Source organism: Onishia niordana (assembly GCF_004798965.1).
Taxonomy (GTDB): domain Bacteria; phylum Pseudomonadota; class Gammaproteobacteria; order Pseudomonadales; family Halomonadaceae; genus Onishia; species Onishia niordana.
This window is the reverse complement of record NZ_SDSD01000001.1, coordinates 574,824-968,553: the sequence shown is the minus strand read 5'-3', so window position 1 is coordinate 968,553 and position 393,730 is coordinate 574,824. Positions and strand designations below refer to the sequence as shown.

Here is a 393,730-nt window from a genome sequence, read left to right as displayed (position 1 = left end):
AACAGTGTGGTTCGATGAGGCGAAAGACAGGATTCGACGACAGCTACCGCGAAGCGGTTTAGTTCAACAGGTATTAGACAGCGCGCTCGTTTATTGACTTGAACGAGCGCGCGCGTTCAACATTCTCATGACGCCACATCAACCCATTGATTTTTCGGTGCATTTTCGTTGACGTGGCTATATAACACCAATAAACGAGCTTGCTGTCTTTGCCAGCATGTCCGCATTGGGTCGGCCCGCGACTGGTGGCGAGGTCAAGCCCACGCTAGGCATGGATTGAACCACACTTTCCTCTCCACCTATGGAGAACCATGCCATGAACGCGTCAGCAACTGCAATTCTTGAGCCCTGGAACAAAGGCAAACTGGCTGGTCAGAAAGCACCACTTCGCCTAAAAGATATCTGGGCCATTCGTGTTCGGCTACAGCTCGCTGGGAAGAGACGCGATCTAGCGTTATTTGATCTAGCGATAGATAGCAAGCTACGGGCCAGCGACTTGGTCACTTTACGTGTCCGTGATATTGCTCATGGTAAGCACGTATCACCAAGGGCCATCGTTATGCAGCGGAAAACACAACAGCCAGTGCAATTTGAGATAAGCGAGCAGACAAGCGAGGCTCTAGCAGATTGGATTCAGCATGCCCGGCTTCGAAGCGAGAACTATCTGTTTCCGAACCGCATCAGTAGCTCAGAACACCTGTCGACACGACAGTATGCTCGTATCGTCAAAGCTTGGGTAACCTCCATTGGCCTGGACCCTACAATCTATGGTACGCATACGATGCGCCGTACCAAAGCATCGCTGATATACCGTCGGACGAGAAACTTAAGAGCCGTTCAGCTACTTTTGGGTCATACAAAGCTGGAAAGTACTGTCCGATACCTTGGGATAGAGGTAGATGATGCCTTGGAGATGGCTGAACGAACAGAGGCATAGCAAGAGTAGAGGCGGTCTGATTCGGGCCGCGTCTACCGGCCAGAAGCGGAGGCGCATCGTGGATTGAAATATCAATACTAGAAATTGGGAAAGCCAGAGCGAAGCGGCGATATTGGCCTCCCTCTGGCCGTCTTTGCTAGATACAATCAACCGGTTTTCTAATCACCTTTCTTGTGCTTGTGAGGCTTAAGTGATGGCGTATTCCCAGGGGTGCTTTTGTTATCCCGTTGACGCCTGTCTGGTTTGCCAGTTGATTCAGCAGTTCTTTTTGGGCCTGGTTTAATTCCCATGATTACTCCTTGATAGGCAGTATTTTATGAAACAATAAATAGCTTCCAAACTCTCATGCTAAAGAAAAATTGTGCTAAATTCCAGCAGTGCATTCTCGAATCGGAAGCCGTCTATCAGGATAGACTAAAATGCCGCGCTCGGCCAAAAGCAGCCATTCAAACAATGGCTGCGTTTCTATGCATAGTGGACCTTCATCTATGTAGGTCATCGTCTGATTGCAGTCCCTATTACGAGTTGAGCTTGGACGTATCACTCCAGATATGAATAGCCTTAGCTCCACGCGTGAGTGCGACATAGAGCTGGTGGCGATCGAGGGTGTGGGCATCCATAATTAGGCAAGCATCTGATTCGAGACCTTTCAACAGCAGTGCCGTCCCGATCGCAATTTTTCCGGCAGTGCGCTCTTGGTGCCGACGGGCATCGCGTTCGGATCGCGCAGCCAACAAAGCCTCGGGATGATTATCGGAACATGCCCGTGATAAAGCTCGCTGAGTAGCATCGTAGATCGTCGGCCGAAACATACGTGCGCCATCAATATTTCGTATCGCGGCCAGTAAGCGAGATACAGATTGATAGCAGGGTGATGCCAAGACATTTAGCGCTGCATGATCTACTTCTGTAACTTTGAATCGACCTATCCCGTGTTTATGGATGCGCTCGATACGATCGCGAAAATGCTTGGCGTGTGGGACTTTGGTCATAGTCTGAGCTGCAAGCTCGGCACAAAGGAAGACCGCATTCAGTGGCATTTCTAGATCGAGCTGCTTGAAAAAAAGCATCATTTGTCGAAGCTCAACCGCTTCAACAACGGTTACACCAGGGTTACGTCGTGCGAGTGCATGTCGGCGCTTTTCGTCAGCTTTTGCTTCCTCCGAACTTCGACCAATAATCAGCAAAGTTCCATGTCGTTGGAGGCGTCTGATTACCTCTCTCTCCTTGCGGACTAGCTCTTTAGGGGACGGCACCGGCGCGTATTCGACTCCAGCAGGTGCCTCATCCAGATCAATCGACTCACAGTTCCATAATGCCTCGCGAGCTTGAGCAAGCCAGGAACCGATTTCGGGAGCACCAGCATTGTTCCATCGCCACGGCGTCTCAAGAGCTTTTCCCTCAGGAAATACACTCGGCAGATCGGCCCAGTCCACCCGTCGTCCCGCAAAACCAAAAACAGACTGCATTGGATCACCTAAGACAACGATGGGCAGGAGGTTCGCACACGCCACCACCATTTCATGCTGAACCGTCGAGCAATCCTGGTATTCGTCGACCCAAAGCCGGCTATAGCTCCCTTGTAGGATGGTATCGATGCATCCTCCAGCGATCAGATCGCGAGCCGCAGCCTGGATAGCAGGATAGTCCTGCTTTGGATTAGTGATCGCGAGTCGCTGTGGCTCGATACCGGATCGGTGGGGATAGGCATTGATCAGCCGCAACGCCCAACCATCTAGAGTTTGGAGCTCATAGGCTTGAGACGATATGCCATTCTGAGCTAGCCTCTTGCGTAAAGCGGCCACCCCCGCATTGGTATGGGTCAAAATAAGCACGGGCTTATCATCTTCGTGCCCCTTGAGGCTATCCGCAATCAACTGAGTTTTGCCGTAGCCTGCCGGCGCGCTAATGTGCCCTCGGGTAATCGTGAGCAGATCGAACTCAAGCATAGTCGGCTGCCCAATCGAATAGCTTATTGATTTCCTCCCGCATCCAAGGCTGGCAATCATCCAACGCAGGACCAATAACTGTGTATGCGATTTCTTCCATCACACCAATCCCACGTTTTTTTAGCCAGGATTTATCTTCTTCCATTGAAGCTGAGATACAGGCCTGGACCTCATCTTTCGTTAGACCACCAATCAAGTCATCGGTTAAATGAAAATCGAATTTTTCCTCAGCAGGCATATGATTATTTATCTGCTGCTCGATTGACTGTGATCCATAGAGTTCCATGACACGCCGAACAATCTCGAGGCTCTTGTCAGCTGGAAGACCGCGAAAAACCGCATGTTCCAGTGCGAAGCTTTCCGGCCACTTAGCTAATAAACATCCACCATCGACCAAGGCTTTTTCGCGTTTAACATTGGGTTGGGCATCGTCATCGCGGAGAATTGCCACTCGATAGCCCAACTTGTGAAATGCTTCGGCGCGCGATGGTATATTCCCATATCCGCCGGCATTGACCAGGGCGGTACCATGCGCGGTCAATGACGGATACCCTTGTTCGATTCGGTAAAGATCGAGACCACGCAGCAAACCCACTTCCCCGGCGCCTTCGCATACGATGACCGATTGCGACAAAAAAGCTTCAGGATACATTCGCAATCCCCCCTGCATACTCTCAGGGTCAATCTCGGGCGTCATGATAGCCCCATTGATATTGCGCACACGGAATAATTGCTCGGCTGACAATTCTCGAACGACGACTGGCGAATGCGTTGTCGCGAACACTTGAAATTTCGAAGTGGGATGCTTCGCGCCTAAGGCCTGCAAAAGACGGACGATACGATGAGGTTCTAGCCCAGACTCGAGCTCGTCGATAAGCCCTATATCAGCTCCTTCTCTTGCTTTCTGTTGCAGGCCTGCGATTAGCAGTCTAGACGAACCTAGGCCGAGACGCGTCAAGGGCACGTTAGTCTGATCATGCAACGCAATATTACTGGGCCGAAGGGTCACTTGCGAGGCATCAAGTGTCGCTGTAACTCCGGCGGCCGAGCCGATACCCAAGTCGCCGGCGATGAGACGAACTTGCTCAAGAGTCTTTTCCAGTTGGGCATTAGCCGCACCGCCAAAGATGCTTCGGGCTTCCCGCGAGGCTTCCGCCAACGGCCCATTAAGTTCAAGCGTCTCTTCGGCAAGTTTGAACAGCACCGAGCCTCGACTGAAGGTAAGCTGCGTTGTGCATTCGTCCTGAAGTTGTAATAGCGATAACCGACGTAGTGCGCGCAGCGCTATATCATGGCGTTCGATTTCATCTTCAACGCGGTTACTGTCTAAGGACCACTGACCCTGCATGTTCCAGTCGACCCGCAGCGTAATCGAGAAAGCTGTGTCGAGCCCGCGACCGGGTTCATCTTCAACTTCCCCTGTCGCCTGATTGAAACCTCGGTGATAAGGCCCGTATGTCTCTAGCCTCAGCAGCCGATCGGGTAGATCAACGAGAACTACGGAAATCTCGATGGGGTTATCTGGTCTCAGACCATGAAAATCCGCATCGGTTACACTTCGATGAATATTGCCAGAGAGGCACCATCCAATCGCCTCAAGAATCGACGACTTACCACTATCACCAGCGCCAAGCAGACAATTGAAGCCTGGCTTCGGATGCCATTCGAAAGATGAGACTCCCCGGAAGTTCTTGATTCTGACCTTAGCAACACGCGCCATTCATCCACCTCATCCCCTGATCTCGAAAACACCACTTAGAAAATTATATTGTACGCCATTCAAATTTTTTATTGACTTAATTTTGCATAGACCACCTACTTAAGTGTTCACGAAATGCCCGGTATTTTAACTGCGTCCCATGCACTAACAGCTCGATGTATCGAGCTTCTTCTATTGAATAGACAATAGGCATTGCACAATCACTGGTTCGCAATGTTCGCTACAGGCCGTTTTGAGTCAGCTTCAAGAGACCGCTGTGGGTCGTCAGCTGCCGAAACTTATCCATCAGCATAATCTAAATCTCGGCATCCGGCCAGAAGTGGACGTTCAGTGGATGCTGATATTGCGCCCGCAACACGCGTGTCCTAGTAGTGGAAGTGAAGCCGTAACTGAAAATCGCAAAGTGATAATCCTCCCTAGTACTAGGCACCCACCATCCGGCCGCGTGAAGAACCGCATGCCAGAAGCAGAAGTCCATGCTCCTGCTGAACGATATGTAATCGACATTGTTAAGGTGTTGCGCTACGCTTAATCTTTAATTATAAAGGAAATGGATAAAAGAAGATGGGGAATTACGCTAAAGATTTGTCTAAACGATTCAAGCATGTTGGAAAAGGGCAATCTCGAGGTTACTGCGTCATATGTGGTGAATACGGAAAACTTGTCTTAGACCATGTTCCTCCACAGGGGTCAATTACGGTAACAAAAACGGAACAGCACCTCATAACAGAAGTATCTGGCATGAACTTAGAAAGGAAAATTAAAGGGATACGGTCTCCCAACGGTAGTAAGTTCAGGACTATATGCCAGACTTGCAACGGTGAAAGAATTGGCAGCGGAGACGATGAGGTAAAAAGAGTACATCGAGCCATCTCTGATCAGGTGGTTGCTTACTATGCGGGCCATTCCATTTACCCGTGGGCTAGCGTCAGATTTGATGTTTCAAAATATCTCAGAGCTATGACGGGGCACATCTTATCTGCGACATCCTCCATCGAGTGCCAGAAAGAACAAGTTAGCTCGACTTACTTCGACCCACTAAAATCTTATGTCATGAATGATGATAGAAGAGTATTCGACACTCATGATTTCTATTACTGGTTTTATCCTTATGAACGTCATCTGAGCGCAAAGCTTGTTGGTTTTTTTAATGACGGACTCACATCGAAGCTAAGCTTGCTTTCTTTTCACCCCATAGCCTTTATGATTACTGAAAAAGACAAATCCACTTATCCTGCACAGGCTTCAAAACTTGAAGAAACTTCAAAAAATCTCACACTCAATATATCGGTATCAAACGTTAAATATGCGCCATTTCCTTTCATAGAGCTAGAGGGGAACCAGTTTTACATGCTAACGGATTACCTTTGTACAACTAGCAAGTCTCTGATATAAACCATTCTAAGCATCTATTCCGCGGTGCATGAAATCCGGCCATCTTGAGGTGAATTGGTCATGGTTGAGCCAGACAACGGTCTAGCAGGAGCCAGCAACGGCATAGAGGCTATGCCGTCGCTATCCGGCTAAGACCGGACGTTCAGAATGCGGTCATGTAACACCTCAAACAGTGGCGGTGCTTGCGTCGCACGACTGCTTTGAAGTTTTATCAAGCTCTTCTTCCTTTAGCGATGCCGCGATAAACTGGCGATTAAACTCATTACCAATTTCATACTTAACAATTGCTTGACGCACGGAAAACTCCAGATGTTTTAATACAGGGAAAAACTCTCTATACCACTCAATCATGAGCTGCTTTTCTGTAGCGAAGATATTTTCCCAAACCTGGGTTTCTATCTCAGGAGATATATTTACAACCATTGACTCAACAGAGCTTAACGCCAAATCAATCTGAGAATTTATTGTTTGCAATTTTAGGTATGCCTCATAATCAAAATCAGCCTTTAAGTCATCCAGATCCAAATACAACCCATCAACACTCTTTTTTTTAAAATACCCCCAAACCTCACTTATATCGAGCCTGGCCTTAAAGGGAGTTTCTGGACTACGATCAGATGGAAATTGGACCATAAAGCCTTTAATTTCCTCATCTATAATGTCTCGCCTCTCCTCAATATATGAGGCTTTCTGTGCGAACTGCTGATTTACATATTCAAGAGCCTTAAAAACTTCTGCAGAAAGAAGAGAGCGAGCTTGGCTTTCAGAGGCAGCTCTCATATCTTTAATTTCTTCGTACTGAAGATTTAAATCTCTATTCTGAAGCAGAACCGTAACAATTATCCACATAAAAGCTAAAACGCCAGCAAAGCCAGCAAAGAAATCTCCTATCTCATTTAGAGAAAGTTTCCCAAAATCCTTACTGATCGCGAGAAAAAATGCAACCATTACTACAAAAAGGGTCATGTATGAAGGAATAAGCAACAACTTCTTACTTCCCCTGTTGAACCTTGAAAATTTTGACCATGCACACTTCAAGTAGCTTCTTGTTTTCTTCAGATATTCTTCAAACATTGTCTTGAAACTCCAGGCGAACTACAGGAGAACGATTTTACCTGATAGTGGTTTTAGAGAAAGTTCACTTATTAAATTTCACTAACACTTGCTTTTAAGAATGCTATGCCGCTCGAATGCACAGCCTTTAAGGCACGGAAGTATATAAAATTTCGTAAAGCCTGGGTACATAACATCGATCATCATGCATACCCTCAATGAATGTGCTTGCTGCCTTTTTCATTATGACCGCTGTGGGTCGAAACCGGTCATTGTTCTAGCCATCGTGTGATTTGACGAGACCGGTCTGCCAGTAGTTTTAGGACCAACAGCGCGAACTTCCTCCCCGTCGCCTCGTCCTCCAACAGCGGCATACTGAGCTTCTCGTGGTCGTTGAGGGCATCGAGCACGGCGCCGGTCACCTTCTTGGGTGAAGAGGCCATGCATCACCTGGTCCTCGCTGTGGTTGCGCACCTGGGCCATCACCGCCTCGTCGCGTTCGATGCGGTCGGCGATACCGTTGGTGAAGTGCAGCTTGTCGTCGTCGCTGACCTCGGCGCCGTAGAGGTCGTTGAGCCGGTCGATGATCTCGGCCAGGCGCTGCTTCTCCGGGTCGTGGACTTGCCTGAGCCCACGTCGCTTACCGGGGTAAGGCCGTAGTCGCCCTCGGCCTCCTCCAGGGTGCCGGCCCGCTCAAGCTCGCGCACCACCTTCTGCACAAACACCTTCTCCGGCGCCTGGAGGTTGGCCTTGCAGAATTTCTCCCAGCGCTCGGGCCAGGCCTCACGTACATAGCCGAGCAGGTCCTCGGTGAAAAGCGCCGACGAACAGTCGTAGCCGCTGGCCGTTCCGACCTTCCAGCCCTGGGCCGTCATGGCCTCGATGATGCCCTGCTGGAAGCGGGCTTCCCTGCTGTCGGCCATGGTATCTCCCTGCGAGGTGGTCCTTGGTGTGGTTCTTATGGAACTTAGCCTACTCCCTCCCTCAGCCGTCTGCCAAAGCCTAGGTTCCCGCTGCTGATCGAGGGCATGGTGTCGCCACCGTCAAATACTGTATAAAATGACAGTATCAAAGAGGAGATGCCCGATGACCATCGAGAGCTTGATACCCGCCCATCCGACGCCGCCGTCCATGGCGCTGCCCCACCCGCTGGCACTGACGCGGGCCGGAATCTCCGGCTTCCCGAGCCCGGCCCAAGACTACGAGGGGCGGACCCTGGACCTCAACGAGCGCCTGGTGAAGCGGCCCTCGGCCAGCTTCTTTATGACCGTCACCGGCGACAGCATGGATTCCCTGGGCATTCAAGACGGTGACCTGCTGCTGATCGACCGCTCCATCGAGCCCCGGCCAGGTCACATCCTAGTGGCGCTGGTGGAGGGCGAGATCACCGTGAAGCGCTACCAGCTGAAGGGGCGGCATCCCTATCTCTGCTCGGCCAACCCGGCCTACCCACCGATCCCGCTGGAGGATCTCGACTGCCAGGTGTGGGGCGTGGTGCGTTCGGTCATCCACGAGTACCCGGTGTAGCCATGATTGGCCTGATCGACTGCAACAACTTCTACGTCAGCTGCGAGCGGGTCTTCCAGCCCCGGCTGGAGGGGCTGCCGGTCGGTGTGCTGTCAAACAACGATGGCTGCGTGATCGCCCGCTCCAACGAGCTCAAGGTGCTGGGGGTGGAGATGGGCACCCCAGCCTTCGAGCTCAAGGCGCTGCTGCGGCAGGGACGCATCCGTCTGCTCTCGTCGAACTACGAGCTGTACGGCGACATGTCGGCCCGCGTTCAGTCAGTGCTGGAGGAGTTCTCCACCGGGGTGGAGCCCTACTCGATCGACGAGATGTTCGTGCGCTTCGACGACTTCGGCCAAGACCAACTGCTGACCCACTGCCGGGAGCTCCACCACAAGGTACGCCGCTTCACCGGCATTCCGGTAAGTGTCGGGGTGGCGCCGACGCGAACCCTGGCCAAGCTGGCCAATCGGGCGGCGAAGAAGGTGCCCGCCTACCGCGGGGTGTGCGTGCTGTCAGCGGGCAGCGCCGACACGTCAAGCTTGCTGCAGCGGGTTGAGCTGGGCGATGTCTGGGGCGTGGGCCATCGTCTGGTGGAGCGACTGGCACTGATGGGGATCCACACCGCTTGGGACCTGGCGCAGGCCGATCCCAAAGCGATACGTCGGCGCTTCTCGGTCACCCTGGAGCGCACCGCCCTGGAGCTGAGCGGCATCCCCTGTATCGAGATGAACGACTCCGACGAGCCCCGCCAGCGGATCATGACCTCGCGCTCCTTCGGCAAGCTGACCGACAACCGTAATGAGATCCACGAGGCGCTACGCCAGTTCGGCCAGCGCGGTGCCGAGAAGCTGCGCGCCCAGGACAGCCTGACCAGGGCCGTCTACGTCTTCCTCAAGACCAACCGCCATCGGCCTGACCTGCCACAATACTCGCCCGGTGCCGTGGTGGAGCTGGAGCGGCCCACCGACGACAGTCGTGAGATCCTGCGCGCCGTCAGCCAGGCCTTCGAGGCCATCTACCGGTCGCACTACCGCTTCATGAAGGCCGGGGTGATGCTGATCGATCTGATCGACGCCAACCGTCAGCAGTTGTCGTTGCTGGAGTCGCCCCAGAGTGCCGAGGAGCGGGAGCGCAGCGAGAGACTGATGGCGACCCTGGATGCCCTCAACCAGCGCATGGGGCGCGGCACCGTCAAACTCGGGATGCCCTCTCCCAACGCGGCGTGGCACCTGCGCTGCGCGAATCGCTCACCGCGCTGGAGCACCCGTTGGCCGGAACTGCCCAGTGCCAAGGCCAAGTAGTGGAGCGTCTCAGATCTCGACCTCGGCGCAACTAAACACCTCGCCATAGCGACCGATCAGTCCCCTGGGGCCGAGCATGCTTAGGCTGACCACCGGTGTCGCCGTGCGCGCGAAGCGTGCGGCGATGGCCTGCTGGTGCTGCGCCAGGCTGATCAATCCAATGCGGATAGGCGTGTAGTGCTCACCCAGCTCGATCAACAGAAACTGCGTCCAGCCGGGCGTCAGGCGTACGGTGCGACCGCGCTGGTTCTCCTGAGTGATGGCCTTCACCTGGGTGCGGCAGTCGCCCTCTACCAGGTCGTACCCGGGATTGGAGGACTCCTCGACCATCTCGGGGCGCTGCCCGCGCGACTCCAGGAAGCGCAGGCCGAGGAACTCACCGATGCGGCCGATGATGTTGTCGTTGCCGCCGATTCTCTCCGGCACTTCGCGGCCCAGCGCGAGTATTGCCTTGCGGGCCTGCAGATAGGCCTCGATGGCCCGCTTGATCTCATCGTCACGAGACTGGCTCTGGGGAGGTGTCATGGTAGAACGTTCCTTGTCGTGGGCGCCTATGGCGCGGAAGGCTTGAGAGGCTCAATCAGCGCCGGATCATCCACCACCGGCTTGTTGACCCGGGTGCTCACCAGCCAGTGGATCAGCTGCTCGTGCGGGAGGTGATGGACCAGGTGGCGGATGGTCTCGCGGTCGGTCAGATCGGGATCGAGCCAGGGCTCCAGGCTCTGCTGGTCGAGGGTCAGCGGCATGCGCGGGTGGATCGCCTTGGCGACGCCGCGGCCGGGTTCGGTGAGGATGGCGCAACCGGGTTTGCCGTCCGGGCGATGCGTCCAGATACCGGCGAACCATAACGGATCACCGTCGCGGCGGGTCAAGTAGTGGGGCTTCTTGCGACCGTCAATGGTGAGCCATTCGTACCAGCCGTCTGCCGGCACCAGGCAGCGGTGATGGGAAAAGGCACCGCGGAAGTAGTGCGAGGTAGCGACCTTCTCGACGGTGGCGTTGATCGGCTGTGGGGCCTTGTCATCGGCCCAGTGTGGTCGGTAGCCCCACTACACCGCATCCAGGCTCAGCTGGCCGCTGTCGTCGTGCCGGCGCACCGCGTTAATCCAAGTGCCTGGCGCGACGTTGTAGCAAAGCGAGAGCTCGCCCTCGGCCAGAGGCAGCTTGAGGGAACTTGCCAGGCTGGGGTAATTGCTATAAAGGGCGCAACGGCCGCACATAGTTTTCCATATTCGAGCAAGTTAATTAAAAAGCCGTTGCATTGAACACGGCCACCTAACCGACTTGGCGCTTAACGAATGTCCTAAAGTGCTGGCTCAATAGATATTTTGAAGCTTTAACTCGCCCTTTTGTAATCCTCAATCCTTCGAGGCTCCCATAGTGACGATCTTTTTTATGACGTCGCTGAGCCTTACTACGCTGGCCTCAGGGTCGGTGTTTAGCAAGAGTTTATTAAATAGACGGTGAATATCCACTCGCAAGCACAGCGAGTTATCTAGCCTATTTGACTGAGCTCCTGAGTATGGGCTTATATGCGCAGCTTCCAATACCTCAATGATATCACTATTAGTTATGCAACAACTTCAATAATAGTTATCAATCAGAGAAGTTGCGGCGTCAAGGGAGTGTGACCAGTGAGTTGATGGTGTTCGTCAACACCAACCGCTTCCAGCTCGACCAGCCACAGTACCGCAATAGAGTGGTGGTGCCGCTGACACGACCCACCGACGACTCCCGAGAGATTGCCCAGGCCGCCACTCAAGGCCTGCAGGCGATCTTCCTCGCAGGCTACCGCTACCATAAGGCCGGCGTGATGCTGCTCGATCTCAGCGCTGATGCTCACCGGCAGCTCTCCTTGGACGAGACGCCGCAGAGCGAGGCCGAGCGTTGGCGCAGCCAGCGGTTGATGGCCACTGTCGACAGGCTCAACCGAGAGCTGGGTCGCGATTCCGTTACATTAGGTTTACCGAGGCAGGGCAATGCTTGGGCGCTAAGGTGTGAGCGGAGGACGCCGAGGTACACGACTCGGTGGAGCGATCTGGTCAGGGTGAAATCATGAGGCCCCATTCTCCGTCAAAACACTGATATGTATACCGTATGGAAAAAGGCTGGGATGGATGTATCATGCCACCAGTACACAAGCTGTATTTGAATCGGCAAGTTCAATGGGTCTAAGAGCTCTCGGGGATGCTTGAAGATGGTAGTTTTGGATCGATCGTGGGCTACTCGATGTGTTTCACACACTTTCTCAGTTGGGGATAATCCCCATCATGCAATGCTAGCTGTGCCAGGTTGAAATGTGCCCCAGTATTTCCTGCTGAGTAGCACTTTGCGAATAGATTGTTGAGGTGGTTTATTTCATGCACATATTAGATCTATGCAAGGGTATTTTTTATATGGTTAATTGCACATTATAAGAGCTGGAAAACGAAACGTGCGCCTGAACAACTGCTTGTGCCTGCCCGCGACTGAAGTTCCACCTCCAGACTTGCACAATCTATAGTGCATTTTTATAGGAGATTACAAGTTGTTCTTGAGGATTTTTTCGCGCAGAGTGCAATTCGCCTTTTCCGATAAAGAGAGCTCTCGCTCGATAGCAATAATGTGCGCGGAGAGCTGGGCTTTAGTCCAGCGCATTAAGTAATTTGCTCGCCGCCGTTCCGTATCGGTAGGAGTAGCCACTTTACTATCTAAACAGTGCCCAATAGTATGTCGGCGCCGAACAGGCTGAGCAGCTTCTTCGTATAGCTGGCGACATTCAGGATTTCGCAGGATAGTGGACTCGGAAACACCCACCCCTGTCTCTGACAGTTCGCGAGTCATTCTTGCAATTCGGCCAAGCGATACTGGACTATTAGTTTCCTTTAGCCGGGTGATGGCACGGCGGACGATCTCGACGCTGTTATTTCGGCGCCGCTGATGGCTGCGCTTCAAGCCGGCCAATGCAGCCTCTGAGCGCTTAGTTCGTGGTTCAGGTGTCATCTTTTTTTCCTCCTATAGTCAGTGTGACGGGCTCTTCTGCCGCCTGATCAATTTTCTCAAGCAAATCCATCTCGGCCAGTACATCGTCACAGTTTGACATTGCTTCCTTAGCTTTCCGGTCTTCGGCAGGTAGGTTCTGTGCTTTAGCCATCTCTGCCATCTTCACACAGGCCTGCCGGTAGATGATGACTTGGTCACGCTTGCGCCAGTCGGGCGCATTCCCAGCACAGCCGATACAAGCAAACTTGATCGGACACTGACTGGCCACCGTGCAACGTCCACCGATAACCGGGATCAAAGCCCCCACATTCTCCCGAGCGGCTTCAATCTGTCGTTGGATTTGTGCAGGTGATCGTATGTGAGTGCGGGAAAGATCTACACGACTTTCAAATATATTTCGCTGCAATTCCACCAGCTCTGCCGGCGTTGGTTGAGAATAATACCCCGTCACTCGTACATCTTTCTGCTTCATGAGTAACGCGATCACATCCATAGGCGTGTTCAACGCCCGCATTTCGGTGGCAAAGCCGTGGCGTAGAAGATGAGAGGTGACCTGTACTGCCTCACCGGAGGAAGTTTGCAGCGAGATACCGTGCAACATGATAGAAATCGTCGCATTGATGTCATTATGGCTGAAATGTCTTCCGGCATGCTGCCATAAGTAAGGTGCCGCTTGAAGTTTATGCCGTAGACTTCTGGTAGGAGAGATGATATCTAGGCTCTGCCCCCGCTCTCGCTGGAACTTCCACCAGGCGTGTAGTGCTTGCATGCAGCGTTCGTCAATATAATAAGGCTCTTCTGCTAGGCGTCCCTTGGGAATTGCCCGGAAAGCGATCGTTTCCCGGTCTTTGGCGAGCAGTACTCGTGATAGATGCTCTGGACTCAATCTGATCTGCAGGAACTCATTCATGCGAGCTCCCGTTTTGGTCATGATCTGAATAGCCGCATGCCCAACGAGAGCGGTTAGCTTGAGTGCATCGAGTGGGATAAATAGTATTCCCATGTCATGCAAAATAAGCTCTAGCCAGCGGTAGGTCGACAGGTTCCATGTCGACTTAGGGGGGAGCCGGAACATCCCCTTAGAGTAGCCATTTAGTTTTAGGAAATCAGGGTCGATACTCTGTGATTTTAGAACATTGGCCTGAAGAAGTTCGATGAACCAGTAAGGCTCTATAACATCAACATCGTCACGAGCGTGACTGCCTTCATAGCTAAGGAAGTAGCCTGCCTGATCGCATACCGTCGACCGCATGCGCTGACGCTGATTTTGATGATAATAGTAGTCTTCCGCCATGGGCTCATGCACAGAACGCAGTGCTGCTGCATCCCAGAGTCTAAAATGCTGCTGTGTCTTTCGAGTCCTGCCTGATGCCGATACCGTCTCATCGGTGATCGAGAATGACATCGGCAGGGCTTCCCCATCCCGTTCATGATGAGCAATGGCATCTAGGAAGGCTGAGTACAGTCGCTCGACCTGAATGCATCGACGCTCGGCCACATCACGAAGCAGATAGAATCGATCGTGAACAACGGCGGTAGCTGCCTTACGACGCATCTTTTGATCGGCTCTCACTTCTCTATGGATAGTGGAGCGGTGCCAGAAGTGGTCATCTTTTAGGCCAATAAGTTTCCAAGTTGCTACGGCCTCGCGCTGCTCGGGCGTCAAGCGGAGTAGGTAATCCTCTTGTTTGCGCAGCAAGCGAAAGTAAGTCTGCAGGAATCGGCTGCGTTTGGGTGTGCCCTCTTCCGGCAATATCTCACCATCATGGTATCTTCGATAGAATACTTCGGGGTCCAGAACATCGATATCAGCAAGATCCAACTGTTTTAGATAACGCGACATTTTGGAAAAAAAGTTGATATCGTTACGCCGATTTCCATCGGCGAAAGTCATGACGAAGAATGCCATATCCCGTAATTTTGGTTGCGAAATGGAATGTATCATCCGCAGTTGTGACTCATTGAAATGCCGTCCCATGTCAGGTGATTCCAGAAAGGTCAAAGGTAGGTAGTGGAGTGGCGGTGATACTCTATCGAGAACCATATCTAGAGTGATTTCCTTCCATGCTCGAAGCGGTCTAGCCTGATGCCCTGTTTCTTCTTCCCAGCGCCGGATTTCTTGTTTAATTTTAGGCTCGTTGTTCCCGGAGGTACGCAGAACCTCGCTATAAGATACCGAATGTCCTTCGCGGTGTAGGTGCTCAATGGTCAAGCGTGTGAACCGCGAGAGAACTTCACGTGAGCGACGTGTATTGACAAGGGAATATTGAAAGGTGTTGAAGTCCCGACGCCAGCTCTCATATTCCTCACGATTGGCGACCGAGGCACTCAGAAGTTCATCAGCCAATGCTGCTACGTAATGGCGAGAAAACCTCGATATGTTGGGTACGCTTATTCCTAACATCTTGCTGATATCAATTAGTTTGAAGGGGGTCCCTGCCTCGCGAAGACGATCTAACTCAGTTCTTATTAATTCATTTCGCCGATTCAATGTATGGTTTTCGCCCATGAGCACGGTGGCGCCAGATGTGTCGATAGATTTAAAGTCTGCCTTTCTTGCTGCTTGATGGCCGGTCTCCTTTTCCCAAAGAACAAGCTCTTCATTGATGCTTCGCGGCTCCCCACCAGTTATTCTTTTGACTTTATTTACCGTTATAACTGCATTTTCACGATGTAGGTTTTCGATTGCAAGACGCACAAGGCGACTGAATAGCAATGGCCTACTATCTGACCGTGAGATAAAACGGCGGAAGGTGCGATAATCACGTAGCCAGTTCTCATATTTCTCCTTGTTATCGACCACAGTTTTCAGCAACTCTGCTGCCAGGTCACGAACATAGCGCTGGGTGATTCCACTAACCGCCTTGCGATCGTAGCCGGTAAGAGCCATTACATCTCGGTTCATGAAGGCTTCACCAATCTCGCGTCGACGATCAAGCTCAGCACGTATCGTGAGGTGTCTATGTTCCGGGGTGGTGCGATGCGGCTTGGATGGCGATGTCATGGCTTGAGCATCTCTTCTAACATCCGCTGGCTCTCAGTAACCATCTCGGGCCGAGGAGCCAGATGGGAACGGAGAGCGCGATTATGCTGCTGCTCACGTTCGATGTGAGCATGAATGCGATGAGCCAGCTCCGGCAAATCATGTCGACGCATCGCTTGGTCATAGACAGGCAGCATGTCGCTTTTCCAAGCCATGAGTTCAAATAGGGAGCTACGTAGTGTCTGCAGTTCTTCAGCAGAGCCAGCGCGCTGGTGAATCTCGTTAAGTGCCTGTGTTACAAACCAGTGGCGGACTTGATGACAACGCAGTTGTAGACCCGCGGCATTGAGAGCTGGTCCCCAGTAGTTGCGGCGGAAGTGGTCTGGGCTTAGTGATGTTCCACGTCGTGTCAGAAAAAGCGGAAGGTGACGAAGAGTTTCCACAGGCAGCTCAGCGAGTTCTGAAAGCCCATATCCTTGTATATTTAGCCGAGCACGCTGCTCGTCGACATACTGCCGAAGAATTTTAACCGTTCGGTCGCTAATGAATAGACTTTTTACTCGGCGACCATGGCTTCCTTTGCTGATTGATAATATCTCTCGCATAAAGCCACTATGTACCCAGTCAGAAACGCTGAGTTGACAAGCCTCGTGAATACGGCAACCAGTTTCGAAGAGGATGCGTGAAAGGCAAATTTCCCGGAGTGTCCAACCCCATTTTTCACCTGCCGACATGACCTTGCCCATCAAAGCCGGCTCATCCAGTATCTCGGGCAACCACTGATCCCCTTTAAGCCTGAAGTAATTGTAAGAAAGACGCATTTCCCGAATGCCATCTACGCCACTGTCAGCTGGCATGGGCAATCGACCATGGCAATCTACAAACTCCTGAAGTTTCCGGTGGCGCTCCTCCTCGATGTAACGGCGGGCATCGTCGGCATCCATAGGATTTTCATAGTGATAGCGACCATGTTCATTCAGAACCGTATAGAACGATCTCAGCGCCGCTAAGAGCCGTTCCAGGCGCCGGCCTGTCTGCCAGGTCGGTTCGATCCGACGGGTTTCGAATCCACATCGATCTAGCCCCAACGACACGATGCACTTCATTTCCGAAGTGAGGAAGAAATTCAATAATGTACGCACCTGCTTCGGAGGCCCCAGCAACTGCCAGCCCTGTCGAAGTACGACGGGATGGTCTGCAGACCATGAAGCTAAGGAGACCACTTCCCTTGTGTAAGCTCTTGCCGTAAGAGATGAGTGATAACGAACGGACAGGCAGGCATAGAGTGTTAACTCTGGGTGCGGTAGTCCATCGCGATCCACCACATGAAAGGGATAGTCACCTTCGGTACGTAGGACACGATAAACCGGCATGATCGGTTACCTCCCAAAGCAATGAACACTTTTGGTACCTGCACATGTACGATGCCAGTGCTAAAGCGTCATCAATGAGAAATGGTCTGTTCTGTAGTATAGAGCCAAGCTCGCCAACCGGGCCGCCAAGAAACTGCCCGAATACGCCGGCGTTTGTGTGCTCCACGATGAGAGCGACGAGACACGCCACCTGCTCGAGCGCACCCCCCTGGGCGATGTTTGGGGCGTGGGCCGCCGGCTGGTCGAGCGGCTGGCCCTGCAAGGCATCGAGACCGCCTGGGACCTGCGTAGTACCGACCCTAAAACCATTCGCCGGCGCTTCTCCGTGACACTCGAGCGCACCGCCCGCGAGCTGCAGGGCACGCCCTGCATCGACATGAACGACAGTGACGAGCCCCGCCAGCGCATCATGACCTCGCGCTCCTTCGGTCGGCTGACCGGCGAGATGAGCGAGCTGCAGGAGGCCATTCGCCAGCACGCCCAACGCGGCGCCGAGAAGCTGCGCGAGCAGGCAAGCCACGCCCGCGCCGTGCTGGTGTTCTTGAAGACCAACCGCCACCGGCCCGATCTAGGCCAGTATTCCCCCAGTATCGTCCTCGAATTGCCCGAGCCCACCGACGACAGCCGCCCGATCGTTGCCGCCGCCCAGCAGGCCCTGGCCGAGATCTATCGGCCCGGCTACCGGTTCATGAAGGCCGGCGTGATGCTGCTCGACCTAGTGGATGCCAACCGCGAACAGCTCTCGCTGCTGGACACCCCCGACCGCGCCGCCGATCGCGAGCGCAGCGAACGCCTGATGAGCACCCTGGACGAGCTTAACCAGAAGATGGGCCGCGGCACCGTGCGCCTGGGTGTGCGCCGCCATGACGCCGCCTGGCAGCTGCGCTGTGCGCATCGCACGCCACGCTATATCACGCGCTGGGAGGAACTGATGAGGGTCAGGGCGGACTGAGAACTGCTGGAAAGGGGCAGAGTAGGTGAGCCGCTGACCTGCAGGCGTGTCCCTTGGTCAGCTGCATGCGCCTTGGGAACCGACGATGCAGGGCCTTACCCCATAAGGTAATGAATGGAGCGTTTAGGGCCTTGTCACCGGTCAACAAAACGGCCAAGCCAGGCTATCTGGCTTGGCCGCTGCTATCGCGGTAAGGCGGTGGTTAACCGCTATTTATGACGGGAAAGAGAACTGGGCACCCTCACGGATACCGGCCGATGGCCAGCGTTGGGTGACGGTTTTGCGCTTGGTGTAGAAGCGCACGGCATCCGGGCCGTAGGCGCCCAGATCGCCGAACAGCGAGCGCTTCCAGCCGCCGAAGCTGTGGTAGGAAACCGGCACGGGCAGCGGCACGTTGATGCCGACCATGCCCACCTGAATATGGTCGCTGAAGTAGCGGGCCGCCTCGCCGTCGCGGGTATAGATGCAGGTGCCGTTGCCGTACTCGTGATCATCGATCAGCTGCATGGCTTCTTCCATGGAGCCGGCGCGAACCACCAGCAGCACCGGGCCGAAGATTTCCTCGAGGTAGCAGGTCATGTCCTGGGTCACGCGATCGATCAGGGTGCCGCCGACATAGAAGCCGTTTTCAAAGCCGGGCACCTGAACACCGCGGCCGTCGACGACGATCTCGGCGCCTTGCTTCTCGGCACCTGTGATGTGCCCGCAGACCTTCTCCTGGTGTGCCTTTGTGATGACCGGGCCGAAGTCGTTTTCGGCGTCGTGGAAGGGGCCGACCTTGAGGGTCTTCATTGCCGCCTGCATCTTGGCGATCAGGGCATCGGCGGCGTCGTCACCTACGGCCACGGCGACAGAAAGGGCCATGCAACGCTCGCCGGAGGAGCCGAAGGCGGCGCCGGTCAACGAGTTGACGACGTTTTCCATGTCGGCGTCGGGCATCACGATGGCGTGGTTCTTGGCACCCCCCAGCGCCTGGCAGCGCTTGCCGTTGGCACTGGCGCGGGTATAGATATATTCGGCGATCGGCGTGGAACCGACAAAGCTCACGGCCTTCACGCGGGAGTCATCGAGCAGGGTGTCGACGGCTTCCTTGTCACCGTTGACGACGTTGATCACGCCGGCAGGCAGGCCGGCCTCTATCGCCAGCTCGGCGATGTAGAGCGCTGAAGTCGGGTCACGCTCGGAGGGCTTCAGTACGAATGTGTTGCCGCAGGCGATGGCCATGGGGTACATCCACAGCGGCACCATGGCCGGGAAGTTGAACGGCGTGATGCCGGCGACCACGCCGAGCGGCTGGAACTCGCTCCAGGAATCGATGCCGGGGCCGGTGTTCTTGCTGTGCTCGCCCTTGAGCAGTTCCGGGGCGCCACAGGCGTACTCGACGTTCTCGATGCCGCGGGCGAGCTCGCCTCTGGCATCGTGGACGATCTTGCCGTGTTCCTGGCCGATCAGCCGGCAGATCTCGTCGGCATGCTGCTCCAGCAGCTGCTGGAAGCGGAACATCACCCGCGCCCGCTTGGCGGGTGGGGTGTCGCGCCAGGCCGGGAAGGCGGCCTGGGCGGCGGCGATGGCTTCCTCGACGGTCGCTTGGCTGGCCAGGCTGACCTGGCCGCCCACTTCACCGGTGGAGGGATTGAAGATGTCCTGGGTGCGACCTTCGCGGTCGACGCGGGCGCCGTTGATCAGATGGCCAAGCGTGGTCATATACTTCCTCTCCAATAGGGTCTGTAGCGTGCGTTCTTTCCGCTCTGGGGCAGTCGCCGTGGATAGCGTCAGTCGGGGCGGATGCCTCGGCGGGGCCACGAGGAGGCGCCGTAAACCCGTCCGTGGGGGCTACTTTTGCCATCCATGGCAAAAGACCTCCTCTTTCGCCCCGTCCTCGGCGTCCCCTCATGTGTTACATCGGCGGCCCTGTTTAGTCCAGTTCGCCGATGGCGTCGCCGAGCGCGTTGATGACGTTATCGATCTCTTCACGCTCGACGATGAAGGGCAGGCCGAGTTGGATGGTGTCGCCGCCGTAGCGCACGTAGAAGCCTTTCTCCCAGCACTTCATGGCGATCTCGTAGGGGCGGCGGGCCGGCTCGCCGGGATAGGGCTCGATCTGCAGGGCGCCGGCCAGGCCGTAGTTACGAATATCGCTTACGTAGCGACTGCCCTTGAGAGAATGCAGGGCATCCTCGAAGAGCGGGCTCATCTCGCGGACGCGATCAATCAGGCGCTTATCCTCGAGCACATCCAGCGCGGCCAGGGCCGCGGCACAGGCCACCGGGTGACCAGAGTAAGTATAGCCATGAGGCAGCTCCATCATGTAATCGGGGCCACCCTGTTCCATGAAGGTGTGGTAGATATCGCCCTTGACGATGACCCCGCCCATGGGAACCGCGCCGTTGGTCAGCTGCTTGGCGATGTTCATGATGTCCGGCACCACGCCGAATTCCTCGGCGCCGGTCATCGAGCCCATGCGCCCGAAACCGGTGATCACTTCATCGAAGATCAAGAGAATGTCGTTGGCATCGCAGATCTCGCGCAGCCGCTTCAAATAGCCCACGGGCGGCGGAATCACCCCGGCGGAGCCGGCCATGGGCTCGACGATCACCGCGGCGATGTTGGAGGCGTCGTGCAGGGCGATCAGTTCCAGCAGCTCCTCGGCTCGCTCGGCACCGCGCTCTGGCATGCCGCGGGTGAAGGCGTTTTCCTTGAGCAGGGTGTGGGGCAGGTGGTCGGCATCGATGCCCTGACCGAACATCATGCGATTGGCGCCGATGCCGCCGAGGCTGATGCCGCCGAAGTTGACGCCGTGATAGCCCTTGATGCGGCCGATCAGCTTGGTCTTGGTCGGCTTGCCCTTCTTGCGCCAGTAGGCACGGGCGATCTTCAGCGAGGTATCGGCGCTCTCGGAGCCAGAGCCGGTGAAGAACACATGATCGAGCCCCGGCGGCGTCAGCCCGCGGATGCGGTGTGCCAGCTCGAAGGCCTTGGGGTGGCCGTACTGAAAGGCCGGGGCGTAATCGAGTTGACGCAGTTGCTGAGAAACCGCCTCGGCGATCTCGGGGCGGCCATGGCCGGCGCCGCAGGTCCACAGGCCGGAGAGCCCATCGAAGATGCGCCGCCCGTCGGCGGCGGTGTAGTAGCTGCCCTCGGCGCCGACGATGATCCGCGGGTCGCGCTTGAACTGGCGGTTGCCGGAATAGGGCATCCAGTAGGCATCCAGTTGCTCGGCGCTCAGGCCCGCGGTCTGCTGGTGAGAACGATCTGACATGGCAGCACCCTCGTGGTGGTCATCGTCGTATGGGTGACGGTGGCGTATAACCCCTGTATTGAGGAAGCCTGGTTCAGGTCGGCGATAAGTTAAATTTCGTCTTGTTGAATCTCATGTAACCAAACGCTTAACTTTCCTCGGGGGCGGGCGTAGGCTGCGATGAGGCATCGCGAAGGGAGGAAAGCGTCATGTCACGTCGCAAGGAGGCCCTGACGGGACAGCTCAGCGATACCGACCTGCGCCTGTTGCGGATCTATCGCAAGGTGGTCGAGTGCGGGGGCTTCTCGGCGGCCGAGGTGGAGCTGAACATCAGTCGTGCCGCCATCAGCATGGCGATGAACGACCTGGAGACGCGCCTGGCACTGCGGCTGTGCCAGCGGGGGCGTAGCGGCTTCGCCCTGACCGACGAGGGCGCCGAGGTCTATGAGGCCACGCTGCAGTTGCTGGCGGCGACGGAGGGCTTTCGTACCCGGGTCAACAGCCTGCATGCCTGGCTCAAGGGCGAGCTCAACATCGGTATCACCGATAACCTGGTGACCATGCCACAGATGCATATCACCGATTCGCTCAGCGCGCTCAAGGAGCGTGGCCCCGATGTGCAGATCAACATTCGCATGATTCCGCCCAACGACATCGAGCTTGCCGTGCTGGACGGTCGCCTGCATACCGGTGTGGTGCCTGAGCTCAAGACCCTGCCCGGCCTGCATTACCGCTCGCTCTACGAGGAGGCCTCGCAGCTCTATTGCGCTTCCGGTCATTCGCTATTCGACGTCGAGACCGTGACGGACGCGCAACTGGCGAGCGCGGATGCCGTCATGCCTGCCTATGCCCAGGCCCCGGCGATCAAGACGATGCACGAACCCTTAAGGGCCACCGCCACGGCCACGGACCGCGAGGGCATCGCCTTTTTGATTCTCTCCGGACGCTATATCGGTTACCTGCCGACCCACTATGCCGAGCGCTGGGTTCGCGATGGCCGGATGCGTGCCCTGAATCCACAGAAGTGGCATTACCTGACCCGCTACAGTGCCATTACCCGTAAGGGCGCCCCTCCCAATCTGGTACTGGAAAGCTACCTTGAAGAGCTGAAAAGCCGCATTGCGCCATGATATGGCCCCACACGGCCAGCTAATGTGCGGGTAGAGTCCTGCTAGGCTATATGCCTCGACCGGCAGCACCTATACCATCTTGAGCCTGAATCCGCTGCCTGCCTTGTCGTTGGCAGAGCCCCTCGACCCTGGAGCCCTCATGACCCTACCCGAGACACGACTCAAGCAGGGCCTTTCCCTGGCGGCACGCGCAGGCTATATCGCCAAGGGAATCGTCTATCTGCTGATCGGTGGGCTCGCCTGCCTGGCGGTGGTGGGGCTTGGCGGGGATAACGTGGGATCGAAGGAGGCGATCAACCAGCTGGTCCGCCGGCCTTTCGGCGACGTCATGCTAGGCCTGCTCGGCATCGGCCTGTTCGCCTACGCCTTGTGGCGCCTGTTGCAGGCCCTGCTGGATGCCGAGGGAGTCGGCCTGGGCCTCAAGGGCATCGGTACACGGCTAGGCTTTCTCATCAGCAGCCTTACCCACGGCAGCCTGGGGGTCTACTGCTTCGATCTGCTGCGCAACGTGGCGATGTCATCGGGAGAGGCCGCCGCTCAGGATCGTACCGCCCTGCTGATGAGCCACCGGGGCGGTGTCATCCTGGTCTTCGCCATTGGTCTGGTGTTCCTGGGGGTCGGCCTGCGTCAGCTGTGGCGGGCCATCAACCGCTCCTACCTCAAGAACTGGCACCACCAGGACATGTCGACGACACAACAGCACTTCTTCGAGGGCATCACTCGCTGGGGGCTATCGGCTCGCGGGGTGGTCTTCATGATCATCGGGCTCTTTCTGTGCATCGCTGCATGGCGCACCGACCCGAGTCAGGCCCAGGGGCTTGGCGGTGCACTGAACGTCCTGGCCGCCCAGCCCTTCGGCCCGTGGCTGCTGGGCACGGTGGCCCTCGGCCTCTTTGGCTATGGGCTTTACTGCCTCATTAACGCGGCCTTTCGTGATACCAGTGTCGACTGAAGACTCATGCGACAAGCGCAGAAATACGCGGGGATCAGCGGCGAGGGTGCTTATCTCGATGACACCTTGGGTATGGCACGCAGACGCTCGACCTACGGATAGCCGTATCGTCAGCGTTCCTGAGTCACTTACCATATGCCACGAAGAGGCGGCAGGCTGCTTCTCCGCTCGCACGCTGGTCGGCCTCACCCCTGGCAATGGTGAGGTCCGGTGTCCATAAGTGGCGCTATGATGGGAGATGACGCCTGCGGTCGTGTGATGCCTCGAAGTGCGCCGACAGCGCCGCTTGCTTGGCTGAAAGCGCGCTGCCAAGCGGACCTCACGGCTGCTGACGGCATACACATGGAACAATTCGGGGCCTTGGGTGGTCGACACGGGCCAGGTCCATAGCCCCCAAGACATATATTCGCCAATACAAGGAGTTACTTCATGGATGTCATTCGCATTATACTCGCGATACTGCTGCCCCCGGTGGGTGTTTTTCTGCAAGTCGGCATCGGCCTACACTTCTGGATCAATATCCTGCTGACGATTCTGGGCTATGTGCCGGGCATTGTGCATGCGGTCTGGATCATCGCGCGGCGGTGAGGTGATGGCAGGGGCAATAGCCCCTAAGCGCTCTCGGGCGCTGTGCCGATCTGGGCGCCTACTGGATAGGCGCCCATTTTATGTGTACTGGTTTTATGTACTGAGTTTATGTACTGAGTTTATGTACTGGCTCAGCTCTCTATGTCGCGTACGCGTGTCAGCCCCTCCTGGGCGGAGGAGGCGACCAGCTGACCTTGACGGTCGTATAGGCTGCCACGGGCGAAGCCGCGGGCGCCGCCGGCCCAGGGGCTATCCATTTCGTAGCGCAGCCAGTCATTGACGGTGACGTCCTGGTGGAACCAGAGCGAGTGATCGAGGCTCGCGATCTGCAGCCGTGGGTCACCGAAGGCAATGTCGTGGGAGACAAGCGAGGTGGTCAGCAGGTGGAAGTCCGTGCTGTAGGCCAGCAAGTAGCGGTGCAGGGCGGGATCGCTAGGTAATTCGCCTGCCAGTCGGAACCACAGGCGCTTGCGCGGTGCGCCGTTCTCGCCGGGTGCCTCATCGGCCAAATGCAGGAACTCGATGGGGTGACCGTTGAAGCGCTGAACCTTGGCGCCGTCCTGAATCAGTGTCTCCGGGTCGTCGACGTCAGGCATGGAGAGCTGGTGGTGGAAGCCGTGCTCGTCGCCCTGGAAGGACGCGCTACAGAAGAAGATCGGCTTGCCCTTCTGGATGGCGGTGACGCGGCGGGTGGTGAAGCTGCCGCCGTCACGGACCCGGTCGACCTGGTAGACCACCGGCATACGGGGGTCGCCCGGGCGCAGAAAGTAGCCGTGCTGGGAATGCACGCGACGCTCGGCGGGCACGGTGTGGGTGGCCGCCGAGAGCGCCTGGCCGAGTACCTGGCCGCCGAACAGCTGGGGAAAGCCCAGGTCCTGGCTATGGCCTCGAAAGAGATTTTCCTCGATCATTTCCAGCCCCAGCAGGGCCACCAGATTGTCCAGTGCTTGAGACATGATGTGATCCTCTGACATGGCGCCAAAACGCCATACGCTCGTTTCAATTTCACACAGCATACCCGAGAGGCTCGCCGATGCGCAGCGATGAATTCTACATGCACCGCGCTCTGGATCAGGCGCGGCTTGGTCTTGCGGCGGGTGAGGTGCCGGTGGGGGCGGTCGTCGTCGATGATGCCGGTGAGATCATCGGCGAAGGCTTCAATGCGCCGATAAGCGGCCATGACCCCAGTGCGCATGCCGAAGTGTGCGCACTTCGTGACGCGGCCGCTCGGTGTGCCAACTATCGCCTCGATGGCTGCACGCTCTATATCACTCTCGAGCCTTGCCTGATGTGCACCGGGGCGATCATTCATGCGCGCGTGAAGCGTGTTGTTTACGGCGCTGCCGAGCCCAAGACCGGGATGGTGGAGTCCCGTGCCAATCTTTTTGCTCAGCCCTGGTACAACCATCGCGTTGAGGTGGAAGGCGGTCTGTTGGCTGCACAAGCCAAGCGCTTGCTGAAGGACTTCTTTACCGACCGCCGAGCCTGACTGACGGCGAGCATAGCTAGCCCGGCAGCGGTGCACTGACCACCCGGTTGCGTCCCATTTCCTTGGCCCGATAGAGGGCGTCGTCGGCCACCTGCATCAGGGTGGCGATATTCAATTCTCCCCGCTCAAGCACGGTCAGGCCGATGCTCATGGTCAGTGGAGTGCCATCGTGATGCATGAGCTTGGCATCCTGAAGGGCAGTCATGAGCTCCTCGGCCACCTGTCGGCCGCTGACGCCGTCGTAGCCTGGCAGCAATACCACGAATTCCTCGCCGCCGTAGCGGGCAAACAGGCCGCCGGCTCGGGATGCCACGGCATGCCCCAGCTCGCCCAGGCGCTGCAGACACTCATCGCCTGCCAGGTGCCCCAGGTTGTCGTTGATGCGCTTGAAGTGGTCGAGGTCACAGATCATCACGCACAGCGGGCGGACATCGTAGCGTGACTTGAGATCGTCCATCAGCATCCGCCGGTTGGGCAGGCTGGTCAGCTCGTCGTGGCGGGCCAGCCACTCCACCTCTTTCTGCAAGCGGGTCCGGGCCTCGATTTCCTGGTGCAGTTGGGTATGAGAGCGATGCAGGAGTCGGTGCTGTATGCCCAGGTGGCGGTAGGCGTAGAGGACCAGGAACAGCAGGTAGGCGAGGCCAAGGCCGGTGGTCAGGCTGACGGCCGGCAGTCGCGCGTGGGAGGCCAGCAGTCGTTGTTGTGTGGGCAGGGTTGTCAGCGTCAGTGGATGGCTGCCGATTTCGATCTGGGAGCGTTGAGCCCACTCACGAACGCCCTTGGCGGCGCCCAGGGTGGCCAGGGGGGCCGAGGTCTGGCGCAGCTCGACCCGGGTGCGCTGGGCACCGATCGTATCCTGCAGCGTATCGACTAGGGTCTGCAGGCTTAGCACCATGGCGCTGGCGCCGATGAAATCGCCGCTGGCGACCTGGGTTGGCAGGTAGTAGATGATGCCGTATTGACCCTGTAGCAGCTTGATTACACCGGTAGTGGATTCCTGGTGGTCCTCCAGGGCCCGTTGTTGCGCCGGGCGGCCGGCTGGCTGGCTCTCGGAAAGCCGCACGCCGATGATGCCCCGATTGGCCTCGTTCATGGGATGGACGTGACGAATACGGGTATCCGGCGTGACCAGGGCGATATTCTCGAAATAGCGGTAATCCCGGTACAGCGGCTCGGCCATCAGGGCCCAGGCGGCCGCATCCGGGGGCGCTTCGAGCAGCCGCCAGCCATTGGCGAAGCGCCGGGTAGCCGCCAGCTTGTCGTCTACCTCCCGGGAGAGCTGTTTGGTCAGCCGGTGGTTTTCTGCGTCGAGTAGGCGGTGTAGCCGGCGATCTTCGATCGCCTGCTGGTGCTGCGAGAAGGTCAGAGCCAGGATGCCGAGCGACATGGATTGCCAGAGAGGGCGCGACAGCAGTCGGCGCTCCTCGGCAGGCAGGTTGAAGAGCGACAGGCCATGCGCCATCAGCAGGCAGCCCATGGCCGTCAGTGCGGCGGGGGGCGCGGCATATTCAAGGACCCAGCGGGTCGTCGCGCTCACGCCGAGGTCCAGTTGGGCGAGCCACATCAGCAGCGCCAGGCAGAGCAGCATGGGGCTTCCCAGCGCGGCCCGGCGCCCGGAAAGCTGGGCACCGCCGAGCAGAGTGAGGCACAGGGTGGCGAACAGCGGCGGCCGCCAGTCATCGAGATTCGACCCGGAAGCCAGCCAGTCGGCGAGTGCGTGCCAAGCCTCGGTGCTGATCCAGTATTCGGGCAGCAGATAGCTTGTGAGCCCAAGTGTCAGACAGGTTAGCGTCACTGCCGCGAGGCCACGCGCCAGGCGCGGCACGTGGGCGAGCCAGGCCAGTTTGGCGAGCGTGAGTGCCAGCACGGCGAGCAGGCTGGGCTCCGCGGTCGCGTGGACCTCGGCGAGGCCTGCCATGGCCAGGATGATAAGCGCCAGGCTGCACAACAGCAGGGCACCCGTAGAGAGCAGGCGCTGCTTCATAATATGGGGGGAATCCGGTCGTAGTCCGGTCCGTCGTCGCCGTCTTCGCCTGCTGCGCGCTCGTTGAGCTGGAAGAACTGCTGTTGGCTGCGGTCGACGTAGTTGAGTATCTCGTAGTAGCGGCGGATGTTGCGGACATAGATCACGGGTTCGCCGCCGCGGGCATAGCCGTGACGTACCTTGGAATACCAGGTGCGCTTCTGTAGCAAGGGAAGGGCCTCGCGAACGTCCGGCCAGGCATAGGGGTCGCCGCCGCGCATCTCGGCGATCTTCTGGGCGTCATACAGATGGCCAAGGCCCACATTGTAGGCCGCCAGCGCCATCCACAGCCGGTCGTCGCCGGTCACCTCCTCCTGGAGGCGATCCATCATCTCGCGCAGGTAGCGGGCACCGCCGTCGATGCTCTGGGCCGGGTCGAGACGATTGCTGATGTTCATTTCGGCGGCGGTGGCGTTGGTCAGCATCATCAGTCCCCGCACCCCGGTTGGCGAGGTGGCGCGTGGCTCCCAATGGGACTCTTGATACCCGAGCGCCGCCAGAAGCTTCCAGTCGAAGCCGGTTTCTCTTGCGGCTTTGCGAAACAGGGCGTCGTAGTCGTCGAGCTTATCCTGAATCTGGCGAATGAAGGTGCGGGCACCGACATATTCGAGGTAGTCCTCGTGGCCGAAGTAGCGTTCGACCAGCCGCGCAAGGGTGCCGTCCCGGCGCAGCTGGGCGAAGAAGGCATTGGCCTCGCGTTGCAGACCTAGGCCGTAGCTTGCGGGAAAGGCCCAGACCATGCTCAGGGACTCGCCGAGGGTGACGCCATCATCGACGCCTGGAAAGAACAGACGGTTGAGCGTGAACTGGTGGTTGAAGATGACCGCGGCATCCAGGTCGCCATCCTCGACGCGCTGCAGCAGGTCGGCGACTTCGAGATCGGCGGCTTCTCGCCAGCTCAGTTCCGGGAATTGGTCCTGCAGGCGGCGCAGTACTTCACCGATGCCGGAGTCGCGGATGATGGCAATCTCGAGCCCGACCAGGTCCTGGGCGCTATCCACGGGGGAAAGCCCCCGGCGGTAGACGATCTGAGGCTGCAGCTCGAGGATCGCGGTGCTGTAATTGAGATCGGCGCGGCCAGGCGTCAGGGTCAGCGCCGCGGCGCCGACATCGGCGTTGCCACTGGCGACGGTGTCCAGCACGCCGGCGATGTCGCTCTGGGTCTCCATCGACAGGCTGACGCCCAGTTGCTCGGCGAAGCGGCGTGCCAGTTCGTACTCGAAACCGGTCGGCCCACGGCGGCCTTCGTAGTAGCTGGTCGGGGTGTTGCGACTGACCACTGTCAGGAAGTCTCGGTCACGGACGTCTTCCAGGTGGCGGTTGGGTGCCTGACTCTCGCGGTGGGGTAGCAGGGCCAGGGTCACGGCAACGCTCAGCGACAGGTACCAGCGATGGTAGTGCAGCAGATGTCGGACGGCGGCCTTGAGCATTAGCAAGTTCAGTCGCGATAAGGAAATATTACCTTAACGACCCTTTTGCAGGCTGTCACCTCGCGGATTTCGGTGGCGCGGCCTTTCCAGTATCATAGTGTGCTCGTTGCCGCAGGCCGCGGCCCCATTTCATGCTTTGTTCCCGAGGCTCGAACGACATGCTCGAACTGCGAGGTGCTCCCGCCCTCTCTGACTTCCGTCATGCCAAGCTGATGGCCGCCCTGCGTACCCAGGTACCGGAGGTCGCCTCCCTCACGGCCGACTACGTCCATTTCATCGACCATGACGGCGATCTGTCCGCCGAGGAAACCGCGACCCTCGAGCGTCTGCTGGATTACGGGAGTCAATCCCCGGCCGGCACGTCCGACGGTCATTTCTTTCTGGTGGTGCCGCGCATCGGCACCCAGTCGCCCTGGTCCTCCAAGGCAACCGACATCGTGCGCAACTGTGGGCTGGACAAGATTCAGCGCCTGGAGCGCGGCGTCGCCTATCGGGTGAAGCTCGATGGAACCCTCTCCGAGGAGGCCTTCGAGGCCATCGTCGGCGTGATCCACGACCGTATGACCGAGTCGGTGCTGACCAATTCGACCGATGCGGTCAAGCTGTTCTCTCATCAGTCCCCGGCGCCGCTGGGTCAGGTCGATGTGCTGGCCAAGGGCCGTGCGGCCCTGGTCGAGGCCAACCAGGCCCTCGGCCTGGCGCTCGCCGAGGACGAGATCGACTATCTGCTCGCGTCCTTCGAGGGACTGGGTCGCAACCCGGCCGACGTCGAGCTGATGATGTTTGCCCAGGCCAACTCCGAGCACTGCCGGCACAAGATCTTCAATGCCGACTGGGTGATCGATGGTGAAGCGCGGCCGCGCTCGCTGTTCAAGATGATCAAGAACACCCACGAGTGCTCGCCAACGGATACCCTTTCGGCCTACAGCGACAACGCCGCGGTGATCCGCGGCAGTGAGGCGGGGCGCTTCTTCGCCGCGCCGCTGACCGGCAAGGCGGGCGAGCGGGCCACCTATGCAAGCCATCAGGAACCGATCCAGATCCTGATGAAGGTCGAGACGCATAACCACCCGACCGCCATCGCCCCGCATCCCGGCGCGGCGACTGGCGCCGGTGGTGAGATCCGCGACGAAGGCGCCACCGGTCTCGGTGGCAAGCCCAAGGCCGGTCTGACCGGTTTTTCCGTCTCGAATCTGCGTATCCCTGAGTTCGTGCAGCCCTGGGAAGCCTTCGACTACGGCAAGCCTGGGCGCATTCAGTCGGCGCTCTCGATCATGCTCGAGGGCCCGATCGGTGGTGCTGCCTTCAACAACGAGTTCGGTCGCCCGAATCTCGCCGGCTACTTCCGCACCTATGAGCAGGATGCGCTGGGCGCCGGCGGCATCGAACGCCGCGGCTATCACAAGCCGATCATGCTGGCCGGTGGTTATGGCAACGTGCGTGCCGGCCACGTCGAGAAGGGCGAGATCCCGGTCGGCGCCAAGCTGATCGTGATGGGCGGCCCCGCCATGCTGATCGGCTTGGGCGGCGGTGCGGCCTCTTCCATGGCGTCCGGCAGCTCGAGCGAGGATCTCGACTTCGCCTCGGTGCAGCGCGACAACCCTGAGATCGAACGCCGCTCCCAGGAAGTCATTGATCGCTGCTGGTCGCTGGGTGAGCAAAACCCGATCTGCTTCATTCATGATGTCGGTGCCGGCGGTCTCTCCAACGCGCTCCCCGAACTGGTCAAGGACGGTGGTCGTGGCGGTGTCTTCGAGCTGCGCGCGGTGCCCAACGCCGAGCCGGGCATGAGCCCGCTGGAGATCTGGTGCAACGAGGCTCAGGAGCGCTACGTGCTGGCGGTGCCGCCCGAGCAGCTAGAGACCTTCGAGGCCTTGTGCGAGCGTGAGCGCTGCCCCTTCTCGGTGGTTGGCGAGGCCAGTGAGGCACATCATCTTGAGGTCCGCGACGGCCACTTCGATACCAAGCCGGTCGATCTGCCGATGAGCGTGCTGTTCGGCAAACCGCCCAAGATGCAGCGCGAGTTTCAGCGCGAGACGCGCGAGATGCCGGGCATCATGCTCGACAACCTGGACCTGCGTGAGGCGCTGGACCGGGTGCTGCGCCTGCCGGCGGTGGCCTCCAAGAGCTTTCTGATCACCATCGGCGACCGCTCGATCACCGGGCAAGTGGCCCGTGACCAGATGGTCGGTCCCTGGCAGGTGCCGGTCGCCGATGTCGCCGTGACCACCGCAAGCTTCGACACCCATCAGGGCGAGGCCATGGCGATGGGCGAGCGGCCGCCGGTGGCGTTGATCAACCCCGCTGCCAGCGCGCGCCTGGCGGTGGCCGAGGCGATCACCAATCTGGCCGCCTCGCCGATCGAGAAGCTCTCCGATATCAAGCTGTCCGCGAACTGGATGAGTGCCGCTGACCATACCGGCGAAAACCAGGCGCTGTATGACGCCGTGCACGCCGTGGGCATGGAGCTGTGCCCGGCACTGGGCATCGCCATTCCGGTCGGCAAAGACTCGATGTCCATGCGCACCGCCTGGCAGGACGAGGACGGTGAGGACAAGAGCATTACTGCACCGCTGTCGCTTGCCATCACCGGTTTTGCGCCGGTTACCGATGCGATGCGCACCCTGACCCCGCAGATTAACCTGGAGCAGGACGAGTCCGACCTGATCCTGATCGACCTGGGTGCTGGCCGGAATCGCCTTGGCGGTTCGGCGCTGGCCCAGGTCTATGGCCAGGTGGGTGACGATTGTCCGGACGTCGACGACCCCGAGGATCTGAGGGCTTTCTTCAGTGTCATCCAGGGGCTGAACGCCGATGGCCAGCTGCTGGCCTATCACGACCGCAGTGACGGCGGCCTGATCACCACCCTGCTGGAGATGGCGTTCGCTTCTCACGCAGGCCTCGAGATCAAGCTCGACTGGCTGGTTGATGAGCCGGTTGAAGCGGTGGATGCGCTGTTCAGTGAAGAGCTCGGTGCGGTGATCCAGGTCAACCGCCACGACACTGAAGCGGTGCTTGCCCAGTTTGCGGCCGCCGGTATCGACACCTGCGGTGTCATCGCGCGTCCGCGCTATGACGACCAGGTACGTGTCACCCTGTTCGAGGAGCCGCTGCTCGAGACTACCCGCCAGCTGACCCAGCGTGCCTGGAGCGAGACCAGCTATCGCATGCAGGCGCTGCGCGACAATCCGGAGTGTGCCAAGGACGAGTTCGACAGCTTGCTCGATGCCCGCGACCCGGGCTTGTCGGCGACCCCGAGCTTTGATGTTGATGAAGACGTAAGCGCCCCCTACGTGAACCTGGCTCGCCCGCCGATGGCGATCCTGCGTGAGCAGGGCGTCAACGGCCACGTCGAGATGGCGGCCGCCTTCGATCGCGCCGGCTTCGAGGCGGTGGACGTGCACATGAGCGATATCCTCGCTGGCCGTGTCGGTCTCGATGAGTTCAAGGGGCTGGTCGCCTGTGGCGGCTTCTCCTACGGCGATGTGCTGGGCGCCGGTGGCGGCTGGGCCAAGTCGGTGCTGTTCAACGAGCGTGCCCGCGAGCAGTTCGCGAGCTTCTTCGAGCGTGAGGACAGCTTCTCGCTGGGCGTGTGCAACGGCTGCCAGATGCTCTCCCAGCTCAAGGAACTGATCCCCGGTGCCGAGAACTGGCCGCGCTTCGCTCGCAACGAGTCCGAGCAGTTCGAGGCCAGGGTGTCGATGGTGCAGGTCGAGAAGAGCCCCTCTATCCTGCTCGCCGGCATGGAAGGCTCGCGTCTGCCGATCGCCGTGGCTCACGGCGAGGGCCGGGCCGAGTTCCGCGATGCGGGCCACCTGCGCGCCATGCAGGGTAGCGATCAGATCGCGATGCGCTACGTCGACAACTACGGCCAGGTCACCAGCCGCTATCCGGCCAACCCCAACGGCTCCGCCGCGGGTATTACCGGTCTGACTACCCCGGACGGACGCGTCACCATCATGATGCCGCACCCGGAGCGGGTGGCCCGCGCGGTGACCAACTCCTGGCGCCCGGCCGAGTGGACCCAGGACGGTGCCTGGCTGCGCCTGTTCCGCAACGCCCGCGCTTGGCTTGGCTGAGTGGATACCGGCCCGACCTAGAGGCCAACGTAAGACCAGAAAGCGCCGCCCCGAGGGGGCGGCGCTTTTTTTGTGGGCGGACTGGGCCCAGACGCGGTGAGGCTCAGTCGCGCCGGGTCGGCGAGGCGATGCCGAACAGGGTGCAGTAGACCACCGGCAGCACCACCAGCGTCAGCAGGGTCGCCGCGCCGAGACCGAAGACGATCACGATCGCCATGCTCGAGAAGAAGGCATCCGGGAACAGCGGAATCATCCCCAGCATGGTGGTGATGGCGGCCATTGCCACCGGTCGTACCCGGCTCACCGCGGCCTGCATGACCGCCTGGTAGCGGTCGGCCTGGTGGTGAAGCTGCACATTGATTTCCTCGACCAGCACGATGGCGTTCTTCAGTACCATGCCGATCAGGCTCAGGGTGCCGAGCAGGGCCATGAAGGTGAAGGGGGCACCCAGCAGTACCAGCCCCGCGACAATGCCAATCAGGGTCAGGGGTACGATCGACCAGATCGCCAGCGCCTGGCGCAGGTTGGCGAACAACAGCACGGTGATCACGAACATGCCCAAAAGCCCCAGCGGCAACGATGAGAATAGCGCCTGCTGCGCCTCTCGAGAGGTCTGGTACTCGCCACCCCACTCCAGCCGATAGCCCGGCGGCAGGTCGATGGCTTCGACCTCGGGGCGCAGGCGTGAGAGCACGCTGGCGGCGGTCTCGCCGGACAGTGGCATCGGCTCGGCGTAGACCGCCAGCATCCGTTGCCGGTCGCGCCGCTTGATCAGCGGGTCCCGTTGTTGGGTCGTGAGCGGGCCGAGCACCGTGCCCGCAGACACGTAGCTAGACTGTTCGTCGCTCCAGACGTTGAGGGCATGAAGGTCATCCAGGTCGTGTCGCTCTCGCTCTTCGGCGCGCAGCAGGATGGGGATCAGTTCGCTGCCCTCGCGGTAGACACCGACCTGCTCGCCGTCGTTGTTGATCAGCAGCGCGCGGTGCAGGGCGTCGCGGGTCACGCCGACGCGCCGAGCCTGCTCGTCGAGGAAGGCGGGCTCGATCACGCTGACCCGGTTGCTCCAGGACAGCCGCACGCTGTCGGCCAGTGGCTCGGCCTCGAAGACGCCGCGCACCTGATCGGCGAGACGCCTGAGTACCTCGGGGTCCGAGCCATAGAGCCTGGCCTCCAGGCTGGCCTTGGAGGAGGGACCGACCTGCAAGGGCTTGACCTTGTACTGGACGCTCGGAAAATCGCGGCGCAGCAGGCGGATGACCTCTTCCATGCGTGCCTCCCGGCTGTCGCGGTCGGCGGTCTCGACGATCAGCTGGCCGAAGCTCGCATAGCTGTCCTCCGGAGAATAGGTGAGGGTGAAGCGCTGGGCGCCGCCGCCGATCACGCTGGTCACGTTCTCCACGGCGTCCATGTCGAGCACCGCCTGTTCGAGGCGCGCTACCCGGTCTTCGGTTTCCAGCACGTCGGTGCCCTCGGGCAGCCAGGCATCGACGAAGAAAAGCGGCGTGGTGGCGTCAGGAAAGAAGGCGTTCTTGACCTGGCCGAAGCCCGCCAGGGCGGTGGCAAGTAGCACCACCGCCAGTGCGAGGGTCAGCCAGCGCAGCCGGATGGCACCGGCCAGCAAGCCGCGGAAGGTCACGAACAGCAACCCGCGGTAGGGGTCAGGGCTGTCGCCGTCGCTCGCGGCGGGCGCCTCGCTAAAGAACAGATCGAAGAAGAAGGGCGTCAGGGTCAGGGCGGTGATCCAGCTCAGCAGCAGCGAGTAGCACAGCACCCAGAACAGTGAGCCGACGAACTCGCCGGTGGCGTCCGGCGACAGGCCGATCGGTGCGAAGGCGGTGATGGCGATCACGGTGGCGCCGAGCAGCGGCAGGCGGTTCTGGCTGACCACCTCCAGCGCCGCCTGGCGCTTGGTCTTGCCGCGCTTGAGGCCGATCAGCATGCCTTCCGTGACCACGATGGCATTATCCACCAGCATGCCCAGCGCGATGATCAGGGCCCCCAACGAGATCTTCTGTAGCTGCAGGCCGTGTATCGACATCATCACGAAGGTGCCGAGGATGGTAATCAGCAGTACCAGGCCCATCAGCAGGCCGCTACGCAGGCCCATGAAGATCAGCAGCACCAGGATGACGATGCCGATCGCCGCGGCCAGGTTGATCAAAAAGCCCGAGACGGCCTCATCCACCACCTTGGGTTGCTCGTAGACTGGAGTCAGGGCCATGCCGGTCGGCAGCCGGGCCTCCAGGGTGTCCAGGCGGGCACCGACCGCCTTGCCGACCTCCACCACGTTGACCCCCGACTCGAAGGCGATGCCCAACGACAGCGCGGGCTGGCCGTTGGCGTGGTAGAGCCGGCGCGGGCTGTCGGTGACGGTGCGGCGGACAGTCGCGATGTCGCCGAGCCGGATCAGGCCGTCGCCGGGGCGTCCCACCACCAGCCGCTCGAGGGCCGCCACGCTCTCGAATTCGCCGCCGGGCTGCAATGCCAGCGACCGACCATCGAGCCTCACGCGGCCGGCATCGCCGACCAGGTTCTGGGCGTTGAGCAGGTTCGCCAGCTGGTCGGGTGAGATATTGAGCGCCTGCATGCGCTCCCGGTCCAGGGCCACCTCCACCCGCTCGGCGCGGGTGCCGGCGATAGTGATCTTCTGCACACCGTCGATCAGGGCAAGCTCCCGCTGCAGCAGGTCGGCGTGGTCCTCCAGATCATGCAGGCTATAGCCTTCACCAGTGAGGTTGTAGAGCAGCCCAAAGACGTCGCCGAAGTCGTCGTTGACCACCGAAGCGCCGGCGCCGGGGGGCAGTCGGGATTGGGCATCGTTGATCTTGCGGCGCAGCAGATCCCAGTACTGAGGCATCTCCTGGGCCTGGACCCGGCTCTCGAGCTCGAGTGTGATCTGGGAGAGCCCGGCGCTGTTCACCGAGCTGACTCGCTTGAGGTGAGGGATCTCCTGGATGGCCTTCTCCAGAGGCAGGGTCACCTCCTCCTCGACCTGGCGCGGCGTGGCGCCCGGATAGGAGGTGCTGACCACGGCATTGCGAATGGTGAACTCGGGGAACTCGAGCTGGCCAAGGCCGAAGAAGGAGGTCAGGCCGCCGATGGCGAGCAGCAGGGCAACCATCCAGCTGATCACACGGTGGCGCAGGAAGTAGTCGACCATCTCAGAGCCCCTCTTCCTGAACCCAGGGCCGAACCTGGCGCTCGGCGTCCATGCGCTGGGCGCCGGCGGCGACCAGCCGGTCGCCGGCGGCTAGCGGGCCGCGCACCAAAAGCCCCGCTTCGGTCAGCGTGCCGGTCTCCACGGGCACTGCCTCGACGCGGCCGCGCTCCCCGCCACTGTCACTCGCGTCGCCCTCGGCGTCGGGCACATAGCGCCACACCACCGGCTGGTCGGGGGCGCTGTCGCGGGTCACCACGGCGCCGACCGGGACTCGCCAGTGGTCGCTGGCACCGCCGGTGAGGCGTGCCATGTCCAGTACCACGGTGGCGCTCATGCCTGAGAGCACGGTGAGGTCGTCGGGCTCGGGCAGTGTCAGGGTCACCTCGTAGCTCAGCGAGCCTTGGCTGACGCTGGTGTCGTGCTCCTTGTAGCGGGCCGGATAGCGGGCCTCGTCGGCACCGAAGCGCACCCAGGCTACCGGGCTGGCGCTCTCTTGGCTGGCCTCGGCGGCTTCGCGGCTGATGCGGCGCACTTGCTGCTCGGGGAGCTGGAAGCGGACATCGATGCGGCCTGGCTTGTGCAGGGTGGCGATGGTCTGCTGGGCACTTACCACCTGAAAGTTCTCCACCGGCACGTTGGCGATGACACCCGCGAAGGGCGCGTCGAGCTCGGTCTGGTCGAGCCGGTCGCGGGCCTGCTCAAGGCTGGCCTGGGCGGAGAGGAACTCGGCCCGGGCCTCATCGAAGCGGGCCTGGCTGATAGCGCCGCGCTCCACCGAGTAGCGCATGCGCTCGAAGGTGGCCTTGGCCAGGTTGAAGCTCGACTGCGCGCTGTCGAGATTGCTGCTGGCGTCCTGGTCATCGAGGCGGGCGATCGGTTGGCCCTCGCTCACACGCTCGCCGGGCTTGACCAGCAGCGCCTCGAGTTCGCCGCCGATTCGAAAGGCCAGGTCGGAGCGCTCGGAGGCCTGCACCACTGCGGGGTAGCGCTTGAGCATGCCGCCCTGATCCTCGGTCAGGGTCACGAGCTTGACGGGATGTATCTGCTGTTTGGCGAGGGGGGCAGGCGCCTCGTCGCAGCCGACGAGGGCCAGGCTCAGGGTCAGCAGCAGGGCGAGTCGCCGGGCGATGGAATAGCGGGCAGTGGTCATGAGTCACTCTGAGCAAGGGGCGAGGCAGGAGGCAGGGCGATGGCATCCCATGCCATGGCGAAGGCACTATCGATGGCCTCGGGTGTTGGCGTGAAGGGCCGGCAGCTGTGGCCATGGATCAGGCTGTGAATCGGTCGGAACAGAAAGGCCTCGATCAGCTCGAGGCCCACGGGCTTGATCACTCCCGACCGCTGCCCCTGCTCGAGGGCTTCGAGCAGGGGCATCAGCCGCGCTTCGTTGCGCTCCTGCAGGGCCGGGTGCATGCGCGAGGAATGGGTGAACTGCTCGTGAAAGCGAAACAGCCGCGGTTGCTTCAGGGCCAGGGCGAACAGGGCGCGCCAGACGGTGCCCAGGGATTCGCGCAGGCCGGCCCGGGGGGCGAAGGCGGCCAGCACGGTGTCGATCAGCTGATCGCTTGCATGGAGAAAGGCGGCCTCCAGCAGGGTGTCCTTGTCGCGATAGTAGATATAGACGGTGCCGGGCGAGATGTCGGCCTGACGGGCGATGCGAGCCACCGTGGTGGCGCCGAAGCCATGTTCGGTCACCTGATGGAGAGTCGCCTCGATCAAGGCGGCCTGCTTGTGCTGGTCGCGAGGGCGCATGGCAGAGTCTCAAGGCTGATGGGAGGTCGAAAAATAAATGAATGATCATTTATTTTCAAGCGCCGACGCGGACCGGGCGCCTTTGGTAGAATGCGCCCATGACCCAAACCGCCACGCCTGCCACCGCCCCCGCCCTTGATGCGCCGACGCTGCGTCCCTATCAGCACGAGGCGGTGGCGCGTACCGTTGCGCATTTTCGCAAGAGCGACGACCCCGCCGTGGTGGTGCTGCCTACCGGCAGCGGCAAGTCGCTGGTAATCGCCGAGCTCGCACGCATCGCCCGCGGACGGGTGCTGGTGCTCGCCCATGTGCGTGAGCTGGTCGAGCAGAACCACGCCAAGTACGAGGCCTACGGCCTCTCGGCGGACATCTTCAGTGCCGGCCTCAATCGCAAGGAGGCCGGGCGCCAGGTGGTGTTCGGCTCGGTACAGTCGGTGATCAATGATCTCGATGCGTTCTCGGCGGGAGATTTCACGCTGGTGGTGATCGACGAGTGCCATCGGGTCTCGCTTAGTGAAGATGCCAGCTATCGTCGCGTGATCGGCGCCCTTAATGATGCCAATCCGCGGCTCAAGGTGCTGGGACTGACCGCCACGCCCTATCGCCTGGGGCAGGGCTTTATCTACCACCGCCACCATCATGGCATGGTGCGCGGCGATGAGGACTGCTTCTTCAAGGACTGCGTCTTCGAGCAGCCGCTGCGGCTGATGGTGCGCCAGGGCTATCTGAGCGAACCCAAGCGTATCGATGTGGCGATCGAGGGCTATGATTTCTCGGCGCTGGTGCCGAGCGTCGGGGGCAGCTTCAGCGATCAGGCATTGAATGAGGTGGTCAAGGGTGCCCGGGCCACGCCCGGCATCGTCGCCGATGTGATGGCCCGTGCCGCGGACCGCACCGGGGTGATGCTGTTCTGCTCGACCGTCGCGCATGCCGAGGAAGTGTCCGGCATGCTGCCCGCCGCCGAGACGGCACTGATCACCGGTACGACGGCGTCTGATGAACGCGAGCGGTTGATCGAGGCTTTCAAGGCGCGCGCACTCAAGTATCTGGTCAATGTCTCGGTGCTGACCACCGGCTTCGATGCGCCGCACGTGGATCTGGTCGCGATCCTGCGTCCTACCGAGTCGGTGAGTCTCTATCAGCAGATCATCGGTCGTGGTCTGCGTCTGGCGCCGGGCAAGCAGGATTGCCTTATTCTCGACTACGCCGGCAACCCCTGGGATCTCTATGCCCCGGAAGTCGCCGCGCCGCGCCCGGCCGGCGATACCGAACCGGTGCAGGTGGCATGTCCCGAGTGCGGGCATGCCAATCTGTTCTGGGGGCGCATGGACGGCGAACTGGTCATCGAGCACTTCGGCCGACGCTGTCAGGGGCTGGTCGAACGTGCCCACCCCCGCGCGAATGGCGAAAACGATCGGCAGCGTGGTGCGGCGTCGGGCGCCAATAAGGGAGCAGGCGCGGCGTCGAGCGCCTATCAACAGTGCGACTTCCGCTTTCGTTTCAAGGTCTGTGATCAGTGCGGTGGCGAGAACGACATCGCGGCCCGGGCCTGTGGTCACTGCGGTGAGCGCCTGGTCGACCCGGATGACAAGCTGCGCGAGGCGCTCAAGCTGCGCGATGCACGGGTGCTGCGAGTCAGTGCCATGCAGCTCGAAGCGGCCCGTAACGGTCGGGGCCTTCCGCGGCTCAAGATCAGCTATTACGATGAAGACGGCACATCGCTTGCCGAGTGGTTCGCACTGGAGACCTCGGCACAGCGGTATGCTTTCCATCAGGCCTTCCTCGCCCGCCACCTGAGAGCGCCGGGAACCGATTGGCGGCCGACGAACATTCAGCAAGTACTTGAGGGCGAGGCCCGGCTCAAGGCCCCCGACTTCGTGGTCGGGCGTAAGGTAGGGCGCTTCTGGCAGGTACGCGACAAGCTCTTCGATTATCAGGGGCGTTATCGCAAGGCCGAGGCTGCCGGTCCGGAGGCTTGAGGCCGGCAAGCGGTTCTCGGCGCGGCTTCGCCATCCGTCTCGTCATCCCTTTCGACGCGCATTGTGATGCCCAACGCCACGGCTGGCTTACGTTAGCGGTATGACTCTTGGTAGACTGCGCCACTTTGCCGGTCATGCGGGCCGGTTCATGATGGCAGGAGACACTCCACGGTGTGAGCGAGATAGCCGAGACGTCGCGTGACGACGAGCCAGCTGCTGCCGCCCATCAGGCGGATATCCTCGCGCGGCTGTTTGACCAGCCAATCACCGAGTTGCCGGAGGATCTGTACATTCCTCCCGAGGCGCTCAGGGTCTTTCTCGAGACCTTCGAGGGCCCGCTTGATCTGCTGCTGTATCTGATTCGTCGTCAGAACCTGGATATCCTGTCGATCGACGTGGCGGCCATCACGCGTCAGTACATCGAGTATGTCGAGCTGATGAAGGCCATGCAGATCGAGCTTGCCGGCGAGTATCTGTTGATGGCCGCGATGCTTGCCGAGATCAAGTCGCGCACGCTGCTGCCGCGTCCGCCCAAGGGGGACGACGAAGACGACGAGGGCGACCCGCGGGCCGAACTGATCCGTCGTCTGCAGGAATACGAGCGCTTGAAGGAAGCCGCCGAGTCGCTTGGCGAGCTGCCCCGTGTCGGCCGCGACTGGTTTCCGGCGACCGCCGCACTGCCCGAGCTCGAGACGCGGGTGGTGCACCCGGATGTCGAGCTCGACGAGCTGCTCGGCGCCCTGGCGGGCATCATGAAGCGCGCCGAGCTGACGCAGGATCACAACATCAGCCGCGAGGTGCTGTCGACTCGCGAGCGCATGCTCAGGATCATGGAGGCGCTGCATCATCAGCGCTATACCCCCTTCGAGGCGCTTTTCACCCTGGAAGAGGGCAAGGCCGGGGTCGTGGTGACCTTCATGGCCCTGCTCGAACTCGCCAAGGAGGCGATGATCGAGATCGTGCAGAATGCGCCGCTGTCGCCGATTCACGTTCGCGCGCGGCTCGCCGAGCCCGAGCAGGCCTATCAGCCTGACGAGGGCGAAGAGGGGGCCGAGGCGGACGAGAGCCCCTTCGCCGCCGATGACACCCATGACCGCGATGACCCTATGTCGCTCACCGATGATGAGCAGGAGTAAGCCCGCGACATGAACGAGCGCTACCCTCTCGATCAGATTCTCGAAGCGGCCCTGCTGGCTGCTGGCGAGCCGCTGTCGACGGAGCGCCTGGAGAGTTTGTTCGACGATCATGAGCGGCCGCCACGAGGCGACCTGCGAGAGGCGCTTGGCCGGCTCGGCGAGCGTCTGGAGTCTGGTGCCCTGGAGCTCGTCGAGACGGCATCGGGGTTTCAGTTACGCATTCGTCAGCGCCTGTCGCCCTGGGTCTCGCGGCTGTGGGACGAGCGCCCGCAGCGTTATTCTCGGGCGCTACTGGAAACCCTGGCGCTGATTGCCTATCGTCAGCCGGTAACCCGCGGCGATATCGAGGAAGTGCGCGGGGTCGCGGTATCCACTTCGATCATGCGCACCCTGACCGAGCGGGGCTGGATTCGGGTGGTCGGCCAGCGCGATGTGCCTGGGCGGCCATCGGTGTACGCCACGACCCGCGGTTTTCTCGATGACTTCGGTCTCAAGACCCTTGATGGTCTGCCGCCGATGCACGAGCTGAAGGACTTCGAGGCGCGCTTCAACGCGCTCGAACATGCGGCTGACGGTGGGCAGCATGCGCCGGGTGGTGTGGCCGCAGGCGCTGCGACGCATGATGCCGAGCAAGACGCCGCGGCGGCGAGCACCGACGCGACAGGCAGCGAAGGCACAGACAGTCCAGAGGCAGGCGCTGGCAATTCTGCCGCCGAAGAAGCCGCGTTGCCCGCGCATCAAGACGGGGAGAAAGCCCCTGATTCGGGCGCCGCGGCGTCCGATGATGAACACGCAACGGCCGGGACGGCCGATGCGGACCCACACGCCGGGAAGGCGTCCACGCAGGCCGGTCTTAGCTTCGCTGATCTCGAAGCACGCCTGGCCGACCGCTCTCGCCAAGCGTCGACCGTCGATGAAGACGGCCGCGCGGGAACGGATCACTCAACTGATGAGACACCCTCAGAGTCATGAACACCACAAGCGAAAAACTGCAGAAAGTGCTGGCCCGTGCCGGCTTCGGCTCGCGCCGCGAGATGGAAACCGCGATCAGTGCCGGGCGCGTCAAGGTCAACGGCCAGGTAGCGAGCCTCGGCGATCGTATCGAGTCCCGTGATCGGGTCAGCCTCGATGACCGGCCAGTCAACCTGAAGACCGCCGAGGAGAGTACTCGGCGGGTGATCATGTACAACAAGCCGGAAGGTGAGTTGTGCACCCGCAAGGACCCGGAAGGCCGTCGTACCGTCTTCGAGCGTCTGCCGCGGCTCAAGGGCGAACGCTGGGTGGCCGTCGGCCGTCTGGATATCAATACCAGCGGTCTTCTGCTGTTCACCACCGATGGTGAGCTTGCCAATCGGCTGATGCATCCCTCCACCGAGGTCGAGCGCGAATATGCGGTTCGGGTCATGGGCGACGTGACCCAGGCCCATATCAAGGCCATGGTCGAGGGCGTGATGCTCGACGACGGCCCCGCGCACTTCACCGATGTGCAGGAGTTCGGCGGTGAAGGCATCAACACCTGGTTCCATGTGGTGATCATGGAAGGCCGCAACCGCGAAGTGCGCCGCCTGTGGGAGTCCCAGGAGCTGACAGTCAGTCGCCTCAAGCGCGTGCGTTACGGCAATATCTTCCTCGATAAGCGGGCCAAAGCAGGCGAATGGACCGAGTTGACCCAGGCTGAGGTCGATGACCTCTCGACCCTCGCGGGCCTCGAGTCGCGCAAGGTGCCGGAGCTTACCCCGGATGAGAAGAACCGCTGGAGTCGCGACAAGCGTAAGCGTCGCCCGGTGCAGGGCATGCGCAAGCCGGGACCCTCACGTAAGCGCTGAAAAGCTACGAAAAAGGCTTGCCAAGACAGGGTGATACGAGTAACCTATGCGCCCTGTCGAGCGGGTCGTTAGCTCAGTTGGTAGAGCAGTTGGCTTTTAACCAATTGGTCGTAGGTTCGAATCCTACACGACCCACCATACTCGACGGCCCGGCGGCGGGTCGTTAGCTCAGTTGGTAGAGCAGTTGGCTTTTAACCAATTGGTCGTAGGTTCGAATCCTACACGACCCACCAGATTACGACGAAGCGCCCTGATCTCCTTGAGGTCAGGGCGTTTTGTTGTGCGTGTTTTTCTGTGGGACCCATTCGTGCTGGGTGCGTCAAATGTTTGGCTGCCCGTTCAGCGCAAGCCGAGAAACGACAGGATAGCCAGAACGATCACCACGGCGCCGACGATATAGACGATATTGTGCATATGCTATAGCTCCTCGTTGCTCATTATGGTTGTTGCTCGCCACGTTTTCTTGACGGTTGGGACGTTTCAGTCAGTCTCGCTGACTTCGTGGCCAATGACGCCGCCGATGGCAGCCCCGCCGAGGGTGGCTATCACAAGCGCTGCGCCTTAAGGGCGCTAAATAATGCTTTCACGATGTCAGTGTAGTTGATCTTTCGCCCCCGCCGAGGTGTAGCGGGAGGTAAGGCGTGTCAGCGGCAGGATGCAGTGCTAGAGAAAAATTGGCTGGGCATGTGACGAGGGGAAGTGGGCGGAGCATATCGCTGTCATCGTGACGTCTCTTGATAAGCACGACAACCGCCATAATTAAAGCTAAAATGAGGGCTGGGCAGGTGATGCGGGAGCCGCACCATCAGGCCCTCTGGAGCATCGGCACGTGCAGAGAGCACAGGCGTTGATGCATCTGGTGCCATGCAGGGGGAGCCCCTGCCAGTCACAGTGGTAGACACGATGACGATAATGACTTCCCGAGCCGATGTGCGAGAGCATCTGGCCCGCGCTTACTGCCCGACGCGGATACCCGCCGAGGATGAAGCGCGCATCGACGAAATCAAGCGTTTGCTGCACGAGCGAAATGCCGTGCTGGTAGCGCATTATTACACCGACGACGCCATTCAGCAGCTCGCCGAGGAAACTGGCGGCTGCGTGGCCGATTCGCTTGAAATGGCCCGCTTTGGTGCCCGCCATGAGGCCTCGACGCTGGTCGTTGCCGGCGTGAGGTTCATGGGCGAGACCGCCAAGATCCTGTCTCCTGAAAAACGCGTACTGATGCCGACGCTGGAGGCGACTTGTTCGCTGGACATTGGCTGCCCGGCTGATGAGTTCGCCGCTTTCTGCGATGCCCATCCCGATCGCACTGTGGTGGTCTATGCCAATACTTCGGCGGCGGTGAAGGCGCGCGCCGACTGGGTCGTCACCTCCTCAATCGCCGTCGATGTGATCGAGCACCTGAAGGCCCGCGGGGAGAAGATCCTGTGGGCCCCGGACAAGCACCTGGGTGGCTATATCCAGAAGCAGACCGGCGCCGACATGCTGCTCTGGGACGGTGCCTGTATCGTCCACGAGGAGTTCAAGGCCAAGGGCATCGAGGACCTCAAGTCGCTCTATCCCGAGGCCGCGGTGCTGGTGCACCCGGAATCGCCCTCGGCCGTGGTCGAGCTCGCCGATGTGGCGGGTTCCACCTCCCAGCTGATCAAGGCGGCGAAGGAGCTGCCCAATGACGAGCTGATCGTTGCCACCGACCGTGGCATCTTCTTCAAGATGCAGCAGGCGGTGCCGGACAAGACCCTCTTCGAGGCGCCGACGGCCGGACGGGGAGCGACCTGCAAGAGTTGCGCCCACTGCCCGTGGATGGCCATGAACGCCCTGGATAATCTGGCTGGCGCCCTGCGCGAGCAGAGCGGTGAAATCCAGGTGGATGATGCTCTGCGCGAGAAGGCACTGAAGCCCTTGGAGCGGATGCTCAACTTCCAGAGCTGAACGCCAGAGTTGATCGGGCGCACCGAGACGGATTCATCTGCCGCTGATCGCCTGAGGCCGACACGCTATCTGTGGTTGATCAGGCACCTGTCATTGAGAGAGTTGATACAAGAAGATCGGCCCGCACCGATGCCTCGGTACGGGCCGCTTTCTTGTGTAAGCAAAGGGTATGCGTGCGAAGGGCGGTTGTCTGACGATGGCGATGCCTGAGTCCTTGGCCCTTAGCTCTTGGCCCTTAGCTCTTGGGCCTTAATTCTGAACTCTTAGCCCTTCCACTGAGTAACGGACAAGTAACTGACACGCGCAAGAGGCGCGGCAGCCGAGATCGCCTCGCCCCGAATCAGCTATTGGAAGTCCTTGAGATCCTCACGGTAGGTCTCGAAGGCCTCGCGGCGCTCTTCGATGCGCCCGGTAATGCCGATGTCGGCCTGTCGCTTGGCCACGTCTTCGGCGATATCCAGTTGACGGATGGCCTGGGTGATACTTCCGGTCAGCTGCAGCTGTTCGGCGCGGGCAAGGTGGCTCCAGGCCTCACGATCACTGCGCCCGGCGGCCTCGGCCAGCAGGGTGAATATCTGTGGGTTTTCGGGGTGACGCTCGGCGAGGTCGCGCAGGGTGTCGAAGGCGGCCTTCGTATCCTGCTGCAACAGTGCCTCCGCCTTGATCAAGCGTGCCGGAAGATAGTCCGGCATCAGCCGTAGCAGTCGCTGGCTGCGCGAGAGTGCCTCGCCGTGCTGGCCGGCATCCAGTGCCAGCTCGGCGGCACTGGTCGGGATCAGTGACAGGTCCGGCCACTCATCCGCCAGGGTGTCGAGCGCTGAGAGGGCGCCTGCCAGATCGCCTTGTTGGGCGCGTATCAAGGCGGCCAAGTAGCGCTTGGCCGCCGGAGCAGGGTCATCCTGGGCGAGCAGGCTGGTGGCTTGCGAGGGCGCTCCCTGATGGATGTTCAGCAAGGCGCGGGCGCGCACCATGTCGTATTGAGGGCCCGTGTCGCGCAGCGAGTCGGTTCCCAGTGTCTGGGCTCGGGCCTGGATATCGCTAATGCGCGATTCGGTGAGCGGGTGGGTGAGCAGGAACTCGGGCGGATTGCCGCCTTGCAGAGCTACCTGGCGCTGCATGGCGCGAAACATCTCGACCATCGCCTGAGGGTCATAGCCGGCGTCACGCAGTACCTGAAGGCCCTGACGGTCGGCTTCCTGCTCGTAGCGACGAGAATAGGCCAGCTGGTCCTGGAAGAAAGCCGCCTGGGAGCCCATGGCGGCGGCCATGCCTGCGTCGCCGCCGCCGCCGGCAGCGATCAGCATGCCAGCCAACATTGCGGCCATGGTGGGCAGCTGGGTGGCCTCGGCCCGGGCCTTCTGGCGAGCGTAGTGGCGCAGTGACAGATGGCCCAGTTCGTGGGCCAGCACCGAGGCGAGGGCGGCCTCGTTCTTGGCGAAGGCAAATAGGCCGGCGTTGACCCCGACAACGCCGCCGGGCACGGCGAAGGCATTGAGCATCCGGCTATCGACCAGCGTGACCAGTGGCTGGCTGCCCTGGAAGCCGCTTTCCGGCAGCAGTCTTGCGATCAGGGTATCGACATAGTGCTGACTTATCGGGTCCTGCCAGAGTGGCGCCCGGGCACGAAACTGCCTGAGCCAGGTCCGGCCCAGGCGGTATTCTTCGCTCGAATTGACGCCGCTGGTGGCCGAGCCCAGCTGGGGCAGATCGAACTCCAGCGCCTGGGCCTGAGTCGTGATCACGCTGCCGGCCAGGACCAGCGCGGCGATGGCATGTCGCCAGGCCTTCCAGAGTAATGGCATGATGTTCCTTGTGCATGAGCGCTCGGGCGAGAGCGGGCCTTCTTCTCCGACCGCTACCGATCCGCTAAAGTGCCGTGTACAGAGGGCCGTCGGGCGGCCCCACTTTCATCCCCATTGTTTCGGGAGACGGCATGACCCTGCAACCAGACGACGTACTCGACGCCCGTAACCTGCCCTGCCCGCTGCCGTTGCTCAAGGCCAAGCAGTCACTTTCGCGGCTGGCAGTCGGGCAGGTGCTCGAGGTGATCGCGACCGATGCCGGTTCCTGGCGGGACTTTGAGTCCTTTATTGCCCAGAGTGCCCATGAGATGCCCGCCCGCGAGACCCGTGGCGAGGTATACCATTATTGGCTGCGCAAGGGCGAGGGGGAACGCTCGGCATGACGTTGAAGACACTGTTTTCGGGCTGGATCGAGCGCTACTTCTCGGACGAAGAGGCGGTGATCCTGCTCATGCTGCTGATCGTCGCCACTGCCGCGGTGGTGCTGCTTGGCGGCATGCTGGCGCCCTTCTTCACGGCGCTGGTGATCGCCTTCCTGCTGCAAGGCGCGGTGAACTGGCTGACTCGACGTCGTGTGCCAGGTTTCGTGGCAGTGCTGGCGGTGTTCCTGGGCTTTCTCGGCATTCTGTTGGCCATGGCGCTGGTGGTCATGCCGCTGATCTGGAATCAGCTGGTCAGCCTGGTGCAGGAGATCCCTCGCATGTTCGCCAGTGGCCAGAGTTTCCTCGACGAGATGCAGCTGCGTTATCCCAATCTGGTCACACCGGATCAGATTCAGGGCTGGATTGATGCCGCGGGCCGAGAGCTGACCCAGTTTGGCCAGCGCGCCCTGACGCTGTCACTGGCATCGCTTGGCAACCTGATGGACCTGATCATCTATCTGGTGCTGGTGCCGATTCTTGTGTTCTTCATGTTGAAGGACCGGGAGCGATTGGTGGGGTTCACGCTATGGCTACTGCCGCGCAAGCGTGACCTGATGACCCGCATCTGGCATGAAATGGATGCCCAGATCGCCAACTATGTCCGCGGCAAGTTCATCGAAATCGTGATCGTCGGCAGTAGCGGTTTCCTGATCTTTGCCTATTTCGGCCTGCCGTATTCGGCATTACTGGGCATGCTGGTGGGGCTTTCTGTGCTGATTCCTTTCATTGGCGCGGCGGTCGCTACGCTGCCGGTGGCAGCGGTCGCAGGGTTTCACTTCGGTATCGGCGAACAGTTCCTTTACGTGATCATCGCCTACGGTGTGCTTCAGGCGCTGGACGGCAACGTCCTGGTGCCGATCCTGTTCTCCGAGGCGGTCAATCTGCACCCGGTATCGATCATCCTGGCGGTGCTGTTCTTCGGCGGCATCTGGGGGTTCTGGGGGATCTTCTTCGCGATTCCTCTGGCAACGCTGCTCAAGGCCATGGTCTATGCCTGGCCGCGGGGCATTAAAGAGCACGTCGACAACCCGTTGAGTGACGAATTGCCGAGCCCCTGACGCCACCCCGTTGCTCCCTTGCCTGATGACGGGCACGGGGAGCAAAGGGAGTAAGGGCCAGAGATAATGCGCGTTAACCCGCGTGCAGGGCCTGTGCCGCTTCGAGTACCTCATCGACATGGCCCTTCACCTTCACGCCGCGCCATTCGCGGGCGAGCTTGCCCTCGGTGTCGATCAGGAAGGTGCTGCGCTCTATGCCGAGATGCTCCTTGCCGTAAAGCTTCTTCAGCTTGATGACGTCGAAGAGCCTGCAGACAGTTTCGTCCTTGTCCGAAATCAGTTCGAAGTTGAAGGCCTGCTTGGCCTTGAAGTTTTCCTGAGCCCGGATGCCGTCTCGAGAAATGCCCAGTATCACCGTGTTGGCGGCATCGAAGGCCGCCTTGTGGTCGCGAAAGTCGCCGCCTTCGGTGGTGCAGCCCGGGGTGCTGGCCTTGGGGTAGAAGTAGACTACGACCTGCTTGCCCTTCAGTTCGGACAGCGTAACGGTGGTGTCGCCGGTCGCGGTGGCGGTGAAGTCGGGGACGGGGTTGCCGATGCTGACGCTCATGGGAGTCTCCTGTGAGGTATCTGAAATCATCGTGTCTAACGGCGTGGTGACGCCATCGTAAAGCGCCGAGCCCATTGGAGGCCGGCCCTTGAAATTGTGCAAGAATTACACGTCACCGAGGCGATGCTGTAAAGGCCGTGTTGAAGGCAGCGAGGCCGAGCGGAAAAGTCCTTGCGCTGGGTTCTGTACAGGCTCTAACGGCCTGAGTACCATCTAGCCCTTGGTTTCATATCCCGATTGATTCATTAGCGCCACTATTCTGCGGCGGCTGATGCACAGGCGTTTGTAGAGGAAAGAAAATGATCACAGGCAGTATCGTCGCCCTGGCGACGCCGATGAAGGCGAACGGAGAGATCGATTGGGAAGCCCTGCGCCGCCTGGTGCGCTTCCATCTCGAGCATGGTACCGATGGCATCGTTGCCGCCGGCACCACCGGCGAGCCGACCACCATGTCCTTTGCCGAGCACTTCGATGTGATTCGCACCGTGGTGGAAGAGGTCAATGGCCGCATCCCGGTTATCGCGGGCACCGGTTCCAACAACACCACGGAGGCGGTGGAGCTGACCCGCTACGCCAAGGAAGTCGGTGCCGATTATTGTCTGACGGTGGCGCCTTACTACAACAAGCCCACTCAGGAAGGCCTGTTCCAGCACTTCAAGGCCATTGCCGAGGCCAGTGATCTGCCGGTGATTCTCTACAACGTGCCCGGTCGCACCTGCTCGGACATCTATAACGAAACCGTGCTGCGCCTGGCTGAGGTCGACAACATCATCGGCATCAAGGATGCCACCGGTAACCTGGAGCGTGCCGAGGATCTGATCGAGCGCCTCAAGGGCTCCGGTTTCATGCTCTACTCGGGCGACGATGCCACGGCTTGTGACTTCATGCTGATGGGCGGTCATGGCGATATCTCGGTGACCGCCAATGTGGTGCCGCGTGCCATGCACGAGCTGTGTACAGCCGCTGTTGCCGGTGATAGCGACAAGGCACACCAGATCAATACCCGCTTGATGCCGCTGCATACCCAGCTGGGGATTGAGGCCAATCCGATTCCGGTCAAGTGGGCGCTCAACTACATGGGCTACGCCGATCAAGGTATTCGCCTGCCGTTGACCTGGCTATCCGAGAAGTACCATTCAACGGTCAGCGAGGCGCTGCAGCTGGCTGGCGTCAGCGACGACTGAACGCCCCTCGCTGGCTGACAATTAAGGTGGATGCATGAAAGCTGCCACGAACTGGATGCCGCTGGTAGCGGCTATTGCCCTGGCAATGGCTGGTTGTTCCAGTGGCGGTTACTACGATGACCGCAGTGAGGCCTACACGCAGGCCAAGAGCGCCGAGCCGTTGATGCTGCCGGCCGGTAGCGAGCTCTACGAGGCCCGCGAAGCGATGCCGGTGCCCAAGGCCAACCGGCCCTATCGCAACATCGATGACGAATTTACGGCGCCCAGGCCCCAGCCGACGGTCGCGGTGCGTGACTATGTCGAGCGTCGCAGTATGGACGACGCCCGCTGGCTCGCGGTCAATGACCCGCCGGAGGTCGTCTGGCCACATGTCGTCGAGTTCGGTGAGCGCCAACGCCTGACCGTCACCGAGCGTGACGATCAGGCGCGACGCCTGACAACGCCCGATGGCATGATCGCCGTTCGTGACGGCCTGGGTGACACCAGTCAGGTGCGCTGCGAACGCAATAACCGTGCGCTCGACGGTTGTCTAGACGCACTGGCCAACTACCTTGGCGCCCGTGGTCAGTCCGCCATGGCTTCCAACCTCGCCAGTCGTGAGGGGGCCGGAGCATCGCCGGTGCGTCTCGTCGGTGACGAAGGAGCGCGTGCGCTGCTGATCGAAGCCGACCCCGATCAGGTGTGGGCGGAGCTGAGTCATCTGCTCGAGCGTGACTTCGATCAACCGGAGCAGCAGTTAGTGAGCCAGGATGCCGCCGCGGGTGACTTCCAGGTTGCCTATCTTCCCCTGGCCGAGCGTCATGCGGGCATTATCGGTGGGCTCTTTAGCGACCAGACGCCACGCCCTGCGCGGCTCAAGGTGGTGCCAGCCGCCGAGGGTCAGACGCGTCTGACCGTGGCTGCCGCTGGTGAGCCGGCGCTTGATGATGACGGCGTGCGTGACCTGCTGGGCCGGCTGGCCTCGCTGTTGCGCTGATGCCGCCAGCGGCACGCGCCCTGCACTTTGCGTCGCTGGGCAGCGGCAGTAAGGGTAATGCCACCCTGGTCAGCGACGGCGAGACCCATCTGCTCATCGATTGCGGCTTCGGCCTGCGTGAGACCGAGCGGCGGCTCGCCGGTCTGGGTCTCCACCCCAGGCAACTCGCCGCCGTGCTGGTGACGCACGAGCATGGCGATCATATTGGTGGGGTGGGGGCGCTGGCGCGGCGCCATGCACTGCCGGTCTATCTGACCCCGGGTACCTGGCTATCCGGTCGCCTCAAGCAGGTGCCCCGCCACGAGTGGATTACGCCACAGGCGATGTTTGCCATTGGCGGCCTTGAGATCATGCCGGTGACTGTGCCCCATGACGCCAGGGAACCGGTACAATTTCACGTGAGTGCACATGGTCGGCGGCTAGGTGTCGTGACCGATCTAGGCCATCCCAGCGCCCATGTGGTTCAGGCGTTCGCCGGCTGCGATGCCCTGATCCTTGAGTGCAACCACGACCGGCAACTGCTGGCGGACGGGCCCTATCCGCCGCGTCTCAAGCGTCGTGTCGGCGGCGACTGGGGACACCTGGCCAATCCGCAGGCGGCGACGCTGCTGGCGGGGGTCGGGCTCGACAGGCTGCAGCGCATCGTCTGCTCGCACCTGTCGGAACATAACAACCGCCCCGAGCTCGCCCTGGAGGCCCTGGTGCCGCTGCTCGATGGCGATGAATCACGGCTGGTGGTCGCCGCCCAGGATCAGGGCCTGGATTGGCAGACCCTCCGTTAGCACTCGTTCTGAAGTACCCGTTTCAGCACCTATCCGTTACCTCCCGATTCGGAGACCCCCATGGAAAAGCGTCAAGAGCTCTATGCCGGCAAGGCCAAGTCGGTCTACCACACTGACGACCCGGATCGCTTGATCCTCGAATTCCGCGACGACACCAGCGCCTTCGACGGTGAGCGGATGGAAGCCCTGGCGCGCAAGGGCATGGTCAACAACAAGTTCAATGCCTTCATCATGGGCAAGCTTCAGGAAGCCGGCATCCCGACGCACTTCGACGGCCTGCTTTCGGACACCGAATGTGTGGTCAAGAAGCTCGACATGCTCCCCGTGGAGTGCGTGGTGCGCAACATTGCCGCCGGTAGCCTGTGCAAGCGCCTGGGTGTCGAGGAAGGTCAGGCGCTGACGCCCTCGACCTTCGAGCTGTTTCTGAAGAACGACGCCCAGCATGACCCGATGATCAACGAGTCGCTGGCCGAGACCTTTGGCTGGGCCACACCCGAGCAGCTTAAGGAAATGAAGGCGCTGACCTACAAGGTCAACGACGTCTTGAAGGCATTGTTCGAGGCGGGTGGCATGCTGCTGGTCGACTACAAGCTCGAGTTCGGCGTCTTCAAGGGCCAGATCGTGCTCGGCGACGAGTTCTCGCCGGACGGCTGCCGCCTATGGGATGCCAAGACCCGCGAGAAGCTCGACAAGGATCGCTTCCGTCAGGGCCTGGGTGGCGTGATCGAGGCCTATGAGGAAGTGGGTCGTCGTATCGGTATCAGCTTCGACTGAGGACGGCCAGCGCGCCATGCCGAACGAAGGGCCTTGCGGGGCCCTTCGTCGTTTCTTTCGCCATGCCGGGATGTCATCGTGGCTTGGGCCCGAGGGGCTGTCCATCGGCAGGTCTACGAGGGGCGCTGTGAACCCTTCCCTGGGCGCTACCGATTCCATCCCTGGAATCGAACCCCTCTACGACCTGCCCCTGGCGCCCCTCCCGGTATCCGATGTTTACACCGCCACGATCTCGACGACCTCCAGGCGCGTCTCGCCTGCCTCATTGACCAGGGCGCGAAAGCGCACGTCGACGTCGCGCAGCCTTACCCCGTAGACACGCGTCTCGGCTCCCTTGCGATAGGCGGGGCGCGGGTCCTGAGCCAGCACCTGACGGATCAGGGCGCGCAGGGAGGCGGCATCTTCTCGCTGGGCCAGGGTCGTCTCGGCCTCGGCGGCAAAGTCGACCGCACACTGGGGTGGGGCATCCGGCGCGAAGCCGGCGCTGGCCTCGGGGCGTGCCTCCGCCCAGGGCAGGTAGGGCTTGATGTCGAGCACCGGGGTGCCGTCCAGCAGGTCATGGCTGGCCAGTTCCAGGGCCACGCCGCCTTGCGAGGTATCGATGCCCTTGAGCTCGACGAGCGATAGCCCTAGACGGTTGGGACGATGGGTGCTGCGGCTGGCGAAGACGCCGACCTTGGCGTTGCCGCCAAGTCTTGGTGGGCGTACCAGCGGCGTCCAACGCTCGGGACTATGGTGAAAGACAAAGGTCAGCCAGAGGTAGCTGAAGGCCTCGAGGCCTCGCACCGTCAACGGATCGTCATAGGGTGGCAGCAGCACCAGGCGCCCGCGAGCAGCAGGGGCGAGTCCCGGTTGGCGGGGAATGCCGAACTTGTCCGGGTAGTCGCTCTCGATGCGCCCGATGGGCGTGAGGGCGAAGGCGTCGGCGGTGGAGTCGAGGGGAGCAGTCATGGGCGTCATTATGCCGTGCCTGCCCGGGTAGCGCACGGGGCACCAAGGGGCATCACCAGCAGGATTGGCGGCGGGGCGAGGCTTCGGTAGTCTGGCGGCATATTCAGGGGAGATAGCGCGGTGATTGATCTCGAGCAGCTGGCGCTTGCCCAGCAGACCATCGTTGATGCTGGCGATGTGCTATACCGAGCCGGTCAGGTACCGGCCACCGGCGGCAACTTTTCGCTGCGTCTGGACGGCGCGCATATGGCGGTGACGGCTTCGGGCCGCCACAAGGGGCGACTGACCCCGGCCGATGTCATGGTCACCGATTTTGACGTCACGCCGGTGGGCAGTCCACAGAAGCCCTCCGATGAGGCACGCCTGCACGGTCAGCTCTACCAGGACTACCCCGAGGCCGGGGCGGTGCTGCATACCCATTCCCGGGCGGCCACCGTGTTGTCGCGTCTGATCGAGGGTGACACCCTGAAGTTAGAAGGCTACGAGCTGCAGAAGGCCATCGAGGGGGTGACGCGCCACGATACGCTGCTCGAGGTGCCGATCGTCGATAACAGTCAGGATATCGATGCACTTGCCGAGGTGGTGCGGGGGCGGCTGCAAGGCCTGGATACCCGCGCCTACCTGATCCGTGGCCACGGCCTCTATACGTGGGCTCGTGATATGGCCGGATGCCTACGCCAGGTCGAGGCGCTAGACTTTCTTTTCGACTGTGAACTAATGATGCGCCGCACCCGCTGAGCGGGACGGTCCGTGATGCGGCCCGCTGCGGCCCGTCATCACCTTGCCTGATGGAGCACTGCCATGAGCTTTCTCAACGTCTACCACGATCACGACCCGGAGCAGCCGTTGCTCCAGACCCACGACGGCGAGCGTATCGCGTCTGAGCTGGCGGCTCACGGTATACGCTTCGAGCGCTGGCCCACCAAGGCTGACCTGGCCCCCGATGCCGATCCCAAGGTAGTGCTCAACGCGTATGATGAAGAGGTAGAGCGCCTCAAGGCCGAGGACGGCTTCGCCACCGCCGATGTGATCGGCCTGACCCCGGATCACCCGGATAAGGACGCACTGCGCGCCAAGTTCCTCGATGAGCATCGTCATAGCGAAGACGAGGTGCGCTTCTTCGTGCGTGGTGAAGGCGTCTTCTACCTGCATCTTGAATCGCGCGTCTATGCGGTCGGTTGTTGCCAGGATGATCTGATCTCGGTACCGGCGGGTACACCTCACTGGTTCGATATGGGGCCTGAGCCTCACTTCACGGCTATTCGTCTGTTCACCAATCCCGAGGGTTGGGTAGCCGACTTCACCGGCGAGTCTATCGCCTCGCGCTTCCCGCGCTTCGAAGCCTTGCCGACCGGCCGGGGAGACGCGGCATGATTCGCGCCATCGTCACCGACATCGAGGGTACCACCGGCTCGATCGCCTTCGTCCATGAGGTGCTCTTCCCCTATGCCCGCCGGCATCTCGGTGATTTCCTGCGTCGTCACCACGAGGAGGCTTCGGTCGCGGCCCAGCTCGATGCGACCCGCGAGGCCGCCGGCGAGCCCGCGGCGGGCCTGGAGCGGCTGATCGCGATCCTCGAAGGCTGGATCCAGGAGGATCTCAAGGCCACGCCGCTCAAGGCGCTGCAGGGCATGATCTGGGAGGCGGGCTATAAAGCGGGTGACTTTACCGGTCACGTCTACCCTGATGCCGCCGAGGCGTTGGCGCGCTGGCAGGCCGAGGGGTATGCGCTCTTCGTGTATTCCTCGGGCTCGGTACAGGCTCAGCGGCTATTGTTTGGCCATAGTGATGTGGGGGATCTCACGCCGCTGTTTTCGGGCTACTTCGATACCACTACCGGACCCAAGCGCGAGGTCGAAAGCTATGCACGGATCGCCGCGGCGATTGGCATGGCACCCGGGGAGATCCTCTTCCTCTCGGATGTGGTCGCCGAACTCGATGCGGCCAGTGGGGCAGGGCTTGTCACCTGCCAGCTGGTGCGTGAGCCTGGAATGACGACCGGCGAGCACCCGGTGGCAGAGCGTTTCGACGAGGTGGTGCCGGAGGGAGAAAGTGCTGGCGAACGTGCTGGCGTGGTGAGGCGCGACAATGATCATTCAGGCGCGAGGAACGACAGGTCAGGAGGAACTGATGTCCGCCATTGAGCGCTATTCTGATGGCAATCGTCCTACTGGCAAAGCGACGGATAGCCATCCGCGTGCCGGTAAGGCGCGCATCGTCTATCGCGATGCGATACCGGATGACGGTGCCGACCAGGCAGAGGTCTTCCATCACGCGGTGATGCAGGGGGCTGCCGAACACTATAGTGTCGAACAACGACGCGCCTGGGCATCCGTTCTGCCTCGTGAGGGGAGCGCCTGGTCAGCACGTCAGCTGCTGCATAAGACCATTGTGGCGGCCTGTGATGGTCGCTGTGTCGGGTTTCTGGAAATCGGGCCAAGCGGCGATGGCGCGGGGCATATCGAGACGCTTTATGTCTGGCCATCCCTGGCTCGCCGAGGCATCGGCAGTACCCTGTTGCTGCATGCGCAGCGGGTGTTTCTGGAGCAGGGGCTGTCGCGGATGCGGATTGGGGCAAGCCTGATGCTCGCCCCGCGCCTCCTCCAGCGAGGCTGGCAGCAGGAAGGCGAAGAGTGCGTGGAGCGCGGTGGCGAGAAGCTGCAGAGAATCTGCCTGGTCAAGCGGCTGGACCTGGTCGAAACCTGAGTGGCAGGACGCCTGGGTTTTACCCCCGACTGGTGCCGTCGCGTTGTGCGACCTATCGTCGAACACGGAAATCGGACGTGAGCGTCGAGCCGGGCCGCCGGCCACTGTCAGCGGGTCTGGCTCGACGCTTGATTAGCGCACGGCTTAGCGGGTCTCAGTAACCAAGATGCGCATCGACAGGTCAATGGACTGGACGTCCTTGGTCAGGGCGCCGCTGGAGATGCAGTCGACCCCCGTCTCGGCAATGGCGCGCAGGGTCACATCGCTGACGTTGCCAGAGGCCTCTAGCGTGGCGCGGCCGCTGCCCCGGCGTACGGCCTCGCGCAATTCTTCCAGCGAGAAGTTGTCGAGCATGACCACGTCGGCGGCGGCTGCCAGTGCCAGGTCGAGTTCCTCAAAGGTTTCGACTTCTACTTCGACTGGCAGGTCTTTTGCGATGTCGCGGGCTTCCTTGACGGCCGCTTCGATCCCGCCGCAGGCGGCGATATGATTTTCCTTGATCAGGAAGGCGTCATAGAGACCGACCCGGTGATTGTGGCCACCGCCGCAGGTCACCGCGTACTTCTGGGCGAGGCGCAGGCCGGGCAGGGTCTTGCGGGTGTCCAGCAGGCGCACCCCGGTGTCCTCGATCAGGTCGACATAGGCGCGGGTACGTGTTGCCGTGCCAGAGAGCGTCTGCAAGAGATTCAGCGCAGCGCGCTCGCCGGTCAGCAGGCTGCGTGCCGGGCCCTCGAGCTCAAGCAGGGTGTCGCCGGCGGCCAATCGGTCGCCATCGGCATGCTGCCAGTTGAGCGATACCCGAGGGTCCAGGCGGCGGAACAGCTCATCGACGAAGGCGACGCCACACAGTACGGCGGCCTCGCGAGTGATCACTCGGGCGGTGGCCCACTGACGCTCTGGAATCAGCTGAGCGGTGATGTCGCCTGGGCCGACGTCCTCGGCTAGTAAGCGCGCAGCGCTGGTGCGGATCTCTTCGGCGAGGGCTTCGTGATAATGCATGGCGGCCTGGGCTCCCTGGCGTGGGCAGCACCGGCGCTGGGCAGCGGTGCCTGTAGGATGTATCAATGCGACGATCTTCTATTATAGGGAATCGACGCCTGGCGCGTCACATCGCAGGCGTCCTTGATCCACGACGGTGACAGGCTTCATTGCCCTGCGTCGCTGACGGCTGAGTCCAGGACAATGTAGCGAGACAACTTATGGGGAATATGGCATGAGTATCGAGCAAGGGTGCTGGGCGCAAGCGCGTCAGGTGGCATCACCTAACGTCAATGACCGCCCCGACGGAGAAGTCTCGGCGCTGGTGCTGCATTCGATCAGCCTGCCGCCGGGCGTTTTTTCCGGCGATGCCATCGAGCAACTGTTCACCAATTGTCTCGACCCTTCAGCCCATCCCTACTTCGCGCAGGTTGCCGCACTTCGCGTCTCCGCGCATCTACTGATTCGTCGCGATGGTGAAGCCGTGCAATTCGCGTCCTTTGAGCAGCGCGCCTGGCACGCCGGTCGCTCCTGCTGGTTCGATGGCGCCGCTTGGCGTGGGCAACTCAATGACTTCACGATCGGTATCGAGCTCGAGGGCGATGAGCAGACCGCTTATCGCGACGCTCAGTACTTGACGCTTGCGGGCGTGGTCCGTGACCTTCTGGCGCATTACCCCTCGTTAACGCCCGAGCGCATCACAAGCCACGCCCGTATTGCGCCACTGCGCAAGACAGATCCGGGCCCCGCCTTTGATTGGGCCTATTTTCGTCAGTGTCTGGCGAAACTATCCACACCCCAAAATAGCTGAACGATGCATGCGGGCCCGACACAGTGTGAAAGTCGGTCAATTTGGTTGTAGTTTGGCTACAGAGGCGTGCTTTCGGCTAGGCTTGAGCAGCAGGTGCGCTAGGCCCTTGTGTTGCAATGCAATATTTTTTGGAAATGATTTCCATAATTGCCGGAATTGGCAGGGGCTGGTCTTTGCGGTATCTTCGTGGCCAGATTCCAGGCATTGCGAGTATCGCTGTGTAAGGACACTACATGCCATTATTCTGGAGACGTGATCCATAGAAGGTCACGCCCGCACTGAAGAGCGCCACACGCCCCTCCCTCCTCCCGGGTGAGGGCAGACCGACACAATATCTTCATTCGGAGAGACGTCTATGAGTCTGGAGGCAAGAGAAGATTTCGATCCGACCGAAACCAAGGAATGGATGGAGTCCTTGGCATCGGTCGTTGATCGGGAAGGCGAAGAGCGTGCTCAGTATCTATTGAGTCGTCTGGCTGATCGCCTGCGTCGCGATGGCCGTATTCCGCCGTTCTCTGTCAATACGCCCCACCGGAACACCATTCCGGTGCATCGTGAGGCGAAGATCCCCGGCGACATGTTCATCGAGCGCAAATTGCGCTCGGCGATTCGCTGGAATGCCATGGCGCAGGTGCTGCGGGCCAACAAGAAGCACAAGGGACTCGGGGGGCACATTGCCAGCTTCCAGTCGTGTGCGACGCTGTACGAAGTGGGCTTCAACCACTTCTTCCGCGCCGACGATGGCGAGCACAAAGGTGACCTGATCTATATCCAGGGTCACGTGACACCGGGTATCTATGCGCGTTCCTACATGGAAGGCCGGCTGACCGAAGAGCAGATGGATAGCTTCCGCCAGGAAGCCGAGGGGGGTGGTCTGCCGTCCTATCCTCACCCCTATCTGATGCCGGACTACTGGCAGTTCCCGACCGTCTCCATGGGTCTCGGACCGATCCAGGCGATCTATCAAGCTCACGTCATGAAGTACCTGGACTCTCGTGAACTGACCGATATGCGGGACCGTAAGGTCTGGGCATTCCTCGGCGACGGTGAGTGCGATGAGCCGGAATCACTGGGCGCCCTGCACCTCGCGAGCCGCGAGAACCTCGACAACCTGATCTTCGTGATCAACTGCAACCTGCAGCGTCTCGACGGTCCGGTGCGCGGCAACTCGCGGATCATGGATGAGCTCGAAGGCGTCTTCCGCGGTGCCGGCTGGAACGTCATCAAGGTGGTCTGGGGCGGTCAGTGGGATCCGCTGTTCGAGCGCGACAAGCATGACATGCTGCAAAAGCGCATGGACGAGGCAGTCGACGGCGAGTACCAGAACTACAAGGCCAACGGCGGCGCTTATACCCGCGAGCACTTCTTCGGCAAGTACGAAGAAACGGCCAAGCTGGTTGAGGACTATTCCGACGAAGACATCTTCCGTCTCAACCGGGGTGGTCACGATCCGCAGAAGGTCTACGCGGCCTATCATGAAGCGGTCAACAACGCCGACGGTCGTCCGACCGTGGTGCTTGCACATACCGTCAAGGGCTATGGCATGGGCGGCGGCAGCGGTGAAGCCGACATGGAAGCCCACCAGATCAAGTCCATGGAACACGAGGCGCTGAAGAAATTCCGCGATCGTTTCGGGGTGCCGATCACCGACAAGCAGCTCGAGAACGGCGAAGTTCCGTACTATCGTCCGGACGAAGATAGCCCGGAGATGAAATATCTGTTCCTGCAGCGCGAGAAACTGGGTGGCTTCCTGCCCAAGCGTCGCACGGAACACGAAACTCTCGAGATTCCGGGCCTCGACGACAAGATGTTCGCCTCGCAGACCAAGGGCTCGGGCGATCGCGAAGTGTCGACCACCATGTCGTTCGTGCGTGTGCTCAACGGCTTGGTCAAGCACAAGCAGCTGGGCTCTCGCGTGGTGCCGATCATCCCCGATGAGGCGCGCACCTTCGGTATGGAAGGCATGTTCCGCCAGTTGGGGATCTACGCCTCCGGTGGCCAGAAGTACGATCCGGTCGATGCCGGCCAGATCATGTACTACCGCGAGGACAAGAAAGGGCAGATTCTCGAGGAAGGCATCACCGAGGCCGGCTCCATGGCGGCCTGGATCGCGGCGGCAACCGCCTACGCCAACCACGACATGACGCTGATTCCGTTCTACGTCTACTATTCGATGTTCGGCTATCAGCGTATCGGCGACCTGGTGTGGGCAGCCGGCGACCAGCAGGCGCGTGGCTTCATGATTGGGGGTACCGCCGGTCGAACCACCATCAACGGTGAAGGGCTGCAGCACCAGGATGGTCACAGCCATATCCTGATGTCGACCGTGCCGAACTGCCGCTCTTACGACCCCTGCTATGGCCACGAAGTCGCGGTTATCCTGCAGGACGGCATGAAGCGGATGTATCAGGATCGTGAAAGCTGCTTCTACTACATCACGGTGATGAACGAGAACTACACTCATCCCGAGATGGTGGAAGGCAGTGAAGAAGGCATCGTGCGCGGCATGTATCGTCTGCAGGAAGGCAAGGCCAGTAGCAAGAAGGCGCCACGTGTTCAGCTGATGGGCAGTGGCACCATCCTGCGCGAAGTCGAGGCCGCCGCCGAGATGCTGGCTGACGAGCATGGCGTCGTCGCCGATGTCTGGAGCGTGACCAGCTTCAACGAACTGCGTCGCGAAGCGCTCGACTATGATCGCAACCAGTTCCTCGAGCCGGACGACAAGCGCGAGAAGCCGTGGATCACTCAGCAGCTCGACGGCTGTGAGGGTCCGGTCATCGCCTCGACCGACTACATGAAGCTCTACGCTGACCAGGTTCGTGCCTGGGTGCCCACTGACTTCCATGTCCTGGGTACTGACGGCTATGGTCGCTCCGACACGCGAGAGCAGCTGCGTCGCTTCTTCGAAGTGGACCGCTATTACGTCACCGTGGCCGCGCTGCGAGCGCTGTCCGAACGTGGTGAGATCGACCGCAAGGTCGTTGCTGATGCCATGAAGAAGTATGGCATCGATCCGACAAAGCCGAATCCGTTGGATTCCTGAAGCGCCCGTAAGGGGTTGATAAGGCGGCGGGCGAGTGACAAAGGCACGGCAATCATGCCGCGTCAGCCCGCCCTCCCTGACCCATTTTGCGCCTGCAGCGAGCATGATTAGGAAAGGAGCGCGACCTTGAGTAGCGAAATCATCAAAGTTCCCGATATCGGTGGCAGCACCGATGTCGAAATCATCGAGATCGCGGTGTCGGTAGGCGATGTGATCGCCGCCGAAGACACCATGATTACTCTCGAGTCCGATAAGGCCAGCATGGATGTCCCGGCGCCCAAGGGCGGCAAGGTCGTCAAGCTGCTGGTCAAGGAAGGCGATACCGTCTCCGAAGGCGACGACATTCTCGAACTCGAAGCCGAAGGCGGCGGCGAGGACGAAAAGACAGCCTCCAAGGACGAAGACGAGAAGCCGGCGTCCTCGGCTAGCAAGGACACTGCTGCACCCAAGAGCGATGACAAGCCGGCCAAGAAAGCCTCGGGCGGCAAACGCACTGTCGAGATCAAGGTGCCGGACATCGGTGGCAGCGAGGATGTACCGATCATCGAGCTGGCCGTCGCCGAGGGCGATGAGGTCAACGCAGAAGATGCGCTGATCACGCTTGAGTCCGACAAGGCCTCGATGGACGTGCCGAGCCCGCATAGCGGCAAGCTCGTCTCGCTTGCGGTCAAGGAAGGCGACACCGTCTCCGAAGGCGATCTGATCGGCACCATGGAAATCGCCGGTGAAGAGGGCGAGGATGACGGCGAGTCCGAGTCGGCATCCGAACCGGCTGCCGATGACAGCAGCGACAACGCGGCTGAGCAGAGCGCGGATGACGACTCACAGGATGCCGGTGAAGGCGAACCGCAGCGTAAGGAGATTCGCGTTCCCGATATCGGCGGTAGCGAGGACGTGCCGATCATCGAGGTCGCGGTGGCCGAAGGCGACGAGATCAACGAAGAAGATGCGTTGATCACGCTCGAGTCCGACAAGGCGTCGATGGACGTGCCGAGCCCCTACAAGGGCAAGCTGGTCGAGCTCGCGGTGAAGGAAGGCGATACCGTCTCCGAGGGTGACTTGATCGGCTATGTCGAGGTGGCCGGTGCGAAACCCGCTCCCAAAAAGGCGGCGTCGAAGCAGGAGTCTTCCGCAGCGAAGCAAGAGACGCCAGCGCCCAAGAAGCCGGAATCCTCAGCCTCCAAGGGAGACTCTTCGGCGCCTAAGCAGGATGCCGAGCCCAGCTCACAGCCGAGCGATGGCAAGCGCGTGCATGCCGGTCCCGCGGTGCGCATGCTGGCCCGTGAAATGGGGGTCGATCTGTCGCGGGTCAAGGCGAGCGGTCCCAAGGGCCGGGTGCTGAAGGAAGACGTGCACGGCTACGTCAAGCAGGTGATGGCCCAGTCTCAGGGCAAGGCGGCACCCGCTTCAGCACCAGCCGCCGCCGGCGGCTCCGGCATTCCGCCGATCCCGGATCAGGACTTCAGCCAGTTCGGCGAGATCGAAGAGAAGCCGATGGGTCGCCTGATGAAGATGGGCGCCACCAACCTGCATCGCAGCTGGGTCAACATCCCGCATGTCACCCAGTTCGACGAGGCCGACATCACCGAGCTCGAGGCCTTCCGCAAGTCGATGAAGGCCGAGGCCGAGGCGCAGGGTGCCAAGCTCACGCCGCTGCCGTTCCTGATCAAGGCCTGCGCCGTGGCGCTGCAGAAGTACCCGCAGTTCAACGTCAGCCTGAAGAGCGACGGCGAGACCGTGGTGCACAAGAAATACGTGCACATCGGCATCGCCGTGGATACGCCGGACGGCCTGATGGTGCCGGTGATCCGCAACGCCGACCAGAAGTCGCTGATCGACCTGGCCAAGGAATCGGTAGAACTGGCCAAGAAGGCGCAGACCAAGAAGCTCAAGCGCGATGAGATGACGGGTGGCTGTTTCACCATCTCGAGCCTGGGTTCCATCGGCGGCACCGCCTTCACGCCGATCGTCAACCCGCCGGAGGTCGCCATCCTCGGCGTCTCCAAGGCGTCGATGAAGCCGGTGTGGGACGGCGCGGCCTTCCAGCCGCGGCTGACCATGCCGCTGTCGCTATCCTTCGACCACCGGGCAGTCAACGGGGCCGATGGGGCCCGCTTCACGGCCTTCCTCGGCCAGATGCTGACGGATATCCGTCGCCTGTTGCTGTGATCTGTCCGGCATGACCCGCCGGCCCTTGGGCCGGCCATCGAAACGGCGCCTCTGGGCGCCGTTTTTTTGCTTTTTTGGGCCTTTCGCTGCGGATGTCAGGCCTCGTTTCAAGAGATGGGAACGAGAAAAGAAGCGAAGCAGACCAAAGTTCTATTGGGATATTCCCCCCGAACCGGTGAGGATGATTCCCTTAAGCAGCGTACGGCCTTGGTCGGGCGTCGCTTGTTTCACAAGCGTGGCCCCGGTATTGTCTGCGGTCATCATATTTTTCCGTCATCCTCTCTTACTCAAGTCATTCAAGGAGCCATTCTGATGCGTTTGATCCTGTTGGGCGCCCCCGGGGCCGGCAAGGGCACCCAGGCCCAGTTCATCTGCGAGCGCTTCGGCATTCCGCAGATTTCTACCGGCGACATGTTGCGCGCCGCCGTCAAGGAAGGCAGCGAGCTGGGCGTCAAGGTCAAGGAAATCATGACCACCGGTGGTCTGGTGTCCGACGACATCATCATCGCCCTGGTCAAGGAGCGCATCAGCCAGCCCGACTGCGCCAATGGCTTCCTGTTCGACGGCTTCCCGCGCACCCTGCCGCAGGCGGATGCCATGAAGGACGCCGGCGTCAAGATCGATCATGTGCTTGAGATCGCCGTCGATGACGAGGAAATCGTCAAGCGTCTGGCCGGGCGTCGTGTGCATCAGGGCTCTGGCCGTGTCTATCATGTCGAATACAACCCGCCCAAGGAGATCGGCAAGGACGACGTCACCGGCGAAGCGCTGATCCAGCGCGAGGACGATCAGGAGTCCACCGTGCGCAACCGTCTGTCGGTCTATCACGACCAGACCGCGCCGCTGGTCGACTACTACCAGCAGTGGGCGAAGGAAGACCCCGACACCGCGCCGGTCTATCACCGCGTCGAGGGTGTGGGCAGTGTCGATGACATCACCCGTCAGGTGATCGATGCGCTTGAAGGCTGAACGCCTTTCGCTCCATCCCCCGAGGGCTCGCCATGGCGGGCCCTCGGTGGTTTAGGCGCCGCCACACAGATGCCATTGCCATTCATTTTTGGCATTTGGCGTGTCTGGCCTCTCATCTGGCTTTCCCCGCGCGACTTCCGTCCCTGCGCAGTCCTCTTTTTCGCACCATTCCCCGCACCCTAGGCCGCGGCGTATAATGCGTACCACATCTCCTGACGTCGATACCGCTATGCCGACCCTGCTGGCCCTGGATGCCTCCTCGAGCGCCTGTTCCGCTGCCCTGCTTATTCGCCGCGACGGCCATGACGATCAATTACTGACCCGCTTCATGCTGGCACCCCGCGAACACACGCGGCGGCTGATGCCGATGATCGACGAACTCCTCGATGAGGCTGGCCTGACACTCGCGGACCTGGACGCCCTGGCCTATGGCCAGGGCCCGGGGTCGTTTACCGGCCTGCGCATCGCCGCGGGCGTTGCCCAGGGGTTGGCCTTCGGCCTCGAGGTTCCGCTGATCGGCGTTTCGACCCTCGAGGCGCTGGCGCTGGCGGGGCATCGTCGCCACCATCTCCGCCACGTGTTGCCGGTGATCGATGCCCGTATGGGCGAGCTTTATACCGCCGCCTACCGCTGCCATGACGGCCAGCTGACCCGACTTGCCGAGGAAGGACTGCTATCGCCCGAGCGGTTGAGCCTGCCGGCCGGGCATGAAGAAGCCGACTGGGTCGGCGTGGGCTCTGGCTGGGAGCAGTGGGAATCGCTGCCGGTAACGGTTCAGGCTGGCGTCAGTCAGCATTTGCCCGACATGCAGCCAGCGGCCGAGGACATGGTGCTGCTGGCGGCCGAGAGCCTGGCAGAAGGCGGCGGCGTGGCGCCACACCTCGCTCAGCCGGTCTACCTGCGTGATCAGGTGGCCTGGCAGAAGAGTCGATGAGCGACGCGCAGGACACTGAAGTGGCCCTAGCAGGCCAGGAGAGACAGCCAGGCGACGATGAACCGCCGGTGGTTGTCTGTGGCGAGGGCCTTGAGAGCCTTGCCACCCGTCTTGGCCTGCCGCGGGTGGATGCCCCTGGGCCGCGTCTCACGCTGATGGAAACCGAGGGCCGACTGGTGCTTGGCGGCGATGAGCGGCGCTATGGCAAGCCGTTGGCCGCTGATTTCGTGGCCGGCAAGGCGGCTCATCGCCGTCGCTTCGGCGGAGGGCGTGGCCAGCTGATTGCCAAGGCCTGTGGCCTGGGAGCGGGGAAGGGCGGAGCCTCTCCACGCATCGTCGATGCGACCGCAGGACTCGGTCGCGACGCCTTCGTGCTGGCGAGCCTGGGCGCCGAGGTGTTGATGATCGAAAGAGTGCCGGCGATCTATGCGCTGCTCGAGGATGCCCTGGTGCGCGCCCAGCATGACGCTGAGACGGCATCGATTGTAACGCGACTCATGCTGGCGCATGCCGATGCCAGCCGGTGCCTTGCCAAGGCCATTGATGACACTGGCCACTCCCCTCAGGTGATTCATCTGGACCCCATGTTTCCCCACCGCGACAAGTCGGCACTGGTGAAGAAGGAGATGCGGCTCTTCCGTGAGCTTGCCGGCGATGATGAGGATGCGCCGCGGCTGCTTGAAGCGGCTCTGGATGTCGCCAGCCATCGGGTGGTGGTCAAGCGCCCGCGCAAGGCGCCGCCCATTGAAGGCCCAGCGCCGCACCACGTTATCGAGGGCAAGACCAGCCGCTATGACCTGTACGTGCATCGCTCCTTGCGCGATCTCTAGCCTCGGCTTTGCCGGCTAGCTGGCGTCTGCCGCTCCCCCCGTCTTTTCAGTAGGCACCGCGAGCTGCTGCAGGCGGTGTCGCAAGGCCGGGTCGAAGAGGGTGTTAATCTGCTCGGCGGTCTCTGAAAGCGCTGCGCCGTAGCAGAGCCGCTCTGCTTCGTCCTGCCATATCCAGCCATCTGCCTCCAGGCTCCCGACGAGCCCCGAAAACAGTCGCCGATCGAAGAACTCCGGCGTGTCCAGACCTGACAGCAAGGCCAGCCGCTCGGCCAACAGACCGCTTTGCTCGGCGAGCTGTTCACGGGTCAGGCTGGCGCTTGGCAGGCGTAGCAGGCTTGCAAGCAGCAGATAGCCACGCTCCAGCGAGGGCTGTACCTGGCGGCCCAGCAGGTGCAGCTGTTCGTTGGCGGCAAGCCTGGCTGAGGGGCGCTGCCAGCGAGGGGCGCAAGTGTCGGCTTCATCCGGCTGTGTATCACGGACAAGCAGCCCCTTGTTGGCCAACTGATCAAGCGTGGCGCCGAGTGCGGCGGCCAGATCCTTCGGCGGCGTGATGTATAGCTCACGCACCAGCACCGGCCAGCCCGGTGCCAGCAGGGCATGCAGCTCCTCCAGGTTGAAGCTGGAGTTATTGCGAAAGGCGAAGGCCACCAGCCCTGCCAGGGCAAAATGGTGCAGCGCATTGTTGCGGTACCAGCTCAGCAGGCTCGCTTGTTCCGGGCTCGCCAGCACCAGCTTGCCTAGCGCCTGGTCACGCTGCTGGATGAATCCCAGCGCCTCAGCATGGTTGATCCACTCATCGGCAGTGCCGGCGGGAAGTGTGGCGCTATCTGCCCTCGCCACGTCGACCAGCAGGCTGAGCTGTTGTTCCAGCAGGTCGCGTTCGATGGCTTGGTGTGGGGTGGCCAGCAGCACCAGGGCGACCAGGTTGACGGCATTGAGGGGCACGGCAGCATTGATGCGTCGTGCCAGTTCCTCGCCGAGGCGTGGCACCGCAGACGCCTGCCAATGTTCGTCGCCCGGTTGACGCCATTCCGGGGTCTCGGCATCGAGGAAGGGCGTCAGCAACAGAGGCTTGCCGATGGTCACGCTGACCCGGCCGAAAGGCTGGCGCAGCCGGCCCATCACTCTGAACAGAGCGAGCGGCGACTCGCGTCGCTTGGCCTTGCCGGCAAGCTCCGCCCGATAGCTCTTGCTCTCCATGATGCGTTCATAGCCGATGGCCACTGGTATGAAGGCGAGTTTCCCGGAATGGCCGCGGGTGGTTACGCCTCGGGCATGAGAACGCAACGTCATGGCCAGCATGCCGGGGCGTGGGTCGAGCAGGCGGCCACTGCGCGAGCGTCCGCCTTCGATGAAGTACTCGAGTGGGTGGCCGCGGGACAGCAGTCGGTCCAGATACTCCTGAAATGCCGCTCGATAAAGGGAATTGCCCTTGAAACTGCGGCGCAGGAAGAAGGCGCCGCCGCGACGTAGCAGCGGTCCGATAACGGGCATGTCGAGGTTGCGGCCGGCGGCGATATGCGGCGGCATCAGTCCCTCATGGAAGAGCACGTAGGACAGCAGCAGGTAGTCGATATGGCTGCGGTGACAGGGCACATAGACCAGGGTGTGATCGCCGGCCAGGGCCTTGACTTCGTCGATGCCGTGAACATCGACACCGTCGTAGAGCCGCGTCCATAGGCGCTCGAGCAGCCCATCGAGCAGTCTCAGCACGGGGTAGGACATATTGGAGGCGATCTCGCGGCCATACCGCCGGGCGCGCCTCTCGACGCGCTCCGCTGCCAGGCCCTCGGCAGTGGCGGTCTCGTCGATGGCGTGTTGTACCGTCGGGCTTGCCACCACGCCGTCGATCAGGGTGCGCCGGTGAGAGAGATCCGGGCCCAGCACCCGAGTGCGCTGGCGCCTGAAGTGGACTCTCAAAAGCCTGGCCACCTTGCGGTTGGTGAGGGCGTCGGGCCGGGTATCCTGCAGCCCGCGTAACGACAGCGGCGCGCCGATGTGCACCTCAACGTTGCGGCCATGCACCAGTACCGCCAGGGCGCGCTTGAGGCGTCCCGTCAGTGCCCAGTCATCGGCTGTAAGCATCGACCAGAAGCCGAAGCGCTTGCCCGGCGCGCGTCCCCAGAAGACACTGACCGGCAGGAGCTCAAGGTCTTTTTCGGGGTGAGCCTCTAGCCACTCCAGATAGCCAATGAATGGGGCCGCGCTCTTGCGGCGCCGTCCCGGCAGAGCGACCCAGTGTTGCAGGGGCGGTCGCTGGTCAGGGAATGGCAGGTCGGGGGCAGGCAGTCCATGCCGCGCACACAGGGTCTCGAGCAGCAAGCGATCCGATAGTGCCGGATGTGGCAGTACATAGACTGTCCTCGCCGTCGAAGACAGCCCAAGCGAGGCGGGTTCGGGTTCCATCAGGCGGACATCGACCCAGGCCTTGATCAGCCCTCGTAGCAGGGCGCGAATCGGGCGGCGATGAAGACGGGATAGGGCAGAGGTCCAGGGCATTCCCTTACCTTATGGAATATTAGGGGTCTTAGTATAGCGCCCGTAACAGGGGCCTGTATGGGACTGGGATAACCGCAAGGGAGACAACCCTCCCGCTCCGGGGGGAAAGGCAACCTGGGCAAGCGAGTGGTGCAGGCTGGTGTCATGCTTGTGACGCTTGGGTGGCTCGCATGAACGGAAACTCATCAAAGGGCGCGATGCAGCGCCCGACCACAGGATGCTGGCATGCAAGGGAACTGGCGCGACGGTAATCGCTTTACGCTGCTGGCCGAAGCGGAGCAATTTCTGCCCGAAATGTTCAGGACCCTCGAGGAGGCGCGCGAGTCGGTGATCCTCGAGCTTTACCTGATGGAGTCAGGGCGGCTGTCCGATTCCCTGATCGAGGCGTTGGGAGCGGCCGCGACGCGCGGGGTAACGGTACTGATGTTGCTCGATGACTACGGGGCCATGGGGCTTGAGGCGAGCGATAGGCGGCGGCTCGAGGAAAGCGGTGTGGCACTGCGATTCTTTAACCCGCTGGCCTGGCGGTCACTTGCTCACAATCTGACCCGGGATCATCGCAAGCTTTTGGTTATCGATGGAAAGCTGGCCTTCACCGGCGGCTTTGGTGCGGTAGATGCCTTCCTCGGCGCCTGGTACGAAGTGGCCGTCCGCATCGAGGGACCGGTGGTCGCCGATTGGGTGCGACTGTTTTCAAGGCTTTGGGATTCCTCGTTGAGTCGTGGGGAGGGCGATGCGGCGTTGGTCCGTCGGCTGCGCGTCGCGCCGGTGGTACATCAAGATGCTCAGGGAATGCTCGGGCGCGTGGTCTGGGGGCAGGGCTATCGTTATCAGGCCATTCGCCGCTCGCTGCTTGCACAACTCGCGTCAGCGCAAGATCGGGTATGGATCTGCACGCCCTATTTCGTACCGACCCTGAGTTTGCGCAACCGTCTCGTGAAAGCGGCCCGGCGGGGTGTCGATGTGCGTCTGCTCTTGCCGGGAACGAATCATGATCACCCCGGTGTGCGCTATGCCGGCCAGCGTTTCTATGGTCGGATGCTACGCGCCGGTGTGCGCATCTTCGAGTTCCAGCCGAGTTTCATCCACGCCAAGTTCTCGCTGGCCGATGACTGGAGCGCGATCGGCTCCTGCAACTTCGACCACTGGAACCTGCAATGGAACCTGGAGGCTAATCAGGAGGTGCGCGACCCGCGCTTCGCTAAAGACGTGCAGTCGCTCTTCGAGCGCAACTTCCTGGCAAGCCAGGAAGTCGATGCGACACGCTGGGCGCGTCGGCCAAGGCTGCAACGGCTGCGCGAATGGTTGTGGGGCTGCATGGATGCGCTGCTTACCCGGCTGCGCTGAGCGGCGACATACTTGAGTTAGCGTCGGCCTCCCTTGCCCGCCTTGCCACTCTTTCCGGCCGGTTTCTTCTTGCGAGGGGTCGGTTTGGAGGTTTCTGGCGGTACCCGATAGTTGAGGTAGAGATCCAGTACCAACTCGGGCAGCTGGCGCACCAGCGATTCGAGGCGTGCCTCGTCGCCGGCAAGCTCCGCCATGTCGGGTTCGTCGTCGAACAGCCCCGACAGTGCCATGAAGGGCAGCAGCAGGGTCGCTGCGCTCTCTTCGTCGCCCTCGAACCAGGCGGTCTCGTCGAGGAATACCGCTTCCATGAAGGCCGCACACCAGTCGCCGACCGGGGTCTCTGCCGGGGCGATGCCGCCAAGCTCCAGGTCGAAGGGCAGTTCCGGTAGCCCGCCCTGCTCCATGGTCGAGATGGCATTGGCTTTCAGGGCTTCGAGAAGTCCCAGGATCTCGTCGCGCTCGGCGTTATCCTGGAATGCCGGCTCGCCGTGAAAGAGCTCGCCGACCCAGCTCGAGGCAGGTGTCTCGCGGGGGGCGACGGCCAGGGCCACCAGGAAACCGTGGGCGCCAATCACATCCAGGGCATCGGCATCGACGCGGTCGGACTCAAGGAAGTCATCGAGGCGGTCGAGTGCCTCGTCGTCGATCAGGGGCGTGGGAACGGGGGTCTCGGACATCGGGGATCTCGTCGTCGGTCTCACCAGGGAGAATAAGAGGCACTTTACGCACCTGCCATGGCGCGCCATTCTAGCATCCCATGACCACCCAATCTCACCCTGTTCCTGTCTTGCCCACACCGAGCCCTTCGGCGCTTGAGTCATTGGACGCTGAGGCGCTGACGGCGTGCCTTCATCGGCGGGTCGAAGCAGCCTTGCTACTGTGCCGTGAGGTTCATCCTGGCCTGCCTCGTCCGAAGGTGTGGCTCGACCTGCGGGGAAAGAGCGCCGGCCAGGCCCATTTTAGTCGCGGGGGGCTGCGTTTTAATAAACAGCTTTTCGACGAGAACCGTCAGGCGTTTCTCGTCGAGGTGGTGCCCCATGAAATGGCCCACTGGCTGGTCTGGCACCTCGAGGAGGGGCCGCGGTTGCGTCCCCATGGCCGCGAATGGCAGACCGTCATGCGGCAGTTGTTCGGGCTTGTGCCCAGCACCACACATCGCTTCGATGTGGCCCGGGCGAGCCCTTCGCCCTACCGCTATGCCTGTGGCTGTCAGGAGCACTTCTTCAGCATGCGGCGGCATCGACGGGCATTGCGTGGCCAGGCGTATCGTTGTCGACAATGTGCCCAGACCTTGGTCTATATCGCCACTCAGACATCCGAGGGATGTTGATAAGCTATTGTTATGCAATAGAATTGAGTGTCTACCAATGTCTAAAAGGCGCAGCCGCGAGCACAGGTATATGCTGGAATGGTTTTCCGGGTCGGCGGCAAGAGGTAACCGCGGCCGGCGACACTTTATTTCTGGCACTCTTCTGGACGAGGTTCCTTCATGAGCGAACAGCCACATGTCCATCCGGTGCGCGATGATATCGCCGCCAACGCTTGGGCCGACAATGCCAAATACCTGGCCATGTATCAGCAGTCGGTAGACGATCCAGAAGGGTTCTGGATCGACCAGGCCCAGCGACTCGATTGGGTTAAATCGCCGACCCGAGCCAAGAATGTCTCCTTCGCCCGGGACAACGTGGATATCCGCTGGTTCGAGGACGGCACCCTTAACGTCAGCACCAATTGCCTCGACCGCCACCTTGAGACCCGCGGCGATCAGCCGGCGATCATCTGGGAAGGTGACGACCCGAGCGATTCCAAGACCCTGACCTATCGCGAGCTGCATGCCCGTACCTGTCAGCTGGCCAATGCCATGAAGGAAATGGGCGTGAAGAAGGGCGATGTCGTCACCCTTTACATGCCGATGATCCCCGAAGCCGCGATGGCCATGCTGGCCTGCGCCCGGCTGGGGGCCATTCACTCGGTGGTATTCGGCGGCTTCTCGCCGGATGCCCTGGCCCAGCGCGTCATCGACGCTAAGTCGAAGCTCGTGATCACCGCCGACGAGTCCGTGCGTGGTGGTAAGCAGGTGCCGCTCAAGGACAACGTCGATGCGGCCCTGACGCGCGATGGCGCCGAGGTCGCCGAGTCGGTGCTGGTCGTCAAGCGTACCGGCGGCGATATCGACTGGAAGGAAGGCCGTGATGTCTGGTTCCACGAGCGCGTCGATGGCCAGTCGACCGACTGCCCCGCAGAAGAGATGAACGCCGAAGATCCGCTGTTCATTCTCTACACGTCCGGCTCTACCGGTACCCCCAAGGGCCTCAAGCATACCACTGGCGGCTATCTGACCTTTGCCGCCATGACCCACCAGTATGTCTTCGATTACCAGGACGGTGAGGTCTACTGGTGCACCGCCGACGTCGGCTGGGTCACCGGCCATAGCTACATCGTCTATGGACCGCTGGCCAATGGCGCCACGACCCTGATGTTCGAGGGGGTGCCGAGTTACCCCACTCATGGTCGGATGGGCGAAATCGTCGACAAGCACAACGTCAGCATTCTCTATACCGCTCCCACCGCGGTACGTGCCTTGATGGCACATGGCGACGACGTGATGGCCTCCAGCAAGCGCGACAGCCTGCGCCTGCTCGGTTCGGTGGGTGAACCGATCAATCCCGAGGCCTGGGAATGGTTCTATCGGGTGATCGGCAACTCCAACTGTCCGATCGTCGACACCTGGTGGCAGACCGAGACCGGCGGCATCATGATTTCACCGCTGCCCGGGGCCACGGACCTCAAGCCGGGCTCGGCCACGCTGCCTTTCTTCGGCGTGCAGCCGGCGCTTGTCGACAACGAAGGCCATCTGCTGGCCGGCGCTACCGAAGGCAATCTTGTGATCCTCGATTCCTGGCCGGGCCAGGCGCGTTCGATCTGGGGCAACCACGAGCGCTTCGTGCAGACTTACTTCTCGACCTACGACAACATGTACTTCACCGGTGATGGCTGTCGTCGCGACGAGGACGGCTATTACTGGATCACTGGCCGTGTCGACGACGTGCTCAACGTCTCCGGGCACCGCATGGGTACCGCCGAGATCGAGTCCTCGCTGGTGGCTCACGATGCGGTCGCCGAAGCCGCAGTGGTGGGCTTCCCCCACGACATCAAGGGCCAGGGCATCTACATCTATGTGACCCTGAACGATGGCATCGATCCCAGCGATGATCTCAAGAAGGAACTGACCAAGTGGGTGCGCAAGGACATCGGGCCGATCGCCTCGCCAGACGTGATCCAGTGGGCGCCGGGTCTGCCCAAGACACGTTCAGGCAAGATCATGCGCCGCATTCTGCGCAAGATCGCCGCCAATGAGACCGACGGTCTGGGGGATACATCAACGCTTGCTGATCCATCGGTCGTCGATGAGCTTATCGCCAACCGTGCCAGCGACTGAGCGCATTCGGTTAACGAAGTAGCAAGGAATACATAAGCAGGGAGAGGGCGCTGCCCCGTTGTCGGGGTCTGGCAGGTGTGATGTCTGCTGGCCCCGAAGGTACCAGGGGGTACGCTAGCCTGGCGCTCCTCTCCATCTTGTACCGGCCATTGCGGCCGGTTTTTTGTGCTATGACAAGTAAGTGTCGACAATTTCCCGGTATGCTTGGGAATAACCGCTACCATGGGGTAACATGCCGTAAAACAACGGCGAACTCACTTGCGTCTACCGGCACGTCGGTCGCTGACAAGAGGATCCGGAGGAATCTCAATGGCCTTTGCCCAGAAATTCATCGTCGCCGACGACCATCCGCTGTTCCGCGCTGCTCTCACTCAGGCGTTGAGGCAGCTGGCGCCTCAGGCCGAGATCGTGGAAGCCGATACCATGGAAGCCACCACCGAGGTGGTGACCCGCCACCCGGACGCCGACCTGATCCTTTTAGACCTGCACATGCCGGGAGCCCATGGCTTCTCCGGACTGATCCAGCTGCGCGGTCAGAATCCCGATGTCCCGGTGGCCGTGGTATCCGGCAGTGATGAGCCTTACGTGGTGCGCCGCGCCATCGATTACGGCGCCTCGGGCTTCATTCCCAAGTCGTCGTCGCTGTCGCTGATCGCCGAGGCGGTCGGTGAGATTCTCGACGGGGAAGTGTGGTTGCCTGCCGAGCTTGCCGACGTGCTAGGGGAGGCCAATGAAGAAGAATCACGCTTCGCCGAGGCTATTGCCTCTTTGACGCCTCAGCAGTTCCGTGTACTGAACATGCTCACCGAAGGCCTGCTCAACAAGCAGATCGCCTACGAATTGAGTGTTTCGGAGGCGACCATCAAGGCACACGTAACGGCGATCCTACGCAAGCTAGGCGTGCATTCCCGTACCCAGGCGGTAATCGCTGCCCAGAAGCTCGAAGTCGAGCCGCCCAAGGTCGAGTCCTGACCCTCCTCTGAGAGGCCCATGCTGTGCGCAGTGGGTCTTTCAGGCATGCGACATGCAGTCGTCGATACATCACTGCATCGTTCCCAGAAGCCCGCCATCCGATGGCGGGCTTTTTTGGTGGTCAATGCTGAGCTTGTAGTGGCGTCGTACTGGATCGCCGATCAACTCTGATGACGCTGGCTTGCCCGGTTGGCCTGCAGGGTGCGAGTCAGCAGCGCGCGCAGGGCGGCGGGGCGTACGGGCTTGAGCAGCAGCTGGTAGCCGGCACGCTTGACCTCTTCGGCGACCTCCTCGGTGCGGTCGGCGGTGATCACGATGCCGGGTACCGGTCCCTCGCTGCGCTCGGCCAAGGCGTCCAGCGCCATCAGACCGGTGACTTCATTATCCAGGTGGTAGTCGGCGAGTATGGCGTCCGGGTCACTCTCCAGATGACGCAGGATCGACTTGGCCCCACCAATCGAGGTGGCAGTGAACACTTCGCATCCCCAGCCGGTCAGCATGGCCTTCATCCCCTCAAGAATCAGCGACTCATTGTCGATGCAAACGACCCGAGTACCGGCAAGCTTGTTGCCGGCGCGACGCGGCGTCACCTCGGCTTCCTGGGGGCTCTCCTGCTGGGCGGCCACCGTCGGCACGGAAACCGAGAACACGGTACCGACCCCTTCTCGGGAACGCACCTTGATCGGATGATCCAGCACCCGGCTCATGCGGTCCGCAATCGATAGTCCGAGACCCAGTCCCTTCTCGCTCTCCTTGTGCCGTGAGGTCTGATCGAGGCGGCGGAACTCTTGGAAGATCTCGGCCTGCTTGGCCTCGGGAATCCCGGGGCCGGTATCCCAGACCTCGATGGTCAGTCCTCCCTCGCGGCGACGACAGCCCAGCAGGACTCGTCCCTGCTGGGTGTAGCGGAGAGCATTGGAGAGAAAGTTCTGCACGATGCGCCGAAGCATCTGGGCATCGCTGTCCACCCACTGATGGGTGGTTACCACTACCAGATCGAGGCCACGCTCCTCGGCCATTACCTCGAACTCGGCGCGCAGCGGGCGGAAGATCTCGCTCAGCGCGAAGTGGCTGCGGCGCGGGGTCAGAGCGCCGGCATCGAGTTTCGAAATATCCAGCAGGGTGCTGAGGAGCTCCTCGGCGGCCTGCAGCGAGTTGTCGATATGGCCGATGGTGCGGGAGAGATCCTCGGCGTCATCCTGCTGGGCCAGTGCCGAGGTGAACAGGCGCGCGGCGTTCAGGGGCTGCAGCAGGTCATGGCTCGCCGCCGCCAGGAAGCGGGTCTTGGAGGCGTTGGCATCCTCGGCAACCTGCTTGGCCTGGCGCAGCGCCTGTTCGGCCTCGGCGCGTACCCGGTTCTCCTGACGCAGGGCGGCGTTGGCCTCCGAGAGCGCCAGAGTGCGTTCCCGGACGCGTTCCTCGAGATTCTCGTTGGTTTCCTTGAGCGCGATCTCGGCCAACCGGCGTTCGGTGATGTCCTGGTAGAGCGCGAAGAAGCCGAGAATGGTGCCACTATCGCCGAAGTGTGGCGTGTAGGTGACCAGCAGATAGCGGGTGCCGCCCTCGTCGTCTCGCTGGGAGATCTCGAAGCTGACTCGCTCGCCGGACAGCGCTCGCCGCATCCAGGGAAGACCTTCATCGGACACCTGCCGGGGCATCACTTCCTGGAAGCGTTTGCCGATCACCGCGTTGCGATCGATGCCGAAGACCTGCTCGTAGGCGCGGTTGGTGAAAAGGTAGCGGTATTCCTTGTCGAAGTAGGCAATCAGCGCCGGGACGTTGTCGGTGTAGATGCGGATGTTGTTCTCCGAGCGGATCAGCGCCTCCTCGGTCCGTTTCTGACGGGTGATGTCCTGATAGGTATAAACGAATCCACCTCCCGGCATGGGCGTACCCTGCACCTCGAGTACGGTGCTGTCCTGGCGATAGCGGACGTAGCGGTGAGGTTGGCCCTCGCGGATATTGTTGACCAGCAGCTCGACATGCTCCTCGGGGTCGCCCGGTCCGTACTCGCCATTATGGGCGTTGTAGCGCAGCACCTTGTCGAAGGGGGCGCCGACCCGGATTAGGTGGTCAGGGAAGCGGAACAGTTCCAGATAGCGCTGGTTCCATACCACCAGGCGCAGGTTCTGGTCGACCACGCTGATGCCCTGGTTGATGTTCTCGATGGTGGCCTGCAGCAGGGCGCGGTTGAATTCGAGGACCTGTGAGGCTTCATCGACGATCGAGATGACATCCGAGATACCGATGCCGCGGCCCTGCAGTGCCGAGTTGACGACGATACGCGCCGAGGAGGCACCCAGTACCGAGGCCAGGAAGCGTTCGGTGAACTGAATGATGTCGATGGAGGCACGCTGTGAGTCGTCGAGCTTCTTGCCGCTGCGTCTTGCATAGTCATCGAAGGCGCGCTGCACCTGATCGGCGCTCAGGAAACGCTCACACAGTACCCGTAGATCGCCCACCGTGGTCGCCCCCGTCCAGGGGCGGTTGACCGGCGTCTGGCGGGTTTCCACGCTATCGACGAACAGCGAGGCCTGGATACGCTCGACCACACGCTGAGGGGTCATCTGCGAGACGAAGATATAGCCGAACAGGTTGAGGCCCAGCGACAGCATGACCCCATGGGTGAAGTTATCGCCGACGTTGAGGCCGAACAGGTCGGTGGGTGACAGCCAGCCGATGCCCAGGGGGCCACCGGCGAGCCAGGCACCGGGGATCACGCCGGCCTGAATCAGCGCTGGCGTCAGCAGGGTGTAGGCCCACACGGCGAAGCCCAGGTTCATGCCGACGATCACGCCCAGACGATTGCCGCGCTTCCAGTACAGGCCGCCGAGCAGGGCCGGGGCAAACTGGGCGGCGGCGGCAAACGACAGCATGCCGGTGGAGGCCAGAGTGCTGAACTCGGCGGTCAGCTGATAGAAGCCGTAGGCCAGTCCCAGGATGATGACGATGGTCACACGGCGGGCCCGCAGCACCAGGCGGCCATAGTCGCGTGCCTTGGTATCGAACCAGCGCAGGCGGAACAGTAGTGGAATGACGATCTCGTTGGAGATCATGATCGAGATCGCCACGGTCGCGACGATCACCATGCCGGTGGCGGCCGAGAAGCCACCGATGAAGGTCAGCAGCGTCAGCGGCACGTTGTCGGCGGCCATGGGAATGGCCAGCACATAGGTGTCGGGCTCGGTGCCGGTGCCCGCGAAGAGGGTCAGGCCGGCGGCGGCCAGCGGCAGCACGAAGAAGCCGATGGCGACCAGGTAGAGCGGGAACAGCCAGCGAGCCCGCCGGGCATCGTCGCGATGCGTGTTCTCGACCACGGCGACATGGAACTGGCGCGGCAGGCAGAAGACCGCCAGCATCGCGAGTAAGGTCTGTGCCCAGAAGCTGTTGCCGAAATCCTGCTCGGTGAGCTGGCGCTGGAGTTCGAGCTGCGTATTGGCGCGCCCCATCAGGTCTCCGAGGCCGTCGAAAAGCCCCCAGGTGACATAGGCGCCAAGAATCAGGAAGGCGGCCAGCTTGACCAGCGACTCGAAGGCGATGGCCTGGATAAGCCCCTCGTGGTGCTCGGTGGCATCGGTATGGCGGGTACCGAAGAGAATCGCAAACAATGCCATCACCGCTGCCACATAGAAGGCCGTGTCGGCGAATAGCGGCGCGCGGGTCATGTCGGTGCTATGGGTGAGTACCTGGAAGCCTGCCGCCACCGCCTTAAGCTGCAGCGCGATGTAGGGCAGGGTACCGATCAGTGCGACCAGACTGGCGAAAGCGGCCAATGACTGGGTCTTGCCGTAGCGGGAGGCGATGAAGTCGGCGATCGAGGTGACGTTCTGGTGCTTGGCGACACGGATCATCTTGGAGAGCACCGGCCAGAACAGCAGGAAGGTGAGGATCGGGCCGACGAAGATGCTGGCGAAGGACCAGCCAGACGTGGCGGCCTCGCCTACCGCGCCATAGAAGGTCCAGGAGGTACAGTAGATGGCAAGTGCCAGGCTGTAGATCACCGGACGTCGCTGGCTTGGCCCATGTTGTTTGGCGCGTCGGTCGCCGCGCCAGGCGATGGCGAAAAGGACGACGATATACAGAAGCGATATGGCAACCAGTAGCCAGCCTTGAAACATGCCTGCTCTCCCTCGGATGTCGGCCCATTCTAGGGCAATGGTGCCCTGTAAGGCAGCCGGTTCTGGGCATCGAATCGGTCAGGCAAGCGAGGTGGCCAGCTCAGAGCCTGAGAGGCTACTTCGCAAGGCTTATGTAGCGGCTATGAAGCGTGCTTGGAAGAGGGCTTGGAAGGGGGCTTGGAATAGGGCGTTGCATGCAGGCCCGCGGGACCTGCATGCGAGGATAGGTGGCCAGTCCATGGAAAAGTCCATGGGCAAGCACATGGAAACGTCCATGGCACGTGGCTGTGCATGTCGACACCGTCGGCGTCAGGGGGTGTTGCATACCGCCTTGAGCGTGGGGTTGTCGGCATCCAGGCGCTCGAGTTCGGTAAGTTGCGGCTCGCCGTCGGTCTTATCAATCGGCAGCTGCTCGCGGGTGGTGCAGTTCATCAGATAGGGGCGGGTGGTCACCCGGTCTATCGCCTGCTTTTCGAAACGATAGCGGATGAACTCCACGAGTTGCTGGTCATCCACCTGACGGCTGATCAGGTTCTCCTGATCGATGACCTCGAAGGAGAGGGTCATCGGGAAGAGAAAGGTCCATGGCCGCCAGAACACGTCGCCTCTTTCACTACTGACCACCTGAGCCGAGGGCGGCAATTGCTGCTGTTTGTGCTCGAACCAGGTGTATTCGGCATGAATCTGGTAGGCCAGCATGCCGAGCCCACCGAAGGCCGGAACGATCCAGCGTGGCAGCCGCTTGCCACTCAGCGTGCGCAGCAACAGGGCGATGCCCGCCGCACCGAGGCCTGCAAAGACTGCCGCGATCAGGTGCCACATCATATTCGGGTTTCCTTAAAGCAATCGGGCTTCCTGCTGGAAGCCCGATTGGGTGATGCCGTGGCGCCGGTTGGCGCTGTCAGGCGTGCATTATGACTTAGTGATCCACCGCCATGCCAGCACCCTTCGGATAGCGAACGCTTTCCACCAGGTCCTGAATTTCCTGCGGCGGCTCTTTGGTGACGCTCGAGACGCTGAAGGCGACGGCGAAGTTGATCATCGCACCCACGGCACCGAAGGACAGCGGCGAGATGCCCAGGATCCAGTTATCCGGGGTGTTGGCCAGCGTGTTGGTGCCCGGAATGAAGAACCAGCCCAGGTAGGTGAAGATGTACAGCAGGGTGGCAACCAGGCCGGAAAGCATGCCGGCGACGGCGCCCACGTTGTTCATCCGCTTGGAGAAGATACCCATCATCAGCACCGGGAACAGCGAGGCGCCGGCGATGCCGAAGGCGAGTGCTACCGTCTGGGCGGCGAAGCCCGGCGGATTGAGGCCCAGGTAGGTGGCCAGCAGGATGGCACCAGCCATCGAGATGCGGGCTGCCAGCATTTCGCCCTTCTCGGTGATTCTTGGGTTGATCATGGTCTTGATCAGGTCGTGGCTGACCGCCGAGGAGATGGCGAGTAGCAGACCCGCTGCGGTAGACAGAGCGGCGGCGATACCCCCCGCGGCGATCAGACCGATGACCCAACTCGGCAGATTGGCGATTTCGGGGTTGGCGAGCACCAGGATGTCGTTGTTGACGTTAAGTTCACTGCCTTCCCAGCCGCGCTGCTCGGCGGTATCGGCGAATGCCTCGCTGCTGTCGTTATAGACCTGGATGCGGCCATCGTCGTTCTTGTCGGTGTAGGTGATCAGACCGGTTTCTTCCCAGGTCCGGACCCACTCGGGACGATCTTCATAGAGGATCGGGTTGGTGGCCGCTTCATCATAGTTCTCGACCTGGCCTGCCATATCCGGATAGACGGTGGTCATCAGGTTAAGGCGTGCCATGGAGCCCACTGCGGGGGCGGTCAGGTAGAGCAGAGCGATGAATACCAGTGCCCAACCAGCGGACCAGCGAGCATCGGCGACCTTAGGGACGGTGAAGAAGCGGATGATGACGTGAGGCAGGCCGGCGGTACCGACCATCAGCGACATGGTGAACAGCACCATGTTCAGCTTGTTGTCGACGTCGGCGGTGTAGTCGCGAAAGCCCAGCGCATTGATCACGTCATCCAGTTTGGCAAGCAGCGGCACGCCGGATTCGGTGTGAGTGCTGAAAAGGCCCAGTCCCGGGATGGGATTGCCGGTCAGTTCCAGAGAGATGAACACGGCCGGGATGGTGTAGGCGATGATCAGCACGATGTACTGGGCGACCTGGGTGTAGGTGATGCCCTTCATGCCGCCAAAAACCGCATACAGGAAGACGATGAAGGCGGCGATCCAGATGCCCCAGGTGTTGCTGACTTCGAGGAAGCGCGAGAAGGCGACACCGGCACCGGTCATCTGGCCGATGACGTAGGTGATCGAGGCCACGATCAGGCAGATGACCGCTACCAGGCGCGCGGTGTTGCTGTAGAAACGGTCACCGATGAAGTCTGGCACCGTGAACTTGCCGAACTTGCGCAGGTAAGGCGCCAGCAGCATTGCCAGAATGACGTAGCCGCCGGTCCAGCCCATCAGGAAGGTGGAGTTGGCATAACCGCCGGAGGCCAGCAGGCCTGCCATGGAGATGAACGAGGCCGCCGACATCCAGTCTGCGGCCGTTGCCATGCCGTTGGTGATCGGATGTACACCGCCGCCGGCAACATAGAAGTCCTTGGTGGAACCCGCTCGGGCCCAGATCGCGATCCCGATATACAGGGCGAAGGAAGCGCCCACGAATAACAGGTTAATGGCAAATTGACTCATGCGCTTACTCCCCGAGGTCGAACTTTTTGTCGAGGCGATTCATCTTCCATGCGTAGAAGAAGATGATGCCGATAAAGGTGAGGATCGAGCCTTGCTGAGCAAACCAGAAGCCCAGGTCGGTCCCGCCCACGGGGATGCCCGCCAACAGCGGGCGCAGCAAGATGGCGCAACCATAAGACACCAGTGCCCAGACGATCAGGCAGCCGGTGATCAGACGTACGTTGGCCGACCAGTAAGCAGCAGCATTGGATTTGTCATCTGCCATAGTCATGCTCTCCGGATATTCCAGAATTGAGTTATTGCACCGATTTCAAGCGCGATGTTTCAGCAAAATCACGTATGACACATCACCCGATGACGCCTTGCCAGCCTGAGCTGGATTCGCGTCGTTTGAGTGTTGTGTTGCCATCATGCGCCTCATCATCGACTCTCGTTCCGTGCCTCTATTAGATGCGGGTTTGTTGTTTCGTTGTCTTCGATGGAATGCGGATTAAGGTTAATGCATTCGTCAGCACTGATACTGGTCAATAACCCTGGAAAAATAATCCCAGACTTTGGTATCAAGCCACACTGCCATTGCGAAAGGTTTTTCTAAAGTTGTTTTTATTCAATGATTTATTTTGGTTTGTGGTTTTTTTAAGTCAGCTTTTACTGACGAGGTTAGGACGATGGTATAGCACGGTTTTGATTCACATCATTAAAAGAGAAAAGGTTGTACGATGGTCTAGGTGTCGGTCCACGAGACGCTGTTGCTATGCTGCAAGAGAGTCACATGATGTTTGTCGGATTCATTCAGGCCGAGTATCACTGTCGTCACCTGCAAAGACACCGACAGTTTTCTTGATGTGAATAATACGAAGGTCGCGTCATGCGCGCCGATGTAGTGTGCAGCCATCCGCGGCGACCTAGCCGCCGCAATACGAGGTCATCGCCATGGTCGATGTCGATCTCTCTCAACCTCCCTTCTCGCTTCTCGATGACGAGGGGCGTGATCTGGTGAGGCGAGGCGTGGATCTTGCCTACTACGATAGTGACGAGGTGTTACTCGACGCGGGTCAGCCCGGCGAATACGTCTATCTGATCCACAAGGGCGAGGTGGCCGAGCTTGATACCTCAGAGCCATCCGCGACGGCGCGCATTGGCCACTACACGGCAGGAGATTTATTCGGCGCCATCAGTATCCTCAACGGCAAGAGCCGCTATCGCTTCAAGGCCGAGCAGGAGTGTCTTTGCTACCTGATGCCGCGCGACCTCTTCGAGCGGCTTTGCAAACGCTATCCCGCCTTCTCTGAATTCTTTCGCCAGCGCCTGTCTGACAAGACGCGGCTGATGACCGAGCGGCGAGCCGAAGGCGGCGTCAGCATGGCCGGCTTCATGCTGGCACGCATCGCCGAGTGCATGCGCCCGCCACTGCTTGTCGAGGCCGATACCAGCATCGCCGTGGCCGTTCGCACACTCAATGACAGCCGTGCCGACAGCCTGCTGGTCTGTCAGGCGACGCAGCTGGGCATGGTCACCAAGACCGATCTGCTCAATGCGCTGGTCATTGATGGACGGGACCAGCAAGACCCGGTGATCGAGATCGCCCATTTTTCTCTGGTCAGTGCCAAGCCCGATCAGTATCTGTTTGAGGCATTGGTCAATATGACCCGCCACGAGGTCGCGCGGGTGGTAGTGCTAGAAGGCAGTCGGGCCGTGGGTGTCGTCGAACTCACTGACGTGCTCAGCTACTTTTCGAGTCGCAGCTACGTGGTCAGCCTGCAGGTCGAACAGGCGGATAATCTCGATGAGCTGGCGGCAGCAAGCGCACGCACCCCCGAGCTGGTCAAGGCGCTGATGATGCAGGGCGTCAAGCTGCGTTTTGCCATGGATCTACTGGCAGCACTGAATGGCCGCATCATGAATAAGGCCTGGGACTTTAAGATTGATGCCTCGAAGCAGCACCAGAGCTGTCTGATGGTGATGGGCAGCGAAGGGCGTGGCGAGCAGATTCTCAAAACGGACCAGGATAATGGCCTCATCCTTGCCGATGATGCCGACTGGCCCGACTGCAACGAACAGATGGGCGATTTCACGGAGACACTGGTAGCACTTGGCTATCCGCGTTGCCCGGGCAATATCATGGTTTCCAACCCGGAGTGGGTCGGGCGGGTCAAGGATTGGCGAAACCGTATTACTCGCTGGATCGACCGACGCGACGGCGAGAGCCTGATGAAACTGGCGATCATCCTCGATGCCCATGCGGTAGGTGGCAATACTGCCTTGCTCGACGAGGTGCGTGATGCGTTGTTCAAGGCCTGTGCCGGCAATGAGCTACTGCTGACCTACTTTGCCCGGGCGGCGCTACAGTTTTCCACTCCGCTGAGCCTATTCGGTTCCTTGAAGAAGCCCGAGCACGGTATCGACATCAAGAAGGGCGGCATCTTTCCCATCGTGCATGGGGTGCGCACCATGGCTCTGGAGCGAGGTATTCGCTCCACCTCGACCCTTGAGAGGCTGGATGCCCTGGTAGCCGATGGTCGGCTCGAAGCGAGATTTGCCGAGGACCTGGGCGAAGCCCTATCGCTTTTCACTGAGCTGCGCCTGAAGCAGCAGCTCGAGCATCTGGATGGTATCAATGCCGAACGCGATCCGAATCGTGTGGTCGTGCAGCAGCTTTCGTCGCTTGAGCGCGACCTGCTCCGCGAGGCGCTACATATCGTCAAGGACTTCAAGCAGCGCCTGACTCAGCGCTTTCACCTCGAATACTGATGGCAGGAGGCAGGATGTTAAAAGCGTGGCGTCGAGTGACCGACCGCCGTCGTCAGGCAGATGGCGACTACGGTTGGCTGTTCAATCCCTATACCGGCGATGAGATGGTGGCCATCGATTGTGAGACCACCGGTCTCGATACGCGTCGCGATGAGCTGGTGTCGATCGCGGCGGTCAAGCTGCGCGGTGATCGCGTGCTGACCAGCGAATCGTTGGACATTCACCTGTCACGCCCGGCACGCCTGACGGGCGACTCGATACGCATTCATGGCCTTAGGGGAATTGATCTTGAAGGCGGGGCAAGCGTCGAGGATGCGCTCACTCAGTTTCTGGATTTTGTTGGCAACCGGCCGCTGGTGGGCTGGTGTGTGGCTTTCGATGTCGCCATGCTTAATCGTCAGCTGCGCCCCCGCTTCGGCTTCGACCTGCCCAATGCCACCGTCGATATCGCCCAGCGTTATGCGCGGACGCTGCGGCGCGCCACTCCGGAGTTGGAGCCCAGCCTGCGTTTCGAAACCATGGCCGAGGCCCTGGGTGTTCCGGTAATGGGCCGTCACACTGCCCTTGGTGACGCCGTGACCACGGCCCTGATGTACGTGCGCTTGAACAAGGCCGGCCGCGTGACGGCGTGATATTGGGGCGTGCTCGACGACTCCCCGGCAGCCTAGCCGTCTGGTCTGACATCGCGGCCCTCACATCCGCCGCATAGCGGCCGTTAGGTTGGCTTTTTCACGCCCGGTCGCGGCCCCGGGGTGCCAGTGGTAAGATGACGCCTCATTTCCGTCCACTTTTGCTGCGATCATGACCGATACTGCCGTGACTACCCCCTCTTACGTCTCTGATGCCTCTGCTTCCAATGCGGCAGCCGATGCTGCGGCAGCCGACGCTGCGGCAGCCGCCAACGACAAGCGCGCCTTCAATAAACTGCAGAAGCGCCTGCGGCGTCAGGTCGGCAACGCCATCATCGATTACGGCATGATCGAAGAAGGCGACAAGGTCATGGTCTGCCTGTCCGGCGGCAAGGACTCCTACACCATGCTGGAAATCCTGCGCAGCCTGCAGCGCAATGCGCCAGTGAATTTCTCCTTGGTGGCGGTCAATCTCGATCAGAAGCAGCCGGGCTTCCCCGAGCATGTGCTTCCGGAATACCTGGACAAGCTGGGCGTCGATTACCATATCCTTGAGCGTGACACCTATTCGGTGGTCAAGGAGAAGACCCCGGAGGGCAAGACCACCTGTGCGCTTTGCTCGCGCCTGCGGCGTGGCTCGCTGTATGGCTTCGCCGAGGAGATCGGCGCGACCAAGGTGGCACTTGGCCATCATCGCGAAGATATTCTCGAGACGCTGTTCTTGAACATGTTCTTCGGTGGCAGCCTCAAGTCGATGCCGCCCAAGCTGCTGTCAGACGACGCCAAGAACATCGTGATTCGTCCGCTGGCCTATTGCCGTGAGGCGGACATTGAAGAATTTTCCCAGCGCATGGAATTTCCGATCATCCCCTGCAACCTGTGTGGCTCGCAGCCCAACATGCAGCGCCAGGTGGTCAAGGAGATGCTGTCCGAGTGGGAGGGGAAACATCCCGGGCGGCTGGAGAGCATGTTCAAGGCGGTGACGAATGTGGCGCCCTCGCAGCTTGCCGATCGCGAACTCTTCGACTTCAAGGGGCTGGAAGCCGAGCAAACGAAGCGCCGCGAGAATCGCATCGATGCCTTTGACCTTGGTCGCGAGGCCTAACTGACGCCACGGCGATGCGCCTTAGAGTATCCACACAAAAAAACGCCAAGCCCAGGGGCTTGGCGTTTTTTTGTGTGCGTCGTTGTGTCGGGCGCTCGGCGACGGCTAGTCGTTTATTGAGCAACCGTCGTTGGTAAGTTCGCAGAGAGTATCCAGGTCGAGGATGTTGACCTCGCGGCCAGACACGGCCACCAGATTCTGCTGCTGAAAGCGTCCCAGAATGCGGCTGACCGTTTCCACAGCGAGTCCCAGGTAATTGCCGATATCGGCGCGAGACATCGATAGCCGGAAGCTGTATGCCGAGTAGCCACGGCGGCGGAAGCGCGACGACAAGTTAACCAGAAAGCTTGCCAGCCGCTCATCGGCGGTCTTGCGGGAGAGCAGGCGCAGCATGCGCCGGTCATCGCGTAACTCCTTGCTGAGACTGCGATAGATCTGGGCGCGCAGCTCAGGAAGATGCTCCGAGAGGTCATCCAGACGATCGAAGGGGATCTCGCAGACAGTGGTCGTCTCGAGCGCCACGACCGTGCCGGGGTAGTATTCCTCGTCGATGCCGTCCAGTCCCACCAGTTCACTGGGGAGATAGAAGTTGGTCAGTTGCTCATCACCGCTGCCAGCACTGCTGAGTTGCTTGAGGCTACCGGAACGAACCGCAAAGACGCTTGAGAACGGTGTTTCCTGGCGCACCAGGGTCTCGCCCTTCTTGAGCGGTGCGCGACGGCGAATGATAGCGTCGAAGCGATCCATGTCCTCTACTTCAAGCGCCAGTGGCAGGCAAAGCGAGCTGAGGCTACAGGTCTGGCAGCGCGTTTCAGTGAGACGAGCTCGTTGAGCGAGCGCATTCGAGGGCATGTCCTTCTCCTTGACGTCTTGCCTGCATATTCTAGTCCATCGCCCGCCACATTATGGAAGAGGCCGCCGGCGAGGCAAAGTATCCTTTTCGCCAAGACCACAAATGTCGATGCGGCGAGCGGGATGGGAGGAGGACGCGCGTGGCTTTGTCTTGATACTCAGTCTTGAGACTCAAAGAATGCGCGAATAGCGCTGCCCGCTCTGGTTAGGCAGTCGAGCATCGAAGGCCATCGCCAGGTGGCGGATCAGCAGGCGTCCGCGGGGTGTCACGCTAAGCTTGTTGCCGTGCTTCTCGATCAGGCCGTCCTCGATGCTGGGCGCCAGGCGGGCCAGGGCGTCACTAAGCCAGGACTCGGCATTGATGTCGAATTCGCGACCCAGCGACGTGAAATCGAGCGCCATATCACACATCAGCCGCTCGATGGCACGGCGGCGCAGGCGGTCGTCGAGGCTTAGCCGTACCCCTTTAAGGGTGGCGAGCCTGCCTGCATCCAGCGCACTTTCGTAATCGGCGAGCGCGGTGGGGTTCTGTGCATAGCAGTCATCCACGCGGCTGATGGCCGATACGCCCAGGCCCACCAGGTCACTGTCACCATGCGTCGAGTAGCCCTGGAAATTTCGGGTCATGGTGCCCAGGCGCTGGGCGCGTGCCAGGCTATCGTCGGGCAGCGCGAAATGATCCATGCCGATATGCACGTAGCCCGCATCTTCCAGCATCTCGATGCTTGTCTGCAGCATGGCCAGTTTGGCGTCGGGCCCCGGCAGATCGGCCTCGCTGATGCGCCGTTGCGGTGCGAAGCGGCTGGGCATATGCGCATAGTTGAACACCGATAGCCGCGCCGGGCCCATCTCGATGACTTGCGCGAGGGTGGCAGCGAAGCTCGCTGGCGTCTGGTGCGGCAACCCATAGATCAGGTCGAGGTTCAGGGAATGGAATCCCAGCCGGCGAGCTTCCTCGATCAGGCTCTCGGTCAGCACCCGTGGCTGGACGCGGTTAATGGCTTGTTGCACTGTCGGGTCGAGATCCTGCACGCCGAGGCTCAGGCGATTGAACCCTAGCGCTTGAAGGTGGCGCAGGGTCAGCACGTCAGCCTCTCGGGGGTCGATCTCGATGGCGTAGTCGCGTTCGGGGGCGCTGCTGAGACCGAAGCGCGCATCCAGACGGTCAATCAGATCCCCCATCTGGGCCAGTGTCAGGAAGGTCGGTGTGCCGCCGCCCCAGTGCAGCTGGGTGACCTCTCGGGAGGTGTCCAGATGACGGCTGGTCAGCAGCATCTCGCGATCGAGTCGGGTCAGGTAGGGCTCGGCGAGCTGGGTGTTCTTGGTGGCGATCTTGTTGCAAGCGCAGTAGAAGCAGATGCGTCGGCAGAAAGGCACGTGCACGTAAAGCGACAACGGGCGGGCCGCGGCGTTGCTACGTGCAAGCGCGGCTTCGAAATCTGCTGCACCAAAGCCCTCATGAAACGCGGGTGCCGTCGGGTAAGAGGTGTAACGCGGCCCGTTGACATCATAGCGCTTGAGCAGCGCCGGGTCCCAGGCATGAGAAGACGAGGGGGCGGACGCGGGGCTGGACATCACTGGACACTCCACTGAATGAGACTGTTGCCAGTCTAGTAGCGGTGGACCAATGGCCCCTTGCGCCAGGTCAAGTTCCGTGGGAATGGCCGCCTGTGGCAGCGTGTTCGGTACTTGGCAGCCAGGTGCCGGCCAGTTGCCATAGCGCGAAGGCGATGATCAGCGTCGCGGCCAGGGTGCGCGTTGCCGGATGGCGGATCAGATTGCCGAGCGAGCGAGCGGCGAAGCCGGTGACCAGCAGGGCGGGCAGGGTGCCGAGTCCGAAGGCCGCCATCAGAGCGGCGCCCTCGAGGGGATCCGCAGTGGCCAGGCTCCAGGCCAGCATGGAGTAGACCAGCCCACAGGGCAGCCAGCCCCAGACTGCCCCCAGGGCGACGGCTTGGGGCACCCTCACCACCGGCATCAGGCGCCGGCCAATCGGCTCCAGATGGCGCCATAGGCGCCGCCCCAGCGCCTCGACCCTGAGCAGTCCTTTCCACCAGTTGGCGATATACAGCGCCATCAGAATCAACATCACGGCGGCCAGTGTCTCGAGTGCCAGGCGGACACCGCCGGCGAGACCGCCGATCAGCGTGCCGAGCCCGGCCACCAGGGCGCCGGCAGTCATGTAGCTTACGATACGGCCCAGGTTATAACCGAGCAACAGGCCCGTGAGCCGTGCCGGATGTCGCATGCTGGGTGGCACGGCGAAGCTCAGGGCACTCATGATACCGCCGCACATGCCGATGCAGTGGGCGCCGCCGAGCAGGCCGAAGACGAAGGCCGCCGCCAACGGTGGCAGATCAAGGTCGGTCGGGCTCATCGCGCTCCATCCTCTCGGTCGTTGCTTCCTTCATCGTCGTGCTCATCCGGCTGGGTTGTCCGCTTGGCATTGCCCTGGGCTCGACGCTGGCGTGCGGATGGTGAGAGGTCGTTCTCGTCATCGTCGAACAGGATGCGGTGTGCCGGTCCTTCGAGATCATCGAACTGATCATTCTTGACGGCCCAGAAGAAGGCCCAGACCGCCAGTGACAGCAGGATCAGGGACAGGGGGATCAGCAGGTAGAGAATGCTCATACGGGCTCTGTCTGAGGGTGAGCGGATGGCGTGGCGTTGGCCAGCACGCTTTTACGGTCGCGCCCCAGGCGCAGGGCGTTACCGACGACTACCAGCGAGCTTGCCGACATGCCGATGGCGGCCAGCCAGGGCGGTACCAGGCCGCAGGCGGCCAGCGGTAGTGCGGTCAGGTTGTAGCACAGTGCCCAGCCGAGATTCTGGCGAATGATACGCCGCGTGTCGCGACTGACCTCGATCGCCTCGACGATACGTGACAGGTGCGGGCTTAAGAGCACGGCATCGGCACGGGTACGGGCCAGGTCGGTGGCGCCGTTCATGGCGATGGATACCTCGGCGCCGGCCAGCACCGGCACGTCGTTGATGCCGTCACCGACCATGACCACGCTCTCGCCGCGCGCCTGAAGGGCCTCGACATGGGCGAGTTTTTCCTCGGGGCTGGCGCCGGCATGCCAGTCGTCGATCCCGAGCCGGTGGGCGAGGTCGGCAACGGCGGTTTCGTGGTCGCCTGAAAGCAGCTCGACCGTTAGCCCCAGCTGCTTGAGGGCCTGCACGGTGGCCAGTGCATCGTCGCGCACGGTGTCGTTCAGCGCGAACCAGGCCTTTGGCTGCCCATGGCAAGCCAGCAGTAGCCAGCGCCCGGGCCCCGGCGGCGATGGCGTATCGGGGAAGGCCGCGAAGTCAGGCTTGCCAAGCCGCCAGCGTTCTCCTTCCACTTGGCCCTCGAGTCCTTGCCCGGGGCGATTGACCAGCGTGTCGGCACGGGTGGCGTTATCTCGATAGGGCGCAAATGCACGGGCGATGGGGTGTTCTGAGTGTGCCTCCAGCGCCGCGGCGATGGCACGTGCCCGCTCGGGAGTGAGCTTCCCCAGAGGACGCGTTTCATCGAGCGTCATGTGGCCGGTGGTCAGAGTGCCGGTCTTGTCGAAGACGACGCGACCGGCCTGGGCGAGCCCTTCGAGGGCGTGGCCGCGGGTGATCAGGAAGCCACGACGGCTCAGTCGTCCATGGCCCGCCGTCAGCGCCGTGGGGGTGGCCAATGCCAACGCGCAGGGGCAGGTGACCACCAGCACGGACAGTGTCACCCATAGTGCCCGGGACGGGTCGATGAAGGTCCAGGCAATGGCGACCCCCAGGCTAACCACCAGCAGGCGCAGCACGAACATGTGCGCCCAGCGGCTGGCAAGCTCGGCGATGCGTGGCCGCTTGGCGAAGGCACGGTCGGTCAGGTCGATAATCGCCGCGGCGCGGGCGTCGTGCCCAGCATGGGTGATACGCACCACCAGCGGGCTGTCGACGTTGTGGCTACCGCCGGTGACGGTGTCGCCGCTGCGGCGGGTCACCGGCTGGGATTCGCCGGTCAGCATCGATTCATCCAGGCTCGAGGTGCCGTCCTCGATCACGCCGTCGGCAGGTACGCCGTGACCGGGACGGACCAGTACCCGGTCGCCGGCCACCAGACGATTGGCGGGCAGCACGCGTTCGGCGCCGTCGGCCTCGAGGCGCACTGCCGAGGCGGGCAGTACCCCGCTCAGGGCGTTGCCACTGTGGCCGCTGCGACGTCGGGCGCGCATCTCGATATAGCGCCCAAAGAGCAGAAAGAAGGTGAACATGGCGACCGAATCGAAGTAGACCTCGCCGTACCCGGCGATTACCGCATAGCCACTGGCCAGATAGGCGCCGCCGATCGCCAGCGAGACCGGTACGTCCATGCCCAGGGTGCGACTACGCAGATCACGCAGGGCGCCGCGGAAGAAGGGCGCCGCCGAGAACAGCACCACAGGCGTTGCCAGCGCGAAGGACAGCCAGTGAAAGAGCGCCAGGAAGTCCGTGGACAGCTCGCCCGGGTCGCTTACGTAAATCGGCACCGAAAACATCATGACCTGCATCATCGCCACCGCGGCCACGATCAGCCGGCGTACGCTCATGCGCTCTTCCTGCTTGAGGCGTTGCTGAGCCTGGTCGGGCTCGTAGGGTTGCGCCGGGTAGCCGATCGCGGTGAGCTCGGCGAGGAGTCTTGAGAGCGCGGTGCGCTGCGGGTCCCAGCTGACGCTCAGGCGGTGATGGGTCAGGTTAACGGCGCTGGCGGTGACGCCATCCAGTGCATTCAGGCGGTGCTCGATCAGCCAGGCGCAGGCCGCACAGGTGATGCCGTCGACGGCGAGCGTCGCGGTCAGGCTATCGCCATCGGCGTGAACGAATTCACTCTGCAGTGCCGGGTCATCGAAGACCTGCCAGGTCTCGGCGCGGGCGGATAAGCTGCGGGTATCGTTCGACGGCGGTTCGGGGAGCTCGGTGCGAAAGTGATAGTAGCTCGAGAGCCCTCCCTCGACGATGGCATGGGCCACGGCCTCGCAACCCGGGCAGCACAGCGGATGTACCTGATCATCCAGTACCAACCGCCAGGGCGCACCGGCAGGCACTGGGTTACCACAGTGATAGCAGCCGGTATCGACGCCTGCCGGTGACGTCGCCTCGACACTCATGGGGTCGCGGGCAATATTGAAATAACGCGCGTTGCGATCATGGTCATTTAGCCCTCGTCGGGCACCTGAGCCTTCATCTGGAAGGCCTTATCGCTTGGGAAAGTGGCTTCACCCTGCAGGCGCCATTCTGGCGACTCAATATCGGGTGCCAGCTGCAGGTACCAGCGGTACTCAAGCTGTCTGGGCGCCTGGCCGACATAGTGCCCATCGCGGACATGCTCGAGGATCAACTGCTGATCACGATCATCGCGAGTGGGGAAGATCAGGGTCATCAGGAGACGCTTAGGCCGGGCCTCGCCACTAAGCTCAACGTTCACATCCCCGGTTAAATCATCAACACGCACCGCGGCGGCCATGTCCATCGCGGTGGCGCGGCGATCCTGGGCGATGACCTGATTGATGGCGAGGCCTGACTTGTAATAGTTGTCTTCGACCATGCCGTCGTAGCTGGTGATTGAAAGCACCAGGAAGGTGGTGCCGGCAATGACCGAGGAGGCGAGCACGCCAAGGATCATCCAGGGCCAGAACTCCTTGTACCAGGGCTGGGGCGATTGTGACGTCACGGTCATCTCCTGATCTGTCCGATGAAGCGGGTTTCGCGTGCCTGGCGGATATCCTCGTCGCTGGCCTCGAGGATGACCTGCAATTCGTGGCTGGGCCGGCTGATGACGTCGGTGTCGACGGCGGCCTGCAGCGTGACCAGGCGGCTTTCGCCCGCGCCGATGGTAACCGCTTCGTTGCCGATCAGTTCAATACCCGGCAAGCCCTGCATGCTGATGCGATAGGTATGCGTGCGATCATCCAGGTTGCGAATGGTCAGGGTATAGGCATTACTGATCAGCCCATCCTGGGTCATCTGGTAAAGCTGATTACGGTCGCGCTCGATATCGAACTCGAGGGTAGGGCGGTCGTTCACCGCCCAGGCGAATAGCCCGATCATCACGACCAGGGCGGCCAGGTAGCCGATCAGGCGTGGACGCAGGATATGGGTCCTGCCGCCTTCCAGGGCATGCTCGGTGGTATAGCGGATCAGGCCACGGGGATAGCCCATCTTGTCCATTACGCTGTCGCAGGCATCGATGCAGGCCGCGCAGCTGATGCATTCGTATTGCAGTCCATCACGAATATCGATGCCGGTGGGGCAGACCTGTACGCATAGATCGCAGTCGATACAATCACCGTGACCGGCGGCTCGCGCCTCTTCATGTCTAAGGCGTTTCTTGCGTGGCCCCCGCGGCTCGCCGCGGGCGGAATCGTAGGAGACGATCAGGGTATCCTGATCGAACATCACCGACTGAAAACGCGCATAGGGGCACATGTAGATGCATACCTGCTCACGCAGCCAGCCGGCATTCAAGTAGGTGAAGACGGTGAAGAAGCCGATCCAGAACAGTGACCAGCCACCAACCTCAATGCGTGCCAGGTCGGCGACCAGCCCTTGAATAGGCGTAAAATAGCCGACAAAAGTGAGCCCGGTTGCCAGCGCGATGGCGAGCCACATCAGGTGCTTGGCTCCTTTGCGCCAGGCCTTGTCGAGGCTCATAGGCTGCTGGTCGAGCTTGATGCGGCGGTTGCGGCGCCCCTCGGTGACTTTTTCGACCCAGATGTAGAGCCAGGTCCAAACGCTCTGTGGGCAGGTATAGCCGCACCATACACGGCCAGCGAAGACGGTGATGAAGAAGAGCCCGAAGGCGCAGATGATCAAGAGCCAGGAGAGGAGCATGAACTCCTGCGGGTAGAAGGTGCCTCCGAAGATGTGGAACTGGCGGGCGGGCAGGTCGAAGAGAATCAGCGGTTGGCCGTTCCAGGAGAGCCAGGGCAGCCCGAAGAACAGGCCCATCAGCACCCAATTGGAGACGCGTCTCAGACGCTGGAAGACGCCCTTGATCTCGCGCACGTAGATATGACGGCGGCTGGCGTACATATCGGTCGACGTAGCGTTCGCGGGGTCGTGATGACCGACGCCAGCGTCTGTCGTTACATCTTGAGTGGGAATCCTGTCGGACATGGCATCACCGCATCGGCTCGGGGCGCTTGGATACCCGGCGTATGCCGGGCACATGGCCATTGTAGCGGTCGGGAACCTTAAGGAGGCCGGGTGCGACGGCGAGACGCACCCGGCGGTCGAGAGGGGTTAGTTCGAGAGGCTGTAGACGTAGGCCGCGACCAGGTGCACCTTGTCTTCACCGATGTAGGGCGTCTGAGCCGGCATGTGGCCGTTGCGTCCGTTGCGCAAGGTCTGCAGGACGGCCTCGAGAAGCGGTTGGCCAGGTTGACGATAGAGCCAGATGTCATCGGTCAGGTTGGGGGCGCCGAGTGCCTGGTTGCCCTTGCCTTCTGGTCCATGGCAGGCGACACAGGAGGCAGCGAAGATCGGCTGACCCTTGGCGGCAGCATCGGCGTCATGCTCGGCACCGGACAACGCCAGCACGTAGTTGGCCACATTGTTGATGTTGGTCTCGCCCAACTGCTGCCAAGCAGGCATCAGGCCATTGCGCCCATTGTTCAGGGTGGTCTTGATGGCTTCGGGCGTACCGCCGTATAACCAGGCGTCGTCGGTCAGATTGGGGAAGCCGTAGCCCCCTTGGGCATTGGAGCCGTGACATACCGCGCAGTTATTGAGGTAGATGCGCTCGCCGACCTGCATCGCTTCGGCATTCTGGGCAAGCTCCGGTACGGGGATGTCATTGTACTCGGCAAAGATCGGCGCGTAGCGCTCCTCGGCGCGAGCTACTTCCTTGTCCCACTGGTTTTCCTGGGTCCAGCCAAGCAGGCCAGCATAGTTGCCAAGTCCCGGATAAAGGGCCAGGTAGCCGAGCGAGAAGATAATCGTGCCGACGAACAGCATGAACCACCAGCGCGGCAGCGGGTTGTCGTACTCTTCTATGCCATCGGCCTGGTGGCCAGTGGTGTCTACGTTGCCTTCGGCATCTGGGACCTTGTCGGTCTTGCGGTTGGCGAACAGGATCCACCAGCAGAAGGCAATGGTGCCCAGCGTGATGACGATGATCCAGCCACTCCAGAAGCCTGAAAGGGAATCGCCCCATAGGTTATTCATGTGTTCTTGTCTCCCCTGTCCTGTCGGGAATCCACCTCGTCGGGCGAGGTATAGTCGTCACGCTGCGTGTCTTCCTGCTCGTCGGCAAAGGGCAGGTGGGCCGCCTCGTCGAAGTCCCGGCGGCGACGCTTCGAATAGGCCCATACCACGATGCCGATAAAGGCGATCAGGATCAGCAAGGTGGTGATGCCGCGAAAGGTGCCCATGTCCATGATTAACGCGCACCCTTGAGTACGGTTCCAAGCTGCTGCAGGTAGGCCACCAGCGCGGTGATTTCCTGCTCGCCGCGAACCTCGCTACCGGCGCCTTCGATCTGCTCGTCGGTGTAGGGCACGCCCATGCTCTGCAGCGCTCGCATCTTGGTTTCGGTCGCCTCGCCATCGAGGGTGTTGTCGAACAGCCAGGGGTACGCGGGCATCTTGGACTCCGGCACGACATCCCGCGGGTCATAAAGGTGTGCCCGGTGCCAGTCGTCTGAATAGCGACCACCGACCCTTGCCAGGTCAGGCCCGGTGCGCTTGGACCCCCACAGGAAGGGATGGTTATAGACGAACTCACCGGCCACGCTGTAGTGACCGTAGCGCTCGGTCTCGGCGCGGAAGGGCCGGATCATCTGCGAGTGGCAGCCAACGCAGCCTTCGCGGATATAGATATCGCGGCCCTCGAGCTCCAGCGGCGTCAGCGGCTCGAGGCCTGCCACCGGCTGGGTGGTTTCCTTCTGGAAGAACAGCGGTACGATTTCCGCCAGGCCACCGAAACTGATCACCACCAGAATCAGCACGGCAAGCAGACCCACGTTCTTTTCGACTATCTCGTGTCTCATCGGTGCAGGTTCCCTGTGTTCAGGCGGTCTGAGGAAGCGGCTGGGACTCGGTGTTGCTGCGCTTGACCGTCATGTAGACGTTCAAGGCCATGAGCAGCATGCCGACGACCCAGAACAGGCCGCCGATCCAGCGCACTACATAACCCGGGTGGCTGGCCTCGAGGGCTTCAACGAAGGTGTACATCAGTGTGCCGTCGGCGTTGACCGCTCGCCACATCAGGCCCTGCAGAATGCCGTTGACCCACATGGCAGCGATATAGAGCACCGTGCCAATGGTCGAGAGCCAGAAGTGCACGGCAATCAGCTTGTTAGAGTGCATCTGCGTTTCGCCGTAAAGACGCGGAATCAGGTGATACATGGAGCCGATGGTGATCATGGCCACCCAACCCAGGGCGCCAGCGTGCACGTGGCCGATCGTCCAGTCAGTGTAGTGCGATAGGGCATTGACGGTCTTGATGGCCATCATCGGTCCCTCGAAGGTGGACATGCCGTAGAACGACAGCGCCACCACCAGGAACCGCAGGGTCGGATCGGTCCGCAACTTATGCCAGGCCCCGGACAGCGTCATCATGCCGTTGATCATGCCGCCCCAGGAGGGTGCCAGCAGGATGATCGACATGATCATGCCCAGCGACTGTGCCCAGTCGGGCAGGGCGGTGTAGTGCAGGTGGTGAGCACCCGCCCACATGTAGGTGGTGATCAGCGCCCAGAAGTGAACGATCGACAGGCGATAGGAGTAGATCGGGCGCTCAGCCTGCTTGGGCACGAAGTAGTACATCATGCCGAGGAAGCCTGCCGTCAGGAAAAAGCCCACCGCATTGTGGCCCCACCACCACTGAACCATGGCGTCTACTGCCCCGGGATAGATCGAGTAGGACTTGAGAGCCCCGACCGGGATGGCAGCGTTATTGACGACGTGCAGGACGGCCACGGTCAGGATGAAAGCGGCATAGAACCAGTTCGCCACGTAGATATGCGAGGTCTTGCGCTGCTTGATGGTCCCCAGGAAGACGATGGCATAGCTGATCCAGACGACCGCGATCAGGATGTTGATCGGCCATTCGAGCTCGGCATACTCCTTCGACGTGGTGTAGCCCAGCGGCAGCGTGATGACAGCCGAAACTATCACCGCCTGCCAGCCCCAGAACGTAAAGGCGGCAAGCTTGTCGGAGATGAGGCGAACCTGACAGGTGCGCTGCACCACGTAGTACGAGGTAGCCATCAAGGCTGAACCGCCAAAGGCGAAGATGACGGCATTGGTATGCAAGGGGCGCAGACGGCCGAAGCTCGTCCAGGGCAATCCTAGGTTGAGTTCTGGCCAGACCAGTTGCGCGGCAATGATCACACCCAGGCTCATGCCTATGATGCCCCATACCACCGTCATGATCGCGAACTGCCGAACCACCTTGTAGTTGTAGGTCGGATGCTCAAATGCTGTGTTCATGTCAGGTTCCCATCGAACGCGGTGTTGGGGGAGACGTCCAAGCGGCAGTTTGCCCGATGTACGCCTCCACCATAATGATGCAGATCAAGAGTCTGGGTGCGATTCTAGCCCAGCACTCATGGTTACTGCACCACAGGATCATGCGGTTAGTTATCAGTAGGAGGGTAAGTGGCATATCCCATTGATGCCAACGAGTCGCTACAAACGCCATCTGATATCGGTCGTTTGCTCGCCGCAGGACAGACGGGGCGCTGGTGGGTCGAAGGCAGAGGGCCGCTCGAGGTTAGTGGTCAGGCCCGCCATGGACGACTGCTTTTGGCGCATGGCGCGGGCGCCGGTCAGGACTCGGCGTTCCTTGTCTCGCTGCGCCAGTCGCTGGTTGAGGCGGGGGTGCAGGTCATGGCGATCGAGTTCGGTTACATGCAGCAGATGCGCCGCGAAGGGCGTCGGCGACCACCGCCCAAGGTCGAGCGCCTGGTGGAAGAAATGGCCGATTGGTGCGACATCGTGTCACAGGAGGGGCTGCCCATGCCCTGGCTCGGTGGCAAGTCGATGGGCGGGCGCGTGGCGAGCCTGTTGGCGGCCAAGCGTGGCGAACACGCGTTGGGCGAACGAGAAGACAAGGCGCAGAGTCGCCAGGGCATTGCGGGCCTGGTGCTGTGCGGGTATCCCTTCCATCCCCCGGGCAAGCCTGAGCGCACCCGGCTGGATCATTGGCCTGCCCTCACCTGCCCGACGCTGGTAGTACAGGGCACTCGTGACCCCTTTGGTCGTCGTCCGGAAGTGGAAGGATATGCGCTCCCTGCCTGCGCCGACGTGCATTTTCTTGAGTCGGGAGATCACGACTGGCTGCCAACTCGGCGCAGTGGGTTGCGTCAGGAGGATTTGATACGTGAGGCGGCGGATAAAATTGCCGCGCATATGGCCTATTTTCCGTCGACGCCATCGGAGATGCCGCCGAGTGGTGCAGACCAGGAGCTCTGAGACTTGCGATAAGCCAATGCATCGATAAGGCAGTAGTGGGGGAGCTGGAGAGGGAGAGGAGAAAGTTCTGGAGCAAGTTCTGGATCAAGTTTTGAAGTAGAGCTCTGAAGAGAGTTTTGAGGAGAGTTTTGAGAAGAGTTTTGAAGAGCCCGCGGGAGGTGTGACCAGACCTTGGGGAACGCCACCCACCGCGCATGGCGTGGCTTGCAGCCACTTCGGACTCTTCGATGGCGCCAAGTTGATGAAAGCCCTGTAAAATTAGTGCTGGCCTCAGATGAATTAATTACGCGCCGGGCGTTGACTTTGATCCAATGGCCTGTAGAATGCAGCGCCACGTCCCCAAGGGTGGTTAGCTCAGTTGGAAGAGCACCAGCCTTACAAGCTGGGGGTCACTGGTTCGAGCCCAGTACCACCCACCATCTCGTCGAGATGCCCTGGAGACGTTAAAGAAAAAGTGGACTGGTAGTTCAGTTGGTTAGAATGCCGGCCTGTCACGCCGGAGGTCGCGGGTTCGAGTCCCGTCCAGTCCGCCACTTTTCTTGATCAATGAGCAGTACCCATGCAAGTGCAGTACCAAGGCAAGTGTTGTTTCGATGACCTGAGCAGGATCGCATTAGCGAAATTGCTTAATATGGACTGGTAGTTCAGTTGGTTAGAATGCCGGCCTGTCACGCCGGAGGTCGCGGGTTCGAGTCCCGTCCGGTCCGCCATTTCGATACCCGATATTAACCCCGAGCCTAGTCGCTTGGGGTTTTGTCGTTTTCGCCCCACCTTTTTCAGACCTTGCGTCGAAACCTCCCCCGCACCATTCTCAAGCCCTGCTTGGCAGACGCTCGACCTTGGCCGTCTTGCGACCTTGGCCCGACTGTCATACGGTTGTTTGAATTTCAGCCGTGCCACTGTGCGAGGACTCGCCGTGACGACCTACCCGCATCTTTTCCAGCCGCTCAAGCTGGGCACCATCACCCTGCCCAACCGTGTACTGATGGGCTCAATGCACACCAACTTGGAGGAGGCGCCTGATGGCTTCGCCCGGCTGGCGGCTTTCTACCGTGAGCGTGCCCGCGCCGGGGTGGGGCTGATCGTCACCGGCGGGATTGCTCCTAACCCTGAAGGTGCGGTATTTCAGGGCGCTGCCAAGTTGACCGAGGCGCATGAAGCGCTCCTTCACCGTCCTGTGACCGAGGCGGTGCACGAGGAGGGCGGTCGTATCTGTCTGCAAATCCTGCATGCGGGACGCTACGCCTATTCGCCCGAGCTGGTGGCGCCTTCGTCGATTCGTGCGCCGATCAATGGCTTCAGCCCCAGGGCGCTCGAGCATGATGAGGTCGAGCAGCAGATCGAGGACTATGTGCGTTGTGCGCGCCTGGCGGCTGATGCGGGCTACGATGGGGTCGAGGTGATGGGCTCCGAGGGCTACCTGATCAACCAGTTCCTGTGCCGGCGCACCAATCAGCGTACGGATGACTGGGGCGGCGATTTCGATGCCCGCATGCGCTTTGCGGTGGAAATCGTAAAGCGCATCCGTGCTGCGCTGGGCCAGGACTTCCTGATCATCTTCCGGCTCTCGATGCTCGATCTCGTCGAGGAGGGCAGTAGCTGGCAGGAGGTGGTCAAGCTCGGTCACGCGCTCGAAGCCGCCGGCGTGGATCTCATCAATACCGGAATCGGTTGGCACGAGGCGCGGGTGCCGACCATCGTCACCAGCGTACCCAGGGCCGCCTTTACCGAGGTGACGCGGCGCATGAAAGCCGAACTGTCGGTGCCCTTGATTACCACCAATCGCATCAACATGCCGGCAGTCGCCGAGCGAGTGCTGGCCGAGGGGCATGCCGACCTGGTGTCAATGGCGAGGCCTTTCCTTGCGGACCCTGACTGGGTCGCCAAGGCCCATGCAGGGCGCAGCGACGAGATCAATACCTGTATCGCCTGTAATCAGGCCTGTCTCGACCATACCTTCCAGGGCAAGTTAACTTCCTGTCTGGTCAATCCGCTAGCCTGCCACGAGACCGAGTTATCGATCACGCCAGCCGACACACCGCAGGATATCGCCGTGGTCGGCGCTGGTCCGGCTGGCCTGGCGGCGGCGGTCACTGCCGCTCGCCGGGGGCATCGAGTGGTGCTCTTCGAGAGTGCCGGTGAGATAGGGGGGCAGTTCAATCATGCGCGGCGAATTCCCGGCAAGGAGGAGTTCGATGAGACGCTGCGTTACTTCAGGGTGATGCTCGACAAATACGGCGTCGAGGTCCGCCTCAATACGCAGGCGAGCCTTGAAACGCTTGCCGGGTTCTCGGCCGTGGTGCTGGCCAGCGGTGTGCGACCGCGCCAGCTCGATTTGCCTGGTAGCGAGCATCCCAGTGTGCTGAGTTATCCCGAGGCGATCCAGCACCCCGAGCGGGTCGGGACGCGTGTGGCGATCATCGGTGCCGGTGGCATCGGTTTCGATGTGGCGGAGCTGCTGACGCATCCCCTGGAGAGTGATACCTCGCAGGATGATGCGTCGGGACAGGGGCAGGCATTGGACGCCTGGTGTCGCGAGTGGGGGGTGGATCTCAATGCTCGTGATGGGGTTGGGCTCGCCACCCCCGAGCGCCCGCAGGCGGCCCGACATGTCACACTTCTGCAGCGCAAGACCAGCAAGCCCGGCAAGGGGCTCGGGACCACGTCTGGCTGGGTGCATCGCGCCTCGCTGCGTCACCGTGGCGTCGAGACCCTGGTCGGCTGCGAGTACCTGGCCATCGATGATAGTGGGCTGCATCTGAAGGTGGCAGATGAGCCTCGCTTGCTCGAGGTCGACAGCATCGTGATCTGTGCCGGCCAGGAGCCGGTGCGTGAGCTTTTAGCGCCGCTTGAGGCCGCCGGCGTCGCGGTGCACCTGATTGGTGGTGCTGACAAGGCGGCGGAGCTCGATGCCAAACGGGCCATTGATCAGGGAACCCGGCTAGCGGCACGTCTCTAGCGTCCCATGATGCGCGTGTAATGCTCGGCAGGTTCGGTCTCTCTTCCAGTGGTAGACTGGTGTCGGCGTGTCATCCACGCCGATTGCCAGGGCATTGCGATGTACCCCTTCGCAATGCGCCATCGTGAACCCTGTGTGTAAGGACACCTCAGATGGAATCCGACTGCACTCCGCGCTATCTGGCCAGTGACAATACCTCCGGGATCTGTCCAGAGGCCATGGAATACCTGCTCGAAGCCAATCGAAGCGATGATCTCGCTTATGGTAACGACAGCTGGACCGAGCGGGCGGCCGATAGCTTCCGCGAACTCTTCGATTACGACTGTGACGCCTTCTTCGTTTTCAATGGAACCGCCGCCAATTCGTTGACGCTGGCGGCCATGGGGCGCAGCTACCACAGCGTGATCTGTCACGAACTCGCCCATATCGAGACCGATGAATGCGGCGGACCGGAATTCTTCTCCAACGGTGCCAAGCTACTGACGTCGCCGGGCGAGAACGGCAAGTTGACGCCCGAGGGCATCGAGGCACTGGTCACCAAGCGCAGCGATATCCACTACCCCAAACCTCGGGTGATCTCGCTGACCCAGGCCACCGAGGTGGGCACCCTCTACAGCCTCGATGAGCTGCGGGCGATTCGTGCCATGGCCGACAAGCATGACCTGCGCCTGCATATGGATGGCGCGCGTTTCGCCAATGCCTGTGCGGCGCTCAATGTATCGCCCGCCGAGTTGACCTGGCAGGTGGGGGTCGATGCGCTGTGCTTCTCGGGTACCAAGAACGGCATGGCGATGGGCGAGGCGATCCTGTTCTTCAACCGGGATCTGTCCGAGGACTTTGCCTATCGTTGCAAGCAGGCCGGCCAGCTGGCCTCCAAGATGCGCTTTATTGCGGCACCCTGGCTCGGACTTCTGGAAAGTGGCGCCTGGCGAACGAATGCGGAGCACGCGAACGCTATGGCCCGCTATCTGGCCGATGGCTTGTTAGGGCTTCCGGGGGTCCATGCCATGTTCCCGACTCAGGCCAACAGCGTCTTCGTTAGCTTGCCGCCGGCCGCCATCGCTCATCTCAAGGCGCGTGGCTGGACCTTCTACACCTTTATCGGAGCGGGCGGTGCGCGCTTCGTGTGTTCCTGGAATACCAGCACCGAGCTGCTCGATGCGCTGCTCGGCGATATCCGTGAGGCGCTGAGCCACGCCTGAGCCGCATTTCCTACCCACCTGGTCATCTCTGTGTCGGCCGCCATGGCTCGGCGGCCGGTGTTTTTTCGCCTAGCGTTCAAAATCTCATCGATTTTCAACGAACCTTGGTCCCGCTTCTGCGCTCTTATGAGTCAGTAGTGTCAGATGATCGTTGCGTTGAAGTGAGCAGTAAGTCCCTGGCAACCGAATCTGTCTACGCTGATAGGTGTGCCCTCCTCGAACTGACAGTTCCCGTCATCGTCGAGGAATCGTGCTTAAGGAGGCTTCGATGAGCATCTTCGATCATGTCCAGAATCGCTACGAACGCGTTCAGCAGGAAGAACTCAGTCTTAAAGAGTACCTGGAGCTTTGTCGTAGCGATCCAACTGCCTACGCCTCGGCCTCCGAGCGCATGCTGGTGGCGATCGGGGAGCCCGAGGTGATTGATACTGCCAAGGATTCCCGGCTGTCCCGTATCTTTTCCAACAAGGTGATTCGCCGCTACCCGGCGTTTTCTGAATTCTATGGCATGGAAGAGGCCATCGAGCAGATCGTCGCCTACTTTCGGCATGCTGCTCAGGGCCTTGAGGAGCGCAAGCAGATCCTCTATCTGCTGGGCCCGGTCGGGGGCGGCAAGTCGTCCTTGGCCGAGCGCCTCAAGCTCTTGATGGAGCGTGTTCCTTTCTACGCCATCAAGGGCTCGCCGGTATTCGAGTCACCGCTTGGGCTTTTCTCGCCGGAAGAAGATGGCGAGCTTCTCGAGACCGAATATGGAATTCCCAAACGCTGCCTGAAGAGTGTGATGTCGCCCTGGGCCGCCAAGCGTCTCAAGGAGTACGGCGGCGATATTTCACAGTTCCGGGTGGTGCGCCTCTACCCGTCACGGCTTAATCAGATCGGTATCTCCAAGACCGAGCCCGGCGATGAAAACAATCAGGATATTTCCTCGCTGGTGGGTAAGGTCGATATTCGCCAGCTCGAGCTCTACTCCCAGGACGACCCGGACGCCTACAGTTTTTCAGGGGGGCTGTGTAAGGCCAATCAAGGCCTGATGGAGTTCGTCGAGATGTTCAAGGCACCGATCAAGGTGCTGCATCCGTTGCTGACGGCGACCCAGGAGGGTAACTACAACCCTACCGAGGGGATGGGCGCCATTCCCTTTGAGGGCGTCGTGCTGGCGCACTCCAACGAAAGTGAATGGCAGACCTTTCGCAACAACCGCAACAATGAGGCCTTCCTCGACCGTGTCTACATGGTCAAGGTGCCTTACTGCCTGCGGGTGACCGAAGAGGTCAAGATCTATCAGAAGCTGATGGAGCACTCGTCGCTTTCCAAGGCACCCTGTGCACCGGATACGCTGCGCATGCTGGCCCAATTCACGGTGCTTTCACGGCTCAAGGAGCCCGAAAACTCGAGCATCTACTCGAAGATGCGGGTTTATGACGGCCGCAACCTCAAGGACACCGACCCCAAGGCCAAGTCGATTCAGGAATATCGGGATAGTGCCGGTGTTGATGAAGGCATGACCGGGCTGTCGACTCGCTTCGCCTTCAAGATTCTATCCAAGGTATTTAACTTCGACACCCATGAGATCGCCGCCAACCCGGTGCATCTGCTTTATGTACTGGAGCAGCGCCTTGAGCAGGAGCAGTTACCCAAAGAAGTCTTCGAGCGCTACCTGCGCTTCATCAAGGAGTTCCTGGCGCCGCGTTACGTCGACTTTATCGGCAAGGAGATTCAGACCGCTTACCTGGAGTCCTACTCCGAGTATGGCCAGAACATCTTCGATCGCTACGTAACTTATGCGGATTTCTGGATTCAGGATCAGGAATATCGTGACCCGGAGACCGGTGAGCTCTTCAATCGCCAGTCACTCAACGAGGAACTCGAGAAGATCGAGAAACCGGCGGGTATCTCCAATCCCAAGGATTTCCGTCACGAGGTGGTCAATTTCGTGCTGCGGGCTCGGGCCCAGAATAACGGCATGAACCCCGGTTGGGGGTCTTACGAAAAGCTGCGGGGCGTGATCGAGAAGAAGATGTTTGCCAACACCGAGGAATTGCTACCGGTGATCTCCTTCAACGCCAAGGCCTCCCAGTCGGACCAGAAGAAGCACGAGGACTTCGTCGCGCGGATGGTCGATCGTGGCTACACCGAGAAACAGGTGCGCCTGCTGTCGGAATGGTACCTGCGGGTTCGTAAGTCCCAGTAACGCGTCATCGTCACTCGCGTCCTGAGACGGGTGTGATAGCGCCGTGGAGCGCATCGCCGGGCCGGGGATTGGCCCGGCCAGCGGCGCGAAGCGCCGGGAGGGCAGCATGAGTTATTTCATCGACCGACGGGCCAACGCCAAGCACAAGAGTGCGGTCAATCGGCAGCGATTTCTCGATCGCTACCGCACGCACATCAAGCGCTCGGTCGAGGAAGCCGTCAATCGGCGTTCGATCACCGATATGCAGCATGGGGAAAAGGTATCGATCCCGACGCGGGATATCTCCGAGCCGGTTTTTCAGCACGGACAGGGTGGACACCGCTCCATCGTCAGTCCTGGCAACCGGGAGTTCGATGAAGGAGATCGCCTCCGTCGCCCCAGTGGTGGCGGCGGAGGCGATGGCAGCGGCGAAGGTGGGGCGTCTAACCAGGGGGAGGGCATGGACGAGTTTGCCTTCAGCCTGACCCGCGATGAGTTTCTCGATTTTGTCTTCGATGGCCTCGAACTACCCCATCTCGAACGCAAGCAATTGATGGATCTGGAGGAAGTGAAGCCGGTGCGGGCCGGCATTTCCCGCGAAGGCGTGCCATCGAGGATCAATATCGTACGCTCGATGCGTGAGGCGCAGGCCAGGCGCATCGCCATGCGTGCGCCAATTCGTCGGGCCCTGCGCGAGGCGATGGAGGCCCTGGAGGAAGAAGAGTGCAAGGATCCTGTGCTACGCAATCCGTCGCGCATCCAGGAGCTCAAGGACGAGATCGAACGGCTCGAGAAGCGACTAGAGTCGGTCCCCTTTATCGACACCTATGATCTTCGCTACAACAACCTGGTCAACCAGCCCACGCCATCCAACAAGGCGGTGATGTTCTGCGTGATGGATGTCTCGGGGTCGATGACGCAATCCCACAAGGATATCGCCAAGCGTTTCTTCCTGCTGCTTTATCTGTTTCTCGAGCGCAACTACGAGAAGGTCGAGCTGGTGTTCGTGCGCCACCATACTGCCGCCAAGGAGGTCGACGAGGAAGAGTTCTTCTACTCACGGGAAACCGGCGGCACCATCGTCTCCAGCGCCCTGACCATGGTAGATGACATCATTCATGACCGTTATCCGCCCGCTGACTGGAATCTCTATGTCGCGCAGGCCTCCGACGGCGACAACTGGGACGACGACTCCACCACCTGCCGTGAAATCCTTTCCAAGTCATTGATGCGACAGCTCGCCTATTTCACCTACGTCGAGATTACGCCCCATGCCCATCAAGCGTTGTGGGAAGAGTATGAGGCCGTCGAGGCGGATTTTCCCTCACGTTTCGCCATGCGACAGATCGTCGAGCCGGGGGATATCTATCCAGTGTTTCGCGAGCTGTTTCGCAAAGTCGAGGCCTGAGTGGCTCCAGGAGGCAGCATGAGCAAGACCCGAAAGACGCCCATTGCCACCGGCTCGGATTGGAATTTTGAGGTGATCGCCGAGTTCGAACGCGAGATTGCAAGGCTAGCCGACGAATATCGCCTCGATACTTATCCCAACCAGATCGAGGTGATCACGTCCGAGCAGATGATGGACGCCTACGCCAGCGTCGGCATGCCGGTGGGTTACCACCATTGGTCGTTCGGCAAGCAGTTCCTGTCGGTCGAGCAGGCCTATCGTCGCGGCCAGATGGGGCTTGCCTATGAGCTGGTCATCAACTCGGATCCCTGCATCGCCTATCTGATGGAAGAGAATACGCTGATGATGCAGGTGTTGGTCATGGCCCATGCCTGTTACGGCCATAACTCCTTCTTCAAAGGCAACTACCTGTTTCGCACCTGGACCGATGCCAGTTCGATCATCGACTATCTGGTATTTGCGCGTAAATACGTGGCCGAGTGCGAGGAGCGCTACGGCGTGGCGGCGGTGGAGCAATTGCTGGATGCGTGCCATGCGCTGCAGAACTATGGCGTTGATCGTTATAAACGCCCTTCGCCGATTTCCGCGGAGGAAGAGGCGTTGCGGCAGGCCGAGCGCGAAGAATACCTTCAAACTCAGGTCAACATGCTGTGGCGTACCATCCCGCTTGCCGGTCAGGGCCTGGACGAGGACGCGCAGGATGACAGTGACGATCCACTGGGCTTGCACCGGGCGGGTCGCTATCCACCTGAGCCTCAGGAGAATCTGCTCTATTTTATCGAGAAGAATGCTCCCCTGCTGGCGCCCTGGCAGCGGGAGATCGTACGTATCGTGCGCAAGCTGGCGCAGTACTTCTATCCGCAGCGCCAGACGCAGGTGATGAACGAAGGCTGGGCCACCTTCTGGCACTACACCCTCATGCACCGGATGTTCGATGAAGGTCTGGTCGATGAAGGGCTGATTCTCGAATTTCTGCAGTCGCACACCGCCGTGGTGCATCAGCAGCCATTCGATAGCCCCTACTACAATGGCATCAACCCTTATGCTTTGGGGTTTGCGATGTTTACCGACCTTCGCCGCATCTGCGAAACGCCGACCGACGAGGATCGCGAATGGTTTCCCGACATTGCCGGTAGCGATTGGCTCGAGACGCTTCACTTCGCGATGCGCAACTTCAAGGACGAGTCGTTCATCCAGCAGTTTCTGTCACCCAAGGTGATACGTGATCTCAAGCTGTTCAATGTGATCGACGACGACCAGGACGAGATGCTGACGGTGGCCGCGATCCATGACGAGCGGGGCTATCGACGCGTGCGTGAGGCGCTGTCGGTACAGTACGCGCTTTCGGTACGTGAGCCGAATATCCAGGTGTATGCCGCCGATATTCGTGGTGATCGCTCGCTGACCCTTCGCCATGTTCAGGACCGCCGTCGTCCACTGGAAAAAAGCGTTTATCCGGTCATGCGCTATCTGCACCAGCTTTGGGGGTTCACGGTGCGTCTTGAATCGATCGAAGGTGACGAGGTGGCGAGACGCTATCAGTGGCCGTTGCCCAATGAAGGAGCGCCTGACTAAGGGCAAGGGTGGTTACCGGCGAGTCATTCGCGAAAGGCGGACCTATCAGCGACGTCATTGGGCTTGATTCAGCTACTTAACGAAAAGACCCGCCAGCCGGCGGGTCTTCTAGTTTGGCTCGGGCAACAGAGTGTCCCCAAGCCGTTAAAGCAAGACCGCTTGCGTTACGCGGCGGTCCAGGACTGACACCAGCCGGCCGGTTCCACGCTGTTCTGCGGGAACAGCTGACAGCCTTGAGTCTCAGTATTGTAGAACATGCAGTTGGCACATGTTTCGCCCTCGGCATAGGCCGGATGGTCGCTGGCATCGCTCGCCTTCGCGACATAGTTCAGGGCCTTGGCTTGTGGGTTTTCCGGATCCAGGCGCGGCAGATCCTGCGCCAGGGCCTGGCGTGACAGAATACCGGCGCCCAGAGGTAGTGCGGCAAGGCCTAGCAGGCTGTTACGCATGAAGTCGCGGCGACTCTGATTAGCCATGGTATCTCCTCGGTGTTGATATTGTTGGGGCCTCAGATGCCCTGCCAGGGGCGAGACCCGTATCACGGTATTGTAGGGCGGCTCGGGCCGCCTCTGTCTTTGGCGAGGATACTAAGCCTCGCGGCGATTCCGTCTGACTAACGCTCTCGATACTACGACCAGTAGCGCTTCACGGAGTTCGACGTCCCTAGTTTAGTGCATGACGGTGAAAGTAGGGAATCAATGGCGCGACACGGGGCAATTGGTCGCAGTCTGCGCGATGTCTATGCTCGCAGCGGTGCGCTGGTATACTCCGCCACTCGGCCCACCAGGGGCCAGGCGGCGGCCGGCTGAATGAACCGGCTTGGCGTCGAGCATGCTGAAACCGCAGCCGGGGGCGTGAATGGGGAAATTGTTGTCGATGGCGCGCGCTGGACTGGGGCGTCTGCTCATTGCAGGTGTGTTCGTGGCTGTGGCCACCGGGCTCTGGTATAGCCAGGAAGCCGATTTTCGCAATAGCCTGAGTTGGGAAGGGGTGACGACCTGGGAGTCACCGACTCCGCTTAACCTGCATCGTGTGCTGCGCAACGATGGATACCTGGTGGGCTGGTCTGACTTGAGGGTCAACCCGCTTTGGGTGAGCTACTTGTTGAATGACGCGGGAGCATCGCAAATCGGTGATCGTCCCGGTTTCTCGCGTGACTGGCGCACCCTTTGGCCGGTGAGTACCGACAGTTACAGGGGCAGTGGTTATGATCGCGGCCACCTGGCGCCCAACTATGCCATTGCGAATGTTCATGGTCGCGAGGCTCAGCGGCAGACTTTCCTGATGAGCAATATGTCGCCCCAGCGCCCCAATCTGAATCGCCAACTTTGGCAGCGGTTGGAGGAGGCGGTGATGGACCACTTTGTGCCTCGCTTTGGCACTCTGCAGGTGATTACCGGGCCTATCTACCCCGCAGACTTTCTGGAGGGTGTCTTTCATCGGGTGGGTTTTACGCAAGTGCCTGAGGCGTTCTACAAGATTCTGGTCGTGCCGTCCGAAACGCCTCGGGTGATCGCCTTCATCATGCCTCAGCAAGTCAGCGGTAACGAGCCGCTGGACCGCTTCCTGGTTAGTGTCGACAAGATAGAGGCACGCACCGGCCTGGATTTTTTCCCGCAGCTGACGCCGGGAGCGGCGGGGCGGCTTGAAGGTAGCGTCGATACGCACGGCTGGGACCTACAAGCCGTGGCGCGACGGCCCGGGCGCTTTCAGTAGCTGCACGCGTATTCAGTAATGACAGCTGACTTAGGGAGGCGACAAGGCAAGAGCAGAGCACGTTACGTCGATGGTGTCCGGGGAAGCCCCGAATATTCAGAAAGCAAGGAAAGTAGTGCGTGAAGCGTTGGCCTCTGGCCATTCTTCCAGCCATACAGTCTTCAGACGGGCAGGGAGATTACCGTGACGGTTTATCAGAAAGCTGTGACGGTTTATCACAAAGGTGAGGTCATGTCGTGCGGGGAAGGTACATGATGCGAATTGGTGCCCGGGAGAGGACTTGAACCTCCACGTCCATACAGACACTAGCACCTGAAGCTAGCGCGTCTACCAATTCCGCCACCCGGGCGCATCATGCTGGCTGGTGTTCGCGTGCCGGGCCATCGAGGCAGTCAAGAAATGACGGTTTCGATGGTGCCCAGGAGAGGACTTGAACCTCCACGTCCATACGGACACTAGCACCTGAAGCTAGCGCGTCTACCAATTCCGCCACCTGGGCGAACACAAGCCATACTGTGCCGTTGACGAATCAACGGGTCCTGCGGGAGTACTGCGATTGGAATCTTCATTCCGTGATGATCAGGCTTTCGGATCATCGTTGGTGCCCGGGAGAGGACTTGAACCTCCACGTCCATACGGACACTAGCACCTGAAGCTAGCGCGTCTACCAATTCCGCCACCCGGGCAAGTGGGCGGTATAATACCGATTTCATAAGACAATGCAAGAGTCGGGCCGGGTCATGCGCGAGATTTTTCTGCTGTCGGCCATAACGGGTCGACGCTTCGCATGCTTGAGGCCCGGTCACGGTTATGGTTGGGTCAGGCCCGCTGCAACGCTATACTGGCGCGATGTTAATGAACACACGAATTCTTGCCTCACGCCCGTGGTGCATCGTTTTTCCCTTATTAAGGACGCCTTGCGTATGACTCAGTGGACGCTCAGCGACGATCCCCACGCGGAACGTGAAGCCCACAAGTATGACAATCCGGTACCCAGCCGAGAATATTTGCTCCGCCGCCTCGAAGAAGCAGGCAAGCCGATCACGCATGAGAGCATGAGCCGGATGCTGGGCCTCGAAGAAGAAGACCAGCAGGAGGCTGTGCGCCGCCGCCTGGCGGCAATGGAGCGCGACGGGCAGGTGCTGCGCAACCGTCGTGGTGCCTATGCGTTGATCGACAAGCTCGATTTGATCAAGGGCAAGGTGCTTGGGCACCGTGATGGCTTCGGCTTCATTCTCCGCGACGACGGCAAAAAGCCGGATCTGGTATTGCCGCCACGCCAAATGCGCCGTGTTTTCCACGGTGACCATGTACTGGTGCGTGTCAGTGGGCGCGACCGTCGCGGCCGTGACGAAGCCACCATTGCTGAAGTCATCGCCCGCAACACCCAGACAGTGGTAGGCATCTATCGTCAGAACAATGACGAGTTTGCGGTGCTGATTCCCGAGAATAGCCGCATCACCCAGGAAGTGCTGATCCCTCATAGTGCCAGCGGTGGCGCTCAGGACGGCCAGGTGGTCTCGGCGCGTATCGTTCAGCAGCCCGAGACACGCAAGCAGCCGGTGGGCGAAGTCAGCGAGGTGCTCGGCGAGCGCATGGACCCAGGCATGGAAATCGGCATTGCCATCCGCAGCTATAACATCCCGGATGAGTTCCCGCCGGCGGTGGACGAGCAGATCGGCTCCATGTCCGCTGAGGTTGTCGAGGACGATAAGGCGAACCGTATCGATCTGCGTCACCTGCCGTTGGTGACCATCGACGATGAGAGCGCCAAGGACTTCGATGATGCCATCTGCGCCTACCAGACCAAGTCGGGTAGCTGGAAGCTGATTGTTGCCATCGCCGACGTCTCGCATTATGTGCGTCCTGGCAGCCCACTGGATGAGGAAGCACTGGTCCGCGGTAACTCGGTGTATTTCCCCGGTCAGGTCGTGCCAATGCTGCCCGAGCTGCTCTCCAATGGCCTTTGTTCGCTGAACCCGTCGGTCGATCGACTGGCCCTGGTCTGTGAGATGAATATCTCCAAGACCGGCGCGATCAGCCGCTATCGTTTCTATGAGGCGGTCTTTCAGTCTCATGCGCGTTTGACCTATAACAAGGTCGGCAAGATGCTGCAGGAACCGGAGAGCGCTGAAGGCAAGGCGCTGCGCGAGGAGTATTCCTCGCTGGTACCGGCAGTCGAGCAGCTACACGATCTCTACAAGTTGCTGCGTACCGCGCGCAGCGAACGTGGCGCCATCGACTTCGAAACCACCGAGACGGCGATTAACTTCAACGAAGATCGCAAGATCGATGCCATCGTGCCGCGCACCCGCAACGACGCTCACAAGATCGTCGAAGAGTGCATGCTGGCCGCCAACGTGGCCACCGCGCGCTTCCTCGACAAGCACGACCTGCCGGCGTTGTATCGCATTCACCAGCCGCCGACGCCTGAGCGCCTGGATCGCCTGCGGCTGTTCCTCAACGAGCTGGGGCTTTCCCTGGGCGGTGGCGACGAGCCAACGCCGCAGGACTATCAGGCCCTGAGAGAGGTCATCAAGGACCGTCCTGATGCCGACATCATCCAGACGGTGATGCTGCGCTCGATGAATCAGGCGGTCTATTCGCCACAGAACGAAGGGCACTTTGGCCTGGCTTACCCGGCCTACGCTCACTTCACTTCGCCGATCCGTCGCTATCCGGATCTGTTGGTGCATCGCGCTATTCGCTCGGTGATTCGCGGGCCACGCCAGACGACGACCGTACTGCGTGCTGAAGGCGCGCCCGTAGAGCCGCCGAATCGCTGGGCGCCTTACTCCTTCGAGCAGATGGTTCACTTCGGTGAGCATTGCTCGATGACCGAACGTCGTGCCGACGATGCGACGCGGGACGTGGAAGACTGGCTCAAGTGCGAGTTCATGTCCGACAAGGTCGGCGATGTCTTCGAGGGCACTATCGCCTCGGTGACTCAGTTCGGTATCTTCGTGCGCCTCGACGATGTCTACGTCGAGGGTCTGGTACACGTGACCTCGCTGCCCTCTGATTATTACCACTATGAGGCCGAGAAGCATCGGCTCAAGGGCGAGCGCTCTGGCGTCAGCTACCGGTTGGGCGACGGCGTTACCGTGCAGGTGGCGCGGGTCGATCTCGACGACCGCAAGATCGACTTCGATCTGGTCGACGATAAGCCACGTCAAAAGCGGGCGCCGCGCCGCAAGCCGGGCACCGAGCAGGCCAGCAGCGACAAGCCGCAAGGTGACAAGCCGGTGCAAGGCGACAAGCCCAAGAGTGAGAAACCCAAGTCGGGCCGACGTCGCGGGCCGCGCAAGCCGCGCGGTGGCGGTAAGCGATAATGCCGGTCGCCCATGTCAGGCGGTGAGATCAGCCGCCTGACATGGGGTTGCTTTGAACAATCAGGAATAGCCGATAATGAAACGACGCCCCGGCCAGCGAGGGCCCAATGCGCCCGCTGGCCTCGATGCGGTATATGGCGTGCACGCAGTACGTGCCCTGTTGGCGAGGGGAGAAGCCCCGCGTGAGCTCTGGGTGCAGGACGGCAATGCCGGCGCGCGCCTCGCCGAGTTGCTCGACGAAGCTCGTCGCCTGGGTACCCGCGTCCAGTTCCAGCCCCGCGAATCCCTTGATGCGCTGGCTCAGGGGGCGGCGCATCAGGGCGTCGTGGCGTTTTGTCCGCCGCTGTCGGCCGAAGGCGAGGACTCCCTCTGGCTAAGGCTCAATGGCTGGACCAAGGACACGCCGCCCTTATTGCTGATCCTCGATGGGGTCACCGACGTACATAACTTCGGTGCCTGCCTGCGCAGCGCCGATGCGGCGGGCGTTGATGGCGTCATCGTGCCCAAGGACAAGGCCGCACCGCTCAATGCCACTGTGCGCAAGGTCGCCTGTGGTGCAGCCGAGAGCGTGCCGGTCTATCAGGTCACCAATCTGGCGCGCGCCATGGGCAAACTGAAGGAACACGGGGTGTGGATCACCGGCACCGCCGGAGAGGCCGATGCCAGTGTTTTTGATGGCGACTTCAACGGTCCCTGCGCGCTGGTGATGGGCGCTGAAGGCAAGGGGATGCGACGGCTGACGCGGGAAGCCTGCGACACCCTGGTCAAACTGCCGATGGTGGGCAGCGTGTCGAGCCTGAACGTCTCGGTGGCGACCGGTATCTGCTTGTTCGAAGCGCTACGGCAGCGTCAGCTTGCAAGCTAGCCGACCGGTCACTACAATTGTCCGGCTTGGTCGGACTGCGGCCAGACAACACACCCGTTAAATCACTCCTTGCTTCCCCAGGCGCGGCGAAGGCTTAACTTCGTGACTGCCCTATGGAAGCTGTCAAACCGAAAGGAGACACTATGCGTCATTACGAAATCGTGTTCATGGTCCACCCGGACCAGAGCGAACAGGTTCCGGCGATGGTCGAACGTTACACCAGCCTCGTTACCGAGAGCGGCGGCAGCGTTCATCGTCTGGAAGATTGGGGTCGTCGTCACCTGGCGTATCCGATCAACAAGATCCACAAGGCTCACTACGTGCTGATGAACGTCGAGTGCAGCGGCGAGACCCTCGAAGAAATCGAGAATGTCTTCCGCTTCAACGATGCGATCATCCGTAGCCTGGTCGTGCGTTGCAACGAAGCCATCACCGAAGCTTCACCGATGATGAAGCCGGCGGAAGAAAAGCGTCCGCGCCGCGAAGACAAGCCGCGCGAACGTACCGAAACCGCTGAAGAAGCTAACTGATACGCACCGCCAGGAGGATTTTTACATGGCACGCTTTTTCCGTCGCCGTAAGTTTTGCCGTTTTACCGCCGAAGGCGTGAAGCAGATCGACTACAAGGATCTGGACACCCTTAAGGCCTACGTCACCGAGACTGGCAAGATCGTTCCGAGCCGCATCACGGGTACCCGTGCACGCTACCAGCGTCAGCTGTCCAGCGCGATCAAGCGCGCACGCTACCTGGCTCTGCTGCCGTACTCCGATAGCCACCAGTAAGCCGTTAGCGTGATGCTGTCGATTGCCCGCTGGATGATGCGGGGGCTGCCCTACGCTGCCGGTGGGGCCGCGCTATCCGGGCTGGTGCCGTGGCTGTTCTGGATGAGTGCCGCCATTGCTGGCCTGGTGACGCTTCGCCAGGGCATGGCATCGGCCCTGCCGGTGATCATCGCGGCAGGCTTGCCTGCCGGCTGGTGGTGGGTTCAGGGGGATGTGATTCCCTTGGCAACCCTGCTGCTGGTGACCCTGATGGCGGTGGTGCTCAGAGAGCGTCTGAGTTGGCCTGAAGCACTGATTGGTGGGTCCCTGGCCGGGGCCGCCATGATCCAGCTGGGGGTCTTCCTGCCGCCGGGCGGCACCGAAGCATTGCTTGATCAGCTCAGTCAGAGTTCGCCGGAAGTCCAGCAAATGCTGGATGAGTTGACCCGTCAGGGCATCTCCACCGAGGCTCTCGCGACGCTGGTCATCGGCGGTGTCAGCGGCATCATTGTCTTGCTGCTCGCCGTCGCCTGTCTGGCCATGGCGCGCGGCTGGCAGGCGGGGCTCTATAACCCGGGCGGTTTTCGCGAGGAATTTCATGCCTTGCGACTGACCCCGCGGGAGCTAGTGACGCTAGTGGTGCTGGGTATCATCGGTTCGCTGCTGGCGTTACCGGGGCTGGCGATTCTCGCCTGGGTACCCCTGCTGATCGCGGGCATTGCGCTAATTCACGGAATTATTGGTCTCAAGGGGATGAAGGGGCTCTGGTTGGTAGTCTTCTATGCACTGTTGATTACCACTTGGCCCACGATTCTGATTGTGCTGCTGTTGGCTCTTATCGATACGTTTGCGGATTTCCGCACGCGTCTGGCCCGCAGCGTCTGACAAGAGGTTCACGAGATGGAAGTCATTCTGCTCGACAACATTGGCAAGCTGGGCGGCCTGGGTGACAAGGTCACCGTCAAGCCCGGTTACGGCCGTAACTATCTGATGCCTTACGGCCTGGCCGTTCCGGCAAGTAAAGAAAACCTGGAAGCCTTCCAAGCCCAGCGTGCTGAGCTTGAAGCGCAGGCCGCCGAGCGCAAGGCGGAAGCCGAAGCTCGCGCCGAGCAGCTGGCCGAGATCGAACTCTCGCTGGTCGCCAAATCTGGCGAAGATGGCAAGCTGTTCGGTTCTATCGGTCCTCGCGATCTGGCCGAAGCCATCGCCCAGGCCGGTATCGACATCGCCAAGAGCGAAGTTCGTATGCCGGAAGGTCCGCTGCGTCGGACTGGCGAATACGATATCGATCTGCAGCTGCATGCCGATGTGGCATCCAGCGTGCGCGTCGTCATCGTCGCCGAGTAAGTCGTCACCTCGCATCCTTGATGCGTGCATGATGTAAGAAGCACACGGGGGATTCCTCCGTGTGCTTTTTTTTGCCTGTACTTTCTGCGTTTCTGCCTTTTCCTTCCTCTTTCCTGCTGCTTGTCCGGTGGTCACCGATAGCCAAGCATCTTGCTCCTGGCGATGGGTGGCGCGAGCGTGATGGCGGCTTTGAACCCGGCGTCAGAATTTGTTACCCGGCGAACAAGTTCCACGATCTTGGTTAGACATTGGTCGGAATAGAGCCAATTTCCTTTTGCGGGGCCGCTCTTAAACGATTAAGTTCTGTTCTGCACGATCTCTTTCCTCTCGTGGAAGAGATCATCCAGGGGCTATCTGAAGGCATCAGCGACGTTCGTTCGCGCCTTTCATCTTAATCGATAAAGACGATTGGGCCCTGACGACATACACAACAAGCATAAAAGGACTCGCCATCATGAATGCAGCCATGTTGAGAACTCCGCTCGTCGCCGCCGTTGCCGTTGCCAGTTTTACGATGAGCGGCCTCGCTAGCGCCCAGCAGAGTGATCTTGAGCAGCGGTTGGCCGATCTCGAAGCCCGTGTTGCCGCCGCTGAGGCGCGTGCTGATGCAGCCGAGGCGCGTGCTTCATCGGTCGAGGAGACCGTTGAGGCCAGCGAGACGCGTCTGGATGAAGTCGCTCGCCAGGCCAGCGGTGAAGAGGGCTTCTCCTTCAATGCTTACGCGCGCTCGGGCCTTCTGATCGGTGAAGACGGCAAGAGCATCTCGGGCAGCCCCTATATCACACCCGCTGGTGGTCTGGGCGGCGCAGTAGGACGTCTAGGTAACGAGCCCGACACTTATGCCGAGGCGATCCTCAATTATCGTCAGACCTACAGTAATGGTACCAAGGCGCTGTATCGCACCATGATCGCCGATGGCGTCAGCACCAGTAACGACTGGACCGCCGATGAGTCCAACCTCAACGTGCGTCAGGTCTATGTGGAACTCAGCGACCTGCCGAGCTTCACCGGGGCCTTCGAGAACGCCTCGATCTGGGCCGGTAAGCGCTTCGATCGTGACAACTTCGACATCCATTGGCTGGACTCGGATTTCATCTTTCTCGCCGGTACCGGCGGCGGTATCTATGACGTCCAGCTCGCTGACAGTTGGAAGGCCAACTTCTCGCTCTATGGCCGCAGTTACACGGACTTCGATGTCGTATCCGAGGTTGATCCCAATGATAACGACACCGACAGCTTCATCTACACGGTCAACAACTACTTCGGTAATGTGCAGTGGATGATCAACGGCCTGAGCGCGGCCGACAATGATACCCGCGATCTCGGCAATGGCTCCACCGCCGCCGACAGCGGTATTCACACCATGCTGGCCTACCACGGCGACAGCTTCTTCGGTCTTGGCGAGGGCAACTTCAAGGCGGCGCTGCTGCACGGCCAGGGCTTGGGCGCCGAGGTCAAGGGGCTGGGCTCCGACGGCGATTTGACCGAGGATGCAACCGCGACCCGCATCGGCCTCTATGGCACCACCTACCTGGCGCCCAAATGGCGCATCGCGCCCTCCGTGTTCGCGGAAACCAGTCAAGACCGGTACGACGAGGGTGACGACTATCAGTGGGCCGGGCTTAATGTGCGTCTCGCCAATGAGCTGACCGAGAACTTCGAGATGCAGTACGAGGCCAGCTATCAGTACATGGATCTTGACCAAGGGGCATCAGGCAATGCCGCCGACGGTAATTACACCAAGTACACCATCGCGCCGACCTTTAAGCCTCAGGTGGGTGGTTTCTGGCAGCGTCCCGAAATTCGCGTGTTTACCTCCTACACCGACTGGGACGACGAACTGAACGACTATGCGAGCGACGATGCCTTCGGCGAGGACGGCTTCACCGGTGGCCAGTGGAGCTTTGGCGTGCAAACAGAAGTCTGGTTCTAATTTAAAAGTCAACCATACTGCATAGAACGGTGGGCCGGTCGTGTCGCGACGGCCGCTCTCGCCGCCAGCTTGGTGTTTCGATCCTTCCCCGTGTGCCTCTTGGCACGCGGGGATTTTCGTTGATCAAGAGCAAGCTCAGGAATGGGGTGCGCCGCAGGGATGGGGTAGAATGGCCGCCGCTTACCGAATCACCGAAGGTGCCCGACCCCATGAACGAACCCGTCGAGCTCGATCAGCAAACTGCCGCGCTGAAGGTACCGCCCCATTCCCTTGAGGCGGAGCAGTCCGTGCTGGGTGGTCTGATGCTGGATAACTCGGCCTGGGACGCGGTCTCAGAGCAGCTGGTATCAGGCGACTTTTACCGCTATGAGCACCGGCTGATCTTCAATGCCATGGGGGGGCTGGCCGAAGGGTCGCATCCCCTCGACGTGGTGACACTGTCGGAGGCGCTTGAGAACCGCGATCAGCTCGATACTGTCGGCGGCCTTGCCTATCTGGCCGAGCTTGCCCGCAATACACCGTCGGCGAGCAACATCCGCGCCTATGCCGATATCGTTCGTGAGCGTGCGACCCTTCGCAAGCTGATCCAGGCAGCTAGCCAGGTGGCCGAGAGTGCCTTTGCTCCTCAGGGACGGCCATCAGACGAGTTGGTCAACGAGGCCGAACGACTGGTCTTTCAGATCAGCGAGGATCGCCCCAAGAGCGGTGGTCCTATCGGCATGAGCGATCTGCTGGCCAAGGCGGTGGATCGTATCGACGAGATGTTCAACATGGAAGGCGAGATGACCGGGCTATCGACCGGCTTTCGCGATCTCGATGACATGACCTCGGGACTGCAGCCGTCGGATCTGGTGATCATTGCTGGGCGCCCCTCAATGGGCAAGACCACCTTTGCCATGAATCTGGTCGAACATGCTGTAATCTCGAGCGACAAGCCGGTGATGGTGTTTTCCATGGAGATGCCCGCCGAGGCGCTGATGTTGCGCATGCTGTCCTCGCTTGGCCGTATCGACCAGACCCGGGTGCGTACCGGCCAACTCGAGGATGAAGATTGGCCACGGCTCACCTCGGCGGTCAATCTGCTGAAAGACAAGCAGCTGTTCATCGATGACACCGCGGCGCTATCGCCCAACGAGATGCGCTCGCGTATCCGACGCGTGGTGCGTGAACACGGCAATCTCGGTCTGGTGATGATCGATTACCTTCAGCTGATGCAGATTCCCGGTTTCTCAGAGAACCGTACCGGCGAGATCTCAGAAATCTCGCGCTCGCTAAAGGGGCTCGCCAAAGAATTCGGCTGCCCGGTGGTATCGCTTTCGCAGCTGAACCGCTCCCTGGAGCAGCGCCCCAACAAGCGGCCGGTGATGTCGGATCTTCGCGAGTCAGGGGCCATCGAGCAGGATGCCGACGTGATCGCCTTCGTCTACCGTGACGAGGTCTATAATCCGGATAACCCGGACAACCAGGGGCTGGCCGAGTTGATTATCGGCAAGCAGCGTAACGGGCCGATTGGCACGGTGCACATGGCCTTCATCGGTAAGTACACCCGTTTCGAGGACCTGGCACCGGACAGCTACGGACAGCACTTCGGTGAATAGACGCTACGGTCTTGGCGCCGGTCTCAAGGTTGAGACTCTACTGGGCCGCCGTATAATGCCCGGCTTGGTCTCATGGGTCAGTATCATGAACGAGTCTTATGAACCAGTTGAATGAACAAGTCAGATGAATCAGTGAGGGCAGCGAGGATAGCTTATGGCAGGCGGATTTCAACGCGGTAACCGCAAGCGGGCCCCCAAGCTCGAGGGGCGCGGCGAGCTTCAGGAAGTCGAGCGCGAAGGCCCCTTCAAGGAGTGGCTGGGCATGCCCGACCTGTATCGTTATCGGCTGGTGGTCGATGGCGAGACATTCAGTTACCAGACCGAGGACTCAGAGATTCCGGTCGCGGTCGGCGACAAGGTGGTGTTTCGTTACAAGCAAACTAAGGCCGGCAACTGGGTGGATCGTAACTCCCTTGGCAAGGCCATCGACCCCGCCGATTATCAGTGATGACGAACCGTGCTGTCTGAGTGGAACCCGGCGAAAACGTCAAGGTCATAAAAGGGTGTCGGCATGTCATATTGCCGTCATGGGGCGCAGCCAAGCTGTGCCCCAGTCATATCCGGCCGCGATGTAAGCCACTCCAGAAGGGAGGGTGGATGGAAACCGGCCATCAGCATGATCCCAGGGAGGACAGCATGGAACTTAACGACTTCAAGGCGTTTGCCAAACGACACGATAACTTCGAAATTCGCGTCATCGGTCACGCTGGCAGCCGCTTCTATCAGGTCGAGATGGAAGACATCGAGGGCAATCGTCATCTGCTGAGCCAGCGCGGCAAGCCGATGCTCTTTCGCGCGCTCGATGATATCTATCTCGAACTCAAGCGGTGCGGCATTCATCGCGCCTATCTGGTTCAGTATGTGGCCCACGACGAAGTGATCGGCCGCGATGCTCATTATCATGATGCACTGAGCTCACGCATCCCACTCGCCTTCTAATAAGTGTCGTCACGCTTATGCGGTCACTGCCGCATGGCCTTTTTTTCAGACCTTGTTCCAATTAAATTTTCTTGCGCTACTGCCTGAATGCCTCTTGCGCTATCCCCCCACTAGGCATTTTGGTCCGTCGCCGATATTCTCGACTTGCCACCATCAGCCCCTGTAGCGGGCAATCCATCCTTCCCGGTGGCGGGTTAATCGCTTCCCTCTTGCACTTCTCTGGCCCATATCGGGTCCTGCTTTTCATCAGGTTTTCTCGTGCCGGTGCCGCCTTGCTTGCCACCAGTCGCCAAGCCTTACCCGGTGTCGGGCGAACAGCGCATAGCCGCGATCGAAACACCACGAAAGTCCCGGCAGCATGGTCACTGCGACCATGCGGCGATAGCCAAGCACGGCATACAGCGCCCGACTGGCATCCATGCCCACGAACCAGGTGCCTTTCGCATCGGCTAGATGCAGGCGGCCCATCATGGTCTCGAACGAACGTCCCCAGGCCGCGGCGTCGAAATCATCTGCTTGGATATCGATCAGTCTGACGCGCTCGCGACGCGGATGCCGGTGAAGCCAAGCGACTTCACGCTGGCAGAAGGGGCAATGACCGTCGTGAAAGAGGGTGACAGGCGATACGGCATGGCGGGGAGTGGAGTCGGGTCGAGACATCAATAAGCATCCTGTGAGTCGGCGTGGTCTGAGGCATCACGGTGTTCAGACCCCTTGTCGGAGTGGCGATAGCCTGCCAGATGACGCCCTTGTCCATAGGCAGGGGTGGTCTCCAGTCGCGCCAGGAAGGCCTCGGCCTGTTGATGAAGAGCCTCGCGTTTTTCATCTTTCATGCGGTCAAGCGAGCCATAGATCAGCTTCATGCGCGGATTGTCCCCGAGCGCCTCGCGGTGCTCCTCGAGAAAGTGCCAGTAGAGGCTGTTAAACGGACAGGCATGAGTCCCGGTGACCTTCTTGGGGTCATAGCGGCATTGCCGGCAGTGATCGCCCATGCGATCGATATATTTACCCGACGCACAGTAGGGTTTGGATCCCATCAGGCCACCGTCGGCATGCAGCACCATGCCGAGGGTGTTGGGCAGTTCGACCCATTCGCAGGCATCGGCATACACCGCCAGGTACCAGTCACACAGGGCCTCCGGCTTGACGCCGCATAGCAGGGCGAAGTTACCGGTCACCATCAGCCGCTGAATGTGATGGGCGTAGGCGTGATCGCGAGTCATCTCGATGGCGCGCTTGAGGCAGCGCATCTCGGTGTCGGCGCTCCAGAAAAAAGCCGGCAGATCGCGGGTGGCGCCCAGTGCGTTGCCGCGCTTGTAGTTGGGCATTCGAGTCCAGTAAAGCCCGCGGACATACTCTCGCCAGCCAAGGATCTGGCGGATGAAGCCTTCTACTGAGTTGAGGGGCGCGCGACCCGCCTGATACTCGCCCTCGGCGGCCTCGCAGACCTCAATGGGCGACAGAAGGCCCAGGTTAAGCGCCGCCGATAGCCGGGAGTGAAAGAGAAACGGCGATTGATCACTCAGGGCATCCTGGTAGCGGCCGAAGTCGGGCAGGCAGGCGTTGAGGAAATGCGTGAGTTCGGCAAGCGCCTGTGTTCGGGTGACCGGCCAGTGAAACGCCTCGAGTGAGCCGAAGTGTTCTCCAAAGCGAGACGCCACCAGCGCCAGTACCGCCTGGGTGGTAGCGTCTTGCTCGTGGGTAGGCGGCTTGGGGAATGCAAGGTGGTCGGGCAGCGGTTCGCGATTGTCATGATCGAAGTTCCACTGACCGCCGGCCGGCTGACCGTCTTCCATCAAGAGCCCGGTGCGCTTGCGGAGATAGCGGTAGAAGTGCTCGAGTCGAAAGCTCTTGCGGCCTCGGGCCCAGGCGTCGAAGTCCGCCGGTGTCGTGAAGAAGCGATCATCCTCGACTAGCCGCCAGGGCAGGGCAGTCTCTTCGCCAGGGGGTGCTTCCTCACCTTGCGCTTCTTCAGTCCTCGGCGCTTGTTGCGCTGCTTCCCTACGGGCTTGAATGGCCGCGTAGAGCCGCCACTCCCCGGGACGCGCCACACGGATTTCATCGCAGCCATAGTGCCTGGCCAGGCGCTCGGCTTCTTCGAGCAATTGCTGACAGTTGTCATCATCATCGAGATGGCTGTAATGCACCCGTACGCCTGATGACTCGAGCTCAGCGGCGAAGTGGCGCATGGCGGCGAACATCATGGCGATCTTCTGCGGATGATGAGGCACGTAGCGGCCTTCCTCGATGACCTCGCATAGCGCCACCACCGCCCCCTCCGGAAGGTCTCTAAGGCTCGCAAGCGATGGGCTTAGCTGGTCGCCCAGCACCAGGATCAGCGGCTTCGACATATATTGACCTGAAGTTATACAAATATGAGTGGTAGTATAACTGCATTCTTCTCGATAGCATCCCTTTGATAAGCTGTCGATCCATCAGTCGGTCACGTCACAAGGATTTCTCGATGCCCCCCGCTACGCCTCGCGCTTCTGCCGTTTCCCTCGACCAGCCTGGTGAGGGTCGCCTCGCACATGCCAGTGCCGACCATCCGCCGGTGCCGCGCAAGAAAGTGGGCGTGGTGCTGGCCAATCTGGGCACGCCTGATGCCACCGATTACTGGTCCATGCGTCGCTATCTGTCGGAGTTTCTGTCCGATCAGCGCGTCGTCGATTACTCCCGTTGGCTATGGCAACCGCTCTTGCAGGGCATCATTCTGACACGACGTCCGTTTATCTCTGGCAAGGCCTATCAAAGCATCTGGAACACCGAGCGCAATGAGAGTCCGCTGCTGACGATCACTCGCGAGCAGGCCGAAAAGGTCGCCGAGCGACTCGACGCGGCCTTCGGCGATCAGGTTGTGGTCGATTTCTGCATGCGCTACGGCAATCCCTCCACCTCAAGCGTGATCCGCAAGTTGCATAAGCAAGGCTGCGAGCGGTTGCTGTTCTTTCCGCTCTATCCCCAATACGGTTCACCCACCACGGCGACGGCCAATGATGAAGTCTTTCGCACACTGATGACGCTGAAGTGGCAGCCGGCGCTGCGTACCGTACCCGCCTACTTCGATCGTCCGGACTATATCGCGGTGCTGGGAGGGTCGATCCAGGCCGCTTATCAGCGTGCCGAGGCCGATCAAGGTGGCCGGCCCGAGGTCTTGGTGGCGTCCTATCATGGGGTCCCCGAGCGTTACCTGCTCGACGGCGATCCCTACCACTGCCAGTGTCATAAGACCACGCGGCTGGTAAAGGAGTACCTGGATATGGCGGATGACGAGATCGTCACGGCCTTTCAATCCAAGTTCGGACCCGAGAAGTGGGTGGGGCCGGCGACCGTTGATAAGGTCGAAGAGCTGGCTCGTGCGGGCAAGAAGCACATTGCGGTGATCTCACCGGCCTTCGCCTCCGACTGCGTCGAGACCCTTGAAGAAGTGCAGCAGGAGATTCGCGAGGCCTTTCTTGCCGCCGGTGGCGAGACCTTTACCTATGTGCCGTGCCTAAACGCCGACGAGGCGCATATCGATGTGCTAACAGCGATTACCAAGCAGGAGCTCAGCGGCTGGCTCTAGTGGCGGCGAAAGAGTGGCGGGGAAAGCAACGTGCTCACCACCCCCTCAATGACGAAGGCCCCGGACGAGAATGTCCGGAGCCTTTCGTGTCTTTCTTTCGTGTCTTTCTTTTTGTGCCGGGGCGCTCAGCCATGGCCCTTGTCGGGGTGAGGTACTGGCTTCTCGCCGACTTCCTCACGGTATAGCTCCACCGGCTTGCCGCGGGTCTTCTCGACATGCGTGAGTTTCAGGTGCAGGCCGGTCTTGGCGAGCAGGTGGGCGGAGACGGGGGCGGTGATGAAGAGGAAGAGGGTAATCAGCATTTCCTGCACGACCGGCTGACCCGCGGTGACACCGAAGTAGAGCATTGAGGCGCTCAGGATGCAGCCGATTCCCAATGTGGTGGCCTTGGTCGGCCCATGCAGGCGCATGTAGAAGTCTCTGAGGTGTGCCATCCCCAGCGAGCCGATGAAGGCAAAGGCACCCCCAGCGATCAGCAGCAACGAGATGACGCCTTCAAGCATCACATACCAGTTCATGATGATCTCCTTGCTTATTCGATGATGTCGCCACGCAGCAAGTACTTGCATACCGCCACGGTGCTGATGAAACCGAGCATGGCAATGAGCAGCGCCGCCTCGAAGTACGTCTTGCTGTTTAACCACAGCCCCATCATGACGATCAGGGCAATGGAATTGACGTACATGGTGTCCAGCGCCAGCAAGCGGTCGGGCATCGAAGGGCCGACGATCATGCGATAGACGTTCAGGGCAAGGGCCATCAGGATCAGTGCCTGGCTGATCCAAAGCGCAGTATCTAGCATTCGTAGATCTCCTTGAGCGGCTGCTCGTAGCGCTCGCGAATCTCATCGATCAGCGCTTGTTCATCGGCGACATCCAGGGCATGGATCAGCAGGGTACGGCCATCCATACGCAGGTTGGCCGATACCGTCCCAGGCGTCAGGGTAATGGTGTTGGCCAGCAAGGTGATGGTGAACCGCTCCTGCAGCATCAGGGGATACTCAACGAATGTCGGGCGCATGCGCCGCCAAGGGTTGAGGATCAGCCAGGACACTTGAATGTTCGCGCGGATGATGTCGCCCAGCAGACGCAGTGCGTAGCGCAGCAGTAGTCCGGGCTTTTTGACATTGGGTTGAACGTCCCAGAAACGTCGGCTGAGCAATGGGATAGCGATGGCCAGCAGGCTGCCTAGCAGCAGGTGAGCAAAGGAGACACTACTGACCAACATCAGCCAGACGACCAATAACAGGAGCGACAGTAGGGGCGTGGGAAGCCAGGAGCGGGGCGTGATCATGCATCACCTCCGTTGGCATGCTCTGGCAGCAGAGAGCGGATATGCGACGTGGGTGAGCTGAGCTGGTCGGCGGTGGCCTGGGTATAGTCGCTGACAGGGCCGGCCAACAGGACCAGCAGCGGCGAGGCGCCAAGCAACCAGATGACACCGAAGAGCTGACGCTTACCCAGCGCCAGCTCGCTGGGCTCGCCCTCGTGGCTACGCCAGAACAAGGTAGAGCCCGCACGGGATAAGGCGATCAAGGCACATAGCCCGACGAGCAGCAACAGGGACCATAGCCAAGGCTGCTGTGATGGTGTTGCGGCAGCCATCAGTAAGGCCTTGCCGATGCCGCCGGATAGCGGCGGCAGGCCGGCCACGGCGGCAGCACCAACCAGGAACAAGAGGGCCAGCAGTCCACCATTGCGCAGCGGACGACCCTTGACCAGGCGGGTCCCGGCCTTGCCGCGCTGCAGCCCGATCAGCTCGGCGAGCAGGAAGAGGCCGCCGGTGACCAGAGTGGTGTGGATCAAATAGTAGAGCAGGGCGCCGGTGGCCTCGGGTGTCCGCATGCCGATGCCCGCCAGCAAGGTGCCGACCGAGACCAGTACCAGGTAGGCCACCAGCAAACGCAAGTCTCTGGCGGCCAGCACAGCCGGGGCCGAGACCGCCAGAGTGCCTAACCCTAGCCACCATACCCACGGCTGCTCAAGCGCCGTCAAAGGGCCTGCCAGGTCGCCGAAGATCAGGTAATAGACCCTGAGAATCGCGTAGATGCCGACCTTGGTCATGATCGCAAACAGTGCGGCCACTGGTGCCGGTGCGGAGGAATAGGCCCGTGGCAACCAGAAATACAGCGGCAGGATGGCGGCCTTGAGACCGAATACCACCAGCAGCAGCAGGGCGCCAGCGCTGACCAGCCCGGCACGCTCGCTTTCGAGCTCGGCTAGGCGTACGGCCATGTGCGTCATGTTAAGGGTGCCCGTGGCGCCATAGAGCACGCCAACCGCGATCAGAAACAATGCCGAGCCGGCCAGGTTGAGCACGACATAATGCAGGCCTGCCTGAATACGTGCCTTGCCGCCGCCATGCATCAACAGGGCGTAAGACGCCAGAAGCAGCACCTCGAAGAAGACGAAGAGGTTAAACAAATCGCCGGTCAGGAAGGCGCCATTGATGCCCATCAGCTGGAACTGGAAGAGCCCGTGGAAATTGCTGCCCTGTTCATCGTCACCGGCACTGGCGAAGACCACGCAGCCTAATGCGAGTACGGCCGTCAGCAGGACCATCAATGCCGACAGGCGATCTAGCACCATGACGATGCCGAAGGGGGGCTGCCAGCCACCCAGTGCGTAGTAGTCGACCTCACCACCGCTTGCCTTGCCAAGCAGGGCGATAGCGATGAGCATCAGCAAGGCGGTGCTGCCGACGCCCAGGGCGCGCTTGATGCGGGTGCTGCCGTGACGGCTGATCAGCAGCAGGATACCGCTGATCAGGGGGATCACAATGGGCAGTACGATCAGATGTTGCAGCATCAGCGGCGCTCCTCTCGCGGCTCATCGGTCTGACGGCCATCGACATGGTCATTGCCCATGTCGCCGCGGGCACGCATGGCCAGGATGACCGCGAAGGCCGTCATGGCGAAGCCGATCACGATGGCGGTGAGCACCAGCGCCTGGGGCAGTGGGTCAGCGTAGTCACCGGGACCATCAACGATGACGGCGCCATTGGTGGTCAGTCCGCCCATCGAGAACAGGAACAGGTTGACCGCATACGACAACAGCGTCAGGCCGACCACGACCGGAAAGCTGCGCCCGCGCAGGGTTAGGAAGAGGCCACAGGCGGTCAGAATGCCAGTGGTGATGGCATACAGGCTTTCCATCAGCGTTTCTCCTTGCTGGTGGCGGTCTGGGTATCCTTGGAGGGGCGATGAGGGGTGGTTACCTTGCCAAGGTTGGCAAGGATCATCAGGGTCGCACCGACCACTGCCAGATAGACGCCTAGGTCGAAGAGCATGGCGGTGGCCAGCTCGAATTCGCCGACCAGTGGTAGCTTGAAATGGCCAAAAGCAGAGGTCAGGAAGGGCCGGCCGAACAGCCAGCTACCCAGCCCGGTCAGTGTCGCAACGGCGACGCCGCCGATGGCCACCGGCTGGTAGGGAAAGTCCAGTCGACTCTGTGTCCATTCCACGCCGCGGGCCATGTAGACCAAGATCAGTGCCACAGCGGTTACCAGGCCCGCGATGAAGCCGCCGCCGGGCTGATTGTGGCCGCGCAGGAAGATGAATACCGATACCAGCAACGCCAGCGGCAACAGCCATTGAGAAATGCTGGTCAGGATCATCGGGTAGCGATCCGGTGACCAGACTCGGCCTTCACCGTCACTGTGCGGCATGAACAGCCGCAACCGGTTGAGCAGCTTGAAGATCGCCAAACCGGCGATCGCCAGAACCGTGATCTCGCCCAGCGTATCGAAACCACGGAAGTCAACCAGAATGACATTGACCACGTTATGGCCGCCACCGCCAGGCACACTATTGGCGAGGAAGAAACTCGAGATGCTTTCGGTTTCGCGGGTCAGTACCGCATAGTTAAGGCTCGCCACTACCATACCCAAGGAGCTCGCCAGGGCGATATCACGGATGGTGCGGTGAGCGGAGGATTCTCGAGGCGTCTTCTGGGGGAGAAAGAACAGCGCCAGCATTAGCAGAATCATGGTCACTACTTCGACCGAGAGCTGGGTCAGCGCTAAGTCTGGCGCCGAGAAGCGCGCGAAAGTCAGTGAGACCAAAAGCCCCACCACCGACAGCATCAATAGCGAGATCAGGCGATAACGGTGGGTTACCACGGTGCCGACGGCGCCGAAGATCAGCAGTGCCGCGCCGACGATCAACATGCCGTCGAGTTCACCCTCGGCTCGGCTGCCGGCTAGGTGTGGCAGGTCAAACAGCCCCAAGGTGGCAAGCAGCAGTGCCGCACTGAGCAGCAGACTCATGTAGCGCTGCAGCGAGCCATTTTCCATCCGAGTGGTCAGAGCCTGGCTGCGAACCACCAGGCGTTGGATGCTGCCCTCGAAGATTTGTCGTGCATCGGTGATGCCGAACTGGCGCACGAACCGGCGAATTGAGGGGTGAATACCGTAGAGCATGATACCGGCTGCCAGGGCGATCGCACTCATTGCCAGCGGCAGGTTGAAGCCGTGCCAGATGGCCAGGTGGAAGTCGAGAGACTCGCCCAGCACCGCCTGTGTGGCAAGATCAAGCAAACCGGTCGCCATTGCTGCAGGTAATAGCCCAACGACAACGCAAAGTATCACCAGAAGCACCACTGGCGCGCGCATGAGCCAGGGTGGCTCATGGGGAAACTTGGGCGGCGCGGTCTTGGCTGGCTTGAAGAAGACGGCATGCACCATGCGAAGCGAGTAGGCCACCGAGAGGACGCCGCCGAGGGTCGCCAGCAGCGGCAATAGCCAGCCGAGTCCGCCGAGCAGACTGGCATCCACCGTCTCGGTGAAGAACATCTCCTTGGAGAGGAAGCCGTTGAGCAGCGGCACCCCGGCCATCGAGGCGGCTGCCAAGGTCATCAGCAGGGCGGTCACCGGCATGGCCCGTCGCAGACCGCCCAGCTTGCTGATATCCCGTGTGCCGGTCTCGTGATCGATGATCCCGGCGCTCATGAACAGCGCTCCCTTGAAGGTCGCGTGGTTGAGGATGTGAAAGAGTGCCGCGAGGATCGCCATGGGGCTGCCGATACCCAATAGCGCGGTGATCAGTCCCAAGTGGCTAACGGTCGAGAAGGCCAGGATACCCTTGAGGTCGGTCTTGAGGAGCGCGAACCAGGCGCCGTATAGCATAGTGGCCATCCCGACAAGCGTCACGACCACTGACCATAGTTCACTGCCGGCGATGGCAGGGTGCAGGCGTGCCATCAAGAAGATGCCGGCCTTGACCATGGTCGCCGAGTGCAGATAGGCGGAGACCGGCGTGGGGGCTGCCATGGCGTGGGGTAGCCAGAACTGGAAGGGAAACTGCGCCGACTTGGTGAAGGCACCCAACAGCACCAGACCCAGCATCATGGGGTAGCGCGGATCAGCAAGGATGACATCGGCACTGCTAAGCACCACGTTCATGTCGAAGCTGCCGACCATGTCGCCGAGCAGTAGTAGCCCCGCCAGTAGTGCGAGACCGCCGGCGCCGGTCACGGTCAGTGCCATTCGCGCGCCCTTGCGTGCATCACTCTGGTGTGACCAGAAGCCGATCAGCAGGAAGGACGAGAGACTGGTCATTTCCCAGAACAGCCACAGCAGCAGCAGGTTGTCGGCCATCACGATACCGACCATGGACGTCATGAACAGGATCAGATAGGCGTGGAAGCGCCCAAAAGGTTCTTCCGGAGAAAGATAGTAGTGTGCGTATAGCAGGATCAGTAGTCCGATCCCGAGAATCAGTATGTTGAACAGTACCGATAGGCCATCCAGCCGGAAGGCCAGGTCGAGGCCCAGGGCGGGGATCCATTCGACGGCGAAGCGCAACGTTTCTCCGGCCGCAAGATCCGGTACTTGGCTTAAGGTCAGCAAGAGGGCCAGCGCGGGTAGTAGTGCGGTGGTCAGAGAGCAGAAGCGTCGTCCGCGCCGCTCGGTGAGCACGGGCACCAGTACCCCTAGCAGGGGTAGCAAGACTATCCACAGCAATGTCATCGATTGGTCTTCCTGCATGGGTCTGGAGTTTGAGAACACGAGGCGTATCGTCGAGACGGAATCATGGCCGGTCTCGATGCGAGCTGCCTGCCTTTCCATGGCGTAAACGCTTGCTACTTTACCTCAAAGCAAGCCCGCTCGCTGCCACCTTGCCTTTTAAGATGTTATCTCTATAGACTGGCTTCGGTAACAAAACTGGGCGGCATAATTCGTAATCTTGACCGGCGAGGAGGGCTAAATGCAAACAGCCGTGCTGGGAGGATTCGTGGCGGCCGCCATGGTCCCGCTGCTCCATCGCTGGTTTGGTTCTCGGACGCCTTTGGTCATGGCCCTGTTGCCTGCCTCCCTGGCGGTCTGGCTTATCAGTCAGTGGCCAGTGATCGCGTCCGGCGATGTCCTGCTCCTTGAACAGGCCTGGGTGCCGGGACTCGATATCACCCTGACCTTTATGATCGACGGCCTCGCCTGGCTGTTCGCGATGCTCATTACAGTGATTGGCGCCCTGGTGCTGGTCTACTCGAGGGAGTATCTTCACGGCCACCGTGATCTGCCTCGCTTCCTGGTGGTGATCACCGCCTTCATGATGTCGATGCTTGGCTTGGTGCTTGCCGACAACCTGGTCACGCTCTTCGTGTTCTGGGAACTCACCAGCATCACCTCTTACCTTTTGATCGGCTTTAACCACACAGACAGCGCCGCGCGTAAAGCCGCACTTCAGGGACTGCTCGTCACCGTTGGTGGCGGTTTGGCGCTGCTTGCCGGCTTCGTTTTGTTGGCCTTGGCCGGCGACAGTTGGTCGCTGCACGAGCTCGTCCAGCGCGGCGATGTCTTGCGCGGCCACGACCTCTATACGCCTCTGCTGATCTGCGTGCTGCTGGGCGCCTTCACCAAGTCGGCACAGTTTCCCTTCCATTTCTGGCTGCCTAACGCCATGGCAGCCCCCACACCGGTCTCCGCCTATCTGCACTCGGCGACCATGGTTAAGGCCGGGGTCTACCTGCTTGCCCGGTTGCACCCGGCCCTTGGGGGCACGGATGGCTGGGTTATCACTCTCTCCTTGGTCGGGGCTGTGACCATGGTCACTGGCGCCTTCCTGGCGATGCAGCACACCAACGTGAAGAAGCTGCTGGCCTACTCCACGGTGATGGGGCTTGGCACCTTGACCATGTTGCTCGGTATCGGCACCGAGAAAGCCCTGGTGGCCTTCGCCGTCTTCTTGTTGGCGCACTCGCTCTACAAGGGGGCGCTGTTCATGGTGGCCGGTATTCTTGATCACGAGACTGGCACCAAGGACGTCACGGCGATGGGCGGGCTGCGTCATCTCATGCCGGCGACCGCCATCGTTGCCGGGGTCGCCGGGCTGTCGTTGGCGGGCCTGCCGCCCCTGTTGGGCTTTGTGGGCAAGGAGCTGATGCTGACATCGGTGCTTGAGGCGCCTTTTTGGCGCCTACTGATTCTACTGCTGGCCTTCACGGCAGCTTTCCTGACCCTGGCGGTGGCGGCGATCATTGTGCTGCGGCCCTTCTTCGGCCAGCGGCAAGATACGCCCCAGCCCCCTCATGACCCCTCTCGTGTCATGTTGGCAGGCCCCGGGCTGCTGGCCGCACTGTCGCTGCTGTTTGGTCTGGTGCCGGGGCTGCTTGATCCAGTAGTGGGCGCTGTCGTTACAGGCATGGGGGCGCCTGAGGCCAAGGTTCACCTAGCGCTGTGGCATGGCTTTAACCTGCCGCTCGCGTTGTCGTTTGCCAGCCTAGTGCTGGGGCTTACGATCTACCGCTTATGGGACCGGCTGCGCGCTGGGCTAACCCGCCTCGCGCCTCTGATACGCTGCGGGCCCGAAGCCGGCTACGACGCGTTGATGGCGGGGCTGGTGATCCTGGCGGACGGGCAGACCCGCTTCCTGCAGAACGGCTATATCCGCAACTATCTGGTGATGACCCTACTGGTGCTAGTGGGGCTCGTCGGGCATGCGCTGTTCTTTCGGCACGGCCTGGCCCCCGATGTGACGCTGTCGGTCTACTTTCACGAGGCGGTAACGGCTGGGCTGATGATCGCCGGTGCTGTGGCGGCCTGCGTGATGCGCTCGCGCCTGGCAGCGGTAGCCGCACTTGGCGTCATGGGGTTCTCCATCGCCCTGACCTTCGTGCTCTTCAGCGCGCCGGACCTGGCCATTACCCAGCTGCTGGTCGAGACGCTGACAGTGATTCTGCTGGTACTGGTGCTATTTCGCCTGCCGCGCTTCGCCACCCTGTCCACGCCGACCGAGCGTCTGCGTGATCTGGTGGTGGCGAGCCTCACCGGGGGGCTGATCACGCTGCTGATGCTCGCGGTGCTCTCCGGCGAGCGACTGCCACGGATTTCGGACTACATGGTTGCCAACAGCCAGCCCTTGGGGCATGGCCACAATATCGTCAACGTCATTCTGGTGGATTTCCGGGCGCTGGATACGCTGGGAGAGATGTTCGTTCTGGCCCTGGCCGCCATCGGGGTCTTTGCGATGCTGCGCTTCCATGCCGCGCTGGGCGAAGGCGTTGACCGTGACGGACGACGCAATCTTGCGCCGACGGAGGACGACCATGGGTAGATCGGGCACCCTGATCCTCAATGCGGCGGCACGCCTGCTGCTGCCGCTGCAGCTGCTGTTTTCGGTGTTCCTGCTGCTGCGGGGACACGACGAGCCGGGTGGTGGCTTCATCGCCGGGCTGGTGGCATCGGGCGCCTTCGCGCTCTACCTGTTTTCCCAGGGACGGCATGCGCTGGGAGAGATGCTGAAGGTGTCGCCCCGGGACCTGATCGGCATGGGGCTCCTGCTCGGCGTGATCTCGACGCTGCCGGGCTGGTGGGCCGGTGAACCCTTCTTCACCGCCCAGTGGTGGACGATTCCGGTCATCGATTTCAAAGCCTCGACGCCCCTGATCTTCGATATTGGCGTCTATCTGGTGGTGGTGGGGTCGGTACTGACCGCCATTACCGCTCTGGTCGATACCGATCAGGCCGAACATGACCCGACCGACCACGACCAGACCCATTAGGACGGTTAAGGAGATCCCATGGAGCCCTTGATGGCCATCACCATCGGCATCCTGTTTGCCGCTGCCATTTATATGATGCTGCGACGTTCGATCGTCAAACTGGTGATCGGACTGATTCTGCTCTCGAATGCCGCCAATCTCTTGATCTTCGCTACGGCGGGGATGGTGCGGGGTGCCCCGCCCCTGGTGCCGAAGGGAATGACCGCCCCCGAGACGGCGGTGGCTGACCCCTTGCCTCAGGCGCTGGTGCTTACGGCGATTGTCATCGCCTTCGGGGTGCTATCCTTCGCCGTGGTACTGGTGCGCCGTGCCTGGGAAATCGTGGGTGCCGATGATCTGGATCAGATGAAGGATACGGACACATGATGCCTCAGGTCGCATTGCCGATTCTCATTCCGCTGTTCGCGGGAGCCGTGTCACTGGTGTTCTGGCGTTCCCGGGGTATGCAGCGATTCATCGCGGTGGCCGGAACGGCCGGCCTGCTGGCCACCAGCCTGTGGCTGCTGGTCACGGTGCGGGGCGACGGCATCCAGGTCATGCATATGGGCGGCTGGGCGGCCCCCTTCGGTATCAGCCTGGTGGCCGACCTGCTGGGCGCCATCATGGTCGTGCTCACCGGCATCATCGGTTTCGCGGTGGCGCTCTTTTCGCTGGCAACGGTCGGCCGCGGTCACGAGGCCTATGGCTACTTTCCTCTGTTGCATCTGCTGCTGGCCGGCGTGGCCGGCGCCTTTCTCACCGGTGACATCTTCAACCTCTATGTCTGGTTTGAAGTGATGCTGGTGGCGTCCTTTGCGTTGCTGATCCTCGGTAGCGAGAAGGCGCAGATGGAAGGGGCGATCAAGTACGTCACGCTTAACCTGGTGTCCTCTGTGATCTTCCTGGTCGCGGTGGGGCTGCTCTACGGCATGGTGGGCACGCTCAACATGGCCGACATTGCCCGCCGGCTCGCGACCCTCGAAGACGACGGCATGGCCGATGTCCTGGCGATGATGTTCATGGTGGCCTTTGGCATCAAGGCCGCCGCCTTTCCCCTGTTTTTCTGGCTGCCGGCCTCCTACCATACCCCGCCGGTGGCCGTCTCGGCGCTGTTTGCTGCCCTGCTGACCAAGGTCGGGGTCTATGCGTTGTTTCGGGTTTTCACGCTGATCTTCCACCACAGCCCGGGCTATACCCACGAGATCCTGCTATGGGGCGCCGGCCTGACCATGCTGTCTGGCGTGCTGGGGGCGGCGGCGCAGTTCGAGTTCCGGCGCATCCTGTCGTTCCATATCGTCAGCCAGATCGGGTACATGCTTCTCGGGCTGGCCCTGTTCACGCCACTGGCCCTCATCGGTGGGGTCTTCTACATCGTCCATCACATCATCGTGAAGACGACGCTCTTTCTGATCAGTGGCATTGTTCACCGGGTTAGCGGAAGCTATCAGCTCGCGGCGCTCGGTGGTTTCTATCGCAGCCATCCGTGGCTGGCCGTGCTGTTCCTGATTCCGGCGCTGTCGCTTGCCGGTATGCCGCCCCTGTCCGGTTTCTTTGCCAAGTTCATCGTTATACGGGCCGGTATCGAAGCCGAGGCCTATGGCGTTACCTTTATCGCGCTGCTCGTGGGGTTACTCACGCTGTACTCGATGATCAAGATCTGGGCCGAGGTGTTCTGGAAGGCATCGCCCGATGAAGAGGACGATGGCGTCCCTAAGGCGGTCGGCCAGCGGGAGATGTGGCTCATGGCCACGCCGGTGGTGGGGCTGGCGCTCTGTACACTGTTCATCGGCCTCAACGCCGAGCCTCTCTATAATCTGGCCGAGGCTTCTGCAGGGCAGCTGTTGGCGCCCGAGCGCTATATTCAGGCCGTGCTCGGCACGAACGGGGAGGAAATGCCATGACCGGAGCCGCCTGGAACCTGCTGCTCGGCCTAGCCTGGGTGGTGCTTACCGGCGACTTCAGCGGGGGCAGCCTGCTGGCCGGGCTGATCTTCGGCTATCTGGCACTGGCGCTGATCCAGCCTCAGGTGCCGGCGCTGGCTGGCTATGCTCAGCGGCTGCCGCGCCTGATCCGCTTCGTCGGGTTTTTCCTCAAGGAGCTGGTGGTTGCCAATCTCAAGGTTGCCTACGACATCGTGACACCACCCTGGTACATGACCCCAGGAGTGATCGCTATGCCCCTGAAGGCCAGGACCGAGTTCGAGATCGCCTTCGTCGCCAACCTGATCTCGCTGACACCGGGAACCCTGAGCCTGGACGTGTCCGATGATCGACGCGTGCTCTATATCCATGCCATGTTCCTGGACGATGAGCCGGCACTTAGGCGCAGCCTGGCCGAGCTAGAGCGCCGCGCCCTGGCCCTGTTTCACTAGCGACGTGAGGAGAGTCCCTTGTCGAGCATCATCCTTGTGAGTCTTGCCATGATGGCACTGGCGCTTTGCCTGGCCTTTGCGCGCCTCTATCGCGGCCCCAGCCTACCGGATCGGGTGGTGGCACTGGAGCTCTTCTCGGCAATCCTGGTCGGCATGATTGGCCTGATCGCCATCGCTACCGATGTTCCGAGCCTCCTCGATGTGGCCATCGTCATGGCGCTGATGGCCTTCATGGCCACCATAGGTTTCGCCCGTTTCCTTGAGCGAGGGGGGCCGCGGGATGATTGAGCTGCTTAAGAACATTCTGATCCTGGCCGGGTCCGTTTTCATGCTGGTGGCCGCCCTCGGGGTACTGCGTCTGCCCGACCTGCTGACCCGCATGCACGCCACCACCAAGGCCGCGACCCTGGGCGCCTCGCTGATCATGCTGGCGGTGGCACTGCATTTCGCCGTCGAGGCCGTGGTGGCCAGGGCCTTCGGGGTCATACTCTTCCTCCTGCTGACCGCGCCGGTGGCGGCCCATGTGATTGGGCGGGCGGGATACTTCGTCGGTACGCGCCTGTGGAGCGGTACGGTCAAGGATGAGCTCAGGCCCAATTATGACTCGGTCACCCATCGGCTCAGCAGCCATCGGGAGACCGATGCCAATGCCGCTCCTGCACCCGGCGAGTCCGATGAAGCCGGCTGAGGCGACCTCTCATTAGATCCTGCCCTCATAATGGCCGCCCTCGGGCGGCCTTCTTCGTGATGCCTTCCTGATGGGCGATTATCATGTACAATACATGTACTTAATAATATTTTTGTCCAATTCTTCAGGCCGGCCGTCGGGCAAGGCCAAGGTGGTGGCATGCGACGCAAGGCCGAGCTTCCCGTCAAGACCTGTCGTCAGTGCGAGCGTCCTTTTCGCTGGCGGCGAAAGTGGGCTCACTGCTGGGATGAGGTGCAGCATTGCAGTGAGCGATGTCGCCGTGAGGCGCGCAGCGCCAGGCGGTCGTCATGAACCCCGAACTGGTATGGCTGCGCGATGACCTGAGACTGAGCGATAATCCGCTCTTCCAGTTTGCCTCGCCGCCGGCCTCCTTGATGTGCGTTTATGTCCTCGATGAGCGCTGGATCTCTCCCCTGGCCCCGGGGCTATCGGCGCGACGCATCGGCCCAGCCCGGCTGGGCTTCCTGTGGCAGAGCCTGATCGCCCTGCGCGGTGAACTTCTGAAGCGGGGCGGTGATCTGCTGGTGCGGATGGGGGACCCGTCGGCGGTCATTGCCGAACTTGCCACTGCATTGAGCGTCGTGCGCATTCATGTGCGAGACGCCGCCGGTTATGATGAAAAAGCCGACCTTTCAAGACTCTGCGAGCGCTTGCCCGCGGGCTGCGATCTACGGCGGTGCGAAGGCGGTACCTTGTTCGAGCGCCCTGCGCTCCCTTTTGCTCTGGAGGACCTGCCGGGCAGTTTTTCGGCCTTTCGTCGCCGCATGGAAAGCGCCAACGGTGTGCCGGCTGCTCAGCCGGCCCCAGTCACCTTGCCTCTGTGGCCCGAGGATGCGCCCCGCGGCCTGCCACCCCTCAAGGATCTCTGCCCCGACGCGGCCGCCTGGCGTGCCGACCCTCGCGGTGAATTTCGCTTCCAGGGCGGAGAAGAAGCCGGCCAGATGCGACTCGAATCCTATCTTTGGCACACCGGTGCGATTGCGCGCTACAAGCAGACCCGTAATGGCCTGCTGGGCGCCGAGTTTTCGACACGGCTGTCGCCCTGGCTAGCCCTTGGATGTCTGTCAGCACGACAGATTCATGATCAGGTTCGGGCATGGGAAAGTGACCATGGGGCCTGTGAGTCGAGCGGCTGGGTCATCTTCGAACTCATGTGGCGTGAATATTTTTACTGGGCCGCGCGCCAGGCCAAAGCGGGACTTTATGGCCCCCGGGAGCTTCCCGAGCCACCTGCAGCGTTCCACGACTGGTGTCATGGCGAGACCGGTGTGCCCTTTATCGATGCCGGCATGCGTGAACTCTCGTCCACTGGCTGGCAGTCCAACCGGGTGCGCCAGAATGTGGCAAGTTTCTTGGTTCATGACCTGGGCGTGGATTGGCGGCTAGGCGCTGCCTGGTTCGAGCATTGTCTGATTGATTTCGATGTTGCCAGCAACTGGGGAAACTGGGGGTATGTGGCGGGTGCCGGCCGTGAGGCGAGCCGCGGCCATTATTTCAATGTGCTCTGGCAGGCCCGCCGCTACGACCCGGCCGGCGACTACGTCAGCCACTGGCTACCAGAACTTGTGGGCCTGGCGGAAGGCGATGCGCGCCATCAGCCCTGGCGTGCCGCCCCGCAGGCCTTCTCTGCGCCGGTGGTTTCACCTGCCGCCTGGGACGATGAGCAGATACCGTTGCGAGATGCCAGTAGCGATTCCTTCAAGGAGACGTGATGCCTGTTCTTTTACGTAATGATGTTCGTCATCTCCCCGTCATGCTTGGCCTCTCCGGCCTATTGCCATTCGTGGCGGCGTCTCTCGCCGCGTGGTGGGCACCACTCAGCTGGCAGGCCTCGGCAGTCACCGCCTTTCTTTATTACAGCGCGGTGATACTGTCCTTTCTCGGTGGCATCCATTGGGGGCTTGCCATGGGGCGTGACGCGCCGGCGACCCCCGCCTTTCGTGTCCGCGTGTTGTTAAGCATGGCGCCTAGTCTGATCGCCTGGCCGGCCCTCTTGTGGGGAGGCGTGCCGGGCGCCATGTCGCTGATGCTTGGCTTTATGGCGGTGCGCGGTTATGAAGCAAGTGCTGCAGGAGGCGCTGTACTGCCTGACTGGTATCGACGCTTGCGTAACGTGCTGACCGCGGTGGTGGTGGCCTGCCATCTGGCGGTGATTCTCAGGCTTTGGCTTGGCTTGCAATGACAAAAACGCTAGGCCATGTCTGAAAAGTGTCTGCGCTCGGCTATACGACGTTAAAAATCAGCTCAAAATACTCATTTACGGCCTGTAAACTCCGCTTTTTCGCTGATTTTTGTCTTGTCTATCCTTCGCTCGTCGACTTTTCGCACAAAGCCTAAGGCTGGTGGTGCAGGTTGATCTGCGCGATGATGCCCGCTTTACCCCGTGATGATGGAGTATCGCCCCGCCATGCGCAGGATCCTCGTATGCTCGTTGCTGCTGAGCAGCCTGGTTGGCTGTCAGAGCAGTCAGTCGACTGATGCTCTGGCTCAAGACCAGACACCGCTAAAGGCCCAAGCCCCGGCGCAAGCGCCGTCTCAGTCTGACGATCAAGCGGCCAAGACCGCTGAGACTGGTCAGAATAAGCGCGATGCACAGGCTGAGTCGCCAGCATCCTTTGACGCCTGGCTCGCTGATTTCAGGCGTGAAGCGCGCTCCAGAGGGATCGCCGAGTCGACCCTTGATCGAGCCCTTGGCGATATTCGCTACCGGCCCAAGATCCTCGAGTACGACCGTGCCCAACCCGAGTTCGTGCGTCCCATCTGGCAGTATCTGGATACGGCCGTGTCTTCGACCCGCGTGAGCAACGGTCGCGAGCGTCTGGACGAGCACCGTGCCACGGCCGAGCGCATGACCAGAGGCTACGGTGTGCCCGCCGAGGTGGTAGTGGCGATCTGGGGAGTGGAGAGCAACTACGGCAGCAACTTTGGCAGCTTTTCTACGCTGGATTCCCTGGCGACGCTGGCCTTCGATGGTCGTCGTCGCGACTTCGCTCATGACGAACTGATTGCGGCACTGAAAATCATCGAGGGCGGTGATATCGCTCCTGAGCGCATGATCGGCAGCTGGGCCGGTGCCATGGGGCACACGCAGTTCCTGCCATCAAGCTATCTTGCCTATGCCAAGGACGGCGACGGTGATGGCCGACGCGATATCTGGGGTAGCATCCCCGATGTCATGGCTTCTACTGCCAACTACTTGGCCCGGGCCGGCTGGCAGGCCGGCGAGCCCTGGGGCATCGAAGTGCGGCTGCCGGCCGATTTCGACTACTCCCAAACCGAACTGGCCACCCGGCGGTCAAGCGAGGCTTGGGCCCGTCAGGGCGTGCGCGCCATGGGCTCGGAAACGCTGCCAACACTCAACAATGCATCGATTCTCGCGCCAGCTGGCGCTCGAGGTCCCGCCTTTCTGGTCGGTGGCAACTATCGCGCCATCCTGCGTTATAACAATGCCACCAGCTATGCGTTGGCGGTGGGTACGCTTTCGCGTCGTATCGCGGAAGAGCCGGGCATACGTGCCGACTGGCCGCGACAAGAGACGCCGCTTTCCAGAGCGCAGGTGCGTGAGCTGCAGCGCGCCCTCAATGCTCGTGGCTTCGCGACCGGCACGCCAGACGGCATCATGGGGCCCAATACCCGCGCTGGGCTGCGGGCCTATCAGGCGTCCCTGGGGCTGACACCGGATGGTTTCGCGACAGTGTCGCTGCTTGAACGTCTGCAGGAATAAGGCCGTTCAACCCAGCCGTGCGAGCAGGGCGACGACCGCCGTCTCGACCCGCAAGATTCGGCTGCCCAGGTGAATGCCTTGGCAGCCGGCTGCCAGTAGCGCCTCGACCTCATAGGGAATAAAACCGCCCTCGGGTCCCACTACCAGGGTGGCGGGTGCCGTGAGTCCGCGGGGACAGGCCGCTTCCATGCCGGGATGAGCCAGTAGTCCTTGACGCCCACTGAGCTGGGCTGGCAGGCGATCTTCGACGAAGGGTTTGAAGCGGGTTTCCAACTCCACTTCGGGCATCACGGTGTCGCGGGCTTGCTCCAGGCCCAGCACCAGATGCTGGTGAATCTTCTCGTCGGACAGTTCGGGGGATTGCCAGTAGCTCTTCTCCACCCGTCGGGTGTGCAGCAGGGTGATGCGCTTCACCCCCAGGGCCGTGACGTGCTCAAGTGTCCGGGCCAGCATTCGCGGGCGCGGCAAGGCCAGCACCAGTTCGATGTCCAGCGCCGGTGGCGGCGCCTGGTCGAGGGCATCGAGTGCGAAGTGAGCGCCATCTTCATTCAGCGTGACCAGCCGGCCGCGACCGATGGCGCCGCCGCGCAGACCCAGTGTCAGCTCATCGCCTGGGCGGGCACGATGTACCTCGGTCAGGTGGCGCAAGCGTCTTGGGTCGCGCACCCAGGCGTGGTGGTCGTCGGTCAGGTCGGCGGGATCAAGCAAAATCAGGTTCATGGGGCCTCGGCGCCGCACAAGCGGATGACAGATAGATGACGATGGTGGCTAGAACGTCGGACGCGGTGCACAATACCAGCAAAGTCGAGAACAGGAGCACCGCCCGTGCGCGTGATTCGCAAGTATGCCAACCGCAGGCTCTATGATACCGAGCAGAGCCGCTATGTAACGCTGGAAGACCTGCGCAACCTGATTATTGAGGAGGTGCCCTTTCGCGTCGAAGACGCCAAGTCCGGAGAGGATCTGACGCGTACCATTCTGTTGTCGATCATCATCGAGCAGGAGCAAGCGGGCGGCGACTCCGAGGTGTTCTCCAACGATCTGCTGGCCCAATTCATACGTGTCTACGACATGGCACAGCCGCTGCCACTGGCTCGCTACCTGGAGCAGGGCACCCACCTGATGCTTGAACAGCAGCAACGTATGCAGGATCAGTGGAAGGAGGCCATGCGCCATACGCCGATGGAAATGATGCGCGAGATGGCCGAGGAAAACATGCGCTTCTGGCAGAAGACCTTTAATCAGCAGCCCAAGGACACTGGCAAGGACGGCGAATCCGAAAGCGACACCAGCAGCGACAAGGACTGAGCCCCGATACGGGCGGTGGCTTTTCTGGCATAATGCCCCGCTAAATTCGTATTATCCTCAGACAACAGTCGAGCAAGGTTGAAGATGAAGGTTCTGATCATCGGCGGCGGCGGCCGCGAACATGCCCTGGCCTGGAAGGTCGCTCAGTCTTCTCACGTTGAAACGGTTTACGTGGCACCCGGCAATGCTGGCAGCCTCATCGAGCCCAAGGTCTCCAATGTCGATATTGCGGTAACCGACCTTGAGGGGCTTGAAACCTTCGCCCGTGATCACGGCATCGAACTGACCATCGTCGGCCCCGAGGCCCCGCTGGTCGCGGGCGTTGTCGATCGTTTTCAGGCCGCGGGCCTGGCTATCTTCGGCCCGACCCAGGCTGCCGCCCAGCTTGAAGGATCCAAGTCCTTTACCAAGGACTTCCTTGCTCGCCATGACATTCCCAGTGCGGATTATCAGACCTTCACCGCCGTTGAACCGGCACTTGACTACCTCGCCAAAAAGGGCGCCCCGATCGTCATCAAGGCCGATGGCCTGGCCTCCGGCAAGGGGGTGATCGTTGCCATGACCAAGGTCGAGGCCGAGGCGGCGATCCGTGACATGCTCGAGGCCAATGCCTTCGGTGATGCCGGGGCACGGGTGGTGATCGAGGAGTACCTCGAGGGTGAGGAAGCGAGCTTCATCGTGATGGTGGACGGCGAGCATGTGTTACCGATGGCGACCAGCCAGGATCACAAGCGCGCAGGTGATGGCGATACAGGCCCCAATACCGGTGGCATGGGGGCCTATTCGCCGGCCCCGGTCGTCACCGAGGCGGTCTATCAGCGCATCATGGACGAAGTGATTCTGCCTACGGTCAAGGGCATGGCAGAAGAGGGCCATCCCTATACCGGCTTTCTCTACGCGGGCCTGATGATCGACAAGACCGGCGCCCCCAAGGTGATCGAATACAACTGCCGCTTTGGTGACCCGGAAACGCAGCCGATCATGATGCGACTCGAATCCGACCTGGCAGCTCTATGCTTGGCGGGCACCCGCGGCGAACTCGATCGCGCGACCATTCAGTGGGATCCCCGTAACGCGGTAGGCGTGGTGCTGGCGGCCGGTGGCTATCCAGGCAGCTATCGCAAGGGCGATGTAATCGATGGCATCGAAGCCGCCGAGGATACGGGCTGTCGGGTGTTCCATGCTGGTACGGCTCTGGACGACCAAGGTCGTGTCGCGACCAGTGGCGGACGCGTGCTATGTGTAACGGCCTTGGGAGATACAGTGGCCATTGCTCAGGCGCTCGCCTACGAAGGCGTTTCCGCCATCGACTGGACGGACATGAGTTATCGCCACGATATCGCCTTCCGCGCCATCGCAAGGGAGCGTTGATCGCCTAAGCGTATCGCCACACGGCCGCGTTCGAAGCAAACACCATCCCGCGCTGGGGGCTAACTCCGAGCCTCGGCGCGAGGTAGTGCCACGACAGGGAGTTGATATGTCACGAGTCCGCTTGGCGTTTCCGGAAGACGCCATCCTGCACCGCCACTCCTTGTCGGTACGCATCACCGATATGAATTATGGGCGCCACCTGGGCCACGATGCCCTAGTGTCGCTGCTGCACGAGGCCAGAACCCAGATGCTGCTGTCCCGGGGGCTCCGGGAATGGGATCTTGGCGGCTATCCCAGTGTCGTTGCCGATCTTGCCATCCAGTATCAGGGCGAAGCCGCCTGGCCGGACATGCTGGTCGTCGAAACGGCGATTCCCCCCGTCGAAGGCAAATCACTTTGCGTTTATCACCGTGTACTGCGTGAGCACGACCAGCGCCCCGTAGCGACTGCCAGGCTCAACCTGGTGTTGATTGACGCTACTGTCGGAAAGTCGGTCGCGGTCCCCGAGTCTGTGCAAGCTGCGCTTTCATCCGCTTCGTCCTATCATCCTGAGAGTGGCGCCTGATGTCCCGGGAATATCCAATCATCGCCGTGACCGGCTCCAGCGGAGCGGGAACCACCACGGTGCGCCGAACTTTCGAGCGCATGTTCACCCGTGAGGATGTCCATGCCGCGACCGTTGATGGCGACGCCTTTCACCGCTACACCAAGGATGAGCTGGCGCGAATCTTCCGTGAGGAGCCCGAGCGCACCGACGAGCTGTCTCATTTCGCGGTAGAGGCTAACCTGCTTGATCGTCTGGAGACGCTGTTCCAGGAATATGGCGATCAAGGGGCGGGTACCTTTCGTCACTATATCCATGCCGAAGACAAGCGGATGATCGAGCAGGGTCATCAGGTCGGGACCTTTACCGATTGGCAGTCGCTACCCAGTGGCACTGATCTGCTGTTCTATGAAGGGCTTCACGGTGGCCTGGTCACGCCTGATCATGACATCGCGCGCCATGTGGATTTATTGGTGGGCGTGGCGCCCACCATGAACCTCGAGTGGATCCAGAAGATCGATCGCGATACCAAACTGCGCGGTTATTCTCAGGAAGCGGTGATCGACACCATTCTTGGACGCATGCATGACTATGTGCGCTATATACAGCCACAGTTCTCGCGCACGCACATCAATTTCCAGCGGGTGCCCACGGTGGATACCTCCAACCCCTTCGAGGTTCAGGATATTCCCACCGATGCCGAATCTTTCGTAGTGATTCGCTTTCGTGATCCGTCCACGGTGGACTTCCCGTACCTGCTGGCGATGATTCAGGATGCCTTCATGAGCCGCCCTCACACCCTGGTGGTGCCCGGGGCACGCATGCCATTGGCCATGGAGTTGATTCTGGGCCCCTTGGTTCGCCACTTGTTGGCCCAGCGACGTTTTCGTTAAGCCATTCAGTCGCGCGAACCGCTTGGGCCGGACGACTCGCATTCATCGACCATCATTCAAAGGAGAGGCGCCATGGATTGCCTGTTCTGCAAGATCATCAACCGCGAAATCCCCGCCGATATCGTCTATGAAGACGATGATGTGCTGGCCTTCAACGATGTCAATCCTCAGGCGCCGACCCATCAACTGGTGATCCCCAAGCGCCATATTTCGACCCTCAACGATATCGCAGAAGATGACCTGGCGCTGATCGGTCGGCTGCAGTACACCGCGGCGACGCTTGCCAAGCAGGCAGGTTTTGCCGACGAGGGCTATCGGGTGGTGATGAACTGCAATCAGCGTGGCGGTCAGACGGTTTATCATATCCACATGCACCTGATGGGCGGCCGTGACTTCACCTGGCCGGCCGGGTAATCGGCCCCCTAGCGCGCCTGGCAACGCCCGCAGTCGACCCCTTCACGCCCGTCACGCTACCTGCCCGAGGTCTCGAGTCGTATGTGCGGCTTGCCTCGTGTACTGGCAAGATCGTCAGAACTTTTGGTCGTAGCGTGGCTCGGATAGACTAGTGACGATACTCACGGGGGCTTACATGAACCGCCAATATTCTCGCAATGACCACCTGATTCAGCAGTTCGATACGATTCTGCGCACCCTGGTGCCGCATGCCGCCCAGCCTTCCCGGCCCAGCCCAGCCGCCGGTGTGGATGACGGCGACATTGATGAGGCCGAGCGCTCCCATGCCGTTGGGTTGATGCGCATCAACCACACCGGAGAAGTTTGCGCCCAGGCGCTCTATCAGGGGCAGGGGCTGACCGCCAAGCTGGCTGATATCCGCAGTCAGATGGAGCAGGCCGCTCAGGAGGAAATCGATCACCTGGCCTGGTGCGATGCCCGTCTCGAAGAGCTCGATGGCCGCACCAGCCTGCTCAACCCGCTCTTCTATGGGGCCTCTTTCGGCCTCGGTGCGGTGGCAGGCGCGGTGGGTGACCAGGTCAGCCTGGGGTTCGTGGCGGCCACCGAAGAGCAGGTCGGCGAACACCTGGAAGAGCACCTGGAGGCCTTGCCGCCGGGGGATCGTCGCTCCAGGGCGGTGCTCGAGAAGATGCGCGAAGACGAGGCTCACCACGAGCGCTGGGCTCTGGAGGCCGGTGGTGCGCAGTTTCCCGCGCCCATCAAGGCCGGCATGCGCCTGGTCTCCAAGCTGATGACCACCAGCGTCTATCGGGTCTGAGCGTCATGACCTTAGGTGACGCCTCGGCGTGATGTCATGTCAGTGAGGCGACACCGTGACCTGAAGCGAAAACGCCCCGCCGGATGACCCGGCGGGGCGTTTTCATTGATGGACCATGAGACGCCAGGGCGTTGCTCAGTCCATGTTGCGAGAATAGAAGATCTCGAGCATCTCCTTGCGTAGCCGGCTTTCGATGTCGCGGGCTTCCTCGAAGGTCAGGTCACGGCGCGAGGTGCCAAACAGGTAGTTGTCGAGATCGAAGTCCTTCAGCAACATCTTGGTATGGAACATGTTTTCCTGATAGACGTTGACGTCGACCATCTGGTAGGCGTTCTTGGTGTCCTCGGCCAGGTAGTCCTGAATCGAAGTGATGTCGTGGTCGATGAACAGTTTCTTGCCGTCGACATCGCGGGTGAAGCCACGCACCCGGTAGTCCGTGGTGACGATGTCGGAATCAAAACTGTGGATCAGGTAGTTCAGCGCCTTGAGCGGGCTGATCATGCCGCAGGTCGACACGTCGATGTCCAGGCGGAAGGTGCTGATGCCGTTGTCCGGATGCGATTCCGGATAGCTGTGTACCGTGACATGGCTCTTGTCCAGATGGCCGACCACGGTCTCCGGCAGCGGTCCCGGACCAGGGGCTCTCTGTTCCGGCGCAGGCTCCTCGAGTTCGTGCTCGGCGATCAGGATGGTCACGCTGGCACCGTGGGGCTCATAGTCCTGACGCGAGATATTGAGAACGTGGGCGCCGATGATGTTGGTGACATCCTTGAGGATCTGCGTCAGCCGTTCAGCGTTATAGAGCTCATCGATGTAATCGATGTAGGCCCGACGCTGATCTTCGGTCTTGGCATAGCAGATGTCGTAGATGTTGAAGCTCAACGAACTGGTCAGGTTGTTGAAGCCGTGGAGTCGGAGATTGTCGCTCACGTCCGAGCCTCCCTCAGGTGCATGAGTACGTGGTATGCCTAGCGGACTGGGCCGGGGCTGCATGAAAGGCGCGTATTATGCACACCCCGGGGCACGGGCGCACCTGCTCCGGGGTGTTTTCCATCCAAATCAGCCTTCGACGATGGTGACGGAGTGTGTCACTTCGACGCCGCCGTTGGCGAGCATGATGGAGGCGCTGCAGTATTTCTCCGCCGATAGGGCCACCGCGCGCTCGACCTGCTTCTCCTTGAGCCCCTGGCCGGTCACCGTGAAATGCACATGAATCTTGGTGAAAACACTGGGCACGCTGTCGGCGCGCTCGGCCTCGACGCTGGCCACGCAGTCACTGACCGGGGCACGAGACTTCTCGAGAATCTGCAGCACGTCGAAAGACGTGCAGGCGCCAAGTCCCATCAGCATCATCTCCATGGGGCGGGGGCCGGTGTCGCGGCCGCCGTGGTCGGGGGGACCATCGATCACCACGCTGTGGCCGCTGCCCGATTCGGCGACGAACTGACGCCCGTCGGTCCACTTGACGCTGGCTTTCATGAGGCAAATTCTCCGTCTGAAATCAAAAAAGAGAGGACGAGTGCGGCACCATCAGTATGCGTCGGGGCGCTTGGGCCACGGTAGCGCGAGGTGCTGATGCGCACTGGCAAGTCGCTCACTCTGCCATGGCTCGCAGCCGGGTATCCAGTTTGGCAAGGCGCTCGGGTGTGCCGACATCGACCCAGGGGCCGTGATGATGGTGGCCGGAGACGCGTCCGGCGATCATGGCGCTGCGCAGTAATGGTGCCAGGGCAAAGGCGCCAGGAGGCTCGTTTGCGACGAGTGCCGGGTCGATCATGCTCAGGCCGGCAAAGGTCAGGCGCGGTTCACCGTCTGGATGGACGCGCCCAGCGGTATCCAGGTGAAAGTCGCCCGCGGGGTGATGATCGGGATTGTCGACCAGCCACAGGTGGGCAAGGTCGTCTCCAAGCGTTGGCAGTTCGGCCAGATCCGGGGCGCACCAGACGTCGCCATTGATCAGCAGGAAGGGCGTATCGCCAAGCATGGGCAGCGCCTTTTGAATGCCACCGCCGGTTTCCAGAGGACGGTCCTCGCGACTCCACTCAATGCTGACCCCATAAGCCGCACCGTCGCCGAGGGCTTCGATGATCTGGTCGGCGCGATAGCTTATGTTGATCACCACCTCGACGATACCGGCGGCCGCCAGGCGCTCCAGATGGTGAACGATGAGTGGCTTGCCGGCGACCGGCAGCAGCGGTTTGGGGCAGGTGTCGGTCAGCGGGCGCATGCGCTTGCCAAGGCCCGCGGCCAGGATCATCGCCTTCATGCCGTCGGCTCCTGGGGCATTGCCTCATCGGTCGAGCTGTCGATATCTCGTGCCGCCAGGGCAGCGTCGAGCGCTGGCGTAAAGGTGACATGAAGCCACTCGCGGAAGTCAGAAAACGCGGGCCAGGGCGCGAGGCTGTCGTCCAGGTGCGCGAGGAAGTGAGGCAGGCGTGCCAGGTAGCCTGCCTTGTCGTCGCGCAGTGTCAGACGACAGAAGATGCCCAGTACCTTGAGGCTGCGCTGGATAGCCATGGCATCGCACCAGAAGTGGAAACGTTCGGCCTCGATACCCGGATCGAGACGACCATCGGCGATGGCGCGCTCGCGGAAGGCTTCCTGCCAATACCGGAGAGTCGCGGCGTCAAAGCGCCGGTAGCGCCCTCGGGTCAGCGAGATAAAGTCGTAGGTCAGCGGGCCGGCCACGGCATCCTGGAAGTCGATCAACACCAGCGCGCCGTTGTCGAGCATCAGGTTCATGGCATCGAAGTCGCGATGGACGACAAAGCGCGGCTGCTCGAGCGCACTTTCGATAAGCGTTGTGGCAAGCGCCGACCACCCCGGCGGCGGGGCGATGCCCAGCAGGCGCTCGAGGCACCAGTCAGGAAACAGGTCGAGCTCGCGAGCGAGCAGGGCCGCATCATAAATCGGCAGGGCATGACGGGGGGCCTTGGCTTGTAGCTCATGGATCAGCGCGATAGCCCGCTCGAAACCGTCGGAGGTGGTCTCACGAGACGTGAAACTCTGCTGCAGCGGTGTGTCGCCCAAATCGTCGAGTGCCAAAAAACCGGCCTCAAGGTCGGCATGATGGACGCGCGGCACGGGTAGGCCGGCGGCGTGCCAGTCCGTGGCGATGGCAAGGAAAGGGCGGCTGTCTTCCTGAGCAGGCGGGGCATCCATCAATATACGGGTGGCGCCGTCGGGAAGCGTCAGGCGATAGTAGCGGCGAAAGCTCGCATCGCCGGCGGCCAAGTCCAGCCTGAACTCGTCTGGCGATAGGTCGTATTGTCTGGCCGCCCAGGTGGAGAGGGAGCCAAGGCGCTCGGGGTCTGCCGAAGTCATGGGCGCTCCTGTGGTAATGCATGTCTCGGCGTTCTGGTTGACGCTCTGCCGGGCGCATCGCATGCTGCAAGTCGTGCTCGTGCGTTGCCGGCTCATCAGTCGTCAGAAGAGGCTCCGGCCGAGCGGTGGCAGACAGCCGGGATTCGGCCTGTATAATACCGATTTCCCCCGTCAAGGACAGAGAGGAAAATGGGTAAACGACTCTACTGGACTGCCTTGGCCGGCCTGACCGCCGTCGCGGGTGGTGATGCGCTGGCGGCGCCACCAGCGCCCCTGCCGGCGGAACAGCTCGACTGGCAGCCCTGGGGCGATGATGCACCGTCAGATGCGCTATGCCGTGGCCGCTATGTGATGCCGGCCTATCGTCTGCCCGCAGGCGACACCGCCGATGATATCCGTTCTTCCTCGGATCGTGCCCGCTATGACGAAGATGGCACCGTTCGCCTGGCCGGCGAAGTGCTGTTGCGTCGTGGAAACAGCCAGGTCGAGGCGCCGCAAGTGAGCCTAGGGCCTGCGCGCGAGCGGGCCAAGGTGGCGGGCCCCATGGCCCTGCGTGATCAAGGGTTGCTGGTGCGTGGCGATGCCGCCGAGGTGTCGCTGAACAGTGATGCTGCCTCGGTCGATGGCGCTCACTATGTGGCTCACGAGTCGCGTCTGCGCGGCGACGCGCAGCGCCTGGCCCGTCTTGAAGATGGTCGCTATCGGCTCAGTGATGCCAGCTTCACCACTTGTGCTCCAGGTAGCCAGGCATGGCGTCTGGTGGGCAGCGACATTCTACTGGATCGCGGGGCAGGCTTCGGTACCGCCACTCATGCTCGTCTTGAGGTGCAGGACGTACCGGTCTTCTACTGGCCTTGGGTACGCTTCCCGATCGATGATCGGCGCCAATCAGGCTTCCTGTGGCCGGTGATCAGCGCCTCGGGTGATGGCCTCGACTACGCTCAGCCCTACTATTTCAACCTGGCGCCGAATTACGACGCGACCCTTACCCCGCGGATCATCAGTGATCGTGGCTTCCTGCTGGGTGGCGAGTTCCGCTATCTGCAAGATGACTTCGCCGGCAGAGTCGAGGGCGCCTATCTTTCCGACGATCAGGGCAAGAACTCATCCAATCCCAATGATCCGCCTGATGCCTTTCGCGGAGAAGATCGCTGGTATCTGGACTATCGCCATCAAGGGCGGCTGAGTCCCCGGCTTGATTACCAGTTGGCCTATGGCGCCGCCAGCGATGGGCGCTACTTCGATGATTTCGGGCGTGACTTTGGCGAATCCGATACGGCCTATCTGCCGCGCCTGGCGCTATTCGATTACAGTGGCAAGACATGGCAGCTAGAGGCCCGCGCACAGGGGTTTCAGCGACTCGATTTTCCGTTGGCCGAGCGCGACAAGCCCTTCTACCGATTGCCGAGTCTGACCGCCAACGCGCGCTGGGATCAGAATAGCGGCTTCTACCAACAGTGGCGCTCCAATGCGACCTACTTCTGGCGTGACGTCGCCGAGCAAGAGGTACCGATCAACGAAGCCGCCACCGGTAGCCGCATTCATCTGGCACCGGCGGTGGGCTGGCGCGGAGATGCCAGCTGGGGGTTCTTCGAACCTAAGGTCGAGCTTCTGCAGACCGCCTATGATCTCGACTATGGCGCCCTTGAGACCCAGCGAGACACCACGCTTTCACGCACCGTGCCGGTCAGCTCGCTGGATGGTGGCCTGGTGTTCGAGCGCGAAATCTCGGCCTTTGGTGATGGTTTCCGCCAGACCCTGGAGCCGCGTCTCAACTACGCCTATGTGCCCGCCGAGGATCAGCAGGAGTTTCCCGATTTCGACACCAACGAGCGTGCTTTCTCCTGGGGGCAGCTGTGGTCGCCGTATCGCTTCTCGGGAGCAGACCGGGTCGGGGATCTAAACCGTCTCTCGGCCGGGGTCAGCACACGCTTTCTTGAGGACGACAGCGGTCGCGAGCGACTCGATATTGGCATCGGTCAGGGCTTTTATTTCGAGGATCGCAACATCGACATGAATGGCGACCCGGATACACTGCCGGATCGTGATACCAATAATGCCGCCTGGTATCGCGCCACTCGGGATCGCACGCCCTTGGTCACGAAGATCGACTGGCAGATCAGCGATTACTGGAGCACGCGCTATTCTTGGCTCTATGATACCGAGCGGGAAGTGACCGAGCGCAACGGCATTGATCTTGCCTATCGGGACCCCCGTGGCCATGTGCTGAACCTCGGCTATCGCTGGGAGCTTCAGGGATTCGATCCCTCCGCCGACGATCCCGAAGACCGGCTCGGCTACAACCGCGAGGAATTCGACGTGTCCTTCGCCCTGCGCGCCAGCGCTCGCGTCGACCTGATAGGCCGCTACCTGTATGACAACACCAATAGTCGGTCTCTGGAACGTTTGGCGGGTGTGCAGTGGAACGACTGCTGCTATGGTCTGCAGCTGGTATGGCGTGACTGGGTCGAGGACAACGACACGGCCAATACGACGGCCGACGATTACTCCGATCGTGGCATCTTCCTGCGCTTTGTCTTCAAGGGCCTCGGCGGCGTAGGCCAGGAAGCAGACAGTTACTTCGAGCAGGCCATTCCCGGCTATCGCTCCACCGCCTTTTGAGCGCTGCGGCGCTAAGGCATCGACACATGAAACGAGTCAAAGAGGTATTTATGCGCAGTCGATTGATCGCCCCGCTGGCCATGGCGCTGATGGTGGCCCTGCCACTGGCCTCGGCTTCACAGCCGGCAACGGCCCAGCAGGTAAAGCCGCTGGATCACATTGTGGCGGTGGTCAACGAGGGCGCGATCATGCATAGCGAACTCGAGAACCGGGTCGCCCGAGCACGCGACCAGCTGGAAAAGCGTGGCGTCACGCCACCCAGCGGCGCGGCTCTGGAACAGCAGGTGCTGGATCGCATGATCGTTGAAGAGGTGCAACTGCAAATGGCCAACGACGCGAACCTCAGCGTCGATGATACCGAGCTCAACCGCACGGTGCGCGGCATCGCTGAGAGCAATGGCATGAGCCTCGAGCAGTTTGCCGATACCCTCGAGGCCGATGGGTTGTCGCTCGCCGCCGTGCGTGAGGACGTGCGTCGCGAGCTTTTGATGCGTCAGCTCCAGCAGCGCCGGGTGGCCAGCCGAGTCACCGTCAGTGAGCGTGAAGTGGATCGTTACCTGGAGCAGCAGAGCGCCAATGATGACGTGCGCTACCGCCTGTCACACATCATGGTGGCGCTGCCGCAGTCGCCGTCCCAGGCGCAGATCGACGAGGCCCGTGGTGAGATCGAACGCCTGCGTCGCCGTCTCGATGAGGGGGCCGATTTCGCCAGCCTGGCCGCCGCCGAGTCCGATGGTGGTCAGGCCCTTAGTGGCGGCGATCTGGGTTGGCGTTCGTCTGCCGAGCTGCCGAGTATCTTCACCCAGGCGGTGCCGTCACTGGAGGAGGGCGAGGTCTCTGATCCGATCAGAAGCCCCAGCGGCTTCCACCTGGTCAAGGTCACCGACCGCGAAGGCGGCCAGGGGCGCAACCTGACGCAACGCGACCAGGTGCGCCAGACACTCTTCCAGCGCAAGGCCAACGATGAGATGGAGGTCTGGTTGCAGGAAATTCGCGCCGGCGCCTATATCGATAACCGCTTGAGCGGTGCCAGCGGATCATGAATCCGCCGGTACTGGCGCTGACGACCGGTGAGCCCGCCGGCATCGGCCCGGAACTGGCATTGATGCTGGCCGCCGAGGGCATGTCGGGTGATACATCGGATATGGCCCCGGCGTTCATCGGCGTGGCGGTGGGCGATCCGGCGATGCTTGAAGCGCGCGCCGCACAGCTCGAGCTGGACGTGACAGTATCGGTGCTGGAGCCTGGCGAGGCGCCGTCAGTGCCACGCCGTGGTGTATTGCCGGTATGGCCGGTGGCCCTCAAAGCGCCTTGCCATGCCGGCAAGCTTGATCCCGCCAACGGCGCCTATGTGCTCGAGACCCTGGACCTGGCCATTGCAGCTTGTCGTGAGGGCAAGGCTCAGGGCATGGTCACCGCACCCTTGCACAAGGGGGCGATCATCGACGGCGGCCTGGTCGGCTTCACCGGCCATACCGAATATCTGCGCGATGCCTGCGGGGTCGAAGAGGTGGTCATGATGCTTGCCACCGACCAGGCGCTGCATGGTCAGCTCGACGGTCCGGCACGTTGCCCGTTGCGGGTGGCCTTGGCCACCACGCATCTGCCCCTGCGTGGCGTGGCCGATGCCATCACCGCCGAAGGGCTGAGTCGTGTGTTGCACATCATCGATGCCGACCTGAAGCGTTACTTCGGGGTCGCCGCGCCGCGCCTCAAGGTGTGCGGGCTCAATCCCCATGCCGGCGAGGACGGTCACCTGGGGCGCGAAGAACTCGAGATCATCACCCCGACCCTCGAGCGCCTGGTGACCGAGGGGCTCGATGTACGCGGTCCCTATCCCGCCGATACCCTCTTCACCCCACGGCATCTCGATGACGCCGATGCGGTGTTGGCCATGTATCATGATCAGGGGCTCGCCGTGCTCAAGTACGCAGGGTTCGGGCGTGCGGCCAATATCACCCTGGGTCTGCCGCTGGTGCGCACCTCGGTGGACCATGGTACGGCTCTCGATCTTGCCGGTCGTGGTATCGCCGACACGGGCAGCCTGCGCGTCGCCATGAACCTGGCGGCGGAGATGGCCACAAGCGCCACCCTGTCTTGATCGGCCCTGTATCTCTGCAAGCGTGGCTAGCCGGCACCGTCCATTGCTGCTGAGTCCGGCCTCGATAAGCCCCACATTCTGTCTGAATCAAAGGATCATCCATCGCATGTCTTCACGCCCACCCATGCATCGGGCCCGCAAGCGCTTCGGCCAGAACTTCCTGCAAGACTCGGGGGTCATCTCGCGTATCGTGCGGTCTATTGACCCACGAGAAGGCGAGCGGCTGGTCGAAATCGGCCCCGGCCAAGGCGCGCTGACCGAGCCGCTGATCGATGCGGCCGGCGGCGCCCTCGAGGTGATCGAGCTTGATCGCGACCTGATTCCCGGCCTGCGCGTGCAGTTCTTTCAGTATCCCGATTTCGTGATTCACGAGGGGGATGCCCTGACCTTCGACTTTGCCGCCTTACGCGGCGATGGCCCGGCGCTGCGGGTGGTCGGCAACCTGCCCTACAACATCTCCACGCCGTTGATCGTGCACCTGCTCGAGACGCCGGGCGCGATTGCCGACATGCACTTCATGCTGCAGAAGGAAGTGGTCGAGCGCCTCGCCGCCGCACCCGGCGACACCCACTGGGGGCGCCTTTCGGTGTTGGCGCAGTACCACTGTCGGGTCGAGTCGCTGTTCGTGGTCCCACCTGAGGCCTTCGTGCCGCAGCCCAAGGTAGAATCGGCCATCGTGCGGATGGTGCCGCATGACACCTTGCCACACCCGGCAAAAGAGCCGGCGCTGTTGTTCGACGTGGTCCGCGAGGCCTTCGGGCAGCGGCGCAAGACCCTGCGCAACAATCTCAAGGGGCGCGTATCCGCCGAGGCGCTGGAGGGGCTGGGGATTGATCCGACCCGGCGGCCCCAGACGCTGTCCGTCGAGGAATTTGTGCGCATCGCCGATCATCTGGCAGAGGAGGTTGCATGAGCGACACCAATCGCGAAGCGCTGATCGCGGCGCTCTTTGTCGACGTCGAGCCTGCCTACCGTGCCGATGAGTCCGATGAGGCCGAGTCCCGCTACGTGTTCAGCTACACCGTCACCGTGCATAACCGTTCATCGCATAGCGTGCAGTTGCTGGCGCGTCACTGGAAGATTACCCAGAGCAGCGGCAAGGTGCAGGAAGTGAGAGGCAAGGGCGTGGTGGGCAAGCAGCCGATGATCGGTCCAGGCCAGACCTTTAGCTATACCAGCCGAGCAGTGCTGGATGGCCCAGTGGGCGTAATGGAAGGCGATTACACCTGTGTCGATGCTGCCACGCAGCAGCATCTCGAAGTCCCCATTGCTCCCTTCCGCTTGGCAAGCCCTCACCAGGTGCATTGACCCTTCGCGGTGGGCCTGCAACTCTGGCGCCGTGGTAGGTCATCACTGCCATGCCAACCCATAATGCTGCACAGGATCGTGACGGCATATCGTTAAAGCCTTTGTCACCAGGAGATGCCATGACCACTTATGCGATCGGTGACCTGCAGGGGTGCCACCGGGAGTTTGTGGCGCTGCTCGAGCGCCTCGACTTCGCCCCCAGTCGCGACACGCTATGGCTGGCAGGGGATCTGGTCAATCGTGGGCCGGGGTCGCTTGACTGCCTGCGCGAGGTGGTCGCACTCGGTGACTCGGTACAGGTGGTGCTGGGTAATCATGATTTGCACCTGCTGGCAGTGGCCCGGGGCAACGGTACCACTAAGCGCTCCGATACCCTGGCAACGATTCTCGAGGCGCCGGATCGCGAGGCGCTGCTCGACTGGCTGCAACAGCAGCCGTTGATGGTGCGAGCATCGGAGCTTGAGCCAGGCGAGCAGCACGATACCGTGATGTGTCATGCCGGTCTGCTGCCACAGTGGTCGGTGGCCAAGGCTTCCGCATTGGCAGGTGAAGTCGAGGCGAGACTCGCCGACGACAACGGCGATTTTCTCTCGCGCATGTACGGCAATCACCCGAGCCACTGGCAGGATGATCTCGATGGCATGGACCGCGCTCGATTCATCGTCAATGCCTTCACGCGCATGCGCTTCGTCGACCCGGACGGCCAACTGGAGTTCGCCGCCAAGGAAGGGCTCGACTCGGAACCCAAGGGCTTCGCCCCCTGGTTCAGCTATTCCCGCGAGGACGATCCGCATATCCTTTTCGGTCATTGGGCGGCGCTTGAGGGCGGCACGCCTGGTAGCCGAGTACGCGCCGAGGCACTGGACACGGGGTGTGTGTGGGGCGGAAGCCTGACCGCACTGGATCTTTCGACCGGCAAGCGCATCAGTCAGCCGAGTCTGAAAGGGGTCTGATCGGCTCCCCCCCACTGATTCCCCGCTTGCCGTTACACCCTCTTATTTTTCGTGGAGCTACCATGAGCACGACGCCCTTCGAGCATCTGGACATCCCCACTCTTAAAGCCTGGCTGGACGAAGGCGAGCCGCTGACGCTGGTCGATATTCGAGACCCGGTGAGCTTCGCCCGCGGGCATATCCCGGCGAGTCGCCACCTGGACAACGCAAGCGTCGGTGCGCTGCTCGACGAGACACCCAAGGATTCGCCGCTGGTGGTCGTCTGTTACCACGGCCATTCCAGTCAGCAGGCCGCTGCCTGGCTCGGCGGGCAGGGGTATACACGGGTCTATAGCCTGGATGGCGGCTTCACCGACTGGGCGGCCAAGCACCCCACGCGCGTTGCCTCGGCACCGGCATGAGCGGTGACCGTTTCCTTGAGGGGCTCGAGGTCTATTGTGTGGGCGGTGCCGTCCGTGATGCGCGCCTGGGTTGGCCAGTCGTCGATCGCGACTGGGTGGTAGTCGGAGCCAGTGTCGATGAGATGATGCGACGCGGCTTCACCCCGGTAGGGCGCGATTTCCCGGTCTTTCTGCATCCTGTGACCCATGAGGAATACGCCCTGGCGCGTACCGAGCGCAAGCGCGGTCATGGCTATACGGGCTTCGAGGTGCATGCGAGCCCCGAGGTTAGCCTCGAAGATGACCTGGTGCGCCGCGATCTGACCATCAATGCCATGGCAGAAGACACCGATGGCACCCTGACAGATCCGTATCATGGCCTTCATGACCTCGACGCCAAGCGGCTTCGGCATGTCTCGCCAGCCTTCGTCGAGGATCCGTTGCGGGTATTGCGCACCGCACGTTTCCTGGCTCGCTACCGAGGACTCGGTTTCACCATCGCCGAGGAGACGCTTTCCCTGATGCAATGGCTTGCCGATAGTGGCGAGCTTTCGCATCTGGTCGCCGAGCGGGTCTGGACCGAGACCGAGAAGGCGCTCGGCGAGCCCTGTCCCGAGGCGTATTTCAGCGCCCTCGATGCGTGCGGGGCGCTTGCTGTGCTGATGCCGGAGCTGATCGCCGACCGCGACGCCTTTGCCTCGGCACTGGCGCGGTTGCACCACTTGCCGGCGACACAGGGCGACATCGCTGACGATGATGACGGCGGTGCGCGGCGACGCTTTCGCTGGGCACGGCTGGTCGAGCACCTCGACGATGACAGTCGAGATGCGCTCGCCGAACGCCTGAAACTGCCCAAGGCTTTTGCCGACCTGGCACGGCAAGCCGCTCGTACCCGGGCTCTGCGTAGTGATCATCAGGCAGCGCCGCTCACGGCCGAGCAGGCGCTCGCCTGGTTCAGCGCTATCGACGCCTGGCGGCGCGAAGAGCGTCTGGCGCCGCAACTGGCATTATTGGCGCTTGAGGCGCCTGATCTTGCCCGGGCACTGGATGATGCCTACCTCGCCGCGCGCACGATTGAGCCTCGAGGACTGCTTGAGGAAGGCTTCAAGGGGAAGGCATTGGGCGAAGAGCTCGACCGGCGCCGCCAGGCCGCGATCGCCGAGGTGCTGTCGGACGCTGGGTGAGCATAGGCCACAACGACAAGAAAACTGCGCTAGGCAGTTTTCAGGTGTGGCTTAATCGGCGCGAGAGATCCACTGTTGCTGCCAGGAGAAATCCACTGGCCACAGGCGCTGGTCGCCGGCATCGAAGCGTTGCCATAGGCAGTCATAGCGCTCGCCACTGACCGGGTGCGTCGCCGCGGGCAAGAGTTCCGCCAGCGGCTTCAGGACGAAGGCATGTTGGGTGATTTCGTCACGTGGCAGTTCGATGCCGTCGTGCTCGCCGGTGAGCGCGCCCACCGTCAAGAGGTCGATATCGAGGGTGCGAGGACTGAATTTGGCACTGTCTTTCACTCGGCCGTTGGCAAATTCGAGGCGTTTGCACCAGGCCTGTAATTCGCCGACTGAGGCGTCGCTGTAAAAGGCCGCCACCAGGTTGTAGAAGTTGCGCCCGTCCTCGAAGCCTACCGGTTCACTCTCGAAGACCCTGGACACGGCAAGCTCACCGAAAGCGGCATGAAGCGCGTCGAGGCAGAGGCGAACATGCTTGTCGCGTTCGATGTTGCTGCCGATGCTGACGGTCACCTGGTTCATGGGCGTTCGCCTCGCGTGATGCGTACACCAACGGCCCGGGCGCTGGCCACGGCGCCGGGCTTGCGTACCGTGAGGGCAAGCCAGGCGATACCGAATTCCTCGCGTAGGGTGGCGGCCAGGCGTTCGGCAAAGGTTTCCACCAGCGCGAAGTCATGCTCGTCTGCGTAAGCGGCAATGCGCTCGCTGATGGCCGCGTAGTCCAGGGTCTTGTCGATATCGTCATCGGTCGCGGCGGGGCGGATATCGGTGGCCAGTTCCAGGTCGAGGACCAGACGCTGGCGTATGTCACGCTCCCAGTCGTAGACGCCGATCACGGTGTCTACCTCAAGCGCCTCGATCAACACGCAATCCATCAATGCATCCCCCACCAGTCGGTCTTTAAGAATTGCCGGGCTCGATTGTACGTGAGTCAGCGGGCAGAATCATGGCTGGCCGCTGCGATGCTCGGGAGGATCCTAATGCCGCCAAGTTATCTGGCTCTCGTCATGGGGTCGCTGCTGGTGCTGGGTTATCTCAGTGGTAGCGCTCTGGGCGCTCTGCTCGTATGTCGGTGTGCCGGGGTGCGCGATCCTCGGCTGGCGGGGTCCTGCAATCCGGGGTTTTCCAATGTGCTGCGCCTCTATGGCACGCGGCTGGCACTGGTAACCCTTGCACTGGATGCTGCCAAGGGCATGCCGGTACTGCTGGTCGCTCAGGCGCAGGGGTTGCCGCCATGGGCCCAGGGGCTGGTGGGGCTTGCGGTGCTGCTGGGCCACAGCTACCCGCCTTGGCACCACTTTCGCGGCGGCAAGGCGGTGGCCAGTGCCTTCGGGCTATTGCTGGTACTGGCCCCCGGTGTGGCATTGGTCAGTGCCGCTTGCTGGGTCCTGCTCGCCTGGCGGGTACGTACGGCGTCGGTGGCGTCGCTTGCCAGCGCGACGCTCGCACCACTGGCAAGTCTGTGGCTTTCGCCCGACTATGCAGGCGTGATCATCATCTTCGCGATACTGGTGGTGGTGCGTCACGTATGGAATATCCGTCGCCTGGGCCGCGGCGGCGAGCAGGCGCTATCGACGGATAGCGCCCGTGACGAGGAGTTAGGGCGCGATAGGTAGTGAGGAAGCAATCAGTGCCCCGCAGGCGTTAACTGATCCAGCGGCCAGCGTGGTACGGCGCGCATGGCGCTGTCGTTGCGCTCACCGGCCAGCAGGCGTTGCGCGCCGACATAGGCGATCATGGCACCGTTGTCGGTGCAGAAGCGCCCACGAGGATAGAACGCCTTGGCGCCACGCTTGTCGGTTTCCACCGCCAGGCGTTCACGTAGTCTTGCGTTGGCACTGACGCCGCCTGCGACGACCAGGCGCTTAAGGCCGGTGACATCCAGCGCTCGCCGGCACTTGATCACCAAGGTATCGACCACGGCTTCCTCGAAGGCGCGGGCGACGTCGGCGCGTGCCTGGTCATCGAGTTGGCCGGCCTCCTTGAGGTGGCGGATGGCGGTCAGGGTATGGGTTTTCAGCCCCGAGAAGCTGAAATCGAGACCCGGCCGACCGGTCATCGGACGCGGGAAGCGAAAGCGTGTCGGATCGCCCTGTTCGGCCAGGCGTGCCACATTGGGGCCGCCCGGGTACTCAAGGCCCAGCATCTTGGCGGCCTTGTCGAAGGCCTCGCCAGCGGCATCGTCCACCGATTCCCCGAGCAACTGATAGTCGCCAAGCCCACGAACCTCGACCAGCTGCGTGTGGCCGCCCGATACCAGCAGGGCCACGAAGGGAAAGGCGGGCGGTTCGTCCTCGAGCATCGGGGCCAGCAGGTGCCCCTCCATGTGGTGGACACCCAGCACCGGGATGTTCAGCGCGCGTGACAGGCCATGGGCGGTGGAGGCGCCCACCATCAGGGCGCCGACCAGGCCCGGGCCTGCGGTATAGGCGATGCCGTCGAGATCGCGTCGCGTCAAACCACCACTGTCGAGCACTTCCTCAATGAGCGGCAGCAGCTTGCGCGTGTGGTCGCGGGAGGCGAGCTCCGGCACCACGCCACCATAATCGGCATGCATGGCGATCTGGCTGTAAAGGGCATCGGCAATTAGTCCCCGCTCGGTGTCGAAGAGGGCAACGCCGGTCTCGTCACAGGACGTCTCGATCCCTAGTACGCGCATGATAAAGCCCCAAGCTTATGATAACTGGCTAACAGTAAACCGATTATTATACGTGTTTTGGGTGTCGTCGGGCACCGGCTTGATGCCAAGGTTTGCAAAGTTGGCAGGCCACGACTAGAATATTGTCCGCTGTATGACTGGGTCGTGCGCCCGGGTTCCACTCGCTGTCCGCTTTTTCCTGATGATTGCCGACGTCGCTTCAAAGCGGCCTGGACGTTATGTTTCAAGCGATGCGAAATACTCGAGGCGTGCGTTCAAACCGAACTCATGATTCCAAGGTAGGTGAGTGCTTAATGCCTTCTGTCAAAGTACGTGATAACGAGCCGTTCGACGTCGCGCTGCGTCGCTTCAAGCGTTCCTGCGAAAAAGCCGGTGTTCTGTCCGAAGTGCGTCGTCGCGAGCACTACGAGAAGCCGACCGCCGAGCGCAAGCGCAAGGCTGCTGCCGCTGTCAAGCGTCACGCCAAGAAGCTCCAGCGTGAGAAGAAGCGTTTCGAGCGGCTGTATTAATCCGTACTAAGGGCGGCCATGCCGTCCTAGAGGGATGCCAAGCGGCCGCCATACGGTGGCCGTTTGTTTTTTAGTGGCCGCGGCGGAGTGTTCCGCTGCGGCCACAGTTCGCCGTTTTTCAGGATGCCTCGTGATGGCCATGGGCCAGATCCCACAACGCTTTATCGATGACCTGCTCGCCCGTGTGGATGTGGTCGAGGTCGTCGGCGAACGGGTGACGCTCAAGAAAAACGGTCGTAATCATGCAGGGCTATGTCCCTTCCATCAGGAAAAATCACCCTCGTTCACCGTGAGTCAGGACAAGCAGTTCTATCACTGCTTCGGCTGCGGGGCGCACGGCAATGCGCTGCGCTTCCTGATGGAGCACGACAATCTGCGTTTTCCCGAGGCCGTAGAGCAATTGGCGGCTCGGCAGGGAATCGAGGTGCCTCGAGAGGGCGCCGACGATCCTCATGCCAAGGCCCGGGAGCAAAAACGCAAGGAAGGCGTCAATCTTCTGGAGCTGGCGGCACGTTTTTTCCGCGAGCGATTGAAGATGCCTGAGGCGCAAGAGGCCAGGCGCTATCTGGAGCGTCGCGACCTGTCACCCGAGGTGCAGGACGAGTTCGCTATCGGCTATGCCCCTGATGACTGGGAGGCGCTCAAGCGCCATCTTTCCAGTCAGGGCGTGTCGGAGGCGGTGCAGATCGAGTATGGCCTCTTGGTACATCGCGAAGATAGCGGTCGCACCTATGACCGGTTTCGCGATCGGGTCGTCTTTCCGATCCGTGACTTCAAGGGGCGCACCATCGCCTTCGGTGGTCGAGTGTTGGGTGATGCCAAGCCCAAGTACCTGAATTCGCCGGAAAGCCCGGTCTTTCACAAGGGGCGTGAGCTCTACGGCCTTTATGAGGCGCGTCAGGCGAATCGTCACCTCGAGCGGGTGGTGATCGTCGAGGGCTACATGGACGTGGTGGCGCTTGCGCAATTTGGCATCCGCAATGCGGTGGCCACCCTTGGTACCTCGACCAGCGAGGAGCATCTGACCCGGCTATTTCGCCTGGTTGGCGAGGTGGTGTTCTGCTTCGATGGTGATCAGGCCGGACGCCAGGCGGCCAGTCGCGCACTGGCCAATGTCCTGCCGCTGATGATCGATGGTCGTCAGGCGCGATTCCTGTTCCTGCCCGAGGGCGAGGACCCGGACAGTCTGGTGCGCCGGGAAGGTCCTGAGGCTTTCCAGAACCGTGTGACCTGCGCAAGCCCGTTATCAGAGTTTCTCTTTGAGCAGGCTGGGCGCGGGCGCGATCTCTCGAGTGTCGAGGATCGCGAGCGCTATGCCAGCCAGGTGCTCAAGGCCATCGAGCAGTTGCCGGAAGGGGTGTTGAAGTCGCTGATGCTAAGCGAGCTCGCTTCGCGGACGGGGGTCGATCAGGCGCGTTTTACGGCGTTGTTGACCGCCAAGGCGCCAGCCGAGCCGCTTGGCCAGGACGTCGACAGTGGAATGTCCCAGGAGGCCTGGCGGGCACCCGATGAGCAAGGCGCTCAAGGCAGCGCGCCACAGGCCGCAACGCGAAGCGGCGCCATGAGCTTGATTGCTCGCGCGCTTCAGTTGTTGGTTCATGAGCCAACCCTGGTGGACCGTCTGCCTGATGACCTCGATTGGTGCCCCGAGCAAGATGCCGATGGTGCGCTGTTCAAGGATCTGGTCAAGCTCTTGCGAGCGGGGCGTTATCGCAGCATTCAGGTACTGTTGGCGCACTTTCATGGCACGCCAGAGGGGGAGCGCCTGGCCGGTCTGGCGCGACGTGAGCTGCTGATGCCACCGGCGGCGCGCGCCACTGAACTGGATGGCCTGGTGGAGCACTTTCGGCGTGCTCAGTCTCGCCAGACGCCGCAAAGCGAGTACGCGGCCTTGTTGGACAAGGAAAAAGGCGGGCAGAGGCTGACGCGGGAAGAGCGGCAGCGTTTGATGGAGCTGCTTGTGTCGCTTGGTCGCTGACGGGCGTCGATACGATTTCGTGGCGGGGTTGAAATGTGGCGCATCAGCACCATCTAAGGATGTATCGCGATGCTCCTACCCCGAGCACAACCAAACAACCTAACACACCTGAACGGCACCGCAAACGCAATACTGGCGGGATAGCCCATCTTACCGCTATACTGATCGGCTTTATGGTTTTTCATGCCTGATCGTTCGGGTGCTTCATTCTTCTTCGTCGAGATAGGGTTTCTATGGCTGGAAATGCGCAGCAGCAGTCGCGTCTGAAGGAGTTGATCGCGCGCGGCAAGGAACAGGGTTACCTGACCTATGCCGAGGTCAACGACCACCTTCCTGAGGATATCGCCGACCCGGATCAAGTGGAAGATATCATCGGCATGATCAACGACATGGGGATTAATGTCGTTGAAGAAGCACCCGATGAAGACACCTTGATGATGGCGGATCACTCCACCGATGAGCACGCGGCCGAAGAGGCCGTGGCGGCATTGGCGGCAGTGGAGAGCGATGTCGGTCGCACGACTGACCCGGTGCGCATGTACATGCGCGAGATGGGTACCGTCGAACTGCTGACCCGTGAAGGCGAGATCAAGATCGCCAAGCGTATCGAAGAAGGTACGCGTGAAGTGATGTCGGCGCTTGCGTACCTGCCCGGTGCGGTCGAGTCGATCCTCGAGGTATATGACGGCACACAGGACGAAGAGGCGCCTGGTCGCCTGTCCGACCTGTTTTCTGGTTTCATCGACCCCGATGAGGGCATTCCCGGTGTCGCCGAAGCCGAAGTTGTCGAGGAGCCGGTGAGCGAGTCCGATGGCGAAGGCGTCGAGGACGACGAGGACGCCGAGGAGGAAGAGACCACCAGCGGCCCCGATCCTGAGGAAGCCAAGGCGCGTTTCGAGCAGATTCGCGAGCAGAACGCCATCGTGCAAGCCGCGATCGAAACGCATGGCCGTGGCTCCAAAAAGGCGAATGACGAGCAGGCGCGTCTCGCCGAGTTGTTCTCGCCGATCAAGCTGGTGCCCAAGCACTTCGAGCGTTTGGTGGGTCAGGTAAGGATCAGCGTCGAGCAGGTTCGCCATCAGGAAAAAGCGATCCTGCAGATCTTCGTCAAGAAAGGCAAAGTGCCGCGCAAGACGTTCATCAAGTCGTTCCCGGGCAATGAGTCGCGCAGCGAGTGGCTGGATGAATTCTTCGCAGCCAATGGCCGCTTCAAGGATCGTCTTGAGCCGTTCCGCGGCGATGTGGCCCGCGCTCAGCGCAAGATCGCCTTCGAAGAAGACATGGTCCAGCTCCAGGTGCCTGAGCTGAAAGAGGTCAATCGTCGGCTATCGATCGGTGAAGCCAAGGCGCGCCGGGCCAAGAAGGAGATGGTCGAGGCCAACCTGCGTCTGGTGATTTCGATCGCCAAGAAGTATACCAACCGCGGCTTGCAGTTCTTGGATCTGATCCAGGAAGGTAATATTGGTCTGATGAAGGCGGTCGACAAGTTCGAATACCGTCGCGGCTACAAGTTCTCGACCTACGCTACCTGGTGGATTCGTCAGGCGATTACCCGCTCGATCGCCGACCAGGCACGTACCATCCGTATTCCGGTGCACATGATCGAGACCATCAACAAGCTGAACCGCGTGTCGCGGCAGATGCTGCAGGAGATGGGTCGCGAGCCGACGCCTGAGGAGCTTGGTGAGCGTCTTGAGATGCCCGAGGACAAGGTCCGCAAGGTGCTCAAGATCGCCAAGGAACCGATCTCCATGGAGACGCCGATCGGTGACGATGACGATTCACATCTGGGTGATTTCATCGAAGACGGCACCATGCTGCTGCCTATCGATCTCGCCACTGGCGAGGGCCTGATCGAGGCGACGCGCAATGTGCTTGGCGGGCTGACGGCGCGCGAGGCCAAGGTGCTGCGCATGCGCTTCGGCATCGACATGAATACCGACCATACCCTCGAGGAAGTCGGTAAACAGTTCGACGTTACCCGCGAGCGTATTCGTCAAATCGAGGCCAAGGCGTTGCGCAAGTTGCGCCATCCGTCACGTTCCGAATCGCTGCGCTCCTTCCTCGACGAGTAAGGTTCGGGGTAGCCGCGGTCAATGCGGCTAACGCCATAGCAGTATGAAAACGCCCGCAAGCATGGCTTGCGGGCGTTTTTGCGTCTGGCTTTCGGTCGTGGTGATGCTGGCGGCGTTCCTAGCGGGTCGTCAGGCGACGCCGTGCCAGCAGCGTGAGTTCGATGACCGCGAACAACAGCAGTGCATAGCCGAGCAGTTCGGTGGTCTCCTCAGCGGCATTCTTGAAGTCCCGCACATAGGCGTCGCCGAGAATTGCCATCCACATCTCGCCGCGGCCATAGAGCCGCGAGAAGACATAGGTGACCAGAAAGCCAGCCGCGAAAAGCCCGAAAGAGAAGCTGTTGGCGTAGCGTTCGAACTCGGCGAGAAAGGTGTGTCGGGCGCGGATCACGGCATAAAGGCTGGGCAGTACGATCAGGGTAACGATGACCTGCCAGGCGCCATCGAAGACGTAGGCGTCGAGCAGGGCGTCTTGTTCGCGAACCAATGAAGCGCCGAGGAAGGCCATCATCAGCAGACTGATAGTCGGCAATTGGCGGAGTCCGAAGCGAACGTAAGCCAGCAGGATGACGCAGATCGCAAGTAGGGTCGACTGAGTGAGTTCAGTGAAGCCGACTTCGGAAAGCCGAGTGTCAGGCAGGTGGATGGCCTCCAGGTAAACGCCCTGCACCAGAGCGGCGGTTAGCAGGATGTAGCACAGTGCGCGAAGGCAGGTGGAGCGAAAGCTAATGGTCTCTGGAGACATGCGAGCAGCCAATCCTTTGGGGCGTGTGTTGGTGATGCAATAATTAGTTGACTCGCTATTTTATCGCAATTGTCGTCGAAGTGACCACCTGCACGGCTAGTTGCCAGATACCCGTTGAGCCTCTTCGACCAGCCAGTCGTGTACCGCCTTGACGCGTCGGTCATCCAGGGCGCCCGGCGCATGGACGATACCGTAGCGTTTGCCGGTTGCGACGCGTTGCGAGAACGGTGCGATCAGCGTGCCAGTCTTTAGCTCATTGGTAATCAGGGTCTGGCGGGCGATGGCCACGCCCATGCCGGCACTCGCCGCATCCATGGTCAGTTGGTTGCGGTTGAACGTATAGCCTCGCTGAACGCCCACGTGGGGGGCGTCGATCTCGTGCAGGAAGTGCTCCCATTCAGCATAGTCGCTGCTGCCGCGCCAGGCGGTGACATCATGCAGTAGGGGGTACCAGGCCAGGTCCTCCGGACGGCGTAGCGGGGGTTTGCCGCGCAGCAGACTTGGCGCGCAGACCGGGAAGATCACTTCGTCCATCAGTGGTGTGATGGCGAGCCCCGGGTAGTGGCCATCGTTGAGGTCCAGGGCGAGATCGAAGTCGCCCTCGCGCAGCGAGATGCTGCTGTCTTCGGCGACGACCTGCAGTTCGATGTCGGGGAAGCGGGCCTGTAGTCGGGGTAGGCGAGGCATCAGCCACTTGGCAAGAAAGGAGGGCACCGAGCGCAACCTGAGGATGCCGCTCATCACCCCGCTGCGCAGTCGCCTGACTTCGAGGCCCACGGCCTGGTAGGCGTCATCGACGACCAGGGCCAATCGACGCCCCTCGTCGGTGAGCTCTAGGCGTCGTGGCAGACGCCTGAACAGCTTGAAGCCGAGCCGCTCCTCGAGCTGCTTGATCTGCTGGCTGACCGCGCCGGTGGTAACGTGCAGCTCTTCGGCAGCGCGAGTGAAGGACAGATGGCGAGCGCTGACCGCGAAGACCTTCAACCAGGCATGGGTCTGCGAATTGAGGGATCGGCTCATGATTTAGTTTTTCTAAAGTTGAAGCGAGTATTTCTGGATTGTATCGCGCCTCCTTCCGAACCACTATAGGTTCATCTGGCCTGATTGGGGTGCCACCTTTAGCCAAATTGATGTCAATGGCTCCCCAGGCATCCAAGCCATGCTTCCTTTAATGAGGTGAACCATGTCCATCAGCGTCTTCGACCTGTTCAAAATCGGTATCGGTCCGTCGAGTTCCCACACGGTGGGGCCGATGCAGGCCGCTCATGATTTCGTCGAGGAGCTGCGCTCGCTTGATCTGCTCGAGCGAGTGGCGCGTGTCGAAGTGTGCCTGTATGGCTCGCTGTCAGCTACCGGTATTGGTCACGGCACCGACCGGGCAGTGATCATGGGGCTGATGGGGGAGCTGCCGAGCACCATTGATACCAACACCATCAATCCTTGCATCGAGGAGCTGGTGGAATCTCGTACTCTGTTGCTCGACAACCGCCTGGCGATCCCCTTCCTGTGGTCGCGCGACATGCAGCTGTTAGACGAATGCCTGCCGCATCACCCCAACGCGATGCGCCTGATTGCCCACGGTCATAGCGATGAGCTGTACCGCAATACCTACTATTCAGTGGGTGGCGGTTTCGTGATCGACGAGGCTCAGGCCCAGGGCGGCGCCCTGGATACCGATACCACGCCGCTGCCTTACGATTTTAATAGTGCTGGTGAGCTGTTGGCGCTTTGTCGCATGCATGACATGCGCATCTCAGAGTTGATGCTCGAGAACGAGAAGGCGTGGCGCAGTGAGCGGGAGATCCGCGACGGCCTGTGGACGATCTGGCAGGCCATGCGCGACTGCGTCGAGACCGGCTTCACCAACGAAGGTGTGTTGCCCGGTGGATTGAACGTCAAGCGTCGTGCCGCCTCGCTGCATCGTCGTCTGGTGGCGATGGAAGGCAGTCATAGCCTGATTACCTCTACCTTCTCGGCAATGGACTGGGTCAACGTCTTTGCCCTGGCAGTCAACGAGGAGAATGCCGCCGGTGGGCGCATGGTCACCGCGCCCACCAACGGTGCGGCGGGCATCATTCCGGCGGTGCTGCACTATTACATGAAGTTCCAGCCCGACGCCTGTGAGCGCGACGTGGTCGACTTCCTGCTGGCCGCCGGTGCGGTGGGCATCTTGTGCAAGAAGAACGCCTCGATTTCTGGCGCCGAAGTGGGCTGTCAGGGCGAGGTTGGCTCGGCCTGCGCGATGGCCGCCGCCGGACTCGCCGAGATCATGGGGGGCAGCATCGGCCAGGTAGAGAATGCCGCCGAGATCGGCCTTGAGCATAACCTGGGTCTGACCTGCGACCCGGTCGGTGGGCTGGTGCAGGTGCCGTGCATCGAGCGCAATGCCATCGCCTCGGTCAAGGCTATCAATGCTGCCCAGATGGCGCTTCGTGGTGACGGCGAGCACTTCATCTCGCTGGACAAGGCGATCCGCACCATGCGCGACACCGGTCGCGACATGCAGGACAAGTACAAGGAAACCTCGCGCGGCGGTCTTGCCGTTAATGCCATCGAATGCTGATTCTGGCGGGCCTGGCTCGTCATTGATCAACCCCTTGGGCGCCCGCTGGGCGCCCTTTTTTATGCGCCCGTTAGTGTCGCTACATCGCCGACCCGGCGCTGTCAGCGCCGCGCCGGCAACACCTCGTGAATATGGGCGACCAGGTAGTCGACGAACTGGCGAACCTTGGGTGAGAGGTGGCGGTGTCGGGGATACACCGCCCAGACAGCGGTGTCGCGGTGACGAAAGTGGTCGAGTACCGAGACCAGCTCGCCGCTGGCGAGATGCGCCTCGACGTAGTAGTCCGGCAGCTGTGCGATGCCCAGTCCCTTGAGAGTCGCATCCAGCAGGGCGGGGCCCGAATTGGCCTGCCAGCGACCGCCGACGCGAACCTCTCGGCGCATCCCATCGACCTCGAACAGCCATTGATCCCGGGAGCCGAGCAGGCAGGTGTGAGTGGCAAGTTCGGTCAGCGAATGTGGGCGGGGGACCTGAGCGAAGTAGTCCCGCGAGCCGACCACGTACTCGCGGCGCTCACACAGGCGCCTTGCGATCAGCGTCGAGTCCTTGAGCACTCCCATGCGAATCGCCACGTCATAGCCCTCGTCGATCAGCTCGACGCGGCGATTGGTGAAGTGCATATCCACCTCGAGCTGTGGGTGCTGGCGCTGAAAATCATTGACCAGCGGGGCGATGAAACGCTCACCAAAGGTGGTCGAAGATGTCAGCTTGAGCACGCCCTTGGGTCGCGCATGGAAGTCATGAACGGCGGCTTCGGCCTCCTGGAAACCATCGAACAGATGGCGGCAATGCTCATAGTAGAGAGTGCCGGCATCGGTCAGGTGTAGTTGTCGCGTGGTACGGTAGAGCAGTGTGGCCCCGAGCTGATTCTCGAGCTGGCCTACCAGCCGGCTGACGTGTGACGTCGAGACCTTGAGCGTGCGTGCCGCGGCAGAGAAGCTGCCCAGGCGAACCACTTCGACGAAGGCTTCGATACGATCCCAGCGTTGCATGTGGTGAAGGATGCTCCCTGATCTTTGCTGAGTGACAACAATTTTGTGTGTCCCACCCAGTTTATCGCGACAGGCGCTGTCGCCTAGACTGGTTTCACTACAGCCGGCAACGTTTTTCTCCTGACCGGCTGATATATGTTCCTACATCCTACTGTCTGGAGTCGCCATGAAATCTCGTGCCGCTATTGCACTGGAAGCCGGCAAGCCGCTGGAACTCACAGAAATCGACGTCGAGCCTCCCAAGGCCGGTGAAGTGCTGGTTCGCATGGTCGCCACCAGCGTCTGCCATACCGATGCCTATACGCTGTCCGGCTCCGATCCGGAAGGCCTCTTTCCCTCGGTGCTGGGTCACGAAGGTGCCGGTATCGTTGAGGAAGTCGGCGAGGGCGTGACGGGGCTTGTGCCCGGCGACCACGTCATCCCGCTCTATACGGCCGAGTGCGGTCAGTGCAAATTCTGCCTTTCTGGCAAGACCAATCTGTGCAGCTCGGTGCGTGCCACTCAAGGCAAGGGCCTGATGCCGGATGGCACCTCGCGCTTCTCACTGGACGGTAAGCCCCTGCATCATTACATGGGCTGCTCGACGTTCTCCGAGTACACCGTGGTGCCTGAGGTATCGCTTGCCAAGGTGTCCAAGGAAGCCCCGCTGGACAAGATTTGCCTGCTCGGCTGTGGTGTGACCACGGGTATCGGTGCTGTCATGAATACGGCCAAGGTCGAGCCGGGCTCCACCATCGCCGTGTTCGGTCTCGGTGCCATCGGCCTTGCCGTCATCCATGGCGCGCAAATGGCTAAGGCCAGCCGCATCATCGCCATCGACATCAACCCGGAGAAGTTCGAATTGGCGCGCGAGTTCGGTGCCACCGAGTTCGTCAATCCGAATGACTACAGCGATTCGATCCAGCAGGTCATCGTCGATCTGACCGATGGCGGCGTCGACTACTCCTTCGAGTGCATCGGCAATGTCAATGTCATGCGTTCGGCGCTGGAGTGCTGCCACAAGGGGTGGGGCGAGTCGATCATCATCGGCGTCGCCGGTGCCGGTGAGGAAATCTCCACGCGGCCCTTCCAGCTGGTGACCGGGCGCGTCTGGAAAGGCTCCGCCTTCGGTGGCGTCAAGGGTCGCAGCGAGCTGCCGGGTTATGTCGATCGCTACATGAAGGGTGAGCTCAAGATTGACGAGTTCATCACCCAAGACATGCCGTTCGAGAAGATCAACGAAGCCTTCGAATTGCTGCATGCGGGCAAGAGCATTCGCACCGTACTGCATTTCTGAGCGAAGGAGACGCACCGATGAGCATGTCCGAATCCCTGGAACTGGTATCTGCCACCAAGAGCTTCGGCGGCTGGCTCAAGCGCTACAAGCATCACGCGCGGGCGCTGGACTGCGAGATGGTCTTTTCCATCTATCTGCCGCCTCAAGCCGAGACCGAGCGGGTGCCGTTGATGTGGTGGCTGTCGGGGCTGACCTGCACCGACGAGAACTTCATGCAGAAGGCCGGTGCTCAGCGGCTCGCCGCCGAGCTTGGCATCGCCATCGTCTGTCCGGATACCAGCCCGCGAGGGCTGGATCTGCCCGGCGAGCATGACAGCTACGATTTCGGCAGTGGAGCCGGCTTCTACGTGAATGCCACCCAGGAACCCTGGGCCAAGCACTACCGCATGTACGACTACGTGGCCGAGGAGCTACCTTCGGTCGTACGCCAGCACTTCCCGGTCAACGGTCGCGAGTCGATCAGCGGGCACTCCATGGGCGGTCATGGTGCCTTGGTACTGGCGCTGCGTCGTCCTGGGCAGTACGCGGCGGTTTCAGCATTCGCGCCGGTCGTGAATCCGGTGGCAAGCCCCTGGGGGCAGAAAGCGTTTACCCATTACCTGGGTGAAGACACGCGTAACTGGACTCAATATGACGCCTGTGAGCTGGTGGCCAAGGGCGCCTCGCGCCAGCCGTTGTTCATCGATCAGGGCGAGGCCGACAACTTCCTTGACGAGCAGCTGATGCCAGAACGGCTGGAGGCGGCGTGTGAAAAACGCGATCATCCGCTGACACTGCGCCGGCATGCCGGCTATGACCACAGTTACTACTTCATTGCCACCTTTATTGAGGATCACCTGCGTTATCACGCCGAGCAGCTGTACAAGAAACGCTGAGTGGACTCGATCTTACTTGCCCCGTTTCTCTTCCTTTCGGGCTAGGGGCGCGTCAGGGCTCTTCTCCTTCGGGCGAAGGGCCCTTTTCGCTTTCTGGCCCATGGCGTGTGCACCGATTATTTCAGTTCACCGAAACGGTGCATTCGATAGCTAAATTTGGCATGTCAAAAAGCGACACACAGATTACATTTAGGCTATCTCTTGCCTGATGGCGACATTCATAGCGGGGTTGTCTTGCTCACGTGTCGCGATCTGGACATCGATAACGCCACCGTGATTGACCAGGCGATGGCGCTACTGCGTGTTGCTTACACAACAACCATAAAGACGTGAGGGTCGACGTGATCCTTGCCGATATACCGTGCTGGAGTCCTGACCATGACTACTGCTTCCCAAGGGCCTCGCCAGTCATCTGCCTTGCCCTCTTCTCAGTCCAAGCCCTCTGCGGCCAAATCGCCGCAGACCTTTGGCTTCCTGCTGCTCGATAACTTCACCCTGATGTCGTTGTCCTCGGTCATTGAGCCGCTGCGCATGGCGAACCAGTTGGCGGGACGAGAGCTCTATCGCTGGTACACCATTAGTCACGACGGCTGCCTAGTGACCGCCAGTGACGGCCTACGTGTCACGCCGGATGCCGGTTTCCAGACGCCGCTGAACCTGGATACCGTGATCGTCTGCGGTGGCGTCGCTCCGCAACGGTCTGTCCAGCGCGAGCACACCTACTGGTTGCAGACCCAGGCCCGTCAATCCCGTCGGATCGGCTCGGTTTGTACCGGCAGTTGGGCGCTTGCCAAGGCGGGGCTACTTGACGGCTATGAGACCAGCACTCACTGGGAGTCCATGGCCGCCATGCAGGAATCCTATCCGCGGGTCGCTCTGAGCTCTCGATTGTTTTCCATCGATCGCGACCGGGTTACCGCCTCTGGCGGCACCGCGCCGCTTGACATGATGTTGCATCTGATCGCTCTGGATCATGGCCGCGAGCTCTCGGCCAGTATCTCTGAGATGTTCATCTACGACCGGGTGCGCGGCGACCAGGACCTGCAGCGGGTACCGCTCAAACACGTGCTGGGCACTACGCAGCCCAAGCTTCTGGAGATCGTGGCGCTGATGGAAGCCAACCATGAAGAACCTATCTCCCTTGATGAGCTGGCAAACTACGTGGACGTCTCGCGTCGCCAACTCGAGCGACTGTTCCAGAAATACCTGCACTGCTCGCCGTCACGCTATTACCTCAAGCTGCGCTTGACTCGGGCTCGGCAGCTGCTCAAGCAGACCGCGATGTCGATCATCGAGGTGGCCTCGGCCTGTGGTTTCGTTTCAACGCCGCATTTTTCCAAGTGCTATCGGGAGTATTTCGGCATGCCGCCACGGGACGAGCGGCAGGGAATCGGCAGTCGGCAGGCGCGTCAGGTTTTTGCCGCGGGCCCCGAAGGGGCTTTTACATCGCTGCAGAGCGAGGGGGTGTCACTCGAGCCCGTTTCCAGTGCCGTGCTGGCGCTGACCCAGGCGCAGGGAGAGCCGACCTATGCAAGCGTGCCGCTCTAGAGCAGAAGTTGGCGCTAATGGGGTCGTCACGCCCAGGTCATGCCCCTAGCGGGCTGGTTGCTCCCATCAATGCCGTGCCCTGAGGGCGCGGCATTTGCTTGTTGGCTTGTTATACTGCGGGCCCGATGAGCGTCCCGAGGCCGACATGAGCGATTGGCAAGGCAAATTACTGCGCACTGTGTTGTGGGCGGCGGGGGGCTTCGTTGCCGCTTCACTGCTGCTGGTGTTGCTGTTCCGGGTGGTGCCGGTGTTCGGCTCGATGGTGATGGTCGAGCGCAAGCTCGAGTCCTGGGTCGGTGGCGAACCGATCAACATCGACCAGCAATGGCGGCCCTGGGCGGAGCTTTCCGGGCATGCCAAGATCGCAGTGATCGCCGCCGAGGATCAGCGATTCCCCGAGCATCATGGCTTTGATCTCGAACAGATTCGTCGCGCCATCGAATCAAGCCGCAATGGCGAGGGCCTGCGTGGGGCCAGTACCATCAGTCAGCAGACCGCCAAGAACCTCTTTCTGTGGACTGGACGCAACTGGCTGCGCAAGGGGCTCGAGGCCTGGTTTACCTTGCTCATCGAAGCGCTTTGGCCAAAGGAGCGCATCCTCGAGGTCTATCTGAATATCGTCGAGTGGGATAGAGGTGTCTTCGGCCTGGAAGCCGCTGCTCAGCATTACTTCGGAGTCAGCGCCGCTCGACTTAATGTCAATCAGGCCAGCCGCCTGGCAGCGATCCTGCCCAATCCTCGGGGATGGAGCGCTTCACGCCCTGGCCCCTATATCGAGGAACGCAGTCGCTGGATTCGCCAGCAAATGAATAACTTGGGCGGAGTTTCCTACCTCGAACGCCTGTAATACCTACCTCGAACGCTTGTAATAGTCGGATGCTAATATCGCGATCGCGACAGCTCTGACGTTTTTGGAAAACTCCCGGTCGCTTCCAAGCGACGAGCGGGGCAGTCCCGGGGCTATGCTGCCGGCAAGTCATCTTCTTGCTTGGAGTACCCTTCATGACCTCTTCCGACCTGCATCAGGACGCCATCGTTATCGATGGTCTCGTCATCGCCAAATGGAACCGTGAGCTGTTCGAGGACATGCGCAAGGGTGGTCTGACCGCGGCCAACTGCACCGTCTCCGTCTGGGAAGGTTTTCAGGCAACCGTCGACAACATCGTCAAGACCAATGCCCTGATGGCCGATAGCTCGGATCTGGTGCTGCCGGTACGGACCACCGCCGACATTGCACGGGCCAAGGAAGAGGGCAAGACCGGCATCATCTACGGTTTCCAGAACGCCCATGCCTTCGAAGACCAGCTCGGTTATATCGAGATCTTCAAGAAGCTTGGCGTGGGCATCGTGCAGATGTGCTACAACACCCAGAACCTGGTGGGTACCGGCTGCTACGAGCGTGACGGCGGCCTGTCCGGCTTTGGCCGTGAGGTCGTCGCCGAGATGAACCGTGTGGGCATCATGTGCGATCTCTCCCACGTTGGCGAGAATACCTCTCGTGAGGTCATCGAGGCCTCCGAGAAGCCGGTCTGCTACTCGCACTGCCTGCCGTCTGGGCTCAAGGAACACCCGCGCAACAAGTCCGACGCCGAACTCAAGTTCATCGCCGACAACGGCGGCTTCGTCGGCGTGACCATGTTCACTCCCTTCCTGCGTGCCGGCGTCGACGCCACCGTTGACGACTATGTCGAAGCCATCGAGTACGTCATGAACATCGTCGGTGAAGATGCCATCGGTATCGGTACCGACTTCACCCAGGGCCACGGTCATGACTTCTTTGAGTGGCTGACCCATGACAAGGGCTATGCGCGTCGCCTGACCCGCTTCGGCGATATCATCAATCCCGAGGGTATCCGCACCATCGGCGAGTTCCCGAACCTCACCGACGCGCTGCTCCGTCGCGGCATGAGCGAGCGCCAGGTGCGCAAGATCATGGGCGAGAACTGGGTCCGCACCCTTAAGGACGTGTGGGGCGCCTGAACGGCGCCGCTATCCGATAGATTCGAGACCAACAACAACGTAAGCGAGACACCCCGTGACCAAGATGGCCCCCGAACTGCCCATAGAGGTAGATGCCGACACCGGTATCTGGACGACTGACGCCCTGCCCATGCTGTATGTGCCGCGTCACTTTTTCATCAACAACCACATGGCCGTGGAAGAAGCGCTGGGCGCCGAGAAGTACGCCGAGATTCTTTACAAAGCCGGCTACAAGAGTGCCTGGCACTGGTGCGAGAAGGAAGCCGAGTGCCACGGCCTCGAGGGTGTGGACGTCTTCGAACACTACATGAAGCGTCTCTCGCAGCGCGGCTGGGGACTGTTCATCACCGAGGCCATCGATCTCGACGCCGGTACCTGTCGTGTACGCCTTGAGCACAGCGCCTTCGTCTATCAGATGGGCAAGGTCGACCGGAAGATCGAGTACATGTTTACCGGTTGGTTCGCCGGTGCCATGGACCAGATCCTTTCCGCGCGTGGCAGCGAGTTGCGCACCGTCGCCGAACAGACGCAGAGCGGAGCCGAAGAAGGCTGCGACGTCGGATTTTTCGTTACCCGTCCGCTCGACACCCCACAGGGCTGAGGAAGCATAACCATGGCATTCGACGCGATCTTCCAGCCGATCAAAATCGGCAATCTGACCATTCGTAACCGCGTGGTCAGCACCGCACACGCTGAAGTGCATGCCACCGACGGCGGCATGACCACCGACCGGTACGTGAAGTACTACGAGGAAAAGGCCAAGGGCGGCTGCGGCCTGTGCATCTGCGGTGGTTCTTCAGTGGTCTCCATCGACAGTCCCCAGGGCTGGTGGAGCTCGGTGAACCTGGCTACCGACCGGATCATTCCGCACTTCCAGAATCTGGCGGACGCGGTGCACAAGCACGGCGGCAAGATCATGATCCAGATCACCCACATGGGACGTCGCTCACGCTGGGACGGCTTCGACTGGTCGACCCTGCTGTCGCCCTCGGGTATTCGCGAGCCGGTTCACCGCTCGACCTGCAAGACCATCGAAGAAGAGGATATCTGGCGCATTATCGGTGACTTCGCTCAGGCCGCGCGTCGTGCGAAGGAAGGTGGCCTGGATGGCGTCGAGCTGTCCGCCGTGCACCAGCACCTGATCGACCAGTTCTGGAGCCCGCGCGTCAACAAGCGGACCGACGAGTGGGGCGGCAGCTTCGAGAACCGCATGCGTTTCGGCATGGAGGTGCTCAAGGCGGTACGCGCCGAGGTCGGCGACGACTTCTGCGTCGGCCTGCGCATCTGCGGCGACGAGTTCCATCCGGACGGCCTGTCCCACGATGACATGAAGCAGATCGCCGCCTATTACGATGAAACCGGCATGGTCGATTTCTTCGGTGTGGTCGGCTCGGGCTGCGACACCCATGACACCCTGGCCAACGTCATTCCCAACATGGCCTATCCGCCGGAGCCCTTCCTGCACCTGGCAGCGGGCGTCAAGGAAGTGGTCAAGGCGCCGGTCATCCACGCCCAGAACATCAAGGATCCCAATCAGGCCCAGCGTATCCTCGAGGGGGGGTATGTGGACCTCGTGGGCATGACGCGCGCGCACATTGCTGACCCGCACCTGATCACCAAGATCAAGATGGATCAGGTCGACCAGATCAAGCAGTGCGTGGGCGCCAACTACTGCATCGACCGTCAGTATCAGGGACTCGACGTGCTGTGCATCCAGAACGCCGCCACGTCGCGCGAGTACATGGGGCTGCCGCACATCATCGAGCAGACCGAAGGCAAGAAGCGCAAGGTCGTGGTGGTCGGCGGTGGTCCTGGTGGCATGGAAGCGGCGCGCGTCGCCGCCGAGCGAGGTCATGAGGTCACGCTGTTCGAGGCTGCAGATCAGCTAGGGGGGCAGATCACCACCGCCTCCAAGGCACCGCAGCGTGATCAGATTGCCGGCATCACCCGCTGGTTCCAGCTCGAACTGGATCGCCTCAAGGTTGACCAGCGCATGGGCACGCGTGCCGATGAGGCAACCATTCTTGATCTGCGTCCGGACATCGTGGTGCTAGCCACCGGTGGTCATCCTTACCTCGAGCAGTATCCAGAGTGGGGCTACTCTGAGAATCAGGATGAAAGCTTGGTCGTGAGCACCTGGGACATTCTCAATGGCAAGGTAGAGCCGGGCAAGAACGTGCTGATCTATGATGCGCTGTGCGAGTTCTCCGGGATGTCCGCGGCGGACTACTTGGCCGACAAGGGGGCCAAGGTCGAGATCGTCACCGATGACATCAAGCCAGGCGCGGCGGTGGGGGGGACCACCTTCCCGACCTACTACCGGAGTCTTTATCAGAAGGAGGTGATCATGACCTCCGACCTGATGCTGCACAAGGTCTATCGCGAGGGCGATTCACTGGTCGCGGTACTCGAGAACGAGTATACCGGGACTCAGGAAGAGCGCGTGGTCGATCAAGTGGTCGTCGAGAACGGCGTGCGTCCCGATGAGGCGCTTTACTACGCGCTCAAGGATAAGTCCCGCAACAAGGGACAGGTGGACCTGGAGGCCCTCTACGCCATCCAGCCGCAGCCATGCTTGAGCGAGGAAGGTGAAGAGCCGCTGCTGTTCCGTCTCGGTGACTGCACCGCGCCGCGCAACACCCATGCGGCTATCTACGACGCCCTGCGTCTCTGCAAGGACTTCTAAGCGCCCATTGGCGTAGCACTTGAAGCCCTCAGCGGCCCGGTCAGTGATGGCCGGGCCGCCCAACAATTCCAATATTGCGAGGTGAGCCGAGATGCTCGATACCCTCCTGCCGATCCTGATCGCTGGTGCACTGGCGCTGGCGGTGGTCGGTGCCTGGCGGCGTGTCCGCCTGTGGCGCCAAGGTCGTCCCGCCCCCGTTTCCCTGCTCAAGGGGCTAGCCGCCATCCCGCGTCGCTACCTGGTGGATCTCCACCATGTGGTCGCCCGCGACAAGATGATATCCAATACGCACGTGGCCACCGCCGGCGGATTCGTCGCGGCGGCCGTGCTGATGGTCCTGGTGCACGGCCTGGGCTTGGCCGAAGGCATCCTCGGCTGGGTGCTGCTTGCCGCTAGTGCCACCATGTTTGCCGGCAGCTGCTTCGTGGCTCGCCGCCGTCGCAACCCGCCGGCTCGCCTTTCCAAGGGCCCGTGGATGCGGCTGCCCAAAAGCCTGATGGCCTTCTCGCTGAGCACCTTCGCCATTACCCTGCCCGCCGTCGGTCTGTTGCCTGAAGATTTCGGCAGCTGGATCCTGGCGCTGGTGCTCTCCGCCGTGTTGGTCTGGGGCCTGGGCGAGATGTTCTTCGGCATGACCTGGGGCGGGCCCATGAAGCACGCCTTTGCCGGTGCCCTTCATCTGGCCTTCCATCGCCGTCCTGACCGTTTCTCCACTAAAGAGGGAGGCGAAGGGCGCTCGACGGGTCTCAAGGCGCTGAACCTGGACGACCACGAGGCGCCGCTGGGCGTGGAAACGCCCAGTGACTTTACCTGGAATCAACTGCTCGGGTTCGATGCCTGCGTGCAGTGTGGTCGCTGCGAGGCGGTATGCCCCGCCTTCGCCGCCGGCCAGCCGCTCAATCCCAAGAAGCTGATCCAGGACATGGTCGTCGGTATGGCCGGCGGCAGTGATGCCGAGTATGCCGGCAGCCCTTATCCCGGCAAGCCGGTAGGGGAGCATGAAGGCAGTGCCGATGGGCCCATCGTGGCTCGCCAGGGCAAGGCACTGGTAGACGCCGATACCCTGTGGTCGTGCACCACCTGTCGCGCCTGCGTCGAGGAGTGCCCGATGATGATCGAGCATGTCGATGCCATCGTCGACATGCGCCGTTTCATGACCCTTGAGCACGGCAATACCCCCAATAAAGGGGCAGAGGTCCTCGACAACCTGATCGCGACCGACAACCCCGGCGGCTTCGACCCCGGCGCCCGCATGCACTGGGCCGCTGACCTAGCGCTGCCATTGATGGCCGATCGTGGTGAAGCCGAGGTGCTGTTGTGGTTGGGTGATGGCGCCTATGACATGCGTAACCAGCGTACGCTGCGTTCACTGGTCAAGGTATTGCGTGCCGCTGATGTCGACTTTGCCGTGCTCGGTGACGAGGAGCGCGACAGCGGCGACGTGGCGCGGCGCCTGGGCGATGAGGCCACCTTCCAGAGCCTGGCCAAACGCAATATCGCCACCCTGTCGAAGTATCGTTTCAAGCGTATCGTTACCTGTGACCCGCACAGCTTCCATGTGCTCGGCAACGAGTATGGCGAGCTGGGTGGCGAGTACGAGGTGCGTCACCACTCGACCTTCATCGCCGAACTCTATGATGCCGGCAAGCTGGCCTTCGCTCCCTGGAAGGGCGGTCGGGTGACCTACCACGATCCCTGCTATCTCGGTCGCTATAACGGCGAGTTCGAGGCACCGCGCAATGTGCTCAAGGCGCTGGGTATCGAGGTCGCCGAGATGGAGCGCTCCGGCTTCCGCTCGCGCTGCTGCGGTGGCGGCGGCGGGGCTGCCATCACCGACGTTCCGGGCAAGCAACGTATTCCCGACATGCGTATGGGCGACGTTGGCGAGACGGGTGCCGATATGGTGGCGGTGGGTTGCCCGCAGTGTACCGCCATGCTTGAGGGCGTGGTCGACTCTACCGCCGAGGTGCGCGACATCGCGGAACTCGTTGCCAATGCACTGGTAGAGGCACCGGCGAGCGCCGGCGACCGTTCCCAGGCACAAGGGCCTCAGGCCGTGGAGGTGTCGTGATGAGTGAGATTTTACGTCGAGATCCGCGTAAGGAATGGATTGCCCGCAACCGACTGCATCCCAAGCACCTGGAGGTGCTGGCGGAACTCGGTCGAGGGGCGGCCAGCGAATGGATGGGGCCGCAGGGCCTGGTCCGCAAGAATCCGCATGCCGTGGGCTTCATGGGGCCCCATGGCATCAGGCGCATTGACCGCAGTGGCGTTCAGCAGGGTCAAGGCGCTGGCGGTGCACGGGCCTCGGCTGCCGTCAGTAAGCCCCGCGTCGAGATCGACGAGCCGGCGTTCCTGGTGACGGTGGTGCCGGACATGGGGGGTGGTCGCCTGTCTGGCCACGATCGCGACCTGCTGGGGTTGGCCCGTCAGCTCGCCGATGCCGATCCCGATGCTCGGGGCGCCGTGGCGGTAGTGACCTTCGGGGCAGCCCCGGAAGATGTGGACGAGGCCGGCGCCGACCGAGTGATCGCACTCGAGGCGGTCGAGGGCTTCGCGCCGGAACGTCGTCTGGTATTGCTCGAGGCCGTCGAGCGTGAATTTGCGCCGCGTCACTGGCTGTTGCCGGATTCAGGTCTCGGTGGTGGTGATCTGGGTCGTCGGATGGCGGCGCGGTTGGGAGAGCGCCCTGTCACTGGCCTTTGGCAAGTGATCGAGGACCCGGAGGCGCCGCTTGGCTGGCAGTGCACCGCACGAGGTGCCGCGGGCAGCAAGGATATTCTGCGCCCAATGCCGCGCTTGGTGATGGCTCTGGCCGAATGCGCCGAGCCGATCAGCGAGACGCGTCACGCGGCGACGCCGCTGATGCTTGAAGCCGGCCTGCCTGAAGTCTCTGAGCCGGCCTTGCCGGGCGGCGTCGATGCGCCCTGGATCGAGGATCTTGGCCAAGTGCCCGTCGATCCTGCCGGCGTTGCGCTGTCTGAAGCCGAGTTCATTCTCTCCGCCGGCAACGGCGTGCGTGATTGGGACGGTTTCCATGAAGCCGCCAAGGTATTGGGGGCAACGGAAGGCGCTTCTCGCGTGGCGGTCGACGATGGCTACATGCCCCGCGATCGTCAGGTGGGGGCCACCGGTACCTGGGTGACCGCCCGCGTCTACGTGGCAGTGGGTATCAGTGGCGCCATCCAGCATTTGCAGGGCATCCAGCCTTGCGAAAAGGTCATTTCCATTAACATGGATGCCGGCTGTGACATGGTCAAGCGGGCCGACCTGGCGGTGATCGGCGATGCCGCCGCGGTTCTCTCGGCATTGGTCGCTCGGGTTCAATCCGCGCGCGGGCAGGAAGGGGCGACCGAATCCTCAGACGCGTCCGCCACTACTGATAAGGAGGCCCGCAATGCCGCCTGATATCCAAGCACCCAAACGGCGTGCTTCGACGACCCCGGTTCTGGATGTCGTCGCCTTGGTCTCTGTCGGTCGCCATCCGGTGACCGGCCGGGGGCGGCGTGCCGATCTCGATGCTCGTGGTGTGGAGCTGGCTCTCTCGCTTCCCGAGGCGCAGACACGCCTGGTGCATGCCGGCCGCTACGATGCGGACAGCGAGCAGGCCCTGCGCGGCTATCTGGGCATGGGGTTCAAGGATCTGACGCTACTCGAGCAGCCCGCTGGCAGCGATGTCAGCGTGGCCCTCGGCGAAGCGCTGGAGGACTGGGGACCGCAGCTGGTGATTGCCGGTGAACGTGCCGAGCAGGGCGAAGGGTCGGGCATGCTGGCGTATCTGCTGGCTGAACGCCTGGGGTGGCCTCTGGTGCAAGGGCTGGCCGCCATCGAGGAGGTGAGTCAGGGGGTGGCGACGGTACTGCAGGCACTGCCGCGCGGCCAGCGCCGACGGCTCAAGGTCCGTCTGCCAGCTATCGTGACCGTTGACAGTGCCGCTCCCGCGGCACGCCAGAGTGCCTTTGGCCCGGCGCGCCGCGGTGAATGCCAGTCGTTGACGGTAGATGCCTGCAAGGATGAGGCACTCTCCAGCTGGACGATGCAGCCGGCCCGTAAACGGCCCAAGCGTCTCAAGATCGTCAAGGCTGCCTCAGCCCGGGATCGTTTCAAGGCCGCGGCGGCCAAGGCCGAAGGCGGTGGTGGTCAGGTTCTTTCGGATGTCACGCCCGACGAGGGTGCCGAAGCCATCTACAAACTGCTCAAGGATGAGGGAGTGCTGCGCTAGAGCAGGCGTTGCGCCATTGCTGCCAGCAGTTGGGCGCTAGATGATAGCGATCGGCGGGCGGTAGTGGTGTTGCCGGTGCACGCAGCATCGACCAGCTGTACTCCCCTTGTTTCATGGCTCCCTCAGTAAAAAGCCCCGGCCTTGTGCCGGGGCTTTTTCGTTTTCGGTGCTATGCTCAGGGCGCGATTCTCTGGCTCGCATCGGTGAAGCCCATCAGCGAGATGTCCAGGTCCCTGCGGTTGCCGCGAGGGTCGACGAAGCTCACGGTCGCGCTGCTACCGGCGCGTAGTGCCTGAAACATCGACGGCTCGAGCGGCAGGTCGGCGCGGCATCCTTGCTGCTGACAGACCTGATAGGGGAATTGGGCGGGCTGTCCGCTTCCTGCGCTCAGCTGCAGTCCCGGGGCCAGGCGCACGCCCAGCGGCAGCAGGATAGTGATTGCAGGGCTACCCTCGAGTTGTGGCGGGTAGGCGACTACCACTCGCATCAAGGGCTGGTTACTCTCGGCATTGCTGACCACCTGGTTCATGGTGCAGTTCCCCTGGCGGGCCTCGCTGGGGCAGACGACCTCCCAGTCACTGAATTGCTCGGTGGTGATATCGGTACGGGCTTGATCCGATGGGCCCTGCTGGGCCAGTGCGTTGGGGGCAAAAGCCAGCAGCGACAGCAGACCTGTCATGCAAAGGTGGCGGGTAAGAGGGGCTAACATTGGGAGATACCTCCTTGATTCAGGTGGTCGTGAACGTTCGTGGTCATCATGTATCGGTTGCCGGCGAGCCTAGTGACTCCCTGAGCCTATGTCGGAATAGAGATATCTACCATGCCCCGTCGACCCCGTAGAGGTCGAGCCCCACTCGTTGATCGAGGCGATCGCGTAGTGGAGCGGTGGGGCCGTTTGCGGCGTATTCCTTTACGAAGCAAGAGAGTGGGGGGTGACAGAGTGCGATGCTTCCCTAAGGCTCTTTGTCGAGCTTAGGTAAGGCTCTTGGTCGCGCTTATCCTTCAGAATCTGCTGTTGCTATCAAGGGGATGTTATCAATTCCCCTGCAGGCGTCAGCCTATACTCGGGTGTGATCGGCGCGGGCGACTGTCGTGAAAACGACCTTTGGCTATGGCATTGCCACTGTGGCGAAGGCGATGTCTTGAATAGGCATGACAATGACTCGTTGGGAACATTCCGGCGGGCTGAAGACGCTAAGGTCGAGTAGCGGCGGTGTCGCCGCATTAGCCAACAACAACGTTGAAGGAAGCCAGCCATGAGTGCAGCCAACCGCGGAGTCGTCTATAAGGGCCCGGGTGAAGTCGCCGTCGAATCCATCGCCTACCCGGAACTCGCCCTCGGCAATCGCAAGTGCGAGCACGGCGTGATCCTCAAGGTCGTCACTACCAACATCTGCGGCAGCGACCAGCATATGGTGCGTGGCCGCACCACCGCCGAGCCGGGTCTCGTCCTGGGTCACGAAATCACCGGCATCGTGGTCGAGTGTGGCCGCGACGTGGAATTCCTTGCCCCGGGCGATCTGGTCTCGGTGCCCTTCAATATCGCCTGCGGCCGCTGCCGTAACTGCAAGTCGGGCGATACCGGCATCTGCCTGAACGTCAATCCGGCACGTCCAGGCGCGGCCTACGGCTACGTCGACATGGGCGGCTGGGTCGGCGGCCAGACCGAATATGTCATGGTCCCGTACGCCGACTTCAACCTGCTGAAGTTCCCGGATGCCGACCAGGCAATGGACAAGATCAAGGATCTGACCCTGCTGTCCGATATCTTCCCGACTGGTTTCCACGGTTGCGTGACCGCGGGCGTCGGTCCGGGCTCCACCGTCTATATCGCCGGTGCTGGCCCCGTCGGTCTTGCCGCAGCCGTGTCTGCCCAGCTGCTGGGTGCGGCCTGTGTCATCGTCGGTGACATGATCGAAGATCGCCTTGCTCAGGCGCGCAGCTTCGGTTGTGAGACCATCGACCTGACCCAGGACGGCGACATGGCCGACAAGATCGAGGTCATCCTCGGTGAGCGCGAAGTCGACGCCTTCGTCGACTGTGTCGGCTTTGAGGCCCATGCCTGTGGTTGCAACCACGGCAAGGAAGCCCCGGCCACCGTGCTGAACTCTGCCATGTCGCTGACGCGCGCCGGCGGCCAGATCGGTATTCCGGGCCTGTACGTCACCGAGGATCCGGGTGCCGAGGATGAGGCGGCCAAGCAAGGCTCGTTGAGCATGCGCTTCGGCCTCGGCTGGGCCAAGTCGCATAGCTTCCACACCGGCCAGTGCCCGGTGATGAAGTATCATCGCCCGCTGATGCAGGCGATCCTGTTCGGCAAGGTCAACATCGCGGATGCGATCAATGTCCAGATGATCAACTTGGACGAGGCGCCCAAAGGCTACGCCGACTTCGATGGCGGCGCGGCGAAGAAATTCGTCATCGATCCGCACGGCAGCGTTCCTGCCTGAATGCGCTCGCTAGCGAGATCAACGACGGCGTCCCTCGGGGCGCCGTTTTTTTGTGGGTCCTGCCTGATGGGTGGCTGTATCGCCACTTCATAAAGAGGTAAAGGCGCTACAGCTAACCAGGTGGCGTCGTTGAGGATGGTCGTGTTCTGTCTGTTGCGGAGTGGGTGCTTCAGATATTTTGCAACGAGCACGATGATTGCTATCTGACGCTGCAATGCAAAGGCCCCGCTAGATGCGGGGCCTTTGGGGTCGTGCGGTCACTCACTGGAGAGCGGGGTGAGGCTCAGCTCTTGGCCAACTTGAGGCGTGACTCGCTATGTCCCAGGTTTTCGCGCATGCGCTCGCTATACCAGTCGACGAAGTCGATGACACCGAACTCAAAGGTCTCCGAGTAGGGGCCCGGCTGGTAGCTCTTGGAGTTGATGCCGCGCTGGTTTTCTTCGGCGAGGTTGCGGTCTTGGGCGTTGGTCGCGTCCCACACCTTGCGCATCTGCTCTGGCTCGTAGTCGACCCCTTCAACGGCTTCCTTGTGTACCAGCCATTTGGTGGTCACCACGGTCTTTTGCGGGCCCAGTGGCAGGACGCGGAAGACGACGGCGTGATCACCCATGAAGTGGTTCCAGGAGTTGGGCAGGTGCAGGATGCGCAGCGATCCCAGGTCGGCGCTCTCAAGATTGCCCATCAGCTTCTTGCTGGCCCGCTTACCGTCCATGGTCATCGATTCCACACCATTAAGCAGCGGCGTGCGGGTCAAGCGGTTACGACGACCGAGACGTGTAAGCTTGTAAGGCACGCCCTGGGCTTCCCAGTCGGCCTGCTTACGAGCGACCAGCTCCTTGTAGGCCGGGGTGGCGCGGGGGTCGTCGGTGTCGTCGAACTCTTGCAGAGAGTTGAGCAGCTCCGGGTGCGCACCGTTGCAGTGGTAGCACTCGCGGTTGTTCTCGAGTACGAGCTTCCAGTTGCACTCTTCGATCAGGCTGGACTCCGCGGCGACCTTGAGGTTCTCCATGTCATAGGGCGCGAGGTAGTGATCCAGGCTCTCGACGAACTCGTCGATAGCGGGAGCTTCCTCGGCCAGGCTGATGAAGATGTAACCGCCGCCAGTGCGAACGTGAACCGGCTTCAGGCCATGGGAGGAAAGGTCAAAGTCCTTACCCATGTCGCTGCCTGCGAATAGCAGACGGCCATCCAGTTCGTAGGTCCACTGGTGGTAAGGGCAGACCAGCTTGGCGACCTTACCCTTGTCGGTGACGCACAGGCGCGAGCCGCGGTGACGGCAGACGTTATGAAAGGCGTGTACTTCACCGTTGTTGCCGCGCACGATCACGATCGGGTTGTCGCCGACATCAAGGGTCATGTAGTTACCCTTGCTCGGGATCTCGCAGGTCATGCCCGCGAATAGCCATTCCTTTTCGAAGATCTCCTGCATGTCGAGGGCGAACAGTCGCTCGTCATTGTAAAAGGGCTGGGGCAGCGAGTGTTGCGGCTGGCGATTGGCCAGCATCTCGGTGGTGGCCTCGCGTGCCGGGGCCAAGGGATCATCCAGCAGGTGGAGGGAAGAAATGGAATCCATGGGGCGTTTCCTCATCAAGCAGGGTCAACGTATTGGTCGACCGGACAGGCGCGGTTGGAGTTATGAGGTGTAAGACGTGAGGCTGGGCCTGTAGGGCCCGCGCCATGGCGCAGAGTTTGGGGCGGGTTGCCGGTTGGCAGTTGTCTGCCGGCGACATCTTATGGTTTCCAGGCGACGAGGCCAGGGGGTGTCGGTGAAGGTACTGGATATGATGAGCATGTGTGTGTCGTAGACAGACAAGTGAGTAGGCTTGTCGGTGGCGCAAAATTCTATCCAGGCCTCACCGGCCAAGACCCCAGTCGCGGCACTCCCTCATTGCAGCCGCCGGCACGCTCAAGCGAGAAACCACCATGATGTCAGAATTCCTCAACCCGGTAACCACGCAGACCTGGACCAACGGTCGTCACCAGGTGCGTTGCGTCAAGGTGATTCAAGAAACCTCGGATACGCGTACTTTCTGTTTCATGGCCGAGCAGCCGGTGATGTTCTTCTTCAAGCCGGGTCAGTTCGTGACACTGGAGCTGGAGATTGCCGGCGAGCAGATTATGCGCTCCTACACCATCTCCAGTTCGCCATCGGTGCCCTACAGTTTTTCGATCACCGTCAAGCGCATTCCTGGGGGCAAGGTTTCCAACTGGCTGCATGACAACTTGAAGTCCGGCGATAACCTGGCCGTGCACGGGCCGGTCGGTCAATTCAACTGCATGGATTTCCCAAGCGACAAGGTGTTGATGCTCTCTGGTGGTGTGGGCATTACACCACTGATGTCGATGATGCGTTGGTATTTCGATACCAATGCGGCCGTGGACGTGGAGTTCGTGCACAGCGCCCGCACTCCTGCGGATATCATCTATCATCGTGAACTGGCACACATCTTTTCTCGTATCCCCGAGTTCAAACTGCATATTGTCACCGAGCGCAGTGACGAGCTGGGCGAAGCCTGGTCGGGCTTCCGGGGCTACTTTAATCAGGCGATGATGGAACTGATGGTGCCGGACTTCATGGAGCGGGAAATTTTCTGCTGTGGCCCGACGCCCTACATGAATGCGGTGAAGGCGCTTCTGCGCAACAATGGCTTCGACATGAGCCATTACCATGAGGAGTCTTTCGGCGCCACACCGCTTGATGTGCAAGAAGATGTCATCGAGAACGCCGAGCAAGCCGAGGCTCAGGCCGAAGAATTGGACTCCGCCGACCTGCTCAGCGTCGAGTTCAGTGCGACCGGCAAGAGCGTGCGTATCCAGCCCGGCGAGACGGTTCACGCTGCGGCCGCCAAGCTTGGGCTGCATATCCCCAAGGCCTGCGGTATGGGCATCTGTGGCACCTGCCGGGTATCGCTCAGCTCTGGCGACGTCGAAATGGATCACAACGGCGGCATCACCGAAGAAGATGTGGCCGATGGCTATATCCTGTCGTGCTGCAGCAAGCCCACCGGCAATGTGGTGGTCGATTACTGAGCAGGCCTACAAGCCGCTATTGGTCTAGTCATGACGAGGCGGTAGCGTGTAAGGCATCGCGAATGTCGCTTAAGCCTCCCGATCTGAATGGCGGGAGGCGTGCATGCGACAGGAGTTATTCGTTCGATCAGTGGTCGGGTAGTACAAGATCGTTGAGCCGCATTAATAAGGTAGCGTCCTAGCGCCTCGAGCCGGCAGCCTCAGCCAGACAGCTGTGGTTGCTGCTCGGGGCGCGTTACGTTTTCGGGCGGTGACGCGAGCATGCACCTGCAGCACGCAAAGGTCTGCTCCGGGTTTTGCGTTCTAGGTCGAGCTGCCGGACACTGAATGCTACGCCATCGATAGTGAAGAGTGCCGGACCCATGAGTCAGCCCCACGAAGGAGAGCCGCTGTCGGTCGGCTTCGTCCTGTTACGTCGATTCACTATTCTGCCCTTTGCAGCCTTCGTCGATTGCCTGCGCCTTGCCGCGGACGAGGGCGACCGTAGCCGTCAGCTGCGTTGCCACTGGGTGTTCATGACCAGCGCCGGGCAAGACGCCATCTCCAGCTGTGGGGCTGCGGTTACGCCCTGTACAGCCTTCCGTGCCCCTTCAGATTTTGACTACATTGTGGTCATCGGCGGGGTTCAGGACGAGCATGATTATGTCGACGAGACCGCGATCACCTACTTACGCCGCGTGGCCGACGCGGGTGTGCCGCTGGTGGGGGTCTGCACCGGTGTCTTCGCACTGATTCAGGCCGGGCTGATGGATGGCCGTCGCTGCTGCGTCAGTTGGTATCACCATGGCGACCTTGCACGGCGTTTTCCTGCGATAGAGCCGGTGGCAGACCGCCTGTTCATCGATGATGGTGACCTGCTCACGTGTGCGGGAGGGGTTGCCTCCGCCGATTTGGCCGCACACCTGGTTGAGCGCCATCTGGGCAAGGCCTGGGCCATGAAGAGCCTGCATATCATGCTCATCGACGAGGCTCGTCGCGGTGAGCATCCCCAACCACAGCCGGTGGTCTTCGATAAGGTAGAGGATCGGCTGGTACGCCGTGCCATCGCCATCCTCGAGCAGCACCTGGGCGAGCCTCTCAGTGTGGATGCCCTGGCTGAGCGGCTCGGTACCTCGCGACGCAATCTGGAACGGCGCTTTCGCGAGGCGTTGGGGGTGGGGCCCCGCAAGTTCGCTCGGGATCTGCGCCTGCGCTATGGCCTGTGGTTGCTACACTATACGGCGAAGAGTATTACCGAAATTGGCGACCGCTGTGGGTTTGCCGACACTGCCCATTTCTCTCGGCATTTCCGTGATGCCTTCGGCGCTACACCGTCGGCCATACGCAAGTTGGCGGGGGAGGGCAATGGCGATACGGTCGATCCCTTCTTCCTGCATATCGCGGCTCGGCCGACTCATGACTAGAGTTGGATGGGCTGAGTGCCAGGGCGGGTGCTTGAGCGCCGGCTTTGGCCGATGATCAGCAAAAGATACAAAACAGGCGTAAAAATTTAATCGTTTATAAACAGTCGTTTATCATGTTGTGTCGCGAACATTACGTGAAAGATGTCGCAAACGTTCAATCTTTTGGCATGCGGATTGGCTTTCAATGACATCCAGAGTGAGAACGCGGCGTCCAGGGCGTGACGGTCACCCAAAAGGCTGTCTGTCGCGACGATGTTGGCGTCGTTTCCAGAATGTCGCGCGTTCTCCTTTTTTATAACGTTGTGGAGCTAATCCCCAGGGTGACGAGATGAACGCGAATAACCTTACAACGACTGATCCCCAGATCGCCGCCGCCATCGCCGATGAAGTGCTGCGCCAGGAAGCGCATATTGAGTTGATCGCTTCGGAGAACTACGCGAGCCAGCAGGTCATGGAAGCCCAAGGAAGCCAGCTGACCAACAAGTACGCCGAAGGCTATCCTGGCAAGCGCTACTATGGGGGCTGCGAGCACGTCGACGTGGTCGAGCGCTTGGCCATTGAGCGCGCCTGCGCACTGTTCAGCGCCAACTATGCCAACGTCCAGCCCCATTCCGGGGCCCAGGCCAATGCCGCCGCCTTCATGGCGCTGGTGTCGCCGGGTGACACCGTGCTGGGCATGAGCCTGGCTCACGGTGGCCACCTGACCCACGGGGCTGCCCCGAACTTCTCCGGCAAGAACTACAATGCGGTCCAGTATGGGCTGAATCCGGCCACTGGCGAGATCGACTACGACGAAGTCGAGCGTCTCGCCCATGAGCATCAGCCCAAACTGATTATCGCGGGTTTCTCGGCTTACTCTCGGGTCGTCAACTGGCGTCGCTTCCGCGACATCGCCGACGCCGTGGGCGCCTGGCTATTGGTCGATATGGCCCATGTCGCTGGCCTGGTGGCCGCTGGACACTACCCGAGCCCGCTGCCCCATGCTCACGTGGTGACGACCACTACCCACAAGACGCTGCGCGGTCCGCGTGGTGGTCTTATCCTTTCCGCCAGTGGTGATGAGTCGCTCTACAAGAAGCTCAACGGTGCGGTTTTCCCGGGGCAGCAGGGCGGCCCGCTGATGCACGTCATCGCCGCCAAGGCGGTCGCCTTCCGTGAAGCCATGAGCCAAGATTTCGTGCGCTACCAGGCCCAGGTCATCGACAACGCCCGGGCCATGGCTAACGTCTTCCTCGAGCGAGGCTTCGACGTGGTCTCCGGAGGCACCGACGATCACCTGTTCCTGGTCTCGCTGATCAAGCAGGGTGTAACGGGCAAGGACGCGGATGCCGCTCTGGGCCGCGCCTTCATTACGGTTAACAAGAATGCCGTGCCCAATGACCCCCAGAGCCCTTTCGTGACCTCGGGCCTGCGCATTGGTACCCCGGCGGTGACAACCCGAGGATTCGACCAGGCTGACTGCAAAGCCCTGGCTGGTTGGATCTGTGATCTGCTCGACGCTCTGGCCGAAGGTGGCAATACTACGGAGGCCGAGTCCGACGTTCGGGCCAAGGTCGCCGAGCTGTGCGCCCGCCATCCGGTCTACGGCAACGTCGCCGAGGCTGCCGAGACGTCCTACGCGTGAGCCCGATCCCCGCCGGTAGGCCGGTGGGGTCCTTTGAGGAGAAAATTCCATGCAACGATATTCAGGCTTCGGGCTGGTCAAGCACGCGCTGAGCCACCACGAGAACTGGCAGCGGCAGTGGCGTAATCCCACGCCCAAGAAAGAGTACGACGTGATCATCGTCGGCGGCGGCGGCCATGGCCTGGCCACTGCTTACTACTTGGCCAAGGAACATGGCATCACCAACGTCGCGGTGATCGAGAAAGGTTGGCTGGGGGGTGGTAACACGGCCCGTAACACCACCATCGTGCGTTCCAACTACCTGTGGGACGAGTCGGCGGCGCTCTACGAGCACGCCATGAAACTGTGGGAGGGGCTCTCCCAGGACATCAACTATAATGTGATGTTCTCTCAGCGCGGCGTGCTGAACGTGGGACATACGCTTCAGGACATGCGCGATATTCAGCGCCGGGTCAACGCCAACCGCCTCAATGGCATCGACGGCGAAGTGCTCGACGCCAAGGGCGTGCAGGACCTGGTGCCGATCATGGATTGCTCCAAGAATGCCCGCTATCCGGTGATGGGTGCCTCCTGGCAGCCACGCGCCGGTGTAGCCCGCCATGATGCCGTGGCCTGGGGTTATGCGCGCGCCGCAGACGCGTTGGGCGTGGATCTGCTGCAGAACACCGAGGTCACCGGCTTTAAGATCCGTGATGGCCAGATCCATGGCGTCCACACCAATCGCGGCGACATCGGTTCCAAGACCGTAGGCTGCGTTACCGCCGGTAACTCCGGGGTGATGGCGAAGATGGCCGGCATTAAGATGCCGCTGGAGTCTCACCCGCTGCAGGCGCTGGTCTCCGAGCCCATCAAGCCGATTCTCGACACTGTGGTGATGTCAAATCACGTGCACGGCTATATCAGCCAGTCCGACAAGGGTGACCTGGTCATCGGCGCCGGTATCGATGGCTACAACGGCTATGGCCAGCGCGGCAGCTACCCGACCGTCGAGCACACCCTGCAGGCGATCGTCGAGATGTTCCCGATCTTCTCGCGGGTGCGCATGAACCGCCAGTGGGGCGGTATCGTCGACACCTGCCCGGACGCTTGCCCGATCATTTCCAAGACCAAGGTCAAGGGTCTGTACTTCAACTGCGGCTGGGGCACCGGGGGCTTCAAGGCCACTCCGGGTTCGGGGAACGTGTTCGCGGCGAGTCTTGCCAAGGGCGAGATGCACCCGATCGCCGCACCTTTCTCCATCGACCGTTTCAACACTGGCGCGTTGATCGACGAGCACGGCGCCGCCGGCGTCGCCCACTGATCCACCGCAGAGGAGACCTGCCATGTTTTATATACTTTGTCCCTACTGCGGTGAACACCGCGAGGAAGAGGAATTCCATCCGAAGGGCCAGGCACACATCGCCCGCCCTGCGGATCCGGAAAATACCAGTGACGATGAATGGGGCGATTACCTGTTCTTCCGTGACAACCCACGCGGTGTTCACCACGAGTTGTGGGTGCATGCGGTGGGATGCCGCAAGTTCTTCAACATTACGCGTCACACCGTTAGTTACGAGATCCTTGAGGTCTACAAGATGGGTGAGCAGCCGTCGATCACGGCAGAGAGCCTGGCAAGCGCCGAGAAGTCGCAGGGCGTGCAGGTGGGCGATGGCGGTCAGCAGACGGTAGGCGCGAGCGATAGCGCGGCGAAAGACTCCAGGGGGACCAAGGTATGACAAGCAACGCACAACAGCCCAACCGCTTGTCGCAAGGCGGGCGAATCGACCGTTCCCGCAAGCTGAGCTTTACCTTCAACGGCACGCGCTATCAGGGCCATCCGGGCGATACGCTTGCCTCGGCGCTGCTTGCCAACGGTGTCGATATCGTCAACCGTAGCTTCAAGTACTCGCGTCCCCGCGGCATCGTTGCTGCCGGCGCCGCGGAGCCCAATGGCATCGTCCAGCTGGGCAGCACCGAAGCGGGTCAGGTACCCAACGTGCGTGCCACTCAGCAGGCGCTCTACGAAGGCCTGACGGCGCGTAGCACCAACGGTTGGCCCAACGTTCAGCGCGACCTGATGGGCCTGATCGGCAAGCTGGGCGGCCAGTTCATGCCGCCGGGCTTCTACTACAAGACCTTCATGGCGCCAGCCTCCATGTGGCTGACCTATGAGAAGTACATCCGCAAAGCCGCGGGTCTGGGGCGCAGTCCCAACGAAAACGACCCAGACATCTACGATCACCGTCACCAGCACTGTGACGTGCTGGTGGTGGGGGCGGGCCCGGCGGGCCTGTCGGCGGCGCTGGCAGCCGGTCGCGCTGGCGCGCGGGTGATGCTGGTCGACGAGCAGGAAGAAATGGGCGGATCGCTGCTTTCGTCTCGCGAAAACATCGACGATGCGCCGGCAACGTCCTGGGTCGAGAAGACGCTCGAGGAGCTGTCCGAGCTCGAGCACGTGACCCTGCTGCCGCGCACCACTGCTAACGGTTATCACGATCATAACTTCGTGACATTGCATGAGCGCTGCACCGAGCATCTGAGTGACCTGGCGCCGAGCGCCAACGGCCGCCGTCAGGTGCGTGCTCGCCTGCACCGGGTTCGTGCTGGCCAGGTGGTACTGGCAAGCGGTGCTCACGAGCGTCCGCTGGTCTATGGCGGCAACGATGTGCCGGGCAACATGGTGGCCAGTGCCATCTCGACCTATGTCCGTCGTTATGGCGTGGCGCCGGGCAAGCGCCTGGTACTCTCCACCAGTAACGATCATGGCTACCGGGCGGCGCTGGACTGGCTCGAGGCCGGCCGCGAAGTGGCCGCCATCGCCGATGCCCGCCAGAACCCGGATGGTGAGCTGGTCGAGCAGGCGCGTTCCAAGGGTATTCGTATCATTGCGGGTAGCGCCGTGATCGAAGCGCGTGGCGAAAAGCGTGTCTCCGCTGCCAAGGTGGCGAAGATCGACATCGCTGGCTTCAAGGTTGCAGGTCCGGTTGAAGAGCTTGCGTGTGACACCATCGCCAGTTCCGGCGGCTTCAGCCCGGTCGTGCACCTGGCGTCGCACACTGGCAGCCGTCCGACCTGGAACGACGATATCCTGGGCTTCGTACCTTCCCCGGTAAAAGGCATGACGCCCGCCGGCGGCGCGCATGGTGTCTATGCCCTCGACAAGGTGCTCGAAGACGGTGTAGCCGCCGGTAGCGCCGCTGGCGAGGCGTGTGGGTTCTCAGCTGCCAGCGTCAGCCAGCCTAACGTCAAGAATCTGCGCGAAGGCGCTGCCGTGGCGCTCTATCAGGTGCCGCACCTGAAGGCGACCCTGCGCGGGCCCAAGCAATTCGTCGACATGCAGAACGATGTCTCCTCGGCGGCGATCGAAGTCGCTACCCGCGAGGGCTTCGAGTCCATCGAGCATGTCAAGCGCTATACTGCACTTGGCTTCGGGACCGATCAGGGCAAGCTTGGCAACATCAATGGCATGGCCATCGCCGCCCGCTGCCTGGGCCGCACGATTCCTGAAGTCGGCACCACGGTGTTCCGTCCCAACTACACGCCGGTGAGCTTCGGTGCGATCGTCGGTCGTCACTGTGGCGAGCTGTTCGACCCCGAGCGCTATACCGCCATGCACCAGTGGCATGTCGAGAATGGCGCCGAGTTCGAGGACGTGGGCCAGTGGAAGCGCCCCTGGTATTTCCCGCGCAAGGTCAACGGCAAGACCGAGACCATGCACGAGGCGGTCTCGCGTGAGTGCAGCGCGGTGCGCGAGAAGGTCGGCATCCTCGATGCCTCGACACTCGGCAAGATCGACATCCAGGGCCCGGATGCGCGTGAGTTCCTGGGTCGCGTCTACACCAACAAGTGGGCCAAGCTGGCCCCCGGTCGCGTCCGCTATGGCCTGATGTGCAAGGACGACGGCATGGTGTTCGATGACGGCACCACCAGTTGCTTGGCCGAAAACCACTTCTTGATGACCACCAGCACCGGCGGCGCCGCCACCGTGATGGAATGGCTCGAGATCTGGCACCAGACCGAATGGCCGGAGCTGGACGTCTACTTCAACTCCGTGACCGATCACTGGGCGACCATGACCGTCACCGGGCCCGAAGCGCGCAAGCTGATGTCCGAGCTCACCGACATCGACCTGGACAAGGACAGCTTCAAGTTCATGGACTGGCGTGAAGGCAACGTGGCCGGTGTGCCGGCGCGGGTCTTCCGTATCTCCTTCACCGGAGAGCTGGCCTACGAGATCAACGTCCAGGCCAACTATGCCATGCACGTCTGGAAGAAGCTGTTCGCCCACGGTGACAAGTATGGCCTGACGCCCTACGGCACCGAGACCATGCACGTGCTGCGTGCCGAGAAGGGCTTCATCATCGCCGGTCAGGACACCGACGGCTCGGTGACCCCGGAAGATCTGGGCATGCACTGGGCGATCGGCTACGACAAGCCGAACTCCTGGATCGGCAAGCGGGCACTCACGCGCCCTGATACCAAGCGCACCGATCGTAAGCAGATGGTGGGCCTTAAGCCTAAGGATCCGTCGGTGGTGCTGGAAGAAGGCGCCCAGATCGTGTTTGACCCCAAGCACGCGATTCCGATGCCGATGAAGGGTCACGTGACCTCCAGCTACTACAGCCCGACCCTGCAGTCAGGCTTCGCCCTGGCCGTGGTCAAGGGCGGCCACCAGATGATGGGCGATACCGTCTATCTGCCCATGGCCGACGGCCAGGTCCACGAGGCCGAAATCGTCAGCCCCATCTTCCTCGATCCCAAGGGAGAGCGTCAGAATGTCTAACGCACAACAGTTCGATACTCGCCCGCAAGGCGAGATTCCCGTCGAGTCGCCGCTTGCCTATAGCATGCAGCGCTCGGGGGCCCCGAAGGCCAAGGCCGGCACAAAGGTGACGATGCGTGAGCGCCCCTTTCTGGGTCAGCTGACCCTGCGTGGCGGTGCCATCGTTCTCGATGAGGCACTTCGCGAAGTGGTCGGCCTTGGGCTTCCAGGCGAGCCGCTGGGCCTGGTTCAAGACCAAGCCGGTGAACGCTCGATTCAGTGGATATCGCCGGACGAGTGGCTTTTGATCGTGCCGGGCGGCGAAGAGTTCGACATCGAACGTCGTCTGCGTGAAGCGCTGGGCGATGCTCATTTCGCTATCAGCAACGTCGGTGGTGGCCAGACCGTGCTGGAGCTCGAAGGTGAGGCAGCCAGTGAGGTGTTGAAGAAGTCGGTGGCCTATGATGTCCACCCGCGCCACTTCTCGGTGGGCAAGGGCGTGACCACGGTGTTCGCGAAAGCGACGGTGATCCTGCGCCGTCCCAGCGAAGAACGCTGGGAGCTGGTGGTACGTCGCAGCTTTGCTGACTATACCTATCGCTGGCTGCTGGATGCAGGCGAAGAGTTCGATATCGCCGTCGAGAACTGAGTCGACCCTTTTTCTTCACGTGCGTTTTCAGGCCGGGGCTTTTTGCCCCGGCCTGCTTCGTCAGGAGGCCCCTCAATGAGCCGTAATGCCGATACCTGGATTCTTACCGCCCAGTGCCCCAGCCGGCTGGGCACGGTGGACGTGGTTACCCGCTTCCTCAAGGAGAACCGCTGCTATATTACCGAGCAGCAGTCCTTCGATGACCGCCACACCGAACGATTCTTTATCCGCACCGAGTTTTACCCGCAGGATCCGGCGTTTGACGCCGAGTCCTTCCAGGCTGCCTTCGCCGCCCGGGCTGAAGCGTTCGAGATGGCCTTCGAACTGACCGCTCCGGGTACGCGGATGCCGGTAGTGATCATGGTTTCCAAGGCCGACCACTGTCTGAATGACCTGCTGTATCGCTATCGTATCGGCCAGTTGCCTATTGATATCCGGGCCGTGGTCTCGAACCATCCGGATCTCAAGCCCCTGGCCGACTGGCATGACCTGCCGTATTACCACTTCCCGATCACCGCCGACACCAAGGCCGAACAGGAGGCCAAGGTGTGGCAGGTGGTGCAGGACACAGGTGCCGAGTTGGTGGTGCTGGCCCGCTACATGCAGGTGCTCTCGAGCGAGATGTGCGAAAAACTCTCTGGACGAGCGATCAACATCCATCATTCTCTGCTGCCGGGCTTCAAGGGCGCCAAGCCTTACCATCAGGCCTACGAGAAGGGCGTAAAGCTGGTCGGGGCCACTGCTCACTATATTAACGACGATCTCGACGAGGGGCCGATCATCACGCAGGGGGTGGAATCGGTGAGCCATGCCGACTACTCAGAAGATCTGGTTGCCAAGGGTCGCGACGTCGAGTGCATCACATTGGCTCGGGCGGTGGTCTACCATGTGGAGCGTCGGGTCTTCCTGAACAAGCGACGTACGGTGGTGTTTACCCGCTAGTTCTTCGATGAGAGCGATCGCTAACGGGCCAAGTGGCCCGTTAGCGGTTCACGGTCGCCAAGGCCGCCTTGGTCCGAGGATGTCGCAAGGGCCCGCTGGCCATGAGTCACCAGTTGAAGGGCCGACTGGCGCCAGCGGCTGAGGTCGATGTGGGCACCGACTTGTTGCATAGCGCGGCAGGGATTTGCGTGTGTTGCGCGAGACACGCCTGTCTGGAGGCTGTAGCGGTTAGGGCTGTAGCGGACAGCACTCACCAAGGCTCAGGCCGGCGGTTAGGTTTGACGCATTTCTTTCAGCCTGCTGGCGAGCCCCGGGCTCAGCGCTTCCACGGCGGGACGCGCGAAGAAGAACCCTTGTTGCAGAACGATACCCTGATCGCGAAGCCAGAGCGCTTCCTCTTCCCGCTCGATACCTTCCGCCAACAGTTGGATATCGAGTTCTTCGGCCAGACCGATGACGGCTCTTAGCAGTGACTGACGACGACGGTCTTGATCGCAGTCTCTCACCAGGTCCCGGTCAATCTTTAGGGTATCGGGCCGCAGGTCGGTCAGAAGGTCCAGGTTGGCATAGCCGTTGCCAAAGTCATCCAGCGCGGTAGTGAAGCCCATTGCCCGGTAGCTATCGATGATATTACGCAGGTGCTGGCGATCCTTGACCAGCTCGGTTTCGGTGATCTCGAAATTGATGCGTGCGGTAGGCCAGCCGACCCGGCTGCAGGCCTCTAATGTTGCCTGAATGCAGGCCTGTGGTTCGTAGACGGCATTGGGCATGAAATTGATGGACAGGGTCTCGCGCATGTCCAAATGGCTGGCAAGTTCGATGGCCTTGACCCGGCAGGCCTGATCGAAACGATACATAAGCTCGCCCGTGACCTGGCCGATCACGCTTCCCGCGGACTCTCCCTGAAGTCCGCGAACCAGTGCTTCATAGGAGTGGATACTCCCCGCATCAAGATCAACGATGGGCTGAAAGGCCATCGTGAAGTCAAAGGGGAGTGGTCCCTCGCAGCGGTTACAGGAATGGTCATTTCTTGCACATCGCGCCATGTTGTCATCCATTTCGGCATTGATCGATTTTTACACTCTAGATACCCATGCAGTATCCGTCATGAGATCGACAAGCCTTCCCGCGAAATAGCTTATTTCTCTTGGCTACTGCCGAGTAAGTATCGGCACATCTCGGCTTATCTTTAACGTTTGTTCGGTTTTTCCGAGCCGCTCGTAGCCGTCACGTCTTATCGCTTTCTTGCCCTTGGGGGCGCTAGAAGGGCAGTTCATCTCTCCTTGGCTCCCACAAGCTAGTTGCGACTCGTCGCTACTCATCATTTCCTTTCGTCCTTTGGTCGTAAATAAAGTCAGGGCCATGCCTCTAGCGTTAACCGGAAAATATTTCCAGAACCCTGTACTGGCAATGCCTGGAGCGATGGTAAGACCAATTTTGTGGCCGGCGAGCGTTGATGGGATGCTTTGGGAGGGCATGGCGTGTCTGGTGTTTTTCGCTAGCTTATAAACGTGAATGAACGACGGCGGGGTCAGTGCTTATGTGATGAGCCTGCCGGTCGGCGCTCTCGTCTGCGGACGGGATCACGGTAACCAGAACAACAATAGCCTCATCTCGCCCGCTCGAGGTGAGTGGCCATCCTAGGAGTTAATGCCATGCAAGATGATAAGCATCCTTCCCGACTGATCAGCGACGTCGCTTCATCGACAGAAACCCTCTCCAAGGCACCGGCTAGCCGCCGTAGCTTCCTGAAAACGGCCGCCCTCGGGTCCGCCGCAGCGGTCGCAGCCCCTTGGATCGGTAATGCTCAGGCACAGGAAGGCATTCGTATCCGCATGCAGTCCTCCTGGCCGCCTGGAACACCGGGCTATCGTATTTTCGAGAAATGGGCCCAGGGTGTCGCCGAGGCGACCAGTGGAGAAGTCAGTATTGAACCGTTTCCGGCGGGTGCTGTAGCCGGGGCCTTCGAAGTCGCCGATGCGGTGCGAAACGGCGTGCTGGATGGCCAGAACTGGTTCACCGTCTACTGGCCGGGCAAGATGCCTGCTGGCGTTTTCCTGACGGCCTATCCGATGGGGCTGTCGATGCCCCATCAGTGGGACATCATGTTCGGTGCCTATGGCGGCTTCGGCCTCGCCAAGGATCTCTACCGCAAGCAGGGCCAGGAGATGCTTGGCTATGTGCATCACGACATGAACCTGATCCACTCCAAGAAGCCGCTACGTAGCTTCGATGACTTCAAGGGGATCAAGCTACGCATGCCAGGTGGCATCGTCGCCGAGACCTTCGCCGCCGCCGGAGCCCGTACCACACTGCTACCGGGCTCCGAGGTATATCCGGCGCTTGAGAAGGGCACCATTGATGCCGCCGACTATACCGGTGCGGCCAACAACTTTGAGCTTGGCTTCTGGCAGGTCGCTGATTACATCATCATGGGGCCGCCCTCTACGCCCTGCCTGCACCAGGCCGTCGACCTGATGGATATCTCGGTTAACCGCCGCGTCTACGAGCGTATGTCCAGCCAGACCCAGGATCTCATGCACGACCTGGTGGCCGCCTACTCCCGCGAGCACTATGCGGCGATTCAGAAGGCCAACGCCGAGGCTTGGCCTAAGTTCGAGGAGAAGGGTGTCGAGGTCATCCATCTCACCGAAAATGACGCCGACCGCTTCCGTGAGATCGCCGTGCCGCTGTGGTTCAAGTGGGCCAACAAGGATAAGGACGCGGCCCGTCTGTTCAAGGCGCACCTGGACACCATGATGGACCCGGCGGTGGCGCTGATTACCCCGGAAGATATCAAGGACTACGAGCTCAATCTGTAAGCCTTACCCGTCATGCCCCGCCGGGCGATGTGATCTGTGGATCGCAACGCCCGGCGCGGTGGTGTGATCGCGCCCCGCCCCTTATTCCCTAGACTTGATGTTCCGTTGCCATTGCTGGGAGCTGATGGCATCGCCAAGGAGCACGCATGAATCTTGAGATCAATTTTGTCCTGCCGCACTGGCTCTACTGGTCGGCGCTGGTGTTGCTGCCGCTGGTGGTGATGTTCTTCGTCGATCGCAGCTTTCGACGGGGTGGTGCCATCGACGGTGGCGATACCGCCGAAGTGCCGGCCGGGGAGGTGGTCGACATTGGTTATCAGCCGCCTGGCAACCTTTTCACCCGCATCGTCGATCGCATTTCCGGGTTTTCCGGCCGCTACGTCGCCTACTGGGCGTTGATTGCTCCCTTTGCCTTCGCTTACGAAGTGCTGTTGCGCTACGCCTTCAACTCGCCGACCAACTGGGTTCATGAGTCGATGACGCTGATGTTCGGCATGCAGTATCTGGTCGCCGGGGCCTTCGCGCTCCGCGAGGGGGGGCATGTTCGCGTCGATATCCTCTATCAGCGAGCCAAACCGGCGAACAAGGCAGCCCTGGATCTGACGACCTCGGTGTTCTTCTTCATCTTCACCATCGCGCTGATGATGACCGGCTGGAAGTTCTTCTCGCAATCGATGAGTGATGCCTTCTTTTTCGGCTCGAGCTATACCAATGAGACCTCTTTCACCGAGTGGGCCATCCAGTTCTATCCGGTGAAGTTCATGCTTTTCTTTGGTGGCCTGCTGCTTCTGCTGCAGGGCTTTGGTCAGATGGTTCGGGACTTTCAGGCCTTCCGTTACCACTGGCCTGTGCATGAGGGAAGCCGGACCTTTGCACGCGTGCTGCTTATCATCGCCGTCTTTCTGGGGGCGTGGACCCTTTTCGAAATGGTCAACATCGCGGTGACTGATTACGAGAGTCTTCCGTTTAGTCTCGAGAACAGCCTCGGTTCGGTTGGCATCGGTGGCCTGACGCTGGTGATGTTCGGTGCCCTGATGGTCGTGCTGGTGGCTGGTCTACCGCTTGCCTTCGTGACCGGGGGCCTGGGGGTGGTATTTCTCTACATGGTCGGTGATCAGGCGATGCTGAACCTGATGCCGTCCCGTATCTTCCCGATGATGACCAACTACCAACTGTCGGCCATTCCGTTGTTCATCTTCATGGCGTCGGTCCTCGAGAAGGCCGGCATCATCGAGGAGCTATTCGACGTCGTATACAAGTGGATGGGAGGTCTCAAGGCAGGCTTGGCCATTGCGACCGTCATTGCGTCCACGCTGCTGGCCGCCATGGTCGGTGTGATCGGTGCCGCAGTGGTGACCATGGGGCTTATTGCTCTACCCGCGATGCTCAAGCGCAACTATGACCCACAGATCGCCATTGGCTCGATCATGGCCGGCGGTACCCTGGGCATTCTGATTCCGCCCTCCATATTGGCGATCATCTATGGCGTTATCGCCCAGCAGTCGGTCGGTGAGCTTTACCTGGGCTCGCTGATCCCCGGCCTGATACTGGCTTTTATGTACGGTTTCTACTGCTGGCTGCGTGGTACTCTGAATGTCAAGATGGCCCCACCCATGCCGGTCGAAGACCGGGTCGACATGAAGGAAAAGCTGCGTCTGCTGCGTAACATGCTGGCGCCAATCATCCTGGTGATCCTGGTGCTCGGTATCATCTTTACCGGTATTGCCACACCCGTGGAGGCGGCCGGCATCGGTACCTTCGGTGCCTTGATCGTGGCTGCCATGCACCGTCGCCTGACCTGGCCCAACCTGCATGCTGCCTGCATGACCACCCTGGTGGCCTCGGCCATGGTGATGTGGATTATCTTTGGCGCCAGTATCTTCGTGGGCTTCTATATCCTGCAGGGCGGTCAACAGTTCGTGCAGGATCTGATATCAGGTGCGGGCCTCGGGCCTTATGCCGTGCTGGCGCTGATGATGGTGCTGCTGGTGGCGCTGGGCATGTTCCTCGACTGGGTCGGCATTCTACTTTTGGCCGTGCCGATTTTCGTGCCTCTGATTCAGGGGCTGAGTTTCAATGGCGTCTTCGGCCTGCCTGGCGTGGACCCGGCGGATGTCTCGCTGTGGTTCGGCGTGATCTACCTGGTCAATATGCAGATGTCCTTTCTGAGCCCACCATTCGGCTATGCGCTGTTCTACATCAAGGGCGTCTGCCCGCCGCACATCACCATGGCTCAGATATTCAAGTCTTCCTTCCCGTTCCTGGGTATTCAGGCCGTGGGCCTATTGCTGGTCATTCTGTTCCCATCGCTTGTGACCTGGCTACCAAACTTGGCTTATGGGTAAGCCTTGCACGAGTCACTACCGTCATGCAGGTGCTTGGCGGCTCCCAGCCTGAAGTGGCCGAGCTTTGTGCTCGGCCACTTCGTTACAAATCACTACACAACACAGTTGAACGGCACGGGATATCTGTCGTCCCATGGATGTGACATAAATCGTTTTTACACTGGAGGTACTTTCTAGATGCAACGCCTGACTGCCCTGCTAACGGCTGCGCTACTGAGCGCCGGTATGCTCTCTGCTCCCGCCATCGCGCAAGAAGACGCCTCTTCCGATGCGGCACAAGCCCAAGCGGCCGCACCGGCCACTGACTTCTCGGATGAGACGCTTAAGCAGTTCGCCGAGGCCTCCAAAGAAATCGCCAGCGTGTCTCGTGATTACACCGAACGCCTGCAAAATGCCGAAGACGAAGCCGCCAAGCAGGAAGTTCGCATGGAAGCTAACGAGGACATGGTCAGCATCGTCGAAGACAGTGGCCTCGAGGTCAGCACCTTCAATGCCATTGGGCAGGCCATTCAGCAGGATCCGGAACTGATGAAGCGGGTCCAGGGCATGGTCGAGCCGCAGGCCGAGTGATGCCAGTAACCGGCTTTTCCTGAGTCGGACGTATTATGCAAAAGGCCACCTACGGGTGGCCTTTTGCATGTCTGGGTGTTTTGACGCGGTGAAGCTCTTTACAGGCTCTGTCGAGCATTAGAGACTGGAGCCAATAGACACTTGGGCCGAGGCGGTGATCATGGACGTGGAACTGTTGGATATTCGTCAGCATATTGCTGGCAATGCGCCCTTTGACACGTTGAGCGACGATCTGCTCGATGAGGTAGCCGAATCGATCGAAGTTGGCTATTTCCGCGCCGATACCATGATCTGTGAGGACGGCCAGGCCGTCGAGAACCTGCACTATATCCGCAGCGGTGCCGTGGAAGTCTATCGACGCAATGGTGAGCTCTCCAACCGCTTTGGCGAAGGCGATATCTTCGGTTACTCCGACCTGCTCAGAAATCAGCGTGTGCGTTTCCCGGTCAAGTCGATCGAGGATACGCTGGTCTATTTCATTCCCGCCTCACTTTTCCAACGCCTTTGCAACGAGGATGAACATTTCGCGGACTTCGTCGAAGTGGGGCGCCCGCGGCTCGAGACGACGGTCGATCATCAGCACTACGACAACACCATGATGACGACACGGGTCCGCAAGCTGATCTCGCGTTTGCCAGTGATGATCGAAGCCGACTCGACCATCCAGTCAGCTGCCGCCAAGATGTGCGAGCAGAATGTGTCCTCGGTGCTGGTGTTGCAATTGGAGACGGAAGCCTCATCGCATACCTTCGTGCTGGGCGATGGCAAACAGTGGCGTACAGTGGGCATCCTGACCGATCAGGACCTACGAACCCGAGTGCTGGCCGCGGGGCGTGATGCTGACTTGCCGGTCGCCGAAGTGGTGACGCAGAACCTGATCGCTATCCAGTCCGATGAGTCAGTCCATGAGGCGATGTTGTGCATGTTACGCAACAACATCCACCATCTGCCCGTGCTGCATCGACGGCGGCCTGTTGGGGTGCTGCATCTCTCCGACATCATCCGCTACGAGACCAACAGCAGTCTGTATCTGGTCGGTAATATTTACCACCAGACCAGCCTTAAGGGCCTGGCGCGACTGAGCGATGATGTGCAGCGCAGCTTTGTGGGCCTGGTTAAGGATGGTGCGAATTCGCAGATGATCGGCAGTGCCCTGTCGACCATAGGGCGCTGTTTCAGCCGGCGCCTGATCGAGTTGGCAGAAGAGGAGCTGGGGCCACCGCCAGTACCCTACTGTTTCATGGTGATGGGCTCGATGGCCCGCAACGAGCAGGCCATCGTCACCGATCAAGACAATGCCCTGGTGCTCGATGACAGCTTCGACCCAGAGCAACATGATGCTTACTTCCTGGCCCTGGCGCAGCGGATCAGCGATGGGCTGGATGCCTGCGGGTATACCTACTGCAAGGGCGATATCATGGCCACCAACCCGCGCTGGCGGCAGCCGCTGCAGGTCTGGAAGCAGTATTTCAGCGACTGGATCAATGACCCCAACCCCGAGCGCCTGCTACACAGCTCGATCTTCTTCGATCTGGATCATGTGTATGGCGAAGAGGGCTTTGTCGAGCAGTTACAGGACTTGGTCGCCGATAGGGCGTCGAAGAGCCCGCTTTTCCTGGCTGCCATGGCGCGCAATGCCGTGAACCGCACGCCGCCACTGGGCTTCTTCCGTACCTTCGTGATGGAGAAGGACGGCAAGCAGAACAACTCGATCAACCTGAAGCGCCGCGGCACGGCGCCGTTGATCGACTTGATCCGGGTGCATGCGCTGGCTTGTGGGTCTCGAGCTCAGAATTCTTTCGATCGCCTCGATGATATCGCCAAGACCCAACTGCTGGTCGGGCGTTCCAGCGAGCGGATACGCTATGCGCTTGAGTTCATCTCCATGGTGCGTATTCGTCATCAGGCGATCGATATCGACGAAGAGCGCGAGCCAGACAACAACATTGAACCGGAGAACGTTTCCGACTCCGAGCGGCATAATCTCAAGGATGCCTTCCAGGTGTTGAGCAACGCCCAGAAGTTCCTGAAGTTCCGCTACCCCCTGCCCTAGGGGCCCTCAACTGCTGCGAAGAGTCATGTATAAGCTTCCATTTCGTAAACACAAGGTCAGCCCGAATGCCTGGCCGGAATATCTGGCGGCTCAGGCTGACAGGGTCCGTGATCCTGCATTGAAGCGTTTCTTCGCCGCCTATGATCTCGATCCGAATACGCCGATCGGTGAGGTGCCGCTGGTGGCGCTGGATATGGAAACCACGGGTCTTGATGAGCGGCGTCATGCCATCGTCAGCATCGGCCTGGTGCCCTTTACCCAGCAGCGTATCCATCTTCCCCAGCGGCGCTATTGGATAGTGAAGCCACCGCGTCCACTGAACAGGCAGTCGGTCACCTTTCACCGCATTACGCACTCCGAAATCGCCAATGCACCGGATCTTGACGAGATCCTCGATGAGTTACTCGAGGCGCTGGCCGGTCGTCTGGTGGTGGTGCACTATCGTCACATCGAACGCCCGTTTCTGAATGCGGCGGTGAAGGCGCGTCGTGGGGAAGGTGTTCTCTTCCCGGTGATCGATACCATGTCGCTTGAGGCACGTCTGCATCGCCAGTCGCTCTGGGCCCGCTTCAAGCGCTGGATCGGTCGACCGCCGGCGTCTATTCGTCTCCACGACAGCCGCTTGCGCTATGGCCTGCCTCCCTACCAGGGTCACCATGCGGTGGTCGATTCCCTGGCCACTGCCGAGCTATTTCAGGCGCAACTGGCGACGCATTTTGATCCCAAGACCCCGTTGCACCGTCTTTGGCACTAAAGCAGTCTGTTTTGTCCTCGCTGGAAAGCCATCGCCTTCACTCCTAGTCATCGACCTTATCCCTAGAGTTAGCCGAAAGCGCCTACAAACGACCACGGGCGGCCCAATGGGCCGCCCGTGGCGTTTTAACGTGGCGTCATCAGGCTCTTGGCCTGGTGACGTTTCTTCAGTTGCTTCGAGGTTCGGACATCAAGCCCTTGACGATCCCGTAGCAGCCCACCAGCAGCACGAGAGTGAAGGGCAAGCCGGTGGTCAGGGCAGCTGTTTGCAGGGCTGCCAGGCCGCCACCGAGTAACAGGGCGATGGCGAGAGCACCTTCGATCAGCGCCCAGAAGATGCGCTGCGGCTTGGGCGCGTCGACCTTGCCGCCGGCGGTGATGGAATCGATCACCAGTGAGCCGGAGTCGGAGGAGGTGACGAAGAACACGATCACCAGCACGATACCGATGAAGGAGGTGATCTGCGTCAGCGGCAGGTATTCAAGCATGTTGAACAACTGCAGCTCCAGGGCAGCATCCTGCACCGTGGTGATGCCTTGGTTGACCACCTGATCGATGGCGGTGGTGCCGAAAGCGGTCATCCACACGACCGAGGCCAGTGACGGTACCAGCAGCACGGAGATCAGGAATTCCCGCACGGTGCGGCCGCGGCTGACGCGAGCAATGAACATGCCGACGAACGGCGACCAGGCAATCCACCAAGCCCAGTAAAAGGCGGTCCAGCCCTGACTGAAGTTAGCGTCTTCACGTCCGAAGGGCATCGACAGCGCTGGCAGGTGCTGCACATAGCCCAGCAGATTATCGAACACGCCAATGGCGATCATGACCGTCGGGCCGACAGCGATCACGAACACTAGCAGCATCAAGGCCAGCAGCATGTTGAGCTGTGAGAGGCGCTGAACGCCCTTGTCCACACCCAGCATGATCGAGCCCAGGGCGACGACGGTGATGCCCATGATCAGCAGGATCAGCGTGGTGTTGTTATCGGGGACGTCGAACAGATAGTGCAGACCCGCGGACGCCTGGGTGGCGCCGAGTCCCAGCGAGGTGGTCAGGCCGAACAGGGTGGCGAAGACCGCCAGAATGTCGATCACATGACCCGGCCAGCCCCAGATGCGCTCACCCAGAATCGGGTAGAAGATCGAGCGCATGGTCAACGGCAGACCCTTGTTATAGGCGAAGATCGCCAGCGAAAGGCCCACGATCGCATAGGCGCCCCAGGGGTGAAGGCCCCAGTGGAAGATGGTCGCTGCCATGGAGAGGTCGATAGCGCCGGCCTGGTCACCCGCGGCGGCGCCCAGCGGTGCCCAGTCGGTCCTGACGCCATTCTCCATCGTGGTACCGCTCATGGCGGTCCCGAAGTGCGTCAGCGGCTCCGACACACCATAGAACATCAGTCCGATGCCCATGCCGGCGGCGAACAGCATCGCGAACCACCCCAGGTAGCCGAAGTCGGGCGTAGCGTCAGCCCCCCCGATACGTACCTTGGCCAGTGGGGTGAAGATCAACCCGATCGCCAGCACCACGAAGACGTTGGCCCCCAGAATGAAGACCCAGCTCAGTTTTGTGGTCAGGAAGCTGAAGACACTGTTGTAGATCGGTTCCATCTGGTCCTGGAGGGCCAATGTTGCGATCACGAATAACAGAATCACCAGCGAGGAGAAGAGGAAGACCTTGCCGTGCAGGTCCACGTTGATCCCCAGGGGGGAAGCGGTGATGTTGTCCTGGCCGATCACGTAATCCGTATCGATCAGGTTAGCCGGGCCCTCGGGCGCCGGAATTCCCTCGGAGCCGGTGTTATCCGGCGCCTTGGGTTTGCCGTCATTGGGTTGCTTAGCCACTAGACGTCTCCCTTGAAGTTATCGATTGTTGTGTATAGACGTGGGGTACTACTCGCTGGCCCCTGGGCGAACCAGGAATACCGATGCCTTGGTATGTGTCGCCACCTTACCGCCGTGAGAGGGCATGATGACATCTGCATGCTTTGGGGGGTGAGTCGGCATGACCACGAGATCGGCGCCAACCTTATCGATGGCCTCGATGAGGTCGTTGTCGAGATCAGCGATAGGATCAGGGCTTACGATGGTATGGGTGCTGACAGGCTGTCCGTGGACCTTGGCACGCTCCTGGGCGAAGGCTTCGAGCTTCTGGGTGAACTCTTCTGGCGTGCGCGCAACGGAGCCTGGCGTGGCGGCAGTGATACCGACGTAACAGACTTCCGCGTCGTAGTGCTTCGCCTGGTCAGCGACGATCTTCAGCGACGGTTCAATAACATCGAGGTGGGCGAGGTCCACCGGAACCATTATCTTCTTGAACATCTTCGTGCCTCCTGCGGGTTGTAAGTGGTTGTAGTTCCTTGATGTTGCCTTAGTTTAGCGTTGGTGCCTCACAGTCTGAGCATTTGCCCGTCGAATTTCCAGTTCCGCTTCAACGCTCGATTCTCTGCTGGCCTTACCAGATAGAAGCCGACGCTGCGGGCCCCTAATCAGGTACATCTAAGCGTTTCTAGACATTCGGCGTGCAGGTACCCGGTCAAGCAGGTAACTCGCGTCCAGGCCGAGACGCTTTTTTATAGCCTGCAGAGCTATTCTGCATGATGGTGCTACTTCATCTTGGCATTAGCCGACGTGTTATATGGTCCAAAACGACCACAGGCGGCCCAATGGGCCGCCTGTGGCGTTTTGCGCAAAGCATCATCCAATCATCAAGCCGGATGCTGCTCTTTTGAACCCTTGGGCTCGGAGAGCAGTCCTTTGATGATGGCGTAGCAAGCCACCAGCAGTACCACCGTGAAGGGTAGGCCCGTGGTGATGACCGCTGTCTGGAGGGCTGCCAGGCCGCCGCCCAGTAGCAGAGCGATGGCGATAGCCCCCTCGATGATGGCCCAGAACATGCGCTGCGGCTTTGGCGCATCGATCTTGCCGCCAGCGGTAATGGAGTCGATCACCAGCGAACCGGAGTCCGAAGACGTGACGAAGAACACCATCACCAGCACGATGCCGACGAAGGATGTGATGGCCGTCAGTGGCAGCTGGCCCAGCATCGTAAACAACTGAAGCTCAAGGGCCGCGTCCTTGACGCCTTGGAAGTTGTCGGTAATCACCTGATCAATGGCGGTGCCACCGAAAGCGGTCATCCAAAGCACCGAGACCAGTGAGGGCACCAGCAGAACGGCGATCAGGAACTCGCGCACGCTGCGCCCACGGCTGACGCGGGCGATAAACATGCCGACGAACGGGGACCAGGAAATCCACCAAGCCCAGTAGAAGGCGGTCCAGCCCTGGCTGAAGTTGGCATCTTCACGCCCGAAGGGCATCGACAGCGCCGGCAGGTGCGACAGGTAGGAACCCAAGTTATCGAAGAAGCCGGTCGCGATCGCAAGGGTTGGGCCGACGGCAATCACGAACGCCAGCAGCAGGAAGGCCAGCACCATGTTGAGCTGGGAAAGACGCTGTACACCCTTGTCGACGCCCACAAGCACAGACATCAGTGCCACGGCGGTGATACCTACGATCAGCAGGACCATGGTGACGTCGTTGTTGGGGATGTCGAACAGATAGGCAAGGCCGGCAGATGCCTGCGAGGCACCCAGGCCGAGCGACGTCGCCAGGCCAAAGAGGGTCGCGAACACGGCCAGAATGTCGATCAAATGCCCCGGCCAGCCCCAGATCCGCTCACCCAGGATCGGGTAGAAGATTGAGCGCATGGTCAGTGGCAGGCCCTTGTTGAAGGAGAACAGCGCCAATGCCAGTGCCACGACCGCATAGATGCCCCAGGGATGCAGGCCCCAGTGGAAGATAGTGGTGGCCATGGACAGTGATATCGCTGCCTCAGTGTCGCCGGCAGCGGCACCCAGTGGCGCCCAGTCGGTCCTGACCCCGTTTTCCATCGTGGTGCCGCTCATGGCGGTACCGAAGTGAGTCAGCGGCTCGGAAACACCGTAGAACATCAGGCCGATGCCCATGCCGGCGGCGAACAGCATCGCGAACCAGCCCATGTAGCTGAAATCGGGGGTGGCGTGGGCACCACCAATCCTGATTTTGCCCATGGGCGTGAAAATCAGCGCGATAGCGAGTATCACGAAGATATTGGCTGCCAGCAGGAAGAACCAGGACATGTTACCGGTCAGGAACGCGAAGACCGCATCGAAGACCGGTTCTACCTGATCCTGTAGCGCCAGCGTGATGAACACGAAGAACAGAATCAACAGTGCGGAGATGCTGAATACCTTGCCATGTAGGTCGACATCAAGGCCGAACCGGCGGGTCGTCAGATTATCCTGACCGATCACGTAATCGGTATCGATCAGGTTCGCTGGGCCTTCTGGCTTGGGTACGCCGTCAGAGACAGGAGTGTCCTTGTCACTGTTGGCGTTGGGGGAGTTTTTTTCCACGGGGAAATCTCCGATTGGTTAAATGAAAGGGGCATCAATGGCCAGAATGATGGCGGCATCCATGTCGGCGACAGGGGCCTGAGAGGTGAGGACCTTAGTGCTCACTTCCTGCCCATGCAGCCGTCCCTGTTCATTGGCAAAGTCCTCGAATGCTGTCGCATACTCCTTCGGGGTCTTGGCCAATGCGCCAGGTGTGGTTACGCGGATATTAAACGTCTCAGCCTGAAGCCACCCGGTCATACCTTTCGCCAGGTGCAGGTGAGGCTTGGGGCGTTCTGCATATGCCAGATCCACAGTAACCACCACTCTTTTGAAGATCGTCGAGACTCCTTGAGGGGTTTGTTAGCGAGTGTACCTCTAGGTTACGACCTGTTTGCCTGAGTGGCGTCGCTAGTCTGCGGATTTGCCCAGTGAATTGCTAGCCTGGTTCTAAACGGTAAGCGTTAACGACCTTGACGAGGTGATACGGCCGAATGGGTCGGTCATCGAGTAAAGGTGTGATAGCGGGCGATAGATGGGTAGTGCCTGCCAACGACACGACTGACCCGTGGCGCGAGAGTTGGCTAGGCTAGGCTAGGCTAGACTAGAGGTAAGAGTGAAAGGCGTCGATCTGGCCAGGCTCGACAAATCGCCAAGCTCGATGATGCCGAAAGACATGTGTCGAGAGAGGCATTGCGAATTGTCTGATGAGTTAGCCGAGAGCGACCCCTACGTAGCTACTCGCTCCATGCGCGTCGAGGACGCCATTGTCGGCGCCCATGCCCGGTGCCAACATAACGAAAAGAGCCGTGACCCCCGATCGCGTCCATCAGAATAATGAGCCCGCCATGACCGTTCAGACCGTGAATCCCAAGCGCCGCTTTCGCGGCACGCCCCGCGGCCGCGAGCTCGATGCCGACTGCCAGAGTGAGCTTCGCGAGCTACTCGGCAACGAGCGCGAGCATTCCGAGCTTCGCCGCCGTGACTTGTTACTCGAGCACCTGCATCGCATTCAGGATGCCCAGGGCTACCTGGGACTGCCCATGCTGCGGGCGCTCGCCGACTACATGAATCTCCCGATGGCAGAGGTCTACGAGACCGCTACCTTCTATGCCCACTTCGATGTCATCCACGACGATCAGACGCCGCCGCCGGCAGTGACAGTACGGGTCTGCGACTCGCTGTCCTGCCAGCTGGCTGGCGCCGATGCCCTCAAGCAGGCCCTGACGGACGGTGTCGATCCACAAGAGGTACGCGTGCTGCGCGCGCCCTGTATGGGTCGCTGCGAGATGGCGCCGGTGGTCGAGGTCGGCCATCGCCACGTCAACTACGCGACCCAGGAAGCCGTTGAAGCGGTGATTGATACGGGGCACTTCCACCCCGAGACCATCGACTGGCAGCGGCTTGAGGACTATCGCTGTGAAGGCGGCTTTGAGCTGCTCGAACAGTGCCAGGCCGGCGCGGTGACGGTCGATTCGCTAATGGAAGAGCTCGAGCGCGCCAATCTGCGTGGGCTCGGTGGTGCGGGCTTCCCGACCTTCAAGAAGTGGTACTTCGTGCGCCAGGAAGCGGGACCGCGCTACTGCGCGATCAACGCCGACGAGGGCGAGCCCGGCACCTTCAAGGACCGCTACTACCTGGAACATGCCCCGCATCGCTTCCTCGAGGGGGCCCTGGTCAGCGCCTGGGCGGTGGAGGCCGAGGCGCTCTACATCTACCTGCGCGATGAATACCCGGGCCTGCACAAGGTGCTGCACGAGGCGATCGCCGAACTCGAGGCCGCCGGCCTGGTCACGCCGGGCTATGTGGTGATGCGCCGCGGTGCTGGCGCCTACATCTGTGGCGAGGAGTCGGCGATGATCGAGTCGCTGGAGGGCAAGCCGGGTAAACCGCGCCACCGCCCACCCTTCGTCGCTCAGCGGGGCCTCTTCGACCGCCCGACGCTGGTCAACAACGTCGAGACCGTCTACTGGATTCCGCTGATTCACCAGCGCGGCGCCGACTGGTTTGCCGGCCATGGCCGCCATGGTCGCACGGGGCTGCGCAGCTTCTCGGTGTCCGGTCGGGTCAAGAAGCCCGGTGTGCATCTGGCGCCGGCGGGCATCACGCTCGCCGAACTGATCGAGGAGTACTGCGGCGGCATGCAGGACGGGCATCAGCTCGCCGGCTACCTGCCCGGTGGCGCTTCCGGCGGTATCCTGCCGGCCAGCAAGGCCGATATCCCGCTGGATTTCGACACCCTGCAGGCCGAAGGCTGTTTTATCGGCTCCGCGGCGGTAATGGTGATCTCGAACCAGGACAATCTGCGGGCGGTGGCCACCAACCTGCTGGCCTTCTTCGCCGACGAGTCCTGTGGTCAGTGCACTCCCTGCCGGGTAGGCACCGAGAAGATGCTGACGCTGCTCGAGCGCCAGACCTGGGACGCCGAGGCCTTGACGCGGCTCTCCACGGTGATGGTAGACGCTTCCATCTGCGGGCTTGGCCAGGCGGCACCCAATCCGGTACTTGGCTTGCTCAAGGACTTCCGCGACGACCTCGCCGCACAGAACCTGATCGTTAAAGGGTAGGGAGATAGACCATGACGAACGAGACCTTCACCCTGACGCTCGATGGCCACGAGGTTGACGGCTACGCTGGCGAGAGCATCTGGCAAGTCGCCAAGCGCGCTGGCGAGACGATTCCGCACCTCTGCTTCAAGGATTCCGCCGGCTATCGGGCAGACGGCAACTGCCGTGCCTGCATGGTCGAGATCGAGGGCGAGCGGGCGCTGGCCGCCAGCTGCCTGCGCCAGGCCCGTCCTGGCATGGTGATCCACAGTGCCGGCTCCGAGCGTGCCCGCGTCGCTCGTGAGGGCGTGTTGGAGCTGCTTGTCGTCGATCAGCCAGACCGCGACGACAGTCCTGACCGCTCGAGTCACTTCTGGGACATGGCCGATGCCCTGGCCGTCGATGCCACCGCGGTGCGCGAGTGGATGCCGCGGCGCGAGGAGCGCGAGGCGCCCACCGTGCATCACATAGAGCCCCGCGAAGGCTCGCTGACCCACGACGCCACCCACAGCGCGATGAACGTCAATCTCGATGCCTGCATCGAGTGTAACCTCTGCGTGCGCGCCTGCCGCGAGGTACAGGTCAATGACGTCATCGGCCTGGCGAACCGCGGCTCGGCTTCGAAGATCGTCTTCGATTTCGACGACCCCATGGGCGATAGCACCTGCGTTGCCTGTGGCGAGTGCGTCCAGGCGTGCCCGACCGGTGCGCTGATGCCGGCTACCCTGGTCGACGAGACCGGACGCGGCGACTCTGAGGCCGCGGACAGCAAGGTCGATTCGGTCTGTCCTTATTGCGGGGTCGGTTGCCAGCTCACGTATCACATCAAGGACGAGGAAATCCTCTTCGTCGAGGGCCGCGACGGGCCTTCCAACCAGAACCGGCTGTGCGTCAAGGGCCGCTTCGGCTTCGATTATCCGCGTCATCCCTCGCGGCTGACGCGCCCGCTGATCCGCAAGCCAGGCATCGCTAAGGGCGTCGATCCCACTTTCGACCCGGCCGACCCGACCACGCACTTCCGCGAGGCCAGCTGGGATGAAGCGCTAGACCTCGCCGCCGGCGGCCTCAAGGATCTCAAGTCCGCCCATGGCCCGGATTCCCTGGCCGGCTTCGGCAGCGCCAAATGCTCCAACGAAGAAGCCTGGCTGTTCCAGAAGCTGGTGCGCACAGGCTTCGGCTCCAACCACGTCGACCACTGCACGCGCCTGTGTCACGCAAGCTCCGTGGCAGCGCTGATGGAATGCATCGGCTCCGGTGCGGTGACGGCTTCCTTTATGCAGGCCAGCGAGGCCGATGTGGTGATCCTCACCGGCTGTAACCCGGCGGTGAACCATCCGGTGGCGGCGACCTTCTTCAAGCAGGCCGCCAAGCGTGGCACCAAGATCATCATCCTCGATCCCAAGGGACAGGCGATGAGTGCCTATGCTCACCAGGCCCTGCGCTTCACCCCGGGCAGCGACGTCTCGCTGTTCAACGCCATGCTCAACGTGGTCGTTACCGAGGAGTTGTACGACGAGACGTATATCCGCGAGCACACCGAAGGCTTCGAGGCGCTCAAGGAACATGTCCGTGACCTGACGCCTGAGGCCATGGCGGAGAGCTGCGGCGTGCCTGCCGAGGAGATCCGCGCGGTGGCCCGGGAATACGCCAATGCCGAGCGGGCGATGATCTTCTGGGGCATGGGCATTTCCCAGCACGTGCATGGCACCGACAACGCGCGTTGCCTGATCTCGCTGGCGCTGGCCTGCGGTCAGACCGGACGCCCGGGTACCGGCCTGCATCCGCTGCGCGGCCAGAACAACGTTCAGGGTGCGTCGGACGCGGGTATGATCCCGATGGTGCTGCCCGATTATCAGCCGGTGGGTGACGCCCAGGTGCGTTCCGCCTTCGAGGAGCTGTGGAACACCGAGCTTGAAGAAAAGCCGGGGCTGACCGTCGTCGAGATCATGGATGCCATCAAAGAGGGCACCATCAAGGGCATGTACATCCAGGGCGAGAACCCGGCGATGTCCGACCCGGATCTGGATCATGCCCGAGCGGCGCTGGCCAAGCTCGAGCATCTGGTGGTGCAGGATTTGTTTGTCACCGAGACCGCCCAGTTCGCCGACGTGATCCTGCCGGCATCGGCCTGGCCGGAGAAGGACGGCAGCGTGACCAACACCAATCGTCAGGTGCAGCTGGGGCGTCAGGCTCTCCCGCTGCCCGGCGATGCCAAGGCCGACTGGTGGATCATCCAGGAAATCGCCAAGCGCTTTGGTTTGCCCTGGGACTATACGCATCCTCGCGAGGTCTTCGCCGAGATGGAACAGGGCATGCCATCGCTGGATCACATTAGCTGGGAGCGGCTCGAGCGCGAGGGCTCGGTGACCTATCCCTGTTCGGCGGATGATGCGCCGGGAGACGATGTGGTGTTCTCCGAGGTCTTCCCGACCGCTTCGGGCAAGGCGAAGTTCTCGCCGACCCTGCCGCTGCCGCCGGATGAGCCGATCGATCGTGACTACCCGACGGTGCTGACCACCGGCCGTCAGCTCGAGCACTGGCATACCGGCTCGATGACCCGTCGGGCGCGGGTGCTCGACGACCTGGAACCGGAAGCGGTGGCCAGTGTCGCCCCGGGCGAACTGCGCCGGCTGGGGCTGTCGCCAGGCGAGTGGCTGTCCATCACCACCCGGCGTGGCGAAATCTCCCTGCGCGTCAGGGTCGATCCGCAGATGGCCGAGGGCATGGTGTTCGTGCCGTTCTGCTATGCCGAGGCGGCCGCCAACATCTTGACCAACCCGGCACTTGATCCCTTCGGCAAGATTCCGGAGTTCAAGTATGCCGCCTGTCGATTAATGCCGGCCGAGGAGCCCGTCGCGGCGACGTGAGTCGATATATCGCCCAGGCTACGCCTTGACGCAACAGGCAAGAGGAGGAGATCACCATGATGATCGTCGAACTGATTGATGGAGACGATTTTCGCAGCAGGCTGGTGGACCTTGGGGTCGCGATTCCGGATGGCGCCTGCCCCGAGACCTGCGCACGGATGGCGCGGCGCAAGTACCTGGAGGTTGGCGTGCCGGGTCTCGAGGAGGTGGTCACCGAGCTGATGTCGAAGACCGATGTGATGCTGCCTTCGGTGCGCCGTGCCATCGAGGCACATCTGCTGCCCATGCTGTCACTGCCCCGCTCGTCCTGAGCGGGCAGTGGCGGTGCCTGCGAGAGCCTTGTGATAAGAAGCACGTGTGAGTAGAGGCTCGTGTGAGCAGAACCCTAGGCGCTTGCCTGGCAGGCGCCTAGGGGACGCGCTGGTCGCCAGCGCCCCAGATGGTTAGCGCTTGTGGCCCATGCTGGCCCCAAGCGCTCCAGGCACGCGGTTAAACCGCGGCGGCACCTCCGTCGCTGCGGGGATCGTGGGCGCCTTCCAACAATCCGTCCGGATGACGCACGATGGCGCCAGCGTGGCCCATGGTGTCGCTGAACCCCTCATCGAGTAGCGTGATCTCGTGGCCGGCGTTTTCAAGGGCCTCCATCAGTGGGGCCGGGAAGCGATTCTCGAGCTTGAGCCCGGTGCTTGCCTCACCCCAGGTGCGGCCCAGCAGCCAGCGAGGGGCGCTGATCGCTTGCTGTAGGTCCATGCCAAAGTGGGCATAGCGGCTATAGATCGCCGCCTGTGTCTGTGGCTGGCCTTCCCCTCCCATGGTACCGAACCCCATCACCCGGCCGTCGTCGAAGCGGGCAAGCGACGGGTTCAGGGTATGAAACGGCTGGCGATAGGGTTCCAGGGTCTGCAAGGCCGTCGGGTCCAGGGAAAAGCCAATGCCGCGGTTCTGCCACATGACGCCACTCTGTGGCAGCACCACAGCGCTGCCAAATTCCCAATAGACGCTCTGAATGAAACTGACCATCCGCCCCTTTCCATCGGCGGCGGCCATCCAGATGGTGTCGCCCTCGGCGGAGTCATGGGGCCAGGGCAGGGCCCAGCGCGAATCGATCTGTGCGGCCTCCCGCTCGAGTGCTTCATGCGTGAGCCAGCCCTGCGGATCGCTTGGCAGCCGGCCGGGATCGGTCACGGTGGCATCGCGGGCCATGAAGGCACGTTTGGTGGCTTCCACCAGACCGTGCAGATGCGCAACGCCTTCTCCCTCCGTTACGCCCAGCCGCTCGAAGACACCCAATGTCATCAAGGTGGCAAGCCCCTGGGTGGGCGGCGGCAGATTAAAGACACGCGCGTCTTTGAGGCGCACCTCCAGAGGGGTGACGGCCCGGGGGTGATAGCGGGTGAAATCCTCACGTCGCAGTGGGCTTCCCAGTGCCTCTAGATCCGCGGCCATGCTCGCCGCAAGCTCACCCCGGTAAGCATCGTCGAGCCCGGCGTGGGTCAGATGCTCGAGGGTATCGGCCAGGCGGGACTGACGCAGCCGCGAGCCGACGGTTGGCGCCTGGCCAGCGTTCAGGTAGGTCTCGGCGAAGCCCGGTGCGGCGTTGAGTGCCGACAGGTGCTTGGCGCTAAGTGCCGCCTGGCTGTCGGTCACCGCCACGCCGTTGCGGCCATGGCCGATGGCTGCTTCGAGCAAGCGAGACAGCGGCAGAGCAGGGCCCCAGGCGGCGGCCTGGTCGAGGGCCAGTTGCCAACCGCCGAGCGTGCCGGCCATGGTCAGTGCCGCGAGCGGCCCCCGTGAGGGGATGCCGTTCTGCGCGTCGAAGCCTTGCTCGGCATAGAACGAGCGGCTGGCCAGCCCGGCCGCCGGGCCGCTGGCATCGATGGCCAGCGGCGGCTTGCCGGACTCATGGATCAGCCAGAAGCCGTCGCCGCCGATGCCATTCATGTGCGGGTAGGCCACTGCGATGGTCGAGGCCATGGCGACCATCGCCTCGATGGCATTGCCGCCCTCGGCCAGAATGTCACGACCGGCCTGGGCCGCCAGGTGGTGGGGAGCGACGGTCATGCCGCCATAAGCACGGGTGGTGTGTTGCATGGGACGCCTCAGGAGAACAGGTCGATGTACATGCGCACCGCGGTGGCGAGCAGGAAGAGGGCAAACAGCCGCTTGAGCAGGGCCGGCTCGATGGCGTGAGCGAGCCGCACCCCTAGCGGAGCACAGAGCATGGTCATCGGCACGATGGCAGCGAAGCCCAGCAGGTTGACGAAGCCGATCGAACCCGGCAGCCGGTCGGGCATGCCAAGCCCCGTGATCATGAAGCTCAGGGTGCCGGGAATGCTGATCACCAGGCCAAGGGCCGCCCCTGTGCCCACTGCAATGCGGATCGGGATGTTCAGCGCGCTCAGGGTCGGCACGCTCAGGGTGCCGCCGCCGATGCCCATCAGCGAGGAGATGCTACCGATCACCGCGCCGATCAGGCCGCTGCCCAGCCGACCCGGCAGGCCCTCGCGAATGATGCGGGTGTGGCGGCGCATCATGTTGGCGGCAACCAGCAGGGCAATGGTCGCGAAGATCCCGCTGAGCGCTGCCCCGCTCAGGTAACCGCTGGCGATACCGCCAAGCCCCACACCGATCACCACGCCCGGGACCAGTCGCTTGATGACGCTGGCGTCCAGGCCGCCTTTCCTGTGGTGTGCCCTGGCCGACATGATCGAGGTCGGGATGATGGTGGCAAGTGAGGTGCCCACGGCCAGGTGCATGCGCACCGCCTCGTCGACGCCGAGCAGGGTGAAGAGCTGGAAGAGTACCGGCACGATGACGATGCCGCCCCCCACCCCGAGCAGCCCGGCCATGACCCCGGCGATGGCGCCGGTGGCAAGCAGGGCCGCGATCAGCCCAAGAATCCCGGTCAGGGATGAAGAATCCAGCAGTTCCATTGAGAGTGCTTCCTTGGTGAATCATGAGTCGCGGTTGATGAGGTCGCATATCGATACGACAAGCCTTGCGATATCGAGGCTATCCTCACGCGCTTGGGTTCGCCGCATGGCGATGTCTGAAATAAGAATACCAGAGCAATGGCAATGACTTGCATCCCGACATAAGGCATATCCCGCACATGGATGGCAAAGGTTACGCCTTAATGTGCCAGCATCGATGCGGGATCGAGGGGCTGCACGCGGCGGAGGTCTAAACGCCTGATGACGCGGTCAGCGATTGAGGGGGACCAGACGAAAGAGTCCGCCATTGGGCTGGTCATTGAGTAGGTAAATCAGCCCATCGGGGCCCTGGCGGACATCGCGGATGCGCCCGATCTCGCCTTCTAGCAGGACCTCGGCGCGGGAGACGTCACCGTTGTCGATCGTCAGTCGTGTCAGCGTTTCACTGCGCAGGCCCCCGGCCAGGAGATCTCCTTGCCAGTCTGGAAAGCGGGCGCTGTCGATCCAGGCGAGTCCCGACGGAGCATAGCGTCCCTCGAACACATAGGCGGGATCCCGCATGCCCGGGGCATGATCGCGACCGATCGGCTGGTTGGTCACGTAGTCGCGGCCAAGGGTTACCTTCGGCCAGCCATAGTTGACCCCCGCCTCGAGGCGATTGATCTCGTCTCCGGTGCGTGGGCCGTGCTCGCTCGACCAGACGGTCCCGTCGTGGGTGACCGTCATCCCCTGGATATTGCGATTGCCCAGGGTATAGAGCGCCTCGGCCATATCCGGGTCGTCGACGAAGGGGTTGTCGCTGGGCGCTTCACCGGTCGCCGTCAGGCGTAGCACGCTGCCGGCGTGATCGGCGCCGTCCTGTGCTCGGTCGCTGTCACCGCGGTCGCCGATGCTCAGCAGTAAGGTGTCATCGGGGAGCCAGGCCAGCCGCCCACTATAGTGGTGGTTGAGCACGGAGAAGCGATTTTGCTCGAAGATAGGTTCCACATTGTTGAGACGCGGACCATCCGGTGCATTCAGGTCGAGCCTGGCTCTGGCAATCGCGGTACCACTGCCCTCGGGGCCGGCCTTGGCGTAGCTGAAATAGAGCCAGTCATGCTCGCCGTCACTCTTGTCGCCAAAGCCCGGATGCAGGGCCAGATCGAGAAGGCCGCCCTGATTGCGGGCAACGACCCGGGGTACGCCGTCGATAGGCGTGATGCTTCCGTCGTGTTCGATCAGCACCAGCCGCCCCGGGCGCTCGCTGACCAATACACGCTCATCGGGCAGGAACGTCATCGACCAGGGCCTCTCCAGCCCCTCGGCCAGACGCTCGAGGCGGAACGCATGCGGAGTGCCGGGCAGTCGTTCGGCGATCGTTGTTGCCCCATGGACCAGTGGCGAGGACATCAGGGCCGTTGCCAGGATCGCTGCAGATAGCAGTGTCGGTAGTGGCAGCATCGTGAGTCGCCATGATGTTGAAAGGATGGTCGGTCTTTGCATGGGCATAGCTCCCTTCCTCGGTATGAGCCTTTTCACCCTAGCAGGCCTCTCTGCTATTGGCTCGACGGCCTATGCTTCATAGGCGCCGAATAGAGGAAGTGCAACGTTGAACCTGGCGCTCATGAGGTAATTTGAACGACCAAATAAAATAGATGATAATCTCCGGCCTTGAATTCGATAACGCTGTGAAATAATAAAGGATCACGCCCATGATGATGCATTCGCGACGCACCTGGCTGGCGGCCGGACTGGCGCTTGGACTTGCCGGTCCCGCTCAGGCCGATGTTAGCTTGACCCGTGGCGCCACCTCGATTCCTGACGGGGAGGCCACCGCCGACGAAGACCTGACCATCGCCAACGAGCATCTGGCCTTTGCCCTGGCGGTAGAGTCTCGGCCGCCCTGGGGCGTGCCCCGCGGTACCCTGGTGGATCTGGCGGCGGTCAAGGACGGTGAGCTGGATCTGGATCGCGTCGCCTTCGCTGACTTCATTCCCAACAACTGGTCGGCCTGGCCGAACAGCGAGAAGGAGGTCATGGTCCTCGAGGACAGCCCTGAGCGTGCCGTGGTGCAGGTGCGCCGTAACTGGGGCGATGCCTGGGTGATCACCACCTACACCCTCGAGGCCGGCAGCGACCGCATCGATCTCGAGACTGAGCTCGAGAACGCCGGTGACGAGGCCCTGACGGCGATCCGCTCAGGTTTCACCCTGTGGCCGGACACCGGCTTCCTGTTCGGCGTGCCGGGCCTTGGCGATGCCAAGGAAACCGTCGCCGATCAGGCACTGACCGATCGCATGGTCGCCTATGACCGGGATTGGGTGATCGCGCTACATGCGCCGTACTTCGACCGCGTCAACTACGAAGGCCAGGACATGTATCTTGAGCATGATCTGGCGCCGGGCGATAGCCGGACCTTTAAAGGCGCGCTGCAGGTGGTGCCGACGGGTGATCTGGCGCCGGTGGTGGCCAACGAGATCGAACGCAAGGATCAAGAGGACGGTAGGATCAGTGGCACCCTGAGCAATGACGACGGCGAGGCCCCGCAGGATGGCCTGGTGATGGTCGAGAAGCAGGGCCACCCTTATGCCTGGACCCTGGCTGAGGACGGCCGATTCGCGATGGACCTGCCGGCGGGCGACTATCAGGTCTATGCCACTGGGCTTGGCCATGCCAACAGCGAGCCCCGCGATATCAGCGTGACCGCTGACGGCGAACAGACGCTGACCTTCGAGGGCCTCAAGGGCCCGGGCAAGCTGTCGTTGGATATCGTCGAGGCCGGCAGCGGTGTGGCAAGGGATGCGCGTTTCACCATCGTCGAGGGTCAGCAGCCGCCGGTAGAGTTCCTCGGCAAGCAGACCTTCTTCACCTCGCTCGACCCGGCTGGCAGCGCCGAGTTGTCGCTGGCGCCGGGCGACTACCGCCTGGCCGTGAACGCCGGCGCGGGCTTCACCGCCGAGGGCGAGACCCTCGACGTGAGCCTTGATTCCGGTGAGCAGGTGTCGCGTACCATCGAGATCGACCGCCTGGCCGAGCCCAATGATCGTGGCTGGTACGGCGCCGACCTGCACCACCACGCCAATATCCTCGAGGGCACCACGCCTCCGGAAATCGTGGTCAGCGCGCAGCTTGCCACAGACCTGGATCTGACCTTCGTCAGCGACCATGACTCCACGGCCAATCATCAGCGCTTCCAGGCGCTCTCCGAGAGCCGTGGCGTGCCCTTCATTCCGTCGATCGAGATCTCGCCGTCCTGGGGTCACATGAATCCTTTCCCCATCGCCCTGGGCGGTGAGCTGAGGGTCGATCCGGGCACCGACGAGATTCAGGCCATCATCCAGGATGCCCGCCGGCTGGGCGCCGAAGTGATTCCGATGAACCACCCGTACAACGATTACGGCTACCTGAGCAATCTGGCCAATGACAAGGTGCCGGGTGGTTTCACCCCGAACTTTGATCTGCTTGAGCTCAACGCCGAGGTCGATAACGCCAAGACCCTCGAGAGCGCCCATGCACTGTGGGATGACGGCACGGCGATCTACTTCACCGCCGGCACCGACACCCACGACGCCTGGAACGATCTGACCGGCCGTATTCGCATGATGGCGCGGGTTCCCGGCGAGCTGTCCCCGCGGGCTTTTGCTCGCGCCCTCAAGGACGGACACGGCTATGCGACCCAGGGCCCGCTGCTGTATCCGCAGAATGCGCTGTTCGGCGACACCCTGCGCCTGGCCGGCGACGAGTCTGCCACCTGGCATGTCGATGTCGCGGCGGTCGATGGTCTGGCCGAGGCGCGCCTGATTGGCCGCGGTGGTGAGGTCATCGCCACCCGTGAACTCGACGGCAAGGAGGCCAGCCTGGCTTTCCCGCTGGATGCCGAGATCGACGGCTGGATTGCCCTGGAAGTCGAGGACGCCGATGGCGACCTGGCCTGGAGCAACCCGGTGTGGGTCAAGCGTCAGGACAGCACGGCTTATCTGTCGGCCGCCGGTGAATAATCGCCAGCGCCTGACGTAAAAGCCGGAGCATCTGCTAAGCAAGAGGCCGCGCCCAGGCGCGGCCTCTTGCTGTCTGGCTGTGGCGTTTCGGGATCGCCACCCGCCAGCGCTCAGGCCGGCATCAGCACCTTGGAATAGAGCGCGTCGCCTTGGATATCCTTGAGCGTGACGGTCAGCGCCTCGCTCTCCGGGTCAAGATCCACCTGACCGAAGAACTGAAAGCCTTCGCTGGGAGACATGTTGGCGCGCCCTTGCGGCGGGGCCTTCACGAACTCGAGCCGGGGCCCGAAGGTGTTGTCCAGCTCCCCCGGGCCATAGGTGCCGGCGTGGATCGGGCCGCTGACGAACTCCCAGAACGGCGTGAACTCCTTGAACACGGCGCGCTCCGGCGAGTAGTGGTGTGCGGCGGTGTAGTGCACATCGGCGGTCAGCCACACCAGGTTGTCGATGCCTTCATCACGCACGAACTTGAGCAGCGCGGCGATGTCCTGTTCGCGTCCCAGTGCCGGGCCGTCGCCATTGGCGGCGTTCTCGAAGTTGTCGCCGTCGCGCACCAGTAGGCCGATGGGCATGTCGGCGGCGATGACCTTCCAGGTGGCGGTGCTGGCCTTGAGGGACTGCTTGAGCCAGGTGAGCTGGTCATGGCCGAGGAAGTCGCTCTGCGGCCCCGACGTCGACTGACGGTTGGCAGAGTTGGGACCCCGGAAGCTGCGCATGTCGAGCATGAACATCTCGAGCCCCGGCCCAAAACCGAACTTGCGATAGATGCGCTCCGGCGCCGCGAGGGAGGTGCGCAGCGGCATGTACTCGAGGAACGCCTGACGGGCATTGGCCGACAGCACATCGACGTTTTTCTCGGTGTAGCGTGCATCCTCGAGTATCTCGCCTGGATACCAGTTGTTGGTGGTCTCGTGGTCATCCCACTGAGCGAACATTGGCACCTCGGCATTGAAACGGCGCAGATGGTCGTCCATCAGGTTATAGGCATACTGACCGCGGTATTCATCGAGGGTCTCGGCGACCTTGGCCTTGGCGGGGGTAACGATATTGCGCCAGGTACTGCCGTCATGCTGGGTGACGCGCTCTTCCAGCGGGCCATCGGCATAGATGGTGTCCCCCGAATGGAGGAAGAAATCCGGCTGCACCCGGCGCATGGTGTCGTAAAGCACCAGGCCGCCGAAGTCCGGGTTGATGCCCCAGCCCTGACCCACGGTATCGCCGGACCAGACGAAACGCAGCGCCCTAGGCTTCTGCGCACTGGGTGGCAGCACCAGGCGCCCATCCAGCGGCTCGCTGATGGCACGGTGGTCATCAAGATCGGCAAAGCGCACGCGATAGAAGACTTCACCGCGCTGACTGGCGCGGCGGCCAAGCCCTGTCAGATCGAGGCGGGCCGTCAGGTCATCGGTGGGCAGGGCCGTCGGACCACGCATAGTGAGGGCATCGCGCATTTCCGGATTGTCGGCCAGCTCGATCATCATGCGGGACGGGCGGTCGGCCTGGCTCCACAGCATGGCGCGGTCGGCGGTGACATCGCCGCTCATCACGCCGGCGGGCATGCTGGGGCGGCGGCCTTCGGCCATCACGATGGCCGGTGCGCCCAGCAGGCCGCTGGCGGCCAGCAAACCAGCCCCCGCGCCATAGAGACCTCGAGACAGCAGCTGTCGACGGTCGAGGTTCAGCGTTGATGAATCACTCGCTTCACTGACAGGCAATGCGCTGGCCTTGCCATTAGATCGATGGGTGCTTGAGTACGGTGTGCGGCGAATCAAGTCGGAGAGATGCTTGGACATGGTCGGGTTCCTGAGTCGTTGATCGGCGACGGTGCAGAGCTTCAGTCACTGTCCAGGGTGACCGTGACCAAACCATGTCCCTTTATTGAAGCGTTCATGAAGTATGACTGCCCTCCACGTCTTAACCCGCTAGACGAAGAGCGCAGACACCTTTCGGCTGTGGCCTAGAGGATAAAGGCCAACAACAGTGGCAGGTAGATAAAGGCGAGTAGTGTCGAACAGAACACCAGGCTCGCCACATAGCTGGGTTCACGCCCGGAGCGCTGAGCAAACAAATAGTTGAAGACCGCGACCGGCATGCTCATCTGGACCACCAGAATGCTCTGGGCCAGTGGCGGCAGGTCGAGCACATGGCCGATACCGTAGGCCAGCAGCGCCGCCAGCGGGATACGAATCAGGCTGAAGGTGAGGCCCCCGGTGAGGCTGCTGACGCGGATGTTGGCAAGCGACACCCCCAGAGTGATCAGCATCAGCGGAATGGTGAAGCCCGAGATCAGCTCCAGCGTATTGTCGAGCCACAGGGGGAGATCGGTATCGGTGAGCAGCAGGGTCAGCGCGATGGCAATCGCATACAAGGCGGGGGTGCGGGCCAGGGTACGCACCGGCCGTCCGCTGCGGCTCGACATGGCGATGCCGAAGGTGAACTGCACCAGCGACACCGTGACCATCACGGCAATCGCGAAGGCGAAGGCCGACTGGCCGAAGGCATACAGCACCACCGGCAGGCCCATATTGCCGGTGTTGGGATACATCATGGGCGACAGCAGCACCTGCCAGGGCTTGCCGAGCAGCGGGGCCGCGAGGAAGGTTGCCAGGGCCATGGCGGCAATCACCAGCAACGTCCCCAGCATCGTCAGGCTAAAGCTCTGGGCATCGATCTCGGCGCCTGACAGCGAGGCCAGGATCAGCGCCGGGGTACCGATGTTGAAGACCAGCTTGGTGACGAAGGGGACCGGGAAGTCGTTGCCCAGCCGCACCCACATAAAACCAAGCCCGGCACCGATCAGTACGGGCGCCATCACGGCGAAGAGTTGGGCAAACATCGGCAGTCCTTGTCGGTGGTGGCGTCAGTCGGCGCATTGTCATGATGTTATCCACGACCATCCAGCTTTCATTTCTCGTGCATGCTCTCTCGTGACCGCCATGGCATTATGGCGCGGCGTGGAAGAGATGAACGAATGGATGCGTGGCAGGCTTGAATCAATCGTCCTGGTCGTTATCGCATCGCTATGCTGGCATCGTCACGCCAGGCGTAATCGAGGCTCCTGTAGGCCCTTAACGCCGGGCAGTGACGCGGCGAGATCAAACGCGAAGAGTGCGCCGTCGTGGACCTGTGGGTCTGCGAGGCCTTCGTGCGCCGTCGTCACATAGAGGGTGGTCAAGTCGGCACCGCCGAAGACCGGGCACGACGGCTGGCGAGCCACAAGGGCGACGTGAGCGACTTCCTCGCCCTTTGGGTTGAGCCTCGCCACGCGGCCGGCGCCCCATAGAGCGAGCCACATGTAGCCATCGGTATCGATGATAGCGCCATCCGGGCCACCACCCGACTGGCGCATATCGGCCCAGGGTTCGGGCTCGATGAACGCGCCATCTTCGCCGCGCTGGGGAAAGCCCTGTGGGTCGAGCGCCCAGCGCATCACCCAGCCGGTCGCGGTATCACTAAAGTAGGCGTGTTTGCCATCTGGCGAAAAGCACAACGCATTGGGGATGGTGAGCCCCTGACGAAGGCAGGTGAGCTCGCCTCGGTGCAGACGATAGAGGCTGCCGGCGCCGGGCTCAGCACTAAGCCCCATGGTCGACAGCCACAAACTGCCGTGGGTATCGACCCTCGCATCATTGCTGCGGGTGACGGGGTTGTCGGCCTCGAAGGGCAGAAAAGGGCGCGTCTCGCCGCTCTGCGGATCGAAACGCGACAGCTGGTTTTCCGCCACCAGCAGGTAGTCGCTGTCTTGAGTCAGCGCCGCGTAAGACGTACGCCGGCCGAGGCGTGTGATGCGATGGTCATGACCGTCGGCCCCTGCTCGATGCAGTTCGCCGGCCAGAATATTCAACCAGCGCAGTTCGCCGCGCCGAGCGTCCCACCCTGGTCCTTCGCCAAGCTCACAGCCGCTATCGACGCGGACCTTGGCATGACCGAGATAGGGAGATGACGGCGTCGAGGCTGTGGTCATCTAGTGCTCCTTATTCATCTGCGAGATCATCTGCGAGAGGCGCAAGGCTGGCGTCAGTCGGCTGCCTGCCAGGCCGCGACCAGTGCCCTTGCCCGTTCACCGACTTCGCCGGCGTCAAGTCCCTGTGTGTACAGCGATGTGCCAAGCCCTGCGCCATGAACGCCCGCGGCACGCCACTCGGCGAAGTTGTCGCTGCCGATGCCGCCGACGGCATAGAGTTCGGTACCCTCGGGCAGCACGGTCTGCATCGCTTTCATGTTGGCGATGCCCACCTGAGTGGCGGGGAAGAGCTTGAGACCCGATGCACCGGCCTCAAGCGCCGCGAAGGCCTCAGTGGGCGTGACGATACCGGGCATCGAGACCATGTCGAGCCGACGGCTCTCGCGAATCACCTCGACGTTGCAGTTGGGCGAGACAATCAGCCGACCACCGGCCGCATGTACGTCGCGCACCTGGGCAGGTGTCAGCACGGTGCCCGCGCCGACGAGAATCCGGCCATTGTGATGATCGGCGCAATGCTTGGCCAGTTTCTCGACGCTCGCGAGCGGTTCCGGCGAGTTGAGCGGAATCTCGATACGGGTGATGCCCGTGGCGATGATCGCCTCGGCTATATCGATGATCTCGGCGGGTGTGACGCCGCGCAGGATGGCAACCAGGGGCAGGCTCATGTTTTCTCCTGAAGTTAGGGGAGGCGCCGAGGGCGCCTCGTTCATGCTTGGGATTCATGACGCAGTCGTCTAGGAGGTGCTATCGCTCTCGTCCCGCTGGTGGATATGGCCGAGTCCGGACAGGATCATGTCCGCGTTGGCTTCGATAGCCACCGCAAATCCCAGATGCTCCAGGGCCAGCCGGTAGCGCTGGCATAGCGATTCGGCACCGATCAGCACTACCTGACTGCCGGTCGCCAGGTGGGCCGTGGCGCCTGACAGTTCGAGGCCCAGCACCAGACCAGACAGGCGCGCGCCAAGCCATGCACCGCGGGCCGTGCCGCTGGGCAGCCTTGAATCGAGCAGGTCGCGGGCACGAATGCCGAATAGCTCGGCACTCAGACGACCGGGGTCCGAAAGGGCGGTATCGATGCCCTCGAGGTAGGCCGCTTGCTGCGCCTCGTCGTCGAGGCTTCCGGCCAGGTCTTCGCTGTTAAGCGAGTGCCTTAGCACCGAGTCCCGGCTCAGCAGCTTGAAAAGCTCGCCGCTCATAAAGGTGGTGAAACCGCTGATGCGACCGCCTTTCAGGCGGGCCCACTTGGCGTGGGTGCCCGGCAGGCAGACAGCGCCGTCGAATCCGGGGCGCCGAGCCACCAGCCCGGCGAGCTGGGTCTCCTCGCCACGCATCACATCGAAGCCCTGCGGCGTCGGTGCCGTATCCGGCTGCTGACACAGCCCGGGCACGATCTGCACCTGCAAGCGCGGGTCCTTGGTGGGCACAGGGGTCAAGCGAGTGCCGAGCTCAGCGAGGACATCGCTATCATCGGCCAGCGGCAGATAGGCCGCCTCTACCCAGCCCTGACGGGCCCCCGCCATGCCGCAGATCAGCACCTCGATGCCGTTGTCCTCTGCCGGCAGCCAGTCGCCGATCACATCGCGCAGCGCGTCTTCGAACTCATCCGGGGTGAGGCCCAGCATGCCGCGTGGGCTGCTGGTCTCGGCGATGACCTGATCCTCGTCATTCAGCGCCCAGGCACGCAGGTTGCTGGAGCCCCAGTCGACGGCGATCCAGCTCAGACGCTCGGCGAGGGGGGCGGCATGCTCAGCGGACATTGTGATGTCTCCATTCCTGGGCGCCTTGTGGAAAGGCGCCTGCATCAGCGGGAAGTGCTTCAGGGCGAGTTGTTTACGACGCCTTTACCACTCGGCGACCGAGCCGTCTTCGTGCTGCCACACCGGGTTGCGCCAGCGATGACCAACCTTGGCACGTTCTTCGACAAAGGCCTCGTCGATCTCCACACCTAAGCCCGGACCCTGCGGGATGGCGCAGAAGCCGTCCTTGATCTCGAGGGCCGACTTGTCGGTGAGGTAGTCGAGCACGTCGTTGTCCTTGTTGTAGTGGATGCCCATGCTCTGTTCCTGGATAAAGGCGTTGTGACAGACGGCATCCAGTTGCAGCGAGGCGGCGAGCGTCAGCGGCCCCAGCGGGCAGTGCGGCGCCAGCGCTACGTCATAGGCGGAGGCCAGGGTGGCGATCTTGTGCCCCTCGCTGATACCGCCGCAGTGGGAAATATCCGGCTGGATGATGTCGACCATGCCATCGGCCAAGAGGTCGCGGAACTGGAAGCGAGTGTGCAGGCGCTCGCCGGTGGCGATCGGCGTGGCGATGCCCTCGGCGATGTGCTTGAGGGCCGGCAGGTGTTCGGGGGCGACCGGTTCCTCGATGAACATCGGGTGGAACTGCTCGAGCTCGCGCATCAGCGCCTTGGCCATCGGCCGATGCACGCGGCCATGGAAGTCGATGCCGATGCCGACATCCGGCCCCACGGCCTCACGGGCCTCGGCAACCCGGGCCACGGCGTCGTCGATCTTCTTATGGGAATCGACGATCTGCATTTCCGGCGTGCCGTTCATCTTGAAGGCGGTAAAGCCTTGATCGACCAGGGCACGGGCGCCGGTGCCGACATCGCTTGGGCGGTCGCCGCCGGTCCAGGCGTACATGCGCATCTTGTCGCGCACCGGGCCGCCCAGCAGCTGGTGCACGGGCACGCCCAGGTCGCGGCCTTTGAGATCCCAGAGCGCCTGGTCGATGCCGGCGATGGCCGACATCAAAATCGGGCCGCCGCGATAGAAGCCGGCGCGATACATGACGTTCCACAGGTGCTCGATGTGGCGCGGGTCCTGGCCGACCAGATAGTCGGAGAGCTCATGCACGGCGGCCTCGACGGTGGCTGCCCGCCCCTCGACCACCGGCTCGCCCCAGCCGTAGCAGCCCTCGTCGGTCTCGATCTTCAGAAACAGCCAGCGCGGCGGCACCTGCCAGGTCTTGAGTCGGGTGATTTTCATGGGATGCATCCTTTTTATGTCGGGCAATGGGCAAAAGAGAGCGGTGCGAGGTCGTCATCCGCCGGTGGGCGTCGTCCTGGTGGTCAGAGGGGCTACCTGGCTTAGCCGTCGACCGTCGTCATTGACACCAAGATCGGCAGCGGTGCGGGCGAGCACCTGCTCGGTGGCCTCGCGGGCGTCATCGGGTTTTCGCAGCCGGATCGCTTCCAGCACGCGGCGGTGGCGCGCCAGGCTGTCATCCAGCGAGTCCGTATGATGGTGGGAATGCTGAATCAGCGTGACGATCGAGGGCCGCAGTAATAACCCCATCTGGCGCCAGACCAGGTTATGGCTGGCGCGGTAGATGGCGTCATGGAAGGCGACGTCATGCTCGGTGTGCTCCTCTCGGCGTGCAGGGTCGGCCGCACTCGCCGACATGCCGTCGAAAGCGGCTTCGATACGCGCCAGGTCCTGAGCGGTGGCCGATAGCGCCGCGAGCTCGCTGACGAAGGGCTCGGCGGAAAGCCTGAAGGCGAAAACTTCACGCACCAGCTGGGGGTGCGGTGACGCAAGCCCCGTCATCCATTCGCTCATCTGCGGGTCGAGCAGGTGCCAGTCGCCGATATCGCGGACCACGGTGCCGCGGCCGGCGGTGCGCTCGATCAGCCCGCAGCCGCTAAGCGCGGCCAAGGCATTACGAATCCGATTACGGCTCGCCGCAAAGTGCTGGCATAAATCCAGCTCCCGGGGGAAAACATCTCCGCTGGCCCACTGACCGGACAGAATGGCATGTGCCAGCACGCGGGCAAGCGCGCTGGCGCCGCCGGTCGTGAGCGGTTGTGGCAGCTGTGAGAGCTGAGAGGGCGTTGCGTGAGACGACAGGGCTGTCACGGCGATCTCCAAAATATCTGACTTAACTATATAAATGTCTGACATTTAGCGCAACTGCTGGGCGGAGGACCTCGGCTAGACATTCGTCGAGTAAGAACAGGAGGCGGGGCTGTCATGTGAGTCAGATGGCGCTTGAAAGCGCGCCCAACGGTCAGACACGACACGGCCCGGTCGATGACCGGGCCGTGAAATAGAACAGCTGAAGTTAAGAGCAGCTGACGTTATTGGCAACTAGTCAGTGTCGGTTTTGTGCCGACAATGGTCAGATTTACTGGTTCTGATCGACCGACTGCTGAGCTTCGTCACCGGCTGATTCAAGCGCGTTACCGGCACGCGTCAGGGCGTCGGCGGTGGCTTCCTTGGTGGTTTCCCAGGCGCTGCTGGCACCCTGCTTGGTGTTGCTCCAGGCCTTGCTCGTGGCGTCCTTGGTTTCGGCCCACCAGGTCTCGGTGTACTCAGGCTGCTGGCCGACCTCGTCCTGTGTCATGTCGAGGTGTACGACATAAGAGACCTGATCGAGGCTATCACCGTTGTGCGTCTCGACGGTGAAGTTGCCCGTGTCGATCACATAGGCCTTTTCAGCAAGGCCAAACTGGTTGTCGGTTTCGACGACCAGGGCACGTACCTGCATGTCGTCGTCAAGCAGGATGTCGTCCACTTCACCGATGTTCTGATCGGGGGAGGCCTTCAGGACGACATCGGCATCATTGAGTTCGTCGGCAGAATAGAGGCCTTGCGGCGCGGCGAGAGCAGAGCCCGCGACGCTCATGCCGCCGATGAGCAGTGCGCCGACCATCGCGCCCTTGAGATTAGTGCCTAGCGGTTTCCGTGCTGTCATGAACGAGTACTCCAGATTGAGAATTCGTCTTCCATGGCTAAAGTTATCGCCATGCCCCTTTATGTTGAGGGCGCTGGGAAATTTTCAAGGGGGGCAAGGTTTGACCGAAAGGTCTCATCGCCGCCCAAGTCCCCACATGAAGTAGGCACCACCCAGCAGCGAGGCCACCAGGCCAGCGGGAATTTCCTGTGGGAACATCAGTTGGCGGCCTAGCCAGTCCGCCAGCACCATCAGCAGTGCCCCGGTTAGCGCTGCGCCGGCAAGGTGCGCCCTGGCGCGGGTAAAGCCCATGAGCCGTGCCATATGGGGCGCCAGCAGGCCGATGAACGAGAGCGGCCCCACCACCAGCGTGGCAGTGGCGGTGAGCAGGGCAATCAGGAGTAACAGCACCAGCCGTGACCGATGCACGCCGATTCCCAGGGCGGAAGCGGTAGCGCCACCCAGTGGCAGGATATCCAGCCAACGGGTAAAGGGGGCCGCGGCAAGCGTCAGGAGCAGGCTGGCGCCGGCGACGATCAGGGCACTGCCAAGATCGACATAGTAGGTAGAACCGGATAGCCAGGCGATGACCTGTTGGCCGCGAGGGTCGCCACCGGCCAGCACCACCGACTTGACCGCGTCGAACAGCGCGGTAATGGCCACTCCCGTGAGCAGCAACCGCTCGGGCTGGAAACCGCTCTTGCGGTTGATCGCGACCAGGATGGCCAGCGAGGCCAGGGCGCCGGCGGTGCCAATGGCGACCAGTGTCAGGTTATCCGGTGCGGGCAACAGGAAGATGGCGCCGATCAAGGCGATGGCGCTGCCGCCGCTGATGCCGAGGACCTCGGGACTGGCCATGGGGTTGGCCGTGAGGCGTTGGATCAGGGTGCCGGCGATGGCCAGCATCAGGCCACAGCTGGCGGCAGCCAGCAGGCGCGGCAGACGCCACTGCAGCAGGTCGCCATTGCCAATTGAGGCCCACTGCCAGCCATCGGCGCCCTGACCTGACAGTAACGCGATGCAGGCCAGCGCGATCAGCGCCGCACTGAGCAGCATGACCAGCCGACGCGGAGCAGGATGGCGATGACCTATCGTGCGGGCCTCACGGGGGGGCGCGTTGCCACCCAGGCGCAGGCGCGGAATCAGCCACAGCAGAAGCGGCGCGCCCAGCGCGGCGGTAATGGCGCCGGTGGGAATCATGGTGGGCAGAAATCCAGAGACGCGTTGCAGCAACAGGTCGGTGACGGCCAGCAGTAGCGCGCCCAGCAGCGTCGACCAGACGAGTCGGGGACCGAGCCGGCGGGCACCGGCCAGGCGCACGATGTTGGGCGCCGCCAGGCCGATGAAGCCAATGATGCCGACCACACTGACAATGCAACCGGTGATGAAGACCGCCAGGCCCAGCCCCGCCAGGCGCAAGTGCTTGAGGGAGACGCCAAGGCTGCGGGCGCCGGCCTCGTCCAGTTCCAGCAGCGAAAGCGGCCGCAACAGCCAAGCGGCGAGCATGGCACCCAGTGCCAGGCGCGGGGCGAGAAAGGCAGCGTCATGCCAGCCGTTCTGAGCAAGCGACCCCGCGCCCCAGATCAAGAGCCCCTTGAGCGCCTCCTGATGGAAGAGCAGCAGCACCATACCCAGTGCGCCGAGATAGAGATTGACCACCAATCCGCCGAGCACCACCACCACCGGCGACAGACCACGCCGCCAGGCGAGCAGGAAGACCAACCCCATGGCCAGGCCGCCGCCGGCAAGGGCCACCCATTCACGACCCAGCGCCAGCAACCCTGGCGCCATCAGACTCGCGGCCATCAACGCCAGGTTGGCGCCGCTGGCAACCCCCAGTGTGGTGGGGGCTGCCAGCGGGTTGCGCAAGACCTGCTGCATCAGAACCCCGGCCAATGCCAGGCCACCACCGGCCAGGAGTGACATGGCCAGGCGCGGCCACCAGGCAGCGTGCAGCACCAGGCCTGCAGCCGTGGCGTCGGGTAGGCGCCATAGCGCCATCAGGCCCTGAGCCAGCCCTAGGGTGGCCTCCAGGTGTGCGACCACCAAGGCGGTCACGACAAGCCCGAGTAGCAGGCAGCCGTGACCCGGTGTCAGCGTCAGACGCGGCAAACGGGAGCGGAAGAAGGCGTCAGCGGCCATCGGTATTCTCCATAGCGGTCACCAGTAAATCGGCGAAACGCCGGGCAGAAGGCAGAGCGCCGAAACTCCATACCGGCTCGAGCACCAAGGGGGCGCCGTGACGATCCACCAGCGCCTGCCAGAGGCTACTGTCAGTGAGCGCCTCGCGTACGCCGGCCGGATAAGGCTTGATGACCACTAGCTGGGCATCGATGCCGATCAGCGTCTCGAGAGGCACCAGCGAGAAGCCCCAGGCGTTGGTATTCCCGCTCCAGGCATTGGTCAGTCCCAGGCGTTCGAGTACCGCCTGATAGAGGCCATTGTCACCGAAGACCCGCACGTGTCGGGCATCCATGAGCTGAATGATGAGCAGCGGCCGGGTATCGCCACCCAGCCGTTGCTTGAGTGTTTCCAGGTGCGTCTCGGTGTTGTCGATCAGCCGTGTGGCAGCCTGGGGGCGCTCGATCAGTGATGCCACCGAGCGTGTCAGTGTGCGCATTTCGCTCCAGGTGTCGTGCCCGGCACTGAAGAGCGCCAGGCTGTCCACCGGCGCGATACGTTCGAGGCGAGGGGCGAGGTTGGCAAACATCGGCGAAATCAGGATGCGATCAGGATCGATACTCGCCAGCAGCTCGAGGTTGGGCTGGGTGCGCAGTCCAAGATCGATGATCGAGTCAGGCAATGCGGGCTTTCTGACCCAGGCGCGATAGGCATCGACCTGAGCGGTCGCCACGGGCGGATGCCCCAGGGCAACGAGCGTCTCGGCGAGGGTCCAGTCGAGCGTGGCCACACGGGCTGGGGCCGCCACGGCGGCGGTGGCGCAGAGCAGGGCCAGTGGCCCGATAAGCCCGGCAAGCAGGCGGCGATGCAACATGGGGCTTCCTGCGGCTAGTGAGCGATGGCGACGCGATGCTTGCCGCTGGGGTGCGGCATGACATGCATGGGGATACCGTAGATATCTCTGAGCGTGTCCCCGTTCATGATGGCGTCAGGTGTGCCTTCAGCCAGCAGGCGTCCCCCATGCATGGCCACCAGTCGGTCGCAGTAGCGGGCGGCCAGGTTGATGTCATGGAGCACGATGACGACACCGAGTTCGAGTTCCTGGCTTAGCCGGCCAATCAGCTCCAGCACCTCGATCTGATGCGCCACATCCAGCGCCGCCAGTGGTTCATCAAGCAGCAGGTAGCGGCTGCCCTGGGCCAGCAGCATGGCCAACCAGACTCGTTGCCGTTCGCCGCCGGAGAGGGTGTCGATCAGGCGGTCGGCGAACGGCTGGGTATGGGTGAGCGACAAGGCGCGATCGATGGCGAGGTCGTCCTCGCGACCGTGTCGGCCCAGCAGGCCGCGCCATGGATAACGACCGAAGCCCACGAGTTCACGCCCGGTGAGATTCTCGGCGGTGGGCGGGTGCTGAGGCAGGTATGCCACCCGGCGGGCAAAGGCGCGGTTCGGCCACTTCCGCAGCGGCGCCCCATCGAGGCGAATCTCGCCCCGGCTGGGTGACTGTTGGCGGGCCAGCAACTTGAGCAAGGTGGACTTGCCGGAGCCATTGTGACCGATCAGACCCACGACTTCGCCGGCGGTCAGCGTGAGGTCGGTAGGGTGCAAAAGGGGCGTGCCATTGACGTCGAAGGTGGCTGCGTTGACATCGAACATGGCGGGTTCCGGAGTGAGTGGCATAAGGAGATGATAAAGCAAATCATTTAAGTTCGTAATGACTGAGAGCGTAATGACTGAGAGCGTAATGACTGAGAGCGTAATGCTCCTGCCGCCCCCCTTCTCGAGGTATCGACAGGCACATAGCCGTCAGGTCGCGGGCACGAGCAATAGCAAGAGCAGGGCAGCGACCAGGAACAGCATCGATCCCAGCAGGATCAGGCCAGCCCACTGTGACAGCGGCAGGCCGAAGTGTTCCACCAGCACCGGCAGCGCCACCAACAGGCCGTTCTGGCCGAGCCCGAGCAGGGCCGTGCACGCACTGATCCGCCACAGGGGAGTGAAGCGCATCGGTCGATCAGTAGCTCATTGACCAGTTCATGGTGTAGGTACGGCCACGTCCCTGGTAGTCGTAGAGGTATTCCGGCCCATAGTAGGGGGAATAGAACATCGCGGCGCGCTGACCCCAGACGGTGGAATACTCCTCGTTCAGCAGGTTGGCGACGCCGAGGCTGAGCTCACCGACCGGCAGGGCCTGGCTGACGTTCAGGTCCAGGGTGGTGAAGCCGTCGATCTGGCGGTCGTTGTCGTCTTCCAGATCGAAGGCGTGGTTGGCCTGCAGGCGCGCCGAGCGCTCCCCGCGGGGATCCTTCCAGCCGAGGAAGGCGGTGGCGGAGGACAGCGAAGCGTAGCGGGCGTCGCGTTTCTCCCATTCGCCGTCATCGTTTTCCTGTTCGGAACGCACCAGGTGCAGGGTGGTGCCGGCCTTGAGGCCGCTGTCGAAGTAGCGGGTCACGGCACCTTCAAAGCCGTAGTCGCGCTTCTTCTCATCAACGACGCTTACGCTCAGGTCGTCGGCGTTCTCCACGGCTTTGTCGGACCAGGCGTAATAGAGTGCCGCCTGAGTCATCCAAGCGCCGCTGTTATAGCGCCAGCCGAGTTCGACCTGGTCGGTCTTGATGGCGGACAGCGGGTTCTGGTCGACGCTGACCTGGGCGCTCTTGCCGTAGTACTTGGCCGGGTCGGGTAGCTCGAACCCTTGGCTGTACTGCAGCCAGTTCTGGTGGCCATTGCCGAAGTCATAGAGGGCGCCAGCATTGAACAGGGTGGCGTCATAATCGTTCTCGCCGCCGGGAATGCCCTTGAAGTCCTCGACCTCGACGTCCATGTGTTGCCGGCGTACGCCGGCGGAGAGCTGCAACCCCTCGGTGGCCTGCCATTCTCCCTGGGCGAAGGCCGAGATGCCGTCGACCTGGTAGCCGGGGTAGCGCGGCTCCAGGCTTTCCTCTTCCTGGACCAGGCCGCCGCTGGCATCCGAGACGGACTTGTCGAAGATCATCTGGTTGGCATCGAAGGACTCGCGGTCCAGGTCCAGGCCGTAGGTCAGCGACAGGGTGTCGGTGAGGTCGGCATCGAATAGTGCCTTGATACCCGAGAGGTCGGTGTTCTGCTGGGAGGCGCGGAACTCCGAGCCACCGGTGACCGGATAGGGGAAGGCCTGGAAGCTGGCTTCCTCCTCGCGGTGAAAGGCCTGCAGATAGAAATCCTGGCCGAGCAGGTCGGCGTGGTGATACTGCAGGTTGACCATCTTGCGGTCGGTGGCCGGGTCGCGGTCGGAGGCGTAGCCGTCGCGGATCTCGGCGTCGTTCAGGTCGGGGGTTGAGGCATCCAGGTTCGGGAAGTAGACCCCGCGTTCTCCCTCGTAACCGGACCGGTACAGCTGAGCGCCGAGCTGCAACGTCTGCTGCTCGGTTAGCTGGATATCCAGGTTGCCCATGACGTCGATGCTGCGGTTGTCCTGCAGGTCGGTTTGGGCGATGTCGGGGAAGATCTCATCGCCATTGGCGTCGAAATGGCGACCGTTGTCCTGGTAGGCCACGGCGAGACGTCCCTTGACGAACTCGCTGCCGCCGCTCACTGACTGGGCCAGGCGGTAGTCCAGGTCGTCACCATCGCTTAAGCCGGTGGTCAGCCCGACCTCACTGGAGAGCTTTGGGCCGTCTCCCGCTTCGGGCCGCTTGGTGATGATGTTGATGAGGCCGCCGGTGGCCCCGCCGCCATAGAGGCTGGTGGCGCCGGAAAGCACCTCGACACGTTCGATGTTGAAGGGGTCGATGGCGTCAAACTGGCGGGAGAGGCCGCGTGAGCTGTTCAGCGAAACACCATCGATGAGCACCTGAACACTGCGGCCCCGCATGTTCTGGCCGTAGTTGGTGCGCCCCTGGGGCGCCAGGTCCAGGGCCGGAACGAGCTTGCCCAGCGCGGTCTTCAGGTCGGCGCCGGTGCGGATCTGCTCGTGCAACTGCTCGCGATCAATGACCCAGACCGCGCCGGGAATCTGACTGATCTCGTTGGGGGTTCGGGAGCCGACCACGACCATGGTGTCCTGGTCGTCCGACACCGGGGGTTCCTGGCCGAGTACCGGGCCAGCGAGGGTGCCGGCCAGCACCGAGAAGCTGATGGTGAGATAGCGTGTGTGCATGAGTTCCCTCGGTGAATGACGCGTTATTGGTGGTTGTCGGCGAACGATTATAGTGAATGCTGTTAATAATGATAAGTATTGTTATTTGTATTTATCGTAATGTATCGGCAGACCTCGGGCCTGCCCCGGCTAACCTCCAGGGCGTGGATGTAGATGTTATGCAGCCGGGGTGAGGCGAGGCCGGGTCAGAAATCGTAGCTGACGGTAGCTTTTACGCTGCGCTCGGCGCCGAAGTAGCAGTACTGCAGCGAGTTACAGGACGCCACATACGCCTTGTCGAGCAGGTTATTGACGTTGAGTCGCCCGCTGACGCCGTTCATGCCGAGTTGACCGAAGTCATAGCGCAAAGCGGCATCGACCAGGGTGTAGTCCGGCACCTGTTCGCTGTTGGCGCGGTCAGCCTGAATGTCGGCGTGGTAGCGCACGCCAAGACCGGCACCGAGACCCGCCAGGGCGCCGTCCTGAAAGGCGTAGGAGCCCCAGGCGGAGGCCAGGTGGCGAGGTGAGTAGATCGCACTATTGCCTTCCTCACCGCTGACGTCGCTCTTGGCGTAGGTGGCATCGGTGAAGCTATAGCTGGCTTGGAGACGCAGGTTCGCGGTCAGCTGGGTTCGGGCTTCAAGCTCAATGCCCTGGGACTCGATCTCGCCGATGGCGCGATAGGGGTCGGTGGGCTGCTCCTTGGTGGCAACGTTTTCTTGCTCGATGTGGTAAAGCGCCAGGCTGTAGCGATCCTGAGTGCCGTTCGGCTGAAATTTCAGCCCGGTCTCGATCTGCTCGCCCTCCATCGGTTCGAGCAGGTCGCCGTTGACGTCCACGAAACTGGTTGGCGTGAAGGCGGTGGAGTAGCTGACATAGGGCGCCATGCCGTTGTCGAACAGGTAGAGAGCGCCGGCGCGACCGCTGAACTGGGTCGCGTTTAGCTCGCTTGAGCTACCGGTGCCTTCATTGGTGTTCTTGATATCGACCCAGTCGTAGCGTCCGCCGAGGGAAAGTCGCCACCTACCCAGTGCCAGTTGGTCCTGGGCATAGACCCCGGTCTGGTGGATATCGTGTTGCTCTTCGCTGGCCGCATACATCGCCGTGGGCTCGGCGCCGTACTCGGGATCGAAGGCATCGATGTTCGGGAAGGCGCCTGAAGGCCAACTGACCTCGTTCTCGCGGCGCTGATAGTCGGCGCCGAACAGCAGGGTATGATGCACGCTAGCGGTGCTCAGTTGTGCCTCGAGCTGGTTGTCGACGGTCCAGGCCTGCATGGACTCTTCACCGCCTGAGTAATAGCGGTTGAGCTCGGTATCGTTCGCCCAGCCATAGCCATAGACCTGATTGAGGGTCACGTCGGTGTCGAGATAGAGCAGCTTCTGACGCGCCGTCCAGGCGTCGTTGAAGCGGTGTTCCAGGTCATAGCCGACCAGGCGCTGAGTGCGCTCGAATGTGTCGTAGTCCGCTTCTCCATCGAAGAAGGTGTTATCGATGTTGCGGCCATTACGGCGCTCGACGGCGCCTTCATAAGGAACGCCGGAGTGGTAGCCGCCCTCCGGGTCCTTCTGTAAATAGGCATGTAGCGTCAGGCTGGTGTCATCCGTCATGTCCCAGCTCAGTTGGGGGGCGATGGCGTAGCGCTCTTCCTCGACCGGCCCGAACTGGGTATCGGCGTGCTCAACCAGGCCGGTCAGGCGAAAGGCGACGCGGCGTTCATCATCCACGGGGCCGGTCACGTCGAAGGCCGCACTGCGCTGGGCGTTGTTGCCGATGCCGAGGCGCACCTGGCCCGATGGCTCGAACTCGGGACGCTTGCTGGTCAGCGAGACCAGGCCGCCCGGGGAAGCGCGGCCATAGAGCACCGAGGCCGGCCCCTTGACCACTTCGATGCTCTCGAGGAAATAAGGGTCAATGACCAGCGAGCTGTAGGAGTTGGCATCCCCCATCAGCTTCAGGCCGTCGAGGAAGGTGTTGCTCAGGCTGCCATCCGAGAAGCCGCGCAGCACGATGTAGTCATAGCGGTTGGAGGCCCCCACCTGGTTGGCATAGACCCCCGGGGTGTAGCCGAGGGCCCGCTGCACCGACTCCGCGCCTTTCTCTTCCCACTCTTCACGTTCCACCACTGAGGTCGCCTGGGGTGTTTCATTAAAAGGCGTGGCGGTCTTGGTGGCCGCACTGGTAACGGTGAGGGTGTCGAGTGTGCTGGTGTTACCTGGCGAGGCCGCGTCTTGCGCCCAGGCAGGAGACAGCACGGCGGCGCTGGCTAGCGCAACGGCAAGAGGCAAGGGGTGTCGAGCAGTCATGGGCATTTCCTCGGAATCAAAGGCCAACTCTCTTTCTGTAATGAGAATTATTCCATTTAAGAGCCCGGCGGATGTATGCGAAATGCCAGCACTGCTTTGCCCAGTGCCAGAACACCTGTGAAAAGTGCCAGGAGGCCTGTGCACAGCGCCCAAGCGGTGAACCTGCGTTACCAAGGCTTGTCTCAGCCGGCTTTCCTCAGGTGGCTTTTCTCAGATGACTCTTCTCAAATGACTCTTCGCAAGTGGCTTGGGCGAGGTCAGGCGTCGTGACGAAATGCGCGAGGATTCATGCCGAAGTGGCGACGGAAGGCGGTCGTGAAGTTGCTGGCGTGGCCATAGCCAACCGCATGGGCTGTCTGCTGGACGTCCAGGCCCTGCTCGAGTAATCGAGCGGCCTTCTCCAGGCGTCTCCTGCGCAGGTAGGTGAACACCGACTGGCCATGGGCAGCGGCGAACTTGGCGCGCAGGCTGCTTTGACTCATGGCGGCCAAACGTGCCAGCTCGACCAGCCGGTGAGGGGCTTCAGGGTGGGCATCGAGGGCCTGACGAACCCGCGCCAGGCGCTGCTGTTCGCCGTTCGACAGCGCGGGCGTCGCGGCGCTCGGCGTGGCGCCACGCGCAGGGGCCTCATCCCCGTTCGGCAGCATGCGGACCAGCAGCTGCAACATCAGGGCCTCAAGCAGCAAGCGTTGTTGGCCGGATTCGTTAGCCCCGGCCAGCGCCTCCTCCAGGGCACTGATCAGGTGTGATGGCAGCGCTCGCCGACGCAGCGTGGGCGGCCCCTCTTCCAACACTGCAAGCGTTGGATGCTGGTGAGTCAGCGCGTTCAGGGCATCAGGCCGGAAGGCCAGGTTGAGGGTGCGTAGTCGCTGGCCGGCGGCCTGCCAGGCCTCCAGTGCCTGGTGATCATCGAAGCGCGAGCACAGGGCCTGGCCCGGCAACAGCCATAGGGCCTGGTTGCCCAGGCGCAGGCGGACTTGCCCTTCCAGGATCACGGTGATGAACAGCGGTGCGCTGGCGAGCGACGTGGAGGCGTAGGTCTTTAGCACCGTAAGGTCCGAGCGTGTCAGGAAGATGCCGTGGCGCAGTTCCAGTTCATCGATGCGGCCGCTCAGGATCGGCGTCTGGGCGGCGCGCGCGCCCGCGTTCAGGGTCGGGAAGCGGTAGGCGATGCCATGGCGGGCGCCGAGGCGTTCGAGGTCGCCGGCCGATAGCCGCCGGGAGGATGTGGTGCTGACGGAGACGGTCATTGTCTAGCCCGCCGCCCTGTTCGACAGCGGGCAGTTGCCGCAGTAACCCAGTTCGGGCAGCCGGTAGCGCAGGCAGCAAAGCCGGCGCACGCGTTTGGTGGCAGAAGCGTCGGCTTCGCCTTGGCATTCAGGCTGGAAGTAGCGCACCGGCTGATAAAGCGGGTTGCGCCGCCCACCGGGGAGGGTGCGCGCGGCAAGCAGCCGATGGCCTTCCTCGGCGGCCCCCGGATGCGCCATGGGGTGCGTTGCCAGCGCGCCGAGAAAGTGCTCGAAGGTGTTGCCGACATTGCTCCAGAAGACCTTGGCCGAGGCCCCGGAGCGGGTCGCCAGGTCGCTGATCAGCGGGGTCAGATGATCATCGATCAGGGTCGAGAAGCGCGTCAAGCCGTCAAGCGACGTCAGCGGGCGCCCGGCGTGGGCGAGCTGTAGGCGTTCGGTGCGGCCCGCGGGAGCGAGATGCACGCCGATCTCGTCAAGTCCCACCGGCAGATCGCGCTCGAGCAGCAGATTGGCGGCCAGGTAGGGGGCCAGCAGCGCACCGAAATGCCATTTGGACCATAGCGAGATCAGGGCGCGCCGGTCGCCTTGACCGTGAGGGTAGCCATAGCCTGCCCCAAAGCGTATGAGCTCGGCCTCGAATCGCGCGGGTGCCAGAAGGTCAGCTAGCGACACCGCCGGCGCTTTGACCGGCCCGACCCGCGGGGGCGAAAGGCCATCCAGCGGACCGGTGTAGAGGGCCTTGAGCAGCGGGTGCATGGCGATTCTCTCATGATAGCGGCCAGTAATCTGGCCATACTATGATGAATGAAAATCGTTATCAAATAATAGAAAGTATCAGGCGATGTGGGTGGCTCGCCAGACGCGGCTGGGCTGGGCGCCGTCGCGCTCGTAGTCGGCACAGGTATCGTGGCGGATCAGTTCACTCTCAAGGCAGCTCACCGCCAGTCGTCCCTCATGCTCTCCGGCCTGCCAGTGGACCGGCAGCGTCAGGCGCGGGCCGTCGTTCTGCTCGAAGACCTCTTCGACCTGAACCTGGGCGTGGAGACCGCGGGCGGCGAGCCACTCGAGTGCGGCGACCTGGGCGCATTGCTCGACCGGCGTCAGTCGCGAGTCGCCGCGGTAGCAGGGCAGGTAGGGGCGATCGTCCTGCTCGGCCTCGAGCAGCCCCGGCACGTCGTCTGGGTTGAGACGGCCGTACTTGCGCAGTGCGGGCAATACCAGGGCGCTGGTGGCCAGCCGGCAGCCGCCCAGGTGGGTGCTTTCCCAGACCTCGAAGGGCAGGTCATCGCGTGTCACGGCCTCGGCGAGGGCGCGATAGCTTTGATAGCCAAACTTGGCGCAGCACTTGTCCTTCTTGCCGTGGGTGCAGCACAGGATCATCGGCAGGGCGACGTACTTGCCTCCCCAGGCCGCCAGCGAGTCACCGCGGGAGAAGGCGGAAAGAAAGGCTTCCAGCTCGTCCCGCGCGACCCGGTATTCGCGTCGCTCCGGCATCAGGAAGACGCGATGGCGCTCGGCGTCCTCGCCCCGGCGGTGAATCAGGTTGACCCGGCGACCCGCCTCGGCCATGGCCTCGAGCTGCGTGGCCACGGTATCGGGCATGTCGCTGGCGCGACGCAGGCTACGCTGCCACTTGGGCCGGGGCCAGCTGATCAGCAGGTTGCGCTCCGCGTGGGCGGCGCTGCCCACCAGCGGATCGCCAATTGCCAGGCTGTCTTGCGCACAGAAGCGGCGAGCCGGGCGTGTGTCGGCGGCCGTCTGACGATGGTCGGGAGTCGCGGTCATGGCAGCTGTCCTTCCAGGGTGTGCCGCGGCGCCTTGGCCGCGTTGAGCCGTGGCACACAGACCGGTTGCCCGCTGTGCGGGTCGCGGATCACGTGGGCGTCGAGGTCGAACACCGCCTTCAGGTTGGCGGCGGTGAACACCTCGGCCGGCGTGCCGGAGCGTTCGATACGGCCGTCGCGCATCATGATCAGTTGATCCGCATAGGCCGCCGCCAGGTTCAGGTCATGCAGCACCAGCAGCAGGGTGCGACCGTGCTCGTGGGCCAGCCGCGAAAGTAGATCCAGCAGGTCCACCTGCACCTTGAGGTCCAGAAAGGTCGTGGGCTCGTCGAGCAGAATCAGGTCCGTTTCCTGCGCCAGCACCATGGCGATCCAGCAACGCTGTCGCTGGCCGCCTGAGAGCGCATCGACGCTGCGCTCGGCGAAGTCGGTGACATCGGCATAGGCCATCGCCTCGCGGATGGCGCGGGCATCCTGCTCGGCATCCTGTCGCCACAGTCGCTGGTGAGGAAAGCGCCCCATCCCGACCAGTTGCCGGACCGTCAGTCCCTCCGGGGCGGCAGGGCCCTGGGGCAGAATGCCCAGGCGCTGTGCCACCTGCCGCGTATTGCGGTGGTGAATATCCTCGCCATCGAGACAGACGCGCCCGGCACTGGGCGTATGGGTGCGCGCCAGCGTCTTCAAGAGCGTCGATTTGCCGCTGCCGTTCGGGCCGAGCAACACCGTCAGCTTGCCTTCGGCCACTGCTAGGTCGACACCGTCCAGCACGCGGCGGGTGTCATACCCGGCGTGCAGGCCTTCGCCTGTCAGGCGAGACGGCTTGGCGGGTGTTGAGGACATGGGAAGACTCGGTGGCGTGATGTCGACCCAAAACCGTAATACAAAAAATTCTCATTTTCAAGTCAAGAGGCCCGCCAGACGGGCGGTTCAACGTCTGCTAGGCAGGCGAAGACCAACGAATCGTACGATGAGCATGGACAGGTCATTAGTCAACCTATATGGTAATTATTCTCATTCGCATGCATTGCATGGTCGAATGAGCCTGACGATGGCAGGCAGCGGTTCGCCATCGACGCGATACGCATAACCCGGATAACGACGTCACCAAGAGCGGCGTCACCAAGAACAATGTCACCAAAAACAACGTCGCGAAGTGATGAGAAGTGATGAGAAGTGACTAGCGAGGGACACGCGGATTCACCGGGCAGCAACGACCAGCGGCGGCGGTGCCAAGTCTCCAGGCAGGACAGGGGCTTGCTCCAACTGCACGCTCGTCTACCCGGCAGGTGAATCTTTACAGGACGCATTTTCGCGGAGGCACCATGAGCGACGCTCGTCCCTCTCGTCTACCCGACGAGATCAGCCGACATGCATCCATGCATGCATTGCTGAACTGCATCATCAAGGAAGTGGCAATACCTAACGACACCCTGTCCTATCGCTTTCCCATCCGGCGCGAAGGCCTGCCTGAACCGCGACATGGCATACCGCTTCTGATCGAGTGGTCGGCATCGCTTGCGCTGTTCGTACTGGTGGACCGCCGCTCGGTCATCGGCAGCCATTTCTACCTTTCCGACGTCTATCTCTTAGAGGCTGGAGCCGCGGGGTGGCATGCTCCCTCATTGGCCGAGTTGATCGCTGCGCTGCTGGCACACTGCCAGTGGCATGACGGCCGACTCAATCAGGCGCTGTGTGATCAGGTCGTGCAGAGCCAGGACGTCATGACCACGATCGTTGCCCATGCCGCCGAACAGCCCCGGCTGCATCCGCTGACGGATTATCGTTGCAGTGAGCAGGGCCTATGGTTCGGCCACCCGAATCACCCCACCCCCAAGGCCCGGCACTGGCCGTCTCACCTGCTGCAGGACAGGCCCGCCTACGCGCCGGAATTCTGTGCCACCACGGCGCTGCATCAGTTTTCCTTTCCTGCGGCAGGATTGAGTGTTCAGGCCAATCGCTTGCACGCGCCGGACGTGTTGGCTCAGGTGGCAGACCAGCGTCATGCCGAAGACGGCGATCGTGTCGTGCTCAGCATGCACCCAGTTCAGGCAGACCTTTTTCGCAAGGATGTCCGGGTAGCGGAGCAGATCAAGGACGGCATCATCGGCGATCTCGGGCCGAGCGGATGGCACGCCGCGCCGACCGCATCGATGCGCACCTGGTACATCGACGGTCACCCCTGGGTCCTCAAGGGGTCGCTGAATGTGCGCATCACCAATTGCGTGCGCAAGAATGCCTGGTACGAGCTGGAAAGCACGCTGGTCATCGATCGCATCATGTATCGGCTCACCCAGCAGCAGGATGCCGCGCTTCAGGCGCTGTGCGTGGCGCAGGAGCCGGCCACGGTGCACTGGACGCCGGTTGCGGGCGATGAGGCCGATCAGCGCTGGTTCCGCGAGCAGACCGGCATGATCCTGCGCGAGAACTTCTGTCAGCGCTTCACGCCGCAGCGCTGCCTGCTTAGCGCCACGTTGTTCGCCCGCGATGCCCAGTTGGTACCGATGGTGTTGTCCTACATCGATGCCTCGGGTTCTGAAGAGGCACAGCATGCACTGCCCGCGGAACGCCAGGTTCGGGAGTGGTTCCAGGCCTACCTGAAGACGCTGGTGGCCCCGGTCATGGGACTGTTCTTTCGACACGGCATCGTCATGGAGCCCCACCTGCAAAATTGCGTACTGATCCATGAGGCGGGCATGCCTCGGCAGATGCTGCTGCGCGACTTCGAGGGGATCAAACTGACAAAGGACAAGGGCGTTGACTGGCTCGCGGGTGAATCGCTGCCTCCCCGTGTCAGGGAGTCGATGACCTATAGCCGTGAGCAGGGCTGGAACCGCATCGCCTATTGCCTGCTGGTCAATCATCTTGCCGAGGCGATCCTGGCGCTGAGCTGGCAGCGTCCGGCCCTCGGCGACGCGTTATGGCAAGACACCCTGGACGAGCTCAGCTGGGTGCGACAGACGCTGGGTGTCGAGGCACCCGAGCTGGATGCGCTGCTGGCGGGGGGCGAGCTGCCCTGCAAGACCAACTTCACGCTGCGGCTGATGGCAAAGGCGGATCGCGAGGCTCAGTACGTGGCCTTGCCCAACCCGTGGCATGCCACCCAGGGCACGAGCCGGGAGGTGGCCTATGGCTGAGCCGCTCGCGATTCCCGACCGCATACACAATGCCATCACGGCTCATCGGCAGGCGTGCGATGAGCCCATGGCGGCCTTCTTCTATGACTTGCCGGCGCTTGCCGCCCAGGGCCGAGCCTTGAAAGCGGCCTTGCCACCCGGCGTCGAGCTCTACTATGCGATCAAGGCCAACAGCGAGGCGTCCATCATCGACACGCTGGCACCGATCGTCGACGGGCTGGAGTTGTCGTCCGGTGGCGAGATCGAGCGGGCCTGCGCCTGTTCGACACCGCGTCCCTGGGTGCTATCCGGTCCGGGCAAGCTGGATACCGACATGCAAGAGGCCATGATGCGCGGCGTCGAGGCCTTCCATGTCGAAAGCCTCGGTGAGGTGGAGCGCTTGCAGGCGGTCGCGGCCTCACTGGATAGCCACCAGCCCGTGCTGCTGCGCATCAATCCCGCCTTGCCTGAGGAGTTCTCCAGCCGTCTGCGCATGGCCGGCACCGCCACGCCGTTCGGCATTGACGAGGCGCAGCTCGAGGATGCGGTGCAAGCCGTGGACGCCGCCCCGAACCTGAGGCTGGTGGGCTTTCATGTTCACGCCATGTCGCATCAGGCCTGCGAGCGGCGACACCTGCGGCTGCTGGCCACCTATCTCAAGCGTTGGCCCCGCTGGCGTGCGCTGGCGCGTGATCCCGAACGGGTCACCCAGCTCAACGTCGGGGGCGGCATCGGCGTCAACTATCGCCGGCCGTCCGAGCAGTTCGACTGGCCCTTTCTGTGCCAGACCCTGGGGCGGCAACTGGCGGCGATGCCTGAGCCACCGCGGGTGCGCTTCGAGATCGGCCGCTTCCTGTCCGCCTTCTGTGGCTACTACGCGATCGAGGTGCTGGATACCAAGATCAGCCATGGCGAGGGCTTTCTGGTCTGTCGTGGCGGCACTCACCAGTTTCGCCTGCCCGCGGCCCAGGGACATGATCATCCGGTCATTCACCTGCCGCGCGATTCCCAGCGGGCCGGTGAGGGCGAGCGCCGGTCATGGACCGTGGTCGGTCAGCTGTGTACCCCCAAGGACGTGCTGAGTCGTAAGCAGGAGCTGTCCGGCGTGGCGGTCGGCGATCTGCTGGTGCTGCCGTTGGCCGGCGCCTATGGCTACAACATCTCGCATGCGGACTTTCTTTGTCACCCGCGTCCCGAGCAGGTCTTTGTCAGCGACTCTAGTGATGCTCTCGACGCTCCCGATGGTCTCGACTTGCGCGATTCCCCCAAGCGCAGTGAACGCGAGTCGAAACGCCAGCGACCCGCCGAGACAGTGAGGTGAACCATTGCGTGCGCCGATCCCTTTTCCCGGTATTGAAGGTATTTCCATGTCATCCCATGAACGAGTCAGGCCGCTGGTCGCGGCCGGCGACGATAACGCCGATGCGTCGTCGCCCCTCGCTACGCCCTTTGCTCATGCCTCGGACTGGCGTCATCACACCCGTATCGAGCAACGTGTGGTCGGCCAGCTGTTGCAGACCCTGCTCTACGAGGACGTGTTGCCCTATGAGACCGTCGCCGCGCCGGAGGCGGACGCCAGCGGCACTACGATATTTTCCCTGACGCTTGGCGAGCGTCGCTATCGGGTCAGCGGCTGGCAATGTCACAGCTTCCGGCTGATCCGCCTCGCGCATGCTTCTCTGATAGTCGAGGACAAGGAGGATATGCAGGCGTCGGTGAGCCTTGAGCAGTTCCTTGAAGACCTGGAGGTAGCGCTTGGTGATGGGGCGATCCAGCCCGGCTTCGTCAATGAGCTCACCCAGACCCTGATCAAGGACGTGCAATCATCGGCCTGGCCGCTGTCGCTTGACGAGGCCCCCCAGACGCTGGGCGCCGATGCCCTGGAGCAGTACTTCACCGACGCGCATAGCTATCACCCCTGCTACAAGTCACGGCTCGGTTTTTCCCTGCGCGACAACCAGCGCTACGGGCCGGAATTCGCCCAGCCGTTGAGGGTCGCCTGGCTGGCGGTGCCGGCGCACCTGGCGCATCGTGGCGCCGTCGGCGGCGAGGCGCTCGCCGAGCGGCTGGCCGACGAGGCCGGTCCGCGCGTGTTGGCGAGCCTTGATGACTACCTCGCCCGGCGCCAGCTGGCGCGTGACGAGGTGGTGTTGATGCCGGTGCACCCCTGGCAATGGGAGAACGCGCTGGTGGCAGCGCTCTATCCCGAGATTGCCAGCGGCGAGATCGCCTGGCTCGGCGAGGGCGAGACGCTCTTCACCGCGCAACAGTCGATTCGCACCCTGGCCCCACAGGACACGCGTAAGCCCTACCTCAAGCTGGCGATGAGCATCACCAATACCTCGAGCACGCGAATCCTCGCGCGTCATACGGTCGCCAATGGGCCGATCATCACCGAATGGCTGCAGCAGCTGATTGCGACCGACGAGGCGGCTAGGGCCGCGGGCTTCGTGATCCTTGGCGAGGTGGCCGGCGTGGCGCTGGACGAGCGCGCCTTTCCGGACAGGCGTTATCACGCGGTGTACGGCAAAATCGGCTCCATCTGGCGTCAGAACATCGGCGCCTTCCTCGACGACGGCGAGCGGGCCGTGCCTTTCAACGGGCTGAGCCAGTTCACTCGCGACGCCGAGGGGCTGCCCGCCAGCCCCTTTATCGAGCCCTGGGTCGAGCGCTACGGCCTGGAAGCATGGACCCGGCAGCTGGTGCATGTCGCCACCTGGCCGATCATCCACCTGCTATTCGCCGAAGGCGTGGGGATGGAGTCTCATGGCCAGAACATCGTGGTCATTCATCGCGACGGCTGGCCGCTGCGGGTGGCGTTGAAGGATCTGCACGACGGTGTGCGCTTCAGTCCCGCGCACCTGGCCCGCCCGGAGCTGGCGCCGGCCCTGGAGCCCATACCCGAGCGCCATGCCGCCCTCAATCGCAACTCCTTCATCGTGACCGATGACCCGGAGGCGGTTCGCGACTACTCCTGCGACGCCTTCTTTTTCATCGCCCTGGCGGAAATGGCGATCTTCCTGCAGCGACATTTCGGACTGGACGAGTCCCGCTTCTGGGCCATGGCGGCGGACGAGATCAAGGCCTACCAGCGCGCCCATCCACAGCACGAGAGGCGTTATCGCTGTTTCGATGTTTTCACCCCCCGCTGGGAAGTGGAAGCCCTGACCCGGCGTCGCCTCTTTGGTGACGATGATCCCCAGGTCGAATATGTTCCCAATCCGTTGGCGGCCTTCGCGCCGGACGAGGAGGCCGCATGCTGAGGACCAACCGACTCAAGCGGGCGCTGGCCGAGGGGCGAGACGTCCACGGCATCATGGCCTCGATGCCGACCGCCGCCTCCATCGAACTGATCGCCGAGGCGGGCTTCGATTTCGTGGTGATCGACACCGAACACGTGCTGATCAACCCGGAAACCGTCGAGCACATGATCCGTACCGCCGAGGGCTATCAGCTGACGCCCCTGGTACGCGTGGCGGATGCCGACCCCAAGACCCTGTTGCGCCTTCTCGACGGCGGCGCTCAGGGCATCGTGCTGCCTAACGTGGAAGACGCCGCGACCCTCGAGCGCGCCGTGGCCGCCAGCAAGTACGCCCCGCAAGGTGAGCGCAGCCTCAATGCCGGTCGGCCCGGCGCCTTCGGCAAGGCCTCGCTCGCCGAGTACGTCGTCGAGGCCAACCGGGAGATCATGGTGGTTGCCATGATCGAAAGCCGCCGTGGCGTTGCCAACATCGAGGCGATCTGCGCGGTGCCGGGCCTCGACATGGTGCTGGAAGGGGCGGCGGATCTGTCCCAGTCGTTGGGGGTGACTTGGCAGCCCGAACATCCGAATGTCATCCAGGCGCTGGAGCGGGTTCAGCGTGTGGCGAGCGAGCAGAAGGTTCCCTATTGCGCCTTCCTGCGTCACGCGGTGGCCAAGACCCGCTGGCAGGCACGTGGCGTTGGCGCCTTCATGCTCGGCGACGAGCGAGGCATCGCTTTTCGCGCCCTGCAGCGTGCGCTCGGCGATGCTACGGCGCCGGTAAAGAGCGATGCTATGGCGGCGGTGGAGAGCGACGCTAAGGCACCCCTGGAAAGCGAGGGCTCCCGCTCATGAGTTCACCGCTTGAGAAGGCGTCCACTGCGTCTCGATCCCATACCACTCACTCCGATACGTCTGCCGAGACGTCTGTTTCAGTTACCCCGATGGAGCGCACGACCATGAAATCTCCTGATGCCAAGCGCCATGCCCAGGCGCAGATCATGCAGTCGCTGGTGGATGGCCTGCTGGTCGAGGGGCTGCTGGATGACCTCGGTGCGACCTGGCTGGCCGAAGACGAGGCCGACGACCGGCTCGCCCGCTTGGCGGCGTTTAGGCCCTATCTCGGTGATAGTGAGACGTGCTTCTGGCAACTGCCACAGGATCAGCATCACGACATCGTCATGCTGCTTTGCCCCGGTATCGCTCAGGAGTGGCAGAAAGTGCCTCACACCCCGGTGATCGTGCTGCATCACGAGAGTGGGGAGTGGACGTCTCTCGACCCCGTCGCCTTCATGCGATATGTCTTCGGCGCCGTCACCCGAGGCGACCAGCCGGCCCTGAATCAGGGACAGCGGGTATTCCTCCAGGCCCTTGCCGATAGCCTCTGGCAGGCGGAGAGCTCCATGGATCATCGGGTAGAGACTCACGATCTTCCCTCACGCGATACGGCTAGCCACTTCGCGATCATGGAGCAGTGGGCATCGCTGCTCGACCGGCCTTTTCATCCCACGGCGAAGGCCAAACAGGGCCTCGATGAGTCGGAATATCGCGCCTACATGGCCGAGTTCAATGCCCCCGTTACCTTGCGCTGGGTGGCGATGGCCCGCGACCGGGTGATGACCGGGGCCGGCGTCGATGAGGCCTGTCCCGCACCGGTCCAATGGCTTGTCAGTGAGGAGGAGCGTCGCGCGCTCGACGAGGAGATGGCCACGCGCGGCCTGGCCCACACTCACATTGCCATTCCCGTGCATCCTTGGCAGCACGACCACGCGCTTCCCCAGTGGCTGGATACGGCCTTCGCATCGGGTGACTGTGTCTCGCTGGATGCGGCCACGACGCCCTGGCTTGCGACCTCTTCGCTGCGCTCGCTGGCGCCGACCACGGCGAGCCCGCACTTTCTGAAGCTGCCCATGGCCATCCATTCGCTCGGCGCCTCGCGCTACCTGCCGGCGGTCAAGATGTTCAATGGCGATCTCAGTGCCCGCCTGCTGCACCAGGCCAGGCAGAAGGACACCCGGCTCGCCGAGGGGCTCTACCTGTGCGACGAGGCCAAGTGGTGGGCCTATATGCCGGAGGATGCGACCCTGTTCGACGAGGCCCCCCGGCATCTGTCTGCCATGGTACGCACCTATCCCCGTACGCTGCTGGACGACCCGAGTGTGCGGCTGGTGCCCATGGCCACGCTGGGCACACCGCTGCCGGGGGACGAGCATCATGTGTTCGACGACTGGCTTGCGCAGCGTGGCCTGGCGGCGAATGCGTGCTCGGTGCAGGCATTGTTCGGTGAGCTCTGCGAGGTGTTCTTCGACATCAACCTGCGCATGTTCCGGCTCGGCATGCTGGCGGAAGTGCATGGCCAGAATGCGGTGCTGGTGTTCAGGAAGGGGCGCTGTCAGGGGCTACTGTTGCGCGACCACGACTCGCTGCGCATCTGCGTCGCACACCTCGAGCGCCACGGCATGCAGGACCCCGGCTACTGCATCAAGCCCGGCCACGCCAATACCCTGTATCACGATAGCCTCGAGGACCTGCTGTTCTGGCTACAGACGCTGGCCATCCAGGTCAATTTGCGCGCGATCATCGACAGCCTGGCGGATCACTACGCCTTGTCGCGCCATGCGCTGTGGCAGGAGATGGCGACGCGCCTCGAGGCCTGTATCGATGCGCTTCCCTTCGATGCGCGCGATCGCGGCATGCTCAAGATGGCGCTTTTCGAGCGGGAGCAGTGGCCCTACAAGCGGCTCATCGCGCCGATCATCGAGCGTGCCGGTGGGCCTGGCAGCATGCCCTTCGGCACCAGCGAGACCTGCAACCCCTTCGTCAGGGTCAGGCAGTCGGCCGACGTCGCTCCAGATGAGGCGCTTGCCGATGGTGAATGCGAGAGGCTGTCTGAAGGGCTATCCGCCGAAGCGTTGTCCTAGGGACTGACCGTGGACTGAGGTAATCCGCGCCCATGGCCCCAGACCTACACCGCCCGACACCTCGTCGGGCGGTGTTCTTTTGTGGGGAAATTGTGGGGGAATGTCAGCCCGGCGGCGCCCTCAGCGGAACCACTCGGGGAAGTCGGCGGCCAAGGCACGGCGCTTCTCTTCCTCCTGGGCCTGCTTGGCCTCGGCGGCCTCGGCCAGGGCGTCGGCGCGATGCGGCGGAATGACGAAGAGGCCGTCGTCGTCGCCGAGTACTAGGTCGCCCGGATTGATCGCGGTGCCGTCGATGGCGACCGGGGTGTTGATCTCGCCTTCGAGTTCCAGCGCCCGGGTGGTCAGGGGGCTGGTGCTTCGCGCGAAGGTGGGCAGGGGCAGGCGGGACAGGGCGTCATGGTCGGTGATGGCGCCGTTAGTGACCACGCCCGCGAGCTCCTTGCGCAGCGCCGCATAGGCGCGAAACTCGCCCCAGCAGGCCCGGTGGTGGTCGCCGGACACATCGATCACCAGCACATCGCCGGGGCAGGCCATCTTCAGCGCCTCTTTGATGATGCTGCCGTCCAGGTGGGGAATCCTGACCGTCAGGGCCGTGCCGAGCAGCCGTACTGGGCGCTTCAGCGGCGACAGTGACGCGATGGCGCCGAAGTCGGTGACATGTCCCAGAGTAGAGGTGGCCAGGGCTTGATAGCGCTGGCGTTGTTGCGCTGTGACGGTTTCCTTTCGGGGCACGATATGGAACATAGGTTCTCCAACAAGCGCCTAGTGACGCTGGTAGCGGGTGCGATGCAGCAGATAGACGAAGAAGGGCGCGCCCACCCCTGAGACGAAGATGCCGGCGGGCAGGTCCTTGGGCAGGAAGGCCACCCGGCCGAGCAGGTCGGCGTATAGCACGATCAACGCCCCGACGAGGGCGGCGATGGGCACCAGCCGGATAAAGCTTCGCCCGACCAGGCGGGCGGCGATATGGGGCGCGATCAGGCCCACGAAGCTGAGCCCGCCGGCGAAGGCCACCGCCGCGCCGGCTAGCGCCACGCTGCAGGCCATCAGCAACAGCCGGCTTCGCAGGACGTTGACGCCGAGCCCCTGGGCCACCTGGTCGCCGAGCGCCATGGCATCCATGTGCCGTGCCTGGGTCAGACACAGCGGCACGGCGACCAGCAGCCAGGGCAGCATGCCGAGTACGTCCTGCCATTGGGCGGCGTAGAGGCTGCCGGTCAGCCACACATAGGCGACCATGGCGGCGGCATCGTCGCTGATCACGATCAGCAGGGTGGTCACCGCGCCCATCGCCGCGGAGAGCCCGATGCCGACCAGCACCATGCGCGTGGGTGTGATGCCGTGCCGCCAGGCCAGCAGGAACACCAGCAGGGCCGAGAGCAGCGCGCCCATCAGTGCCGCGGCCGGCAACCAATGGATACTCAGGCCGGTGCCGAAAAGCGCCAGAAATACCACTGCGGCCATGGCCGCACCGCTGGTGATGCCGATCACGTCCGGTGAGGCCAGCGGGTTGCGCACGATGCCCTGAAGAATGGCGCCGGCCACGGCCAGAGCCGCGCCCACCAGCACCGCCAGCAGGATTCGCGGCAGGCGCAGTTCCCAGACGATGAAGGCGATGTCGCTATCCTGCGGCGCGACCAGCGCCTTGGTGACGTCTCCGAACGAGGTCGGGAAGCTGCCAAGCGTGAGCGACAAACCGATGCTTGCCAGCAACAGCAGAGCGAGCAAGGTACTGATGATCACATAGCGGGTCATGAACCCGGCGGCGCTGGCGCGGCCGGTCTGTCTCAGGGAAGAGGGCGGAGAAGAGGGCTGGGAATGCATCAGGGTCATGCCGGCTTCCTGCGTGCCAGGTAGATGAAGAAGGGCGTGCCGATCAGGGCCGTCATCACGCCCACTGGCACATCCTGCGGCGCCATCAGGAAGCGTGAGGCCACATCGGCCAGCAGCAACAGGCTTGCCCCCAGCAGGGCACAGGCCGGCAGCAGCCAGCGGTGGTCGACGCCGAACAGGCCCCGCGCCATGTGCGGCACGATCAGCCCCACGAAACCGATCATGCCGGCAAGCGCCACCGAACTGCCGGCGAGCAGGATCACCGCGAGGCCGAGCAGCAGCTTGATGGTGCCGGCGCGCATGCCCAGGCCCTTGACCATGTCATCGCCGAGCATCAGGGCATTGGCGTGTCGCACGAGTAGCGCACACAGCGCCAGGGCGATGGCAAAGAACGGCAGCAGCGGCACCACCAGCGACAGCTCGCGCCCGGACACGGAGCCGGCCAGCCAGTAGAGCACGCTCTCGAAGCTCTGCTGGTCGATGATCAACAGGCCCTGGCTGAACGAAACAAACATGGCGGTGATGGCCACGCCGGCAAGCACCACCCGCAGCGGCGAGAGCTCCCCCTGTTGACCGCGACTCAGCACCACCACTAGGCCCGCGGCCACCAGGGCCCCCAGCAGTGCCGCCCAGATGTATTCGCCCGGGGTATGCAGGGGCAGCAGCGAGACCGCGATCACCACGAAGAACATGGCCCCGGCGTTGATGCCCAGAAGGCTCGGCGAGGCCAGCGGGTTGCGGGTCATGGTCTGCATCAGGGCACCGGCAATGGCCAGGCTCGCGCCGACCAGCGCGGCGATCACCGCCCGCGGCAGCCTCTCCCTCAGGATGATGATGTGTGCGACCTGGGAAGGGTCGTAATGCAGTAGTGCCTGCACGAAGGTCAGTGGGGCGATGTCGGTGTTACCCAGCATCATGCTTGCCGCGAAGGCCGCCGCGACCACCGCGAGGCCCAGCAGCAGCCCCGCGCTGCGTGAAAAACGATGGCTCAGCATGCGGCGTGCGCCTCGGTCGGGGAAAGGTCAACCGCATCAGAGTTGCCGGTGCATGCCCGGGCGGGATTCGTCTGTGCTGATGTCGGCGTAGCGGGGTTTGCCAAGGTGTCTCCGGGGCTCGGCTCAAGCCCATAGTGGGCGTAGAGGTCATCCAGCATGGCATTGGCGGCCAGAATGCCGCCGCCCATGATCCAGTCGACCGGGTCCACCTCGTAGACCCGGCCGCGCTGCACGGCGTCGAGTCGCTGCCAGAGGGGATGCGAGCGCCAGTGCCGGTAGTTCTCGGCAATGGCGGGGTCGTCCGGCTCCAGGAGCACGAAGATCACGTCGGCATTCATGACCGGGATGTTTTCCTCGCTGGTCAGCTTCATGCCCCAGCCCTGGTCCTGCACCGAGGCGGGCTGCTCGAAGCCCAGCTCATCCAGAATGGAGCCGGCGAATCCGGTGGAGTAGATACGCACATGGTCGCTCTTGAAGCGGACCACGGCGGCCTTTTGCGGCCAGGCATCACCCAGCGCCGCGGCGATTTGCCGGCGAAAGTCCGTTACTCGCGCGTCCCAGTCCTCAAGCAGTTCACGCGCCTTGGGCTCTCGGCCGGTGGCCTTGGCCATCAGCTCTAGGCTTGCCTTGAAGTCGAAGACGCTCTCGGTGGCGACGGTCGGTGCGATCTTCTTAAGCAGCGGCCGGACCCGCTCATGGCGAAAGCGCGTAGCCACGATCAGATCCGGGTCCAGCCAGGCAATCTTCTCCAGGTTGGGCTGGGTCTCCAGGCCGACGTGCTCCACGCCTGAGAGTGCATCACGCAGGTAGCGATACATGGGCTTCTCGAGCCAGGAATCGACAACACCGATCGGCGTGATCCCCAGCGCCACTGCACTGTCGGTGGCGCCCTGATAAAGGGTGACAACGCGTTGCGCAGAGTCGGGAACCTGAGTGTCGCCGAACGCATTGGTCAGGCTGCGCCCGTCGCCGGCAGCGCTGTCGCTGATGGCCAGCACCGTGGCAACGGCCAGTAGCGCCGCAAGCCAGTGGCGTCGGGTCCGGGCGCGAGTCTTCATTGCGGTCTCCTGGAGGATGCGGTCTGTAGCGGGGGCGCCGGCTCTGTAGCGGTTGATGCCGTATCCCGCGAGGCGTGACCGAGGCGCCAGGCCAGCGGCAGACAGAGCACGGCGATCGCCGCCAGAGCGAGGAAGGCATGATGGAGCGCGGCGGCGCTCGCCTCGCCATAGGAAAGTCCCTGTTCCAGCGCGGCCTTGACCGCCATGTCGTAGTAGAGCGAGAGCGCAACGATTCCCAGCGAGGAGACAAGGCGCCTGGCCATGTTGTTCATGGCCGAGGCCTGGGCGACATGGTGCTCGGGCAGCTCCTTGATACCCACCGTGGTGGAGGGCAGGTAGGCGCAGCCCAGGCCGAGGCCTCGCAGACCCATCCAGGCCGCGATCATCCATACCGGAGTGGCCTCGGTCAGGGTGGCGAGTCCTGTGAGGCTGGCCATGGTGATCACGAGCCCGATGCCGATGCACCACTGTGGCGGGTAGCGGTCGATCAGGCGTCCCGCCATCGGCGAGCAGCAGGCGGCAGCAACTGCCGTGGCCAGGAATACCAGGCCGGTTTCCAGCGGGCCGAAGCCGAGCGCATTCTGCATCCACAGCGGCACCAGCAGGATGCAGCCGAACAGGATGATCGCCTGCAGGCAGGCCAGAGCGACGCTGAGCCGATACCCGCGATGGGCAAACAGGCCTAGATCGAGCAGGGGCGCGACGGTGCCTCGCTCGACGCGTACGAAGGCCGCCAGCGCCAGGAGACCGATGGTGAGTGGCAGCAGGGACCCGGCGTGGAGCAGATCCGTGGGCGTTTCCACTCGGCTGAGCGAGAACAGCACGGCGCCCATCCCGAGGGTGATCAGTACAAAGCCGGGCAGATCGAAGCGGCGTTGGTGGTTGGCGGGTTCCGCGACGAGATAGCGATAGCCGCACGCGAGCCCCAACACCGCGAACGGCATGTTCATCAGGAATAGCGCCCGCCAGTGGCTGATCTCGAGCAACAGGCCGCCGACGCTTGGGCCGATGGCCGGGGCAATCATCACCGCGAAGCCCCAGATGCCGCTGGCACGGCCTCGCTGGTCGCTTGGATAGGCAGAGAAGATAAGCGACAGGGACAGCGGAATCATCAGGCCTGCCGCTACACCCTGTAGCCCACGTGCGACGATGATGATGGCCAGGCTCGGGGCCAGGGCACCGAGCGCGGAGCCCGCCAGAAACCCCCACAGGCCCAGCAGATAGATGCGCTTGCGACCGACGCGATCGGCCAGATAGCCGGTCAGGGGCATGGTCATGCCCATGGCGATCATGAACAGCGTCACCACCCAGCTCACCTGGGTAGCGCGAGCATCGAAGGTCGCCATCAGCTCGGCCACGGCAAGGTTCAGGGCGCTGTTATTGAGGCTAACGGTAAAGGTCCCCAGCAGCACACTGAACAGCACCTTCCCGCCATGCGCTGACGCATTCGGCATGGTCATTCACGTCGTGGAACGTCGTTGAAAACAGGGGCGTCTGGCGGGCAGAACGCCACTGCGTGAGATATAGAAGAAGAAGAAATGATGTCACGGTGCAAAAATAAATGCAAAGCGTTATCAAATGAGAATCTGGTGTAAGAAAGGGCGTCGACGTAATACGTCACTGGCCGACAGGCCATAGCAAAGCGGCGCCTCAGGGGCGCCGCTTTGTTGCTAGACCATGTGTCCTGTCGTTAGATCGTGTGGCCGTCTTGCCTTAGAAATCAACCTGGTAGCCCAGCGTCAGCGTACGGCCACGACCCTTGAAGTAGTAATCGTCGCTGATGCGGGCGGCTTGGGAATAGTAGGTGAAGTAGTCCTCGTCGGTGACGTTCTCTACACCCAGGCTGGCGCGTCCCACCGGCAGTCGATAGGCCAGGGAGGCATCGATCAGGCCGTAGCCGTCGAACTCGAGCTCCGGGTCATCGACGCTGCGGTCGAAGAGGTGGCTATATTGCAGGTGTGAGGAGAGCTTGCCGCTCCAGGCGGCGCTCCAGCCGAGTTTCAGGGTGTCCGGAGCGATGTTGATACCGGTCAGCTCGGTATCGACGCTGCCATCGCCATCCTGATCGGATTCGCCTTCGGCGTGAGTGTAGGAGAGCCGCAGCTGGTGGGCATCGTTCAAGCGCGCCTCGCCGGTGATCTCATAGCCCTGAATCTCGGTTTTCTCGCGGTTGCCGACCCAGGTGCCGTTCTCCTCGGTGAGGCGCTCGCCATAGTCGGAGTTGGACTCGTAGTAGCTCAGCTCGAGGCCGTAGCGCTCCCAGTCGAAGCGGGCGCCGATCTCGCGGTTATCGGTGACGATGGGCTGTAGCGTCAGCAGGCTGTCGACATCCTGGCCGCTGGTGTCGATGCCGCGCAGCACCCGGCCGACGTCCGGCATGCCGAAGCCTTCCGAGTAGTTGGCATAGAGCTGGGCCCAATCGGTCGCCTGATAGACCAGGCCGGCATTGAACAGCGTCTCCTCGAAATCCGGGCTGCCGCCGTCGACGCTGACATTGTCCTGGGTGACGTTGCTGCGATCGATGGTCTGGTAGCTATCGACGTCCAGGGTGGCCAGTTCGTGGCGCACGCCGCCTTGCACGGTCAGGCGATCGGTGAGATGAAGATCGCCCTGCAGGAAGGCCGCGTAGTTGCGGAACTGGCTCTCGGGGACATAGGTGCGACCGGTATCGACCAGCACCTGGCTGGTCTCGTCCTGCAGCACGTCGACGCCGGTGGTGATGTCGAGATAGTCGTTGAACAGGCCGCGACGGTTCAGGGTGATCTGAGCGCCGACCTTGTCGGACTCGTTGCGGGTCTGGTCGTACCGGGTGTTGCCGGCCTCATCTTGATACGGGAAGTAGGGGGTAGTGCCGAACTGGGCGCGGAAGCGTTGGGTATAGAGCTGGGCATCCAGCTCGTTGCCCAGCCAGTCGCTGTTCGAGTAGGACAACCGGGCGGTGGTGACCTTGTTGTAACCCGGCTCGCCATCCGGGTCGCCCTTGCGCGCGGTGGTGGCGACCCCGTTGTCACGGTCTCCCGTGACCGGCACGTAGTCGCCTTCTCCCTCGAGCTCGAAGCGATTGATGGATAGCTCGATGTTCTGGGCATCGTCGATCCAGTAGCCGAGCTTGCCGAAGACATCATAGCTCTCGGAGTTCTGGATCTCACCCGGATAGGCGGTGCCGACGGGCTCATCGTTGCCGTCGTAGAAGACGCCACGCTTCTGCTGGGTCACACCGGCCAGGAAATCCCAGTCGCCCTGCTGGCCACTGACCTGGTAGTCCAGCTTGTGGCCCAGGCCATCGGAACTGACGTCATCATCGCTGGTGAGGCTGACGCCGACATGCTGATTCAGCTCACCAGGCTCGGCGCGCTTGGTGACATAGTTGATGATCCCGCCGGTGGCCCCCAAGCCGTGCTCGGCGCTGGCGCCGTGAATCACCTCGATGCGCTCGACCATGGAGAGATCGATGGTATAGCTGTCACGACTGCTGTCGCGGAGCGGGTTGGACTGCGGCACGCCATCGATCATGAACAGCGGCGAGCGGCCGCGGAAGGTCTCGCCGGCGTTGGAGAGCTTCTGGCGGCTGGGCGAGTAGGAAGGAATCAGGTTGCTGAGCACCTGCCCCGGGTCCTGGGTGATCGCCAGCTGCTGCTCGATCTGCTCGCGGGTGATGATGGTGACCTTCTGCGGGGACTCGCCGGCCCGGCTCTTGTTTCGCGTGGCGGTGACGACGACGGGCTCAAGCGCATCATTGGCTTGTTGGCCGTTGGTAGACGTTTGACCGAATGCCATGTTCGGCATTGCAGCGCAGATGACCAATGGCAGGATGGCGCGGGCGAAGGGCGGTCGGGGGTGTGGCATAGCGAAAGACATGTCGAAAACAGTTCCTTGATTGATCCTGGGTTGGCCTCTAGTGAGCCTCGTGCTGTGTGTCCACAGTCTTTACACGAACAATAATCTTTCTTATTTGCATTATCAATCATAATTGTCATGCCGCGATCTTTCTGGGCCGGGCCTAAACTGCTAAGCGCCAACGCGCCAACGCGCCAACGCATCACAGCGTTAGCGGCAATCTGGGGAGGGCAAACAGTGCAAAAGAGGGGATAAGGTCGAGGGAGGGCGAGCAAGACCACGTAAGGTAAGCGGCTCAGCGATCAATCAGCGTCGCATCCAGGCTCATCGGCACTTCTTCGCCGATCTGCTCGTAACCGAGCAGCAACAAGACGGTGCGCAGGGTAGGATTGGCCATCAGCTCGCGGCCATCCACTGCCACCCGCTCGGCGGTGGCGACACGAATGCGGGATTCGCTCTCGCGAGTGAAGCGCAGGGCCAGCGGTTCTTCGCGGTCCACACCCTCGGCATCCACTGTGAAAAGCAGCGTGTCGGTGAAGGACTCGCCTACCGCCAAGGCGTTGAGGCGCGCCGGCGGTAGCTTGGTGACCAGCGTGGCTAGCGGCGTTTCTGTCACGCCCTTGAGCCATATCGGCATGCTGCCCAGGCGGTCCAGCACATCGGTCTGGTTCAAGCGTAGCGGCAGGCGCAGGGTGCCATCCTCACTGATGTTGCCCGCAAGCGCGCGCACCCGGTGCTGGTGCGGCACCGGCCCGCTGGGCGTAATTTCGACCACCGTGGCCTCAACCGTCGAGCGCTCCGGTTCCAGTTGCCAGGCCGCCTGGGCGGGCAAGCTTAACAGCGTGAAGAAGGCGAGGCTGGCCGCAAAGGCGATCCAGCGTCCGGATTGTGCAGCTCGTGTGAACACTGGCAGAGTCTCCCGGCAGGCGTGTTAGCGTGGAGGTATTGAGCATAATCCACTACGGAGGACACCGCGATGACCCACGCCAGTATCCTGCAACAAGGCACCATTCATTGCTTTCCCGCCGGCCTGCGCGATGCCAAAGGCGAGCTGGTCAATGCCGAAGTCTCGGCGGTGGTCTATGACGGCGAGCGGCTGATGCTGGCAAGCGACAAGCCGATCCCCGGAGAAGAACGCTCGGCCTGCTTCGCCCTGCCGATGAGCGATGCCGGGCCCGATGACAGCAAGCTTACCTACTACACACAGCCACTGATCAAGCAGGCCGTGAAGTATGAAGACTTCGCCCTGAGCGCCGATGGCCGCCATGTGCTGGCCACCACCGGCTTTGATCGCCTGGATGCCGACAGTCACGCCCTCAACGACTACAACCACCTGCTGATCTGGCCGCTTGGCAAGCCCGACCAGGTACGGGTGGTCGATCCCGACCCTCGCGACGGCGTAGAGGGCTCGCTGGAGCTGCGCGGCAAGCTCAACGGCGCGATCGGCTTTCCGTACTACAAGATCGAAGGGCTGGCCGCTATCCCCGGCGTTCTTGGCGACGGCCTGCTGCTGTTTGGCGTGCGCGAGCAGGGCCAAGCCCACGATGACTTCGAATACGTCAGCCGGGTGGTCGGTGCCCACTACCAGATCACCGAAAACGGCAACCTCGAGTTCCTCGACGAGATGCGTGAGTTCTACGCCTTCGACCCGGACAGCTTCGATGGCGTGCGCTTCGAGTGCGGCCTCTCGAGCCTCGAGTACGACCCCTACCACGCCAGGCTCTACCTGCTGACCAGCTTCGAGAACGAAGTGGATGGCGTAGAGCACATCGGCGGCTATCTGTGGCAAATGAGCCTCGAGGACTTCCGTGCCGGGCGCGAGCCGGAGCTTGTGACCACACCCCAAGGCCTACCGCTTGAGTTCGAGCACAAGGCCGAAGGCCTGGCCGTGCTGGATCACGACCGCCTGTTTGTCGCCTATGACAACGATCGCAACCTGGAGTTGGGCAGCGTCGATGAGCGCGACGAGCGCCATGCCTGCGAAGCGCCCTACACCATCCTCACAATGAGCTAATGTAGCGCGAATCCCGCTGGCCTCGTCCGGCGGGATTCGCTATCATACGCCCGCGCTGATAAGGGCCCATAGCTCAGTTGGTTAGAGCAGGGGACTCATAATCCCTTGGTCGTCAGTTCGAGTCTGACTGGGCCCACCAACATCAAGCCGCGACGTTTGGTTGTATTCCCCTCCCCGCTGTTCCTCGTTGTACTTATCCACACCCTGTTCGTCTGGCGCTTTCTTCAAGGGCATGTGGATAAATTGATTCCTCACGCATTCCATCGAAGTGCCTATCGCTGCTTTAGCGCGCTCAGCTGAAGCTTATAGTTAGTCGTTCTAGCCGTTATTCATTCGATCCATGTAGCTGACAATCATCACCAATAGTCCTTATATGGCGATTCTGTGCTTGAAGATAAACCGTTGTGGTTTATCATTCGCAATGAAAACGGAATTTAAGGCCGCTTTTTGGCGTGAAAATAAACCAGCTGTTGCACAAGATCCCGTATGGTGCCGTGGTGACGACCGCCTGGTTGGCATCACACGGCGTCACCTCAGATCAGGCGCGTAAGCTGGCCGGCAGTGGCTGGCTTAAGCGCGTGGGGCACGGCGCCTACTGCCAAGCGGGGGAGCCGCTCACCTGGGAGAGCGCTGTTTTCGCCCTGCAAGCGAGCGACGACACGGGCTTACCACCGCTTTGGCCGGGTGGCCAGACGGCCCTGGCACTACAGGGCTTTGCCCACTATCTGCCCATGGGGAAGAGCACGACGCACCTGTATGGCAAGGAAGCCGTTCGGCTGCCCCGGTGGTTGAGTGATGCCGAGTGGGCAGAGCGGATGGTGCTCCACTCTGAAAAGGGCCTTCCAGCGCAGCTTCCCGGCAGCTTCACGGTCTATACGCCGGAGGGCAGGGCCTTCAGCTTGCAGGTATCGACCCCCGAGCGGGCGGTCCTGGAGTGGATCGCCGTGACGCCGAATGTGCTGCTGTTCGGCAGCGAGATAGTGGATACCTTCGGCGGACTCAATACGCTGCGTCCGCGCCGGCTGCAGGCATTGCTGGAGGGATGCCGTTCGGTGAGAACCAAGCGGGCTTTCCTGGTACTGGCTCGCCACGCCGGGCATGCCTGGTACGGTCGTCTGGAACCACGCCGACTGGACCTCGGCAAAGGCAAGCGGCAGCTCTGCCAGGGCGGAAAGCTGGACCGGGAATATCACGTGACGGTGCCGGAGACGTTCCTGCATGCCGATTGAAGCTCGCTACCACGAACAAGTCAGGCTGCTGGTCTCGCTGCTGCCATTCCTCAATGACGAGCCGTGTCTCGCACTGAAGGGGGGCACGGCCATCAATCTCTTCGTGCAGCCATTACCTCGCCTATCGGTCGATATCGACCTGGCCTACTTGCCGCTGGAGCCCCGTGACGAGGCCCTGCGACGCTGCCGCGAGGCGCTGCAGCGTCTGGCAGAGGGCTTCAGTGCCAGAATGCCAGGCGTGCAGGCCGAGCTTCAGGATAATCGCCGAGACGAGCTGAGGATCCTGGTGCGCCGAGGGAATAGCCAGGTGAAAGTGGAGGTATCGCCGGTACTGCGTGGCACCCTTCACCCGCCACAGGAGCGCGATGTCGTTGAAGCCGTGGAAGACGATTATGGCTTTGCGGCGGTGCAGGTGGTGTCACTACCGGACGTGTATGGCGGCAAGATCTGCGCCGCGCTGGATCGCCAACATCCCAGGGACCTCTTCGATGTGAAGCTGCTTCTGGACCAGGGGGGCCTGGATCGAAACGTATTCGAAGGCTTCCTGGTCTATCTGCTGGGGCACCCCAGGCCCTTGAACGAAGTGATCAACCCGCGGATGAAAGCGTTGGACGACGTCTACCGACAGGAGTTTGTCGGGATGGCCAGGGCCGATATTCCGTTGCAGAAGTTGGAAGACGTACGTCATGAACTCCTGACGCGGCTGGGCCAGCTGATGACGGATGAAGACGCTCGCTTCCTGCTTTCCTTCAAGCAGGGAGCGCCTGACTGGGCGCTACTTCCGCTGCCGGGCGTCGAACGGCTGCCTGCCGTGCGCTGGAAGCTCGCCAATATTCATCAGATGTACCCAGACAAGCACCATCAGTCACTGGAGCGGTTGGAGCAGGCCTTGGGCGAGCTTCGCCAATGATGCGATGTGCCCTGGCGGTTTAACGGCCTAAGTCGACTTCTCCTTATATCTCTGAGGCGATAGGCTGTTACACATAATTACGCCAGGCGCAGGAGGTGACATGGTGGGTAGCAGGGAAGCTCAGTTCAAGCAGGACACCACCGAGGCCAGGACGCTCCACCGCTGGCAGGCCGGAGCAAACTACGGCTACGCCCATGAGGGGGAGGAGGCCAGCGAGCTGGATCTGACCTACTACCACCTTACCAAGCGCGAGGAGAAGCTCTTGCGCCTGGAAGAGGCCGAGGGTGACTACGGCCTTACCCCGGTCAGCGAGGTGGGCTCAGGCAAGCCCCGCGATCCCGAGAAGCAACGCCTCGCCGAGATCATCAACCGCTACAACGACCTCTACGGCGCCGAGATCAGCGACGATGACAAGCTGCACTTCGCCAGTGGCATTGCCGACCGCATCGAGCGTGACGCAGCAGTGATGACCCAGGTGCGCAATTACAGCGAAGACCAGGTGATGCACGGCCTATTTCCGAAAAAGGTTACCGACGCCGTGCTTGATGCCCTCAGCGGCCACGAGAAGCTCAGCGTGCAGCTGCTGGAGGATGAGGATGCTGGTAGACAATTTGCGTTGCTCATCCTGAAGCTACTAGCAGGAAAGACCGGGGGACGTGTGCGGTCAAGTACGTAATTTTTCACCTCTGTATTAATGAGTGTCTGACACCGATTGTTCGGGTTATCTAATTACCATAGTGGCTGATGCTTTAATCGGAATTAAAAATACAGCGTAGGAGGGGGTATGGCAGAGATTAATTTTCTTCAAGGTTCTAGAAATGCTTTAAACAAAAGTGAGGACAATGAAAAGCAGTTAGAGTATGTGAGGCAAAAAATAAGTGATTTTTTTAATATTAAGAATATAAACTTTCTTTTTGGTTCAGGGGTTAGCTCCGGAGCGATCCCAACAATGAAGGAAATGTTGCACTCAGTAGTGGATAAGCTAGAGGAAGGCGAGAGGAACGACCTTATAGAGATTATGCAGGAAATCATAGGACAGAAAGGTAATGATTTGGAGGAAATATTAGGAGTTCTTTATTCTCAGAGAGCTTACCTACAGGGTACCGGAAGAATAGATGGCAGCGCTGATGAGCTTGTTGAATTAATAGAGGATACGATATTTAAAGAAATAAATGTAGATCTTGGTTCAGAGTCATCCGAAGATACCCTCTCATCATATAAGAAGTTTTATCAGAAAGTAGCGAGAAGGCACAAGGATTATCCTAGAGTCAATATTTTTACAACTAATAACGATCTTTTTAACGAGACTTCCCTAGATAGTCTTAATATTGACTACAATAATGGTTTCGGAGGCGGGCTAAGGAAATTTTTTAATCCTGCAAGGTTTGATTATACTTACTCAAAAAAACTAGAGACAGAGTACGATAAGTATGAGCCTGTAAGTAGCATGGTGTATCTATACAAGCTGCATGGATCTATAAGTTGGAAAGAGACAAGTGACTCCAATTCATATTTCAATATTGAGGAAGTGGATGTACAGGGTAAAGAGCCTTCTTCAGGTGATAATGTTTTAGTATATCCAACGCCATTAAAGCAAAACAAGAGTTTGGGAGCCCCATACTCTGACTTAATAAGGGAGCTCCAGAGAAAGCTGCTCTTAAAGAATAGCGTGTTGTTCGTGGTTGGTTATAGTTTTAGTGATGAACATATAAACAACGCTATCTATCAAGCTTTGAGTGCAAACTCTTCATTGAGTATTGTTCTTTTTGGTAACTATATGGACAAGCCTATTTGCGGAGTTGATGATAATAGAGTTTATTCGTTATTCGGTGAGATAGAGGAAGGCGTGAGTGGCAAGAAAATTAAGATACATTATTTTGAATACTTGGTCGAAAACGTGATTCCAGATTTGGACGTATCAACAGAAACTAGCCTCCTCGAAGACTTCGTGAATGGTTTGCAGGAAGCTGGCTTCGGGAGGCGTAGTTAATGACAGAGGTAATAGGTAAGATAGTTTTGGTTGGTTATGATAAATTCCGTGTTCTTGTGCATTCAACGATTAAGGGTGGTTCAGTAAATCTGGAAGGTACTGTATACTACTTTGGTAATATAGGTGGCTACCTTAAAACAAAAAATGCTGTGGGTGAAAAAGTTGTTTGTGAAATATCTGCTATTTTCGATAGCGATCAATACAATGATAAGAAAGCATTTGATGTAGACGGTAAAAGAGAGTTGGTTCTAAAGCCAATTGGAACAATATCAAGGGATGGTGGATTTTCTTTAGGGGTTGGTGTCTTTCCAAGTATATACACCGATGTCGAGATTGTTACTCACATAGACATGGAGTCGGTCCTTGGCTTATGCAAGGAAAAAGAGGAAAGTAAGAAAAGAGTTCATGAGTATTTTTATCTAGGTGAAAGCAAAAATTTAATCAACTATCCAATATATATAAGTATAAATAATTTTTTTAATATTCACTCGGCGGTGTTAGGGAATAGCGGTAGCGGTAAGTCAAATACTGTTTCACATATTTTGCAAGACATTCTAAAAAAGGAGAGCAATGCTGCGGTAGGCTCACGAGTAATTGTTTTTGATGTCAATGGGGAGTATGGCAACGCTTTTCCTGAGTGGGCAGTTAATAAAGATATAAGTGTGAAGTGTTTTAAGCCAGTCTCGGGAGAGGAAAGTGAGCCTGGTTGCGTTCCTTTTGGAATGCCGCATTTCTTAATGACTCTAGATGAATGGTGCTCTTTTTTATTAGCTACTGATGCCACTCAGAGGCCTTTCTGGGATAAAGTCTTACAAGAATGCTATCGCTTTTACAAAATGGGAGACGCTAACGATAATTATTCTCCCCTAATGGCGAACTATTTAAAAGCAAAAATATTTGAAATAGTGAATAGCATAACTAGCCAGGCAGAATCGGATACAGTAAATATTACCGCTGCCTCTAGTGTTCTTTCAAAGATTCGGGAGGTCGTTAGAGGAAATTCGGTAATCTATTCGGTGTGTCAGTTGCATGGAGTAGAACAGGTATTAACGGATCTTATTAATTCTTGCGGTATCGATTACGGTAGTAACAAAGGTAGAGTTAAAGATTGTCTTGAAAGCTTGGTGAACCAGATAAATCAGGAGGATTATTTGTATGTGATTAACACAAGATTTAAGGAGGGCGAGTTTTTTGACTCTAGTTTTTTGAGGATAGCTGCAGAGTTGGTTTTATTGGAAGAAGATGCGCGAGGCAATCGTCGAGTAAGAGAATATACCGCAACAATGCTGACGAGGCTAGACTATTTTTTACAAAATCCAGATTGTAGGTTTATGAGGGAACCTCTAAAAGGAGATAAGTCAATAGAAGGATATATGAATTACTTTTGGTCTGGAGATGAAGGTCAGAGCAAGAGCCAAGTGGTCATAATAGATGTTAGTGAACTTGGCCCGGATACACTAGAGGTTCTCACGTCTGTCGTAACAAGATTGATGTTTTCAGAAAGGAAAAAGCTTAAGAACGAAGAGAGAAGATCAAAGCCAATTCATTTGGTGCTGGATGAAGCACATAGATATATAAAGAAAAATGCAGGCTATTATTTGCGGGAAAATATTTTTGAAAAGGTTGCAAGGGAGGGTAGAAAATACTCTTTTTATCTCTTGGTTTCTTCACAAAGGCCATCTGAGTTGTCTGAGACAGTGTTGTCCCAGTGTGGAAATTTTCTAGTGCACAGGATACAGAATGAGATTGATATGCGCTTTGTTTGTTCAGTTCTACCATTTTTTTCGGAAGATCTGACCAGCAAAGTTAAGCAAGCAATGCCTGGTGATGCTTTAATTTTTGGTAACTGTGTTCCATTGCCTCTTTATTTGAAAGTGCATAGAGCTTATCCAGAGCCAGATAGTGAAAATTGTCATATCCCGACTGAATGGTTTGGGGAAAAAAATTATCATTATTTGGATAAAGATGTTGATGGATTGATTTAGTGATAGGATAGAAGCTACCACATGGTGTCAGTTAGAGGTGGTAGGAAGGGTGACGTTTCATGTTGATTGATCTCGCCAGATAATAATAAACACGAGATGGATTCGCCATGACTATACAGTGATGAAGTGACCCCCTCCATAGCTGCGATATAGCCTGTCCGGCTATGGAGGAGGCACTTCATAAACCACAAGCCCAGTGCCATGCTCGTTCAGATGAAGCGTCCCGGTCAAGGCTTCATCATCTCCATTCAGCTCGACGAATACGTTATCTTTGTTTGTGCCGTACGCCCGGCCAGCCCAGAGTCTTCTAACGTCATGCTGAATTCCTACCTAAAACCATTTTGACCGTATGGCAGGTTAATACTGAGCACACAGGTACACCATCGGTACACATACCAGCTTCGTGTGCTATCCTCAATTTTCGCTAAGCTACTGATTCCAAAGAACTGTACCTTTCGCTAGATTTCGGTTGCTTTTCCTTGCCTTTCAGTAGCTTATTTTTTTAAAAGCCAGCTCTTGATCACTGGTTCTTAGATCTAGTTATTACTTGGCCTATTAATAACTAGCTACTTAATCCGCTTTTACCTCTCCGTTATCCTCCTGTACTCAACAACTATCCAGCTCGTTCCTTAGTACTTCTTGGTCGGAATTCGAATGCTTTGGCTAGATGATTGGCAGACATTTTCGCCTCGCGCGTGGTCACCTGGATTTCACTGAGGAACTCTCTGGCGCAGGTCAGGACGGCGAAACGTTCCTGCGCTTGGCTCAGCTGATTGAGAAGGCTGTTTCGCCGTTCTCATGCGCCAATAACCACTGCTTGCGGCCGATGCCGCCGGCGTAGCCGGTGAGGCGCCCGTTGCTGCCGATCACCCGGTGGCAGGGCACCACAATGGCCAGTGGGTTTCGGCCTATGGCCGCGCCCACTGCACGCTGACCGCTCTTACAATCAAGTTGCTCGGCGATTTCGGCGTAGCTGCGCGTCTCGCCATAGGGAATGCCGGCCAGCGCCTGCCAGACCCGGCGCTGGAAGTCGGTGCCTTTCGGCGCCAGCGGCAGCTCGAAGATCCGGCGGCTGCCCGCGAAGTACTCGGTAAGCTGGGCGCAGGCCTGCTCGGTGTGGGCGTTGGGCCGGGCCGGTTCATCTTCTTCCATGATGAAGGCGATCTTGGTCAGCCCGGCGTCGGAGGCGCTCAGGCGAATCAAGCCAAGCGCCTCGGCTTCCGGTGGGCGGAAATAGTCCAGGGCGTCATCGTGCATTGTCTCGGCTCCTCGTGGCTTCGGGGTCGTACGACCATAGCTGCAGGGTCAGGTAGCTGCGCCAGGGTGCCCCTCGGGCCGGGTCGGCGCCCGCCAGGCGGGGCAGGGCGCGGCGCACGCCGGCGTCGCCGTCCAGCCAGATATCAGGGGCGCTGGTGCCGCGAAGCGCCGCGTAATGGGCCGTCCAGGGCCCGATGCCCTTGAGCGATGTCCAGGCCAGCGGGTCTTCGTCGGCCTTGCCCTCGGCGAACCAGCTGGCGAAACGCTTGAGGGTCGCCTTGCGGGCGCCGGGCATGCGTAGTTCGTTAAGTTCGCTTTCGGCGACGGCGTTAGGCGTCGGGAAGTGCCGGCCTAGAGAGCCGGCCGGCTCGCCTAGGGCCTCGACTAGCCGGGTGACCAGGCCCCGGGCGGCATCGATCGAGACCTGCTGGCCGAGAATGGCGCGTACTCCAGCCTCGAAGGGCGACCAGATGCCGGGCAGCCTGAGTCCCTCGATAAGCGCGAGATCGGGAAAGGCGTTGGCCAGGTGAGCCTCGATGGTTCCAGTGTCGGCGTCCAGGTCCAACACCCGACGAATATGCCTCACCACTGGCGATAGCGCGCGCAGGTCGTCGAGCTCGAGCCGGACCCGGAAGGCGTGGCGCTGTGGTACGTGTTCGGCGGTGAAGCTGCCCTTCGCCATGGCCTTCTCATTGCCCCAGCGGATATGCCGGCCATAGTGGTCGTCGCCGACCCACTCCAAACCGGGAATCGCGCGGCCGGCATGGAAGTCGCGCATCGCCGGCCAGGCATAGGGCGGGCGGTAGGCCAGCCACAGCGTCAGCGCTTCGCTGCACTGGCCGGCGTTGTCACTGCCCTTGGCCGTGCGGCGTAGCGTCCGCGGCGCCAGGCCGATGCGGGTCACGAAAGCGTCGTTGAAGCGTCGCAGGCTGCGAAAGCCGCTGGCGTAGGCGATGTCGGTAATCGGCAGCGCGGTCTGGTGCAGCAACTGCTTGGCAAACAGGCATTGGCGGTACTGGGCGTAAGCCTTGGGCGAGACGCCGAATCCGTCTTGGAAAAGCCGCCGCAGGTGACGTTCGCCGACACCGAGGCGCTCGCAAAGATCACCCAGCGAGCCATCGCGTAGGGCGCCGTCATCGATCAGCCGCAGGGCGCGTTCCAGCGTGGTACGGGTGCCGCGCCAGGCGGGGGAGTCCGGTGCGCTGTCCGGCCGGCAGCGCAGGCAGGGCCTGAAACCCGCCTCGGCAGCGGTCAGGGGGCCGTCGAAGTAGCGCACGTTGGCTTCTTGGGGCAGCCTGGCGGGGCAGATCGGCCGGCAGTAGATGCCGGTGGTGGTCACCCCGACCACGAAGCGGCCGTCGAAGCGGGCATCACGCGCTAGGCGGGCCTGACGGCATTCGGCGGAATCCAGCATGTCGGTGCTCCTGTGTCCGACGTGTCACCGTCAGTGTAACGCGCAGGAGTCACGAGACTCGCCGGAATCGGACGTCTATGCCGCAAAGGTGGCCGACCTGGTGGCCATGCATAACCGCATTCATGCAGGAGCCGATTAGGACGATGCTGCTGGCCTTAATCGCGCCCTGCTTGAATCCGTGCCGGATGGTAGAGCGGAGGTGAGTGTAACTGAGGGAATAAGCGGCAACGAAAAGGGGCCGCTAAAGGCGGCCCCGAGGTATCGCGATGAAACGATGGAATTATTCGGCGGTAACAACCTTCATGACCAGGTTGCCATCCATCTTGATCGGGCCGTCTTCCTTGGCGCCTAGGGTGTATTCGAAGCCGCCGGTTTTCATGCCGCCTTCTTCGCTGTGCACCATCAGCATCAGGTGATCGCCGGCCGTGACCTCTTCGGTAAGTATTGCGGTGACGTCCATGTTTTCGCCTTCCTTGAGCGGCGCATAGCCGACCACCGGGCCCGGCTTCATGTCTTCACCCGTACGGTGTACGACCAGCCAACCGTTCTGTTCAGCCGTGACTTTCTCTGCCGTCACGGTACCGCCCGATACGGACTGATCATCGGCCCAGACCTGCGGGTGCATGTCTGAATGGTCGGCCGCCTGTGCGAAACCGGCGCCGGCGAGTAGAGAAATGGATACACATGCACTTGCCATTAGCTTGTTCATCATCTTTCTCTCCTTGATATTTGGGCACATCCCACAAAAGCCCAGGGGCTTGAGTGGGTGTGCTGATAGATACGTAAGGAGGTTGCGCCGGGTTTCAGGTCAGGTGAAAAAAATTACAGCCGCTGAGCCCCGGCCTGGCCGGTGGGGTAGAGATAGCCATGAATGGCGGGGCCGGTGGGCTGGCCGGTAGGGGAGCCGCCGCTGGGTTCGATGCTGATGCCGAAGGTCGCGCGCTTCAGAAGCGCTGGGTCGTAGTCGCTAAGGGCGTCGGCATCCAGGCTCAGGTCGTCGTTCAGCACGCCGACCGAGCGCGGGTTGGGCCCGAGCGAGTCGTCCTTGATCCACAGCTGGTAGGACTTGTTCGCGAGCGGCTCGGCGGAGACCGGCAATACATTTAACTGCTTATTGGAAAGGTCGACGGATAGCATGAAGGCCGGCTGGCGATCATCTTCCTGGAACACGGCGACGAAGGAGGGCTCGCCGGGAGCACTGCCCATGGGGGCGATCAGAATCACGGCAAGCAGCAGCGCGGCGGCGCTTGCGAGCCCGGTACCCCATTGCCAACGCACCAACCGCTTCCGCAGGTTCACCACCTGCGCACTCGTGGGTTGGCGCGCGTCGCCTTGCGGACTCTGATCGGTCCTGTCAGCCGTGCCGGTCGTGTCGGTTACGCTCGTCTCTCGTTGTTCGGGGGCCGCTTGTGATGAGCGGGCCTCGGCTTCGATCGCGTCGATGCGCTGCACGATTCTCTCGCGAAGGCCAGGGCCCGGCGCCACCGCTGCCACCTCATTACCTAGGGGGGCGAGGCGTGATTCCCAGGCAAGAATCAGCGCGTCCAGCTCGGGTTCCAGGTGGCGTCGCATGGCGACCTCGGCGCGCGCATCGGCGTCCAGGGTGCCTAGCGCGTACTCGGCGGCCAGCATGTCCAAGTCGTCATGTTCGGTCATGATGCAAGGCACCCCTTCAGCTGCTTCAGTGCTCGATGCAGCCATGTCTTGACGGTATTTACCGGCTGGTCGAAATGTGTGGCCAGGTCGGCCCGCGACCACCCTTCCAGATAGGCGAGCCTGACCATGTCCTGTCGTCCTTCCTCGAGGGTGTCGAGGCAGCGATACAGGCGCTGCGCATCCTGCTCCTGATGGAGCTCATCCTGAGCGGATGGGCCCTCGGCAGGTACCGATGCCAGAGCCTCTTCGGCATCACCTGCCGCCTTGGGTTGGCGACGTAGCTCGTCGATGGCGAGGTGGCGGGCGATAGTCACCATCCAGGTGATGGGCGAGGCACGCTCGGCATCGAAGAGGGCGGCCTTTTGCCAGATCCGCACGTAGGCTTCCTGCAGCACGTCATCGGCGTTGCCTCGGTCACCCAAGATACGTAGCACGGCGCCATAAAGTTTCGCCGATGTGGCGTCGTAGAGGCGTGAAAAGGCCTGGCGGTCCTTTTGTGCCACACGATGCAGCAGATCATGGATGTGCTGAATGCCGGCAGATGAGGCAGGTGGCGGCGTTGCGGTATCGGGGAGCGATGAAGGCCGTGAGGCATCTGGCATAAAGGGGTCTCTTGAGGAGGGCCAAAGAGTCATTCAACGGCTAATCGAGACTGACGGTATCCTGGCAAGAGTGCTGCTTCCCCCGTATGCCGGTCAAGGTGTTGAGCCCATTCATGTGGTGGGTCGGCAAGCCTGGGTTTGTAAGCCGGGGCCGGTCAGCCGGCGGCCACGGCTGGCACTGGTTTCTGGCCGGTCAGGGTGGTGCCGATGGAGGCAGCAATGACCATGCTGATGGCAAGCCACTGGATCAGCGTCAGCGACTGGCCGAGGAAAACCAGACCGGAGAGGGCGGCAACGGCGGGTTCCAGGCTCATCAGGGTGCCGAAGGTGTGGGTCGCAAGCTTGGGCATGGCGATCATTTCCAGGGTGTAGGGCAGGGCGGTGGAAAGTACCGCCACGCCCAGTGCCAGGGGCAGAATCGCAGGCGAGAACATCGCCGTGCCCACCTCGGCGAGCCCAATCGGGAAGAAGATCAGCGCGGCGATGGTGATGCCGAGTGCGGCGGTCTGGGTGCCGTGATCGGTGCCGGCCTTCTGACCGAAGAGGATATACAGCGCCCAGCAGACGCCGGCGCCCAGGGCGTAGGCAGCGCCCACCGGGTCGACGTCCAGCCCGCTCTCGCCGCCGAGCAGCAACAGGAAAATCAGCCCACTGATCGCCATGGCCACCCAGCAAAGGTCCAGCCAGCGCCGGGAGTTGAGCAGTGCCACGGCCAGCGGACCGGTAAACTCCAGCGCCACGGCGATACCTAGCGGAATGCGGTTCAGTGCCTGATAGAAGAGCAGGTTCATCAGCCCGAGTGCTGCGCCATAGATGGCGATGGTGCCCCAGCCGCGGGCATGGATGCGCCGGCGCCAGGGGCGCAGCACGGCGAGCAAGGTGATAGAGGCGATCAGCAGGCGCATGGCGGTGGTGCCGGTCGGGCCGATTGCCGGAAACAGCGAGGTGGCAAGCGAAGCGCCGCTCTGAATCGAGGTCATGGCCACGATCAAAATCGCGACTGGCCATAGCCGGGCCTGCATCGATGCGCTCATGCTACGCTCTCCTTTTCATAGCGATTGGTTGTCCGTGAACGCAATGACGCGCGTTAGTGCCACGGGATGAAGTCAAATAGATCTGGATCAACAGGTCTCAGTGCCGGGAAGTGTAGTGATGAGCAGTATATTGCACAATGGGTCGGGCGAAAAAACATCGCGTCCGGACGTGCTGGTGCACGTGGCCGCCAATGTGCGCCGCCTGCGTCAGGCTGCCGGCCTAAGCCAACAGGCGCTTGCCGAGGCGGCAGGCGTCAGCCGGCGAATGCTGGTGAGTGTCGAGCGAGGCGACGTCAACGTTAGCCTGACCACGCTGGATCGGCTGGCCGAGGCACTGGGAGTGATCTTCCACGTGTTGGTGCAACCGCCGGAGACCGAGGATTCCGCCTATATCGATGAGATCGCCTGGGCGGGGCGTTCGGCGGAAAGCTACGGTCGCCTGCTGGCCAGCAAGGCGACCCGGGAAGTCGAGCTGTGGCGCTGGCAGCTGGCGCCGGGCGAGTGCTACTCCTCCGAACCGGACGCCGCGGGCTGGCACGAGATGATCGTGGTGGTCGAGGGAACCCTGACGCTGCGTGTCGGCGAAGAGACGCGCACCCTCGCCGAGGGCGAATTTCATGTCTTCCCGAGTGATCAGCCCTACGCCTATTGCAACGAGAGTGACGCTACGCTGCGTTTCATTCGCAACGTGCTGCACTGAAGGCAGGCTCGCAAGGGCCCCACAGCGCCGGAGGGAAGAGCACCAGAAGGAAGAGCGCAGGAGGGAAGAGAACCGGAGTGCAGAGAGCCGCCGCGGGGTGCGGCGGCTCGTGGGCGCGATGCCGGCAGCATCACCCCCGAAAGGGTTACACCAGCTCGCGGGATTCCCGGCGGGCGTCGCGACGGTCGCGCAGCACGGCGCGACAGATCAGCACCAGCACGCCGAGAGTCAGGGCGGGCCAGATCAGCACGTAGAAGGCGTAAAGCGTGGTCATAAACGATCTCCTTTAGGTGGGGCACCGGCCTGCCGGCGCCCGCATGGATATGGCCTATCGAAGTAACAGGCTCAGCGGGTGGCGCCGGCCAGGTCGCCATGGGATGCGTCCTCGTCGGCCGGAATGGCCGCCTGGTCGTAGTCGCCCACGCGCTGGCCGATGGTGTCGAAGTCGAAGCGCTGGCTACTCATCAGGCTCATCACCACGCACACCAGGGTGCTGGTGCCGTAGGCGGTCAGCGAGGCCAGCAGCACGGTGTAGTCACGCAGGAAGTCGGTCGCGAACACCAGCAAGGCCAGCATGGCCAGCACCCCGGCGATCAGCCCGGCGGCACGGCCCAGGAAGCCGAACACCATCAGCGCAATGATGATGCCACCGCCGATGCTGGCCAGGCCCTCGAAGGCCAGGGCGGTCAGCCCGCTCATGGGCAGCCACTCGAAGCGCGCCACACAGAAGGTGATCATGGCGATGAGCACCGAGGTAGTGAAGGCGGCGTTGGTCACCCGGTTCCAGAAGCAGCTGGCGATCACCGGGAAGACGATCGCCCCCCACAGGGCGCCGACGAAGACCAGCATCACCAGGATGTCCAGCGAGAAGCTGGCGAAGACGATGCCCACCGCGGTGGCGATGATCATGGTCAGGCGACCGACCAGCAGCATGCGCTTGGGGTCGGCCTTGCCGCGGGCGATGTTCTTGCCATAGACGTCGGCCATCATGATCGCGGACAGCGCCGAGAGATCGGAGTCGGCGGTAGAGGAGAGCGAGCCGATCACCAGCACGAAGAACAGCGCGATGAACACCGGCGGCAGGTAGCCCGAGACCATCTGCGGAATCAGGTTGTTCATGTCGCCGTCGAGCGGCTGGATGCCAAGCGTCAGGGCCATCAGGCCGATCATGCCAAGGCCAATGACGATGGCGCCGTAGCCTATGGTGGCGGTGATGAAGGTCGGCTTGATGTGCTCCTCGTTGACCGCGAACAGGCGCTGGGAGATGGTCTGGTTGCCGATGGCGTAGGCCAGCACGGCGACGAAGAAGGGCGCGCCCTGGTTGAGGATGGCATCCATCGAGAAGAAGTCGGCCTGCTCGGCCGTCAGGTTGTCGAGGCCAGCCACCAGCTCGCTGGGTCCACCCATGGCGAAGAACACGGCGGGGATGATCACCACGGCGATGGCCATCAGCGCCACCAGCTGGGCGAAGTCGGTCATCACCGAGGCGCGAAAGCCCGACCATAGGGTGTAGAGCAGCACGCCCACGCCGGCGATGATCACCCCGGCCTGGAAGGAGAGCGGCGAGAGCACCGAGACCAGCGCGCCGGCGGCGGTGAAGTTGACCATCAGGCTGATCACGCTGCCGAGCACGTTGGAGAGCGCGAGGATCAGCTGGCTGGAGCTGCCGTGACGGGCGTGGATCAGCTCGCCCAGGGTATGGGCGTTGGGAGCGAGCTTGCGAAAGCGCCGGCCGAACGGGTAGATGAACAGGATCATCAGCGCCCCCCACAGCCCGTAGTGGATGGGCCCGGAGACGCCATAGGTGTAGCCGGAGGTGGCCGCGGCGTAGAAGGAGGCGGCCCAGATCCAGGTGGCGGTCATGCTGGCCGCGCCGATGCCGAAGCCGATGCGGTGGTTGGAGACCATGTAGGCGTCGGCGTCTTCCTTCTTCTTGCGGATGCCAAGGGTGAGCAGGTAGGTACCGCCGTAGAAGGCGAACATCAACAGCAGCACGGTGCTGGTCGAGAACTGGTGTAGAGACAGGCTGTTCAAGGGCATTCCTCGGTTGATGGAAGCGCAGTCACTCGTCAGCCGGTCGTACTGTCTTCTACGCAAGGCAGAGACGAACGGCGGCCCGCAGAGGCTGCGTCGTTGGATCGTTTCAGGATCGCGATGGGGCGGCGGCGATGCGGCGTCAGCGAGATGACGCAGGCGCATGAGGTCCCGGGCTATCGGCCCAGAGGGAGCCGATCAGGAATCGCCGATCAGGCGCTTCCCGGCAGGCAGGATGGTGGCGGGCGACGTGGCATGCAGTGCCCTTGAGAAAATGTGGGGGTCGACATGGGTTCCCTCTTGTTCGCTGACCTCGGCGGCCAAGAATGCTGTGGCCGAGTGCGTCACCGATGAAGCGAGATTGATGCGATGGGCCGATGGCCTGTCGGAAAGCCGCAGGTAGGCGGATACCCGACGAAGGTCCATACCTTAATCATTTGGATTGACTATGTCCAATCAGCTTCCAGTTTGAGGACAACGGTCGGGACTCTCTGCGAACGTGTCGAGTCGCCCGCATTGGCCGCGTTGGCCGGGACGCGATGTCGTCTTTCATCGAGTGGCTCGGCGGCGATTCCCGGGGAGCTTCCAGCGGGATTCCATGAGCGCGGCACCTGCATTACTATACATTTGAATAACAGTGGCTGCACGCCAGTCCCTGCCTGTCCCGTACATGAACCGAGGGAAGTGACATGACCCATGCGCCCCCGATCCTGGGTGTCTATCTGAGTGACGATTTCGACCTGGAGGTCAGCTATGGCGACGCCCTGCGCGCGGGGGCCGATAACGTCGTTCTGCGCCACCCCCACGAGATCGACAACCCCGAAGAGGTCCGCTTCGCGATCTGCTGGATGCCCGGCGAGACGGCCTTCGCGGCCTATCCGAATCTCGAGCTTGCCATGTCGATCGCTGCCGGCGTCGAGGCCCTGATGGCTCATCCGGGGCTTGATGGTGATGTCCAGATCGCCCGGGTGCGGGACCCGCATCAGGCCGACCTGATGGCCGGCTTCGCGGCCCACGAGGTGCTCCACCGTGAACGCGAGTTCACGACGCTTGAACGCAACGCCGCCAGGGCCCACTGGGCGCCGCTGCCGATGCGCGCACCGGCCGCCGCGACGGTCGCGGTGCTCGGCCATGGCACCATGGGGCGCGCCGTGGTGCAGGCGCTGACGGCGCTCGGGTTTTCGGTGCGCGTGGCCTGTCGCCGTCCGCCAGAGGCGCCGCTGGATGGCGTGACCTATCTGACCGGCGAGCACGCCGTAATGGAGGCGGCGCAGGGCGCCGATTATCTGATCAATGTGCTGCCGCTGACGGCATCTACCCAGAACGTGCTCGACAAGACCCTGTTCGCGGCCCTCGCCCAGGGCGCCTGGCTGGTGCAGATCGGCCGCGGTGAGCACCTGGTCGAGGACGACCTGATCGCGGCGCTGGATCGGGGCCAGCTGGCAGGGGCGAGCCTGGATGTCTTCCGGCAAGAGCCGCTGCCCGCCGAGCATCCCTTCTGGCAGGATGAGCGGCTGCGCCTCACGCCGCATATCGCCAGCGATTCCCTGCCCGAGGTGGTCGCGAGCCAGGTGCTCGACACCGCTCGCGCCCTGCGCGACGGCGAGCCGCTGGCCCTGGCCGTCGAGCGGTCCCTGGGCTATTGACGCTCCAGCGTTGACACGTCCCGCCATGTCCCCATCTGCCACGGAGTTTCCGATGAGTCTCGATCAACCCCATCGCCCCGCCATCAGCGACGCCGAGCGCGAGACCCGCATTGCGCTGGCGGCCTGCTATCGCCTGGCCGCCCATTACCGCATGACGGATCTGATCTACACCCATATCACCGCCCGGGTGCCGGGGGAGGACGGCCATTTCCTGATCAACCCCTATGGCCGGCGCTGGGAGGAGATCACCGCCTCCTCGCTGGTGAAGATCGATGTCGACGGCCGAAAGGTCGATGACAGCCCGGAGGGCGTGAATCCGGCCGGCTTCACCATCCATTCCGCCATCCACCGCGCCAGCCATGAGGCGGCCTGGGTGATGCACACCCACACCCGCGCCGGGGTGGCGGTGTCGTCGCTGGAGCAGGGGCTGCAGACGCGGCTCAACCAGATCGCGCTGCAGTTCCACGAGCGGGTGTCCTACCACGACTACGAAGGCATCGCCTTGGACCTCGCCGAGCGGGAGCGCATCGTGGCGAGCCTCGGCGACAACCCCGCCCTGGTGCTGCGCAACCATGGCCTCTTGACCACCGGCGCTTCGGCCGCCGAGATGTTCAACAACATGTTCTATCTCGAGCGCGCCTGCGAGCTGCAGGTGGCGGCCCAGTCCACGGGCCAGCCGCTGCGGCTGGTGTCGGAGGAGACCGCGCGGCATGTGGCGCGCCAGTATGATCAGGCGATCCACGAGGACGGTGATCTCGAACTGGAATGGTCGGCGCATCTGCGCACCCTTGAGGCGCTGGATCCCGGCTACAAGAGCTAGTCAGGGGCAGGTTGCGGGGAGGGTGGCGACCCCGCGGGGAGAAGGCTCCGCCTTGTGTTGCGTATAGAGCGAATTGGGCGAGTCTGGCGAGCGGTGAGGAGGGGAAGCCGGCCGGGGTCGCTCTATTGCTATACGATTGTGCAATATGGCAAGGCCGCCTGCGCCCGGCGCCGGGCGGCTTCCGTCACCGGGGGCTGGCCGGTGCCCCTAGCCTCGCGTCGCCTGCCCGCGATCACACGGGCCAGGCCCGTCCTTTTCACCCACTGCAGGATACCCATGAGTCGTAAGCCATTTCAGCGCTGGTCCCTTGACGAGCGGCGCTGCGCCCTGCTGGAGGCGACGCTCGACAGTGTCGCCGAAGACGGGCTGAGCGGTGCCAGCGCGCGGCGCATCGCCGAACATGCCGGGGTCACGGCGGGTCTCATTCGCCATTACTTCGGCTCCAAGGACGCGATGGTACGCGCGGCCTATGGCTACCTGATCGGGCAGATGACCGCCGAGGCGGCCCAATCTGCCGAAGAGGGTGGCGAGGCCCCCGAGCAGCACCTGGCACGCTTCATCGTCGCCAACGTGACGGCGCCCAACCTTTCGTCACGCAAGGTGGCGCTGTGGGCCACCTTCATCGGCCGTGTTCGGACCGAGCCCGACTATGCCGAGATACATCGTGAAAGCTATCGCGAATTCCTGAACCTGCTGGAGACGCTGATTCACCCGCTGCTGCTGGCCTTCGAGCGTCCGGCGGATCCCGTCACCTGTCAGCGCTATGCCATCGCGCTTAACGCGCTGATCGATGGTCTGTGGCTGGAAGGCGGGCTCGGGCACGGCCTCTACGACACGGTGCTGCTGCCGGAGATTGCACTGAGTGCAGCAGAGGGCATCCTCGCGTTGCCCGCCGACACCCTGCGCCGGCCGCTCGCCGGCGACGGTTAGCCGCTTCATTTCGCAGCATGATGCCAAAGCCCCCCGCCATGGTCTCTGCCATGGCGGGGCTTTCGTTCCAGAACGGTTGCTGGACGCGGGGGAAGGGCTCAGTCGCGCTCGGTGGCCGTGTCACCGGCCTGGCAGGCGGCGGCGGTGAACAGCACGTCGGTGGAGGAGTTCAGTGCCGTCTCTGTCGAGTCCTGCACCACGCTGATCACAAAGCCGATCGCCACCGCTTGCATGGCCACGTCGGTTGTAATGCCGAACAGGTTGGCGGCCATGGGAATGATCAGCAGTGAGCCGCCGGCCACGCCCGAAACGCCGCAGGCGGCCAGCGCTGACACGATGCATAGCAGCAGGGCAGTGGCGAAGTCGACGTTGATCCCCAGGGTATGAGCGGCGGCCAGGGTGATCACGGTGATGGTGATCGCTGCACCGGACATGTTGATGGTGGCGCCCAGCGGGATCGAGATCGAATAGGTGTCGGCGTGAAGGTCGAGTCGCTTGCAAAGCTCCAGGTTGACCGGAATGTTGGCCGCCGAGCTACGCGTAAAGAAGGCGGTGATGGCGCTGCCGCGCAGGCAGGCGAAGACCAGTGGATAGGGGTTGCGGCGCGTCTTCAGGAACACGATCAACGGATTGGTGACAAGCGCCACGAACAGCATGCAGCCGACGATCACCAGCAGCAGCTGGCCGTAGTCGAGCAGCGCACCGAGGCCTGCGCTGGCAAGCGTGCCGGCCACTAGGCCGAAGATGCCCAGCGGCGCCAGGCGGATCACCCAGCGAATGATCTGCGATACGGCATCGGCAAGGTCAGCAAGCAAGGCGCGGGTGGTATCGTTTGCCTGGCGCAGCGTCAGGCCAAGGCCGGTTGACCAGACCAAGATGGCGATGAAGTTGGCCTCCATCAGCGCGTTGACGGGGTTGTCGACGGCGCTCAACAGCAGATTCTTGAGGATTTCATCGACCCCGCCGGGCGGGTTGCCGGTGGCCTGGGGGGCATCCAGCGTCAGGGTGGTCGGGAAAGCGAAGCTCGCCACCACGGCGACCAGGGCGGCTGCCACCGTGCCGATCAGATAAAGCACCAGCACGCCGCGTATATGGGTCTGCTGGCCGCGCTGATGGCTGGCGATGGCCGCTGTGACCAATACGAAGACCAGGATCGGTGCCACGGCCTTGAGGGCAGAGATGAAGATTTGCCCCAGCAGTGACGCTGATTGGGCGAGGTCGGGTGAGGCGATAGCCAGCAGGGTGCCGCAGACGATGCCGATGGCAATTTGAGCGATCAGCCCTATCCGCTGCAGGGGGCGGAAGAGGGTGTTAAGGGTTGCGATCATGACGCGTCTCTTGGGGTGTTCGGGATCGTGGGTTGCACGCAGAAGCCAGGAGAGCGCGGCGCGATGGTCTCCACCAGCCAGTCGCGCCGGGCAAAACGGGCGCGGCATTCTACCATTCCCGTTGCCGTCGCGTCGGCGATCATCCCTATGGCCCGCTTGAGAGCGACGTCCTGGTTGCCGTCAGGCCTGCCTAGGCGCTGGACGAACGGTCGCTCGGCAACCAGCCACCTTCGCGGATCGCCGGGCAGCCGCTGACGTCAAGGTTGCAGAGATAGAGCCAGGCCGGCCCGAAGGCGGTGGTGTGTATCATGCGGTCATAGGTACCGGTGGCGGGGGCCCGTACGCGGTAATCTTCCAGTCGGTCGAGATTGGTCAGGCAACGGCTATCGACCCGAAAGACCTCGACGCTGATGCCGCGGGAGGGCTCTAGCCGAGCGCCGGGGTAAGGGCCCAGATCGTAGAGGGTGGCCGTGGTGAGGGTGTCTTCGCCGACAAACTCAGCATTGTTCAGCCAATGGTGATTGCGAAGGCCACGTTTTAGTGTGCCGTAGACGGCAACCAGTGGCGTGCGTTGAATGGCGATAGCGGGGGAGTGCATGGCTCACCTGCGGTTCAAGGGTACATGGCAAGGGTGGCGATCTGGAGAAAGAGGGAAACACGCTTTCCGGCTAAGCCTAGCGTAAGTCAGGGTGTCTCAAGCGGTGGTGTTGGCCGGCTGAGCGAGTGTCGCTGCTTTACTAGGATGCTTCATCGGTCAGGTGGCTTGCCAGCGAGACAATGTGCTCGTCATGGTGGCCGAGTTGTTCGAGCGAGGCGGCCAGATTGAGCAAATAGTCCCGGTTGGGTCCGCTGGCGCCACGTGCTTCTGCAATCTGGCGGGCGATCGCATCATGGGGCGCATCACCGAGAAAGGCGGCATTGTCTTCGGTGGCGAGATACACGAGGCCCTCTGCGGACTCGCTGGCCTTGTGGTCCTGGCTCGCTTGAGACGCATCGCCATTGGCATCATCAAAATGCAGCTCGGTGACGACTCGCAGGTAGCCGTTCTTCTCGCGCACATCCAGCGGGCCGAGGGTTTCCGGCGTGATGCGGTAGGCCATGCCGTGGCAGATCGCACCTGGCTCGCGAACGAGAGTCGCCACCCTGCCGGGGGACTCGGGAGTGCCGCGATGGTCGTGGGAGCCTTGCCAGAAGCGGCGCACCCAGCCATAGATATGTGCCGGACGGCGCTCGAGATACGGGAAGTCGGCCTTCCAGATCAGCGAGCCATAGCCGAATAGCCAGATCTCCTGGTGGCCGTCGAAATGGGTCATCTGCTGGTTTTGGTGGGTCGTGTCGATCGTCATGGGCATCCTGGGTCGCGTCAGGCAGACATGTCGATTTTGACATTTGCCGTGGGGTGGCCCGCAATCGCAAACTCAACGCTTCTTTCCAGGGCCGGTGGCTCGATGTCTGTCACGGTGCCAGCGTCAGACAGCATGGGTTGAGTCAGTCCTTGTCGAGGGTGCTTTCAGGGGATTTTTGCAGGACGCTTTTCGGCAGGCTTGTCTCGTCGGAGGTTGCTCGCCAGGCGTCAGGAAGGGGCGCTGGAAATGAGGTGCCCAAACGCAACAAGGCCCGCCGAAGCGGGCCTTGTTCCTCAAACCTTGCGGTTCGAGAGGCGTTTCTAATCTCGACGGTTAGTCAGAGTTTAGAGTGCCTTGATGTTTGACGCCTGCAGGCCTTTCTTGCCCTGGGTGACGTCAAAGGAAACTTCCTGGCCGTCTTGCAGAGACTTAAAGCCTTCTGCTTGAATCTCGGAGAAGTGTGCGAACAGGTCGTCGCCACCGTCTGCCGGAGAAATGAAGCCGAAGCCTTTAGTGTCGTTGAACCACTTAACTGTGCCAGTTGCCATTTTCAATATCCTTACGCGCAGAGCGCTCTTACAGTTGCCGGGTGATACCCGAGTAATAGTGGGTAAAACAAAGGAGATATACACCAGGGCTACCGAAGGACTTCGATTACAACTGACTATATTCAACTTGCTAACCAACTGAAGCGCATCTTTCCACGTTGAGCCTGAGAGGTCAACACTATTTTACGTTGGACGATGAAAGTCTGCATATTGATCGCGGCCTACATCCCTGAAGATCGGCTAGAGCGCCACGTGTTCTCTTTCTGTCCGCCTGCGCCTGATGGTCGGCTATCGGTGTGTACCTTGCCATGCATCAAAGCGCAAGCAAGGCAGGGCCATTATGATGGGCCTTCTGAGTAAGAACGTGCCGGTCGTCTCGCCCCCTCGCCGCTGCTCAAGCGGTGCTATCCGCGCTCTACCACCCCGTTACAAGGAGTCACCCGCATGAGTCTGTTCGAACGCTATCTGTCACTTTGGGTCGCACTGGGGATCCTGGCCGGGGTGTCGCTTGGGTCGCTGATGCCGGGGGCGTTCCAGCAGCTCGCTGATCTTCAGGTAGCCCACGTCAACCTCGTCGTCGCGGTGCTGATCTGGGTGATGGTCTATCCGATGATGATCAAGATCGACATCGCCTCGCTCAGAAACGTGGGCAAGCGGCCAAAGGGGCTTGTCCTGACGCTGACGATCAACTGGCTGATCAAGCCATTCACGATGATGGCGCTGGGGGTGTTGTTCTTTCGCTACCTGTTTGCGCCACTGGTCGACCCTCAGTCGGCCAGCGAATACATCGCCGGGATGATCCTGCTCGGTGTGGCGCCCTGCACGGCGATGGTCTTCATCTGGAGCCAGCTGACCGAGGGCGATCCTAACTACACCCTGGTACAGGTATCGCTTAACGACCTGATCATGATCTTCGCCTTTGCCCCCATCGCGGCGCTGCTGCTCGGCGTCACCGACATCCAGGTGCCCTGGCAGACCCTGTTGTTGTCGGTGGTGTTGTACATCGTGCTGCCGCTGCTCGCCGGCATCCTCACCCGGCGCTGGCTCGAACCCCGGGGTGGGGAGGCGCGTATCGCCGCCTTCACCGGCCGACTCAAGCCCTGGGTGATCCTCGGCCTGCTGGGCACGGTGGTGCTGCTGTTCGGCTTCCAGGCCGAGACGATCCTCGACAACCCGGCAGTGATCGGCCTGATCGCCGTGCCATTGCTGATACAGACCTATGGCATCTTCGCGCTGGCGTATGTCGGTGCGCGTTGGCTCAAGTTGCCTCGCGACGTTGCGGCTCCTGCCTGCATGATCAGCACCTCGAACTTCTTCGAGCTCGCCGTGGCGGTGGCCATTTCACTGTTCGGGCTGCATTCCGGGGCCGCTCTGGCCACGGTGGTGGGAGTCCTGGTCGAGGTGCCGGTGATGCTGTCGCTGGTGTGGTTCATCAACCGCAGACGTCACATGTTTGCCGCTAGCTCGTGATGTACGGCGCCGCATGCCTCAGGCGCTGCGGGGGCCCAGCAGGATGATCGCGGCGCCGGCCAGACACAGGCTGGCGCCTATCAGATCCCAACGATCCGGCGCGCGTTGCTCGACAAGCCACAGCCAGGTAAGCGAGGTGGCGATATAGACACCGCCGTAGGCGGCATAGGCGCGTCCGGCATAGTCGGCATCGGTGAGGCTCAGAAGCCAGGCAAACAACGCCAGGCTGGCAACTCCCGGCAGCAGCCAGCCGAGCGGCTTGTCGAGGCGCCACCAGGACCAGAAGGCAAAGCAGCCGGCGATCTCGGCCAAGGCGGCGGCGACATAGAGCAGCGGTGTGGGCATGCAGGGGCTCCCGTGAGAGGTCACGCCATCAACAATGGGCTTGCCAGCCTATCACTGCGGACCGGCGGATGCCGTCGCCTCGCGCGGCAATGCCAGGGCCAGCAGGGCGCTCGCCATCACCAGTGCCGCCGAGACCCACAGGCAGGCGGCGAGGCCCTGCGTCTGATAGAGCCAGCCCGAGAGCAGCGTGCCGGCCAGGCGTCCCATGGCGTTAGCCATGTAATAGAAGCCGACATCCATCGACACGCCCTCGGCGCGGGCATAGCGCACGATCAGGTAGCTGTGCCAGCTCGAGTTGACGGCGAATACCGCGCCGAAGGCCAGTAACCCCGCGATCAGCCAGCCGGCCCCCGTGTCGCTGCCAGCGCCAAGCGGCAACAGCGCCAGGGCCGCCGGGAGCATGGCCAACGCCAGGGCCCAGCCGGCGGTGATGGCGGCCGGACTGCCGTGGAAGCGCCGGGTGATGGCCGGCGCCTGGGTCTGCACGCCGCCATAGCCAATCACCCACACGGCCATCAGGATGCCCACGCTCCAGAAGTTCCAGCCATGTACGTCATAGAGGAACACCGGCAGGGCGACCACGAACCAGACATCCCTTGAAGCGAACAGCATAAGGCGCGCCGCCGCGAGCACGTTGACCGCTCTTGACGTCGACAGGACCTCGCGAAACTTGGGCTTGGCCTTCTGGCGCCCGAGATCCGCCCGCAAGCGCCACAACGAGAGCGCCAGTACCACCACCAGGAGCCCCCACAGCGCCAGTATCGCGCCGCGAAAACCGATCAGCGACAGCAGCAGTCCGCCGAGGAAGAAGCCGGCGCCCTTGAGGGCGTTCTTGGAGCCGGTGAGCAGTGCCACCCAGCGATACAGGGCGCTCTGAGTCGCGGTATCGCCGCCATTGGCGTCCTTGGGCAGCAGCACCTTGACCGCGCTCTTGGCGCTCATCTTGTTGAGATCCTTGGCGACCCCGGAAAGCGCCTGAGCGGCCATCACCCAGGCCACGCTGAGTGCAGTGCTTGGCACCAGCAGCATGGCGAGTGCCACCAGTTGCAGGCCAAGCCCCAGGTTCATGGTGCGGTTGAGCCCCAGGCGTGCCCCCAGCCAGCCGCCGACCAGATTGGTGACCACGCCGAAGGCCTCGTAGAACAGGAACAGCAGCGCGACTTCAAGCGGCGAGTAGCCCAGCTGGTGGAAGTGCAGCACCACCAGCATGCGTAGGGCGCCATCGGTCAGGGTGAAGGCCCAGTAGTTGCCGGTGACCAGCAGGTACTGGCGGACCTCGAAAGGCAACGACTGCAGCCGTGCGATGAGCGTCATGCTGCCTCCTCAGGCGCGACCGACTTTCAGGGCCAGCTCGACGGTGCGGTTGGCGTAGCCCCATTCGTTGTCGTACCAGGCGTAGAGCTTGAGCTGCGTGTCATTGATTATCAGCGTCGAGGGTGCATCGACAATCGCACTGCGCGGGTCGGTCCGGTAGTCGATGGAGACCAGCGGTCGTGACTCGTAGCCCAGGATGCCGGCGAGTTCGCCGTCGGCGGCAGTCTTGAGGGCAGCGTTGACCTCCTCGATGCTGGTCTCGCGCTCGAGCTCGAAGACCATGTCGGTGAGCGAGGCGTTGGCCAATGGTACGCGTACTGCGTGGCCGTTGAGCTTGCCGGTAAGCTCGGGAAAGATCGCCGTGATCGCCTTGGCCGAGCCGGTGGTGGTGGGAATCAGGCTCATGTTCGAGGCCCGCGAGCGGCGCAGATCAGGCTTTTCCGGCGAACTTGGCGTATCGAGGATCACCTGGGTATTGGTGATGTCATGCACCGTGGTCATCGAGCCGTGGCGGATGCCGAAGGTCTCATGGATGACCTTGACCAGCGGTGCCAGGCAGTTGGTGGTGCAGCTCGCTGCGGTGACGATGCGGTGTATCGCCGGATCGAAGGCCTGATCGTTGACCCCCATCACCACATTGAGCACGCCTTCCTCTTTGACTGGCGCCGAGACCACCACGCGGCCCACCCCCTGAGACAGGTAGGCCTCGAGGGTGTCGCGGGTCTTCATGACCCCCGAGGCCTCGATCACCACATCGCAGCCCGACCAATCGGTCTTCTCGATGGTGGTATGGGCGAAAAAGGGCACGCGCACGCCATCGATGATGATGGCGTCGTCCTCGGCATGAATGCCGCCTCCCGGTGACCAGCGCCCATGCACCGAGTCGAATTCGAGTAGGTGAGCGAAGGTGCCCGCATCGCCGCCCGGGTCGTTGACGGCGACGATCTCAAGCGACGATGCCTGATGCTCAAGTGCTTTAGCGCGCTCTGCCCACAGGCAGCGCAGGGCGAGGCGACCAATACGGCCGAGGCCGTTGATGCCGAGGCGAAGGGTCATGTGGGGCTCCTTTCGATCTGTCGGGGCTATGTAGGGTGGCTATGAATTGGTCGTCGAGGCGCGGCTCAGCAGCAGGCCGCCTGGCGGGTGGGGCGGTTACCCATGGTGGCAAGGCACCTCTGCAGGGGTGCAAGCTCGGCCTCGGCGCCCTCGGCTGAGGCCGCGATCAGACGCTCGGCCCAGGCGGGCAGGTCGGGGGCTAACCGGTAATGGACCCACTGGCCGCGGCGGCGATCCTTGAGCAGGCCGCACGCCCGAAGCTGCGCCAGGTGACGCGAGACCTTGGGCTGTGAGGCCGTAGGCTGGCTGACCTTGAGGGCATGAAGCATCTCGCAGACACATAGCTCGCCCTCGACGTGGATCAGCAGCGTCAGCAGCAGGCGGGTCTCGTCGGCGAGGCATTTATGAAGCCGGGTCGGGGTCACGGCATGTCTCCCTGTCGTCATGTCAGCCATCCATATGGTACTGCGTATATATGCTAATGCGTATATGTGTCAGCGCAATGACAGATGGCGATACCCCGCCGAATCGGCGAGGCAGTGGTGTGCTCAGGTGCCGGCATGCTTCCGACACCTGGATGAAAGGCCTAGTAGAGCTTGCTGGTGCGTCGTGCAGCCTCGACGGCCGGCGCATGAAAGGTATCGGCGCTGGCATCGACCCAGTAGTGGGCGAAAACCTCATGCTGGGGCGGGCCGTTGAGCAGCGCTCCCGGTGGCAGGTAGTTGAAGAGCTGGTCGAAGGAGCGGATCTCATGGCCGGATACCCGACGCAGGATGTGTTCGGGGCCGAGCTCGTCGGGTGAGTTCAGGCCGGCCGCGGCCAGCATCTCGGCCAGCGCCTTCATGGTGTTGTCGTGGAAGTGATGAACCCGTTCGCTCTTGTCGGCCACGTCCAGGTGGGCGCTGCGCCGCGGATCCTGGGTCGCCACGCCGCTGGGGCAGCGATCGGTATGGCAGGCACGAGCCTGAATGCACCCCAGGGCGAACATGTAGCCGCGAGCGGCGTTGCACCAGTCGGCGCCCAACGCAATGGTGCGGGCGATGTCGAAGGCCGAGATCAGCTTGCCGGCGGCACCGATCTTGATCGACTCGCGCAGGTTGGCACCCACCAGGGTGTTGTGCACCAGCAGCAAGGCCTCGGTGAGCGGCATGCCCAGTCGGTTGATGAACTCGAGCGGTGCCGCGCCGGTGCCGCCTTCGCCGCCGTCGACGACGATGAAGTCGGGATGCTCGCCGGTAGCAAGCATGGCCTTGACCAGCCCGAACCATTCCCAGGGATGGCCAATGGCAAGCTTTATGCCCACCGGTTTGCCGCCGGACAGTTCTCGCAGGCGCACGATGAAGGCGATCAGCTCGCGAGGCGTGCTGAAGGCGGAGTGAGCGGCGGGGGAGACCACGTCTTCGCCTGGCGGCACGCCGCGGGTCGAGGCGATCTCGTCGGTCACCTTGGCGCCAGGCAGGATGCCGCCATGGCCGGGTTTGGCACCCTGACTGAGCTTGATCTCGATCATCTTGACCTGATCCAGCGTGGCGCCCTCGATGAAGCGTTCATCGCTGAAGTCTCCCGCCTCGGTACGACAGCCGAAATAGCCCGAGCCGATTTCCCAGACAAGGTCGCCGCCCTGGCGGTGGTAAGGCGAAATCGCCCCTTCGCCGGTGTCGTGGTAGAAGCCGCCGCGCGCGGCACCGCGGTTCAGTGCCTCGATGGCGTTGCCTGACAATGAACCGAAGCTCATCGCCGAGATATTGAAGACGCTGGCCGCATAGGGCTTCGGGCGACCGGCGCCGATCGTCACGCGAAAGTCATGGCCACGATGCGGGGCCGGTGCCATCGACGGATTGACCCATTCATAGCCAGGCGCATACATGTCATGCAGCGAGCCGAAGGGTTTCTTGTCCATGGTGTTCTTGGCGCGCTGGTAGACCGCGCCGCGCTGTTCCCGCGAGAAGGGTCGAGGTTCGGTATCGGCCTGGATAAAGTACTGGCGAATTTCCGGGCCGATGGCCTCAAGCCCGTAGCGCAGATGCGCAAGGATCGGGTAGTTGCGGCTCACCGTACGCTTTCGCTGGCGCAGGTCATGGGTGCCCAATGCCGCCAGGGCGGCAAAGCCCAGCGCGACGAAACCCCAGGCAAGGTGTTGGGCCATCAGCGCAAGGCTCGCGATCAGGCCGATGATACTCGCGCCGTAGGCGATGTAGCGAGACTCGCTGCGCAGGGTACGAAGCCAATCGGTCAGGCGAGCGGGTAAGGGGGGCATACGATAGGCTCCTGCCGGTCATCGTTAAGAAGAGGTTGCCAATATTCGACGTGGCAGCCGTGGCGCTGTCAATGACGGGGTGTTGGCGGGCGTACCGGTTTAGCGGGGCCAGGTGTTGGCCTAGCGCGAGCGCCAGTCGCGCGATCTTGGAAGAGTGGACCTGGAAGATTAACCCTGGAGGCTAAGCTTGGTGAGTGAGCCTAGAGGTTACGCTAGAGGTTGAGAAAGGGCAGCAGGCTCAGACCGAGCATCAGGCCCAACGCGATCAGCGTGACCAGTACTGCCATGGGGTGCTGGCGCAGCTGGTCCCACATGCCTGGTGCCTCGCCACGATCGCGGGCCTCGGCGTGCTCACGTTGCATCCGCTCGTGTAGTTCCTGTTGGTAGGCATCAATCAGGCCTCGAGCCTCGTCGAGGCGCGACTCGTCGACCAGCCACAGTGCGGGCACGGCGAGCCTCCAGCGGCCTGCCTCGGTCTCATACACTTCGATATCATGCTCGGCGAGCAGCTCGCGTACCTCCTGGGCTTCTTCATCGGGCACGTCTCGCAGGTGGAAAAGCAGGGTGGCCATTAACTGTCCCTTCCTCGGTAATCGGTGTTCCGACTGATCATCGTTCGCTCACCGGTATCGATGGCCTCGTTCAATGTCACCTTGGGCAGGCAGTTCAGATACTCGGAGTTGTTGAGCCATTGCTGATCCGGGTAATAGGCGAACAGGTATTGATGACCTTCGAGGCTGTCGATCAGCGGCTTGGCCACCTCGCTCGGCACCGCCGGGCACCCCCAGCTTCGGCCCAGGCGGCCGTTGGCGGCAATGAAGTCCTCACTCACGTAATCGGCGCCATGCATGACGATGGCTCGCTCATAGGCCAGATCATTGATGCCGGGCTCCAGGCCCTCCAGGCGCAGCGAGTAGCCGTTGATGCCGGTATAGCTCTGCTGGGTGCGAAAAAGCCCGAGGCTCGACTGGTGGCTATCCGGGGTGTTGGAGAAGGTGCGCGCATATTCCTGGCCTGTGCCCTGGCCGTGGGAGACCAGTTCCTTGAACAGCAGCTGCTCATGCGTGAGATCGAAGACCCAAAGACGCTCTTCATTGGCCGAGCGCGAGAAGTCGATGACCGCCAGCCGTTCGGCACCGGGATCGGCACAGTTGACTGCCCGGGCAGCAAGCTCCAGCACCTTGGGCGAGGCCTCGGGGGCCAGCTGCTCAAGGGTCTTGGGGAGAGGCTGCGCCAGGGCCGGCGCCGCCATGGCCAGAAAAGCGAGGCCCATAACGAGGGAGCGCAGTGGAGAGGGAATTAACGCATGACGTCCATTACGCTTGCGAGGCGGACACGTCGGCATGGCAAGAAGGCTCCTTCCACAGGCGATAACGCTGGTGGCTGATGAATCCTTGAATGGGCAGCAAAGGCTCGGTGACGGCGCCTCCACGAAGGTAGCGGTTATTATGACGATAGGGGAGGCGCTCGCCAAACGCTGAGCACGTCAGGCCGCGAGTCGGGCGTCTTGGCTTGTGATCGCAGAAGGCGTTACTGCCGGATTTTTCAGCCGCACAGCCCGCCGCTGCGGGCGTTTGGCCTTCCTTTAGAATGTCTATGGAGGGGGAGACAGGAGGCTTCTTGCGCTGGATCAAAAGGGGGTAATAATTTGTTTGACGCGCCCGGGGTGCGCATGCATAGTTCGATCAGTTAGTCGGCAAGATGCAGTTCGTCAGTAGTACCAGAAATCGTTGTAAGCGCTTCGGTAGGCTGGTGAATATCGTAATTGTTTTGCCCACTCAACTTCGGGTAATTCCCGGTACATCATCAGCTATTCGAGGATATCGATCATGGCAACTGGCACAGTCAAGTGGTTCAACGACACCAAGGGCTACGGCTTCATCTCTCCGGAAGACAACGGCGACGACCTGTTCGCGCACTTCTCCGAGATTCAGGCTGACGGCTTCAAGACCCTGCAGGACGGCCAGAAGGTTTCCTTCGAGGTCACTCAGGGCAAGAAAGGCCTTCAGGCCTCCAACATCAAGGTTATCGACTGAATCGTCGATCCCCTGATGCGCTACTTGCTGGTACGCTAGCATCTAGCCTTCACAAGGCCCGCCATCGGCGGGCCTTGTGCGTTATGACCTAAAGCCACGGCCTTCAGTGGCGGCATCGCCCGCTTTTCTTTCCTACCTTGGTCTCTTGTCCTGTTTTCTCGCCTGTCTCCCGCGCCCTTCTGTTTCATCCTACTCGCTCATCTACCCTGCTTGCCTTGGGCGTAAATCGGGCTATCGAGCCCTTTTCAACGTTATGGTCGTTAGCCCTCGCCGTTGGCTCTTCCTGCCCTGCGTCAAAGGGTTGAGGTTGTCCTGTCGTGCTATATGTTTCGCGACCGCTCACGTCGCTGCGAATTTGCTTTTCAGGAATAACGAAATTTCTACAAATAACTTTTCGCTATATTCGCGACACGTCACAATAGACCACTTTTTGGTTCTCATGATGGGTGGTTGATGTCTCTGGATGCCTGGTTGGCCGTTGCCGTGGTGGTTGCCGTCTTTCCGATGATGGCGCTGACCCGGATCGGTACCGACATGATTCTTCTGGGCGCTGTCGTGGTGTTGATGACCCTTGGCGTCATCGGTCCCGATCAGGCGTTGGCGGGGTTTTCTAGCAGTGGCCTGTTCACGGTGGCCTTCATGTATGTGCTGGTGGCCAGCATCCGCGAGACAGGCGGCATTGATCTGATCATCCGTTACGGTTTGGGTCAGCCGCGCAGCGAAGTCGCTGCCCAGTGGCGGCTGTTGGTGCCGGTGGCGACGATGAGCGGTTTTCTCAACAATACGCCGGTGGTCGCGACCTACATTCCGGCGGTGCTGGGCTGGAGTCGACGCATCCGTCAGCCGGCGTCGCGTTTTCTGATGCCGCTGAGCTTCGCGTCGATCCTCGGCGGAACGGTATCGCTACTCGGCACCAGTACCAACCTGGTGGTCAACGGCTTGCTGGTCGACCGTTACCCTGAGCTGAACCTGGGGCTTTTTGATATTGCCTGGGTGGGGGTGCCGATGGCACTGATCGGGGTGCTCTACCTGGCGCTGGTCGGGCGGCATTTGCTGCCGAAGGGCAAGGGCACCGCGCAGGCCTTCGAGAACCCGCGGGAGTTCACCATCGAGATGGAAGTCGATCCCGATGGGCCGCTGGTCGACAAGAGCGTCGAACAGGCCGGGCTGCGCCACCTGGAAGACCTGTTTCTGGTCGAGATCGAGCGTGGCGGCAATGTGGTCAGCGTGGTGGGACCGGGGGAAATCCTCAAGGGTAATGACCGCCTGGTCTTCGCCGGCACCTCGGCGGGCGCGGTGGAACTTCAGCAGATCCGCGGTCTGATGCCATCCCATCAGGGCGAGCTTAGCCTCGAGAAGAATTACAAGGAGCGCCGGCTGGTCGAAGTCGTCGTGTCCGATCAGTGCCAATTCGTGGGTCAGCGTATCCGTGAGGGCCATTTTCGTACCCTTTATGGGGCGGCCGTGCTGGCGGTATGTCGTAGCGGCGAGCGGGTCGCCGGCAACCTGGGGCAGATTCGTCTGCAACCCGCCGATGTCCTGCTGCTTGAGGCGCGCCCACCGTTCATCGAGCGCCACCGCCAGTCCCGTGATTTCCTGCTGATCAGTCAGGTCAACGGACAGGCGCGACCGGTTCACGAGAAGTCATGGCTTGCCTGGAGCATCCTCGGGGGCGTGGTGATGCTGGCCACCTTTGGGGTAATGAGCATGCTCAATGCCGCCATGTTGGGCGCGACCTTGGCCGTGATCACCGGCTGCTGCTCGGTGAATGCCGCCAAGCGTGGCATGGACACCCAGGTGCTTTTGACCATTGCCGCTTCCTTTGGCCTCGGGGCGGCACTCGAGAGCTCGGGTGCCGCCGCGGCGATAGCTCATTCTGCCCTGGAGATGATGAATGCCGGCCCCTGGCTGCTACTGGCGGGCGTCTATGTGCTGGTGGCCTTGCTGACCGCACTGGTCACCAATAACGCCGCGGCAGTGATCACGTTTCCGATCGTCACAGCGGCGGCCGAGAACCTGGGCGTGAGCCCCATGCCGTATGTGATTGCGGTGATGTTTGCCGCCTCGGCAAGCTTCATTACCCCGATTGGTTACCAGACCAACTTGATGGTTTATGGCCCCGGCGGGTATCGCTTCCGCGACTACCTACGGGTGGGTGGGCCGCTCAATGTGATTACCGCCGTGGTGGCATTGGGGCTGATTCCGCAGATCTGGTCCTTCTAGAAAGGCCGATATCTCACCCATCGTAGGGTGAGGATTTGCAGGTGCCTACGGTATTGCGGGGGTCGCCGTAGTAACGCGGCTGGGGTAGGGTAACGGCAACATTTTTCCTGCTAGGAGCCGCCTTGATGAGCACTTCCGACGAGCTTGTGATTGAACCCGCTGGTGGTCGTCCGGCCAATGCCAGTCTTATCCTGCTGCATGGTCTGGGCGCCGATGGTAATGACCTGGCTCCTATCGTGCCGGCTTTTTCGCTGCCCCGTAGCGTCGCGCTGCGTACCGTGTTGCCCCATGCGCCTCGTATGCCTGTCACCGTGAATGGCGGCATGCAGATGCCAGCCTGGTACGACATTCTCGAGATGAACCTGGGCCGTCGAGTCGACGAGGCGCAGCTGCGGGTATCCGCCAAGCGCGTGCATGAACTGATCGATGCCGAGATCGCCAAGGGTATCGACAGCCGCCACATCATCCTGGCCGGTTTTTCCCAGGGCGGCGCTGTGGCCTATGAAACCGCGCTCACCTACCCCAAGCGCCTCGGCGGCCTGCTGGCCATGTCGACCTACTTCGCTACCGCAGACTCCATCGTGCCAAGCGATGCCAACCGTGATCTACCAATTGAAGTACATCACGGTAACTTCGACCCGGTGGTACCGGAGTCTCTGGGTCGCGAAGGCGCCGAGCGTGCCGAGGCCATGGGCCATCCGCTGAGTTATCGCAGCTATCCAATGCAGCATGCGATTTGCCCGCAGCAGATCGCCCAGATTGGGACCTGGCTGGGGGAGCGCTTGAGTCAGGGTGCAGATGAAACGGAAAAGAGCTGAAGGATTCGCCATGACGTCCGATTCTCGCCTGTCCAGCCCGGCGGTGGCGCGCAATCGAGAGCCGATTCTCGAGGTGCTCGAACCGATGCTGCGCGATGTTCTCAAGGCGAACAGTGCCGAGCGCCTGCAGGTGCTGGAGCTCGCGAGTGGCAGCGGCGAGCATGCGCTGAGCTTCTCCCGCGCCCTGCCCTGGGTGGATTGGCAGCCGAGCGACCCGAGCCCGGAGGCGCTGGCATCGATTCGCGACTGGCGGGCCGCAGAGGGCCCTGAGAATCTTTTCGAGCCGCTGAGGCTTGACGTACAGCGCAGGCCTTGGCCGCTGGCACGTTTCGATGCCCTGGTCGCTATCAACCTGATTCACATCTCGCCTTGGGCGGTGACTGAAGCGCTGATGAGCGAGGCGGCGATGCGTCTGTCCTCGGGGGGCAGGCTCTTTCTCTATGGTCCCTTTAAGCGCGGTGGAAAGCATACCGCCGCAAGCAATGCGTCTTTCGATGGCTCGCTTCGCCAGCGCGACCCGCAATGGGGCATCCGCGATCTTGAAGCAGTATCGGCCTGTGCCGAGTCTGAGGGACTGGTGCTTGAGCGCGTGGTCGCTATGCCGGCCAATAACCTTAGCGTGATCTTTAAGCAGCCCGGCGAATGCCGCCCAGCCAGTTGAGTCGTTGGGGGTTATGGTCTTTGGCCTTTCCCATTCTGCTGTCAGAGCGGCTTCCTGCTCATGTGCAGCTCGTGTGTAAGCCAGAACTGACTTGAACTCTCGGTCGAGTGCCCAGACTATTCAGTGAGTACGATACCCTCAGGAGACAGATATGCCCGATTTATCAGAAGACTTCCGCCTGCCGGTCGGTTGCCCCAACTGCGCAAGCCACCGCATGCGGGTATCTCAGGTGCACAATCCTGACGACAAGGTGTTCTGTGCTTCCTGCAATACGCCGGTGTGCCTCTACCACGAAGCGCAAGAGATTATTCGCAAGGGCGCCGGCAGCGAGAGCGAAGCACTGCTCGAGGAAGCCGCCAACCGCCAGCACTGAGGCGGACGCTCGCCGCGCTAGACAAGGCGGCGAGCAAGACGCGCCATGCAAGACGCCCGCCTGATGGCGGGCGTCTTCGTTTGTAGAGAGACCTGGCTGGTTACAGCAGTTCTTCCCCCGCGAGAGCCAGCCGCGAGCGCTCGACGCTTCGCAGCGTGATATGGCCGGCATGGGGCCAATCGCGGAAGTTCTGCACGACTGTTGCCATGCCACAGGTATTGGCGGTGAGGTAGGGCGTATCGATCTGCCCGACGTTGCCCAGGCAGACGATCTTGGTGTTACGACCGGCGCGGGTGATCAGGGATTTTAGCTGCTTGGGTGTGAAGTTCTGGGCCTCGTCGATGATCAGCAGGGTGTCGTTGAGGGTGCGCCCGCGCATGAATCCCGGCGAGCGGATCTGGACCCGGGAGCCGATCAGCGAGCGGGTGGCATCATTGTCCCAGCTCGACGAGCCGTCCTTTTCGTCGCGTAGCAGGTTATCCATGTTGTCATGGAAGGCGCCCATCCACGGTGACATCTTCTCTTCCTCGGTGCCGGGCAAGAAGCCGATGTCCTCGCCCATGGGGATCGGCGCTCGCGTGAAGACGATGCGCTCGAAGCCCTTCATGTCCAGCGTCTGCTCGAGCGCGGCGGCAAGCGTCATGAAGGTCTTGCCGGTGCCGGCGTTGCCGGCGATGGTCACCAGGTCGATATCTGGGTCCATCAGCAGGTTGAGGGTAAAGTTCTGGCGGCTGTCGTGGGCGTGTACGCCCCACACGCCGGCGTGATGGCGGTAATTGGTGAGGAGCTGAAGCCTTGCGCTGTTCGGTCCCAGTTCGCGGATGATGGCTTCGAAATTGGCGTCGTTCTCGTTGTCCGAGACCAACATGCCGACATGCCAGTCGGCGGGCATCTCGCCGCTCAGCTGGTAGTAGGTATGGTGGTCAGCACGCTCGACCTTGACCTCGACATCAAGCTCTTCCCAGAGGCCGGTCCCGTGCTCGCCGGCGTCAGGATAGACCCGCGCACCCTCGATCATGGCATCGAGATCGGAGAAGGCACGGTCGTTGAGGTAGTCTTCCACCGGCACCTTGAGGGCAGCGGCCTTGACCCGCAGGTTGATGTCCTTGGTGACAAGGATGACCGAGGCGTCCGGGCGTTCCTCGCGCAGTCGGCAGGTCTCGGCAAGGATTCGGTTGTCGGGGCTTTCTTCCAGGTTGTCGAGCGATTTCAGGTCGTTGTAGCAGAGAAAGCGCAGGCGGCCGGTGACACCAATGGAGCCAGGAATCGGGATGCCGGCCTGGATCTCGTCGAAGCCGACGCGGCTTGTGATATCGGAGAGGGTGCGACTGACTTGGCGGGCGGTTCGGGCGATCTCGCGAATGCCGTTTTTGTGCTTGTCGAGCTCTTCCAGCACGGTCATCGGGATGACCACATCATGCTCTTCGAACTGGTAGAGGGCGGCAGGGTCATGAATCAGGACGTTGGTGTCCAACACATAAAGCCGGGTGGCTTTCTTCTCGATTCGTACCATCGGCAGGAACACTCCTTGGTTAACCGCAGTTCCGACACTGGCAGCGAGCCCTTACAGGGACATGACAATCTCTCGCTGGTCCAGCCAGTGCCGCCTTCCTTGCCTAACGCTCTTGTGACTGGCGCCTCCCGTTTTAGATGATTTTCCTTATGCCCTTAGCATGAGTGTTGTGTGCCCAGTGCGGCAACTTTACGGCTTTCACGCTGAGGCGACGCAACAAGGTTTAGCCTGATGTCCGGTGTTTCGGCGCCTTCGAGCACTTTCTTCACTGCATTACCGTTTAACGTAACCCACGTCTTTCATCTCGGCTACTGTTTCGCCATACCGGCGGCAGCTTCATGCGACAGGTCAGTCAGTGGCGATTAGAACCTGACCGTTTTCAAGGCGCAGCGGCCAGCAGCGTAGCCGCACCGTCTCGTCTTCCAAGCATTGGCCGTCGCTGAGACGAAAATGCTGCTTGTAGATGGGCGATGCCACCACCGGTTCCCCCTGAATGTCGCCGACGATGCCACGGGCGATGACGTTGGCGTCTGAGAAGGGATCGTGATGGTCCACGGCATAGAGCTCGGTTGCTTGGCTGGCATCTCCCGTCGTCATCGGGCCAGCAGGCCGCGGCGTGTTCGGGCCGCATGGAATATAGAACAGGGCCACCTGAGCCGGGCCCTTGGGCGTCTCGATCCAGGCGGCGACGCCGGAGTAAGCGACCAGGTCGGCCGTGGCGCACAGGGGTTGCCAGGTTGGGGGTGTGGCTTTTGCAGTTGCGCTGGTCATGGGAGAGTTCCTTGTTCGTTCGGGGAGCGTGATCGGCGATCAATTCGTCGTTGGTGGAACGATACGCCGGTTTGGTCACTCGGGATTGAGCCGTCGACGGGGCCCGGGGTGCCGGACCATCGAGGAGGCGCTGTGAACCCATCCCTGGGCGCTACTTTTGCCTTCCCTGGCCAAAGACCTCCTCTTCGGCCCGTCCCCGGCGCCCCTCGTTGGCCCGCTGGCCACAGGGTCGCCAATGGCGGCGAAACGGCCGGTCAGGCGGGCCTGAGCTGGCCGCGCTCCTCGGTCACGATGATGTCCGGGTCGGGGCGGGCATCGTTGACGAAGCTGCGGAAGCGCTTGAGCTTCTCCGGGTCCTTGAGCGCGCCGGCCCACTCACATTCGTAATTGCTGATCACGGTCTGCATCTGGGCCTCGAGCTCCTCGTTGATGCCCAGGCTGTCCTCGAGCACCACCTTCTTCAAGTAATCCAGGCCGCCTTCCAGGCTCTCGCGCCATACCGAGGTCCGCTGCAGGCGATCGGCGGTGCGCACATAAAACATCAGCAGGCGATCGATGGTGCTGATCAGGGCGTCGTCGTCGAGGTCGGTCGCGAACAGCTCACCATGACGCGGGCGCATGCCGCCGTTGCCGCAGACATAGAGGTTCCAGCCATTCTCGGTGGCGATCACCCCAATGTCCTTGCTCTGGGCCTCGGCGCACTCGCGGGTGCAGCCGGAGACGGCGAACTTGATCTTGTGGGGCGAGCGCAGGCCCTTGTAGCGGTTCTCCAGCCGGATCGCCATGCCGACGCTGTCCTGGACGCCATAGCGGCACCAGGTGCTGCCGACGCAGGACTTCACGGTGCGCAGCGACTTGCCGTAGGCGTGACCGGTCTCGAAGCCGGCATCGATCAACTCGCCCCAGATGTCCGGCAGGTCCTCGAGATGGGCGCCGAACAGGTCGACTCGCTGGCCGCCGGTGATCTTGGTGTAGAGGCCGTACTTCTCGCCGACCTCCCCCAGCACGCGCAGCTTGCTCGGGGTGATCTCACCGCCGGGAATGCGCGGCACCACCGAGTAGGTGCCGTTCTTCTGCATGTTGGCCATGAAGGTGTCGTTGGTATCCTGCAGCGGGATATGCGCGGCATCGGTGATCGGCTCGTTGAAGCAGGAGGCGAGAATCGAGGCCACCGCGGGCTTGCAGATATCACAGCCAAGCTTCGGGGCTGATGAAGAGCCCAGGCCCTGGGTTTGTGGAGAGCCGTGCTTCTCGATCAACTCGCTGAAGGTCTTGATGCCCTCGACGCGCACCAGCGAATAGAGCTCCTGGCGGGTGTGGGCGAAGTGTTCGCAGATCGAGTGGTCGACCTCCACGCCGCGGGCCTCGAGTTCATGGTCGACCACGCTCTTGAGCAAGGCCGCGCAGCCGCCGCAGCCGGTGCTGGCCTTGGTCGCGGCCTTGACCGCGCCCAGGTCGATGGCGCCGGCGTCGATCGTCTCGCAGATCGCGCCCTTGGTGACGTTGTGACAGGAGCAGATGGTCGCGCCCTCGGGCAGGGCGTCGGCACCCAGAGTCGGCGCGCCCTCGCTGGAGGGCAGGATCAGTGCGGCCGGGTCCTCGGGCAACTCCAGGCCATTGCTGTAGTACTGCATCAGGGTGTCGTAGGTGGCGTTGTCGCCCACCAGCATGGCGCCGAGCAGCTTCTTGCCGTCGCTGGAAACCACCAGCTTGCGATACTCCTGCTTGATCTCGTCGAGGTAGCGGAACATCCGCGCGCCGGGGTTCTGGTTGCCGTGGGCATCGCCGATGGCACCCACGTCGACGCCGAGCAGCTTGAGCTTGGTGCTCATGTCGGCGCCTTCGAAGGTCAGCTCGCCACCCAGCAGGGTGTCGGCGGCGGCCTTGGCCATCTGGTAGCCGGGGGCGACCAGGCCGAAGATGCTGTTCTGCCACAGCGCCACCTCGCCGATGGCGAGGATCGCAGGGTCACTGGTCAGGCAGCGCTCATCGATCGCCACCCCACCGCGCTCGCCCATCTCCAGGGCGGCGTCCCGGGCCAGCTCGTCGCGGGGCCGGATGCCTGCCGAGAACACGACCAGGTCGGTCTCCAGTATCTTGTCGTCCTGGAAGACCATGCGGTGGAAGCTGGCCGTGCCGTCCTCGATATGCCGGGTGGCGCGGCCGGTGAGCACCTGGACGCCCAGCGCTTCGATCTTCTCGCGCAGCAACTCGCCGCCCTCGGTGTCGACCTGCATCGGCATCAGCCGAGGGGCGAACTCGACCACGGCGGTGTCGAGATCGAGGCCGCGCAGGGCGTTGGCCGCCTCCAGACCCAGCAGGCCGCCGCCGACCACCACGCCGGTGGTGGCCGTCTTTGCCGCGGCGCGGATGGCGTCTAAATCATCCAGGGTGCGGTAGACCAGGCAGTTCTCGCGATCGTTGCCGGGGATCGGCGGCACGAAGGGGTAAGAGCCGGTGGCCAGCACCAGCCGGTCGTAGGCATAGCGTCCCTGATCGGTCACTACCTCGCCCTGGTCGCGGTCGAGGGCGGTCACCGCCTCATGCAGGCGCAGCTCAATCCCGTTCTGCGCGTAGAAATCCGCATCGCACATGGCCAGCGACTGGGCGTCGCCATCGGCGAAGTACTCGGAGAGGTGGACGCGGTCGTAGGCGCGATGACGTTCCTCGCCGAATACCGTGACGCGGTACTGCTCGGTGGCGCCACGTTCGATGAGCTGCTCGACCAGATGGTGGCCGACCATGCCGTTACCGATGATGATCAGGTCTTGGGGAGTTGGCGTCGTCATGCGGCGGCCTCCTGAGTGGCGGTAGGGGAAGAAGCGGAATCGAGCAGGCGGTTGGCGTCGCTTGCCCCGAACAGCAGGGCCTGGCGGCAGCCGCAGAGATCCTGTCCGTTAAGTGATTGCTCGAAGTACCAGGGGCCGGCGGCGGTATCGCCGTAGAGCACGGCCCCCTCGATGCGGTTGTCGCGCAGCAGCAGGCGTCGATAGTCGCCGTGCTGCGGGTCGTGGTAGGTCAGCACCTCATGATCGTCGTCGGGCTCGATGGGGCCGAAGGCATACAGCGCGATGCCGCTGATCTTGAGCTTGGTGGCGGTGGGCCGTTCGACGTAGCCGGACGCCGCCTGAGCCTTGGCGGTGCGGCTCAAGTGATCGGCCAGCACCTCGACCTGGCGCCAGATCGGTTCGACCAGGCCGTAGGTGGTGCCATTGAACTGGCAGCATTCGCCGAGGGCATGAATGCGGGGATCCGAGGTGGTGAGAAACTCGTCGACGACGATGGCGCGCTTCACCTCGAGCCCCGCCGCCTCGCCAAGCTCGGCATTGGGCGTGATGCCGGCGGCGATCACCACGCAATCGGCGGCGAGCCGGCGACCGTCCTCGAGGTGCACGGCGCAGACTCGCCCCCGGGCGTCGTCCTCCAGGGCGGCCAGGCGAGCGCCGGTCAGGATGGCAAGGCCGCGCTCGGTGAGCTCCGCCTCCAGCAGCCCGGCCGCGGTGGCATCGAGCTGGCGGTTCATCAGCCGGTCCGAGCGCTGCAACACGCTGATGGTCATGTCGCGGCCGGTCGTGTCGGAGTCGCCTGCTTCCTCGAGCTTCGCCTGTTTGCGCAACCCCTCGGCGGCCTCGAGGCCGAGCAGCCCACCGCCGATGACCACCGCCTGTCCTCCGCGTCGTGCCGCCCGGGTCAACGCCGCGACGTCCTTAAGGTCACGAAAGCCGTGGACACCGTCCAGATCGATACCTTCGACAGTCGGCATCGCCGGGCGTGAGCCGGTGGCCAGCACCAGGCGGTCGTAGCAGATCTGCCGGCCCGCGGCAGTGACGAGGCGTCGCTGACGGCGGTCGATCTCGGCGATCCGCTCGCCCAGCAGCAGCTCGATGCCCTGATCGGCATACCAGTCGGCGTCGTGCAGGGTCAGGGCCTCGCGGTCCATCTCCCCGGCCAGCCAGGGCGATAGCAGGATGCGGTTGTAGGCCGGCGTGGCTTCCTCGCCGATCATGGTGATGCGGCGGGGGCGGTCGGGGCGTTTTATCAGCGCCTCGAGCAGGCGGTGGCCGGCCATGCCGTTGCCGATGATCACCAGGTGCTCGGCGGTGGGTGTCGGGTGAGGGGTCATGGTGCCTCTCCTCCAGCGGTCATTGCTTTCATGCGCTCTCGTCTGCCGACCAGCGGTGGGCGGGGGACGATGCACAAAAAAAGACGCCCGGTCAGGTGCCGCCACGCATAGCGGCAGTACCTGGCCGGACGTCTTCGTCCGTGGCTCAGCGGCGACCGCCATTGGTCGTCACTGGCCTGTTTGGGGTGCCCCAGGCGAAAGGGGCAATGCTGTCAGGATGTCTGCAAGGAATCGGCCAATGGCGCGATTTCGTCTTTTTTATTCTTTATAAACAGTGCTTTGTGAGTGATTCGTGTCGGCGGAAGTAGGCGCCGGCATCCGCTCCCGTGCTCGTCACTGGTGCGTTGTGGCGTCGAAATGCACAGGGCTGTAGCACTCATCGAGGGTGGCACGATCCAGGCGACGGCCGCTGGCACGCATCTGCTGATCCATCTGCTCGGCGAACAGGGCGGCGGTTTCGACGTCCGGGCGCAGCATGTCGGGCCCGTAGAGCTGCTGGTTGATCGGTGCCTCGTCCAGCGGCAGGTAGTCGAGATGGCTGATCGAGCGATCCAGATAGGGCGGCAGGGCCAGCCAGTCGTAGGCCCGACGGCGGTGTGTGGGATCCGCCGAGAGCCAGTGACTGGCTTCACGCAGGGCACGGATCAGCCGTGCCAGGGTGGCCGGATAGCGGTGGGCCCAGGAGCGGGTCACGCCGAGCACCTTCTCGGGCGGCGTGGGCCATAGCTGGGCGCCGGTGGCGACGATTCGCCCGGCCTCTCGCGACTCGGCCAGCGACCCCCAGGGCTCGCCCACGCAGAAGCCATCGATGCGGCCGGCCTCGAGCGCTTCTACCATCTGCGGCGGCGGCAAGACGCTGAGGTCCACGTCCCGGTCCGGGTCGAGGCCACCAAGGCTCAGCCAATGGCGCAGCTCGTAGTGTTGGCAGGAGTGCGGATAGACCATGGCCAGGCTCAGGCGGTGGCCCGGGTGCTTGCCGAGATAGCCGGCGAGCGAGCGCGCACTGAGGGCCGGGTTCTCGTGATAGCCGGCGCCGCTGATGCTTGAGAGCTCATGGGACAGGGCGATGGTATTGCCGTGTCGACCCAGGACGATCGGTGCCAGGGTGTCGCAGGGCGCGCGCCCGAGCCCGAGGCTCATGGCCAGTGGCAGCGGGGCCAGCATCTGGGCGCCGTCCAGCAGGCCGGCGGCGACCCGGTCGCGCAGCGTCGACCAGGCATTCTGGCGCGACAGCGTGACATCGAGACCCTGCTCGGCGAAGAAGCCCTGCTCTCGGGCGACGACCAGCAGGGCACAGTCGATCAGGGGCACGAAGCCGAGCGTCAGTCGGTCGAGTTCGGCATCTTTCAATGCAGTCATGGGCCCTTCTCCAGGGGTTCGAGAATGTCGATGACGCTCTTGGCGACCTCGAAGATACGCTGGCTACGATCCATGGCGATCTTGCGCAGCATGCAGTAGGCCTCCTCTTCTCCACAGTTCTGGTGCTGCATCAAGAGGCCCTTGGCGCGTTCGATGCGCTTGCGCTCGGCAAGCTTGTTACGCGTCTTGTCGAGTTCGCTGCGCATCGATTGGAAGGCATCGAAGCGGGCGATGGCGACGTCGATGATGGCGCGGACACGGCCGGGTACCAGGCCATCGACCACATAGGCGCTGACCCCGGACTTGAGTGCCGCCTGCATGGTGTCGGAGTCATGCTGGTCGGCGAAGAACACCACCGGGCGCGGGTTCTCCCGGTTGAGCAGCGCCATGCTGTCGAGTGTGTCGCGGTCGGGGGACTCCATGTCGATGATCACCACGTCGGGCTCGTGGCGGGCGACCATCTCGTTGAGGCTGGTGGGGGTCTGCAGCCGGCAGATCACCCGGTGGCCCTCGTTGGTGAGGGCCTCCTCGACCATGGCGGCGCGCACGACCTCGTCGTCGACCAGCAGGATATTCAGCGGTGGGGGCATGGTGGTGGCTCGCGATCTTCGATGGACGTAATGCGGATGCTGCGACTTACGCAAGAAATATACCGTCAAGCAAGAAATGTACCGTCTTGTCGCATGCCGGCGGCCGTTGCTCTCTCGTGGGGCCGCTGCCGGACGCTCGACGCCGCTTGCGCCCCAAGCGCCGCCGCGCGCATCACGAGGCCCTCAGAGGGGCCGTCGGCGAGTCTTGTTGGTGCGCTTTCGCCGTCCGTTGCATCCCGATGGTGCGTCCGGGGGCGCAGCAGCGGGGCGAGCCGACGGCTGCGGGTTGGGCCCTCTATGTCGCTCATGTCCCCGTCGAGATGTGCAGGGGGCGGGGGCTGGCGCCATCAGCGAGTGGTCCCGACGGCGGGTGGTCTGCATGAGCTGGCACGCGGCTTGCTTGATCCTAAGCATTAGGCGCCAACGGCGGCGCCTTCACCAGACAACGGCGTCCGGCTCCCTGTCCTTGCGGCAGAGGAGCCGGGCGCCTTTTTGTTGGGCGGCCCGTCGGGCGAGTGCGTGCTACCAGAGGCGGCATGCTCGCCGGGCCACCGAGAGAGGGGGAGCCTGATGCACCAGGTGCGAACGACCTGCCCATACTGTGGCGTCGGCTGCGGCGTCGTGGCCGATGTCGAAGATGCGACCTTGACCACCGTGAGTGGCGATCAGGACCATCCGGCCAACTACGGGCGGCTGTGTGTCAAGGGCTCGGCACTGCACGAGACCCTGGGCGAAGGGGGACGACTGACGCGGCCGCGGGTCGATGGCGTCGAGGTCGACTGGACGACGGCGCTGGATACCGTGGCGCAGCGCCTCGCCGACACCCGTCGCGAGCATGGCAGCCACGCCCTGGCGGCCTATCTGTCCGGGCAGTTGCTCACCGAGGACTATTACGTCGCCAACAAGCTGTTCAAGGGGTTCCTCGGCACCCCGCACCTGGATACCAACTCGCGGCTATGCATGGCCTCGGCGGTGGCCGGCTACAAGCGCGCCTTCGGTGCCGACGCCGTGCCCTGCAGCTATGAAGACCTGGAGGAAGCCGAGCTGGTGGTACTGGTGGGCTCGAACCTGGCCTGGAATCATCCGGTGCTCTATCAGCGGCTGCGTACCGCCAAGACGCGCAATCCGCTGATGCGCGTGGTGGTGATCGACCCAAGGGTCACCGACAGCTGCGAGGTCGCCGATCTCTACCTCGGCCTGGCGCCGGGCAGCGATGCTCGCCTCTTCAACGGCCTGCTGGCCTTCATGGCCGAGCGCAAGCGGCTCGACCGGGTCTATCTCGCGGGCCATGTCGATGGCGTCGACGAGGCGCTGGCCGCCGCCGCTGAGGACGACTGTTCGCTGGAGGCGATCGCCGCCGACTGCGATCTCGATCCCGAGGCGCTGCAGACCTTCTACTACTGGTTCGCCAGTCAGCTGCACGTGGTCACTCTCTATTCCCAGGGCATCAACCAGTCGAGCAGCGGCACCGACAAGTGCAACGCGATCATCAACTGCCACCTGGCCGGGGGCAAGCTGGGCCTGCCGGGTGCCGGTCCCTTCTCGATCACCGGCCAGCCCAACGCCATGGGCGGGCGCGAGGTAGGGGGGCTCGCCAATCAGCTGGCCGCCCACATGGACTACGACACGCCGGGTGCCCTCGATCGCGTCAGGCGGTTCTGGTCCACCGAGACCCTGACGCCGACGCTGCCCGAGGCCCCTGGCCACAAGGCCTTCGCCCTCTTCGAGGCCATCGAGCGGGGCGAGGTGCAGGCGCTGTGGGTGATGGCCACCAACCCGGCGGTCAGCCTGCCGGAGGCCAACCGGATCCGGGCGGCGCTGGCCAAGTGCCCGCTGGTCATCGTCTCGGAGTGCATGGCCAACACCGACCTGCTCGCCTACGCCGACATCGTGTTGCCGGCGTCCTCCTGGGCCGAGAAGGATGGCACCGTCACCAACTCCGAGCGGCGCATCTCGCGTCAGCGCGGCATGCTGGCGCCCCCAGGCGAGGCCCGTCATGACTGGTGGATCATCGGCCAGGTCGCGGCGAGGCTTGGTTATGGCGAGGCCTTCGCCTATCGCCACCCCGGCGAGATCTTCGACGAGCACGCCAGGCTCTCCGGCTTCGAGAATGGCCGCGATGCAAAGGCGGGGTTTCGTCTCTTCGACATCTCGGGGCTAGCCGGCCTGGACCGCGAGGGCTATGACGCCCTGGCGCCGATTCAGTGGCCGGTCAACGCCGCGGCGCCTCGCGGCACCGCCCGGCTGTTCGAGGATGGCCGCTTCGCCACCCCGAGCGGACGTGCCCGGCTGTTGCCGGTACGGCCGCGGGGCCCGCGCCAGGCGCTCAGCGAGGCGCGCCCGCTGCGCCTAAATACCGGGCGGGTGCGTGACCAGTGGCACACCATGAGCCGCACGGGGCGCGCGCCGCGGCTGATGAACCATCGCGCCGAGCCCTTCATCAAGGTGCATCCCGATGATGCGCTGGCGGCGGGGGTCGGGGACGCCCAGCTGGCGCGCCTCAAGGGAGCCAATGGCGATTACCTGGGACGGGTGCGCGTCGCCAAGGGCCAGCGGCCGGGAGAGGTGTTCGTGCCGATGCACTGGACCGACCGCTTCAGCAAGCGGGCCCGCATGGGTGGGCTTCTCGAGGCCCATCTCGATCCGCTGTCCGGTCAGCCGGAATCCAAGCACGGCGCCGTGGCACTGACGCCGCTGGCCCCCGCCTGGGAGGCCACCCTGCTGGTCGCCGACGACCTGGCGACGACGTCTGCCTGGTGTGAGGCCGCTCGCTACTGGGCACGGATTCCGCTGGACCACGCCGAGCGCTGGCAGCTGGCCGGGGGGAAAGCGGGCGAGGCGCCGGGCGATTGGCTTTCGCGTCTTCGCGACTGGTTGCCGGTGGCGCCGACCCTCTGGTGTGACGATCCTGCCAGGGGACGCCTGCGGGCCGCCGGCGTGGCCGATGGCCGCCTGTGCTGGTGGCTGATGGTCGGGCCGCCGGCGGAACTGCCGGGGCTTGGCTGGCTGGATGCCTGCTTCGCCGCGGCGGCCAAGGGGCTTCCCCTGGAGGAGACGGCGCGGCGGCGGCTGCTGGCCGGTTGCGATGCCGGCGAGGCCGACAGCGGCCCGCTAGTCTGCAGCTGTCATCAGGTCGGCCAGCAGGCGATTGTCACGGCGATTCATGGCGGCGATACCAGCGTCGAGGCGCTGGGGGCCCGACTTGCCTGCGGCACCCAGTGCGGTAGCTGCATCCCCGAACTCAAATCCCTGATCGAAGAGGAGGCCTGCCATGCGCGCGCCGACCAGAAGCTGGAAAAGCAAACCGTCTGAGGCGCTGAGCCTGCTCGCCCGCCTCGGTCTGGACCTGTCACGCCGGCTGTGGGGCGGCCTCGCCGACGTCGGCGCATTCGGTTCGCCGTCCTCGGTAGTCACCGGTCGATGTCGCGCCGGCAGGGTGTATCTGGTCGGCGCGGGCAGCGGCGATGTTGAACTCTTGACCCTCAAGGCGGCCCGCCTGTTGCAGGCGGCCGATGCGGTGGTCTACGACCGCCTGGTCGGCGACGAGATCCTGGCCCTGATTCCCGCCGGACGCGAGCGCTACTACGTCGGCAAGGCGCGGGGGCAACACAGCGTGCCCCAGGCCGAGATTGGCGCCCTGCTGGTGCGCCTGGCGCAGGAAGGCAAGTCGGTGGTGCGCCTGAAGGGCGGTGATCCCGGGGTGTTCGGGCGCATGGGCGAGGAACTCGCCGCGCTCGGCGCGGCCAGGGTTTCCGCCGAGATCGTGCCCGGCATCACCGCCGCCTCGGCGGCCTGTGCGTCCATGGGTATCCCGCTCACCGATCGTGGCCATGCCCAGCAGCTGCGCTTTATCACCGCCCAGCTGTGTCGCGAGGGCGGGGAACCCGACTGGGCCTCACTTGCTCGCCGTGACGAGACCCTGGTGTTCTACATGGGCCTATCGAAGGTCGAGGCGATCTGTGCCGGGCTGCGCGGCGCCGGGCTACCCGACGACTGGCCAATCATGCTGGTCGCCAACGCCAGCCTGGCCGAGCAGGCGGCGCTGACCGGCACCCTGGCCGATATGGCGGGCAAGCTCACCGCCGAGCCGCTGCCGTCGCCGTGCCTGATCGTGGTGGGCAGCGTGGTCGGCATGGTCGAGCATTCCCCGGCGGCCATGGCATCGATGCCGGCACAAGGGGCCCTGACCTGAGCCACATCGTTCACTCGGCGTCAGGTTATCCACTAGCTGCTCGCCATGAAACTCAGTCGCTCGCCAGCGAGAATGCCAGCCCTCATGGCCAGCATTTATGGGCCGATGTTGAGCATCGGCCTCGGGGGGAGTAAAGCCAGTTATCAGCCGAGTTGGTCGAGCACGGTATCGGCGCTGCTCTGGTCCACGCCCTTGGCGTCGACACCGAGGTATTCGACCACACCATCATTGGCAATCAGCGCGAAGCGCTTGCTACGGGTGCCCATGCCGCCGGCACTGACATCCATGTCCAGGCCCAGGGCCTTGGCGAACTCGGCATTGCCGTCGGCCAGCATGGTGATCTGCTGGGCGTTCTGATCCTTCTGCCAGGCATCCATCACGAAGGCATCGTTGACCGCCATGCAGGCGAGGGTATCCACCCCCTTGGCGAGGATGTCGTCGGCCTTGATCACAAAGCCGGGCATGTGAGTGTTGGAGCAGCCCGGCGTGAAGGCGCCTGGCACGGCGAACAGCACGACCTTCTTGCCGGCAAAGAGTTCGCCCAGGTTGATGTCTTCCGGGCCATCGGCGCCGTTGGTCTTGATGGTGAGGTCGGGAATCTTGTCGCCTACGGAAATACTCATGTGGCGCTTCCTTTCTTGAGAAATAGCACGGCAGGCAGAAGGCCAAGCCATGACCTTCTACTCTAGCAAGGTGCCCCAGAGCGTGAAACCGGCCAGATGTTGCTGACCCAGGCCAAGAGTCGCCGCGAACGGTTTTGATGGCGGCTTATCCCTGCCCTCGCTACGGTTAAGAAGCATGCGAGCCCTATGCTCAGTTTGCTTGCTGCGCGTTTTTGCCACGAGGCACTCAAATGACCCAGTATCCCCTGTTGAGCGGCATCCTGTTGCTACTGGTCGCCAGCCAACCGGCGTGTGCGGATACTCATTGCGAGCCGATTGCCCTGTCCGGTGGGGAGTCGTCGCTCAGCATCGATGGCGAGGTCACGCTTGAAGATGTGCGTTGTTATAGCCTCACGGCAGGATTGGATAAACGGGTTTCTATTGAAGTTCTCAGTGGCCACAACCTCGTCTTCTCTATCCAGGGGCAGGACGAGGTGTCGGATAGCACCTACGAGGTGCCTCGTCGACAGACTTTCACCATCGTGGTCGGTCAGCTGATCGCCGACTTCGACGCCCAGCCCTATCGCCTGACGATCCGCCTTCAACCTTGATTTACCATTTCCCGTCGCGACGATGCTTTACGAGGGCCGCGACATCGCCGGGTCCGGTACGACAGCAGCCGCCGATCACTGCGGCGCCGGCGGACGACATCGTGAGAAACTAGCGGCGTTGGCGCCCGCCTAGCGGTAACCCTCGGCCTGCAGCCTAAACAGCTGCGCGTAGCGGCCATCGATGGCCAGCAACTGCTCATGATCGCCGCGCTCGATGATCCGGCCGCGGTCGATGACCAGGATCTGGTCGGCGGCGCGTACGGTCGAGAAGCGGTGCGAGATCAGGATGGTCATCTTGTCGCGACGGTGTTCGCGGAAGCGGGCATAGACCCTCGCTTCGGCGGCGGCGTCCATGGCTGCCGTGGGTTCGTCTAGCACCAGGATGTCGGCGTCCTCACGCATGTAGGCCCGTGACAGGGCCACCTTCTGCCACTGACCGCCGGAAAGCTCCTGGCCACCCTTGAACCAGCGCCCCAGCTGGGTTGAATAGCCTTCCGGCAGCTGGGCGATGAAATCATCGGCAAGCCCATGCTCGGCGGCATAGCGCCAGCGGTCTTCGTCGGAGAAGGCATCGACGTTGCCGACACCAAGGTTCTCGCCCACCTGCAACTGATAGCGCACGAAATCCTGGAAGATCACCCCGATGCGTCGGCGCAGTGCCTGCACCTCCCAGGCCTCGAGTGGGCTACCATCGAGCAGGATACGGCCCTCACTTGGCGGATAGAGGCGGGTCAGCAACTTGATCAGGGTGGTCTTGCCCGAGCCGTTCTCGCCGACCAGCGCCAGGCTCTGGCCCGGACGTAGGTGCAGCGTGATGTCGGCAAGCACCGGTGTCTCGGCGCCGGGGTAGGTGAAGCCGACCCGCTCGAAGCGGATGCCGTCGCCCGGGACCTCGCCCTGCGTCAGGCTACCCGTTTCGCTTTCGATCGGTTGTTCCAGGTATTCATAGAGATTCGAGAGGTAGAGGTTGTCCTCGTACATGCCGCTGACCGCCGTGAGGCTCGCCGAGAGGGCCGCCTGCCCCTGCTTGAAGACCATCAGGTACATGGTCATCTGGCCAAGCGTCAGCCGCCCGACCACGGTATCGAGCACCACCCAGGCATAGGCGCCGTAGAAGGTCAGGGTGCCCAGCAGGCCGAGCACGAAGCCCCAGCCATCGCGGCGCAGGGTCAGCCGCCGATCTTCGGCGTAGAGGGTGTTGAAGATATCCCGGTAGCGCTTGAGGAATAGTGGCTCGAGGCCGAACAGCTTGACTTCCTTGATGCTGTCTTCACGGGCCAGCACCGTCTCCAGATACATCTGCATGCGGGTCTGCGGTGAGCGCCAGCGAAACAGCCGAAAGGCATCGCCGGAGAACTTGGCCTCGGAGAGAAATACCGGCAGGGCACCGACCACCAAGATGGCAATTGCCCAGGGCGAGAACTGCACCAGCAGCACCGCGAAGCTCGCCAGTGAGATGCCGTTCTGCAGCAGCCCGAAGGTCTTGTTGACCAGCGCCAACGGCCGGGTGGACGCCTCGCGACGGGCGCGCGTCAGCTTGTCGTAGAATTCCGAGTCCTCGAACTGGGCAAGCGACAGGTTGCCGGCCTTTTCGAGGATCATCACATTGACCTTCTGGCCGAGCAGCGCCCGCAACAGCGATTGCTGAGCCGATAACCCGCGCCGGGCCAGATCGATCAGGGCGATGATCAACCCCTCTAGAGCCACGTACTTGAGCACGGGAAGGGCAATATCGACTAGCGACGGGTCAGTGGCCGCCTGGTAGCGGTCCATGGCGGCCACCACTGAGTCGACGATCAGCTGGCCGACATAGGCCGCCACCGCCGGCAGCACGCCGGCCACCAGCGTGCAGAGCATGAGCCCGAGTGTCAGGCCCCTGGATGTCTCCCATACCAGTGCCAAAGCGCGGCGGCTATAGCGAAATATGCCGATGAAGCTTGAGAAGCGGGCGGGTGTGGGGGCAGGCGGTGGTGACAAGATGAGCATCCTTGGCGGTCATCGCCCGAGTGTATCAGGCGGCAACGGCCGGGGCTGGCGACGTTTCGGTGCCATCTATTGCTGACTGGCTTGCTTACGGGGTGATCGAGACGTGGCAATCGCCTTCTGTCCGAGCTCGGGGACGCCGTCCCTGTCGGTGACAAGGACGGCAGACAGATAGCGTGGCCGCTTAGTCGTCGTTGAGGGTGGCATCCAAGGTAAGCAGCGCCGCTTGCCAGGAAGCGGCGTCGGCGGCGGCATTGTAGGCCAGCGGGAGGTCGTGCTGGGCGGCGAACGCATCGGCCTCGGTATTCGTGAAGCCATGCTGGGCCCGTGGGTAGTTGGTCACCTCGACGTCGGCGCCCTGAGCCTTGAGGGCGCTGGCCATCGTCACCAAGTCGTCGTGGGCGACGAAACCGTCCTCGGCGCCGTTATGGATGCGCACGCTGCCCTCGAAGGCCTGGGGCATGTTCACCGCCACCGTCGGCACCCCATGAAAGCTGATGGCGGCCTCGAGCGGCATGCCGGATAGCGCCATGTTCATCACCACGCTGCCGCCGAAGCAGTAGCCGATCGCCGCCATGCCGCCATCGGCCACCGCCGGGTGGGCGTCAAGCTTGGTCATCGCGGCCTCGAGCCTGGCCCGTGCCGCAGGCCAGTCCTGCATCACCCGGCTGGAATATTCCTTAGCCTCGGCGGGATGTCCGGCCTGCTTGCCATCGCCGTACATGTCCACCGCTAGGGCAACGAAGCCCAGCGCTGCCAGTTGATTGGCCCGGGCGCGGGCATAACGATCCAGCCCCCACCATTCGTGCACCACAAGGACCGCGGGTTGCGGACCGTCGATGTTGGCATTGCGGGCCAGATACCCTGAATAGGTGTTGCCGCCGGTGGTGTACTCGAAGACCTCGCCGACCACGCGTGGCCCTGACTGGATATCGATCGTCTCGTTGGTCGCCGAGGGCTCCGTCTGTGCCTGGACGCTGCCCGCTCCCGCCAGTAGGGCTGTGGCCAGGCATACCAGGGTGAAGAGTTGTCGCATCAGGGATCTCCTTGCCTGTGATTGTTGTCGTACGCGGCATCGATCGCCTTCGCTCATCCATGCTTCCTTAATATAGCCAGTAGGGCGCTTGGGCGGAACCCGTACGGCGACACCAAGGGCACGCGCTGGGCCATCAACGCCGCAGAGGGGCGCCCTCGAGCATGACGAGGACCGCATCCTCTGAGGGCCGGTCATGTCTGGCCGCATCAAACCAATGGTGAGATGCGCCTGGGTTCCTCATCGAGCAGCGCGGCCAGCCGGATGAGGCCTTCGTCGAGTTGAGCGCGCTCGGCAGGCGGTGTCACACAGATGCGAACCGCCTGCGGTGCCGGTTGGCTGCCCACGCAGAAGGGATCGGCGCCAATCACGGTCACCCCGCGCTCGGCGGCGCGAGCCACGACATCCACCGCGCGCCAGGGCTCCGGCAGCGTCAACCAGGCATGAAAGCCGCACGGATGGGCGCTGATCTGGTGGCCGTTGAGGCGCTCGGCAAGCAGTCGCTGGCGCGCGGCTACCTCCTGCCATTGCCAATCGATCAGCGTCTTGGCATCGGCGCTTGCCAGCCATTCGATAGCGGCGCTGGCCATTAGCTCAGGGACGGCCCAGTACTGAGCGCGCAGCGAAGCGGTAAGGCGGGCCATGAGGTTGGCAGGCGCGCGTAGAGCGCCAAGGCGCAGGCCACCGGCGAGCAGTTTGGAGACACTGAAGATATACAGCGAGCGCTCCGGTGCCAGCCGATAGAAGGGCGTGCCGCGCCTCTCGGCGGTCACGAACTGTACGCCTTCTTCCAGCAACAGCAGGTCGTGACGTCTGGCGACCTCGACAATCGCCTCCCGCCGCGTCTGTCCCATATGGATACCCGTGGGATTGTTGTGCTCGGGCATCAGATAGAGCAGGCGAATCTTCTGCTGCAGGCAGAGGCGCTCCAGCGCCTCGGGCATGATGCCCTCGGCATCCATCGGCACCGCCACGTGCTTGAGACCCAGCTGCCGGCTAGCGGCGATCATGCCAGGGTAGGTCAGGGCCGCCGAGGCGACTGCCTCGCCGGGCTGCACCAGGGCCTGCAGGGCCAAGTAGTCGGCATGCTGACCGCCACTGGTCAGGATCAGCTCATCGGCGGGCATGGGCATCCCTTGGCCCGTCAGCCAGCCTGCCAGGGCTTCCCGACTCGCCTGGCTGCCCTGCTCCGGGTGGTAAGCCAGGGCAGCATCAATGGCACCAGGGCGATGGGTCAGGCCGTCCAGCACCCGGGAAAGCTGCTGCGCCCGCATGGGATGAGGGATCGGCACGCTCAATGATAGATCGACACTGCCAACGGCGGCGTGGGACAGATGATGAAAAGCGGGAGCATCCGACGCCAGGCTGCGCACCCGAGTCCCGCTGCCGACCTTGGCTTCGACCAGGCCACGGCGCTCGGCCTCGCGATAGGCGCGGGTGATGGTGCCAACGGTCACCTTGAGGGCATCGGCCAGCAGGCGTTGCGGTGGCAAGCGCTCGCCGGGGGCGAGGGTGCCAGCGGCGATGTCGGTGGCCAGACGGTCGACCAGCGCCTGATAGCGCGGGGTCGCGGCGTTGTCGAGATCGGGTAGCCAGTGACAGCGGGCGCGAGCCTTGGTCTGAATATCCATGCAGCGATGCTTCCTCGAGAAGACGACATGGTGAATGGGGTGGGCCACTGAGGACGATGACCAGTGAACAGGGCCGTGTTTTCGACCGACAGCCTCCTCAATCAGCGAATGTCGGGGTGACAAAGCATTGCTTGATTGGAGCGTGTGGCGGCGCATACTCAATTGTGTACGCAATTGGTGCCAATGTCAGGCAGTTTTGTCTAATTGTACCCCTACAATTACGTCGGCCTGCAGATCATTCCCCCTCTTCAGGAGTCCAAGATGTCCCTCCCGCTGCCCGAGTTGCTTGCCCTGATTGGGCCAATGATGCTCTTTTCGATCAGCATGTCGGCCACGCCTGGTCCCAACAACATGATGCTGACGGCGTCCGGGGCCAACTACGGGTTTCTGCGTACCCTGCCGCATATGCTCGGCATCTCGATTGGGGTGATGGTGCTGATGGCAGCCGTGGCGCTGGGACTGGGCGCCCTGTTCGAACAATGGCCGCCGCTGCAGCAGGGGCTCAAGGTGGCGGGTAGTGTTTATCTCTTGTGGCTAGCCTACAAGATCGCGACGTCACCCCCGCCGGATCAGCGTGGCCCCGCTGAAGACGCGCGCCCACTGACCTTCTGGCAGGCGGCTGCCTTCCAGTTCGCGAATCCCAAGGCCTGGGTGATGGCGATATCGGGGATCGCCTCCTTTACGCTATCTGGCGATGCCTTCCTGGCCTCGGCAGTGGCAGTGATTCTGGTGATGGGGATGACCAACCTGCCCTCGATTGCCCTTTGGGCGGGCTTTGGTGTGGCGGTAGGCAGGCTGATGAAGACGCGTCGCCACTGGCGGGTCTTCAACGCCGTGATGGGGTTATTGACCGCCGCCTGCGTGCTGATGATCCTGAGCTGATACAGGCGACTCGTTGAGTGATCGATGCAGCCGCAAGATGTGTGGCAACCCGCTAGCTCTCGATGGGTGGGGTGGGACGCACCAGGATCTCGTTGACGTCGACATTGGGTGGCTGATTGATGGCGTAAATCACCGCGTTGGCGATGTCCTTGTCTTCCAGAGCGTGGGCGGGGGGCTCATCGAAGAAGGGCGTATCGACCATGCCGGGCTCGATCAGGGTCACCCGGATGCCGCTGCCACGCAGTTCTTCACGCAGATTATAGCCGATACCGGTGACGGCCCACTTGGTCGCGCTATACATGGAGCCGGGAATGGTGGCGCGCCCGGCCGCGGACCCGGTCAGCAGCACATGACCGCGGGTTTTCGTTAGCGCCGGTAGGCAGGCCTGCAGGGTCAGGCCGACACCGTAGACGTTGGTCAGTATCATGTCTTTCCAGGCTTCGTGGTCGGCAGCCTGGAAGCCGCCCGGTGAGCCGCCGCGGCCGGCATTGGCGAAGACTATGTCGATGCGTCCGAAGCGCTCCATGGCTTCCTCGACCATGGCCTGCTGATCCTCCATCGAGGTCACGTCACAGCTCACGGCCAGCACATTCTCTGGTCCAAGCTCCTGAGCCAGCGCCTCGAGTTTGTCGCGTGAGCGGGCTGCAAGCACCAGGCGGAACCCATCCCTTGAAGCAGCCCGGGCAGTGGACGCGCCGATGCCACTGGAAGCGCCGGTAATCATCAGAACACGATCATTCATGCGTATTCCCTCTAATCAAGCCACGGATACCTCAGCATGAGCGAAGTTGGGTCAAGCGCGCAATGGTTTTGCAGCGCATAGAAACGCCACTGCCGCCCAGAAAGGCGGCAGTGGCGTTGGCTTGAAGGGGCTTGGCAGAGGGACGCTATTAGCGCAGAGACATCGCTGCCGAAGGCTCGGCACCGGCGGCCTCTCGATAGGCGGCATTTTCCTCGGCCTCGACCTCGGGGGAAAAACGCACCACCAGGGCGCATAGCGAGGCGATGATCACTGCGATGCCCAGGTAGAACAGGCCTTCTTGATAGGTTAGCGCTTCGGAGCGGAACAGGAAGCCGGCCGCTACGGCCCCGGCATTGCCGCCCGCGCCGACGATGCCGGCCACCGCGCCCAGCGCCTTCTTGTTGATGAAGGGCACGACGCCGAAGGTGGCGCCTTCGGCCATCTGCACGAAGAGGCTGAACACCAGCATGATGCCGATGGCCAGTGCCAGTACCTGCATCTGCGAGAAGAACAGCAGCGCGACACCCTCACAGAGCATGGCAATGAACAGCCAGCGAACCCGCCCCTTGAGCCCTGAGTTACGGGCGAAAAGATCGGAGAAGATGCCGCCCAGGGTGCGCGCGAAGAGGTTCATCAGCCCAAACAGGCCGGCGATCAGGCCGGCGGAGGCCAGGGTCAGCTCGAAGTTGTCGAAGTAGTAGATGGCGGCGATATTGTTGATGGTCAACTCGACGCCGAAGCAAGCGGCATAGACCACGAACAGGGCCCAGACGCGGATGTCCTTGGCGGCGGTGGCGAAGCTCGCCCCCATGCCATGCTCACCGTCTGCCTCGGGCAGTTCGCCGCGGGCGCGCAGGTCACTGAAGTTGCCGTTGGGCGCGTCCTGGGTGAAGAAGTAGTAGGCGATACCGGTGAGGAACAGCACGATGCCCGGGACCACCATGGCCAGGCGCCAGCCGAGGGCCTCGTTGACGCCGAGCATCAGGATGCCGGAGAAGATCAGTGGCATCAGGATCTGCGTGGTGCCGCCGCCCAGGTTGCCCCAACCGGCCGAGGTGGCGTTGGCGGTGCCCACCACGTTGGGGGCGAACATCACCGAGGTGTGGTACTGAGTGATCACGAAGGAAGCGCCGATGGCGCCGATGGCCAGGCGGGCCAGGAAGAAGGACTCGAAGCTGTCGGCGAAGCCGATGCACATCACCGGCAGTGAGCCCAGGCACAAGAGCCAGGTATAGGCGCGGCGTGGGCCGATCTTGTCACACAGCACGCCGATGGCCAGGCGCACAATCACGGTGATGGCCACCGAGGCGATGATGGTGTTGCCGATCTGGGTCTTGGTCAGGCCCAGGTCGTCACGCACCACCGCCATCAGGGGGGCGATACCGAACCAGCCGAAGAAGCAGATGTGGAAGGCGAACCAGGAAAAATGGAAGGCTCGCATCTGCGGCGTCTTCCAGTTAAACAGGCGAATCTTGTTGGCTTTGTTGCGGATTTCCATAGGGAGTACCTCGCCGAATGACGTTCGAACACACGATCTAGGGCCTTCGCCGTTGAAGGTTGAGTCCGACGCACTCGTACCCCTATGGAGTCTGGTCTACGCCTGATACTGACTGCTCAATAATATGCAATAAAACTGCCTGATTTAGTTTTTATCTATTTTATCAAGTATTTGTGTTCTTATGGGGGCGCTAAGCGTCTTTGTGATGAGCCTCTATGGTGCGTTCTGCACCGACAGGTGGCAGGGATGCGCGGAAAATATCGATAAGACAGTGCCTGCTCAAGGTGCCTGAGGGATGGGGCCTGAGTGGGGCTGTAAAGTGCTGCGGCGAGCGAGGTGGCAGAAAGGCGTGGGTCAGGTGTCGAATGCTGGCGGGTGGGGCGATGCACCGCTTGGTGCGGATGAGAGGTGCAGACGAGAAAAGCCCCGCCCGCAGTGTTACTGCGTACGGGGCTTTTTCTCGCTATTAGCTAAAACTTGCGATCTAGCCAGGCCCTAAGCGGCGAGGCTTAGCTGTCGTCGGAGCCCCGGGTAGCGTCTGTCTGGGCGACGGTAGTGGTGGTGCTGTTATCGCTTTCCAAGCGGGCTAGAAGCGGTTCAGTCTCACTTTGGAAGGCGGCCAGGGCATTGCCGGAAAGGCTTTGATTTTCCGGTAGATCAACACGCATGGCGTCTACCCGGTTGCCATTGACGATCACTTCATAATGCAAGTGGGCGCCAGTGCTGCGACCGGTGTTGCCGGAGAGTGCGATGCGCTCGCCCATCTCGATCTGGTCGCCTTCGCTCACCAGTCGCTTGGACAGGTGCAAGTAACGGGTCTTGTAGCCGTTGTTATGGCGTACCACCAGGTAATTGCCTGCCAGTCGATGATAGGCGGATTTAACCACGCGACCATCGGCAGGCGAGCGAACCGCTGAGCCCGTGGGCATGGCAAAGTCAGTGCCGTAGTGGGGACTGATACGCCCGGTGATCGGATGCTTGCGGCGCAGGTTAAACGATGAGCTTTTCCGGTAGTGACCCTTGAAGGGGTAACGGTTGAAGGCCGGATCGAGGCTATGACCGTCTGGGGTGTAGAAACGGTTATTGGCACTGTTGCGCAGCACCGTCATATCCATGCGCGCTCCCTCGTAACGTACCGCGAGAATCCGCGAGTCGAGACTCTTGCCATCAATGATGTCGGACTCGACCAGTACCTGGAAGTTGTCGCCGCGCCGCGTGTCGCGGCGGAAGTCGAGTTTTTTGGCCAACAGGTTAGTCAGCTCGGCGACTTCGCCTGAGTTGAGGCCGGTGGCCTGAGCCGAGCGTCCGAAGCTACCGCTGACGGTGCCGGAGAACAGGCGCTGAGTCGCCTCGCCAGCCTTCTCGATGTCGGCGATCTCGAAGGCCTGCTGGCTGGTATCGTCGCGCTCGATCAGATAGCCGCTGCGCGCATTTTTCATGATGCGCAGGGCCAGAAGCTCGTTGTTCTTATCAACCTGATAGTCGAAATTCTGACCCACGCGCCAGCGGGTAAGGACATTCTTGTCAGGCAGGGCGTCAAGCAGCTGCATGACTTCGCTATAGCCTAGCCCGAACGTGCGCTCGGCAAGCACGGCGAAGGTGTCGCCTGGCTGAACGGTATAGGTTTCCCACTGAGGCACGAAGTTCTGGTGAGCGACGATCTCGCCCTCAAGCGACGGATCATCATCGACAAGCCACAAGGGATCGGCGGAGAAATCATCATACGAGGTGCCGTCTTCAGTGCTCTGATCGACATTGATGTCTGCCAGATGGCTGGCCAGCTGCAAGACATCAGGGTCAAGTGTTGGCGGCTCACCAGCGACGAGGCCCGCGGTGTCGTCAACGGAGTCGACGCCGACATCACCAATAGCGTCACTGGCGGTTCGCTCACTGATTCGGCGAGCACGCTCATTTGACGTGTCACTTGCTGCAGCGGCATGCGCCTGGGACAGGAAGTCGATGTTGACTATTTCCTGAGCCTTCAGGCTGCCAAGAGGGATATAGCCTTGGCTATCGCTGCGTGGCGATGAGTGTTCACGCTTAGGAGTTGTCGACGTCGTCTGGACAACTTCGGAGGTGTCCGAGCTACCGATGGGCAGGTCGACCACGGTGTATTCGGTATTATCGGTCCCGTCTTCCGAGGCCGACACGCTAGAGTAAAGCTGCTGCGCGCCCAGCACGGTGACCATCGTGGCGATGGGTAACAAAAGAAACTTGTGCGTGCGCGGTAGCGAATGAAGGATTCGCAACATAGTCGGTAAAGGCCAGTAAGGATCAAATGGATATAAAAAGGCATGAGAACCTTACCCCATGACGTATGACCTGCCTAGTCTGTACATGTGTACAGTGAGTGTAAGCTCACCATCTTTCGCCCAGGGCCTGGGAAGTGTCGTCACAAACCGAGAGAAAAGCCAGAAAATTACCCTTGATTTGCTTGTAAGACCTCAATATTCACTGGCATTCCTCTGGCTGGCATCGTGCGCGAGATCAAACAGTCAGTGAACCGTCACGGTAATCGCGCAGTGCCTGTTGAAGTTCTGCCTCTGTGTTCATCACGAAAGGACCGTAGTGGGCGATCGGCTCACGATGCGGCGTACCGGCCAGCAGTAGGGCCTGAGCCCTGCCCTGGCTGAACAACGAAAACTGGTCGCCCTCTGTCAGGCGCACCAGTTCCCCGGCGGCCACGTGCTCGCCGGCAATCTCCAGTGCGCCGTCGAAGACATAGGCCAGCAGGGTAGGGGCGCTGCTCATGAGAGCAAAAGAAGCGCCTTTATCAAGGCTCAGGTGCGCCACTGCTCCCTTGCCAGCCAGTGCATCCAGTGGACCATCGATGGCATCACCGCTACTCGCCTGCCAATGTCCACCCAGCGCCGTCAGGCGTGCGCCTGCTTGCGTGAGTTGTGGCATCTCGTCGGCTTTCACGTCGCGATAGGTCGCCGGGCTCATTTTATCGCGGGCCGCCAGGCTCAACCACAGTTGGAAAGCATGTAGGCCATGGTGATCGGTAAGCGGCATTTCTGAGTGGATGATGCCGCGTCCGGTATGCATCCACTGCGCATCACCCGCCTCTATGGTACTTGAGTGCCCGAGATGATCTTCATGGGTCAGGCCGCCATTGATCACGTACGTCAGGGTCTGAATGCCGCGGTGTGGGTGAGGCGGAAAGCCGCCGATATAGTCGTCGGGGCGATCCGATCCCAGCTCGTCGAGCATCAGGAAGGGATCGAGGCCACCGCCGAAATCATGCAGGCGCTTGATTTTGACGCCGTCGCCATCCTGGCTTGGCTGCGCGGCCAGGCGACGTTCGATGTGGCGTTCGTTGTGATGTGTGTCGAGGGGTGCACGCATGAGTCATCCTCCGCCTGGGGTCTGGTATCCATGGCGCGGATTGTTGATCATGAACCTGGCGCAACGATAGCGCATAGTTTTGCTTAAATGGTTCGAGGAAATCGAAATGTCTCGAGTGACGCTTTCGCAGTGGCAGATGCTGGCGGCGGTTGTCGATCATGGCGGCTTCGCGCGTGCGGCCCAGGTCGTGCACAAGAGTCCGTCGACGCTCAATCATGCGGTGCACAAGCTTGAAGAGCAGTTGGGCGTCAAGGTCCTCGAGCCAGTGGGGCGCAATGTGCGACTCACCGAACCCGGCGAAATGCTGCTGCGCAGGGCCCGTCAGCTGATCGAGAGCGCCGAGGCGCTAGAGGAAGTGGCTGACAGTCTTGCCGAGGGACTGGAAGCCGAGGTGGTGCTGGCCATCGATCAGATATTCCCGCCGGACGTGTTGGCCTTGGCACTTGAGCGCTTCTCGCAAGCCTTCCCTCATGTCCGGATACAGCTACATGAGACGGTACTCAACGGCGGAGTCGAAATGCTCTATGACGGCCGAGCTGATCTGGTGGCCTCGGGGCTCGCGGCGCAAGGCTTTCTCGGCGAACCGCTGGCGACAGTGACCTTCCTGGCCGTCGCCCATCCCGATCACGCCTTGCATCGGCTAGGCCGTCCACTGGACCTGCGTGACCTGGAACAGCACCGGCAACTGGTGGTGCGTGACTCAGCGCAGCGCGAGGCCATGGATGCCGGCTGGTTGAAGGCCGAGCAGCGCTGGACCGTCAGTCATCTGGCCACCTCGGTGGATATGCTCAAGCGTGGCCTGGGGTTTGCCTGGGTGCCAAAGACGCTGATTGAGCCTGCGCTGTCCCGCGGTGAGCTCCTGCCCCTGCCGCTATTGGTTGGCGGTGTCCGCGAGGTGCCATTCCAGTTGATCCATCGTGATCGCGACCGAGCGGGGCCAGCAACCCGCGCCATGGCGGCAGCGTTGATGCAGTCGGTGAGCGAGTGGGAGGCCACTTCTTCAGAATGATTCGATCTCATCGAATGAAACGCCGGAAAATACGCGCTTGAGCGCCTGTAGAGTTGGCGTATTCTGCGGGGAATACGTTAGTAGCGCGTTTTGAGGAGGGCATATGGGCCTGTTGATCGATGGTAATTGGCACGATCAGTGGTACGACACCAAGAAACATGGAGGGGAATTTGTTCGTGAGTCGGCACAGCTTCGCGACTGGGTGACCGCCGATGGCAGCGAAGGACCTGATGGTCAGCCGGGGAGGCGCGCCGAAGCCGATCGATATCACCTCTATGTCTCGTTGGCCTGCCCCTGGGCGCACCGGGCCCTGATCATGCGCCACCTTAAGGGGCTCGATGACCTGATCGGTACCTCGCATGTCAGTCCGCTGATGCTGGATCAGGGCTGGAGCTACAACGAAGAAGAGGGCTCGAGCGGTGACCCCATTAATGGTGTGAGCTATCACCGCGAGCTATACACCCTCACCGACCCGCACTACACCGGCCGCGTGACGGTGCCCGCGCTGTGGGACAAGTCCGCTGGCAACATCGTCAGTAACGAATCCGCCGACTTGCTGCGCATGTTCAACGATGCCTTTGACGGCATAACCGGCAATCGTCTGGATTTCTATCCCGCCGATCTGCGCGAGACCATCGATGCGGTCAACGCCGATGTCTACGACCACATCAATAACGGTGTCTACAAGTCAGGCTTCGCCACCGAGCAGGCCGTCTACGAGAAGCATGTCACTGCACTCTTCGAGGCGCTCGATAGCATGGAAGCCCGGCTCAGCGAGCAGCGCTACCTGGCCGGCGAGTGGTTCACCGAGGCGGACATTCGCTTGTTTACCACGCTGATTCGCTTCGATGCCGTCTACCACGGTCACTTCAAGTGCAATATCCGCCGCATCGAGGATTACCCGAATCTGTCGAACTATGTCCGCGAGCTGTATCAGTGGCCTGGCATCAAGGAGACGGTGAACATGGATCACATCAAGCGCCACTACTACTACAGCCACGACACCATCAATCCGGCGCGTATCGTGCCCAAGGGGCCCGCGCTCGACCTTGAGCGTCCCCACGACCGCGAGCGTCTTTCCGGGCGGGGCATCAGGGAAAAGGCGTGATGCCTGGGGGGCGGCTATCCCGGGGACAAGCCTTCGCGAAGGCGCTGTGAACCCCTCCCTGGGCGCTATCTTCTTCATCCCTGAAGAATGACCTTTGCTCAGGCCTGTCCCCGGTGCCGCTCGAGTCCATGTGGCGATAGGCCACTATCATTTGGCGAGTGGATAAACGGGTATTCAGGCGCGGGTATTCTTGGCCAGCCAGCGGTCCAGGGCGTTGGCGAATTCCCGGCGGTCGACGTCCGAATAGCCCTTGGGGCCGCCGGTGTGCTCGCCGCTTGAGCGCATCGTTTCCATAAAGTCCCTCATTTGTACCCGAGCGCGGATATTGCTGTGATCCAGTGCTTCGCCGCGGTTGGTCATCACGGCGGCGCCCTTTTCGATGGCTTCCTGAGCCAGCGGCAGGTCGGCGGTCACCAGCAGGTCGCCGGGCGTCAAGCGACGAACGATCTCGTCGTCGGCGACATCGAAGCCGCTCGCGACTGCCAGCGGCTTGACCCAGGGAGAGGGCGGAAGCGGCACCTGATGGTTGGCAACGAACCAGGTCGGCGTTTGGGTACGCTCCGCGGCGCGCACGATGATTTCGCGTGCGACACGCGGACAGGCGTCAGCATCGACCCACAGGCTAGGCATTAACGGCTCCCGAAAAAGGTTGGAATGGCGAGGGCTACAATGGTAGCATGCGCTCTCCTCGCATGTGTTGACCCCCACCATCATGACGAATTGCACCCGCCCACGTTGGGTAGGGATGGCAAGCTTTCGCAAGACGCCAGGCGCGATGATCCGCGACCAAGCGCTGTGACCGGGCTCGCCAAGTGTTCGCCCGGGGCAGACCCAAGGTCTCGCCCAGTGCGTCTGGATTTGTAGATGGAGCGCCCACTGCCAGTCGGCAAGGTGCCAAGGTCGCCACAGCGGTTCGCCGAGAGTTTCTGGCAAGCCAAATCGCTTGTTTGATGCTCGTTTGATCCGGGTCCTGCCCGCTCACGACGTGAACCGAATGCCAGGTGCGACCGGCGTCCCAGACTCCGCCCCGAGCCAGCCCCACGACGGGTGGCTCGCATTCGACCCGACAGGCCCTTTGTGGATCCTGTGTTATTGCGTGTTCCGGGTCGGGGACGCCAACAATTTCTGTTGCCGGTACTGACCGGCCTACCAAGGTGTGATTGATGACCTCGACTTCTGTCGCCTCGCCGAGCTTCGGCGAAATGGCACTGCTGCCTGCCGTGCTGACTGCCCTCGATACTCTGGGCTACGAAACTCCCTCTCCGATCCAGGCGCAGACCATTCCTGCCCTGCTCGAAGGCCGTGACATGATCGGCCAGGCCCAGACGGGTACCGGCAAGACCGCAGCCTTCGCGCTGCCGATTCTTTCGCGCATCGACCTTGCTCGCCGTGAGCCGCAGGTGCTGGTGATGGCCCCGACCCGCGAACTGGCTCAGCAGGTCGCCGTGTCTTTCACCAAGTACGGTCAGAATCTGCAGGGTCTGCAGGTCGCCACCCTTTGTGGTGGACAGGAATATCGTGAGCAGCTCAGTGCGCTGAAGCGTGGCGCACAAGTCGTGGTCGGCACTCCGGGCCGTATCATCGATCACCTGGATCGTGGCAGCCTGAAGCTTGATGGCCTGTCTGCGCTGGTACTCGACGAAGCCGACGAAATGCTGCGCATGGGCTTCATCGATGACGTCAAGCGTGTCGTCGCCGATACCCCGAAAAATGCGCAGCGCGTATTTTTCTCCGCGACCCTGCCGGCCGAAATCGAGCGCATCGTCAATCGCTACCTGGTCGATCCGGTCAAGGTCGCCATCGAATCCGCCAAGGGCACGGCCGACAGCATCGACCAGCGCCTGGTGCGTGCCGAAGGCGGCGCCAAGCTCGAGGCGCTGTCGCGTATTCTCGAGGTCGAGCCGGTCGATGGCGCCATCGTCTTCGTGCGCACTCGTGCCGCCTGCACCACCCTGGTCGAGCAGCTGACCGCGCGTGGCGTCAACGCCGCTGGCCTGTCCGGTGACCTGGACCAGAGCCTTCGCGAGCGCACCATCACGCGCCTCAAGCGTGGCAAGGTCGATGTGCTGATCGCGACAGACGTGGCCGCTCGCGGCCTCGACGTCCCGCGCATCACTCACGTCATCAACTATGACCTGCCGCAGGATTCGGAAGCCTACACACACCGTATCGGCCGTACCGGTCGTGCCGGTCGTAGCGGCGTGGCGATCACCTTCGCCGGCTTCCGCGAGACCCGCAAGGTTCGCTGGATCGAGCAGGCGACTGGCCAACACATGAGCGACATGGCGCTGCCTGATGAAGCGGCGATCCGTGCTCATCGCGACGAAAAATTCTATCAGCGCGTGATCGGCACCCTGACCGCCGGCAGCGACGAGCAGCGTGCACTGATCGAACGCATGGTCGCTGAAGGTCATGACCCGGTCGAGCTGGCCTGTGCCTTCGCCGCCATGGCCCGCGCCGATGAAGCACCGATCGGTCGTATGCAGGCGCCGAAAGAGAGCAAAGAGCGCAGCGGCCGTGACGGCGGCAAGCCGAAGCGTCGCGAGAACAGTGCGCCGCGTGAAGGCATGACCCGCTACCGCATCGCCGTTGGCCACAAGGATGGCGTCAAGCCGGGCCAGCTGGTTGGTGCGCTGGCCAATGAAGGCGGTATCGAAGGCGCGCGTATCGGTCGCATCGATATTCGCAATGCCTTCTCGGTGGTCGAGTTGCCGAGCAACCTGCCTGCCAGCATCCTGACCAAGATGGCCCGCGCCAAGGTCGGCGGTCGTCCGCTTGAGATCAGCGAAGACAGCGGCGGCTCGCCGGAGCGTGCACCGCGCCGTCGCAATAGCGAAGACGCGCCGATTCGCCGTCGCTCGCAGGCCTGATCACAGGCGCATCCAGGGCGTGAGGCCAACGGAGTCTCTCGTACCAAAGGGTGATGGCACAGCGACAGCCGTTAGCGGATAGTCGAAGGTGCCAAGGCAGCAATCACGCAGGCCGGGGATTCCCCGGCCTGCGTTTTTTTATAGGCAGTTTTTAGACAGTTTCAGAGACAGTTTCATGGACAGGCCCCGGGTGGGGTATCGAGTAGGAGGTCAAGGATGTGGCAAGGACTGTCATGGCGACTGCGCGGCTATCTGATCACCGGGCTGGGCGTGTTGCTGCTGTCGCCGGATGCGCTCTTCGTCAAGGATACCGAGGTCGATGTCGCCACCTTCATGTTCTGGCGGGCCTTACTGCTCGGGACGGTGTTGATCCTGGTGGCCGTGGCGCGCTATGGACGCGAGCTGCCAGCGGCGGTGCGCGCCTGCGGGCCGGCGGCGTTGTGGTGCCCGTTGGCCTTCGCCGCCGGTGCCTGGAGTTTTGTGATTGCCAACCGGCTGACCGCGGCCGGCAATGTGCTGGTGATCCAGAATCTGGCACCGCTCATCGCCGGCCTGATCGGCCTGCTGATCTACGGCCAGCGGCTGCGTCGCCAGACCTGGGTGATCATCCTTTTGTGCGTCGCCGGGGCCAGCCTGATGGCGGCCGGTGAGATGGGCAAAGGCAACCCGCTGGGGCTGATCGTGGCGCTGGGCCTGCCGTTTGCGCTGGCCATCAACACCAGCGTGGCCAGCGCCCAGAAGGGCGTGGATACCACCGTGATCCTGCCGCTGGGCTGTGTGGTGATCTTGCTGCCGGCACTGCTGCTGGGCGGGGCCACCCTGCCGCCAGCCGCTGATCTCCAGCGGCTGGCGCTGCTGAGCCTGGTCTTCCTGCCGGGCGCCTACTTCTGCATCCAGACCGGCCCGCGCTACCTTCCAGGGGCCGAGGTCAGTCTGATGATGCTGCTCGAGACCCTGGTCGGAACCCTGCTGGTCTGGTGGTGGATCGGTGAGGCCCCGACGCCGCTGGCCTTCGTCGGTGGCGCGCTGATCATCGCCTCGCTGCTGGGCGGTGGGCTGCTAGACCTGATTCGTCAGCGACGCAAGGCCGCCGCCGGTGCGCCCGACCCGCAAACCGTGCTGGTGGATGACGGCCGCGTAGAGGAGGGGGACACCGAGGCGTCAAAGAAGGGCCGCTGAACGCTCTATCGATACCAGCAGTCGCAACGATGTCATTCAGGCGGGCTGTCCATGCCCAGTGGAAGTAAAGGGGTTGTCCGTGTCTGCCGGTGTGGCGCCGCCGGTTGCGCGACAAGCTCACGCAGGCGGGTCATCAGTGCCGCAGCACCCGGTGATAGGCGCCGGTCCCGCAGGCTCACCAAACCGTAGGGCTGTACGCTAAGCGGTTCTTCGAAGGGCAGCTGGCGAAAGCGCTGGGGTGCGCACAGGAGATCCGCGGCCTCGCGCGTGGTAACGGTCAGGGTGTCGGACTTGTCGACCAGCGCCAGGGCGACCATCAGGTCGGCGGTATCGACGATCTGTTGGGGAGGAGTGACCCCGTGGTACAGGAACAGTCCGTCGACGCGCTGTCGCATCAGCGCCCCGGGAGGTTGCATGGCCCAGGGATATTGCGCCATTTCCTGAAGCGTTGGCGCCGGGTGTCCCGTGAGGGGGTGGCCCTCGCGACACACGAAGCACAGCGCTTCCTCGCCGATTTCCTCGAACACGAAGCGTTCTGAGGGGAAGCCGGCGGGGACGCGGGTAATCGCGAAGTCCAGCTCGCCCTCGAGCAGCCGGTGTGCCAGCTCTTTGCTGACGCCCACATCGACGCTGATCTTGAGGCCGGGCAGATCGCGATGCACGCGTTCGATGGCGCTGGTGAGCAGTGTCACGGCGGGTGCCATCACGGTGCCGACTGCCACCATGCCCGCGTTGCCGGCCTTGAGAGCATTCAGTTCCTCGCCGGCGTGATGAAGTTCCGACAGGATATCCTGCGCATGGCGAATCAGGGATTCCCCATACCAGTTGGGCGTAACGCCGCGGGCATGTCGATCGAACAGCGTCAGGCCGAGCTGTGTTTCAAGATCACCGAGCAACTTGGAGGCCGCCGGCTGACTCATGCCCAGACACTCGGCACTTCGATGCAGATTGCGGTGTTCGTTGAGAGCGATGAGTAGCTGCAGATGCCGGAACTTTAGTCGAGCCCGAAGGAACCAGTCCGGTGGCAGAGCCTCGGGCGGATGCGTGGCCTTCATGGTGCGATAACGCTTTGTGTATCGAACTTCATGGCGAACATTATTGGTCCTTGTCGGTAGGTCTTGCCTAGGGTGGCGATGGAGAGCGCCTCCTGCGCTTTCCTGCGGCGATCGAGCACCGTTCTACCGCAACGTGCCGATCCTGATAAAGAGGACTTTTTGCTATGTTCGATGCGACACGATACCGGGCCATCGTCGGGGCCACCGGCCTGCTCATGATCGGCCATGGCATCGCCATGGCCGACGCTTCATCTCATGAAAGAGGAGAGAAAATGCTGGATCATCAGCATAAAAGGGGCGTCGTGGCCTCGCCGTTCGGCGAGTTACCCGACGGTCGTGAGGTCACCCTTTACCGTCTCGCCAACGAGCGCGGCCTGTCAGTCGAGGTCATGAACTACGGCGGCATCATCGTCTCGCTGAGCGCCCCGGACCGAGAGGGGAATGTCGAGGATATCGTGCTTGGCTTCGATACGCTTGACGGCTACCTGTCCGAGGGCTATCGGCAGGCGAACCCCTACTTCGGTGCCCTGATCGGCCGCTATGGCAACCGTATCGACGGCGGGCGCTTCACCCTGAACGGCATGTCCCATCAGCTGGCCACTAACGACGGCGACAACCATCTGCACGGCGGCCAGCGAGGCTTCGATCGCAGGCTGTGGGAGGCCGAGCCGTTCAGCAGCGAGGATGGCGAGGGCGTCACTCTGCGCTATATCAGCGAGGACGGCGAGGAGGGCTACCCCGGCAGGCTCGCGGCGACCGTCACCTATACCCTGACCGACGACGCCTTGGAAGTGCGCTATCGCGCCGAGACCGATGAGGCAACGCCGGTCAACCTGACCCAGCATAGCTACTTCAATCTCGCCGGCGAGGGCAGCCCTAGCATCCTCGATCACGTGCTGACGATTCACGGCGATGCCTTCACGCCGGTCGACGAGACGCTGATTCCCACCGGCGAGATCCGCGATGTGGCAGGCACGCCCTTCGACTTCCGCGAGCCGACCCCTATCGGTGCGCGTATCGGCGACGACAATCGCCAGCTCGAACGCGGCGGCGGCTATGACCACAACGTCGTGCTCGCCATGGACAGCGCACCGCTTGAGGCGCCGCGGCCTGCGGCCCGAGTCGTCGATCCCGGCAGCGGGCGCGTGCTAGAGATCGCTACCACCGAGCCCGGCCTGCAGTTCTATTCGGGAAACTTCCTCGATGGCAGCCTGACCGGAAAAGGCGGCGCCCCCTACGGAAAGCGCTCGGGATTCGCCCTGGAGACCCAGCATTTTCCGGACTCGCCCAATCAGCCAGCTTTCCCCTCGACGATCCTCAAGCCCGGCGAGACCTATCAATCGCGCACGGTGTATCGCTTCTCGACCGCTACACCTGGTGCCTGAGCATCATAGATAGCCGCTTGAAGCCGCCCAACGGGGCGGCTTCTTGCTGTGGGCATTGCCGTTTCCCTCTGCCGATTTGCCACTTTAGTCCCGCGGCGCCGAGAGCGTGTTGAGGGCTGATCCCACAGCCTGTGTGGGGCGCCGCTCTTGTCATATCAAAAAATATATCAGATGTAGCGATTATGGGTATTAGATGGTTATGCCTTGAGCTGGCTAGGGTTAGGGGTGTTATCGGACCCATTCAGTTGCTTCGTCGTGATAGCTAACCCACAACGACAATAATCTCCCCCATGAGGGGCTCAAGGAGAGTCAGCATGACACTCACATCGCATTTCGCTCGTCTGGCGCTCGGTGGCGCCATCGCTCTCGCCTCGCTGGGCAGTGCCCAGGCTCAGGACGACACTACACTGGGCTTCATCGTCAAGAAGCCTGAGCAGGCCTGGTTCATCAATGAGCAGAAGGCCGCAACCGCCCTCGGCGAGGAACAGGGCTTCGAGGTGGTGCGCCTGGCCGGCGAAGATGGCCAGCAGGTGCTCAGCGCAATCGACAACCTCCATTCCCAAGGGGCTCAGGGCTTCGTGATCTGTCCGCCCGACGTGCGGCTGGGCCCGGCGATCATGAACCGCGCCGAGCAGTATGGCATGAAGGTGGTCACCGTTGATGACCGCTTTGTCGGCTCTGACGGCGAGCCCATGGAAGGCGTGCCGCATCTGGGGATGTCCGGCTACAAGATCGGCCAGCAGGTCGGTAACGCCATTGCCGATGAGATGGACGCTCGCGGCTGGGATCCTGAAGAAGTTGCCGCACTGCGCATCACCAACTACGAGCTGCCGACCGCCAAGGAACGCACCGATGGTGCGACCGACGCGCTGCTCGAGTCAGGCTTCCCCGAAGACAACATCTTCGATGCGCCCCAGCAGAACAGTGATACCGCCAGCGCCTTTTCGGCCGCCTCGCCGGTGTTTGCCAAGCGTGGCGACTATGAGCACTGGGTCATCTTCGCCCTCAATGAGGAAAGTGTGCTGGGCGGTGTGCGCGCCAGCGAGCAGTACGGGCTCGACGCCGAAGACGTGATCGGTGTGGGCATCAACGGTTCTGGGGCGGCCTTCGCCGAGTTCTCCCGCGAGAAGCCCACCGGTTTCCACGGCACCGTAGCGGTCAGCTCCACCATGCATGGTCGCAAGAGTGCAGAGAACCTCTATGAGTGGATCACAGAGGGCGACAAGCCACAGGCCAACACCGTGACCGGTGGCACCCTGATGACGCGTGATAACTGGGAGTCCGTGCGCGAAGACCTCGGCCTTTGATCCTGCCTGCCCGGTCCCTGGTGGGCCGGGTTTTCCGTCCGCTGTGGAGTCTGCCCCTATGTCAGAACCCTATCTGCGTTTCGACGGCATCAGCGTCGAGTTCCCCGGGGTGCGTGCGCTGGACCAGATGAGTTTTTCGGCTCATGCCGGCCGGGTACATGCCTTGATGGGCGAGAACGGTGCCGGCAAGTCGACCCTGCTCAAGGTGCTCAGCGGCGTCAATCGCGTCACCGAAGGTGCCCTGTGGCTTAATGGCGAGCGTCATGTCTTCGCCAATGCCCGCGAGGCCCTGGCCCGGGGCATTGCCATCATCTATCAGGAACTGACGCTGTCGCCGAACCTGTCGGTGGCCGAGAACCTGCTGCTCGGACAATTGCCGGCACGAGCTGGTTTCGTTGATCGTCGCCGCATGCGCGAGGAGGCCCTGCGCATCCTGCGGGACCTCGGCGAGGATGCCATCCATCCCGCTACCAAGGTGCGCGATCTATCGATCGGTCAGCAGCAGATGATCGAGATCGGCCGCGCGCTATTGCGCGACGCCAAGGTGATCGCCTTCGACGAACCGACCAGCAGTCTCTCGGTCCAGGAAATCCGCCAACTCAAGCGTATCGTCAATCGTCTGCGTGACGAGGGACGCGTGGTGCTTTATGTCACGCACCGCATGGAAGAAGTGTTCGAGATGTGTGATGCGGTCACCGTGTTCCGTGACGGCAAGCACATCCGCACCCATGAAAGCCTCGACTCGCTCGATCACGACACCCTGGTCAGTGAAATGGTGGGGCGCGATATCGAGGACGTCTACGGGTACCGTTCCCGGGAGCTCGGCGACGAGCTGATGGCCATCGATGGCATTGATGGCAAGGGGCTCAATGCACCGGTCAGCTTCGATGTCAGGCGAGGTGAGGTGTTTGGTCTGTTTGGCCTGGTCGGCGCCGGGCGCAGTGAGCTGATGCGACTGGTCTGTGGTGTCGAACGCCCACGTGCCGGTGAAGTGCGTTTTGGCGGTGAGCCGCGTTACTTTCGCTCGCCCACCGAGGCGATTCGTGCCGGTATCGCCATGTGTCCGGAGGACCGTAAGTCTCAGGGCATCTTTCCCATCGCAAGTGTCACCGACAATCTCAATATCAGCTGTCGGCGCTTCTTCAAGCGTTGGGGGATCTTTCGCCAGCCGTCACTCGAGCTTGCCAATACCCGCGAGTATATCCAGCGTCTGAGCATCAAGACACCGGGCCCAAGGACCCGTATCAGCACCCTGTCCGGCGGTAATCAGCAGAAGGTGATCCTGGCGCGCTGGCTGTCCGAAGAGATCGAACTCTTCGTCATGGACGAGCCGACCCGTGGCATCGACGTCGGCGCCCGGCGTGACATCTATAACCTGCTCTACGATCTGGCCGATCAGGGCAAGAGCGTGGTGGTGATCTCCAGTGACCTGGCCGAGGTCAGCTCGATCTGTGACCGCATCGGCGTCATGCGTGATGGCGCCCTGGTCGACATCGTGGCGCGCGACGAGGCGACACCGGAGCGCTTGCTGGGCCTGGCGCTGCCTGCCTGAACCACCTCTCCGCGTCTGATATCACCTCAATTGTGAGAGACAATCCTATGACGATACAAAAGACTGTGCAGGGCGAGGACAATGCTTCGGCCCAGCCGCAGGGCCGCCAGGGGCTGACCAAGCCGCTGCGGACCCTTCTCGATACTTCGGGGCTGATCGCCATCTTCGCCGTGCTGTTCGTGGCACTGTCGGTCTTCATCCCCGACTTCTTCACCGGTCGCAACATGATCGGGCTACTGCTATCGGTGACCCTGATCGGCACCATCGCTACCACCATGATGATGGTGCTGGCCCTCGGTGAGGTCGACCTGTCGGTCGCCTCCATCGTGGCCTTTGCCGGGGTGGTCGCCGCGGTGGCCACCTCCGCCTCGGGTAGCGTCTTCATCGGCGTGCTCGGCGGGGTGGTGGCCGGCGGCGCCGTGGGGGCCTTCAACGGCTTCGTGGTGGCGCGCTTCGGCATCAACTCCCTGATTGCCACCCTGGCCGCCATGGAGTTCGTGCGTGGCCTGGCCTACATCACCTCCGGTGGCGATGCGGTGATGATCACCGTGCCGGCCTTCTTCGATCTGGGCAGTGCCTCCTTCCTGGGCCTCACTCTGCCGGTGTGGACCATGATCGCCTGCTTCGTGATCTTCGGCATCCTGCTCAACATGACGGCCTTCGGGCGCAACGTGCTTGCCACTGGCGGCAACGCCGAAGCCGCGGCCTTGGCCGGGGTTAACGTGCGCCGCTTGAAGATCATCGTCTTCGGCCTGCAGGGCGTGGTTGCCGGCATCGCCGGGGTGCTTTTGACCTCGCGCATGGGCCTTGGGGATCCCAATACCGCACTCGGCCTGGAACTCGCCGTGATCTCCGCCTGTGTGCTGGGTGGCGTGGCGCTGTCCGGGGGCATCGCCTCGATCACTGGTGTGCTGGTCGGGGTATTGATCATGGGCTGTGTGCAGAATGCCATGGGCCTGCTCAACGTGCCGACCTTCTATCAGTACCTGGTGCGTGGCGCCATCCTGCTGTTGGCGGTGATGTTTGACCGCTGGAAGCAGACCCGGCGACAGCGGTCCTGACGCGTCTTGTCCCCGCCCCGGCGAAGGCGGCGGGGACGGACGTGGCGCCCCTTTATGGTAAGGAGACGGTGATGCTCAATGCCTCGACACTGGAATGTGTATGGTCGGCGCGTACTCGACTGGGTGAAGGCCCGCTCTGGTGTCCCGAGAGGGGCCGTGCGGGGCAGTTGTTGTTCGTCGATATCCTGGGTGCCCGGCTGTTGGCCTTCGACCCAGAAAGCGGCGCGACGCATGACTGGCCGCTGGATGAGGCCTGCTGCTGGTTGGCGCCCCGTGACGACGGCGACGGCTTTATTGCCGGCCTGCGTTCTCGCCTGGTGCATCTGCGCCTCGAAGCGAACGGGCCGCGTATCGTTGCCGCCTGGCCCACGCCGGAAGACGAGCCCACGGGCAATCGCTTCAATGATGCCAAAATCGATCGTGACGGGCGGCTGTGGTTCGGCTCCATGGACGACGCCGCCGTCGATGCCAGCGGTTCGCTTTACTGCCTGACGGGGCAGCAACTGAAGCGCCACGATGATGGCTATTGCGTCGCCAATGGACCGGCGATTGCGCCGGACGGTCGCACCCTCTATCACAGCGACACCCCGCGTCGCGTGATTTACGCCTTCGATCTTGCCGCCGATGGTTCACTGTCGAATAAGCGTGAGCATATCCGTCTCAGCGAGACTCAGGGCTTTCCCGACGGCATGACCTGTGACGCCGAGGGCGGGCTTTGGGTGGCGCACTGGGAGGGCGGGCGAGTGAGCCGCTTCGCCCCCGATGGCCGTCTCGACGAGACATTGCCGCTGCCCGCCTCGCGGGTTACCTCCTGTGCCTTCGGTGGCCCCAACCTGGATGAGCTCTATATCACCACCGCGGCAGAGGAGCGAGATGCCGAGGGTCTGGCCGGCGGTTTGTTTCGGGTCCGGCCCGGTGTCAGGGGCCTGTCGGCGACGCCCTTCCGGGTGAAGGGCTGCCGCAACGAGAAACTGCAGCAAGAGGTCACTCAGGCGCGTCCCTGACACGCAGGCCGAAGTGCCATGCAGCGCGTCTTTTCGCTCGCAACGCACCAACACGTGATGCAAAAAAGAGGCGGCCCATGTGGGCCGCCTCGTCGCTCCGGTGGAATGGCAAACGCTGTCTCAGCGTCGCCTGGCCATATAGGCATGCCACTGGCGAATGCCGTAGGTCCAGGGCGGCAGCCGGTCAGAGCGGTCGACGCGGTTGACCAGTGCGCCAAGCGATGGCGTGGCGATGGTCACGGTGTCGCCGAGGTGATGGGTGAAGCCTTGCCCTTGTCCATCGCGGTCCTGAATCGGCGAGAACATGGTGCCCAGGAACAGCATCACCCCGTCGGGGTACTGATGATGATCGCCGATGGTCTGGGCGATCAGGTCCAACGGGTCGCGGCTGATCTCGGCCATGTCGCTTCCGTCATCCAGCACAAAGCCATCATCCTCGCCTTCGATGCGCAGCGACACCCGGGCCTTACGCACCGTGTCCAGGGTGAAGCGCTCATCGAACAGGCGGATGAAGGGACCAAGCGCACAGGAGGCGTTGTTATCCTTGGCCTTGCCCAGCAGCAGGGCGCTGCGGCCCTCGACGTCGCGAAGATTGACATCGTTACCAAGCGTTGCGCCTCTGGCACGACCGGCGGCGTCGACCGCCATCACGATCTCAGGCTCTGGGTTGTTCCACTTCGAGCCCGGATGCAGACCGACGCCTTGCCCGTAGCCCACCGCGGATAGCGGCTGCGCCTTGGTGAAGACCTCGGCGTCCGGGCCGATGCCCACTTCCATGTACTGCGACCAGGCCCCGCGGGCCTGCAGTTCCGCCTTGAGCGACATGGCCGCTTCGGAGCCAGGCTTGATCTGCGACAGGTCGTCGCCGATCAGCGCCTGGAGTTCACTGCGAAGCTCGCTGGCACGGCCCGGGTCGCCCCCGGCCTGCTCCTCGATCACCCGCTCAAGCAGGCTGACCGCGAAGGTCACGCCGCAGGCCTTGATCGCCTGAACATCACAGGGCGCGAGCAAGTATGGCGCCATAGGTGAGACCTGACGCGAGTTCTCAAGCAGCGCCTCGACCGGGCCTAAGGACTCACCCTCGACCCTTGCCACGAACTCGACCGCATCGTCGCGGTCGAGCAGGTCGGCCATGCAGGCACAACTGGCCGTGATATCGAGCACCTCACCGTTGCGTACCACCACCAGGGCAGGGCCCTGGTGGGGCGTATCGCGCCAGACCCGACCGACCAGCAGCGCCTGGTCGGCATCATCGGGCAATGCTATCGCGGTAGGAGTGGTCATGGGCGTCTCCTCAGGCCTCACGCTTGCCATCGACCAGGCGGCTGACGCCTTCCGGGTTACCGTCACGCAACGCTTCGGGCAACAGGCCCTGGGGCAGGTTCTGGTAGCAGACCGGGCGCAGGAAGCGATGGATCGCCGCACTGCCGACCGAGGTGGTGCGCGAGTCAGAGGTGGCAGGATAAGGCCCACCATGGACCATGGCGTGGCACACCTCGACGCCGGTCGGCCAGCCGTTGGCCATCACGCGCCCGGCGCGACGCTCGAGGATCGGCAACAGGCCGCGGGCGGCGTCCAGGTCGCCATCGTCCATCTGCAGGGTCGCGGTCAGCTGGCCTTCCAGATGCTCGGCCACGCGGGCCACTTCGGCCTGGTCGGCGCATTCGATCACCAGCGAGGTGGCCCCGAAGACCTCGGCCTGCAGGGCTTCGTCGCTTAGGAAATCGGCCGCCTTGGCGACGAACAGCCCGACCTGGCAGGTGTTGGGGCCGTCGCCAGCCGGACCACGCGCCACTTCGCGGGCATGGCGGCTTTGCGTCAGGCCCTCGACACCCTGGGTGTAGGCTTCATGGATGCCCGGGGTCAGCATGGTATGGGCCTGGGCGCCCTTGACCGCCTCGCCGGCGGCGTCGAGGAACGCCTCCAGACCCTCACCCTGCTGGGCGATCACCAGCCCCGGGTTGGTGCAGAACTGGCCGGCGCCCATGTTCAGCGAGCCGACGAAGGCGTCGCCCAGTTCCTTGGCGCGGCTCTTCAAGGCCTCGGGCAGCAGGAACACCGGGTTGATCGAGCTCATCTCGGCATAGACCGGGATCGGCTCGGGACGCTCCTGGGCGGCTTGCATCAGTGCGGTGCCGCCGCTGCGCGAGCCCGTGAAGCCCACGGCCTTGATGCGCGCATCGCGGACCAGGCCCTGACCCACTTCACGGCCGGAGCCGTAGATCAGCGAGAACACGCCTTCGGGCAGGTTGCACTTGGCGACGGCGCGTTGCACGGCGCGGCCGACCAGCTCGCTGGTGCCAGGATGCGCGGAGTGCGCCTTGACGACCACCGGGCAGCCAGCGGCCAGGGCCGAGGCGGTATCACCACCGGCCACCGAGAACGCCAGCGGGAAGTTGGAGGCACCGAAGACGGCGACCGGGCCCAGGCCGATATGGCGCTGACGCAGGTCGACACGCGGCATCGGTTCGCGCTCGGGCAGCGCCGGGTCGATGCGCACATCGAGCCATTCGCCGGCACGCACCACCGAGGCGAACAGGCGCAGCTGACCGCAGGTACGGCCGCGCTCGCCCTGCAGGCGAGCCTGCGGCAGGCCGGATTCGGCCACGCCACGCTCGATCAGCGCATCACCGATGGCCTCGATCTCATCGGCGATGGTCTCGAGGAAGCGCGCCCGCGCCTCGAGGCCGGTCTCGCGATACGTGCCGAAGGCTGCCCAGGCCAGTTCACAGGCCTGGTCGACCTCGGCCTTGCCGCCGGCCGCATAGGCCGGCGACAGGGTCTCGCCGGTGGCGGGATTGATGGCGTTGATTGCCGCGCCATTGGCGGCCACGGCGCTCTGGCCGATCAGTTGTTTGCCTTCCAGTGTCATGGAGCCTCCTGGGTTTACAGGGAATGAATGGGGGATGCGGTGTCTTCGGTCGCGAACGTCAGCGGGTTGCGCAGCGTTCGACCGAAGGCCGGCAGGGCGATCTCGAAGCGATCGCCGTCACGGGTCTCAACGCCATCGGCGAAGCTCAACGTCGCGGTGCCAAAGAAGTGCACATGAACGTCGCCGGGGCGCCGGAAACCGGCGTACTTGAAGTGGTGATGCTCGAGGTTGGCCAGGCTGTGCGCCATGTTGGCTTCACCGGTGAGGAAGGGTTTTTCCCATAAGGTCTCGCCGTCGCGCACGATGCGGCTGGTGCCTTCCAGGTGGTCGGGCAGCTCGCCGATCAACAGTTCCGGGCCGAAGCTGCAGTGGCGCAGTTTGGAGTGGGCCAGCCACAGGTAGTTGAAACGCTCGGTGACATGGTCGGAAAACTCATTGCCGATGGCGTAGCCGACGCGCCAGGGGCGACCGTCATCACCGTTGACGTAGAGGCCTGCAAGCTCCGGCTCTTCGCCAGCATCTTCGGCGAAGGCCGGTACGGGCAGTGCCGCTTCCGGGGCCACCACGCAGTCGCCATCGCCCTTGTAGAACCACTCCGGCTGGGCGCCTGTGTCACCAGCGCTGGGCTTGCCGCCCTCCACGCCGAGCTTGAACATGCGCATCGAGTCGGTCAGCTGGGACTCGTCGGCTTGTGCCTTGGCGTGCATCGCCGAGCGGGTGTCGGCGCTGCCCAGATGGGTCAGGCCGGTGCCGGTGACCAGGCAATGCGCCGGGTCGGCGTGGGTCAGCGGCGGCAGCAGGCGCGCCTCGTCGATCAGCTGCTGATAGTCGAGCCGTGTTTCGGTCAGCGTTGCCTCGATCACCTCAGTCAGCGGCTGGCTGTTGGCGATGGCACGCCGAGCCAGGGTGTAGGTGTCGGCCTCAAGCAGGCGGACCGTATGCTCGTTTTCGACCATGGCGGCGCGGGGCTCGCCCTGGTGCAGACATTGGATGATTCGCATTGCAGGTTTCCTCGACGTCCAGGAGAAGAAAGGAGTATCAGGCGCCGGTCGAGCATCAAGTACCCCCATCATAGCGCCGGATCTCGGTTTATGTACAACATTAAAGGTTGTATGTTGATTCTATGTTTGCCCTTGAAGGCGCTAGGGTGTCCTCGCCGGCACGTCCGAAATCAGGAAAGCCCTGGCTGTCCCAATGGATCGGCTTGACGTAGGTGTGGCGGTTGGGGTCCCACAGCGGATCGCCCTGGATATCGGTGTAGGTCCGGGCGTGGTAGACGAACAGATCGGTCTGGCCGTCCTCGCCGACCACGAAGCCGCTGTGACCGGGACCGAAGATCTCGTGCTCGGGGTCGCTGACCAGTAGGGGCGTCGATGACTTCGACCAGCTCGCCGCGTCCAGCGGGTCGCTGTCGGCATCTGCCCATAGCAGTCCTACGCAGTAGTTCTCGTCGGTGGCACTGGCCGAGTAGGTGAGGAATAGACGGCCGTGGCGTTCGAGTACCGCTGGCCCTTCATTGACCAGGAAGCCCCGCTTCTCCCAGTCGTACTCGGGCACGCTGAGCAGTGTCGGCGGTCCGTCGAGGCGGTCGGGAGCGGCGAGCTTGGCGATATAGAGATTCGAATTGCCCTCTATCGCCGGGTCTTTCTGTGCCCAGACGTAGTAGTCGAGCCCCCGGTGATGGAAGGTCGTGGCGTCCAGGCAGAAGCTGTCCAGTGGCGTTTCTACCTGACGCGGCTCGCTCCAGGTGCCGCTAAGCGGGTTTGTTGCCGAGCAGGTGATGGCGTACATGCGGTGTTGAAAGAGGCCGTCGACGATCTCGCGAGACGGGGCCGCGGCGAAATAGATCACCCAGACACCGCCGACGCGGTGTAGTTCGGGGGCCCAGATCAGCTCGCCTAGCGGCCCCGTGTCGGGCTTGGTCCACACCGTGGTGGCCGGCGCCGTGGCAAGGCCCACGATGGTGGTCGCAGTGCGAATTTCCAGGCGGTCGTAATCTGGCACCGAGGCAATGAAGTAATAGCGCCCGGCGTGCTCAAGGATCCAGGGGTCGGCGCGCTGTTGGATAAGCGGTTCTGGGTTCAGTGACATGCGGAACTCCATGGCGAAAACAGAGGCAATAAATAAGCGATCATCTGGACGAACCGAGACCGAAGGAGGTGTCGGTGGATGTCTGGTCATTCGTCTGGCCAGCGCCGATATGCGCCATCGATTCGTAGTAGGCGTCGGTGATCCGGTAGCGGAACATGAAGGCGCCCATGAGGGTGTGGAAGACCCCGGGAATGACCGACAGCATTAGGGCAATGCCGGTCAGCGTGAAGTCGCTCTGATCGACGTTGGGTTCGTAGTGGAAATAGGTCAGCAGTATGCCGACCAGAAAGCCCGCCACACCCATGCCGGCCTTCTGGAAGAAGGAGATGCCGCCAAAGGCCAGGCCCGAAACGCGACGTCCGGTCTTGGCCTGGCCGTAGTCCACGGACTCGGCGATGGCTGACCAGAATACCGGCGCGTGCAGGTCCACGACGAAGGAGATCAGGAAGTAGAGCACGAAGGCGAGTACCACTTCGCCGGGATCCACCAGCACGAACATCAACACACTGAGCACACCCACCACGATCTGACTCCAGCGAAATAGCTGCACCTTGCAGTAGCGCTTGGTGATCCAGGTGGAGGCGACCATGGCCAGAATGGCGGCACCGACGCCGACGGTCAGGAAGGCCGAGAGCATGGTCGGGCCGGCTCCCAGGTAGTACTTGGCATAGTAGGCCGCGACGGAGCTGCGCATCACATAGCCCATGGTCCCGGTGAAGCAGGCACCGCACAGCAGTAGCCATTGATCGTTCTTGAACAGCAGCGCGAACTGCTGCTTGAGGGGCTTTTCATCGATATGGTGCTGAACGCGCTCGGTGGTGGTGCGATAACAGAACAGCAGCAGCAGGGTCGCCATACCCCCCATCAGGCCCATGGCAACCTGATACCCCAGTTCGAGTTGGCCCTCACCGAAGGACTCGGCAAGCTTGGGGACGATGATGGTGACCAGGAAAGCGGCGATCTTGGCGAAGAACAGCCGATAGCCATTGGCGGACAGCTTGTCTTTGGGGTCGTCGGACAGCACGCCGATCAGCGAGATATAGGGAATGGTCACTGCCGTGAATAGCAGGGTGACGAGCAGGTAAGTCGAATAGGCCCAGACCAGCTTGGCGTTATAGCTCCAGTCCGGCGTGGTAAACAACAACAGCACCGAGACACCGAAGGGCACGGCAAAGATCAGGAAATAAGGCCGGTAGCGCCCTCTGGTAGTGTTGATTCGATCGGTGATCATGCCCATCAGCGGGTCGGTCACCGCATCCACCAGCCGGGCGACCAGGAACAGGATCCCCATGTGGGAAGGCTTCAGGCCGAAGATGTCGGTATAGAAGTAGGAGATGATCAGAAACATCGAGGAGATGACCACGTTAATGGCCATGTCCCCACTACCGAAGCCGACCTTCTCCAGATATGTCAGTCGTTGTGTCGCCATGATGTTGTCCTTGTCATCAATGGTGAGCACGCCAAGGGCGCGTCGTTGGACTCAGGCGACCCTTCCGGGTCGCCCGGTTTATTCGCTATTGCCAGCGTTTAGCCCACCAGCCACATGGCCAGGTTGGGCCAGAACAGCAGCGCGAACAGCACGCACAGTTGCAGGGCAATGAAGGGCAGCACTGCGATGAAGATGTCCTTGAGGCTGACCTCGGGAGGCGCCACACCCTTAAGGTAGAAGGCGGCCGGTCCGAAGGGGGGTGACAGGAAGGAAACCTGCATGTTGACCGCGAACAGGATGCCGAACCAGATCGGGCTGTAGCCCAGCTCCACCACGATCGGCACGAAGATCGGCAGGGTCAGCATGGCAACGCCGATCCAGTCGAGGAACATGCCCAGTACCAGCAGGATCGCCATCATCACCAGAATGATCACGATGGGCGCCACATCGAGCCCCATGATCATGCCCGAGATGAAGCGGTTGCCGCCCATCAGGTTATAGACCCCGACCAGCGCCGCGGCGCCGATGCCGATCCAGATGATCATGCCGCAGGTGGTCATGGTCTGGCCGAGACTCGAGTGCAGCGTCTTCACGGAAAACTCGCCGCGCAGCAGGATCGCCAGCAGTACGCCGAACACGCCCATCGCCGCCGCTTCGGTCACCGAGGCGACACCGCCGTAGATCGAACCCAGCACCATGAAGGCGATCAGCCCGGGTACGATGATGGCCTTGAGGGCCTGCCAGCGGTTGGAGAAACCGTCTTCGCGGTCGGCATCGGTCATCGGCGGCCCCATGTTGGGATCGCGCAGGCAGCGCACCATTACATAGGCGATGTAGGACCCCATCAGGATGACTGCGGGGGTAATGGCGGCGGTGAACAGGTCGGCGATCGACACGCTGGCGATCAGGCCATAGATGATCAGCACGATCGAGGGCGGCATCATGGTGCCCAGTGCCCCGCCCGCACAGACCACACCGATCGACAGGCGCTTGTCATAACCCAGGCGCAGCATCTGCGGCAGGGCCAGGATGCCCAGCAGCACGATCTCGCCGCCGATGATCCCGGACAGCGCGGCCAGGAAGAAGGCCACCACGATGGTCTGCACGGCGACCCCGCCGGGCAGGCGGCCGGCGAACACCCGCATGGCGTTGAACAGGTCCTTGGCGATGCCCGAGCGGTCGAGCAGCGAGGCCATCAACACGAACATCGGCACCGCCACCAGGGAGTACTCGGTGACAAAGCCAAACACGCGGCTGGTGACCAGCGGCACGGCGCTTCCGCCAAACCAGCCGAAGGTGAAGGCGAGCGCTACCAGGCCGGTGATGAAGGCCAGCGGCAGGCCGGTCACCAGCAGGGCGAATATCGCCCCGACCAGCAGGATCGTCGCGTCAGCGATCTCCATTATTGGGCTCCCTTATCGTCGGGCGTGGCAGTGGCGGGTTTGCCACGGAAAGACTGAGTCATGTGGATGAAGGACTGAACGCACATGATGATCAGGGCCAGCATGATCATGCCCTTCACCAGCGCCGGAAAAGGCGGATTCCAGGAGGTGCCGGAGCGCTCAAGCGACCATTCGCCGAAGGGGTTGTGCGAGGCATCCCAGAACATCAGGAAGGCGGCGTAACTCATGGCCAGGCAGAACAGGAAGGTGACCAGGTCGTTGAAGCGATCGAGCCAGCGCTTTAACCGCGGTCCGGCGGCATCGTAGAGCACCCGTACACGGATGTGCTGATTACCGGCCAGGGCGGCGGGGCCGCCGAGGGCGAAACTGACTGCCACCAGCATGACCACGCTTTCGTGAACCCAGGACGTGGGCGAGTTGAAGCCATAGCGCATGATGACCTCAAAGACGCTGATACCCATGGCGATGAACACCAGCCAGGCAGCACCTCTGGCACACCACACCACGCCGCGATCGAAGGTACTGCGTACCGGGTTCGGCGCCTGGTCTTCGGCGGTTGCGGGGACGCGGTCGTCCTCGTCGCTCATGAGGGGATCCTCGTCGTGAAACGTTTGAGACATGACTCCTCCTGGCGACGCCCGGGCGCCGCCATGGTGAGAAGAGTGATCAGCGAGACCCGAGTGGCCGGGTCTCGTCAGTGATACGAGTCGCTCATCGAACTGGCTCGTTGAACTGGCTCGTCGGGTCGGCTGGTTGGATTAGAGCAGTCCGCGAGCGGTCAGGAAGGCGGTGGCCGAGTCGTAGATCTTCTGCGTCATCTCGTTCTTGTCGGCCCATTCTTTCCATTCCTGCTGCGCCGCCTGGCGGAACTTCTTGCGCTCGTCCGCGGGCAGGTCGAACGGGTGCACATCCGGGTTGTCCTTGAGCGCTTGCAGGGTCTCGAGATCCTGCGCCTTGAGACGGGCGATCAGGTCATAGGCCATGCCATCGAAAGCGGTCTCGAGGGTGGTCTTCAGCTCGGTGGGCAGGTCATCCCAGATATCCTTGTTCAGTGATACCGCGATCATCGGCATGGAGTGGAAGCCCGGGTACAGCGGGTAGGGGGCGAAGTCGTGGATGCCCATGGCGTCGTTGTTGGACAGCACCGTGGAGTCGGCGGCATCGATCACGCCCTTCTCAAGGCCGGTATAGACCTCGGAGCCCGGCAGGTTGACCGGCGTGGCACCGATGCGCTCGAAGATGTTGTAGACCATGCCCTGCGGGGCGCGGATCTTGAGTCCCTGAAAGTCATCGATGGACTCGATCGGCACGGTCGAGGGAATCGATTCCAGCGGGAAGGTTGCCGCACTGATCAGGTGAGTGCCGTACGGGTTCGCCAGCTCGTTGTAGAGCTCTTCGCCACCGCCGTACTTCATGAACTCCAGGAAGTCATAGGGATCGCTCCAGGCGCCTACCAGATTGCCGAGCATGCCAAACGCCGGGTTCTGGCCGGAGAAGTAGCTGGGGTCGGTCATGTGGCCCTGGATGATGCCAGAGGACACCGCCTGCAGGGTTTCGGTGGGGCCAACCACAGAGTTGATCGGCATGACCTCGATGCTCACCCGGCCATCGGTCATGGTCTCGATCTTGTTGGCCCATTCCTCCTTGATCTTGAAGCTGGGTTCGCCGGAGGTTTCCGAGGCCTGCATCTTCCATTCGTATTCGGCCGCTTGCGCCGTGGACAGACCGATAAGCAGTGCTGTGCCGGTGAGTACCAGACTCGGCTTGAGGTAGGACATGTGAACGCTCCCATTGGAGATGTTGTTTTGTCGCGGGCCTTAAATGTTGTACATACGCCACATTTGTTCAACATATACTTTCGTATGTGTCGACTATGCGGCAAAGTGGCGCTACCGTCATGGCAGGCCTTGCCATACTTCGGGGCATCGCATTCAAGGCGAAAGACAGGCCGCGACACGCTAGAGGAGACTTCCATGACCGACGACAAGCGTCGACTACGCAGCGCCGAATGGTTCGGCACCGCCGACAAGAACGGCTTTATGTACCGTAGTTGGATGAAAAATCAGGGCATTCCCGATCATGAATTCCAGGGCAAGCCGATTATCGGCATCTGCAACACCTGGTCGGAGTTGACGCCTTGCAATGCCCACTTCCGCAAGATCGCCGAACACGTCAAGAAGGGTATTCTCGAGGCCGGCGGCTACCCGGTGGAGTTCCCGGTGTTCTCCAACGGCGAGTCCAACCTGCGTCCCACCGCGATGTTCACCCGTAACCTGGCGAGCATGGATGTCGAGGAAGCGATTCGCGGCAACCCGATGGACGCGGTGGTGCTGCTGGTGGGCTGCGACAAGACCACTCCGGCGCTGCTGATGGGCGCGGCGAGCTGCGATATTCCGACCATCGTGGTCACCGGCGGGCCGATGCTCAACGGCAAGCACGAAGGCAAGGACATCGGCTCGGGGACCGTGGTCTGGCAGCTCTCCGAACAGGTCAAGGCCGGCAAGATCTCGATTCATGACTTCATGGCCGCCGAGGCCGGCATGTCACGCTCGGCGGGTACCTGCAACACCATGGGCACCGCCTCGACCATGGCCTGCATGGCCGAGTCGCTGGGCACCTCCTTGCCGCACAATGCTGCCATTCCGGCGGTCGACTCGCGCCGCTATGTGCTCGCCCATCTGTCCGGCAACCGCATCGTCGAAATGGTCGACGAAGACCTCAAGCTATCGAAGGTGCTGACCAAGGGAGCCTTCGAGAATGCCATTCGCACCAACGCCGCGATCGGCGGCTCGACCAATGCGGTGATCCATCTGAAAGCGATCGCCGGGCGCATGGGCGTCGATCTGCCACTCGACGACTGGACCCGCGTCGGACGCGGTACGCCGACCATCGTCGATCTGCAGCCCTCCGGGCGCTTCTTGATGGAAGAATTCTACTACGCTGGCGGCTTGCCCGCGGTGCTCAAGCGCCTCGGCGAGAATGATCGCCTGCCGCACAAGGATGCCCTGACCGTCAACGGCAAGACCCTGTGGGAGAACGTTCAGGACGCGCCGCTCTACAACGACGAGGTGATTCGCCCGCTGGACAATCCTCTACGCGATGACGGCGGCATGTGCGTGCTGCGTGGCAACCTGGCCCCGGCCGGATCGGTGCTCAAGCCCTCGGCGGCGAGCCCCGAACTGATGCAGCATCGTGGCCGGGCGGTGGTCTTCGAGGACTTCGACGACTACAAGGCGCGTATCAACGACCCGGACCTGGAGGTCGACGCCGACAGCGTACTGGTGATGAAGCACTGTGGACCGCGCGGTTATCACGGCATGGCCGAGGTAGGGAACATGGGGCTGCCGGCCAAGCTGCTGGAGCAGGGGGTCACCGACATGGTGCGCATCTCGGACGCGCGCATGAGCGGCACGGCCTACGGCACCGTGGTGCTGCACGTGGCGCCAGAAGCCGCCGCCGGCGGGCCGCTTGCCGCTGTACAAAATGGCGACTGGATCGCGCTAGACGCCTATGCCGGCAAGCTGAACCTCGAGGTCGACGACGAGGAGCTCGAGCGGCGTCTCGCCGCCCATGATCCCACCGCAAGCTCCAGAAAAATCGCCAGCACGGGCGGCTATCGCCAGCTCTATATCGAACATGTGCTGCAGGCCGACGAAGGCTGCGACTTCGACTTCCTGGTCGGGTGTCGCGGTGCCGAGGTGCCGCGCCACTCGCACTGAGGTGACGGGACGCGGCATCCTCGTGGGGGCGGGTGGTTTTCAGGAGGTGACGGCGCGGGCGTTGTGTTCCGGGGTCTTCCTGGACCTCACCACCCGGTACCCCACGGCACCGGCGATGACCAGCATGCCGCCACAGCCGACGGCGAGGGCATAAGCGCCGGTGACCGCGGATTCGGGGATGCCGAATTGCCCTGCGAACGAGGCCAGCGTATCGGCGTACTGGTGCCACAGGAAGGTGCCCACGGCGACACCCGACAGCATGGTGAATGCGGCCACCCAGCGGGAGCCGGCTGTCCATGCAGTGGGCTCGTGCTCTTCATCGCTATGCAGGAAGGCCCGGTAGTCGTGCTCGGCCTGGCTGACCTGGGTCAGCATTGATGCCACGGCGATGGCGATCAGTGCCATCAGGGTACTGAGCAGCACGGGGTGCAGGTAGGTCGGCAGCGAGATCCACTCGGCCTGGACCATCAGCGACAGGATGAGGTTGCCGACGAAGCCCACGGTCAGCCCCCATCCGGCGCCGGCGGCGGTGATCCGGCGGCTCCAGATGCTCATCAGTGCCACCGGGCCCCAGGAGGAGGCGAACAGGGTTGCCGCGAACCACACCACGGCCATCACGGCCGGCGGCTGGAACAGCGCCAGGATCAGGGCGATCAGGCCAGCGCCCAGCACCGCGATCCGGCTGGTGCGCATCGCCGAGGCATCGCTGCGGCTGGCCGGCATGATGTCGTTGGAGATGCTGAAGCCGATGATCGACAGGAAGGTCGAGCAGGAGGACAGGCCGGCGGCGAAGACGCCGGTGAGGATCACCACGCCCAGCCAGGCCGGCAGGATATTGAGGGCGGCCCACACCATGGCGCGTTCGCCATCCAGGGTCGGGTCGTAGAGGTTGATGGCCGCGCCGGTCATCATCATCAGGGCGTAGAAGACCGCCAGTGACACCGCGGTGAGCATGGCCGAGCGCATGACCACGTGCTCATTGCGCGCCATCAGGTAGCGGCTGGACTGCCAGGGGCTTGCCGCCAGCACGGCGGCCCAAACAAGGCCCAGGGTCAGACCCCAGGTCAGCGCCTCGCTCGGCGATGAGAAGGTCGCGTCGTCGCCCTCGATGACGCCGTGCCATAGCGCGATGCCTGGCTTGTCGCTCTGGGTCAGAAGCCCCTCAATCACGCCATGCCAGCCGCCCAGGTCATGGATGATGTAGATCGAACCGCCCAGTGCCGCGACGGAGAAGATCACGAACATGATGGTGTCGGTCAGCATCACCCCCGGCGAGCCGGAGTAGAGGATGAAGCCGGTATAGGTCAGCCACACGAGCACCAGGCCGACCCAGTAGGGCATGCCGGTGAGCTCCTCGAACATGATGCCGGCGCCCTGCATCACGCCCAGCAGATAGGCGCCCAGGCCCAGCACCGTGGTCAGGCCGGCGATCCGCTGCACGCGCTTGGAGGCGAAGCGCTTACCGAAGAACTCGGGCACCGTCAGGGTGCCGCTACGCCGCAGATAGCGCCCGAAGGCCAGGGCGCCGAGCAGACACCCTGAGGTGCTGAAGGCGGCGAAGATCAGCATCACGAAGGGATAGCCCTGGTAGGCGAAGCCGGTCTCGCCGAGAAAGGCGCTGGTGCTCAGATAACTGGCGACCAGGGTGCCGAGGATGAGAAAGGTCGGAGCATTGCGCCCGGCGACCAGGTAGTCGTCGAGGTGCTTGACCCGTCGTCCGGCCAGGTGGCCGATAACGAAATAGCCGATCAGGCTCAGCAGGATGGCGGTGGTATAGACCATGGCAGAAACCGTGTTGAATTGTTGGGTTGCCTATGGTGCAGGCAGGACACCCGCTTACCGTTCTTGGTGCGTCATGCTGAAGAATGTATGCGACATCGCACCAGATTCGTTCGCCAGTGACAGCAGTGCTAGGCCGGGTAAAAACTTGCTGGAAGAGCGACGGCGAATCTCTCTTCGGAGAAGGCCACCCTGTCCGGGTAGGCCTTCTTCGGTTAGTCGTCCATGTCCAACATATGGATTGTATGTTTAACTTTTACTCGGCTGTAACGACGCCATCATCACAATAGAGGTGCAGACATGGCCCAAGAGTCACGCCGGCTCTCCCCTGACCAGCTGCGTTCGCGCGACTGGTTCGATAACCCCGAGCATCCCGGCACTACGGCGCTTTGCATCGAGCGCTATCTGAATTACGGCATGACGCTCGATGAGTTGACCTCGGGCAGACCGATCATCGGCATCGCTCAGTCCGGGTCGGACCTGACGCCCTGCAACCGCCACCACATCGAGCTGGTCAAGCGGGTCAAGGATGGCATCCGTGCCGCCGGTGGCGTGCCCTTCGAGTTCCCGCTGCATCCCATCCACGAGAACGTGCGCCGACCCACGGCGGCGCTGGATCGCAATCTGGCCTATCTGGGTCTGGTCGAGGTGCTGCACGGTTATCCGCTGGATGGTGTGGTGCTGACCACGGGCTGTGACAAGACCACGCCGGCCTGTCTGATGGCGGCCGCCACGGTCAATATCCCGGCTATCGTGCTGTCCGGCGGCCCCATGCTCAACGGCTGGCGCGGCGCCGAGCGCGTCGGCTCCGGAACCATCATCTGGGAGCTGAGAAAGCGGCTCGCGGCGGGGGATATTGACTATCCCGAGTTTCTGTCGCGGGCCAGCGACTCGGCGCCCTCGGTGGGCCACTGCAACACCATGGGCACCGCCTCGACCATGAACTCCATGGCCGAGGCGCTGGGCATGAGCCTGCCCGGCTCGGCGATGATTCCCGGGCCCTACAAGGAGCGCGCGATGATCGCCTATGGGACCGGCGAACGCGCGGTCGAAATGGTGTGGGAAGACCTGCGCCCGCTCGATATCCTGACCCGCGAGGCGTTCGAGAATGCCATCGTGACCTGCTCGGCGCTGGGCGGTTCGTCGAATGCGCCGGTGCACATCAACGCCATTGCACGACATGCCGGCATCGAGCTCGACAACGACGACTGGCAGCGGCTCGGCCATGCGGTGCCGTTGCTGGCCAATGTGATGCCGGCGGGGGCCTATCTGGGCGAGGAGTTCCATCGTGCCGGCGGCGTGCCGGCGGTGGTGTCAGAACTGCTCGCACACGGGCTGGTGCATGGCGAGGCGCTGACCGCCAACGGGTGCACCCTGGCCGACAATGTGGCCGGGCGCGAGACTCAGGACGCCGAGGTCATACGTCGCTTCGATAACCCCTTGGTCACGCATGCCGGCTTCCTCAATCTCAAGGGCAACTTGTTCGACTCGGCGTTGATGAAGACCAGCGTGATCTCCGCAGACTTCCGGCGCCGTTTCCTGGACGACCCCGCCGACCCCGAAGCGTTCGAGGGCCGAGTGGTGGTCTTCGATGGCTCGGAGGATTATCACGCGCGCATCGATGACCCGGCACTAAAGATCGATGCCACCACCATTCTGGTGATGCGCGGCGCCGGGCCCGTAGGCCATCCGGGCGGTGCCGAGGTGGTCAACATGCAGCCCCCCGAGGCATTGATTCGTCAGGGTATCGAGTCGTTGCCGTGTCTGGGGGATGGCCGCCAATCGGGCACCTCGGGCTCGCCGTCGATCCTCAACGCCTCGCCGGAAGCGGCCACCGGTGGGCCCCTTGCGCTGCTCGAGAGTGGTGACCGCCTGCGGGTGGATCTGGGCCGCTGCGAGGTGCAGCTTTTGATCGATGATGACGAGTTGGCGAGGCGCCAAGCACGGCTCGACGCCGCCGGTGGCTATCCCTACCCGGCGCATCAGACCCCCTGGCAGGAGATCCAGCGCTCGATGGTCGACCCGCTGGGTCGCGGCATGATTCTTAAGGGTGCAACCGAGTATCGCGACGTGGCGCGCCGCAGCCCGCCGCGGGATAACCATTGAGCCGCATGGCAGCAGGCGCTGGAGTTGCTCTGGTCCTGTCGGGCCTGCCTTGACCGGTTTCGCCCCATCGCGACGGCCTGGATCAAGAGGGTCACGGGCCCGTGATTGGCGGTGCGTACTGTTGTGAGGGCAGGTCGCGACGCTAGACTGCCGTCCGAGTGTTTTACTAGCAGGAGTGTGTCATGTCCCATTTTCGCTTGGGGATCGTCGGGGTTGGCAAGATCGTGCGCGATCAGCACCTGGCGGCCATCGAGGCCACGCCGGGCATCGAGCTTGTCGCCGTAGCCGACCCCTTCGCCGAGCTGCCAGGCATCGCCGGTTACCCGGATCTCGCGGCCATGCTCGAGGCGGAGCCAGACCTGGATGCCATCGCGATCTGTACGCCGACGCACCTACGCCATGAACTGGCCCGCCTGGCGCTTGTGCACGGCAAGGCGGTGCTGCTCGAGAAGCCCCCGGGGGCGACGCTTGCCGAGACCGAGGATCTCAAGGCACTGGCCGCTGAGAATGGCAGCGTGCTGTTCGCCGCCTGGCATTCGCGCTTTGCGCCAGGCATCCGTCGCGCCGCTGATTGGCTCAAGGACAGAACGGTGACCGCTGTCACCATCGACTGGCATGAAGACGTGCGGGTGTGGCACCCAGGGCAGGACTGGATCTGGGCGGCCGGTGGCATGGGCGTCTTTGACCCGGGGATCAATGCGCTGTCGATTATCACGCAGCTTATGCCCGCTCCGTTCTTCCTCAAGCACGCCGATCTTGAAGTGCCGGAAAACTGCCAGACGCCGATTGCCGCCAAGCTTTCCTTTAGCACCGCCGACGGCGTCGCGGTGGATGCCGATTTCGACTTCCGGCATGAGGATCCGCCGCGCTGGGACATGCGCATCGAGACCGATACCGGTGTGTTGAAGCTTGAAGGCGGTGGCGCGCGCTTGATTCTCGATGGCGACGTCGTGATCGATGAGCCGGAGCGAGAGTATCAGGGCGTCTACGCGCACTTCTGTGAGCTACTCAAGGCAGGGGAAAGCGATGTCGATATTGCCCCGCTGCGCCACCTGGCCGATGCGGCACTGCTTGGGCACCGGCGCACGGTAGAGGCGTTTATCGAATAGCGGGATTACTGGCTTGGCCGCCTGTGTGGCGGTTGAGCCGTGGCTTTCGTTCAAATGTCGGTCACTCAGGTGTCCGGCGTCAGGTTCATGCTGCTGCCCAATACCGATTCGCCGGGTTTGATACCCAAGGCGTTGGCCGTACCGGCCAGTACCGCTTGAGCGGCGCGGAAGGCTTCGTGTGGGCGGCGCGTGCGGATGGCCTCCATCATCTTGCGGTGGCACTCGAGGCTCGCTTCGGGATCGGTGGTGCTGACGTTGGACATCTTGACCAGCAAGTAGATGGAGGGGCGCAGAATGTGGGAAAGCTGTGCCCAGACGATATTGTGAGTGGCCTTGTAGATGGCGACATGGAAGGCCACGTCGTAATCGCTGTGCAAGCGCCTTTCTTCCGGGCCGGCATCATCGCGCATGTTCTGGCCCATGCCTTCGAAAGCTTCCTCTATCGCGACCAGATCGCGCGCCGTGGCCCGTTGGGCGGCCATCATGGCGACATACGGCTCAACATCCAGTCGAAATGACAGGATCTCGCGCTGGATCTCCGGGTTTGGCGCGGCATAGCGCGTCATCCAGCCGGTGACGGTCGGGTCGAGGATATTCCACTCGGAATATTCGCGAACCTTGGAGCCATGGCCTGAAATGCGCTCGATGATGCCAACATCGACCAACTGCCGCAGATCGCTTCGCACCGCCGAGCGATTGATGCCGAACTGTTCACAGAGATCGACTTCCTTGGGCACGTAGTCGCCGGCCTGATAGCGGCCAGAGAAAATCTCCTCGGCCAGATGTTCGGCGACGCTGACGCGCTGACTGGGCTTTTGCTGCTTATCCTTCACGTTGGCTCTATCCGGCAAAATGTAAATTCAAGTTGTCATATGTTGAACATATGAGCAAGCCGGCTATCACTAGCCGGTCTCGGTAGACGCTGTCGCCAGCACGACGAAACTATTGATCAGGGCATTGGCCTCGGGGGTTTCCTGAATGCCATCGCGAAGGGCAGCCACATTCTGGCCGGCCTCGGCGAGGCCCTCGCATTGATGCTCAAGATAGGCCCGTAACACCGGCGCGGTGAATTCCGGATGGAACTGCACACTCCATTGGCGGGGCCCGAGCCGCAGTGCCTGGTAAGGGTCGTGGGCGTTGTATGCCAGTACCTCCGCTCCCGAAGGTGGCGTGAGCACGGATTGAGCATGGGTCAGATGCGCCGGGAATCGGTCGGGCAGGGTGCCCAGCAGGGTGTCTGCTCGGCCGGCCTTAGTGAGCGCGACCTCTAAGGTGCCGGTTTCTCGGCCGCTCGGGTGATAGCCGCTGGTTCCGCCCAGCGCCTCGGCCACTAACTGATGACCGTAGCAGACGCCGAGTAAGGCCAGATTGCGCTCGCAGGCCTCGCGAAGCCAGGGCTTGAGCGCCTCGCTCCAGGGCTCGGCGTCGCTGACCATGGCATGAGAGCCGGTGATCAGTACGCCATCGAGTGCGTCATGGGCGGGTGGCGGCATACCGCCCCGTGCATCCCAAACCTCGAGCGTATGGTTGGGCAGGCGGGCCTGGAACAGCGCCTCGAAATTGCCATAGTCGGCGGTGATATCGGGGAAACTGTCCCCTGTCTTGATCAGCAGCAGTCGTGGCATGCGTCCTTCCCTGCAGTGGACTCGTGGGCGGAGGCTCAGGCCGGGTGGAGCGCCTTGCCCAGCGCCTGCATGAACTGGTCGCAGGCAGCGAGCTGCTCGTGTTCCACGTATTCGTCGGGCTGGTGCGCCTGGCCGATGCTGCCCGGCCCGCAGATCACGGTAGGCAGCCCCACGCCCTGAAACTGGCCGGCCTCGGTGGTATAGGCCACCGCCTCGTTGGGTCTGTCGCCGAGTAACGTCTTGCACAGCGCCACTGCCTCGGCGTTATCGCGATCGGCGAGTGCCGGCACCGTTTGGGTAATATGCTCGGTGACGATGCCGGTGCCCGGCGAGCGTGCCTGCATCTCGGCCTCGATTTCCCGGGCGTAATCCTCGAAGCGTGAATAGAGCGTCTCGAAGCTGTCGCTTGGCAGGTGGCGAATCTCCCAGTCGAAGTGACACTCGCGGGCCTTGATGTTGATCGCCGTGCCGCCCTGAATGCGCCCCACATGAAGGCTCGAGTGCGCCACGTTGAAGGCCGCGTCGAGGCGTCCCTCGGCTTTCAGCTCTTCCATGATGTCCTCGATGCGGGTAACCAACCGGGCGGCGACGTGGATCGCCGAGACGCCCTGATAGACCTGGCTCGAATGGGCGGCCTGGCCGGTCACCGTGGTGCGCAGGTTGGTGATGCCCTTGTGGGCCACCACCGGCGCCATCAGCGTCGGTTCGCCGACGATTACCGCCGCCGGGCGCGGCTCATCAGCCATCAGCCGCTCGATCAGGCTCGGTGCGCCCAGGCAACCGACTTCCTCATCGTAAGACAATGCCAGATAGATCGGCCGCTCGAGGCTCTCTTCGACCCACTGCGGCACTTGGGCCAGCGCGCAGGCGATGAAGCCCTTCATGTCGCAGGTGCCGCGGCCATAGAGGCGACCATCGTCGCCGTCGCGCAGCGTGAATGGATCAGTCGACCAGGGTTGGCCATCTACCGGCACCACATCGGTGTGCCCGGACAGCACCACCCCGCCCTCGACAGCTGGTCCAATGCGCGCCAACAGATTGGCCTTGCTGCCATCATCGTTTTCGATGCGCTGGTAGGGCACGCCATGATCATCGAGGTAGCCTTCGATGAAGCGGATCAGTTCCAGGTTGGAGTCGCGCGAGACGGTGGCAAAGCCCACCAGCGTCTCGAGCAGGGCGATGGCGGTCATGATCTGACTCCTAAACGGTGAATGGCGCTAGCCTATCATGGGGCTGCATAATGGGGAGACGATCGCACCATTAGAGCGTTCTTAATTTTGGACGCTAAACGTTGAACACAGAAATTGCGATCTTTTACTTTTGTATCCTACTATTAACGACTTGGGTGTACTCCATTTGTTCTTAGAAGGATAATAAGATGTCGAATAAATTCATCGGGCTAAAGAAAAATCTTTCCAAGTCCGCGCTGGGGTTGGGGCTGGCCCTTAGCGTCGTGGCCACTGACGTGGCTGCCGCAGAATATAACTGGCGCTTCAGCAACCTTTACAGTCGGGGCACTGCGTTTGGCGAGCTGTACGAGAATCTTGGTGAGAACATCGAGGAGCTATCGGACGGCCGCATTAATGTACAGGTTCTCTACTCCGGCGAAGGTGTCGGTACCACTGGCCTGCTGGGCGCCGTAAAATCCGGGCTTATCACCATGGGTGCTCCCTTCCAGTCGATGCACGCCGGTGAGCTGCCGGCCGGGGTCGTCGAGATCGGCCTGCCGGGCGGCACCGCCGATACCGACGAGCTTTACAGCCTGTTCCACGAGAAGGGCTGGGGCGACGTGCTGGAAGAGGCCTATGGTTCCCAGGGACTGGTATGGCTCGAGCCCTACATCCAACCGCCGGTCTACATTCTGACCAAGGAACCGATCGAGTCGGTGGAAGACTTTGAGGGGCTGAAGATTCGTGCGCCCGGTGCCTACGGCAAGTTCCTGCGTAACCTGGGTGCTTCTCCGGTTTCCATGGCCTGGAGCGAGATTTACACCAGCCTTGCTACCGGCGTCATCGATGGCTCTATCGGCAGCAACATGATCGACCACCGCGACGGTAACCATGTTGAAGTCGCCAAGTACATGTACCCGCTGCCGCTGGCCGGCGCGCAGGTTCTGCCGATCGTGGTGAATCGCAGTGCCTGGAACAAGCTACCCGATGAGCTGAAAGAAGCCGTGCGCGAGGCCACCGAGATTCATGCTGAGCAGCAGCTGACCAAGTCTCAAGAGTGGGAAAGCGAGGCCATAGAAGAAATGAAGGCCAATGGCATGCAGTGGAGCCCGGAGCCGAGCGAAGCCGACAAGGAAGCATGGGCTGAAGCTGGCGCGACGCTGCGCGAAGAGTATGCCGAACAGGGCAAATACAGCAAGCAGCTGATCGAAATCCTGAATGAGACCGGTTACTGATAATGCAACGGGCATTTCGCCTACTGCATTAGCGCTCTTGAAAGCGGGCGGCGTGTTGTGACTTCCCCCGCTTTTCATGGCCATGATCGGACTTTCGGCCGATGAAAATGCATCAAGGCATTTTCTTGTTGAGCCGGCACTGGGATTGAGGTGTCGGCTCAATCATTCTCAGAAACGAGAAGGCCTACAAGAGGCGGAAAGTACGCGGTGCTTTCCGCCTTTTCATGATTTCAGGAGATCCCTTATGTTCCATACGTTTCTGAGGGGGCTCTGCCACAGTATTGATTTCATTGTCATGCTGACGGGCAAAGCAGCTTCCTACCTGATGCCGCTATTGGCCGGCATCGTCGCCTTTGAAGTATTCGCCCGCTACGTGCTCGGTAGTCCCACTATCTGGGCCTACGACACGTCACTGTTTCTGTTCGGCTACATTACGGCCCTGGGTGGCGCTTATGCCCAGCAGAAGCGGGCACACATCAACGTCGACATTCTCTATTTGAAGGTCTCACCCAAGGCCAAGAGTGTCTTCAACATCATTGGTTTCGCCCTCGGTATCTTCTTCCTGATCATTATCGTGAAGGTGAGTACCGGCAAGCTGTTTGAGGCCCTGGAATACGATTACCGCCGCGAGAGTGAATGGGCGCCGCCCATGTATCACTTCTGGATAATGATGATCATTGCCTGCGGGCTTTTTATTGCCCAACTGGCGCGGGACACATTGAACGATGTGTATTATCTGGCGACGGGTACCCCGCTGCTGAAACAAAAAGAGGGGACTCATCATGGGGATTGAACTGCTGACTGGGGTGCTGCTGCTGTGCATCCTGATCTTCTTCGCCCTGGGCGCCCCTGTAGGCCTCGCGCTGGGCGGCATTGCCATGGCGATTGGCTACACGACCTGGGGCGAGGGCATCTTTAATGTCATTCCCACCACCCTGGAATCGACCTTCTTCAGCTTCATCCTCCTGGCTATCCCTCTGTATATCTACATGGGGCAGTTGCTGACCAAGTCAGGCATCGGCGATGCCATGTTCAACGCCAGTCAGCTGCTGCTCGGGCGCGTGCGTGGTTCTTTGGCCATCAGCGTTATCGGGGTGTGCTCGATGATTGGTGCCATGGTCGGCATCATCGGCGCCGGCATCATGACCTCCGGCAGTATCGCCCTGCGTCCGATGCTGAATCGTGGCTATAACAGGCGACTGGCGCTTGGCGTCATCATGGCAGGCGGTGGCCTGGGTATCCTGATTCCGCCCAGCATTCCCATGATCATGTTCGCGGCAGCGACCCAGAACTCGGTCGGGCGCATGTTCCTTGGCGCCATGATGCCGGCGTTGCTGACGATCGTGCTCTTGATCACCTATGTGGTTGTCAGCTGCTGGCTCAATCCGTCACGTGCACCCCGGGACACGGATAATAACGATGAGCCTGCCCCCACACCCAAGCAGAAGTTTCTCATCCTGCGCGATGGCCTTTCTGCGCTACTGCTGATCTTCGTTGTGCTGGGCAGCATCATCACGGGCATTGCCACCCCGACCGAGTCCGGCGCCATCGGGGTTGTCGGGGCCATTCTACTGGCGATCCTGTTCAAGCGTTTCAGGCCCGCCATGCTGCAGTCTGCTGGCTTTCAGACCGCTACGCTGGTCAGTGTGGCCATGTGGATCATCTTCGGTGCTTCGGTATTCAGCAACTTCCATTTGCTGATGGGGGTACAGAGCATGGTGGCCGATCTCGCCGCTAGCCTGGACCTGCCGCCCATCATGATCATCATCATGTTCCAGCTGATCATGTTGCTGCTGGGCTTCATCATTGATGAGTTCATCATCGTACTGATGTGCGCGCCCCTGTTTACGCCGATTGCCGTTTCACTGGGCTATGACCCCATCTGGTTCGGTGTACTGATGATCCTCAACATCCTGATTGCCGTGCAGACGCCGCCCTATGGCTTCGCCCTGTTTTACCTGAAGGGGATTGCACCGTCGGATGTCGGAATGGGAGAGATATACCGATCAGTCACGCCATTTATAGCGGTGAACCTGGTCGTGCTGATCCTGTGCATGATTTTCCCGGAGATCGTGCTTTGGCTGCCCAACAAAGTCATGAGTTGAGGTGAATCCATGTTCAATCACATCCTGATCCCCGTCGATCTCGTTCATCAAGAGCAGCTCGCTAGGTTGCGGGAGTCCGCCCGCTTGTTGATTGATGGCGCGGGCAGCATCACCCTGCTCTATGTGGACCCGATTACAGTTCACAAAGAAGCGCTAATGATTCAGTTGGGGGAAAGCCAGTACGCTGAACATCAACAGGAGGCGCAGGCCCAACTGCAGACTCTCTCCGAGTCGCTGCAGGTGGAGAACGTCACCATGAATATCGTCACCCGAGAAGGCAGCGCTCATGATCAGATTCTCGAATACGCCTCGGAGATTGGTGCCGATGCCATCCTGATGATGGCCAGCCGGCCTGGATTTACCGACTACTTCATCGGCTCGACAGCCGAGCGGGTGGTGCGCCATGCCGGTTGCTCGGTCTTTGTGATTCGCTAAGTCGTTAAGTTAGTAGGCAAGTGCAGTAGGCAAGCGGCCGTCAGATGTGTCTGACGGCCGCTTTTTTTGTGCTTGAACAATCGATACGCCTTGGCGATGGGATTAACCGCCGGGGTAGGGGCGCTCTTTGGTGTGGCGGCTTGAAGGAAGCGGCGCTAGAGGTAGACGTCATTCCCTGCCGCTAGGCCCTTGCGGCGTTGTCCATCATGGCAAAGTAACGAACGCCAGCGCGAGGGCGTGATGCCGAAGGCACGGCCGAAGGCGCGGGTCATGTGGCTTTGGTCAGCAAAGCCTGCCGAGAGCGCGGCCTCGCTCAGGCTGACGCCAGCGGCAATGCGCTGCCTGACAAGATCCAGCCGGCGTAGCGTGAGATAGCGATAGGGGCTGGTGCCAAACAACGCGCGAAAGTCGCGGGAGAGTGTCCAACGTTCCTGACCCGTTACCCGCTCAAGGTCGTCCAGCGATACGCCTTCATGATGGTGCGCATCGAGATAGGCCCGAGCCAGATTGGCCGCACGCATGTCGGGTGCCGTTCTCGGGTGAGCGAGCCGAGTATCGCTATTGGCTTCTAGTACTCTGGCCAATTCCGCGATGCCGGCTGCCTCTTCGAGCGCGTCCAAGGGCGCCTCGATGGATGTCAGCAGGAAGCGTACGGCGCGCTGCAAGGACGGGGCTGTAGACAGGCCACCGGTGATATGAGGAAGCGTTCTGCCACCTAGCGCGTCTTGGATGAGGGCTGGAGTGACGTAGAGCATCCGGTAGTGAAAGCCACGGGCGTCACCGGCATGGCCATCGTGGGCCTCGTCCGGGTGAATCACCATCACGGTACCGGGCAGGCTGTGCCGATAGTCGCGGCGATAATGAAAGCTCTGCACGCCGCTTAGCGTGATGCCAATGGCGAAGGTATCGTGGCGGTGCGTTGTGTAGGCATGGCCCTGAAAGCGTGCCTCCAGGCGCTCGATTCGCGTTGGCGGCGCCACAAAGCACCAATCGGCATTCATCTCGCTCATGGTGACTCCACTCAGAGCAACGGCACGAGAACATAATCGACGAGCATCATGACGGCGACAACGACAAGCAGCAGCGCCATGACCCGGTTGCAGGCACGCAAGTATCGCGGCTGATGAATTCGCTTGCCAACGACTTTGCCTGCCAAGAAGTAGAGCGTAGGCGCACCGCCGCCTCCGAGCGCAATCAGCGCCGAACAACTGATTAATGCGATACCGGTAATGTCTCGGCCGGGGAACATGACCGTCGTTATCGGTATGACGACAAGTGAGTTCTTGGGATTCAGCAACTGCATGAAAAGCCCGTTACTGAAGCTCAATCGGTTTGGGGCTGCTTGGCTATTGTCGTCAGCGGCTGCTGGTTTCGACGTAAACACCTTGTATGCCAAGTAGAGAATATAGGCACTACCCGCCAGCGCGACATAGGGAATCAGGTCTTGCACGACCAAAAGCTGGCCCGCAAAGCCGATCAAGGCGAACCAGCAGAAAATCGCCAACGCCACGCCGACGAAGAAGCCGTAGGTGTCGCGCAGTGGTGAGGAAAGCCCCGCGTTCAAACCCATCAGGTTCACAGGGCCAGGCGTGTACATCACGGTGAACGCGTACAAGACGATTTCCATCTCTCTGCCTCATCGATAGCCGGTTGTTAGTTGATTTCATAGGCTAGCGAGCGTCGAGGGAGTGGTCTTGAACGATCCTGCAGCGCCTTGGCCTGGTACTCGGTAGTGTCAGGCCAGTCGTGAGAACAAGGGCATTAACAGCGCGAAGAGCTCAGCCTGAGAGGATATGCCGCACTTGGCGTAGAGCTGGCGGCGGAAGACCTTTACCGTTTGGAGGCTGATCTCCAAGTGGAGACTGATGGATAGCGATGAGTGGCCACGCAGTATCAGTAGCGCCACTTCGGCCTGGCGTGGGCTAAGGCCGATGTCATGGTCCTGCTTCAGGGCTTCACGCAGCCGTTCTTCCAGTGGGGCGGGGGCTGCATCAGCGAGACTCTCGGGTTGATAGTCACGCCAGTGCATTTCCAGCAATGCGCTAAGGGCCATCTCGTTCTCGTGAAGGGCCTGGACCTCGTGCTTGCCAAAAGCTGTCCCGCTGGAGCGGTCTCTACCGAAACAGGCGGTCAGCGTAATACTCTCGGAAATGCTGGCAAAAACTGCCACCTCGTCGAGCAGCGTGGTCTGCTTGTAATAGTTGTTATAGTAATGCGTGCGCCGGAAATGATCCGGTGCCACGTCCACCAGCCGCCGTATTCCCCGCACCTTGCCCTTGAGGTGCTCGCGGTAGAAAGGGTCCAACAGGTAGGCTCCACCGAGATACTGGCTATCCATCGGTAGATAGACAACGGGGTCGGTGTACTCCCGATAGAGCACCGCCGGCCGGTGCTCGCCGTGGTAGGCAATGATGATCAGGTTGTCGAATGCCGCCAGGCCTTCCACCAGTCGGGCAAAACGTCGGGGTAGCTCTGGCGTGGCCAAGGCCTTGATGGTCTTGCCCAACGCCTCGTCATAGTCGCTGTGTGTCACCAATCCCTCATGTCCAAGACCACATACCACGCTGGGGTTATATACGCTCCGAAGGCCGGATCATACGGTTCTAGGTCGTGTTGCTAGCAACGCGTCGCAGTCTAGCCGGGCGATTCCAATGCCGGTGGCTGCGTGGCTGTGCCGCTCAGAATATGAGACCAGGCACCGCCATCCATTTTGTTGCACTGGCCGGGCATTTGCTCGGCGCCGATGTCAACGTGTCCTGGAGACGAAGCATGAACGACAACAATATCAAACTTGAAAGAACCCTATCGCTGAAGGCCGTGGTGCTGTTTGGCCTTGCGTACATGACGCCACTGATCGTGCTGGGGACCTTCGGTGTCATCGCCAGCGTCAGCCATGGCGCCGTACCCACAGCGTATCTCATCACCACCGTGGCGATGCTGTTTACCGCCTATAGCTACGGCATCATGGCGCGGACCTATCCGGTATCGGGCTCTGCCTATACCTATGCACGCCGGGCCATCGACTCACGCGTCGGCTTCCTGGTGGGCTGGAGCGTGCTGCTGGACTACTTCTTCTTGCCGATGGTGATCTGGCTGATCGGCGCCGCCTACCTGAACGCGCGCTTCCCCGAGGTGCCTAGCTGGGCGTTCTTGCTGGGCTTTATCGGCATCACCACCTTCCTGAATATCTATGGCATCAAGATGGCATCGAAGGTGAACTCGCTGCTGATGGTGTTCCAGATCTTGGTCATCGGCTTCTTCGTGCTGCTGTCTGTTCGTCATGTGTTCTCGACCGGCGGCACCGATGCCCTGTTCAGCCTGGCACCGTTCATCGGCGAGGATTCCGGCTTTACCACCATTGCCGCCGCTTCAGCCGTAGCAGCTTACTCCTTCCTGGGCTTTGACGCCGTTACCACGCTGACCGAAGAGACCATCGAGCCCAAGCGCAACATTCCCCGGGCGATTATGCTCACCGCCCTGATCGGGGGTGGTATCTACGTGCTGGTGGGCTACACCACCCAGCTCGCGCATCCCGGCAGCGATTTCGCCGAACCTGATTCAGCCGCCTTCGAGATCGCCAGGATGATTGGCGCAGACCTGTTCGGGGCCATCTTCCTGGCCGGAATGGTGCTGGCGCAGTTCACCTCGGGCTTGGCGGCACAGGCCAGTGCATCACGCCTGCTGTACGCCATGGGGCGCGACGCCGTGCTGCCGCGCAAGCTGTTTGGTGCCCTGCATCCGCGGTTTCATACACCTGTCTTCAGCATCGTACTGACCGGCGGCATCGGTGTTATCGCCCTGTTCATGGACGTGCTGTCAGCCGCCTCGTTCATTAACTTTGGCGCCTTCATTGCCTTCACCATGGTCAACCTCTCGGTGATCTTCCTTGTGAGCAAGGATGCGGATGCCAAGCGTCGCTACGGCGTCTTTAAGGGCGTTGTCGTGCCGCTGATCGGTGCCATGGTCAACCTGTGGCTGATGAGCAAGCTGGATATCAACGCGGTGTTCCTGGGCCTGATCTGGCTACTGATCGGTGTGTCTCAGTTGGCCTACCTGACCCGTTTCTTCCGCCGTGAACCGCCGGAAGTGGCCTTCGATGAATCCGATTCCGAGTCTGAGTCTGAGCCGGCGACTGCCTCGGCTGAAGCGCATCGCTAATGGAGGCTGACATGCCCAGATACTTGCCCATTCTGGTCGTTCAGGAAGCCTCACGACAGCCAGGCACGGATGCCGAGCTGCGCGACTTCGAGGCGGAACTTGCCGACTACCTGAGCGACTTCGGTGCTGAGTTTGATCAGCCACGCATGGTGGTGTACCCGGAGTTCTACCTATGCGCTGCCAGTGGCACGCCTGAACAGCGCAGAGCACAGTTGGAGGCGGCCGCCGAACCGATCGATGGCCTTCGCCATCAGCACTTGTCGCGCATCGCCCGGAATCTGAGCATCTGGCTGTTGCCGGGCACCGTCTGCGAGCGAGGCGACGACGGCCATTTGTACAACACCGCACCGGTGTATTCGCCTGAGGGCGAACGAGTAGCCGCCTATCGCAAGTGCTTCCCCTGGCGGCCCTATGAGCCGTTTCAGCCGGGCAATAGCTTTGAGGTGTTTGATGTTCCCGGGATCGGCCGGATAGGCCTGGCCATTTGCTATGACATCTGGTTTCCGGAAGTGGTGCGGCAATTAGCCTGGTTGGGGGCGGACGTGATCATCAATCAGGTCGCTACCTCGACCAGTGACCGCGCCCAGGAACTGGTATTGGTGCAGGCTAACGCCATCTTCAACCAGGTGTTTATGGTCAGCGTCAATTCGGCCACGCCCTCGGGCGAAGGGCAGAGCCTGATTGTGGATCCCGAAGGCCATGTGCGCTCGCAAATGCCCGGCGCCACCTCGGGAATCCTCACCGATGTGCTCAACCTGGATGAGGTGGAACGCGTGCGGACCTTCGGCACCGCAGGCTTTAATCGCATGTGGTCCCAGTGCCGGAATGAGGACCCGGTGTTGGAATTACCGATGTATGAAGGCCGTATTGATCCCCGCAAATGGAATCGAGAGCGATAAACTGTCCAGACGTTAGTCTTCACAGAAAAGTGCGGCTCAACACCGCACTTTTTTTGGTTCTGAATTTGGGTAGGTACCGGTTTTGGCGTATATCAGGTAAATAGTCCTGTTGGGGAGCGCTCACTTCGCCCTAAAGGCCTTATTCATCAGTGTTACTACAAAATACCACTCTCGCTCGACGATTAAGTTGCCAGGCCAAGCCCGCTTTTCAGCTCATTGCCGTTTTGCATCCATCGCCACGAATGAATACGCTAGCCATTCAGGGCCGCCAAGACGGTTAAACTGAATACTGAGTATGCAGGATGCAGAGACTACCGCATGAATGGCAGGACGCCATTGCAGCATGCTCAGGTAGGGGCGGTAGCGTGAATATCGCCACACTTCATCCCGTTGCCCCCATGCTGGCGCACCCCTGGAAGCGAATGGAATAGCACATTCCGTAGCATTCGCTTTTCTCGGTGTGTCGACAGTCTCGTTTTAGGCGCATGGTTGCCTTCTCACGACCCATCAGCTTTGGGCTGCTTTGCATGTCCATGTGTTGGTGCCCGAGCGTATGGGTTTCTATACAGTATTATTGGATCTGGCAAAACGCGCAGGCACGCGAATTCTGCATAGGTAGCCAAGCTATTTTTAGAAGTCTTTTTTATCAATGGGTTAGGCTGGGGGCGGCGCGCTCGTTTATTGACTTGAACGCGCCAGGTCGTTCAAGTCAATAAACGAGCTTTCTGTATAATCACTGTTAGGCAGTACGGCAAATAGTCCGCGATGAGACGATTTTTAATGAGAAGGCAAGTTAAATGGGAACTTCGATAGAGCTATGCCTTGGAGACATTTCGCTTTCATATTCTAAAAATCATATAGGTATAGATTATGGTTTTCTATTTCAGGATGGCGACTTAAAGCGGGGAAAGTCTAAAACAATAAATTACGAATATTACGAGGAAAACCCAGACGAAAAGTATGAGCTTGATGAAGCTGAAGAGGTCTTTTCTAGAACTCTATCCCGGGTATTGACTCGTCTAAATTTACTAGGGTTTACACTTGAGGCTGCACGCGCTGAGTACCAAGCGGTGGTTGCAGAAGCAGAGGAAATTTCTAGGGAGATTGATGTAGACGGATCGAAACAAGAATTTCTCACGTTCGAAGAATTCTGCAGTTTGGCATGTCGCTATCCGCTCCGAGAATTGAAAAACGACTATATCGAGTACGATACGCCGGACCGAGACAAGGTTTCCAGGGGACGTTTTGCCACTGATATCGACTTATTTTATCGAATTCCTGGGTACGGAGATTCTGATCTGTATTGGTCCGAAGCAAGTTATCTTTCTGCGAGTGTTTGTATCCTAAGCGCGGAATCAATGCTTCAAGTCTTTGCGCAGCATGAGGAAAATGCAGAGATTGAGGTTTCATGGGCGTTTGGCCCCATTGTCCATGCCGGCTGGGTTCATCGCGATGCCTTCTTAGCCGGAGCGCGGCAAAGGCAAAAAGTTCTGATCGCAACCGAGGGTACATCGGACGCCCGCATCATCCGACGGGCACTTGATGTACTACGTCCGGACGTGGCCGATTTTTTCAATTTTGTGGATGTTGAGGAGCGCCACCCTTTCTGGGGAACCGGGAACCTCGTGAAATTTGCAGAAGGACTTTTACGAATCGAGGTGCTCAATCAGGTCTTATTCGTTTTCGATAACGACGCAGAGGGTGTTGACGCTTTCCGTAAGCTAGAAAAGCTGAACCCTCCTGCCAATATGAGAGCGATGCTTCTTCCTGACATTGAGGAATTTCTGGAGTTTAAAACTCTCGGGCCTGAAGGTGTGAACATTTCGGATATCAATGGACGAGCCGCCGCGATTGAGTGCTATCTTGACCTCCGTCTAGATCAGTATCCTCCTGCGCAGGTCACATGGAGTAATCTCAAAAAAGATATTGACGCATGGCATGGGGTTTTGGATTTTAAAGAATCCTATTCAAAGCATTTCTATGATCAGTCCGACTACGATCTGCAAAATGGCGAATACGACGCGTCTAAGCTATCGAAATTAATAGATTCGCTTATTTTACAGGCTGGATTGGTAGTCCCGGTTGTATGAGGAAGTTTCATTTAGTTTACGTATCGGCGCGTCTCAAGGAGTTGCCTAACAAGGCGCTGCTCTCGGACAAATTTGCCGCTACGTTCAAAATTTGCCGCAGAGCGCGGCGTTAGGCAATAGGGTTGAAGACATTGGGAACACTCGAGCATTATGACGTAATAATTCGCCAGGTGGATTGCCTAGTTGAATACCTGAAGTCGATACAGGTGGAGGCTGAACTAAGCTCCCATTTGGAAAGTGACTATTTGGCTGCTCACGAGTTCTATGAGGGCTATAAGAAATCACCTTATGGCAATTCTTATCCAAACGGCCGGATCGCTCTTGGCGGATTACACGAGCTATACAAATGGATATGGTCTGTAAAAAATTCAAATGAATTCGATAAGTTAAAACCTCACCTTGGTCTCTTAGTGCAGGCTGCGCCTCGGTTCAATTCCGCTGTGCCGATGCTGAATCCTGTTACCGGCAAGCAGGATGACAAGACTAACAAATTCATTGAGGCAATTGTTGGCTTCTTTGCTATTGCACATGGGAAGGATGTAGATCTTGATGACCCGGTAAGTTCGTCTGCTGGAGAAAACCCAGACGCAATTTTTACCTTTCAGGGAAAGAGGGTATCTGTAGCCTGCAAGACTCTACGAAGTAGTAAGCCAGCGACGATTCTTCAAAACATAGAGTCTGGCGCCAAGCAGATTTCTCGGTGCGAGTGTGATCATGGCTATATTTTGCTCAACGGAATGAATATTCTTGAGCATGATAAGGTTCAGGATCAGATATTTACTACAGTGGCGGAGCCATTTGGGATATTGAAGTCGGGTCTCGAAAAAATCTACGAAACCGTTTTAGTCGACTGCAAAAGTGAGCTTGATGAAATATTCAGGTTACATCCTAAGGTAAGCCCTCTTGTCATTACTGCAATTCATTCGGTCACTCGGCTGCATAGTTCTATCGGCGTTTTATCTACCTCTTTAAAGGGAACTACAGTCACGAACTTCAGAGGTGAAGACGTATATGAGGAGCAGGAAATCAAATTGCCCCATGCATTTAATGAATTTATTCATAATCGTGAGCCAGGTGCCTAACAAACGGCTGCACGGCGACCTATTTTCCGCCGCTTCGCGGCTCCAAACCGGCGCGTGAGCCGGGCGTTAGCTTTAAAGAGTAAACATGAAAGAACGAGACTTTCACTCAATATTAGAGCAAAAATTCGCAGCCTTTTTGCAGGAGCGCGGGTACCCTGATGGCTCTTTGATTTATGAGCCGCGCCTAAAAGGACCTGAAGGCAAGCTGTATATACCCGATTTTATGATCGTTGACCCAGATCGAAACGAGCGGCTTGCCATAGTCGAGGTGAAGGGGCGAATAACTGATCGTATTCGAGGCGTACAGGAACAGTTGGAGCAATATAAAAAAGCAGTCGGCGACCCAACTTTACCTGCATTCTTGGTGACTCCAAATGACGATCCTGAATCTAAATATCCTTTTGAGCTTCATATTTTCAACAGCGAGAATCAGCTTGAAAAAGTGGATTTTAGACTGTTTCCTGCTTTTTCAGCATTGTCATCAAATCAAATTGCCGAGAGAAAGCAAGATTTAAAACAAAAGAAAGAAAAGGTCTCTAACTCCTTCCAGCTAATTTCGCATGCAACTGCATTTGCTCTAGTGACGTTGCTAGTAGCTGATTTTGTTTGCTCGCTAAATGGAATCAAGTTGTTAACCGCAGAGCGTTTGACTTTACTTGGTGGCGCGGTGGCGCTGGTAGTCATACCTTTTGCACAAAAATTTAAGGGATTGGGCATTGAGTGGGAGCGTGCTCAAAACAAAAAAGATGGCTAACAAGGCCATGGCAAAACATACGCTGCGCTGCGGTTTTGCCACCGGTGATGGCGAAAATTAGCATCACTCTGTGATGGAGGTTTATGGATAGCACGACGGATGAATTGACGCCAGAAGAATACAAAAAGGCTTTTGCCGGCAAAGAACCTCAGGCGCTGGAACAAGCCCTCGATATTCGAAAATTCGAGATAGAACTTTACTGGAAAAGGGCTACCTATTTCTGGACCTTTATTGGCGCGAGCTTGGCTGGCTTTATCGCCATACAGGCGTCGGATTTTGCCAATAAACGAGACTTGGCAATCATCTTAGCGAGCTTGGGTTTGGTGTTTTCTTTCGCTTGGTTTTGCGCAAATCGCGGTAGCAAGTTCTGGCAAGAAAACTGGGAGAAGCACGTAGATCAGCTTGAAGACAAGGTAACCGGCCCTCTATACAAAATCATTCTTGCGAGAAATAAACCCGCATCGGTCCGGGAAAAGTGTGTCGACGTTATCACCGGTCCAGGTAGGATTTCGGTATCGAAGATCAATCAGCTCATAAGCTTGTATGTCTGTTTGCTTTGGGTTCTGCTACTTGGTTACTCGCTACCTGAGTTTGCTATCGACAAGTCTGTTAACTGGTTTTACATGGTCATCATAGGTCTCAGCATCTGCACGTGCTTGTCGTTTCTGTGGCTCGGTAGGTCCTATGGTGGAGGGTATTTCCATACGGCACAACGAAGGAAATCCCGAGTAAGGCCAGCTAACCAGTCACGTAAGACGGACGCGTGAGACGCGCCGCTTCGTTCAGCGTTAGGCAGCCGAGTCGCCGGTTTTTGGGGAAGTCCAGCAATCTTTACGGGCAGAAAAGTGGAAAAAGATATAAAGCTATTTAATAAAGCGAAGGAATTGTTGTCCTCTATCAGGGATGAAGAGCTTTCAATCAAGCTAGACTGCCTTCAGCTAGAAGAGGGTAGGAAACAAACGCTTATTGAAATCCTGATAGGGAAAGTAGATATAGATTTTTATAATAAATTAGATATTTTTTTATATGCGATCAAGAATCTATTTAGAGACGAGTTTGAATCGCTGGGCGCAGGTAAGCATTTGTATTCAAGCTGTGAGTTATACGAATTCGATCCTTCTAAAAATGGACAAAATCTTATAAAGCATGGGATTTCTTTTGGGGAGGTTGTTAGTTACTCAAGTAAATTTGGTGCCCTTATGGTTCCCTGTCCCGACAAAAACGATTTGGAGCGGGTTGTGATATTTTCGGATCTTGCTAATTTGTCGGATGAGCACCACCTAACATTACCGTTGAATCCTAACGTACAAAGTAATTGCTATATCATTTCCATTGTTCATATTAGGGAAATGAAGTTTAGATTTATTTCATCGAGAGTGATGAGTAAAATTAAGTATAGGAAAACGTTGAACAATGCTCTTAAAGATATATATCCCGAAGATCCGGAAAAGAAAAGAGAATTCATAGATAGATGCATCGTGATTCTCAATGAGAACTTGTTGGAAAGCCATGCCTAACAAGGCGCTGCTACGGAAAATTTACTCGCTGGCGCTCCCAAATTTCCGCAGAGCGCGGCGTTAAATGGGGAAACATGGATTTCGCAAAACTTCTTGATTTGGCCAAAATTGACTTTACTAACTGCATTATTGAAATAGATAGTGGAGCCAGGCTTTCGCACAATTTTGAAATTAATCCTTCAGAGTTTCTTTCTTTCTCTAAAACTGATTTAAAGGATGGCTCTAGAAGAGGGTTGGTTAATGCCCTATCTAATGCAAAAAGGGCCATTGATTGCCAGATAGACAAGATATTTATGTCGTTTGGATATAACCCAAAGAACTTCCCTAAACATCTTGTTAATTTTGTTGAGCTCTTCTCAGACCCAAAAGATGGAAAGGATGTGCCAATAAAGCTCAGAATAATAAATTCATTTGGTATGGCTCCGAGTGGTTTGGTTTCCCAGGTGAGAAATTTGAGAAACAAACTAGAGCATAACTTTTCAGCTCCAGAACGTTCTGAGGTTAAACAATCTATTGAAGTTGCTGAGCTATTTATTGCTGCAACTGATAGAAAGTTAATGGACTTCTGGGGATTTCAAATGACAGATATGAAGCACAAAAAGCAAGCAGCAGAAGGTAAGCTTTCTGGGGTATATGTTACTGATGGGATGTCTTGCCCATCCTTAGATGTCAGGTACATAAACCCTTTTACGGATGAAGATATAAAGTTGACAGTTAACCCGGATGATCCTGTTCATCCGCTACTGATGAGACTGTGCGTTTCCCACGACCAGTTCTCGGAGTTCCAAGACTCTTTAGTTGTACTTATAAAGTTCTGCAATCAGAAGGTGCCTCCAGATAAGGTATGTGCAATCCCCATTTAACAAGTGCGTCCAGGTGACGCCTTCGGAGCACCTGATGCAAGCGTTATGCATCTTCCCAGAAAAGGAGTAATTAGCTAGATGGAAATTGGAAAAATTGAAATTCTTCTTGATAAAAGATGGGAATTGAAAGACCTCTCCGTTATGACAAGGGAATATGTTCAGCTTTATAGCTTTTTCTATGTAGTGAGCCGTGTCGCAGAGGGACAATATGTTGATTTGGATTTCTCAACTTACCCATGGGGCGGCGGGTACAGCGTAATTAATTTCTTCCAGAAATCGTATGGGCTGACACATAAGGATCATCGCCTACAGGTTTCTAAAATACAGTATGCTTCTCCTGGCTTCATTGAGCTTTCGGGTGTAATCGGTGTAGCTGCTGATGTAGCTACCCTGGTAACTACTATGTGTGGGTCGGCACTAGCAATAAACAAAACATACGATTCTATTGTCGGTAGCTATCATAAAAGAAAGCTAGGCAGCATTAAAATCCAAGAAGCTGAATCAAAGCTAACTAAAGACGACATAGAGTTCATCGGGAAGTCAGTCAAACTTTTATCGAGAGATTTCAAATTAAATCCTAAACAGATTGAAGCTTTCAAAAAAATATCTAGCCAAAACGAGCTTGTCCAATTGAAAATGCTACTAGCTCTGTATCGGAGAGCTGAGCCAATTGTAGAGCAGCAAGAATCAGGCAAGGCCAAACTATAATGCATAACAAACACGTCAAAGGCGACGCTCGTACCTCGCGCGCTTTACGTGGGCGTTGGTTTTCTCTGCTCTTTAAGTATGACCCTCTCACTGCGACTTCGTCTGCATCATAATGCCGCCGCTTAATGCACTATTAGTATGATCAAGGAGAGTCGTTCGTGGAACAAGATGTTAAGATAAATAAATACGTGATTAAGTTCTGTTTTGCTTATGCGTTAGGGTTGATTGCTGTCTCGTTAATGCTCTATTTGCTGGATATAGATGCAAATTCTGGTGTATCTGTTGCCGTATTGATTGGTGGGGCCGTGTATGCGGCAGGAAAGTTTGTAGAAAACAATAAACGAATACCGAGTAAGCAGGAGAAGTCAAAGCTAGTCTGGCTGTCCTTGTTTTCCTGCTGGGGTTTATCTATCGCTTCTTCAGTAATAATTGTCTTGGCAATAGCCGGTTTTGATGGTCTTTTATACATATATGCAATTGTTAAGAGCATGAATTTTTTGGTTATCCCTGGGCTGTTCCTATTTGTTTCGCTGCTCTATTTTTTAATCTTGTCATGGTGCTATGGTGGCTTTGCTAAAAGGCAGCTTAAGAATCTTCAGAAAAAAGGGAAGGTTTGAAAATCATTAAGATTATTCGTGTCTGCGACCTCCAGCGGGTAGGCGCCAAGGATTTATTTTTATTTTTGTGAGCTCATTTTCCGAGTAGAGTTGACAATAAAAGTCTATGTTAATGTTCAGAAGTCAAGGGGGCTGGCAGTGTGCATAGTTACTGGCTCAATATTAAAGTACGATAGTGATGATTATCATGTCCATGCAAGGGTGTTATAGCGAATGAGTCTATCTGTTTATCAACTGAAATCCCGCTTTCAGGATCTTTTGCGCCCGCTCGTCACCCGTTTGTATCAGAATGGCGTCACCGCCAATCAGATAACCGTCATTGCAGGTGTGGGGTCTATATTACTTGGCACCCTCTTATGTCTGTTGCCGCATCCCGGGCTATTTTCACTTATCCCGCTTTGGATGTTCATAAGAATGGCACTCAACGCCATCGACGGCATGTTGGCACGTGAGTTTTCACAGCAATCTCGTCTTGGCGCCTACCTGAATGAACTGGCCGATATCGTTTCAGATGCGGTTCTCTATCTGCCTTTTGCTTTGCTAGCCGGGGTTGAAGCTGCACTGATCATCGCTTTGACACTCCTGGCTATTATGAGCGAGTACACTGGTGTACTCGGTGTGATGGTGGGAGCGGAACGTCGCTATGATGGCCCCATGGGCAAGAGTGATCGCGCATTGGTTTTTGGCACGCTGGGGCTGTTTGTCGCCCTGGGTTGGTTGCCTGCCTTCTGGTTGAACCTGATTTTTGCTGCGGTCATCCTCTTGCTATGCTGGACGATCTTCAATCGGGTGAAGTTCGGCTTGAAGCAGAGCGAGTCAAAAAATTAATTTTCCCAAAGTAAGGCAGTAACGTGCTTACTTGGTCATTGGGGTCTTCCATCTAGGGCCATGCGCCTCTGCCCAGCAACTTGCTGGCGTACCTGCCAGTGATTGGCCCCACGATTATCTGCGGGCGCTGTGCGTGGTTGTTTTTCGTGCCTGTACCAGGAGTTTGTCATTATCCATGAATACGCTGACCGGTTGGGTCGCCGAGTTGACCGCCAAATGCATTACGTTAGCCGCCAGGCTCATAACAGGTACTCGAGCGCTTTGGTTGGGGTGCAACCCGAATCACAACCAAAGGCTCTATTTTGCCAACCACCGCAGTCACGTTGATTTTGTACTGCTATGGGCTTCACTACCGGCTTTGCTCCGTAAAAGAACCCGCCCGGTTGCAGGTGCTGAGTACTGGCAGAACACTGCGCTAAAGCGCTTTATCAGCCAACGGGTGTTCAATGCCGTGCTGGTCCCAAGAGGGGGCCGGGGTAAGGGCAATCCTCTAGCACCGGTACAGCAGGCATTGGCAGATGGCGACTCGCTGATATTTTTCCCGGAAGGCACGCGTAACCTGAGTGAGTCACCGCTGTTGCCTTTCAAAAGTGGTATCTATCATCTGGCTCATGCCCACCCTGATTTAGAGCTGATACCTGTCTGGATTACTAACCTGAATCGCGTCATGCCCAAGGGGCGCTACCTGCCCTTGCCGCTGCTATCTACGTTGCATTTTGGCGCACCGATCAAACTCCAGGATGAGGAAACCAAGATGGAGTTCCTTGAACGACTACGTTTGGCACTGCTTGATATGTCACGGGAGGATGTATGAGCCAGACAATGTGGTTGTTTGCCGGTATCGGCTTGCTTTTGGTGTTGGCGACTCTGATAGGTAGGCTGCTTGCCTGGCGTAAGGGCCGCAATGCTGTCATCGACAACCTCAACGCCAGGATCAATGCATGGTGGGTGATGGTTCTTACCATCGGCATCGCCTTCATGTTTGGTCTATATGGCGTGATTCTGCTGTTCTTCCTGGTGTCTTTTTATGCATTGAGAGAGTTTCTGACCCTGACGCCAACGCGGGATGGTGATTACCTGGCCCTGGTGGCTGCCTTCTATTTTGCGTTGCCGGCCCAGTATCTGCTGATAGGCCTACAGTGGTACGGCATGTTCAGTATCTTGATCCCCGTATACGTGTTTCTTTTGATGCCGATTCTGTCTTCTTTCGGCGGCGATACCACCCATTACCTGGAGCGCACCGCCAAGGTTCAATGGGGACTGATGATCGCCGTTTACTGTGTCTCAACCGTTCCGGCATTGATGACGCTGAAGGTAGAGGGCTTTGAAGGGCATAACCTGATGCTTATCGCCTGGCTTATCCTCGTGGTGCAGCTATCTGATGTGCTGCAGTATTGCTGCGGCAAGCTATTCGGCAAACGCAAGGTGGCACCCAAGCTGTCGCCATCCAAAACCATTGAAGGCTTGCTGGGTGGTGTGCTGCTAGCGACGATGGTAGGCGCTGGCCTGTACTGGATAACGCCTTTCTCACCTTGGCAGGCGGCACTGATCGCTTTGCTCGTTAATTTGTTGGGCTTCGCCGGTGGCCTGGTGATGTCGACGATCAAGCGTGATCGAGGGGTCAAGGATTGGGGCCATATGATTGAAGGCCACGGCGGCATGCTCGACCGTATCGACTCTGTCTGTTTTGCAGCCCCTGTGTTCTTCCACGTGGTGCGTTACTGGTGGGCATGACCGCTTGTCCACTCGAGGCTTTGCACCGCCACCGGAAAGCGGGGCACCCACTTCAACGCCTAACGCTATTGAAGGGGCTCGGACCGCCGGTGCTGTTGCAATTCGAGTTTTCATCCCCCCCAAGCAATAAGTCGGGTACTGGCTTAGTACTTGAGTGAGCACCTGAATGACTACTTGAATGAGTATCTGAATGAGTGCCTGAGCTCACTCCCGCTCACTCTTGGTGGAGCGCAGCAGCACGCGGTCCATGCCGCGGGTGCTCAGTAGTCGCCTCAGCACCGCGAACAGGTGCGTAGGCACCGTTACCGCGTAGCGGGGTCGCGGGCGTGGGCTTTCCAGCGCGTGGATCAGCTTTTTCACCACGGCCTCGGGGCCGAGGGTAAAGGCGCCGCCACTGTCGCTGCCGGCTAGCCGTGCTTCTACCTTCTGGTAGGTGTCGGCATGGGCGCTCGCGGCGGTATCTATATGTGCCTGGAAGGCGCGGTAGGCGTTCTCGCGAAACCGGCTGGTGATGGGGCCGGGCTCAATCAGGCTGATATATATACCGCTACCCTTGAGCTCCATGCGCAGGGTATCGGTGAGGCCTTCGAGGGCGAACTTGGAACATACGTAGGCGCCGCGATAGGGCAGAGCGGCAATGCCGAGTACCGAGCTGTTCTGGACGATGCGGCCGTGTCCCTGGGCGCGCATCATCGGAAGTACCAGGGTAGTGAGCTCGTGGGTGCCGAGCAGGTTGGTCTCGAGCTGTTCGCGCAGCGCATTACGGCTCAGGTCTTCCACGGCGCCGGGCTGGCCGTAGGCGCCGTTGTTGAACAGCGCCGTCAGTCGCCCGCCGGTGCGCTCTTTTATTGCTTCCACTGCGGCCTGAATCGAGTCGCTGCTATTTAGATCCAGCGGAAGGGCCTCAAGGCCTTCCTCTTCCAGCCGCTTAACGTCGGCCTCGGCCCGTGCGGTGGCGAACACCCGCCAGCCGCGCTTTGATAGGGCATGCGCTGCGGCCTGGCCGATGCCGCTCGAGCACCCGGTGATCAGTATGCTCTTTGCCGCCGTGTCTGGGGCCTGTGTCATCCGTTCCTCCTGGTTGCTTATTCCGGTATGTGATTGCTCACTATTGGCCATGCTCAGTCTCCCACCAGCGTCAGGCGACTAGCGCCGTTGCCGAGCGGGGTGACCTGGATCTGCACCGGGATGCGTTCGTGCATTTCCTGAATATGCGAGATCACGCCGACCCGCCGGCCCTGGGCCTGCAGGCCGTCCAGCGCCTCCATGGCCAGCGCCAGAGACTGCGGGTCGAGGCTGCCGAAACCTTCATCGATAAATAGCGATTCGATGGCGAGCTCGCCGGAGGCCATGGAGGCGAGCCCGAGGGCGAGTGCCAGCGAGACCAGGAAGGTCTCTCCGCCGGAGAGCGAATGCACCGAGCGCTGCTCATCGGCCATGTCGTGGTCCTCGACCAAAAGGCCGAGCGGGCTGCCACCCCGGCGTAGCCGGTAGCGGGGGGCGAGGTTGCTGAGGTGGGCGTTGGCGTGATCAAGCAGCAGCTCGAGGTTGTAGGCCTGAGCGATGCGCCGGAAGGCCTTGCCGTCGGCGGAGCCGATCAGGGCGCTGATGCGCCCCCAGCGCTGCTGCTCGGCGCGGGCGGCGTCTAGCTCTGCCTGGGCTTCCTGCTGGCGTGTGCGGCGGCGGTCGTCGTCGCGCAGGGCGTGCACGGCATCGTCGCGGCTTTGCTGGGCGGCGGCCAGCTTGGGTGCGAGTTCGGCTTGCGCCTCGGCAAGTTGGGCCTTGCGGCGCTGAATCTCTTCCTCCGTGCGCTCGCTCAAGAGGGCGTCGCTCTCGCGTTCCTTCCTCTCATTCTCACCACCTTCATTCTCACCACCTTCATTCTCACCACCCTCATCTCCACCACCCGCTGTGGCGTCATGCGGCAGCAATTCCTCTTCGCTTGCCAACCCTTGCCCCTGGCGGTGCTCAAGCAGGGCCTGGCGGCGCTCGCTCAAGCTGGCATCACTGCGCTGGCGGGCGTGATCGGCCTCGCGAATCGCGTCATCCTCGCCCTGGGCATCATCATCTGGCTGTGCCAGCAAACGGGCGAGGGTGTCGTCATCCAGCTCTGGGTTGGCCTGGCGCCATTCGTTTAGCTCCCGCTCCAAGGGCTCGCGTTCCTCGTGAAGCCGCTGAATCTGAGTGACTTCGTGGCTCTCCTGCTGTTTAAGCTCACCGAGTTTGCGCTGTGCCTCATGGCGTGTTGAAAGCGCCGAGTCCCTGGCATGGCTGGCGGTTGTCTCTTTGCTTTCCAGTTGCTGTTGCCAGGCATCGGCGGAGGCGTGATCGCCAAGCAGGGCCTTGAGTTGGCGGTCGGCCTCATCACGCGCTTCTCTGAGCGGCGGAATCTGCTCGGCAAGGCTCGTCAGCTCCTTCTCGGCGTCATTGCGTTGCGTTTCCAGCTGGGCGAGTGCCAGTTCGTCATTGCGCAGTGCCTCTTGCAGGGGGGCAAGCTCGGCCTCGGCGCGGGCCAGGGCATCCAGTGCCCGTTCATGGTGCTGTCGGGCGCTGTCGTTTTGTTGGCGCTGCCTAATGAGCCAGTCATCGCGCTCGGCGGCATCGATGGCGTTGAGCTCATCACTCAATGGCTGCTCGGCAAGGGCCTTCTGAGCCTTGGCCAGGCGCTGCTCGGCGGCGTGAAGGTCGCGTCGCTGCTGTTCAAGCGAGCTTTCAAGCGCACGGTATTGCCCCAGCAGTTCATCGCGGGCCTGTTGGGCCTTGTCATAGGCGCTCCGCGCCTCGGCGAGTTGGCGCTCCTCGTCGTCCTGTTGGGCCTTGAGCTGCGCGGCCTCGGGCGTGGCCGGCGGCTGGTGGCGCCAGGGGTGGTCGTGACCGCCGCACACCGGGCAGGGTTCATCCTCTTGAAGCTGCTCGCGTAGCTTGATCACGCTCTCGCTGCGCACGGCGCGATTGCGCTCGATAAAGGCTTGCACGCTTGAGTAGTGCTGGTGTCGCTCGTCGAGTCGCTGACGGGCGGCCTTGCCCTGTTCCATGAGCTTGGCCTTGCGCGTCTCGTCGTCATCCAGGCACTTGGCGAGGGCCTGCTGCTGCTCATGGGCCTGGGTATTTTCCTGCCAGCGGCTGGCAAGCTCGCCCAGTGCCAGTTGACGACGCGCGGCCTGGTCATGGGCCTGCTGCGACGCATGGCGGGCGGCACTCAGTTCGCTGTGCGCGCCCATCAGGTTTTTCAGCGTGGCTTGCCAGTCGTCACGGCGGCGCTGGTGCTCCTGCTGCTGGCTCTCGGCCTGGCGGCGCGCCTCATTGAGCTGGCTCACCTGGTGCTTACGTTGCTGGTGGCGTGATTCGCGATCCGCGAGCTGTTGCGCCAGGTTGTCGCGGCGCTGCGCCTGTTCACGGGCCTGACGGAGATGTGGCTCGGCCTCGCGACGGGCCTGGCTGGCATTCAGCAGCGCCTGCTCGGCTTTTTCGCTCTCTTGAGTAGCGGCCTGCTCGGTGGCTTCGGCGTCTTGCCGCGCTTTCTGGGTGCGGGTGTGAGTCTCCTCGAGACGCCTGATCTCACCAGGCAGCTCGGCCTGGCGGGCGAGGCGGTGACGCTTGGGGGCAATCAGGCGGCGCCACGCCTGGTCGCGGCGAGCGGGGGCGAGGGCCTGCCAGCGGGCCTCGGCGTTCTCCTGCTGGGTCAGGCCCTGGCGATAGGCATCGTTAAGGCGCGCATCGTCATCCTGCCAGCGTTTCTGGGCCTTGAGCGACTCCTCCTGGGTTTGCAGGTGAGTGAGCGCTTGTTGGGTGGTCTTGGCGGCGTGCTCGAGCTCGGCGCGGGCTTCGGCGTCAGCGGGCTGGTCATCGGCCAGATGGGCATTCAGTCTGGCGACCGCCTGATGGGCGGTCTTGGCCCGCTGGTAGGCGGCGATAGAAAGCTGTGAGTACTCGGCGGTATCGGTGAGTTTCTCGAGCAGGTCGCTTCTGGCATTGTCGTCGGCCTTGAGGAAGGCGGCGAACTCGCTCTGGGCGAGCATCACCGCACGGGTGAACTGGTCGAAATTAAGCCCCAGCACGGTCGGAAGCTGGCGGTCGAATTCGCGTTTCTGTGCGGTCAGCAGGCGATCGGCGTCCAGGTCAGTAAGCGATTGCTCCGCGCCCTGCAGGCGGCCATCGGGCTTGCCACGAGCGCGGCGCACCGCCCAGCGCGCGCAGTAGCGGCGACCATCGCGGCCCAGGAAGTCGACCTCAGCATGGCCCTGGCTGGCCCCACGACGCAGCAGGGTACGCGGGTCGAAGCTGGTCACATCGGTGTCGCCGCTGTCCGGCACCCGGGCCTGGTCCTGTCGGGCGCCACGCAGCCGCGGTGTGTTGCCATAAAGCGCCAGACACAGGGCGTCGAGCAGGGTGCTCTTGCCCGCCCCGGTGGGGCCGGTAATGGCGAAGAGGCCGGCATCGCGCAGTGGCGCAGCGGTGAAGTCGAGTTCCTGGCTGCCGGAAAGCGAGGCGAGATTTTCGAGGCGGATGGCGAGAATCTTCATGCGTCGGCCTCCGCGTCCATCACATCCTGCATCAGCAGCGCGAAGTCGCGTTTTACCTGGTCATCGGCGGGCTCGCCGTATTCTTCTTCCCAGGCGCGGGCGAACAGCGCCTGGGGGCCGAGGCTACCCAGCGTCACCCGGCGCGAGCCGGGCGCCTCGCCGCGGGCCTTGGGGTAGCGAGTGTGGATGCGCAGCAGGCGCAAGGCGCGGCCTTCCAGCGCTGCATCGATGCGGCCACGCAGGTCGGGCTGCGGGCCATCCAGGTCGACGCGAACTTCGAGCCAGGGCCAGCGTTCGGCGGGTAACTCGGGGTCGTCCTCGAGGGCATCGAGCTCGGTAAGCACGCTGTCGAGATCGGCCGGGCCCAGGCGAATCAGCGCCACGCTGCGCGGGATGGGCAGCGTTTCGGTGCCGGCGAGGGCATCGCCCTCGAGCGTCACCTCGACCACCTGATGAGGATAGTCGACCTCGCTGAAGTCCAGCGGGATGGGGCTGCCGCTGTAGCGAATGCGCGGCTCGCCGACCTGCTGCGGGCGATGCAGGTGCCCAAGCGCCACGTAGGCGATGTCCTCGGGGAAGAGGCTCGCCGAAAGCGACTCTTCACCGCCGATCACGATCGGCCGCTCGCTGCCCTCGGAGACGGCGGCGCCGCGCAGGTGGGCATGGCTCATGGCGACCAAGGCCTGATCCGGCTGGCGCTTGTCGCGGGCGGCGGTGATCAGCTGTTCATGGACGGCGCTGATGCCCGCCACATAGTCATTGCGGCCATTGGCGCCCTTTCGATCATTGGCACCACTGCTCTCACTGTCCTTGGCCGTCAGGCCCGTGCGGCCGGTCACTTCAGCCGGGCGCAGGAAGGGCAGGGCCAGGCACCAGGCGCGGGTTGCGCCTTCGGCATCGGTGAGGGGCACGAGCAGACGCTCGGCATCGAGCTCGCCGCCGTCTCGCCAGTGAACACGGCCAAGGGCATGGGTGTTGAGGCGGCGCATCAGCGGGGCGGGCAACTCGACCCGGTTGCCGCTGTCATGGTTGCCGGCGATCAACACGATATCCAGAGCCGGCAGGCGTTGGTGAGCCTCGACGATGAAATCGTAAAGGAGCTCCTGTGCCTTGAGTGATGGGTTGACCACATCGAACAGGTCGCCGGCGACCAGCAGGGCGTCAGCCTGGCGGGCGATCAGGGTCTCGAGCAGCCAGGCGAGAAAGGCCTGATGCTCGACGTGGCGCTCCTGGCCGTGAAAGGTCTGGCCGAGGTGCCAGTCCGAGGTGTGAATCAGCTTCAAGGCGGGCTCCGCGGCGTCCATGAATGGCAGGCCACTATCATACTGCCGATGGGCCCTGCGCTGCAGGGGGCTTGCCGCTTTCACGGTCAGACGAGCGTGGATTCAGCGTCTAGGGGCTTAACGCATTCGCGTTTCGTGGGGCTTGCAAAGGCGTGCCATGTGAACTTGACTAAAGGTTAGTTGCCATGGGTCCAGACTCTGCTAACTAAACTCGCTGTCGGCATGTGAGCAACGTCCTCCGGGTCCACACCTGCTTCTTGATCTGGTGCCCTACAGTTTAAAGCATGGGGTTTATTGGCCGGACAGCCCATCACCCGCGCACAACAACCACACAACACGCGAACAGAAGTAAGGATTCAGCCTATGATCACTAATCCGCTGACCAGCAAGCGCCCCGACAACCTTGGCATCCATGATGGCCATCTTGCCGACTGCGATGACCGGCATAGTAGCGTCTCCAGCGAGGCCGAGGATGCGACGCATCATGTCGACCCCATTCAGCTTGGTGATCGCACCGTGGCTCAGTTGATGAGGCGGTTGCAGACAGCGATTGCCGGCTGCGAACAGGCCGAGGTGGTCACAGCGACCGACACCTATCTGCACGCGGAGTGCCATTCACCGCTGGGCTTCATCGACGATCTGGAATTCTTCTGGTCCGAAGAGGACGGGGTCTGCCATGTGCGCAGTGCCTCGCGTCTCGGTTTGACCGATCTGGGCAAGAACCGTGCTCGGGTCGAGAAGATCCGCATGCTGCTTGAGGGGTGGGGGTTCTGCGATTGAGGCGGAGCCCTTGATCGATACGCGTTCTTGGATCGATGCCATCAGTATTAGATGCCATCAGTATTAAAAGGACAGACAACGTTACGACCACCAACGTGACGACCACAGGTCGGGTTAAGACGACAGACGATTCACCGGTGATGAGCTGGCCATTGGCGTCCGGGCTGCACGGCTGGGACATGACGCCAAGCGAGGCGGTTGCGTTGCAGAAGCGCCTCGCGGTTCAGGTGGCGCGTGTCGATCGGATCGGTGAGGTGTCCTGTATCGCCGGTGTGGATATCGGTTTCGAAGACGGCGGCGCGATCACTCGCGCCGCCGTTGTCGTGTTGGCCTGGCCCGGACTTTGCGTGCTAGAGGAAGTCGTGCATCGCGAGCCCACCCGCTTTCCCTATGTGCCCGGCTTGCTGGCCTTCCGTGAGCTGCCGGCGGCACTTGCGGCTTTCTCGCGTCTTTCGCGACGTCCCGATCTGGTGATGGTCGATGGTCAGGGCATTGCCCACCCGCGACGGCTCGGCATAGCCAGCCACTTGGGGTTATGGCTAGAGCTGCCCACCATCGGCATCGCCAAGACGCGGCTGTGTGGCCGTCACGATGAGGTGCCCGCCCGTCGTGGCGACTGGACGCCACTTGTCGATGGCGAGGACGTTATTGGTGGCGTGTTGCGCTCTCGCGTCGGCATCAAGCCGGTCTTCGTGTCGCCGGGCCATCGTTTGTCGCTTGCCACGGCGATCGATTGGACAGTGGCCTGCCTTGGCCGCACCAAGCTGCCTGAGCCGACACGGCTTGCCGATCGCCTGGCCTCGCGGCGAGATCGGAGGCGGGCCGGCGGCTGAGTTGTTATGTCATGGCCAGGTTAAGCCTGCTGCGTTGTCTGAATCATCGTGCATCACCCACCCTGTACCACCCTGAGGGTGGGTGGATCGGCTACACTGTCGTTTCTTCTTATTTTCCTGCTCCGAGCTGCCGATGACCTCCGCTTCTTCCTCTACTCCTATCGTGATTGGCCAGCATGCTCTGGCCAATCGTGCCCTTGCCGAGCAAGCCCTTGCGGCATCCCGTGCCTGGACCGAAACCTTTGTGGTGGGACACAACCTGTGCCCCTTCGCCGGTCGCGAGGTAGAGCGCGACACGGTCCGCTACGTGGCGGTGTCCGCTCATGACTGGAACGAGACCCTGGGCGCGCTGCTGGCTGAGTGCCAGCGACTGGACGAGGACGCTAGCCTTGCGACCACGCTGCTGGTGTTAAGCGACGGGGTGAACGACTTCGATGACTATCTGGATTTGCTGGGGGTCGCCGAGGCGCTTTTCGAGGAACAGGGTTACGAGGGCGTCTATCAGCTAGCGAGCTTTCATCCGGACTACTGCTTCGATGGCGTCGAGGAAGACGATCCGGCCAATTACACCAATCGCTCGCCCTGGCCGATGCTGCATCTGCTGCGCGAGGAGGCCATTGCCGAGGCGTTGGCTCACTACCCCGATCCGGAGGCCATTCCCGAGCGCAACGCTGCCGCGATGACGGCCTTGGGTAGTGACGCCTTGGCGAGCCAGTTGGCCGAGTTGACGAAGGCCGGTGAGCCACACACGTGAAAGATGGCACTTGATTACCTCTGCCACCGTCGCCATTGATAGGGGTAGACGCAGGATTTTCCGGGCCTTCATTCAGAAGGCCTGACTTCACAGGAGGTGACATGACGCAGATCACCCGTGCGGGTACTCCCGTCGACGTCGACGGCGACTTGCCCCAGAGCGGTCAGACGGCTCCGGCTTTTACCCTGACGAACCAGGCGCTGGATGACGTGACCCTTGCCGACTATGCCGGCAAGCGCAAAGTGCTGAACATCATCCCAAGCGTCGATACGCCGACCTGCGCTACCTCGACGCGCAAGTTCAACGAATACGCATCGAAGCTTGATAACACCGTGGTGATGGTGGTCTCGGCCGACCTGCCCTTTGCCGCCAGACGATTCTGTGGCGCCGAAGGGCTGGATGACGTCGAGACGCTGTCGACCTTTCGTCACCCCGATTTTCACCGTGCCTACGGTGTCGCGCTCTCGAGTGGTCCCATGGCCGGCCTGACGGCCAGGGCGGTAGTGGTGCTCGATGAGCAGGATCAGGTGATCTACAGTCAGCTGGTCGGTGAGCTTAAGGATGAACCCGATTATCAGGCGGCCATGGACGCGCTGGGGTAATCACTAAGGCAAGCCAATACCTGGGTGTCAGGCATGTCCCTAAGAGGGGGCTCCCCCTGGGGCATGCCGAATACACCGATGCATGAATCAGTACCCTCATCAGCCGTGAGCATCTTTACGAGCAGCACTCTCTCTTTAAGGAGGCAGTATGAGCATCAAGAAGACAGGTTCCGCAGAATGGCAAGGTAGCCTGAAAGAAGGCAAGGGCACGGTCTCGACCGAAAGTGGCGCGCTTTCGTCCACCCCCTACGGCTTCAAGCAGCGCTTCGAGGGCGAGGCGGGTACCAACCCCGAAGAGCTGATCGGTGCCGCCCACTCCAGCTGTTTTTCCATGGCGTTTTCGATGATGCTTGGTGAGGCCGGTCTCGAGCCCGAGAGTATCAAGACCGAGGCGACCGTGAGTCTGGATCAGGATGACAGCGGCTTCACTATTTCCGCCGTGCACCTGTCCTGTGTGGCGAAGATTCCTGGCGCCGATCAGGCAACGTTCGATGATGCTGCCAACAAGGCCAAGGACGGTTGCCCGGTCTCCAAGCTGTTCAATGCCAATATCACGCTGGATGCGCGCCTGGAAGGCTAACGTCCACCTCCCGCGCTGATTTGGCCTGTTTGTTCGGAAAGCCCAGCACAGAAGGCTGCGGCAGGCACCGTGTAGCAGACACGAATAGTCGCGAGTGGTGCGGACAGTGAACAAGCAGTTGCAAGATGGTTGGCACAAGACGGCCATCCCGGTTAACCGGGGTGGCCGTTGTCGTTAGGGGGTGGCCAGGCAATGCGGGGTGGCGCCGGTAAACGCTCAGGAGGCGGCCTTGACCAAGGCGCGGATCAGGCGCTGCTGGGGGCGGTTGAAGATCAACCATTCAGGATGCCATTGCACGCCGATGAGAAAGTCATGCTTACGGGATTCTATCCCCTGCACCAGTCCGTCTCGGTCGCGGGCGACAATCGCAATGCCATCGCCTGCATCCTGAACCGCCTGGTGATGCAGGCTGTTGATGCGGCACCAGCTGACCCCGAGGATGCGGTGCAGCAGACTGTCGGCGACGATGTCGACGGTCTTGCGCGGTAGCACGGTGCGCCGGCGCTTTAGCCCTTCATAGGTGGTGTAGATGTCGGCGTCCAGGGTGCCGCCCAGGTAGACATTGATCAGCTGAGCGCCACGACAGATACCGAGCACTGGGCAGTGGGTAGGAATGAAGCGCTCAAGCAGGTCAAGCTCGAGGGCGTCACGATCGGGGTCGACGCGTACATCAAGCTGCACTTCACCGCCATACAGCTTGGCTTCGATATCATCGCCGCCGCCGATGATGAGACCGTCCAGCGTCTCTGGCACAGGGCGCGAGGGTGACAGCCGCAGGGGGCGTCCTCCATGGCGCCATACCGCCAGCCAGTCAAAAAACCAGGCAAGACGGCTCTTACGGTCAGAGGTGGTAATGCCGATCAGAGGTCGGGTCATTCGTCCTTCATCCAATGCTTCAGCCGCTCAAGCCAGCGTGTCATGGGCGAGCGGGAATGATAATTGAGGTATTCATTGGCACGCTCGGCAAGCCGCTTGGTATCGGCGGCAAGGCGTTCTACGGCTAGCCAGCGGTCCCATTCCACCACCGAGCCCCACTCCGTTGCCGATAGGTGGGCATTGGGCAGGCGATAGTGAAAGGTCGGTCGTGGCTTGACCAGTTCGTTCTTGAACAGGGCATGGGGATGGTCCGGGCGCAGCCAGGCGAAAAGCGGCAACATGTCGAGCTCGCGGTTGCGCGTCGGGTTGTCATGCAGGTAGTCGTTAATCAGGGTGTCGAGGTCCGGTGCATAATCCGGGTCGAGTATCTTCAGGGCGTACGCCTTGGGAAAGGGGTTGGCGTGCGGCAGCACTTCCCGTGTGATGTCGATGTTAATCTGATCTCGCAGCCATGGTGCCAGCAATAGATAGGCCCGCAGGTGGGCAAGCAGACTGTCGACATCAGTACCGGGTGCCTCGGGGTTGAGATGCAACCCGAAGCCATAGAGCAGGCTGTCGTCCGTGCCCTTGGCGCCATGGCGGCGCAATGCCCCGAATAAGGCATCGAGCTCGCCGAGCTCATTCCAGGGGACGGGGGGGCAGACGATCTCGGTAGGCACCAGTCCGGCCACGACATCGCCCAATAGCTCACGGGAGCGGGTGTGAAGCTGGACGTGCCATTGATGACGCTGGCGCGCCCATTCATCGTCGCTACTCGGTAGTGCGGAGGTTACCTTGTCATCTGGGTGCACTATCTTGGCGTCGAGCTCGATGGTGAACGCTCCCCAGCGAGTGCTTTCGACTCGCCAGCGATGGGGGTTGAGCGAGATGACTTGGCCACCAAACTGCTCTGCCACCAGATTCGCCGCTGCCGCAGGCGAGACGCAAGCAAACTCTATCTCGACGCCGACACGGCGGAGACTGCCTTCCCAGTTAGTGGTAACAGGGGGCGATTGCGGATCCATGCGGCACTCCCGTAGGCCTGAATTGGCTGGTCTAGCCTACCATATCTCGACCGGCTGCCGGCCAGTCGGCGACCGCGCGTGAGCGGATGATGACGGGGTGCCTCGGCGCAATCATTCCTTTACCCTTATGCTCCGGGCGTTCCTGCCCTGCCGGTTAGTCACTGGCGTCTTTTCACTGTCAGCTACGTCAGGAGTCTTCATGTCCTCGCTTGCATCGCGCTCTGCGCTTGCCAGTCAACGGTTGACCTGGGGGCTGGTCGTCCTTTTGACGATGCTGCTGTTGCCCTCCATGGCCAACGCTCAGGCGGGGCTCGGGCTTACGGGGCTTGCCGGCGAATCGTCCTCAAGTGAGCCGGACCCCAAGGCGGTCGTCGAATCATTGGATACCGTGATTGCGACGCTGGATAACGCGGAAAAGAGGGGCGCGTTGCTCGAAGAGCTGAAGGCACTGCGCGCGAGTACCGCTCAGGTCGAAGGAGGCGACGTCGAGGCGGGGCCTCAGGGACTGCTGGGTGCCTTGGCGGATACCTTCACCGAGCTTGGCGACCAGGCAGAAGGAGGGCAGTCGCCGTTAGCGCTATGGCAGCAGCGACTGGTTCAGGCGTGGCAGGATGTGGGCGAGCTGGCGAGCAGTGCCGGTAATACCGAGCTGTTTCGCTTGGCGATTGAGGCCTCGGTGATGCTGTCGGTTTGGGTCGGGTCACTGTTGTTACTGATGGCTTTGGCACGGTCACTGGTGCGACGCTTCGGCTTGCCGCTGGAGCTGCCGCGTGACCCCAAGGCGTGGCTGCTGGGCGTGCATTTTCTGCGGCGTTTGCTGCCTTGGGTGGTCGCCTTTGCCACGATGCTGGCGATATCGCAGTTCATGACCCCCAACGCGGCCGTGAGTCTTGCGCTGGTCACGGCCTATGTGGCGCTCTGTGGACGTCTGCTGTCATCGCTCTGCGAGATTGTCTTCTCGGCCTTCACTCGCGGTCATCGCTACATCGCTGTCCGCTATCTGCGGACCCGCGCGCTGAAGCGGCTGTTCCTTATTGGAGCGTTGCTGGCACTGGGTGATGCGTTGGATTCCGGACGCTTGATTGCCCAGCTGGGCAGCGACCTGGCCGGCTTCCTGTCGATCGTCACCAACTTGCTGGCGGCATTGATCAGTGGGGGCTTCATCCTGCGCTTCAAGCAACCGATCAAGCACTTGATTCGCAACCGCCCGTATTCCCAGCGCAAGGCACACAGCACTACCAATGATGTGGTTCGCGTGCTGGGTGGTCTCTGGCATGTACCGGCTCTGTTGTCGGTAGGGGTGTCACTGATAGCGCTGTTGGTCACTGTCGGTGATGCTGGCGGGACGCTGCCTCGAGCGATCGGAACGGCGGCGTTGCTGATCTTTACGCTGGTGGTGACGGGGCTGCTACGCCGTTATGGCTTGGCCCTAGAGGGGCGCAAGCGGGTGTCGCAGTATCGTCGGCGCCTGGAGCGTGTCGGCTACGCCTTGGCGCACATGCTGTGCTGGGCCTCCTTTGCCGAGCTTTCGATGCGGATATGGGGCAGTTCGCTGCTTGGCGTCGGTCAGGATGCAGCCGGGGCGCGGATCGGCCAGGCACTGCTGAGCATCGGTATCACGCTGCTGGTGGCCTGGCTTGCCTGGATATTTGCCGATACGGCGATCCAGCGAGCGTTGTCGCGTTCGTCGCGTTCCCGTGGGCGCCGGGGCAATAGTTCCCGGGCGCAGACGATCACGCCCCTGATCCGTAATGTGATCTTCGCCACCATCGTGGTGATTGCCTCGATCGTGGCGCTGGCCAACCTGGGCGTGAATGTCACGCCGCTGCTGGCCGGTGCCGGTGTCATTGGTCTAGCGATCGGCTTCGGTGCCCAGACGCTGGTACAGGACCTGATCACGGGTATCTTCATCCTTATCGAAGATTCTCTGGCGGTTGATGATTTCGTCAAGCTTGGCGGTCATCTGGGTACCGTCGAAGGACTGACCCTGCGCACAGTCCGCCTGCGTGATATCGATGGCATCGTGCACACCATCACCTTCAGCCAGATCCAGTCGATTCACAATATGTCGCGCCAGTACGGTATCGCCTTGATGCGCCTGCGTATTCCCCATGCGATGAAGGTCGACGACGGCATTACCCTGGTGCGCGAGATCGTTAATGAAATGCGCCAAGATCCTGTGATGCGCCACAACATCTGGTCGCCACTTGAGATGCAGGGCATCGAGAGCTTCGAGGAGGGGGCGGCCGTGTTGAGGATGCACATGCGTACTGCGCCTGCCATGCAGTGGGACGTGGCGCGTGCCGTTAACCTGCGCTTCAAGCAGCGCCTGGAAGAAGATGGTCTGGAGGTCGCCATGCCGCGCTTGAGCGTACAGATGGCAGGCCAGAGCGGCGAGACGCTGGATGGTGAGGCGCCGGAGCAGGATGGGGCGGATGCGGCTTCTGGACGGGATGTACTGGGCCGCTCGGCTGGAGAGGCCGGACGTGTCGTGCCGCCTGGAGGTCAACGCCACAAGGGCTCGCCGGGCGAAGGCTAGGTCATGCCGCTAATGGCTTACTCGCCTCTTAAGCATAGGCAGTCAGCTTAGCCAAAGATGGCATAGCGCTGCCCCGATGGCCGCGGCGCCCAGCAGCAACGCGGCAAAGAGCCAGGGCGCACGCCATCGCCGCCAGCGGTTATGCAGTGAGACGGCGCGTTCGACGCGGGCGATCAATAGATCGTGACGAGCGCCCGTGTTGTCGGGGGGCAGCGAAAAGTCGTTGGCGGTGCTGTCTTGCCAGAAAGGGCCGTGGGTCAGGCCGAGTCGTGCCCGCAGCAGCCCGATGTCGCGCACGGTGCCGAGCAGGGCATCGTATTCCTCGCGACGGTCGGCATTGCCCAGCACCACGCGGGCATCGGCCTTGAGGGCGCTATGATCGCAGGCCTCGATGGCACGCTGTATGTCGTGGTCGCTGGCGTCGCCTTGCAGTTCCAGTCGCTGATAAAGATCCCGCATGCTCAACTGGCTCGCATCAGATAGTCATAGGCGTTCTTGACCCGCTGGAAGCGCTGTGAAGCGGCGGCCATGCGTGCCTCCCCTTCGGCGAAGAAACGGTCGGGATGATGTGTCTGGGCCAGGCGGCGATAGGCCTTGCGAATTTCGCCGCGACTGGCCCCAGGGGGTAGGCCGAGCACTGCGAGGGCGCGATGGGCGCGTGCATCGTTGGTCGGTGGGCGCTCTCTGTGTCGGTTCTGGCCAGCGCTTCCACGCTCCTGGTGCCAACGTTCCTGCCTGGCCTGCTCGCGACGGCGCTCCTCCCGGGCGCGTTCTTGCCTGGCCTTTTCCTGTTGAGTTTTCTCGTGGCGCGCTCTTTCCTGGCGCTGTCGATCACGCTCGCGGGCTTGCTGTTCGCGACGCTCGCGCTCCCGGCGTATCTCCTCTTTCTGGCGCGCTTGCGCCTCCTGTGCGCGGCGACGTGCGGCCTGTTCTTGCTGCCGAGCCTCTTGCTGCTGGCGTTCATGCTCTCGGGCAAGCCAATAGTCGCGGCGGCTGGGGTCGTCGGGCACTGCATAGGGCTTGCCGGCTTGCTCGGCATAGAGGGTGGCGAAGGAGGAGGGAATCACGCCCAGTAGATCAGCAAGAAACCGCAGCACGTGATGCTGGGTAATGCTTGGCTCGCCGCTTGTGATCGATAAGGCAATGGCTTGGCGCATAAAAGGATACGCCTGCTCGCCCCCACGGTCCTTCTGCATCACTTCGGCGGCCAGCTGGATGGCATCGAAATCCTGGCGGTCGGCCAGGGCGAAGATCGGCTCGATCTCATGCCCATGTCGACATTCTCTGGCCAGCTCCGTCAGGCGCTTGCGCTGCGCTGCATCGAGAGGGCCGCTACAGGCCATTACCCAGGCAAGTAGCATCAACCCAGCCGTGTCGGCTTGACTACGACTGGTTAGCAGGAGGGTCTCGAAAGGGTTGAAGCGACCGCTGGGCATTCCCTGGCTCCGAAGTGACTCACGGGGCAATGATGGTGGTTGCGTGTTGTTTGGGGTGGCATCTGCAGCCATGAGCTGTCGACAGCCGGTAGACGTATGCCTGTCCAGAAAGACATATCCAGTAGGTATCGGCGTCAGGCGCGTTTGCTTTAATCGATGCGGCGGTCCTTTCTCATCATGCTATGTCGTGGGGCGATTTCCTATCCATGACATGGCATCAGGAGCGCACCAGCGACGGCTTGCCGATATTCTCGGGGCCTAAGGAGTCGGGGAGCAGGGTCTCCATATCATCGCTCTTTACCGCATGCCGGGGCAGGTCAGCATGGCGAGTATGGTGCATCGTGGTGTTTCATCGCTCGCTTGGCGTTACACCTTGGTACTTGCCACCCCAGCCAGGGCCGGGGCGGCAAGCAGCGCGTACGTCACGGCATCAGCCGGCCGCCAGGGCGATGAAGAAGCCCGCAATGGTGGCCGACATCAAGTTGGAGAGAGTCCCCGCCAGCACGGCTTTAACACCGAAGCGGGCGATTTCGTGACGGCGCCCGGGGGCGAGGCTGCCGAGTCCACCAAGCAGAATGGCGATCGAGGACAGGTTGGCGAAACCGCAAAGGGCGAAGGACAGGATGGCCACGGTATGCGATGACATCGCGGCACCGGTCGCGGCGACCATCTTCTCGCCCTCGATGTAGGGCGCCAGGTTGATGTAGGCGACGAACTCGTTGACCACCAGTTTCTGGCCGATGAAGGAGCCGGCCAGGGTCGCCTCGTTCCAGGGTATGCCCAGCAGGAAAGCCAGCGGCGAGAACAACCAGCCCAGCAGCTGCTCCAGGCTCAGCGATTCCAGGCCAAACCAGCCGCCGACCCCACCGAGGATGCCGTTGACCAACGCGATCAGGCCGATGAAGGCCAGCAGCATGGCCCCCACGTTGGCGGCCAGGCGCATGCCGGAGCTGGCGCCGGTGGCGGCGGCGTCCAGCACGTTGGCCGGCTTGTCTTCATCCTCGATGTGCTGAATGGAGGCAGCGTCATCATCCTTTGGCGTTTCGGTTTCCGGCATCAACAGTTTCGCGAACAGCAGACCGCCCGGCGCGGCCATGAAGGAGGCCGCAACAAGATATTCCATGGGAATGCCCAGTGCCGCATAGCCGGCGAGCACCGAGCCTGCCACTGACGCCAGGCCGCCGCACATGACCGCAAACAGCTGCGAGGAGGTCATGTTGTTGATGAAGGGGCGTATCACCAGCGGTGCTTCGGTCTGGCCAACGAAGATGTTGGCGGTGGCCGACAGTGACTCGGTACGCGAGGTGCCCAGCACCTTCTGCAAGGCGCCGCCGAGTAGGCGGATGATCCACTGCATGATGCCCAGGTAGTAGAGCACGGCGATCAGCGACGAGAAGAAGATGATGACCGGCAGCACCTTGATGGCAAAGATGAACCCCACACCAGAGGGATCAGCGAGCCCGCCGAACAGGATCTTGAGGACGGTCTGGCCAAACGGCACATACAGCACGAAGGCACCGATACCGGCCTGGATGGCGAAGGCGCCACCCACGGTACGCAGGCGGATGGCGCGTCGGTTGGTGGAAAATACGAGGGCGATCAGGATGAGCGTCGCCATCCCCACCAGGCTCATGAGTATGGTCATGGGAAGTCCTTCATGGCAGCGAATGCGGCCCGTGCCGTTGCTTGTTTACGGCTACCGGTACGGGCCAGGGGATTATAGGAAGTTGTACTTGAGCGTGTAGATAATGGCGTTCTGGTAGTCTTCTGGGCTGCCCAGTTTGTTATCCGAATAACGGTACTGAACGCCGGCAGTCACGCTCGAAAGTGGGTGCCACCATAATGAAACCGCTCCGTTGGTGCCAACGCTTTCCGCCTTGCCGCCGACATAGTTCTGGTCGAGATAGTCGTCGTCGCGGTTGAAGGTCTGTTCATGCCAGTTGGTGAGACTGAATCGCTGGCCCAAGGCCTCGAAGCCATAGCCCAGTACCCAGCCTGCCATGTAGCCATTCATGCCGGTATAGCCGTCACTCTGAACACGTGCCGCGCCGAGGAAGGGCTTGAACCACAAGCCGTTATCGAAGGTGTGGATATAGCCGACACCGAGGACCTGATCCTGCTCGCGACCGTTGTAGCCATAGTCGCGAAAATCGTAGACGTGGGCGTAAATCGTGAAGGGCGACTCGCCCAGATAGATATGAGAGGTCAGTTTCCCGGCGGTGCGCAGGTTGTCCTTGCCACCGCTCTTCTCATCGAACTGGTCGTTGCCTGGGTTCTCCAGGTCGAAGAACCCGTAGACCTCGCCCCAGCTGAAGCCTGCACCACCCTCGAGCTCCAGATAGGTGAAGTCACTCTTGGCGGCGTTGGTTGACGTGCGGGTCTCAGTACCCTCTGACCAGTCGAGGTAGTTGACCGACACATTGGCGAAGGACCAGCTCGGGTCCATATCGGCCGCCTGCAGCGGCGCACTGGAAAATACCAGTAGGGCGCTCGCGCCGAGCAGGGGGAAGGCACTGCGCAAAGAAAGGGCGGACATAAAGGGATTGCCTTGATATGACTTTTTTGTGAGAGCGTCAGGGCACTCATGGGAGGAGCAGGTATCTGCTGGCGGGCATAGTACCAAAGGAGATTGAGTGCCTAATAATTTTTCGTACAAACGCTAGTTTGCTCATTCTCTTGTTCCCCCTGAGGATCGCGATGTCAGGGGCGTGCCTGGCTGTTGCTTGCGGCAAAACGTAGCCGGCTAGACACCGTGTTACACGCTTGGCACCCTTTTAGCGGCGGCCATTAAGCTTTCATCGCCTGCTCGATGTCATTCAGCGCCCCACGCTTGGCCTTATCAGCCTGTCGGGCCGCCTCACCTGTGCGCTTCCTGCGACACCCTGCGACAAATCGTCACTGTCGCGGGGATGTCATATCTCCGAGGATACGCGGTCAAAGTAGCCAGACCTTTGTAGTAGCCAAGTGCTTGCTCAAAAGGTCTGGCTGCGGTGCGTGTTAGCAACCTGCTTTATCGGATGCTGCTTGCGGTCATCATGGATGGCTTAGCAAGGAGTAGATGTGAGCGTTTGCTGCGTGCATACACTAGCCGGCTAATTTTGTATCCCTATGCGATTAGCCTGATTTCGTGCCCTGACGAGGTCGTAGGATGATAAGAAAGAAGTACTTACGTGTGCTGAGTCCGCTCGTGCTCGTGTCGCTTGCCCTGTTGCTGACAGGCTGTGATTCGGCACTGATGGATCCCAAGGGGCAGGTCGGGGAAGAGCAGCGAACCCTGATTCTGACCGCGTTCGGCTTGATGCAGATCGTTGTCATTCCGGTAATCGTGATGACTATCGCGTTTGCCTGGCGCTATCGTCGCAGCAACAAGAATGCGACCTATAGCCCCGATTGGCATCACTCCAACAAGGTCGAGGCCGTGGTGTGGTTTGTGCCCTGCGTGATCATTGCCTTCCTGGCCGTGTTGACCTGGTATACCTCGCACAGCCTGGACCCCCACAAGCCTCTCGATGTTGAGGAAGGTGGTCAGGAGCCAATGGTCATCGAGGCGGTATCGCTTGATTGGAAATGGCTGTTCATCTACCCGGAGCAGGGTATTGCAACAGTCAACGAAATAGCTTTCCCCGAAGATACACCGGTGCGCTTCCGAGTGACGTCTGGCTCGGTGATGAACTCTTTCTTCATTCCGCGTCTGGGCAGTCAGATCTATGCCATGGCGGGTATGGATAACGACGTGCATCTGATCGCCGATGAGCAAGGGGTCTATCCTGGTCGTTCCACCAACTACAGCGGTGCCGGCTTCTCGGATATGACGTTCGATGCGCATGTCGGATCCCAGCAGGATTTCGAGGCCTGGGTATCCGAGGTTCGTGAATCGTCTGAATCACTGACCTTCCCCGAGGAGTACTACGACCTCGCAGCGCCCTCCGAGGATGCCGAGATCCAGTATTTCTCCGAGGTATCCCCGTCTCTCTACGAGAGCATCATCAAGAGCTTCCAAGCCGGCGGTGACCACGAAGCGCGTGTGTCCGAATTCGCCGACAGTTACGCCGAGGGCTTCGGTCACGGTTCGGCCCACAGTGACGACGAATCGGCCGAGTCTCACGGCAAGCCCATGAGCGCGGAGGCAGCGGAGTAAATTATGTTCGGAAAACTCAGTCTCGAGGCGATCCCGACCGATCCCATTGTCTTGACGACCATTGTGGCCATCGTCCTGGGGGGGGGGGCGCTGACGGCCGCCATCACCTACTTCAAGAAGTGGGGCTACTTGTGGACGGAGTGGATCACCTCCGTCGACCACAAGAAGCTCGGCATCATGTACTTCATCGTCGCCCTGGTGATGCTGCTGCGCGGCTTCGCGGACGCCATCATGATGCGCTCCCAGCTGGCCATGGCATCCGCAGGGGCTGAGGGCTTCCTGCCGCCCTCGCACTACGACCAGATCTTCACCGCCCACGGCGTGATCATGATCTTCTTCGTGGCCATGCCCATGGTCATCGGCCTGATGAACCTGGTGGTGCCGCTGCAGATCGGTGCGCGTGACGTGGCCTTCCCGTTCCTCAACAACCTGAGCTTCTGGTTGTTCGCGGCGGGCGTGGTTCTTGTCAACGTGTCACTCTTTGTCGGTGAATTCGCCAAAACCGGCTGGCTGGCCTATGCGCCACTATCGGGACTCGATTACAGTCCCGGGGTTGGGGTGGATTACTGGATATGGGCGTTGCAGATATCGGGTATAGGCACGACCATGACGGGGATCAACTTCTTCGTCACCATCCTCAAGATGCGCACCAAGGGCATGACGATGTTCCGCATGCCGATCTTCACCTGGACCTCGCTGTGCGCGAACGTCCTGATCATCGCCTCCTTCCCGATCCTCACCGCGACCATCGCGCTGCTGACCCTGGATCGGTACCTGGGCATGAACTTCTTCACCACCGATCTCGGTGGCAACATGATGATGTACGTCAACCTCATCTGGGCCTGGGGCCATCCTGAGGTGTACATCCTGATCCTGCCGGCCTTCGGGGTCTTCTCCGAGGTCATCGCGACCTTCGCCAAGAAGCGCCTGTTCGGCTACAACACCATGGTCTGGGCCACGGTGGCGATCACCATCCTGTCGTTCGTGGTCTGGCTGCACCACTTCTTCACCATGGGCGCCGGGGCCGACGTCAATGCCTTCTTCGGCATCATGACGATGATCATCGCCATCCCCACCGGGGTGAAGATCTTCAACTGGCTGTTCACCATGTACCGCGGTCGCCTCGAGTTCACCTCGCCGGTGCTGTGGACCCTGGGCTTCATCATCACCTTCACCCTGGGGGGCATGACCGGCGTGATGCTGTCGGTGCCGGCGGCGAACTTCGTGCTGCACAACAGCCTGTTCGTTATCGCCCACTTCCACAACGTCATTATCGGCGGCGTGGTATTCGGCATGCTGGCGGGCCTGACCTACTGGTTCCCGAAGGCCTTCGGCTTCACCCTGAATGAAAAATGGGGCAAGCGTTCCTTCTGGTGCTGGTTCATCGGTTTCTACGTGGCCTTCACGCCGCTCTACGTGCTGGCCTTCTTCGGTGCCGTGCGTCGCATGCAGTCCTACAGCAACCCCGAGTGGCAGCCGCTGATGATCGTGGCCTGGGTGGGTGCGCTGATCATTGCGGCCGGCATTGCCTGCACCTTGATCCAGTTCTACGTCAGCATCCGTGATCGCAAGCAGAACCAGGACGTCACCGGCGATCCCTGGGACGGCCGCACCCTCGAGTGGGCGACCTCCTCGCCGGCGCCGTTCTACAACTTCGCGCACCTGCCTGAAGTACACGGTGTGGATGGGTTCTGGGAGGCCAAGAAGGCCAATGGTGGCGTGCCGCCGATTTCCGAGCCGCCCTACCAGGATATCCACATGCCGAAGAATACTTGGGAAGGTCCGATTATCGCGCTCTTCGCCACCATCTTTGGTTTTGCTCTCGTGTGGCACATCTGGTGGCTGGCAATCGTCGGTGGCATCGGTATGTTTGCAACCTTCATGGCGCGGATCTTCAACGATGACGTCGACTACTACGTCCCTGCGGCGGAAGTGGAGCGCATCGAGCGCGAGCATCGTCAGCGCTTGAAGCAGAAGGGTGATCTCGCGCACTCAACTCGGCTGGAGACGCAGAGCTAATCATGGCAACCGATACTCTTAGCAACCAAGGTCATGCCCACGGGCATGACCACGATCACCACGACGATCATCACGATACCGCGGGCACCAAGATCTTCGGTTTCTGGGTCTACCTGATGAGCGACCTGGTGATCTTCGGGTCCCTGTTCGCCACCTACGCCGTGCTTCTGAGAGGCACGGCCGGTGGACCGACACCGGGTGAGATCTTTGATCTTCCGCTGATTTTGATCAGTACCTTCCTGCTGCTGATCAGTAGTTTCACCTATGGCATGGCCGTGCTAGCAATGAATGCTGGGCGGGTGGTTCAGGTGCAAAAGTGGTTGATCATCACCTTCCTGCTCGGGGCTGGTTTCATCGGCCTGGAGCTCTACGAGTTCCAACACCTGATCCATGAAGGCTTCGGGCCGGATCGCAGTGGCTTCCTGTCGGCCTTCTTCACCCTGGTCGGTACCCACGGCCTGCACGTGACCTTCGGCCTGATCTGGATCCTGGTCATGCTGATCCAGCTCAAGAAGCAAGGCCTGACCGAGGTGACGCGCCCGCGGATCATGTGCCTGAGCCTGTTCTGGCACTTCCTGGACATCGTCTGGATCTGCGTCTTCTCCTTCGTCTACCTGATGGGAGTCCTGTGATATGAGCGACTCACACGCGTCTCACGACCACAGCCATGGCAGCGTCAAGTCCTATGTGATCGGCCTGATCCTGTCCATCGTCCTGACCATCATTCCCTTCGGGGCGGTGATGGCTGGTTCCTTCGACACCGCGGTCACGCTGCTGATCATCGTGACCACCGCGGTGGCCCAAGTGCTGGTGCAGCTGGTGCTGTTCATGCATATGAATACCAAGGCCGATGAGGGCTGGAACTTCATGTCCTTCGTCTTCACCGTGGCGATTCTGGTCCTGGTCATCGGAGGTTCCCTGTGGATCATGAAAAACCTGCATCTCAACATGATGATCGGCTGACGCAGACGCCCTCCATGCTCAAGGACTACCTGACCCTCACCAAGCCGGGCATCATCGGCGGTAACTTGATCTCCGTTCTGGGCGGCTACTTCCTGGCCGCCCAGGGCGAGTTCGATCTGCCGCTGTTCCTGTCGGCTCTGGTGGGGTTGGCGCTGGTGATCGCCTCCGGGTGCGCCTTCAACAACGTCATCGATCAGGATATCGATGCGGTGATGCAGCGTACCCAGAATCGCCCGCTGGTGCAGGGGCGGGTGACCCCCAGCGCCACGCTGTGGTTCGCCACGGCGCTGGGGCTGGCCGGTTTCGGCCTGCTGGCCCTGGGCACCAATGCCCTGACGGTGGGCCTGGCGGCCTTCGGCTTCGTCATCTACGTCGGCGTCTACAGCCTGTGGATGAAGCGCCATTCGGAGTACGGCACCCTGGTCGGCAGCCTGTCCGGGGCCGTGCCGCCGGTGGTGGGCTATTGCGCCGTCAGCGGGACCTTCGATACCGGTGCCCTGACGCTGCTGACCATCTTCTGCCTGTGGCAGATGCCGCACTCCTATGCGATCGCCATCTTCCGCCTGGAAGATTACCGTGCTGCATCTATTCCGGTACTGCCGGTGGTGCGGGGCGTCCATCGTGCCAAGCATCACATCCTCGGCTGGATCCTTGCGTTCATTCCGGCGACGCTTGCCCTGAGCATTGCGGGCTATGCAGGTCCTGGTTACTTCATGGTTGCCCTGGGTATGGGAGGCTATTGGTTGTACCTGGCGTGCAAGGGCTATCGGGCTCAGGATGAAGTCCGCTGGGCCAAGAGCGTGTTTGGTTTTTCCATCCTCACCATCACGGCTCTGAGCCTGATGATGTCGGTGGATGCCGCCCTGCCTCAATCGCCGCTGCTCTGGACCTCGCTGCGCTGATCCCTTCATGGGTTCTCGCCATGCTGAACCCAAAGCGTTGAGACGGCAGTGAAAACTGTCGTCGACGCTTCCCCCCTGCGCATGTCTATACTGTGAATGTCGCACGTTTCATGCGTGTACCTGAGGTCGGTTTACGCTGATCTTGCCTGCAGATAGAGGGAGGTGTCTGGATGCTGACGCATGTTTGGGGCCTGATGGCCCATCCGCAACGTGAATGGAAGCAGATCAAGGGAGAGCGCGAGACGCTCACGCACCTTTACGAGCATCACGTGCTGTTGCTGGCTGCT

General features: G+C 61.4%; 337 protein-coding genes, 9 tRNA genes and 1 pseudogene (1 of these 347 running past the window's edge). 187 read left to right on the top strand and 160 right to left on the bottom strand.

Annotated features, from left to right (window positions below; translation table 11 throughout):
- Nucleotides 1–316: 316 nt before the first annotated feature.
- Nucleotides 317–937, top strand: coding sequence for a tyrosine-type recombinase/integrase (locus ETC27_RS04200; protein WP_136253686.1), 621 nt, complete (start codon nt 317–319; stop codon nt 935–937).
- 518 nt (nt 938–1,455) lie between these two features.
- On the opposite strand, the gene ETC27_RS04195 is transcribed toward ETC27_RS04200, so the two are convergent.
- Together ETC27_RS04195 and ETC27_RS04190 are read right to left on the bottom strand one after the other, a co-directional pair.
- Entirely contained in the window at nt 1,456–2,886 is a 1,431-nt protein-coding gene (locus tag ETC27_RS04195) for a UvrD-helicase domain-containing protein (protein WP_168709014.1), read from the bottom strand.
- Complete coding sequence (locus ETC27_RS04190; RefSeq protein ID WP_136253684.1) at nt 2,879–4,606, bottom strand: ATP-dependent nuclease; 1,728 nt, start codon at nt 4,604–4,606, stop codon at nt 2,879–2,881. The genes ETC27_RS04195 and ETC27_RS04190 overlap by 8 nt, the downstream gene beginning before the upstream one ends.
- Nucleotides 4,607–5,170: 564 nt before the next feature.
- Here ETC27_RS04190 and ETC27_RS04185 point away from each other — a divergent pair.
- Nucleotides 5,171–6,001 carry a metal-binding protein gene (locus tag ETC27_RS04185; protein WP_136253683.1) on the top strand — a complete coding sequence of 277 codons (831 nt, stop codon included), beginning with the start codon at nt 5,171–5,173 and terminating at the stop codon, nt 5,999–6,001.
- A 165-nt stretch (nt 6,002–6,166) separates the two neighbouring features.
- Here ETC27_RS04185 and ETC27_RS04180 read toward each other — a convergent pair whose 3' ends face one another.
- The 3 genes from ETC27_RS04180 to ETC27_RS17510 all read right to left on the bottom strand — a co-directional run bounded on the left by ETC27_RS04180 (nt 6,167) and on the right by ETC27_RS17510 (nt 7,977).
- A complete protein-coding gene (locus ETC27_RS04180; protein WP_136253682.1) occupies nt 6,167–7,075 on the bottom strand; it encodes a hypothetical protein in 909 nt (302 codons plus the stop codon).
- A gap of 248 nt (nt 7,076–7,323) precedes the next feature.
- A complete protein-coding gene (locus ETC27_RS17515) occupies nt 7,324–7,497 on the bottom strand; it encodes a hypothetical protein (protein ID WP_240724787.1) in 174 nt (57 codons plus the stop codon).
- Between the two features lie 39 nt (nt 7,498–7,536).
- Entirely contained in the window at nt 7,537–7,977 is a 441-nt protein-coding gene (locus ETC27_RS17510; protein WP_240724786.1) for a hypothetical protein, read from the bottom strand.
- A 163-nt stretch (nt 7,978–8,140) separates the two neighbouring features.
- On the opposite strand from ETC27_RS17510, the gene ETC27_RS04170 reads away from it, so the two are divergent.
- The gene (locus tag ETC27_RS04170; protein ID WP_136253681.1) at nt 8,141–8,581 is read left to right on the top strand and encodes a LexA family protein; all 441 of its coding nucleotides are present in this window, start codon (nt 8,141–8,143) and stop codon (nt 8,579–8,581) included.
- 2 nt (nt 8,582–8,583) lie between these two features.
- Nucleotides 8,584–9,864: a Y-family DNA polymerase gene (locus tag ETC27_RS04165; protein WP_136253680.1), complete on the top strand. Its 1,281-nt coding sequence runs from the start codon at nt 8,584–8,586 to the stop codon at nt 9,862–9,864.
- A 9-nt stretch (nt 9,865–9,873) separates the two neighbouring features.
- On the opposite strand, the gene ETC27_RS04160 is transcribed toward ETC27_RS04165, so the two are convergent.
- From ETC27_RS04160 to ETC27_RS17750, 3 genes and pseudogenes are all read right to left on the bottom strand, one after another.
- Entirely contained in the window at nt 9,874–10,389 is a 516-nt protein-coding gene (locus tag ETC27_RS04160) for a hypothetical protein (protein WP_136253679.1), read from the bottom strand.
- Between the two features lie 26 nt (nt 10,390–10,415).
- Nucleotides 10,416–10,901, bottom strand: a pseudogene (locus tag ETC27_RS04155) (SOS response-associated peptidase); the annotation flags it as partial.
- Between the two features lie 321 nt (nt 10,902–11,222).
- Nucleotides 11,223–11,438 (bottom strand): HNH endonuclease, encoded by a 216-nt coding sequence (locus ETC27_RS17750; protein ID WP_136253768.1) that lies wholly within the window; start codon nt 11,436–11,438, stop codon nt 11,223–11,225.
- Nucleotides 11,439–11,473: 35 nt separating this feature from the next.
- On the opposite strand from ETC27_RS17750, the gene ETC27_RS04145 reads away from it, so the two are divergent.
- Nucleotides 11,474–11,923 (top strand): DUF4113 domain-containing protein, encoded by a 450-nt coding sequence (locus ETC27_RS04145; protein ID WP_276605685.1) that lies wholly within the window; start codon nt 11,474–11,476, stop codon nt 11,921–11,923.
- A 461-nt stretch (nt 11,924–12,384) separates the two neighbouring features.
- Here ETC27_RS04145 and ETC27_RS04140 read toward each other — a convergent pair whose 3' ends face one another.
- The 3 genes from ETC27_RS04140 to ETC27_RS04130 are packed head-to-tail and all read right to left on the bottom strand — an operon-like array spanning nt 12,385 to nt 17,202.
- Nucleotides 12,385–12,846 carry a hypothetical protein gene (locus ETC27_RS04140; protein ID WP_136253678.1) on the bottom strand — a complete coding sequence of 154 codons (462 nt, stop codon included), beginning with the start codon at nt 12,844–12,846 and terminating at the stop codon, nt 12,385–12,387.
- On the bottom strand, nt 12,836–15,850 hold the full coding sequence (locus ETC27_RS04135) for a site-specific integrase (protein WP_136253677.1): 3,015 nt from the start codon (nt 15,848–15,850) through the stop codon (nt 12,836–12,838). The genes ETC27_RS04140 and ETC27_RS04135 overlap by 11 nt, the downstream gene beginning before the upstream one ends.
- Entirely contained in the window at nt 15,847–17,202 is a 1,356-nt protein-coding gene (locus ETC27_RS04130) for a tyrosine-type recombinase/integrase (protein WP_136253676.1), read from the bottom strand. Before ETC27_RS04130 ends, ETC27_RS04135 begins: the two co-directional genes overlap by 4 nt.
- A 157-nt stretch (nt 17,203–17,359) precedes the next feature.
- Here ETC27_RS04130 and ETC27_RS04125 point away from each other — a divergent pair, with 157 nt between their 5' ends.
- Nucleotides 17,360–18,154, top strand: a complete 795-nt coding sequence (locus ETC27_RS04125) for a DinB/UmuC family translesion DNA polymerase (RefSeq protein ID WP_240724784.1) — start codon at nt 17,360–17,362, stop codon at nt 18,152–18,154.
- Between the two features lie 213 nt (nt 18,155–18,367).
- Here ETC27_RS04125 and ETC27_RS04120 read toward each other — a convergent pair whose 3' ends face one another.
- Together ETC27_RS04120 and aptA are read right to left on the bottom strand one after the other, a co-directional pair.
- Nucleotides 18,368–19,858, bottom strand: a complete 1,491-nt coding sequence (locus tag ETC27_RS04120) for a CoA-acylating methylmalonate-semialdehyde dehydrogenase (RefSeq protein ID WP_136253674.1) — start codon at nt 19,856–19,858, stop codon at nt 18,368–18,370.
- 211 nt (nt 19,859–20,069) lie between these two features.
- Nucleotides 20,070–21,413 carry an omega-aminotransferase AptA gene (gene aptA / locus ETC27_RS04115; protein ID WP_136253673.1) on the bottom strand — a complete coding sequence of 448 codons (1,344 nt, stop codon included), beginning with the start codon at nt 21,411–21,413 and terminating at the stop codon, nt 20,070–20,072.
- Nucleotides 21,414–21,601: 188 nt separating this feature from the next.
- Between aptA and ETC27_RS04110 the strand changes: the two genes are divergently transcribed.
- From ETC27_RS04110 to ETC27_RS04100, 3 genes are all read left to right on the top strand, one after another.
- Nucleotides 21,602–22,522: a LysR family transcriptional regulator gene (locus ETC27_RS04110; RefSeq protein ID WP_136253672.1), complete on the top strand. Its 921-nt coding sequence runs from the start codon at nt 21,602–21,604 to the stop codon at nt 22,520–22,522.
- 139 nt (nt 22,523–22,661) lie between these two features.
- Nucleotides 22,662–23,474 carry a DUF1206 domain-containing protein gene (locus ETC27_RS04105; protein ID WP_136253671.1) on the top strand — a complete coding sequence of 271 codons (813 nt, stop codon included), beginning with the start codon at nt 22,662–22,664 and terminating at the stop codon, nt 23,472–23,474.
- Between the two features lie 429 nt (nt 23,475–23,903).
- The gene (locus ETC27_RS04100) at nt 23,904–24,062 is read left to right on the top strand and encodes a YqaE/Pmp3 family membrane protein (RefSeq protein ID WP_136253670.1); all 159 of its coding nucleotides are present in this window, start codon (nt 23,904–23,906) and stop codon (nt 24,060–24,062) included.
- A gap of 131 nt (nt 24,063–24,193) precedes the next feature.
- Here ETC27_RS04100 and ETC27_RS04095 read toward each other — a convergent pair whose 3' ends face one another.
- Nucleotides 24,194–25,018, bottom strand: a complete 825-nt coding sequence (locus tag ETC27_RS04095) for an acyl-CoA thioesterase (protein WP_136253669.1) — start codon at nt 25,016–25,018, stop codon at nt 24,194–24,196.
- A 77-nt stretch (nt 25,019–25,095) separates the two neighbouring features.
- Between ETC27_RS04095 and tadA the strand changes: the two genes are divergently transcribed.
- Nucleotides 25,096–25,551 (top strand): tRNA adenosine(34) deaminase TadA, encoded by a 456-nt coding sequence (tadA, locus tag ETC27_RS04090; RefSeq protein WP_136253668.1) that lies wholly within the window; start codon nt 25,096–25,098, stop codon nt 25,549–25,551.
- Nucleotides 25,552–25,567: 16 nt separating this feature from the next.
- Here the strand turns inward: tadA and ETC27_RS04085 are convergent, their stop codons facing one another.
- The gene (locus tag ETC27_RS04085) at nt 25,568–27,535 is read right to left on the bottom strand and encodes a GGDEF domain-containing protein (protein WP_136253667.1); all 1,968 of its coding nucleotides are present in this window, start codon (nt 27,533–27,535) and stop codon (nt 25,568–25,570) included.
- Nucleotides 27,532–29,004, bottom strand: coding sequence for a membrane-bound lytic murein transglycosylase MltF (mltF, locus tag ETC27_RS04080; protein WP_136253666.1), 1,473 nt, complete (start codon nt 29,002–29,004; stop codon nt 27,532–27,534). Before mltF ends, ETC27_RS04085 begins: the two co-directional genes overlap by 4 nt.
- A 158-nt stretch (nt 29,005–29,162) precedes the next feature.
- Between mltF and purL the strand changes: the two genes are divergently transcribed.
- Nucleotides 29,163–33,083, top strand: coding sequence for a phosphoribosylformylglycinamidine synthase (gene purL / locus ETC27_RS04075; RefSeq protein WP_136253665.1), 3,921 nt, complete (start codon nt 29,163–29,165; stop codon nt 33,081–33,083).
- 103 nt (nt 33,084–33,186) lie between these two features.
- Here purL and ETC27_RS04070 read toward each other — a convergent pair whose 3' ends face one another.
- From ETC27_RS04070 to ETC27_RS04060, 3 genes are read right to left on the bottom strand one after another with little or no spacing between them, the layout of a single operon-like run.
- On the bottom strand, nt 33,187–36,243 hold the full coding sequence (locus ETC27_RS04070; RefSeq protein ID WP_136253664.1) for an efflux RND transporter permease subunit: 3,057 nt from the start codon (nt 36,241–36,243) through the stop codon (nt 33,187–33,189).
- A gap of 1 nt (nt 36,244) precedes the next feature.
- A complete protein-coding gene (locus ETC27_RS04065) occupies nt 36,245–37,393 on the bottom strand; it encodes an efflux RND transporter periplasmic adaptor subunit (protein ID WP_136253663.1) in 1,149 nt (382 codons plus the stop codon).
- Entirely contained in the window at nt 37,390–37,995 is a 606-nt protein-coding gene (locus ETC27_RS04060; protein WP_136253662.1) for a TetR/AcrR family transcriptional regulator, read from the bottom strand. The genes ETC27_RS04065 and ETC27_RS04060 overlap by 4 nt, the downstream gene beginning before the upstream one ends.
- Nucleotides 37,996–38,093: 98 nt before the next feature.
- Between ETC27_RS04060 and ETC27_RS04055 the strand changes: the two genes are divergently transcribed.
- The 7 genes from ETC27_RS04055 to nadA all read left to right on the top strand — a co-directional run bounded on the left by ETC27_RS04055 (nt 38,094) and on the right by nadA (nt 44,868).
- Nucleotides 38,094–39,974, top strand: a complete 1,881-nt coding sequence (locus ETC27_RS04055) for a DEAD/DEAH box helicase (RefSeq protein WP_136253661.1) — start codon at nt 38,094–38,096, stop codon at nt 39,972–39,974.
- Between the two features lie 173 nt (nt 39,975–40,147).
- Nucleotides 40,148–41,110 carry a segregation and condensation protein A gene (locus tag ETC27_RS04050; protein WP_136253660.1) on the top strand — a complete coding sequence of 321 codons (963 nt, stop codon included), beginning with the start codon at nt 40,148–40,150 and terminating at the stop codon, nt 41,108–41,110.
- 9 nt (nt 41,111–41,119) lie between these two features.
- Nucleotides 41,120–42,082 (top strand): SMC-Scp complex subunit ScpB, encoded by a 963-nt coding sequence (gene scpB, locus ETC27_RS04045; RefSeq protein WP_136253659.1) that lies wholly within the window; start codon nt 41,120–41,122, stop codon nt 42,080–42,082.
- On the top strand, nt 42,079–42,936 hold the full coding sequence (gene rluB, locus ETC27_RS04040) for a 23S rRNA pseudouridine(2605) synthase RluB (RefSeq protein WP_136253658.1): 858 nt from the start codon (nt 42,079–42,081) through the stop codon (nt 42,934–42,936). The genes scpB and rluB overlap by 4 nt, the downstream gene beginning before the upstream one ends.
- Nucleotides 42,937–42,998: 62 nt before the next feature.
- Nucleotides 42,999–43,074 (top strand) — tRNA-Lys (locus ETC27_RS04035).
- Nucleotides 43,075–43,093: 19 nt separating this feature from the next.
- A tRNA-Lys gene (locus ETC27_RS04030) sits at nt 43,094–43,169 on the top strand.
- Nucleotides 43,170–43,839: 670 nt separating this feature from the next.
- Nucleotides 43,840–44,868 carry a quinolinate synthase NadA gene (nadA, locus tag ETC27_RS04025; RefSeq protein WP_136253657.1) on the top strand — a complete coding sequence of 343 codons (1,029 nt, stop codon included), beginning with the start codon at nt 43,840–43,842 and terminating at the stop codon, nt 44,866–44,868.
- Nucleotides 44,869–45,212: 344 nt separating this feature from the next.
- Here nadA and ETC27_RS04020 read toward each other — a convergent pair whose 3' ends face one another.
- Complete coding sequence (locus ETC27_RS04020; protein ID WP_136253656.1) at nt 45,213–46,670, bottom strand: M48 family metalloprotease; 1,458 nt, start codon at nt 46,668–46,670, stop codon at nt 45,213–45,215.
- 131 nt (nt 46,671–46,801) lie between these two features.
- On the opposite strand from ETC27_RS04020, the gene ETC27_RS04015 reads away from it, so the two are divergent.
- Together ETC27_RS04015 and ETC27_RS04010 are read left to right on the top strand one after the other, a co-directional pair.
- Nucleotides 46,802–47,053 carry a sulfurtransferase TusA family protein gene (locus ETC27_RS04015; protein ID WP_136253655.1) on the top strand — a complete coding sequence of 84 codons (252 nt, stop codon included), beginning with the start codon at nt 46,802–46,804 and terminating at the stop codon, nt 47,051–47,053.
- Nucleotides 47,050–48,150, top strand: a complete 1,101-nt coding sequence (locus ETC27_RS04010) for an AI-2E family transporter (RefSeq protein ID WP_136253654.1) — start codon at nt 47,050–47,052, stop codon at nt 48,148–48,150. The genes ETC27_RS04015 and ETC27_RS04010 overlap by 4 nt, the downstream gene beginning before the upstream one ends.
- A 73-nt stretch (nt 48,151–48,223) precedes the next feature.
- Here ETC27_RS04010 and ETC27_RS04005 read toward each other — a convergent pair whose 3' ends face one another.
- Complete coding sequence (locus ETC27_RS04005; protein WP_136253653.1) at nt 48,224–48,697, bottom strand: peroxiredoxin; 474 nt, start codon at nt 48,695–48,697, stop codon at nt 48,224–48,226.
- Between the two features lie 299 nt (nt 48,698–48,996).
- On the opposite strand from ETC27_RS04005, the gene dapA reads away from it, so the two are divergent.
- Genes dapA through purC form a run of 4 tightly spaced genes read left to right on the top strand, consistent with a single transcriptional unit; the run spans nt 48,997 to nt 52,413 of the window.
- Entirely contained in the window at nt 48,997–49,881 is an 885-nt protein-coding gene (dapA, locus tag ETC27_RS04000) for a 4-hydroxy-tetrahydrodipicolinate synthase (RefSeq protein ID WP_136253652.1), read from the top strand.
- A 34-nt stretch (nt 49,882–49,915) separates the two neighbouring features.
- Nucleotides 49,916–50,857, top strand: a complete 942-nt coding sequence (locus tag ETC27_RS03995) for a hypothetical protein (protein ID WP_136253651.1) — start codon at nt 49,916–49,918, stop codon at nt 50,855–50,857.
- Nucleotides 50,857–51,639: an MBL fold metallo-hydrolase gene (locus ETC27_RS03990; RefSeq protein WP_136253650.1), complete on the top strand. Its 783-nt coding sequence runs from the start codon at nt 50,857–50,859 to the stop codon at nt 51,637–51,639. Before ETC27_RS03995 ends, ETC27_RS03990 begins: the two co-directional genes overlap by 1 nt.
- A gap of 60 nt (nt 51,640–51,699) precedes the next feature.
- Entirely contained in the window at nt 51,700–52,413 is a 714-nt protein-coding gene (gene purC, locus ETC27_RS03985) for a phosphoribosylaminoimidazolesuccinocarboxamide synthase (protein ID WP_136253649.1), read from the top strand.
- Nucleotides 52,414–52,629: 216 nt separating this feature from the next.
- Here purC and tsaA read toward each other — a convergent pair whose 3' ends face one another.
- Complete coding sequence (gene tsaA, locus ETC27_RS03980; protein ID WP_240724783.1) at nt 52,630–53,373, bottom strand: tRNA (N6-threonylcarbamoyladenosine(37)-N6)-methyltransferase TrmO; 744 nt, start codon at nt 53,371–53,373, stop codon at nt 52,630–52,632.
- A 111-nt stretch (nt 53,374–53,484) separates the two neighbouring features.
- Between tsaA and ETC27_RS03975 the strand changes: the two genes are divergently transcribed.
- The 4 genes from ETC27_RS03975 (at nt 53,485) to ETC27_RS03960 (ending at nt 56,070) form a co-directional block, all read left to right on the top strand.
- A complete protein-coding gene (locus ETC27_RS03975; RefSeq protein WP_136253648.1) occupies nt 53,485–54,102 on the top strand; it encodes a methylthioribulose 1-phosphate dehydratase in 618 nt (205 codons plus the stop codon).
- 63 nt (nt 54,103–54,165) lie between these two features.
- A complete protein-coding gene (locus ETC27_RS03970) occupies nt 54,166–54,738 on the top strand; it encodes a 1,2-dihydroxy-3-keto-5-methylthiopentene dioxygenase (protein ID WP_136253647.1) in 573 nt (190 codons plus the stop codon).
- Nucleotides 54,735–55,508: an acireductone synthase gene (gene mtnC / locus ETC27_RS03965; RefSeq protein ID WP_136253646.1), complete on the top strand. Its 774-nt coding sequence runs from the start codon at nt 54,735–54,737 to the stop codon at nt 55,506–55,508. The genes ETC27_RS03970 and mtnC overlap by 4 nt, the downstream gene beginning before the upstream one ends.
- The gene (locus tag ETC27_RS03960; RefSeq protein WP_136253645.1) at nt 55,495–56,070 is read left to right on the top strand and encodes a GNAT family N-acetyltransferase; all 576 of its coding nucleotides are present in this window, start codon (nt 55,495–55,497) and stop codon (nt 56,068–56,070) included. Before mtnC ends, ETC27_RS03960 begins: the two co-directional genes overlap by 14 nt.
- 144 nt (nt 56,071–56,214) lie before the next feature.
- Here the strand turns inward: ETC27_RS03960 and nadC are convergent, their stop codons facing one another.
- A complete protein-coding gene (gene nadC, locus ETC27_RS03955) occupies nt 56,215–57,069 on the bottom strand; it encodes a carboxylating nicotinate-nucleotide diphosphorylase (protein WP_136253644.1) in 855 nt (284 codons plus the stop codon).
- A 214-nt stretch (nt 57,070–57,283) separates the two neighbouring features.
- Here nadC and ampD point away from each other — a divergent pair, with 214 nt between their 5' ends.
- The 6 genes from ampD (at nt 57,284) to ETC27_RS03925 (ending at nt 65,804) form a co-directional block, all read left to right on the top strand.
- Entirely contained in the window at nt 57,284–57,859 is a 576-nt protein-coding gene (gene ampD / locus ETC27_RS03950; RefSeq protein ID WP_136253643.1) for a 1,6-anhydro-N-acetylmuramyl-L-alanine amidase AmpD, read from the top strand.
- A gap of 355 nt (nt 57,860–58,214) precedes the next feature.
- A complete protein-coding gene (gene aceE, locus ETC27_RS03945; RefSeq protein ID WP_136253642.1) occupies nt 58,215–60,902 on the top strand; it encodes a pyruvate dehydrogenase (acetyl-transferring), homodimeric type in 2,688 nt (895 codons plus the stop codon).
- 126 nt (nt 60,903–61,028) lie between these two features.
- Nucleotides 61,029–63,071, top strand: a complete 2,043-nt coding sequence (gene aceF / locus ETC27_RS03940; RefSeq protein ID WP_136253641.1) for a pyruvate dehydrogenase complex dihydrolipoyllysine-residue acetyltransferase — start codon at nt 61,029–61,031, stop codon at nt 63,069–63,071.
- Nucleotides 63,072–63,383: 312 nt separating this feature from the next.
- Nucleotides 63,384–64,040 carry an adenylate kinase gene (adk, locus tag ETC27_RS03935; protein WP_136253640.1) on the top strand — a complete coding sequence of 219 codons (657 nt, stop codon included), beginning with the start codon at nt 63,384–63,386 and terminating at the stop codon, nt 64,038–64,040.
- Nucleotides 64,041–64,269: 229 nt separating this feature from the next.
- A complete protein-coding gene (tsaB, locus tag ETC27_RS03930) occupies nt 64,270–64,974 on the top strand; it encodes a tRNA (adenosine(37)-N6)-threonylcarbamoyltransferase complex dimerization subunit type 1 TsaB (RefSeq protein WP_136253765.1) in 705 nt (234 codons plus the stop codon).
- Complete coding sequence (locus ETC27_RS03925; RefSeq protein ID WP_136253639.1) at nt 64,971–65,804, top strand: class I SAM-dependent methyltransferase; 834 nt, start codon at nt 64,971–64,973, stop codon at nt 65,802–65,804. The genes tsaB and ETC27_RS03925 overlap by 4 nt, the downstream gene beginning before the upstream one ends.
- Nucleotides 65,805–65,819: 15 nt before the next feature.
- Here the strand turns inward: ETC27_RS03925 and plsB are convergent, their stop codons facing one another.
- Nucleotides 65,820–68,303, bottom strand: a complete 2,484-nt coding sequence (gene plsB / locus ETC27_RS03920) for a glycerol-3-phosphate 1-O-acyltransferase PlsB (protein WP_136253638.1) — start codon at nt 68,301–68,303, stop codon at nt 65,820–65,822.
- Between the two features lie 225 nt (nt 68,304–68,528).
- On the opposite strand from plsB, the gene ETC27_RS03915 reads away from it, so the two are divergent.
- The gene (locus ETC27_RS03915) at nt 68,529–69,650 is read left to right on the top strand and encodes a phospholipase D-like domain-containing protein (RefSeq protein ID WP_136253637.1); all 1,122 of its coding nucleotides are present in this window, start codon (nt 68,529–68,531) and stop codon (nt 69,648–69,650) included.
- Between the two features lie 17 nt (nt 69,651–69,667).
- Here ETC27_RS03915 and ETC27_RS03910 read toward each other — a convergent pair whose 3' ends face one another.
- A complete protein-coding gene (locus tag ETC27_RS03910) occupies nt 69,668–70,327 on the bottom strand; it encodes a YecA/YgfB family protein (RefSeq protein WP_136253636.1) in 660 nt (219 codons plus the stop codon).
- 80 nt (nt 70,328–70,407) lie between these two features.
- Here ETC27_RS03910 and ETC27_RS03905 point away from each other — a divergent pair, with 80 nt between their 5' ends.
- The 3 genes from ETC27_RS03905 to ETC27_RS03895 all read left to right on the top strand — a co-directional run bounded on the left by ETC27_RS03905 (nt 70,408) and on the right by ETC27_RS03895 (nt 74,061).
- The gene (locus tag ETC27_RS03905; protein ID WP_136253635.1) at nt 70,408–70,980 is read left to right on the top strand and encodes a SprT family zinc-dependent metalloprotease; all 573 of its coding nucleotides are present in this window, start codon (nt 70,408–70,410) and stop codon (nt 70,978–70,980) included.
- 159 nt (nt 70,981–71,139) lie between these two features.
- Complete coding sequence (gene acs / locus ETC27_RS03900; RefSeq protein ID WP_136253634.1) at nt 71,140–73,089, top strand: acetate--CoA ligase; 1,950 nt, start codon at nt 71,140–71,142, stop codon at nt 73,087–73,089.
- A 309-nt stretch (nt 73,090–73,398) separates the two neighbouring features.
- Nucleotides 73,399–74,061 (top strand): response regulator, encoded by a 663-nt coding sequence (locus ETC27_RS03895; protein WP_136253633.1) that lies wholly within the window; start codon nt 73,399–73,401, stop codon nt 74,059–74,061.
- 161 nt (nt 74,062–74,222) lie between these two features.
- On the opposite strand, the gene ETC27_RS03890 is transcribed toward ETC27_RS03895, so the two are convergent.
- The 4 genes from ETC27_RS03890 to ETC27_RS03875 all read right to left on the bottom strand — a co-directional run bounded on the left by ETC27_RS03890 (nt 74,223) and on the right by ETC27_RS03875 (nt 81,160).
- On the bottom strand, nt 74,223–78,179 hold the full coding sequence (locus ETC27_RS03890) for a hybrid sensor histidine kinase/response regulator (RefSeq protein ID WP_136253632.1): 3,957 nt from the start codon (nt 78,177–78,179) through the stop codon (nt 74,223–74,225).
- Between the two features lie 309 nt (nt 78,180–78,488).
- Entirely contained in the window at nt 78,489–79,004 is a 516-nt protein-coding gene (locus ETC27_RS03885) for a hypothetical protein (RefSeq protein WP_136253631.1), read from the bottom strand.
- A 94-nt stretch (nt 79,005–79,098) separates the two neighbouring features.
- Complete coding sequence (locus tag ETC27_RS03880; RefSeq protein WP_136253630.1) at nt 79,099–80,895, bottom strand: sodium:solute symporter family protein; 1,797 nt, start codon at nt 80,893–80,895, stop codon at nt 79,099–79,101.
- A gap of 4 nt (nt 80,896–80,899) precedes the next feature.
- Nucleotides 80,900–81,160, bottom strand: a complete 261-nt coding sequence (locus ETC27_RS03875) for a DUF4212 domain-containing protein (protein ID WP_136253629.1) — start codon at nt 81,158–81,160, stop codon at nt 80,900–80,902.
- A gap of 668 nt (nt 81,161–81,828) precedes the next feature.
- On the opposite strand from ETC27_RS03875, the gene ETC27_RS03870 reads away from it, so the two are divergent.
- The 3 genes from ETC27_RS03870 to ttcA all read left to right on the top strand — a co-directional run bounded on the left by ETC27_RS03870 (nt 81,829) and on the right by ttcA (nt 85,380).
- A complete protein-coding gene (locus ETC27_RS03870; protein ID WP_136253628.1) occupies nt 81,829–83,646 on the top strand; it encodes a putative nucleotidyltransferase substrate binding domain-containing protein in 1,818 nt (605 codons plus the stop codon).
- A 14-nt stretch (nt 83,647–83,660) separates the two neighbouring features.
- Nucleotides 83,661–84,278, top strand: coding sequence for a 3'-5' exonuclease (locus tag ETC27_RS03865; RefSeq protein WP_136253627.1), 618 nt, complete (start codon nt 83,661–83,663; stop codon nt 84,276–84,278).
- A gap of 169 nt (nt 84,279–84,447) precedes the next feature.
- Entirely contained in the window at nt 84,448–85,380 is a 933-nt protein-coding gene (ttcA, locus tag ETC27_RS03860) for a tRNA 2-thiocytidine(32) synthetase TtcA (protein WP_136253626.1), read from the top strand.
- A 105-nt stretch (nt 85,381–85,485) separates the two neighbouring features.
- On the opposite strand, the gene fnr is transcribed toward ttcA, so the two are convergent.
- The 11 genes from fnr to ccoN all read right to left on the bottom strand — a co-directional run bounded on the left by fnr (nt 85,486) and on the right by ccoN (nt 96,671).
- Nucleotides 85,486–86,232, bottom strand: a complete 747-nt coding sequence (gene fnr, locus ETC27_RS03855; protein WP_136253625.1) for a fumarate/nitrate reduction transcriptional regulator Fnr — start codon at nt 86,230–86,232, stop codon at nt 85,486–85,488.
- A 171-nt stretch (nt 86,233–86,403) separates the two neighbouring features.
- Nucleotides 86,404–87,807, bottom strand: coding sequence for an oxygen-independent coproporphyrinogen III oxidase (gene hemN, locus ETC27_RS03850; RefSeq protein ID WP_136253624.1), 1,404 nt, complete (start codon nt 87,805–87,807; stop codon nt 86,404–86,406).
- Nucleotides 87,808–87,877: 70 nt separating this feature from the next.
- Complete coding sequence (locus ETC27_RS03845) at nt 87,878–88,609, bottom strand: sulfite exporter TauE/SafE family protein (protein WP_136253623.1); 732 nt, start codon at nt 88,607–88,609, stop codon at nt 87,878–87,880.
- Nucleotides 88,606–88,863, bottom strand: coding sequence for a cbb3-type cytochrome oxidase assembly protein CcoS (gene ccoS, locus ETC27_RS03840; protein ID WP_136253622.1), 258 nt, complete (start codon nt 88,861–88,863; stop codon nt 88,606–88,608). The genes ETC27_RS03845 and ccoS overlap by 4 nt, the downstream gene beginning before the upstream one ends.
- On the bottom strand, nt 88,860–91,346 hold the full coding sequence (locus ETC27_RS03835; RefSeq protein WP_136253621.1) for a heavy metal translocating P-type ATPase: 2,487 nt from the start codon (nt 91,344–91,346) through the stop codon (nt 88,860–88,862). The genes ccoS and ETC27_RS03835 overlap by 4 nt, the downstream gene beginning before the upstream one ends.
- A 47-nt stretch (nt 91,347–91,393) precedes the next feature.
- Entirely contained in the window at nt 91,394–91,915 is a 522-nt protein-coding gene (locus tag ETC27_RS03830) for a FixH family protein (protein WP_136253620.1), read from the bottom strand.
- Nucleotides 91,912–93,354, bottom strand: a complete 1,443-nt coding sequence (gene ccoG, locus ETC27_RS03825; RefSeq protein WP_240724782.1) for a cytochrome c oxidase accessory protein CcoG — start codon at nt 93,352–93,354, stop codon at nt 91,912–91,914. The genes ETC27_RS03830 and ccoG overlap by 4 nt, the downstream gene beginning before the upstream one ends.
- 126 nt (nt 93,355–93,480) lie before the next feature.
- A complete protein-coding gene (gene ccoP, locus ETC27_RS03820; protein WP_136253619.1) occupies nt 93,481–94,404 on the bottom strand; it encodes a cytochrome-c oxidase, cbb3-type subunit III in 924 nt (307 codons plus the stop codon).
- The gene (locus ETC27_RS03815; protein ID WP_136253618.1) at nt 94,401–94,616 is read right to left on the bottom strand and encodes a cbb3-type cytochrome oxidase subunit 3; all 216 of its coding nucleotides are present in this window, start codon (nt 94,614–94,616) and stop codon (nt 94,401–94,403) included. The genes ccoP and ETC27_RS03815 overlap by 4 nt, the downstream gene beginning before the upstream one ends.
- A gap of 2 nt (nt 94,617–94,618) precedes the next feature.
- The gene (gene ccoO / locus ETC27_RS03810; RefSeq protein ID WP_136253617.1) at nt 94,619–95,227 is read right to left on the bottom strand and encodes a cytochrome-c oxidase, cbb3-type subunit II; all 609 of its coding nucleotides are present in this window, start codon (nt 95,225–95,227) and stop codon (nt 94,619–94,621) included.
- 19 nt (nt 95,228–95,246) lie between these two features.
- On the bottom strand, nt 95,247–96,671 hold the full coding sequence (ccoN, locus tag ETC27_RS03805; RefSeq protein WP_136253616.1) for a cytochrome-c oxidase, cbb3-type subunit I: 1,425 nt from the start codon (nt 96,669–96,671) through the stop codon (nt 95,247–95,249).
- A gap of 168 nt (nt 96,672–96,839) precedes the next feature.
- Here ccoN and ETC27_RS03800 point away from each other — a divergent pair, with 168 nt between their 5' ends.
- The 9 genes from ETC27_RS03800 to ETC27_RS03760 all read left to right on the top strand — a co-directional run bounded on the left by ETC27_RS03800 (nt 96,840) and on the right by ETC27_RS03760 (nt 106,969).
- Nucleotides 96,840–97,655 (top strand): alpha/beta family hydrolase, encoded by an 816-nt coding sequence (locus ETC27_RS03800; protein WP_306462158.1) that lies wholly within the window; start codon nt 96,840–96,842, stop codon nt 97,653–97,655.
- A gap of 343 nt (nt 97,656–97,998) precedes the next feature.
- A tRNA-Val gene (locus ETC27_RS03795) sits at nt 97,999–98,074 on the top strand.
- Between the two features lie 37 nt (nt 98,075–98,111).
- A tRNA-Asp gene (locus tag ETC27_RS03790) sits at nt 98,112–98,188 on the top strand.
- Nucleotides 98,189–98,288: 100 nt separating this feature from the next.
- A tRNA-Asp gene (locus ETC27_RS03785) sits at nt 98,289–98,365 on the top strand.
- A gap of 206 nt (nt 98,366–98,571) precedes the next feature.
- Entirely contained in the window at nt 98,572–100,614 is a 2,043-nt protein-coding gene (locus ETC27_RS03780) for an oxidoreductase (protein WP_136253615.1), read from the top strand.
- Nucleotides 100,615–100,766: 152 nt separating this feature from the next.
- Nucleotides 100,767–101,816 carry a threonine aldolase family protein gene (locus ETC27_RS03775; RefSeq protein WP_136253614.1) on the top strand — a complete coding sequence of 350 codons (1,050 nt, stop codon included), beginning with the start codon at nt 100,767–100,769 and terminating at the stop codon, nt 101,814–101,816.
- A 268-nt stretch (nt 101,817–102,084) separates the two neighbouring features.
- Nucleotides 102,085–104,007, top strand: coding sequence for a PrkA family serine protein kinase (locus ETC27_RS03770; protein WP_136253613.1), 1,923 nt, complete (start codon nt 102,085–102,087; stop codon nt 104,005–104,007).
- Between the two features lie 106 nt (nt 104,008–104,113).
- Nucleotides 104,114–105,394 carry a YeaH/YhbH family protein gene (locus ETC27_RS03765; protein WP_136253612.1) on the top strand — a complete coding sequence of 427 codons (1,281 nt, stop codon included), beginning with the start codon at nt 104,114–104,116 and terminating at the stop codon, nt 105,392–105,394.
- Between the two features lie 18 nt (nt 105,395–105,412).
- Nucleotides 105,413–106,969 carry a SpoVR family protein gene (locus ETC27_RS03760; RefSeq protein ID WP_136253611.1) on the top strand — a complete coding sequence of 519 codons (1,557 nt, stop codon included), beginning with the start codon at nt 105,413–105,415 and terminating at the stop codon, nt 106,967–106,969.
- Between the two features lie 164 nt (nt 106,970–107,133).
- Here ETC27_RS03760 and ETC27_RS03755 read toward each other — a convergent pair whose 3' ends face one another.
- Nucleotides 107,134–107,445 carry a high-potential iron-sulfur protein gene (locus tag ETC27_RS03755; protein ID WP_136253610.1) on the bottom strand — a complete coding sequence of 104 codons (312 nt, stop codon included), beginning with the start codon at nt 107,443–107,445 and terminating at the stop codon, nt 107,134–107,136.
- 400 nt (nt 107,446–107,845) lie between these two features.
- Between ETC27_RS03755 and ETC27_RS03750 the strand changes: the two genes are divergently transcribed.
- Nucleotides 107,846–108,685, top strand: coding sequence for a DNA/RNA non-specific endonuclease (locus ETC27_RS03750; RefSeq protein WP_240724781.1), 840 nt, complete (start codon nt 107,846–107,848; stop codon nt 108,683–108,685).
- A gap of 262 nt (nt 108,686–108,947) precedes the next feature.
- On the opposite strand, the gene ETC27_RS03745 is transcribed toward ETC27_RS03750, so the two are convergent.
- The 3 genes from ETC27_RS03745 to ETC27_RS03735 form a co-directional block, all read right to left on the bottom strand.
- Nucleotides 108,948–109,034: transfer RNA gene (locus tag ETC27_RS03745), tRNA-Leu, on the bottom strand.
- Between the two features lie 63 nt (nt 109,035–109,097).
- Nucleotides 109,098–109,184 (bottom strand) — tRNA-Leu (locus ETC27_RS03740).
- A gap of 100 nt (nt 109,185–109,284) precedes the next feature.
- Nucleotides 109,285–109,371, bottom strand: a tRNA-Leu gene (locus ETC27_RS03735).
- A 237-nt stretch (nt 109,372–109,608) separates the two neighbouring features.
- Here ETC27_RS03735 and rnr point away from each other — a divergent pair.
- The 10 genes from rnr to ETC27_RS03685 all read left to right on the top strand — a co-directional run bounded on the left by rnr (nt 109,609) and on the right by ETC27_RS03685 (nt 119,461).
- Nucleotides 109,609–112,017 carry a ribonuclease R gene (rnr, locus tag ETC27_RS03730; protein WP_136253608.1) on the top strand — a complete coding sequence of 803 codons (2,409 nt, stop codon included), beginning with the start codon at nt 109,609–109,611 and terminating at the stop codon, nt 112,015–112,017.
- Nucleotides 112,018–112,093: 76 nt separating this feature from the next.
- Entirely contained in the window at nt 112,094–112,882 is a 789-nt protein-coding gene (gene rlmB, locus ETC27_RS03725; RefSeq protein ID WP_136253607.1) for a 23S rRNA (guanosine(2251)-2'-O)-methyltransferase RlmB, read from the top strand.
- 143 nt (nt 112,883–113,025) lie between these two features.
- Nucleotides 113,026–113,412, top strand: a complete 387-nt coding sequence (gene rpsF / locus ETC27_RS03720; RefSeq protein ID WP_136253606.1) for a 30S ribosomal protein S6 — start codon at nt 113,026–113,028, stop codon at nt 113,410–113,412.
- 25 nt (nt 113,413–113,437) lie between these two features.
- A complete protein-coding gene (gene rpsR, locus ETC27_RS03715; protein WP_136253605.1) occupies nt 113,438–113,665 on the top strand; it encodes a 30S ribosomal protein S18 in 228 nt (75 codons plus the stop codon).
- Between the two features lie 12 nt (nt 113,666–113,677).
- Entirely contained in the window at nt 113,678–114,529 is an 852-nt protein-coding gene (locus tag ETC27_RS03710) for a hypothetical protein (RefSeq protein WP_136253762.1), read from the top strand.
- A gap of 15 nt (nt 114,530–114,544) precedes the next feature.
- Nucleotides 114,545–114,991 (top strand): 50S ribosomal protein L9, encoded by a 447-nt coding sequence (gene rplI / locus ETC27_RS03705; protein ID WP_136253604.1) that lies wholly within the window; start codon nt 114,545–114,547, stop codon nt 114,989–114,991.
- A gap of 466 nt (nt 114,992–115,457) precedes the next feature.
- Nucleotides 115,458–116,924 carry a carbohydrate porin gene (locus ETC27_RS03700; protein ID WP_240724780.1) on the top strand — a complete coding sequence of 489 codons (1,467 nt, stop codon included), beginning with the start codon at nt 115,458–115,460 and terminating at the stop codon, nt 116,922–116,924.
- A 209-nt stretch (nt 116,925–117,133) separates the two neighbouring features.
- A complete protein-coding gene (gene dnaB, locus ETC27_RS03695; protein ID WP_136253602.1) occupies nt 117,134–118,522 on the top strand; it encodes a replicative DNA helicase in 1,389 nt (462 codons plus the stop codon).
- A 154-nt stretch (nt 118,523–118,676) separates the two neighbouring features.
- Entirely contained in the window at nt 118,677–118,970 is a 294-nt protein-coding gene (locus ETC27_RS03690) for a hypothetical protein (RefSeq protein ID WP_136253601.1), read from the top strand.
- 188 nt (nt 118,971–119,158) lie between these two features.
- Entirely contained in the window at nt 119,159–119,461 is a 303-nt protein-coding gene (locus tag ETC27_RS03685) for a DUF6482 family protein (RefSeq protein ID WP_136253600.1), read from the top strand.
- Between the two features lie 246 nt (nt 119,462–119,707).
- Here the strand turns inward: ETC27_RS03685 and ETC27_RS03680 are convergent, their stop codons facing one another.
- Together ETC27_RS03680 and ETC27_RS03675 are read right to left on the bottom strand one after the other, a co-directional pair.
- Complete coding sequence (locus ETC27_RS03680) at nt 119,708–120,121, bottom strand: thiol-disulfide oxidoreductase DCC family protein (protein ID WP_136253599.1); 414 nt, start codon at nt 120,119–120,121, stop codon at nt 119,708–119,710.
- Nucleotides 120,121–121,812, bottom strand: coding sequence for a cryptochrome/photolyase family protein (locus ETC27_RS03675; protein ID WP_136253598.1), 1,692 nt, complete (start codon nt 121,810–121,812; stop codon nt 120,121–120,123). Before ETC27_RS03675 ends, ETC27_RS03680 begins: the two co-directional genes overlap by 1 nt.
- Before the next feature lie 113 nt (nt 121,813–121,925).
- On the opposite strand from ETC27_RS03675, the gene hemH reads away from it, so the two are divergent.
- A complete protein-coding gene (hemH, locus tag ETC27_RS03670; protein WP_136253597.1) occupies nt 121,926–123,026 on the top strand; it encodes a ferrochelatase in 1,101 nt (366 codons plus the stop codon).
- 125 nt (nt 123,027–123,151) lie between these two features.
- Here hemH and ETC27_RS03665 read toward each other — a convergent pair whose 3' ends face one another.
- Genes ETC27_RS03665 through ETC27_RS03640 form a run of 6 tightly spaced genes read right to left on the bottom strand, consistent with a single transcriptional unit; the run spans nt 123,152 to nt 128,993 of the window.
- Nucleotides 123,152–123,544, bottom strand: coding sequence for a Na+/H+ antiporter subunit G (locus ETC27_RS03665; protein ID WP_136253596.1), 393 nt, complete (start codon nt 123,542–123,544; stop codon nt 123,152–123,154).
- A gap of 14 nt (nt 123,545–123,558) precedes the next feature.
- On the bottom strand, nt 123,559–123,828 hold the full coding sequence (locus tag ETC27_RS03660) for a K+/H+ antiporter subunit F (protein ID WP_136253595.1): 270 nt from the start codon (nt 123,826–123,828) through the stop codon (nt 123,559–123,561).
- The gene (locus ETC27_RS03655; protein ID WP_136253594.1) at nt 123,822–124,319 is read right to left on the bottom strand and encodes a Na+/H+ antiporter subunit E; all 498 of its coding nucleotides are present in this window, start codon (nt 124,317–124,319) and stop codon (nt 123,822–123,824) included. Before ETC27_RS03655 ends, ETC27_RS03660 begins: the two co-directional genes overlap by 7 nt.
- The gene (locus ETC27_RS03650) at nt 124,316–125,833 is read right to left on the bottom strand and encodes a monovalent cation/H+ antiporter subunit D (protein WP_136253593.1); all 1,518 of its coding nucleotides are present in this window, start codon (nt 125,831–125,833) and stop codon (nt 124,316–124,318) included. Before ETC27_RS03650 ends, ETC27_RS03655 begins: the two co-directional genes overlap by 4 nt.
- Nucleotides 125,833–126,180 carry a Na+/H+ antiporter subunit C gene (locus ETC27_RS03645; RefSeq protein ID WP_136253592.1) on the bottom strand — a complete coding sequence of 116 codons (348 nt, stop codon included), beginning with the start codon at nt 126,178–126,180 and terminating at the stop codon, nt 125,833–125,835. Before ETC27_RS03645 ends, ETC27_RS03650 begins: the two co-directional genes overlap by 1 nt.
- Nucleotides 126,180–128,993, bottom strand: a complete 2,814-nt coding sequence (locus ETC27_RS03640; RefSeq protein WP_136253591.1) for a monovalent cation/H+ antiporter subunit A — start codon at nt 128,991–128,993, stop codon at nt 126,180–126,182. The genes ETC27_RS03645 and ETC27_RS03640 overlap by 1 nt, the downstream gene beginning before the upstream one ends.
- 238 nt (nt 128,994–129,231) lie before the next feature.
- Here ETC27_RS03640 and ETC27_RS03635 point away from each other — a divergent pair, with 238 nt between their 5' ends.
- The 11 genes from ETC27_RS03635 (at nt 129,232) to ETC27_RS03585 (ending at nt 138,808) form a co-directional block, all read left to right on the top strand.
- Nucleotides 129,232–131,577: a putative monovalent cation/H+ antiporter subunit A gene (locus tag ETC27_RS03635; protein WP_136253590.1), complete on the top strand. Its 2,346-nt coding sequence runs from the start codon at nt 129,232–129,234 to the stop codon at nt 131,575–131,577.
- Complete coding sequence (locus ETC27_RS03630; RefSeq protein ID WP_136253589.1) at nt 131,570–132,025, top strand: Na+/H+ antiporter subunit B; 456 nt, start codon at nt 131,570–131,572, stop codon at nt 132,023–132,025. Before ETC27_RS03635 ends, ETC27_RS03630 begins: the two co-directional genes overlap by 8 nt.
- Nucleotides 132,026–132,043: 18 nt before the next feature.
- On the top strand, nt 132,044–132,391 hold the full coding sequence (locus ETC27_RS03625) for a Na+/H+ antiporter subunit C (RefSeq protein WP_136253588.1): 348 nt from the start codon (nt 132,044–132,046) through the stop codon (nt 132,389–132,391).
- Nucleotides 132,388–133,905, top strand: coding sequence for a Na+/H+ antiporter subunit D (locus ETC27_RS03620; protein ID WP_136253587.1), 1,518 nt, complete (start codon nt 132,388–132,390; stop codon nt 133,903–133,905). Before ETC27_RS03625 ends, ETC27_RS03620 begins: the two co-directional genes overlap by 4 nt.
- Nucleotides 133,902–134,375: a Na+/H+ antiporter subunit E gene (locus ETC27_RS03615; RefSeq protein WP_136253586.1), complete on the top strand. Its 474-nt coding sequence runs from the start codon at nt 133,902–133,904 to the stop codon at nt 134,373–134,375. The genes ETC27_RS03620 and ETC27_RS03615 overlap by 4 nt, the downstream gene beginning before the upstream one ends.
- 18 nt (nt 134,376–134,393) lie before the next feature.
- Nucleotides 134,394–134,663, top strand: a complete 270-nt coding sequence (locus ETC27_RS03610; RefSeq protein WP_136253585.1) for an MrpF/PhaF family protein — start codon at nt 134,394–134,396, stop codon at nt 134,661–134,663.
- A complete protein-coding gene (gene mnhG, locus ETC27_RS03605; protein ID WP_136253584.1) occupies nt 134,656–135,063 on the top strand; it encodes a monovalent cation/H(+) antiporter subunit G in 408 nt (135 codons plus the stop codon). Before ETC27_RS03610 ends, mnhG begins: the two co-directional genes overlap by 8 nt.
- Before the next feature lie 159 nt (nt 135,064–135,222).
- Nucleotides 135,223–135,375, top strand: coding sequence for a DUF2256 domain-containing protein (locus ETC27_RS03600; protein WP_136253583.1), 153 nt, complete (start codon nt 135,223–135,225; stop codon nt 135,373–135,375).
- Nucleotides 135,372–136,796 (top strand): DASH family cryptochrome, encoded by a 1,425-nt coding sequence (locus ETC27_RS03595; RefSeq protein ID WP_136253582.1) that lies wholly within the window; start codon nt 135,372–135,374, stop codon nt 136,794–136,796. Before ETC27_RS03600 ends, ETC27_RS03595 begins: the two co-directional genes overlap by 4 nt.
- Nucleotides 136,796–137,266 (top strand): DUF3429 domain-containing protein, encoded by a 471-nt coding sequence (locus tag ETC27_RS03590; RefSeq protein WP_136253581.1) that lies wholly within the window; start codon nt 136,796–136,798, stop codon nt 137,264–137,266. The genes ETC27_RS03595 and ETC27_RS03590 overlap by 1 nt, the downstream gene beginning before the upstream one ends.
- A 225-nt stretch (nt 137,267–137,491) precedes the next feature.
- A complete protein-coding gene (locus ETC27_RS03585) occupies nt 137,492–138,808 on the top strand; it encodes a lytic murein transglycosylase (protein WP_136253580.1) in 1,317 nt (438 codons plus the stop codon).
- Between the two features lie 6 nt (nt 138,809–138,814).
- On the opposite strand, the gene ETC27_RS03580 is transcribed toward ETC27_RS03585, so the two are convergent.
- Entirely contained in the window at nt 138,815–139,528 is a 714-nt protein-coding gene (locus tag ETC27_RS03580) for a 16S rRNA (uracil(1498)-N(3))-methyltransferase (RefSeq protein ID WP_136253579.1), read from the bottom strand.
- Nucleotides 139,529–139,633: 105 nt separating this feature from the next.
- On the opposite strand from ETC27_RS03580, the gene phaR reads away from it, so the two are divergent.
- The 6 genes from phaR to coq7 all read left to right on the top strand — a co-directional run bounded on the left by phaR (nt 139,634) and on the right by coq7 (nt 144,155).
- Complete coding sequence (gene phaR, locus ETC27_RS03575; RefSeq protein WP_136253578.1) at nt 139,634–140,116, top strand: polyhydroxyalkanoate synthesis repressor PhaR; 483 nt, start codon at nt 139,634–139,636, stop codon at nt 140,114–140,116.
- A gap of 84 nt (nt 140,117–140,200) precedes the next feature.
- Nucleotides 140,201–141,487: a phosphoribosylamine--glycine ligase gene (purD, locus tag ETC27_RS03570; RefSeq protein ID WP_136253577.1), complete on the top strand. Its 1,287-nt coding sequence runs from the start codon at nt 140,201–140,203 to the stop codon at nt 141,485–141,487.
- Between the two features lie 106 nt (nt 141,488–141,593).
- The gene (locus ETC27_RS03565; protein WP_136253576.1) at nt 141,594–142,052 is read left to right on the top strand and encodes an acyl-CoA thioesterase; all 459 of its coding nucleotides are present in this window, start codon (nt 141,594–141,596) and stop codon (nt 142,050–142,052) included.
- The gene (locus tag ETC27_RS03560; protein ID WP_136253575.1) at nt 142,052–142,924 is read left to right on the top strand and encodes a phosphoribulokinase; all 873 of its coding nucleotides are present in this window, start codon (nt 142,052–142,054) and stop codon (nt 142,922–142,924) included. The genes ETC27_RS03565 and ETC27_RS03560 overlap by 1 nt, the downstream gene beginning before the upstream one ends.
- Before the next feature lie 72 nt (nt 142,925–142,996).
- Nucleotides 142,997–143,338, top strand: coding sequence for a histidine triad nucleotide-binding protein (locus tag ETC27_RS03555; RefSeq protein ID WP_136253574.1), 342 nt, complete (start codon nt 142,997–142,999; stop codon nt 143,336–143,338).
- A gap of 175 nt (nt 143,339–143,513) precedes the next feature.
- A complete protein-coding gene (gene coq7, locus ETC27_RS03550; RefSeq protein WP_136253573.1) occupies nt 143,514–144,155 on the top strand; it encodes a 2-polyprenyl-3-methyl-6-methoxy-1,4-benzoquinone monooxygenase in 642 nt (213 codons plus the stop codon).
- Between the two features lie 135 nt (nt 144,156–144,290).
- Here coq7 and speD read toward each other — a convergent pair whose 3' ends face one another.
- The 4 genes from speD to ETC27_RS03530 form a co-directional block, all read right to left on the bottom strand.
- Complete coding sequence (speD, locus tag ETC27_RS03545; protein WP_136253572.1) at nt 144,291–145,085, bottom strand: adenosylmethionine decarboxylase; 795 nt, start codon at nt 145,083–145,085, stop codon at nt 144,291–144,293.
- Nucleotides 145,086–145,214: 129 nt separating this feature from the next.
- Nucleotides 145,215–145,634, bottom strand: coding sequence for an OsmC family protein (locus tag ETC27_RS03540; protein WP_136253571.1), 420 nt, complete (start codon nt 145,632–145,634; stop codon nt 145,215–145,217).
- 115 nt (nt 145,635–145,749) lie between these two features.
- On the bottom strand, nt 145,750–146,421 hold the full coding sequence (gene murU / locus ETC27_RS03535; RefSeq protein ID WP_136253570.1) for an N-acetylmuramate alpha-1-phosphate uridylyltransferase MurU: 672 nt from the start codon (nt 146,419–146,421) through the stop codon (nt 145,750–145,752).
- A complete protein-coding gene (locus ETC27_RS03530) occupies nt 146,418–147,479 on the bottom strand; it encodes an aminoglycoside phosphotransferase family protein (RefSeq protein ID WP_136253569.1) in 1,062 nt (353 codons plus the stop codon). The genes murU and ETC27_RS03530 overlap by 4 nt, the downstream gene beginning before the upstream one ends.
- A 189-nt stretch (nt 147,480–147,668) precedes the next feature.
- On the opposite strand from ETC27_RS03530, the gene ETC27_RS03525 reads away from it, so the two are divergent.
- The 8 genes from ETC27_RS03525 (at nt 147,669) to ETC27_RS03490 (ending at nt 156,027) form a co-directional block, all read left to right on the top strand.
- Complete coding sequence (locus tag ETC27_RS03525) at nt 147,669–150,101, top strand: LPS-assembly protein LptD (RefSeq protein ID WP_136253568.1); 2,433 nt, start codon at nt 147,669–147,671, stop codon at nt 150,099–150,101.
- A 26-nt stretch (nt 150,102–150,127) separates the two neighbouring features.
- Nucleotides 150,128–151,144: a peptidylprolyl isomerase gene (locus tag ETC27_RS03520; RefSeq protein ID WP_240724779.1), complete on the top strand. Its 1,017-nt coding sequence runs from the start codon at nt 150,128–150,130 to the stop codon at nt 151,142–151,144.
- Nucleotides 151,141–152,202 carry a 4-hydroxythreonine-4-phosphate dehydrogenase PdxA gene (pdxA, locus tag ETC27_RS03515; RefSeq protein ID WP_136253567.1) on the top strand — a complete coding sequence of 354 codons (1,062 nt, stop codon included), beginning with the start codon at nt 151,141–151,143 and terminating at the stop codon, nt 152,200–152,202. The genes ETC27_RS03520 and pdxA overlap by 4 nt, the downstream gene beginning before the upstream one ends.
- A 106-nt stretch (nt 152,203–152,308) precedes the next feature.
- Entirely contained in the window at nt 152,309–153,115 is an 807-nt protein-coding gene (gene rsmA, locus ETC27_RS03510; RefSeq protein ID WP_136253566.1) for a 16S rRNA (adenine(1518)-N(6)/adenine(1519)-N(6))-dimethyltransferase RsmA, read from the top strand.
- On the top strand, nt 153,112–153,510 hold the full coding sequence (apaG, locus tag ETC27_RS03505) for a Co2+/Mg2+ efflux facilitator ApaG/CorD (protein ID WP_205742673.1): 399 nt from the start codon (nt 153,112–153,114) through the stop codon (nt 153,508–153,510). Before rsmA ends, apaG begins: the two co-directional genes overlap by 4 nt.
- Before the next feature lie 119 nt (nt 153,511–153,629).
- The gene (locus ETC27_RS03500) at nt 153,630–154,463 is read left to right on the top strand and encodes a symmetrical bis(5'-nucleosyl)-tetraphosphatase (protein WP_136253565.1); all 834 of its coding nucleotides are present in this window, start codon (nt 153,630–153,632) and stop codon (nt 154,461–154,463) included.
- Between the two features lie 62 nt (nt 154,464–154,525).
- Nucleotides 154,526–154,864, top strand: coding sequence for a thiosulfate sulfurtransferase GlpE (gene glpE, locus ETC27_RS03495; RefSeq protein ID WP_136253564.1), 339 nt, complete (start codon nt 154,526–154,528; stop codon nt 154,862–154,864).
- Nucleotides 154,861–156,027 carry a tRNA nucleotidyltransferase/poly(A) polymerase-related protein gene (locus tag ETC27_RS03490; RefSeq protein WP_136253563.1) on the top strand — a complete coding sequence of 389 codons (1,167 nt, stop codon included), beginning with the start codon at nt 154,861–154,863 and terminating at the stop codon, nt 156,025–156,027. Before glpE ends, ETC27_RS03490 begins: the two co-directional genes overlap by 4 nt.
- A gap of 51 nt (nt 156,028–156,078) precedes the next feature.
- On the opposite strand, the gene folK is transcribed toward ETC27_RS03490, so the two are convergent.
- The gene (folK, locus tag ETC27_RS03485; RefSeq protein WP_136253562.1) at nt 156,079–156,597 is read right to left on the bottom strand and encodes a 2-amino-4-hydroxy-6-hydroxymethyldihydropteridine diphosphokinase; all 519 of its coding nucleotides are present in this window, start codon (nt 156,595–156,597) and stop codon (nt 156,079–156,081) included.
- On the bottom strand, nt 156,594–156,950 hold the full coding sequence (gene folB, locus ETC27_RS03480) for a dihydroneopterin aldolase (protein WP_136253561.1): 357 nt from the start codon (nt 156,948–156,950) through the stop codon (nt 156,594–156,596). The genes folK and folB overlap by 4 nt, the downstream gene beginning before the upstream one ends.
- A 105-nt stretch (nt 156,951–157,055) precedes the next feature.
- Between folB and plsY the strand changes: the two genes are divergently transcribed.
- Nucleotides 157,056–157,691, top strand: a complete 636-nt coding sequence (gene plsY / locus ETC27_RS03475; RefSeq protein WP_205742672.1) for a glycerol-3-phosphate 1-O-acyltransferase PlsY — start codon at nt 157,056–157,058, stop codon at nt 157,689–157,691.
- 11 nt (nt 157,692–157,702) lie between these two features.
- On the opposite strand, the gene tsaD is transcribed toward plsY, so the two are convergent.
- Nucleotides 157,703–158,734: a tRNA (adenosine(37)-N6)-threonylcarbamoyltransferase complex transferase subunit TsaD gene (gene tsaD, locus ETC27_RS03470; protein WP_136253560.1), complete on the bottom strand. Its 1,032-nt coding sequence runs from the start codon at nt 158,732–158,734 to the stop codon at nt 157,703–157,705.
- 293 nt (nt 158,735–159,027) lie between these two features.
- On the opposite strand from tsaD, the gene rpsU reads away from it, so the two are divergent.
- From rpsU to rpoD, 3 genes are all read left to right on the top strand, one after another.
- Nucleotides 159,028–159,243, top strand: coding sequence for a 30S ribosomal protein S21 (gene rpsU, locus ETC27_RS03465; protein ID WP_136253559.1), 216 nt, complete (start codon nt 159,028–159,030; stop codon nt 159,241–159,243).
- Nucleotides 159,244–159,376: 133 nt separating this feature from the next.
- Nucleotides 159,377–161,221 (top strand): DNA primase, encoded by a 1,845-nt coding sequence (gene dnaG, locus ETC27_RS03460; protein ID WP_240724778.1) that lies wholly within the window; start codon nt 159,377–159,379, stop codon nt 161,219–161,221.
- Nucleotides 161,222–161,454: 233 nt separating this feature from the next.
- Complete coding sequence (gene rpoD / locus ETC27_RS03455) at nt 161,455–163,296, top strand: RNA polymerase sigma factor RpoD (protein WP_136253558.1); 1,842 nt, start codon at nt 161,455–161,457, stop codon at nt 163,294–163,296.
- A 118-nt stretch (nt 163,297–163,414) separates the two neighbouring features.
- Here rpoD and ETC27_RS03450 read toward each other — a convergent pair whose 3' ends face one another.
- Both ETC27_RS03450 and ETC27_RS03445 read right to left on the bottom strand, forming a co-directional pair.
- On the bottom strand, nt 163,415–164,041 hold the full coding sequence (locus tag ETC27_RS03450; RefSeq protein ID WP_136253557.1) for a hypothetical protein: 627 nt from the start codon (nt 164,039–164,041) through the stop codon (nt 163,415–163,417).
- 96 nt (nt 164,042–164,137) lie between these two features.
- Nucleotides 164,138–165,061, bottom strand: coding sequence for a LysR substrate-binding domain-containing protein (locus tag ETC27_RS03445; RefSeq protein WP_136253556.1), 924 nt, complete (start codon nt 165,059–165,061; stop codon nt 164,138–164,140).
- A gap of 163 nt (nt 165,062–165,224) precedes the next feature.
- Between ETC27_RS03445 and ETC27_RS03440 the strand changes: the two genes are divergently transcribed.
- Nucleotides 165,225–166,604 carry an L-serine ammonia-lyase gene (locus ETC27_RS03440; RefSeq protein ID WP_136253555.1) on the top strand — a complete coding sequence of 460 codons (1,380 nt, stop codon included), beginning with the start codon at nt 165,225–165,227 and terminating at the stop codon, nt 166,602–166,604.
- Nucleotides 166,605–166,705: 101 nt separating this feature from the next.
- Here ETC27_RS03440 and ETC27_RS03435 read toward each other — a convergent pair whose 3' ends face one another.
- Nucleotides 166,706–167,596, bottom strand: coding sequence for a LysR substrate-binding domain-containing protein (locus tag ETC27_RS03435; RefSeq protein WP_136253554.1), 891 nt, complete (start codon nt 167,594–167,596; stop codon nt 166,706–166,708).
- A gap of 166 nt (nt 167,597–167,762) precedes the next feature.
- Here ETC27_RS03435 and ETC27_RS03430 point away from each other — a divergent pair, with 166 nt between their 5' ends.
- From ETC27_RS03430 to etfB, 10 genes are all read left to right on the top strand, one after another.
- A complete protein-coding gene (locus ETC27_RS03430; protein ID WP_136253553.1) occupies nt 167,763–168,872 on the top strand; it encodes an S-(hydroxymethyl)glutathione dehydrogenase/class III alcohol dehydrogenase in 1,110 nt (369 codons plus the stop codon).
- 17 nt (nt 168,873–168,889) lie between these two features.
- A complete protein-coding gene (gene fghA, locus ETC27_RS03425) occupies nt 168,890–169,747 on the top strand; it encodes an S-formylglutathione hydrolase (RefSeq protein ID WP_136253552.1) in 858 nt (285 codons plus the stop codon).
- A gap of 378 nt (nt 169,748–170,125) precedes the next feature.
- Nucleotides 170,126–171,295, top strand: a complete 1,170-nt coding sequence (gbdR, locus tag ETC27_RS03420) for a choline metabolism transcriptional regulator GbdR (protein ID WP_136253551.1) — start codon at nt 170,126–170,128, stop codon at nt 171,293–171,295.
- 145 nt (nt 171,296–171,440) lie between these two features.
- Complete coding sequence (gene mtgA / locus ETC27_RS03415) at nt 171,441–172,142, top strand: monofunctional biosynthetic peptidoglycan transglycosylase (protein ID WP_136253550.1); 702 nt, start codon at nt 171,441–171,443, stop codon at nt 172,140–172,142.
- A gap of 155 nt (nt 172,143–172,297) precedes the next feature.
- Nucleotides 172,298–173,275 (top strand): dipeptidase, encoded by a 978-nt coding sequence (locus tag ETC27_RS03410; RefSeq protein ID WP_136253549.1) that lies wholly within the window; start codon nt 172,298–172,300, stop codon nt 173,273–173,275.
- Between the two features lie 55 nt (nt 173,276–173,330).
- A complete protein-coding gene (locus tag ETC27_RS03405) occupies nt 173,331–173,876 on the top strand; it encodes a DUF5943 domain-containing protein (RefSeq protein WP_136253548.1) in 546 nt (181 codons plus the stop codon).
- 12 nt (nt 173,877–173,888) lie between these two features.
- Complete coding sequence (gene dgcA / locus ETC27_RS03400; protein ID WP_136253547.1) at nt 173,889–175,961, top strand: dimethylglycine demethylation protein DgcA; 2,073 nt, start codon at nt 173,889–173,891, stop codon at nt 175,959–175,961.
- Between the two features lie 91 nt (nt 175,962–176,052).
- Nucleotides 176,053–178,032, top strand: coding sequence for a (Fe-S)-binding protein (locus ETC27_RS03395; RefSeq protein WP_136253546.1), 1,980 nt, complete (start codon nt 176,053–176,055; stop codon nt 178,030–178,032).
- Nucleotides 178,032–179,369: an electron transfer flavoprotein subunit alpha gene (gene etfA, locus ETC27_RS03390; RefSeq protein ID WP_136253545.1), complete on the top strand. Its 1,338-nt coding sequence runs from the start codon at nt 178,032–178,034 to the stop codon at nt 179,367–179,369. Before ETC27_RS03395 ends, etfA begins: the two co-directional genes overlap by 1 nt.
- Nucleotides 179,359–180,183, top strand: a complete 825-nt coding sequence (gene etfB / locus ETC27_RS03385; RefSeq protein WP_136253544.1) for an electron transfer flavoprotein subunit beta — start codon at nt 179,359–179,361, stop codon at nt 180,181–180,183. Before etfA ends, etfB begins: the two co-directional genes overlap by 11 nt.
- Before the next feature lie 175 nt (nt 180,184–180,358).
- Here the strand turns inward: etfB and ETC27_RS03380 are convergent, their stop codons facing one another.
- Nucleotides 180,359–180,892, bottom strand: a complete 534-nt coding sequence (locus ETC27_RS03380) for an invasion associated locus B family protein (protein ID WP_136253543.1) — start codon at nt 180,890–180,892, stop codon at nt 180,359–180,361.
- Nucleotides 180,893–181,439: 547 nt separating this feature from the next.
- Between ETC27_RS03380 and fdhA the strand changes: the two genes are divergently transcribed.
- Nucleotides 181,440–182,633, top strand: a complete 1,194-nt coding sequence (gene fdhA, locus ETC27_RS03375) for a formaldehyde dehydrogenase, glutathione-independent (protein WP_136253542.1) — start codon at nt 181,440–181,442, stop codon at nt 182,631–182,633.
- Nucleotides 182,634–182,916: 283 nt separating this feature from the next.
- On the opposite strand, the gene gbca is transcribed toward fdhA, so the two are convergent.
- A complete protein-coding gene (gene gbca, locus ETC27_RS03370) occupies nt 182,917–184,206 on the bottom strand; it encodes a glycine betaine monooxygenase oxygenase subunit (RefSeq protein ID WP_136253541.1) in 1,290 nt (429 codons plus the stop codon).
- Between the two features lie 350 nt (nt 184,207–184,556).
- Here gbca and gbcB point away from each other — a divergent pair, with 350 nt between their 5' ends.
- From gbcB to purU, 8 genes are all read left to right on the top strand, one after another.
- Entirely contained in the window at nt 184,557–185,663 is a 1,107-nt protein-coding gene (gene gbcB, locus ETC27_RS03365) for a glycine betaine monooxygenase reductase subunit (protein WP_136253540.1), read from the top strand.
- A 362-nt stretch (nt 185,664–186,025) separates the two neighbouring features.
- Complete coding sequence (locus ETC27_RS03360) at nt 186,026–187,066, top strand: GlxA family transcriptional regulator (RefSeq protein WP_136253539.1); 1,041 nt, start codon at nt 186,026–186,028, stop codon at nt 187,064–187,066.
- A 328-nt stretch (nt 187,067–187,394) separates the two neighbouring features.
- Entirely contained in the window at nt 187,395–188,690 is a 1,296-nt protein-coding gene (gene glyA, locus ETC27_RS03355) for a serine hydroxymethyltransferase (RefSeq protein ID WP_136253538.1), read from the top strand.
- A gap of 49 nt (nt 188,691–188,739) precedes the next feature.
- A complete protein-coding gene (locus tag ETC27_RS03350) occupies nt 188,740–189,990 on the top strand; it encodes a sarcosine oxidase subunit beta family protein (RefSeq protein WP_136253537.1) in 1,251 nt (416 codons plus the stop codon).
- A 22-nt stretch (nt 189,991–190,012) separates the two neighbouring features.
- Entirely contained in the window at nt 190,013–190,405 is a 393-nt protein-coding gene (locus ETC27_RS03345) for a sarcosine oxidase subunit delta (protein WP_136253536.1), read from the top strand.
- Nucleotides 190,402–193,452 (top strand): sarcosine oxidase subunit alpha family protein, encoded by a 3,051-nt coding sequence (locus ETC27_RS03340; RefSeq protein ID WP_136253535.1) that lies wholly within the window; start codon nt 190,402–190,404, stop codon nt 193,450–193,452. Before ETC27_RS03345 ends, ETC27_RS03340 begins: the two co-directional genes overlap by 4 nt.
- Nucleotides 193,445–194,080: a sarcosine oxidase subunit gamma gene (locus ETC27_RS03335; RefSeq protein ID WP_136253534.1), complete on the top strand. Its 636-nt coding sequence runs from the start codon at nt 193,445–193,447 to the stop codon at nt 194,078–194,080. Before ETC27_RS03340 ends, ETC27_RS03335 begins: the two co-directional genes overlap by 8 nt.
- A 75-nt stretch (nt 194,081–194,155) precedes the next feature.
- On the top strand, nt 194,156–195,022 hold the full coding sequence (gene purU, locus ETC27_RS03330) for a formyltetrahydrofolate deformylase (RefSeq protein WP_136253533.1): 867 nt from the start codon (nt 194,156–194,158) through the stop codon (nt 195,020–195,022).
- A gap of 272 nt (nt 195,023–195,294) precedes the next feature.
- Here purU and ETC27_RS03325 read toward each other — a convergent pair whose 3' ends face one another.
- On the bottom strand, nt 195,295–196,068 hold the full coding sequence (locus tag ETC27_RS03325) for an EAL domain-containing protein (protein ID WP_136253532.1): 774 nt from the start codon (nt 196,066–196,068) through the stop codon (nt 195,295–195,297).
- 609 nt (nt 196,069–196,677) lie between these two features.
- Here ETC27_RS03325 and dctP point away from each other — a divergent pair.
- The 5 genes from dctP to ETC27_RS03300 all read left to right on the top strand — a co-directional run bounded on the left by dctP (nt 196,678) and on the right by ETC27_RS03300 (nt 203,566).
- Entirely contained in the window at nt 196,678–197,844 is a 1,167-nt protein-coding gene (gene dctP / locus ETC27_RS03320; protein WP_136253531.1) for a TRAP transporter substrate-binding protein DctP, read from the top strand.
- 146 nt (nt 197,845–197,990) lie between these two features.
- The gene (locus ETC27_RS03315; protein ID WP_136253530.1) at nt 197,991–200,189 is read left to right on the top strand and encodes a TRAP transporter large permease subunit; all 2,199 of its coding nucleotides are present in this window, start codon (nt 197,991–197,993) and stop codon (nt 200,187–200,189) included.
- Nucleotides 200,190–200,366: 177 nt separating this feature from the next.
- The gene (locus tag ETC27_RS03310) at nt 200,367–200,759 is read left to right on the top strand and encodes a DUF4168 domain-containing protein (protein WP_136253529.1); all 393 of its coding nucleotides are present in this window, start codon (nt 200,367–200,369) and stop codon (nt 200,757–200,759) included.
- Nucleotides 200,760–200,919: 160 nt separating this feature from the next.
- Nucleotides 200,920–202,812, top strand: a complete 1,893-nt coding sequence (locus ETC27_RS03305) for a DUF294 nucleotidyltransferase-like domain-containing protein (protein WP_136253528.1) — start codon at nt 200,920–200,922, stop codon at nt 202,810–202,812.
- A gap of 25 nt (nt 202,813–202,837) precedes the next feature.
- Complete coding sequence (locus ETC27_RS03300; RefSeq protein ID WP_136253527.1) at nt 202,838–203,566, top strand: 3'-5' exonuclease; 729 nt, start codon at nt 202,838–202,840, stop codon at nt 203,564–203,566.
- Between the two features lie 166 nt (nt 203,567–203,732).
- On the opposite strand, the gene ETC27_RS03295 is transcribed toward ETC27_RS03300, so the two are convergent.
- The 4 genes from ETC27_RS03295 to ETC27_RS03280 form a co-directional block, all read right to left on the bottom strand.
- On the bottom strand, nt 203,733–205,406 hold the full coding sequence (locus ETC27_RS03295; RefSeq protein ID WP_136253526.1) for a BCCT family transporter: 1,674 nt from the start codon (nt 205,404–205,406) through the stop codon (nt 203,733–203,735).
- 48 nt (nt 205,407–205,454) lie between these two features.
- Nucleotides 205,455–205,883 carry a universal stress protein gene (locus ETC27_RS03290; protein ID WP_136253525.1) on the bottom strand — a complete coding sequence of 143 codons (429 nt, stop codon included), beginning with the start codon at nt 205,881–205,883 and terminating at the stop codon, nt 205,455–205,457.
- Between the two features lie 386 nt (nt 205,884–206,269).
- Nucleotides 206,270–207,958: a BCCT family transporter gene (locus ETC27_RS03285; RefSeq protein WP_136253524.1), complete on the bottom strand. Its 1,689-nt coding sequence runs from the start codon at nt 207,956–207,958 to the stop codon at nt 206,270–206,272.
- A gap of 18 nt (nt 207,959–207,976) precedes the next feature.
- Entirely contained in the window at nt 207,977–208,198 is a 222-nt protein-coding gene (locus ETC27_RS03280; protein ID WP_136253523.1) for a hypothetical protein, read from the bottom strand.
- Nucleotides 208,199–208,785: 587 nt separating this feature from the next.
- Between ETC27_RS03280 and ETC27_RS03275 the strand changes: the two genes are divergently transcribed.
- Genes ETC27_RS03275 through ETC27_RS03265 form a run of 3 tightly spaced genes read left to right on the top strand, consistent with a single transcriptional unit; the run spans nt 208,786 to nt 213,661 of the window.
- Entirely contained in the window at nt 208,786–210,504 is a 1,719-nt protein-coding gene (locus tag ETC27_RS03275; protein ID WP_136253522.1) for an NAD(P)H-dependent oxidoreductase subunit E, read from the top strand.
- Nucleotides 210,505–210,515: 11 nt separating this feature from the next.
- Nucleotides 210,516–213,350 (top strand): formate dehydrogenase subunit alpha, encoded by a 2,835-nt coding sequence (gene fdhF, locus ETC27_RS03270; protein WP_136253521.1) that lies wholly within the window; start codon nt 210,516–210,518, stop codon nt 213,348–213,350.
- Between the two features lie 56 nt (nt 213,351–213,406).
- Nucleotides 213,407–213,661 (top strand): hypothetical protein, encoded by a 255-nt coding sequence (locus ETC27_RS03265; RefSeq protein ID WP_136253520.1) that lies wholly within the window; start codon nt 213,407–213,409, stop codon nt 213,659–213,661.
- 178 nt (nt 213,662–213,839) lie between these two features.
- Here ETC27_RS03265 and ETC27_RS03260 read toward each other — a convergent pair whose 3' ends face one another.
- From ETC27_RS03260 to ETC27_RS03250, 3 genes are all read right to left on the bottom strand, one after another.
- Nucleotides 213,840–215,441 carry a gamma-glutamyltransferase family protein gene (locus ETC27_RS03260; protein WP_136253519.1) on the bottom strand — a complete coding sequence of 534 codons (1,602 nt, stop codon included), beginning with the start codon at nt 215,439–215,441 and terminating at the stop codon, nt 213,840–213,842.
- An 8-nt stretch (nt 215,442–215,449) separates the two neighbouring features.
- Nucleotides 215,450–216,283: a sulfite exporter TauE/SafE family protein gene (locus tag ETC27_RS03255; RefSeq protein WP_136253518.1), complete on the bottom strand. Its 834-nt coding sequence runs from the start codon at nt 216,281–216,283 to the stop codon at nt 215,450–215,452.
- A 270-nt stretch (nt 216,284–216,553) separates the two neighbouring features.
- Entirely contained in the window at nt 216,554–217,765 is a 1,212-nt protein-coding gene (locus ETC27_RS03250) for a PQQ-dependent sugar dehydrogenase (RefSeq protein WP_240724777.1), read from the bottom strand.
- Nucleotides 217,766–217,974: 209 nt separating this feature from the next.
- Here ETC27_RS03250 and ETC27_RS03245 point away from each other — a divergent pair, with 209 nt between their 5' ends.
- Nucleotides 217,975–220,260 carry a CehA/McbA family metallohydrolase gene (locus ETC27_RS03245; RefSeq protein WP_240724776.1) on the top strand — a complete coding sequence of 762 codons (2,286 nt, stop codon included), beginning with the start codon at nt 217,975–217,977 and terminating at the stop codon, nt 220,258–220,260.
- A 110-nt stretch (nt 220,261–220,370) separates the two neighbouring features.
- Here the strand turns inward: ETC27_RS03245 and ETC27_RS03240 are convergent, their stop codons facing one another.
- The 18 genes from ETC27_RS03240 to ETC27_RS03155 form a co-directional block, all read right to left on the bottom strand.
- The gene (locus tag ETC27_RS03240; RefSeq protein ID WP_168709013.1) at nt 220,371–222,053 is read right to left on the bottom strand and encodes an alkaline phosphatase D family protein; all 1,683 of its coding nucleotides are present in this window, start codon (nt 222,051–222,053) and stop codon (nt 220,371–220,373) included.
- Between the two features lie 164 nt (nt 222,054–222,217).
- Nucleotides 222,218–223,096 (bottom strand): AEC family transporter, encoded by an 879-nt coding sequence (locus tag ETC27_RS03235; protein ID WP_136253517.1) that lies wholly within the window; start codon nt 223,094–223,096, stop codon nt 222,218–222,220.
- Between the two features lie 198 nt (nt 223,097–223,294).
- A complete protein-coding gene (locus tag ETC27_RS03230) occupies nt 223,295–224,224 on the bottom strand; it encodes an SMP-30/gluconolactonase/LRE family protein (RefSeq protein ID WP_136253516.1) in 930 nt (309 codons plus the stop codon).
- Nucleotides 224,225–224,277: 53 nt separating this feature from the next.
- Nucleotides 224,278–224,892: a 2-dehydro-3-deoxy-6-phosphogalactonate aldolase gene (locus tag ETC27_RS03225; protein ID WP_136253515.1), complete on the bottom strand. Its 615-nt coding sequence runs from the start codon at nt 224,890–224,892 to the stop codon at nt 224,278–224,280.
- A gap of 69 nt (nt 224,893–224,961) precedes the next feature.
- Nucleotides 224,962–225,984, bottom strand: coding sequence for a 2-dehydro-3-deoxygalactonokinase (locus ETC27_RS03220; RefSeq protein WP_136253514.1), 1,023 nt, complete (start codon nt 225,982–225,984; stop codon nt 224,962–224,964).
- A gap of 84 nt (nt 225,985–226,068) precedes the next feature.
- Entirely contained in the window at nt 226,069–227,217 is a 1,149-nt protein-coding gene (gene dgoD, locus ETC27_RS03215; protein WP_136253513.1) for a galactonate dehydratase, read from the bottom strand.
- A gap of 54 nt (nt 227,218–227,271) precedes the next feature.
- The gene (locus ETC27_RS03210) at nt 227,272–228,087 is read right to left on the bottom strand and encodes a FadR/GntR family transcriptional regulator (protein ID WP_306462156.1); all 816 of its coding nucleotides are present in this window, start codon (nt 228,085–228,087) and stop codon (nt 227,272–227,274) included.
- A gap of 268 nt (nt 228,088–228,355) precedes the next feature.
- Nucleotides 228,356–228,925: a PRC-barrel domain-containing protein gene (locus tag ETC27_RS03205; RefSeq protein WP_136253511.1), complete on the bottom strand. Its 570-nt coding sequence runs from the start codon at nt 228,923–228,925 to the stop codon at nt 228,356–228,358.
- A gap of 114 nt (nt 228,926–229,039) precedes the next feature.
- Nucleotides 229,040–231,046 (bottom strand): Fe(3+)-hydroxamate ABC transporter permease FhuB, encoded by a 2,007-nt coding sequence (gene fhuB, locus ETC27_RS03200; RefSeq protein WP_136253510.1) that lies wholly within the window; start codon nt 231,044–231,046, stop codon nt 229,040–229,042.
- Complete coding sequence (locus ETC27_RS03195) at nt 231,036–231,899, bottom strand: ABC transporter substrate-binding protein (protein ID WP_136253509.1); 864 nt, start codon at nt 231,897–231,899, stop codon at nt 231,036–231,038. Before ETC27_RS03195 ends, fhuB begins: the two co-directional genes overlap by 11 nt.
- A gap of 14 nt (nt 231,900–231,913) precedes the next feature.
- Nucleotides 231,914–232,681 carry an ABC transporter ATP-binding protein gene (locus tag ETC27_RS03190; protein ID WP_136253508.1) on the bottom strand — a complete coding sequence of 256 codons (768 nt, stop codon included), beginning with the start codon at nt 232,679–232,681 and terminating at the stop codon, nt 231,914–231,916.
- Nucleotides 232,682–232,831: 150 nt separating this feature from the next.
- Nucleotides 232,832–233,032: a hypothetical protein gene (locus tag ETC27_RS03185; protein ID WP_136253507.1), complete on the bottom strand. Its 201-nt coding sequence runs from the start codon at nt 233,030–233,032 to the stop codon at nt 232,832–232,834.
- Nucleotides 233,033–233,039: 7 nt separating this feature from the next.
- On the bottom strand, nt 233,040–235,163 hold the full coding sequence (locus ETC27_RS03180) for a TonB-dependent receptor (RefSeq protein ID WP_136253506.1): 2,124 nt from the start codon (nt 235,161–235,163) through the stop codon (nt 233,040–233,042).
- Between the two features lie 185 nt (nt 235,164–235,348).
- Nucleotides 235,349–237,448, bottom strand: a complete 2,100-nt coding sequence (locus ETC27_RS03175; protein ID WP_136253505.1) for a TonB-dependent siderophore receptor — start codon at nt 237,446–237,448, stop codon at nt 235,349–235,351.
- Between the two features lie 257 nt (nt 237,449–237,705).
- Nucleotides 237,706–238,698, bottom strand: a complete 993-nt coding sequence (locus ETC27_RS03170) for a helix-turn-helix transcriptional regulator (protein WP_136253504.1) — start codon at nt 238,696–238,698, stop codon at nt 237,706–237,708.
- A gap of 3 nt (nt 238,699–238,701) precedes the next feature.
- Nucleotides 238,702–239,454, bottom strand: a complete 753-nt coding sequence (gene fhuF, locus ETC27_RS03165) for a siderophore-iron reductase FhuF (protein WP_136253503.1) — start codon at nt 239,452–239,454, stop codon at nt 238,702–238,704.
- A 78-nt stretch (nt 239,455–239,532) separates the two neighbouring features.
- Nucleotides 239,533–240,483: a ferredoxin family protein gene (locus tag ETC27_RS03160; protein WP_136253502.1), complete on the bottom strand. Its 951-nt coding sequence runs from the start codon at nt 240,481–240,483 to the stop codon at nt 239,533–239,535.
- Nucleotides 240,480–241,322, bottom strand: coding sequence for an ABC transporter ATP-binding protein (locus tag ETC27_RS03155; protein ID WP_136253501.1), 843 nt, complete (start codon nt 241,320–241,322; stop codon nt 240,480–240,482). The genes ETC27_RS03160 and ETC27_RS03155 overlap by 4 nt, the downstream gene beginning before the upstream one ends.
- 482 nt (nt 241,323–241,804) lie before the next feature.
- On the opposite strand from ETC27_RS03155, the gene ETC27_RS03150 reads away from it, so the two are divergent.
- From ETC27_RS03150 to ETC27_RS03130, 5 genes are all read left to right on the top strand, one after another.
- The gene (locus ETC27_RS03150; RefSeq protein ID WP_136253500.1) at nt 241,805–243,616 is read left to right on the top strand and encodes an IucA/IucC family protein; all 1,812 of its coding nucleotides are present in this window, start codon (nt 241,805–241,807) and stop codon (nt 243,614–243,616) included.
- The gene (locus ETC27_RS03145) at nt 243,609–244,916 is read left to right on the top strand and encodes a type III PLP-dependent enzyme (protein WP_136253499.1); all 1,308 of its coding nucleotides are present in this window, start codon (nt 243,609–243,611) and stop codon (nt 244,914–244,916) included. The genes ETC27_RS03150 and ETC27_RS03145 overlap by 8 nt, the downstream gene beginning before the upstream one ends.
- A gap of 46 nt (nt 244,917–244,962) precedes the next feature.
- Nucleotides 244,963–246,858 carry an IucA/IucC family protein gene (locus ETC27_RS03140; RefSeq protein WP_136253498.1) on the top strand — a complete coding sequence of 632 codons (1,896 nt, stop codon included), beginning with the start codon at nt 244,963–244,965 and terminating at the stop codon, nt 246,856–246,858.
- Complete coding sequence (locus tag ETC27_RS03135; protein WP_136253497.1) at nt 246,852–247,691, top strand: HpcH/HpaI aldolase family protein; 840 nt, start codon at nt 246,852–246,854, stop codon at nt 247,689–247,691. Before ETC27_RS03140 ends, ETC27_RS03135 begins: the two co-directional genes overlap by 7 nt.
- A gap of 104 nt (nt 247,692–247,795) precedes the next feature.
- Entirely contained in the window at nt 247,796–249,757 is a 1,962-nt protein-coding gene (locus tag ETC27_RS03130) for an IucA/IucC family protein (RefSeq protein WP_240724775.1), read from the top strand.
- Between the two features lie 120 nt (nt 249,758–249,877).
- Here ETC27_RS03130 and ETC27_RS03125 read toward each other — a convergent pair whose 3' ends face one another.
- The 7 genes from ETC27_RS03125 to ETC27_RS03095 form a co-directional block, all read right to left on the bottom strand.
- Nucleotides 249,878–250,501, bottom strand: a complete 624-nt coding sequence (locus ETC27_RS03125) for an RraA family protein (RefSeq protein ID WP_136253495.1) — start codon at nt 250,499–250,501, stop codon at nt 249,878–249,880.
- 18 nt (nt 250,502–250,519) lie between these two features.
- Entirely contained in the window at nt 250,520–251,512 is a 993-nt protein-coding gene (locus ETC27_RS03120; protein WP_136253754.1) for a FecCD family ABC transporter permease, read from the bottom strand.
- A 74-nt stretch (nt 251,513–251,586) separates the two neighbouring features.
- Nucleotides 251,587–252,585 carry a FecCD family ABC transporter permease gene (locus tag ETC27_RS03115; protein ID WP_136253494.1) on the bottom strand — a complete coding sequence of 333 codons (999 nt, stop codon included), beginning with the start codon at nt 252,583–252,585 and terminating at the stop codon, nt 251,587–251,589.
- On the bottom strand, nt 252,579–253,643 hold the full coding sequence (locus ETC27_RS03110) for an ABC transporter substrate-binding protein (protein ID WP_136253493.1): 1,065 nt from the start codon (nt 253,641–253,643) through the stop codon (nt 252,579–252,581). The genes ETC27_RS03115 and ETC27_RS03110 overlap by 7 nt, the downstream gene beginning before the upstream one ends.
- Nucleotides 253,640–255,097, bottom strand: a complete 1,458-nt coding sequence (locus tag ETC27_RS03105; protein WP_136253492.1) for a DHA2 family efflux MFS transporter permease subunit — start codon at nt 255,095–255,097, stop codon at nt 253,640–253,642. The genes ETC27_RS03110 and ETC27_RS03105 overlap by 4 nt, the downstream gene beginning before the upstream one ends.
- A gap of 259 nt (nt 255,098–255,356) precedes the next feature.
- Nucleotides 255,357–257,429: a TonB-dependent receptor gene (locus tag ETC27_RS03100; RefSeq protein WP_439331787.1), complete on the bottom strand. Its 2,073-nt coding sequence runs from the start codon at nt 257,427–257,429 to the stop codon at nt 255,357–255,359.
- A gap of 346 nt (nt 257,430–257,775) precedes the next feature.
- Nucleotides 257,776–258,387, bottom strand: a complete 612-nt coding sequence (locus tag ETC27_RS03095) for a hypothetical protein (protein ID WP_240724773.1) — start codon at nt 258,385–258,387, stop codon at nt 257,776–257,778.
- Between the two features lie 69 nt (nt 258,388–258,456).
- On the opposite strand from ETC27_RS03095, the gene ETC27_RS03090 reads away from it, so the two are divergent.
- From ETC27_RS03090 to ETC27_RS03060, 7 genes are all read left to right on the top strand, one after another.
- Nucleotides 258,457–259,494 carry a hypothetical protein gene (locus ETC27_RS03090; protein WP_136253491.1) on the top strand — a complete coding sequence of 346 codons (1,038 nt, stop codon included), beginning with the start codon at nt 258,457–258,459 and terminating at the stop codon, nt 259,492–259,494.
- A gap of 62 nt (nt 259,495–259,556) precedes the next feature.
- Nucleotides 259,557–259,633 (top strand) — tRNA-Ile (locus tag ETC27_RS03085).
- A gap of 313 nt (nt 259,634–259,946) precedes the next feature.
- The gene (locus ETC27_RS03080) at nt 259,947–260,723 is read left to right on the top strand and encodes a type IV toxin-antitoxin system AbiEi family antitoxin domain-containing protein (RefSeq protein WP_136253490.1); all 777 of its coding nucleotides are present in this window, start codon (nt 259,947–259,949) and stop codon (nt 260,721–260,723) included.
- Nucleotides 260,713–261,633 (top strand): nucleotidyl transferase AbiEii/AbiGii toxin family protein, encoded by a 921-nt coding sequence (locus ETC27_RS03075; protein ID WP_136253489.1) that lies wholly within the window; start codon nt 260,713–260,715, stop codon nt 261,631–261,633. Before ETC27_RS03080 ends, ETC27_RS03075 begins: the two co-directional genes overlap by 11 nt.
- 100 nt (nt 261,634–261,733) lie before the next feature.
- Nucleotides 261,734–262,309, top strand: coding sequence for a hypothetical protein (locus tag ETC27_RS03070; RefSeq protein WP_205742671.1), 576 nt, complete (start codon nt 261,734–261,736; stop codon nt 262,307–262,309).
- A gap of 108 nt (nt 262,310–262,417) precedes the next feature.
- Nucleotides 262,418–263,623, top strand: coding sequence for an SIR2 family protein (locus ETC27_RS03065; protein WP_136253488.1), 1,206 nt, complete (start codon nt 262,418–262,420; stop codon nt 263,621–263,623).
- The gene (locus ETC27_RS03060) at nt 263,623–265,608 is read left to right on the top strand and encodes an ATP-binding protein (protein WP_136253487.1); all 1,986 of its coding nucleotides are present in this window, start codon (nt 263,623–263,625) and stop codon (nt 265,606–265,608) included. Before ETC27_RS03065 ends, ETC27_RS03060 begins: the two co-directional genes overlap by 1 nt.
- A 765-nt stretch (nt 265,609–266,373) precedes the next feature.
- On the opposite strand, the gene ETC27_RS03055 is transcribed toward ETC27_RS03060, so the two are convergent.
- The 6 genes from ETC27_RS03055 to rhtA all read right to left on the bottom strand — a co-directional run bounded on the left by ETC27_RS03055 (nt 266,374) and on the right by rhtA (nt 271,571).
- Nucleotides 266,374–266,865: a methylated-DNA--[protein]-cysteine S-methyltransferase gene (locus tag ETC27_RS03055; RefSeq protein WP_136253486.1), complete on the bottom strand. Its 492-nt coding sequence runs from the start codon at nt 266,863–266,865 to the stop codon at nt 266,374–266,376.
- A complete protein-coding gene (locus tag ETC27_RS03050; protein ID WP_136253485.1) occupies nt 266,855–268,279 on the bottom strand; it encodes a DNA-3-methyladenine glycosylase 2 family protein in 1,425 nt (474 codons plus the stop codon). The genes ETC27_RS03055 and ETC27_RS03050 overlap by 11 nt, the downstream gene beginning before the upstream one ends.
- Before the next feature lie 280 nt (nt 268,280–268,559).
- Nucleotides 268,560–268,991, bottom strand: a complete 432-nt coding sequence (locus ETC27_RS03045) for a DUF7282 domain-containing protein (protein WP_205742670.1) — start codon at nt 268,989–268,991, stop codon at nt 268,560–268,562.
- Between the two features lie 110 nt (nt 268,992–269,101).
- A complete protein-coding gene (locus tag ETC27_RS03040) occupies nt 269,102–269,935 on the bottom strand; it encodes an anti-sigma factor (RefSeq protein WP_136253484.1) in 834 nt (277 codons plus the stop codon).
- Nucleotides 269,932–270,537, bottom strand: coding sequence for a sigma-70 family RNA polymerase sigma factor (locus tag ETC27_RS03035; protein ID WP_136253483.1), 606 nt, complete (start codon nt 270,535–270,537; stop codon nt 269,932–269,934). Before ETC27_RS03035 ends, ETC27_RS03040 begins: the two co-directional genes overlap by 4 nt.
- A gap of 155 nt (nt 270,538–270,692) precedes the next feature.
- A complete protein-coding gene (gene rhtA / locus ETC27_RS03030) occupies nt 270,693–271,571 on the bottom strand; it encodes a threonine/homoserine exporter RhtA (protein ID WP_136253482.1) in 879 nt (292 codons plus the stop codon).
- A gap of 118 nt (nt 271,572–271,689) precedes the next feature.
- Between rhtA and ETC27_RS03025 the strand changes: the two genes are divergently transcribed.
- Nucleotides 271,690–272,271 carry a helix-turn-helix domain-containing protein gene (locus ETC27_RS03025; RefSeq protein ID WP_136253481.1) on the top strand — a complete coding sequence of 194 codons (582 nt, stop codon included), beginning with the start codon at nt 271,690–271,692 and terminating at the stop codon, nt 272,269–272,271.
- A gap of 145 nt (nt 272,272–272,416) precedes the next feature.
- On the opposite strand, the gene ETC27_RS17505 is transcribed toward ETC27_RS03025, so the two are convergent.
- From ETC27_RS17505 to ETC27_RS03015, 3 genes are all read right to left on the bottom strand, one after another.
- The gene (locus ETC27_RS17505) at nt 272,417–272,545 is read right to left on the bottom strand and encodes a putative transporter small subunit (RefSeq protein ID WP_240724772.1); all 129 of its coding nucleotides are present in this window, start codon (nt 272,543–272,545) and stop codon (nt 272,417–272,419) included.
- 71 nt (nt 272,546–272,616) lie between these two features.
- The gene (locus ETC27_RS03020) at nt 272,617–274,254 is read right to left on the bottom strand and encodes a sodium:solute symporter family protein (protein WP_439331786.1); all 1,638 of its coding nucleotides are present in this window, start codon (nt 274,252–274,254) and stop codon (nt 272,617–272,619) included.
- Nucleotides 274,255–274,503: 249 nt separating this feature from the next.
- Nucleotides 274,504–274,731 carry a hypothetical protein gene (locus tag ETC27_RS03015; RefSeq protein WP_136253479.1) on the bottom strand — a complete coding sequence of 76 codons (228 nt, stop codon included), beginning with the start codon at nt 274,729–274,731 and terminating at the stop codon, nt 274,504–274,506.
- A 263-nt stretch (nt 274,732–274,994) separates the two neighbouring features.
- Here ETC27_RS03015 and ETC27_RS03010 point away from each other — a divergent pair, with 263 nt between their 5' ends.
- From ETC27_RS03010 to ETC27_RS03000, 3 genes are all read left to right on the top strand, one after another.
- Nucleotides 274,995–275,951, top strand: a complete 957-nt coding sequence (locus ETC27_RS03010) for an NAD(P)-dependent oxidoreductase (protein ID WP_136253478.1) — start codon at nt 274,995–274,997, stop codon at nt 275,949–275,951.
- A 52-nt stretch (nt 275,952–276,003) separates the two neighbouring features.
- Nucleotides 276,004–276,771 carry a class II aldolase/adducin family protein gene (locus ETC27_RS03005; protein WP_205742685.1) on the top strand — a complete coding sequence of 256 codons (768 nt, stop codon included), beginning with the start codon at nt 276,004–276,006 and terminating at the stop codon, nt 276,769–276,771.
- A gap of 276 nt (nt 276,772–277,047) precedes the next feature.
- Nucleotides 277,048–277,701 carry a TetR family transcriptional regulator C-terminal domain-containing protein gene (locus ETC27_RS03000; protein WP_136253477.1) on the top strand — a complete coding sequence of 218 codons (654 nt, stop codon included), beginning with the start codon at nt 277,048–277,050 and terminating at the stop codon, nt 277,699–277,701.
- A gap of 98 nt (nt 277,702–277,799) precedes the next feature.
- On the opposite strand, the gene sstT is transcribed toward ETC27_RS03000, so the two are convergent.
- The 4 genes from sstT to ETC27_RS02980 all read right to left on the bottom strand — a co-directional run bounded on the left by sstT (nt 277,800) and on the right by ETC27_RS02980 (nt 280,923).
- Nucleotides 277,800–279,029 carry a serine/threonine transporter SstT gene (sstT, locus tag ETC27_RS02995; protein WP_136253476.1) on the bottom strand — a complete coding sequence of 410 codons (1,230 nt, stop codon included), beginning with the start codon at nt 279,027–279,029 and terminating at the stop codon, nt 277,800–277,802.
- Between the two features lie 190 nt (nt 279,030–279,219).
- Nucleotides 279,220–279,627, bottom strand: a complete 408-nt coding sequence (locus ETC27_RS02990; RefSeq protein WP_136253475.1) for a gamma-glutamylcyclotransferase family protein — start codon at nt 279,625–279,627, stop codon at nt 279,220–279,222.
- Nucleotides 279,628–279,766: 139 nt separating this feature from the next.
- Nucleotides 279,767–280,375 carry a gamma-glutamylcyclotransferase gene (locus tag ETC27_RS02985; RefSeq protein WP_136253474.1) on the bottom strand — a complete coding sequence of 203 codons (609 nt, stop codon included), beginning with the start codon at nt 280,373–280,375 and terminating at the stop codon, nt 279,767–279,769.
- 344 nt (nt 280,376–280,719) lie between these two features.
- On the bottom strand, nt 280,720–280,923 hold the full coding sequence (locus ETC27_RS02980) for a cold-shock protein (protein ID WP_136253473.1): 204 nt from the start codon (nt 280,921–280,923) through the stop codon (nt 280,720–280,722).
- A 444-nt stretch (nt 280,924–281,367) separates the two neighbouring features.
- On the opposite strand from ETC27_RS02980, the gene arsB reads away from it, so the two are divergent.
- Nucleotides 281,368–282,393 (top strand): ACR3 family arsenite efflux transporter, encoded by a 1,026-nt coding sequence (gene arsB / locus ETC27_RS02975; RefSeq protein WP_136253472.1) that lies wholly within the window; start codon nt 281,368–281,370, stop codon nt 282,391–282,393.
- Nucleotides 282,394–282,411: 18 nt separating this feature from the next.
- Here arsB and ETC27_RS02970 read toward each other — a convergent pair whose 3' ends face one another.
- From ETC27_RS02970 to ETC27_RS02940, 7 genes are all read right to left on the bottom strand, one after another.
- Nucleotides 282,412–282,738 carry a YnfA family protein gene (locus ETC27_RS02970; RefSeq protein ID WP_136253471.1) on the bottom strand — a complete coding sequence of 109 codons (327 nt, stop codon included), beginning with the start codon at nt 282,736–282,738 and terminating at the stop codon, nt 282,412–282,414.
- Nucleotides 282,739–282,789: 51 nt separating this feature from the next.
- On the bottom strand, nt 282,790–284,052 hold the full coding sequence (arsJ, locus tag ETC27_RS02965; RefSeq protein WP_136253470.1) for an organoarsenical effux MFS transporter ArsJ: 1,263 nt from the start codon (nt 284,050–284,052) through the stop codon (nt 282,790–282,792).
- 9 nt (nt 284,053–284,061) lie between these two features.
- Nucleotides 284,062–285,108 (bottom strand): ArsJ-associated glyceraldehyde-3-phosphate dehydrogenase, encoded by a 1,047-nt coding sequence (locus tag ETC27_RS02960; RefSeq protein ID WP_136253469.1) that lies wholly within the window; start codon nt 285,106–285,108, stop codon nt 284,062–284,064.
- Nucleotides 285,109–285,173: 65 nt separating this feature from the next.
- A complete protein-coding gene (locus ETC27_RS02955) occupies nt 285,174–285,554 on the bottom strand; it encodes a metalloregulator ArsR/SmtB family transcription factor (RefSeq protein WP_136253468.1) in 381 nt (126 codons plus the stop codon).
- 140 nt (nt 285,555–285,694) lie between these two features.
- The gene (locus tag ETC27_RS02950) at nt 285,695–287,365 is read right to left on the bottom strand and encodes an FMN-binding glutamate synthase family protein (protein ID WP_136253467.1); all 1,671 of its coding nucleotides are present in this window, start codon (nt 287,363–287,365) and stop codon (nt 285,695–285,697) included.
- A gap of 212 nt (nt 287,366–287,577) precedes the next feature.
- Nucleotides 287,578–287,937 carry a DUF6164 family protein gene (locus ETC27_RS02945; protein WP_136253466.1) on the bottom strand — a complete coding sequence of 120 codons (360 nt, stop codon included), beginning with the start codon at nt 287,935–287,937 and terminating at the stop codon, nt 287,578–287,580.
- Complete coding sequence (locus ETC27_RS02940; protein ID WP_136253465.1) at nt 287,937–288,710, bottom strand: murein L,D-transpeptidase catalytic domain family protein; 774 nt, start codon at nt 288,708–288,710, stop codon at nt 287,937–287,939. The genes ETC27_RS02945 and ETC27_RS02940 overlap by 1 nt, the downstream gene beginning before the upstream one ends.
- Before the next feature lie 484 nt (nt 288,711–289,194).
- Between ETC27_RS02940 and ETC27_RS02935 the strand changes: the two genes are divergently transcribed.
- The 5 genes from ETC27_RS02935 to ETC27_RS02915 all read left to right on the top strand — a co-directional run bounded on the left by ETC27_RS02935 (nt 289,195) and on the right by ETC27_RS02915 (nt 293,476).
- Nucleotides 289,195–289,401: a cold-shock protein gene (locus ETC27_RS02935; RefSeq protein ID WP_136253464.1), complete on the top strand. Its 207-nt coding sequence runs from the start codon at nt 289,195–289,197 to the stop codon at nt 289,399–289,401.
- 453 nt (nt 289,402–289,854) lie between these two features.
- Nucleotides 289,855–291,624: an SLC13 family permease gene (locus tag ETC27_RS02930; RefSeq protein ID WP_136253463.1), complete on the top strand. Its 1,770-nt coding sequence runs from the start codon at nt 289,855–289,857 to the stop codon at nt 291,622–291,624.
- Between the two features lie 125 nt (nt 291,625–291,749).
- A complete protein-coding gene (locus ETC27_RS02925; protein ID WP_136253462.1) occupies nt 291,750–292,442 on the top strand; it encodes an alpha/beta hydrolase in 693 nt (230 codons plus the stop codon).
- A 10-nt stretch (nt 292,443–292,452) separates the two neighbouring features.
- Nucleotides 292,453–293,103: a DUF938 domain-containing protein gene (locus ETC27_RS02920; RefSeq protein WP_136253461.1), complete on the top strand. Its 651-nt coding sequence runs from the start codon at nt 292,453–292,455 to the stop codon at nt 293,101–293,103.
- Nucleotides 293,104–293,254: 151 nt separating this feature from the next.
- On the top strand, nt 293,255–293,476 hold the full coding sequence (locus tag ETC27_RS02915; protein WP_136253460.1) for a hypothetical protein: 222 nt from the start codon (nt 293,255–293,257) through the stop codon (nt 293,474–293,476).
- A 100-nt stretch (nt 293,477–293,576) separates the two neighbouring features.
- Here ETC27_RS02915 and ETC27_RS02910 read toward each other — a convergent pair whose 3' ends face one another.
- The 6 genes from ETC27_RS02910 to ETC27_RS02885 form a co-directional block, all read right to left on the bottom strand.
- Nucleotides 293,577–294,989 (bottom strand): PhoH family protein, encoded by a 1,413-nt coding sequence (locus ETC27_RS02910; RefSeq protein ID WP_136253459.1) that lies wholly within the window; start codon nt 294,987–294,989, stop codon nt 293,577–293,579.
- A 348-nt stretch (nt 294,990–295,337) separates the two neighbouring features.
- Nucleotides 295,338–295,760, bottom strand: coding sequence for a nitrite reductase small subunit NirD (nirD, locus tag ETC27_RS02905; protein ID WP_136253458.1), 423 nt, complete (start codon nt 295,758–295,760; stop codon nt 295,338–295,340).
- Nucleotides 295,761–296,014: 254 nt separating this feature from the next.
- Entirely contained in the window at nt 296,015–298,549 is a 2,535-nt protein-coding gene (gene nirB / locus ETC27_RS02900) for a nitrite reductase large subunit NirB (RefSeq protein ID WP_136253457.1), read from the bottom strand.
- Nucleotides 298,546–299,883: an NAD(P)/FAD-dependent oxidoreductase gene (locus ETC27_RS02895; protein WP_136253456.1), complete on the bottom strand. Its 1,338-nt coding sequence runs from the start codon at nt 299,881–299,883 to the stop codon at nt 298,546–298,548. Before ETC27_RS02895 ends, nirB begins: the two co-directional genes overlap by 4 nt.
- A gap of 333 nt (nt 299,884–300,216) precedes the next feature.
- On the bottom strand, nt 300,217–301,242 hold the full coding sequence (locus tag ETC27_RS02890) for a CmpA/NrtA family ABC transporter substrate-binding protein (RefSeq protein ID WP_136253455.1): 1,026 nt from the start codon (nt 301,240–301,242) through the stop codon (nt 300,217–300,219).
- Nucleotides 301,239–301,832 (bottom strand): ANTAR domain-containing response regulator, encoded by a 594-nt coding sequence (locus ETC27_RS02885; RefSeq protein ID WP_136253454.1) that lies wholly within the window; start codon nt 301,830–301,832, stop codon nt 301,239–301,241. Before ETC27_RS02885 ends, ETC27_RS02890 begins: the two co-directional genes overlap by 4 nt.
- 570 nt (nt 301,833–302,402) lie before the next feature.
- Between ETC27_RS02885 and ETC27_RS02880 the strand changes: the two genes are divergently transcribed.
- Both ETC27_RS02880 and cobA read left to right on the top strand, forming a co-directional pair.
- A complete protein-coding gene (locus ETC27_RS02880; RefSeq protein WP_136253453.1) occupies nt 302,403–305,144 on the top strand; it encodes a nitrate reductase in 2,742 nt (913 codons plus the stop codon).
- Entirely contained in the window at nt 305,104–306,024 is a 921-nt protein-coding gene (gene cobA / locus ETC27_RS02875) for a uroporphyrinogen-III C-methyltransferase (protein WP_136253452.1), read from the top strand. Before ETC27_RS02880 ends, cobA begins: the two co-directional genes overlap by 41 nt.
- 143 nt (nt 306,025–306,167) lie before the next feature.
- Here the strand turns inward: cobA and ETC27_RS02870 are convergent, their stop codons facing one another.
- Nucleotides 306,168–306,647 (bottom strand): peroxiredoxin, encoded by a 480-nt coding sequence (locus tag ETC27_RS02870; protein ID WP_136253451.1) that lies wholly within the window; start codon nt 306,645–306,647, stop codon nt 306,168–306,170.
- 230 nt (nt 306,648–306,877) lie between these two features.
- On the opposite strand from ETC27_RS02870, the gene ETC27_RS02865 reads away from it, so the two are divergent.
- Nucleotides 306,878–307,237: a hypothetical protein gene (locus tag ETC27_RS02865; protein WP_136253450.1), complete on the top strand. Its 360-nt coding sequence runs from the start codon at nt 306,878–306,880 to the stop codon at nt 307,235–307,237.
- A gap of 1 nt (nt 307,238) precedes the next feature.
- Here ETC27_RS02865 and ETC27_RS17745 read toward each other — a convergent pair whose 3' ends face one another.
- The 4 genes from ETC27_RS17745 to ETC27_RS02845 all read right to left on the bottom strand — a co-directional run bounded on the left by ETC27_RS17745 (nt 307,239) and on the right by ETC27_RS02845 (nt 311,884).
- Nucleotides 307,239–307,337 carry a homocysteine S-methyltransferase family protein gene (locus ETC27_RS17745; protein ID WP_136253449.1) on the bottom strand — a complete coding sequence of 33 codons (99 nt, stop codon included), beginning with the start codon at nt 307,335–307,337 and terminating at the stop codon, nt 307,239–307,241.
- A gap of 29 nt (nt 307,338–307,366) precedes the next feature.
- Nucleotides 307,367–309,223 (bottom strand): ABC transporter ATP-binding protein, encoded by a 1,857-nt coding sequence (locus ETC27_RS02855; protein ID WP_136253448.1) that lies wholly within the window; start codon nt 309,221–309,223, stop codon nt 307,367–307,369.
- A gap of 181 nt (nt 309,224–309,404) precedes the next feature.
- Nucleotides 309,405–310,256, bottom strand: a complete 852-nt coding sequence (locus ETC27_RS02850; RefSeq protein ID WP_136253447.1) for a dienelactone hydrolase family protein — start codon at nt 310,254–310,256, stop codon at nt 309,405–309,407.
- A gap of 206 nt (nt 310,257–310,462) precedes the next feature.
- The gene (locus ETC27_RS02845; protein WP_136253446.1) at nt 310,463–311,884 is read right to left on the bottom strand and encodes an aminotransferase-like domain-containing protein; all 1,422 of its coding nucleotides are present in this window, start codon (nt 311,882–311,884) and stop codon (nt 310,463–310,465) included.
- A gap of 261 nt (nt 311,885–312,145) precedes the next feature.
- Between ETC27_RS02845 and ETC27_RS02840 the strand changes: the two genes are divergently transcribed.
- Complete coding sequence (locus tag ETC27_RS02840; protein WP_136253445.1) at nt 312,146–312,766, top strand: LysE family translocator; 621 nt, start codon at nt 312,146–312,148, stop codon at nt 312,764–312,766.
- 52 nt (nt 312,767–312,818) lie between these two features.
- On the opposite strand, the gene ETC27_RS02835 is transcribed toward ETC27_RS02840, so the two are convergent.
- From ETC27_RS02835 to ETC27_RS02820, 4 genes are all read right to left on the bottom strand, one after another.
- Nucleotides 312,819–313,508: an SDR family oxidoreductase gene (locus ETC27_RS02835; RefSeq protein WP_136253444.1), complete on the bottom strand. Its 690-nt coding sequence runs from the start codon at nt 313,506–313,508 to the stop codon at nt 312,819–312,821.
- A gap of 148 nt (nt 313,509–313,656) precedes the next feature.
- Entirely contained in the window at nt 313,657–315,006 is a 1,350-nt protein-coding gene (locus ETC27_RS02830) for an MFS transporter (protein WP_136253443.1), read from the bottom strand.
- A gap of 509 nt (nt 315,007–315,515) precedes the next feature.
- Entirely contained in the window at nt 315,516–317,258 is a 1,743-nt protein-coding gene (locus ETC27_RS02825) for a peptidoglycan DD-metalloendopeptidase family protein (RefSeq protein WP_136253442.1), read from the bottom strand.
- A gap of 235 nt (nt 317,259–317,493) precedes the next feature.
- Nucleotides 317,494–318,354 carry a pirin family protein gene (locus tag ETC27_RS02820; protein WP_136253441.1) on the bottom strand — a complete coding sequence of 287 codons (861 nt, stop codon included), beginning with the start codon at nt 318,352–318,354 and terminating at the stop codon, nt 317,494–317,496.
- A 106-nt stretch (nt 318,355–318,460) separates the two neighbouring features.
- Here ETC27_RS02820 and ETC27_RS02815 point away from each other — a divergent pair, with 106 nt between their 5' ends.
- Nucleotides 318,461–319,363 carry a LysR family transcriptional regulator gene (locus tag ETC27_RS02815; protein WP_136253440.1) on the top strand — a complete coding sequence of 301 codons (903 nt, stop codon included), beginning with the start codon at nt 318,461–318,463 and terminating at the stop codon, nt 319,361–319,363.
- Nucleotides 319,364–319,466: 103 nt separating this feature from the next.
- On the top strand, nt 319,467–320,471 hold the full coding sequence (locus ETC27_RS02810) for a glutathione S-transferase family protein (protein WP_136253439.1): 1,005 nt from the start codon (nt 319,467–319,469) through the stop codon (nt 320,469–320,471).
- A 174-nt stretch (nt 320,472–320,645) separates the two neighbouring features.
- Here ETC27_RS02810 and ETC27_RS02805 read toward each other — a convergent pair whose 3' ends face one another.
- Nucleotides 320,646–321,101: a YaiI/YqxD family protein gene (locus ETC27_RS02805; protein ID WP_136253438.1), complete on the bottom strand. Its 456-nt coding sequence runs from the start codon at nt 321,099–321,101 to the stop codon at nt 320,646–320,648.
- A 533-nt stretch (nt 321,102–321,634) separates the two neighbouring features.
- Between ETC27_RS02805 and ETC27_RS02800 the strand changes: the two genes are divergently transcribed.
- Both ETC27_RS02800 and ETC27_RS02795 read left to right on the top strand, forming a co-directional pair.
- On the top strand, nt 321,635–323,341 hold the full coding sequence (locus tag ETC27_RS02800; RefSeq protein ID WP_136253437.1) for a DEAD/DEAH box helicase: 1,707 nt from the start codon (nt 321,635–321,637) through the stop codon (nt 323,339–323,341).
- Nucleotides 323,342–323,557: 216 nt separating this feature from the next.
- Nucleotides 323,558–324,520, top strand: coding sequence for a DMT family transporter (locus tag ETC27_RS02795; protein ID WP_136253436.1), 963 nt, complete (start codon nt 323,558–323,560; stop codon nt 324,518–324,520).
- A gap of 32 nt (nt 324,521–324,552) precedes the next feature.
- On the opposite strand, the gene ETC27_RS02790 is transcribed toward ETC27_RS02795, so the two are convergent.
- A complete protein-coding gene (locus ETC27_RS02790; RefSeq protein WP_136253435.1) occupies nt 324,553–325,575 on the bottom strand; it encodes a LysR substrate-binding domain-containing protein in 1,023 nt (340 codons plus the stop codon).
- A 164-nt stretch (nt 325,576–325,739) separates the two neighbouring features.
- On the opposite strand from ETC27_RS02790, the gene ETC27_RS02785 reads away from it, so the two are divergent.
- The 5 genes from ETC27_RS02785 (at nt 325,740) to ETC27_RS02765 (ending at nt 331,884) form a co-directional block, all read left to right on the top strand.
- Nucleotides 325,740–326,960, top strand: a complete 1,221-nt coding sequence (locus tag ETC27_RS02785; RefSeq protein ID WP_240724770.1) for an aldose epimerase family protein — start codon at nt 325,740–325,742, stop codon at nt 326,958–326,960.
- A gap of 314 nt (nt 326,961–327,274) precedes the next feature.
- A complete protein-coding gene (locus tag ETC27_RS02780) occupies nt 327,275–328,267 on the top strand; it encodes an arabinose ABC transporter substrate-binding protein (protein ID WP_136253434.1) in 993 nt (330 codons plus the stop codon).
- Nucleotides 328,268–328,325: 58 nt separating this feature from the next.
- Nucleotides 328,326–329,819, top strand: coding sequence for an L-arabinose ABC transporter ATP-binding protein AraG (gene araG / locus ETC27_RS02775; RefSeq protein WP_136253433.1), 1,494 nt, complete (start codon nt 328,326–328,328; stop codon nt 329,817–329,819).
- Nucleotides 329,820–329,866: 47 nt separating this feature from the next.
- Nucleotides 329,867–330,880 (top strand): L-arabinose ABC transporter permease AraH, encoded by a 1,014-nt coding sequence (gene araH, locus ETC27_RS02770; RefSeq protein WP_136253432.1) that lies wholly within the window; start codon nt 329,867–329,869, stop codon nt 330,878–330,880.
- 41 nt (nt 330,881–330,921) lie between these two features.
- Complete coding sequence (locus ETC27_RS02765; RefSeq protein WP_240724769.1) at nt 330,922–331,884, top strand: SMP-30/gluconolactonase/LRE family protein; 963 nt, start codon at nt 330,922–330,924, stop codon at nt 331,882–331,884.
- Nucleotides 331,885–332,004: 120 nt separating this feature from the next.
- On the opposite strand, the gene ETC27_RS02760 is transcribed toward ETC27_RS02765, so the two are convergent.
- The 8 genes from ETC27_RS02760 to ETC27_RS02725 all read right to left on the bottom strand — a co-directional run bounded on the left by ETC27_RS02760 (nt 332,005) and on the right by ETC27_RS02725 (nt 341,457).
- Nucleotides 332,005–333,168 carry a fumarylacetoacetate hydrolase family protein gene (locus ETC27_RS02760; protein ID WP_136253430.1) on the bottom strand — a complete coding sequence of 388 codons (1,164 nt, stop codon included), beginning with the start codon at nt 333,166–333,168 and terminating at the stop codon, nt 332,005–332,007.
- A gap of 10 nt (nt 333,169–333,178) precedes the next feature.
- Complete coding sequence (locus tag ETC27_RS02755) at nt 333,179–334,756, bottom strand: aldehyde dehydrogenase (NADP(+)) (protein ID WP_136253429.1); 1,578 nt, start codon at nt 334,754–334,756, stop codon at nt 333,179–333,181.
- A gap of 14 nt (nt 334,757–334,770) precedes the next feature.
- Nucleotides 334,771–335,757: an AraD1 family protein gene (araD1, locus tag ETC27_RS02750; RefSeq protein ID WP_136253428.1), complete on the bottom strand. Its 987-nt coding sequence runs from the start codon at nt 335,755–335,757 to the stop codon at nt 334,771–334,773.
- Between the two features lie 100 nt (nt 335,758–335,857).
- A complete protein-coding gene (locus ETC27_RS02745) occupies nt 335,858–336,847 on the bottom strand; it encodes a glycoside hydrolase family 43 protein (RefSeq protein ID WP_136253427.1) in 990 nt (329 codons plus the stop codon).
- A 40-nt stretch (nt 336,848–336,887) separates the two neighbouring features.
- Nucleotides 336,888–338,276: an MFS transporter gene (locus ETC27_RS02740; protein WP_136253426.1), complete on the bottom strand. Its 1,389-nt coding sequence runs from the start codon at nt 338,274–338,276 to the stop codon at nt 336,888–336,890.
- A gap of 98 nt (nt 338,277–338,374) precedes the next feature.
- Complete coding sequence (locus tag ETC27_RS02735; RefSeq protein WP_136253425.1) at nt 338,375–339,679, bottom strand: TRAP transporter large permease; 1,305 nt, start codon at nt 339,677–339,679, stop codon at nt 338,375–338,377.
- Nucleotides 339,679–340,266 carry a TRAP transporter small permease subunit gene (locus ETC27_RS02730; protein ID WP_240724794.1) on the bottom strand — a complete coding sequence of 196 codons (588 nt, stop codon included), beginning with the start codon at nt 340,264–340,266 and terminating at the stop codon, nt 339,679–339,681. The genes ETC27_RS02735 and ETC27_RS02730 overlap by 1 nt, the downstream gene beginning before the upstream one ends.
- A gap of 171 nt (nt 340,267–340,437) precedes the next feature.
- Nucleotides 340,438–341,457 carry a TRAP transporter substrate-binding protein gene (locus ETC27_RS02725; RefSeq protein ID WP_136253423.1) on the bottom strand — a complete coding sequence of 340 codons (1,020 nt, stop codon included), beginning with the start codon at nt 341,455–341,457 and terminating at the stop codon, nt 340,438–340,440.
- 195 nt (nt 341,458–341,652) lie between these two features.
- On the opposite strand from ETC27_RS02725, the gene ETC27_RS02720 reads away from it, so the two are divergent.
- Nucleotides 341,653–343,398 carry an IlvD/Edd family dehydratase gene (locus ETC27_RS02720; protein ID WP_136253422.1) on the top strand — a complete coding sequence of 582 codons (1,746 nt, stop codon included), beginning with the start codon at nt 341,653–341,655 and terminating at the stop codon, nt 343,396–343,398.
- 39 nt (nt 343,399–343,437) lie between these two features.
- Here the strand turns inward: ETC27_RS02720 and ETC27_RS02715 are convergent, their stop codons facing one another.
- Nucleotides 343,438–345,180 carry a sodium:solute symporter family protein gene (locus ETC27_RS02715; RefSeq protein ID WP_136253421.1) on the bottom strand — a complete coding sequence of 581 codons (1,743 nt, stop codon included), beginning with the start codon at nt 345,178–345,180 and terminating at the stop codon, nt 343,438–343,440.
- Nucleotides 345,181–345,477: 297 nt separating this feature from the next.
- On the opposite strand from ETC27_RS02715, the gene ETC27_RS02710 reads away from it, so the two are divergent.
- Both ETC27_RS02710 and ETC27_RS02705 read left to right on the top strand, forming a co-directional pair.
- Nucleotides 345,478–347,283 carry an IlvD/Edd family dehydratase gene (locus tag ETC27_RS02710; protein WP_136253420.1) on the top strand — a complete coding sequence of 602 codons (1,806 nt, stop codon included), beginning with the start codon at nt 345,478–345,480 and terminating at the stop codon, nt 347,281–347,283.
- A gap of 182 nt (nt 347,284–347,465) precedes the next feature.
- Entirely contained in the window at nt 347,466–348,392 is a 927-nt protein-coding gene (locus ETC27_RS02705) for a Gfo/Idh/MocA family protein (RefSeq protein WP_136253419.1), read from the top strand.
- Between the two features lie 65 nt (nt 348,393–348,457).
- Here the strand turns inward: ETC27_RS02705 and ETC27_RS02700 are convergent, their stop codons facing one another.
- The 3 genes from ETC27_RS02700 to argE form a co-directional block, all read right to left on the bottom strand.
- The gene (locus ETC27_RS02700) at nt 348,458–349,225 is read right to left on the bottom strand and encodes a FadR/GntR family transcriptional regulator (protein ID WP_136253418.1); all 768 of its coding nucleotides are present in this window, start codon (nt 349,223–349,225) and stop codon (nt 348,458–348,460) included.
- Nucleotides 349,226–349,294: 69 nt separating this feature from the next.
- A complete protein-coding gene (locus ETC27_RS02695; RefSeq protein ID WP_136253417.1) occupies nt 349,295–350,017 on the bottom strand; it encodes a glutamine amidotransferase in 723 nt (240 codons plus the stop codon).
- Nucleotides 350,018–350,052: 35 nt separating this feature from the next.
- A complete protein-coding gene (gene argE, locus ETC27_RS02690; protein WP_136253416.1) occupies nt 350,053–351,207 on the bottom strand; it encodes an acetylornithine deacetylase in 1,155 nt (384 codons plus the stop codon).
- Nucleotides 351,208–351,395: 188 nt separating this feature from the next.
- Here argE and ETC27_RS02685 point away from each other — a divergent pair, with 188 nt between their 5' ends.
- The 4 genes from ETC27_RS02685 (at nt 351,396) to ETC27_RS02670 (ending at nt 354,961) form a co-directional block, all read left to right on the top strand.
- Entirely contained in the window at nt 351,396–352,421 is a 1,026-nt protein-coding gene (locus ETC27_RS02685; protein WP_136253415.1) for a TRAP transporter substrate-binding protein, read from the top strand.
- A gap of 244 nt (nt 352,422–352,665) precedes the next feature.
- On the top strand, nt 352,666–353,214 hold the full coding sequence (locus ETC27_RS02680) for a TRAP transporter small permease subunit (RefSeq protein ID WP_136253414.1): 549 nt from the start codon (nt 352,666–352,668) through the stop codon (nt 353,212–353,214).
- Nucleotides 353,204–354,526 (top strand): TRAP transporter large permease, encoded by a 1,323-nt coding sequence (locus ETC27_RS02675; protein WP_136253413.1) that lies wholly within the window; start codon nt 353,204–353,206, stop codon nt 354,524–354,526. Before ETC27_RS02680 ends, ETC27_RS02675 begins: the two co-directional genes overlap by 11 nt.
- Before the next feature lie 9 nt (nt 354,527–354,535).
- Entirely contained in the window at nt 354,536–354,961 is a 426-nt protein-coding gene (locus ETC27_RS02670) for a universal stress protein (protein WP_136253412.1), read from the top strand.
- Between the two features lie 155 nt (nt 354,962–355,116).
- Here ETC27_RS02670 and ETC27_RS02665 read toward each other — a convergent pair whose 3' ends face one another.
- The 3 genes from ETC27_RS02665 to ETC27_RS02655 form a co-directional block, all read right to left on the bottom strand.
- Nucleotides 355,117–355,971 (bottom strand): AraC family transcriptional regulator, encoded by an 855-nt coding sequence (locus ETC27_RS02665; RefSeq protein WP_136253411.1) that lies wholly within the window; start codon nt 355,969–355,971, stop codon nt 355,117–355,119.
- A gap of 11 nt (nt 355,972–355,982) precedes the next feature.
- Nucleotides 355,983–356,588, bottom strand: a complete 606-nt coding sequence (locus tag ETC27_RS02660) for a LysE family translocator (protein ID WP_136253410.1) — start codon at nt 356,586–356,588, stop codon at nt 355,983–355,985.
- 108 nt (nt 356,589–356,696) lie between these two features.
- Nucleotides 356,697–357,494 (bottom strand): helix-turn-helix transcriptional regulator, encoded by a 798-nt coding sequence (locus ETC27_RS02655; protein ID WP_136253409.1) that lies wholly within the window; start codon nt 357,492–357,494, stop codon nt 356,697–356,699.
- Between the two features lie 236 nt (nt 357,495–357,730).
- Between ETC27_RS02655 and ETC27_RS02650 the strand changes: the two genes are divergently transcribed.
- The 13 genes from ETC27_RS02650 to ETC27_RS02590 all read left to right on the top strand — a co-directional run bounded on the left by ETC27_RS02650 (nt 357,731) and on the right by ETC27_RS02590 (nt 370,211).
- Entirely contained in the window at nt 357,731–359,119 is a 1,389-nt protein-coding gene (locus ETC27_RS02650) for an APC family permease (RefSeq protein WP_136253408.1), read from the top strand.
- Between the two features lie 11 nt (nt 359,120–359,130).
- A complete protein-coding gene (locus ETC27_RS02645; protein ID WP_168709012.1) occupies nt 359,131–360,018 on the top strand; it encodes a carbon-nitrogen hydrolase family protein in 888 nt (295 codons plus the stop codon).
- 797 nt (nt 360,019–360,815) lie between these two features.
- Nucleotides 360,816–362,108 carry a HEPN/Toprim-associated domain-containing protein gene (locus ETC27_RS02640; protein WP_136253407.1) on the top strand — a complete coding sequence of 431 codons (1,293 nt, stop codon included), beginning with the start codon at nt 360,816–360,818 and terminating at the stop codon, nt 362,106–362,108.
- Nucleotides 362,109–362,230: 122 nt separating this feature from the next.
- Nucleotides 362,231–363,190: a hypothetical protein gene (locus ETC27_RS02635; protein WP_136253406.1), complete on the top strand. Its 960-nt coding sequence runs from the start codon at nt 362,231–362,233 to the stop codon at nt 363,188–363,190.
- A gap of 85 nt (nt 363,191–363,275) precedes the next feature.
- Nucleotides 363,276–363,944: a PDDEXK family nuclease gene (locus ETC27_RS02630; protein WP_136253405.1), complete on the top strand. Its 669-nt coding sequence runs from the start codon at nt 363,276–363,278 to the stop codon at nt 363,942–363,944.
- An 83-nt stretch (nt 363,945–364,027) separates the two neighbouring features.
- The gene (locus tag ETC27_RS02625; RefSeq protein ID WP_136253404.1) at nt 364,028–364,711 is read left to right on the top strand and encodes a RipA family octameric membrane protein; all 684 of its coding nucleotides are present in this window, start codon (nt 364,028–364,030) and stop codon (nt 364,709–364,711) included.
- 78 nt (nt 364,712–364,789) lie between these two features.
- Entirely contained in the window at nt 364,790–365,461 is a 672-nt protein-coding gene (locus tag ETC27_RS02620) for a BrnT family toxin (RefSeq protein WP_136253403.1), read from the top strand.
- Nucleotides 365,462–365,535: 74 nt separating this feature from the next.
- Complete coding sequence (locus ETC27_RS02615; RefSeq protein WP_136253402.1) at nt 365,536–366,324, top strand: hypothetical protein; 789 nt, start codon at nt 365,536–365,538, stop codon at nt 366,322–366,324.
- Between the two features lie 78 nt (nt 366,325–366,402).
- A complete protein-coding gene (locus ETC27_RS02610; RefSeq protein WP_136253401.1) occupies nt 366,403–367,032 on the top strand; it encodes a hypothetical protein in 630 nt (209 codons plus the stop codon).
- A 158-nt stretch (nt 367,033–367,190) separates the two neighbouring features.
- Nucleotides 367,191–367,649 carry an ABZJ_00895 family protein gene (locus ETC27_RS02605; RefSeq protein WP_136253400.1) on the top strand — a complete coding sequence of 153 codons (459 nt, stop codon included), beginning with the start codon at nt 367,191–367,193 and terminating at the stop codon, nt 367,647–367,649.
- Nucleotides 367,650–367,862: 213 nt separating this feature from the next.
- On the top strand, nt 367,863–368,477 hold the full coding sequence (locus tag ETC27_RS02600; RefSeq protein ID WP_136253399.1) for a CDP-alcohol phosphatidyltransferase family protein: 615 nt from the start codon (nt 367,863–367,865) through the stop codon (nt 368,475–368,477).
- A gap of 175 nt (nt 368,478–368,652) precedes the next feature.
- Nucleotides 368,653–369,291, top strand: a complete 639-nt coding sequence (locus tag ETC27_RS02595; protein ID WP_136253398.1) for a lysophospholipid acyltransferase family protein — start codon at nt 368,653–368,655, stop codon at nt 369,289–369,291.
- Complete coding sequence (locus ETC27_RS02590) at nt 369,288–370,211, top strand: phosphatidate cytidylyltransferase (RefSeq protein WP_136253397.1); 924 nt, start codon at nt 369,288–369,290, stop codon at nt 370,209–370,211. The genes ETC27_RS02595 and ETC27_RS02590 overlap by 4 nt, the downstream gene beginning before the upstream one ends.
- Before the next feature lie 204 nt (nt 370,212–370,415).
- On the opposite strand, the gene ETC27_RS02585 is transcribed toward ETC27_RS02590, so the two are convergent.
- The 3 genes from ETC27_RS02585 to ETC27_RS02575 are packed head-to-tail and all read right to left on the bottom strand — an operon-like array spanning nt 370,416 to nt 376,017.
- Nucleotides 370,416–371,279 (bottom strand): SDR family oxidoreductase, encoded by an 864-nt coding sequence (locus ETC27_RS02585; protein ID WP_136253396.1) that lies wholly within the window; start codon nt 371,277–371,279, stop codon nt 370,416–370,418.
- Between the two features lie 53 nt (nt 371,280–371,332).
- Nucleotides 371,333–374,734, bottom strand: a complete 3,402-nt coding sequence (locus tag ETC27_RS02580) for an AAA family ATPase (protein WP_136253395.1) — start codon at nt 374,732–374,734, stop codon at nt 371,333–371,335.
- A complete protein-coding gene (locus ETC27_RS02575) occupies nt 374,731–376,017 on the bottom strand; it encodes an exonuclease SbcCD subunit D C-terminal domain-containing protein (protein WP_136253394.1) in 1,287 nt (428 codons plus the stop codon). Before ETC27_RS02575 ends, ETC27_RS02580 begins: the two co-directional genes overlap by 4 nt.
- A gap of 363 nt (nt 376,018–376,380) precedes the next feature.
- On the opposite strand from ETC27_RS02575, the gene ETC27_RS02570 reads away from it, so the two are divergent.
- From ETC27_RS02570 to ETC27_RS02550, 5 genes are all read left to right on the top strand, one after another.
- Nucleotides 376,381–376,797, top strand: a complete 417-nt coding sequence (locus ETC27_RS02570; protein ID WP_136253393.1) for a DUF1499 domain-containing protein — start codon at nt 376,381–376,383, stop codon at nt 376,795–376,797.
- Nucleotides 376,798–376,937: 140 nt separating this feature from the next.
- Nucleotides 376,938–377,630 (top strand): deoxyribonuclease V, encoded by a 693-nt coding sequence (nfi, locus tag ETC27_RS02565; protein ID WP_136253747.1) that lies wholly within the window; start codon nt 376,938–376,940, stop codon nt 377,628–377,630.
- 133 nt (nt 377,631–377,763) lie between these two features.
- Entirely contained in the window at nt 377,764–378,384 is a 621-nt protein-coding gene (locus ETC27_RS02560) for a DUF1415 domain-containing protein (RefSeq protein ID WP_136253392.1), read from the top strand.
- A gap of 101 nt (nt 378,385–378,485) precedes the next feature.
- Nucleotides 378,486–378,986 carry a thiol peroxidase gene (gene tpx / locus ETC27_RS02555; protein WP_136253391.1) on the top strand — a complete coding sequence of 167 codons (501 nt, stop codon included), beginning with the start codon at nt 378,486–378,488 and terminating at the stop codon, nt 378,984–378,986.
- Between the two features lie 148 nt (nt 378,987–379,134).
- A complete protein-coding gene (locus tag ETC27_RS02550) occupies nt 379,135–379,566 on the top strand; it encodes an OsmC family protein (protein ID WP_136253390.1) in 432 nt (143 codons plus the stop codon).
- A gap of 216 nt (nt 379,567–379,782) precedes the next feature.
- Here ETC27_RS02550 and ETC27_RS02545 read toward each other — a convergent pair whose 3' ends face one another.
- Together ETC27_RS02545 and ETC27_RS02540 are read right to left on the bottom strand one after the other, a co-directional pair.
- Complete coding sequence (locus ETC27_RS02545) at nt 379,783–380,442, bottom strand: gamma-glutamyl-gamma-aminobutyrate hydrolase family protein (protein ID WP_136253389.1); 660 nt, start codon at nt 380,440–380,442, stop codon at nt 379,783–379,785.
- Nucleotides 380,439–381,446 (bottom strand): amidoligase family protein, encoded by a 1,008-nt coding sequence (locus tag ETC27_RS02540; RefSeq protein ID WP_136253388.1) that lies wholly within the window; start codon nt 381,444–381,446, stop codon nt 380,439–380,441. The genes ETC27_RS02545 and ETC27_RS02540 overlap by 4 nt, the downstream gene beginning before the upstream one ends.
- A 199-nt stretch (nt 381,447–381,645) precedes the next feature.
- On the opposite strand from ETC27_RS02540, the gene ETC27_RS02535 reads away from it, so the two are divergent.
- Nucleotides 381,646–383,985 carry a mechanosensitive ion channel family protein gene (locus ETC27_RS02535; RefSeq protein ID WP_136253387.1) on the top strand — a complete coding sequence of 780 codons (2,340 nt, stop codon included), beginning with the start codon at nt 381,646–381,648 and terminating at the stop codon, nt 383,983–383,985.
- Nucleotides 383,986–384,027: 42 nt separating this feature from the next.
- Here ETC27_RS02535 and ETC27_RS02530 read toward each other — a convergent pair whose 3' ends face one another.
- The 5 genes from ETC27_RS02530 to ETC27_RS02515 form a co-directional block, all read right to left on the bottom strand.
- On the bottom strand, nt 384,028–384,444 hold the full coding sequence (locus ETC27_RS02530) for a hypothetical protein (protein ID WP_205742666.1): 417 nt from the start codon (nt 384,442–384,444) through the stop codon (nt 384,028–384,030).
- A gap of 2 nt (nt 384,445–384,446) precedes the next feature.
- Complete coding sequence (locus ETC27_RS02525; protein ID WP_136253386.1) at nt 384,447–385,421, bottom strand: J domain-containing protein; 975 nt, start codon at nt 385,419–385,421, stop codon at nt 384,447–384,449.
- Nucleotides 385,422–385,638: 217 nt separating this feature from the next.
- The gene (locus ETC27_RS17655; protein WP_276605684.1) at nt 385,639–385,761 is read right to left on the bottom strand and encodes a hypothetical protein; all 123 of its coding nucleotides are present in this window, start codon (nt 385,759–385,761) and stop codon (nt 385,639–385,641) included.
- 90 nt (nt 385,762–385,851) lie between these two features.
- Nucleotides 385,852–387,066 (bottom strand): NupC/NupG family nucleoside CNT transporter, encoded by a 1,215-nt coding sequence (locus tag ETC27_RS02520; protein WP_136253385.1) that lies wholly within the window; start codon nt 387,064–387,066, stop codon nt 385,852–385,854.
- Nucleotides 387,067–387,138: 72 nt separating this feature from the next.
- Nucleotides 387,139–387,957, bottom strand: coding sequence for an outer membrane protein OmpK (locus tag ETC27_RS02515; RefSeq protein ID WP_136253384.1), 819 nt, complete (start codon nt 387,955–387,957; stop codon nt 387,139–387,141).
- 612 nt (nt 387,958–388,569) lie between these two features.
- Between ETC27_RS02515 and cyoA the strand changes: the two genes are divergently transcribed.
- The 6 genes from cyoA to ETC27_RS02485 form a co-directional block, all read left to right on the top strand.
- Entirely contained in the window at nt 388,570–389,559 is a 990-nt protein-coding gene (cyoA, locus tag ETC27_RS02510) for a ubiquinol oxidase subunit II (protein WP_136253383.1), read from the top strand.
- A gap of 3 nt (nt 389,560–389,562) precedes the next feature.
- Nucleotides 389,563–391,578: a cytochrome o ubiquinol oxidase subunit I gene (cyoB, locus tag ETC27_RS02505; RefSeq protein WP_136253382.1), complete on the top strand. Its 2,016-nt coding sequence runs from the start codon at nt 389,563–389,565 to the stop codon at nt 391,576–391,578.
- Between the two features lie 2 nt (nt 391,579–391,580).
- Nucleotides 391,581–392,210 (top strand): cytochrome o ubiquinol oxidase subunit III, encoded by a 630-nt coding sequence (gene cyoC / locus ETC27_RS02500; protein ID WP_136253381.1) that lies wholly within the window; start codon nt 391,581–391,583, stop codon nt 392,208–392,210.
- 1 nt (nt 392,211) lies between these two features.
- A complete protein-coding gene (cyoD, locus tag ETC27_RS02495; RefSeq protein WP_136253380.1) occupies nt 392,212–392,541 on the top strand; it encodes a cytochrome o ubiquinol oxidase subunit IV in 330 nt (109 codons plus the stop codon).
- A complete protein-coding gene (gene cyoE, locus ETC27_RS02490) occupies nt 392,499–393,443 on the top strand; it encodes a heme o synthase (protein WP_240724768.1) in 945 nt (314 codons plus the stop codon). The genes cyoD and cyoE overlap by 43 nt, the downstream gene beginning before the upstream one ends.
- A 170-nt stretch (nt 393,444–393,613) precedes the next feature.
- Nucleotides 393,614–393,730: the beginning of a Yip1 family protein gene (locus ETC27_RS02485; protein ID WP_136253378.1), read on the top strand. Its footprint extends 495 nt past the window's final position; 117 of the gene's 612 nt are visible here — the first part of the coding sequence; the start codon lies at nt 393,614–393,616; the stop codon falls past the right edge of the window.

What these genes read in the sequence shown, in the direction of transcription:
- tpx (WP_136253391.1), top strand. Translation starts at nt 378,486, where the DNA reads ATGACGCAGATCACCCGTGCGGGTACTCCCGTCGACGTCGACGGCGAC.
- ETC27_RS02570 (WP_136253393.1), top strand. Translation starts at nt 376,381, where the DNA reads ATGATCACTAATCCGCTGACCAGCAAGCGCCCCGACAACCTTGGCATC.
- ETC27_RS03115 (WP_136253494.1), bottom strand. Translation starts at nt 252,585, where the DNA reads ATGCTGAGCCATCGTTTTTCACGCAGCGCGGGGCTGCTGCTGGGCCTC.
- ETC27_RS02885 (WP_136253454.1), bottom strand. Translation starts at nt 301,832, where the DNA reads ATGCCCCCACCGCTGAATATCCTGCTGGTCGACGACGAGGTCGTGCGC.
- ETC27_RS02515 (WP_136253384.1), bottom strand. Translation starts at nt 387,957, where the DNA reads ATGTCCGCCCTTTCTTTGCGCAGTGCCTTCCCCCTGCTCGGCGCGAGC.
- ETC27_RS03440 (WP_136253555.1), top strand. Translation starts at nt 165,225, where the DNA reads ATGTCCATCAGCGTCTTCGACCTGTTCAAAATCGGTATCGGTCCGTCG.
- tadA (WP_136253668.1), top strand. Translation starts at nt 25,096, where the DNA reads ATGCGCAGCGATGAATTCTACATGCACCGCGCTCTGGATCAGGCGCGG.
- ETC27_RS02735 (WP_136253425.1), bottom strand. Translation starts at nt 339,679, where the DNA reads ATGGAGATCGCTGACGCGACGATCCTGCTGGTCGGGGCGATATTCGCC.
- ETC27_RS02680 (WP_136253414.1), top strand. Translation starts at nt 352,666, where the DNA reads ATGTTCCATACGTTTCTGAGGGGGCTCTGCCACAGTATTGATTTCATT.
- ETC27_RS04140 (WP_136253678.1), bottom strand. Translation starts at nt 12,846, where the DNA reads ATGACACCTGAACCACGAACTAAGCGCTCAGAGGCTGCATTGGCCGGC.
- araH (WP_136253432.1), top strand. Translation starts at nt 329,867, where the DNA reads ATGACGATACAAAAGACTGTGCAGGGCGAGGACAATGCTTCGGCCCAG.
- ETC27_RS03895 (WP_136253633.1), top strand. Translation starts at nt 73,399, where the DNA reads ATGGCCTTTGCCCAGAAATTCATCGTCGCCGACGACCATCCGCTGTTC.
- rpsR (WP_136253605.1), top strand. Translation starts at nt 113,438, where the DNA reads ATGGCACGCTTTTTCCGTCGCCGTAAGTTTTGCCGTTTTACCGCCGAA.
- ETC27_RS03890 (WP_136253632.1), bottom strand. Translation starts at nt 78,179, where the DNA reads ATGTTTCAAGGCTGGCTACTGGTTGCCATATCGCTTCTGTATATCGTC.
- ETC27_RS03310 (WP_136253529.1), top strand. Translation starts at nt 200,367, where the DNA reads ATGCAACGCCTGACTGCCCTGCTAACGGCTGCGCTACTGAGCGCCGGT.
- ETC27_RS03300 (WP_136253527.1), top strand. Translation starts at nt 202,838, where the DNA reads ATGTATAAGCTTCCATTTCGTAAACACAAGGTCAGCCCGAATGCCTGG.
- ETC27_RS02800 (WP_136253437.1), top strand. Translation starts at nt 321,635, where the DNA reads ATGACCTCGACTTCTGTCGCCTCGCCGAGCTTCGGCGAAATGGCACTG.
- ETC27_RS04095 (WP_136253669.1), bottom strand. Translation starts at nt 25,018, where the DNA reads ATGTCTCAAGCACTGGACAATCTGGTGGCCCTGCTGGGGCTGGAAATG.
- ETC27_RS02550 (WP_136253390.1), top strand. Translation starts at nt 379,135, where the DNA reads ATGAGCATCAAGAAGACAGGTTCCGCAGAATGGCAAGGTAGCCTGAAA.
- ETC27_RS03410 (WP_136253549.1), top strand. Translation starts at nt 172,298, where the DNA reads ATGACCTCTTCCGACCTGCATCAGGACGCCATCGTTATCGATGGTCTC.
- fnr (WP_136253625.1), bottom strand. Translation starts at nt 86,232, where the DNA reads ATGCCCTCGAATGCGCTCGCTCAACGAGCTCGTCTCACTGAAACGCGC.
- ETC27_RS04055 (WP_136253661.1), top strand. Translation starts at nt 38,094, where the DNA reads ATGACCCAAACCGCCACGCCTGCCACCGCCCCCGCCCTTGATGCGCCG.
- ETC27_RS02820 (WP_136253441.1), bottom strand. Translation starts at nt 318,354, where the DNA reads ATGCGTGCACCCCTCGACACACATCACAACGAACGCCACATCGAACGT.
- ETC27_RS03915 (WP_136253637.1), top strand. Translation starts at nt 68,529, where the DNA reads ATGCAAGGGAACTGGCGCGACGGTAATCGCTTTACGCTGCTGGCCGAA.
- ETC27_RS02675 (WP_136253413.1), top strand. Translation starts at nt 353,204, where the DNA reads ATGGGGATTGAACTGCTGACTGGGGTGCTGCTGCTGTGCATCCTGATC.
- ccoG (WP_240724782.1), bottom strand. Translation starts at nt 93,354, where the DNA reads ATGTCCGACAGGATTCCCACTCAAGATGTAACGACAGACGCTGGCGTC.
- ETC27_RS03845 (WP_136253623.1), bottom strand. Translation starts at nt 88,609, where the DNA reads ATGAGCCCGACCGACCTTGATCTGCCACCGTTGGCGGCGGCCTTCGTC.
- ETC27_RS03065 (WP_136253488.1), top strand. Translation starts at nt 262,418, where the DNA reads ATGGCAGAGATTAATTTTCTTCAAGGTTCTAGAAATGCTTTAAACAAA.
- ETC27_RS03150 (WP_136253500.1), top strand. Translation starts at nt 241,805, where the DNA reads ATGAGCGACGCTCGTCCCTCTCGTCTACCCGACGAGATCAGCCGACAT.
- ETC27_RS03690 (WP_136253601.1), top strand. Translation starts at nt 118,677, where the DNA reads ATGGCAGGCGGATTTCAACGCGGTAACCGCAAGCGGGCCCCCAAGCTC.
- ETC27_RS02745 (WP_136253427.1), bottom strand. Translation starts at nt 336,847, where the DNA reads ATGTCACTGAACCCAGAACCGCTTATCCAACAGCGCGCCGACCCCTGG.
- ETC27_RS03045 (WP_205742670.1), bottom strand. Translation starts at nt 268,991, where the DNA reads ATGATGAACAAGCTAATGGCAAGTGCATGTGTATCCATTTCTCTACTC.
- tsaA (WP_240724783.1), bottom strand. Translation starts at nt 53,373, where the DNA reads ATGACGCCCATGACTGCTCCCCTCGACTCCACCGCCGACGCCTTCGCC.
- ETC27_RS03290 (WP_136253525.1), bottom strand. Translation starts at nt 205,883, where the DNA reads ATGTTCAAGAAGATAATGGTTCCGGTGGACCTCGCCCACCTCGATGTT.
- ETC27_RS03620 (WP_136253587.1), top strand. Translation starts at nt 132,388, where the DNA reads ATGATGCCTCAGGTCGCATTGCCGATTCTCATTCCGCTGTTCGCGGGA.
- ETC27_RS03680 (WP_136253599.1), bottom strand. Translation starts at nt 120,121, where the DNA reads ATGTCTCGACCCGACTCCACTCCCCGCCATGCCGTATCGCCTGTCACC.
- ETC27_RS03170 (WP_136253504.1), bottom strand. Translation starts at nt 238,698, where the DNA reads ATGACCGTCTCCGTCAGCACCACATCCTCCCGGCGGCTATCGGCCGGC.
- ETC27_RS03380 (WP_136253543.1), bottom strand. Translation starts at nt 180,892, where the DNA reads ATGTTAGCCCCTCTTACCCGCCACCTTTGCATGACAGGTCTGCTGTCG.
- ETC27_RS02795 (WP_136253436.1), top strand. Translation starts at nt 323,558, where the DNA reads ATGTGGCAAGGACTGTCATGGCGACTGCGCGGCTATCTGATCACCGGG.
- ETC27_RS02740 (WP_136253426.1), bottom strand. Translation starts at nt 338,276, where the DNA reads ATGGCGACACAACGACTGACATATCTGGAGAAGGTCGGCTTCGGTAGT.
- gbca (WP_136253541.1), bottom strand. Translation starts at nt 184,206, where the DNA reads ATGGATTCCATTTCTTCCCTCCACCTGCTGGATGATCCCTTGGCCCCG.
- ETC27_RS03830 (WP_136253620.1), bottom strand. Translation starts at nt 91,915, where the DNA reads ATGACCGTGACGTCACAATCGCCCCAGCCCTGGTACAAGGAGTTCTGG.
- etfB (WP_136253544.1), top strand. Translation starts at nt 179,359, where the DNA reads ATGCCGCCTGATATCCAAGCACCCAAACGGCGTGCTTCGACGACCCCG.
- etfA (WP_136253545.1), top strand. Translation starts at nt 178,032, where the DNA reads ATGAGTGAGATTTTACGTCGAGATCCGCGTAAGGAATGGATTGCCCGC.
- ETC27_RS02530 (WP_205742666.1), bottom strand. Translation starts at nt 384,444, where the DNA reads ATGCGGGATCTTTATCAGCGACTGGAACTGCAAGGCGACGCCAGCGAC.
- ETC27_RS03435 (WP_136253554.1), bottom strand. Translation starts at nt 167,596, where the DNA reads ATGCAACGCTGGGATCGTATCGAAGCCTTCGTCGAAGTGGTTCGCCTG.
- ETC27_RS04180 (WP_136253682.1), bottom strand. Translation starts at nt 7,075, where the DNA reads ATGTTTGAAGAATATCTGAAGAAAACAAGAAGCTACTTGAAGTGTGCA.
- ETC27_RS02940 (WP_136253465.1), bottom strand. Translation starts at nt 288,710, where the DNA reads ATGCCGACGTGTCCGCCTCGCAAGCGTAATGGACGTCATGCGTTAATT.
- ETC27_RS03010 (WP_136253478.1), top strand. Translation starts at nt 274,995, where the DNA reads ATGACCCATGCGCCCCCGATCCTGGGTGTCTATCTGAGTGACGATTTC.
- ETC27_RS04070 (WP_136253664.1), bottom strand. Translation starts at nt 36,243, where the DNA reads ATGGTCGACTACTTCCTGCGCCACCGTGTGATCAGCTGGATGGTTGCC.
- rnr (WP_136253608.1), top strand. Translation starts at nt 109,609, where the DNA reads ATGACTCAGTGGACGCTCAGCGACGATCCCCACGCGGAACGTGAAGCC.
- fhuF (WP_136253503.1), bottom strand. Translation starts at nt 239,454, where the DNA reads ATGCACCCGCTGCTCAAGGCCCTCTACACCGGTCCGCTGGATGGCCTT.
- fghA (WP_136253552.1), top strand. Translation starts at nt 168,890, where the DNA reads ATGAGCATGTCCGAATCCCTGGAACTGGTATCTGCCACCAAGAGCTTC.
- rplI (WP_136253604.1), top strand. Translation starts at nt 114,545, where the DNA reads ATGGAAGTCATTCTGCTCGACAACATTGGCAAGCTGGGCGGCCTGGGT.
- rlmB (WP_136253607.1), top strand. Translation starts at nt 112,094, where the DNA reads ATGAAACGACGCCCCGGCCAGCGAGGGCCCAATGCGCCCGCTGGCCTC.
- ETC27_RS03520 (WP_240724779.1), top strand. Translation starts at nt 150,128, where the DNA reads ATGAAACGAGTCAAAGAGGTATTTATGCGCAGTCGATTGATCGCCCCG.
- ETC27_RS03635 (WP_136253590.1), top strand. Translation starts at nt 129,232, where the DNA reads ATGCAAACAGCCGTGCTGGGAGGATTCGTGGCGGCCGCCATGGTCCCG.
- ETC27_RS03155 (WP_136253501.1), bottom strand. Translation starts at nt 241,322, where the DNA reads ATGTCCTCAACACCCGCCAAGCCGTCTCGCCTGACAGGCGAAGGCCTG.
- ETC27_RS02545 (WP_136253389.1), bottom strand. Translation starts at nt 380,442, where the DNA reads ATGACCCGACCTCTGATCGGCATTACCACCTCTGACCGTAAGAGCCGT.
- aceE (WP_136253642.1), top strand. Translation starts at nt 58,215, where the DNA reads ATGAGTCTGGAGGCAAGAGAAGATTTCGATCCGACCGAAACCAAGGAA.
- ETC27_RS04195 (WP_168709014.1), bottom strand. Translation starts at nt 2,886, where the DNA reads ATGCTTGAGTTCGATCTGCTCACGATTACCCGAGGGCACATTAGCGCG.
- dapA (WP_136253652.1), top strand. Translation starts at nt 48,997, where the DNA reads ATGATCACAGGCAGTATCGTCGCCCTGGCGACGCCGATGAAGGCGAAC.
- ETC27_RS03020 (WP_439331786.1), bottom strand. Translation starts at nt 274,254, where the DNA reads ATGTTCGCCTTCTACGGCGGTACCTACCTGCTCACCCTTGGCATCCGC.
- mltF (WP_136253666.1), bottom strand. Translation starts at nt 29,004, where the DNA reads ATGCTCAAGGCCGCCGTCCGACATCTGCTGCACTACCATCGCTGGTAC.
- ETC27_RS03000 (WP_136253477.1), top strand. Translation starts at nt 277,048, where the DNA reads ATGAGTCGTAAGCCATTTCAGCGCTGGTCCCTTGACGAGCGGCGCTGC.
- ETC27_RS03195 (WP_136253509.1), bottom strand. Translation starts at nt 231,899, where the DNA reads ATGTTGCATCGCCGCCTGCTTGCCGGGCTTATCGGGCCACTGGCCCTG.
- ETC27_RS03525 (WP_136253568.1), top strand. Translation starts at nt 147,669, where the DNA reads ATGGGTAAACGACTCTACTGGACTGCCTTGGCCGGCCTGACCGCCGTC.
- rluB (WP_136253658.1), top strand. Translation starts at nt 42,079, where the DNA reads ATGAACACCACAAGCGAAAAACTGCAGAAAGTGCTGGCCCGTGCCGGC.
- ETC27_RS03125 (WP_136253495.1), bottom strand. Translation starts at nt 250,501, where the DNA reads ATGTTCCATATCGTGCCCCGAAAGGAAACCGTCACAGCGCAACAACGC.
- ETC27_RS03230 (WP_136253516.1), bottom strand. Translation starts at nt 224,224, where the DNA reads ATGACCACAGCCTCGACGCCGTCATCTCCCTATCTCGGTCATGCCAAG.
- ETC27_RS02760 (WP_136253430.1), bottom strand. Translation starts at nt 333,168, where the DNA reads ATGACCACTCCTACCGCGATAGCATTGCCCGATGATGCCGACCAGGCG.
- ETC27_RS02890 (WP_136253455.1), bottom strand. Translation starts at nt 301,242, where the DNA reads ATGACTGCATTGAAAGATGCCGAACTCGACCGACTGACGCTCGGCTTC.
- nadA (WP_136253657.1), top strand. Translation starts at nt 43,840, where the DNA reads ATGACGATAATGACTTCCCGAGCCGATGTGCGAGAGCATCTGGCCCGC.
- ETC27_RS02970 (WP_136253471.1), bottom strand. Translation starts at nt 282,738, where the DNA reads ATGCCCACACCGCTGCTCTATGTCGCCGCCGCCTTGGCCGAGATCGCC.
- ETC27_RS03995 (WP_136253651.1), top strand. Translation starts at nt 49,916, where the DNA reads ATGAAAGCTGCCACGAACTGGATGCCGCTGGTAGCGGCTATTGCCCTG.
- ETC27_RS02595 (WP_136253398.1), top strand. Translation starts at nt 368,653, where the DNA reads ATGAATACGCTGACCGGTTGGGTCGCCGAGTTGACCGCCAAATGCATT.
- mtnC (WP_136253646.1), top strand. Translation starts at nt 54,735, where the DNA reads ATGATTCGCGCCATCGTCACCGACATCGAGGGTACCACCGGCTCGATC.
- ETC27_RS03315 (WP_136253530.1), top strand. Translation starts at nt 197,991, where the DNA reads ATGAATCTTGAGATCAATTTTGTCCTGCCGCACTGGCTCTACTGGTCG.
- ETC27_RS02630 (WP_136253405.1), top strand. Translation starts at nt 363,276, where the DNA reads ATGAAAGAACGAGACTTTCACTCAATATTAGAGCAAAAATTCGCAGCC.
- glyA (WP_136253538.1), top strand. Translation starts at nt 187,395, where the DNA reads ATGAACGCGAATAACCTTACAACGACTGATCCCCAGATCGCCGCCGCC.
- ETC27_RS03600 (WP_136253583.1), top strand. Translation starts at nt 135,223, where the DNA reads ATGCGACGCAAGGCCGAGCTTCCCGTCAAGACCTGTCGTCAGTGCGAG.
- glpE (WP_136253564.1), top strand. Translation starts at nt 154,526, where the DNA reads ATGAGCACGACGCCCTTCGAGCATCTGGACATCCCCACTCTTAAAGCC.
- cyoC (WP_136253381.1), top strand. Translation starts at nt 391,581, where the DNA reads ATGGCAACCGATACTCTTAGCAACCAAGGTCATGCCCACGGGCATGAC.
- ETC27_RS17505 (WP_240724772.1), bottom strand. Translation starts at nt 272,545, where the DNA reads ATGACCACGCTTTACGCCTTCTACGTGCTGATCTGGCCCGCCCTGACT.
- ETC27_RS02520 (WP_136253385.1), bottom strand. Translation starts at nt 387,066, where the DNA reads ATGACCATACTCATGAGCCTGGTGGGGATGGCGACGCTCATCCTGATC.
- acs (WP_136253634.1), top strand. Translation starts at nt 71,140, where the DNA reads ATGAGCGAACAGCCACATGTCCATCCGGTGCGCGATGATATCGCCGCC.
- ETC27_RS03640 (WP_136253591.1), bottom strand. Translation starts at nt 128,993, where the DNA reads ATGACATTGCTGTGGATAGTCTTGCTACCCCTGCTAGGGGTACTGGTG.
- ETC27_RS03880 (WP_136253630.1), bottom strand. Translation starts at nt 80,895, where the DNA reads ATGAGTCAATTTGCCATTAACCTGTTATTCGTGGGCGCTTCCTTCGCC.
- ETC27_RS03665 (WP_136253596.1), bottom strand. Translation starts at nt 123,544, where the DNA reads ATGAACTGGTATGTGATGCTTGAAGGCGTCATCTCGTTGCTGCTGATC.
- ETC27_RS04170 (WP_136253681.1), top strand. Translation starts at nt 8,141, where the DNA reads ATGACCATCGAGAGCTTGATACCCGCCCATCCGACGCCGCCGTCCATG.
- ETC27_RS03100 (WP_439331787.1), bottom strand. Translation starts at nt 257,429, where the DNA reads ATGCCGAACATGGCATTCGGTCAAACGTCTACCAACGGCCAACAAGCC.
- ETC27_RS03305 (WP_136253528.1), top strand. Translation starts at nt 200,920, where the DNA reads ATGGACGTGGAACTGTTGGATATTCGTCAGCATATTGCTGGCAATGCG.
- ETC27_RS02705 (WP_136253419.1), top strand. Translation starts at nt 347,466, where the DNA reads ATGTCCCATTTTCGCTTGGGGATCGTCGGGGTTGGCAAGATCGTGCGC.
- ETC27_RS02695 (WP_136253417.1), bottom strand. Translation starts at nt 350,017, where the DNA reads ATGCCACGACTGCTGCTGATCAAGACAGGGGACAGTTTCCCCGATATC.
- dgcA (WP_136253547.1), top strand. Translation starts at nt 173,889, where the DNA reads ATGGCATTCGACGCGATCTTCCAGCCGATCAAAATCGGCAATCTGACC.
- ETC27_RS17745 (WP_136253449.1), bottom strand. Translation starts at nt 307,337, where the DNA reads ATGTCGTCCGCCGGCGCCGCAGTGATCGGCGGCTGCTGTCGTACCGGA.
- ETC27_RS02830 (WP_136253443.1), bottom strand. Translation starts at nt 315,006, where the DNA reads ATGGAAATCCGCAACAAAGCCAACAAGATTCGCCTGTTTAACTGGAAG.
- purL (WP_136253665.1), top strand. Translation starts at nt 29,163, where the DNA reads ATGCTCGAACTGCGAGGTGCTCCCGCCCTCTCTGACTTCCGTCATGCC.
- ETC27_RS02585 (WP_136253396.1), bottom strand. Translation starts at nt 371,279, where the DNA reads ATGACACAGGCCCCAGACACGGCGGCAAAGAGCATACTGATCACCGGG.
- ETC27_RS03245 (WP_240724776.1), top strand. Translation starts at nt 217,975, where the DNA reads ATGATGATGCATTCGCGACGCACCTGGCTGGCGGCCGGACTGGCGCTT.
- ETC27_RS03145 (WP_136253499.1), top strand. Translation starts at nt 243,609, where the DNA reads ATGGCTGAGCCGCTCGCGATTCCCGACCGCATACACAATGCCATCACG.
- ETC27_RS03040 (WP_136253484.1), bottom strand. Translation starts at nt 269,935, where the DNA reads ATGACCGAACATGACGACTTGGACATGCTGGCCGCCGAGTACGCGCTA.
- ETC27_RS02790 (WP_136253435.1), bottom strand. Translation starts at nt 325,575, where the DNA reads ATGAAGGCCACGCATCCGCCCGAGGCTCTGCCACCGGACTGGTTCCTT.
- ETC27_RS04135 (WP_136253677.1), bottom strand. Translation starts at nt 15,850, where the DNA reads ATGACATCGCCATCCAAGCCGCATCGCACCACCCCGGAACATAGACAC.
- ETC27_RS03185 (WP_136253507.1), bottom strand. Translation starts at nt 233,032, where the DNA reads ATGCGCTTCACTCCCCTGTGGCGGATCAGTGCGTGCACGGCCCTGCTC.
- ETC27_RS02780 (WP_136253434.1), top strand. Translation starts at nt 327,275, where the DNA reads ATGACACTCACATCGCATTTCGCTCGTCTGGCGCTCGGTGGCGCCATC.
- cyoD (WP_136253380.1), top strand. Translation starts at nt 392,212, where the DNA reads ATGAGCGACTCACACGCGTCTCACGACCACAGCCATGGCAGCGTCAAG.
- ETC27_RS03050 (WP_136253485.1), bottom strand. Translation starts at nt 268,279, where the DNA reads ATGCTGGATTCCGCCGAATGCCGTCAGGCCCGCCTAGCGCGTGATGCC.
- ETC27_RS04020 (WP_136253656.1), bottom strand. Translation starts at nt 46,670, where the DNA reads ATGCCATTACTCTGGAAGGCCTGGCGACATGCCATCGCCGCGCTGGTC.
- ETC27_RS03835 (WP_136253621.1), bottom strand. Translation starts at nt 91,346, where the DNA reads ATGAGTGTCGAGGCGACGTCACCGGCAGGCGTCGATACCGGCTGCTAT.
- ETC27_RS03265 (WP_136253520.1), top strand. Translation starts at nt 213,407, where the DNA reads ATGATGATCGTCGAACTGATTGATGGAGACGATTTTCGCAGCAGGCTG.
- tsaD (WP_136253560.1), bottom strand. Translation starts at nt 158,734, where the DNA reads ATGCGCGTACTAGGGATCGAGACGTCCTGTGACGAGACCGGCGTTGCC.
- ETC27_RS03180 (WP_136253506.1), bottom strand. Translation starts at nt 235,163, where the DNA reads ATGCACACACGCTATCTCACCATCAGCTTCTCGGTGCTGGCCGGCACC.
- ETC27_RS03035 (WP_136253483.1), bottom strand. Translation starts at nt 270,537, where the DNA reads ATGCCAGATGCCTCACGGCCTTCATCGCTCCCCGATACCGCAACGCCG.
- ETC27_RS03560 (WP_136253575.1), top strand. Translation starts at nt 142,052, where the DNA reads ATGTCCCGGGAATATCCAATCATCGCCGTGACCGGCTCCAGCGGAGCG.
- ETC27_RS03910 (WP_136253636.1), bottom strand. Translation starts at nt 70,327, where the DNA reads ATGTCCGAGACCCCCGTTCCCACGCCCCTGATCGACGACGAGGCACTC.
- cobA (WP_136253452.1), top strand. Translation starts at nt 305,104, where the DNA reads ATGCGCGCGCCGACCAGAAGCTGGAAAAGCAAACCGTCTGAGGCGCTG.
- arsB (WP_136253472.1), top strand. Translation starts at nt 281,368, where the DNA reads ATGAGTCTGTTCGAACGCTATCTGTCACTTTGGGTCGCACTGGGGATC.
- purC (WP_136253649.1), top strand. Translation starts at nt 51,700, where the DNA reads ATGGAAAAGCGTCAAGAGCTCTATGCCGGCAAGGCCAAGTCGGTCTAC.
- ETC27_RS02880 (WP_136253453.1), top strand. Translation starts at nt 302,403, where the DNA reads ATGCACCAGGTGCGAACGACCTGCCCATACTGTGGCGTCGGCTGCGGC.
- ETC27_RS04060 (WP_136253662.1), bottom strand. Translation starts at nt 37,995, where the DNA reads ATGCGCCCTCGCGACCAGCACAAGCAGGCCGCCTTGATCGAGGCGACT.
- ETC27_RS03105 (WP_136253492.1), bottom strand. Translation starts at nt 255,097, where the DNA reads ATGCCGAATGCGTCAGCGCATGGCGGGAAGGTGCTGTTCAGTGTGCTG.
- ETC27_RS04065 (WP_136253663.1), bottom strand. Translation starts at nt 37,393, where the DNA reads ATGACCACTGCCCGCTATTCCATCGCCCGGCGACTCGCCCTGCTGCTG.
- aptA (WP_136253673.1), bottom strand. Translation starts at nt 21,413, where the DNA reads ATGTCAGATCGTTCTCACCAGCAGACCGCGGGCCTGAGCGCCGAGCAA.
- ETC27_RS03450 (WP_136253557.1), bottom strand. Translation starts at nt 164,041, where the DNA reads ATGTCTCCAGAGACCATTAGCTTTCGCTCCACCTGCCTTCGCGCACTG.
- ETC27_RS02980 (WP_136253473.1), bottom strand. Translation starts at nt 280,923, where the DNA reads ATGGCAACTGGCACAGTTAAGTGGTTCAACGACACTAAAGGCTTCGGC.
- ETC27_RS02670 (WP_136253412.1), top strand. Translation starts at nt 354,536, where the DNA reads ATGTTCAATCACATCCTGATCCCCGTCGATCTCGTTCATCAAGAGCAG.
- hemN (WP_136253624.1), bottom strand. Translation starts at nt 87,807, where the DNA reads ATGTCCAGCCCCGCGTCCGCCCCCTCGTCTTCTCATGCCTGGGACCCG.
- ETC27_RS02685 (WP_136253415.1), top strand. Translation starts at nt 351,396, where the DNA reads ATGTCGAATAAATTCATCGGGCTAAAGAAAAATCTTTCCAAGTCCGCG.
- ETC27_RS02910 (WP_136253459.1), bottom strand. Translation starts at nt 294,989, where the DNA reads ATGGTACGAATCGAGAAGAAAGCCACCCGGCTTTATGTGTTGGACACC.
- ETC27_RS02650 (WP_136253408.1), top strand. Translation starts at nt 357,731, where the DNA reads ATGAACGACAACAATATCAAACTTGAAAGAACCCTATCGCTGAAGGCC.
- pdxA (WP_136253567.1), top strand. Translation starts at nt 151,141, where the DNA reads ATGAATCCGCCGGTACTGGCGCTGACGACCGGTGAGCCCGCCGGCATC.
- ETC27_RS02560 (WP_136253392.1), top strand. Translation starts at nt 377,764, where the DNA reads ATGACCTCCGCTTCTTCCTCTACTCCTATCGTGATTGGCCAGCATGCT.
- ETC27_RS03625 (WP_136253588.1), top strand. Translation starts at nt 132,044, where the DNA reads ATGGAGCCCTTGATGGCCATCACCATCGGCATCCTGTTTGCCGCTGCC.
- ETC27_RS03015 (WP_136253479.1), bottom strand. Translation starts at nt 274,731, where the DNA reads ATGGACCTTCGTCGGGTATCCGCCTACCTGCGGCTTTCCGACAGGCCA.
- ETC27_RS03260 (WP_136253519.1), bottom strand. Translation starts at nt 215,441, where the DNA reads ATGCAACACACCACCCGTGCTTATGGCGGCATGACCGTCGCTCCCCAC.
- fdhF (WP_136253521.1), top strand. Translation starts at nt 210,516, where the DNA reads ATGACGAACGAGACCTTCACCCTGACGCTCGATGGCCACGAGGTTGAC.
- ETC27_RS03350 (WP_136253537.1), top strand. Translation starts at nt 188,740, where the DNA reads ATGCAACGATATTCAGGCTTCGGGCTGGTCAAGCACGCGCTGAGCCAC.
- gbcB (WP_136253540.1), top strand. Translation starts at nt 184,557, where the DNA reads ATGATGTCAGAATTCCTCAACCCGGTAACCACGCAGACCTGGACCAAC.
- ETC27_RS03615 (WP_136253586.1), top strand. Translation starts at nt 133,902, where the DNA reads ATGACCGGAGCCGCCTGGAACCTGCTGCTCGGCCTAGCCTGGGTGGTG.
- ETC27_RS03710 (WP_136253762.1), top strand. Translation starts at nt 113,678, where the DNA reads ATGCTGTCGATTGCCCGCTGGATGATGCGGGGGCTGCCCTACGCTGCC.
- ETC27_RS04010 (WP_136253654.1), top strand. Translation starts at nt 47,050, where the DNA reads ATGACGTTGAAGACACTGTTTTCGGGCTGGATCGAGCGCTACTTCTCG.
- ETC27_RS04165 (WP_136253680.1), top strand. Translation starts at nt 8,584, where the DNA reads ATGATTGGCCTGATCGACTGCAACAACTTCTACGTCAGCTGCGAGCGG.
- ETC27_RS03225 (WP_136253515.1), bottom strand. Translation starts at nt 224,892, where the DNA reads ATGAGCCTGCCCCTGGTTGCCATCCTGCGCGGCGTCACACCCGCCGAG.
- ETC27_RS02625 (WP_136253404.1), top strand. Translation starts at nt 364,028, where the DNA reads ATGGATAGCACGACGGATGAATTGACGCCAGAAGAATACAAAAAGGCT.
- fdhA (WP_136253542.1), top strand. Translation starts at nt 181,440, where the DNA reads ATGAGTGCAGCCAACCGCGGAGTCGTCTATAAGGGCCCGGGTGAAGTC.
- ETC27_RS02845 (WP_136253446.1), bottom strand. Translation starts at nt 311,884, where the DNA reads ATGGATATTCAGACCAAGGCTCGCGCCCGCTGTCACTGGCTACCCGAT.
- ETC27_RS03500 (WP_136253565.1), top strand. Translation starts at nt 153,630, where the DNA reads ATGACCACTTATGCGATCGGTGACCTGCAGGGGTGCCACCGGGAGTTT.
- ETC27_RS03760 (WP_136253611.1), top strand. Translation starts at nt 105,413, where the DNA reads ATGAGCAAGACCCGAAAGACGCCCATTGCCACCGGCTCGGATTGGAAT.
- ETC27_RS02715 (WP_136253421.1), bottom strand. Translation starts at nt 345,180, where the DNA reads ATGGTCTATACCACCGCCATCCTGCTGAGCCTGATCGGCTATTTCGTT.
- folB (WP_136253561.1), bottom strand. Translation starts at nt 156,950, where the DNA reads ATGGATTGCGTGTTGATCGAGGCGCTTGAGGTAGACACCGTGATCGGC.
- ETC27_RS03970 (WP_136253647.1), top strand. Translation starts at nt 54,166, where the DNA reads ATGAGCTTTCTCAACGTCTACCACGATCACGACCCGGAGCAGCCGTTG.
- ETC27_RS03990 (WP_136253650.1), top strand. Translation starts at nt 50,857, where the DNA reads ATGCCGCCAGCGGCACGCGCCCTGCACTTTGCGTCGCTGGGCAGCGGC.
- rpsU (WP_136253559.1), top strand. Translation starts at nt 159,028, where the DNA reads ATGCCTTCTGTCAAAGTACGTGATAACGAGCCGTTCGACGTCGCGCTG.
- ETC27_RS04200 (WP_136253686.1), top strand. Translation starts at nt 317, where the DNA reads ATGAACGCGTCAGCAACTGCAATTCTTGAGCCCTGGAACAAAGGCAAA.
- ETC27_RS02950 (WP_136253467.1), bottom strand. Translation starts at nt 287,365, where the DNA reads ATGCCCCCCTTACCCGCTCGCCTGACCGATTGGCTTCGTACCCTGCGC.
- ETC27_RS03675 (WP_136253598.1), bottom strand. Translation starts at nt 121,812, where the DNA reads ATGTCGAAGCCGCTGATCCTGGTGCTGGGCGACCAGCTAAGCCCATCG.
- ETC27_RS02645 (WP_168709012.1), top strand. Translation starts at nt 359,131, where the DNA reads ATGCCCAGATACTTGCCCATTCTGGTCGTTCAGGAAGCCTCACGACAG.
- ETC27_RS03445 (WP_136253556.1), bottom strand. Translation starts at nt 165,061, where the DNA reads ATGAGCCGATCCCTCAATTCGCAGACCCATGCCTGGTTGAAGGTCTTC.
- ETC27_RS02985 (WP_136253474.1), bottom strand. Translation starts at nt 280,375, where the DNA reads ATGACGATCGACACGACCCACCAAAACCAGCAGATGACCCATTTCGAC.
- ccoO (WP_136253617.1), bottom strand. Translation starts at nt 95,227, where the DNA reads ATGAGACACGAGATAGTCGAAAAGAACGTGGGTCTGCTTGCCGTGCTG.
- dnaB (WP_136253602.1), top strand. Translation starts at nt 117,134, where the DNA reads ATGAACGAACCCGTCGAGCTCGATCAGCAAACTGCCGCGCTGAAGGTA.
- fhuB (WP_136253510.1), bottom strand. Translation starts at nt 231,046, where the DNA reads ATGGCCGCTGACGCCTTCTTCCGCTCCCGTTTGCCGCGTCTGACGCTG.
- nadC (WP_136253644.1), bottom strand. Translation starts at nt 57,069, where the DNA reads ATGCATTATCACGAAGCCCTCGCCGAAGAGATCCGCACCAGCGCTGCG.
- ETC27_RS03770 (WP_136253613.1), top strand. Translation starts at nt 102,085, where the DNA reads ATGAGCATCTTCGATCATGTCCAGAATCGCTACGAACGCGTTCAGCAG.
- ETC27_RS03580 (WP_136253579.1), bottom strand. Translation starts at nt 139,528, where the DNA reads ATGAACCTGATTTTGCTTGATCCCGCCGACCTGACCGACGACCACCAC.
- ETC27_RS03275 (WP_136253522.1), top strand. Translation starts at nt 208,786, where the DNA reads ATGACCGTTCAGACCGTGAATCCCAAGCGCCGCTTTCGCGGCACGCCC.
- ETC27_RS03655 (WP_136253594.1), bottom strand. Translation starts at nt 124,319, where the DNA reads ATGATCACGCCCCGCTCCTGGCTTCCCACGCCCCTACTGTCGCTCCTG.
- ETC27_RS02535 (WP_136253387.1), top strand. Translation starts at nt 381,646, where the DNA reads ATGTCCTCGCTTGCATCGCGCTCTGCGCTTGCCAGTCAACGGTTGACC.
- murU (WP_136253570.1), bottom strand. Translation starts at nt 146,421, where the DNA reads ATGAAGGCGATGATCCTGGCCGCGGGCCTTGGCAAGCGCATGCGCCCG.
- ETC27_RS03280 (WP_136253523.1), bottom strand. Translation starts at nt 208,198, where the DNA reads ATGACCGGGTGGCTTCAGGCTGAGACGTTTAATATCCGCGTAACCACA.
- ETC27_RS02850 (WP_136253447.1), bottom strand. Translation starts at nt 310,256, where the DNA reads ATGCGACAACTCTTCACCCTGGTATGCCTGGCCACAGCCCTACTGGCG.
- sstT (WP_136253476.1), bottom strand. Translation starts at nt 279,029, where the DNA reads ATGATCGCAACCCTTAACACCCTCTTCCGCCCCCTGCAGCGGATAGGG.
- ETC27_RS02710 (WP_136253420.1), top strand. Translation starts at nt 345,478, where the DNA reads ATGGCCCAAGAGTCACGCCGGCTCTCCCCTGACCAGCTGCGTTCGCGC.
- ETC27_RS02615 (WP_136253402.1), top strand. Translation starts at nt 365,536, where the DNA reads ATGGATTTCGCAAAACTTCTTGATTTGGCCAAAATTGACTTTACTAAC.
- ETC27_RS03595 (WP_136253582.1), top strand. Translation starts at nt 135,372, where the DNA reads ATGAACCCCGAACTGGTATGGCTGCGCGATGACCTGAGACTGAGCGAT.
- ETC27_RS04160 (WP_136253679.1), bottom strand. Translation starts at nt 10,389, where the DNA reads ATGACACCTCCCCAGAGCCAGTCTCGTGACGATGAGATCAAGCGGGCC.
- coq7 (WP_136253573.1), top strand. Translation starts at nt 143,514, where the DNA reads ATGAACCGCCAATATTCTCGCAATGACCACCTGATTCAGCAGTTCGAT.
- ETC27_RS04120 (WP_136253674.1), bottom strand. Translation starts at nt 19,858, where the DNA reads ATGACCACGCTTGGCCATCTGATCAACGGCGCCCGCGTCGACCGCGAA.
- ETC27_RS17655 (WP_276605684.1), bottom strand. Translation starts at nt 385,761, where the DNA reads ATGCACCATACTCGCCATGCTGACCTGCCCCGGCATGCGGTAAAGAGC.
- apaG (WP_205742673.1), top strand. Translation starts at nt 153,112, where the DNA reads ATGAGCGACACCAATCGCGAAGCGCTGATCGCGGCGCTCTTTGTCGAC.
- ttcA (WP_136253626.1), top strand. Translation starts at nt 84,448, where the DNA reads ATGACCGATACTGCCGTGACTACCCCCTCTTACGTCTCTGATGCCTCT.
- adk (WP_136253640.1), top strand. Translation starts at nt 63,384, where the DNA reads ATGCGTTTGATCCTGTTGGGCGCCCCCGGGGCCGGCAAGGGCACCCAG.
- ETC27_RS03055 (WP_136253486.1), bottom strand. Translation starts at nt 266,865, where the DNA reads ATGCACGATGACGCCCTGGACTATTTCCGCCCACCGGAAGCCGAGGCG.
- ETC27_RS03530 (WP_136253569.1), bottom strand. Translation starts at nt 147,479, where the DNA reads ATGACTTCGGCAGACCCCGAGCGCCTTGGCTCCCTCTCCACCTGGGCG.
- ETC27_RS03875 (WP_136253629.1), bottom strand. Translation starts at nt 81,160, where the DNA reads ATGGCAGATGACAAATCCAATGCTGCTGCTTACTGGTCGGCCAACGTA.
- gbdR (WP_136253551.1), top strand. Translation starts at nt 170,126, where the DNA reads ATGACTACTGCTTCCCAAGGGCCTCGCCAGTCATCTGCCTTGCCCTCT.
- mtgA (WP_136253550.1), top strand. Translation starts at nt 171,441, where the DNA reads ATGAGCGATTGGCAAGGCAAATTACTGCGCACTGTGTTGTGGGCGGCG.
- nfi (WP_136253747.1), top strand. Translation starts at nt 376,938, where the DNA reads ATGAGCTGGCCATTGGCGTCCGGGCTGCACGGCTGGGACATGACGCCA.
- ETC27_RS03360 (WP_136253539.1), top strand. Translation starts at nt 186,026, where the DNA reads ATGAGTCAGCCCCACGAAGGAGAGCCGCTGTCGGTCGGCTTCGTCCTG.
- ETC27_RS02915 (WP_136253460.1), top strand. Translation starts at nt 293,255, where the DNA reads ATGCCCGATTTATCAGAAGACTTCCGCCTGCCGGTCGGTTGCCCCAAC.
- ETC27_RS03765 (WP_136253612.1), top strand. Translation starts at nt 104,114, where the DNA reads ATGAGTTATTTCATCGACCGACGGGCCAACGCCAAGCACAAGAGTGCG.
- ETC27_RS02930 (WP_136253463.1), top strand. Translation starts at nt 289,855, where the DNA reads ATGTCTCTGGATGCCTGGTTGGCCGTTGCCGTGGTGGTTGCCGTCTTT.
- ETC27_RS03925 (WP_136253639.1), top strand. Translation starts at nt 64,971, where the DNA reads ATGAGCGACGCGCAGGACACTGAAGTGGCCCTAGCAGGCCAGGAGAGA.
- purD (WP_136253577.1), top strand. Translation starts at nt 140,201, where the DNA reads ATGAAGGTTCTGATCATCGGCGGCGGCGGCCGCGAACATGCCCTGGCC.
- ETC27_RS02825 (WP_136253442.1), bottom strand. Translation starts at nt 317,258, where the DNA reads ATGTTGCGAATCCTTCATTCGCTACCGCGCACGCACAAGTTTCTTTTG.
- ETC27_RS03160 (WP_136253502.1), bottom strand. Translation starts at nt 240,483, where the DNA reads ATGACCGCGACTCCCGACCATCGTCAGACGGCCGCCGACACACGCCCG.
- ETC27_RS03430 (WP_136253553.1), top strand. Translation starts at nt 167,763, where the DNA reads ATGAAATCTCGTGCCGCTATTGCACTGGAAGCCGGCAAGCCGCTGGAA.
- ETC27_RS03135 (WP_136253497.1), top strand. Translation starts at nt 246,852, where the DNA reads ATGCTGAGGACCAACCGACTCAAGCGGGCGCTGGCCGAGGGGCGAGAC.
- purU (WP_136253533.1), top strand. Translation starts at nt 194,156, where the DNA reads ATGAGCCGTAATGCCGATACCTGGATTCTTACCGCCCAGTGCCCCAGC.
- ETC27_RS02855 (WP_136253448.1), bottom strand. Translation starts at nt 309,223, where the DNA reads ATGCTCATCTTGTCACCACCGCCTGCCCCCACACCCGCCCGCTTCTCA.
- ETC27_RS03700 (WP_240724780.1), top strand. Translation starts at nt 115,458, where the DNA reads ATGTTGAGAACTCCGCTCGTCGCCGCCGTTGCCGTTGCCAGTTTTACG.
- ETC27_RS03025 (WP_136253481.1), top strand. Translation starts at nt 271,690, where the DNA reads ATGAGCAGTATATTGCACAATGGGTCGGGCGAAAAAACATCGCGTCCG.
- ETC27_RS03190 (WP_136253508.1), bottom strand. Translation starts at nt 232,681, where the DNA reads ATGTTCGATGTCAACGCAGCCACCTTCGACGTCAATGGCACGCCCCTT.
- folK (WP_136253562.1), bottom strand. Translation starts at nt 156,597, where the DNA reads ATGAACCAGGTGACCGTCAGCATCGGCAGCAACATCGAACGCGACAAG.
- ETC27_RS02955 (WP_136253468.1), bottom strand. Translation starts at nt 285,554, where the DNA reads ATGACGACAGGGAGACATGCCGTGACCCCGACCCGGCTTCATAAATGC.
- ETC27_RS03340 (WP_136253535.1), top strand. Translation starts at nt 190,402, where the DNA reads ATGACAAGCAACGCACAACAGCCCAACCGCTTGTCGCAAGGCGGGCGA.
- ETC27_RS03540 (WP_136253571.1), bottom strand. Translation starts at nt 145,634, where the DNA reads ATGAAAGCCAGCGTCAAGTGGACCGACGGGCGTCAGTTCGTCGCCGAA.
- ETC27_RS17515 (WP_240724787.1), bottom strand. Translation starts at nt 7,497, where the DNA reads ATGGCCTCTTCACCCAAGAAGGTGACCGGCGCCGTGCTCGATGCCCTC.
- rpsF (WP_136253606.1), top strand. Translation starts at nt 113,026, where the DNA reads ATGCGTCATTACGAAATCGTGTTCATGGTCCACCCGGACCAGAGCGAA.
- ETC27_RS03660 (WP_136253595.1), bottom strand. Translation starts at nt 123,828, where the DNA reads ATGCTAGATACTGCGCTTTGGATCAGCCAGGCACTGATCCTGATGGCC.
- dnaG (WP_240724778.1), top strand. Translation starts at nt 159,377, where the DNA reads ATGGCCATGGGCCAGATCCCACAACGCTTTATCGATGACCTGCTCGCC.
- cyoA (WP_136253383.1), top strand. Translation starts at nt 388,570, where the DNA reads ATGATAAGAAAGAAGTACTTACGTGTGCTGAGTCCGCTCGTGCTCGTG.
- rhtA (WP_136253482.1), bottom strand. Translation starts at nt 271,571, where the DNA reads ATGAGCGCATCGATGCAGGCCCGGCTATGGCCAGTCGCGATTTTGATC.
- ETC27_RS02865 (WP_136253450.1), top strand. Translation starts at nt 306,878, where the DNA reads ATGACCCAGTATCCCCTGTTGAGCGGCATCCTGTTGCTACTGGTCGCC.
- ETC27_RS17510 (WP_240724786.1), bottom strand. Translation starts at nt 7,977, where the DNA reads ATGGCCGACAGCAGGGAAGCCCGCTTCCAGCAGGGCATCATCGAGGCC.
- ETC27_RS03070 (WP_205742671.1), top strand. Translation starts at nt 261,734, where the DNA reads ATGGTGGGTAGCAGGGAAGCTCAGTTCAAGCAGGACACCACCGAGGCC.
- ETC27_RS03555 (WP_136253574.1), top strand. Translation starts at nt 142,997, where the DNA reads ATGGATTGCCTGTTCTGCAAGATCATCAACCGCGAAATCCCCGCCGAT.
- ETC27_RS02610 (WP_136253401.1), top strand. Translation starts at nt 366,403, where the DNA reads ATGGAAATTGGAAAAATTGAAATTCTTCTTGATAAAAGATGGGAATTG.
- dgoD (WP_136253513.1), bottom strand. Translation starts at nt 227,217, where the DNA reads ATGAAAATCACCCGACTCAAGACCTGGCAGGTGCCGCCGCGCTGGCTG.
- ETC27_RS02785 (WP_240724770.1), top strand. Translation starts at nt 325,740, where the DNA reads ATGTTCGATGCGACACGATACCGGGCCATCGTCGGGGCCACCGGCCTG.
- ETC27_RS04005 (WP_136253653.1), bottom strand. Translation starts at nt 48,697, where the DNA reads ATGAGCGTCAGCATCGGCAACCCCGTCCCCGACTTCACCGCCACCGCG.
- ETC27_RS03395 (WP_136253546.1), top strand. Translation starts at nt 176,053, where the DNA reads ATGCTCGATACCCTCCTGCCGATCCTGATCGCTGGTGCACTGGCGCTG.
- ETC27_RS02665 (WP_136253411.1), bottom strand. Translation starts at nt 355,971, where the DNA reads ATGAGCGAGATGAATGCCGATTGGTGCTTTGTGGCGCCGCCAACGCGA.
- araG (WP_136253433.1), top strand. Translation starts at nt 328,326, where the DNA reads ATGTCAGAACCCTATCTGCGTTTCGACGGCATCAGCGTCGAGTTCCCC.
- tsaB (WP_136253765.1), top strand. Translation starts at nt 64,270, where the DNA reads ATGCCGACCCTGCTGGCCCTGGATGCCTCCTCGAGCGCCTGTTCCGCT.
- ccoN (WP_136253616.1), bottom strand. Translation starts at nt 96,671, where the DNA reads ATGAACACAGCATTTGAGCATCCGACCTACAACTACAAGGTGGTTCGG.
- ETC27_RS04110 (WP_136253672.1), top strand. Translation starts at nt 21,602, where the DNA reads ATGTCACGTCGCAAGGAGGCCCTGACGGGACAGCTCAGCGATACCGAC.
- ETC27_RS03650 (WP_136253593.1), bottom strand. Translation starts at nt 125,833, where the DNA reads ATGCTGCAACATCTGATCGTACTGCCCATTGTGATCCCCCTGATCAGC.
- ETC27_RS02840 (WP_136253445.1), top strand. Translation starts at nt 312,146, where the DNA reads ATGTCCCTCCCGCTGCCCGAGTTGCTTGCCCTGATTGGGCCAATGATG.
- ETC27_RS02805 (WP_136253438.1), bottom strand. Translation starts at nt 321,101, where the DNA reads ATGCCTAGCCTGTGGGTCGATGCTGACGCCTGTCCGCGTGTCGCACGC.
- ETC27_RS04100 (WP_136253670.1), top strand. Translation starts at nt 23,904, where the DNA reads ATGGATGTCATTCGCATTATACTCGCGATACTGCTGCCCCCGGTGGGT.
- ETC27_RS03220 (WP_136253514.1), bottom strand. Translation starts at nt 225,984, where the DNA reads ATGTCCGCTGAGCATGCCGCCCCCCTCGCCGAGCGTCTGAGCTGGATC.
- ETC27_RS03175 (WP_136253505.1), bottom strand. Translation starts at nt 237,448, where the DNA reads ATGACTGCTCGACACCCCTTGCCTCTTGCCGTTGCGCTAGCCAGCGCC.
- ETC27_RS03090 (WP_136253491.1), top strand. Translation starts at nt 258,457, where the DNA reads ATGACCCACGCCAGTATCCTGCAACAAGGCACCATTCATTGCTTTCCC.
- ETC27_RS03685 (WP_136253600.1), top strand. Translation starts at nt 119,159, where the DNA reads ATGGAACTTAACGACTTCAAGGCGTTTGCCAAACGACACGATAACTTC.
- ETC27_RS02935 (WP_136253464.1), top strand. Translation starts at nt 289,195, where the DNA reads ATGGCAACTGGCACAGTCAAGTGGTTCAACGACACCAAGGGCTACGGC.
- ETC27_RS02525 (WP_136253386.1), bottom strand. Translation starts at nt 385,421, where the DNA reads ATGCCCAGCGGTCGCTTCAACCCTTTCGAGACCCTCCTGCTAACCAGT.
- ETC27_RS03750 (WP_240724781.1), top strand. Translation starts at nt 107,846, where the DNA reads ATGGCGCGCGCTGGACTGGGGCGTCTGCTCATTGCAGGTGTGTTCGTG.
- ETC27_RS03630 (WP_136253589.1), top strand. Translation starts at nt 131,570, where the DNA reads ATGGGTAGATCGGGCACCCTGATCCTCAATGCGGCGGCACGCCTGCTG.
- ETC27_RS02720 (WP_136253422.1), top strand. Translation starts at nt 341,653, where the DNA reads ATGACCGACGACAAGCGTCGACTACGCAGCGCCGAATGGTTCGGCACC.
- ETC27_RS03885 (WP_136253631.1), bottom strand. Translation starts at nt 79,004, where the DNA reads ATGATGTGGCACCTGATCGCGGCAGTCTTTGCAGGCCTCGGTGCGGCG.
- ETC27_RS02580 (WP_136253395.1), bottom strand. Translation starts at nt 374,734, where the DNA reads ATGAAGATTCTCGCCATCCGCCTCGAAAATCTCGCCTCGCTTTCCGGC.
- ETC27_RS03870 (WP_136253628.1), top strand. Translation starts at nt 81,829, where the DNA reads ATGGTCGATGTCGATCTCTCTCAACCTCCCTTCTCGCTTCTCGATGAC.
- ETC27_RS02640 (WP_136253407.1), top strand. Translation starts at nt 360,816, where the DNA reads ATGGGAACTTCGATAGAGCTATGCCTTGGAGACATTTCGCTTTCATAT.
- ETC27_RS04185 (WP_136253683.1), top strand. Translation starts at nt 5,171, where the DNA reads ATGGGGAATTACGCTAAAGATTTGTCTAAACGATTCAAGCATGTTGGA.
- argE (WP_136253416.1), bottom strand. Translation starts at nt 351,207, where the DNA reads ATGACCGCCATCGCCCTGCTCGAGACGCTGGTGGGCTTTGCCACCGTC.
- ETC27_RS02945 (WP_136253466.1), bottom strand. Translation starts at nt 287,937, where the DNA reads ATGGCCACCCTGCTTTTCCACCTGCGAGACGTGCCCGATGAAGAAGCC.
- ETC27_RS03325 (WP_136253532.1), bottom strand. Translation starts at nt 196,068, where the DNA reads ATGGCGCGATGTGCAAGAAATGACCATTCCTGTAACCGCTGCGAGGGA.
- ETC27_RS03110 (WP_136253493.1), bottom strand. Translation starts at nt 253,643, where the DNA reads ATGAAGACTCGCGCCCGGACCCGACGCCACTGGCTTGCGGCGCTACTG.
- ETC27_RS04190 (WP_136253684.1), bottom strand. Translation starts at nt 4,606, where the DNA reads ATGGCGCGTGTTGCTAAGGTCAGAATCAAGAACTTCCGGGGAGTCTCA.
- araD1 (WP_136253428.1), bottom strand. Translation starts at nt 335,757, where the DNA reads ATGCGAATCATCCAATGTCTGCACCAGGGCGAGCCCCGCGCCGCCATG.
- ETC27_RS02810 (WP_136253439.1), top strand. Translation starts at nt 319,467, where the DNA reads ATGGGCCTGTTGATCGATGGTAATTGGCACGATCAGTGGTACGACACC.
- ETC27_RS04130 (WP_136253676.1), bottom strand. Translation starts at nt 17,202, where the DNA reads ATGCCGGTTTATCGTGTCCTACGTACCGAAGGTGACTATCCCTTTCAT.
- ETC27_RS02870 (WP_136253451.1), bottom strand. Translation starts at nt 306,647, where the DNA reads ATGAGTATTTCCGTAGGCGACAAGATTCCCGACCTCACCATCAAGACC.
- ETC27_RS03120 (WP_136253754.1), bottom strand. Translation starts at nt 251,512, where the DNA reads ATGACCCGCTATGTGATCATCAGTACCTTGCTCGCTCTGCTGTTGCTG.
- rsmA (WP_136253566.1), top strand. Translation starts at nt 152,309, where the DNA reads ATGTCTTCACGCCCACCCATGCATCGGGCCCGCAAGCGCTTCGGCCAG.
- ccoS (WP_136253622.1), bottom strand. Translation starts at nt 88,863, where the DNA reads ATGAGCATTCTCTACCTGCTGATCCCCCTGTCCCTGATCCTGCTGTCA.
- ETC27_RS03865 (WP_136253627.1), top strand. Translation starts at nt 83,661, where the DNA reads ATGTTAAAAGCGTGGCGTCGAGTGACCGACCGCCGTCGTCAGGCAGAT.
- ETC27_RS03585 (WP_136253580.1), top strand. Translation starts at nt 137,492, where the DNA reads ATGCGCAGGATCCTCGTATGCTCGTTGCTGCTGAGCAGCCTGGTTGGC.
- ETC27_RS03060 (WP_136253487.1), top strand. Translation starts at nt 263,623, where the DNA reads ATGACAGAGGTAATAGGTAAGATAGTTTTGGTTGGTTATGATAAATTC.
- ETC27_RS02925 (WP_136253462.1), top strand. Translation starts at nt 291,750, where the DNA reads ATGAGCACTTCCGACGAGCTTGTGATTGAACCCGCTGGTGGTCGTCCG.
- ETC27_RS03960 (WP_136253645.1), top strand. Translation starts at nt 55,495, where the DNA reads ATGTCCGCCATTGAGCGCTATTCTGATGGCAATCGTCCTACTGGCAAA.
- ETC27_RS02960 (WP_136253469.1), bottom strand. Translation starts at nt 285,108, where the DNA reads ATGACCCTTCGCCTCGGCATCAACGGCCTCGGCCGTATTGGTCGCCTC.
- plsB (WP_136253638.1), bottom strand. Translation starts at nt 68,303, where the DNA reads ATGCCCTGGACCTCTGCCCTATCCCGTCTTCATCGCCGCCCGATTCGC.
- ETC27_RS02600 (WP_136253399.1), top strand. Translation starts at nt 367,863, where the DNA reads ATGAGTCTATCTGTTTATCAACTGAAATCCCGCTTTCAGGATCTTTTG.
- ETC27_RS03345 (WP_136253536.1), top strand. Translation starts at nt 190,013, where the DNA reads ATGTTTTATATACTTTGTCCCTACTGCGGTGAACACCGCGAGGAAGAG.
- arsJ (WP_136253470.1), bottom strand. Translation starts at nt 284,052, where the DNA reads ATGACGCTCATCGCACGGCTGCAGTCGTTGCCTTTCGAGGTCCGCCAG.
- ETC27_RS03005 (WP_205742685.1), top strand. Translation starts at nt 276,004, where the DNA reads ATGAGTCTCGATCAACCCCATCGCCCCGCCATCAGCGACGCCGAGCGC.
- plsY (WP_205742672.1), top strand. Translation starts at nt 157,056, where the DNA reads ATGCCGCCAAGTTATCTGGCTCTCGTCATGGGGTCGCTGCTGGTGCTG.
- ETC27_RS03140 (WP_136253498.1), top strand. Translation starts at nt 244,963, where the DNA reads ATGTCATCCCATGAACGAGTCAGGCCGCTGGTCGCGGCCGGCGACGAT.
- ETC27_RS03905 (WP_136253635.1), top strand. Translation starts at nt 70,408, where the DNA reads ATGACCACCCAATCTCACCCTGTTCCTGTCTTGCCCACACCGAGCCCT.
- ETC27_RS02725 (WP_136253423.1), bottom strand. Translation starts at nt 341,457, where the DNA reads ATGTCCTACCTCAAGCCGAGTCTGGTACTCACCGGCACAGCACTGCTT.
- ETC27_RS03235 (WP_136253517.1), bottom strand. Translation starts at nt 223,096, where the DNA reads ATGTTTGCCCAACTCTTCGCCGTGATGGCGCCCGTACTGATCGGTGCC.
- ETC27_RS02540 (WP_136253388.1), bottom strand. Translation starts at nt 381,446, where the DNA reads ATGGATCCGCAATCGCCCCCTGTTACCACTAACTGGGAAGGCAGTCTC.
- ETC27_RS02920 (WP_136253461.1), top strand. Translation starts at nt 292,453, where the DNA reads ATGACGTCCGATTCTCGCCTGTCCAGCCCGGCGGTGGCGCGCAATCGA.
- ETC27_RS02835 (WP_136253444.1), bottom strand. Translation starts at nt 313,508, where the DNA reads ATGAATGATCGTGTTCTGATGATTACCGGCGCTTCCAGTGGCATCGGC.
- ETC27_RS02815 (WP_136253440.1), top strand. Translation starts at nt 318,461, where the DNA reads ATGTCTCGAGTGACGCTTTCGCAGTGGCAGATGCTGGCGGCGGTTGTC.
- rpoD (WP_136253558.1), top strand. Translation starts at nt 161,455, where the DNA reads ATGGCTGGAAATGCGCAGCAGCAGTCGCGTCTGAAGGAGTTGATCGCG.
- ETC27_RS04015 (WP_136253655.1), top strand. Translation starts at nt 46,802, where the DNA reads ATGACCCTGCAACCAGACGACGTACTCGACGCCCGTAACCTGCCCTGC.
- ETC27_RS03755 (WP_136253610.1), bottom strand. Translation starts at nt 107,445, where the DNA reads ATGGCTAATCAGAGTCGCCGCGACTTCATGCGTAACAGCCTGCTAGGC.
- scpB (WP_136253659.1), top strand. Translation starts at nt 41,120, where the DNA reads ATGAACGAGCGCTACCCTCTCGATCAGATTCTCGAAGCGGCCCTGCTG.
- ETC27_RS02990 (WP_136253475.1), bottom strand. Translation starts at nt 279,627, where the DNA reads ATGCACTCCCCCGCTATCGCCATTCAACGCACGCCACTGGTTGCCGTC.
- dctP (WP_136253531.1), top strand. Translation starts at nt 196,678, where the DNA reads ATGCAAGATGATAAGCATCCTTCCCGACTGATCAGCGACGTCGCTTCA.
- ETC27_RS04105 (WP_136253671.1), top strand. Translation starts at nt 22,662, where the DNA reads ATGACCCTACCCGAGACACGACTCAAGCAGGGCCTTTCCCTGGCGGCA.
- ETC27_RS02590 (WP_136253397.1), top strand. Translation starts at nt 369,288, where the DNA reads ATGAGCCAGACAATGTGGTTGTTTGCCGGTATCGGCTTGCTTTTGGTG.
- cyoB (WP_136253382.1), top strand. Translation starts at nt 389,563, where the DNA reads ATGTTCGGAAAACTCAGTCTCGAGGCGATCCCGACCGATCCCATTGTC.
- ccoP (WP_136253619.1), bottom strand. Translation starts at nt 94,404, where the DNA reads ATGAATAACCTATGGGGCGATTCCCTTTCAGGCTTCTGGAGTGGCTGG.
- hemH (WP_136253597.1), top strand. Translation starts at nt 121,926, where the DNA reads ATGCCCCCCGCTACGCCTCGCGCTTCTGCCGTTTCCCTCGACCAGCCT.
- ETC27_RS02660 (WP_136253410.1), bottom strand. Translation starts at nt 356,588, where the DNA reads ATGGAAATCGTCTTGTACGCGTTCACCGTGATGTACACGCCTGGCCCT.
- ETC27_RS03130 (WP_240724775.1), top strand. Translation starts at nt 247,796, where the DNA reads ATGAAATCTCCTGATGCCAAGCGCCATGCCCAGGCGCAGATCATGCAG.
- ampD (WP_136253643.1), top strand. Translation starts at nt 57,284, where the DNA reads ATGAGTATCGAGCAAGGGTGCTGGGCGCAAGCGCGTCAGGTGGCATCA.
- ETC27_RS03775 (WP_136253614.1), top strand. Translation starts at nt 100,767, where the DNA reads ATGGAATCCGACTGCACTCCGCGCTATCTGGCCAGTGACAATACCTCC.
- ETC27_RS03815 (WP_136253618.1), bottom strand. Translation starts at nt 94,616, where the DNA reads ATGGACATGGGCACCTTTCGCGGCATCACCACCTTGCTGATCCTGATC.
- ETC27_RS03255 (WP_136253518.1), bottom strand. Translation starts at nt 216,283, where the DNA reads ATGGAACTGCTGGATTCTTCATCCCTGACCGGGATTCTTGGGCTGATC.
- nirD (WP_136253458.1), bottom strand. Translation starts at nt 295,760, where the DNA reads ATGACCAGCGCAACTGCAAAAGCCACACCCCCAACCTGGCAACCCCTG.
- ETC27_RS03205 (WP_136253511.1), bottom strand. Translation starts at nt 228,925, where the DNA reads ATGACAGCACGGAAACCGCTAGGCACTAATCTCAAGGGCGCGATGGTC.
- ETC27_RS02730 (WP_240724794.1), bottom strand. Translation starts at nt 340,266, where the DNA reads ATGAGCGACGAGGACGACCGCGTCCCCGCAACCGCCGAAGACCAGGCG.
- ETC27_RS03250 (WP_240724777.1), bottom strand. Translation starts at nt 217,765, where the DNA reads ATGCAAAGACCGACCATCCTTTCAACATCATGGCGACTCACGATGCTG.
- ETC27_RS02755 (WP_136253429.1), bottom strand. Translation starts at nt 334,756, where the DNA reads ATGACACTGGAAGGCAAACAACTGATCGGCCAGAGCGCCGTGGCCGCC.
- ETC27_RS03645 (WP_136253592.1), bottom strand. Translation starts at nt 126,180, where the DNA reads ATGGAAAGCCTGTATGCCATCACCACTGGCATTCTGACCGCCTGTGGC.
- ETC27_RS04085 (WP_136253667.1), bottom strand. Translation starts at nt 27,535, where the DNA reads ATGAAGCAGCGCCTGCTCTCTACGGGTGCCCTGCTGTTGTGCAGCCTG.
- nirB (WP_136253457.1), bottom strand. Translation starts at nt 298,549, where the DNA reads ATGACGACGCCAACTCCCCAAGACCTGATCATCATCGGTAACGGCATG.
- mnhG (WP_136253584.1), top strand. Translation starts at nt 134,656, where the DNA reads ATGATTGAGCTGCTTAAGAACATTCTGATCCTGGCCGGGTCCGTTTTC.
- ETC27_RS03490 (WP_136253563.1), top strand. Translation starts at nt 154,861, where the DNA reads ATGAGCGGTGACCGTTTCCTTGAGGGGCTCGAGGTCTATTGTGTGGGC.
- ETC27_RS03240 (WP_168709013.1), bottom strand. Translation starts at nt 222,053, where the DNA reads ATGTCCAAGCATCTCTCCGACTTGATTCGCCGCACACCGTACTCAAGC.
- ETC27_RS03590 (WP_136253581.1), top strand. Translation starts at nt 136,796, where the DNA reads ATGCCTGTTCTTTTACGTAATGATGTTCGTCATCTCCCCGTCATGCTT.
- ETC27_RS03565 (WP_136253576.1), top strand. Translation starts at nt 141,594, where the DNA reads ATGTCACGAGTCCGCTTGGCGTTTCCGGAAGACGCCATCCTGCACCGC.
- ETC27_RS03335 (WP_136253534.1), top strand. Translation starts at nt 193,445, where the DNA reads ATGTCTAACGCACAACAGTTCGATACTCGCCCGCAAGGCGAGATTCCC.
- ETC27_RS02895 (WP_136253456.1), bottom strand. Translation starts at nt 299,883, where the DNA reads ATGACCCCTCACCCGACACCCACCGCCGAGCACCTGGTGATCATCGGC.
- ETC27_RS03075 (WP_136253489.1), top strand. Translation starts at nt 260,713, where the DNA reads ATGCCGATTGAAGCTCGCTACCACGAACAAGTCAGGCTGCTGGTCTCG.